Origin of the sequence: Microbacterium keratanolyticum (assembly GCF_016907255.1) — a bacterium.
GTDB lineage: Bacteria > Actinomycetota > Actinomycetes > Actinomycetales > Microbacteriaceae > Microbacterium > Microbacterium keratanolyticum.
Window position 1 is genome coordinate 2,669,051 of the sequence record NZ_JAFBBQ010000001.1, and the last position, 397,811, is coordinate 3,066,861.

The window sequence follows — 397,811 nt, forward strand, 5'->3', positions numbered from 1 at the left end:
CTCGAACTCGGGCGCCGAAGCCAACGAGGCCGCCTTCAAGCTGGCCCGCCTGCACGGCGGCGCGGCCCGGCCGCGCATCATCGCGCTCGACAACGCCTTCCACGGTCGCACGATGGGCTCCCTCGCGATGACCGCGAAGCTGGCGATGCGCGAGCCGTTCCTTCCGATGCCCGGGGGCGTCGAGCACATCCCGGCCACGATCGAAGCGCTCGAAGCCGCGATCGATGACAGCGTGGCTGCCGTCATCGTCGAGCCCATTCAGGGCGAGGCGGGCGTCGTCGAGCTGCCTGAGGGGTACCTCGCCGCCGCTCGCGCACTCACCACGAAGCACGGTGCGCTGCTGATCATCGATGAGATCCAGACCGGCGCCGGACGCACCGGTGCCTGGTTCGGCTACCAGCACGAGGGCATCGTGCCCGATGCGATCACCCTGGCGAAGGGCATCGGTGGCGGGTTCCCGATCGGCGCGATCGTGACGTACGGAGCGGCCAGCCAGCTGTTCACCCCGGGAAGCCACGGTTCCACCTATGGGGGCAACCCGCTGGGAACGGCTGTGGCGGATGCTGTCCTCGGAGAGATCGAGAACGCGGGACTCGTGGAGAACGCCGCTCTTCGCGGCGCCCAGGTGCGGACGGTCATCGAAGAGGTCGGTTCTCCACTCGTCGTCGGCGTGCGCGGCCGCGGTCTGCTGATCGGTGTCGCCCTCGCGGCACCGGTCGCCGGTGAGATCGTCGCCGCCGCACAGCGTCTCGGACTGATCGTCAACGCGGCGAACCCGTCGACGGTGCGAATCGCACCGCCACTCAACATCGGCGACGCCGAGATCGCGGAGTTCCGCACACTCTTCGCTGCCGCTCTCGCCGAGGTCGAGGCATCCACGCCCGCAGCAGCAGCATCCTCGACCGGCGCCACGACCGCCGACTCCGGAAAGGTTCCCGCATGACGCGCCATCTCCTTCGCGACGACGATCTGACGTCGGCCGAGCAGACCGAGATCCTCGATCTGGCCCTCGAGCTGAAGAAGGATCGTTTCGCCAACAAGGCCCTCGCAGGTCCGCAGACGGTCGCCGTCATCTTCGACAAGTCCTCGACGCGTACCCGCGTGTCCTTTGCCGTGGGAATCGCGGATCTCGGCGGCTCGCCGCTGATCATCTCGACCGCGAGCAGCCAGCTCGGCGGCAAGGAGACTCCCTCCGACACCGCCCGGGTGCTTGAGCGTCAGGTCGCCGCCATCGTCTGGCGCACCTACGCGCAGTCGGGCCTGGAAGAGATGGCGGCGGGCACGCGCGTCCCCGTGATCAACGCGCTGTCTGACGACTTCCATCCGTGTCAGCTGCTGGCTGATCTGCTCACGATCCGCGAGCACAAGGGCGAGCTCGCCGGCCTCACGCTGTCGTTCTTCGGTGATGGCCGCAGCAACATGGCGCACTCCTATGTGCTGGCCGGCGTGACCGCCGGCATGCACGTGCGGGTCGCATCGCCCGTCGAGTATGCGCCGCGTGCCGACGTCGTAGCCGCCGCGCAGGCACGCGCAGCGGAGACCGGCGGATCCATCACGCTTCTCACCGACCCTCAGGAAGCGGCGGTCGGCGCGGATGTCGTCGTCACCGACACCTGGGTTTCGATGGGCAAGGAAGAAGAGAAGATCGCGCGCCTGCGCGACCTCGGCCGGTACAAGGTCACGACGGAGACGATGAGTCTCGCCGATCCGGAAGCGATCTTCATCCACTGCCTTCCCGCAGACCGCGGCTACGAGGTCGACACGGACGTGATCGACGGACCGCAGAGCGTCGTCTGGGATGAGGCTGAGAACCGTCTGCACGCGCAGAAGGCTCTTCTGGTGTGGCTGCTCGGGAAGCAGGACGAGAAGTGAGCGGCACCGGCGGAACAAACGAGGGTGCACTCTGGGGTGCGCGCTTTGCAGGCGGACCCGCACCCGAGCTGGTCGAGCTCAGCCGATCCACGCACTTCGACTGGATTCTCGCGCCGTATGACATCGCAGGATCCCATGCGCACGCCAAGGCGCTCGCGGCCGCCGGCTACCTCGAACCCGAGGAAGAGCAGCGGATGCACGAGGGACTCGACGCCGTCGCGCGTGCTGTCGCGGATGGTTCGCTGCGACCGCAGCCGGGCGATGAGGATGTGCACGGAGCGCTGGAGGCAGCGCTCATCGCGGAGCTCGGTCCGGAACTCGGCGGACGACTTCGCGCCGGTCGCAGTCGCAACGATCAGATCGCGACGCTCGTGCGCATGTACCTGCTCGATCATGCGCAGGTGATCGCGCGTGACATCCTGCGCCTCATCGACGCGCTGGTTGCGCAGGCCGAGGCGCACCCGGATGCGATCCTTCCGGGACGCACGCACCTTCAGCACGCACAGCCCGTCTTGCTGGCGCATCACCTCCAGGCCCACGGCTGGCCGCTCGTTCGCGAGCTCGAGCGTCTTGTCGACTGGCGTGCGCGCGCGGTGGTCTCGCCGTACGGTGGGGGAGCGCTGGCAGGCTCCACGCTGGGCCTCGACCCCGAACTCGTCGCACGGGAGCTCGGGCTGGAGCGTCCGGCCGAGAACTCCCTCGACGGCACCTCGGCGCGCGACGTCGTCGCGGAGTTCGCCTTCATCTCGGCGATGATCGGCGTCGACCTCTCGCGTCTGTCCGAGGAGATCATCCTCTGGAACACCCGCGAGTTCGGCTTCGTGACTCTCGACGACGGCTACTCGACGGGGTCGAGCATCATGCCGCAGAAGAAGAACCCCGACATCGCCGAGCTCGCGCGCGGCAAGTCGGGGCGTCTGATCGGCAACCTCTCCGGCCTCATGGCGACGCTCAAGGGTCTTCCGCTTGCGTACAACCGGGATCTGCAGGAAGACAAGGAGCCGGTCTTCGACTCGGTGCAGACGCTCGAGGTCGTCCTGCCTGCCTTCACGGGCATGGTCGCGACGCTGCGCTTCGACACCGATCGGATGGCCGAGCTTGCGCCGCAGGGATTCTCGCTTGCAACGGACGTCGCCGAGTGGCTCGTCAAGCAGCGCGTGCCCTTCCGAGATGCCCACGAGATCTCCGGGGCGCTCGTTCGCGCCTGTGAGGAGGCGGGTATCGGACTCGAGGATGCGTCGGATGAGCTGCTCTCTCAGGTGTCGTCGCATCTCACTCCGGCCGTTCGGGAGGTTCTGAGCATCGAAGGTTCGGTGGCTTCCCGCACGGGAGCCGGTGGTACGGCACCGATTCGTGTCACGGAGCAGCGCGCCGAGCTGGTCGCTCGCGCGCAGGCTGCCGCGCACGCGCTGGGGCTCTGACTCCACGCAGGTTCAGCAGCTCATTCACCCCGGTTCCCTGCACAGCGCAGGGGCCGGGGTGAACTGCATCCGAACGTATGTCGACAACTTCTTGATTTCATAAAGTTGTATACCCTTCTCCGGTGAGACTGGGATCGCGGTACTCCTCCGCAATCCCAACCTCACGGAGATGAAAATGCCCCGGTTTCGACGTGCGCTCGGCGCGACCTCGACGACGCTGATCGCTACAGGACTCGCAGTCGTCGCGCCCTCTGCAGCGCAGGCCGCCGAGTACAAGGAACTGCCTGACGGAACGCACACCACCAAGACGCTGGTCATCGGGATCGATGGTGCAAGCTTCGACTTCATGGCACCCGAGGCCATGCCGAACCTGACCTCGCTGCGCACCAACGGCATGACAGCTGTCAGCAACCTCTTCGCCAATCCGATGGCCGGCACGATCTCGGGCGCAGGATGGTCGACGATCGCGACGGGTGTCTGGCCCGACAAGCACAACGTCGTGGACAACAGCTTCGCCGACCCTCGCTATGACGAGTACCCCGACTACCTGACGCGGATCGAGGCCGCCGATCCGGCGGCGTCGAACCTTGTGGTGGGCACCTGGGGACCCATCTCTCAGCAGGTGTTCGGGCCTGCGGTCGACCTGCGGGTCGCGGGTGGGAACGACGCCGGCACCACGCAGACGGTCGTCGACTACCTGAGTGCGGGGAATCCCGACAACGTGTTCGTGCATCTCGACGAGGTGGATGGCGCAGGGCACTCCGTGGGCACCAACGGACCTGCCTACGCGGAAGCGCTGCAGCGTGCAGATGCGCAGATCGGCGAGATGCTCGCTTCGATCGAGACCCGTGCGACGGCGCCGTCGGAAGAATGGCTCGTCGTCGTCACATCCGATCACGGGCACCGTCCGATCGGCGGGCATGGCGGGAACACCGCGGCGGAACGGCGCACCTTCGTGATCGCCGCGGGCACGGGCATCCCGGTCGGTGTCGAACGCCATGACACCAAGCTGGTCGAGATCGCCCCGATGGTGCTGCAGGCGAATGGCATCTCGATCGACGGCGGCTGGGACCTTGACGGGCACACGATCGACACGCTCGTCGCCGACGACTTCGATGCGCTGCGGCCGGTGCTGCGGACCCAGGTGGATGAGACCCGTCCGGGCGCGAGCACACTGGGCTGGACGAACGAGACACCGGAGGGGTGGAGCATCGATAACTCGCGGATGCCCGCGGGCGGTGTCACCGAGTGGAGCGGATGGAGCTTCGCGACGGATGAGTTCTGGACCGGAGTGGAAGCCGGCCAGATGCGTGAGACGAGTGTTCGCAACCGCGATGTGTTCGCGGTCGCGGACTCGGACGAGTGGGATGATCGCTCGCACGCTCCCGGGCCCTTCGACTCGACGCTGAACTCACCCGCGTGGGCTCTGAACGGTGCGGCGACCGCGACGCTGTCATACGCGACGAACTACTTCATCGACGGACCGCAGACGGCGGATGTGCGTGTGAGTTTCGACGGTGGCGAGCCGCAATCACTCAAGACCTACAAGGTCGACACCAACCGCGTCGAGAATCTGAGCTTCGATGTGCCGGCCGGCGCGGAGACCGCGCAGGTCTCGTTCCACTACACCGGTCAGAACAGTGCGTTCTGGACGATCGACCAGGTGGTGCTCGTGCAGGAGGAGCCTCCGGCGCCAATCGTTCCGCCCGCGCCGACCGGTCTTTCGGTCATCGCAGGGGATGGCTCGCTCCGCGCGAGCTGGCAGGCGTCGGTGAGCGAGGTCGACGTCACGGGATACACGGTGACGGCTGTGCCCGTTATCGAGGTGAACGCTCGGGCGGAGTCGGCGACCTGCACGACAACGGGGGAGACGACCTGCGAGATCTTCGGTCTCCGCAACGGAACTCCCTACTCTGTGACGGTTCGTGCTCACGGCGCGGAAGGTGACTCCGTCGAGTCGGCGGCCGTCGGCCCCGTGACGCCGGTGGCCGAGGAGCCGGAGACGCCGGGCACAGAGACACCGGGCACAGAGACACCGGGCACAGAGACCCCGGGTACGGAGACCCCGGGTACTGGGACGCCCGGGGGAGAGGGCTCGGGTGCGGGCGACTCCACGGGAACCGGCGGATCCGGTACGGGCAGCCTGGCGACGACGGGCGCGGATCCTCTTCCGCTGATCCTCCTCGGCAGTGGCGTTCTCGTCCTCGGCGCACTTGCGACCTTCGTGGGCCTCCGTCGTCGGACCGCGATGGGCACCGTCGAGTAGACGCGCGAGTCTGCGTGGGAGGTTGCGAGCGAACGTCACCGCATCACTCCACGTCGTGCATGAAGAGGCGATGATCCGATCGGGGTCATCGCCTCTTCGGCGGTGAGAGTCCCCAGCGCTCCTTCTGCCCGCACGCGCGTGCTTCCTGAGCAGCGGCGGCGACACGCCCGGCGGGGTGGGGTGATTTGTGGGTTGGTGGCGTTGCGCGTAAGTTATTACTTGTTCGCCCCACAGGGAAGCGGAAGGGCCGGAAGGCCTCACCCCCCTCATGCTGGCGGACAGCCCACCACACTTCGAAGCCGTTTGGTTCTGGTGTGTTCTTCTCGTTTGGGGAGGGCCTGGAACTGTGGTTCTGGTGGTGGCCTGCTGGTCTGGATCGTCGATTTGACAGTCTGGGTCTGGCGGGTAAGCTAGAGAAGTTGCCTCGGAGCGTTCAGCTCTGGGTGGCGGATCTGGTTCCGAGCTTCACGGCGTGTCGATTTGACAGGCTGAGCGGCTCGGATAAGATAGAGAAGTTGCCCTGAAGGGAAGGCCGTGAGGCTGGACCGCAGGAGCATCCGATCCTTGAGAACTCAACAGCGTGCACTTGTCAAATGCCAATTTATTCCTCGTCCATTGACCTTTTGGGTTGATGGTGAGAAATTCCTTTGGATCAAAGACCAACCCTTTGGGGTTGGCAACGGATAGTCAGCAATGATTTATCTCTTTGGTCAGTTTCAAACTCGCTGCATGGCCGTTTTCCCGGTTGTGTATGCATTTCTTTTTTACGGAGAGTTTGATCCTGGCTCAGGATGAACGCTGGCGGCGTGCTTAACACATGCAAGTCGAACGGTGAAGCAGGAGCTTGCTCTTGTGGATCAGTGGCGAACGGGTGAGTAACACGTGAGCAACCTGCCCCGGACTCTGGGATAAGCGCTGGAAACGGCGTCTAATACTGGATACGAGTAGCGACCGCATGGTCAGCTATTGGAAAGAATTTCGGTCTGGGATGGGCTCGCGGCCTATCAGCTTGTTGGTGAGGTAATGGCTCACCAAGGCGTCGACGGGTAGCCGGCCTGAGAGGGTGACCGGCCACACTGGGACTGAGACACGGCCCAGACTCCTACGGGAGGCAGCAGTGGGGAATATTGCACAATGGGCGCAAGCCTGATGCAGCAACGCCGCGTGAGGGATGACGGCCTTCGGGTTGTAAACCTCTTTTAGTAGGGAAGAAGCGAAAGTGACGGTACCTGCAGAAAAAGCGCCGGCTAACTACGTGCCAGCAGCCGCGGTAATACGTAGGGCGCAAGCGTTATCCGGAATTATTGGGCGTAAAGAGCTCGTAGGCGGTTTGTCGCGTCTGCTGTGAAATCTGGGGGCTCAACCCCCAGCCTGCAGTGGGTACGGGCAGACTAGAGTGCGGTAGGGGAGATTGGAATTCCTGGTGTAGCGGTGGAATGCGCAGATATCAGGAGGAACACCGATGGCGAAGGCAGATCTCTGGGCCGTAACTGACGCTGAGGAGCGAAAGGGTGGGGAGCAAACAGGCTTAGATACCCTGGTAGTCCACCCCGTAAACGTTGGGAACTAGTTGTGGGGTCCATTCCACGGATTCCGTGACGCAGCTAACGCATTAAGTTCCCCGCCTGGGGAGTACGGCCGCAAGGCTAAAACTCAAAGGAATTGACGGGGACCCGCACAAGCGGCGGAGCATGCGGATTAATTCGATGCAACGCGAAGAACCTTACCAAGGCTTGACATATACGAGAACGGGCCAGAAATGGTCAACTCTTTGGACACTCGTAAACAGGTGGTGCATGGTTGTCGTCAGCTCGTGTCGTGAGATGTTGGGTTAAGTCCCGCAACGAGCGCAACCCTCGTTCTATGTTGCCAGCACGTAATGGTGGGAACTCATGGGATACTGCCGGGGTCAACTCGGAGGAAGGTGGGGATGACGTCAAATCATCATGCCCCTTATGTCTTGGGCTTCACGCATGCTACAATGGCCGGTACAAAGGGCTGCAATACCGCGAGGTGGAGCGAATCCCAAAAAGCCGGTCCCAGTTCGGATTGAGGTCTGCAACTCGACCTCATGAAGTCGGAGTCGCTAGTAATCGCAGATCAGCAACGCTGCGGTGAATACGTTCCCGGGTCTTGTACACACCGCCCGTCAAGTCATGAAAGTCGGTAACACCTGAAGCCGGTGGCCTAACCCTTGTGGAGGGAGCCGTCGAAGGTGGGATCGGTAATTAGGACTAAGTCGTAACAAGGTAGCCGTACCGGAAGGTGCGGCTGGATCACCTCCTTTCTAAGGAGCATCTGACTCATCACGAGTCCAGAACCCAGATCGAAGGCGTACGTTCTTCGCTGGGAGCTCATGGGTGGAACATTTGACATGACATCAGCGCAGCTGGTTTCTGCTAGTACGTCAACTTCGGTTGGTTGGAATGTGGGGATTGGTGAGCGGGGTGTCTGCACGCTGTTGGGTCCTGAGGGACCGGGTGCAACCCGTTTGGGTTGCGGCTGAACCTCAGGACTCTTCTGGTTTCTGGCCTTTTTGGTTGGTTGCTGGTTGAGTACCGCCCGTACTTTGAGAACTACACAGTGGACGCGAGCATCTTCAACATGACCCTTTGGGGTTGTGTTGTGAAAGATGATCTTAAAGATCATTAGTCAATTTCTGATTCACACTTTCGGGTGTGGGTCGAGTTTTGATTCAACTCATGTGATTTCAAGTCTTTAAGAGCAAACGGTGGATGCCTTGGCATCTGGAGCCGAAGAAGGACGTAGCAATCTGCGATAAGCCTCGGGGAGTGGATAAGCACACTTTGATCCGAGGGTGTCCGAATGGGGAAACCCCGCTGGGCGGCGTGCCGACCTAGTGACTCCCGCCTGAATATATAGGGCGGGTAGAGGGAACGTGGGGAAGTGAAACATCTCAGTACCCACAGGAAGAGAAAGCAACCGCGATTCCGTTAGTAGTGGCGAGCGAAACCGGATCAGGCTAAACCGAGCATGTGTGATAGCCGGCAGGCGTTGCATGTTCGGGGTTGTGGGACTCACCTGGATCTTCTGCCGAAGGTCCGACGTTACAGAAGCGTATAGACGAACGGTCTTGAAAGGCCGGTCATAGAGGGTGCCAACCCCGTAGTCGAAATGCGTGTTCTGGCGTGGAGAGTATCCCAAGTAGCACGGGGCCCGAGAAATCCCGTGTGAATCTGTCAGGACCACCTGATAAGCCTAAATACTCCCAGATGACCGATAGCGGACAAGTACCGTGAGGGAAAGGTGAAAAGTACCCCGGGAGGGGAGTGAAATAGTACCTGAAACCGTTTGCTTACAAACCGTTGGAGCCTCCTTAGTAGGGGTGACAGCGTGCCTTTTGAAGAATGAGCCTGCGAGTTAGCGATATGTGGCGAGGTTAACCCGTGTGGGGTAGCCGTAGCGAAAGCGAGTCTGAATAGGGCGATTCAGTCGCATGTCCTAGACCCGAAGCGAAGTGATCTATCCATGGCCAGGTTGAAGCGCGTGTAAGAGCGCGTGGAGGACCGAACCCACTTAGGTTGAAAACTGAGGGGATGAGCTGTGGATAGGGGTGAAAGGCCAATCAAACTTCGTGATAGCTGGTTCTCTCCGAAATGCATTTAGGTGCAGCGTTGCGTGTTTCTTGCCGGAGGTAGAGCTACTGGATGGCCGATGGGCCCTACAAGGTTACTGACGTCAGCCAAACTCCGAATGCCGGTAAGTGAGAGCGCAGCAGTGAGACTGTGGGGGATAAGCTTCATAGTCGAGAGGGAAACAACCCAGACCACCAACTAAGGTCCCAAAGCGCGTGCTAAGTGGGAAAGGATGTGGAGTTGCTTAGACAACCAGGAGGTTGGCTTAGAAGCAGCCACCCTTGAAAGAGTGCGTAATAGCTCACTGGTCAAGTGATTCCGCGCCGACAATGTAACGGGGCTCAAGCACGCCACCGAAGTTGTGGCATTGACATTATTGGTAGGCCTTCGTGGTCCAGCCGTGTTGATGGGTAGGAGAGCGTCGTGTGGCCAGCGAAGCGGCGGTGTAAACCAGCCGTGGAGGCTACACGAGTGAGAATGCAGGCATGAGTAGCGAAAGACGTGTGAGAAACACGTCCTCCGAAAGACCAAGGGTTCCAGGGTCAAGCTAATCTTCCCTGGGTAAGTCGGGACCTAAGGCGAGGCCGACAGGCGTAGTCGATGGACAACGGGTTGATATTCCCGTACCGGCGAAGAACCGCCCAAGCTAATCCAGTGGTGCTAAGCGCCCAAAGCCAGACACCGTCACCTTCGGGTGGCATCGTTTGGTGGAGCGCGCGACCCCATGCTGGTGCGGTTAGCGTATTAACAGGTGTGACGCAGGAAGGTAGCCCAAGCCAGGCGATGGTTGTCCTGGTGCAAGTGCGTAGGCCGAACGGTAGGCAAATCCGCCGTTCACGTAGGCTGAGACACGATGCGGATAAAAAGTGGGTGATCCTATGCTGCCGAGAAAAGCATCGACGCGAGGTTCTAGCTGCCCGTACCCCAAACCGACTCAGGTGGTCAGGTAGAGAATACCAAGGAGATCGAGAGAATCGTGGTTAAGGAACTCGGCAAAATGCCCCCGTAACTTCGGGAGAAGGGGGGCCATCGACGTATTAGGACTTGCTCCGAAAGCGTTTGGTGGCCGCAGAGACTAGTGGGTAGCGACTGTTTACTAAAAACACAGGTCCGTGCCAAGTCGCAAGACGATGTATACGGACTGACGCCTGCCCGGTGCTGGAAGGTTAAGAGGACGGGTTAGCTTCGGCGAAGCTCAGAATTTAAGCCCCAGTAAACGGCGGTGGTAACTATAACCATCCTAAGGTAGCGAAATTCCTTGTCGGGTAAGTTCCGACCTGCACGAATGGCGTAACGACTTCCCAACTGTCTCAACCGCGAACTCGGCGAAATTGCACTACGAGTAAAGATGCTCGTTACGCGCAGCAGGACGGAAAGACCCCGTGACCTTTACTACAGCTTGGTATTGGTGTTCGGTGTGGCTTGTGTAGGATAGGTGGGAGACTTTGAAGCAGGGACGCCAGTTCTTGTGGAGTCATTGTTGAAATACCACTCTGGTCACTCTGGATATCTAACTTCGAACCGTAATCCGGTTCAGGGACAGTGCCTGGTGGGTAGTTTAACTGGGGCGGTTGCCTCCCAAAAAGTAACGGAGGCGCCCAAAGGTTCCCTCAACCTGGTTGGTAATCAGGTGTCGAGTGTAAGTGCACAAGGGAGCTTGACTGTGAGACTGACAGGTCGAGCAGGGACGAAAGTCGGGACTAGTGATCCGGCAGTGGCTTGTGGAAGCGCTGTCGCTCAACGGATAAAAGGTACCTCGGGGATAACAGGCTGATCTTGCCCAAGAGTCCATATCGACGGCATGGTTTGGCACCTCGATGTCGGCTCGTCGCATCCTGGGGCTGGAGTAGGTCCCAAGGGTTGGGCTGTTCGCCCATTAAAGCGGTACGCGAGCTGGGTTTAGAACGTCGTGAGACAGTTCGGTCCCTATCCGCTGCGCGCGTAGGAAGTTTGAGAGGATTTGACCCTAGTACGAGAGGACCGGGTTGAACGAACCTCTGGTGTGTCAGTTGTTCCGCCAGGAGCACCGCTGATTAGCTACGTTCGGAATGGATAACCGCTGAAAGCATCTAAGCGGGAAGCCGGCCTCAAGATGAGACTTCCATGCCTTCGGGCGAGAGGCTCCCAGCCAGACTACTGGGTTGATAGGCCAGATGTGGAAGCGTGGTAACACGTGCAGCTGACTGGTACTAATAAGCCGATGACTTGATAACACACCGTTTTTGGTGCTTGCGTCCACTGAGTGGTTCTCGATGTACGGTCGAGAACCACCTTCAACACAACATGTATTGTGTTGCTAAGGTTTTGATTGAAACATCAATAGTGTTTCGGCGGCCATAGCGTGAGGGAAACGCCCGGTCACATTCCGAACCCGGAAGCTAAGCCTCACAGCGCCGATGGTACTGCAGGGGGGACCCTGTGGGAGAGTAGGACACCGCCGGACTTCTTTTGTAAAATGGCCACCCATTGCTGGGTGGCCATTTTGCGTTAACAAGAGATCCCCCTGGAGAGGAAGAAGTCATGTCGAACGAGGAAGAGCGTCGTTCTACGCCGCGCGATGGGCGCGGCGAACAGCGACGTTTCAACGACCGTGCCGACTCCTCTTCATCGCGAAACAGCGAGCGCCCTGCTCGCCGCTTTGTCGATGGGGATCGTCGTTCTCCCGCTGCGAGCCGCGGAGAACGCCCCGCACGAGACAGCGATCGTTCGCAGCGTTCCGGCGACAGCAGACCGCCGCGTTATGACTCTGAGCGTCCTGCGCGACAGGGGAGCGGGGACCGTCCGCGCTATGACGCCGATCGCCCGAAGCGCTCTTACGACGATCGTCGGTCGGGCAACGACCGTCCCCGGCGAGATGGCGACCGTCCTCGACACCAGGACGGCGACCGCGCAGCGCGTACCTCCGGTGATCGTCCGCGCTACGACGGAGATCGTCCGAAGCGTTCCTTTGATGACCGCCCTCGTCGTTACGACGGTGACCGTCTCGCTCGTGCGGCCGGTGACCGTTCCCAGAAGCCGCACGGTGATCGTCCTCGTCGTCACGACGGCGAGCGTCCGGGTCGTCCCGCGGGTGATCGTCCGCGCTACGACGGAGATCGTCCGAAGCGCTCTTACGACGACGCTCCCCGTCGGTCCTTTGATGACCGCCCTCGTCGTTACGACGGTGACCGTCTCGCTCGTGCGGCCGGTGACCGTTCCCAGAAGCCGTACGGTGATCGGCCTCGCCGGTATGACGGCGATCGTCCGGCTCGTCCCGCGGATGATCGTCCGCGCTACGACGGAGATCGCCCGAAGCGGTCTTTCGACGACCGTCCCCGTCGACATGACGGAGAGCGTCCCGCGCGTCAGGGCAGCGACCGTCCCTATGGGCAGAGCGGACGACCTGCTCGATCCGACGATGGCCGCAGCTCGCGCTACGGCAACGACCGTCCCCAGCGCAACTATGACGGCGACCGTGGACCTCGTCGCGAAGACAAACGTCCGCGTCGTCAAGAGCAGGCATCCGATCGTCCTCGTGACCCCTTCGTTCCGGACGAGGTCACAGCGTTCGACCTGCACCCTTCCGCGCGGAACGAGCTCAAGACCCTGAGCAAGGAGAACGCGGACAACGTCGCGCGTCACCTCGCGATGGCGGCGCAGCTCATCGACGAAGACCCCGCGCTCGCCCACGAGCACGCGCTGGCAGCATCGCGTCGCGCGGGCCGCATTGCGATCGTTCGCGAGACGCTCGCGATCACTGCCTATGGTGTGGGCGATTTCGCCCTTGCTCTGCGGGAGTTGCGGACTTACCGCCGGATCTCCGGCAAGGACGATCAGATCGCGCTCATGGTCGACAGCGAGCGTGGCATCGGGCGCCCTGATCGCGCACTCGAGGAAGGGCGATCCGTCGACCGATCCACGCTCGACGTCGGCGTCCGTGTCGCACTCGCGATTGCGATGTCCGGTGCACGACTCGACCGGGGTGAGCGCGAACTCGCTCTCGGCGAGCTGGAGATCCCCGAACTCGACCCGAACCGCGCCTACGAGTGGAGCCCCGCGCTCTTCGCTGCGCGTGCGGCTGTGCTTGACGACCTTGGACGCCATGAAGAAGCAGCCTTCTGGACGCATCGCGCTGCAGTGGCGGGCGAGGCGCTCGGTTACGGCGGCGACGAAGAACTCCTGATCGAAGACATGCAGTTGGACGACGACCTGGCCGACGCCGACGCCGACGCGGAAACCGCAGACGAGACAGTCGAGACGTCGTCGGGAGCGACCGACGAGGCATCCGACGAACCGGGGGAGCAGAAGTAGTGGGTTTCTTCTCCCGGACTCCGGCGACGCCGCTCGCCGGAGTGGATGTCGTTCTCGCGGACCTGGACGGCGTTGTCTACGCCGGAGCCGGCGCGATTCCGCATGCGATCGACAGCCTGCGGCAAGTCGAGCGCTCTCTGCGCCTCGGCTACATCACGAACAATGCCTCACGCACGGATGCTTCCGTGGCCGCGCACCTCACGGAGCTCGGTCTGACGGTGGCACCGGACGAGGTGGTGACGAGCCCCCAGGCGGCCATGCGTCTGCTTGGCGACACGGTCGCACCCGGCTCCACGATTCTCGTGGTCGGCGGCGAGGGGCTGGTCGTGGAAGCCGAGAAGGCCGGATATGTGGTGACGCGCAGCGCAGAGGATGCGCCGAGCGCTGTCGTTCAGGGCTTCGCGCCGGATGTGAGCTGGACGCAGTTGGCGGAGGCGGCATTCGCGCTGAAGGTCCCCGAGGATGAAGGTGGGATCCCCTGGATCGCGACGAACACCGACTGGACGATCCCGCAGTCTCGTGGCATTGCCCCCGGAAACGGGACTCTAGTCTCCGCCGTGCACACGGCAGTCGGCCGTCTCGCGACTGTCGCGGGAAAGCCTGAGGTGCCGATCTTCCATGAGGCGATCGCGCGCTTCTCCGCGCGCAAGCCGCTCTTCATCGGAGATCGTCTGGACACCGATATCCTCGGCGCCAACCGTGCAGGTATCGACTCAGCACTCGTGATCACAGGGGTGGACCGCCCGAAGCACGTGCTCGCGGCACCGACCGGTTCGCAGCCGACGTACATCCTGGGCGATCTGCGCGAACTTCACGAGCCCTATCCCCAGACCAAGGTCAAGGACGGCATCACGTCGGTCGGCGACGCCGCGGTGAGAATCGACGGCGTCGATGTCGTGATCGTCTCGGAGGGCTCTCGCCCGATCGACCTGCTGCGGGCAGGAGCGGCGGCGATCTGGGCGACAGGGCGTGCGATCTACGGATTCGACGTTCCCGAGCGCCTGTACGCGGACACCTTCTTCCGCCCCTAATCGTCGGATGCTCTGAGCGGTCGCTACCGCGTACTGCACAGGTCGGCTGCACACGACGGTCTTCCCCGGACTTCGTCGTGCCCTCACAGTGCTGTCCGCGCTGCCGCGTAGAGTGGGGATCGTGAGCGAAGAGACCCCGGAAGAGCGCGACACGACGCCTCCCACGGACGGGCTGTGGAGCCGCCTGCGCCTGATCGAAGGGCAGCCGCTCGAAGACCGTGCCGCGGCGTACTCGGCGTTGCACGACGACCTCACGAAACGACTCGAGAGCGTGCCACGAGACACCGGTTCCTCGGCACCTGCCGATCCCTCGCCCACAGCCGCTCGACCGGGTCCACGGTGAGTGCCCGGCTGGACGCCGCGCTCGCGGAGCGCGGACTCGCTCGTTCGCGTACTCATGCAGCGACCCTGATCGCCGATGGACTCGTGAGCGTCAACGGGGCGACGAGCATCAAGCCCTCACTCAGGGTGGACGACCGCGATCTGCTGACCGTCGCCGGTGCCGATCATTATGTGAGCCGTGCCGCCCACAAACTCATCGCCGCGCTGGACGGTTTCGGCATTCCCGTGGCGGGACGCCTCGCGCTCGACATGGGGGCGTCCACGGGTGGGTTCACGCAGGTGCTACGCGAACGGGGTGCGCGCCGCGTCCTGGCGGTCGATGTCGGACACGATCAGCTGGCGTCCGAGATCCGCGCGGACGAGGGCGTCACGGTCGTCGAAGGATTCAATGTCCGCCACATGACCGCGGACAGCCTCCGCGACACGACCGGCGAAGCATCCGCCCCCGATCTCATCGTCGGAGATCTCTCGTTCATCTCCCTCAGCCACATCTATCCGGCCGTCGCGGGTGTCGCCGCACCAGATGCTGACGTCGTTCTGCTGATCAAACCGCAATTCGAGGTCGGCCGCACCGCCGTGCGCGGAGGGCTCGTCACCGACCCCGCAACGCGCTCGGACGCGGTCGCACGCAGCGTCTGGGACGCCTGGGACGCGGGCCTCGGGATACTCGGGGTGCTGCCGTCGCCGATTCTCGGCACACACGGCAACGCCGAGTTCCTCGTGCACCTCGCGCCGGGTCGCGGAACGAATCCGACAGAATGGTTGAACACCATCGACGAGTTCGCAGGAGGACGATGAACGAGCGCAACATCCTGGTCGTCGCCCATGCGCGCCGCGATGACACGGTAGCCGCCGCCCGACGCGTGATCGCCGCGCTCCGTGACGCAGGGGCGCACCCGGTTCTCGATCCGCAGGATCGCGCGGAGCTCGCCGAGGTCGATGCCTCGTTCTCCGACGTCGACGCCGTCGGCGACGCGGTCGGCGTCGAAGACCTCGAGCTGGCGATCGTCCTCGGTGGCGACGGCACGATTCTGCGCGCCGCAGAACTCGTGCGCGGCAGCAGAGCGCCGGTGCTCGGAATCAACATGGGACACGTGGGATTCCTGGCCGAGATCGAGCGGGATGACATGGATGCCGCGGTAAAGCGCGTCATCGACCGCGACTATGAGGTCGAAGAGCGCATGGCGCTGTCGGTGCGGGTGAAGGATGCTGCCGGACACGTCGTCTACGAGACCTGGGCGCTCAATGAGGCGACCGTCGAGAAGGCGAGCCGGGAGCGCATGATCGAGGTCGTCGTCGAGATCGACGGACGTCCCCTTTCCAGCTATGGCTGCGATGGCATGGTCGTGTCCACACCGACGGGCTCTACCGCATACAACTTCTCTGCGGGCGGTCCCGTGATCTGGCCGAGCGTCGAGGCCATCGCGGTGATCCCGCTGTCGGCCCACGCGCTGTTCGCGCGCCCGCTCGTGGTCGGTCCGGAAGCCCCGGTCGCGATCGAGCTGCTGGAGCGCACGGACGGCACGGGGATTCTCTGGTGCGACGGTCGGCGTTCACATGATCTTCCCCCCGGCGCCCGCGTGATCGTACGGCGCTCGTCGCAGCCGGTGCGTCTGGCGCGTCTGCATCCGATTGCCTTCACGGATCGCCTGGTGCGCAAGTTCCAGCTTCCGGTCGAGGGATGGCGGGGTGCCCCGTGATCGAAGAGATGCGCCTGCGCGATCTCGGCGTCATCGCCGAGGCGATTCTGCCGATCGGCCCCGGATTCACAGCGATCACGGGCGAGACCGGTGCGGGCAAGACGATGGTGGTCACCGGGCTCGGCCTTCTTCTCGGCCAGCGCGCCGACTCCGGTGCGGTGCGCGCCGGAGCCACACAGGCTTCGGTCGCCGGAGTGTGGCTCGTCCCACCCACGGGACGGGTGGCAGACACGGTCGACGAAGCCGGGGGAGAGCTGGAACCCCTGGACGACGAACGTTCTGAGCTCTACGTCTCCCGAACTCTGACGGCCGAGGGGCGCAGCAGGGCGAGCGTCGGAGGGCGCGCGGCGCCTGCGGGCGTCCTCGCCGAGCTTGCCGAGGCGCTGGTCGTCGTGCACGGACAGTCGGATCAGTTGCGCCTCAAGTCGACGGCGGCGCAGCGTGATGCGCTCGACCGATTCGGCGGTAAGCCCGTGGCCCAGGCGCAGGACCGGTATCGCCGACTGTTCGATTCCTGGCGGGAGCGGGACGCCGCACTTCGTGACCTCGTCGACAACCGAGATCGTCGACAGGCAGAGGCCGCGGATCTCCGCGAGGCCCTCGCGCTGATCGAAGCGGCCGATCCCCAGCCGAACGAAGACAGCGAGCTGAACGAGCGCGCCGAGCGCCTCGCCAACGCAGAGGAACTCCGTCTCGCCGCCTCGCTCGCGCACAGCGCCCTGTCGAGCGACGAAGGCGGGCCCGACATCGCTGCTCTCGCCGCGGAAGCACGCCGGGCGGTCGAGCGGACCGCGGATGCCACGCTGCTGACGATCGCGGAGGGCATCGCCGATCTCGGCTACCGGGCAGCGGATCTCGCGGCGCAGCTGTCAAGCTATCTGGCTGACCTCGACGAGGCAGGGCCACACGAGCTTGCCGCCGTCGAGGAGCGCCGTGCTGTGCTGGCGACCCTCATCCGCGCACACGGCAGTTTGGATGCGGCGCTGGAGCTCTGGAACACGGGCTCCCTGCGTCTGGCCGAGCTCGAAGACGACGGCGAACGCGTGGATCGCCTGACAGCTGAGCGTGATGCTATCCGTGTCGAACTCGATGAGGCGGCGGACGCGCTCACCTCCGTGCGTGTGAAGGCCGCTGAGCGACTGGGAGCCGCCGTCACGGCAGAGCTGCATGCGCTCGCAATGCCGGACGCACGGCTCGAGGTGGCGGTGACACCCGGCGCGGAGAGCACTCATGGACGCGATGATGTCGCGATCCTGCTCGCTCCGCACCCGGGAGCGGAGCCGCGTTCTGTGTCGCGCGGAGCATCCGGCGGTGAGCTCTCACGAGTCATGCTCGCGATCGAGGTCGTCATCTCCGCCACCGACCCCGTGCCCACTTTCGTCTTCGATGAGGTCGATGCCGGAATCGGCGGTGCGGCGGCGATCGAAGTCGGGCGACGCCTGGCACAGCTCGCGCAGACATCGCAGGTGATCGCTGTCACGCACCTGGCGCAGGTCGCGGCCTTCGCGAACAACCACCTCTCCGTCGTGAAGTCCAACGACGGTCAGGTGACCGCGTCGAGTGTGCGGACCCTTGCGGGCGCGGAACGCGAAGCCGAGATGGCGCGTCTGCTCTCTGGTCTCACGGATTCCGATGCAGCGCTCGTCCATGCACGCGAGCTCCTCGCACTGCGCGAGGACTGACGACGCGGCGACACGCGGGGGAGGAACCTCCCTTCCAGAGTCTTTCACCGCGGGTTTGTGCGGCTGGGCGCGACCATCCGAGTTTCCTCGGTGCCGAGACCAGCCGCTGCTGATACCATGGAAGCCCGTGACGGACATTTCTAGCGCGCGGCCATCCAACGACATCACCAAGCACATTTTCGTGACTGGCGGTGTCGTTTCCTCGTTGGGCAAGGGACTCACGGCAGCCAGCCTCGGCAACCTGCTCACGGCGCGCGGAGTGCGCGTGGTGATGCAGAAGCTCGACCCGTACCTCAACGTCGATCCGGGAACGATGAACCCGTTCCAGCACGGTGAGGTCTTCGTCACCGACGACGGCGCCGAGACCGACCTCGACATCGGCCACTATGAGCGCTTCCTCGACATCGAGCTGAGCCAGGCCGCCAATGTCACGACGGGACAGATCTACTCTGAGGTCATCGCCAAGGAGCGTCGCGGCGAGTACCTCGGTGACACGGTCCAGGTGATCCCGCACATCACCGATGAGATCAAGCGCCGCATGCGCCTGCAGGCCTCTGAAGAGCCGCGCCCCGACGTCATCATCACCGAGATCGGCGGCACGGTCGGCGACATCGAGTCGCAGCCCTTCATCGAAGCAGCCCGTCAGATCCGCCACGAGCTCGGACGCAAGAACGTGTTCTTCGTGCACGTGTCTCTCGTGCCATTCATGGGCGCCTCGGGGGAGCAGAAGACCAAGCCGACGCAACACTCTGTCGCCGCGCTGCGTTCTATCGGCATCCAGCCCGACGCTCTCGTGCTGCGCAGTGACCGTCCTGTCACCGAGTCGAACAAGCGCAAGATCGCGCTCATGTGCGACGTGGATGAAGACGCCGTCGTGAACGCCGTCGACGTGCCGAGCATCTACGACATCCCGACGATGCTGAACAACCAGGGTCTCGACGCGTACATCGTGCGCGCGCTCGAGATCACCTCCGCGGCCGAGGTCGACTGGTCCCGCTGGCAGAAGGTTCTCCAGGCGGTGCACAACCCCAAGCTCGAGGTCACGATCGCCCTGGTCGGCAAGTACATCGATCTGCCCGACGCCTACCTTTCGGTCACGGAAGCGCTGCGCGCCGGAGGGTTCGCCCACGAGGTGCACGTGAAGATCCGCTGGGTACCCTCGGATTCGTGCGAGACCCCGGAAGGTGCCGCGAAGGCGCTGGGTGACGTCGACGGCATTCTCGTCCCCGGTGGGTTCGGCGTGCGCGGTATCGAGGGCAAGCTCGGTGCGCTCACGTTCGCCCGTGAACAGGGCATCCCCACGCTCGGCATCTGCCTGGGCCTGCAGGCGATGGTGATCGAGTACGCGCGCAACGTCGCCGGCATCGACGGAGCATCCTCGACCGAGTTCGACCCTGAGACGCCCGCACCCGTCATCTCGACGATGGCGGAGCAGATCGAGATCCTCGACGGCGGCGACCTCGGCGGCACGATGCGCCTGGGCCTGTACAAGGCGGCACTCGCAGAAGGCTCGCTGGCCAACGAGGTCTACGGTGCCACGGAGTCGTTCGAGCGCCACCGTCACCGTTACGAGGTGAACAACACCTACCGCGACCGCCTGGCCGAAGCCGGTCTCGTGTTCTCCGGTCTCAACCCCGACCTCGACCTCGTCGAGTACGTGGAGCTTCCGCGCGACGTGCACCCGTTCTACATCTCGACGCAGGCGCACCCGGAGCTGCGCTCGCGTCCGACGGCACCGCACCCGCTGTTCCGTGGACTCGTGGGCGCGGCGATCGAGCGGCACCGTTCCAGCGAGCTTTTCGACGACACCGACGAGAGCTGAGTTGACGGCGTTCGCGGACCTGCGCGACGAGCCCTCCGCCCCAGAGGTGCTCGCCAGCGAGGTCGTCTTCGCTGGGCGGGTGTGGGATGTGCGTGTCGATCATGTGCAGTACGGCGACGGCGAGATGGTTCGCCAGTACGTCGACCACACCGGCGCGGTGGCGGTCGTCGCGATCGATGATGACGAGCGGGTGCTGCTGATCCAGCAGTACCGCCATCCGATTCGCCACCGCGACTGGGAGCTGCCAGCCGGTCTCCTCGACGTCGCGGGCGAACCTCTCGTCGAAGCGGCGAAGCGCGAGCTTGCCGAAGAGGCTGACCTTGTCGCTCGGGATTGGTCCCCACTCGTCTCGACCTTCGCGACCCCCGGAGGCAGCAACGAAATCATCCACATCTTCCTCGCGACGGGGATGGCCCCTGCGCCGCAGGTGCACGCGCGTAAGGACGAAGAGGCAGACATCCGCCTCGCCTGGGTTCCGCTCGCCGAGGCTGCGGATGCGGTGATGGCGGGGCGGATGCGCAATGCGATCCTCGCGCTCGGCGTGCTCGCTGCCGAGCGGCGGCGAACGAAGGAGTGACGTGCTCCTCGATCGCGCGCTCGAACGCTACCTGCGACATGTGACGATCGAGCGCGGCCTCGCCCCACACACGCTGGCGGCGTATCGCCGTGATCTCGACGCCTACGTAGCGTGGCTGTCGGCACGCGGTATAGGTGACACGGCGCAGGTCGATGCGGCAGCGATCAGCGCGTTCATCGCGGAGCGCTCGTCGACGATACCCATGCCCGCCGCATCCAGCATCGCCCGGCTGCAGTCCTCGGTTCGCGGCTGGCACCGTTTCCTCGTGCGTGAGGGCATCGATGCCGATGATCCGAGCGCCCGCCTGCGTCCGCCGAAGCTCGGTCGGACGCTCCCGAAGGCCCTCACAATCGATCAGGTCGAGCGGCTCCTCGCGGCGCCGTCGCCCGACGAGGCCTCCGGTATCCGTGACCGCGCGCTCCTGGAGCTGCTCTATGCGACCGGCGCCCGCGTCTCGGAGGCTGTGAGCCTCGACGTCGACGACCTCGCCCACGGCGAGATCCTGCGGTTGCGGGGGAAAGGCGCGAAGGAGCGGATCGTGCCGATCGGCTCCTACGCGCGTGCCGCCGTCGACGCGTACCTGACGAGGGTGCGCCCGGAGCTCGCCGCGAGAGGTCGCGCATCGGCAAAGCTGTTTCTCGGAGTGCGGGGTGCGCCGTTGTCGCGGCAGAGCGCATGGCTGATCCTCCGAGATGCGGCGGAGAAGGCGCAGATCTCGGTGGATGTCTCGCCGCATACTCTCCGCCACTCTTTTGCGACGCACCTTCTGCAGGGCGGTGCCGACGTGCGCGTCGTGCAGGAACTGCTGGGACACGCATCCGTCGCGACGACGCAGATCTACACGCATGTGACTGTCGATGCTCTGCGGGATGCATACCTCACGTCCCATCCGCGCGCCCGGTAGAGATCATCCTGGAGGATGATCTTCGCCGGTTCCCTCTACAGGTTCTGATGTCCCCCCTGCGCCGGTTCGTGGGCTCGGTTAGTGTGTGAGATATTGCGATTTCGCGTCCCGGAAGCGTCCTGTGCAACACAAGCTATGCCTCAGCCGGGAATATCGTCTTGTCCTCCTATCGGCGGACGCGCGGATTTGTGAGGACTGTTTATCATTTTCGAGACCCTCGTCTGGGTCTTCGTAACCAAGGAGATATGACATGCGTTCTACCGGTCCTCTCGCTGCCCTCGCGGGCGCGGCGGCGCTTGCCCTCACCCTGACAGGATGTGCCGGAGGTGCATCCGCAGACAAGGGGTTGAGCTACGAGGACTCGCCTCTCTCGACGTACCTTTCTGCCGCATGGGGTGGCGACCTGTCTCCCGAAGAGCAGGACAAGAAGATGCAGGATCAGAACCGCAAGGTCGAAGAGTACGTGGCGAAGTGCATGTCGGATGAGGGCTTCGAGTACAAGCCGTCGACGTCGTCGAGTTCCTTCGTCTCCAGTTCCGACGTCGAGTGGGAGCCCGACGATAAGAAGTGGGTCGAGCAGTACGGCTACGGCATCGTCCACAACCCGTTCGGGGACTCCATGCCCGAATCCGAAATGCCCGTCGACCCGAACCAGGACTACGTCTCCTCGCTGTCCGAGACCGAGCAGACCGCATACTACGAGACGCTGTACGGGCCTCAGCCGGACGAATCCGAGATCGCGGAGGACGGCAGCTTCGAATACAACTGGGAAGAGGCGGGCTGCATGGGCGCAGCTCAGCACGAGGTCATGGGGGCCGACGTCTGGAGCGACGACGAGTTCGCCGACCTCCGCGACAAGATGAACGAGCTCTGGACGAACTCCACCGAGTCGCCCGAGTACAAGAAGATCGACACGGAATGGGCCGCCTGCATGAGCGAGGCGGGCGAGCCCGGCTTCACCGCGCAGGCCGACGCCTCGATGTCGATCTCCGATGAGCAGGGGAAGCTGTACGAAGCGGCCTACGGCGACGGAACCGAGAACATCGATCCCGCGACGATCGAAGACCCTTCGAAGAGCCCGGAGATGAAGGCGCTCGGAGAGCGTGAGCTCGAGCTGGCGGTCGTCGACCTGGAATGCCGCACGAAGGTGGACTACCGCGAGCGCACACTCAAGTTGCAGTTCGACCTCGAAGAGAAGTTCATCGCCGAGAACAAGGCGGCTCTCGAGGCCTTCAAGGCTGCCGCTGAGCAGAGCAAGTGACGTGAAGGACGAGCAGGAGACCCGAGGAATCGGGGCGTCGGAGACTGCGCCCCTCACGCAGGACGACACGGAACTCGCCACGGAACTGTTTCCCGTTCCCGAAGGGGACGAGGCGGATGGACCCGCGGCGGACACGTCCCGCGTGGCTGGCTGGCGTCGCGTTCTGCGCGGCAACAAGACACTGTGGATCGTTGCGCTCTGCGCGGTCGTCAGCCTCGTGGCAGGTCTGCTCGTCGGACGCTTCCTCATCGCGCCGGCGGCAGCCGCAGAAGCGCCGAAGCCGGGTCTTGTGACGGTGCCGGTCGAGTTCGGCCCGCTCAGCAACGATGTGACACTGCGGGCGGATGTCGGCTACGCGGATGCCGTCGACGTGAAGATCGACACGAGCAGCGGAAAGTCGATCGTCACCGGCGCAGTGCCGGAAGTCGGAGCGACGTTGAATCCGCTGTCGGTGGCGCTGGAGGTCTCCGGGCGGCCGGTGATCGTGCTCCCCGGGGAGCTTCCGGCCTATCGGACCCTCCGCGTGGGTGTCTCCGGGCCGGACGTCCTGCAGTTGAAGCAGGCGCTCGCGGCCGTCGGCATCAGCCCCGGCGACACCGGCTCCAACATCTTCGATGAGGCCACTGCGGGTGCGGTCGGTCAGCTCTACGCAGCTGTCGGTTACTCCGCACCTGCCTCCGAGGAGGGCACGGCTGATGGTGTGCGCGCTGCGGAAGAGACTCTGAGCAATGCCCACAGCAGCGTTGCTCAGGCGGAGAGCGCGCTGGCGCAGGCCGGTTCCGGGCCCACGGCGCTCGAGAGCTGGCAGGCAGACGTCCGCGTCGCCGAGGCGGAGAAGGCACTGGCGGATGCGAAGGCAGGCGTCCCAGAGGCGCCGAGCGTGCAGAAAGCTGAATGGGATCTGCAGACGGCGTATCTGGAGCGCGACCAGCTCCTCGCGGGCAAGAACACCTCGGCGGAGCAGGCCGCGCTGGACGCCGCCTACTCGCAGGTCGAGTCGGCGAGACAGGCGCTCGCGACGGCGCAGCAGAAGGCGCTGCCGTTCCTACCTGCGGGCGAGGTGCTGTTCCTCACGGAGCTTCCGCGCCGTGTCGATGACGTCAAGGTCAGCCGGGGCACGGAGGTCACGGGCGCCGTCATGACCGTGTCGGGAGCCAGTGTGCGGCTGACGGGGTCCGCAGCGGAAGCCGATGCGCGGCTGCTCGCCGTCGGATCCGAAGCCAGCTTCGAGCTGCCGGATGGGACCCGCCATCGTGCCGTCATCTCCGAACTCACCGCGGGTAAAGACAGCAAGGCGCGCTGGACGGTCCTGCTTGAGCCGGACCCGCTGACGCCCGAGCAGATCTCGGAGCTGCGGGGCACCAACGTGCGGGTGTCGATCGCGGTCGGAGCAACAGACGGTGACGTCCTGTCGGTCCCGCTTGCCGCGCTTACCGCGGGTCCCGGAGGGGAGTCCCGTGTCGAGGTCGTCGAGTCGGATCCGCGTGAAGGCAAGGATGCGAAGACGCGACTCGTCGTAGTGAAGACCGGGCTCGCCGCGAAGGGCGCCGTCGAGGTGACCCCTGTCGAGGGTGCATTGGAAAAGGGCGAACAGGTCGTGGTCGGGCGATGAGTGAGCCTCAGGGCGCGGTCGCCGACCGCGCCGTGCTCGATGATGCGCTGACGCCGCTTGTCGAACTGCGCGATGTCACGCGGTCTTTTCCCGGACCGCCGGAGGTGCAGGCGCTGAAAGGTGCGAACCTGACGGTCGCGCCCGGGGACTACCTCTCGATCGTGGGGCCCAGCGGGTCGGGCAAGTCGACGATGCTGAACATCCTCGGGCTGCTCGACCGTCCGAGCGTCGGCGAGTACCGGCTGTCCGGCGCGCTCACGGGCGACCTGAGCGATGACGAGCGCGCCGCAGTGCGGGCGCGCTTCATCGGCTTCGTCTTCCAGTCCTTTCACCTCATGCCGCGCCGAACCGTCCTGGACAACGTCCTCATGCCGATGCAGTACAGCGGGGTTCCCCGTCGCGAACGCGATGCGCGAGCACGGGAGGCGCTGTCTCGAGTCGGGCTCTCACACCGTGTGGACTTCCTACCGAACTCGCTCTCGGGCGGCGAGAGGCAGCGCGTCGCGGTGGCGCGTGCCGTTGTCAGCGGCCCGCAACTGCTGCTTGCTGACGAACCGACCGGAAACCTCGATCAGCGTACGTCGGGCGAGGTCATGTCACTCTTCGAAGAATTGAACGCCGACGGGCTGACGCTGATCATCATCACGCACGACGATGCGGTGGCTCGCCGCGCGCGTCGCTGCGTGCGCATCTCTGACGGCCGATTGACAGAGCTGTGAAGCGCTGGATTTCCCGCCTTCGCTGGCGGAAGAAGGCGGACGTTGAGAAGTTGGCGACGGCAGGGACGTCCTTGGTTCCGGCGATCGCGCACGCCGACCGCTTCACGTTCCAGGATCTTGTCGCGGAGGCGACAGCCGACATCGGCTCGCGGCCCGCACGACTCGTCATGACGATGCTCGGAACGGTGCTCGGCATCGCTTCTCTCGTGGCGACGCTCGGATTCGCGCAGACGGCGGCGATGCAGGTCGCCAGTCTGTTCGCAGGAACCGCGTCGACGCAGGTCGTCGTCAAGCCCGCCACCGCGAGCGCAGGCAAGGACAAAGCTTCCGTCGCGACAGCGCAGCTACCGTGGGATTCTCCGGCTCGTGTCGCGCTGCTGGCCGGTGTCGAGAACTCCGCTCTCATCAGCACGGTGAAGCTTCCGGAGAAGGAGACGATCACCGCAGTTCCCGTCAATGACCCCTCTGCGGCCGCTGTCGCCTCGCCGACCCTATACGCGACGTCGCCGGAACTCCTGGACACGGCGGAAGGCGGTCTCATCACAGGGCGCTTCTTCGACGAGGGTCATGACGAGCGTGGCGACCGTGTGGCGGTGCTCGGACAACGCGCAGCGGAGAGCATGGGGATCAACCGTGTGGATTCGCAGCCGTCGATCTTCATCGGCGGGGTCTCCTACGCCGTCATCGGCATCGTCGACGGAATGGAACGGCGCAGCGAGATGCTCGATGCGGTCATCATCTCCAATGGTGCGGCCCGCGCCGATTTCGGTCTGAAGGCCGCAGAAGAGCTCAGCATCCGGATCGCCGTGGGCGCGGGCCCGCAGGTTGCTGAGCAGTCCGCGCTCGCTCTCCTTCCCGATGCGCCCGACAGCCTGGAAGCGCGGGCACCTTCCGCCTCCAGCGATCTGAGCCAGAACGTGCAGGCGGATGTGAACATCGTCTTCCTGATCCTCGGCGTCATCGCTCTGCTCGCCGGTGGGCTCGGCATCGCCAACGTCACCCTGCTCTCGGTCATGGAGCGAGTGGGGGAGATCGGCCTGAGACGCGCGCTCGGCGCAACCCGCAGACAGATCGGCACGCAGTTCATGGTCGAGTCCATCGTCATCGGGTTCATCGGCGGGTTGATCGGATCGGCGCTTGGCGTCCTGGCGGTCATCGCTGTCGCGCTCGTGCAGGGCTGGACGCCGGTCACCGATCCCTGGGTGGCGGCAGCCGGTGCTGTTCTCGGTGCGGTCGTCGGCTGGGGCTCGGGGTGGTATCCCGCTCGTCGTGCTGCGCGCATCGAGCCGGTCGCCGCGCTGCGAGGTGCGTAGGCCGGCTGGCCGCGCGCCGATCCTGCGGAGCAGTGCCCTGCCGCTACAATCGAGCAAGCACGAACAGACAGGAGCACTGGTGGCGAAGCAGGCGGCAAAGGGCGACATTCCGATCGGACCGACCGGTCGTCCCTACCAGGGCTTCCCGACCCCGGCACCTCTGGCCTCCCATGGCCCCGCACGCATCATCGCGCTGTGCAACCAGAAGGGCGGCGTCGGGAAGACCACGACCTCGATCAACCTTGCGGCAGCGCTCGCCGAGTACGGTCGCAAGGTGCTGGCTGTGGACTTCGACCCGCAGGGTGCGCTGTCGGCCGGCCTCGGCATCCCGACGCACGACGTGCCGACGATCTACGACCTGCTCCTGGACACCAAGCGCGACGTCCACGAGGTCATCGTGCCGTCGGCGGTCGAAGGGCTGGACGTTCTTCCCGCCAACATCGACCTCTCGGCTGCCGAGGTGCACCTGGTCAACGAGGTGGCACGCGAGACGATCCTCTCGCGCGTGCTGCGCCAGGTCGCGGGGGAGTACGACGTCATCCTCATTGACTGCCAGCCCTCGCTCGGCCTTCTGACCGTGAACGCGCTGACGGCTGCGCATGGCGTTCTGATTCCGCTGGAGTGCGAGTTCTTCGCGCTGCGCGGTGTGGCGCTGCTGATCGAGACGATCGACAAGGTGCGCGATCGCCTGAACCCCTCGATCCAGCTCGACGGACTCGTCGCCACGATGTACGACCCGCGCACGCTGCACTCGCGCGAGGTGCTGGAGCGCGTCGTGGAAGCGTTCGGCGAGGATGTGCTCGAGACGGTCATCGGTCGCACGGTGAAGTTCCCGGACGCGTCCGTGGCCGGCGTCCCGATCACCGAGTTCGCGCCGGAGCACGCCGCAGCGCAGGCCTACCTGCGACTTGCGCGGGAGCTGGTCGCCCGTGGCGCCGTCGCCTGACGAGCGCCTCGCGCCCGACAACGCACCTTCTGACGAGCCCGCTGTTCCCGTCGAGGCGGGTTTCCGCGTCTCGCTCTCGAACTTCGATGGCCCTTTCGACCTGTTGTTGAATCTCATCTCGAAGCACGAGATGGACATCACCGAAGTGTCGTTGAGCCGCGTCACGGATGAGTTCATCGCGTATCTGCGCGAGCTCGGCCCGGACGAGGAGCTTGACGAGGCATCCGAGTTCCTCGTCGTCGCGGCGACCCTTCTCGACATGAAGGTCGCGGGTCTTCTCCCGCAGGGCGAGCTCGTGGATGCGGAGGCTGTCGCGCTCCTCGAAGCACGCGATCTGCTGTTCGCGCGGCTCCTGCAGTACCGGGCCTTCAAGGAGGTCTCCGCCTGGTTCTCGCGCAGTCTGCAGTATGAAGACCGCCGTCATGCCCGCGCCGTGCGCCTCGATGAGAAATACCGTCAGCAGGTCCCGGAGCTCGTGTGGAGTCTCAACGTCAATGACTTCGCCGCGCTCGCGCTGCTGGCCTTCACGCCGAAGGCGATTCCGCATGTCGGACTCGACCACCTGCATGCGCCGCTCGTGAGCATCCGGGAGCAGGCGGCGATCGTCGTCACCCTGCTCCGCAGCGCCGATGCGCTGACGTTCCGTGAGCTTGTCGCGGGCATCAGTGAGCCAGGCATCGTCGTGGCCCGATTTCTCTCGGTGCTGGAGCTCTACCGCCACGCCGCCCTCTCTTTCGAGCAGCTCGAACCGTTGGGGGAGCTGACCCTGCGCTGGTCGTCTGACAACTGGTCGGATGATCAGCTGGCCACTCTGGGAGCCGACTATGACAGATAGCACTGCAACGACGACGGATGACACGGTGGTGACCTCGGAGGAGGTGCCGTCGCCGGCATCCGCCCTTCCGCTCACCGAGCGACTGGAGGCGATCCTGCTCATCATCGACGAGCCGCACAGTGTGGTCTCGTTGGCGGCGGCCGTGAGCGCTCCGGTTGCGGACGTCCGTCAGGCGCTTCGCACCCTCGTCGATGACTACGACGGCCGGGGCGCGGGCCCCCGACGTGGTTTCGAGCTGCGCGAGGTGGGCGGCGGCTGGCGTCTCTACGTGCGCGAGGACTATGACGACCTCGTGGCGGATTATGTGGGTGGGCAGGCGCCCACCCGGCTCTCGCAGGCAGCGCTGGAGACCCTCGCCGTGATCGCCTACAAACAGCCGGTGACGCGCAGCCAGGTGGCATCGATCCGTGCGGTCAACGTCGACTCGGTCGTGCGCACGCTCGTGGCGCGGGGGCTCATCACCGAACTCTTCGCGGACTCGGAGACCGGCGCGATCAACTACGGCACCACCGATGCGCTGCTGCAGAATCTCGGCATCAACTCGCTCGACGAGCTGCCGCCGATCTCGCCCCTGCTCGATGACGGGGCGGATGGCTTCACCGAAAGGACCACATCATGACGTCGGAAGAGACAACCGAGGGCGTTCGCCTGCAGAAGGTGCTCGCCAATGCGGGAGTCGCCTCGCGGCGCGTGATCGAGAACTACATCGTTGAGGGGCGCATCCGCGTCAATGGCACCGTTGTGACGGAGCTCGGGCGACGGATCGATCCGGAGAACGATCTGGTCGACGTCGACGGCGTCGCCATCCAGCTGGATGTCTCCAAGCGCTACGTCATGCTCAACAAGCCGACCGGCGTCGTCAGCACGATGAAGGACGAGAACGGTCGTCCGGATCTTCGCCGTTTCACGAAGGACTGGCCGGAGCGTCTGTACAACGTCGGTCGCCTGGATGCGGAGACGAGCGGGCTGCTCATCCTCACGAACGACGGCGACCTCGCCCATGTGCTCGCTCACCCCTCGTTCGGGGTGACGAAGGTGTACATCGCGAAGGTCGAGGGCGTGGTGACGCCGCAGACGATCGCGAAGCTCACGGCCGGCATCGAGCTGGAGGACGGGCCGATCGCGGCCGACAAGGCGCGCCTGCTGGACGTGTCGAAGGCGGGTCGTGATGGATCGAGTCTCGTGGAGCTCACGCTGCACTCGGGGCGCAACAGGATTGTTCGGCGGATGCTGGCCGCGGTGGGACACCCGGTGACGGAGCTGGTGCGTCGCCAGTTCGGTCCGCTGCACCTGGGAACCCTCCCGGCGGGCCGCGCACGAGAACTGAGTAAAATCGAACGTGGTGCGCTGCTGACTCTTGCGCGCCAGGATGCCGGTACTCCCGCGGAGGCGCTGCCGGAGGAGCCGCAGGAGACACAGTGACAGATACCGACAGTGCGATTGCTGCGCGTCTTTCGGGGACCGTGCGCATCGTCGGCGCGGGGCTTCTCGGCGCGAGCATCGGCCATGCCCTCTCCGCGAAGGGTGTCGATGTCGTCCTCTCGGACACGTCTCCTGCACAGCTGCGTCTCGCCATCGACTATGGTGCAGGCCGCGCCGCGCGCGAGGACGACCGCCCCGCACTGATCGTGGTGGCCGTGCCGCCGGACGTCACGGCAGACGTCATCGAGGCGGAGCTTCGTCGTTTCCCGGACGCCGTCGTGACGGATGTCGCCAGTGTGAAGCTCGAGCCGCTGAACGCGTTGCGCTCCCGCGGCGTCGACCTCACCCGCTACATCGGCTCGCACCCGCTCGCCGGACGTGAGCGCGGCGGAGCCATCTCGGCGCGTGCCGACATCTTCATCGGACGGCCCTGGGTGGTCTGCCGTGATGGCGAGACCAGAGCCGCAGACCTCGCGCTCGTTGAAGATCTCGCTCTCGATGTGGGCGCGATGCCGCTCGAGATGACCCCCGAGGAACACGACCGTTCGGTCGCGCTGACCTCGCACGTGCCGCAGGTCGTCGCGAGCCTTCTGGCTGCGCGCTTCGTCGACGCCAAGGAAGGTTCGCTGGGCCTTGCCGGGCAGGGCGTGCGCGACACGACGCGCATCGCCGCATCTGATCCGGCCCTGTGGGTGCAGATCCTCGGCGCCAACGCCGCTCCCGTCGTCGCCGTCCTCGATGCGCTTGCCGCCGACCTCACTCGCGTCTCTGACGCCCTGCGGGCTCCGGATGCTCCGGGTGCCCGTCGGACGGTCGCGGACGCGATCCGCCTCGGCAACGAGGGCGTGGAGCGTCTGCCGGGCAAGCACGGCCAGAACCGTCGCTTCGAACAGCTCGTCGTGATGGTGGACGACACCGCCGGTCAGCTCGGGCGTCTCTTCGGAGAGCTCGGCGAACTCGGCGTGAACGTCGAAGACCTGCGTCTGGAGCACTCGCCGGGTGCGCAGTTCGGCCTGGCAGAGATCAGCGTCGAGCCTGCAGCGCTGCGCGGTGCGATCGATGGACTTGAAGAGCGCGGATGGCGGATTGCGAGCATGACCAATGACTGACACCCCCTTCATCGTCGCGATCGACGGCCCCGCCGGCAGCGGCAAGTCCAGTGTGTCCAAGGCGGTGGCGCGCCAGCTCGGCTACGGCTACCTCGATACGGGCGCGGCGTATCGCGCGCTCGCCTGGCACGTGCTCAACACAGGTGCAGACACGGCGGACGCGGATGCTGTGCGCGCCGCAGCATCCGATTTCGACCTCCGCCTCGGTCTTGACCCCGACGACCGCACCGTGCGTGTCGGAGAGCATGACGTCACCGAAGAGATTCGCGAGCCTCGTGTCTCGTCCGCCGTCAGCGGCGTCGCGCGCGTGCCCGAGGTGCGTGCCGCGGTCAACGAGCTGTTCCGCGATATGGTCGCCAGGGCCTCTCAGCCCGCGGTCGTGGTCGAAGGACGCGACATCACCACCGTCGTCGCACCGGATGCGCCTGTGCGCATTCTGCTGACGGCGGCACCCGAGGTGCGCGCCGCGCGCCGAGCCAATGAACTCGTCGGAGAGAATGCGGCCGCTGTGGCCGCTGCGCTGCACAAGCGCGACGCCTCCGACAGCACCGTGGTGGACTTTCTCACCGCGGCACCCGGAGTCGAGGTGGTCGATTCGACCGACCTCGACTTCGCCCAGACCATCGACGCCGTCCTCACGGTGATCGCACAACGCCAAGGAGCGAATCATGGCTGACGACGAGTACCACGGCGGGGACGACAACCTCGCAGAGAAGCTGGATGAGCTCGACCCCGAACTCATCGACGCCCGCGCAGAGACCCTGCGCGCCGGCCTGTCCGACTACGACCTGGACGAAGAGGATGCCGAGCTGCTCGCCGGCCTCGTCGAGGGTGAAGACGGCATTCAGTACTACCCGGCGCTGCCGGTCGTCGCGATCGTGGGACGCCCGAACGTCGGCAAGTCCGCGCTCGTGAACCGCATTCTCGGCCGCCGCGAGGCCGTCGTGGAAGACACACCCGGTGTCACCCGTGACCGCGTCACGTACAAGGCGGAGTGGAACGATCGACGTTTCTCCCTCGTCGACACCGGTGGCTGGGAGCCCGACGCCAAGGGCATCGACCGCTCTGTGGCGGCGCAGGCCGAGGTCGCGATCGATCTTTCGGATGTCGTGCTGTTCGTCGTCGACGCGATGGTCGGTGCCACCTCGACCGACGAGCACGTCGTTCGACTGCTGCGCAAGAGCGGCAAGCCCGTCTTCCTCGTCGCCAACAAGGTCGATGACCCGCGCCACGAGCCGGAGGCCGCAGCTCTCTGGAACCTCGGACTCGGCGAGCCGCACCCGATCTCGGCCATCCACGGCCGTGGCGTTGCGGATCTGCTGGACGAGATCCTGAAGAAGCTCCCCGAGGTCTCGGCCGTCGCGAAGCAGGAGATCGGCGGCCCGCGTCGCGTGGCGATCCTCGGACGCCCGAACGTCGGCAAGTCCTCGCTGCTGAACAAGGCTGCAGGCGAAGAGCGTGTGGTCGTCAACGACCTCGCCGGCACAACCCGCGACCCGGTCGACGAGATCGTCGAGCTCGGTGGCAAGATGTGGCGTTTCGTCGACACGGCCGGCATCCGTCGCCGTGTGCACCTGCAGCAGGGTGCGGACTTCTACGCCTCGCTGCGCACCTCGGCCGCGCTGGAGAAGTCGGAAGTCGCGGTCGTCGTGATCGACGTGACCCAGCCGATCAGTGTGCAGGACCTCAACATCATCGACCTCGTGCTGGAGTCCGGCCGTGCGCTCGTGATCGCGTACAACAAGTGGGACATGCTGAACACCCCCGAGTACGAGAACATCGATCGCCGCAAGTACCTGGAGCGCGAGATCGAGCAGGACCTCGCGCACGTCGCGTGGGCACCGCGCGTGAACATCTCGGCCAAGACCGGTCGTCACCTCGACAAGCTGGTCCCGGCGCTCGAGACGGCTCTGGAGAACTGGGACCGTCGTATCCCGACGGGCAAGTTCAACGCCTTCCTCACCGAGCTCGTCGCCGCGCACCCGCACCCGCTGCGTGGTGGCAAGCAGCCGCGCATCCTGTTCGGCACGCAGGCCTCGACCCGCCCGCCGACATTCGTGCTGTTCACGACCGGATTCCTTGACCCGGGCTACCGTCGCTTCATCCAGCGTCGTCTGCGTGAGATCTACGACTTCGAGGGAACCCCGATCGTCATCAACATGCGCGTGCGCGAGAAGCGTCAGCGCTAGCATCCGATGCATGAAGAAGAGAGCCGTGGCGTCTGCCGCGGCTCTCTTCTCGTTTCTCCCCGCGTCCTGCGCTGGCGTGGGGTGTGAAAAGCTGAAGGGGTGACGATTCTTCCCCCTGCTCCTGGTGAACCGCGGCGTCCGGATGGCCCGCGCGACAGCGGCGACGCGTGGGTGATCGCGCCCACGGGGGAGCGGTACTGGGGGCGGTACGGCGCTGCGGGGCTTCTGGCGGTCGATCCGGAGCGGGGAGTGCTGCTGCAGCACCGGGTGAGCTGGAGTCACTTCGGTGGCACCTGGGCGCTGCCCGGTGGGGCGAGGCACGAGGGCGAGAGTGCCCTGGACGGTGCGCTCCGCGAATCGCAGGAGGAAGCAGGCGTGCCGGACGGTGCGGTCGTTCCTCGACTGGAGAGTGTTCTCGATCTCGGGTACTGGTCGTACGCGACGGTTGTTGCGGATGTGCGCACGCCCTTCGATCCGGTGATCAGCGATCCGGAGAGCGTGGCGCTGGAGTGGGTTCCGCTTGATGCCGTGGATGCGCTGCCGCTGCATCCGGGGTTCGCGGCGAGCTGGCCCTCGCTGCGCGCGCTTCTGGAGGTTCGCCCGGCGCTTGTGATCGATGCGGCCAACGTCGTCGGATCCGTGCCGGACGGATGGTGGAATGACAGTGCCGGAGCGGCAGAACGCCTGTACGGCCGGATCCTCGGCGCGTTGGACGACCGCGGATTCGGGTTTGTTCCGGAGGCCGCGCAGCCGGTCTGGGGTGGAACGGACGCGCACGTGCGGTGGTATCCGGAGACGGTTCTCGTCGTCGAAGGGCAGGCGCGCGCGATCGCGGAGGAGCGAGCGGATGCCGCGGATGAGACGTCGCTGCGGATCGTGGCGGCCTCGGGGTCCGGTGACGACGCGATTGTCCGCGAGGCGCGGGCACTTGTCGAACGCGAACGCGACGTTGTCGTGGTGACGAGTGATCGGGAGCTTGCCGCGCGTGTTGTGGATGCCGGAGCGCAGGCGCTCCCCGCGGGATGGTTGCTCGCGCAGCTGGGTGACTGAGCAGGACGACGTGTCTCGCCGTGAGGCGTGCGGTCTCAGGTCTCAGTCGAAGGGGTCGGGGTCGCTGGCGCGCCCGCGCAGTTTGTCGATGTCGCGACGTTCGCGCTTGGTGGGGCGTCCGGCACCGCGGTCGCGGACTCCCAATGCTGCTTGAGGTTCGCGCGGCGGCGTGCGGTCGTCGTAGGCCGCGGCGGCCAGCGGTGCGCCGACGCGCTTCACTAGGATCTGTCGGACGATCAGGTGCCGATCGAACCCGGCGATGCGGATCCGCAGCTCGTCGCCGATCTTCACGGACTGCGCGGCTTTGACCTTCTCGCCGTTGAGGCGCACATGTCCTGCGCGACAGGCGGTCGTCGCGGCGGAGCGCGTCTTGTAGATGCGCACGGCCCACAGCCAGCTGTCGATGCGCGCAGAGGTGCGCGCCGTCGCATCCGTCATCGCTGCTTCTTTCGCAGCGCGAGCAGAGCACCCGCGATGATCAGTCCCTGGCCGAGCGTGTAGGTGAACATGACGGCGGGGCTGGTCCAGTCGGGCATTCCGGGCAGGAACAGTCGGAAGGCGAGGATCGTGTCGCTCGCGAGGAAGAAGGCGCCGCCTGTCGCGATGAGCGGGGTGCAGCGCGCGGCGAAGATGGCGGTGCCCGCGAGGACGATGCCGTAGCCGGCGACGCCGAAGAAGAGCGGGCCGGTGTGCGGGCCGAGGAAGGCGATCATTCCGATCCACCACACGGCGTAGACGAGGGCCCACCACGGCACCTTTCGTCGCACGAGATGGCGGGCGAAAAGCACGATGTACGCGATGTGCGCGAGTCCGAAGAACAGCAACATCAGCGGGAGAGTGGGGCCTCCGGGGAAGAAAGCACCTGCGCCGTCACCCAGCCAGGAGAAGAGCAGAGCGATCAGCAGGAGCACTGCCGCGGAGGGGCGTATCTGTCGCATGGTGAAGAGGGCAGGGACGGCGAGGAGCGGCATCAGCACGAGTTTGCTGGGACCGGCGAGAGGGCTCTCCAGGCCGAGGGCGATCACGTGGAAGACGGACGCGACGATGAAGGGGATGAAGGCCCAGGCGAATGCGGGGATCCGAGCGCGTGTCGGCATTCGTTCAGGACTCCACGGTGACGTCGATGACGGCGCCCGTGTCGTCGACGTGCGCGGCGGGCCAGTACCCTTCCGGGAAGTGTTCGCCGCAGGAATCGACGAAGTGCAGTACGACGATGCCTTCTGCGGTGGCTTCGATCGCTTCGAGGGCGAGGTCGTCAGCGGCCTCGTCGAGTTCGTGCGCCGGCGGCTCGCCCGTGCTGAATCGCGTGACGATGGCATCGGTCGCCGTGCGGACCAGCTCGTCGAGTCCGTCGACGGTGGCGTGGATCCGGGGGAGGAGTGCGCGCGCAGCATCCGGCTCGGTTCCTTCGAGCATGAGCTCGATCTCGCCGGCGTCGGTCACGTAGGTGTGCGTGTACCAGTCGTGGGTGAGGACGGTCCCGTCAGTGAGCTCGGACGTCGCGCGTGTGAACGTGCCGAGCTGGGGGTCGTCGATGACAGGAGAAGCGTCGCTCATACCGCCACGTTAGCGGCAGCTGGGGTGAGTTCGAGAGCAACGAGCGGGCGGCCTGGCTTGAGCGCGGCGCGCTGCTCGAAACCAGCCGCGCGGAACGTGCTCAGTGTGCCGTGGAAGAGGTTGTTCGAGGCGTGTGTGCCGGTGGTGGTGTCGACGGGGTAGCCCTCGATCAGCCGAGCGCCTGCGTCTTGTGCAAAGGCGACGGCGTCGTGCATGAGCTTTGCGGTGATGCCCTGCCCACGGTGTTCACGGCGCACCACGAAGCAGGTGATGGCCCAGACGGCGTCATCGTCGAGAGGCTCGGCGGTAGCGGATGCGATTGCGCGAGTGTGCGCGAGGCGCGCTTGACTCGTGCGCGGACCGACACGAACCCACCCCGCGGCCTCGCCGTCGACATAGGCGATGAGCCCCGGAGGTGGGCCTGCGGCGATCTCGTCGTGCAGCAGCGCGGTGCGTTCGTCCTTGGTGGTGTTGTTCCAATCCTTGGCGCGGAGCGTCAGCCACGCGCACTGACAGGAGGCGCCGTCGCCGCCACCCGTGAGCGCGTGCTGCACGTCGGCCCAGCGCTCGGTCGTCGCAGGTTTCGTCGTGATCGTGACCATGCCGGAACGCTACGCGCAGCATTCGACATCGGCAACAGACGCGCCCGGGGTGCTCGGTTCGCGCGCGGCTCAGAGTGCGGCTAGGATGGGGGAGTTGCCTGAACGGAAACGCTCAGGTGGCGGGCTGTGGCGCAGCTTGGTAGCGCACTTGACTGGGGGTCAAGTGCGGTAACGACTCGGTACGGCACGAAAATAGAACAACGGGATGTGGCGCAGCTTGGTAGCGCACTTGACTGGGGGTCAAGGGGTCGCAGGTTCAAATCCTGTCATCCCGACAGAAAAGCCCAGGTGAGAGCAAGCTTCTCACCTGGGCTTCGTCGTTTCTGTTGTCTTTTTCGGAAGGGTTTATGGAAGCATCCGACCGCGGACACTGATGCCATCCGGGACGCTTCGATTGCGGCCGTTGTGACGAGCCGGGACCTACAGTCCGTTTTGGGTCGCGATCGGCAGCCTCTTTCATCGCCGAGGTGCTGTCGTTCGGCTGGATATGACGGGGCTGTCGCGGTCGTGGTTCTCGTTTCCGTCGAGGAACGCGTTGGCGCGTGCGGCGGCGTCGGTGAGGTGCCTGGTGTCGGGGTGGAGGTAGCCGCGGGTAGTCTCGATGAACTTATGGCCCGAACTCAGTACACGTCGAGAACGGAACGAAAGTCAGGCAGATTCAGTGCGGGCCGGGGAAGTCGCTTGTCTCCTGGACCTTTTTCCGCGCTTTAGGGACCTCTCCGCGGTATGCCTTGCGGCTTCAGCCCCAGCGTTCCGGAACAGCTTTGCAAAGCTGTTTGGGGACGAAGGGTGCACTGCTTCCCAGAATCCTGATGGGAACATTGATGCTCATGCCCATGGTATCCCGGCCGAGAAGGTCAGGTTCTCACCGATCGGGCACAACTCCTGACGACACGGGGTCTCTGCGTTCGGCGTGAGCACCAGCTTTGCTCAACTACCGTCCGGATCCGCTCAGGCGGGGAGCTTATAGTCGAACCAAATGCGGTGCGTCCCATCCGCGTCGACTGCGATTCCGCCTCCGCCCGAGATTCCTGTCAACTCCCCAGTGCCGCTCGAGGGGATAATGACCAACGACTCGTCACTCCGGACATCTCCGACCGTCGTTGCCGAATGTGAGAAATTGAACGTACCCGACCGGCCGCCGAGCACGCCTTCGAAAGACTCCATTGCGACATACCCGCCGACGTCGGTGGCCGCGTCAAGAGCGTACGTGAATACCGTCACCGAGCGTCCGGCGACATCTCCCGTGAACTGCTTCTCCATTCTCACTACCGCCACGGAGGTGGCAGTCACCGGCCCGGTATCCATGTGCGGGTCGACGGGGGAGAACGCTTCTACAGTGAAGGTCCCTGAGGCTTGCATGTTGCTCCTTTGATTCTCTGAACTCTATAGTCACGCCCGAAGCAGGAACGCGGCGTCACGGTCGTACTCGTCGGCTTCGTCGCGCAGCTCAGGCTTGCTCAGTTCGTCGGCTTTCGCGCGTGAGAAGTCGGCAAGCTGGTAGAGCCGGCGGATCGCCACCTGAACGACGGCGTCGACGGTGAGAGGGATGCTCCCGGCATCCGGCCCGTAAGCGTCTATCAGTAACTGGATGCGTCGTGACACGTCGCGCCCGGTCGGCGCCCCGACCGGCGGTTCGCCCGTGAGTGGAACCATGCGCGTGGCGAAATAGGCGATGTCCCAGATTCGCGGGCCGGGCGAGCACATGTCGAAGTCGATCGCACCGACGATCGTGCCGTCGTCGAACGCGAGATTGTGCGGGGAGAAATCGTTGTGGCAGATGACCTCCACGGGCACCTTGGTCGCCGACTGCCAGGTGCTCTCATCGAGCGGGAAGCCGATGGATGCATCGTGCAGCTGGCGCAGCATCCGCGCACCCTGCTCGAGCGCGGCATCCGTCCAAACCCAGTTCGGCAGCGGATAGGCGGGAACGAAAGCGTCGATGAAGCTCAGGGTCTCGTGCGTTCCATCGAACCCGATCGGCTCCGGCGCCCAGTCGATTCCTCCGCGTTTGAGGTAGCGCAGGTAGCGGTGCACGGTCGGTGTCCACGGCCCGCCCACGCGACGGACCGTGTCGCCGTCTCGTACGACGGTGTTCATGTTTCCGCCGGACATCGCCTGCTGCATGTCGTTCATGAGTTTCCTCTTCTAGTCGTCGGTCTCGGGGATGAGCACGGTCGCGAACGCTATCCGGCGCTGCCCTTCCTTGCGCTTCTCCAGATAGGGCGTGAGCACGTCCATGAGTTCAGTCTGCAGTTTCTCCAGGTCCTGAGTGTCGAGGTGGAGTACCGCGCGGGCGAACCCCAGAGAGCCCCGCAGATCCGTGCGGTCATCGTCGAGCAGTCGCTCGAAGTCGTTCGAGAGTCCGCTGAGGAACATCGTGAACGCCGAGCGCAGTTGTACTGCATCCATCGCTTGCAACTCGCCGTGGCCCACGTGCGCCATTCGGTCGCCCAGTGCGAGCGTGCGCTCTGTGGCGCCGCGGACATGTCGTTCCTCGATGACAGCCAGGATGTCGGCCTCGAGCAGCGCCGCGACGTGCCGGTACAGGGTGGCCTGTTTGACCTCGGGCAGCGCTTCACGCAGCTGAGTCGTCGTCATGCTGCGGCCCCCGAGTTGCTGAATGATCTTCATGCGCACCGGATGGAGGACGATGTCAGCGATCTGCTGCTCTTCAGCCACGAGTGTTCTCCCAACCATTCTCATCATGATAATGTTCTCATCACGACAACAACCATTGAAGCAGAGGTGAGCGCGATGACGCAGGTGAGCTACGGGCCAGAGGGAGTGGACATCCGATTCCCGGGCTGGGAAGCGACGATGGCCGGCCGGGGCTTCCTGCGCGTGCCGATCTCCGCCCTCCTGTCAGCTCGGGTCGAGCCCGGTTGGACGTCGGAGATCCTGGGCATGCGCTCAGGGCTCGTCGTGTCGGGCTACCGCAAGCTCGGTACCTTCACGCATCCCTCCGGGGTGCGTCGGCTGGTCTCGATGAAACGCGGCGTGCCGCTGCTGCGGCTGAGCACGGTCAGAGGCGAAACCGGGTTCGATGAGATCCTGCTCAGCACTGAAGACGCGGGCAGCATCGCGCAGGCGATCTACGGGAGCGTCGCCCGATGAGCGTCGCACCGATCGAGATCACGGGGCTCGCCAAGCGCTTCGGCACTGTCGACGCCGTCGCGGATGCGACGTTCAGTGCGGCGCCGGGGCGCGTCACCGGTTTTCTCGGGCCGAACGGCGCCGGAAAGAGCACCACGCTGCGCATGCTGCTCGGCCTGATCCGTCCGTCCGAAGGGACAGCGCTCGTTCTGGGCAAGCGCTATCAAGACCACCGTCGTCCGGCCCGGCTCGTCGGAGCGGTGCTCGACATCGCCGGTGCGCACCCGAGAACGACCGCCCGGCAGCACCTCCGCACCTATAGCGCGCTCTCTGGCCTCTCCTCGAAACGCGTCGATGCGGTGCTCGAAGAGACCGGCGTCGCCGAGTTCGCCGATCGTCGTATCGGCACGTTCTCCACCGGGATGCGTCAGCGCCTCTCGCTCGCGACCGCGCTTCTCGGGGATCCGGAGATCCTTGTGCTCGACGAGCCCTCGAATGGTCTGGATCCCGCCGGCATTGTGTGGCTGAGGACGTTCCTGCGGACTTTCGCGGCGTCGGGTCGCACTGTCCTGTTGTCCAGTCACGTGCTCGGCGAGGTCGAGCAGACGGCCGACGACGTCGTCCTCATTGATCGAGGCCGAGTGACGCGAATGGGGCCGCTCTGCGAACTTCGCTCGAATGGGGATTCACTGGAGGACGTGTTCCTTCGCGCCACACAGGAAGGGGCACCGCTGTGAAACTGATCCACGGTGAGCTGATCAAGCTCGTCACGCTCCGCCTTGCGCTCTGGACGATCCTTCTCGCGGCGGCGTGCGGGATGCTGCTGACGGGTGCCCTCGCCTTGATCGGCCCTGAGAATGCGACCCCGCCGATGCCCGGGCTCGACACCGTCGAAGGTGTCGAGATCGTGCTCGGCCTTCCTGCTGTGCTGCTGTTCGTGCCCGCTCTCATCGGCACGATCGCCGTCACCTCCGAGTACCGGCACCGCACCATCGGCACGACGTTTCTCGCAGCGCCCAGACGTGGGCGAGTGCTCGGTGCGAAGCTCGTCGTCTATGCGCTTCTCGGTCTGAGCTACGGCATCATCTGCTCGGCCGCATCCGGAGTGGCGTTATACGCGGGTGCCGCGGCGCGAGGAGTCGCGATTCCGGTCCCGGTCGGGGAGCTCGTGGTCCCGCTGCTCCAACTCGCGCTTGCGGCTGCCGTGTACATGGTGCTCGGGGTCAGCATCGGCGCGCTCGCCCGCAACCAGCTGGTCGCGATCGCCGTCGTGCTCGGCTACTTCTACGTTCTCGAGTTCGTGCTCATGACGATCCCCGGTGTGAACTCTCTGTATCCCTTCCTGCCGGGCGGAGCGACGGCCTCGCTGACGAGCTTTTCCTTCCTCACGGATGCCTTGGCCGAGCAGACCTCCCTCGGAGCTGCTTCCCTCGCGTCTCCGGTGATGGGAGCCTTCATCCTGCTCGCCTACGCGGGCGTCGCTGGTCTTCTGGCCATACTCGTTCCTCTTCGCCGAGACCTCAGGTGACGAGGCAGTAGCATCCAGCGGCGCGAGTGCGTCCCGCATACGGTCGGGGAGCGACACGCTGGGAACGACGAAACCTGTGCTTGCCTCGGCACAACGGGAAGGTGGAGCGCTACCAGCGGATCCTGGCCGAAGAGCTGCTCTATGCCCGAAATATCACGAGCGAGGACGTTCACTCAACGGCAATCGGGGTCCGGAACATCCGTTGCAACTACCTCCCCCGCCACTCGGGAGCAGGCGAGCAGCCCCCGGCGTCCCGATTGCGAAAACACGTCACCAACGTCCAGCCCAAACACGCCGGGTCGCAGGTTCAAATCCTGTCAGCCCGACTATCGTGAGGCTCGGAATCACGCGGAAATCGCGAGCTTCCGGGCCTCTTTCGCATCCTCCGCGGTGTCGCGTCTTCACAGGAGTGTCAGTCGCGACGCTATCGGCTGATTCGCGGCATAAACCACGCCTCCTCGCCCCCACCAGTAGCCTTTGACTATGGGGCCGATCTCGCTTGCAACGCTGCTACCGCCGGACTTCGACCCGCTCACGTGCAAGCTTCATTTCGCGGTGTTCAATGGTGAGTCCCATCCGATCGACGCCCTCGGCAATGATCCCGAGCTATGGCAGCGCTGGAACACCTGGCGCAACGTCAATGACGACTTCAACCGGCGATTCATCTTCTCGCTGGCACAAGACAAACATGACCCGACGTTGTGGCTGTTTGGTGGCATCTGGGAAGTGGTGGGCCGTCGTCCCGAGCCGCGGCAGCATTCCTACGACGTAGCTCTTCGTGAGGACCTCATGGGGCCGTATACGAAGAGGCTCTACGTGCGGGTGGCGCTTGCAGGTCGCAACCGCCGTCGAAACATGGAGGCGTGCCTCCACGACATGACTGTGGCGCTGATCACGGAGGAGCCCTTCGGCGGTGATCCGTTCCCGGGGCATGACCGCATCAATCACTCGCTTGCTGAGATCCAGGCAATCGTCAGGCAAGGGCGGCCAGACTGGCGAATCGCCCTGGAGCACATGAAGGGCGTCTATGTGATCCATGACGCCGAGACCGGCGAACCGTACGTGGGCTCTGCATACGGCGACACCGGGATCTGGCAACGCTGGTCGAGCTACGCCCTCACTCTCCACGGTGGCAACGTCGGGCTCCACGCGCACCTGGCGGCTACGGGAGAGGACTACTTCCGCAAAAACATGCGGTTCGCCCTCCTAGAGTTCTGGTCGATGCGAACCGATGACCAGCATGTGATCGACCGCGAGACCTACTGGAAGAGCGTGCTGCTCTCCAGGGCCCTCGGGCACAACAGGAACTGAAATCCGCAGGCCTCAGACCCGTCCACGACCCTCCGTGCTGTCCGGTATCAACGCGCAGAGACAAGAAGAAACACGAGGCCGATCCCGTTCCACAGCGCATGCGCAGTGATGCATGCGAGGAGGTTTCGCCCAGAGAGGAGATACGCGGATGCCAGCGCCACGGCATATCCGGCATAGAGGAGCATCAGCGGCCATTCGTCCCACCCGCGTATATGAATGGCTGTGAACACGAGGCAGGACAGGATCATCGCGGTGCCCGTTGAGATGACATGACGAAGCCGACCGAACGGGATCTCCCGGAAGACGAGTTCTTCGACGACAGGGGCGACGAGTCCGCCAAGCCCCACGAAGAGGAATGCCGCGAAGAGCGAGGCGGATGCGGCGAGGACTTCGGAGGAGATCGCCGACTGGTTCGCGCCAGGCTCCGAGGAGCCGACGACGAGGATGGCCGCCTGACTCACGGCGGATGCCACGCCCATGAGCGCAATCGCCACCGCCACCATGGCGAGGGCTTGGAAGGGGCGTCTTCTCGTCGTCTGCCAGCTCCTGGTGAAAGCGTCACGGAACATCCACACGCCCACGAGCATCACCGCCACGTACCCGCTGTTCTTGATCCCGGCGAAGAGCGCCTCTGGCACCAGCGCGCGTCCGAGAATGATCCACAACGTCAACAGGAGATAGAGACCGAGGAACCACGGCCATCCGACAACGGAAGGACGAGTCGCGGCAGGCAGCATGAACACAGCCTAGGAGAGGGGCGCGATCGACGAGAACGAGCGCGCGGCCGACTATTCCAGCGTCCCCGTCAACCGCCCATGGAACTTCGTCGACCGCTCATCCAACCCGGTGATCCGCACGTCGATACCGTGTTCGACATACTTCGCCTGCACGGAATCCAGGGCGGCGACGGTGGAGGCGTCCCAGATCTGCGCGGCGGAGAGGTCGATCGTCACCGAGGCCGGGTCGTCGGCGTAGGAGAACTGTTCGACGAGGTCGTTGCTGCTGCCGAAGAACAACGGCCCGCGCACGGTGTACGAAACCGCGTCTTCGCCCACCGCACGGGACACCGTGACGACATGGGCGACGCGGCGCGCGAACAGCACCATTGCGAGCACCACGCCCACGCCGACGCCGATCGCAAGATTGCTCGTCGTCACGACCACGATGATCGTCACGACCATCACGGCCGTCTCCGACAGCGGCATCCGTCTCAGAGTCGACGGACGGATGCTGTGCAGATTGACCGTCTTGATCGCGACCACCATCATCACCGCGGCGAGCGCGATCATCGGGATCTGCTCCATCACATCGCTCAGCACGGTCACGAGAAGCAACAGGAAGGCGCCCGCGACGAACGTCGAGATGCGGGTGCGTGCGCGTCCGAGCTTCACGTTGACGACGGTCTGGCCGATCATGGCGCAGCCGGCGATCCCACCCCAGAGTCCCGCGAAGATGTTCGACACACCCAGCGCCCACGACTCGCGTCCCTTGTGCGACTTGGTGTCGGTGATGTCGTCGACGAGCTTCGCCGTCAGAAGCGTCTCCAGCAGCCCGACGAAGGCGACGCTGAGGGCGGTGGGACCGATGATCCCGAGCGTCTCGAGGTTCAGCGGTACGAGCAGGGGAGTGATCCCGGGAAGGCCGCCTGCAACCGCGCCCTGGTCTCCGACCGTCGGCACGCTCAGATGCGCGATGAGCGTGATCGCCGTCACCGCGACGATCGCCACGAGCGGTGCCGGCACCGCGGTCGTCAGACGCGGAAGACCCAGCACGATGAGGATCGTCAGCGCGAAGAGCGGGTAGACGAGCCATGGCACGTCCAGCAGGTGCGGGATCTGGGCGGCGAAGATCAGGATGCCGAGAGCGTTGACGAATCCGAGCATGACCGAGCGAGGGATGAACCGCAGCATCCGTGCGAGTCCCGTCACACCGAAGAGGATCTGCACGATCCCCGCGAGGATGACGGTCGGCAGCAGATACTCCACGCCGTGCTCGCGCACGAGAGGGGCGACGACGAGAGCGACGGCACCGGCCGCGGCCGTGATCATCGCCGGGCGGCCGCCGAGGATCGACATCGAGATCGCGAGCACGACCGAGGCGATCAGACTCACCTTGGGATCGACGCCCGCGATGACCGAGAACGAGATCACCTCGGGGATGAGCGCGAGGGTGGTGACGATGCCCGCGAGCACTTCTGTGAGGAGAAGTCGGGGGCTCCGCAGAGCTTGCAGGGTCGTCGGGGATGCACTCACCGATCCACCCTACGGGAGCACTGCGCGGGTTCTCCCTGCTCGGGGCACTGCGGATAAGATGAGGCCATGGCCGACGCGCACTTCCGCCTGACGATCGGCAACGGCGACGCCTCGATCGCCCACATCGATTTCGCGGCGCTGGAGTCATTTCGCTTTCCCGATGGCCTCGGCTATCCGCCGTCGTACCAGGCGTTCGTCCGCGAGTGCGGATGGGCGCGGACGTTCGGGCTCTGGCTCATCTATCCACCTGTGCTTCCCGGATACGCGGATGGGCGCGAGCGGGCCGACAACCTCACGGCTCGCTTCCTCGACAGCTACCTCGATGGGCAGAGCGAGGAGTTCGACTGGATGGTCGAACCCGACGGCACCTGGGGCACCCCGGCCTCGCTGCGCGTCTTCGGGTGGAGCGAGAACGGCGACGCGCTGCTCTGGGATACGTCGGCGCGGCGGCGAGACGGCGAGTTTCCGGTGTGGGAATCGCGGGGACTCAACGCGCTGCACCTGCTCGGAGGGAGCCTCGCAGAAGCGCTGCCCCTTCTTCGAGAGCGCGCGAACGCGCACAGCGCGCCCGCCGACTGTGTCGACGTCGAACCACTCACCCCGGCGCGTCTCTGAGCCGCCACCGGCAGACGGCGGGGGACTTACTCGAGGGTGGATGCCTCGTTTCGCGGGGCCTCGCTCGTGGTCGCTTCGCGCACCGGGTAGAAGATGATCGGCGGCCGACCCCGTGTACTGACATGCACCGTCTCACTGCGGATCAGCCCGTCGTTCTCCAGCACACGCAGGTGATCGCGCGCGGTGTTCAGAGGGATGCCGCACTCCGAGGCGATCTCGCCCGCGCGGCGCCCTGGCCCGCGCTGGATCGACTGCAGCAGCCGCAGGCGGCGGCGCTGCGTGAGACCTCGGAAATCCTGTGTGCGGCGCAGCATGCCCCGAGTGTAGGCAGGCCTGCGGGGCGTCGGCCGTGCGATCGACCGGACAAAACCGGTGGAACACCCATGCGTGCATGCGCGAAACGGAGAGACAGGGGGACGGCCGTCTCCGGCTCGGATGCAGCTGTGTGACCCTTTCGTGCCGAGCGTTTCACCGCCCTGGCCGCCTGCGCTTGTATGGGGCCATGACAGGAACCGTGCTGCTGCGCCAGCGAAACGAGTCGGAGTTTCGGGGCATCAGCCGGGCACGTGAGGTCGTCGTCGTCGACCAGCCGAGAGATCTCGCGCATCTGTCCACGATCACCACCGCGCAGCTCTGGGCACCGCACGCGGACCCGTTTCTGGAGCTGCCCGAGATCCTGAGCGCGATGTCAGCGCTCCAGTCGCTCACGATTAGTGGATCGAGCGCTGTCAGCGCCGCCATCACGCAGCTCAAAGAGGGAGACCTTCCCTCTCAGCTGAGCGAGATCCGGGTGCTGATCGACGACGGCAAGACGCTGCACTGGCCGCGCATCACGCTGCCGAACCTGCGCGCACTGACCGTCGTCGGCGAGCTGCGGTTCGACGAGGAGCAGTTTCCGCTGCTCGAGAGTCTGTCCTTTCGACCAGACCGGTCCCTTCGCACCCTGCGGCAGGCCCTCTCCCTCCCGCTCGTTGGCCTCCACCTGCAACTCGTGCCGACCGACGAGGAGATCTTCGAGATGCTCGCGGCACGACCGCTGCACAGCCTCGGTCTGCACGGCGGAACGAAGCTGACAACTCTCGACGGCATCGGGGCGCTCTCCGACCTCACCGCGCTGCAGGTGAAGAACCTCAGGAACCTCGGTGACATCTCCGGGTTGCGGATGCTGCCCCGTCTCGAACGCCTCGACCTGCAGTACTGCACGAAGATCAGCAACATCGAGGTGATCAACGACCTCGAATCGCTCAGCCGTCTCACGCTGGTCGGCTGCGGAAACGTCGGCGTCGAGAAGATCCAGCACACCATCGACAGGCTCGCGCAGCGGACTGTGGGGGCGACGCGGTAGAGCGTCCCTCTGTGCTGATGGCGGCGCCCTGACACCGATCCTGATGCATAATTGATGTATCAACTAAGTGAGCGTGGTTCAGGAGGACAGGCGCAGATGAGCGACATCCAGAGCATCGAATTCGGGATCGACACCTTCGGCGATCTGCCGCGCGATGCGAACGGCGAACTCGTGTCCTACGCGCAGGCGATCCGCGCAACGGTCGAAGAGGCGGTCCTGGCTGATCAGGTCGGCATCGACGCCATCGCCGTGGGGGAGCACCATCGTCCCGAGTTCGCGATCTCGACGCCCGAGACCGTGCTCGCCGGTATCGCCACCGTGACGAAGAACATCACGCTCGCCTCGGGGGTCACCGTGCTCTCGTCCGACGACCCCGTCCGTGTGTTCCAGCGCTTCGCGACCGTCGATGCGCTCTCGAACGGCCGCGCGGAGGTCATCCTCGGGCGCGGTTCCTTCACCGAGTCGTTCCCGCTCTTCGGATACGACCTGGCCGACTATGAGGTGCTCTTCGAAGAGAAGATCGATCTCTTCCACAAGCTCCTCGATGAGAAGCCCGTCACCTGGCAGGGCACGACACGTGCGCCGCTTCATGACGCCGGCGTGTTCCCGAAGACCGAGTCCGGGCGTCTGAAGACCTGGGTGGGAGTCGGCGGTTCGCCGCAGTCGGTCATCCGCACAGCACAGTACGGGTTCCGTCTCATGTTGGCCGTCATCGGCGGATCCCCGGATCGTTTCGCGCCGTACGTCGACCTCTACCGCCGGGCGACCGCGCAGCTCGAGACGACGGCGTACCCCGTGGGACTGCACTCGCCCGGGTTCATCGCCGACACCGATGAGCTCGCCAAAGAGACCGTGTATGCCGACTACAAGGCGATGCGCGACCGCATCGGTGCCGAGCGCGGCTGGCCGCCCATGAGCCGCCGTGAGTTCGAGTCGGAAGCGTCGCACGGCTCGCTCTACATCGGATCGCCGGAGACGGTCGCGCGGAAGATCGCCAGCGCGATCCGCACCCTCGATGTCGGACGCTTCGACATGATCTACAGCGGCGGCGCGATCCCGGCGAGCGCCCGACTGCGCTCCGTCGAGCTCTACGGCACGAAGGTGATCCCGATGGTGCGAGAGCTTCTTGCGGAAGGCGGCAGCTCGTCGTGAGCGGGAAGGGCGCAGCATCCGCCCCGACCATCGGGATTCTCGGCGCAGGCAAGGTGGGCACGGTGCTCGCGAAGCTCGCGCTCGCCGCAGGATTCCGGGTGCTGATCGCCGGCTCCGGAAGCCCCGCGAAGATCGCGCTCACCGTCGAGGTACTGACGCCGGGTGCGGTGGCGATGGCGGCTGCGGATGTCGTACGAGACGCGGATGTCGTGATCCTCGCCCTTCCGCTCGGCAAGCTCACTCGACTTCCCGCCGACCTGTTCGACGGGAAGCTGGTGATCGACGCGATGAACTACTGGTGGGAGACGGACGGCATTCGTGACGACCTTGACGACCCGCAAACGACGACGAGCGAGATCGTGCAATCGTTCCTCGCGAACGCGCGTGTGGTGAAGGCGTTCAACCACATGGGCTACCACGACCTGCATGATGGGCCGCGTCGCTCGGGAGATCCGAGCCGCAAGGCGATCGCCGTCTCCGGAGACGACGCCGACGACGTCGCCGCGGTGGTCTCTCTCGTGGAAGCCTTCGGCTTCGATGCGCTCGTGATCGGACCGCTGGCAGCGAGTCGCGGTCTGCAGCCGGGGCATCCGGGATTCGGGGCGAATCTTGCCGGCGCAGAGCTCGCCGAGGTGCTCGGCGTCGCCTACGTCTGAGATCTAGGCTGGGCACACCGGTCAACCGTGAGGAGACGGTCATGAAGGCACCCGAAGAAGTCGTCGCCCGCTGGCAGGATGCGTGGAACAGCGCCGATGCGGATGCGCTCTCCCTGCTCTTCGCGGAGGATGCGGAGTTCGTGAACGTCGTCGGCCTCTGGTGGCACGACCGGGAGAGCATCCGGGTGTCGCACGAGTTTGGCTTCACCACGATCTTCCCGGGTTCCACCATCACGATGGGCAAGCCCCGACTGCGGATGCTCGGAGACGCCGGTGCTGTCGTGCAGGCGCGCTGGCACCTCGTGGGTCAGGTGGCGCCCGATGGAGCGCCGGCGGGGGAGCGCGAGGGAATCTTCACCTTCGTGCTGGAACGACGGGCGGAATCGTGGATCACCGTCGCCGCGCAGAACACGGACGTCGTGCCGAACACGCAGACGCATATCAATGCGCCAGAGGGGCGCTCGAGCATCTACTACCGGTCGCTGGACTAACTACGAGATGCTGCTGACGATCGCGGCGCTCAACGCCTCGATCGGACGGCGGGGGGCCGCGGGATTGTCGAGGAGCGCGAAATCGAGCGCGCCGAGGGGCGGCAGGTTGAACTGGCTGTCGACCCGCACGAGATCGGCGGGCATGAGCGTCTCCGGGAACACGGCGACGCCGAGTCCCGCTCGGACGCCGGCCAGGATTCCCGTGATGTCGCGTGCGGTACAGGTGGGCTTCCACTGCCGTTTCGGTGCTTCGAGAGCTTCGATGGCGGCTGCTCGTGACGGACTGGGACGAGGGTAGGTGACCAGAGGCACGGGCTCATCCGCGTGGAAGACGAGCGCAGGATGCGCCGCCCACACCAGCTGCTCGCGACGGACGACCCGTCCTTCCGCAATGCCCGGCTCTCGCCGCACGTAGACCAGGTCGAGGTTTCCGGCTTTGAGGCGTCGAAAGATCGCCGCGGATTGACCCACGGTGATCTCGACATCGACGTGCGGGTTCTTGCGCCGAAAGTCCCGAAGAATCTCGGGAAGGTGCGTCAGCGCAAGGTCATCCGCTGTTCCGAAGCGCACGCGGGTGCGCTCCGCCGGTCCCGCGAAATGCGCGTGCGCGTCGTCGATCGCCGCCAGTGCGCGTCGTGCAAAGCCGAGCAGCGCCTCACCGCTGTCGGTGAGCGAGACGTGTCTCGTGTCCCGAGAGAACAGCACCCGACCGATCTGCGCCTCAAGTCGCCGTATGCGCTGACTCACCGTGGGCTGACTGACATCGAGCTGGCGACCCGCGGCAGAGAAACTCTTCGTCTCAGCCACAGCGACGAAGCAACGCAGCAACTCGGTCTCGTACATGCTGGACAGCCTATTGGGTTTGCCAATGACTGATATCACTTCTATCTCGTCGCTAAATTACTGCGGTCGCCGTAGATTTGCGTTCATGTCGCATCCAGGCATAGACGCCGTGCCGCACCCCGTAACCGAACCCCTTCCGAACCTCACTCATCGTCCCGCGCTCCGCGATACTTTCATCGCGCTCGGTGGGAGCAACTACCGCAGGTACATCCTCAGCTTCATCGGAGCCTCAAGCGGTGCGTGGCTGGCTCGACTGACGAGCGACTGGCTCATGATCGAGCTCACGGGCAGCGTTGCTCTGGTCAGCCTGGTCGTCGCGGCGCAGCTCGTGCCGGTCGTGACACTCAGTGCATGGGGCGGTCTTCTGGGAGATCGGCTGAATGCCCGCATGACCGTGCTGGCGACACAGTCCCTCATGGTGGTGGCCGTCGCCTTGCTGGCGCTAGCGACCCTGTTCGGCCAGCAGACGGTCGGCCTCATCCTGCTGAGCTCTCTGCTCATCGGGTTGAGCGCAGCATTCGAGGGGCCCAGCCGCGCGGTTCTCGTCGTCGAGGTCGTGGGTACGTGGCGCCTCTCGAACGCTCTGAGCCTGAACGCCGCGGTCGGTCAGCTTTCGGGAATCGCGGGGGCTGCGCTCACCGGCATCCTGATCCTGTGGATCGATGTCGGCGGCGCGCTGATCGTTGCGACGCTCTTCCTGCTGGCAGGGATCGCTGTTCTGCTGACCGTCCGCCGTGACTCTCTCTTCGGGGTGGCGAAGGTCCCTGCGCGGCGAGGGCAGGTCGCTGAAGCGCTTCGCTACGTGCGACGCAAGCCGGAGATCATGGCGTGCATCCTGTTGATCTTCACTCTGGCGCTGTTCGGGCTCACCGGCTCGGTGCTCATGGCATGGGCCGCACGCGAGCGGTTCGATCTGGGGGCTGCGGGGTACAGCGGATTTCAGGCGATCGCGGCGATCGGGGCCTTCGTGGGCAGCCTCGTCTCGGCGCGGCGTCGTCGACTGCGGTTGCAGGACAACGCGCTTCTGCTGGGAGTGTCCGGGATGATCTGGGCGGTGACGGGATTCGCACCTGCGCCCGGCGTCTTCGCGATCGCTCTTGTGGCGGCTTTCATCACACGCATCATGTTCATGATCGGCAACGAGTCGCTTGCCCAGTTGTCCACGAATGGGGCGATTCGCGGTCGGGTCGTCTCGCTGTACCTTATGGCGGCGACGAGCGGACAGCTCGTGGGGGCGATGCTCACAGGCTGGGCGGTCGTGGCTCTCGGTGGTGAGATCACGTTCCTGATCACGGGGGTCGTGCTCGTCGTCGTCTCTTTCGGAGTGTGGTTCCGGTGCCTCAGGGACGGACGGCGGCTCAGGCCAGCGAGAGGAAGAGCTTCTCGAGTTCGTCGGTCGCGAGCTCGTCGGTCTCGGGATCGGTGAGGCATTCCTTGAGCGCACTGGAGATCACGAGGAAGCCGGCTCGGTCGAGCGCCTTGGAGACGGCAGAGAGCTGCTGCACGATGTCGCGGCAGCTCTGCTCGCTGTCGACGGCCTCGATCACGGCGTTGAGCTGACCGTGTGCGCGGCGCAGACGGTTGAGCACCTTGCGCTTGGCTTCGGCGTCGTGCGCGAAGGACGTGGTGGGGGTGGTCATCGTCGTCTCCTGTCGATGGGGTGGAGTCCTGACCAGGATACCCCTTGGGGTATAGTTGCGCATACCCCCTGGAGTATCTGAAGAAGGAGAGCGACACAATGTGCCGTCCCACCACATGCCGGACCTGCAAAAAGACCACCTGGGCGGGCTGTGGCCAGCATGTGCAGTCCGTAAAGGCCACGGTGCCCGCGGGCGAATGGTGCAACGGCACTCATTCCGCCGCGCAGATCGCCGCGGCGAAGAACGCCACACCGAGCTTCTTCGCGCGCCTCTTCGGTCGCTGAGCACCTGAACCTGCCATCGGCGCGCTACGGAGTTTCCGCACTCGGTGACCCCGCCCCTGTGCCGTCGGGTGCCGGACTCGTATGGTGGGAGCATGGACAGGAGCATCCTGCTGAACGGCACCGTCAGCATCCCCCTCGGGCACCGCGTCGAAGTGAGCGAAAGCAGTACCGCTGATAGCGCTGCGGGTGTGCGCATCCACACGATCGTCGACCTCGACACAGGAGTGGAGCACCGGTGGGATGAGCATCGCCCCGCGGACGCGGTCATCTGGACGGGGCGTGTGCTGCAGTGCAGCATCCGATTCTCGGGGAACGCGGGGGAGACTCTTCTCCTGATCGATCCGTTCACGCCCGGCGCGCTGGGAGCCAAGGCGGCGCTGCGCGGAGCGGATGCCGCCGCGGATGCCGCCAAGGCCGAAGCCGACCGCTGGGGCGGCGCGGACCGGCCGCCACCAGAGCCCGAAGAGCGTTTCTGGTAGGTCTGCGCTGCCGCTGTCAGCGGAAATCACGGGACTGGTGGCTGAGCCCGGTGCGGAGATCTTCAAAGGCATCGGCGAGGACGTTGATCACCCCCTCGGGAGAGCGCTCGAGGATTCCGCGCACGATGAGCGCCGGAGAATCCCTAGCGACTCTGCGATAGCGATTCCACACGCCCGCGGAGCAGACCACATTCACCAGGCCGTGCTCGTCTTCCAGATTGAGGAAGGTGATCCCCGCGGCCGTCGCCGGGCGCTGCCGATGCGTCACGAGACCTGCGACCTCGATGCGTCGCCCCACCTCGTGCGTTCGCAACAGGTCGGCGCTCACCACGCCGCGATCCTGCAACGCTGACCGGAAGTGCGACAGCGGATGGTCGTCGGTGGAGAGCCCCGTCGCCCAGAGGTCGGAAGCGAGTCGTTCATAGCCCGACTGATCCGGAAACAGCGGCGGCTGCACCGAGATCGTGGTGTCGGGCAGATACTGGGCGCGATCCTGCGCGGCAGCGCCCGCCAGCCAGAGCGCCTCGCGTCGCTGCAGCCCCAGTGAGTCGAAGGCTCCTGCGGTCGCCAACGCCTCCACCTGCGCGGCGGTGGCATCCGTGCGTCGCACAAGGTCGTGCAGATCGCGGAAGACGCCGTGCGCCTCTCGCTCGGCGACGATGCGCTCCGCGAGCTTCGTGCCGATCCCGCGTACTCCGCTGAGGCCCATCCGCACCGCATATCCGCCATCGCGGCGATGTGCCGACGAGTCGTCGGGCAGGTCGCGGTCGAACAGAGGGACGGGCGGCTGGTCGGGTTCGGTGCAGAAGGCGAGACCGGTCGGGCCCGGCGCATCCGCAATCGCCTCCAGCGTCTCCGTCGCCCCCGACGCATGCAGATCAGGTCGGAGCACCCGCACCCCATGTCGCCGGGCGTCCGCGGTCAGCGAGGCAGGGGAGTAGAAGCCCATCGGCTGCGCTCTCAGGAGAGCGGCGAGGAATGCCGCCGGGTAGTGCAGCTTGAGCCAGGAGCTCGCATACACCAGCAGGGCGAATGAGAGAGAGTGCGACTCGGCGAAGCCGAAGTTCGAGAACGCCTGGATCTGCGCGTAGATGCGATCGGAGGTCGCCTCGTCCAGCCCGTGCCGGCTCATCCCCTCGTACAGCTTCGTGCGGATGCGCTCGATCTTCTCCTGGCCGCGCTTTGACCCCATCGCGCGACGCAGAAGATCGGCCTCATCTGCGGTGCAGTCGCCCAGCGCTGTCGCCATCTGGATCAGCTGCTCTTGGAAGATCGGAATGCCCAGGGTGCGCTCCAGAATCGGCTCGAGCTTGGGATGCGCGTAGGTCACCTTCTCGGCTCCCAGCTTGCGGCGCACGAAAGGATGCACGGCGCCGCCCTGGATGGGGCCGGGGCGGATGAGGGCGATCTGGATCACCAGGTCGTAGAACGACCGCGGCTGAAGCCGGGGGAGAAGTCCCATCTGCGCGCGGGACTCGACCTGGAAGACTCCGATGGAATCGGCGCGGCAGAGCATGTCGAAGACGGCGGGCTCTTCCTTGGGGATGGACTCCAGTGTCCACCGCTCACCCGTGCTCTCGGCGATCAGGTCGAAACAGTGCTGTAAGGCCGCGAGCATCCCGAGTCCGAGCAGATCGAACTTGACCAGCCCCATCCAGGCAGCGTCGTCTTTGTCCCACTGAATGACGGTGCGGTTCTCCATTCGCGCATGCTCGACCGGCACCACCTCACCGACCGGTCGAGCGGTCAGCACCATCCCCCCGGAGTGGATGCCGAGGTGGCGCGGCGCTTTCAGGAGATCGCTCGCATAGCGGAGGACATCGGCGGGAATGTCATTGTCGTCGGCGGCCTCCAGCCCTGCGCTCCACCCGTCGACCTGCCGAGACCACGCATCCTGCTGCCCCGGTGCATACCCGAGCGCGCGGGCCATGTCTCGCACCGCGTTCTTCGGGCGGTACTGGATCACATTCGCCACCTGTGCCGCACGCTCGCGCCCATAACGCCCATAGACCCACTGGATGATCTCCTCCCGGCGGCGGGAGTCGAAGTCCACATCGATATCGGGCTCTTCCTCACGGGTCGTCGCGAGGAAGCGCTCGAACGGAAGGCGATAGCGAATCGGATCGATCGCGGTGATGCCGAGCAGGTAGCAGACCGCGCTCGCCGCCGCAGAACCTCGTCCCTGGCACAGGATGCCCCGCCGTCGTGCCTCGGCGACGATGTCGTGCACGATCAGGAAGTACCCGGGAAAGTCCTTCTCCTCGATGACGCGGAGCTCTCTCTCGATACGTGCTCTGCCCTCATCGTCGAGCCGGGGATACACCGTGGGTACCGCCTGCCATACCAGCGCACGCAGATGTCCCATGGGTGTCTGCCCCTCGGGCAGCTCGACCTGCGGGAGAGCCGGACGCACCTTGCGCAGAGAGAAGGCGCAGTCAGCCGCGATGCGCAGCGTCTGCGCGATCGCCCCCGGGTACCGGGCGAAACGGGACGTCATCTCCTGTCCGGAGCGCAGATGCGCGGTGCCGTGCACCGGAAGCCAGCCGTCGAGGTCATCCATGCTGCGCCGTGCCCGCACCGCGGCGACCGCCTCGGCGAGACGGGTCTGCGCCGGAGAGGCGTAGTGCACGTTGTTCGTCGCGACGACAGGCAGACGCAGCTCCCGCGCGAGGCCCGCCAGGGTGTCGTTGTGTCGGGTGTCGAGCGGATTCCCGTGATCCATCAGCTCGACGGCGATCTGGTCGGCGCCGAAGACGTCGACCAGGCGTCGCAGCGGGGTCGCGGCATCACCCTGCTGCAACCCCTGCCGCACGCTGCCCTTGCGGCATCCGGTGAGGATGGTCCAGTGCCCGTCGGCCGCTGCGGCCAGGTCGTCGAGATCGTAGACCGGGCGGCCCTTCTCTGCGCCCCGCAGCTGTGCGCGAGTGATCGCTCCGGCGAGACGGTGATACCCCTCTGATCCTCGGGCCAGCACCAGCAGATGCGTTCCATCAGGATCGGGGACACCCTGCTGGGGAGCATGCAACCCCAGGGACAGTTCGGCACCGAACACGGTCTGCACCTGGACGCCGCCGAGCTCTGCCGCCTCCGCGAAGCGCGCCGCCCCATAGAAGCCGTCATGATCGGTGAGGGCGAGGGCGGTGAGGCCGAGACGCTCTGCCTCACTCAGCAGCTCCTCCGGCGAGGATGCACCATCCAAGAACGAGTACGAGGAATGCGCGTGCAACTCGGCATAGGGCACGGCATCGTCTGGCCGCTGCACACTCTCGGGTAACGGCTTCGGTCGAGTGCGGCTGATGGGGGCAGGGGGTTCCCGTGGGCTGCGCGGCTCCGCACTCGAGCCACCCGGGGAGTCCGGCGTCGCACTCAGTATTCGTTCCAGCTCGGACCAGCTCTGTGGGGGGTTATGCCATCCCATCAGCTGTACCTCCCCTCTGCCCACCAGCGCTCGCCGGAGTGGAACACCAGCCAGGCGCGCCCCTCGGCATCCACGATCTGCAGGCGGTGGCCAGCGCGCCCTGTGTCTTCCCAGCCGTGCTCGTGCAGCGGCCAGGGTCCCGCCCAGCCCCGCACGGCGGCCCCCTCGATCTGCGCCGGAGGCTCGGTGAGGTCGTTGCGCTCAGTGACCTGCACGACCGTGCCTCGTGCGGTGAGCACGGTCACCGCACGAGGCGGACGAAAGACCTCTGCGGGAAGGGGATCAGGAAGGCTCCCCGGCCAGGGGCGGGTGGGGTCGCGTTCGAGAACAGCGCGCTCACCCCAGGGCGTCAGCTGCTGACGGTCGGCCAGCCAACGCCCACCGGAGACCTCAGCGGTCAGCACCCCGTGATGGCCCAGCATCGTCTGCACGCGGGAGACGGCATGGTGAAGGCGCTCGTCGGTACCGGAACCGAAGAGCCCGGGCTGGTGATGCGCCGCATCGTCGACGGCGGTGGGGGTGATGCGCACGACGAGGATGCCCCCGAACGCGTGGGCGTCGTCAGGCGTCTCCGTCGTGGACTCCGCCGCCAGCGCCTCGAGCTGCCAGCGCACCCGGTCGACGAGATCACCGGGATCGAAGCAGGTGGGATGCAGCCAGGTACGGGAGTGCACCCGGTCGTCGGCGTCGGTCAGATCGATGCGCACCTCGGTGCACACGAGAGACGCGAGTCCGAGCGCGACCGTCACGGCATCGGCCGTCTGTCGCACCGCGAAGGCGATCTGATCTGCACGCCCGAGAGGTTCGTCGAACTCGATCTCTCGGGCGAGCTCGGGATCGATCTCGACCGGGGTGAGCGGGCGGGAGTCGGATCCGCCCGACAGCGCATGCAGCCGTGCGCCGCGATCGCCCAGTCGCGCCCGCACCTCATGGCCCGGCAGCGCGGCGAACTCGCCGAGCGTGTGCACGCCCAGTCGGATGAGCAGACTTGTGAGCTCTTCGTCGCGCAGCACCTGCAGGGGCATCGGTGACAGGAACTCCGGTGCCTTCCCCGGAGGGATGACCGTGACGGGGCCGGCGCTGCGAGCAGCCAGCTCCGCGGTGAAGGGACCGTCGGCGATGCCGATGCGCACCTCCGGGTAGCCGTTCTCGGCCAGCTGCTCCCTGAGGGCGATGCCTGCTTCGAGTTCGCCGCCGTGATAGCGGGCGATCCCACGCGCACGCAGCGCAGCGAGCCCTGGTCGCAGCAGAGAGACTCCGGGGGAGAGACGCTCAAGCGTCTTCAGTACGGGGTGGAACGCGCGTTCATCGTGCACCGGGTCATGTGGGAGCAGGGTCAGCGCGGGGAATGCGCCTTGTGCGGCGCGACGACGCTGTCCTGTCCGCACCCCGTGTTCGCGCGCAGAGGCGGTGCACGCGGTGACGATGCCTGCGCGCAGAAGAGCGGTCGGCGGATGCGGTGCGGGGGTGCCGAGAACCGCGCGCAATGGCCAGTCGGGGAACCACAGCACGAGCACGCGCAGCGGGGCGTTCATGCGATGGCCGCCCATCGGGAGATCGGAGTGACGACGGCATCTGTCTGCGGCAGAGCTTCGATCGTGCCGAGAGGGCCGGGAAGGCGGACGCGGACACTGTGCGGATGCGGGTCCTGTCTGCTCTGCGCCGTCACGGTCACGACCCGTTCGGAGAGGAGGCCCCATCCTTCGCCGATCCCCTGCCACTGCGGGTCGTGGATGCGCAGCCGTCCCTCGCTCTGCGGCCAGGGGCCGGTGACCAGGAGCGTGCTGCCGCGTTCACGCAACCGTGCCTGCAGTCGGGCGGCCTCAGCGCCGAGAATACGAGAACCGGGGTGCACGGCGATCAGGGGTACGACCTCTGCGAGGGCTGAGGTGACGGCCAACCAGCGCTCGCCGGGGTCGGGGACGAGGATCAGCCGCTCCAGGTCGATGCCGAACCCCGCGGCGGCTTCGAGACCGAGCGTCGGCATACCGATGACGGCGCACCAGGAGCCTCGCTGGGACGCCGTGCTCAGCAGGGCGCAGACCAGACTCGGTGAGGGGGAGAGGGAGTATGCGCTCCCGGTCTGCAGCCCCTCACCGGGGAGCAGTCCGCGCAGTGCGGAGGGGATCGGCACGACCGGGCTGTCGCTGCGTCGTCGCTGCATGCGGCCGATCTCGCGACGCAGCCGAAGGACATCGGCGGCACGTGCTTCTTCGCGTGCCACGTCGCCAGGTGCCGCGCTGTCCTGCGCAGAAAGGCTGCCGAGTCTCATCACACCATCCTCGAAAATATGTTCGAATAAATCAAGTCGTGCGGTGATGCTAATTCGTAGATCAGACATTGGATGCCGGGCCCGGAAAACCGTCGATGTCGGAACCTCTGGATACGCTGTGCCCATGCAGATCGAGTTCGACAGCACCGTCATCCGCTGGAACAAGCGTCTGGATTCCTGGTACTTCGCGACCATGCCCGAAGAGATTTCCGTGCCGTTGCGCGAGCTTCCCGCGCCGCCGCGCGGCTTCAACTCCCTGCGTGTGCGCGCCCGCATCGGCGCCACCAGCTGGAACACCTCGATCTTCTTCAGCGACGGCGTCTTCGTGCTGCCGTTGAAGAAGCAGATCCGTGACGAGCGCGGCATCGCCGAAGGCGACCAGATCACGATCGATCTCGACATCCTCGATCTCTGACTTGCGCCCTGACCTCTCCTCGAAACGCGCAGGCGGCGCTATGGTGAGCACATGGCACTTGCGAGACTTCATGGCGGCCCGCTGGACGGGCAGATCCTGCCGCTGGACAACACCGATCGGGACAGCATGATCGTTCCCTACGGCGCCACGCAGGTCATCTATCGTCGCGGCACAGAGGCGACCAACACCGGTCAGGGCGATGGCCCCACCGAAGTGGGATTCTGGTTCGCTGAGTCCAGCGACGACATCACCCCCAATGACGACTGAACCGCAGCGAACGGTCGAGGTCGAGCGCAAGTACGACGTCGACGTGCAGACGCCGCTACCCGAGTGGAGCGGCATCCCCGGTGTCGTACAGGTGACGGACGGTGAACTCCGCCAGCTCGACGCGCAGTACCTCGACACGGCAGATGCCGCGCTCGCCCGTGTCGGCGTTGCCGTGCGCCGCCGTACGGGTGGTCCGGATGCCGGCTGGCACATCAAAGGACCACGACAGGGTGACAGCCGCCTGGAGCTCGGCTGGCCGCTGGGCGACGACGAGGAGCTTCCTGAGACCATCGCCACGGTGCTGGCGCAGTGGACGACCGAGCCACTCACTCCGCTTGCTCGTATCGAGAACGACCGCATGGCCTACTTCCTGGTGGGTGAAGACGGCGTGATCGCCGAGTTCGTCGACGACCGCGTACGAGCGACCGATGCGCGCTCCGGCATCCAGCGCACCTGGCGGGAGTGGGAGATGGAGCTGGGGCCGGCAGCCCCCGCCGATGAGGCCGCACGCGCGGCTTTCTTCGCCGCCGTCGAGGACGCCGTGCGATCTGCGGGTGGACGAGACGCGTCATCCGGATCCAAGCTGGCGCGCGCTCTCGGCTTCTGAGCGTGCTTCGCATCTGAGGGCTTTGCGCGCAAGCCCCTTTCCGGCGTGCCCGCCGAGTGCTTGAGTGGGCCCATGACGCGACCTGCCGTGCTCCGTTCCCTGCAGACGCTGCTGCCCGCCACGACTCTTCATCAGCCGGAGGTGCGCGACGTCTTCGCCGCACAACCGGGGATGGGCCGGTTGGCGCAGCGGATCATCACTGCGTCGTTCGATGCCTCAGGTATCGATACGCGGTACACGGTGCTCCGTGAACTCGACTCCGCACACGGCGTGGATGATCCGGTCTTCTATGACCGGGACAGCGGGCTGCTGCTCTCGCCGGGGACACAGGTGCGCAACGAGCTCTATGTGCGTGAGGCCGAGACGATGTTCGTCGAGGTCGCGCGTCGCGCACTCGACGCGGACCCCGAGATCGGCCCGGCCGATGTGACGCACGTCATCACGGTCTCGTGTACGGGATTCCACGCGCCGGGCCCGGAATATGCGATCGTGCGCGCACTGGGTCTTTCAGAGAGCGTGCAGCGCTACCACCTGGGATTCATGGGCTGCTATGCCTCGATGCCGGCGCTGCGTGCGGCAGCCCAGTTCTGCGCGGGTGACCCGCAGGCGGTCGTCCTGGTGGTCAGCGTCGAACTGTGCACGCTGCATCTGCGCTCTTCGGAGAACCCCGACCTGATCGTCGCCTCCTCGCTGTTCGCCGACGGCGCGGCCGCCGGGATCGTCACCGCACGTGCCGACATCGCGGATGCCCCGGGCTTCGTGCTCGATCGCTTCCATACCGCTCTGGTGACGGAGGGAGAGCCGGACATGGCGTGGACGATCGGCGACGAGGGGTTCGAGATGATCCTCTCCACCCGAGTGCCGCAGCTGATCGGGGCGAATCTCGACGCGGCTTTGCGCCCGCTCTTCGACGGTGACGCAGAGACCGCCGACGCTTTCGACCGGTCCGAGATCGGCTCCGCGGTCGCTCACTGGGCGATCCACCCGGGAGGGCGGAGCATCCTCGATCATGTGCAGAGCGGACTGCACCTCAGCGACGCGCAGTTGGAACCTGCCAGGACGACACTTCGCGAGTGCGGAAACATGTCCAGCGCCACCGTCCTGTTCGTGCTGCAGCGCATTCTTCGAGATGCCGACGTGCGCAGCGGAGACCGGGTCGCCGCCATGGCCTTCGGTCCCGGCCTGACCGCCGAAAGCGCCCTGTTCACCGTGCGAGCCGACGGTGCGGATGGTGCCTGACCTCTCGGTCCGCGCGAGCGAGGCGCGCGAACTGATGGATGCGCCGGATGCCTCCGCGCCCATGCTCGATCGCACCTATGAGCGGTTCGCGCTCGTGAACGCCGTCGTCTCGCCCTGGCGAGGTCTCTACCGCCGGGACATCCGCCCTCGCGCTCGCCGCGGGCCGGTGCGTCTGCTCGACATCGGGGCGGGAGGTGGCGACCAGGCACGGGCTCTGGCTCGGCGGCTGCACCGCGATGGGTTCTCCGCGCAGGTCTGGGCGCTCGACGCCGATGAGCGGGCCGTGCGCTGGGCGCAGGCTCACGATGCGACGGGTGAGGTGCGCTACCGGACGGGCAGTCTGCAGGAGCTGGCGGAGGCGGGTGAATTCTTCGATGTCGTGTACTCGAACCACGTGCTGCATCACGTCGCGGATGCAGCGCTGCTGCCGTTCCTGGAGGAGAGCCGCCGACTGCTCGCCCCGGGCGGTGTCGTCGTGCATCATGACATCGTCCGAAGCCGGGGCGCGTACGCGTTGTTCGCCGCGGCTACCTGGCCCTTTCGCACGACGGTGCTCGCGGGCTCTTACATCCGCGAAGACGGGCTCACCAGCATCCGCCGCTCGTACACGGTGGCCGAGCTGAAAGCCCGAGTCCCCGCGGACTGGGAGGTGCGCGCGCGGATGCCCGCACGCGTCGAAGCACGCGCGGAGGCACCCGGTGCGCGGGCCTGATCACGAGGTGGCGATTATCGGGGCGGGTCCCGTGGGCATGCTGCTCGCCTGTCTGCTCGCTCAGGATGGCAGGGACGTCGTCGTCTTCGAGCAGCGTCCGTCCAGTTCCGAACGTGGGCGGGCCATCGGTGTGCATCCGCCGGGGCTCGCGGCGCTCGGAGCGGCGGGCATCGCCGGGCGCCTGCGGAAGCAGGCGCTGTGCCTGGACGGCGGCGAGGTTCTCAGCGAGGGGCGGATTCTCGCTCGGATGGACTTCCCGCCAGAGCATCCTGTGCACACCCTCCCGCAGCAGCGCGTGGATGCGCTTCTGAGCGCGCGCTTCGAGGAGTTCACGGAGGGTGTGCAGCGCGGGCGTCGGGTGCGCGCCGTGACGCCGGACGGCGGGCAGATGCGCCTTGCCGTCGATGCGCAGGAGGTCACGGCCTCTCTCGTCATCGCCGCAGACGGGGTGCGCAGCGAGCGGCGGGGCGACGTGGGGATCGGGTGGCGGCGACGCCCAGGACGTGCCGACTACGTCATGGTCGACGTCGATGATCCGGGGACGGACGCACAGGCGCGCCTGTTTCTGGAACCTTCGGGTCTCGTCGAGTCCTTTCCCCTGCCGGACGGTCGTCGCTGGGTGCTCTTCCAGGCCCCCGAAGAGCCCATACGGTCGGTGGCGGACCTGCGTCGCGTGATTGCGGCGCGCACGGGGGAGGCGCCGATGATTCCCGATGACACGGAGCTGTCGGAGTTCCGCGCCCAGCAGCACTGCGCTGCGCGCTTCGTGCATGGCCGGATGATTCTGCTGGGGGACGCCGCCCACGAGACCAGTCCGATCGGCGGACAGGGGATGAACCTCGGTTGGGTTCACGCGCAGCGATTGGCCGCGGCGATCCGGCAGGGGGGCGCGCTCGGGGGGACGCAGCTCGCGCCGCTCCTCGATCTGTGGGAGGGCAGGGCCCTGCGCGCGGCACGTCGCGCACAGCGTCGATCCGCGTTCTACATGGCGATGGGGCGTCCGGCGAATGCGCTGACGCTGCCCTTCCGAGATCTGCTCGTGCGCGCCCTCGGCAGCGACGCGCTGCGGGAGCACACCGCGGCCGCGATCACGATGCGTCGGGTATAGCAGGATCGAGAAACAGTTCGGGCCCGGCACGCGATGCGCGCCGGGCCCGAACGGAATTCGATCAGAAGTTGATCATGTGACCTGCGAGGCCGTGGAAGCCCTCCTGCAGAGCCTCCGACAGCGTCGGGTGCGTGTGCACGTTGCGGGCCAGCTCCAGAGCCGTGAGGTCCCACTTCTGAGCCAGCGTCAGCTCGGGCAGAAGCTCCGAGACGTCCGGGCCGATCATGTGCGCGCCGAGAAGCTCGAGGTGCTCGGCATCGGCGATCATCTTGACGAAGCCGACCGGCTCGCCGAGGCCGTGCGCCTTGCCGTTCGCCATGAACGGGAACGAGACGACCTTGATCTCGCGCCCCTCGTCGCGGGCCTGCTGCTCGGTGAGACCGAACGAGGCGACCTGCGGCGAGCAGAAGGTGGCGCGGGGCATCATGCGGTAGTCGCCCAGGGTCTGCGTCTCGGCACCGCCGATGGTCTCGGCGGCGACGACGGCCTGCGCCTCGGCCACGTGTGCGAGCTGCAGCTTCGCGGTGACGTCGCCGATCGCGTAGATGCCCTCGACGTTCGTGCGCATGTGGTCGTCGATGTCGATCGCGCCACGCTCGGTGAGCTTCACGCCCGTGTTCTCGAGACCGAAGCCCTCGATGTTCGGGGCGAAGCCGACCGACATGAGAACCTTGCCTGCCTCGATCGAGCCCTGGTTGCCGTCCTTGCCCGTGTAGGTGACGGTGACCGAGGAGCCGTTGTCGACGATCGTCTCGACCTTGGTGGAGGTGAGAATGTCGACGCCGTAGTTCTTGTACTGCTTCGTGATCTCCTTGGAGACATCCGCGTCTTCGTTCGGAAGGGCACGGTCGAGGAACTCGATGATCGTGACCTTGACGCCGTAGTTCGTCAGAACGTACGCGAACTCCATGCCGATCGCGCCGGCACCCACGATGACGATCGACTCAGGCAGTTCGCGGCTGAGGATCTGCTCTTCGTAGGTGACGACGTTCTCGCTCAGCGAGACACCGGGCAGCAGGCGCACCTTCGAGCCGGTGGCGATGATGACGTTGGTGAAGGTGACCTCTTCGGTCGAGCCGTCGGCCTTGGTGACCGTGATCGCCTTGGGGCCCGTGAAGGTGCCGCGGCCCTGGTACTCGGTGACCTTGTTCTTCTTCATCAGGAAGTGGATGCCCTTGACGCGGCCGTCGGCCACCTCGCGCGAGCGGTCCCAGGCCTTGCCGAAGTCCATGCTGATCTCGCCGGAGATGCCGAAGAAGTCGGCCTTGTGCTTCAGCGTGTGGGCGAGCTCGGCGTTCTTCAGAAGAGCCTTGGAGGGGATGCAGCCGACGTTGAGGCACACACCGCCCCAGTACTTCTCTTCGATGATGGCGGTGGAAAGACCGAGCTGTGCGCTGCGGACGGCGGCGACGTAGCCGCCAGGGCCCGCACCAAGAATGACGACATCGTAATGAGGCATGTTCTAAGCCTATCGCGCGGAGTCGGAGTCAGCGGTGGGGGAGGCGCCATTGTGGCGGTAGCGGACGGCGAGCCAGATCGCGGCTGTCGTCGAGGCCAGGATTCCGGCGATGGAGAGAACCCAGACCCAGGCGGGCGCGGGGGACATGCCGGCGGTCCCTGCGGTGGACGGCGCTGCGGTGGGGCGTGGCGACGCGGATGCGTCGGGCTGCGCGGTCGGCGGTGCGCTCGGGGGCGCAGGGGAGGGCGTCGCCTGTTCCTCTTCGGATCCTGCCGCGACGGTGAAGGAGAAGCTCGACGAGCCCGGGTGTCCGTCGGCGTAGACCACCTTCCAGGTCACGGTGTACACGCCGTCGGATGCGGAAGGCGAGACTCTCTGCGTCATGATCGGCCCGACCACGGTGGGTTCGCCGTCAGTGACCGATGCGCCGGAGCCGTCGACCACTACCACTTCCGTCGCGCCGGACTCGGCGATCAGGTCTGCGCTGAATGTCAGCACGATCTCGTCCGGAAGGGTGCTGACTGTCGAACCCGCTGCGGGCGAGGAGTCGAGCAGATCGGCATGGGCGAAGGCCGGTGCCGCGACTGCGGTCGCGAGCACTGCGGCCACGCCCAACGCCCCGAGAACGAGAACGAGCGGACGAAGGAGGCGGGAGGCGCGATCCGGCACCGAGGCAAGCTGCATCCCTCGACCTTAGATCGCGGACCGCTGCGAGTGGCCTTGTCATCCCTGAGGATTCGGCTCCCCCCGGGTGCGTTGCATCCGTTAGTCTGGACGGAAGAGGAGGGCCACCGTGACACACAGCGAGAACCGCGACCAGCCATCCGCTATCCACCGGGATAGCGAGGCGAAGCACGACACCACACAGACCTTCGGGCACGACTCGGATCTGTCGTTCGTGCCGTTCGGCGCGGAGCTCACCGACGTGGAACAGGCGGCGATCGCCGCTCTGCCCTCGGGTTCGGCCCTGGTCCTGGTCCGCTCGGGTGCACTCGCCGGCGCGCGCTACCTGATCGACGCCGATGTCACGACGATCGGTCGCCACCCCGAGGCTGACATCTTCTTCGACGACGTCACGGTCTCCCGTCGGCACGCCGAGATCCTTCGCGCCGGAACCGCCTTCGAGGTCATCGATCAGCGTTCGCTGAACGGCACCTACGTCAACGGAGAGCGTGTCGACCGCAGCGAGCTCGGCAATGGCTACGAACTGCGTATCGGCAAGTTCCGCCTCAACTTCTTCGCCTCACCCGCTGACGCCACGGCCAACGGCTGATGGCCGCTGCCTCCGCCCGCGAGCGCTCTGCGCCCGCGGCGCTCCTCAGCATCGGTCAGGTCCTGTCCCGTCTCACCCCGGAGTTTCCGCAGCTCTCCTCGAGCAAGCTGCGCTTCCTGGAAGAGCGCGGCATCGTCACGCCGTCTCGCACCGAGTCCGGGTACCGCAAGTTCGCGCCGAAGGACGTAGACCGTCTGCGACTTGCGCTCACGCTCCAGCGTGATCGCTACATGCCGCTCAGCGTCATTCGCGAGCACCTCGATCGCCGCGACGAAGAGGGCGTCGATCCTTCGGCAGATCTTCCTGTCTCGATCGTGGCGACTCCGCGACGGTTCCGCCGTGAAGAGCTGTTGTCGGCCGCAGGAGCCGCGCCGCAGCTTCTGAACGACGCGATCAGCACGGGCGTGATCCTGCCCGCCGACACGTACACAGAGTCGACGGTCGCACTGCTGCGCGGCCTTGTCGCCCTCGACCGCCACGGCATCGAACCGCGTCACCTGCGTCAGCTGCGCCAGAGCGCGGAACGCGATGTCGCGCTGGTCGAATCTGCCCTCTCCGCGCTTCTGCGTCGCACCGACACCGCTTCGCGGGCGAAAGCGGCAGAAATGGCTCCCGAGCTTGCGGCGCGCCTCGACGAGGTGCGGGGAATGTTCGCGAAAGAGGCGCTCGCGCGCCTGCTGTCGTAACGAACTGATTGCGACACACCTCCGCACACATGCGGATGTGATTGCCGGGGCAGGGGGCCTGCTCTAGCGTGGAGATATCGACTTCGAGGAGGTACGGCATGAGCGCCGAAGATCTGCGTGACCAGCCGTCATTCGGCGACGGACTCCTCTTCACGGACGGCCTGCCCGACATGGAAGACGAGGTCGGCTACCGCGGTGCCGTCGCCGCGCGCGCGGCTGGCATCACCTACCGTCAGCTCGATTACTGGGCACGCACCGAACTCGTGGAGCCCACGGTTCGCGGCGCCAGTGGCTCGGGATCACAGCGTCTCTACGGCTTCCGCGACATCCTGGTCCTCAAGCTCGTGAAGAGCCTGCTCGACACAGGCATCTCGCTGCAGCAGATCCGCACGGCCGTCGAGCAGCTTCGTTCCGCCGGCATCCGCAACCTGTCGGGGACCACGCTCATGAGTGATGGTGCATCGGTCTACCTCTGCACGTCCAACGATGAGGTCATCGACCTTGTCAGCCGTGGGCAGGGCGTGTTCGGCATTGCGGTCGGCAAGGTGCTGCGCGAGGTTGAATCCACCCTCATCGAGTTCGAGCCTGCGGCGATCGATCCGGTCGACGAGCTCTCCGTGCGCCGCGCGCGCCGCACGGCCTGACTTTCGAAGAGACACCCGACAGCCGGGAGCACTGCTTCCACGAAAAACGCCTTCGATGCGAGAGAACTCGCGCCGAAGGCGTTTTCTGATGACAGGGATCAGGCGTGCGGTGTCTCGGGCGTGGAGATGCGGCCGGTGCGCATGATGCGGTCGAGCAGTGCATCGAAATCGGCGGCGAGTTCCTGTGCCGAGTCTCCGGGCCAGATGTGCAGCGGTTTCGCGGCGCCCTGAGCCTGCTGCAGCGATGTGCGCTCGGGCAGCTGCGGCGAGAGGACGAGCGGGCCGAACATGTCGCGCAGCTCTTTGATGCGGAACTGGTGCTCGATCGACTGCGGACGCACGCGGTTCACCACGATGCCGAGCGGCTGCAGGCGCGGCGAGAGACCGCGGCGGATCTCTTCGATCGCGCGCAGGGCGCGGTCGGCGGCGGCCACCGAGAACAGGCCGGGCTCGGTGACGACCATGACACGGTCGCTCGCGGCCCAGGCGGTGCGCGTGAGAGCGTTCAGCGAGGGCGCACAGTCGATCAGCACGAGGTCGTAGTCGGCCTCGACAGACGCGAGGGCCTCTTCGAGCTTCCAGACATCGCGCACCGTGGGGTGCGGTCCGTCGAAGTTGATGGCGGACGGGCTGCCGATGAGGACATCGATCGTGCCAGGGTGCACCTTCGCCCACCCGCTGGAGGTGATCGCCTGACGGACGACCTTCTCTTTCGGGTTCGCGAGAACATCGGCAATGTTCAGTCGACCGGCGACCTGGATATCCATGCCGGTGGACACATCGGACTGGGGGTCGAGGTCGACCACGAGGGTCCGGACCCCACGGGCGAAAGCCGCCGACGCTAGGCCCAGTGTCACCGTGGTCTTTCCGACGCCCCCCTTGAGGGAACTGACGCTGAGTACGTGCACGAACACCACGTTACCGTCCCCTATGCTGGGGAAACACTCAGCCCCACCCTTGTGCGCGATTTTTTTCGCGCCTGAAGTGAGCACTACGAGGTGCGTATGTTCCAGAAGATTCTTGTGGCCAACCGCGGTGAGATCGCGATTCGCGCCTTTCGAGCCGCATTCGAGGTGGGGGCGCGCACTGTCGCGGTCTTCCCTCATGAAGATCGCGGATCAGTCCATCGGCTGAAGGCCGATGAGGCGTATGAGATCGGTGAGCGCGGGCATCCGGTCCGCGCCTACCTCGACGTCGACGAAATCATCCGCGTCGCGCTCGAGAGCGGCGCCGACGCGATCTACCCCGGGTACGGATTCCTCTCTGAGAACCCGGAACTGGCCGCGAAGGCCGCGGCCGCAGGCATCGTTTTCGTCGGGCCGCCGGCATCAGTGCTGGAGATGGCGGGCAACAAGGTCGAGGCCAAGCGCCATGCGATCGAGGCGGGGGTCCCCGTGCTCCGGTCGACAGAGGCATCCGACGACGTCGAAGCGCTCGTCGCGCAGTCCGCGGAGATCGGCTTCCCGCTCTTCGCGAAGGCGGTCGCCGGTGGCGGCGGGCGAGGGATGCGTCGCGTCGAGAGCGCCGGAGAGCTGGCACCCGCACTTGCGGAGGCGATGCGCGAGGCGCAGAGCGCATTCGGCGACCCGCGGATGTTCCTGGAACAGGCCGTCATGCGACCGCGCCACATCGAGGTGCAGATCCTCGCCGACAAGACCGGTGAGACCGTCCACCTGTTCGAGCGCGACTGCTCCGTGCAGCGTCGTCATCAGAAGGTCGTCGAGATCGCTCCGGCCCCCAACCTCGACGACAGCATTCGCCAGGCTCTGCACACCCACGCGATCGCCTTCGCGCGTTCCATCGGATACGAGAACGCCGGAACGGTCGAGTTCCTGCTGGAGACGGCGGGGGAGCGGACCGGCGAGATCGTCTTCATCGAGATGAACCCGCGCATCCAGGTCGAGCACACCGTCACGGAAGAGATCACCGACGTCGACCTCGTCCAGACGCAGCTGCGCATCGCGGCTGGCCAGACGCTCGCCGAGCTCGGACTGCAGCAGGAGAACCTGCAGGTGCGCGGAGCGGCTTTGCAGTGCCGCATCACCACAGAGGACCCCACGCAGGGTTTCCGCCCCGACACGGGGAAGATCACGACGTACCGCTCGCCTGGTGGCGCCGGCATCCGCCTCGACGGCGGCACGGTGCACCAGGGCGCGCAGATCAGCCCGCACTTCGACTCGATGCTGTCGAAGCTGACCTGCCGTGCGCGTGATTTCCCTGCGGCCGTGGCCCGCGCGCGTCGCGCACTGGCGGAGTTCCGCATCCGCGGGGTCTCCACGAACATTCCCTTCCTGCAGGCGCTGCTCGACGATGAGGCCTTCGTGAACGGCGACATCAGCACGTCGTTCATCGACGAGCGACCCGACCTGCTGGTCGGACGGGTCTCGAAGGACCGCGGGACGAAGATCCTCAACTGGCTGGTCGACGTCACGGTCAACAAGCCGAACGGTGCGCATCCCGGTCACGCGGACCCGAGCACCAAGCTCCCGGCCGTGGATCTCACGGTGGCCCCCGAGCCCGGTTCTCGTCAGCGTCTGCTCGAGCTCGGACCGGAGGGCTTCGCCCGTGCGCTGCGTGCGCAGTCGGCCGTCGCCGTCACCGACACGACGTTCCGCGACGCGCACCAGTCGCTGCTGGCGACCCGCGTGCGCACACGCGACCTCACTGCGGTCGCCCCGCACCTGGCGCGTCTCACCCCGCAGCTGTTGTCGGTCGAGGCGTGGGGCGGAGCGACCTACGACGTCGCTCTGCGCTTCCTCGGCGAAGACCCGTGGGAGCGGCTCGACAAGCTGCGCGAGGCCCTTCCGAACGTCGCGATCCAGATGCTGCTGCGCGGGCGCAACACAGTCGGCTACACCCCGTACCCGACCGCCGTGACGGAGGCCTTCGTGCGCGAGGCCGCGACGAGCGGCGTCGACATCTTCCGCATCTTCGACGCGCTCAACGACATCTCGCAGATGCGCCCGGCCATCGACGCGGTCCGTGAGACCGGAATCGCGGTCGCTGAGGTCGCCCTCTGCTACACGGGCGATCTGTTGAACCCCGCCGAGGATCTGTACACCCTCGACTACTACCTGCGCCTCGCAGAGCAGATCGTCGACTCGGGTGCGCACATCCTCGCGATCAAGGACATGGCCGGTCTCCTGCGCCCTGCGGCGGCCGCACGACTCGTCACCGCGCTTCGCGAGCGCTTCGACCTGCCCGTGCACCTGCACACGCATGACACTCCGGGCGGACAGCTCAGCACGCTGCTGGCGGCGACCGCTGCCGGTGTCGATGCGGTGGATGCCGCATCCGCGCCGCTGTCCGGAACGACCAGCCAGCCGTCGCTGTCGTCGCTGGTCGCCGCCCTCGCGCACACTGACCGCGACACCGGGATCAGCCTCGATGCCGTGTCGGACCTCGAACCCTACTGGGAGGCCGTGCGTCGCCAGTACGCCCCGTTCGAGTCGGGCCTTCCCGGCCCCACAGGGCGTGTCTACCACCACGAGATCCCGGGTGGTCAACTGTCGAATCTGCGTCAGCAGGCCAAGGCGCTCGGCCTGGAGAGCGACTTCGAGCTCATCGAGGACATGTACGCCGCGGCCGACCGTATCCTGGGACGCGTTCCGAAGGTGACCCCGTCGTCGAAGGTCGTCGGCGATCTCGCGCTGCACCTTGCTGCGGTGCGCGCGGATCCCACGGACTTCGAAGCCAACCCTGAGAAGTACGACGTGCCCGACTCAGTCGTCGGATTCATGGCCGGTGAACTCGGAGAGCTGCCCGGCGGGTGGCCGGAGCCCTTCCGCAGCAAGGTGCTCGCGGGCCGCGCGAAGCCGGCCGGTGTCACGCCCCTCTCGGCCGCCGAGGAGGACGCCCTCGCCGGCGACAGCGCGACACGCCGTCAGGCACTCAACACACTGCTGTTCCCTGCGCCGACCGATGAGTTCCGCCGCGTGCGCGCGCAGTATGGCGACCTCTCCGTCCTCGACACCTCCGACTACCTGTACGGCCTCATGGCCGGACAGGAGCACCTCATCGAGATCGACCGCGGTGTGCGACTCTACGTCGGACTCGAGGCGATCGGCGACGCAGATGACAAGGGCATGCGCACCGTCATGACCACGCTCAATGGGCAGTTGCGCCCCGTCTTCGTGCGTGACCGTTCGATCAGCGTGAATGTGCACGAGGTCGAGAAGGCGGATACGACGAAGCCGGGACAGGTCGCCGCGCCGTTCTCGGGAGTCGTGACGCTGAAGGCCGCCGTGGGCGACACCGTGCGCGCGAGCGAGCCCATCGCGTCGATCGAGGCGATGAAGATGGAGGCGGCGATCACCGCACCCGTCGACGGCGTCATCGAGCGACTCGCGATCGGTGAGACGCAGCAGGTCGAGGCGGGCGATCTTTTGCTCGTCATCCGCCCGGCGCACTAACCTTGCTTGGGCGAGTAGCTCGCCCAAGCTGGGAGTGACACCATGACCGTAGATCGCAAGAACTCGCGAAACGACGACGAGGAAGAGTCGCTCGGCGTCCTTGAAGACGCCGGGAACGTCGACACGACGGCGATCGGAATCCTCGGGGGCGCCACTGCTCAGGTGAGCGTGGCGCTCCCCGTGGAAGACGAAGACGACCTCGCCGACGACGACGTCGTCGCTGACGACGCATACGACGAGCTCATCCTCGAACAAGACCCCGCAGACCTCGTGAATCTCGGCGATGATGCTGTCGGTCGCATCCACGAGGCATCCGAGGTCGCCGACATCGTGATCGAGATCCCCGCGGACGCGGAGCTGCCGGCCGAGCCCGAGCCCGTGGTCGAGGGCGTCATCGAAGAAGCGCACGACGAGTCAGACGCAGACGCAGACGCAGACGCCGGCGAGGCCGAGACCATCGAAGACGCTGTGGTGCTCGACGAGCACACGGAAGGCGAGGCCGACGACGCAGGCGAGACGGCGGCCGCTGCGGAAGCCGATGCCATCGACGCCGAGCAGTCCGACGATCTCGAGGATGCTCCCGCAGAAGCGGCCGCTGTCGGCGATCCGGTCGAAGAGGCCGTGGATGAGGCGACTGCTCCCGACCCGACCCCTGACGCATCGGCGATCGCCAAGGCTCCCCGTCGTCCGGCGGCGCCATCGACACTGAAGGTGGTACCCGTGCCGAGCGAGACCCCCCGCGCCGCTGCCGACTCCGTCCGCGCGGCGGACGTCCCACCCGCGGCGAAGCGCCTCGACGACCTCGGCGAGCAGAACCGTGAGAGCGCGGATCTGCTGACCGCAGACCGTCTGCTCGACCCGCATCGGGTCACCAAGCCGGAGCCGCAGGGTGCCTGGAGCCACTTCGTCTACACGGTCTCGGGCCGCCGCATCAACCTCGGCGATGGCAAGCGCGCCCGCGCGCAGAAGGAACTCACGGCGCGGATCGCCGCACCCCTCGCAGGCGGCGCCCGCTTCGTGCCGGTGCTCTCACGCAAGGGCGGTGTCGGCAAGACGACGATCACTGCACTGCTGGGGATGGCGCTGGCGGACGCGCGCGACGACCGCGTCATCGCGGTCGACGCGAATCCCGACCGCGGCACTCTGGCGGAGCGCATCGCTCGTCCGAACGGCAAGACCGTGCGTGACCTCGTGCGCATTCATGACGACGTCAAGGGCTACCACGACATCTCCGCGATCGTGTCGCGCGATGCCACCCGTCTCGACGTGCTGGCCTCCGACACAGACCCGCGCGTCTCCGAGGCGTTCAACGACGAGGACTATGAGAACGTCGCTTCGGTCGCCGCGCACTACTACTCGCTCGTGCTCACCGACACCGGGACCGGAATCGTCCACTCGGTCATGGGAGCCACGCTCGACCACGCCGACCACCTCGTGATCGTGGCAGGTCTCAGCATCGATGAGGCGCGTCTGGCATCCGAGACGTTGACCTGGCTCGAGAGCAACGGCTACGCCGAGAAGGCACGCGAAGCGATCGTGGTGCTCAACCAGTCGACGCCGGGAGCGCCGCTCGTGCGTCTGGATGAGCTGGAAGCGCACTTCGGCACCCGCGTCCGACACGTGCTGCGGATGCCCTATGACGCGCAGATTGCGTCGGGCAGCGCCATCACGTTCGCGAACCTGCAGCCGGAGACCCGCGTCGCGGCTCGCCAGCTGGCCGCGCTCGTCGTCGAGAACCTTCGCTCGCGGGCGGCCTGATGACCGTTCGCGAGATCCGTGTCTTCGGCGATCCCGTTCTGCGCACGGTGTGCGCGCCCATCGAGACGATCGATGACGGCGTGCGCGCGCTCGTGGACGACCTCATCGACTCCGTAAAGGTGCCGGGACGGGCGGGAGTCGCCGCCCCTCAGATCGGCGTCGCGCTGCGCGCATTCAGCTACAACATCGATGGCGACATCGGATACGTGCTCAATCCGGTCCTCACCGAGGTTCGCGGTGACCCTGTGCCGACGGGGGAGGGCTGCCTCTCGGTGCCCGGGCTGTGGCACGACGCGCTTCGTCACCCGTGGGCACGCGTCGAAGGCATCGACCTCGACGGAAATCCGGTGGTGATCGAGGGCGAAGGGCTCATGGCGCAGGCTCTGCAGCATGAGACCGATCACCTCGACGGCAAGGTCTATCTCTCGCGGCTCGCTCCCGAGACGCGACGCGTCGCGATGCGACAGGTGCGCGAGAGCGATTGGTTCTGACGCCACGCACCGAGTCGGATGACGCATCTGAACAAGGAAAGGGCCCCCGCTCCTGCGGGGGCCCTTTCTTCGTCGCTGCTCAGCCGAGCGGCACCGTGGTGGTGGAGGTCGGCTCGCTGTAGATCTTCTGGATCTCGTCATCGAAGTCGGCCATGATGACATTTCGCTTGATCGACATCTTCGGCGTGAGGTGTCCGCTGGCCTCGGTCCATTCCAGGGGAAGGATCGTGAACTTGCGGATCGACTCGGCGCGCGAGACGTGGCTGTTGGCCGCATCGACGGCGCGCTGGACCTCCGCGCGCACGGCGTCGTTCTTCGCGGCATCGGCGAGCGACATGTCGGCGGGGAGCCCGTTGTTGGCGAGCCAGGTCGGCAGCATCTCGCTGTCGAGCGTGACGAGCGCGGAGATGAAGGGGCGCTGGTCGCCGACGACCACGACCTGACCGACGATCGGGTTCGAGCGGATGGGGTCTTCGAGCGCGGCGGGGGCGACATTCTTTCCGCCGGCTGTGACGAGGATCTCCTTCTTGCGGCCCGTGATCGTCAGGAAGCCTTCTGCATCGAACGATCCGATGTCGCCCGTCCGGAACCAGCCGCCCTCGCTGAACGCCTCTGCGGTCGCCTCAGGGTTGTTCCAGTACTCCTTGAAGACGTTGATGCCGCGCACCTCGATCTCGCCGTCGTCGCCCAGGCGGACGCCGACACCGGGAAGCGCAGGACCGACCGTGCCGATCTTCGACTTGTCGGCGAGGTTCACCGTGGCGGGAGCGGTCGTCTCGGTGAGTCCGTAGCCCTCCAGGATCACGACGCCGAGGCTGTGGAAGAAGTGCCCCAGTCGCGAGCCCAGGGGAGCGGAACCGGAGACGGCGTACACGACGTTGCCGCCCATCGCGGTGCGCAGCTTGCTGTAGACGAGCTTGTCGAAGAGCGCGAACTTGATCTTCAGGCCCAGAGGAATCTTCTTGCCCTCTTCGAGGAGGCGCGAGTGCTCGACCGCGGCCGCTGCGGCAGCGCGGAAGATCTTGCCCTTGCCGCCGGCCTCTGCCTTCTGCTCGGCCGAGTTGTAGACCTTCTCGAAGACACGCGGGACGGCGAGGAGGAAGGTCGGCTTGAACGACCCGAGCGCGGGCAGCAGCTGCTTCGTGTCGGGCTGGTGGCCGGTGCGCACGCCCGAGTGCACCGCGAGGATCGAGATGAAGCGAGCGAACACGTGCGCGGTTGTGATGAACAGCAACGTGGAGGCCCCAGGCATCGAGACGACGGCATCGAGCGACTTCGCGGAGTTGCGCGACAGCTCGACGAAGTTCGAGTGCGTGAGGACGCAGCCCTTGGGGCGCCCGGTGGAGCCGGACGTGTAGATCAGGGTGGCGAGATCGTCGCCACGAGCGATGTTGCGACGCCGTTCGATCTCGGCGTCCTCGACGTCGGCGCCCTGTGCAGTGAGGGTGTCGATCATGCCGAGGTGCATCTGCCAGATGTCGCGGACGAGCGGGAGTTCGCTGCGCACCTCATCGACGCGGGCGAAATGCTCGGGCGACTCGAGGATGAGTCCGGTCGCACCGGAGTCCTCCATGATCCACTGGATCTGCGACGGAGAGCTGGTCTCGTAGATCGGCACCATCACGGCGCCGGCATAGAACAGCGCGAAGTCGATGAGGGTCCACTCGTATGTCGTGCGCGCGATGAAGCCGACCTTCTCGCCCGGCTGGACTCCTGCGGCGACGAAGCCCTTGGCGAGTGCGACGACAGCAGCCTGGAACTCGGCCGCGGTGATGTCGCGCCAGCCCTCGCCCTCGGGGACAGAGAAGAGCGCCAGATTCGGCGTCTTCTGAACACGTTGGACCAGCAGATCCGTGATGTTCGCTTCGGGATCAGCAGGGACGATCGCAGGGACTTCGAACTGGATCACGGCAACTCCTTCGGTACCGGACGGGGTACGGGCTTTTCCCGAGTCTAGGGCAACGCACCCCGCTGTCGGGGGGATTTTGATGGGATTCAGTTGCAATATTCTTGACACTGAGTCGCACGGCCCGGCATGTCGTGGTTGACGGTCTCGTCGTGCGTGCACCCCGGCGATAGACTGCACTCGATGTTCTACTGGCTGATGAAGAATGTGGCGATCGGCCCCTGGGTGAAGGGGATCTTCCGTCCATGGATCGTCGGGCGTGCCAACGTTCCGACCACCGGGGCGGCCATTCTCGCGAGCAATCACCTCTCCTTCGCCGACTCCATCTTCCTGCCGCTCATGCTCGATCGGCCGATGGCCTTCCTCGCCAAGAGTGACTACTTCACAGGTCGCGGCATCAAGGGGTGGGCGACCAAGGTGTTCATGAAGGGCACCGGTCAGCTTCCGATCGACCGCTCCGGCGGCAAGGCCTCCGAGGCGTCGCTGAACACCGGGCTCCAGGTCTTGGGCCGTGGCGAGCTTCTCGGCATCTATCCCGAGGGCACCCGCAGCCCTGACGGCAAGCTGTATCGCGGACGCACGGGCATCGCCCGCATGGCTCTGGAGGCCAAGGTCCCGGTGATTCCGGTGGTGATGGTCGACACGGACCGCGCAATGCCGATCGGACGCAAGGTCCCGCGCATCGTGCGTGTCGGAATGGTCATCGGCGAGCCGCTCGACTTCTCGCGATACGACGGGATGGAGAACGATCGCTACATCCTGCGCTCGGTCACGGACGAGATCATGGTCGCCCTCCAGCGACTCGGGGAGCAGACCTACGAAGACGTCTACGCCTCGACGGTCAAAGACCGCCGTCCCGGCGCCGTCACAGAGGCCCGCTGACGCATCCGAGGCCTCTCCCGGCGGGCTAGGATTACCGCATGCCTTCCCTTTCCGACCTTGATGCGTGGCGCTCGCTTCCCATCAAGCAGCAGCCCCAGTGGCCCGACGCCGAGCGAGTCGCGGCCGTCTCCGCACAGCTCTCGGTGATGCCTCCGCTCGTTTTCGCGGGCGAGGTCGACAACCTGCGTGAGCGTCTCGCACGCGCCGCTTCGGGGCAGGCCTTCCTGCTTCAGGGCGGCGACTGCGCGGAGACGTTCGCCGGTGCGACCGCCGACCAGATCCGCAACCGCATCAAGACGGTGCTGCAGATGGCTGTCGTGCTCACCTATGGCGCGTCGATGCCGGTCGTGAAGATGGGACGCATGGCGGGCCAGTTCGCCAAGCCGCGCTCCAGCGACACCGAGACGCGCGGCGAGGTCACTCTTCCCGCCTACCGCGGCGACATCGTCAACGGCTACGACTTCACTGAGGCTTCGCGCACGGCAGACCCGGGCCGTCTGCTCCAGGGCTACCACACCGCATCCTCGACGCTGAACCTGATCCGGGCCTTCACGCAGGGTGGCTTCGCCGACCTGCGCGAGGTGCACTCCTGGAACAAGGGCTTCGCGCAGAACCCGGCGAATCAGCGCTACGAGCGCATGGCCGCGGAGATCGATCGTGCGATCAAGTTCATGGAGGCCGCCGGCGCGGACTTCGACGAGCTCAAGCGCGTCGAGTTCTTCACGGGCCACGAGGGCCTGCTGATGGACTACGAGCGCCCGATGACGCGCATCGACTCGCGCACGGACACCCCGTACAACACCTCGGCCCACTTCCTGTGGATCGGGGAGCGCACGCGTGAGCTCGATGGCGCACACGTCGACTACTTCTCGAAGATCCGCAACCCGATCGGCGTGAAGCTCGGACCGACCACAACGCCCGAGACGGCACTGGCGCTCATCGACAAGCTCGACCCGAACCGCGAGCCCGGACGCCTGACGTTCATCACGCGGATGGGGGCCGACAAGATCCGCGACGCACTGCCGCCGCTGCTCGAGGCCGTAAAGGACTCGGGTGCGACGCCGCTGTGGGTCACCGACCCGATGCACGGCAACGGCATCACCACGCCGACGGGCTACAAGACGCGACGCTTCGACGATGTCGTGCACGAGGTGCGCGGCTTCTTCGAGGCGCACCGTGCGGTCGGCACGTTCCCGGGCGGCATCCACGTCGAGCTCACCGGCGATGACGTCACCGAGTGCCTGGGCGGTTCCGAGCAGATCGACGAGGCAGCCCTCGCGACCCGCTACGAGTCGCTCTGCGATCCGCGCCTGAACCACATGCAGAGCCTGGAGCTCGCCTTCCTCGTCGCGGAAGAGCTCGAGAAGCGCTGAGTCACATGGCCTGACAACGTGAATGCCCTCCCCGATCGGGGAGGGCATTCGTCGTTCGTGGGGATGCGCGAGGCGCGAGCGGACGGTTCGCGCTATTCGGAGGCGAAGACGCGCACCTTCGCACCGCGGTCGAGCATCGTGCCGTCTTCGGGGTCGGTGCGCGTGGCTGTGAAGAGGCCCCAGATGAACTGCGGCACGCTCGTGTTCGGCTCGAAGCCCTGCTCCTGGAGAAGCGCCATGGCGTCGGCGAGGTTCATGCCTTCGACGTCAGGCACCTCGATGGGCTGGGGGCCCTGCGAGACGACGAGGGTGACCGCGTCGCCCGGGCGCCAGTTTCCTCCGTCGCTGCGGTCCGCGATGCGGATGACGCGGTCCTTCTTGATCTCATCGCTGTACTCGGTGACGGTCTCGTCGCTGACCTCGAGCTGCTTGTCGCCCAGGGCCTTCGCCGCCTGATCGATCGTCATGCCCGTGACATCCGGAAGGGCGCCGAGCGAGACCAGCAACACGACCGTGTCTCCTTCGAACAGTGTGCATCCCTCGCCACAGGGGTACTGATCGCCGCCTGCGCGTGGCGCGACGTCGGCGTTGATGACGAGGCCTTCTGCGGCGCCGGAGAAGAGGGCGACGCTCTCGCCGACATTCGCGCCGATTCCTTCGAGGTACGCCTTGGCGTCTGCCTCTGACTTGCCGTTGAGGGGTGGCACCGTCTGCTCGGCAGGGCCCGTCGAGACGAACACCGTCACGGCGGTGCCCCGGTCGCTGCGTGTTCCGTTCTCCGGGTCGGTGCGAATCACGACGCCGACCGGAACGTCGAGAGAGTTCTCGCTCGCCTCCGTGGGCACGAAGCCCTGCTCCGTGAGGACAGCGGCTGCATCCGGATAGTTCGAGCCCGCGACATCCGCGATGGCGACGAGCGAGCCGGGGCCCGATCCGAACCACCATCCGGCACCGGCCGCCGCTGCGGCCAGCAGCAGAACGAGGGCGATGAGGAACCCGCCGCGGGCGCGACGCTTGGCACTGCGACGACGCAGGAGAGTGGCGTTGTCGAGTGGCGCGGCGCCGGCATCGATCGCCGTGGTGGGGGCACCGGTCGAGGTGCCGGGCATCACCAGCGTGAGGTCGCCGGAATCGACGAGTGAGGTGGCGGAGCGCGCGGTCTGTGTTGTCACCGTCGGCGTGATGCCCAGCTCGCGTTCGATCACGCGCAGCCGGTCAAGCATCTCCTGTGCGTTGTTCGGACGCTCATCCGGGGACTTCTCGGTCGCCCAGAGAACGAGCTCATCCAGCTGCTCCGGAACGCCAGGATTGCGGACACTCGGACGGGGCACCGACTCCGTGGCGTGCTGGAAGGCGATCTGCATCGGCTGCTCGCCCTTGTAGGGCTGCTCGCCCACGAGCATCTCGTAGAGCATGATGCCGAGGGCGTAGATGTCGCTGCGCGCGTCGGCGGTGCCACGGGTCACCAGTTCGGGCGCGAGGTACGCGATGGTTCCGAGCAGCTGCTGCCCGGTCGCGGTGTTCGCCGTCGTCGCACGGGCGAGTCCGAAGTCGCCGATCTTGATCCGACCGTCTTCCGCGAGCAGGACGTTCTCGGGCTTCACATCGCGGTGCACGATGTCTGCGGAGTGCGCGGCGGCGAGCCCCGAGAGGATCGCGTCCATGATCGTGATCGTCTGCGGGATCGACAGGCGACGCTGCTCGCGCATGAGCTCGCGCAGCGTGATGCCGGGCAGGTACTCCATGACGAGGTAGGCGAGGTCGCCGTCCTGGCCCTGGTCGAAGACGTTGACGACGTTGGGGTCGGCCAGCCGGGCCGCGGCGCGTGCCTCCTGGATGAACCGGCTCTGGAAGACCGAGTCGTCGCTGAGGTGGCCGTGCATGACCTTCAGCGCGATGCGACGCTCAAGACGAAGGTCGGTGGCGACATAGACCGTCGCCATACCGCCACGGGCGATGCGAGCTCGAACCCGGTAGCGGCCGTCAACAAGCCGCCCGATGAGGGGGTCGGCCTGTTGATTGATCGTCACCCTCAGAGTCTAGAGAAGTCCAGCTGAAAGCCTTGGCAACGGCTCGCACATCCGCGGTGCGAGTCGGGAACGCATGGCCGGCTCAGCCGAGCTCGGCGAGCCACTGGTGCGCCTGAGCCTCCCAGGTCCCGTAGCGGGCCGGGAACGCCGAGATCTGCACGGCCTGAGCCGCGTCGGTGAATGCCATAGATTCCCAGCCTTCGAGATCGAGAAGGCCTGTCGTGGCCGCGCCGTTGGGGTCGGACGCGCCGCCGTAGAAGACGCGGATGCTGCGCGTGGGATCCATGATCTGCTCCGGCGTGCCCCACCCTGTGCTGGGGCGCTGTTGAAACAGACCGAGCGAGTCGCGGTCGCCCCAGTCGAGGTTGCGCAGCCACGACTCCACCATCGCGGTCGCGAGAGCGATGGCCACGCCGCGGTCAGAGACACCGAGTTCGCGACCGATGGTGATGATCAACTGCGCATTCGCGATCTGCTCGGCATCCAGTGTGGCCCACTGCTCCGTGAGCTCAGGCGGCACTGCGGCGGGCGCGGGTGCCGCAGCGGGAGCGGGTGCGGGGGCGGGCTGCGAGAGTGCGAGGGTCTGCCCGGGGTAGATGATCGAGTCGGGCCCGAGTCCGTTCGCTGCGAAGAGCTGATCCAGAGTGATGCCGTGTGCGCTGGCGATCGCATACAGCGTGTCGCCGATGACGACCTCGTAGTTCGCGGCCGTGGGGGCGGCTACCTCGGAGGGCGCAGGAGCGGGAGTGGGAACCGCGGTGAGGGCGAGGACATCACCCGGGTAGATCACCGATGACCAGGACAGCCCGTTCATGCTGAGCAGCGCGTCGACATAAAGACCGAAACGCTGGGCGATGTCGTAGGGCGTGTCGCCAGCGACGACCGTGTAGCTCGCGGGCGTTGCCGAAGACCCCGCTCCTGATGGGGCGGAAAGGGCGCTCGATGGCCCGGAGGTTCCGCGGAGCAGTGGGCGGATGTCGCGCGTGTGGCCTCTTTCCTCTGCCATCGCCGGGGGAGCGCTGAGCGTCGCCGCGACGGTGGTGAGGACGACCGCGGGCAGTGCCCACGGCAGATTCTGACGACGTGTCGCGATGGTGCCGGCCACGGTGACCCCCTTGTTCGGCGCAGAAGATGCCCTTTCGACGCTGTCACGGAAGGCACCACACGTCAACAGGAGTTTTCAGAGTGACGCGTGTGATTGGTGTGAATTCGCAGACGATAGGGGAGGAGTACATGCCTCCCGAGGTGAGATAGTGGGGGTGTGTCCGCATCTGAAACAACCCCTGTCCCCACCGAATGGCTCGCTCTGCCAGACCTCGTCGAGGTCCTCGGCGAATCGCTCGGACGCGTGCGCAGACTGCTCGATGAGCACTACCTGATCGGATCCCGTCGGACCGGGGTCTTTGCCGTCCCCGCGGTCTTCCTCGTCGATGGCGCTCCGCTGAGCTCTCTGCGAGGCACGGTGTTCGCACTCAAAGACGCCGGATTCTCGGACGACGAGGCGATCGATTGGCTGCTCGGCTACGAGGAGTCGATGGGTCGCGCGCCGATCGAAGCGCTGCTCGCAGGCCACAAGAGCGAAGTGCGACGCGTCGCTCGCTCGCTCGCCTGAAGCCCCGACGTCCGTTCAGGACGTTCGGGTCGTGGCCGCCTGTGCGAGAGCGCGAAGCTCTTCCAGAGCGCCTGCGTCGAGCTTCGCTCCCTCAAGTGCATGGTCGGCCTCGGCCGCGTACTGCGCGATGAGGTCTTCCACCCGCTCAAGCGCGCCGGACTCGACGATGATCGCCTGCAGTGAGCCGATCTGATCGTTCGTGAGATTCGCGTCGCCGACGAGCTCGTCGATGCTTCGTCGGGCAGCGGGCGCCAGTTCCTCCCGTGTCCAGGCGATGAGCAGGGTGCGCTTTCCCTCACGAAGATCATCGCCGGATGGCTTGCCGGTGACGCTCTCGTCGCCGAAGACGCCGAGGACGTCATCCCGCAGCTGGAACGCGAGGCCTAGCGGGTGGCCGAATCCGCGCAGCGCGGACTGCTGCGAGGCATCCGCTCCGGCCAGCGCTGCGCCGATCAGCAGAGGCTGCTCGACGCTGTATCGCGCGGACTTCAGCGAGACGATGCGCAGCGCACGTTCGGCGTGCTCGCTGTCATCGTTGACGCTCCACGCCGACTCCTCCGCGATGTCGAGGAACTGCCCGATCGTCACGTCCCGGCGCATTCGTGCGTACTCGGCGCGGACCGCGTCGGCGTGCGGATGCGCGCGCAGCGCCTGTTCCAGCAGATCGTCGCTCCACGCGACGAGGAGATCGCCCAGGAGCACCGCGGCAGACCGGCCGAAACCCGTCGCGTCTCCGCTCCAGCCCGCGGTGCGGTGATCGTGCTCGAAGGCGCGGTGCGCAGAGGGGCGTCCGCGTCGCGTATCCGAGTTGTCGATGATGTCATCGTGGACCAGGGCGGCGGACTGGAAGATCTCCAGAGCCGCGCTCACATCCCAGACGGTGTCGTCGGCGGTGGCATCGGCTCCGGCGACTGTGCTCCATCCGGCATGGCAGAACCGTGCGCGCAGTCGTTTGCCGCCGTCGAGCGTTGCGGAGGCCGACGTCAGGAAGGCGCCGGCATCCGGGCCATAGCCTGCGGCCTCGGTGCGGATATGGGCGACGAAGGCCTCAAGACGGCGCGCGACCGCCTCGCGAACGACAGAGGGTGTGGACACCCTCACAGCCTACTGAGCACACAGCGAACATCTAGCCGCGCTGGCCCGGACACGCGTAGACTGGAAGCACCACCACCCGAGGGGGACACATGCCACTCTCTGAACAAGAACAGCGTCTTCTGGACGAGATGGAACGCCATCTCCTTCACAACGACGCAGACGTCGTCACGGCGCCTACGGGCGACCGTGCTCTCAGCTACCGCAATCTCATCTACGGGGCGGTTCTTCTTCTCGCCGGTATCGGTGGACTGATCGCTGGCGTGGCCGTCGGCGATGTGCCCGGCATCATCATCGGAGTCCTCGGATTCGCGGCGATGGTCGCGGGTGTCATCTTCGCTGCGACGCCCGTCCGACGCACCGGTGAGCGACCCTCGTCGCGATCGCCGCGCGGCCCCCGTGCAGCGGCGCCGTCGGAGTCGTTCATGGATCGAATGAACGACCGGTGGGATCGTCGTCACGAAGGTCACTGACCTTCTCATCTCTCTGAAAGACCCGGATGCTTCGGCATCCGGGTCTTTTTTTGTTGCCCTTCTGTGCCCCTTCAGTGGGCTGAGGACGCATCTTCCCTCCACCACGCTCCACTCCGCTTCTTTCCTTGATTTCTCGGGGGTTCTGAGGACAAGTCCGAGGGGCCCTCAGGTGGATTCGCGCAAAAGATCATAGGAATGTGGGGGAAAGTGGAGTAAAGTGGAGGTACTTCGCGGAGGCCGAACGAGAAGGGGGTGATCGGACCGATGCTTCTGGGCACCCATTCCCCCAAGCTCGATGACAAAGGTCGCGTCATCCTCCCCGCGAAGTTCCGCGAAGACCTCGCGGGTGGCGTCGTCGTCACCCGCGGCCAGGACCGCTGTCTCTACGTGTTCAGCACGACCGAGTTCGAGAGCGTGCACGAGCGCATCCGGCAGGCACCGCTGAGCAACAAAGAGGCACGGGCGTTTCTGCGTATGTTCCTCTCCGGCGCCAGCGCCGAGATGCCCGACAGCCAGAACCGCATCACCATCCCCGCTCACCTGCGCACGTACGCGGGTCTCGGCAAGGAACTCATCCTCACGGGTGTCGGCGCACACGCCGAGATCTGGGACGCCGCGGCGTGGAACGCCTACGCCGAGGGCCACGAAGACGCGTACGCCGAACTCGAGGAGGAGGTGATTCCGGGACTGTTCTGACGAGGGCTGTCATGCCCAGCCGCTCCTGCCCCGACACACTTCCCCGGTGCCGGGTCGAGCGGATGGGGATCAGAGTCCTCGTCAACACACCGAGAGATCATGAACCCGAACGACATCCACATTCCCGTGATGCTCGACCGCTGTGTCGAGCTTCTCGCTCCCGCGCTGCAGCACGACGGCGCGGTGCTCGTCGACGCCACGCTCGGCATGGGGGGCCACTCCGAAGCGCTGCTGACCCGCTTCCCCAACATCCGCCTCGTCGGTCTCGACCGCGACACCGACGCCTTGCGCATCGCGGGGGAGCGGCTGGCCCGCTTCGGTGATCGCGTCACGCTCGTGCACACGGTCTACGACGCCATCGGCGAGCACGCGCGCGGTGCCTCCGGAATCCTGTTCGACCTCGGGGTCTCGTCGCTCCAGCTCGACGAAGCAGAACGCGGCTTCGCGTACTCCAAAGATGCGCCGCTGGACATGCGGATGGACCAGACCAGCGGGATCACCGCGGAGGAGGTCCTCGCGACCTACAGCGAGGGCCAGCTGCGCCGCATCTTCGAGCGCTACGGCGAGGAGAAGCTCTCCGCCCGCTACGCCCGCTTCATCGTGCAGGCGCGCCAGAGCACGCCGCTCACGCGCTCCGGTGAACTCGTCGACCTGCTCATCGAGGCGACCCCCGCCGCAGTGCAGCGCGCCGGTCACCCCGCCAAGCGCGTGTTCCAGGCCTTGCGCATCGAGGTCAACGCCGAACTGAGCGTCCTCGCCGACGCGATCCCCGCAGCGATGGATGCCCTCGCCGTGGGCGGACGCATCGTCGTCATGTCGTACCAGTCGCTGGAGGATCGCCTCGTCAAGCAGGCGTTCACCGCGGCGTCTGCCTCCACCGCCCCTGCGGGACTTCCCGTCGAACTGCCCGAGCACGCGCCTCGATTCCGCACCATCACCAAGGGTGCGGAACTCGCCACAGAGGAAGAACGCGCCACCAACCCCCGAGCGATCCCGGTGCGCCTGCGCGCCGCAGAGAAGCTCCGCGAGACACCTCGTGACGAACAGAGGAAGGACCGTCCGTGAGCATCGCCACCCCGCAGCTGCGGCTTCCCGTCACTCCGACGCCCGCCCCCGTCCGGGAACGAGCGCTGCGCCCGCTCGAGCGGCCGCAGCCCCGCCGTCGCCCGAAGCTCGCCTTCGCGATCATCGCTCTCGCCGGCGCCGCCCTCATCGGCATCGCGCAGATGGCGCTGTCGATCGCGACCACGCAGGACTCCTTCGTCGTCGCCGAGCTCACCCAGCAGCAGCGCGAACTCACCTGGCAGGCGCAGGCGATCGAAGAGTCGATCGCCGGTGCGAGCTCGCCGCAGGTCCTCGCAAGCAACGCCGACAGCCTCGGAATGGTCGTCGGCGGATCGCCCAGCTACCTGCGTCTGAGCGACGGTGCGCTGATCGGCATGGGGACGGCCGCCGGATGGAACTCCACGGTGAACCCGAACGGCTGGAGCGCCGTGCCCAACGCACTGGTCTCCGACACGCCGCCGGTGGCAGAGGCCACAGCGCCCACCGGTGACGTACAACCGGTAGTGGAGGAACCCGCACTGCCTCCCGTCGCGCAAGGACTTCCAAGCCCGACGACGCGCTGAGATCCGCAGACGATGACCGCACGACCCCATTGAGACCGATGACGGAGAGCAGATGACCACCCGGGCCACTCGCAGTCCACGGCGACGGACGGTCGTCGCTCTCGCGGTCATCCTGATCATCATCGGCGCCTTCGTCGTCCGTCTCGTCGACATTCAGGTGGTCAATGCGGCATCCCATGTCGAGGAGTCGATGGACACCGGCCAACTCGGGGACTCGCGTCCGATCGCCGGAACCCGGGGACCCATTCTCGACGCGAACGGGACCGTCCTGGCCCAGAGCACGCTCGTCTACGATGCCGCACTTGACCCGCTGACGATTCGGGTTCTCGAAGAGGACGAGGAGAATCCGCCGAAGACGCCATGGAACGAGGCATCCGACAAGATCGGTGCTGTCCTGGGCATGACCGGTGATCAGGTGCGCGCACTTGTCGACGATGCGCTGGCGGAGAACGACGAGTCGCGCTGGACGCAGCTGAAGAAGGGACTCAACACCGAGCAGTTCCTTGCACTTCGCGAACTGCGGCTGCCCTATCTGTCCATGCCCGCGCGTGACGTGCGGACGTATCCGAACGGTGCGGTCGCGGGAAACATCCTGGGTTTCATGGGTGACGCCGACGAGGAGCGACCGGACGGAGTTCCCCTGGAGGGCATGGAGCTCATGCAGGACCAGTGCCTGCGTCCGACCGCCGGCGTCGAGTCCTTCCTGACGGGTGCCGACGGTGTCGTGATCCCGGGCAGCCACAAGGAGAAGCCCGCTGTCAACGGTGGTTCTCTGACCCTCACCATCAACAGTGAGCTGCAGTGGTATCTGCAGCAGATGATCGCGGAGGAGACCGCCCGTCAGGGCGCGCTCAACGGCTCCGTGCTGGTCGTGGAGGTCAAGACCGGAAAGATCCGCGCGGCGGCCGAGTACCCGACGGTCGATCCCAACGATGTGTCGGCCTCGGATGAGGGCGACCGCGGCGCGCGGATCTTCCGTCGCACCTTCGAGCCGGGCTCGACGTTCAAGGTGGTGACCGCTGCTGCGGTGATGGAGGGTGCAGGGGCCAACGCGGGCACGCGGGTCACCGCGTCCAGCCGCGAGGAGTTCCCCAACGGCGCCGTCGTCAACGACGCCTTCCCGCACCCGACGTACGACTACACCCTCGCGGGAGCGCTCATCGACTCCTCGAACGTCGCTCTGTCGAAGTTCGGTGACATGGTCTCGCCGCAGGTGCGCTACGACTACCTGAAGAAGTTCGGCGTCGGCGAGAAGACGGCCATCGACTTCCAGGGCGAAGAGCCGGGCATGCTGCACCCGGTCGAAGACTGGGACAACCAGTCGCACTACACGACGACCTTCGGCCAGTTCTACACCGTGACCGCGCCCCAGGTCGCGAGCGCGTACCAGGCGATCGCGAACGGTGGCGTGAAGATTCCGCTCTCGCTCGTGGAGTCGTGCACGACGGCGGACGGCGAGGTCGCGAAGATCGATGCGGGCAAGCCCGAGCGGATCATCGCTGAGAGCACCGCCTCCGAGCTGTCTCGCATGATCGAGAACGTGGCCGTGCAGGGTGGGCTCGCGGAAGACATCGTCGTCCCGGGATACCGCATCGCGGCGAAGACCGGAACGGCGGAGGTTCCCGACGGCAACGGCGGCTACAAGCCGGGAATCTACTTCACCAGCATGGTCGGATACGCGCCCGCCGACGACCCCGAGTACGTCGTGATCGTGACGCTGGACGAGCCCACTAGGGTAACCTCGTCTGCGGCCACAGCGTCCGCCTTCCAGAAGGCGATGACTCAGGTTCTGAAGACCTACCGCGTGCTGCCGTCCTCCGTTCCGATGGACGAGCTTCTCCCGAAATACTGATGATCGGCGCTTCGCGCCCGAAGGAATCTGTCGCATGATCGCCCTGTCCCTTGCGGAGATTGCAGGCCTCCTCGGAGGCACCCTGCATCTCGTCGGCGACGACACCGCTGACACCCTCGTCGACGGCACCGTCGATACCGATTCGCGTCTCATCGCACCGGGCGGCATCTTCGTCGCCAAGCCCGGTGAGGAGACCGACGGCCACCGCTTCGTCGGCGCAGCCGTCGCGAACGGCGCAGCCCTCGCGCTCGTGGAGCACGTCGTCGATGAGCCCGTGTCTCAGATCGTCGTCGCCGATGTCGTCGATGCACTCGCTGTGCTCGCCGAGGCTGTCGTCGCGCGGGTGCGCGCCGCCGGCAACCTGCGGATCGTCGGGGTCACAGGGTCCAATGGCAAGACGACGACGAAGAACTTCCTCCTCCGCATCCTGAGCGATGAGGGCGAGACGGTGGCGCCGATCGCCTCGTTCAACAACGAGGTGGGCGCTCCGTTGACGATGCTCCGCGTGACGGAGCAGACCCGATACCTGGTGTGCGAGTTCGGCGCCAGCGCGCCAGGCGAGATCGCGCGCCTGGCGGGTTTGGTGCACCCGGACGTGTCGATCGTGCTCATGGTGGGCCTCGCACATGCGGGCGGCTTCGGCGGGATCGAGGAGACCGCCCGCGCGAAGGCGGAGCTCGTGACGGCCACCCGCGACGGCGGGACGGTCGTGCTCAACCTGGATGATCCTCGCGTGTTCGCGATGCGCGCCCTTGCGGAAGAGCGCGGACTTCAGGTGCGCGGATTCGGACAGGGTGCGGCCGCCGATGTGCGCGCCGAAGACATCGCCGTCAGCGCCACGGGCACGTCGTGTCTCATCGTGGATGCGGACGGGCAGCGTCTTCCGCTTCGCCTCCAGGTCCTGGGAGCGCACCACATCAACAACGCGCTTGCGGCGATCGCAGCTGTCTCGGTACTCGGTGTATCCACCCAGGACGCGATCTCGCGCCTGGAGACTGTGGAGATCGCCGAGCGCTGGCGCATGCAGCCGATGGGCGGCGACCGCGTGCGCATCATCAACGATGCCTACAACGCCAGCCCAGACTCGATGGCTGCGGCGCTGCGCACTCTTGCGCAGATCGTCGAGCCGGGACAGCGCACCGTCGCCGTTCTCGGCGCGATGAGCGAGCTCGGCGAGAATGCCGGAGAAGAGCACGACCGGATCGGTCTGCTCGCCGTCCGCTTGAACATTCAGCGGATCGTCGTCGTCGGCGCCGATGCCCGACGTCTCTTCCTCGCTGCGATCGGGGAGGGGTCCTGGGATGGCGAAGCCGTCTTCTTCCCGACATCCGATGAAGCCTTCGCCTATCTGCAGACGGAACTGCGAGAAGGAGACCGTGTGCTGGTGAAGTCGTCGAACTCCGCCGGTTTGCGGCATCTGGGCGATCGTCTGGGAGAATCGTTCTCGTGAGGTCACTGCTAGCCGCGGCGGCGATATCGTTCGCCTTCACCCTGTTTCTGACCCCGGTCTTCCTCCGGCTGTTCCGGAAATGGGGCTGGGGACAGGTGATTCGCACCCCCGAAGCGATCGAGAACCCGAGCCACTACGAAAAGCGCGGCACTCCGACGATGGGCGGCACGATCTTCATCGTCGGCACCATCGTCGGCTACGGCGTGGGCACCTACGCCGGCGGCAGCTACCCGACGGTGTCCGGCCTCCTGGTGCTCTGGCTGATGGTCGGCTTCGGGATCGTGGGCTTCATCGACGACTTCATGAAGGTGCGGAGCCAGCGCAGCCTGGGGCTTTCCGGCTGGCGCAAGGTGATCGGCCAGATCCTCGTGATGGTCCCGTTCGGGATCGTCGCTCTCACCGTCCCGAATGTGTGGGGTCAGCTTCCTGCGAGTGAGTTCGTCTCCCTCTTCCGCGACATCCCGGTGCTGTGGCTGTTCGCTTTCGGCCCGATCGTCGGCTGGATCATCTACCTGATCTGGATCTCGATCATCGGCATCGCGACGTCGAACAGCGTCAACCTCACCGACGGTCTGGACGGCCTTGCTGCCGGCGCCGGCGTGTTCGCCGTGAGCGCGTACAGCCTGATCGCGTTCTGGCAGTTCAAGCAGTCGTGCATCGCCTCGGGGCTTGAGCCCTCGGTGCAGGACGGATGCTACGACGTGGCCAACCCCTTCGACCTCGCCGTCGTCTCAGCGGCCTTCGCCGGCGCGCTCATCGGTTTCCTCTGGTGGAACGCGCCCAAGGCGCAGGTCTTCATGGGTGACGTCGGCTCCATGGCGATCGGTGGTGTGATCGCCGCGATGGCGATTCTGACGCGCACTGAGCTCCTGCTCGTGCTGGTTGCTGGTGTCTTCGTGCTCTCGTCGGGCTCGGTCATCCTGCAGCGCCTCTACTTCAAGCTGACCCGCGGCAAGCGCCTGTTCCTGATGAGCCCGTTCCACCACCATCTGGAGATGCGCGGCTGGCAGGAGGTCACGATCGTGGTGCGCCTGTGGATTATCGCGGGCCTTCTCGCCGCGTCTGGTGTCGGTCTCTTCTATGTCGAGTGGCTGAGCCGCGCATGAGCACCCGCGATCTGGACGGGCTGACCAGCTGGCATGCGGACTGGGCCGGGCTGCGGGTTGCAGTCCTCGGCCTGTCGATGACCGGCTTCTCGGTCGCCGACACGCTCACCGAACTGGGCGCTGAGGTTCTTGTGTTCTCCGAGAGCGCCAGCGAGGAGTACTCCCGTCTGGTGCCTGTGATCGGCGCCAGGCTGCACCTCGGCGCGCTGGATTCCGTACCCGCCGAACTCGTGGAGTTCGCGCCGGATGTCGTGATCGCCTCGCCGGGCTTCGCGCCGACGCATCCGCTGATCGTCTGGACGCAGCAGCAGTCGATCGCACTCTGGGGTGACATCGAGCTCGCCTGGCGCGTGCGAGACAAAGTCGTACGCGAAGACGGCACTCCCGCGGAGTGGGTGCTCATCACGGGCACCAACGGCAAGACGACGACGACCCGGATGACGGCCACGATGCTCGTCGCCGGCGGTCTGCGTGCCGCGCCCTGCGGGAACATCGGCGTGCCCGTGCTGGATGCTGTGCGCGATCCGGCCGGATTCGACGTGCTCGTGGTGGAACTCTCCAGCCACCAGCTCTGGTACCTCGGCAACAGCGCCCCCGCGGCGCAGATGATCCCTCATGCCTCCGTATGCCTGAACCTCGCGGACGATCACCTGGTGTGGCATGGCAGCGCGGAGGCCTACCGCGCGGCGAAGGCGCTCGTCTACCGCAACACCAAGGTCGCGTGCATCTACAACAAGGCGGATCTCGCGACACGTGAGATGGTCGAAGAGGCCGACGTGATCGAGGGCGCACGAGCGATCGGCTTCGACCTCGGAATTCCGGGGCCGAGTGACTTCGGTGTCGTGGAGGGGATCGTCGTGGATCGCGCCTTCGCCGCGAACCGGGCTACCTCCGCGCAGGAGCTGACCACCGTCGCCGAGCTCGCAGAACGCGGCCTCGCCGCACCGCACATGGTGCAGAACATCCTGGCGGCTGCGGCTCTTGCCCGCTCGCTCGGGGTGGAACCGTCAGCGATCCGTGAGGCGCTGGAGGGGTTCCGTCTGGATCCGCACCGCATTGAGGTCGTCGCCCGCTCGGCAGGCGTGACCTGGGTGGACGACTCGAAGGCGACCAACCCGCACGCTGCGCGCTCGTCGCTGCAGGCCTTCCCGGGTGCTGTGTGGGTCGTCGGCGGTGACCTCAAGGGCGTCGATCTCAGCGGTCTCATCGCGGAGGCTGCGGCGGCCCTGCGCGCTGCCGTCGTCATCGGCGTCGCGCGCAGCGAGGTTGTCGCGGCGTTCGAGCGACACGCGCCGATGGTGCCCGTCTTCGAGGTCGTCCCCGGCGAAACTGAAGAGGTCATGACCCGAGTCGTTGAACTGGCGGCGGGGATTGCGCGGGACGGCGACACTGTGTTGCTGGCACCGGCCGCAGCATCCTTCGATCAGTTCGCAAGTTACGAGGACCGTGGCCACCGCTTCGCCGAAGCGGTGCGGGACTGGATCGGCCGGGGGAGCGCGCATGACGCAGGTGACACGCCCCGAAGCGAGCGCTGACAGTCCGTCGCGAGGTCTTGCCGCACGAGTGACGTTGGGACGCGTCTTCGCGCCCGTCTCCACGGAGTTCGTGCTGATCGCCTCGACGACGCTGCTGCTGACGATCTTCGGACTCGTGATGGTGCTGTCCGCGACCAGCGCCACTGAGGGGAGTGACGGACCCTACGGTGTCGTGATGAGGCAGGGCGTGTTCGCGGTCATCGGCATTCCGGTGATGTTCCTGCTGAGCCGCCTTCCTGTGCTGTTCTGGAAGCGCATCGCGTGGCCGGCGCTCATCCTGGCGACGATGCTGCAGCTTCTCGTCTTCGTGCCGGGTATCGGCGTGGAGAACGACGGCAACCGGAACTGGATCCACATCGCAGGCCAGAACCTGCAGCCGTCCGAGTTCCTCAAGCTCGCGCTGGCGCTGTGGATCGGCTATGTGCTGTATCGGAAGCAGACGCTGCTGACGCAGTGGAAGCATGTGTTCATTCCCCTCGTGCCCGTGTCCGGTCTTGTCGTGGGTACGGTTCTCGCGGGTAAAGACCTCGGAACGGCGATGATCCTCTTCCTCGTCATACTGGGCGCCCTGTTCTTCTCCGGTGTGCGGCTGCGTCTGTTCCTCCTTCCCCTGATCCTCGCGACCGTCGCCGTGATCACGCTCGTCCTGACCAGTCCTCGCCGGATGGGGCAGATCCAGAGTCTGATGAATCCGGACTCGATCGACTGCTACTACGACGACTGCTACCAGCAGCTGCACGCAGTCTGGGGCATGGCCAGCGGCGGCTTCTTCGGGCTTGGGCTCGGCAACTCGCAGGAGAAGTACGGCTGGCTGCCGGCGGCGTCCAACGACTACATCTTCGCGATCGTCGGCGAAGAGCTGGGACTCATCGGCGGCATCCTCGTGCTCGCGCTGTACGCGGTGTTCGCGGTCGGTGCTTTCCACATCATCCGCAAGACGAACGATCCTTTCGTCCGTATCGTCTCCGGGGCGATCACCGTCTGGGTGCTGGGACAGGCCTTGATCAACATCGGCGTCGTGCTGCGCATCTTCCCGGTGCTCGGCGTTCCTCTGCCCTTCATGTCGCAGGGTGGAACGTCGCTGTTCTCCGTCCTCCTGGCCGTCGGCGTGCTGCTCTCCTTCGCGCGGACGCTTCCGCAGACCACGGCCGCTCCGACGCGCCCCTCAGCCCCACGGGGTAGGGTCACCAGGTGACCACGTACCTCTTGGCCGGCGGCGGGACCGCCGGCCACGTCAATCCTCTGCTTGCCGTCGCCGATGCTCTGCGCCTGCGCGACACGGACGCGTCCGTCCTCGTTCTCGGCACTCGCGAGGGGCTGGAGGCGCGGCTGGTTCCCCAGCGCGGCTACGAGCTGCTCATCGTGGACAAGGTGCCGTTTCCTCGTCGTCCGAATGGTGCGGCACTGAAGTTCCCGCTTCGCTTCCGCCGCGCGATCGCGCAGGTGCGCGCCCACATCCGTGCACATGACGTGGATGTCGTCGTGGGATTCGGAGGCTATGCCTCGGCGCCGGCGTACATCGCTGCGCGTCGCGAGAATGTGCCGTTCGTCGTCCACGAGGCGAATGCGCGGCCGGGATTGGCGAATGTGCTCGGGGCGCGGAGCGCAGCGGCCGTGGGTGTGGCGTTCGAGGGAACACCGCTGCGTGGTGGCACCGTCGTCGGAATGCCGTTGCGCCGTGAGATCGTCGAGCTCGACCGTGAGGCACTCCGACGTGAGGCGGCCGCGGAGTTCGATCTCGCCCCCGCGCGTCCTGTGCTCCTGGTGTTCGGCGGCTCTCTGGGAGCGCAGCAGCTGAACAACGCGTTCGCCGGTTCCTGGCGTGACGTGCTCGATGCCGGATGGCAGCTGCTGCACGTGACGGGAGAGCGCTCCGACCTTCCCGATCCCGCTGTCGACGGATACACACTGCGCCGCTACATCGACCGGATGGATCTCGCCTTCGCGATCGCCGACCTCATCGTCTCGAGGGCCGGCTCTGCGACCGTCAGTGAGATCAGCGCTCTGGGAATCCCCGCGGTCTACGTGCCCTACGCAGTGGGCAACGGCGAGCAGCGGCTCAATGCGGCCTCGGCGATCGAGGCGGGCGCTGCGCTGCTGATCGAGGATGCGACGCTGACGCCTGATCGTGTTCGCGACGAGATCATTCCGCTCCTGCACGATGCGGGGCGCCGTTCGCAGATGGCTCAGGCCGCCGCACGCGTGGGAACGCGGACGGGCACGGAGAATCTCATCGCACTGATCGATCGGGCATTCGCGCCTCAGGCGTGAGACTGTTGCTGCCGGGCGCGGCGGCGCGCCCCGTGCCAGTGTCCGGACGGCGAACTAGGATGGAGCCGACATGATTAGGCCCGATCTCTCCCTCCCGATTCCCGAGTCCATCACCGCTGCGCATTTCATCGGCATCGGCGGTTCGGGCATGAGCGGACTCGCGCGCATGTTCCTCGACGCCGGCATCCGCGTGTCCGGCAGCGATCGGGCCGACAGCGACAACCTGCGCGCCCTGGCCGAGGCCGGCGCGACGGTCTACGTGGGCCACGATGCGGCGAATCTCGGTGACGTCGACACGGTGATCCACACGGGGGCCATCTGGCCCGAGAACCCCGAATTCCTCCTCGCGAAAGAGCGTGGGCTGCACGTCATCCACCGTTCGCAGGCACTGCACTGGCTGATCGGCACCCGTCGGCTGGTGTCGGTCGCGGGCGCTCACGGCAAGACGACGTCGACCGGAATGATCGTGACGGCTCTGCGCGCTCTCGACGCCGATCCGCACTTCGTCAACGGTGGAGTGATCGAGCAGCTGGGCACCTCCAGCGGCACGGGCAGTGACGAGCTCTTCGTCATCGAGGCGGATGAGTCCGACGGGACGTTCCTGCTGTACAACACGGCGATCGCACTGATCACGAATGTCGATCCCGACCACCTGGACCACTACGGATCCGACGAGGCCTTCCATGAGGCTTTCGCGCGCTTCGCGGATGCGGCGACGGAGGCTGTCGTCATCTCCAGCGATGACCCGGGTGCCCTGCGTGTGCGCGCGGCGATGGCGCATCCACGCGTCGTCTCCTTCGGGCAGGCCGAGAACGCCGACGTGCGCATCACCGACATCGATACCGATGGCCCGGTGTCTGCGACGATCTCGCACGGTGATGACAGTGTCCGCGTGCAGTTGCGCGTTCCGGGTGCCCACAACATGATCAACGCCGCCGGAGCGATCGCCGTGCTGCGTACGCTCGGATACAGCTTGGCTGACGCGGGCCGCGCCGTGGAGGGGTTCGCGGGCACGGTTCGCCGCTTCGAGCTGCACGGTGTCGAGCGCGGTGTGAGCGTCTTCGACGACTACGCCCACCACCCGAGCGAGGTGCGTGCTGCGCTCGAAGCTGCGCGCACGGTCGTCGGCGAGGGGCGGATCATCGCGATCCAGCAGCCGCACACGTACTCGCGTACACAGCTGATGTTCCAGGAGTTCGCGGACGTCCTGGAAGAACTCGCAGATCACACGGTCATGCTCGACGTGTACGGTGCTCGCGAAGATCCGGTGCCCGGTGTCACGGGAGAGCTCGTCAGCAACGCGTTCTCCGACCAGGACCGCGTGCACTACGTGGCCGATTGGCAGCAGGCCGCCGACTACACCTCGGTGATCGCGCGCGACGGCGACTACGTCATCACGCTCGGCTGCGGCAATGTCTACCAGATCATTCCCCAGGTGCTCGACGCGCTTCGGCGCCCACCCGGAGCGTGAGCCGTGCGTCGGCCATCGCCGATTCCGCGGTCGTCGACACCCGCGGAGGAACAAGAGCTCTCCGTCGCGGATGAGTTCGCGCAGCGTCGCTCGCTGCGCGAGCGCCTGATTCCGGGGACTCCCGATCCGTTGACGACGGAGGACGTGGTCTCCGACGATTCCGAGACGCTCCCGATTGCGCCATATCTGGGGACTTGGGGTCGTGCTGATTCCGCCGTACCGCTCGCAGCGGATGCGACGCCCGCGCGGCCCGTGCCTGAGCCCTCGGAAACGCCTTCCCGCAGAGAACCTCTGAGCCCTCGCGATCTGTGGAAGGCGACGCGGGCGCGTCGTAAGACGCTGCGCGCCGAGATCCGCCGCTTCACACAGCGCTCGCGCCGCCGACGACTGACCGGAATCGCGATCACTGCGGCGGTCCTTCTGGTGATCGTGGGAAGCGTCGGCGCCGCCTACAGTCCGCTTTTCGCGGTGCAGAAGATCACCGTCGCCGGCGTTCAGTCGCTGGATGCCAGTGTGGTTGAGCTCGCTCTCGCCGATCAGCTGGGGACGCCCCTCGCGCTCGTGAGCAGCGAGGCGGTGAAGGAGAGTCTCAGCGCCTTCCCGATGATCGAGACGTACACGCTGGAAGCGCATCCGCCGAATGATCTGACTGTCCGTGTCGTCGAGCGCACGCCGGTGGGCATGCTCGACAACGGTGCGGGCTACACCGTCGTGGATGCAGCCGGTGTCGCGTTGCTCACGAGCGCCCAGCGCCCCGACGGATTCGCGATGCTCGAGATCGAGGGTGGGGTCGAGTCGCCCGCTTTCGCCGCGGCCGGCAAGGTCATGCGGACCCTCCCTGCCGCTCTGCGTGCGCAGGTCGAGGTCGTGACCGCCTCGACACCGAACGATGTTCGGCTGAGGCTGTTCTCTGGGGCAGAGATCGCGTGGGGCAGCGGAGAGGACTCGGCACTCAAGGCGCATGTGCTGGAACTCACGATGGCGACGTCGCCCGGCTTTGCGCTCTATGACGTGTCGTCACCCGAGGCTGTGGTCGTCGGCTGAGCCTGCTCGCGAGGCTCCGACGCCACGGCGCGCGGACTTTGCCGGGGGAATGGGCGACACGCGCGTGTCATTGCGGCGGCACGCCGATGTGCCGATCTACCTTCAATTCAGAGAACGCAATACCGGGAAATACTTTATACCTCTACCTGAGGTTTAAGGTTCCGGACTTTTCGCTCGACTAATCGGAGGTCGGCATGAGCCACAACCAGAACTACCTCGCCGTGATCAAGGTCGTCGGCGTCGGCGGTGGCGGCGTCAACGCCGTCAACCGCATGATCGAGCTCGGCCTCCGTGGGGTCGAATTCATCGCGGTCAACACAGACGCACAGGCGCTGCTCATGAGCGACGCCGACGTCAAGCTCGACGTCGGTCGCGAGCTCACCCGCGGGCTCGGCGCCGGCGCTGACCCCGAGGTCGGACGTCGTGCGGCAGAGGACCACGCGGAAGAGATCGAGCAGGCACTGACCGGCGCCGACATGGTCTTCGTCACCGCAGGTGAAGGTGGCGGCACCGGCACCGGTGGCGCCCCCGTCGTCGCCCGCATCGCGAAGTCGATCGGCGCGCTGACCATCGGTGTGGTCACCAAGCCCTTCTCCTTCGAAGGACGCCGCCGTCAGAGCCAGGCAGAGGCAGGCGTTGCCAAGCTCAAGGAAGAGGTCGACACCCTCATCGTCGTGCCGAACGACCGCCTGCTGGAGATCAGCGACCGGGGCATCTCGATGATCGAGGCGTTCGCGACCGCCGACCAGGTGCTTCTCGCCGGTGTGCAGGGCATCACGGACCTCATCACCACCCCCGGACTCATCAACCTCGACTTCGCTGACGTCAAGTCGGTCATGCAGGGTGCGGGATCTGCGCTCATGGGAATCGGCTCTGCGCGTGGTGCCGACCGGGCCATCAAGGCCGCGGAGCTCGCGGTCGAGTCCCCGCTGCTCGAGGCGAGCATCGAGGGTGCGCACGGCGTGCTGCTCTCGATTCAGGGTGGATCGAACCTCGGCATCTTCGAGATCCACGATGCCGCAGATCTCGTCAAGGAAGCGGCGCACCCGGAAGCGAACATCATCTTCGGTACCGTCATCGACGACTCGCTCGGAGACGAGGTGCGCGTCACCGTGATCGCGGCCGGATTCGACGGCGGTGAGCCTTCGCTGCGCCTGGATCCGATGGTCGTGTCGCGTCCCGCCGCGACTCCCGCTCCCGTCGAGGTGCGCACCAGCGACGACGACGCAGAGCAGGAGAGCACGGATGAGGCTTCCGCGACGAAGCCTGCTCCGATCGCTCCTGTGGTCGCGCCGACGAGCCTTGAGCCCGCGTACGCGGAGGATGACATCGACATCCCCGAGTTCCTGCGCTGATCGGATTCCCTGAGTGGATGCTGTGCCGATGACCCTTGCTGAACGGCTGTCGGCGATCGATCGATCGATCGCCGACGCCGCTCGCGACGCCGGGCGTGACCCATCTGAGATCACGCGCATCGTTGTGACGAAGTTCCATCCCGCATCTCTGGTGCGTGAACTTCACGCACTCGGCGTGCGTGAGGTGGGGGAGAACCGGCAGCAGGAGCTCTCGGCGAAGTCGGCAGAGCTCGCGGACCTCACCGACCTGCACTGGCACTTCATCGGTCAGGCGCAGACGAACAAGGCGGGCGCGGTGCGCCGTGCCGCGCGAGTGGTCCATTCCGTGGATCGGAAGAAGCTCGCTGATTCTCTGGATCGCGCGGCGTTCGACGACTCGATCCTCGACGTCCTCATTCAGGTGAACCTGACAGACGACCCGGGACGCGGAGGGATCGTCTCCGCCGAGCTGGAGACGTTCGCCGAGTACATTCTTGACCTGCCGACCCTTGCCCTCAAGGGGATCATGGCGGTCGCGCCGCTCGATGAAGAACCCGCACGTGCGTTCTCACGTCTGCGTGGATATGCCGAGCGCCTGCAAGGGCTCGCCCCCGAGGCGAGCTGGATCTCTGCCGGAATGACCGGCGACTTCGCCGAGGCGATCAACGCCGGCGCGACACACCTGCGGATCGGCTCGGCAATCACCGGGCCGCGGCCTGCGCAGGGTTAACCTCAGAACACCACCAGATCTCCCGGAGGAAATTATGGGCAACCCGCTGAAGAAGACCATGGTCTACCTGGGTCTCGCCGACGAGGAAGAGACCTTCGTCGAAGAGCCGGCGGCGCAGACGCCCGCTCGTTCGACCGCGCCCCGTGAGGAGGCGAAGCCTGCGGCTCCCGTGACGCCCCTGCGGCGCCCCACGGTCGTGCAGCAGCCTGCCGCCGGTGTGGTCAACGAGATCCTCACCGTGCACCCGAAGCAGTACCGCGACGCGCAGGTGATCGCCGAGAGCTTCCGGGACGGCGTTCCGGTCATCATCAACCTCTCGCAGATGAGCGACGCCGATGCGCGCCGACTGATCGACTTCGCGAGCGGACTGTCCATGGGGCTGTACGGCCGCATCGAGCGCGTCACCAGCAAGGTCTTCCTGCTCTCTCCTGAGAGCATCGCAGTCTCCGGTCAGGCGGGCATCACCAGCGCCGACCCGGATGCTGCATTCGCTCAGTCCTGACCGTGGAGTTCGTCTCGCTGATCGCAGCGCTTCTCAATTTCGCGCTGCTGATCTACTTCCTCGTGCTGCTTGCGCGCCTGGTCCTCGAGTACATCCCGCTGTTCAATCGACAGTGGCGTCCTCGCGGCGCGGGGCTCGTAGCCGCGGAGGTGGTGTACACGATCACTGATCCGCCCATCAAGATGTTCCGTCGCCTCATTCCTCCGCTGAGGATCGGCGGGATGGCTCTGGACTTCGGATTCACCCTGACGATGATGCTGGTCCTGATCCTGATGTCGATCACCCGCGCTTTCGCGTAAACATGGAATGATCAGCGTTTCGTGGCAGTCTGGTCATTCCAGGCGTCGCATCCGGCGGCACTGAGGGCTATGCTTGCTCACGAGGTGCGCGCCCCGGGTACGCGCCATTTTCCTTATCCTGGCCACCGACCGAGAACTCATCGAAAGAGGAGCCACCAATGGCACTGACCCCGGATGACGTCGTCACCAAGCAGTTTCAGCACGTCCGCTTCAAGGACGGCTTCGACCCCGACGAGGTTGATGACTTCCTCGACGAGATCGTCGTCGAGTGGCGCAAGGCTCTCGAAGAGAACGTTGAGCTGAAGGCGAAGATCGCCGCCCTCGAGGCCGCGGGATCGTCCGCTCCGGCGCCCGCCGTCGCGGAGCCCGTTGCGGCACCTGCTCCGGTTGCGGCTCCCGCAGCTGAGGCACCGGCCAACGCGACCGCCGGAATCATCGAGCTGGCGCAGCGCCTGCACGATGAGCACGTCGCGGAGGGCGAGGCGCAGCGCGACCAGCTGATCTCCGAAGCCAAGTCGCAGGCCGCGAAGATCATCGCGGACGCAGAGGCGAAGCAGCGCGAAGAGACGGCTCGTCTCGAGCGCGAGCGCAACACGCTCGAAGGCCGCATCTCCGAGCTGCGTGAGTTCGAGCGTGGCTACCGTGCGCAGCTGCGTGGTTACATCGAGGGCCAGCTCCGTGACCTCGACGCGCAGTCGAGTTCGGCAGCATCGGAGGCTCCCGTCTCTGCGATCGGCCTGTAAGGCGATCCTTTGACGAGCAGTCGCCCCCTTTCTCGGTCGGCGGCCGGACTCATCGTCGCGATTCTCGCGACGGTGGTTCTGGCCGCCGACCAGTTTGTGAAGTACCTCACCATCGAGCACCTGCCGCTTCAGGAGGTCGTCCCGGTGCTCGGAGACTTCTTCCAGCTCTACTACGTCCGCAACCCCGGGGCCGCGTTCTCGCTGGGTTCCGGCGTCACCTGGATCTTCACGATCGCGCTGGCCGTTGTGGCGGCAGCCATCGTCTGGAAGAGCTTCGCCGTGCGTTCGCGTCTGTGGGCGGTCGTTCTCGGTGCTCTGCTCGGCGGCGTGCTGGGCAATCTCACGGATCGGATCTTCCGCGAGCCGGGATTCCCTGTCGGTCACGTGGTCGACATGCTGTCCCTTCCCTGGATGATGCCGGCGATCTTCAACGTCGCCGACATCTTCATCGTCTGCGGGATGATCGCGGTTGCGCTCCTGATCGTGGTGGGTCTCAACCTCGACGGATCGCGTGAGACGAGCGAGTCGCGCAAGAACGCGGAGAGCACGGCAGCCACCGACGCGCCGGCGGATGCTCAGGCATCCGACGCTCCTCGCGACACCTCCGGAACCTGATCGTGGAGTACCGGACCCTCCCCGTCCCGGACGGACTCGATGGTGCGCGGGTCGATGCCGCGCTGGCGAAGATGCTCGGCTTCTCGCGCACCTTCGCCGCCGAGGTGGCGGCCGCTGGCGGCGTGAAGCTCGACGGCGTGGTCCTCGACAAGTCTGATCGCCTTCGTGGCGGAGGCTGGCTAGAGGTGGAATGGGCCCCCAGACTGGGGCCGGCCGTCGTGCCGATCGAGGTGCCCGAGCTCGGGATCGTCTACGACGATGACGACATCATCGTGGTCGACAAGCCCACCGGTGTGGCGGCGCATCCCTCCGTCGGCTGGGAGGGCCCGACCGTCGTCGGCGCGCTCGTCGCCGCCGGTTTCCGGGTCTCCACGAGCGGAGCGGCCGAGCGGCAGGGCATCGTGCACCGACTCGATGTCGGTACCAGCGGTCTGATGGTCGTCGCGAAGACCGAACATGCGTACACGGTGCTCAAGCGTGCGTTCAAGGAGCGAACGGTGGAGAAGATCTACCATGCCGTCGTGCAGGGGCATCCGGATCCCCTCGTCGGCACGATCGATGCACCTATCGGACGCCACCCGAACCACTCCTGGAAGTTCGCGGTCGTCCCGGAGGGAAAGCACTCGATCACTCACTACGAGACGCTTGAGGCATTCCCTGGTGCGTCATTGCTCGAGATTCATCTTGAGACCGGGCGCACGCATCAGATCCGCGTGCATATGGCAGCACACCGCCACCCGTGCGTCGGCGACCCGCTCTACGGAGCCGACCCGACGATGTCTGCCCGTCTCGGACTCACGCGTCAGTGGCTGCATGCGCACCAGCTCGCCTTCTCACACCCCACGACGGGTGAGTGGGTGCATTTCGAGTCGCCGTATCCGGACGATTTCGCACACGCCCTGGAGATCCTGCGCGGCGAGTGATGCCCTGGCGGAGACGTCGGACGTGCCCCGTACGCTGAGCACATGATCTCGCTTCTTCGTGCGCGCCTTTCCCAGGCGCAGCGCCTGTACGACGACTTCCTCTCCGAGATGACGCCGCAGTTGCTGGCATCCCGTCTGCGAGACCTCCCATCGAACACCATCGGACAGCAACTCTGGTGCGTGATCGGCGCACGGGAGAGCTTTGCTGCGGCCGCGCGCGCAGGAGCGTGGCAGGGATTCGACTGTTCTCTGCAGCACGAGCACCTCTCGGATGCCGCTGCGGTGCGTGACACTCTCTCACGCAGTGCATTCGACGTGGATTCCTGGGTGAGTGGCCTTGACGTCTCCGATGAAGACTCCCTGCGCTACGCTTTGGCGCTGCTTGAGCACGAGGCGATGCATCACGGCCAGCTGCTGCGGTACCTGTATGCGTTTGATGTCCCGCGCCCGCAGAGCTGGCAAGAGCTGTATGCGCTCGATGGTCACGGTGGCTAGGTGCGCCGCTGTCACGAACACGAAAGAATCTGTGAACCGGATTCGCCGCGATGAGCAATAACAGTGTGAGCACAGACAGGGAGATCATTCAGCGCTCGCTCGACCAGCCTCAGGCATTCGCTGAACTTTTTGATAGACACGCCGCGACGATCGGTGGATACGCGGCCCGCCGGGTGGGGCAGGACGCGGGCGAGGATGTCCTCAGCGAGACCTTTCTCGTCGCCTTCTCGCGCCGTCGTGCGTTCGACGCCGAATGGGAGACCGCCCTGCCGTGGTTGTACGGCATCGCGTCTCGCTTGATCCGGAAGCATCGTGCACGGGAAGCGCAGCTTCTCCGCGCGGCGGGTCATGCGAAGACTCGCGAAGAACATGTCTCCGACGGTGGGCTCGATACCGCAGGTGAACGCTTGGATGCGCAATCCGGTGCAAGGATCCTCGCGCCTCGAATCGCACGGCTGGCGGCCCGCGACCGCGACACTCTCCTCTTGTACGCCTGGGGAGATCTCTCCTACGAGGAGGTCGCGCAGGCGCTGGGCGTGCCCGTGGGCACAGTGCGGTCACGGATGAATCGAGCGCGGAGGTTGCTGGATCCCGATCGCGTCGCGCGATCGCAGCGAGCACGACAGGACGAGGGAGGAGAGATCGATGGACAAGTGGCAGCACGTGCGTGAAATCAATGCGGGGGAGCAGCTGGCGGATGATCGCCTGGCGGCGGCGAGAGCCCGGGTGCTCGCGCGACTGGACGCGCCCGCATCGTCCCCGAGGGCGCGAAAGCTGCAGCGTCCGGTATGGCTGGTCGCGGGTGCGCTGGTCACCGCCGCTGCTGTGACGGCGACCGCTATCGTCGTCGCACAACACGACGATCCCGCGCCCGAGATTGAGGCGTTGCCGGTGGTCACGCCGTCACCGACGCCGATCGCGCCGACGCCCACGCCGTCGAGCACGTCCGGTGCGACTGCTGTGCAGGAGCCGTTTCCGGGAACGACGCCCGCGCCCGGGCAGTACCTGCGCAACACCTGCCGAACTGAGACTTTGAACTACCGGGATGCATACATCAGGGTCTTCACCTGGCCCGAGCTGGGGGAGTACGCGCCGATCTCTGCGGCACTGATGGCGTCCAACCTGGTCGAGTTCCTTCCTGCAGATCCGACGCAGGACCGAATCATGCGCTGGGGCCCCCACAATGAGCGGCTGAGCGCGTACGGGCCCTGGGACCCTGCATCCGGGCAGCCGCTCGGCGATGTCGTGGCCTGGGACAACCTCGCCCCATTCGACCCAGAGGTATTCGAGGAAAGCTGGCCTGCGCCGCGTTCCGAGGATGGGCCCCTGTGGTCGAACGTGCCGAGAGACCCGGCTGGACTCATCGAGTTCTACGGCCGATTCGGCCCTGAGCCCACGCTGACACCGGAGGAGATCAATGAGCAGGTTCAGATGAGCCTCGTGTCTGTCCTGAATGGCAACAGTGCGCCGGCAGATCTTCGTGCGGGCGTGCTGGAGGCGCTGATGATGGTCACGCCAGCAGCATCACAGGTGGTAGAAGCAGGGGCGATCACATTCCAGTTCTCCTTTGCACAGGGATACTGGCCGCGATCGGAATCGGTGACAGTCGACCTCGCGACCGGTTGGGTGAGGGAGAGTGCGGTGAGGTACGACCGAGGCGATCGCGCGGACGAAGACCCCGTGCCCTCCGACGTCCCGGATATCTGGCGGACCTGCAACGTGGAGATCGTCGACGGTGTCTGGTGACGGCATCTGCTCACGGAATCTTCAAGAAACCGTGAACTCACAGACGCGATTCAGCGAATACATAGTGTGAGCACAGACAGCGAGATCATCCGACGGTCGATCGGAGAGCCGGAGGCCTTCTCCGGTCTCTTCGATCGACATGCGCGGGCGGTGGGGGCGTTTGCCTATCGGAGGGTGGGAGACGCGGCGGGGGAGGACGTCCTGAGCGAGTCCTTCCTCGTCGCCTTCCAGCGGCGTGGATCTTTTGATCTGCAACGCGAATCGGCGCTGCCCTGGCTGCTGGGGATCACCTCGATGGTGGCCCGCCGGCACCGCGTGGCAGAAGCCCGTCAATGGCGGGCGTTTGAGGCATCCGCCGCGCGTGGGGTTCACGCGGCGGATGCCGGCCTCGACGATCTTCATGATCGTCTCGATGCGCAGGCTGCGATGCCCGTGCTGGCGCGGCGGATCGCGGCACTGACGGCAAGAGACAGGGAAACACTCCTGCTCTATGCCTGGGGTGAGCTCACCTACGAAGAGATCGCCGACGCTCTGGGGGTTCCCGTAGGAACTGTGCGCTCACGTCTGAATCGTGTACGCCGAAGGCTGGATCCGTCACGCAGGCGTCGATCGATCGAGAATCAGGAGGGTGACGAAAATGGAACTGTGGCAGCGCACGCGTGAGTTCGGACGGGGCACAGAGGTCCCCGAGGATGACATCGCGAAGGCCCGGGGGAAGCTCGTCGCACAGACGCAGGGGGCGGCTGCGCCATCGCGGGCGCGATCGCCGAGGCGTCCGGTCTGGATCGGAGCGGGGACGCTTGCCGGAGCTGCCGCCGTGACAGTGGGAGTTCTCCTGATCGCCCAGAATCAGAGCGTGCCGACGCTGCCCGAGGCGATCGCGTCACCGACGCCGGTGGTGACTCCGAAGCCGGTTCCGACACCGACACCGACACCGACGGCAGAGCCGGCGCAATCGACGAGCTCGATTCTCGCGGGAGCTGCCCAGGCATCGCTGAACGTGCCCGAACGGCAACCCGGGCAGTACTTGAAGATCGTGGACGAGCGCACAAGCATGGTCTTCTACTCGGACGAGTACGGCGTAAGCGATCTTGGATCGAGCCGGATGAACGCGGAGTCGGCGTGGGCGTATGTCTCGCAATCTGAGCGATATGTGCCAGCGGATCTCATGAGTGAATGGGCGTACGTACAGGGCGGCGGGGCGCTCCTCGACGTCTACTTCGGTGCTGATGCCCAGGTGCGGGCAGAGGAGTTCTGGGATGAGGCATCGGGCAGCTATTCTCCTGGAGCGGTGTCGTACTGGGCCGGCGGTGGGTTCATCCTGATCGGGAGCTGGCCGACCGATGGCGGAGACGGTTCACGAGGCCGGTTGTTCCAGACCATGCCAACAGACCCGAACGAGATCATGGACTGGCTCATGGAAATTGGTGTCGATCCGCACAAGCGGGCGTGGCTGTTGACGAAGCTCCTGGCCGAGAACGTGGGCTCTCCCGCGCAGCGAGCGGGACTCTATCTGGCCCTCAGCACCTTGCCAGAGTCGCAGCTGGTGGCGTACGACGATCACAGGGCAACGATCGTCAGCACCTCCAAGTACGGAGCAGACCACGCCGACCCCTCTCAATGGGACACCGTCACGATCGATCGGGCCACGGGCTACGTCCTGGAGTACTCGATCCGACGATTCTCGAATCCTGAGTTTATGTCTGACGATCTTCCGGACGAGCACCACGTCTACTCGCTCTCCGTCGTGGATTCCGCGCCCTAGAGTGAGCGCCGCACCGGCACCGGGGCTCTCTATCAGAGTCTCGGTGTCGGTGCCCCGACGTAGACTCGAGACGTGGCATCCGACTCCTTCGTACACCTGCACGTTCACAGCGAATACTCGATGCTCGACGGTGCCGCGAAGCTCACGGCGATGACTCAGGCCGCAGCCGAGTACGGCATGCCGGCGATCGCTGTGACCGACCACGGCAACACCTTCGCGGCCTTCGAGTTCTACAACGCGGCGAAGGCCGCGGGCGTCAAGCCGATCATCGGGCTCGAAGCGTATGTGACCCCCGGTACGCACCGCAGCGACAAGACGCGCGTGCAGTGGGGATCGCCCGATCAGAAGAGCGATGACGTCTCCGGTTCCGGCGCGTACACCCACACGACGATGTGGAGTGAGACGACCGAGGGAATGCACAACCTCTTCCGTCTGAGCTCGCGCTCCAGCATGGAGGGCTACTACTTCAAGCCTCGCATGGACCGCGAGCTGCTGCAGACCTACAGCAAGGGCATCATCGCCACGACGGGCTGCCCGTCCGGCGAGATCCAGACCCGCTTGCGGCTGGGGCAGTACGACGCCGCCCGCAATGCGGCGGCCGAGTTCCAAGACATCTTCGGCAAAGAGAACTACTTCGCCGAGATCATGGATCACGGGCTCTCGATCGAACGTCGTGTCATGTCCGACCTGCTCCGCCTGTCGAAAGACCTGGGCATTCCGCTCGTCGCGACCAACGACTCGCACTACACGCATCAGCACGAGGCCGACGCACACGCGGCGCTTCTCTGCGTACAGTCGGGCTCGACGCTCGATGACCCCAACCGCTTCCAGTTCGACGGCGATGGCTACTACGTCAAGACCGCGGCCGAGATGCGGCAGATGTTCCGCGATCACCCTGAGGCATGCGACAACACGCTGCTGATCGCCGAGCGCTGCGAGGTCGAGTTCAACACCTCGGCGAACTACATGCCGCGCTTCCCGGTGCCGGACGGCGAGACTGAAGACAGCTGGCTGATCAAAGAGGTCGAAGCGGGGCTGCACTATCGCTATCCCGGCGGCATCCCCGACAAGGTGCGCAAGCAGGCCGAGTATGAGACCGGCATCATCCTTCAGATGGGCTTCCCCGGCTACTTCCTCGTCGTCGCCGACTTCATCAACTGGGCGAAGAACAACGGCATCCGCGTCGGCCCGGGGCGTGGCTCGGGTGCAGGATCCATGGTCGCGTACGCCATGAAGATCACCGACCTCGACCCGCTTGAGCACGGCCTCATCTTCGAGCGCTTCCTCAACCCCGACCGCGTCTCGATGCCCGACTTCGACGTCGACTTCGACGACCGTCGCCGCGGCGAAGTCATCGAGTACGTGACAGAGAAGTACGGATCCGAGCGCGTCGCACAGATCGTCACCTACGGCACGATCAAATCGAAGCAGGCGCTGAAAGATGCCGGACGCGTGCTTGGTTTCCCGTTCAGCATGGGGGAGCGCCTCACGAAGGCGATGCCGCCGCCCGTCATGGGCAAGGACATGCCGCTTGACGGCATGTTCAACAAGGAGCACCCGCGTTTCAAAGAGGCGAGCGAGTTCCGAGCGCTCATCGAGTCCGATCCGGAAGCGAAGACGGTCTTCGACCGCGCGCTGGGCCTCGAGGGGCTGAAGCGCCAGTGGGGCGTGCACGCGGCCGGCGTCATCATGTCTTCCGAACCGCTCCTCGACATCATCCCGATCATGCGCCGCGAACAGGACGGCCAGATCGTCACGCAGTTCGACTATCCGTCGTGCGAGGCGCTCGGGCTCATCAAGATGGACTTCCTGGGGCTGCGAAACCTCACGATCATCTCCGACGCGCTCGACAACATCCGGATGAACCGCGGAGAGGAGGTCGATCTCGAACACCTCGCGCTCGACGATCGTGGTGCGTACGACCTGCTTGCGCGCGGTGACTCGCTCGGTGTCTTCCAGCTCGACGGCGGACCGATGCGCGCACTCATGCGCCTGATGAAGCCCGACAACTTCGAAGACATCTCGGCTCTCATCGCTCTCTATCGTCCTGGCCCCATGGGAGCGAACTCACACACCAACTACGCTCTGCGCAAGAACGGGCAGCAGGCGATCACGCCGATTCACGAGGAGTTCCGGGAGTCGCTCGCCGACATCCTCAACGAGTCCTACGGTCTGATCATCTACCAAGAGCAGGTCATGGCGATCGCGCAGAAGGTCGCGGGCTTCTCGCTGGGTCAGGCCGACATTCTGCGTCGCGCCATGGGCAAGAAGAAGAAGTCCGAGCTCGACAAGCAGTTCGAAGGCTTCCAAGCAGGTATGCATGCGAATGGATACTCGGATGGCGCAATCAACGCGCTCTGGGAGATCCTGCTGCCCTTCTCCGACTACGCCTTCAACAAAGCGCACTCTGCGGCGTACGGGCTCGTCTCCTACTGGACGGCCTACCTCAAGGCGCACTATCCGGCCGAGTACATGGCTGCTCTGCTCACGAGTGTCGGCGACTCGAAAGACAAGATGGCGCTGTACCTCAACGAGTGCCGGCGCATGGGCATCAAGGTGCTGCCTCCGGATGTCTCACAGTCGATCAACTTCTTCGCCGCAGTCGGTGAAGACATCCGCTTCGGCCTCGGCGCCGTCCGCAACGTCGGCGCAAACGTCGTCGACGGCATCATCGCGTCGCGCAGCGAGGGGCCGTTCACGTCCTTCCATGACTTCCTGAACCGCGTGCCGCTGCACGTGGCGAACAAGCGCACGCTCGAGTCGCTCATCAAGGCCGGAGCCTTCGACTCCATGGGCGACACCCGCCGCGCGCTGTTGGAGATCCACGAATCCGCAACGGAAGCGGCTGTCGATCGCAAGCGCAACGAAGCCCAGGGAGCGATCGGCTTCGACTTCGACGCGCTCTACGACGACACCGAAGAGGTGGCGCCCGCAAAGGTTCCTGAACGCCCTGAGTGGACGAAGAAAGACAAGCTGGCGTTCGAACGGGAGATGCTCGGGCTCTACGTCTCCGATCATCCGCTCGCAGGTCTTGAGGTGCCGCTCGCAAAGCACGCCTCGATCTCGATCAACAACCTGCTCGAATCAGAAGATCTGCAGGATGGCGACCAGGTGACGATCGCTGGGCTGGTCACGAGCGTGCAGCACCGAGTCGCGAAGGCCAGTGGCAACCCTTACGGCATGATCACCGTCGAGGACTTCAACGGTGAGATCACCGTCATGTTCATGGGAAAGACGTACCTTGAGTTCCAGAGCACGCTGCAGGCCGACGCGATCCTGGCGGTGCGGGGTCGCATCTCGCGTCGTGATGACGGCATGAACATTCACGCGCAGTCCGCATTCACCCCCGATGTCGGCTCCTTCGACGCCGCGGGTCCCCTTGCTCTGCTGGTTGCGGAGCAGCGGGCGACGGAACGCCTGATCGGTGACCTCGCGGATGTGCTGCGCCGCCACCACGGTGAGACCGAGGTCACGCTCAAGATGCACCGCGGTGGCACCGCCAAGGTCTTCGAGGTGCCGATGCCCGTCACTGTCACCGCGGATCTCTTCGGCGAGTTGAAGTCACTTCTCGGCCCTCAGTGCCTCGGGTAGCAGCGATTCCGCGGCGCACGAGCGTGACACGCCCCCAGCACCGCTCGGGTTGCGCCCGGTAAGATCGGGTCGCGCCGGGGAGTCACCTGCGCAGATCGTCCTCACGACGAAAGGGATCCTCATGACGAACAACGATGCAGCGCCGTTCGACGAGGCGTCCCTTCCCGAGGACTCCAGCGACGATCTTTTCGACGTCGACGTCGACGTCGCACCGCAGTACGGCTACTGGGGCATCACGGTACGTGAACTGCTGATGGTCGGTGTGTGGGCGGTCGCCTTCGTCGTCTCCTTCTTCCCGCTGGGGGCGGGTGGTGCGTCCGTGTGGACGACCGGACTGCACTGGGTGCTCACCATCGGGGTGCCCACAGTCGCCCTTTTCCTCATCGTGTTGCGACGCTTCTCTCCGGAGGGGATCCGCAGGGTCGGCTCGCTCGGTATCGACCAGTTCGCGTCCGTCGCGTTCTCGGTCTCGGCGATGCTCTGGGTGCAGCATGTCTGGGACTCGGTGTCGTTCGCGCTCCGGTTGGACGGTCGCGTTCTGGGATGGGTCATGTGGGTGGAACTCACGTGCATGCTCGCCCTCGTCGTGCTCACGGTCGTGGCTCCGTTGATTCCCGGACTGCGCGAGGACTTCGAAGGCCGGATGGAGACGCTCGCCCACCGTAACGCCAACCCGATTCGACCGGTGATCGCGTACCCGACAGCGTCCTCGGCGCAGGTCGCGCCCGCCGGCTCCGCGGTCGTCGAAGGTGATGGCGGCGCAGGCGAAGGCGATGGCGTCACGGCTGACGCTGATGCGGACGCGCACGAGTCTGCCGTGGCATCCGATGAGGCCTACACGGACGTGATCGTGCCGCTCGGTGATGCCACGGCTCATGATGTGTCTGAGATTGAGCTCACCGACGACACGGAGAGCGTCGAGGGGACACAGACGGATGTCGCGCCCGTTGAGGCTGGCCAGCCGTTCTGGGCGTTGGCGCCGGAGACACGCCCGGTACATGACGAACAGGGCGATGTGCTCTTCGAGATCGGCCCGGAGGCGTGGATTCTCGTCATCGAAGATCGTGGCGGCGCCTACGTCGTCCGACATGACGACGGCCGGGTGGGCTATCTCCACGACACGACAGACATGACCAGAGGCTGAGGAGCACAATGCAGAAGATCGACCTTCGAGGCCGTTCGCTGTCCACCGCCGAGATGCTGGCCGCCGTGCCGCGCGCTGAGGCTGCGCGCGCAGAGGCGCTGGCAACCGCGGCACAGATCGTCGCTGACGTGCGCGAGCACGGTGAGAAGTCGCTGCGCGAACAGGCGGAGCGGTTCGACCGGGTGACTGATCACGCGATCCGGATCCCCGCAGAGCATGTCGCCGAAGCCGTTGCTGCTCTGGAGCCGCGGATTCGCGCAGCGCTCGAAGAGTCCATCAATCGGGTGCGCCTCGCTTCGCAGGCGCAAGTGCCCGCGTCGGTCGCGACGACGATCGCGCCGGGTGCTCAGATCGTGCAGCGCTGGCAGCCGGTGTCGCGCGTCGGCGTGTACATCCCGGGCGGGAAGGCGGTGTACCCGTCGAGCGTCATCATGAACGTCGTCCCCGCGCAGGTCGCCGGAGTCACGCAGATCGCCCTCGCCTCACCGCCGCAGTCGGATCAGGGCGGACGCATCCACCCCACGATCCTCGCCGCGGCCGGTCTTCTCGGGGTCACCGAGATCTACGCGATGGGCGGAGCCGGCGCAATCGGCGCATTCGCCTGGGGCGTGCCTGAACTCGATCTCGACCCGGTTGACGTCGTCTCCGGCCCGGGAAACAACTTTGTCGCCTCCGCGAAGCGCGCGGTCGCGGGCGTGGTCGGAACCGATTCCGAGGCAGGCGCGACAGAGATCCTGATCGTCGCGGATGCCACGGCGAACCCGCTCTACGTCGCCGCGGACCTCGTGAGCCAGGCGGAGCACGACGAGCAGGCCTCCGCCGTGCTGGTCACGGATTCCGCAGACCTCGCGGACGCCGTGCTCATCCGGGTCGCGGAGCTCGCATTGCGGACGCGGCACAGCGAGCGCGTCACCGCCGCACTCGACGGGCCGCAGTCGGCGGTCGTCCTCGTCGATGACCGCGCTGCCGCTGCCGCATTCAGCAACGCCTATGCGCCGGAGCACCTGGAACTGCACCTCGCGGATGCTGCCGCTGCCGCCGCAGACTTCACGAGCGCCGGTGCGGTTTTCGTGGGTGACCACACTCCGGTCAGCTTGGGGGACTACCTCGCGGGCAGCAACCACGTTCTGCCTACTGGCGGACAGGCACGGTATGCGCCTGGACTCGGCGCCTACACGTTCCTGCGTCCGCAGCAAGTGATCACCTACGACCGCGACGCGCTGTCCACCGTCCGGGAGGGCATTGTGGCGCTTGCGAACACCGAGGTGCTTCCCGCGCATGGCGAAGCCATCGAGGCGCGCTTTACTCACTCCGATCCGACGAAGGCGTAGGTCACCGCATGCACTGCCCGTTCTGCCGTCATTCCGACTCGCGCGTGATCGACTCGCGTACGAGTGACGATGGGCTCTCCATCCGCCGTCGGAGGCAGTGTCCGGAGTGCGGCGGCCGTTTCACGACGACGGAGACCGCAAGCCTCAACGTCATCAAGCGATCCGGCGTGATGGAGCCGTTCAGCCGGGAGAAGGTCATCAGCGGCGTGCGCAAGGCCTGCCAAGGGCGACCGGTGACCGAGGGGGATCTCGCTGTCCTCGCGCAGCGCGTGGAAGAGGCGGTGCGCCAGACGGGTGTCTCGCAGCTCGACGCGAATGAGATCGGCTTGGCGATCCTCGGACCGCTGCGCGAACTCGATGAGGTGGCGTACCTGCGATTTGCGAGCGTCTATCAGGCGTTCGACTCGCTGGAGGACTTCGAGTGCTCGATCCGCGACCTTCGTGCGGACCGTGCGAAGTCCGCGGCCGCATCCGACGAAGGGTAGCCTGAGAGGCGATGTATCCACTGCTCTTTCGCACCGTTCTGTCCCGCCTCGATCCGGAATTCGCGCACCACGCGGGCATGGCGGTCATCCGCACTCTCGGCGTACCGCCGTTCTCCTGGATCACGAGCGCACTGACGCGACCCGCGACGGGGCAGGAGGTCCGTGCGCTGGGCCTGACCTTCCCGTCGCCGTTCGGCGTGGCCGCAGGCTTCGACAAGAACGCCGTGGGGGTGCGGGGGCTTTCCGCGCTCGGCTTCGGTCACATCGAAGTGGGGACCGTGACGGCGATCCCGCAGGAGGGAAACCCGAAACCGCGTCTGTTCCGCCTGGTCCCTGATCGTGCGGTCGTGAACCGGATGGGCTTCAACAACGCGGGTGCGGAGGCCGCCGAGCGTCGACTCCAGAAGCTGCGCCGTCGACGTCCGCGCGCGGTGATCGGCGTGAACATCGGAAAGAGCCGCGTCGTCGAGGTCGAGCAGGCGACAGCCGACTACGTCTCTTCCGCGCAGAGGCTTGCGCCGCTGGCGGACTACCTGGCGGTCAACGTGTCCTCTCCGAACACCCCGGGACTCCGCGGCCTTCAGGCTGTGGAGACCCTCGCGCCGCTCCTGCAGGCGGTCAAGACTGCTGCCGGGACGACACCGCTCCTGGTGAAGATCGCCCCTGACCTGCCGGACGAGGAGATCACCGCGATCGCCGAGATGGCGGTGAAGGAGGGGCTCGCCGGAATCATCGCGACGAACACGACGATCTCCCGTGATGGTCTCCGTACCGATCCCGCCGTCATCGACGCCGCCGGAGCGGGCGGACTCTCGGGAGCGCCCCTGCGGGAGCGGTCGAGAGAAGTGCTCCGCATCGTGCGCGCCGCGGTGCCCGCCGAGTTCTGCGTCATCTCTGTGGGTGGCATCGAGACCGCGGATGATGTCCGCGAGCGCCTCGCCGCCGGGGCCACGCTGGTGCAGGGCTACACCGCATTCCTCTACCGCGGCCCGTTCTGGGCACGTCAGATCAACCGCGGACTTGCACGCGCACGCTGAGCCCCCGATACGCACGACAAAGGCGGCGAGTGTCTGAGACACTCGCCGCCTTTGTGGCATCCGCCCGAGACTACTCGGGGTACTGGCCGCGCTTGACCTGCGGCTTCGGGAGACGCATGAATCGCATCTGCAGCGAACGCATCGCGGCGTACCAGCCGAGACCCTTCTCTCGGCGCTCTGCCCCGAACTTCTCGGCGGCCTTCCGCTTGACACGCACACCGAGGAAGATCATGTTTCCGACGGCGAAGATGATGTAGACCCAGAGCACGAGGAACGACCAGTAGGCGACCGTCACGTTCGGGACGAGCGAGGCGATGATGACGAGCACCATCATCGGCATGACCCACTCACTGAGGTGCCAGCCGGCGTCCACGTAGTCACGCACCCAGCGGCGCTGCGGGCCCTTGTCGCGGACGGGAAGGTAGCGGTCGTCGCCCTTCTCCATGCCGACGCGTGCCTTCTCGCGGCGTGCCTGGAGTTCTGCGCGTGCGCGGGCGCGCTCCTCCTTCGTGTTGGCGACGAGGGGGCGCTTGCGGGCGGCCTCCTGCTCGGCGCGCGAAGGTGTCGGACGGCCCTTGCCGTGCGCTGCGTTCTCGGCGGAGTCGTCGTTCGTCGACGGTGAGACGGGGGAGTTGGCCACGAAGGCTCCTGACGTGTTGCTTTTCGGGGTTCGCCTTAAGATTACTCGCATGACATCTCCTTCTGCTTCGGTGACCGCTTCTGACGACCGCGAGAGCGCTGTGGCTGAGGCAGTCGCGACAGGGATCCCTCGCGCACTGGCAGATCTCGGCGATCTCGTGCGCATCCCGGGCATCGCGTGGCCGTCGTTCGATCAGACCCAGCTCGAGCGCAGTGCCGCCGCCGTGGCGCGCCTCGCCGAGGAGACGGGTGCGTTCGACGAGGTATGCGTCCTGCGGGCCGGGATCCCCGGAACTGACGAGAAGGGGCAGCCTGCTGTTCTGGCCACGCGCGCCGCCCGAAACGGGAAGCCGACCATTCTGCTCTATGCGCACCATGACGTGCAGCCTCCCGGAGACGACGCCCTCTGGGAAAGCCCGCCGTTCGAGCCGACTGTTCGCGACGGACGCATGTACGGGCGCGGTGCCGCGGATGACAAGGCCGGCGTGATGGCGCACATCGCAGCGATCCGTGCCGTGGGCGAGACGCTGGCAGACGACCTCGATCTGGGCATCACGCTGTTCATCGAGGGGGAGGAGGAGTACGGTTCGCGCTCCTTCGGACAGTTCCTCGACGACAACACCGACGCGTTGCGGGCGGACGCCATCGTCGTTGCTGACTCCGGCAACTGGGACTCGCAGACTCCGGGTCTCACCGTGTCACTGCGCGGAGCGGCGCGCTTCACCCTGACGGTGCGCACGCTCGACCACGCATCTCACTCCGGGATGTTCGGCGGCGCGGTTCCCGACTCGATGATGGCCACGATCCGCCTGCTCGACACGCTGTGGGATGAGAACGGGTCCGTCGCTGTCGAGGGCATGGCTGTCCGAGACGCTGAGACACCGGCGTACACGGAAGAGACGCTTCGCTCCGAAGCGGGGCTGCTCGACGGGGTGTCGCCGATCGGAGACGGCAGCATCCTCAGCCGGATCTGGAACAAGCCGGCGATCACGATCATCGGCATCGACGCGACGAGCGTGGACGCCGCCTCGAACACGCTCTCGCCCTCGACGACGGTCGTCGTCAGCGCGCGCGTCGCCCCCGGGCAGAGCGCGGAAGATGCGTATGCCGCGATGGAGGCGCACCTGCGGGCGAACGCGCCGTTCGGAGCCGAGCTCACCTTCTCGGATCTCGACCTCGGCAACGGATTCCTCGTCGACACCGCCGGATGGGCCGTGGGCGCCACCCGTGCGGCGATGAAGGACGCCTACGGTGTCGCACCCGTCGATCTCGGAGTCGGCGGCTCCATCCCGTTCATCGCGGATCTCGTCGAAAAGTTCCCCGGCGCACAGATCCTGGTGACCGGCGTCGAAGATCCGCACTCGCGTGCGCACAGCCCCAATGAGTCGCTGCATCTCGATACGTTCCGGCATGCCGTCGGCACGGAGGCGCTTCTGCTGACGCGGATGAACGAGGTCGAGCTCTCCTCCTGACTCCGCCCGCTCCGGAGGATCGAACGGTAGAATCGAGGCACTGAGTCCGTGGCGCGCGCCGCGGCCGTTCCAAGGAGCACCATGACTGACACCACTGCATCGATCGCACCGGCCCACGGCGTCACCCTGAGCGACGCGGCAGCCCTGAAGGTGAAGAGCCTTCTCGAGCAGGAGGGCCGCGATGACCTGCGTCTTCGTGTCGCCGTCCAGCCCGGCGGCTGCTCGGGTCTGATCTACCAGCTGTACTTCGACGAGCGCTACCTCGAGGGCGACGAGACGGTCGACTTCGATGGCGTGGAGGTCATCATCGACAACATGAGTGTTCCGTACCTCGACGGCGCGTCGATCGATTTCAAGGACACGATCTCCGAGCAGGGTTTCACGATCGACAACCCGAACGCGGGCGGTTCCTGCGCCTGTGGCGACAGCTTCCACTGATCCCTTAGCACACTCGCAAACTGTGTCCAACCTGCGTGGTTGGCATGAATCGGGTGTGAGGTTGCCCTAGACTTAGGGGTGCCCTGTCCGCAATCTGAAAGGTGCATCGTGCCCTCGAAACGCCGCCTTCGTTGGGTCGCTATTCCGCTGGGAGTAGCGGCAGCTGTGGCCCTGGCGGGATGTACTCCCACCGAACTCCACGGATTCCTTCCAGGCTTCGTCGAGGACGGAACGCCGGCCACGAACCAGACCGACCGTGTCGCGGCGCTCTGGGTGAACTCCTGGATCGTCCTCCTTGCCGTCGGCGTGATCACCTGGGCCCTCATGGCCTGGGCCGCGATCGCCTACCGCCGCCGCAAGGGCCAGATCGGCCTGCCGGTGCAGATGCGCTACAACATGCCGATCGAGATCTTCTACACGGTCGTGCCCTTCATCCTCGTCCTCGGCTTCTTTGCCTTCACCGCTCGTGACCAGGCGATCATCGAGACGCAGTACGAAGACCCTGACGTCGAGGTCGTCGCCATCGCCAAGCAGTGGGCATGGGACTTCCAGTACAACGGCGAAGAGAAGGACAACACAGACGCTGTCTGGAGCATGGGCGTTCAGGCTCAGCCCGACAAGGACGGCAACATCGACCAGGCGGCGCTTCCCACGCTCGTCCTGCCCGTCGACAAGGAAGTTCGCATCGAGCTTCAGTCGCGCGACGTGATCCACTCGTTCTGGATCATCGACTTCCTTTACAAGAAGGACATGTACATCGGCAAGGACAACTCCTGGTCCTTCATCCCCACTCGTGAGGGCACGTACCAGGGCAAGTGTGCGGAGCTCTGTGGTGAATTCCACTCGATGATGCTCTTCAACGTCGAGGTTGTCAGCGAAGCCGAGTACGAGGATTACCTCGCATCGCTCCGTGAGGCGGGCAACACCGGTGACATCACCGACGCCTATGACCGTCTCTCCAACCTTCCCGGCACCGGGACCAGCTCCGAGGAAGGGGAGTAAGGATCATGACGACAACTCTTCCGGGCACCACTGAGGCGCAGCCGCGCCCCACGACGCTCCCGCCGCGACAGGCCGCTCTCCTCTCTTCCACTCGTGTGGAGGAGAAGGGCAACCTGATCGTCAAGTGGATCACCTCCACAGACCACAAGACGATCGGATACATGTATCTGATCGCCTCCGTGATCTTCTTCCTGCTCGGTGGTGTGATGGCGCTTGTCATCCGTGCTGAGCTGTTCGCTCCCGGCATGCAGATCGTGCCGACGAAGGAGCAGTACAACCAGCTGTTCACGATGCACGGCACGATCATGCTGCTCATGTTCGCGACGCCGCTCTTCGCTGGTTTCGCGAATGCGATCCTGCCGCTGCAGCTCGGTGCGCCCGATGTGGCGTTCCCCCGTCTGAACGCCTTCGCGTTCTGGCTGTTCTCCTTCGGCTCGATCATCGCGGTCGCGGGCTTCCTGACGCCCCAGGGTGCGGCATCCTTCGGATGGTTCGCCTACCAGCCGCTGGCCAACGCCTCGTTCTCGCCAGGAGCCGGTGGAAACCTCTGGATGCTCGGTCTGGGCATCTCCGGTTTCGGAACGATCCTCGGCGCGGTGAACTTCATCACGACCGTGATCACGATGCGCGCTCCGGGTATGACGATGTGGCGCATGCCGATCTTCTCCTGGAACACGCTGGTCACCAGCCTCCTCATCCTGATGGCGTTCCCCGTGCTCGCCGCTGCGATCCTCTCGGCGGCAGCTGACCGTGTGCTCGGCGCTCACATCTTCGACCCGGCCAACGGCGGTGTGCTCCTCTGGCAGCACCTCTTCTGGTTCTTCGGTCACCCCGAGGTCTACATCATCGCGCTGCCGTTCTTCGGCATCGTCTCCGAGATCTTCCCGGTCTTCAGCCGTAAGCCGATCTTCGGATACAAGACTCTCGTCTACGCGACCATCGCGATCGCTGCGCTGTCCGTTGCCGTGTGGGCTCACCACATGTACGTCACCGGATCGGTTCTGCTTCCGTTCTTCGCGCTCATGACGATGCTCATCGCGGTTCCGACCGGTGTGAAGATCTTCAACTGGATCGGCACCATGTGGCGAGGTTCGGTGACCTTCGAGTCGCCGATGGTCTTCTCGCTGGGCTTCCTCGTGTCGTTCGTTTTCGGTGGTCTGACCGGCGTCATCCTGGCGTCGCCGCCGCTGGACTTCTTCCTCTCTGACTCGTACTTCGTGGTCGCGCACTTCCACTACGTCGTCTTCGGCACCGTGGTGTTCGCGATGTTCGCAGGCTTCTACTTCTGGTGGCCGAAGTGGACCGGTCGAATGCTCAATGAGCGTCTCGCCTACGTGCACTTCTGGCTGCTGTTCATCGGCTTCCACATGACGTTCCTCATTCAGCACTGGCTGGGTGTCGACGGCATGCCCCGCCGTTACGCGGACTACTCCGAGTTCGACAACTGGACGTGGCAGAACCAGGTCTCGACGATCGGTGCGATCATCCTCGGCGCCTCGATGCTGCCGTTCTTCCTCAACGTGTGGATCACGGCGCGCAAGGCTCCGAAGGTCACGGTCAACGACCCGTGGGGCTATGGCGCATCGCTTGAGTGGGCGACCTCCTGCCCGCCGCCGCGTCACAACTTCACGTCGATCCCGCGTATCCGCAGCGAGCGCCCCGCGTTCGATTTGAACCACCCGGAGGCTGCAGAGCACCCGGTCGCGGCCGCTGGTGAAGGAAAGGCCCACTAATGCGCTCCAACGTTGTTCTCTGGTGGCTCCTCGCGATCTTCTTCCTGATCGTCACCGCGGTGTACGTGGGATGGAACCTCGCGACGTACACGGATCTTCCGTTCGTCAACGCCGTGGAATGGGTCGGCACCATCGCCCTGCTCTTCTCGGCGCTGATGTCAGCGATGATCGGCTTCTACCTGTCGCGTACGCATAAGGCGCAGGGTGGCGAGCTTCCGGAAGACATCCTCACTGCGGACATCGACGACGGAGACCCTGAGCTCGGCGAGTTCAGCCCGTGGTCCTGGTGGCCGATCGTTCTCGCCGGTTCCGCAGCGGTTTTCGTTGTCGGTCTCGCTGTCGGACACTTCCTGCTCCCGATGGGTCTCGCACTCTTCGTCGTCGCAATCGTCGGCTGGGTGTACGAGTACTACCGCGGACACTTCGCACGCTGATCACAGCATCACAAGAAGGGCTCCTGGCTTCGGCCAGGAGCCCTTCTTCGTTGTACGGGAACCCGAGCGCGGGGGGCGGGGAACGCTGGCGGTGCGGGCTACGCGTGGGTGCGAATCCGCGGCACTCCGGTCGTCGGATCGACAGGGAAACGGAAGACGCCCTCGATGTTCTCGATCGGATAGCCTTCACGCACCCAGTACTCGTAGCCGCCGATCATCTCGCGCACGCTGTAGCCGAGCTCAGAGAATGCCAGTGCGCCCTTGGCGCCGGCGTTGCAGCCCGGACTCCAGCAGTACACGATCACCTCGGCGTCACGGGGGATCTCTAAGGGAGCTCGTGCAGGGATCTCGCTGTAGTGCATGTGAACTGCTCCGGCGACGCGTCCCTGCGCCCAGGCCTCGGAGGACCGGACGTCGATGATGACAGGTGATTCGCCCCGACGTTGCGCCAGGTACACGTCCCCCGGGTCCGTCTCGTAGGCGAGCTTGGCAGCGAAGTATGAGGCGCGATCGATCATGCAATCAGCGTAGGCCGTGCGCGTGAGCATGTTACGACGTTGAGTTCATGTGACTGACGTGTGCCCGCTCGGTGTGGCGTGCGCGACCGCCACACCGCCTTGCCGCCGGTACCTAGAAGCGATCGCCGACCTAAGAGCGGAGGCGATGTAGGAGCGGTGATCACGCAGGACCGGCGCCGGCTGTGACCGGCAGTGGCGGCCGGTGCACACCTGACTGTGTCGTCGCAGCAGGGAACACGTGCGAGCTTCGCGAATGGACCAGCGTCCTATCGGGCGAACGCTGAAGGCCCCGTCCAAAACGGACGGGGCCTTCAGCGTTGCGGGGGAGCGGAGTTACTCGCCACCCTCCGTGTTCTTCTTGCGAGGCTTCTTCACGGGCTCGGTCGCGATGACCGAGCTGGGCGTGTTCGGCGTCTCGCCGATGTGCTCGTCAGCTGCAGCGATCTGGTCTTCGGAGACACCAGCGCGCTGGTGGGCCTCGAGGACCTCCTGAGCGGCCGTCTCGTCCGTGTGCTCTACCGCGTGGTGAGCGTGAGCGTCAGCCGCGTCGACCTCAGCCTGCGTGAGCGGGGAGAGGCGGTCCTCGAAGAACCAGCGCGACAGCGCCGAACGGACGTTCTCGGTCCACGGGATGCGTCCCTTGGCGTTCGGGCGCACAACCAGAGGCTCGTACGTGTCGATATCGATGAGCTTCCAGCGGTCGTAGACGTCGACCGGCTGGTGAACCTCGATGAACTCGCCACCGGGGAGACGGACGATGCGGCCCGACTCGTAACCGTGCAGAACGATCTCGCGATCCTTCTTCTGCAGCGCGATGCAGATGCGCTTCGTGACGAAGTATCCGATCACCGGTCCCGCGAAGAGCAGGATCTGCAGAGCAAGGATCACGCCCTCCATGGTGAGCATGAAGTGAGTAGCCATCAGGTCGGAGGATGCCGCGGCCCAGAGAACTGCGTAGAAGATCATTCCGGCCACACCGATCGCCGTACGCGTCGCGGCGTTGCGCGGACGCTGTGCGATGTGGTGCTCGCGCTTGTCACCCGTGATCCACGCCTCGAGGAAGGGGTAGATCGCGACGGCCACGATGAAGAGACCGAGGACGAGCACGGGAACGATGATTCCGAACGACCAGGTGTGGTTGAGGAACACGACATCCCAGTTCGACGGAGCGAGACGCAGCGCGCCATCCGCGAAGCCGATGTACCAGTCAGGCTGAGTACCGGCCGAAATGGGGGACGGGTCGTAGGGGCCGTAATCCCAGAACGGAAGGATCTGGAAGAACGACGCGATCAGCACGATCACACCGAAGACGATGAACAGGTAGCCACCCATCTTCGACATGTACACGGGCATCATCGGGTAGCCCACGACGTTGTCGTTCGTGCGGCCGGGGCCTGCGAACTGCGTGTGCTTGTTGATGATCATGAGCATGAGGTGCACCGCGACGAACGCGATCACCAGCAGCGGCAGGATCAGGATGTGCAGTGTGTACAGGCGCCCGACGATGTCGGTACCCGGGAACTCGCCACCGAAGAGCAGGAAGGACGTCCAGGTGCCGATGACCGGCAGACCCTTGATCATTCCGTCGATGATGCGGAGACCGTTGCCCGAGAGCAGGTCGTCGGGGAGCGAGTAGCCCGTGAATCCCTCGGCGAGAGCCAGGATGAACAGCACGAAGCCGATCACCCAGTTCAGCTCACGCGGCTTGCGGAACGCGCCGGTGAAGAAGACGCGCAGCATGTGCACGCCGATGCCGGCGATGAACACGAGAGCTGCCCAGTGGTGGATCTGACGGACCAGGAGCCCACCGCGCACGTCGAAGGAGATACGCAGAGCGGACTCGAAGGCCGCCGTCATCTCCATGCCGCGCATGGGAGGGAACGCACCCGTGTAGTGGGTGGTAGCCATCGATGCCTGGAAGAAGAAGGTCAGGAAGGTACCCGACAGCAGCACGACGACGAAGCTCCACAGGGCGATCTCGCCGAGCATGAACGACCAGTGGTCAGGGAAGATCTTGCGACCCAGTTCCTTGACGAAGCCGGAGATGCTGGTGCGCTCGTCGATGTAGTTCGAGGCGGCACCGACGAAGCGGCCGCCGAGCGGCTTAGTCTTCGTCTCTTCGCGGACGGTTGAGGTACTCAATGGCGCTCCCAGAAGCTAGGGCCGACGGGTTCGTGGAAGTCGCTCTGCGCGACGAGGTAGCCCTCGTCATCGACAGCAATCGGCAGCTGCGGCAGCGGACGAGCTGCCGGGCCGAAGATGACCTTGGCGTGCTCCGTCACATCGAACTGCGACTGGTGGCACGGGCACAGCAGGTGGTGGGTCTGCTGCTCGTACAGGGCAACAGGGCAGCCGACGTGCGTGCAGACCTTGGAGTACGCGACGATGCCGTCGTACGACCAGCTCTTGCGCTCTTCGCTCTCGATGAGCTGCTCTGGGCGCAGACGCATCAGTAGAACGATCGCCTTCGCCTTCTCTTCGAGGTAGCCGTCGTGGTGGCTGAGCTCGGAGAGCGGCTCGGGAATCACGTGCACGGCGTTGCCGAGCTGCACATCCGCTGCACGGATGGGAGTGCCGTCGGGGTCCCGGGCAAGACGCATGCCTTCTCGCCACATCGTGTGGCTCAGCAGTGCCACGGGGTCACCCGCAATCGGGTTCTCCGGCGTGTTGAACGGAGCGAGTCCGCGGAACAGCGTGATGCCGGGAACAACCGATGCCACGAGTGCGGCGATCAGGGAGTTGCGGATCATCGTGCGGCGTCCGAAACCGGACTCCTCGTTGGCGTCAGCGAACGCCTTGATCGCTGCTTCGCGAGTGGCGTCCTTACCGCGAGTCGGGTGACGCTCCTCGATGTACTCCTTGTCCGACATGATCGCCTTGGACCAGTGGATCGCGCCGATACCGATCGCCAGAAGGGCGAAAGCGATTCCGATGCCGATGAACATGTTGTTGTGTCGGACATCGATCAGCGCGCCGCTCTCGATCGGGAACAGCATGTAGGCGGCAACCGCCCAGATGCTGCCGGCGACCGACAGGTAGAACAGGGTGTAGACCGTGCGGACCGCGGCCTTCATGGCCTTCGGGTCCTTGTCGGTCATCCGCTCGCGATGCGGCGGGAGACCCGGGTTCTGCACGGGATCGCTGACTGCGACGCCCAGCCCGGGGGAGGGCTGGTAGGCCCTGTCAAGAGCCTTCGAGTCGTCGTCGTTTGCCATGGTGCTCCTCGTACGTTCCTCTTCGATGTAGTTCGTCAGTTGGACTTCGCGGTGATCCATACGGTCACGGCGATGAGCGCGCCGATACCGAAGATCCAGATGAACAGACCCTCAGACACAGGTCCGAGTGATCCGAGCGTGAAGCCACCGACCTGCACAGCCTGCTGCTGGAACAGGAGTGCCGAGATGATGTCGCGCTTGTCTTCCGGCGAGAGGTTGGTGTCGCTGAAGACGGGCATGTTCTGCGGTCCGGTCGCCATCGCGGCGTACAGGTGCAGTGCGCTGGTGTTGGCGAGCGATGGAGCCCACTTGCCCTCGGTCAGAGCGCCACCGGCTGCGGCGACGTTGTGGCACATCGCGCAGTTGATGCGGAACAGCTCCGCACCGTGTGCGATGTCGCCTTCGCCGTCGAGGATGCGCTCCTCCGGGTAGCTGGGACCCGGGGCGATCGTCTGCACGAAGGCCGCGATCGACTCGATCTGCTCTTGGGTGAACTGCGGCTGCTTCTGAGGAGCCTGCGGTCCACTCATCTGCATGGGCATGCGGCCCGTCGACATCTGGAACTCGACGGCGAGCTCGCCAACGCCGTACAGGCTCGGCCCATCGGGCGTTCCCTGCAGGTCGAGTCCGTGACAGGTGGCGCAGTTGGCCTGGAAGAGCTTCTCGCCTTCTTCTGCCGAGACCTGCGCGGTGACGCTGGTCTGCTCGGTCGTTGCGAACGCCGCGGATGCTCCGGCGTACACACCGCCGGTGATCAGGAGGCCTGCTCCAATGAGGGCTGCTGCAGCCAGCGGGCTGCGGCGACCGTTGGAGCGGCGCTTCTTCTCTCGTGCCATCTCGGGGATCAGCTCCACTCTTATTTCAGGAAGTAAATGACGAGGAACAGCACGATCCAGACGACGTCGACGAAGTGCCAGTAGTAGGACACAACGATCGAGGAGGTCGCCTCCTTGTGCGTGAAGTTCTTCACGGCGTAGGCGCGGCCGATCACCAGAAGGAAGGCGATCAGACCACCGGTCACGTGCAGGGCGTGGAAGCCCGTCGTGATGTAGAACGCCGAAGCGTAGGAGTTAGCCGAGATCGGCAGGCCTTCAGCAACCAGCTGTGCGTACTCCCAGACCTGGCCGCTCACGAAGATCGCGCCGAGGATGAAGGTGAGCCAGAACCACTCGACCATGCCCCAGCCGAGCCAGCCGCGCTTCTTCAGCGTGTAGGGCTGCAGGCGCTCGGCCGCGAAGACACCCATCTGGCACGTGACCGACGAGAGCACGAGGATGATCGTGTTCACGGTCGCGAAGGGAACGTTGAGGAGCTCCGTGTTCTCGGCCCACATCTCGGGGGAGGTGCTACGAAGCGTGAAGTAGATCGCAAAAAGTCCTGCGAAGAACATCACTTCGCTGCCGAGCCACACAATGGTGCCGACAGCTACCGGGTTGGGCCGCTTGATGGTACTCGCCACCGGGGCATACGTCGCTGAAGTCGTCACCTCACCATTATGGCCGATTCGCGAGCGGGATTCTTGCACCTAGGGGGGCCGTTTCGCTGTTTCATGACTTAGGGCAACCTAAGAACTGGCCGAGAATCGCCTGCATGTTCTCTATCTGTGCGCCGTGATCTCGCTGTTTGCCAGGTCGTCATCTTCGACTTCTCCGCGCAGGTGCGATCGCCGCCGCCGATAGGATCGCACCATGATGGACGCCGTGACCTGGCCTGATGTGCTCTCCACCCTGCTCGCCCGCCGCGACCTCAGCGTGTACGAGTCGACCTGGGCGATGCGTCAGGTGATGCGCGGGGAGGCGACGCAGGCGCAGTTGGCTGCGTTCCTCATGGGCCTCCGTGCGAAGGGCGAGACGATCGACGAGATCGTCGGCTTCCGCGACGCCATCCTCGAAGCAGCTGTGCCGCTGCCCGTCTCCTCGGATGTGCTCGACATCGTCGGCACCGGAGGTGACCGCATCGGCACGGTTAACGTTTCGACAACGGCTGCGATCATCATCGGCGCCACGGGAATCCCGGTCGTCAAGCACGGCAATCGTGCGGCGAGTTCCGCGTCCGGATCCTCGGATGTTCTGGGCGCGTTGGGGCTGCAGCTTTCTCTCGATCCCGCATCCGTCGCCACGATGCTGGAGCGTGTAGGCATCACCTTCGCGTGGGCTGCGGCATTCCACCCCGGATTCAAGCACGCCGGCGCCGTGCGTGCAGAGATGGGTGTCCCCACGGTCTTCAACATGCTCGGTCCCCTCTGCAACCCGGCGCGCGCGGAGGCTAACGCCGTCGGTGTGGCGCAGCTCGATCGCGTGCCACTGATCACCGGCGTCTTCCGCACTCGCGGGGCGACGGCACTGGTGTTCCGGGGCGACGACGGTCTCGATGAGCTGACGACGACGGGGCACAGCCGCATCTGGGAGGTCACGCGTGGCGACGTGCACGAGCACGACCTCGACCCTCGAGACCTCGGAATCCCGCTCGCCGAACTCGCAGACCTGATCGGCGGCTCGCCGGAGCACAACGCGAAGATCCTGCGCCGGACACTGGCGGGCGAATCCGGTCCGGTGCGCGACATCGTGCTGCTGAATGCCGCCGCGGGCATCGTCGCGTACGAGCTTTCGCATGATGCCGCTCAGGCGCAGCGTCCGATCGTGGAACGGCTCGCAGACGCACTCGCTCGAGCCGCCGCAGCGGTCGACGACGGTCGGGCATCCGCCAAGCTCGACCAGTGGATATCCATCTCGCAGGAGCTGGCTCAGGCGTAGTGTTCGTCTATGGAGCCTGCAGACGCGCTGCGTGAGATCGCTCGGCTGCTGGAGCGCGAGCGCGCATCACGCTATCGGGCGAAAGCGTTTCGCACCGCCGCCGACGCGTATGAGGCGCTGCCCGCGGACGCTCAGCGGGATCTCGTCCGGATCGGCGCCGCGCCAGGTATCGGCGCCTCGACGCTTGCGGTGATCCGCGATGTGCTCGCCGGTGAGACGCCGTCGTACCTCCGTGATCTGGAAGGCACGGTGGCACCGGTGAAGCGGTCCGCGCTCACGGCGAAGCTGCGGGGTGATCTGCACGCGCATACGGACTGGTCGGATGGCACCACGTCGATCCAGGAGATGGCGGATGCTGCCCGGGCGCTCGGCCACGAGTACCTCGCAATCACGGATCACTCACCCCGGCTGCGAGTCGCGCGTGGTCTCACGGCAGAACGGCTGCGCGCCCAGATGCCGATCGTACGCGCGGCGGGCGGGGATGGGCTGCACATGCTCGCGGGGATCGAAGTCGACATCCTGGACGACGGCGCCCTCGACCAGGAGGATTCACTCCTCGGTGAGCTCGACATCGTCGTGGCATCGGCGCATTCGAAGCTGAGAATGCCGGCTGGACCCATGACGAAGCGATTCGTCGCGGCGGTCGCCAACCCCCGCGTCAATGTTCTGGGACACGTCACCGGCCAGCTGGTGCAGGGCGAGCGCGGCACGCGTCCGCGTTCGGAGTTCGACGCGCGAGCGGTCTTCGAAGCATGCGCGGAACACGGTGTCGCCGTGGAGATCAACTCTCGTCCGGAGCGCACCGATCCGCCGGACGAGCTCGTGGTGCTGGCGCTGGAGATCGGATGCCTGTTCTCCATCGACTCCGATGCGCATGCCCCCGGCCAGCTGCCATTGCTCGATCACGGCGCCGAGCGTGCGGAACGCCTCGGAGTGCCTGCCGAGCGCATCGTCACGACATGGGGCCTTGAACGGCTGCGACGCTGGGCCGGGTGATCGCGGGGACTATCGGTTGTCGAGCTGCGCGAGCGCTGCGATGGCCCGCGTCATGGAACCGCCGAGGTTCTGTGCGGTGGCAAGATGCTCTGCCGCATCCGCTTCCTGGGGGTCGAGGGGGCGAAGGAGACGCTTCGGATCGGTGAGGGGCAGAGTGCGAGCCACTTCGACGACGGCCGGCGCGACATCGAGATACGCGGATGCGGCGAGGATCTTTCCCTGAAGACCAGCCGACATCCCTTCGCCTGCCGCCGCTGCGGCGCGGATGCCGTCGAGTGTGCCGTGCGCGGCGAGCAGCGTCGCTGCGGTCTTCTCGCCGACACCGGCGACGCCGGGAAGGCCGTCGGAGGCATCTCCGCGCAAAGTCGCGAAGTCCGCGTACTGCGACGGCAGCACACCGTACTTTGAGACCACGGTCTGCTCTGTCACGATCTCGAGGTTGCTCATGCCGCGCGCGGTGTAGATCACGCGCACGCCACGTGCATCGTCGACGAGCTGGAACAGATCGCGATCTCCGGTGACGACGTCGACGGGAATCGCGGACTGCGCTGTCAGAGTGCCGATCACATCGTCGGCCTCGTGCTCCGCGGCGCCGATGATCGGGATGCCGAGAGCTCCGAGCGCCTCGCGAATCAGCGGGATCTGCGCCTCCAGGGGGTCGGGGACCTCTTCGACATCGGGGCCCGTGGTCACGACCTCGACGACGCGGTGAGCCTTATAGCTCGGGATGAGGTCGACGCGCCATTGCGGGCGCCAGTCGTCATCCCAGCATGCGATGAGGTGCGTCGGCTCATATGTCGTCGTGAGTTTCGCGATCATGTCGAGCAGGCCGCGAACAGCGTTGACCGACGTGCCATCGGGCGCCTTGACCTTGTCAGGCACCCCGTAGAACGCCCGGAAATACAGGCTTGCCGTGTCGAGCAGCATCAGGCGCGGTTCACGTTCGGTCATGTGCTCAGTCTCTCAGTCCCCGCCGACATTCGGTGAGCGCCCGAGAGGTCACGTGTCGTGGTGAACGAGCTCGTCCTCACGTCCGTCGTCATAGCCACCGAAGGGATAGATGTCGACTTCCGGGCGACGGGCCAGGAACACCGCGCTGGCGATCAGCCCACCCCACAGCAGGGTGATGGATCCACAGAGCACGGCGATGGCGATCGGTGTCATCGCTTCACCTCCGATCGAGGGCGGGACCGTTCAGATGGCTCGTAGGGCGGCCAGGCGCGGAAATCATCCGGTGATTGACGCCACGGAGTGAGCGTCAGGACGAGCGCGAGGACGATGATGAGGGCGATCGTGCCCCATCCGAAGATCAGGAGATACCACGCAGGCATGCCGCCGTAGCCGTCCGTCACGAGCGTCACGATCTGAGTGATGAGCATGTAGCCGAGCACGATCGGCGCAAGCACCGTCACAAGGGTCTGCCAGATCGCACCCACGCGGAACGTCGAGACCGCACTCAGGTGCGCGCGAAGCTCGCCGCCCCGACGCAGGACCCACAGCACCAGAACGGTCATGAGCACGGCCGACGAGACGATCCCGATGTTGTTCGCCCAGTTGTCGGTGACGTCGAGCGCCAGGAGGCCGGTCGTGGTCGAGAAGATCAGCGTCGACAGGATCGCGCAGACGATTCCGACGCCGACCGCGGTGCCGCGCACCGAGAAGCCGAACTTCTCCTGAACCGCCGCCGAGACGACCTGCAGAAGGGAGATCAGCGAGGTGAAGCCGGCGAGGGTGAGGGAACCGAAGAACAGTGCGCCGAAGATCGGGCCGCCCGGCATCTGCGAGACGATCGCGGGGAAGGTGATGAACGAGAGGCCGACACCGGTGAGTCCTTCGAGCTCCGAGATCTCCGTTCCCTGTTGGAATGCCATGAAGCCGAGCGTGGCGAAGACGCCGATGCCGGCGAGGAGTTCGAAGGAGGAGTTGCCAAACGCGACGACGAGGCCGGGAGCGGTGAGGTTCCCGCGACGACGCCGGTAGGAAGAGTACGTCACCATGATGCCGAAGGCGATCGACAGTGAGAAGAAGATCTGGCTGTAGGCCGCGATCCACACGGCAGGATCCGCCAGGGCGTTCCAATCGGGCGTGAAGAAGGCATTGAGGCCTTCCGCGGCGCCGTCGAGGAAGAGCGCCCGTACGACCAGGATCAGGAATGCGACGACGAGAAGTGGGAGGAAGACGAGGTTCGCGCGCTCCAAGCCCTTTGCCACACCCGCGCCGAGCACAGTGATCGCCGCGACCCAGACCAGGAGCAGGGGGATGAGCACTCCGGGGACGAACTCGAGGCTGAACCCGGGGTCGCTCACCTGGAGGTAGTCCGTCGTAAAGAAGCCCGCGGGGTCGTCGCCCCAGCGCAGGTCGAACGAGAAGACGAAGTAGCTCAGCGCCCACGCGATCACGGCGGTGTAGTACAGCGTGATCACGAAGGCGATCGCAACCTGGAACCATCCGAGCGACTCCATGCTCGATCTGCCACGCCGCGCCATGCGCCGGAACGCCTGCGGCGGAGCTCCGCGGAACCGATGGCCGATCGCATAGTCGAGGAACAGGATCGGGATGCCTGCCGTTACGAGCGCGATGAGATAGGGGATGAGGAACGCACCGCCGCCGTTCTCGTACGCGACGCCGGGAAAACGCCAGATGTTGCCCAAGCCGACCGCGGAGCCGATCGCCGCGAAGATGAAGCCGACCTGTCCGGTCCACGCCTCACGGGGCGGGGTCGATGTCCCGCCTCTCAGACCTCCGGGATTCGTCATTGAGCCTCCTTGCGCTGGCGTGTGCGGCCACGCTACCAGCGTGCAGCCGGGGAGGACAGGGACCGGATGAGTGGCGGGATCCGATTCCGCACGCATGGCGTTGCCTCGATCTGATAACCTGAACTGTCACCCGTGGAAGATCTGCTTCCGCATGCGTGGCACGCAATCCACAATCACCTCGCTTCATCGCGATCAGGCGCGCAGGCGCCGCGATGCGGCCCGACTATCCATCAACAAGGACAACCCACTACATGACTACCGCAACGACCGCCCCGGCCACCAAGCAGGTCGCCATCAACGACATCGGATCTGCTGAGGACTTCCTGGCCGCGGTCGAACTGACTATCAAGTCTTTCAACGACGGCGACATCATCGAGGGCACGATCGTCAAGATCGACCGCGACGAGGTTCTGCTCGACGTCGGATTCAAGACCGAGGGTGTCATCCCCTCGCGCGAGCTCTCCATCAAGCACGACGTCGACCCCAACGAGGTCGTCGCTGTCGGTGACCTGGTCGAGGCCCTCGTTCTCCAGAAGGAGGACAAGGAAGGCCGCCTCATCCTGTCCAAGAAGCGTGCGCAGTACGAGCGTGCGTGGGGCGATGTGGAGAAGATCAAGGAGAACGACGGAGTCGTCACCGGTCAGGTGATCGAGGTCGTCAAGGGTGGTCTCATCGTCGACATCGGTCTTCGTGGCTTCCTCCCGGCATCGCTCATCGAGCTGCGCCGTGTCCGCGACCTCACGCCCTACCTGGGCCAGGAGATCGAGGCGAAGATCCTCGAGCTCGACAAGAACCGCAACAACGTCGTTCTCAGCCGCCGCGCGCTGCTCGAGCAGACGCAGTCGGAGTCGCGCACCACGTTCCTCAACAACCTGCACAAGGGTCAGGTTCGCAAGGGTGTCGTGTCGTCGATCGTCAACTTCGGTGCATTCGTCGACCTGGGTGGCGTGGACGGTCTCGTTCACGTTTCCGAGCTGTCGTGGAAGCACATCGAGCACGCGTCCGAGGTCGTCGAGGTTGGCCAGGAGGTCACCGTCGAGATCCTTGAGGTCGACCTCGACCGCGAGCGCGTCTCGCTGTCGCTGAAGGCGACCCAGGAGGACCCGTGGCAGGTCTTCGCGCGTACCCACGCCATCGGCCAGGTCACGCCCGGTAAGGTCACCAAGCTCGTTCCGTTCGGTGCGTTCGTCCGCGTCGCAGACGGCATCGAGGGCCTCGTGCACATCTCGGAGCTCTCGGCCAAGCACGTCGAGCTCGCAGAGCAGGTTGTCTCGGTCGGCGAAGAGGTCTTCGTCAAGGTCATCGACATCGACCTCGAGCGTCGTCGCATCTCGCTGTCGCTCAAGCAGGCCAACGAGTCGGTCGACCCCAACGGCACCGAGTTCGACCCGGCCCTGTACGGCATGCTCGCCGAGTACGACGAGAACGGCGAGTACAAGTACCCCGAGGGCTTCGACGCCGAGACGGGTGCGTGGAAGGAAGGCTTCGACGCTCAGCGCGAGGCATGGGAGCAGGAGTACGCTGCAGCCCAGGCTCGCTGGGAGGCTCACAAGGCTGCTGTCGCCAAGGCCGCTGAGGCTGAGGCAGAGGCGGGCGACGACTTCGGTGGTCAGTCCTTCTCGAGCGAGTCGGCTGGCGCCGGCACGCTGGCAGACGACGAGGCTCTCGCGGCTCTGCGCGAGAAGCTCTCGGGTGGCAACGCCTAAGCAGCTGTTTTAGAAGAGCGGGCCATCACCTTCGGGTGGTGGCCCGCTTTCGTGTGCGGTCTGAAAGGATTGAGGTATGCCTCTCATCGCGCTCACCGGCGGAATCGCATCCGGAAAATCGACGATCGCGCGACGCCTCGGCGAGCTCGGTGCCGTCATCGTGGATGCGGATCGGATCGTGCGGGAGGTCCAGTCGGCCGGATCACCCGTGCTGGCGCAGATCGCCGAGACGTTCGGGGAAGAGGTCCTGCATGAGGATGGCTCCCTCGACCGCGTGGCCCTCGGCGCGCGCGTGTTCGGTGACGCGGAGGCGCTGCAGAGTCTGAACCACATCGTCCATCCCGCGGTACGTGCGGAGTCGCAACGTCAGTTCGATGCTGCCTTTGCGGCGGACCCCCTCGCGGTCGTCGTGTATGACGTGCCGCTCTTGAAGGAAGCGCGGTCGGAGGATCCGTGGGATCTGATCGTCGTCGCGGATGCGCCGGCGGCATTGCGCGCACGTCGTCTGGTCGATCTCCGCGGCATGACGGCGGATGATGCGCAGGCGCGAATATCGGCGCAGGTATCCGATGCCGAACGGCGCGAGATTGCGGATGTCGTCATCGACACCTCGGGGGATCTTTCGCAGACCGAGCAGCAGGTGGATGCGTTGTGGGGACGAATTCACGGGAGAACAGGAGAACTCTGAGGTCGCGCCACACCCGTGTGGCGCGATTTGTTTTGACCCCTGCCGATTTGCTATCCTGGTAGATAGGGGAGCGCCACAATAGGGGTCGGCGCACATTTACTTCCCGCCCGCATGCCGCGGGCGCGGTCTCATTGGGGAACGTGCTGTCGCGCGCATCGGGCTCATACTCATGCAGTATCTACCCGAATGGATGCTTGATGGACGTTACTAAGAGTGCCGGTTTGTCGCGCCGTACGATCGTGAAGGGGGCGGCCTGGTCGGTGCCCGTCATTGCGGCAGCCGTGGCAGTGCCGATGGCAGCGGCGAGCGCGATCCCCGGCAACAACGCCAATTACCACTGGCAGGGGGAGTCGCAGGAGAACTGGTCAACGCTCACGAATGACACATGGTCGGCGCAGATCGTGCCGAACTCTCCTGTTTCGGGAGCAGCGATTTCGATCACCGTGGTGTTCAACCAGCCCGTGACCTTGTCCGCGATCGTGACGAACAACCCCACATGGAGTGGGCCGCAGTTGAACTCGACGGCGACGTCCTTCACGTTCACGCAGCCGACCGGTGGCTGGGGCCACAACCTGACGTTCTCGTTCACGTTCCCTCCGGGGGCGGCCGGGTCAACGCTCACGTCGAGCGGGGTCATGTTCATCACGCCGAGCAGTGCCGCGGAGTGGACTGCCGAAGCGGCGGTGAACAGCCTGACGCTGGCGGCCCGCTAGATTCGCTGAGTCGCGGAGCACGGATGCGCCCGTGGCGCCCCGATGTCTGTGGCCCCTCGTAGGCTGGATGCATGCAACCCACGCGCAGTGTTCGACCGTTCGAGGTCATCAGTGAGTACGAGCCGGCGGGTGACCAGCCCCAGGCGATCGCCGAGCTGGCGGCGCGCATCAACGCGGGTGAGACCGATGTCGTGCTCCTCGGTGCGACGGGTACCGGAAAGTCGGCGACGACAGCGTGGCTTGTCGAGCAGGTGCAGCGTCCCACGCTCGTGCTCGCCCACAATAAGACACTCGCCGCTCAACTGGCGAACGAGTTCCGTGAACTCATGCCCAACAATGCCGTCGAGTACTTCGTCTCGTACTACGACTACTACCAGCCCGAGGCGTACGTTCCTCAGACCGACACCTTCATCGAGAAGGACTCGTCGATCAACGCCGAGGTCGAGCGTCTTCGCCATTCCACGACGAACTCGCTTCTGAGTCGCCGCGATGTGGTTGTCGTGTCCACGGTCTCGTGCATCTACGGACTCGGCGCGCCCGAGGAGTACCTGCGCGCGATGGTCGCGCTTCAAGTGGGGGAGCGGTACGACCGCGATGCGCTGATCCGTCAGTTCATCGCGATGCAGTACAACCGCAACGATGTCGACTTCTCGCGCGGCAACTTCCGTGTGCGCGGCGACACGATCGAGATCATCCCGGTCTACGAAGAACACGCCATTCGGATCGAACTCTTCGGAGACGAGATCGAGGCGCTGTACTCGCTGCACCCTCTCACGGGTGACGTCATCGAGCGTCTTGATGCCGTGCCGATCTTCCCTGCGTCGCACTATGTCGCGGGCACGGATGTGATCCAGCGCTCAATCGGCACGATCGAGCAAGAGCTGGAGGAGCGCCTGGTCGAGTTCGAACGTCAGGGGAAGCTCCTTGAGGCGCAGCGCCTGCGCATGCGAACGACGTTCGACTTGGAGATGCTGCAGCAGCTGGGCTTCTGCTCCGGCATCGAGAACTATTCGCGGCATATGGACGGACGCGAAGCGGGAGAGCCGCCGCACACCCTGCTCGACTTCTTCCCCGACGACTTCCTGTTGGTCATCGACGAATCGCATGTGACCGTGCCGCAGATCGGCGCGATGTACGAGGGGGATGCCTCGCGCAAGCGCACCCTCGTCGACCACGGCTTCCGCCTCCCGAGCGCCATGGACAACCGTCCGCTGCGGTGGGATGAGTTCAAGAGCAAGATCGGTCAGACGGTCTACCTGTCGGCGACACCCGGCAAGTATGAGATGGGCATCGCTGACGGCGTTGTCGAGCAGATCATCCGGCCCACCGGGCTCGTCGATCCGCACATCATCGTCAAGCCTTCCAAGGGGCAGATCGACGATCTTCTGGAGCAGATCCGTCTTCGTGTCGATCGCGACGAGCGCGTGCTCGTGACGACCCTGACGAAGAAGATGGCCGAAGAGCTCACCGACTTCCTCGGTGAGCACGGCGTACGCGTGCGGTATCTGCATTCCGACGTCGACACGCTGCGCCGGGTCGAGCTGCTCACCGAGTTGCGTGCCGGCGTCTACGACGTGCTCGTCGGCATCAACCTGCTTCGTGAAGGACTCGACCTGCCCGAGGTCTCCCTGGTCGCGATTCTCGACGCCGACAAGGAGGGTTTCCTGCGCTCAGGAACGTCGCTCATTCAGACCATCGGGCGTGCCGCGCGAAACGTCTCGGGCGAAGTGCACATGTATGCAGACAAGATGACCGACTCGATGGCGAAGGCGATCGAAGAGACAGAGCGTCGCCGCGAGAAGCAGATCGCGTACAACACCGAGCACGGCATCGATCCGCAGCCCCTGCGCAAGCGAATCGCAGACATCACAGAAGTTCTGGCGCGCGAGAGCGCGGATACCGCCGACATGCTCGCAAAGAAGGGGCGCGCCAGCGGCAAGGGCAAGTCACCCACACCGAACCTTCGTCGCAGCGGGATCGCCGCAGAGGGTGCGGCGCAGCTGGAGGCCACGATCGCGGATCTCTCTCAGCAGATGCTCTCGGCTGCGGGCGAGCTCAAGTTCGAGCTGGCGGCCCGGCTGCGCGACGAGGTGCAGGATCTGAAGAAGGAGCTTCGTGCCATGGAGAAGGCAGGGCACGCCTGAGCAGAGATCGTTAGCTGGGGCAGTGCATGAGGGGCTTCGGCCCCGATCGGTCGATCGTGTGCTCGGTCATCGGATGTCCGCAGAGCGGGCAGGCGCGCTGTGCGCGCTCGGATGCCGACGGAGGCGGCGTGGCCTCGTACGGGCCGACCGAGGCGGGGCCCGCCCAGCGGATGAGAGTGCGATTGAGCCAGTTGTACAGTCCACCGGCCTCACGGATGCGGTCACGAAGAGGAACGTGCGAGGAATCGCTCATGGTTGAAAGTGTACGCTCATTTTCATTAGTCCACTAATCATTAGCGTGCGTCTATGATGGACGTATGACGAACGCGACCACAGACGACCTGCTCAAGCTGGAGAACCAACTGTGTTTCGCGCTTGTCACTGCCGCGCGGAATGTGGTCTCCATCTACCGCCCGATCCTTGAGCCACTGGGACTCACGCATCCGCAGTACCTCGTGATGCTCGCGCTCTGGGAGCGTTCGCCTCGTTCGTTGACCGATCTGGCGAACGACCTGGCCCTCGATCCGGCGACGGCCTCACCCCTCGTCAAACGTCTCGAGGCCGACGGCCGCGTGGTGCGTCAGCGCAGCGGTGAAGACGAGCGACGGCTCGACATCGCCCTCACCGAAGACGGCCGCGCACTACGGGCGCAGGCGACACATGTGCCGGGCAAGGTGATGGCTGCGGTGCAGATGAATCTGGAAGAGATCGGTGCGTTGCGGGACGGGATTTCACAGTTCGTGGGGCGCACCACCGAGCGGTAGCCGCTTTTGTTAGGGTGACGATCATGCAGAGTCGCCGGAGCCCATCAACGGTGGCCTGGTCGACTTCCCTCATCGCAGGTGTCGTCATCGTCGCGCTCTTCGCGATCCTCACGCTGCTGACACGTGTGCAGGGCGTTCCGGTCTTCACACCACCAGACTTCGTGCTCCCTGAGGGAGTCTCCCCGTTCCCGGAGTCCACCGAAGGGCCGGCAGAGGTCGTCGAGCCACCACGGCGAGAGGATGCGCCGTTCCTCACGGTCCTGATCAACATCCTCATGGCGGGGGCGATCGCGGCGGTGCTCGTCGCGACCGCGTTCCTGATCCGCTGGCTTTTGCGTGTGATCCGTGATGCCTGGAACGAGCGACGCCTTCGGCTTCAGGGGGCCGCAGGCGTCGGTGTGGACGTCGTCGCCGAGCCGGTCGCCGAGGCTGCGATAGACGCGCCGGTCATGAGGCGAGGCATCAGTGGCGCCCTCGCCTCGTTCAACGAGGAGGCGGTGGCGAGCGATGCGATCGTCGCGGCGTGGGTGGGTCTGGAAGAGACAGCGCGCGATGCCGGTATCGTGCGGGGAAGGTCCGAGACGCCTGCGGAGTTCACGTTGCGCCTCATCATCCGCACCGAGGCTATTCGCGAGCCGGCCGAAGCACTGCTTCGTGCGTATGAGAAGGTCCGCTTCGGAGGCGGAGTGGCCACGGAAGCGGACCGGCATGCTGCTCGTGCCGCGCTGCACGCCATCGAGGAAGGATGGAAGTGATGGCTCCGGGTCCTCGCGCATTCTGGGCGTCCGTCGGCCTTCCACTGTTCGTCGCCATCTTCGTCACGATCGCACTCGTGCTCACCGGTGTGGAGCTGCCCTTCGCTCTTGCCTGGGCGGTGCTTCTCTCGACCATCGTCATCGCACGCCGCGCATCTTCGCCCGCAAGCGAACCCGGCTGGCCGCCAGCGCATAAGCAGGTCGTCGTCGTGCGCGGATCGGAAGTCTCGCGTCTCGCGTGGTCGTTCGCCGGTCGCAACGGTGTCGCGGGCCCCACAATCGTCCGACGTGTCCGAAATCTGCTGCGTCGTCGCCTCGCGCACCGCGGGATCGACGTGGATGATCCCGCGCAGTTCGCGCAGGCGGACGCGATTCTCGGAGACGGCGTTCGTGCGGGGCTGTTCCACCACCAGATCATGCGCGCCGACATCGAGCGAGCACTCGATGCGATCGAGCGGCTGCCACGGACGACACAGTCAGCGGAGCCATCGCTGCCCGCGCATCCGAATGCTGATGCGTCCACCACACCCGATCACCCAGCGAAGGAAGACCGATGACATTCACCGACATCTCGCAGGTCGCCGCGACCGGACAGCAGATCCTTGATCGCGTGCGCACGGTCGTGGTGGGCATGGACGACACCCTTGAGATCGCGCTCGGAGCGATTCTCGCGGGCGGTCATGTGCTCTTCGAAGACGTCCCGGGGCTCGGAAAGACGCTCGCCGCGCGCAGCATGGCCGCAGCGCTCGGCCTCGACTTCCGCCGCCTGCAGTGCACGCCGGACATGCTTCCGGGCGACGTGACGGGGTCGTTCGTGTACGCACCGGATTCCGGTTCTTTTGTCTTCCGGGAAGGGCCGATCTTCACCGGCCTCCTGCTCGCCGACGAGATCAACCGCACCACACCGAAGACCCAGTCCGCGATGCTCGAGGCGATGGCGGAGGGACAGGTGACTGTCGAGGGAACGCGCTTCCCGCTGCCGGTGCCGTTCCACGTGATCGCGACGTCGAACCCCATCGAGTACGAAGGCACGTACGCGCTTCCCGAAGCTCAGCTCGATCGCTTCATGGTGCGTCTCTCCCCGGGATACCCGAGCGAACAGGGCGAGGTCGACATCCTGGTCGGCCGGGTGCAGCGGCAGGCGGAGATTGCGACTGTCGAACCGGTCATCGACGCCGCGACCGTGCGTGAGATGCAGCTCGCGGTCGAGCGCATTCACGTGGACGCGGATCTGGCGCGCTACTGCGTCGAGCTCGTGCGCGCGACCCGTGGTGCGCCGAACGTTGAGGTGGGCGCCTCGCCGCGCGGCTCGCTCGCACTCATGCTGCTCGGCCGCGCGCTGGCTGCGCTCGATGGCCGGGACTACGTCCGTCCCGATGACATCAAGCGCGTCGCGGTCCCCGTTCTCGCGCATCGTCTCACATTGACACCGCAGGCCTGGGCGCAGGGTGCGTCGCCAGCGGATGTCGTGCGCCGGGTCGTGGCCGAAGTGCCGGTGCCGCCGACCGTGGCCGTCACTGCCGAGAGATGAGCGTCCATGACGCGCGGTTGACGTGGCACCGCACACTTTCCGCGACTCTCGGAGCCGGTGTCGCAGCGGTGATCGCCGGACTTGGCATGATGTGGGGGCAGCCGGCAGTCGTGATCGTCGCGATGCCGATTGCGCTGTTGAGCCTTCGGGCGTTCACCCGACCCGTCACGGACGCCGCACTCACGCTGACCGTCGACACCGGCCCGCAGAAGGCCGAAGCGACGGACACGGGGACGCATGCATCGCGCGTCGAAAGCACGATCGGAGTGGAGAGCGATGCAGAGCTTGTCCAGCTCTCCATCGCGCAGTCCGGGCGGCGGCCGCATCAGATCCTGGTGCGCGGCGACGGCGGCGTTGTACGGACACGCGCGCGGCTGCTGCATTCGGGGCCGGACACGATGCACGCGATCGTGGCGCGCGCTGTCACTGATGGTGGACAACGGGTCACCAGTGCCAGCGCTGAGGTCAGCGAGCCCTGGAATGCGTCCCCGCCGACGCGTCGCCTGGGAGTCCTGCCTCTCTCTCCGCATCTGAGAGGGATGCATGGCGCGCATGAGGGTCGTCGCCCCGGGCAAGGTGGCGATTTCCGAGACATCCACCCGTTCGCCCCCGGAGACGAGCTGCGTCGGGTGGATTGGCGCGCCACAGCCCGTCTCGCACGTCGCCCGGGTGACATGTTCGTACGGCGTTCGAACACGCTGAGCGACGCATCGATCGTCATCATCATCGACACGGCCGATGACCTCGGTCGTGTCGTCGCCAGCTGGGGCAAGGGTCTGCCAGAGCGCAGCGGAGTGACCTCGCTCGATTTCGCCCGTGAGGCTGCTCGATCGGTCGCCACGGCGGCGATCGAGAACGGAGACCGCGTGGCGCTGCATGAGCTCGTCATGGGTGGGCGGTCCGTGCGCAGCGGTGGCGGGACGCGCCACCTCGCCCGTCTCGTGTCGACGATCTCTGCGATCGGCGTGCACGGTGAAGACACATCGTTCCGGCGCACTCCGCCGGTGCCGCCTGGCTCGGTCATCTACGTTATGTCGACGTTCTTCGAAGGAGCCGCCGCCCAGATCGCGCTGACCTGGCGTGCGAGCGGTCACCGTGTCGTCGCTGTGGACACACTGCCGCAGCGAGACGACGCACGACTTACTCCAGAGCAGCGAGCGGGCATGCGCACGGTTCTGGCGGAACGCGATGATGTGTTTCACGATTTGCGGCACACCGGTGTCGATGTGGTGGTCTGGGATGTGGAGACAAACGTCCTGCAGGCACAGTTCGCCCAACTGGGGCGGATGTGATGATGCGACGCTCCCACTCTCTGCACCCCGGTCCGGCGATCCCCATGATCGTCGTGCGCGCAGCTCTTCTCGCTGTCATGGTGGGAGGTCTTGTCGTGCTGGTCGCTCCACCGATCTGGTTCTGGATCGGCGTCGTCGCAGCCGTCGCAGCCGTGCTCGACCCGCGTACGTGCATGGCGTGGGGCGTGATCGTGATCACCGCATTGGGGCTGATGCTCGGTGCTACCGAGGCCTGGCGGACGGCGCTGGCGCTCGTCGTCGTCACAGCGATACATCAGCTGGGAACGCTCACGCAGCTGTTGCCCCTCACCGCGAGCGTGCAGGTCGGCGCCTTTGTTCCGATCCTGAGGTCCTTCTTGATTGTTCAGGCTGTCGCCCAGCCACTTGCCCTCGTGCTGTTGCTGGGCTGGACGGAGCAGAGTCCGGATGGATCAGCGTGGGCGGCGCCGGCGGCTGCTGCATTGCTGCTTCTCGTCGTCGCAGGGTTCGCTGTTCTGAGCCGTCGTCCCGCGGGGGAGCGTCCGGGCAGAACGGAGAGTTGAGGGCTCCCAGCCGCAATGTCTGTGGCTCCTCTTAGACTTGTCGGGTGCCAGTCGTACCAGTCGTCAGTCCCGGAAAACTCAGCGTTCGCGGTGCCCGCGTACACAACCTCAAGAGCGTCGATCTCGACATCCCCCGCGATTCGCTTGTCGTGTTCACCGGGCTTTCGGGCTCTGGAAAGTCGAGTCTCGCGTTCGACACGATCTTCGCCGAGGGGCAGCGACGCTATGTGGAGTCGTTGAGCGCCTATGCGCGGCAGTTCCTGGGCCAGGTTGACCGGCCAGACGTCGACTTCATCGAGGGCCTGAGTCCTGCGGTGTCGATCGACCAGAAGTCGACCAACCGAAACCCGCGCTCGACGGTCGGCACGATCACCGAGATCTACGACTACATGCGTCTGCTCTGGGCTCGCATCGGCGTGCCGCACTGCCCGGAGTGCGGTGAGAAGATCCAGCGTCAGACGGTGCAGCAGATCGCTGATCAGCTCATGGAACTGCCCGAGCGCACGCGCTACCAGATCGTTGCGCCGGTCGTCTCGCAGAAGAAGGGCGAGTTCGTCGACCTCTTCCGTGAGCTCGCTGCGAAGGGATACGCGCGCGCGATCGTCGACGGAGAAATGGTGCAGCTCGCAGAGCCACCGACGCTCAAGAAGAGCTACAAGCACGACATCGCCGTCGTTGTCGACCGTCTGGTCGCCGCAGGCGACATCCTCGGCCGTGTGACGGATTCGGTTGAGACGGCGCTCGGGCTGGCCGGCGGCATCATGCAGGTGAACTTCGTGGACGAAGAGGGGGATGACGCCTGGCAGTCTTTCTCCGAGAAGCTGGCCTGCCCGAACGGACACGCGATCACGCTGACGGAAATCGAACCGCGCACGTTCTCCTTCAACGCACCGTTCGGGGCCTGCCCGGCGTGCTCGGGGCTTGGTACGCGGATGTCCGTCGATGTTGACCTGATGCTCGGCGACGAAGAGCTCTCGATCCGTGAGGGCGTCATCCTGCCGTGGACGACGCAGGGCAAGGGGCTGTTCCAGTACTACGAGCGTCTCTTGGAGGGGCTCTCTCGAGACCTCGACTTCTCGCTCGACACGCCCTGGAACCAGCTCTCCGAAGATGTCCAGGAGGCGGTGCTGCGCGGCGAGAACTACAAGGTCACGGTCAAGTGGAAGAACCGCTACGGTCGCGAGATGCGGTACGCCTCGGGGTTCGAAGGTGTTGTGCCTTACATCGAGCGTCAGTACCTCCAGGCCGAGAGTGACACGCAGCGCGGACGGTGGGGTGAGTATCTGCGTGAGGTCCCCTGCCCAGTGTGCAACGGTGACCGCCTCAAGCCGGATGTCCTCGCCGTGCTTGTGCACGGACACTCGATCGCGGAGGTCTCGCACCTGAGTCTCGCGGATGCCCGTGAGTTCATGGAGAAGCTGCACCTCACTGACCGCGAGGCGAAGATCGCCGCCCAGGTGCTGCGCGAGATCCGCCTCCGCCTCGACTTCCTTCTCCAAGTCGGTCTCGCATACCTCAACCTCAGCCGGTCGGCAGGGTCGCTCTCGGGCGGCGAGGCGCAGCGCATCCGTCTGGCCACCCAGATCGGTTCGGGACTCACGGGCGTTCTCTACGTCTTGGACGAGCCATCGATCGGGTTGCACCAGCGGGACAATCGACGTCTGATCGACACGCTCCTGAAGCTTCGCGACCTCGGCAACACGCTCATCGTCGTCGAACATGACGAAGAGACGATCGAGGCGGCGGACTGGGTCGTCGACATCGGCCCTGGCGCGGGCGTGGGCGGCGGCGTCGTCGTCCACTCAGGTCCCTACGAGGCACTCCTGGCCGATGAAGATTCTGTGACCGGAGACTATCTCTCCGGTCGCCGGTCGATTCCCACGCCGAAGAAGCGTCGCAAGCTCGACAAGAAGCGCATGCTGTCGGTTGTCGGGGCACGCGAGAACAACCTCAAGAATGTGACGGCCGACTTCCCGCTGGGCGTTCTGACGGCGGTGACCGGTGTGAGTGGCTCCGGCAAGTCGTCCCTGGTCAACGACATCCTGTATCAGGTGCTCGCCGCGCGACTCAACGGCGCCCGCACCGTGCCGGGCAAGCACACGCGCGTCACCGGCCTGGACAACCTCGACAAGGTGATCCACGTCGATCAGGCGCCGATCGGTCGCACGCCCCGCTCGAATCCCGCGACCTACACGGGTGTCTTCGACCGTATTCGCACACTGTTCAGCGAGACGCCCGAGGCGAAGGTGCGCGGTTACCAGCCGGGCCGGTTCAGCTTCAACGTCAAGGGCGGGCGATGCGATGCCTGCTCGGGTGACGGCACGATCAAGATCGAGATGAACTTCCTCCCGGATGTCTACGTCGACTGCGAGGTGTGCCACGGCAAGCGCTACAACCGCGACACCCTGGCCGTGCACTACAAGGGCAAGAACATCGCCGAGGTTCTTGAGATGCCGATCGAAGAGGCGGCCGAGTTCTTCGAGCCGATTCAGGCGATCCACCGCTACATGAAGACGCTCGTCGATGTCGGTCTCGGTTACGTTCGTCTCGGTCAGTCGGCGACAACGCTCTCCGGCGGTGAGGCGCAGCGTGTCAAGCTGGCGACAGAGCTTCAGCGTCGCAGCAACGGACGCAGCATCTACGTACTGGATGAGCCCACGACGGGTCTGCATTTCGAGGACGTGCGCAAGCTGCTCGAAGTGCTCGACAGCCTTGTCGACAAGGGAAACACTGTCATCGTGATCGAGCACAACCTCGACGTCATCAAGTCCGCGGACTGGGTCATCGACCTCGGCCCCGAGGGAGGATCGGGCGGCGGCGAGATCCTGGCTGTCGGCACGCCGGAGAAGATCGCCGAGGTGGAAGAGAGCCACACGGGGCGCTTCCTGGCGGAGATCCTCGGTGAGGGGCGCGCTGCGCGCAAGGCGAGTTGATGGCCGAACAGCTGTCATACAAGCCGCGGCAGGGAGAGATCCCGACCGACCCCGGGGTCTATCGTTTCCGCGATCCTCATGGGCGTGTGCTCTACGTCGGCAAGGCGAAGAACCTGCGACAGCGGCTGTCGAACTACTTCGCTCCGCTGCACACGCTGCACGAGCGCACGCGGCGGATGGTCACGACGGCGAGTTCGGTGGAGTGGACGGTCGTTCCGACCGACGTCGACTCTCTGCAGCTCGAGTACATGTGGATCAAGGAGTTCGATCCACCGTTCAACGTCCGCTACAAAGACGACAAGTCCTACCCGTTCATGGCGGTCACTCTCGCCGATGAGGCGCCGCGAGTACTCGTGACGCGCAATCGCCGTATACCCGGCGCGAAGTACTTCGGTCCCTATCCGAAGGTCTGGGCGGTGCACGAGACCATCGACCTGATGGTCAAGGCCTTCCCGATCCGCACATGCAGCGACGCCAGCTACAAGCGGGCGATGCAGTCGGGTCGACCGTGCTTTCCCGGGCAGATCGGCAAGTGCGGTGGTCCGTGCTCGATGACGGTCACGATCGCCGAGCATCGGGCGATGGTCGATGATTTCGTCGCCTTCATGGAGGGTGGTGACGAGCGCTTCACCCGCGAGCTGACACGGCGGATGCAAGAAGCCTCCATCGCCATGGATTACGAGAGCGCTGCGCGGTATCGCGACAAGCTGGCGGCGATCGAGGCGGTGCTCGGCAAGAGCGCGCTCGTCCTCGACGATCACGAGGACGCCGACCTCTTCGGCGTCGCGGAGGATGAACTCTCGGCCGCGGTGCAGCATTTCGTGATTCGCGGCGGCCGCGTCCGCGGAGTGCGCGCAACAGCTATCGACAAGGAGATCGACATCACCGGAGGCGAGCTCATCGATCAGATGCTGCAGCGCGCATACGGCGATGCGAAGGGCCCAGATGTGCCTCGCCGAGTCGTCGTCCCGGCGTTGCCCGACGACCACGCCGAGCTGGAGGCGTGGCTGCGAGAGCGCCGTGGCGCCAAAGTCGAGATCGTGGTCGCGCAGCGCGGGCAGCGCGCGGAGCTCATGCGCACGGCGACGCTCAACGCCCAGCAGGCGCTGATCCGGCACAAGACGCGACGGACGAGCGACTACTCCGCCCGCACGCAGGCACTGAACGACCTGCAGGAGGCACTGGGGCTCGATGAGGCACCTCTTCGGATCGAGTGCTTCGACATCTCGCACCTCGGCGGCACGAACGTCGTCGCATCGATGGTCGTCTTCGAAGACGGCCTGCCACGTAAAGACCAGTACCGATCGTTCGGAATCGCAGAGACGACGGACGACACCGACTCGATGTATCAGGTGCTTCGTCGGCGCCTCGCGTACCTCGATGATCCGAACGGCTCAGACGCGCGTGCGGATGCGGCGGTCGTGCCGGACTCATCGACGGCGGAAGCATCTGAGCAGATGCCCTCCCGCAAGCGCCCTCGATTCGCCTATCCGCCGCAACTGCTGCTCGTCGACGGCGGAAAGCCGCAGGTGGAGGCGGCGGCGCGGGCGCTCCGTGACGCAGGACACCCGGAGATCGGACTCTGCGGCATCGCCAAACGGCTGGAGGAGATCTGGTTGCCGGGGGAGGAGTACCCCGTGATTCTGCCGCGCACGAGTGAGGCGCTCTATCTCGTCCAAAGACTTCGTGATGAAGCCCACAGATTCGCGATCACGCATCAACGCAAGAAGCGCAAACGTGACATCACGACCGTTCTCGCCGAAGTTCCGGGGCTCGGAGCGACGCGCATCAAGGTGCTCCTTCGCCACTTCGGGTCTGTGACGGCATTGCGCGCAGCGACGAGCGAGCAGATACGCGAGGTGCCGGGTATCGGGCCGGCACTCGCGGAGAGCATCCGCGTGCATCTCGCGCGATGACCGTGTGGGTGTGCGTACTCGCTCCGTGAACCTCGAATTCTCGGTACGCTGGACGAAAGCGAGGGAGAGATCATGAGTGTCGACGACCAGGGCGAGTTTCTGATCGTCACGGGCATGTCGGGCGCGGGGCGTTCGACGGCGGCCAACGCGTTGGAAGACCTGGGATGGTATGTCGTCGACAACCTCCCGCCGCAGATGCTGCGGCCTCTGCTCGATCTGGCCAATCTCGGTGGCGCTGCTCTTCCAAAGGTCGCTGCGGTCGTCGACGTGCGCGGCCGCAACCTCTTCGATGATTTCCCTGAGGTGACTCGCGCGCTGCGGGACCACGGTTCGGTCCGTGTCTTGTTCCTGGACGCCTCAGACGATGTGCTCGTGCGCCGATTCGAGTCGGTCCGCAGGCCGCACCCCCTTCAGGGCGACGGGACGCTGCTCGACGGCATCCGCCTCGAACGGACACGCGTCGCGCCGATTCGCGAGGCCGCCGACATCATCATCGATACCTCCACCTTCAACATCCATCGTCTCGTGACCGACGTGTCCGCTCTCTTCGCCGAAGAGGGTGCCGCACGTCACCGCCTGACCATCATGAGTTTCGGATTCAAGTACGGAATGCCCTCCGACGCCGATCTGGTGGCGGACATGCGTTTCCTGCCGAATCCGTTCTGGATCGAGGAGCTTCGCAACCATGACGGTCAAGACCGTGAGGTGAGCGAATACGTGCTCTCGCGCGACGGTGCGCAAGAGTTCCTCGATGCGTACGAAAAGGCGCTCGTGCCCGTGCTCGAGGGCTACCAGCGGGAGAACAAGAGTCACTCGACTGTTGCGATCGGCTGCACAGGCGGAAAGCACCGCTCTGTGGCGATGGCGATCGAGCTCTCCCGCCGTCTGGCCGCCGTCCCCGGTGTGTCCATCAGTGTGCGGCACCGCGACCTCGGGCGTGAATGAGGTCTGAGAGCCGACTAGGCTAGTCCCTTGTGTCGCGATCCGGCACAGGGAGCGAAAAGGAGTCTCGTGGCACTCACCACCGACGTCAAGGCAGAACTCGTCAGCATCCGGAATGCGCCTCCGACAGTGCGCGTCGCGGAGGTGACGGCGGTCCTCCGGTTCGCCGGCGGACTGCACTCGATTGCCAACCGCGTTGCTGTCGAAGCTGAGGTGGATGCGGAGCTGCTGGCTCGCCGCGTCGCTCGTGATCTCGCGGAGATCTTCGGTGTTCGTCCCGAGATCGCCCAGGTGCAGGGGGCGTCCGGCCACGAGAGTGCCCGCTACGCGGTCCGTGTCATCGCGGCTGGCGAGACCCTGGCTCGCCAGACCGGGCTGCTCGACCAGCGTCGCCGTCCGGTCCGTGGACTTCCGAACCGTCTCACGACCGGCTCCCGCGAAGAGCTCGCCGGTCTGTGGCGCGGTGCCTTCCTCGCCGCGGGTTCGCTCAGCGAGCCCGGCCGTTCGGCCATGCTCGAGGTCGCCTGCCCGACGTCAGAGGCCGCGATGGCCCTCGTCGGGGCGGCGCATCGCATCGGCATCTCGGCAAAGGCCCGCGAGGTGCGGGGGATGCCCCGCGTCGTCGTGCGCGAGGGCGAATCGATCCGCGCCCTGCTGAGCCTCATGGGCGCGGAGAAGACCGCAGCAGCCTGGGAAGAGATGCGTCAGCGCCGTGAGGTGCGCGCTGGTGTCAACCGTCTGGTGAACTTCGACGACGCGAACCTGCGTCGTTCTGCGCAGGCCGCTGTCGCCGCCTGCGCGCGCGTCGAGCGCGCGCTCGAGATCCTCGGTGAGGATGTGCCCGATCACCTGCGGATGGCGGGGGAGCTTCGCCTCTCGCACCGTGACGCGAGCCTGGACGAGCTGGGGCACCATGCAGATCCGCCGCTGACGAAGGACGCCGTGGCGGGTCGCATCCGACGTCTCCTCGCGATGGCTGACAAGCGTGCGCAGGCCGATGGCATTCCGGGAACCGAGTCGGCGGTGCCCGCAGGCCTCGACAACTGAGCGCGTCGCTCACCGTCTCCACGGAACGGGAAGGAACCCGGCCACGACGGCGTTGCCCTCAGTAGGATGAACGATGTCCGGCCTCCTGCCGCATTCGGCGGCGCGAGGACCCTGTAAGCGCCGCGGCGCGGCGCGGATTGGATGAACCGAAATGGCGATTTACACGCTCCCCGACCTTCCCTACGACTACTCGGCCCTCGAGCCGCACATCAGCGGCAAGATCATGGAGCTGCACCACTCGAAGCACCACGCCGCGTATGTCGCCGGCGCGAACACCGCGCTGGAGTCGCTGGCCGAGGCACGTGAGACGGGGAACCTCGCGAACGTCAACAAGCTCGAGAAGGACCTCGCGTTCAACCTCGGCGGCCACGTGAACCACTCGATCTTCTGGACCAACCTCTCGCCGAACGGTGGCGGCGAGCCCGAGGGTGAGCTGAAGGCAGCCATCGACGAGTTCTTCGGATCGTTCGAGAAGTTCCAGGCGCACTTCACAGCTGCGGCTATGGGCATCCAGGGCTCGGGCTGGGCGGTGCTCAGCTGGGACGTCATCGGTGAGCGCCTCATCATCCAGCAGATGTTCGACCAGCACGCGAACACCGCGATGGGCACGGTGCCGCTGTTCCAGCTCGACATGTGGGAGCACGCCTTCTACCTCGACTACCTCAACGTGAAGGCCGACTACGTCAAGGCCGCTTGGAATCTCGCCAACTGGGAGAACGTCGCCGAGCGCTTCGTAACGGCGCGCGAGAAGACCTCGGGCCTGCTGGTACTGTCGTAAACAAACGGGCGTCCCGATGGGAATCACGCCCGTCGGGACGCCGTTGTCCTGCTGCCTTCCACGCAATCGCGCGTCATGCGCTTTGAGAAACAGGAGACCTCCGTGTCTGTAAAGATCGGAATCAACGGCTTCGGCCGTATCGGCCGGAACTACTTCCGCGCGGCACTCGAGCAGGGTGCAGACATCGAGATCGTTGCGGTCAACGACCTCACCGACAACAAGACCCTCGCACACCTGCTGAAGTACGACTCGGTGGGCGGCGTTCTCAACGCTGACATCAGCTACGACGACGACAGCATCACGGTCAACGGCAAGGAGATCAAGGCCTTCGCCGAGCGTGACCCCGCCAACCTCCCGTGGGGTGAGCTGGGCGTCGACATCGTCATCGAGTCGACCGGCTTCTTCACCAAGGCAGAGCTGGCCAAGAAGCACATCGAGGCCGGCGCGAAGAAGGTTCTCATCTCGGCTCCCGCATCGGGCGACGACGCGACCATCGTCATGGGCGTCAACGAAGAGACCTACAACCCCGAGACTGACCACATCATCTCGAACGCCTCGTGCACCACGAACTGCCTCGCGCCCCTCGCGCAGGTCTTCAACGAGGCCTTCGGCATCGAGCGTGGCTTCATGATGACGGCACACGCCTACACCGCAGACCAGAACCTGCAGGATGGCCCGCACGGTGACCTTCGCCGCGCCCGCGCCGCCGCCATCAACATCACCCCGGCATCGACCGGCGCTGCCAAGGCCATCGGCCTGGTCCTGCCGGAACTCAACGGCAAGCTCTCGGGCTCGTCCTACCGTGTTCCGGTTCCCACCGGCTCGATCGTCGACCTCACCCTCATCACCGACCGTGACGACCTCACGGTCGACGAGGTCAACGCCGCCTACAAGAAGGCTGCTGCTGAGGGCCGTCTGAACGGTGTGCTGCAGTACAACGAGGACGAGATCGTCTCGAGCGACATCGTGCACAACCCGCACTCCTCGATCTTCGACGCGACGCTCACCAACGTCAGCGGCAACCTGGTCAAGGTCTCGAGCTGGTACGACAACGAGTGGGGCTACTCCAACCGTCTCGTCGACCTGACCGAGTACGTCGCAGAGCGTCTCTGATCCGCATATGAGTCTGCGCACCCTCGAATCTCTGGGTTCGCTCGATGGCAAGCGCGTCATCGTTCGTTGTGACCTGAACGTTCCCCTGCGGGACGGCGTCATCACGGACGATGGCCGCGTGCGCGCATCGCTGCCGACCCTCAACGCCCTGATCAACCAGGGCGCCCGCGTCATCATCTGCTCGCACCTCGGACGGCCGGATGGCGCGCCTGACCCGCAGTACAGCCTCGAGCCGGTCGCTCAGCGACTCTCGGAGCTGCTCGGCAAGCCGGTCGCGTTCGCTCGCGACACGGTGGGCGAGTCCGCACAGGAGGCCGTGGCCTCGCTCGAAGACGGCGATGTCGTCGTGATCGAGAACCTGCGGTTCAACGCGGGGGAGACCTCGAAGGATGCGCAGGCTCGTGCGGAGTTCGCGACGCAGCTCGCATCGCTCGGCGATGCGCTGGTGTCCGATGGCTTCGGTGTCGTTCACCGCAAGCAGGCCAGTGTCTACGAGCTCGCGCAGCAGGTGCCGTCCGCTGCGGGACTGCTGATCGCGACCGAACTCGACGTGCTGGATCGTCTGACCGAGAACCCCGAACGCCCCTACACGGTCGTCCTCGGTGGTTCCAAGGTCAGCGACAAGCTCGGTGTGATCTCGCACCTGCTCCCGCGCGTCGACCGCATCCTCGTGGGCGGCGGCATGCTGTTCACGTTCCTCGCGGCCGAAGGTCACGCTGTGGCATCGAGCCTGCTCGAAAAGGATCAGCTCGACACGGTTCGCGGCTACCTGGCTGAGGCGGCGGAGCGCGGTGTCGAGATCGTCCTGCCGACGGATGTCGTCGTCGCGGCGTCGTTCGCTGCGGATGCTGCGCACGAGACCGTCGCAGCTGACGCGATCGAGAGCACGGCATTCGGCGCATCCGGTATCGGCCTCGACATCGGCCCGGAGACGGCTGCCCGCTTCGCGGAGGCGATCCGCGGATCGCGCACCGTCTTCTGGAACGGCCCGATGGGCGTGTTCGAGTTCCCGGCGTTCGCCGCCGGAACCAAAGCCGTCGCACAGGCGCTGACCGAGGTCGACGGCCTCGGCGTCGTCGGCGGTGGCGACTCTGCTGCGGCCGTGCGTCAGCTCGGTTTCAGCGATGACCAGTTCGGTCACATCTCGACGGGCGGAGGCGCAAGCCTTGAGTTCCTCGAGGGCAAGAAACTCCCCGGCCTGGAGGTGCTCGGATGGGCGTAACCGCTCGTACCCCGCTGATTGCGGGCAACTGGAAGATGAACCTGGACCACCTGCAGGCGGTCGCGTTCGTGCAGAAGCTGCACTGGACGCTCAAGGATGCCAAGCACGAAGACGGCACCGTCGAGGTTGCGGTCTTCCCGCCGTTCACCGACCTGCGCAGCGTGCAGACGCTCATCGACGCCGACAAGATCCCGTTCGCACTCGGTGCGCAGGACCTGTCTGCTCACGACTCGGGTGCCTACACGGGCGAGATCTCGGGTGCGTTCCTTGCCAAGCTCGACGCAAAGTACGTCATCATCGGCCACTCCGAGCGTCGCGAATACCACGCCGAGGGCGACGATGTCGTTGCGGCGAAGGTCAAGGCCGCGCTCAAGCACGGACTCGTGCCGGTGATCTGCGTCGGCGAGACGGCAGAGGATCTCGAGAAGTTCGGTGCGAGCGCGGTTCCGGCCGGTCAGCTCAAGGCCGCTCTCGAGGGTGTTCCGGCGTCTGCGGAGATCGTCGTCGCCTACGAGCCGGTCTGGGCCATCGGCTCCGGCCAGGCGGCAACGCCGGCGCAGGCACAGGAAGTGTGTGCTGCACTGCGCAGCGTTCTTTCCACAGTTCTCGATGCGGATGCCGCAGCACGCACCCGCGTGCTCTACGGTGGCTCGGTGAAGGCTTCGAACATCGCGTCCTTCATGCGGGAGCCCGACGTCGACGGTGCGCTCGTCGGAGGCGCAAGCCTGCTGGCCGATGAGTTCAGCTCGATCATTCGGTTCCAGAAGCACGTCGGTGTGTGACGCGGGTTCGCTGACACCCTCGACGTATACTTGACCGTTATGCGGACAGCCCCGTCCGCCTGAAAGGCCATTTCGTGCAGATTCTTCAGTTTGTCCTGCAGGTGCTGCTGGGCATCACCAGCGTTCTGCTGACCCTTTTGATCCTTCTTCACAAGGGTCGCGGTGGCGGTCTCTCCGACATGTTCGGTGGTGGCATGTCCTCGGCAGCCGGCTCGTCCGGTCTCGCTGAGCGCAACCTCAACCGCTTCACGATCATCCTCGCCCTCGTCTGGTTCATCGCCATCGTCGCACTGGGCCTGATCACGAAGTTCGAGGTCATCTGATGGCTACCGGAGGAAACGCTATTCGCGGTACCCGTGTGGGTTCTGGTCCCATGGGCGAGCAGGATCACGGCTACCACGCAGACCGCATCGCGGTGTCGTATTGGGACGGCCTCGGCAACGAGACCGTTCGCTACTTCGCCGCGGGCCTCCCGGAGGAGGAGATCCCCGAGGTCATCGATCACCCCCAGACCGGCCTGCCGGCAGGGCGTGACAAGGAGAACCCGCCGGAGATCGCGAAGGCCGAGCCGTACAAGACGCACCTCGCCTACGTGAAGGAACGTCGCACCGACGATGAGGCTGTACAGCTGCTCGAAGACGCGCTGACGCAGCTGCGTGAGCGTCGCGGACAGATCTGATCTGAACGACCACGCGAAGAAGACGCGGCAGCGACCGCTCTCGTGAGAACTGCCCCTGGCTCTGCCAGGGGCAGTTCTCGTTTCAGCGGTGTGTGGGAGTGCGCTGATTCTGCGCGTCAGCGGCAGGATGCGGCGGCGTCGATCATGCTCTGCTCCGGGTATCCGTAGAGTGAGGCGCCGTTGCCTTCAGCGGTGTGACCCATGCTCAGCGCCCAGGCCGTCGCCCAGGCCTCGTTCGCGGCCTGATCCTCCCAGTCGAACTTCTCCCAGCATTTCGCGGCGATCGCGTGCCCCACCTCATGGGTGACCAGGGCGCGCATCACATCGCTGGGCCACATCTCGGCCACAGAGTTGGAGAGCGTGATGGTGGAGAAGCCACCCGAAGCGGAGTTCCAGGTCGCGGTTCCTCCCGCGCTCCCGTTGTCGCCATGTCCGTTCACGATGTCCGCCCAGTCGAAGTCGAGCAGCACACCCCCGGCGATGGAGCGGGCGTAGTCCTCGATCTCGAGGCGCACGTCATAGAGATCGCCTGACTTCTCGTCGAGTTCTTGAGCCGCCGATACGCGAACAGCTTCGACCGCCTGTTCGAGGTGCTGATAGATGTCGCCGGAGAGCTCGTCGAAGTCTGAACCCGCTGCTGCCGCGTCGACACCTGCTTCCCGCAGAGCGATGACGTCGGCTGTGCGCGCCCAGCGGTTCTCGGTCTCAATTGCGGGAACGGCGCCGGCAGCACCGACCAGGGCGGCGCTGCCCGCTGTCGTGAGCGTGTCGAGCGCGACGTCCAGGTCATCCGCGAGTGATTCGAGGTCGGCGTCGGCTTCGCGAGCCGCAGCGGTGTCTTCTCGCAGCGCGGCCGCGGCGGGGATGAGCGACCAGAACCACGCGGGCTTGCTCGGCGAGGCCGCCGCATCACTCGTGATCTTCGCGTCTGCTTCCGCTGCCGCGTCTTCCGCGCTCTTCAGCGCCACCTCGAGTTCTCCGCGCGCCTGGGCGGGAAGAAGCGCATCCGTCCCGACGCTCAGGATCGTGCGTCCGGCGGCTGCCGTACCCTGCGTCTGCAGCACGAGCGCAGCGGACTCCTCGCGGGTGCGCTCCCAATCGCCGGAAGCGTCCTCCCACTTCGCGCGCGCATCGTCGTAGGCGAGATGAGAGGCGAGCTGCACACCCGCGCCGACGCACAGCATCAGCACGGCGACCGCAGGATAGATCCACCGTCTCTGGCTTCGTGCCCGCACGGCGAGGGGAGTTGTGGCGTCGGCCGCTCCACCGTGAAACTGCGGAGGAAGCTCATGACGGCCGGACGTCGGGGGCCCAGGGTGGACGATCGGCTCTGTCATATGCAGACTCCTGTCGCTCGGGCGTGAGGCGACTCTATCGCGGTCGTCGTGCGTGAAATGCAGAACGCCCCGCCGAGTGGCGGGGCGTTCAGGATCGGAGGGGCTGACGAGAATCGAACTCGCATCATCTGTTTGGAAGACAGAGGCTTTACCACTAAGCTACAGCCCCGTTTCCGGGGCTCAATCGCACCGGTCGTGGATATTCAATTGTTGATTCTGCGGAACCCGACCTTCCGGAAGGGGACTCATTGATCATAGCGGACGTTGGGGGGTGCTCTTGTCCGTTAGACTCGTCGAGGCCGTTCCCGCGTGCGCGGGTTCATCCGGGGCGTAGCTCAGCTTGGTAGAGCGCCCGCTTTGGGAGCGGGAGGTCGCAGGTTCAAATCCTGTCGCCCCGACGTCGTATACGTGACACCTCTCGACCGCGCCGCTGAAGTGCGCGGGTCATTCACAAGGAGAACATCAGCATGGCGAACAGCACCGTTGAGACGCTGACCCCGACTCGGGTCAAGCTGAACATCACGGTCACCCCGGAAGACCTCAAGCCCGGCATTGCGCACGCTTACGAGCACATCGCTCAGGACGTGCAGATCCCCGGCTTCCGCAAGGGCAAGGTTCCGGCGCCGATCATCGACCAGCGCGTCGGCCGCGGTGCGGTCATCGAGCACGCCGTCAACGAGGGTCTGGACCGCTTCTTCCAGGAGGCCGTCGCGGAGCACAAGATCCGCATCGTCGGTCGCCCGTCGGCAGACATCACCCAGTGGCCGAACGAGAAGGACTTCTCCGGCGACCTGCTCGTCGAGATCGAGGTTGACGTCCGTCCCGAGATCACGCTGCCCAGCTACGACGACATCACGCTCACGGTCGACGCCGTCGAGACGGATGAGGCCGCGATCGAGGAGGAGCTCAACAACCTCCGTGCGCGCTTCGGCACCCTGATTCCGGTCGACCGTCCCGCAGCCAAGGGCGACTTCGTCGAGCTCGACCTCGTCGCGACGATCGATGGCGCTGAGATCGACCGCGCCGAGGGCGTGTCCTACGAGGTCGGCTCGGGCGAGCTGCTCGAGGGCATCGACGACGCAATCGAGTCGCTGACGGCTGGCGAAGACACCACGTTCCGTTCGAAGCTCGTGGGCGGCGACCACGCCGGCTCCGAGGCGGAGGTCTCCGTGACGGTCAAGGCTGTCAAGGAGCGCGAGCTTCCCGAGGCTGACGACGACTTCGCCCAGATCGCGAGCGAGTTCGACACGATCGCCGAGCTCCGCGAGAGCCTGAGCGAGCGTGTCTCGCAGCAGGGCGTGTTCGCGCAGGGCTCTGCCGCGCGCGACCAGCTCATCGAGGCGCTCCTCGCCAAGGTCGAGATCCCTGTCCCGCCGAAGCTGATCGAAGACGAGGTGCACAACCACCTCGACGGTGAGGGTCGCCTTGAGGACGACGAGCACCGCGCCGAGGTCACCGAGGCGAGCGAGAAGCAGTTCCGCACGCAGGTGCTGTTCGACGCGATCGCCGAGGACGCGAACGTCCAGGTGTCGCAGGACGAGCTGACGCAGTACCTGATCCAGTCGGCTGCGCAGTACGGAATGGCTCCGCAGGAGTTCGTCGAGGCGCTGCAGTCTGCAGGTCAGCTTCCTGTTCTCGTCGGCGAGGTTGCGCGCAACAAGGCCATCGCGATTGCGCTCGGCAAGGTGAAGGTCGTGGACTCGAACGGCAAGGCTGTCGACCTCAGCGGTTTCATCGCCGTCGACGAGGACGAGACCGAAGACGCTGCTGCGGAGGAGAAGCCCGCGAAGAAGGCCCCTGCGAAGAAGGCTCCGGCGAAGAAGGCTGCCGCGGACGACGCAGAAGCCAAGCCCGCCAAGAAGCCGGCTGCAAAGAAGGCTCCGGCCAAGAAGGCTGACGCCGCCGAGTAATTCGGTCGGTGTGGAGAAGGGCGGATGCTGCGGCATCCGCCCTTCGTCGTCTCAGAGAGGATGAGCGGATGAGCTGGCACGAGCGGGTGGATGCCGTCTGGGCGGACGAGGCGCTGGACGATATGGCGCGTGTGCGCGCGATCGATGCGCTGGCTGCGGAGCGGGCGCCCGGGGATGCGCAGGCCCTGTTCGAGCAGGCCGGCGCGCGCGACTCGGCGGGTCTGGAGGAGGACGCAGAGCCGCTCTATCGCGCCGCCCTGCGCGGTGGGCTCGAGGAAGGTCTCCGTTCGCAAGCCGTGATCCAGCTCGCGAGCACGCTGCGCAACCTCGGACGCCTTGAAGAGAGTCTGACTCTCTTGGCCGAGGAGCGCCGTCGCGGCGGGGAGCTGCAGGATGCCGCATCCGCCTTCTATGCGCTCGCGCTCGTCTCCGCCGGGCGGGCACAAGAGGCGGCGAGCGTCGCACTCGCTGCGCTCGCGCCCCACCTGCCTCGGTACACGCGCTCAGTCACCGCCTACGCGGCTGAGCTCGCGTCTGACGCCACAGACTGAGGATCACCGCACGTCGTCGTCGCTGATCGCGGTGCCCTGCACCATCTCGACCCAGCGGGTGAGGAATGCTGCCCCGGCCTCATCGTGGATGAGTTCACCGGCGGTGAGGACGGGATAGGGCGTCTCCGGAACGCCATCGGCGGGGCGCACGTCGACGTGCGCGACGTCATACCCCTGTTCGTGGAGCCAATCAGCCATGGCGTAGTCCGTGCGAGAGTCGCCGACGGTGCGCCAGCGGATCGGCAGCGGCCCCTGGGGGAGGAGGAGCTCGATCGCCCGGAGTGCGCCGAGGTCTTTCCCCAGGCGAATGGACTCGATGTCGGTGGAGATGATGGTCGAGTCGATCCGGTAGTCGATCGTGGCCGCGGATGCGGGCGCTTCGCGGCCGTCGTGCTCGACGCCCAGATCGTGGCGAGCCATCTCCGTGAAGGCTGCGGCGTCGAAGTCGCGCTGATGGTGCTTGTAGTCCGCGTTGTCGACATACGTGTGCTGCTCGACCGAGACCATTGCCCGCTTCGTGTGGTCGAAGAACATGTGCGAGGAGAAGCGCTCCGAGACCAGACGCTCGATGGACTCTCCGTAGGGCGCAGGCACGGCGAGTTCGGGGGAGACGTGGATCTCGCCCACTCCGCGAGGCGTGATCTCGAACCAGACCGCTCCCTTCTCGCACACGGCGAACACGCGCGCGTGCTCGGGAAGACCTGCCGCGAGCAGCGGCTCGACGACCTCGTCACGGATGAACGCGTCCGAACGCCCGGTGTTGAAGACGATCGGCACGCCCGCGTGCGCGAGGGTGACGAGATCCTGCACGATCGAGTCGATCGCGATCGAACGGCTGACCGGGCTGGCGATGGGGCCATCGACGTCAAGGAGCAGGCCGAGCGGTGGTGCGGAGACAGACATACCTCGACGGTACCGGGCTTCCGTGCGGCCGCAGACCGCATGGCGTCATACGGTCTCCGGCTACGGGGAGAGACGCGCGATATGCCGACGGCGAACACGCGCGGTGCACCGCGTCGGCGCCGGTAGATTCGAATCACCGAACACGGAAACAGGAGCTGACATGGCTGCAGAACCCCTCGTCGCGACGAGCGTCTTCGACAGGCTGCTGAAAGATCGCATCATCTGGCTCGGCTCAGAGGTGCGAGACGAGAACGCAAACGAGATCTGCGCGAAGATCCTTCTTCTCGCCGCAGAAGACTCCGAGCGTGACATCTACCTCTACATCAACTCGCCCGGCGGGTCGATCACGGCGGGCATGGCGATCTATGACACCATGCAGTTCGTCCCGAACGACATCGTCACCGTCGGCATCGGCATGGCGGCCTCGATGGGCCAGCTGCTGCTGACCGCGGGCACCAAGGGCAAGCGCTACATCACGCCGAACGCCCGCGTGCTGCTGCACCAGCCGCACGGCGGTTTCGGCGGTACGTCCAGCGACATCCAGACGCAGGCGCAGCTCATCATCTCGATGAAGAACCGCCTCGCCGAGATCACGGCAGCGCAGACCGGCAAGTCCGTCGAGCAGATCAACGCCGATGGTGACCGCGACCGCTGGTTCACCGCTGAGGAGGCGCTGGAGTACGGCTTCGTGGACCACATCCGCGAGTCGGCCACCGACGTCATCGGCGGCGGCGGCACCGACCAGGACGCCAAGTAGGAACCGGAGCGAGAGGACTCTCATGCACACCCCCACCTTCCGCTCAGCCGGCAACCTGCCGTCCAGCCGATACGTTCTTCCGCAGTTCGAAGAGCGCACCGCCTATGGCTTCAAGCGCCAGGACCCGTACAACAAGCTGTTCGAAGACCGTGTGATCTTCCTCGGCGTGCAGGTCGACGACGCCTCAGCCGACGATGTGATGGCTCAGCTCCTGGTTCTGGAGAGCCAGGATTCCGAGCGCGACATCACGATGTACATCAACTCGCCGGGTGGCTCGTTCACGGCGATGACCGCGATCTACGACACCATGCAGTACGTGGCGCCGCAGATCCAGACGGTCGTTCTCGGTCAGGCGGCGTCGGCGGCATCCGTGCTGCTCGCCGCCGGAGCGCCGGGCAAGCGCCTCGCCCTGCCCAACGCACGTGTGCTCATGCACCAGCCGGCGATGGGTGAAGCAGGCCACGGTCAGGCATCCGACATCGAGATCCAGGCCGCGGAGATCCTCCGCATGCGCACCTGGCTCGAAGAGACGATGGCCCGCCACACGGGCAAGTCCGTCGAGCAGGTCAACCGCGACATCGATCGCGACAAGATCCTCTCGGCGGCGGAGGCCCTGGAGTACGGCATCGTCGACCAGGTGCTGACCAGCCGCAAGCGCACGCCGCTCTCCTGAGCGCAGCGCAAAAGGGGGTGACTCGGATGATCCGGGTCACCCCCTTTTCGCGTCGCAATCCGGTCTGAGCGAATGTGCAGCGCCCCCGCCGTTCGTGCTCATATGAGCAATGCGGTGCGCGTACGCAGGTACGGGCGTATGGTCGAGGCATGACGATCACTCTCGACGACGAGCTGCTCGCCGTGCGTGTCGCGGAGCTCTACTACGACGACAACAAGACACAGGACGAGATCGGCGGCCTGCTGCGCATCTCGCGCTGGAAGGTCGGTCGTCTGCTGGCTCAGGCGCGCGAGGCGGGGATCGTTCGGATCGAGATCGTGCACCCGCGTGCTCGCAGGCTCGGCGTCGAGCGAGAGCTCCGCCAGCGATTCGGGCTCGCGGACGCGGTCGTCGTCCCCTCTTCGGGGGAAGGCGAGGATTCGCTGGAGCGCGTCGCACAGGCTGCGGCGGACCTGCTGGCCGCGCTCCGACCCGTGCCTCGCACGCTCGCGGTCAGCTGGGGACGCACGCTCACCGCGACCGCAGAGCGGCTGCCCGAGCGATGGGCGCACGGCGTCACGGTCGTACAGATGAATGGCGGCGTCAGTGTGAATCGCCGTCCCGGCGGGGCGGCCTCCCTCGCGGCGACGATCGCCCAGCGTGGCAACGGTCAGGTCGCGCTGCTGCCCAGCCCCGCGATCCTGGAGCGTCTGGAGACCAAGCAGGCGATCGAAAGCGATCGCACGGTGGCGGGAGTCCTTGAGCAGGCCGCATCCGCGGACGCCTTCCTCTTCACGGCGGGTGCGTGCGACCGTCATTCTGCGCATGTCGAGAACGGCTACCTGAGTGTCGACGACATCCTCGAACTCGCCCAGCGCGGTGCGGTCGGCGACGTTCTCGGCCGCTACATCGACGCGGACGGCCATATCGTCGCTCCTGAGCTGGATGCGCGCACGGTCGGCCTGGGGCTCGACCGCCTGCGTTCCGCGGAGACCGCCATTTTCGTGACGTCCGGTCACGGCAAATACGACATCGCCCGCACCGTCGTGACGACGGGGCTGTGCAGCGTACTCGTGACCGACGAAGAAACCGCTCGAGCACTCTTGGAGGAGAAGTGACGACAAGTGAACTCACCCGCCGGACGGCGGAAGACATGTTGGGTGGTGAACCCGACAACGCGACACTCCGGCGCTTCCTGCATGGGCTGCCTGGCGTCGATGCCGTGGGGCTCGAGCAGCGCTCTGCGGCGCTCGGCACCCGTTCGATCAAGACGACGTCCAAGGCGTGGGCGCTCGACACGATCGTCCGGCTCATCGACCTGACGACGCTGGAGGGTGCGGATACACCGGGGAAGGTGCGATCGCTCGTCGCGAAGGCGATGAACCCGGATGCCGCGGATCCGACGACCCCGTTGGTCGCCGCTGTCTGCGTCTACGGCGACATGGTGCCCTACGCGGTCGAGGCGCTCGGCGCACGGCACGGCGACCCGGATCACGGTGGCGTCTCCGTCGCCGCCGTGGCGACGGCGTTCCCGAGCGGTCGCTCATCGATGGCCATCAAGCTCGCGGACACCCGTGAGGCCGTCGCTGCCGGCGCGGATGAGATCGACATGGTCATCGACCGCGGCGCGTTCCTCTCGGGGAACTACGCACTCGTCTTCGAGCAGATCGTGCGTGTCAAAGAAGCATGCCGCCGTGAGGACGGCAGCTACGCCTCGCTCAAGGTGATCCTGGAGACGGGGGAACTGAACACCTACGACAACATCAAGCGGGCGTCATGGCTCGCCATCCTGGCGGGCGGCGACTTCATCAAGACGTCCACCGGCAAGGTCGCCCCTGCGGCCACTCTGCCCGTGACGCTGCTCATGCTGGAGGTCGTGCGCGACTGGTACCGCCTGACCGGCGAGAAGATCGGTGTGAAGCCCGCCGGTGGCATCCGCACGTCCAAGGACGCGATCAAGTATCTCGTTCTCGTTGCCGAGACCGTGGGGGAGGACTGGCTGCAGCCGCACCTCTTCCGCTTCGGCGCTTCCAGTCTTCTGAATGACGTTCTCCTGCAGCGCCAGAAGCTTCGTACCGGCCACTACTCCGGCCCCGACTACGTGACCATCGACTAGGAGCATGATGAGTTTCCTGGAATACGCACCCGCGCCCGAGGCGCGATCGATCCTCTCGCTGCGCGACAGCTACGGACTCTTCCTTGACGGAGAGTTCGTCGAGGGACGGGGAGAGCCGTTCACGACGATCTCCCCGGCGGATGAGTCGCACATCGCAACGATCGCGCACGCCTCCGAAGAAGACATCGACGCTGCGGTCGCCGCAGCGCGCCGCGCCCACACCAAGGTGTGGTCGAAAATGTCCGGTCGTGATCGCGGGAAGTACCTCTTCCGCATCGCGCGGCTCGTGCAGGAGCGCGCCCGTGAGCTCGCTGTCGCCGAGAGCCTCGACAACGGCAAGCCCATCAAGGAAGCCCGCGACGTCGATGTTCCGCTCGTCGCATCCTGGTTCTTCTACTACGCAGGCTGGGCCGACAAGCTCGACTACGCCGGCCTCGGCGCCGACCCCCGCTCGTTGGGCGTTGCGGGGCAGATCATCCCGTGGAACTTCCCGCTGCTGATGCTGGCGTGGAAGGTCGCCCCCGCTCTCGCGGCGGGCAACACGGTCGTCCTGAAACCGGCGGAGACCACGCCGCTCACCGCGCTCCTGTTCGCGGAGATCCTGCAGCAGGCGGATCTTCCCGCTGGAGTCGTCAACATCGTGACCGGGGCAGGTGCCACGGGAGCGGCGCTCGTGCGGCATCCGGATGTCGACAAGATCGCCTTCACCGGATCCACCGGCGTCGGGCGTGAGATCGCACGCACGGTCGCAGGTTCCGGAAAGAGCGTGACGCTGGAGCTGGGCGGCAAGGCTGCCAACATCGTGTTCGATGACGCCCCGATCGACCAGGCGGTCGAAGGGATCGTCAACGGCATCTTCTTCAACCAGGGGCACGTCTGCTGCGCAGGGAGCCGTCTGCTTGTGCAGGAGTCCATCCACGACGAGGTCGTCGACCGCCTCAAGACTCGTCTGTCGACTCTGCGCCTGGGCGATCCCCTCGACAAGAACACCGACATCGGTGCGATCAACTCCGCCGAGCAGCTGGCTCGAATCAAGGAGCTCAGCCAGATCGGCGAGGACGAGGGCGCCCAACGCTGGACCGCGGAGTGCGCGATCCCGGAGAAGGGCTTCTGGTTCGCCCCGACGATCTTCACCGGCGTCGAGGCATCCCACCGCATCGCCCGCGACGAGGTCTTCGGACCCGTCCTCTCGGTGCTGACCTTCCGCACTCCCGCCGAGGCGATCGCTAAGGCCAACAACACTCCGTACGGTCTGTCGGCGGGCATCTGGTCGGAGAAGGGCTCGCGGATCCTCGCGGTCGCCGATCGACTCCGCGCGGGCGTCGTCTGGGCCAACACCTTCAATCGTTTCGACCCGTCGAGCCCGTTCGGCGGATACAAGGAGTCTGGCTACGGCCGCGAAGGCGGACGCCACGGACTCCAGGCATACCTCAAGGGGGCAAAGTGAGCGCGCGACTGACTGTTCCGAAGACGTACAAGCTCGCCATCGGCGGGGCCTTCCCGCGGAGTGAGTCCGGGCGCACCTACGAGGTGCGCTCTGCGAAGGGGGCGTTCCTCGCCAATGCGGCCAAGGCGTCGCGAAAGGACGCGCGCGATGCGGTCGTCGCTGCCCGCGCCGCTGTCAAAGGCTGGTCCGGGGCGACGGCGTACAACCGCGGCCAGGTGCTCTACCGGGTTGCGGAGGTGCTCGAAGGGCGCCGTGCGCAGTTCGTCGACGAGATCGTCCTGCAGCAGGGTGTGAACGCTGCCGCGGCGGGCGCGCAGGTCGACGAGGCAATCGACCTCTGGGTCTGGTACGCCGGTTGGTGCGACAAGTATGCACAGGTCGCCGGAAACGCGAACCCTGTCTCGGGTCCGTACTTCAACATCTCGGTTCCGGAGCCGACGGGCGTTGTTGCGACGATCGCCCCGCAGGACTCCGCTCTGCTCGGCCTGGTGGCGACCGTCGCGCCTGCGCTTGTGGCGGGTAACACGGTGGTCGTGATCGCGAGCGAGCAGTATCCGCTCTCGGCGATCAGTCTTGCGGAGGTGCTCGCGACGAGCGATGTGCCCGGCGGTGTTGTGAACGTGCTGACGGGCTCGCCCGCGGAGATCGCTCCGTGGCTGGCATCGCACGCCGACGTCAACGCGCTCGATCTCACCGGTGCGGGCGCGCTGGAGTGGATCGACCTGCAGATCGCGGCAGCGGATACCCTCAAGCGCGTCATCACGCCGGGGGAGCCGACCGCATCACCGCAGCGGATCGCGGCGTTCACCGAGGTGAAGACCGTGTGGCATCCGAAGAGCATGGTCTGAGTCAGCGGATGAATGAGGCCGGCGCCGGGAGAAATCCCCGGCGCCGGTCTCATTGTTGTCCTGCCGTGTGCGGATCAGGCCTCGTCCGGCGCCGAGGATGTTGCGAACAGGTCGAGCGGCACGACGGACAGATCGACGACGTGCTTGGCGAGGTAGACGAACTTGCCCGGAGCCTGGGCCGTGAAGGTCACGGTGACGAGGGTCCGTGCCTCTTTCCGGGGTGAGCCGATGCGACGCGTGTCGGTGATGTACGGGGCCAGGCGCAGAGAGGTCAGTGCGGCTTTCGCCTGATACTGCGCGCCGAGCTGCGCGAACAGGGTGGCCTCATCCGAGGCGTCGACGGGCTCGTGCCCGGCCTCGATGAACTCCAGTGCGCTGGCGACGATCCTGTCGCCGATCAGCAGCTCACTCTCCCACGTGACGATGTCGTCCCCGCGCTGGATCTCGAGGAGCCGGGAGTTCCACTCGGTTGCGGGGGAAGGTGTGCGGGCGACGCGACGGACGACGACAGGGGAGTGGGTGCGCGCCATCGCCTCGAGTGAGACGACCGTCCCGAGGCGTGCCGGTGCCATTCCCGCGATGTGCCGGCGCCGTCCGGGACCGCGCTCGATCACCCCATCCTCTTCCAGAAGAGCGAGCGCCTGCCGGACGGTGGTCCGGCTGACACCGAGCTGTCGGGTGAGCTCTTCCTCGGTGGGGAGGGCGGCATGGGGGTCTCGGGACGTCGAGAGGGCGTCGAACAGGCTGTCGTAGACCTGGACGGCGAGCGGGCGGCGGTCACGGACCGGCGGAAGCTTCATGAGGGTCATTCTGGCAAAGGTCTCCGGTCGGCTTCAATCTGTAGTATGTTGTCGAGCATTAGACATTGTAGTCAGATTGTTTAGCGGGAGAGATTTCGTGCACTCGGAGACCAGAGTCAACGTCGTCGGCGGTTTCACCATCGACGCGATCATCCGTGCCGATGGCACCTGGACGACAGGCCAGCTCGGTGGAAACGCGCTGTGGGCGTCCGCGGGGATGCGGCTGCGCACCGGGGCACACCCGGTGGCGCATTCGGTGATCGGTGTGGACTATCCGGCATCCGCACTCGACGCCGTACGTGCGCAGGGGATCGACATCCACGGCGTCCGCCGGGGTGGAGGGCGCACAGCGCGGATCACCTTCGCCTACCGTCCGGACGGCACCCGCTCGCAGCCCGCTCCCGCGGATGCCGTCGGCCGACTTCCGCTCCACGTGCAGCCGGAGTTCGCCGACACGACGCGGGAGCCGGCGATCACCCTCGCCTCGCTGCCGGAGGGGGCGGATCTTCTCAGCGCCGCCGTAGAAGGCGGAGCGTGGCACCTCGGGCTGCTTCCTCCCGCACGTTTCGCGGAACTGACCTCCGCGCTCCGTGGCGCCGGGGTCGGATACCTCCAGGCGGATTGCCCGGCGCGCTCCGAACTGCTGCGCGATGGTGATGCCGTGCTGCGCTCGCACCTGAGTGAGCTCGATGCCTTCCTTCCGAGCACATCCGACACCGACGTCTTCGCTCCCGGTGTCGCGCATGCGGAGCTGGTCTCTCGCTTCCACGAGTACGGCGCACCGATCGTCGTGATGAAGCGCGGCGAAGAGGGAGCACTGGTCTCGGATGCGACCACCGGCGAGCGCTGGTCTGTGCCGGCGTATCCGGTCGGCGAGCACCTGGATGCCACCGGCGCCGGTGACGTCTTCTGCGGCGTCTTTGCCGCCGCGCGCGCTGCCGGTGCGACGGTGATCGACGCTGCGGTGGAGGCATCCGTCTATGGCTCCTATGCGCTCAACGCTCCCAGCCCCCTGGCGCTTATCGCCCAGCCTCTCGACGACATCGACGAGCGCATCCACCACATTCGAAACGGAGTGACCCCGCTATGAGAAAGACCACGATCGGCGTCATCGGCAACGCCGCGCGCCCCGGCGTCGAGCTGCCCGCAACGCTGCTCGGCGCGGCCCGTGAGGTGGGTGCGCACATCGCCCGATCGGGTGCCGTCCTCGTCACCGGAGGAACCGGCGGGGTCATGGAGGCCTCTGCTGAGGGAGCGAAGTCCGTCGACGGTCTGACGATCGGCTTCTTGCCGCAGGCGGACTTCTCGCATGCCAACGACTTCACAGACATCGCGTTCCCGACCGGAATGGGCACGATGCGCAACATTCTCACAGCCCGCTGCTGTGATGCCCTCATCATGGTCGGCGGCGGTATCGGCACGCTCAACGAGCTGACGATCGCCTATGACGTGGGCACGCCCGTCATCGTGCTGCGTGGCACGGGCGGGTGGGCCGATCGCATCGCATCCTCGCTCGTCGACGGGCGCTGGCTCGATGAGCGACGCGTCTCCGAGCTGGAGTTCGCCGATTCCCCCGCGGATGCCGTCCGCGACGCCCTCGCCGCTGTGCACCGTCCACGCCGTGCCGGCGCGCTCCAGGCGCACACCGGTCATGCCGGTGCCTGAACCCACACTTTCCATCCACCCGAACACCCGTACCCACTCCGGAGGAGAACAATGAAGTCCATCCGCACGCGCGCCGTCCTCGCAGCCATCGCTGCCGCCGCGCTCGTCACCACACTCACCTCGTGCGCCCCCGCGGCGGACAGCGCTGCGGAAGGCGCCGACTTCGGCGGCCTCGCTCTTCAGCTGTCCTTCGTGAAGAACTCGCAGAACAGCGGCGAGTACATCGCCGACAGCGAGGGCTTCTACCTCGACGAGGGCTTCACGAGCGTCGACCTCATCGCCGGCCCGACCGCGGTCGAGGCATCCGTCGCATCGAACAAGGCCGACGTCGGCTTCTCGACCGCGCTGACCGCCGCGAACGTCATCGCGACCGAGGGCATGCCCGTGAAGATCGTCGGCGCGGTCTACCAGCGCAACGCCTTCACGATCCTGTCGCTCGACGGCGACGGTGCGATCCGCACGCCGAAGGATCTGGAAGGTGCTCGCATCGGCATCACCGCCGGTACCGCGAAGACGATCGTCGAGGCGCTGGCCAAGGCCAACGACATCGATCCGGCATCGGTCACATTCGTCCCGGCCGAGGGCAACCCCGCGTTGCTGACGAACGGCGAGGTCGACGGATACTTCGGCCTCGACACGAACGAGCGCATCGTGCTCGAACAGCAGGGACATAAGATCGTGTCGCTTCCGCTCGCCGAGAACGGCCTGCCCTTTGCAGGCACGAGCTTCATCGTGACCGATGACGCACTCAAGAACGATCGGGAGCGCGTCAAGGCCTTCCTGCGCGCGGAGATCCGCGGGTGGACGGCGGCGATCGCCGACCCGCAGAAGGGCGTCGACCTCGCGCTGAAGACCTACGGATCCGACCTGGGCCTGGACGCGAAGAAGGAAGCAGCGCAGGGCGCGATGCAGATCGACTACGTCTACCCTGCGACGTCTGCGGAGACGGGTCTGTTCTATCTCACGGAAGAGGCCATCGCGCAGAACATCGCATCGATCGAGTTCGCCGGCGTCAAGATCGCCGCGGCCGACCTGTTCGACATGAGCCTGCTCGACGAGATCTACGCCGAGAACCCCGAGTTGCGGGAGGTCGGCAAGTGACCGCGAGCGCACTTCACGAGCGCGGTGACGCGGTGTCATCCGCGGATCAGGGATTCGTGCTGGACGGTCTGACGAAGACGTTCGGGCGAGGAAAGGGCACCGTCACGGCGTTGTCGGACGTCTCGCTCTCCACCCAGAAGGGCGAGCTGCTCGCCCTTCTGGGGCCCTCGGGCTGCGGGAAGTCGACGATCCTGCGCATCCTCGCCGGGCTGGATGAGCCTTCTGCGGGCAGCGTCACGGTGCACGGCGAGGACCCCGCCCGCATTCGTGCGCAGCACCAGATGGGGATCGCCTTCCAGGACTCGGCGCTGCTGCCGTGGCGCAGCGTCTACGCGAATGTGCGCCTGCCGCTGGAGATCTCCGGGGTGGATGTCGCGCGCGACGAACTGCTGGATCTGATCGGACTGGTCGGACTCAAGGGCTTCGAGAACGCCCGACCCGCACACCTCTCCGGAGGGATGCGCCAGCGCGTCTCGATTGCGCGCGCTCTCGCGGTGCGTCCGTCCGTGCTGCTGCTGGATGAGCCCTTCGGCGCTCTCGATGACATGACCCGTCAGCGGATGAACCTGGAGCTGCAGCGGATCCTTGCGGCGAAGCCCGCCACGACCCTGCTCGTGACCCATGGCATCACCGAGGCGATCTTCCTCGCAGATCGGGTGGCCGTCATGAGTGCTCGTCCTGGGCGCGTCAAGACGATCCTCGACATCGACCTGCCGCGGCCGCGGACGCCGGAGCTCATGCGCTCGCCTGAGTTCCATGCGCTCGTCGACGAGGCGACCGAGCTGCTGTTCGAGGAATCCAACGCGCTTCCTGCCGAGGCGCGACGATGAGTGCCACGGTCGCGATCGCCGTCGGCGCGAATCCGCGGCGACGGCGCATCGATCCGCGGCTGTTCGGCGTGCTCGGATCGCTCGGGATCATCGCGCTGTGGTGGCTTCTGGCCGCGGGGCCGCTCGCGGCCGCGGGCACGGTTCCCACCCCGCCCGCGGTGGTTGCGCAGTTCGCCGCCGACGGCTTCGCCTTCTACTGGGCGAACGCCTCGGTGACGATGCTCGAGGCGGTCCAGGGCTATGCCATGGGTGTCGGTCTCGGCCTGGTGGCCGCATCGCTCGCTCTCATGATCCCGGCGACCGAGCGCTTCGTCGTGCAGCTCGCCGTCATCACGTACTGCGTCCCTATCGTGGCCATCGGCCCCATCGTCTACCTGCTGGTGGGTGCTCCGCGCGGTGGCGGGCCCTCCGGAACGGCCATCGTGCTCGCCGCGATCGCGGTGTTCTTCACCACGGTCGTCAATGCGATGCTTGGGTTCCGGGCGGCGGACAAGCGCGCGCTCGACCTGGTGACGGCCTACGGCGGCGGCGCCGCGACGCGACTGCGCAAGGTGCAGCTCTTCAGTGCGCTGCCGTCGATCTTCAGCGCTCTGAAGATCGCGGCTCCCGGCGCACTTCTCGGTGCGATCCTCGGCGAGTACGTGGGCGGAGTGGACCGCGGGCTCGGTGCCGCGATGGTCAACGCGCAGCAGAACATGGACGTCGAGCGGACGTGGGCGGTCGCGATCGTCGCCGCGGCGATCGCGGGCGGATCGTTTGCACTGATCGGGCTCCTGGAGTGGTTCGCGCGTCGCATCGGACTGGTCGCCGAGGCGACGACGGCCGGCTTCGCGAGTGAGGATGCCCTGCAGGGTCGCGGGGGCTGGCGCTCGGTGCTGGCGACCGTCGGCACGGTCGCGGTGCTCGTACTGCTCTGGGATCTCGCGCTGAGGATCTTCCACGTCTCTCCGTTCGTCGGCAAGGGGCCGCTCGACGTGTGGGCGTTCTTCACAACAGCCGAGGGCGCGGCGGCCAACAGATCGCAGATCCTCGCCGACACGGTCGTGACTCTCGGCCATGCGGGCATCGGTTTCACGGCTGGTCTGGGAGCGGCGATCGTCATGGCGATGCTGTTCGTGCTCGTGCCTCCGCTCGAGTTCGCGATCATGCCGTTGGCGATGATGATGCGCTCGGTGCCGCTGGTCGCGCTCGCGCCCATCGTGATCCTGATCTTCGGACGGGACATCATGACCCTCTCCGTGATCGGTGGACTCGTGGTCTTCTTCCCGGCGCTCGTGAACGTGACCATGGGGCTGCGCAGCACTCCGGCGCAGATGACCGACCTCATCAGCGTGTACGGCGGGCGCACGCCGACGGTGCTGCGGATGGTGCGGGTTCCGGCGGCGCTTCCCGCCCTGTTCTCATCGATCAGGATCGCCATTCCGGGAGCGATCGGCGGCGCGCTGCTCGCAGAGTGGCTCGCCACCGGAAACGGACTGGGGTACGGCATCGTCTCGGCAATCGGACGGTCTGACAACACCTTCGTCTGGGCCTGTGTCGTCGCGATCACGCTCTCGTCGCTGCTCCTGTACGGCGTGGCGTCGATCATCGAGCGCGTCGTGCGGCGCCACTGGGGCGGATGACCGCGGAGCGTGCGACCCCGACTGGATGTCTTGCAGTCGGGGTCGCATCAATGCGGCCCAGTGTCGGTGGGAGCGGTTAGGCTCGATTGACGATCTCTCGTTCCCCAAGGAGGACGCGCATGGCCCGTATCGGTGAAAGCGCTGATCTGTTCAAATGCTCTTTCTGCGGCAAGAGCCAGAAGCAGGTGCAGCAGCTCATCGCTGGCCCCGGGGTGTACATCTGCGACGAGTGCGTCGAACTCTGCAACGAGATCATCGAAGAGCGTATGGCGGAGTCGGCGGGCGGAGCGGTCGCCGAATTCGACCTCCCGAAGCCGCGCGAGATCTTCTCCTTCCTGGAGGAGTACGTCGTGGGCCAAGACCCGGCGAAGCGCGCACTCGCCGTCGCCGTGTACAACCACTACAAGCGCATCCGCGCGCACGGCACCTTGCAGCCCGCCGAGCAGAAGGCCGACGAGGTCGAGATCGCCAAGAGCAACATCCTGCTCATCGGCCCGACCGGCTGCGGCAAGACCTATCTCGCCCAGACGCTGGCGAAGCGACTGAACGTGCCGTTCGCGGTGGCCGACGCCACGGCGCTGACCGAGGCCGGCTACGTCGGTGAAGACGTCGAGAACATCCTTCTCAAGCTCATCCAGGCTGCTGACTACGACGTCAAGCGTGCGGAGATGGGGATCATCTACATCGACGAGGTCGACAAGATCGCTCGCAAGGCCGAGAACCCCTCGATCACGCGTGACGTCTCCGGCGAGGGAGTGCAGCAGGCTCTGCTCAAGATCCTCGAGGGCACCGTGGCATCCGTGCCGCCGCAGGGCGGGCGCAAGCACCCGCACCAGGAGTTCCTGCAGATCGACACCACGAACGTGTTGTTCATCGTGGCAGGCGCTTTCGCCGGCCTGGAGGACATCGTCTCGTCCCGTGTCGGCAAGCACGGGATCGGCTTCGGTGCACCGTTGCACGACAAGGGCAAAGACCTCGACCTCTACAGTGAGGTCCTTCCGGAAGACCTGCACAAGTTCGGTCTCATCCCGGAGTTCATCGGCCGCCTCCCGGTCATCGCCTCGGTGTCACCGCTCGACCAGGACGCCCTGATCGACATCCTCACCGGTCCGCGCAACGCGCTGGTCAAGCAGTACCAGCGGATGTTCGAGATCGACGGAGTCCAGCTGGAGTTCGAAGATGAGGCGCTGCGCTCGATCGCCGACCTCGCCGTCGAACGCAAGACAGGAGCCCGTGGGCTTCGCGCGATCCTCGAAGACGTGCTCGGCCCCATCATGTTCGAGATCCCCTCGACAGAGGACGTCGCCAAGGTCATCGTGACCCGCGCTGCGGTCGACGAGGGCGCCCCGCCCACGCTCGTGATGGAGCGCAAGCGCAAGAGCGCGTGAGCGCGGCGGAGCGAGAGGTCAGGACGCGATCGGCAGGATGAGGTCGGTGCGCAGCTCTTCAGCGGGAACGCTTGGGTCTGAGACGTAGACCTCGATCGATATCCCTCGGATGCTGAGTCCCTGACCGAGCGTCTCCTCGACCAGGCGCATCCACCCGGCGCCGAGCCCGTCGTACGAACCCATGACCGTGGTCGCCGTCGCGGGTCCTGTCGGAAGTGCGGATCCGAGAATCGTGACGCCCGCATCTGTCGTGAGGGGGTGCTCGGGTGCACGCTCGACAGGAAAGCCGAGTTCGAGGTCGAACAGCTCCATCGGGTTGCCGTAGTACACGGCGACGGCGGGGCCCACCGGAGTGAGAGTCCCGTCGGCGAATAGCGCACCGAGCGCCGCGTATCCCGTGTCGAAGGCATCACGCAGGTCGTCGATGCGAATCTGCTCATGGCGGATCACCGCCAGGGTGACGTCACCGACGTCGATGCGGTCGACGGCGGCAAACGGGGCGTCAGGAAAGACGGTCATGGCAGGGGCTCCTTCACGGTCCGGCGGCGATAGCCCCAGTGTAGAACCGCGAGGTCCCTGCGATTCGGAGAACTCTGCGATCAGTCGGCGAGCCCTCGACGCTTCAGCAGCGGAGCGATGTCGGCGTCACGGCCGCGGAAGTCGCGGTAGGCCTCGAGGGGATCCTTCGACCCGCCGACGCCGAGCAGGCGCTGCCGGAACCGGTCTCCGTTGTCACGGGTGAGTCCGCCGTTCTCCCGGAACCACTCGACGGTGTCGGCATCCAGAACCTCGCTCCAGATGTACGAGTAGTACCCCGCGCTGTAGCCTCCGGAGAACACATGCGCGAAGTAGGCCGAGGAGTAGCGGGTCGGCACGGCGGGATTGTCCAGACCGATGTCGGCGAGAGCGGCCGCCTCGAACGCGCCGACATCGTCGACATCCGCATCCGCTGTGCCGAGCCGGTGCCAGGCCTGGTCGATCCAGGCGGCGGCGAGGTACTCGCTCGTGGCGTGGCCCTGGTTGAACGTCTCTGTGGCGCGCAGGCGCTGGACGATGTCGGCGGGGAGAGGCTCGTCGGTGTCGATGTGACGGGCGTACGCGGTCAGCACCTCGGGCCAGAGGATCCACATCTCGTTCACCTGGCTGGGGAACTCGACGAAATCACGGAACACGTTGGTGCCCGCGAAGTGCGGGTAGGTGACGGTCGCGAAGAGCCCATGCAGGGCATGGCCGAACTCGTGGAAGAGAGTGGTGACCTCGTCGAGGGTCAGCAGCGTCGCCTCGCCGTCACCGGGTCGCGGCACGTTGAGGTTGTTCACGACGACGGGCTTCGTGCCCCGCAGCGTCGACTGGCTGACGATCGGATTCATCCACGCGCCCCCGCGCTTGGAATCGCGCGTGTAAAGGTCGAGGATGTACAGGCCGAGAGGGCTTCCGTCTTCATTGAAGACCTCGAAGGTGCGGGCCTCGGGGTGGTAGCTCGGAAGATCAGGGCGTTCTTCGAAGCTCACGCCGTAGAGCAGCGTTGCCGCGCGGAAGACGCCGTCCTGCAGGACGCGCTCGGCCTCGAACCAGGGTCTCAGCGCAGCCGTGTCGATGTCGTAGCGCGCGGTGCGCACCTTCTCCGTGTAGAAGGCCCAGTCGTGAGCCTCGAGTGCGAAGGGAACCGCTTCCGTGTCGTCGATGATCTCCTGCAGTGCAGCCTGCTCAGCGCGGGCGTTGCGGGCGGCGGGCGCGGCCAAATGGCGCAGCATCCGCTCGACAGCCTCCGGGGTGCCCGCGGTCTCGTCGGCGGTGATCGCCGCGGCGTGCGAGGGGTAGCCGAGCAGTTGCGCACGCTCGGCGCGCAAGGAGACGATCTCGCGGAGGGTTGCCCGGTTGTCGTGCACGTTCCCGCGCGAGCCTCGGGCGCGGGAGGCTTCCATGAGGCGTCGACGCGTCTCGCGAACGGTGAGGGATGCGAGAGCGGGATGCCCCGTGAACAGAGGCAGCGTCAGCAGGTAGCCTTCTGCACCGCGGTCGGCGGCGGCGCGGCGGGCAGCGGAGAGCTCTCCCGCAGAAAGCCCCTCGAGTGCGGACGCTTCCGGGAAGAGCACAGCGAGTTCATTGGTGTCGGCGAGCAGATTCTTCTCGAAGGTCGCACTGAGAGTGGAGAGTCGCTGATTGAGCGCGGTGAGCCGCTCTTTGGCCTCATCGTCGAGGGAGGCACCAGCAAGGGTCATCTCACGATGGTGGCGTTCGAGGAGATAGCGTGCCTCAGGGTCGAGCGCGAGCTCGTCGATGCGCTCGTGCAACGTCGATACCCGCCAGTACAGGGCAGAGTCGAGCAGGATCGCATCCTGATGGGCGGCCATCAACGGTGCGAGTGCCTCGTCGATCGCCTGGATCTCGGGCGTCGCGTCGGCCGAACTCACGGTGTAAAAGGCATGCGCAACGCGATCAAGAGTCTCACCACTGCGTTCCAGCGCGACGATCGTGTTGTCGAACGTCGGCATCGAGCGCACACGCGTGATGTTCTGAACCTCTGCGAGGTGCTCGGTGAACGCTGCTTCGAAAGCCGGGAGGTAGTGTTCCGGGCTGATCGACGCGTAGTCGGGGAGCGCGTAGGGGAGTGCCGAAGGCGAGAGCAACGGGTTGGGCGCTTCAGTCATGTCCTGAGCCTACGCGCCCAGTTCGCAAGAATGCAAAGAAAGGCTTGCAAAGAGTTCTTTGCAGAGATATCTTTGCGCTATGACGAAGGAAGAGAAGCCCCAGGTCGCCGCTCCTCGCACGCTCGACCCCGGTGCGCTCAAGGCGCTCGCGCACCCGCTCCGTGTGCGCATCTTCGACGTTCTCAGCACGGCTGGCCCACAGACCGCGAGCTCCCTGGCGGCCATCGTCGGCGAGACATCCGGAGCCACCAGCTACCACCTGCGGGCGCTGGCCGCTCATGATCTCATCCGTGAGGTCCCGGGCCGGGGGACAGGCCGGGAGCGTTGGTGGGAGCGTCCGAAGGTGCGCATCGACTTCGCGGGCCCGAGCGACTCCATGTCGCCGGGAACGAAGGCCGCCGCACAGATCGTCACCGCCGAGTTCCTCCGTCTCCGCCATGAGGCGCTGTTGGCGTACATGCGTCGTTCGGAGTCGGACGAATCGGATGAATCCGACGCGTGGCGAGATGCGCACCTCATCATGACCGCCGGCATCATGATGACGGCCGCGCAGACACAGGAACTGCAGAAGGAGCTGACGGCGGTCGTGGAGAAGGCGATCGAGCGCTACCGAGGGCAGGAAGGCCCCGACGTTCGCCACGTCACCGTGCGTGCCGACGTCTTCGACCTTCCCGTTCCGCACACCCGCGAGCGCACCGCCCGCGCACAAGAGACGGAGGAATCATGACCAGCGCGACGATTCATCTGGTCGCACCCACCTCGGCTGAGCGCGCACTCCTGCGCCTCGCTGCACGGGTGACCGCGCGCGTCGAGCAGCGCGTTGCACGACGCGCAGAGCGCCGGGAGCTCGCACTCGACCGGCTGCGCGAGCGGCAGAGCCGGCGCCCGGAACCTATCCGCTACGAGAGGGTGCTGCAGGACCTCGGCTCGCGCATGCTGTGAGTGAGTCGCGTCAGTCCTCGAACGGCCGCGCGACGACCTCGTCGTCGGCGCCCAGGAAGACCTCCCAGCCGCCATCCCACTCGGCGATCGGCCGGCCTTCCAGCCAGGTGAGGGTCCATGATCCCGTGAGCGGGTCTGCGGATGCCTCGACCTGGCTGATCGCGGGTCGCAGGGCGGCGGGGACGGATGCCGGAGCATCCGTCCCCGCCGCCCAGCGAGTGCCGAGCTGCATCAGCTCTGCTCCGCGGGGGCGAGTTCGATCTCGACGACCGCGAACTCGTCGGCCTCGATGATCTCGAGCTCGGCGATACGACCGACGGCACGCAGGTCGTTGGCCGCGGCGCGCAGCGCCTCGATCTTGGCAGCGGGCGCCGCAATCACGGCACGAGCGACCGGCGTCTTCTGTGAGGCCTTCGCCTCGGTCTTCGCGCGGCGGATGCCGATCAGCGCTTCACTCGCGACGGCGAGCACCGCGGAGTCGCCGTCGAATCCGAGCGGCGTGGGCCATGTGGCGGTGTGGATCGAGCCCTGCTCGAACCACGACCAGGCCTCTTCGGTCGCGAACGACACGACGGGGGCGAGCAGACGCAGCAGCGTCGACAGTGCCGTGCGCAGTGCGAGTGCGGCCGACGCCTGGCCGACATCGGTCTGGTCGTAGGCGCGCTCCTTGACGAGCTCGAGATAGTCGTCGCAGAACGTCCAGAAGAACGCTTCGGTGACTTCCAGTGCCTTCGCCTGGTCGTAGTTCTCGAACGCCGTCGTCGCCTCGCGAACCACGCCGTCGAGCGCGGTGAGCATGGACGCGTCGATGGCGTGGGTGATCTGCGCACCCTCCGGAACCGGGAACGAGAGCACGAACTTCGCCGCGTTCAGGATCTTGATCGCCAGACGGCGTCCGATCTTCACCTGGGTCGGGTTCTGGGGGTCGAAGGCTGCGTCCATGCCGAGGCGGCTGGAGGCTGCCCAGTAGCGCACGGCGTCAGAGCCGTGTGCGTCGAGGATGTCCGCCGGGGTGACGACGTTGCCCTTCGACTTCGACATCTTCTTGCGGTCGGGGTCGACGATGAAGCCGGAGATCGCGGCATCCGTCCACGGTGCACGGTTGTCCTCGAGCACAGAGCGCAACATGGTCGAGAACAGCCAGGTGCGGATGATGTCCTGACCCTGCGGGCGCACGTCGAACGGAGCCGTGAGGTTCCAGAGCTCCTCGTCGCGCTTCCATCCACCGGCGAGCTGCGGCGTCAGCGATGACGTCGCCCAGGTGTCGAGGATGTCGCGCTCGGCGTCGAAGCCGCCGGCCACGCCGCGCTGGTCTTCGGTGTAGCCCGCGGGCACGTCGATCGTCGGATCGATCGGCAGCGCGGCAGCATCCGGGGTCAGAACCCGGTCGTAGTCGCGTTCGCCGTTCTCGTCCAATGCGTACCACAGGGGGATCGGAACGCCGAAGAAGCGCTGACGCGACACGAGCCAGTCGCCGGTGAGGCCGCCGACCCAGTTCTCGTAGCGTACGCGCATGAAGTCGGGGTGCCAGGTCATCTCTCGGCCGTGCTGGACGAGCGTCTCGCGCAGCTGCTCGTCACGGGCGCTGTTGCGGATGTACCACTGGCGCGTCGAGACGATCTCGAGCGGGCGGTCGCCCTTCTCGAAGAACTTCACGGCGTGGTTGAACGGCTTGCCGACGGCTGTCATGTCGCCGGTCTCCTGCAGCTTCTCGACGATCGCCTTGCGTGCGCTGAACACGGTCTTGCCGGCGAGCTCTGCCGCGTACCAGTCGGTCGCCTCGACGCTCGTGATGATCGATGGAGCGTCGGGAAGGAAGCGCCCGTCCAGGCCGATCGTGGTCATATTCGGCAGATCGGCGCCCTCGGTCGTGCGCAGCTCGCGCCACCAGATGATGTCGGTCACGTCACCGAAGGTGCAGACCATGGCAGCGCCCGTGCCCTTGTCGGGCTGCGCGAGGTGGTGGCCGTGGATCTCGATCTCGGCGCCGAAGAACGGCGTGCGCACCTTCGTGCCGATCAGGTGCTTGTGCGGTCCTTCCGGGTGCGTCACGATCGCGATGCACGCGGGAAGCAGCTCTGGGCGCGTCGTCTCGATCGCGATCGAGCCGGAGCCGTCGGCGAAGGGGAACTCGATCGTGTGGAAGGCGGCCTGCTGGTCACGGTCTTCGAGCTCGGCCTGTGCGATCGCGGAGCGGAAGTCGATGTCCCACAGGGTTGGCGCGAGCGACTGGTAGGCCTCGCCGCGCTCGATATTGCGGATGAAGGCGAGCTGGCTCTGACGGATCGTGTCGTCCGAGATCGTTCGGTACGTCTGGGTCCAGTCCACGCTCAGGCCGAGCTGGCGGAACAGCGCCTCGAACTGCTTCTCGTCTTCGATCGTGAGGCGCTCGCAGAGCTCGATGAAGTTGCGGCGGCTGATCGGCAGCTGATCAGCGGCGCGGCTCGACTTGTTGTCGCCACCTTCGAACGGGGGCGTGAAGTCGGCCTCGTAGGGGAGGGAGGGATCGCAGCGCACCCCGTAGTAGTTCTGCACCCGACGCTCGGTGGGCAGGCCGTTGTCGTCCCAGCCCATCGGGTAGAACACCGTCTTACCGCGCATGCGCTCGAAGCGCGCCTTGACGTCGGTGTGCGTGTAGGAGAACACGTGCCCGATGTGCAGGCTGCCGGATGCCGTGGGCGGCGGGGTGTCGATGGAGAAGACACCGGCGCGGCCGGCTTCAGCGGCGCGGATGCGGTCGAACAGGTAGGTGCCCTGCTCCGACCACTGGTCGTTCCACTTCGCTTCGAGACCTTCGAGTGCGGGCTTGTCGGGAATCACTGACATGGAGGTCTCCTTGCGCGATGTGTGCGGCACTGTGTGAGCGTGCCTGAGTGTGGGTTTCGCGCCAGTCTACCCGTGGTGCGCCGGGCGCGGGCGAGAGGCGGCCGGCGGCCGCGTCGACGTGGCCTTACCGGGGGAGAATCGCGATAGATCGACTCGATCCAAGAATTCGACATAGGATTGTGGCAACCCATCCGATCTTCCCGAGGATCCCCATGCCCACTCCGCGTGCTCGTCGTCTTCTCCCGTTCGCTGCCCTGGCAGCATCCGCCGCGCTCCTCCTGAGCGCCTGCGCGTCTCCCGGGGGCTCTGCGGACGGCGGTGGTGAAGTGGTCTGGGGCGTCGACGGCAGCCTCCTCTCGCTCGGTCACCTCGACCCGCAGACGAGCCAGCTCGACATCTCGGCGACCGTGCAGCGCTCGATCCTCGATTCGCTCATCTTCCAGAAGGCAGATGGCTCTTTCGTGCCGTGGCTCGCCACCGACTGGACGATCTCCGACGACAGCACCGAGTACACCTTCACTCTGCGTGAAGACGTCACGTTCCACGACGGCGAGCCCTTCAATGCCGAGGCCGTCAAGGCGAACTTCGATCGCATCGTCGATCCGGCGACCGATTCCGCACAGGCCGCGAGCATGCTGGGCGGTGAGTTCTACGCCGGAACGGATGTCGTCGACGACCACACGGTCCGTGTGCGGTTCACCCAGCCGTATGCGCCGTTCCTGCATGCCGCCAGCACCGCTCAGCTCGGCTTCTTCTCACCGGCTGTGCTGGACGAGTCGGTTGACACACTCAAGGCAGGCGGACCGGATGTGTCGGTGGGCACCGGGCCTTTCGTGCTCACCGACTACACGCCGGATCAGGAGATCGTCTACACGCGCAACGACGACTACACCTGGGCGCCGGAAGGCCTCGAGGCGCCGGCGTTCGAGACGCTTCGGGTGCAGATCCTTCCGGAGGCATCCGTCCGTGCGGGTGTGATCAACTCCGGTGAAGCCGACCTGGTGAGTGAGGTGCCGCCGAACCTGGTGTCGACGATCAACGAGGGCGTCACCGTCGAATCCATCGAGTACCCGGGCCTCCCGTACTCGCTCTACCTGAACGAGAAGTACGGCGTGTTCGCCGACCAGAAGGTGCGCCAGGCCTTCTCTCGCGCCATCGACATCGATGCGGCCGTCGAGGAGATCTATTTCGGTGAGTTCCCGCGTGCGTGGAGCATCCTGGGGCCGACGACTCCCGGCTACGACGCGAGCCTCGAAGGCTCCTGGCCGTTCGATGAGAAGGTCGCGAACCAGCTGCTGGATGAGGCGGGATGGACGACCCGCGACGCGGACGGCATCCGCACCAAGGACGGTGTGCGTCTTTCCGCCCGATGGATCGCGTGGACGCCGATCCCCGACGATCGCGCCGCTCTCGCGAATGCGATCCAGTCCGATCTCGCCAAGGTCGGGTTCGAGCTCGTGCGTGAGGCTCTCGAGCCCGGTGCGTACAACGAGCAGTACGGGCCCAAGACGTTCGATCTGACCGATTGGGGCTTCTCCGGCGTCGATGCCGACCTGCTGCGCAGCCACCTGCACACCGACGGCTTCCAGAACGCATCGCAGGTGAACGACCCCGCGCTCGACGCGCTGCTGGAGCAGGGCATGTCGACGAGCGATGCGGAGGCCCGGGCGAAGATCACAACCGAACTGCAGCAGTGGAACGCCGAGCACGTCGCGATCGTGCCGCTGTATGTGCCCTCGAGCATCACCGCGATCGGGGAGCGCCTCCAGGGCGTCACCTTCGATCTGTACGGGCGACCGCTGTTTTTCGGAGCATCCGTCAAGTAGTCACGTGGGCTCTGCCCTCTCGCGCTGAGCGGGAGGGCAGAGCCGCTACGATGCCCCCGAGAGGTGCGGTGTGATGATCAGAAGGCTCGGCGGGATCGTCGTGTCCGTCGTCGTCGTGCTCTGGGGGGCAGCGACCCTCGCCTTCTTCGCGCTGCGCGTCATCCCGGGGGATCCCGTCGACGTGATGCTCGGTCCGCTCTCTCAGGTGAGCGCGCAAGGACGCGAAGCCCTCCGCGCAGAGCTCGGTCTCGACCAGCCGGTGCTCGTGCAGTACGTGACCTATCTGGGGCAGCTGCTGCGCGGGGATCTCGGTGAGTCATATCAGCTGCGGATGCCGGTCGCAGAGGTTCTCGGCCGCCAGCTCGGTGCGACGCTGCAGCTCACCGCACTCGCGCTGCTGATCGCGGTCGTGCTGGCCCTCGCGGTCGCGATGTTCGCCAGGGGACGCACCTCCCGGGGGATCGTGGCGACGGTCGAACTCGTCGTGCTGTCGTCGCCCGTGTTCTGGATCGGCCTCGTGCTTCTGAGCGTGTTCGCGTTCGGGCTGGGATGGTTCCCCGTGTCAGGGTCGCGCAATCCCGCGACCCTGGTTCTGCCCGCCGTGACGCTCGCGCTGCCCGTCGCCGCGCTTCTCGGCCAGGTGCTCCGCGACGGCATCGAGAGCGCGGAACGTGCACCCTTCGCCCTGACGGTGCGCGCACGCGGAGCGAGCCATGCCCGCCTCACAGCGCGGCACACGCTGCGCCACGGTGCCGCCGGTGCCCTCACTTTGACCGCCTACCTCGTGGGCTCGCTGCTCGGCGGCGCGGTGCTGGTCGAGACCGTGTTCGCGCGTCCCGGCATCGGTCGTGTCGCTCTCGCGGCGATCACGAACCGTGATCTGCCCGTCGTCAGCGGCGTCATCCTGCTGAGCGCCGCAGCCTTCGTCCTCATCAACATCATGGTCGATCTGCTGCATCCGGTGATCGATCCGCGCCTGCGGGAGCGCACCCGATGAGCGTCCGGCAGAAAGTGCTCGTGTTCGCGGCGCTGCTTGTGCTCTCGGTCACCGCATTCGCCGCGCTGTTTCCGCAGGTCATCGCAACGCACGACCCGCTGCAGACGGACGTCCGGGCCGCACTGCAGGCCCCGAGCGCGGAACACCTCTTCGGCACCGATCAGAGCGGACGCGACGTGTTCTCGCGGGTGGTGTACGGCGCGGGTCGTTCGGTCGGCATCGGTCTGCTGGCGACGGGACTCGCGCTGATCGTGGGTCTGCTTCTGGGCTCGCTGTCGGGGATTGCTCCCAAGATCGTGGATGCCACGGCGATGCGTCTCACCGACATCCTGCTGGCGTTTCCGGAGTTCCTGATCGCCCTCATTGTCGTCGCGGTCCTCGGTCCCGGCCCACAGAACGTCGCGATCGCCGTCACCCTCGCTGCCGTGCCGGTGTACGTGAGGCTTGCCCGCGTGCAGACTCGCACGCTTGTGCTGGCCGAGCACGTCGAAGCGGCTCGCATCCTCGGGGTGGCGCCCCTCCAGGCATTCGTGCGCCACGTGCTCCCGGGCGTGCTGGGATCGCTGAGCGTCCTGGCGACGATCGGCATCGGTTCGAGCATCCTCGCCGCCGCGGGGCTCAGCTTCCTCGGGCTTGGCCCCGCCGAACCGGATCCCGAGTGGGGACTCATGCTCGCCGGCGGCCGCAACGTGCTCGCCCAGGCCTGGTGGATCTCCGTCTTCCCCGGAGCGGCGATCACGCTCACCGTCGTGAGCGCGACCGTCCTCGGGCGCATCGCGCGAGCCCGCGCAGAAGGGCGCACCGCATGAGCGTGCACGTACGCGATCTGCGGATCGCCATCGACGGCCGCGTCCTCGTCGACGGGGTCAGCTTCGACGTCGAGCCCGGTGAGTGTCTCGCCATCGTCGGCGAATCCGGCGCGGGCAAGTCCTTGACGGCGGCCGCGCTTCTCGGCCTCGCGCCGCGCGGGAGCGCCGTGCAGGCAGAAGAGCTGAGCGTCGACGGCACGGATGCTCGGGGCTTCCGCGAGCGCGAGTGGCGGGCCATGCGCGGCGACCGCATCGCCCTCGTCTCGCAGGATGCGCTCGTGTCATTGGATCCGCTGCGGGCGATCGGCGCGGAGGTCGCGGAGCCGCTTGAGATCCACACGCAGCTGAGCCGGGAGGCGAGGAAGAAGCGGGTGCAGGAGGTTCTCGCCGCGGTCGCGATGCCGGACCCGGAACGTCGTGCGACGCAGCATCCGCATGAGCTGTCCGGCGGGCTGCGCCAGCGCGCGCTCATCGCTTCCGCCATCGCTGCGGAGCCGCGCATCCTGATCGCGGATGAGCCGACGACCGCGCTCGACGCCACCGTCCAGGCACGTGTGCTGTCGCTTCTGCGCACCATCGCCGATGACGGCATGGCGGTCGTCTTCATCAGCCATGACCTCGCTGCGGTCCGTCGCGTCGCCGATCGAGTGCTGGTGATGAGAGAGGGACGCGTCATCGAGCAGGGGACGGTGGCGCAGATTCTGACCGCGCCGACTGACGAGTACACGCGCGCTCTGGTGGCGGCGTCCCGGCATCGTCCGCTGTCGGCACCGTCGGGGGAACGCGTGATGCTCGCAACGGCGGAGGGGCTCACTCGGCGATTCGGTGCGATGACCGCCGTCGATGGCGCCTCCTTCACGCTGTCGCGCGGCGGCACTCTCGGCATCGTGGGTGAGTCGGGTTCGGGCAAGACGACGCTCGCGCGGATGCTGGTCGGCGTCGATCGTCCCGACGCCGGGGCGCTGAGCTGGGATCAGCCGGTGCGGGTGCAGCTCGTGCACCAGAACCCGCTCGGTGCGTTCGACCCCCGCTGGACGATCGAGCGGTCACTCGGCGAAGCGCTGGCTGCGGGAGGCGTGTCCCGCGGCGCACGGTCGGCGCGCACGGCAGAGCTTTTGCAGGAGGTCGGACTGGATCCCGCGCTCGGCCACCGCCGTCCGCATCAGCTCTCCGGCGGACAGCGTCAGCGTGCGGCGATCGCGCGTGCCCTGGCCGCAAGCCCGACGGTTCTCGTGCTGGATGAACCGGTCTCGGCCCTGGACGCGACGGTGCGTGAACGCGTGCTGGAGCTCCTTCGGCGGCTGCAGGAGGAGCGCGCGCTCACGATGGTGTTCGTATCGCATGACCTCGATGTGGTTGCCGCGATTGCGGAGGACGTCCTCGTCATGCAGGACGGACGCATCGTCGAGCAGGGGCCGACGGCATCGATCTTCGCTGCACCGCAGCATCCGTTCACGCGGGAGCTGCTGGCGGCCGGCCGCTGAGCTTCAGGGCAGGACCTGGATGCCGGCGGTGCGCGCGAAGGCCGTGGCGAGGCGCTCGACCTGCAGCACACTCATCGTCGTTCCGCGCAGGCTGTTCGTGTCGAGGTAGGCCGCGGCATCGAGGCCTCGAAGGTCAAGGTCGCTCGCGCGCATCCCACCCGTGTCGACTTCGTCGGCGTCGCTACGCTCGAATGCCAGGCGTGCGATCTCCGCCTGCGGCATGTCGAGCGCGCGCACACGACAGTCTTCGATCAGCACGTCATGCAGACGGGCGCCGCCGAAGGTCAGGTACTCCACACGCAGATCGCGCAGGGTGAGCTCGCTGACGCGCGTGCCGCTCAGGTCGAGTGTGCCGATGCGCCCGCCGCTGATGCGCACACGGCGAAGGTTCGCGTTGCGCAGCACGAGAGTCGTGGCACGGACATCCGTTGCGTCGACATCGACGAGGGTCGCACCGGTGAGGTCGATCGAGTCGGCATCTGCCGAGAACGCGCACTGGTCGAGGTCGGCGTAGGCCAGATCGACGTCGCCCGTGAGGCTCAGCTGCGCAGCGGTGAGCTGGGCTCGTCGTGCAGGCTGGGCGGGGGTGAGGGTCGCGGGAAGATCCGGGGCGGACACACGAGGGGCGGTCGGGGAGTCGTTCTTGCGAGCCATGCGTCGAGCGTACGGGTGGCTGCGGACATCGCCCCGCGCGATCAGGCCATCGCCCTGCAGAGGATCTGCGTACAATAGCCGGACCAGCTTTGATCCGGCCATCACCGGGGAGCTCTCGGAAGAACGGTCGCACGACTCAGTAGAACCGAGCGGGGCAGGCCCGTCATCGCCGCAGTGAGAGTGGCACCGGATGCGACGTATCCGATGCACGCGAGGTGGTACCGCGGTCCGTCGTCGAAGTTCGGCACAGGGTCGTCCTCGCAGAGATCGCCACACGACAACTGCGAGACACGATGACCTACCCGCGTTCCTCCGCCTTCGGCCCCGCCGCCGACGTCGCCCCGAGCCCGCGCTTCCCGAAGATCGAGCGCGAGGTGCTCGACTTCTGGCAGGCCGACGACACCTTCCGCGCGTCGATCGCGCAGCGCGAGGGCGCACCGGAGTGGGTCTTCTACGACGGCCCGCCGTTCGCCAATGGGCTGCCCCACTACGGGCACCTGCTCACGGGCTACGCGAAGGATGTCTTCCCGCGATTCCAGACGATGACGGGCCACAAGGTCGATCGTGTGTTCGGCTGGGACACGCACGGTCTTCCCGCCGAACTCGAGGCGATGAAGCAGCTCGGCATCACCGAGAAGAGCGAGATCGAAGAGATGGGGATCGACGTCTTCAACGCGAAGGCGAAGGACTCCGTGCTCGCGTACACGCACGAGTGGCAGGACTACGTCACCCGTCAGGCGCGCTGGGTCGACTTCGATCGCGGCTACAAGACGCTCGATCTCGGGTACATGGAGAGCGTGCTCTGGGCTTTCAAGACGCTCTACGACAAGGGGCTCGCCTACGAGGGGCACCGTGTCCTGCCGTACTGCTGGCGCGATGAGACACCGCTGTCCGCGCACGAGCTGCGCATGGATGACGACGTCTACCAGATGCGTCAGGACCCGTCGGTCACCGTCACCTTCCCGCTCACGGGTGCGAAGGCCGAGTCGCTCGGACTGACGAACGTGCGCGCACTCGCCTGGACGACGACGCCATGGACGCTCCCCACCAACCTCGCCCTCGCCGTCGGTCCCTCGATCGAATACGTCGTCGTGCCCGCCGGACCGAACGGCGCGGCCGATGTGCACGCCGCGGCCGGGTCGGATGACGCTGTCGTCGAAGCATCCGCGCATGAGTACCTGCTCGCACGCGAACTGCTCGGCGGCTATGCCAAGGATCTCGGCTACGAGAGCGCAGACGACGCCGCGGCGGCGATCACAGCGACCCACCTCGGTTCGGCGCTGGCGGATGTCACCTACGACCGTCTCTTCGACTACTACGCGGATGCCGAGACGTGGGGCACCGAGAACGCCTGGCGCATCCTCGTCGATGACTACGTCACGACCAGCGACGGCACCGGCATCGTGCACCAGGCCCCGGCCTACGGTGAAGACGACCAGCGTCTCGCGAACGCGGCCGGCATCCCGACGATCATCTCGCTCGACGACGGCGGGCGCTTCCTCCCGCAGGTGACGGACGTCGCCGGTGAGCTGTGGATGGACGGCAACACGCCGCTTGTCCGCCTGCTGCGCGCAGACGGCCGCCTCGTCCGGCTGCAGAGCTACGAGCACTCGTACCCGCACTGCTGGCGCTGCCGCAACCCCCTGATCTATAAGGCCGTGTCGAGCTGGTTCATCCGCGTCACCGACATCAAGGACGACCTGCTCGCGAACAACGAGCAGATCACCTGGGTGCCCGAGAACGTCAAGCACGGACAGTTCGGCAAGTGGCTTGAGGGCGCCCGTGACTGGTCCATCAGCCGCAACCGGTACTGGGGCTCGCCCATCCCGATCTGGAAGAGCGACGACCCCGAGTACCCGCGCGTCGACGCCTACGGCTCGCTGGAGGAGCTCGAGCGTGATTTCGGCACGCTGCCGCGCAACCCCGAGGGCGAGATCGATCTGCACCGCCCGTACATCGACGACCTGACGCGCCCCAACCCCGACGACCCCACCGGCAAGAGCACGATGCGCCGCATCGAAGACGTCTTCGACGTGTGGTTCGACTCGGGGTCGATGCCGTACGCACAGGTGCACTACCCGTTCGAGAACCAGGAGTGGTTCGACTCGCACTCGCCGGCCGACTTCATCGTCGAGTACATCGGGCAGACCCGCGGCTGGTTCTACGTCATGCACGTGCTCTCGACCGCGCTCTTCGATCGCCCGGCGTTCACGGGTGTGAGCTGCCACGGCATCGTGCTGGGCAACGACGGGTACAAGATGTCGAAGTCGCTGCGCAACTATCCGGATGTCTCGGAGGTCTTCGACCGAGACGGGTCGGATGCGATGCGCTGGTTCCTCATGTCGAGCTCCGTGCTGCGCGGCGGCAACCTCTCGGTCACCGAGGAGGGCATCCGCGCCGGCGTCCGTGAGTTCCTGCTGCCGCTGTGGAGCTCGTGGTACTTCTTCTCGACCTACGCGAACGCCGCCGGCGGCGCGGGTGGCGAGGGCTACGAGGCATCCTGGCGCACGGATTCGACCGACGTGCTCGACCGCTACATCCTGTCCCGTCTCGGTGACCTCGTGCGCGAGGTCCACGCCGATCTCACGGGTCTCGACTCGACCACGGCGTCTGCGCGTCTGCGTGACTTCGTCGAGGTGCTCACGAACTGGTACATCCGACGTTCGCGCGACCGCTTCTGGGTGGGCGTGAACGACGATCCGAAGAGCCGCGAGGCCTTCGACACTCTCTACACGGTGCTGGAGACGCTGACCCGTGTCGCGGCTCCGCTTGTCCCGCTCATCAGCGAGCGCGTCTGGCAGGGTCTCACCGGTGGACGCAGCGTGCATCTGCAGGACTGGCCGGACGCTGCGCAGTTCCCGGATGCCGCGGATATCGCCGACGCGATGGACGCTGTGCGCGAGCTGTCGAGCGTGGGCAACGCCCTGCGCAAGAAGGAGGGGCTGCGCGTTCGTCTGCCGCTCGCACGCTTCACGGTCGTCTCGGCGCAGGCCGATGCTCTCGCGCAGTTCGAGGACATCCTCCGCGAGGAACTCAACGTGAAGAGCGTCGAGCTCGTCGTCCTGGGTGAGAGCACGGCCGCCGAGTACGGCATCAGCCACCGTCTGAGCGTGAACGCCCGTGCCGCAGGACCGCGTCTGGGCAAGAACGTCCAGCACGTGATCAAGGCCGCAAAGGCAGGTCTGTGGACCGAAGAGGGCGGCGTCGTCACGGCCGACGGCATCGCGCTGGAGCCGCACGAGTACGAGCTCGCGCTCGAGACCTCGGGACGTCCCGAGGGCGAGGCTCTGGCCGTCGTGCCGAGCGGTGGCTTCGTGCTGCTCGACACGACCACGACGCCGGAGCTGGAAGCCGAAGGTCTTGCGCGCGATGCGATTCGCATCGTGCAGGAGGCCCGCAAGAACGCCGGCCTCGAGGTCAGCGACCGCATCGTGCTCGCTCTGAACGCGGATGCTGCCGAGGCCGCTGCCCTCCAGCAGCACGCCGATCTCATCGCCGCCGAGACGCTCGCGGTGGGCTTCGCCGTGCAGGTGACCGAGAACACCGATGCGCTGGTCGATGAGGTCAGGAATCCCGGAGACGGCGTGTTCTGCTCCGGTGCCCGCGCGCTCGGGGTGGGTAAGGCGGCTCTCATCGTCACGATCGACACGAACGCCGTGGAGGTTGCCTCATGAGCGATCAGGATCGCGCCGACGCCGTCTACGAGACGCTGCTGAGCCGCGCGGGGGAGCGCTGGGTACAGCCCCGCAAGGAGCGCACCGCTCGGCTGCTCGAACTGCTGGGCGACCCGCAGAGCACCTACCGCGTCGTGCACATCACCGGCACGAACGGCAAAACCTCGACGGCGCGCATGATCGAGAGCCTGTTGCGCGCGCACGGGCTGCGCACCGGGTTGTTCACGAGCCCCCACCTGGAGCGCTTCACTGAGCGGATCATGATCGACGGCGAGCCGATCCAGGACGCCGCGGTCGCCGACGCCTGGGAAGACATCGAGCCGTTCGTCGGGCTCGTCGACGCCGAGCTGGCGGCGGCCGGTGAAGAGCCCCTGACGTTCTTCGAGCTGCTGACCGCACTGGCGTTCGCCGCTGCTGCGGATGCTCCGGTCGACGTCCTCGTTCTCGAGGTCGGGATGGGCGGCGCCTGGGATTCCACCAACACCGCCGATGGCGATGTCGCGGTCTTCGCGCCGATCGACATCGATCACGCCGACCGCCTCGGTGACACGATCGCGAAGATCGCCGAGGTGAAGGCCGGGATCATCAAGGACGGCGCCGCGGTCGTCTCCGCGCGACAGACCCCGGAGGCGGAGGCGGTGCTGCGGCGGGTGGCGGCCGAGCGCGGCGCATCCATCGCCTTCGAAGGCCAGGACTTCGCGCTGCGTGAACAGCGTCTGGCGGTCGGCGGGCAGCAGATCAGCCTGCAGGGTCTCGCAGGGGAGTATGCCGAGGAGTACCTGCCGCTGTACGGTGCGCACCAGGGCTTCAACGCGACGCTGGCGATCGCCGCGGTCGAATCGCTCATCGGAGGTGCGACCAAGCCGATCGCGGCCGACATCGTCGCCGACGGCCTGCAGGGAACCACGTCGCCGGGGCGTCTCCAGCTCCTCGGCATCGCACCGACAGTGATCGTCGATGCGGCGCACAATCCGCACGGCGCACGTGCCCTGGCGGAGGCGCTTCGCGACAACTTCGACTTCGACGAGTGGGGCATCGTTCTCGGTGTGCTCGCCGACAAGGACGCAGAAGGCATCGTGGCGGCGCTCGCACCCGCCGCGACGCACATCTTCGCGACCGCGCCCGACTCCGATCGGGCGAATGACGCCGACGCCATCGCTGACCTCGTCGAGGCCGCCGGTCAACGCGTGACGGTGCACCCGTCGCTCCAGGATGCGGCCGATGCCGCCCGGGAGTGGGCCGCCTCGGCTGATCGACGCGCCGTGGTGATCGCCGGGTCTGTCGTCCTCGCAGGGCAGGCTATCGCACTGGCCGAGTCTGAGGACTGGAAGAGCGGATGGCGCGCATGAGTGAAGCATCGGCGACTCCGCGCCGCCGCGCGCCCCGTGGCCTGGCGGCGAAGCTCGGCGCCGTCGTCCTCGGGTTCGAGGCCGTCGTCGTCGGACTCGGCGGGCTGACCGTCTTCGGCCTTCGCGCCCTGCCTGCCGGGATCGAACCCTGGTGGGCGATCGTCGGCGGTGGCGTCATCGCCATCGCCATGATCATCACGGCCGGCCGCGTGCACACCCGCGGCGGTGTCATCGCCGGATGGACGCTCCAGGTGATCGTCGCCCTCGGCGGATTCCTCGTTCCCGCGGTCGCCTTCATCGCCGTCGTCTTCGGCGGAATGTGGGCCTATGCGATGATCGCCGGCGGACGCACCGACCGCGAAGCGGCACGTGCCCAGGCCGACAGCTGAACCGACACCTTTCGAATTCGACACAGAGAGTGAATGCAATGACTACTGAAGAGACGCTGATCCTGGTCAAGCCCGACGGTGTGGCCCGCGGCCTCACCGGCGCGATTCTCGCGCGCATCGAGGCGAAGGGATACTCGCTCGTCGACATCCGCCTCGTCGAGCCCGACCGTGCGCTGCTGGAGCAGCACTACGCCGAGCACGAGGGCAAGCCCTTCTACGAGCCGCTCCTCGAGTTCATGATGTCGGGACCGTCGGTGGCGATCCGCCTCGCTGGCAACCGCGTCATCGAGGGCTTCCGTTCGCTCGCAGGCACCACCGACCCGACGACCGCCGCTCCCGGCACCATCCGCGGTGACTTCGGCCGCGACTGGGGACTCAAGGTGCAGCAGAACCTCGTGCACGGCTCGGACAGCCCCGAGTCGGCTGCCCGCGAACTGGGCATCTGGTTCTCCTGAGCCATACGGCAAAGAGGCGGCGCCCCACGTGGGGTGCCGCCTCTTTTGTGTGCGGGGCGCTCAGAAGAGGTTGCCCAGCACATCCAGACGCAGCTGCGCGATGACCGCGATGACGGCGAAGGCGAGCACCGTGGCAAGGGGAACCCAGCTCATGAGCCGGTCCGCCGCCTCCTGCGTCTTCGGACTGACGGGGAAAGCACCCACGCGGAACAGATGCACCAGCGTGGCGAAGAAGGTCGGAATCGTCACCGACCAGGTGACCATGCACCACGGGCACAGTGTGCCGAGCACGAAGATGCTCTGCGTGATCAGCCAGATGACGAAGGCCAGGGCACCGGTCATGCCCAGGCCGAACAGCAGCCAGAACCAGCGGTTGAACCGTGCACCGGCAAGCAGCGCGGCGCCCACGACGATCGGGGCCATCCATCCGGTGAGCCCGATGATCGGATTCGGGAAGCCGAACACCGATCCCTGCCAGGAATCCAGGTTCGCCTGGCACTGCACGAGAAGGCTGAAGTCGCAGCCGAGCGTCGCGTCAGGATCGCTGAGCAGATGGAACTTCTCTACCGTGAGCTGGAAGGCCGCCCACCAGCCGATCACGCCGGCGACGATGAGCCACAGGGCGAAGACAACGGGGCGCGATCGTGCGGCAGTCATGATTCGGATTATGCCGAAGTTTTCCTATGGGCGGGGTGTGTCCTCTGGATGACGCGGAAGTTCATCGGGATCGCCGTCGGATGCCGCGTTCTGCGCCGCATGGTGCGATAATGAACGTTGATGTCGTACCTGGCGAGCCAGCGGACATCGCACGCAGACTTTCGGAGGCACATGCCTCCTCGCGATCAGAGCGTTCGCCGATCGCAGCCAAGTGAGACGGCACCGAGAGTGCCGCACGATTTCACGGGGGCGCAGGCCCCTGTGCAGGGAGTAAGCCAGAGATGGCCGATGAGAACATTGACAACAGTCCTACCCATGATGGTGACGAACAGCTCTCCTTCGAGACGCTGATCGACACGCCCGAGGCGGATGCTGCGCCGGACGCAGAGCCGACTGGCGACGAGGCGCCGACTGTTGTGGAGGAGCCGGCAGAGGCACCCGTCGCGGACGCAGACGAGTCCGTGGCCGTCGAGGCGGAGGAGTCGGCGACTGTCGAGAAGGCTCCGGTCGAGGCCGATGAAGCTGCACCGGACGCGCCCGAGACCGAGGCGCCCGGCGCAGAGACGTCGGATGCAGATGCTCCCGCCGCCGTTCCGGATGCGCACGCCGTCGTCCCGGCGGTGGAGCCGACGAAGCCCGCTCCCGTCACGGCCGTGAGCCTGGGACTGCTTCCCGAGGTGTTCGTCTCCCGGGTGTCGACGCAGCTGCACTTCTACGCCCCGGAGTTCGTGCCGCTGCCGGCGCGCCCGGAGCGAGACAGCGCCACAGATGCGGATGACGCCTCCGGCGGCAACCGCCGTGGTCGTCGCCGTCGCGGCGGAGACGCCGACGAGACGCGCGAAGAGCCGCGTCAGCGTCAGCGCGTCGTCGAGTACATCACCGAGCCGCAGCGCATCAAGGGCTCCACGCGCCTTGAGGCCAAGAAACAGCGCCGGCGTGATGGCCGCGACGCCGGTCGTCGCCGCCCGGTCGTCACCGAGGCCGAGTTCCTCGCTCGCCGTGAGGCTGTCGACCGCGAGATGATCGTGCGATCCAAGAACGGCCGCACGCAGATCGCGGTGCTCGAGGACAACGTTCTCGTCGAGCACTATGTGGCGCGCAACCAGGACGCCTCGCTCATCGGCAATGTGTACCTGGGGCGAGTGCAGAACGTCCTGCCCAGCATGGAGGCGGCCTTCGTCGACATCGGCCGCGGACGCAACGCCGTCCTCTACTCGGGCGAGGTGGACTGGGACGGCGTCGAGACCGGCAATCAGCCCCGCCGGATCGAGCTGGCCCTCAAGCCGGGCGACAAGGTTCTCGTGCAGGTCACGAAGGACCCGGTCGGTCACAAGGGCGCCCGTCTGACGAGCCAGATCTCCCTCCCCGGCCGCTACCTCGTGTACGTGCCCGGCGGATCGATGAACGGCATCTCCCGGAAGCTCCCTGACACCGAGCGTGCGCGTCTGAAGCGCATCCTCAAGGAGGTGCTCCCGGAATCGTCCGGCGTGATCGTGCGCACGGCGGCCGAGGGTGCAACTGAGGAGCAGCTCACTCGCGACGTGCAGCGACTGACCGCCCAGTGGGAGCACATTCGCACGCAGGTCACGAGCATCCAGGCGCCCTCCCTGCTTCATGCAGAGCCCGACCTGCTGGTCAAGATCGTGCGTGATGTCTTCAACGAGGACTTCACGAAGATGCTCATCCAGGGCACGGACGCCAGCCGCACCATCCGCGGCTACCTCGAGAGCGTCGCCCCCGACCTGCTGGAGCGCGTCGAGGCGTACGAGGATGACGTCGATCCGTTCGATGCCTTCCGTGTCACCGAGCAGATCGAGAAGGCGCTCGACCGCAAGGTCTGGCTGCCCTCCGGTGGATCCCTCGTGATCGACCGCACCGAGGCCATGACGGTTGTCGATGTCAACACCGGCAAGTTCGTCGGCTCCGGGGGCAACCTCGAAGAGACCGTCACGAAGAACAACCTCGAGGCGGCGGAAGAGATCGTTCGCCAGCTGCGCCTGCGCGACATCGGCGGCATCATCGTCGTCGACTTCATCGACATGGTGCTCGAATCCAACCGTGATCTCGTGCTGCGCCGTCTCGTCGAGTGCCTGAGCCGCGACCGGACCAAGCACCAGGTCGCCGAGGTGACCTCGCTGGGCCTGGTTCAGATGACGCGCAAGAAGCTCGGCCTGGGACTGCTGGAGACCTTCAGTGAGGCCTGTGAGGTCTGCGCCGGGCGCGGCGTCATCGTGCACCACGATCCGGTCGTGAAGCACCGTTCGTCGTCGAACTCCGGTGGAGGAAACGGCAACGGCGGCTCGAACCGTCGTCAGCGCGGTGGCAACGGCAACGGCGGCGGAAACAACGGCAACGGCAACGGCGGAGGAAACGGCAACGGCTCGTCCTCGCAGGCGTCTGCGCCCGCCGCATCCGCCACCCACAGCATCCCCGAGGGGGCGAAGTCAGCACTCGCGCAGATCGCCGCCTCCACGCTGCTCCCGCAGATCGAGGTCGAGGGTGCGGCACCCGCTGCTCCGGCTGAGAGCGTGCAGGCTGAGCGTCCGAAGAAGTCGCGCAAGAAGCGCGGCGGCGACCGCTCCGCGCCCAAGACGCAGACCGAAGCCCTGCTGGACTCCGTTCTCGACGCGCTTCCCGAGCCGAAGGCCCCCGGTCAGGGGCGCGGACGTCGTCGCGTCTCCACCGCGGCGCTGTCGGGCACGCCGGTCGTGCACACCCCCACTACGACGCCGTCAGCGGTCTCGGGCGGGGATACGGAGTCCTGAGGCGATCAGAGCCCGCACAAGCTGCTTGCCTGTGACATGACGCGCTCCTCCGGCGATCAGCCGGGGGAGCGCTTCTGCGGGAACGTCGTAGTGATCGAGGTCGAAGGCGCGGCGCGGCAGATCGTGCGCCGCGGCGAACTCGTGCAGTTCCTGGATGCTGGCGGTGCTGACCAGGTGCGCCCAGAGGCGTCCGTGGGCCGGCCAGATCGCATCATCTACAAGAATTGCCATGCCGCGATCCTACGGCGTGGCTCGCTTTGCGGCATCGCGTGGCATCCGGTAAAGTAGCTCCTTGGTGCACCGTGCCGTCCGCATTTGCTGGGCGCACGGATGATGTCTTGCAGCTGCACCCGCTGAAGCGGTTCTCCGCTGTGGCATCGATGCAAGCAGAGTCTTTCCGTGAGAGTACGGAGCCCATGTGCTCCCCAATGAAACAGGTGTGAAGTGGTTTACGCAGTAGTGCGCGCCGGTGGCCGGCAGGAGAAGGTAGAGGTCGGCACGGTCGTCCAGCTCGACCGCGTCAGCGCGGCCAAGGGCGAGACGATTGAGCTTCCCGCGGTGCTGCTCGTTGACGGCGACGCCGTCACCACCGACGCCGACAAGCTCGCAAAGGTGAAGGTCACGGCTGAGGTTCTCGGCAACCTCCGCGGCCCGAAGATCGTCATCCAGAAGTACAAGAACAAGACCGGTTACAAGAAGCGTCAGGGCCACCGTCAGGAGCTCTCGCGCGTCAAGGTCACTGGCATCAAGTAAGCGGAAGAGGCTTAAGGAATGGCACACAAAAAGGGCGCAAGCTCCACCCGTAACGGTCGTGACTCCAACGCCCAGCGACTTGGCGTCAAGCGCTTCGGCGGCCAGGAAGTCAACGCTGGTGAGATCATCGTCCGTCAGCGCGGCACGCACTTCCACCCCGGCGTGAACGTCGGCCGTGGCAAGGACGACACCCTCTTCGCCCTCTCGGCCGGTGCGGTCGAGTTCGGCAACAAGGGCGGCCGCAAGGTCGTCAACATCGTCACCGCTGTCGCCTAAGCGATAGATAGACATCCAGACGGGGCGGGCTTCGGCCCGCCCCGTCTGCGTATTTGAAAAGGAATCCCGACATGGTCACGTTCGTTGATACCGTCACGCTGCACCTGCGTGCAGGTAAGGGTGGCAACGGATGTGTTTCCGTGCACCGTGAGAAGTTCAAGCCACTGGGCGGTCCGGATGGTGGCAATGGCGGCGACGGCGGCGACGTCGTCCTCGTCGCCGACCCGCAGGTCACGACGCTGCTGTCCTACCACCACTCGCCGCACCGCGCGGCCGGCAACGGCGGTTTCGGTATGGGTGACATGCGCTCCGGTGCGATGGGGGAGGACCTCGAGCTTCCGGTGCCCGTCGGCACGGTGGTGAAGTCCGCCGACGGTGAGACGCTCGTCGATCTTCTTGTCCCCGGCGAACGGTTCATCGCCGCAGCCGGTGGGCAGGGCGGGCTCGGCAACGCCGCGCTGTCCTCGCCCAAGCGGAAGGCTCCCGGCTTCGCGCTGCTCGGAACCCCCGGGTACGAGGGCTCGATCGTGCTCGAGCTCAAGACGGTCGCGGATGTCGCGCTCGTCGGCTATCCGTCGGCAGGCAAATCCAGCCTGATCGCTGCGATCTCTGCGGCACGTCCGAAGATCGCCGACTACCCCTTCACCACGCTGCACCCGAATCTCGGCGTCGTCCAGGCGGGCGATGCCCGGTACACGGTCGCCGACGTGCCGGGTCTCATCGAAGGGGCGAGCGAAGGCCGCGGACTCGGACTGGAGTTCCTCCGCCACGTCGAGCGATGCAGCGCCCTGCTGCACGTGCTCGACTGCGCGACGCTGGAGCCCGGTCGCGACCCGATCTCCGACCTTGACGTGATCCTCGCCGAGCTGGGCTCTTACGAGGTTCCCGAAGGGCAGATCCCGCTGCTGGAGCGCCCGCAGCTCATCGCACTCAACAAGATCGATGTGCCGGAGGCGCGCGATCTCGCAGATCTCGTGCGTCCCGAGCTCGAAGCCCGTGGATTCCGCGTCTTCGACATCTCCACGGTGTCGCACGAGGGACTGCGCCCGCTGACGTTCGCTCTCGGTGAGCTCGTCGAGAAGCACCGTGTTGCCGCGGCTGTCGAAGCGCCCGCCGAGCGGGTCGTCATCCGCCCCAAGGGTGCGGTCAAGGAGTTCACGGTCCGTGTCGAAGGTGGCACGTACGGCAACGTGTACCACGTGCTCGGCGAGAAGCCGCTGCGCTGGGTGCTGCAGACCGACTTCCAGAACGAAGAAGCTGTGGGATATCTCGCCGACCGCCTCGAGAAGCTCGGTGTCGAGAACGAGCTCTTCAAGCTCGGCGCGACCGCCGGTGCGACCGTCATCATCGGCGAAGGCAATGGCGTCGTGTTCGACTGGGAGCCGACGATGACCTCGTCCGCAGAGCTCATCACGTCGGCGCGAGGCCTGGATTCCCGTCTCGACACCAACACGCGTCGGACGACCAGCCAGCGTCGTGAGCGCTATCACGAGCGTATGGACGCCAAGGCCGCCGCGCGTGCAGAGCTCGAGACCGAGCGTCTCGCGCGCCGCGACGATCTTCCCGCGGAGGGCGAGTGACCGCTCGCGCCCGGGCGGATCTCGCGACCGCCGAACGAATCGTCGTCAAGGTCGGGTCCTCGTCCATCAGTGGAGATTCCGCCTGGCGCATCCCGCTGATCGTCGATGCCCTGGCTGCGGCACACGCGCGTGGTGCCGAGGTTGTGCTCGTGTCCTCGGGTGCGATCGCCACCGGCATCCCGTTCCTGCGTCTGGATGCGCGACCCACCGATCTGGCGACCCAGCAGGCCGCGGCGGCCGTGGGACAGAACTACCTGATCTACCGATACCAGGAGGCGCTGCGACCACACGCGATCGTCTCCGGCCAGGTGCTGCTGACGACCAACGACCTCGAGAACGCAACGTCTCGCAGCAACGCCAAGCGCGCCATGGAGCGTCTGCTCGCGTTGCGTGTGCTGCCGATCGTCAACGAGAACGACACCGTCGCCACCCAGGAGATCCGCTTCGGTGACAACGACCGCCTCGGCGCGCTTGTCGCTCAGCTGATCGGAGCGGATGCGCTCGTGCTGCTCAGCGATGTCGAGTCGCTGTACACGAAGCCTCCGAGTGATCCCGACGCGACGCCCCTCGACGTGATTCCGGCGGGTTCCGACCTGTCTGGACTTGAGTTCGGCGCGTCCGTGGTGAACGGCGTAGGCACCGGAGGGGCCGCGACCAAGGTCTCGGCGGCGCGCCTGGCGGCCGCATCCGGCATCGGCGTGCTCGTGACCAGCGCCGACCTCATCGAGGAGGCGCTGTCGGGGGCCGACATCGGCACCTGGTTCGAGCCGGCAGACGTCACACAGCACTGACGCGGATCCGACGGCCTGAGGCGCTCGGTACACTGAGCGCATGACCGTTGACACGTCTTCCGCGCCCGTCGTGACCGACACTCCGCAGCAGCGCATGGCGCTGGCGAAGGAGGCGTCGCGAGCGACAGCTCAGTTGACGAGCGACGACAAGCGCAGTGCTCTGCACGCGATCGCCGACGCGCTCGTGGCGAGCGCCCCGGCGATCATCGCGGCGAACCAGGAAGACCTGGAGCGCGGCCGTGACAACGGTCTCACGACCGGCCTTCTCGACCGTCTGCGCCTCGATGACGCACGTATCGCGGGGCTCGCCTCCGCGGTGTGCGAGGTTGCTGCGCTGGCGGATCCGGTCGGACAGGTCGTGGGCGGACACCGCATGCCCAACGGCGTCGCCCTCGAGCAGGTGCGCGTGCCGTTCGGCGTCGTGGGAGTGATCTACGAAGCGCGCCCGAACGTGACCGTCGATATCGCCGCTCTCGCGTTGCGCTCCGGCAACGCCGTTGTTCTGCGCGGCGGAAGCGCGGCTCGCAGTTCGAACACGGTGCTCGTCGAGGTCATGCGCTCTGCGCTCGACTCCGCGGGCATCACGGCGGAGGCGATTCAGACGGTCGACGACTTCGGTCGCGACGGAGCACACGCCATGATGCGCGGACGCGGCCTCATCGACGTTCTGATCCCTCGGGGGAGCGCCTCACTCATCGAGACCGTCGTCACCGAGTCCACCGTCCCGGTCATCGAGACAGGTGCGGGCGTCGTGCACATCGTGCTCGACGAGAGCGCTCCGGATGACTGGGCGCGTGACATCGTCGTGAACGCCAAGGTGCAGCGTCCCAGCGTGTGCAACGCGGTCGAGACCGTCCTCGTGCTTCGCCCGGCCGCCGAGCGGCTGGTCCCGAATGTCGTCGAGGCGCTTGTCGCGCAGGGTGTGACCGTACACGGCGATGCCGGTGTCGCGGAGCTCGTGCCGGGCGTCGTTCCCGCGACGGAAGAGGACTGGGGGACCGAGTACCTCAGCCTCGACGTGTCGATGAAGCTCGTCGACACCCTCGACGAGGCGCTCGCCCACATTCGTCGGTACAGCACCGGACACACCGAGTCGATCATCACGACCGATTCGCGCAATGCGGAGCGCTTCCTCGCCGAGGTGGATTCCGCAGTCGTCATGGCCAACGCTTCGACGCGCTTCACCGACGGAGGCGAGTTCGGCTTCGGCGCGGAGGTGGGCATCTCAACGCAGAAGCTGCACACGCGCGGACCGATGGGGCTGTCGGAACTCACGAGCACCAAGTGGCTCGCGCGCGGTTCCGGTCAGACGCGCGCCTGACGGCTAGACTGGGACAGAGAATTCTCGTACCCGGTTCTACATAGGAGATTTGATGAACCTCGCCTCCCAGATCGTGATGGCAGCCGCCGAGGCAGAACACGGCAACGTCGCGCTCGAGACGCTGATCTTCGGTGTCATCGCCGCCCTCATCTTCGGTCTCCTTGCGATTGTGACCATGTCGTACCGCAATGTGGCGAACCGCCACTCCGCCAAGGCTGAGGCCTGGGCTGCGAAGCACGGCAAGCATGGAGCAGGTCACGGCCACTAGGCTTCGCGCATGACGACGACCACTCGTACACCGCGCATCGGCGTGATGGGTGGCACTTTCGACCCCATTCACCATGGCCACCTCGTGGCGGCGAGTGAGGTTGCGCACTCCTTCGATCTCGACGAGGTCGTGTTCGTGCCCACGGGTGAGCCCTGGCACAAAGACGACGTCACGTTCAGTGAGCATCGTTATCTGATGACGGTGATCGCGACAGCATCCAACCCGAACTTCACTGTGAGTCGTGTCGACATCGATCGTGACGGACCCACCTACACGATCGACACACTGCGCGATCTGAAGGCTCAGCGGCCGGAGGCGGAGTTCTTCTTCATCTCCGGTGCCGACGCCGTAGCGCAGATTCTCAGCTGGAGGGATCATGATGAGTTGTGGGACCTGGCGCACTTCGTCGCCGTGTCCCGTCCAGGGCACGTGCTCAGCACGGACGGACTTCCCAGTGATGACGTGAGTCAACTGGAAGTTCCGGCTCTGGCCATCTCGTCAACGAACTGCCGGGAGCGCGTCCGCGCGGGGGATCCGGTGTGGTACCTCGTTCCCGACGGGGTCGTGCAGTACATAGCGAAGCATCATCTGTATCGGAGCAAGGTATGAGCACATCGGATCAGCCCGAATCTGGTTCGCTTACCCGCAAGCAGCTGCGTGAGGTGCGCCTCACCGGCTCGACACCTGTGGCGACCCCGCAGTCAGGCGCCGCGCCCGCCTCAGCGCAGCCCGCCGGGCGCGTTGCCGTCGACGTCGAGACCGCACCCACGGTCACCCCTGTCGTCCCGGCTGCGCCCCTTCCGCGTGCCGCCGAACCGATCGAGGTTCCCCCTGCGGCCACCGTCGAAGCCGTCACCACGCCCGACGCCCCGATGACGCGCAAGCGTGCGCGTGCAGAAGAGCGTCTGCGGACGGGGTCCATCGCGACGGGATCCGAGCCCGGCTCTGCTCCGGCAGCGGATGCCACACCCGCAGCTGCCCCTGTTCGCGACGAGGCCTCATCCGCGCCCATCGCCTCCGTTCCGGTGATGCCGTCGGCGCCGGCGGCGAACGTTCCCACGTTCACTGCGCCGGCGTTCGATGCACCGGCCGAGCCGGAAGCAGAGACGATCTCCTGGGACTCGCCGGTCTCGAAGGAGTCGGTGTCAGCACTCTTTGACCGTCCGGCAGAAGAGCCTGCGCCGTTCGGAACTCCTTCTTTCGGCGACCTTCCGTTCGACCGCCAGACCGGTGAGGTCGAGGTCGCTCCTGCCGTCGCGGAGAACGCACCGCAGCCCCAGGTTGCACCCCTGCCGCAGGATTCGCGCCCGAAGGTCAATCCCGGATTCGGTGAGGCGCTTCTCGCGAAGGAAGAGCCGCGGGCTCCGCGTCCCTCGAACTCCTTCGGCGAGTTGCTCACGGCCGGCGATTCCACGGGTTCTTCGCGCGTCGCGCCGAGTGCTCTGATCTACAGCCAGACCCCTGGCGCCGGATCCCTCTCCGGGCCGGTGCCGACGACGGGCGAGATCCTCATCACCGGCATGATGTCACTGCCCGATGGCATCGGCTCGCAGGGCCACGCCATCGGCGCCGCAGACGGCAAAGAGGTCGACGCTGTCCTCCTCGACGGTGAGATCCCCGCCGCATCCTCTCCCGTGCCGATCGCGGCAAGTTCCGCGATCAGCACCATCAAGCCCGCCGGCGAGGTCATCCGCCCGCCGGAGCCCGACAAGGGCAACAAGCTCATGTTGGCGCTGACGATCACCGCGGGCGCGCTTGCGCTCGCTCTCGTCGGTGCCCTCGTGGTCGCCTTCACAACAGGAGTCTTCTCGTAATGCAGTCACCAGAAACCGCAGCCCGCATGCTGCAGCTCGCAGCCGATGCCGCGGTGTCGAAGGGCGGCGAGGATCTCGTCGCCCTGAACGTGTCGGAGCCGCTTCCGCTCGTCGACATCTTCCTCATCGTCACGGGTAACAGCGAGCGCAACGTCGCCGCGATCGCCGACGAGATCGAAGACAAGCTGATCGAAGCCGGTCACAAGCGAGTCCGTCGCGAGGGCCGCACCGAGGCGCGCTGGGTTCTGCTCGACTTCGGCGACCTCGTCGTGCACATCTTCCATGAAGAAGAACGCAGCTACTACGATCTCGAGCGCCTCTGGAAGGACTGCCCGACGGTCCCGATCGAGACCGCAAGCCCCGTCGCAGGGGAGTAGCGAAGCGGCAACACGCCCGGTTGATCGCAGGAGGTCCCTCGATTGGGAATCGTCGCCGGGCGTGTAGTACGCTTATCAAGTTGTCGCGGTGAAGATCGCAGCAGCAAGATGGGCCTGTGGCGCAGCTGGTAGCGCACCTGCATGGCATGCAGGGGGTCAGGGGTTCGAGTCCCCTCAGGTCCACAAACAGATCCCCGGTTCGCCGGGGGTTTTTTGTGCCCGCACATCACGCTCCGACGGCCGTGGGCGTCCGCGACGTCGCGCAACTGGGAGGATGTTCGGATGGACCACTCGATTGACACTGCTGTGCCGGCATCGGGGGAGCAGTACGTGCTCCGCGATGGGGGGTATGTGGCGCATATCGCGTCAATCGGCGCCTCGGTGCGCGGGCTCACCCACGAGGGGCGAGATCTGATCGTTCCCTTCGACGCAGACGAGGTGCGACCGGTGTATCGCGGAGCGATGCTTGCGCCCTGGCCGAATCGGGTGGTTGGCGGCTCGTACGCCTGGGCGGGTGAGGCGCAGCAGTTGCCGTTGAACGAGGTGGCGCGCTCCCACGCACTGCATGGCCTGGTGGCCTGGTCACGGTTTGCGCCTGTCGCGCAGACCGAGAGCGAGGTCACGCTGGTCGCCGTGATTGAACCGCAGCAGGGGTATCCGTATCGCGTGAAGGTCGTCGTGCACTTCGCTGTGACGGAGGCTGGCCTGTCAACGCAGGTGTCGGCGACCAACGTCGGTGGTGGGCGGGCGCCTTTCGGTGTTGCTCCCCACCCGTACCTCGTTGCGGGCGAGGGTCTGGTTGACGATTGGCGGCTGGAGCTTCCGGCGGATGTCGTCATGACAGTCACCGAGGATCGACTCATTCCCGTGGGCCTCGTGCCTGTGCACGAGGGGGCGTTCGATTTCCGTGCGGCTCGACCGATCGCGGACACCTTCATCGATCACGCTTTCACGGGGCTCTCGCGCACCGATGGTCGCGCCACCGTGCGGCTGACAACGCCGGCCGGGGCGGGCGTTGGCATGTCATGGGGCGCGGAGTGCGGTTGGGTGCAGGTGCACACCGCTGACAACCCGGTACTTCCGGCAAGCCACCGTGCCGGCCTCGCGGTCGAACCTATGACGTGCCCGCCTGATGCTTTCAACAGCGGAACGGATCTGATCACGCTTGACGCGGGTGAGTCGACAACTGCCGAGTGGGTGATCTTCGCGATCTGATTGTCGCGCCGCGCCTCCCTGGAGGCCCACGCGTTGCTAATGTGGGTTGCCACGTGGCAACCCGACCACTCCCCAGCGAGAAGGACCCGACGATGACGTCACCCTCACCGCGCAGCGACGTCCTCCCGTCGACGCCGAACGCACCAGACCGCATCGGCGCCCGCGCCTGGTGGGCAATCATCATCGTCGGTCTCGTCGGCCAGGTGGCCTGGGTCGTCGAGAACATGTACCTCAACGTATTCGTGTACGAGCGGATCACGCAGGACCCCACGATCATCGCCGTGATGGTGGCGTTCAGTGCGATTGCTGCGACCTTCGCCACGATCATCGTCGGCGCATGGTCGGATCGCAGCGGACGCCGTCGTCGCTTCGTCACGATCGGGTATGTGCTCTGGGGCGCGTCGACGGCCGCTTTTGGCCTTCTCGCGCCGCCGTCCGGCGCCGTCGCGGCCCCTTTCGTCATCGCAGCGATCGTTGGGATCATCGCGCTGGACTGCATCATGAGTCTGATCGGATCTGGCGCGAACAGCGCTGCATTCGGAGCGTGGGTGACCGACGTCACGACACCCCGCACCCGTGGCCTCGCCGATGCGGTGCTCGCGATGATGCCTCTCCTCGCGATGCTTCTCGTCTTCGCGACGCTCGACGGACTCACCCGCCAGGGCGACTGGCGTCTCTTCTTCTGCATCACAGGCGGTGCGACGATCATCAGTGGCATCGTCGGCGGCATGTTGATGCGCGATGTTCCGAAGATTCCGTCCGTTGATGACGAGGAGTCAGTGTGGCGCCGGATGCTCGTTGGCTTCCGGCCGTCTACAATGCGCGCGAACCCCAGCCTCTACGCCACTTTCGGGATGATCCTCGTACTCGCCACGGCGTCGCAGGTGTTCCTGCCATATGTGATCATCTACTTGCAGTACGGACTGCAGGTCGACTCCTACGCCCTTGTGCTCGGCGTCTCGCTCATCGTGGCATCGCTCATCAGTGTGCTCGGCGGCGTTCTGATGAATCGTGTGGGCAAGCGTCGGATGCTTCTTCCCTCCGCCGTGCTCTTCGCGGCCGGACTGCTCGGAATGTTCTTGGCGCGCGAATCAGTGTGGGTGATCACGGCAGCGGCGATCGCTCTTGGTGGCATGATGATCGCGTTCGCGGCCGCATCCGCAATCGCCCGCGATGAGACGCCCCAGGGCCACGCGGGCATGGTGCAGGGGCTGCGAATGGTGGCCGGAGTGATGATTCCGATGATGATCGGTCCGTTCATCGGAGCCTGGGTCATCGTCGGCTCAGGGCAGACCTATGTCGACCTCGGTGTCGAGCGTCCCGTGCCCGGACCCGAGATCTTCCTTGCCTCCGCGATCGTGCTGGTGCTAGTGCCGGTGCTGCAGTTCTTCCACGACCGCGCTCAGGAGCGCGCGCGGTGAGTACTGAGATCCCGCTGGCCGAGTATCCGCGCCCCCAACTTCGACGCGATGAATTCGAGATCCTCAACGGAACGTGGGAGTGCGCCTTCACAGAGGCAGGCGTGCGCCCGGCATCGTGGGATCAGAAGATCCTCGTGCCTTTCTCTCCTGAAACGACGCTCTCAGGAGTCGAACGACAGCTCCTGCCCCATGAGACCCTCTGGTACCGCCGGTCTCTTGCGCACCGAAACCGCCCTGGCGAGCGAACGATCTTGCATTTCGGCGCGGTCGATCAGTCGTGCTCGGTGTACGTCAACGGCATCCGCGTCGGCTCGCACACCGGGGGTTATCTGCCGTTCGCAATTGACGTCTCCGAGGCTCTCGGTGATGGCAGCGAGCACGAGCTGATCGTCGAAGTGCGAGACGTCAGCGACACCTCGCACCACTCCGTCGGCAAGCAGCGCCTGAAGAACGGGGGTATCTGGTACCGAGCTCAGTCGGGTATCTGGCAGACCGTCTGGCTCGAGCGGGTGCCAGAACAACACATCACGGCTCTGCGTATGCGCACACCCGAGACGCGCGTCGGAATGCAGCGCGCTGAAGTCGAGCTCACGGTCGAGTGTTCTGCAGACGACGCGGTGCCCGTCGCGGTCATCGTCACGGACGATGGCCACCAGATCGCGGCTGCTTCGGGCATGACAGGAACGGCGCTTCATATCCCCATCGCAGACCCGCGCCTGTGGTCGCCCGATGACCCGCATCTCTACGACCTCGAGATCACGGTTGGCGCCGACGAGGTCCGCAGCTACGTGGGAATCCGCAGCGTTGATGTTGCCCCCGATGCCCTCGGTGTGCCACGGCTGCGCCTGAACGGCGTGCCATACCCGCACATCGGCGTGCTCGACCAGGGCTACTGGGAAGACGGGCTGTATACCGCGCGAGACGATGAGGCTCTCGTCCGCGACATCCGGGAGATGAAGGACCTCGGCTTCACGATGCTTCGCAAGCACATCAAGATCGAGCCGCTGCGCTGGTACCACCACTGCGATCGTGTGGGCATGCTCGTCTGGCAGGACGCGGTCAACGGTGGCACGACGTACAAGCCCTGGGTGATCTCAACCCCGGTCATCTCGCCCCGCATCGGGTGGTCTGACCGGCACCACCGCATCTTCGGACGTTCCCACGCTGAGGGCCGTGAGCAGCTACTCCGCGAGCTCGACGAGATGATCCGGCATCTGTCGAACGCGCCTTCGATCGTGACGTGGGTGCCCTTCAACGAGGGGTGGGGACAGTTCGATGCCGCACAGGCCGCCGAGCGTGTCAGGCGGCTCGATCCCGATCGGATCATCGACCATGCGAGCGGATGGCACGACCAGCGAGCCGGGGATCTGCGCAGCCTGCATGTCTACTTTCAGCCGATCCGCCCCGCGCGCTGGTGGGGGCGCGATGGCCGGGCGTTGGTGATCTCGGAGTACGGTGGGTACAGTCTGCGCCTCCCCGGCCATCGCTATCCGCCACGGCACTTCGGCTACCGTCGAATGAAGACGCGCGACGAGTTCACCGAAGCATATGCGCGTCTCCACGAGCGGGAGGTCATCCCCGCGATCCGCCACGGCCTCTCTGCCACGGTGTACACGCAGCTCGCTGATGTCGAAGACGAGTCGAACGGACTGCTCACCGCGAATCGGGAGGAGTTGAAGGCGGATGCCGCAACGGTGCGGCGTCTCAACGCGCAGTTCCGTGCGGAGTTTGACGCGGCGGTGATCGCACTGCCGTGACGCGCGGAACATTTTCGAGAGGCGCCACGTTGCTCAGAGTATGGACATTCTCGACAGTCTGGTGATCGGTGCCGGGCAGGTGGGGCTATCCGCTTCGTACCATCTGACGCGGCGCGGCATCACCCACGTCGTCCTCGATGCGAACGACGCCCCAGGCGGCGCCTGGCAGCATCGCTGGGATGCACTCACCATGCGCGACGTGCACGGTGTCGCAGAACTCCCTGATGCGCGTCCGCCGGCCCGAGACGGCCAGCGTGCGAACATCATCGTGCCGTTGTCGTTCGCCGATTATGAATGCGCGCATGACCTTCCGATCATCCGACCCGTTCGCGTTGACGACGTGCGCGACGAGGACGGGCTGCTGGTTGTCTCGGCAGGGGAGCGGCGCTGGCTCACCCGCACGCTCGTGAATGCCACCGGCACGTGGACGCACCCGTTGCTTCCGCACTACCCGGGCATGGAGACGTTCGTCGGCGAGCAACTCCACACGGTCGACTACCCCGGCCCCGAGCACTTCCGCGGTAAGCGTGTGCTGGTGGTGGGCGGCGGAGCATCCGCTGTGCAGTTCCTCGGTGCGCTCGCACCGATCGCCGACGTACTCTGGGTGACGCGCCGCGAGCCGGTCTGGAGATCCGACGACTTCACCCCCGAGGCGGGTGCCGCAGCAGTGGCGCTCGTCGAGCAGCGCGTGGCAGCGGGCCTTCCGCCCGAGAGTGTTGTCAGCGTCACGGGGCTGATGTTGCGTGACCAGGAGCGCGAGGCTGAGCGCATGGGGGTCTATGCGGCCCGGATGCCGATGTTCTCCTCAGTCGAACCCGACGGCGTGCGCTGGGCGGACGGTCGTTTCGAACCAGTCGAGGTGATCCTCTGGGCGACCGGCTTCCGCCCCGCAATCAGCCACCTCGCCCCGCTGAAGCTGCGCAGCCCGCAGGGCGGCATTCAACTCGACCGCGCGGGTCGAGGAACCACGGCCGTCGCAGACCCTCGTGTGCAGATGGTCGGCTACGGACCTTCCGCGAGCACGATCGGCGCGAATCGCGCGGGTCGCGCCGCGGCTCGCGGTGTGAGTGAAGCACTCACCGCACAGCAGGCGCTGCCGGTCGTCTGACGCGCCTCACCAGCGGTTCAGCACGTCTTCGGCGAACCCCTCGATACCGTCGATGCGCACCCGCTCGTCGCGGTCGTCGAGCACCCACCCGGTCCAGACGCCGAAGAGCTGGTTCGTGCGCGACGAAACGACGAGCGCGTTCGTGCGTGACGCCTTGTTGTAGAACGGCGTGAACGTGAGGTCTGCGCGCTCTCCAGTCACGCGCCACGGGCGCATCCAATCGCTCGCGTCGTACTCCCAGACGAGTTCTTCGCTGACCTTCGACACCCGCCCGTCGACGACGAGTGCGTTCTCGGTCGACCCCGAGCCATCCGTCCACTTCGAGCCCAGCTGCAGGCCGATCACGCGCCCGTCAACCATGCCGCTGCCCGCCGCCCAGTTCCACCAGACGCGGTACGGCCATCGGCCACGGCCGTGGTCGAGAACAGCCCAGCTGTCTGCATCAAAAGAGTGCGTGACGCCGTCGATCGTCAGGGTTCCGCGCGCGGGGCGTGCGACGTCTTTCACCGTGTACTGAAATCTCTTCACTGCACCGTTGCGGCGCCACGGCACGACGACCCCCATCGCCTCATGCCCCTCGGGACGTTCGGCGATGATGTCGAAGCTCGCGCGCGCGGTCTCTGCACGCAGACGTGTGCCGGCGACGGGCCCGAGCTCGTCGATGTCGATCGACAGTCGTCTGCTGCGCGCTCGAGCCGGGCCATCGCCGAGAGTGGGGGGCAGGGTTGCGCTGCGGCCGCCGGGCACGATGTCAGTCACGTCGATCGCCGCGCCGGTCGTGCGGTCGAACATCCACACAGCGTGCAGCGCCATGTAGTCGACCCACGAGACCGTGAGCGCGATGATGTGCGTCGGCGTCATCACGTTCCAGTATTCCCACCGCTTGTTGCGCCCGCGGCTGCGTTGCCCGATGCCTGAGGTGTCGTGCAGCTGGGTGCGGGTCCATCCCTGCGATTCGGGGTTGAAACGACCGTCGGCGGTCGTGAGAGACACGGGCGAGGTGATCTCGCGTTCGATCATGAGTCGGCTCCTGGTGGTGCGTCGTTGCGCCGGGGGTATATCGCGATCCTAGGGGGCGACAGGTGGTGTGCCGAACCACGCCTGCAGCAGCGCGCCGCGCAGGAGCACTCCGCGTTCGGCGAACTCGCGCTGTCGGCGCACGTACTCGGCCTTTCCCTCGGCTGTTTCGATGGCGACCGGTATGACGCCCCAGTCCGCGAGATCATAGGGTGCAGCTTCCATATCGAGCAGCCGAATATCACGTGCGAGCTCGAACGTGTCGAGCAGCAGTTCGCCGGGGATGAGGGGGCCCAGCTTCATCGCCCAGCGGTACAGATCCATTCCCGCATGCAGGCAGCCAGGTTGCTCAAACTCAGACTGGGAGTCGCGCGTGAGCGACAGTCGGTTGCGCGGCACCGCGGGCGGGGTGAAGAAGCGGAACGCATCGAAGTGCGTGCAGCGCAGTTCGTTCGCCTCGACCACCGCGTCGGTGCCGTCTCGTCCGAGGCGCAGGGGCACCGGATGCCGCGTCTCATCCTGCTGGTAGACCATGGCCCACTCGTGCAGGCCGAAGCATCCGAACTGTGCCGGGCGCGCGGCGGTACGCCGCAGCATCCGCTCCACGAGCTGTGCCAGCTGAGGCTTCTCGCGCGCGTACGCTTCCGCGTCGGGCGCGAATGACCCGTCGACCGGACCCGCTGCGTACCAGCGCCAGTCGGCGCGCTCGCGCGCGTCGACGAGCGCAACGCCCGCACCGGGATGCCACCGGCGCAATTGTGTCGGCTTGTAGGAATAGTAGGTGAAGAGGAAGTCCCAGACCGGATGCTTCTCACCCCGCTGTGCCCGCGCACGGTGTTCCGCCGTCAGCCGATCGGCGCGCTCCTGGTGCGCGCCTTCCCGGGCGCGCCAGCGATCCCGAGTCAGCATCCGCGGATCCTCGGCGCGGATCGCGGGGGAGGAGGTCATGACGATCGTCCTAGCGAAGGAGTCCGGCCTCGACGAACTTCTCGAGGATTCCGGCACCGTCCTCGGCGCTCACCCACGGCACATCGTCGTCGGAATGATCTTCGGGCGCGACACGGCCACCCGCGAGCACCGCCTCAGCGGGGCGCAGTCGACGAATCGCGACACCCGCGACCGACGCCGGGTGCTCAGCGAGGAACTGGGTGTAGATCGCCTCGTCGTGCTGTCCGTCGTCGCCGATGAGCAGCCACTTGATGTGCGGGAACTCGACGGCAAGACGGCGAAGATTCGTCAGTTTGTGCTCGCGGCCGCTGCGGAACCAGCGATCGTGCGTGGGACCCCAGTCCGTCAGCAGGAAGGAACCAGCTGGGAACAGATGCCGCGAGAGGAATCGCGACAGCGTGGGCGCGATGTTCCAGGCCCCCGTCGAGAGGTACAGCATCGGGGAGCCGGGGTTGTCGCGCAGAATCCGCTCCAGCAGCACGGCCATTCCCGGAACGGGAAGACGCGCGTGCTCGTCGACGACGAAGGAGTTCCATGCGGCGACGAGGGGGCGGGGGAGAGCGGTGACCATCACCGTGTCATCGATGTCGGAGACCACCCCGAACCGGACATCCGCGGAGACGACGAAGACTCGGGCTTCGACAGGATCCTGGCCCTCGACGCGCATCTCCATGCTCTGCCAGCCGGACGGCAGCTCCTCGTGGATGACCGCGTCGACGACGCCGCCGCGGTCGGCGGTCACCTCATGCACGCGCCCGTTGACCGTGACCTGGACGGTCGCGAAACTCACCGGGATCCCGACGAAGCTGCGCCAGCCGCGGACGCTCGCGAACTCGCCACTGGCCGTGCGCGGCCGCGGCGGGACGATCAGCACGCGCCCGACGACGCGAACCCAACCGGGACCGCCATAGCCGGGGAATGGCAGGACTGTCGCCGTGCGACCCCGTCTGCGGGCACGCCGCTCACGCCACGCGTGGAAGCGGTGCTCCAGGCGGGCGAACCAGTGGATCTTCCGTGGGCGGGAAGTGGGGGAAGCCATCACCTCAGTCTTTCACGTCTCCCTGAGGTTCCTCGGCGGTCGCCCGCATGTGACGCTCCTCCCGCTTCTGCAGGAGCTTCTTGCCCAGCAGCGCGACGAGGAGGAACAGCACGATGACGCCCACGAAGATGTAGCCCGCGAAATGCACGGTGCTGGAGAGCTCGCGGTAGCTCCCGGCCGCGACGGATGCGACGCTCACGTAGGCGATCGACCAGATCACACAGGCGGGAGTCGTCCACGCAAGGAACCGCCGGTAGCTGAAGGTGCTCATTCCCACGGTGAGCGGCACGAGGGAGTGCAGCACGGGGAGGAAGCGCGACAGGAAGATGGCGATGCCGCCGCGACGCTGCAGATACCGTTCCGAGCGCTCCCAGTTGTGCTCGCCGATCCGCCGCCCGATCCATGAGTGCCGGATGCGGGGTCCGAGCCACCGTCCGAGCGCGAAGCCGATGCTCTCGCCGATGAGGGCTCCGATGATGACGGTGATCGCGAGCGCGACACCCTGCAGGGGCGTCGTCACGCCCATGGCGGCGACGATGACGATCGTGTCACCCGGGACGATCAGTCCGATCAGGATGCTGGTCTCGAGCATGATCGCGATGCCCGCGAGGACCGTCCGGAGGACAGGGTCGACGGACTGCACGGTATCGAGCAACCAGAGCAGAATGTCGTCCACACCACGAGAGTAATGCGCCCGCACCGCCACGTACGCTGGGAGTGTGCACAGCCCGGCCTCTCTTCCTGCCCGCAGGCTGCCTGTCGATGTCGATCTCGCGGCCGTCTTCACCGCGCTTGCGACGGAAGCTCCGACGGATGCGATGGGTGTGTTCTGGCTCGACGCGGGCGCGGATGCAGCCAGCGGATGGAGCTATCTCGGGCGCGGCGTCGTAACGGCAGATGCGAGCGCCGTGCGCGCGCAGCCTCTGAAGGGCACGGGCCCCACCGACCCAGGTCTTCCCCCGTTCCGCGGTGGATGGATCGGCTGGGCGGGCTATGAGGAAGGTGCCGCGGTGGCCGGAGCGCCCGTGGCCGTCGACGACACGGTGCCGGGCCAGACCTGGATCGGGGTCACGCATCTGCTGGCGATCGATCACGCGAACGGCGTGCGGTGGGTCCTCGCGCCGGAGCACGAACTCGACGAGTGGACCGCCTGGCTCGTCTCCGTCGATAAGGGGCGCCCGCGCGCAGCATCCGCCTCCTCGGCGCGCGTCGCGCGCGCCCGACACGGAGTCGACGACTACACGGCGCTCGTCGAGCGATGCCGTGAGTCGATCCGTGCCGGCGATGCGTATCAGCTCTGTCTCACGACCCGCTTCACCGTCGAGGATGCACCCGACCCGGTGCAGACGTACCTGCGCCTGCGTGCGGTGAGTCCCGCGCATCACGGCGGCTTCATCCGGGTCGGCGCCCACGCGCTGCTGAGCGCGAGTCCGGAGCAGTTCCTGCACGTCTCCGGCGGAGTCGCGCGGACGCGTCCGATCAAGGGCACGCGCCCGCGGGGCGCCACCGCAGAGGCTGATGCGCGCCTCGCCCGTGAACTCGTGGAGAGCGAGAAGGAGCGAGCCGAGAACGTCATGATCGTCGATCTCATGCGCAACGATCTCTCCCGCGTCTCCGAACCCGGAACGATCGCCGTCGAGGCGCTCTGGGCTGTGGAGTCGTATCCCGCGGTGCATCAGCTCGTCAGCACCGTGAGCGGCCACCTGACAGCCGGGGTGCGCGTCGGCGACCTCATCGACGCGATATTCCCCGCCGGCAGCATGACGGGAGCACCGAAGCTCTCCGCGATGACGATCCTACATGTATTGGAGGCCGCGCCCCGGGGCGTCTACAGCGGATGCTTCGGATTCATCGGCCTCGACGGCGAAGTCGACCTCGCGATGGTGATCCGCACGATCATCTATGCGGCAGGCACCGCGTCGGTGGGTGCCGGCGGCGGCATCACCTGGCTCTCGAACCCCGCCGAGGAGGCCGCAGAGGTGGCGACCAAGGCGCGGGCTCCACTCGCTGCACTCGGTGCGGCGCTGCCCAGCGAGTGGTCAGATCTCCTGCAGAAGCAGGCTGTGGACGGCGCTCGCTGAGACGCAACAGGGGCCGGTCAAGTCGGATACCCTGGAATATCCGGCTTTCGCGCCGTTCCGCACCCGTAGATTGGTCCTTCGTTGTCTGAGCACGCGTCCTTCCCCGTCACCGAGTCCGCTGATGAGTCGCTGTCGGCGCACGAGCTTCAGGCCAAGTGGCAGAAGTACTGGGCCGAGAACGAGACCTTCCTCGCGGGCGGCGAAGACGACACTCGCCCGCGCAAGTACGTGCTCGCGATGTTCCCGTACCCCTCCGGTGACCTGCACATGGGGCACGCCGAGAACTACCTCTACTCCGATGTGGTCGCCCGTTTCTGGCGTCACCGCGGACACAACGTCCTGAACCCCATCGGGTGGGACTCCTTCGGCCTGCCGGCGGAGAACGCCGCGATCCGTCGCGGTGCCGACCCGCGTGAGTGGACCTACCAGAACATCGCCCAGCAGAAGGCCGCCTTCCAGCAGTACGGCGTCTCGTTCGACTGGTCGCGCGTGCTGCACACCTCCGACCCGGAGTACTACCGCTGGAACCAGTGGCTGTTTCTGAAGATGTACGAGCGCGGTCTGGCCTATCGCAAGAAGAGCCCGGTGAACTGGTGCCCCAACGACCAGACGGTGCTCGCGAACGAGCAGGTCGTCGACGGTCGCTGCGAGCGCTGCGGCGCCGAGGTCGTGAAGAAGAAGCTCACGCAGTGGTACTTCAAGATCACCGACTACGCAGACCGCCTGCTCGATGACCTGAACCAGCTCGAGGGCTTCTGGCCGCACAAGGTGCTGCAGATGCAGCGCAACTGGATCGGTCGCTCGGTCGGTGCGGACGTGGACTTCACGATCGAGGGCCGCGATGGCGCCGTCACCGTGTTCTCGACGCGCCCCGACACCCTGCACGGTGCGACCTTCTTCGTCGTCGCTCCCGACTCCGATCTGGCGGCGGAGCTCGCTGCGGATGCTCCGGAAGAGGTGCGTGCGCGCTTCACGGACTACCTGACGCAGGTGCAGAAGACGAGCGAGATCGATCGTCAGTCGACCGACCGCCCGAAGACCGGTGTGTTCCTGGAGCGCTACGCGATCAACCCGGTCAACGGCGAGCGCCTGCCGATCTGGGCAGCCGACTACGTGCTGGCCGACTACGGTCACGGTGCGGTCATGGCCGTGCCCGCCCATGACCAGCGCGACCTCGACTTCGCCCGCGCCTTCGATCTGCCCGTCAAGGTCGTCGTCGACACGACAGCGCCGATCACGGGAGCGATGCCCGTCGTCGAGGTCGACGCCGATGGCGTGCCTATCGACGCGGCGGCGACGCTCGAGGAGCAGCACCCGGCGCAGACCGGTGTCGCCCTCGTCGGCGACGGTCGGATGATCAACTCGGGTGAGCTGAATGGCCTCTCCAAGCGCACTGCGATCGCTCGCACGATCGAGAAGCTCGAGGCAGCCGGAACAGGGCGGGCGGCGAAGAACTACCGCCTGCGCGACTGGCTGATCTCTCGCCAGCGCTTCTGGGGCACGCCGATCCCGATGCTGCACACGCAGGACGGCGGCATCGTGCCGGTCTCCGAAGAGCAGCTGCCGGTGCGCCTGCCGAGCGTCGAGGGTCTCGACCTCTCGCCGAAGGGCACGTCGCCCCTGGGCGCTGCAGAGTCGTGGGTGCGCACGGTCGACCCGACGACGGGGGAGCCGGCCCTGCGCGACCCCGACACGATGGACACGTTCGTCGACAGCTCCTGGTACTTCCTGCGCTTCCTGTCTCCGGGTAACGAAGAGGCCGCCTTCACGCCCGAGGACGCACGACGCTGGGCACCGGTCGACTCGTACATCGGTGGTGTCGAGCACGCGATCCTGCACCTGCTGTACGCGCGCTTCCTCACCAAGGTTCTGTTCGACATGGGTCTGGTCGACTTCACCGAGCCGTTCTCCAGCCTCATCAACCAGGGCATGGTGATCCTCAACGGGCAGAAGATGTCCAAGAGCAAGGGCAACCTGGTGCTGTTCCAGCAGGAGCTCGAGGCGCACGGCGCGGATGCGCTGCGCGTCGGCCTCGCCTTCGCGGGTCCAGTGGAAGACGACAAGGACTGGGCGGATGTCTCGATGACGGGCGCGCAGAAGTTCCTGTCCCGTGCGCTGCGTATCGCCCGCGAAGTGCAGTCTCCGGTCGGCGCACCGTTCGCCCAGGGTGATGTGACGCTGCGTCGCGTGACCCACCGTCTGCTCGCGGACGCGCCGGGACTCGTCGAGCACACCAAGTTCAACGTGCTCGTGGCTCGTCTCATGGACCTCGTCAACAGCACCCGCAAGGCGATCGACGTGGGCGCCGGCGCCGCAGATCCGGCTGTCCGCGAAGCGGCAGAGACGGTCGCCGTGATGCTCGACCTCATCGCGCCGCACACTGCCGAGGAGATGTGGGAGGCTCTCGGACACGAGCCATCGGTCGGACTCGTCGTCTGGCGTCAGCCCGAAGCAGACATGCTCGTGGAAGACACGGTCACGACGGCCGTGCAGATCAACGGCAAGGTGCGCAGCACTCTGGAGGTTCCCGCGCGAATCAGCGACACCGAACTGGAGGCGCTCGCCCGCGCTGACGAGAAGGTGCAGCGTGCGCTTGAGGGCAAGGAGATCGTTCGCGTGATCGTCCGCGCTCCGAAGATCGTCAACTTCGCCGTCAAGGGCTGAGTTCGAAACAGCTGACAACGCGGCACTACGGCTTCGGCCGGGTGCCGCGTTGCTGTCTCTGGGCGTCATCCGGTTCTGCACAGACGTGGGACGTCCGGAATTCTCCACTGACGATGTGAACCAGGCAGACGGGGAAACTGCGCGAGCCTAGCGTCGAGGTGTGCCCACTTCGCCCGTTCTCGCACCGGAATCTCCCGATGATGACGAGGAACTCGCACCGGCTCCGCGTCGCTTCCGGTTGAGTGTCGGTGCCGCGGTGGTGGTCGGCCTCATCGTGCTGTCAGCGATCGTGGGCGTCGCCCTGGTGCAGGGCCAGGTCCGCCCCGCGGAGGCCATCGAGTGGGACGCCGTCGAAGAGAACGGCGCGCCGCGAGGAGCCGAGGCCTACGTGCATGTCCTCGGCGAAGTCGTGAATCCCGGGCTCTATGTGCTCGGGGCCGACGCACGCGTCGCAGATGCTCTGGCGGCAGCGGGAGGCACGACCGAGACCGCCGATCTGCAGAGCATCAACCTCGCCCGTCTGGTGAGCGATGGTGAGCAGCTGGTCGTCGCCGCATTGGGGGCTCCCGGTGCGGCGACCGTGCCTGGGGCCACCTCGGACGGAATGATCGACCTGAACACGGCGGATTCCGCAGCTCTGGAGGAGCTCCCGCGGATCGGCCCCGCGATCGCAGAGCGCATCATCGCGTGGCGGGAGGAGAACGGAAGGTTCCAGTCGGTGGACGATCTCCTCGCCGTCCCGGGCATCGGTGAGAAGCTGCTCGCCGGGCTGCGCAGCAAGGTGCGGGTGTGAAGGGTCGCGACCTGCGGCTGCTGCCCGTGGCACTGTGCGCGTGGGCATCAGCGCTGCTGTGCGTGTTCATGCCGCACCTGTCGGCGACCGTGATGCTTGTCGCGCTCGGTAGCGCCGTCGTTGCAGGCCGCGCCGAGTGGATCCGGCGTCGTACGCGGAGAGGGACGGCTCGGGTGTGGCAGAGGCGTCTGCGAGCGGCGGCCGGGATGGTCGTCGTCTGTCTTGCTGCCGTCGCAGGTCCTGCACTCACCGTCCTGATCGTGTCCCCGGAACGAGCGCAGGTTGCAGCCCTCGAGGGCGCCACCGTGGACGTCGTCGTCGAGGTGCTGTCGAATCCATCGCCGGGTTCCGACGGGCGGTTATGGGCGGATGCTCATGCCGTTGCTGCCGCGCGTCCTGGTCACGGAATTCAGGAGACGAGCGCGCCGGTGCGGCTGGGAATTGCCGCAGATGCGGTCGAGGGTGGCCTCGCTCCGGGCACGCAGATCCGCCTGCGCGCTGAGGCGAAACGAGCGGGTCCGGGGGAGCGGGCGGTTGTGGTGCTCTTCGGGCAGGGTTCCGCGGTTGTCGCCGACCGAGGCGGCTTCATCCCGGAACAGGCAGACCGCGTGCGGATGGCACTCATCGAGCGGGCGCTGCGCCTGCCCGCTCCGGGCGCAGCGCTCTTGCCTGGCCTCGCCGTGGGTGACACACGCGCCGTCGACGAGAAGCTCAACGACGCGATGCTCGCGAGTGGGCTCTCGCACCTGACGGCGGTGAGCGGGTCGAACTGCGCGATCGTGACCGCGGCGGCGTTCGGCGTGGTTGCGCTGCTCGGGGGAGGGCGGACATTGCGCATCATCGTCGCCGCGGTGAGCCTCGCAGGATTCGTGGTTCTCGTGACCCCCGAGCCCAGCGTGATTCGCGCCGCTGCCATGGCGGGGGTTGCAATGCTCAGTCTGCTGCTCGGACGCCCGCGGGCGGGCTTCGCCGTGCTGCTGCTCGCGGTCACAGTGCTCCTGATCGCAGACCCCTGGTTGGCGTCGACGGCCGGCTTCGCGCTCTCTGCCGTCGCGACGGGAGCGCTGATCATCCTCGCGCCACCAGTCGCTCACGGGCTGTCTCGGTGGATGCCGTATCCCCTCGCGCTCGTTCTCGCCGTCCCGCTGGCAGCGCAGTTGGCGTGCGGCCCGATCATCGCTCTCTTCGCCGATCACCAGTCACTGATCGGCGTCGTCGCGAACCTGCTGGCTGCGCCGGCGGCTCCCATCGCCACGGTCATCGGACTCCTCTCGTGTGTGACGATGTTCCTTCCGTGGCTGGCCGATCTGCTCGCCGCGACGGCGTGGCTTCCCTCCGCCTGGATCGCGACGACGGCCCAGGTGACGGCAGAGCTTCCTCTGGCGACGGTGGCGGTTTCGGCTGGCGTGCTGCCAGCGGTGGGCATCGCGCTGCTGAGTGCGGCGCTCGGCTGGCTGCTGATCAGGTCGCCGGAGGCGTATCCACGCTGGCTGCGAGCGGCAGCTCTGCTCATCGTCGCGGTCGCGACGGCCGGCGTCACGGGCGGGGCGCTCGTGCGCGGACCGCTTGCTCCGCTCTCACGCCCCTCGGACTGGAGCATCGCCGCATGCGACATCGGACAGGGAGACGCCGTGATCGTCCGCAGTGCCGGTCAGATCGCGCTCATCGACACCGGCCCCGATCCTGCGACACTCAGAACGTGCTTGGAGTCACTGGGCATCACCCGGGTCGATCTCCTCGTCCTGACTCATTTCGACCTTGATCACGGTGGCGGAATGGAAGCCCTACGGGGCCGGGTCGACACGGTTCTGCACGGACCTCCGACGGGCAGCAGTGACACGCGTGCGCTGGAGAACCTGCGAGATGCGGGAGCGACGCTCCACGAGGCGGCACGCGGCCAGACCGGACAGCTCGGTGACGCATCGTGGCGAGTTCTCTGGCCGCGTGCACCAGAACCGGTGTTCCCGGCGGGAAACGACGCCAGCGTGGTTTGGGAGATCAGCGGCGGGGGAGTCCCGCGGATGCTCCTCCTCGGCGATCTCTCTGGGGAGGCCCAACGTCTGATGCAGCGAGTGAGCGCCGTGCGCGGGCCGTACGTGATCGTCAAAGTCGCGCATCACGGGAGCGCCGACCAGGACGCGGATCTGTACGCCGAAGCGGCCGCGCGACTCGCGATCTTCACCGTCGGCGCGGACAACAGCTACGGTCATCCGCGGGAACAGACCCTGAGCATGCTCGAAGCGACGGGAGCAGTGATCGCACGTACGGACCTGCAGGGGCAGATCCTCATCAGCCAGACCGACGAAGGGCTGTCGATCTGGACCGAACGAGAGCTTGCACCGAGTTCCGAATGACGGGCGGCGACGTCCGTGCCCGCCGGTAGGCTGGAGGCATGGCTGCTCCTCGTTCCTCCGCACGCGGCAGCGCGAAGGCGACGGCGATTCCTCAGGTCTCGTGGCGCAGCCCCCGACCGGCTCCGATCGTGCTGGTGTCAGGCCCCGAAGAGGTCTGCGCGGAGCGCGCGATCGCAGGCGTGCGCGACTACCTTCGCGCAGAAGACGCCGCCCTTGAGGTCAGCGATGTGCGAGCGGACGACTATGCCGCGGGCACCCTGCTCAGCCTCACGTCGCCCTCGCTGTTCGGTGAGCCGCGACTGGTCCGCGTCGCCGGCGTAGAGAAATGCTCCGATGCCTTCCTGCAGGAGGCGATCGCCTACCTCAACCATCCGCAAGAAGGCGCGACCGTCATTCTGCGCCACACCGGTGCCACGGTCCGGGGCAAGAAGCTGCTCGACGCCCTGCGCGCCGGCACGGGCGGCGGCGTCGAGATCGCCTGCCCGGCGATCAAACGCGATGACGAGAAGGTGAACTTCGCTACGGGAGAGTTCCGCGCCGCGAACAAGCGCATCGCGCCCACGGCACTGCGCGCTCTCGTCTCGGCCTTCGCCGACGACGTGACCGAACTCGCCGCCGCCTGTCAGCAGCTCATCAACGACGTCGACGGTGACGTCACTGACGACGTCGTGACCAAGTACTACGGCGGACGCGTCGAGGTCTCCGCCTTCGTGGTCGCCGACACGGCGATCGCCGGACAGTACGGGGCCGCGCTCGTCGCTCTCCGTCACGCGCTGGCCTCCGGAGCCGACCCCGTGCCCATGGTCGCCGCGTTCGCCATGAAGCTGCGCACGATGGCGCGAGTCGCCGGTAGCCGAGAGCCCAGCAGACAGCTCGCGCAGCGCCTGGGCATGAAGGATTGGCAGGTCGACCGTGCGAAGCGAGACCTCGTCGGTTGGAACGAACGCTCCCTCGGGCTGGCGATCCAGGCCACCGCTCGCGCCGATGCTGAGGTCAAGGGCGGCGCGCGCGATCCGATCTTCGCCCTCGAGCGCATGGTCACCGTCGTCGCCACCCGCGCACCCTTCGGCGCCTGAGAGCCGGTTCGACGCCTGACCCCGCGCAGGCCGCCCACGGAAGAAGAGTTGTGTCGGCTATGAGCGCTCATAACCGACGGAAGTCTCCTTCCACCGCGCGTATCCCGTGCCGCGGAGGTCCGCTCGCCGAGGAGACTTCTCTCACTTAGGAGGCCCGCTCAGCGACGGGATGTCACGTGAACGCCGAAGGCCCGCCTCCGAGGAGACGGGCCTTCGAGAAGAAAGGGGTGACTCAGAGAGCAGCAACCTTCTTGGCGATCGAGGACTTGCGGTTCGCCGCCTGGTTCTCGTGGATGACGCCCTTGCTGACGGCCTTGTCGAGCTTCTTGGTCGCCGTCTTGAGTGCGGTCTCGGCCGCAGCCTTGTCGCCAGCAGCGATCGCGGTGCGCGTGTTACGGATGACCGTCTTCAGCTCGCTCTTGATCGCCTTGTTGCGCTCCTGCGCCTTCTCGTTGGTCTTGTTGCGCTTGATCTGCGACTTGATGTTTGCCACGTGTGGAAACTTTCGTTCGAAGTGATGGTGGATGTGCTGCCAACGAGAGAGGGGCGTTGAACAGCGGTCGTGAGGGAAGAACCCACACGCAAGCCAATCACCGAGTCTACCAGGTTCGTGGGCGGCACATGCGCGGTGCCGCTCCGCGCGTCGCGCGCCCAGAATGACGGGATGGTGCATGCTGAGCGAAGGAGACAAAGGAGTCGCCCATGACATCAGCGTCGTTGCCCGAAACGTCGTCACTCACTCACCTTGCCCGGCTGCGGTGGTCTGCGGCCACCGCAGCGTTCCAGATCGAGGGCGCACGCACCGCGGACGGGAGAGGGCGGTCGATCTGGGATGACTTCGTCGACATGCCGGGCCGCGTCCGCGATGGGAGCACGGCCGAACCCGGTCCGGACAGCTACCATCGCAGTCCCGAGGATGTGGCATTGCTACACGGCCTGGGGGTGGACCGGTATCGATTCTCCGTCTCGTGGACGCGGGTGCTGCCAGATGCCTCCGGCCATTCGAACCCGAAAGGGATCGCGTACTACGACCGTCTCGTCGATCAGCTCCTCGCCGCAGACATCACTCCCTTTCCGACGCTCTACCACTGGGACCTGCCGGTGCATCTGGAGGAGCAGGGCGGCTGGCTGAACCGCGATACCGCAGAGCGATTTGCGGAGTACGCCGAGATCATCGCGGAGGCGCTCGGCGATCGCGTCGCGCACTGGTACACGATCAACGAGCCGGTGTCGACGTCGCTGCAGGGGTACGCGATCGGCGAGCTCGCGCCCGCCCGGACGATGCTGTTCGACTCCCTTCCCACGGTGCATCACCAGCTGCTCGCCCACGGACTGGCCGCGCAGCGTCTCCGCACGCACGGGGCGACGCATGTCGGCATCGTCAACAATCACACCGCCGTCGTTCCCGCGTCGCTCAGCGAGAACGATCAGACGGCAGCGTACATCTATGATCTGATCCACAATCGGCTCTTTGCGGATCCGGTGCTGCTCGGCGAGTATCCGGACCTCGCTGCACTGGGCGTGGAGCTTCCGGTGCGGTCGGGCGATCTCGACATCATCTCGGCGCACAACGACTTCTACGGCGTGAACTTCTACAACCCGACGCGGATCGGCGCCTCGGGCGGACCGGTGCCGTTCGAGATCCTCCCGATTCCGGATGCTCCGCACACCGGGTTCGGCCCGCTGTGGCCGATCGTGCCCGAGGGGCTGACCGCCTTCCTGATCGACGCCAAGGAGCGGTACGGCGTCCATCTGCCGCCTGTGATCATCGGGGAGAACGGCGCCTCGTTTCCCGAGCCGGATCACGCCGACGGCATGATCGACGACCGCGACCGGATCCACTATCTGCGAGGGCACATCGAGGCCGTCGCTGAGGCGATCGCCGCAGGCGTGGATATCGAGGAGTACACCGTCTGGAGCCTCCTCGACAACTTCGAATGGGCGGAGGGCTTCACCCAGCGCTTCGGCCTCGTGCACGTCGATAGCGAGACATCCGCCCGCACCCCGAAAGCCTCGTACGACTGGTATCGCGCGCTCATCGCCGAGGCGCGGGCATGACGGCCCCAGCCCCGACCCGAGTCGGCGGCTCTTGGCTCACGCTTTTCACGATCGCCTGGTTGGCGATCTGGACCGTGCAGCTCACACCGGTTCAGCTCCTGCTCCCGCTGCAGCTTGACAGCCAGAACACGGGCGGACAGTGGCTGGACGGCGTGGTCTGGTCGGGCATCGTCCTCTCGGTCGGCGGCGGTGCCGGCATCATCGCCGGCCCGCTGTCGGGGCGCATGTCGGACCGTACCCGCTCGCGCTGGGGACGTCGTCGTCCCTGGGGGATCGGCGGATCCCTTCTCGCCGCCGCGTCGCTCGTCGTCACGGCCTTCGCGGATGGTCCTGTCGCGGTGGGAGCCGCGTGGATCGGCGTCTCCGTGGGAATCGCCGTCGCCTCGACCGCGCTGACCGCCCTGATCGCCGACCAACTCACCGATCAGCGAGGCGTCGCCTCCGCGGCGGCCAGCTCGGCGCAGGCCGTGGGCATCGTCGTCGGCGTGGGAGCGGTCGTACTGCTCGGCCTGGGGATCGTCGAGTCCTACCTGGTGCTGGCCGGGTTCATCGCGATCGTCGGCGTCGCCACAGCGGTGCTTCTCCCGGATCCGCCGCGCGGGGTGCAGGAGACGCAGAGGGGACCACGCTCCTCGTCGCTGCGCGACCGCGACTTCCTGTGGCTGCTCAGTGGACGTCTCGTCGTGAACATCGGCAACGCACTCGGCACGGCGTTGCTGCTGTTCTTCCTGATCTATGGGATCGGCATCCCCGCGGCATCCGCGGAAGACAGCCTGCTCCTGCTCATCGTGATCTACACCGTCTTCGTCGTCCTCGCATCCATCGTCGCCGGTGCGATCTCGGACCGTCGCGGCGCGCACCGTGCGCTCACGATCATCGCCGCGCTCATCCAGGGAGTAGCGGGCATCGCGATCCTCGCAAGTCCGACTTTCGAGATGCTCCTGGTGGCCGCGGGGCTCATGGGGACGGGCTACGGTGCGTACATGGCGGTGAGCTTGTCGTTCAGCACGCTGCTGCTGCGTGATCCAGAAGATCACGCACGGGATCTCGGGGTCGTCAACGTCTCCGCCAGCCTCGGCCAGCTGCTCGGACCACTGCTCGGTGCGGGGCTCGTCGCCCTCGTGGGCGGCTTCTGGCTGTTGTTCGCCGGCGCAGCGGCGCTCTCGATCGTCGGTGCCGTCATGACGTTCGCGGTGCGGAATCCGCAACGCTCGCTGTCGCCAACTGCAGCACCGCATTGAACACCGCCGGGCGCATCGCGGTGACCAGGTGCGAGGTACGGGGGACCACGATGAGTTCGGCGTGCGGAGCCCAGCGCAGGAACTGACGCTCGTTGGCCCGTAACTGGTCGAACTGACCGTTCACGAACCACAGGGGCAGTGTCAGGCGCCGGACGGCATCCGCGAGGTCGAGCCCCACCAGAGTGCTCAGGGCGGCATCCTGCGCATCGAGCGCGTAGCCGCCCGCCGCGAAGTCGCCCCTCGTCTCCGGGGGGATCGTCGCGTCGAGCATCCGTTCTGAGAGCCAGAAGCCGCGATCCGGCAGCGAGTCGAGCGCGCGGGCGAGGAGTCGGTATGTGGCGAGTGCAGCACCGCGCGGCAGAGCGGTGCAGGACGCCGCGACGAGGCCCGCGAGCGGCGCCTCCGGGTGATCGGCGGCGTACTGCAGTGACAGCAGACCGCCCATCGAGTGTCCGACGAGCAGGACAGGCCCGTCGACAGAGGCCTCCTGCACAGCCCCGTCGATCGTGTCGAAGGCGCCGGACAGAGTGAACTGTTCGCCGCGGCGTGTGCCGTGACCCGGGAGATCCACGGCGATCACGCGCTGACCCCGCCGCTCCAGGTCTTCCACCTGCGCACGCCACATCGTGTGCGAGGTGCGGATGCCATGGACGAGGACGACGCTTGTGGCCATGCGCACAGCCTAGACAACGGGAAAGCGGGGCCGGTGGAAAACCACCGACCCCGCTTCGAGTGCGAGAAGTGTTACTTCTCCCAGCCCACGTTCTCCACCGGCGTCACGCCGAAGAGGTCCAGGCCCACGTAGGGCTCCGGGGTCAGGTTGGCGAGGCCAGCCTTGACCGTGAAGATCGACGGACCGTTGTACATCGGGATGATGCCCCAGGTCTCGGCGAAGATCTCTGCCTCGAGCTTCATGGCCGCGGCCGTCTGCTTCTCGGGGTCGGAGATCGTCTCGAGCTCGTCGTGGATGCGTGCGTCGATCTCGGGCGTGCCCGTGGCCGACAGGTTCAGACCGCTGTCCGAGCAGTACAGCTGGCAGAACCAGGCCGCACCGAACGGGTCAGACGAGGTGAAGCGCAGGGAGAAGATGTCCCAGTTCTTCGAGGTGTAGTCGGTCGAGAAGTCCTGCGGCGAGCGCTTGTCGATCGTGACATCGAAGCCGACAGCCTTGAGCTGCTGCTGCAGAGCCTTCGCGAGAGCCTCCTGCACGGGGTCGTCGCTGAAGATCGGGTACGTGACGGCCAGCTTCTCGCCGTCCTTCTCACGAACGCCGTCTTCGCCTTCGGTCCAGCCGGCCTCTTCGAGGAGCTTCTTCGAGCCCTCGACATCGTGCTTGTAGCCCGCCTCTTCCAGAGCGTTGGAGTAGCCCGGCTGGAAGGAGAACAGCGTGAACGAACCGGCCGGCTCCTCGGTGTAGTCGAGGCCGTTCCAGGCGATCTGCTTCTGCTGCTCGAGGTCGATGGCCTTGAAGAACGCCTCGCGGACCTTGATGTCCTCGAACTGCGGCTTCTCCGAGTCAACCTGCATCAGCGTGTTGGCCGTCTGCATGGCGCGGTAGGTGACGACGTCTTCCATGTCGGCGACCTGTGCCAGGCGGTCCTTGGTGGCGGTGCCGACCATGTCGATCTCGCCCGCCTTGAAGGCGTTGATCGAGGCGGCTGCGTCGAGGCCACGGAAGGTCACCGTGTCAAGAAGGGGCTTGTTGCCCCACCACAGCTCATTCGGCTCGAACGTCACGGTCTGGCCGTTGATGTCGAAGTCGGTGAGCTTGTACGGGCCTGCGCCCCACTCCGGGTGCGGGTTCTCGATGAAGCCCTCGTTGAAGATCTCCGGCGTGTTGACGGCCGGGTGCAGGATCTGCGTGAACAGCATCTGCGGCCAGGCGAACTCACCCTTGAAGGTGACGACGGCTTCCTTCTCGGAAGCGCCCATCTCGACCTTCTCGATCTCCTTGTAGCCGTCGGTCGCGTTGGGCGTGAAGCCCTCGTCGAACGAGCGGTTGGCGACCCAGGTGGCCTCGATGGCCGTCCAGTCCATCGGCGTGCCGTCGTTCCAGGTGGCCTTGTCGGTGAAGGTGAACTTCAGCACCGTCTTGCCGTCTTCAACTGCGAAGTCCCAGGCGTCGAGGTATGCGTCGTTCTTGTAGGGGGTGCCGTCGTCCTTCATGAGGAGGACCTGCGGCTGGAACCACGACGCGAGGCGCGTCGTGTCGGCCGAGGCGTCACCGTTCATGGGGTTCATCTGGGGGGTGATCTCGTTGATCGGGAAGGTGACCGTGCCACCCTCCTTGAGGTTCTCGCGGGGCTGCGGGTTGTAGTCCGCTGCCTTGACCTCGACGGGGGCCGTACCCTCGCCGCCGCCGGTGCTACCGCCGCCTGCTGCACAACCGCTGATCGCGAGTGCAAGGGCGCCGCCGAGAGCGATGACGCCCATCAGCTTCTGGTGCCGTTTCATGGTGCTCCTTCGTTGCCTTGTCGGCTTCTTGGGGGGAATACGGGCAGATTATCCTGCCCCTCGGAAACGCGCCGGAAAAACTCGCGAACCGTTAACGGGTCGTAACGTTTCGGAGAATCAACGGTGATGGCAGGCGTTGCTGTGCGCCGACGACCCCGTGAGCAGGGGCACCTCGGTCTCGCACTGCAGCTTCTGCTCGGCGCCGAGCATTTGGTAGAGCGGGCAACGCGTGACGAATGCACATCCGCTCGCCTGCTCCGTGGGGCTGGGCAGATCGCCCTGCAGCACGATTCGCTCGCGCGTCCGTTCGATGTCGGGATCCGGAATCGGGATCGCCGAGAGCAGCGCCTGCGTGTACGGATGCTGCGGGTCGTCGAAGATCTCGTCGACATCACCGTGTTCGACGAACGAGCCGAGATACATCACGGCCACGCGGTCGGCGATGTGCCGAACGACGGAGAGGTCGTGCGCGACGAACAGGTACGACAGGCCGAGCTTGACCTTGAGCTCGTCCAGCAGGTTGATGACGCCCGCCTGGATCGAGACGTCGAGCGCAGACACCGGCTCATCCAGCACCACGATCTTCGGGTTGGTCGCCAGCGCGCGGGCGATGCCGATGCGCTGCCGCTGGCCGCCCGAGAAGGCGCCGGGGAAGCGGTTGCTGTGGCTCGGGTCGAGGCCCACGAGGTCCATGAGCTCGTCGACGCGCGCATTGGCGGTGTCGCGATCGACTCCGATCGCCCGCAGGGGCTCGGCGATGACGTCGGCCACCGTCATGCGGGGGTCGAGGGCACCCATCGGGTCCTGGAACACGATCTGGATGTCGCGACGCAGCTCGCGCTCGTTGCGGTGTCCGTGCAGCTCCGAGACCTTGGTGCCGGCGATCGTGATCTCGCCGTCGGTCTGCTTGACCAGGTCCATGATCTGCAGAAGAGTCGTCGTCTTGCCGCATCCGGATTCGCCGACGATCGCCATCGTCTCGCCCTCGCGGATGTCGAACGAGACGCCCTTGACCGCGTGCACTTCGCCGACCTTGCGCTTCAGGAACGAGCCCTTGAGCAGCGGGAACGACTTGTTCATGTTCTGCACGTCGAGCGTGACGGGACGATCCTCACGGGGGATCTCCTCGAGCGCGCTCACGGGGATCTCCGGCACGGGGAAGACGGGAACGCCGCCGATCATGCCGTTGCTGTCGATCTCGTGGGAGCGAATGCAGGCGGCACGGTGTACACCGTCACCGCCCGTGTGGACATCGACGAGCGCCGGTTCGCCAGCGTGGCAGGCGGCAACGGCGATGGGGCAGCGTGCGGCGAAGGGGCAGGCATCCGGCAGGTTCACGAGAAGAGGCGGGTTGCCCTTCACCGGAACGAGCGGCGTCTTCTCCTTCTTGTCGACGCGCGGGATCGCACCGAGAAGACCGATCGAGTAGGGCATCCGCGTGTTGTGGAACAGCTCGCGGACCGGGGCCTGCTCGACGGGCTTGCCCGCGTACATCACGAGCACGTCGTCCGCCGTCTTCGCGACCACGCCCATGTCGTGCGTGATCATGATGACGGCGGCACCGGTCTCACGCTGCGCGGTGGCGATGAGGTCGAGGATCTGTGCCTGGATCGTGACGTCGAGGGCCGTTGTGGGCTCATCGGCGATGATCAGCTTCGGGTTGTTCGCCATCGCGATCGCGATGACGACGCGCTGACGCATACCGCCCGAGAACTCATGCGGGAACGACTTCATCCGGCGCTCAGGGCTGGGGATGCCGACGAGTCGCAGCAACTCGATGCCGCGGTTCCAGGCATCCGTGCGCGACATGCTCTTGTGTACCGTGAGCGCTTCGATCAGCTGGTCGCCGACCGTGAACACGGGCGTGAGAGAGGTCAGCGGATCCTGGAAGATCATGGCGATGCCGTTGCCGCGGATGGCGGAGAGCTGCTTGTCGGTCTTGCCGAGAAGCTCCTGTCCGTCGAACATGATCGAGCCGGTGACCTTGGCGTTCTCGTCGAGCAGGCCCATGATCGCGAGTGACGTGACGGACTTGCCGGATCCGGATTCACCGACGATGCCGAGGGTGCGACCTTCTTCGAGGTCGAAGGAGACGCCGCGCACGGCATCCACTCGACCCGCTTCGGAGGCGAAACTGACCTTAAGGTCACGGACGGAGAGAATCGGAGCGGTCATGCGCGTCCTCCTGCAGCCGAGGTCGGGTCGAGCGCATCGCGCAGGCCGTCGGCGATCAAAGCCATCGACACGGTGAGCAGGGTGAGCGCACCGGCCGGGAAATAGAACAGCCAAGGCGCACTCGTGATGGTGTTGGCGCCCGAGCCGATGAGGGAGCCCAGCGAGACATCAGGGATCTTCACGCCGAAGCCGAGGAACGAAAGCCCCGTCTCGGTCATGACGGCGGTGACGACGCCGAGCGTGAAGTTGATGACGAGAAGCGAACCGATGTTCGGCAGCAGGTGGCGCATCACGATCTTCATGCCGGGAACGCCCATGTAGCGCGCGGCGTGCACGTACTCGCGCTCGCGCAGCGAGAGGGAGACGGTCCAGATGACGCGCGCCGGGAAGAACCAGCCCGTCAGCACCATGATCAGCGAGATCACCCGCCAGTCACCACCCGCGTCGTTCGACACCAGCGACAGGATCAGGAAGACCGGGATCACCATCAGGAAGTGGATGACGAGCAGCGTCGTGCGCTCGACGAGACCGCCGAAGTATGCCGCCGCGGTGCCGACGAGCGCGGACAGCACGGTCGTGCCGATCGACACGATGAGTGCGATGAGCAGGGACCGCTGCAGACCGATGGCGACCTGGGCGAACGTGTCGTTTCCGGCGCTCGTGGTGCCGAACCAGTGCTCCGCCGACGGGGGAGTGCCGATGTTGAGGAAGTCGAGCTCGATGTGGTCGTAGCGGGCCACAAGCGGGCCGATGATCGCGAACAGCACGAGCGCGATGAAGATGAACACACCCACCACGGCCGGCTTGTTGCGCATGAAGCGCTTCGAGTACAGCTCCCACTTCGACATGCGGCGACGCGGTGCGGGAGCAGCGGCGACCGCTGTGGCATCCGCGGAATCGATGATCTTCTCGTCAGTCATGTCAGCTCACCCGCACTCGGGGATCGAGGACCACGACGGTGATGTCGGCGAGAATCGCGCCGATCGCCGTCAGGACGGCGCCGAACGCCGCAATGGCCACAGTGGCGTGGATGTCGTTCTTGCTTAGGGCGTCGATGAAGTATCGGCCCATGCCGTTCCAGGCGAAGATCGTCTCGGTCAGGATCGCGCCGGTGAAGACGGCCGGGATCGTGAAGGCGACCTGCGTGGCGACGGGGATGAGCGACGTGCGCAGAGCGTGTTTGCGGATCGCCTGCTGTTTCGTCAGACCTTTCGCCCGCGCCGTGCGCACATAGTCCGCGTTGATGTTGTCCAGCAGCAGCGAGCGCTGCAGGAAGTGGATGCTCGCATAGCCGACCAGCACGAGGGCGATCGTGGGCAGGATCAGGTGCTGCAACGCATCTATGAGGACGGGGAAGAACCCAGTGACTCCCTTGGATGACGAGCCGGTCACGTAGAAGATGCGGAATCCGGCGAGGTCGTTGATGTTGATCGCCAGCAGGACGATGCCGAGGGCCGCGACCACGATGTTGATGTTCATCGTGATGATCGAGGTGGCCTGACCGATGCGGTCGGCGAGCTTGTACTGGCGCGAAGCCGTGTACACGCCGATCGCGATACCGAGGATCGTCGTGATGATCGTCGCGCCGAGCACGAGTTCCGCGCTGACCCACATGCGGTACGCGACCTGATCATTGACCGACTGTCCGACCGGGCTGACGCCCCAGTCCCAGCGGAAGATGATCCCGCTGAACCAGTTCCACCACCGTTCGGCGAGGGGAACGGTATCGCTCAGATTTCGCGGCGTGAGCGTCTGAACGATCTGCTCTTCGGTTGCGGGCGGGCGGCGGCCGACGAAGTTGCTGCGCGGGTCAAGGAACCCCCACGCCAGGAAGTACGTGATGTTGGTCGCCACCACGATCATGAGCAACCAACCGAACAGGCGGCGCAACAGGTACTTGATCAAGGTGGATGTTCTTTCTCTCTCACAGACGTCATCGGGATCGCCGATAACACACTGAGAATGGGTACTTGTAGGTACAAGCCCTGTGACGAGTCGGCGACGTTGCAGACTCGCTGCGAGGACGTTACTGAGTCATGGCGAAGATGACACTCAGTGCCATCGCAACCTTGGGGACACTATCACTTCTCTCTTGGAATCGAGGTTGACGCCGCGCCACGGTACTCTGGATTGGATATGTCACCACGTGCTTCCACCCCCCTGAGTCCGGCTGCAACGCCGCCTGCGCAGATCCGCAATTTCTGCATCATCGCGCACATCGACCACGGCAAATCGACTCTTGCCGACCGGATGCTCCAGATCACCGGTGTCGTCTCCGACCGTGACATGCGAGCGCAGTACCTCGACCGCATGGACATCGAACGCGAGCGCGGCATCACGATCAAGAGCCAGGCGGTGCGCATGCCCTGGTCTGCGGGCGGTGAGACCTTCGCGCTCAACATGATCGACACCCCGGGCCACGTGGACTTCACGTACGAGGTGTCCCGTTCGCTCGCGGCCTGTGAGGGCGCGATCCTCCTCGTCGACGCGGCGCAGGGGATCGAAGCCCAGACCCTGGCGAACCTCTACCTCGCGCTCGAGAACGACCTGCACATCATCCCTGTGCTGAACAAGATCGATCTGCCCGCGGCCGACCCCGAGAAGTTCGCGAAAGAGCTCGCCTCACTCATCGGCGGTCACCCCGATGACGTCCTCCGCGTCTCGGGCAAGACCGGTGTCGGCGTCGAAGATCTGCTCGATCGCATCGTCGAGCAGATTCCCGCGCCGAAGGGCGACCCGGATGCCCCGGCGCGCGCCATGATCTTCGACTCCGTGTACGACTCGTACCGCGGCGTGGTCACGTACGTGCGCATGGTCGACGGCAAGCTGGAGCCGCGCGAGCGCATCCAGATGATGTCGACGCGTGCCACGCACGAACTCCTCGAGATCGGTGTGTCCAGCCCCGAGCCGATCCCCACGAAGGGACTCGGCGTCGGTGAGGTCGGCTACCTGATCACCGGCGTGAAGGATGTGCGCCAGTCGAAGGTCGGCGACACCGTGACGACGCTGCGAAAGCCGGCGGAGGAGTCGCTTCCCGGCTACACCGACCCGAAGCCCATGGTCTATTCGGGGCTGTACCCGATCGACGGAAGCGACTACGCGGACCTGCGTGAGGCGCTCGACAAGCTCAAGCTGTCGGATGCGTCACTCGTCTACGAGCCCGAGACATCCGTCGCGCTCGGCTTCGGCTTCCGCTGTGGGTTCCTGGGGCTCCTGCACCTCGAGATCATCACTGAGCGCCTGAGCCGCGAGTTCGGTCTGGATCTCATCACCACGGCACCGAGCGTGATCTACGAGGTCACGACCGACACCGGTGAGAAGGTCACCGTGACGAACCCGAGCGAGTACCCGGACGGCCGGGTCGCCTCCGTGGCAGAGCCTGTGGTGAAGGTCGCGATCCTGCTGCCGAAGGACTACGTCGGAACGGTCATGGAACTCTGCCAGTCGCGCCGCGGATCGCTGCTGGGCATGGAGTACTTCAGCGAAGAGCGCGTCGAGCTGCGCTACAACATGCCGCTCGGCGAGATCGTCTTCGACTTCTTCGATCACCTGAAGTCGAAGACGCAGGGGTACGCGAGCCTCGACTACGAGCCCGCGGGCCAGCAGACCGCAGATCTTGTGAAGGTCGACGTGCTGCTGCAGGGCGACAAGGTCGACGCGTTCAGCGCGATCGTGCACCGTGACAAGGCGTACGCCTACGGCACGCTCATGACGGAGCGTCTGCGCAAGCTCATCCCGCGTCAGAACTTCGAAGTGCCGATCCAGGCGGCGATCGGTGCCCGCATCATCGCCCGCGAGACCATCCGCGCCCTGCGCAAGGACGTTCTCGCCAAGTGCTACGGCGGTGACATCAGCCGCAAGCGCAAGCTCCTCGAGAAGCAGAAGGAGGGCAAGAAGCGCATGAAGATGGTCGGCCGCGTCGAGGTTCCGCAGGAGGCGTTCATCGCCGCGCTGTCGGGTGACGTCGAAGGCAAAGACAAGAAGTAGTGGTCGTGTGGCCTGACGTCCTCGGCGTCGGGCCGCGTGTCCGGTGTCTGCTCAGGTGAGCCCAAGTAGTCTGGAGAACATGCGTCGCGGAACATTCCGAGCTGGGACGGTGGACTATGCCGCCGTCGGTGCCACTCATGCGCCGGATCTGATGCAGTATCCGCCGGAGCACAGCATTCCCGCGGAGGAATCGTGGCGCATCGGCAGCGGCGAGGAGCGATTCCAGATCGCCGGTGAGGCGCTGCTGTCCTGGACCGCCCAGCGTGCGGCAGGACTCTCCCTGCAGGATGTCCGCCCCGCTGCCGGACCGGCCTACGCGGGGGTCACCTTTGACGAAGAGGGCACGCCGATCGCGCCGAGCACGCGCGATGTCGAGCAGCGCTTCGATGCGGAGGGGACACCGTTCGTCGGTCCCGGAATGACGATCCGCCTGGACGGGCGCGTCGGGGGGATGCGTGCGGACGCGGAGCTTCGTGTGATCTCGGTCACGGAAGAGCGCCGCCACATCGGCTTCGTTCTCGGCACGGTGGGGGACTCGGTCGTCAGCGGCGAGGAGTCTTTCGACCTGCAGTGGCGTGAAGACACCGACGAGGTGTGGTTCACCGTGCGCGCGTTCGACGCGCCGGTCGGGCTTCTGTACCGCGTGCTCCCGGCGCTCGTGAAGCGCCGCCGCCGCGAGCTCTTCGCACGTTATCTGCGTGCGATCTCTCCGCTGTACGCGACTCCGCTCTGATGGCCGGAGCACTGCCGCAGGGAGATCCCGCACCGACGGATGGGCGTCTCCCCGCTGATCTGCGCATCGACGCGGACGCGCCGTTCTCGGCCTACCTCCATGTGCCTTTCTGCCGTGTGCGCTGCGGCTACTGCGACTTCAACACGTACACCTCGTCCGAGCTTCAGGGCGCGCGTCAGGACACTTACGCCGACACGCTCATCTCCGAAATCGCGCTCGCCCGGTCGGTCCTCGACGAGGCGGGCGCGTTGCGTCCACTCGACACGGTCTTCTTCGGCGGTGGCACCCCTACCCTTCTTCCGGCGGGAGACCTGGGGCGGATGCTCCGCGCCGCCGTCGACGCCTTCGGAATCAGCCCCGGCGCGGAGGTCACGGTCGAGGCGAACCCCGACACAGTGACGCCCGAGGTGGCCACGGAACTCGCCCGCGCGGGTGTGACCCGCATGTCGGTCGGCATGCAGTCGGCGGTGCCGCACGTGCTTGCCGCCCTCGATCGTACGCACCGCCCCGAGAACGTGCGCACGGCCGTCGAAGCCGGCCGTGCCGCGGGTCTCGACGTGAGCGTGGACCTCATCTACGGCGCACCCGGGGAGTCGCTGGAAGACTGGAGACTGTCCCTTGAGACCGCGTTGGAGCTGGCTCCGGATCACATCTCTGCCTACGCCCTCATCATCGAGGACGGCACGAAGCTCGCCCGCCAGATCCGCCGCGGCGAAGTGCCCGCACCGGACGACGACCTGCAGGCCGACATGTACGAGCTGGCCGATCAGCTGCTCGGGGATGCGGGCTTCTCCTGGTACGAGGTCAGCAACTGGGCGCGGACGCCTGAGCAGGAGTCGCGACACAACAGCGCCTATTGGCGGGGGACCGACTGGTGGGGATTCGGACCGGGCGCGCACAGCCATGTGGCCGGGCTGCGGTGGTGGAACGTCAAGCACCCGGCCGCGTACGCGACACGCCTCGCTGCGGGTGAGTCGCCGGCGGCGGGCCAGGAACGTCCGGATGCCACTGCAGTGGCACTTGAGCGTGTGCTGCTGCGTTCGCGCATGGCCGAGGGCCTGCCCATCGATGTGCTCTCCGCGACGCACCGCACCAAGGTGGCGGGCCTCATCGCAGACGGCTTGATCGATCCGGCATCCGCTCTGCGCGGTACGGTCGTGCTGACCCTTCGCGGACGGCTGCTCGCGGACGCGGTCGTCCGCGCTCTCACCGACTGAGCCGAGCGCGGCTCAGCGTGACCGCGCTGCCGGCAGCAGGTCGAGGGCGGCGGTGCGACGGGCAGAGACGTCACGGATCTCCTCGTCGTAGACACGGGTGATCCGCGAGGGCGCCCCGTACGGCGGCCAGACGGGGTCGCCGCCGAGGATGAAGCGCACCCAGTCGCCGTGCATCTGCTCGGCAAGAGTGTGCGGTGCGTCCGGACCGGCGAGGCGAATCGCATCATCCGTCTGCAGCGCGTCGAACACGAAGCCCAGTTCGAGCGCGTGGGCAGCGCCGAGATCGTGCAGCGGTGTCGTCCAGGCGAACTCGTACACGGAGGTCGGGGCGGTTCTCGCACTGGCCGTGCGGAGGGCAGGCGCCCGGAGCAGGACATCCGTTGCGAGCTGCCCGAAGATCTCGCCGGTCGTCGCTTCGGGAAACTCGCGGCGGTACGCGCGCACGGCGGACCGGGAGATTCCGAGAGCGAGTCGCGCGAGCAGCAGCTGGAGGGGACGGATGCGGGAGAGGGCTTCGGGCGCGAACCAGAGGCGGTACTCCTCGGTGTTCGTGCCGATCAGCACAGGGATCTGCGCGTCGCGCAGGGCCTCCTCCGGCGAGCGGGGGAGCGAGGTCGCGTCGAGGCACAGCAGGTACCCTGGCGCCCCTCGCAGGGGTGTGCTTCCGGCGGATTGCGCCTGGCGCGCGTCGAGAAGCTGGTCAGGGGTGAGGGCGCGGAAATCCTCGACGGTCGCGGACACGCCGAGTCGTTTCGCGAGTGCTGCGGTCACGCGCCCCGCCTTCGCCGGGCTGTCGGCCGAGAGGGGGCCGCTCTGCACGATCAGGGCCGCCGGGATCTCGGCGGTGTCGGGTCGGGCGAGCAGCGCGGCAGCGAGCGCACCGCCCGCGGATTCACCCATGACGGTGATGCGGGTCGGGTCTCCGCCGAATGCTGCGATCTCCGCGTGTGTCCAGCGCAGAGCGGCTGCGGCATCCGAGAGACCGAGGTTGCGCGGTGCCCCCTCGAGCACCGAGAAGCCCTCCGCGCCGAGACGGTACCCTGCCGAGACGAAGATGACGCCGTCGCGCGCGAACGCCGTGCCGTCGTAGAGCGGAAGCGCCGTCGTGCCGCGCTCGAAGGCACCGCCGTGCAGCCAGAACACGACGGGGAGGTGCTGCGCGTCGCGTGGCGCCCAGACGTTCACCGTCAGTACGTCCTCTCCGGTGATGGTCACCGTGGGCAGCAGAGCCTGCAGGCGCCCCTGATAGGGACGCTGCGGCGGAGTGGCTCCGAAGGTGCTGGCATCGCGCACGCCGCTCCTGGCCTCCGGCGCCTGAGGTTCCGCGAAGCGACGCGCGCCGAACGGGGGCGCGGCGTAGGGGATCCCGAGGAATCGGTCGATTCCGTCTCGGCTCTCTCCCTCGATCTCTCCTGTCGACACACGGACACGCGGGCGCTGGGGGCTCATGGCCACATCGTAGGGGTAGGCGCGTCGGCTCGGCCAGCGTCCAGCACCGCGCGCTAAGATTGGCACTCAGAGGTGGGGAGTGCCAATGTGCTCCTGTGGTCGGAATGCACCCGAGAGGAGGGGCGATGGTCAGCGAACGAGGTCTGCAGGTTCTTCGTGCGATCGTGCAGGACTACGTGGCATCCCATGAGCCGGTCGGCAGCAAGTCCATCGTCGAGCGACACTCCTTCGGCGTCTCGGCGGCCACCATCCGCAACGACATGGCGCTGCTCGAAGACGAAGAGCTGATCACGGCCCCCCACACGTCATCGGGCCGAGTGCCCACTGACAAGGGCTATCGGGTCTTCGTCGATCACCTCGCGCAGGTACGGCCGCTCTCGACGGCGCAGCGCTCCGCGATCTCAAGTTTTCTCACGGAACCCACCGACCTCGACGATCTGATGATCCGCACGGTGCGCGTGCTCACCCAGCTCACCGGGCAGGTCGCGCTTGCGCAGTACCCGTCGTTCGCGCGTGCGCACGTGACGCATGTCGAGCTCGTGTCGCTGGCGCCCAATCGCCTGCTGGTGATTCTCGTGACAGATGCGGGCGGGGTCTCGCAGCGCATCGTGCCGTTGCCCGTCGAGCTCGACGAGACCGATCTCGCCGCGCTGCGGATCCGTCTGACGGGGACGTTGACCGGCAGCTCGGTGCGCGATGGCTCCGAGTGTCTCACGGCGCTGCAGAACGAAGTCGGTCCGGCGCGCACGACCGCGGCGATGTCGGCGTTGGCGAAGGCGATCGGCGAAGAACTCGCGGAGTTCCGTCAGGAGCGCCTCGTGATGGCCGGGGCAGCGACGCTGGCCCGACGGGAGCAGGACTTCCGCGGCAGCATCCATCCGCTGCTGGAGGCGATCGAAGAGCAGGTGACCCTCCTGCGTCTGATGCGTGAGATGGTCGCCGACGAGCACGGCCTCGCGGCGAGCATCGGCGCAGAGAACGAGGCCTTCGGCCTGCCCGAGGCTTCGATCGTCGCGAGCGACTATCAGACACACGGGGGAACGGCACGCGTCGGGGTCATGGGTCCGACGCGCATGGACTATCCGAGCAACTTCGCCGCAGCGCGGGCCGTCGCCCGCTACCTGTCGCGGATGCTCGAAGACGATGAGACGGGCCGCTGAGCGGCACGTGAGACGGCCCCGCATGCCGGGGCGTTGGAAAGGGAGAAGTGGCTGATCACTACGAGATCCTCGGAGTCTCTCGCGAGGCGACCGAGGAAGAGATCAAGAAGGCGTATCGCAAGCTGGCGCGCCAGCTGCACCCGGATGTGAATCCCGGTGAGGATGCGGCTGAGCGCTTCAAGCTCGTGACGCACGCCTACGACGTGCTCAGCAACGCCGAGTCGCGTCGCCGCTACGACATGGGCGGCGATTCCGCCGGCGGCAACTTCGGCAATTTCGGTGGCTTCGGCGACATCTTCGAGACCTTCTTCGGGGCGGGCGGTGGCGGTCGTACGGCCCGACCGCGGTCTCGTCGTGAACGTGGCCAGGACGCCCTTGTTCGCATCAGCCTGGAGCTCGGCGATGTCGTGTTCGGCGTGCACAAGGACATCGAGGTCGACACCGCTGTGCTGTGTGAGACGTGTCAGGGCTCCTGCTGCCAGGAGGGCACGTCGCCGGTCACCTGCGACATCTGCAAGGGAAGCGGTCACGTGCAGCAGCAGGTGCGGAGTCTTCTCGGGAACGTCATCACGACGCAGCCCTGCGGTTCGTGCGAGGGCTACGGAACGACGATTCCCTACCCCTGTGCGACGTGCAGCGGGCAGGGCCGTGTGCGCTCGCGCCGCACGGTCGCACTTGACATCCCGGCGGGTGTCGAAGACGGTCTGCGTCTGCAGCTTCCTGGCTCCGGTGAGGTGGGCCGGGGCGGTGGGCCCAGCGGCGACCTGTACATCGAGGTCAGCGTCGCTCCGCACCCGACCTTCAGCCGCGAGGGCGACGATCTGCTCGCGACGCTCGAGGTGGCGATGAGCGATGCGATCCTCGGCACCACGACCACGATCGAGGGCCTGGACGGATCGGTCGATCTGGAGATCCGTGCGGGTCTGCAGTCCGGCGACGTCCTCACGATCAAGAACCGCGGAGTCACGCCCCTGCGCGGCACCCAGCGCGGCGATCTGCGGGTCGGTGTGCAGGTGGTGACGCCCACGCGTCTGGACTCGAAGCAGCGCAAGCTGATCGAAGACTTCGCCCGCACCTCGAAGGCACCGGCGCCCAAGCTCGCCGAGTTCCACCAGGGGCTGTTCTCGAAGCTGCGCGACCGCTTCCGGAACTCCTGAGCCATGGCTCTGCACTTCGTCACTGCGGATGCCTCCGCTGCGGCCGTCGGCGACACCGTGACCCTCACCGGGGCAGAGGCGAAGCATGCCGCTGTCGTGCGCCGTGTGCGCGTCGGCGAGCAGATCACGCTCGGCGACGGCTCGGGCGTATGGCTGAGCGGCGCTGCATCCCTCGTCGAAGCCACGCGTGTCGACGTGCAGATCACATCGCGGACCGAGGTCGAACGGCCGAGCCCGCAGCTGGTGCTCGTCCAGGCGCTGGCGAAGGGCGACCGCGACGAGTTGGCCGTGCAGGCCTCATGCGAGCTCGGTGTCGACGAGATCGTGCCCTGGCAGGCGGCCCGCAGCGTGTCGCGCTGGGAGGGGGCGAAGGCAGCCAAGGGGCGGGAACGCTGGGGGACGATCGTCCGTGAGGCAGCGAAGCAGGCCCATCGCGCATGGATTCCGACGGTCTCCGAGGTGCAGAGCACCGCGCAGCTCGCACAGCGGGCCAGCACGCAGCGGATGCTTCTTCTGGAGCCGTCCGCGACGATCAGACTCACCGAGCTCGAACTCGACGGCCGCGACATCGTGCTGGTGGTCGGGCCCGAAGGCGGCATCAGCGGGGACGAGCTTGAACGCCTCGAAGCGGCCGGCGCCGAGAGAGTCGTCCTCGGTGATGCTGTGCTGCGCACCTCCACGGCGGGGCCCGCCGCGATCGCGGTTCTCTCGGCTGCTCTCGGCCGCTGGTGATCCTGCCGTTCCGCTGGGCGCGTACCACCCGCGCAGGCCACATCGCGCCGATAGACTGGGCGCTATGACGGAACCTTCGATCTTCACGCGCATCCTGAACGGGGACATCCCCGGCGAGATCCTCGCGGAGACCGACCGCGTCTTCGCGATTCGCGACATCAACCCGCAGGCTCCCGTGCATCTGCTCGTCATCCCCAAGACCGAGCAGTATCGCAATGTGGTCGAGCTTGCCGCGGGCGACCCCGAGCTCCTCGGTGAGATCGTGTCGCTCTCGAACGATCTGGCGGCCACGCATGCCGACGGTGAGTTCCGGCTCGTCTTCAACACCGGAGCCCATGCCGGGCAGACGGTGTTCCACGTACACGCGCATGTGCTTGCCGGTGGTCTGAGTGAGGCGAGCGTCGGTGCCTGACCCGAAAGACGACCACGTCGTCGATCGGCTCTCCGCAGACGGCATCGCGATGGTGCGCCTCCTGGGGGCGCAAGACCGTCTGCTGAAGATGCTCGAGGCTCAGCATCCATCCGTCGATGTCCTGGTGCGCGGAAACGAGTTGACCCTCAGCGGTCCGGCAGCGGATGTCGCGGCCGCACGCACGCTGCTCGATGAGCTCATCGAGATGACGCGCTCGGGACACGACCTCGCGCCCGGTGATGTTGAGAACTCAGCGCGCATCCTGCAGCGCGACGCGGGGCCCCGGCCCAGCGAGGTGCTGAGCGAGCCGATCCTGACCTCGCGAGGCAAGGTCATCCGTGCGAAGACACTCGGCCAGAAAGAGTACGTCGATGCCATCGACGAGAACACGATCGTCTTCGGCATCGGTCCGGCCGGTACGGGCAAGACCTACCTCGCGATGGCGAAGGCCGTGCAGGCGCTGCAGCGCAAAGAGGTCGAGCGCATCATTCTGACGCGTCCGGCGGTCGAGGCGGGGGAGCGGCTCGGATTCCTTCCCGGCTCTCTCACCGACAAGATCGACCCCTACCTCCGGCCGCTCTACGACGCGCTCAACGAGATGATGGACCCGGAGATCGTGCCGCGGCTCATGGCCACCGGAACCATCGAGGTCGCCCCGCTCGCGTATATGCGTGGCCGCACGCTCAACGACTCCTTCGTCGTGCTCGACGAAGCCCAGAACACCACCCCCGAGCAGATGAAGATGTTCCTCACACGTCTCGGCTTCGGGTCGAAGATGGTCGTGACCGGCGACATCACGCAGATCGACCTGCCGCAGGGCGCATCGGGTCTGCGTCTCGTGACACGCGTGCTCAAAGACATCGACGACATCCACTTCTCTCGCCTGACGAGCGACGACGTCGTCCGCCACTCCCTGGTCGGACGCATCGTCGACGCCTACAGCGAGTACGACGAACAGCGCATGGCTGCGCGTCACGAGCGGGAGCAGGCGGCCGAGTTCGCCAACCGCGCAGAACGACGCGCAGGGATGCGTCCTGGAACACACGACCGCGCGCCGAAACGAGGACGCTCATGATCGAGATCAACAACGAATCGGCCATCGCCATCGATGAGACGGTGCTGCTGCGCCTGACCGATCACAACCTGGCCCAGCTCAACGTCAGTCCCGACGCCGATGTGGCGATCGTTCTCGTCGACGAGGGAGCGATGGAAGCGCTGCACGTGCAGTGGATGGACGAGCCCGGACCCACGGACGTTCTGAGCTTTCCCATGGACGAGCTGCGTCCCGGCACGATCGACCGCCCCACGCCACCTGGGCTGCTCGGTGACATCGTGCTGTGCCCGCAGGTGGCGGAGGGGCAGGCAGCGACCGCCGGCCACACGCTCATGGATGAGCTCATCCTGCTGACCACGCACGGCCTGCTGCACCTCCTCGGCTTCGACCACGCCGAGCCCGACGAAGAGCGGGAGATGTTCGGTCTGCAGCGGGAGCTCATTCTGAGCTTCGCCGCCGCAGAGCGCGAGCGAGATCGATGAACATCACTGCCGTCCTGCTGCTCGTCGCAGCGGTTCTTCTGGTTGCATTCGCCGGGCTGATGGCCGCGATCGATGCCGCATTCGGTGTCCGATCGCGCAGCGACCTGGAGGCCATGGGCGAGGACGGGCGGAACGCTCCCTCGCTCGCCCGGATCGCGGAGAACCCGGAGGTGCACACCAACGCGGTGTCGTTCATCCGGGTGCTCGCGGAAACGACGGCAGCTGTGCTCGTCACGGTCGCGTTCACCCTGTTCTTCGGGAACATCTGGTGGGCGATGCTCGCCGCCGCTGTGCTCATGACGGGCATCACCTTCGTCCTCGTAGGAGCGAGTCCGCGCTCATTCGGTCGCCAGCACGCCGATGCGATGCTGCGCGCCTGCGCGCCGCTGGTGCGCGGGATGCGCCTGATCCTGGGGCCACTCGCGCAGGGGCTCGTCGTCGTCGGGCGCCGTGTCACCCCGGGGGCGGGTCGCAGCACCTTCACCTCGGAGGAGCAGCTCCTCAGCATGGTCGATGAGGCCGCCTCGCATGATCTCATCGAGGACGACGACCGCGAACTGATCCACTCCGTCTTCGACTTCACCGACCAGTTCGTGCGCGCTGTCATGGTGCCGCGCACCGACATGGTGACAGTGGACGCGGACGCCACGACGAGCGAGGCGATGGGGCTGTTCCTCGATCGTGGAGTCTCGCGCATGCCTGTCGTCGACGATGAGGCGGATGACGTCGTCGGCGTGCTCTACCTGAAAGACCTCGTCCAGTTCGCGTTCCGCGACGAGGTCGGCTGGAAGACCGGCTCCGTGCGCACGATCGCACGCCCGGCCAGCTTCGTCCCCGAGTCGATGCGCGCAGAGACCCTGCTGCAGCAGATGAAGCGCGAAGCGGTCCACGTGTGTCTGGTCGTCGACGAGCACGGCGGGATCTCCGGCCTCGTCACCCTCGAAGACCTCATCGAGGAGCTCGTCGGCGAGATCGCAGACGAGTACGACCTGCCGTCGTCAGAGGTCGTCGCGCTGGACGACGGACGCTACCGCGTGAGTGCTCGCCTGAGCCTGGAAGATGTCGGTGACCTCTTCGGCATCGATCTCGAAGACGATGACGTCGACTCCATCGGCGGTCTGCTCGGCAAGGCGATCGGGCGCATCCCGCTGCCCGGCTCCACCGCGGTCGTCCGCGGTCTGGAACTCACCGGTGGCACCTCCCGCGGACGCGGACGCGGCCTTGCGACCGTCTTCGTCGCTCGCGCCGAAGACGAGAAGGAACAGGACACAGACCATGACTGAGCTCGACTCGGAGAACCGCAGCGGCTTCGTGACCTTCGTGGGTCGACCGAACGTCGGAAAGTCGACGCTCACGAACGCGCTCGTCGGCGAGAAGATCGCCATCACGAGCGCCAAGCCTCAGACGACGAGGCGTGCCATCCGAGGCATCCTCAACCGCCCCGGCGGACAGCTGGTAATCGTCGACACCCCCGGCATCCACAAGCCCCGCACGCTCCTCGGTGAGCGCTTGAACGACCTGGTCGAGCAGGTGCTCGGCGATGTCGATGTGATCGGCTTCTGCGTCCCTGCGAACGAGAAGATCGGTCCCGGTGACCGACGGATCGCGGCGTCCCTCGACGGCTACCCGCGTGCGAAGAAGATCGCGATCGTGACGAAGGTCGATGTGGCCGGACGCGATGAGATCACCGAGCGCCTCATGGAGGTCGACGCGCTGCGCGAAGACTGGGCCGCGGTCATCCCGCTTTCGGCACTGACACGAGTGCAGCTCGACGTGCTTTCGGATGAGATCCTGCAGCTCATGCCGACCGGACCCGCGCTGTATGACGACGATGTCGTCACGGACGAGTCGACGGAAGACCGGATCGCCGAGATGATCCGCGAAGCGGCGCTCGAGGGCGTACGTGATGAGCTGCCGCACTCGATCGCCGTGGTCGTCGACGACATCGAGCCGCGGGAAGACTCGGATCTCACCGACATCCACGCCTCGATCGTCGTCGAGCGCGACAGCCAGAAGGCGATCATCATCGGCCACAAGGGCTCGCGTCTGCGCGACGTCGGCGCTCGAGCACGGGCCCAGATCGAGGACCTACTGGACACCCGTGTGTTCCTCAAGCTGCACGTGCGCGTCGCCAAGGAATGGCAGCGCGACCCCAAGCAGCTGGGGCGTCTCGGATTCTGAGCGAGGCGGATCGCCGGCGTACGGTCGTCACTCGACCGGGCTGAGCGCGCTGGTGATGCGCACAAGCCCCGGACCGAACACAGCGTCGGCTGCCCGTTGCAGTGTGCCGTCGTCCCAGATGACACTGATCCTCAGGTAGCCCCACCCCAGGTCGGGCACTGAAATCAGCATGTCTTGCGCGCCCAGGAGCCGCTCCTGAATGCTGAGGAGTGTCGCTTCGTCACCGTGTCCGCCGAACTCCGTCTCAGTGAGGTGAGGCGGCGGCGAGGGAGTGTCGGAGACCTCGAGCTGCGCACCATCGAACGTGCCAGATACGGCGTACGGACCGCCGAAGCGGACACCGCGGACCTCTTCCCACCCATCCACGGCTTCCCACTCCCACCCTGAGAGCACGAGTCCGCCGACGCACTGCGGAGGGAGGGACTGCAGCTCACCCGCGAGGCAGAGTTGCGGGCCCCCGTCGCGCTCGATCACCGTTCCCCACCCCTGCACCTCTCCTGAGGGCAGTGTCGGCTCCGGGGATCCGAGAAGCGAGGCCAAGGTCGGAGCTGGTGGAGTCTCGTCACCCGTGCCCTCCAGCAATGGACGGACGATCACGGCCCCTGCGCCATGCTCCTCGTCGAAGGCACGCTGCAGCGCACCGTCATCCCAGATCACGCGCACCAGTGCGCGGCCGTTCTCCAGCGTGGTCGCGACGTAGCCGTCGCCGAGGAGCTCGTGTGCGTGGGCCTCCACGGCGGATGCCGCGACCAAAGGTCCGGGCTCCACCGGGACGGGGAAGTCGCGTCCCGCATCCATCTCATACGGGGGAGGCGCGCTCGTCACGGTGAGGGCAGTGCCATCGAACCTGCCACGGATCACGCAGAAGCGTCCTTCGGAAGCCTGCAGGCCACCCCACGTCACCTCGTTCGTCGTCTCGACTCCCTCGAGTCCCTCCCAGGACCATCCCCGCAGCGGGAGAGCCCCAGCACAGTCGTTCAGGGGATCAGTGTCCGGCGCGGCATCCAGACAGATCACGGTTGAGTCGTCTCGTTCGATGACCGGACCGCGTGCAACCACCTCATTCGAGGGAGGCGCCGCGGGCACCCACGTGGCGAGCGGGGCGTCGGCGCCGGTGGCCGCGGACAGTGCCGGTGCCGGCTGGCATGCCGTCACCGTGCTGACGAGAGCAGCGATCGCCGCCGCAGCGAGCGCACGTCGAGGAAGCCAGGTGAAGGGAGCCATATCTGGGAGTGTCCGATTGGAGCGGAACGTTACCGACGCTGCGTGACAGCGAAGCGGAATCCGGCTGTTATCATGGTCGCATGCGCTTTGGCGGTCTGCTTCTTCTTAGCTGCCGCGACGAGTCCTAATACAGGGCCTTCCTCGTCGCGGCGCTTGTGTTGGCCCCACACATTTTTGACGAAGAGAAGTAGCCATCATGAAGAACACTCAGCGCCCCTCCGCGATGCCGGTCCACAAGTACCGTCCGTATCACGAGCAGCTTCGCGTCGACCTGCCGGATCGCACCTGGCCCGATGCCCGAATCACCGAGGCACCCCGCTGGTGTGCGGTTGACCTGCGCGACGGCAATCAGGCCCTGATCGACCCGATGTCGCCCGAGCGCAAGCGCGTGATGTTCGACCTGCTGGTGAGCATGGGCTACAAGGAGATCGAGGTCGGCTTCCCTTCGGCGAGCCAGACGGACTTCGACTTCGTCCGCCACCTGATCGACGACAACGTCATCCCCGACGACGTGACGATCCAGGTGCTGACGCAGGCACGCGAGCATCTGATCGCGCGTACCTACGAGGCGATCGCCGGCGCGAAGCAGGCCATCGTTCATCTGTACAACTCGACGAGCGTGCTGCAGCGCGATGTGGTCTTCCGCACCGACAAGCAGGGCATCATCGACATCGCGCTGGAAGGTGCCCGCCTGTGTCGGGAGTTCGAGAAGCGCATCCCCGAGACGCAGGTCTTCTACGAGTACTCGCCCGAGAGTTACACGGGTACAGAGCTCGAGTTCGCGGCAGACATCTGCAACCAGGTGATCGAGGTCTTCGAGCCGACCCCCGACCGCAAGGTCATCATCAACCTGCCTTCCACGGTCGAGATGTCCTCGCCGAACGTCTACGCCGACTCCATCGAGTGGATGAGCCGTCACCTGAACCACCGCGAGAACATCATCATCTCGCTGCACCCGCACAACGACCGGGGCACGGCGATCGCTGCGGCCGAACTCGGATACATGGCAGGCGCGGACCGCATTGAAGGATGCCTGTTCGGCAACGGCGAGCGCACCGGCAACGTCGACCTGGTCGCGCTGGGAATCAACATGTTCACGCAGGGCATCGACCCCCAGATCGACTTCAGCGACATCGATCAGGTCAAGCGCACCGTCGAGTACTGCAATCAGCTGCCGGTGCCGGAGCGCAGCCCCTGGGCGGGTGACCTGGTCTTCACCGCGTTCAGCGGGTCGCACCAGGACGCGATCAAGAAGGGCTTCGAGGCCATGGCGGCGACTGCGGCCGAGAAGGGCGTCACGGTCGACGAGATCGAGTGGGCCGTGCCGTATCTGCCCGTTGATCCGAAGGATCTGGGGCGCTCGTACGAGGCCGTCATCCGTGTGAACTCGCAGTCCGGAAAGGGCGGGGTGGCCTATCTGCTGAAGACGGACCACGCGATCGACCTTCCGCGCAAGCTGCAGATCGAGTTCTCCGGTGTCGTCCAGGCGAAGACCGATGCCGAGGGTGGCGAGGTCACGAGCGAGCAGATCTGGAACATCTTCACGGATGAGTACCTGCCGGCAGATGACGCGGACGCCCGCTGGGGTCGTTTCGAACTGTTGGGCACAGAGACGCGCAGCGACATGTCCGGTGCGGTGTCGCTCGATGTCGTGTTGCGTGACGACGACGAACGGCAGACGGCCTCGGCTCAGGGCAACGGCCCGGTGGCAGCTTTCGTCGAGATCCTGCGCGGCCAGGGCTTCGACATCACCGTCTACGACTATGTGGAGCACGCCCTCAGCTCGGGTGGCGACGCGCAGGCCGCCGCGTACGTCGAGCTGCAGGTCGGTGACCAGCGTCTCTGGGGCGTTGGCATCGACAGTGACATCTCGACGGCCTCGCTCAAGGCGATCGTTTCGGGCGTGAACCGCTCGATCCGCAGCCGAGACCGCGAGTTGGCGTCGGTCTGAGACAACGAGAAGAGGGCGGATGCCGCGCAGCATCCGCCCTCTTTCGCGTCGACGTCACGGCTTGATGATCGGTATCATCCCCGTCTCCGCGGCGACCTTGCGGCGGTATAGACGGCGCTGCTCCGGCAGTGAGAGATCGAAGATCACGGCCAGGACGCGAATGACGGCGGTCACGACGATGCCGACGATGCCGGCGATGACGAGATCAAGGCCCAGCGCGTAAGCGCTGACGATCACGATGCTTCCCGCGGCTGCCGCGACGGCGTAGAGCGAGCCGACGTGCATGATCGCCACGGGAAGACCCATGATCACATCGCGCAGGATGCTGCCGCCGACGGCAGCGCAGACGCCGATGAACACGGCGGGCACCGGAGGGACACCCAGCCCGATGGCCTTGCTGGTGCCGAATGCGCCGAACATGCCGATCACGATGGCGTCCAGACCGACGATCACTCCGTTGGCGCGGTTGAGCAGTCCTGCCAGGAGCATGCCGATGATGGCGGCGCCGGTCGCCGTGAGCAGGTACCAGTTGCTCTGCAGCGTCGCGGGGGGAAGCCCCAGCATGAGGTCGCGGATGAGACCACCGCCCATGCCGATCAGGATGCCTATGATCGCGACCCCCAACAGGTCGAGTCGCCGTTGCCCCTGGAAACCGGAGGCGAACATCGCACCCTGTACGCCACCGAGGCCGACGCCCAGGAGGTCTGCCCAGAGCGGAATCGTGAAGAGCGGTTCAGTCACCCCTCTATTGTCCGGGGTGCGAGGGATAATCGAGTAATGCCCACATACCGTGACGAAGCAGTGATCCTGCGCACCCACAAGCTGGGTGAAGCCGATCGCATCGTCACCATGCTCTCGCGACGGCACGGCAAGATCCGTGCGGTCGCCAAGGGCGTGCGCCGCACATCATCGAAGTTCGGCTCGCGTCTGGAACCCTTCATGGTCGCCGACGTGCAGCTCTACCAGGGGCGCTCGCTCGACATCGTGCAGCAGGCCGAGTCCTTGGGCGCCTACGGCGCCGACATCGTCGTGCACTACGACCGATTCACCTCCGCGAACGCGATGGTCGAGACGGCAGATCGCATGAGCGACGCGGAGGCGACGCCGGAGCAGTACCTGCTCCTCGTGGGTGGTCTGCGAGCGCTTGCGCGCGGCGAGCATGCGGCGCGCAGCATCCTGGATTCCTATCTGCTGCGTGTCATGGCGCTGTCCGGCTGGGCGCCCGCGCTCGGTGACTGTGCTCGATGCGCGCGCACCGGGCCGCATCCGATGTTCGTCGCCCAACTGGGCGGAACGGTGTGCACGGACTGTGCGCCCGCGGGCAGCGCCCGGATCAAACCTGCGACCCTGTCGCTCCTGCATGCACTGGTCGCGGGAGACTGGCAGAGCGTTGATGGTGCGTCGCCGACGGAGCACGCGGCGGCTTCCGGCCTCGTCTCGGCCTACGCGCAATGGCACATGGAGCGCGGCATCCGCTCGCTCGCACACGTGGAAGGAACACTGTGAGCCCCAAGCCCTACACGCACAAGGATGCTGTGGCCTATCGCCCCCTTGACTGGACGGGCGTCTACCCACCGGCGTTCCCCACCGCCGGGGTCCCCGAACACATCGCGATCGTCATGGATGGCAACGGGCGCTGGGCGAACCGTCGCGGGCTCAACCGGATCGAAGGACACAAGGCCGGCGAGGAGGTGCTCCTGGACGTCGTCGCTGGCGCCATCCAGGCGGGCGTGAAGCATCTCTCCGTCTATGCGTTCTCGACCGAGAACTGGGCGCGTTCCCCCGAGGAGGTGCGCTTTCTCATGGGCTACAACCGTGACGTGCTCCACCGCCGACGCGATCAGCTCAACGAGTGGGGTGTGCGTGTGCGCTGGGCCGGACGCAAGCCGCGCCTCTGGGGATCGGTCATCAAAGAGCTGCAGTACGCCGAAGAGCTCACGCGGGGCAACGACACCCTCACACTGACGATGTGCGTCAACTACGGCGGGCGCGTCGAACTCGTCGATGCGATGCGTGCGATGGCCGAGGACGTCAAGGCCGGGCGGCTGAAGCCCAGTGCGATCACCGAGAAGCAGATCCGCAAGAACCTCTACGTGCCGGACATGCCGGACGTCGATCTGTTCCTGCGGAGCTCGGGGGAGCAGCGCACCTCCAACTTCCTGCTGTGGCAGTCCGCCTACGCCGAGATGGTTTTCCTCGACACGCTGTGGCCGGACTTCTCCCGGTCGGAGCTGTGGCGGGCGATCGGCATCTACCTGTCGCGCGATCGGCGCTTCGGCGGGGCGATCAACACCCCTGACGCCTCCGCCTGACGGAGCAACCAGCGCTCGGTCTCGCGCGGATGCCGGAGGCGGACGATCGTGAGGGTGGGGAACTGCTCCTCGCGATCCGGCATCCGCTCTGTCCAGAACCTGCGCGTCTTCGTCTGCCAGGCGAGGATGTTCTCTGCGGGGTCACGTGTCGCGAATAGGCGCCAGAGGGGTTTCTCGACGTTGCCGTTGTACATGCGCGTGCGGAGCACGCTGCGCAGGAACGTGCGTCGCAGCAGGCGCCAGCGCACGATATGCCACGGATAGTCAAGCCACAGCGCAAGCTCCGCCCGCGGTGTCATGATCTCGTCCGTGCCCTTGCTCGTGTACTGCCACTCCGTCACCCAGCGGTCCGTCGCGGAGAAGGTTCGCACGTCGTCGAGGAACTCCGGGCGGGGCGTCCAGTCGGCCCCGTGGTGGAGCGCGTCGATCTCGTGGTGCTCCAGACCCCAGAGAGCGGCGATCCGCCCCGCGAGCGTCGTCTTTCCTGATCCGGTGACCCCGGCGATGAGCACGCGCCGCGGGGTGAGAGGAAGAGGGTCATCGCAGGAGAGCACCGAAGGATGCTAGCAAGGGAATACGTCATCGTTGCATGCGGTTGGATATGAATGTGACTGAACCCATCTCCATCGACATCTGGTCCGACATCGCCTGCCCGTGGTGCTACATCGGCAAGCGCAATCTTGAGAACGGGCTCGCGGCCGTGGCATCCGACGAGGACGCGCCGCAGGTCAGCGTCACCTTCCATTCTTTCGAGCTCTCGCCCGACACCCCCGTCGACTTCGACGGCGACGAGATCGACTTCCTCGCGGGGCACAAGGGCATGCCTCGTGAGCAGGTGCAGCAGATGCTCGACAACGTCACCGGCGTCGCGGCGAAGGCCGGGCTCGAGTACCGCTTCGACCTCCTGCAGCACACGAACACCGTGAAGGCGCACGAGCTCCTGCACCACGCCAAGGCGAAGGGACTGCAGCACGAGATGGAGGAGCGCCTCATGTCGGCGTACTTCACAGAAGGCAAGCACGTCGGTCGCGTCGATGACCTGGTGGAGCTCGCCGCGGAGGTTGGACTCGACGCCGCGGAGACGCGCGAGGCCCTCGAGTCTGCTCGTCACCTCGACGATGTCCGCGCGGACCAGGCGCAGGCTCGTGCCTACGGCATCCAGGGGGTGCCGTTCTTCGTGATCGACGGCCAGTACGGCATCAGCGGTGCGCAGCCCGCGGAAGCGTTCGAGAACGTTCTTCGCGACCTGTGGGCGCAGCGCCGCGGCGCTGTCGCGGCGTCCGCCGAGTAGACCAGACGAGAGGGGGGCGGCTCCGAGACCTCTCGGAGCCGCCCCCCTCTCGTCTGCCAGGAATCAGCGGGTCAGAGCGGCGTTGATCGCCGTCACGATCGCAGGATCGTCGGGGCGGGTCTTCGGGCGGAAACGCTGCACAGAGCCGTCTGCCGACACTAGGAACTTCTCGAAGTTCCATTCCACGCGACCGGTCTTGCCGGCGGCATCCGGAGTCTGCTTGAGCGTCTTGTAGAGCTCGGTGGCGTTCTTGCCGTTGACCTTGATCTTGTCGACGACCGGGAAAGTCACCCCGTAGGTCGTGGAGCAGAAGTCGAGGATTTGCTCGACCGACCCCGGCTCCTGACCGAGGAACTGGTTGCAGGGGAACCCGACGACCGTGAATCCGCGGTCTCCGAACTCGCGCTGCAGCTGTTCGAGCTGCTCGTACTGCGGCGTGAGCCCGCACCGGGAGGCGACGTTGACGACGAGGACCACGTCCGCTCCGAGATCGTCGAGGGTCTTCTCCGCGCCCGTGGCGTCGCGGAAGGGGATGCTGCGCAGTGCCGTTTCGCTCATGCTGACAGCCTAGAGCGGCTTCGCCCACTGAGGGCCGAGCGTCTGGGAGAATAGGGGAGTGACACTTGCCCCTGCTCCCGCCCGCTCGCTGCGCATCGGTCCTCTCGAGATCGATGTTCCGGTCGTCCTCGCGCCGATGGCCGGCATCACCAACACCGCGTTTCGACGACTGTGCCGTGAGTACGGAGCGGGTCTGTACGTCAGCGAGATGATCACCTCGCGGGCGCTCGTGGAGCGCAACGAGGTCACGATGCGCCTGATCCAGCACCACGAGAGCGAGACACCGCGGTCGATCCAGCTGTTCGGCGTCGATCCGAAGACGATCGCCGAGGCGGTGCGAATCATCGTCGCGGAAGACCACGCCGACCACATCGACCTCAACTTCGGCTGCCCGGTCCCGAAGGTCACCCGCAAGGGCGGGGGAGCAGCGCTGCCGTGGAAGAGCACGCTGTTCAACGACATCGTCACGCAGGCGGTGAAGGCCGCGGGCGACATCCCCCTCACGGTGAAGATGCGCAAGGGCATCGACAAGAACCACCTCACTTTCCTCGACGCCGGTCGTGCGGCTGAAGACGCGGGCGCTGCGGCGATCGCGCTGCACGCACGCACGGCGTCGGAGTACTACTCCGGGCATGCCGACTGGAACGCGATCGGTGAGCTGAAAGAGGCCATCACCTCGATCCCGGTGCTCGGCAACGGCGACATCTGGTCGGCCGACGACGCGGTGCGGATGATGGCCGAGACCGGATGCGACGGCGTCGTCGTCGGACGCGGATGCCTCGGGCGGCCCTGGCTCTTCGGTGAGCTCGCCGCTGCGTTCGATCCGACCGCCACGCCCAAGGACGGCCCCCTCGTCGATGCCACGCTCGCCTTCGTCGGCGCAGCATTCCGTCGGCATGCCGAACTGCTCGTCGAGTTCTTCGAGGACGAGGACCGCGGCTGCCGAGACATCCGCAAGCACGCGGCATGGTACTTCAAGGGATACCCCGTCGGCGGCGATCTCCGTGCGCAGCTCGCGCGCGTCTCGAGTCTCGCCGAGATCGACGACCTCGTCGGCCAGCTCGGCGATGCGCCCTACCCCGGCAGCGCCGCGGAAGGGCAGCGGGGTCGTGCGGGAACCCCGAAGCGCACGGCGCTGCCGGACGGATGGCTGGATTCGCGGGAGATCGGCGCAGATGCGTCCGACATGCTGCGCGGCGCGGAAGTCGAGAATAATGGTGGTTGACGGGTACGACGCCTCCGACGTCGAACGATTCATCCCGGAGCACCACCGATCCGAGCGTCCCGACTTCGCGCGCGATCGTGCCCGCGTCCTGCACTCCGCGGCGCTGCGGCGCCTCGCAGCCAAGACGCAGGTGCTGAGCCCCGCCAATCCCGTGGACTTCGCGCGCAACCGACTGACCCACTCCCTGGAGGTCGCGCAGGTCGGCCGCGAGCTCGCGACCCGGCTCGGTATCTCGCCGGATATCGTCGACACGGCGTGCCTGAGTCACGACCTGGGGCATCCGCCGTTCGGTCACAACGGCGAGCGCGCCCTCAACGAGTGGGCAGAGGACTTCGGCGGCTTCGAGGGAAATGCGCAGAGCCTGCGCATCCTCGTCCGCCTGGAGCCGAAGGTGTCCGCGGCAGACGGACGCAGCGTGGGGCTCAATCTCACACGCGCCAGCCTGGATGCGACCTGCAAGTATCCGTGGACGATCGACGAGCCGCTGCCGGATCCCGGCGGGCGGCTGAAGTTCGGTGTGTACCCCGATGACGAGGATGTCTTCCGCTGGATGCGTGACGGCGCCCCCGGCCGCGTCCGCTGCATCGAGGCAGAGGTCATGGACCTCTCCGACGACATCGGCTACTCCGTGCACGATTTCGAGGACGCCGTGACGAACGGCTACCTCGACCCCGCTCGACTCACCGACCCCGCGGAGCACGAGTCGCTCGTGACGGCGATCCAGCGCTGGGTCGGCTTTGACTTCTCGCGCGAAGAGCTCGAAGAGGCGCTCTTCCGTCTCACGAACCTGCCCACCTGGCTGCGGTCGTTCCGTGGGACGCGCACGGATCTGGCGCAGCTGAAGAACCTGACCTCCGATCTCATCGGGCGATTCGCCCGTGCCGCGACCAGCGCGACGCAGGAGCAGTACCCCGGCACACAGCTGACCCGCTACCGCGCCCACGTCGTGGTGCCACGCGTGGTCGAGGTCGAGATCGCTGTTCTCAAGGGGATCATCGGCGCGACTGTCGTCACGATCGATGGACGCAAGGAGCTCTACCGTGAGCAGCGTCGGGTGCTCAAGCGACTCGCGACGGCGATCTGGGACAACGGCCCGGACGCTCTCGAACCCGTGTTCGTCGCCGACTTCCACGCGGCCGCGACAGAAGACGCACGACGGCGCGTCATCGTCGATCAGGTCGCGAGCCTGACCGATCAGGTGGCGCTCGCCTGGCACTCTCGGCTCGTCGGCGAGATCGACGCCGCCACGATCGGAATCTGGTCGCCCGCGCAGACCGCCCCCGCCGGGGTGCGCTGATGGCTCGTATCCGCCAGACCGACATCGACGAGGTCAAGGCGCGGACGAACATCGCCGACATCGTGTCCGACCGCGTGGCCCTCAAGTCGGCGGGTGTCGGTTCACTGAAGGGCCTGTGCCCGTTCCATGACGAGAAGAGCCCGAGCTTCCACGTTCGTCCGCAGGTCGGCTACTACCACTGCTTCGGCTGCGGTGCCTCCGGAGACGTTTACTCGTTCCTGCGTGAGATGGACCATGTGAGCTTCACAGAGGCCGTGGAGCGTCTGGCCGGACGCATCGGCTACACCCTGCAGTACGAGGATGGAGGTGCGGCGCCCGAGACGAGCGGACGCAGTCGGCTCTATGCAGCGAACACGGCCGCGGCCGAGTTCTTCCGCGCGCAGCTCCTGTCTCCGGAGGCGGAGACGGCCCGGCGCTTCCTCGGCGAGCGTGGCTTCGACGCCGGTGCTGCCGCGCACTTCGGCGTGGGCTACGCGCCGCGCGGCTGGGACGGCATGCTCAAGGCGCTCAGCGCGCTGGGTTTCACTCGCGAGGAGCTCACCACCGCGGGGTTGGTCTCGGCCGGACAGCGAGGCGTGTACGACCGTTTTCGCGGACGCCTGGTCTGGCCGATTCGCGACGTCACCGGGCAGACCATCGGATTCGGCGCACGCAAGCTCTACGAGGATGATCAGGGACCGAAGTACCTGAACACGCCGGAGACTCCCATCTACAAGAAGGCGCAGGTCCTGTACGGACTTGACCTCGCGAAGCGCGACATTGCGCGCGGCGAGCCGCGTCGTGTCGTCGTGGTGGAGGGATACACCGACGTGATGGCCTGCCATCTGGCCGGCGTCACGACGGCGATCGCGACGTGTGGCACCGCATTCGGCACCGATCACATCAAGGTCCTGCGTCGTGTCATGGGCGACGACTCTGGGGCTGGCGAGGTGGTGTTCACCTTCGACGGTGATGAAGCCGGGCAGAAGGCAGCGCTGCGCGCGTTCACGGAGGACAACCGCTTCAATGCCCAGACGTTCGTCGCCGTCGCACCGGACGGTCTGGACCCCTGCGACCTGCGCCTGCAGCGCGGCGATGCGGCCGTGCGCGGGCTGCTGGAGCGCAAGGTGCCGATGTTCGAGTTCGTGATCGACCGTCGACTCGCAGCGTTCGACCTCGGTACGGCGGAGGGGCGTGTCGGCGCCCTCCGGGCAGCGGCGCCCATCGTGGCGGAGATCCGCGACCAGCTCCTGCTTCCCGAGTATGAGCGCATCCTCGCGCGCCGACTCGGCATGGATCCCACCGCTGTGCGCCGCGCTGTGCGCGGGGCTGCATCCGGCTCTCGTGCGACATCGTCTGAGCCCACTCCGCCCGCATCCGCGCAGGACGGAACGGATGCTGCGCTTCCGCCCGTGACTCTGCGGTCGCTGCCCTCCACTCCGGAGGTCGCGCTCGAGCGCGACGCTCTCATGGGGGTCCTGCAGTATGGGCACCGGATCGAACCCGAGCTGCTACGACGCGCACTGGCCTCGCCGTTCACGACACCTGCGTTCGAGGCGGTGCGGCAGGCGATCGCGGCCGTGCCGGACCATACGCGTGCGGGCTGGTCGATGCAGGCCGTCGACGCCGTGCGGGAGCCGTACCGCTCCATCGCCGGTGAACTCCTGATGCGCCCGTTCCCCGCCCGTGACGAGGAGGGCGCCGCCTACTCGGCGACCGATCTCGCACGAGGCCTCATCGTTCGCGACCTCGAGCGCGAGAAGCATGAACTGCTCGGCGCCATTCAGCGGGTTCCTGCCGATTCCGATGGCGGGCGTGCCCTGCGAGTGCGCTTGCGCGACATCGACGCCGAGCGGCAGCGTTTCGTCGAATCCTGACGTGCGCCTCCTGAGTCAGGCAGGATGGGAGCATGGCCGGAGCGGGGAAGACTGCAAGTGCGATCGAGTGCGTCGATCTGGTGATCGACCGACTGGGGCACTCGGGTGCCACCCGTGCCGTCGACGGAGTCACGTTCGTTCTGGACGCAGGAGAGGTCCTGTGCGTCTCGGGCGCCACGGGGTCCGGAAAGTCGACGCTGGTGAGCACGCTCGCCGGCGTCACAGATCCGTCCCTGCGGATCGTCGGGGGCGACGCCTACGTCTGCGGAATTCCGATTCGGCGCCCTGGGCGACGTCACCGCGAGCTCACCTACCTGAGCGGGTACGTCCCGCAGGCCGCGGGCAGCGAGCTTGCTCCGACGCTCAGCGTGCAGGAGATCATTGCTGAGCCGATCCTGCAGCGGGAGCGAAGGGTCAACACTCGGGCCCTCTCGATTCGCGTCGCCACCCTCCTCGACGAGCTGCATCTGCCTCTGGGAGCTGCTGCGAAGTTCCCGTATGAGCTGAGCGCCGGCATGCGTCAGCGGGTGGCGATCGCGCGCGCGTTCATGCTGCAGCCGAAGGTGCTCATCGCGGATGAGCCTCTCGCTGGGCTTGATCCCGACGTCCGCCCCGTGGTTGCCGAGGCGATCGTGCGGCGCTGTCGCGACGGCATGGCCGCGCTCCTCGTCACCAGTGACGACAGCCTCGTCCGGCATCTCGGAGCCGATCAGCTCATCCTGCGCGACGGACACGTCGTCGCCCAAGGAAGCGGTGGCTCTTTGACCTGGACTCCGGGTACGGAGACGCTCTCTGCGCCCTGAGGAGAGAAACCTCGGGCGTGTCGCGAAATGGACGTGCGGGAGGGGCCAAAGTGGCAAAAGTGGCTCTCAGAGTTTGCTACGATAAATGAGTTGCCCGCGCAGCGGAGAACATTCCTCGGTAGCTCAATTGGCAGAGCAGCCGGCTGTTAACCGGCAGGTTCTTGGTTCGAGTCCAAGCCGGGGAGCCAACAAAACCCCTGGAACTCTACGGAGTTCCAGGGGTTTTCCCTTTCCTTGCTGTAACCCTGTTGGGCAGCGTGCAGTCTTGCCGTGCACAGGAACGCGAAGAGGGGCGCCGTCCGAAGACGATGCCCCTCTCAGTGGTGGGAAACGCTTAGCGCGCGGCGCCCTTCAGCGAACCCGTGACGTCGCCGGCGGGGTCGTAGACCACGCACTGCACGATGCGGTCGTCGGCCTGTGCCCAGGTCTCTGCCGTCGGCTCGATCGTGTAGACCTCGAGCGCGGATGCGTCGTAGGCGATGCCAGCGAAAGTCTCGAATGCGGGAAGGCACTCGGCCTCGATGGCTGCGGAGAGGGCTTCCGTGGTCGGGAAATCGCCCTCGGGGAGCGTGAACTCCCAGTAGACCTCGTCGGCGTGCGGTTCCGCGCAGGGCACGACGTCGGCCTCGGAGATGACGCCGCCCTCGCTCTGGGGCATGCAGTCACCCACCTTGAGGGCGAAGATGTCGATGTTCGCGGACTCGGTGACGCTGCCGGAGTCGTCACGCTGCGCGTCGGTCTTTCCGACCTGCAGAAGATCGGTGAGTGCGCTGCAGCCCGTCAGCGACATGGCCAGTGCGAGTGCGGCGACCGTCAGACCGGCGGCGCGAGAAAAGGACTGAGCCTTCATGCTGTGATATATCCCCTCGGTGAAAAGAATGGGCGCTGGTCACCAGCGCCCATCCGAAGGTAGCGGGCGGAGGGGGGACGCCGCAATTCACCCGTCGATCGTTCAGCGGAACTTAGCTCTCGAGGTCGTCGACTCCGGGCATCCAGCTCGCGCCAGGGCGCCCCCAGCCGCGCTTGCGGGCGATCTTCTGCACCGTCTTCCAGTCGCCGTCATCGAGCCGGTCGACGTAGATGATGCCGTCGAGGTGGTCGAACTCATGCTGCAGGATACGTGCGCGCCACCCGTCGACCTCCAGGCGCACGGGCGCGCCATCGAGGTCGATGCCGGTCACGATGACCCGGTCGGAGCGACGCAGCGCGAAACGCTCGCCGGGGAACGACAGGCATCCCTCGGACTCCAGATCAGGATCGGGGGAGCCCGGCTCCAGCGGGACCATCCACAGCTCCGGGTTGATCACCTCACCGCGCCAGGGGCGCTCGTCGTCATCGACATACGAGTAGGTGAAGATGCGCAGGCCCACACCCACCTGCGGAGCCGCGAGACCCACGCCAGGCGCCGCATCCATCGTCTCGTACATGTCCGCGACCAGCGTGCGGATCTCGTCTGTGATCGTCTCGACACGGTCGGCGACAGAATGGAGGACAGGTTCGCCCAAGATGCAAATCGGAAGTACAGCCACGCCTTAACCCTAGTCGCCGAGGGTTGCCCGGTAAGGTCGGAGGGTGAGCTGGGACACATGGGTGCGAATGGCCGGAGCCGAAGAGGTGGGCGATCAACTTGTCGGCGCCTTCCAGAACCCCGGACTCCTCATGGGCATCCCGCTGGCGTTGGCCGGTGCGGTGTTCATGTCGCTGGGCGCACAGTATCAGCACCGCGGTGTCGAGAAGGTCGAACGGCTGAGCGGATCGGATGCCGCATCAGGACTCTCCATGACACAGCTGCGCGGTCTTCTGACGCGGCCGTCCTGGCTGCTTGGCACGCTCATGCTGGGCCTGGCGATCGTCTGTCAGCTCGCGGCGCTGTCGGTGGCACCCCTCATCGTGGTGCAGCCGCTCGGCGTGATCGCGCTCGTCATGACCACCCTGATCAACGCACGCATCTCCGGCCATACGCCGACTCGACGTTCTGTCATCGCGATCGCCGCCTGCGTCGGCGGTGTCTTCGTCTTCGTCGGCTTCGCTGCCGTGTATGCGACAGAGAGCGACATCACCGAGCGCCAGCTGTTCACGATCCTCGCGATCCTGCTGCTCGTGATCATCCTGCTGGGAGCCTGCTGGCTCATCCTGCGCCACCGCATGCGGGCACTCTTCTACGTCACCGGCGCCGGCATCCTCTACGGATTCGTCGCGACACTCGCGAAGGTCGTCATCAAGCGCATCCAGGCGCAGGACTTCGACTGGATCACCCTGATCTGCGTCGTCGCGCTCATCGCCGCGGCCGCGGTCGGCGCCTACTTCGTGCAGACTGCCTACGGATCGGGCCCGCCGGATCTCGTGATCGCGGGACTGACCGTGATCGACCCCATCATCGCGGTGCTGATCGGACTGCTCGTCCTCGGTGAGGCGTCCTCCGCACCCTGGGGAGTTCTCGTCGCCTTCGGAATCACGGGCGCGGTCGCCGTCTGGGGCGTCGTGAGTCTCACCCGGCACCACCCTCAGGTGCTCAGCGAGAGCCAGGAGCTGCCCATCACGCGCGGCAGCAACGGCGACGGCACCGCAACGACGAACGCCCCCTGATCATCAGGAGGCGTTCGCGCGGAAAGTCGTTCAGTATGCGGCGTCGATGAGATCCGGCTCCACCTTCGAGGCGGCAGCCTCATCCACGAAGAACACCGTGCGCTTGCGGCCCTTCGCGCCAGCAACCGGCACGCTCGTGTAGTTGGCACCTGCGAGAGCAAGCCCCAGTGCCGAGGCCTTCTCAGCGCCGGTCAGGACGAGCCAGACCCGCTTGGACGCGTTGATCACCGGGCGGGTTAACGTGACACGCTCCGGCGGGGGCTTCGGCGAGTTGCGAACAGGCACCGCCGCCACATCTGTCACGAGAATCTCGTCACGGTCCGGGAACAGTGAGGCGATGTGCGCATCCGGCCCGACCCCGAGGAAGCAGACCGCGAATGACGGCCAGGCCTGCTCGGGGGTGCCGAAACGCGCAAGGTCCGCTGCATAGGCCTCAGCAGCAGCATCCAGCGACAGACCGGAGTCGCTCGCTGCGACCTCATGAATGTTCCCTGCGGGGATGTCGATGTGGTCGAGCAGAGCGGTTCGCGCCTGAAGAGCGTTGCGCTCTGCATCGGCTGCGGGAACAAACCGCTCGTCGCCCCACCAGAAGTGCACGAGCGACCAGTCGATTCCTGCCGCATCCGGATGCTGCGCGACGGCGCGCAGGACGGCCGCTCCCATCGAACCCCCGGTGAGCGCAATATGCGCCAGTCGGCCGTCCGCGGTGCGCGCGCGCACGCGCACCAGGAACCGATCGGCGACCCGCTGCGCGAGCGCGGCGGGATCGCTGACCACAACGACACGCTTCTCTGACGAATCGCGACCCATCGGTCTACTCTCCCGACTCCGGCGCGGACAGGTTGTTCCAGCCCTCGGTGATGACGCGCCCGTACAGCACGTCCGGATCCAGTCGGCGCAGCTCTTCAGCGAGGCACTCGCGAAGCGTGCGCCGCGGGAGGTGCAGCTCGTGATCGGGCTGGCCGGGCTGTGTCAGCACGGCCGTTCCCGGAACAGGCCGCTCCAGCAGAATGTCGCCGCTCGCGCGCGTCAGACGCACCGACTTGATGCCCTCCTGCCAGACCTCGGGCTTCTCGTGAGACCAGCGCACGGGAACATCGAGAGCGAGCTGAAGCCAGCCTGCGAGCAGTGCCGTCGACGGCGACGCCGCGGATCCGCGCACCTCCACACCGGTGACGGTCTCGAACGGCGGCTGGTCAAGGACAGCGGCAAGCTGCTCACGCCAGTGCGTCAGGCGAGTCCACGCGAGATCGGTGTCACCGGGTGCGTGTGTGCGACCGAGTTCTGCGAGCCGGGAGGTGACGTCCTCGGCCGTTGCGGCATCGGTGATGCGACGCTGCGCGATGCGGCCCAGGGGAGAGGTGGCGGGATTCTCCGGCGCTTCCTCCGGCCACCATGCCACGACCGGAGCATCCGGCAGAAGCAGTCCGGTGACGAGGCTCTCTGCGTTCGCCGCGGCGTCGCCGAAGGCGTGCAGGACGACGACCTCGCTCGCGCCGGCATCTCCGCCCACGCGGATCTGGGCATCCAGACGCGCCTCGCCGTCGCTTGTGGTGAGCACGATGACGCGCATCGGGTGTTCGCGGGACGCGTCGTTCGCCGCGTCGATCGCCGACTCTGCGACGCCGTTGCGGGCGGCGATGATCAGCGTGAGCACGCGTCCGAGGGCGACAGCGCCGCCCTCTTCGCGCGTCTTCACGAGCTGCTTGGCGACCTGGCTGACCGTGGTGTCGGGAAGGTCAATGATCACGGGCGTCTCCAGACTCGTCCGTCGCGGGCCAGCAGGGCATCGGCAGATTCCGGTCCCCACGATCCGGGTGCGTACTGTTCGATCGGTCCGCCCTGTGCGGTCCAGAACTCCTCGAACGGGTCGAGGATCTTCCAGGAGAGCTCGACCTCTTCGTGACGGGGGAACAGCGGCGGGTCACCCAGGAGCACATCGAGGATGAGGCGCTCGTAGGCCTCGGGGCTCGCCTCGGTGAACGCATGGCCGTAGCCGAAGTCCATCGTCACGTCGCGCACGTTGGTGCCCGCGCCCGGAACCTTCGAGCCGAAGCGGATCGTCACGCCCTCGTCAGGCTGCACGCGGATGACGAGAGCGTTCTGTCCGAGCTCGGAGGTCTGTCCGCGCCCGAAGAGATGCTGCGGGGCGCGGTTGAAGACCACCGCGATCTCGGTCACACGTCGTCCGAGACGCTTGCCGGTGCGCAGGTAGAACGGCACTCCCGCCCAGCGGCGGGTTCCGATCTCGACCTTGATCGCCGCGTAGGTCTCCGTGGTGGACTCCGGGTTCATGCCGTCTTCATCCAGGAAGCCGGTGACCTTCTCGCCACCCTGCCAGCCGCCGGCGTACTGCCCGCGGGCGCTGGCAAGGGCTAGGTCCTCGGGAACCTGAACAGCCGCGAGCACCTTCTCCTTCTCGGCACGCAGGTGCTCGGCAGACAGGCTGATGGGCTCTTCCATCGCGGTCAGTGCGAGCAGCTGCAGGAGGTGGTTCTGGATGACATCGCGTGCTGCGCCGATGCCGTCGTAGTAGCCGGCGCGACCACCGACCCCGATGTCTTCCGCCATCGTGATCTGCACGTGGTCGACGTAGTTGCGGTTCCAGATCGGCTCGTACAGCTCGTTCGCGAAGCGGAGCGCGAGGATGTTCTGCACCGTCTCCTTGCCGAGGTAGTGGTCGATGCGGAAGATCGAGTCGGCAGGGAACGTGCCCTCGAGAGCATCGTTCAGCGCGCGCGCCGAAGCGAGGTCGTGACCGAAGGGCTTCTCGATGACGACGCGGCGCCAGCGATCATCGTCCTGCTTCTCGTCGACGAGCCCGGACTCGCGCAGCTGCTTCGCGACCAAGGGGAAGTCCTTCGGCGGGATCGACAGGTAGTACGCGTGGTTGCCCATCGTGCCGCGCTCGGTGTCGAGCTGCTCCACGGTCTGGCGCAGGCGCGCGAACGAATCCGCGTCATCGAACGTGCCCTGGACGAAACGGATGCCCTGCAGCAGCTGCTGCCAGGTCTCCTCGCGGAAGGGCGTGCGTGCGTGCTGCTTGATCGCAGACAGCACGACCTCGGCGAAGTCCTGATCCTCCCAGTCGCGGCGGGCGAAGCCCACGAGCGCGAATCCGGGGGGGAGCAGACCACGGTTGGCGAGGTCATACACGGCGGGCATCAGCTTCTTGCGCGACAGGTCGCCGGTGACGCCGAAGATCACAAGGGCGCTCGGCCCGGCGATACGGTGCAGTCGGCGGTCGTCAGGATCGCGCAGTGGGTTGTTCCCGCGCGAGATGGGGACGGTCATCAGAGGGGGATTCTCCTACTGGGCGGCTTCGAAAAGGTCGAGGACGTCATCGGACGCCTCGGTGAGAGTGAGAGTCACGACGGGCCGGCCCTGCGCAGCGAGCACTGCAGCATCGCCTGCCGCCTGTGCCTGAATCAGCTGTCCGAAGGTGAACGGTCGCTCCGGGATCTCGAGGTCGACGTCGGTCGCCTCGAGGATCTGGAGGAAGACACCCTGCGCGGGACCCCCCTTGTGGTACTGACCGGTGGAGTGCAGGAAGCGCGGGCCCCAGCCGAACGTAGTCGGTCGGCCCGAGTCGGCCGCCACCATCTCGCGCAGTCCCTGCAGCTGCGTGAGTTCCAGGCGGTTGACGTAGGCCTGAATCGACACGTAGCCGTCATCAGCGAGCTGCGCCCAGAGCGCGTCGAGCACCCCGGCGATGGTTCCGGATGCGGCGAGCGACGGATCGGAGACGCGAACCTCGACACCGTCGAGCACGAACGCAGGCGCCGCGGGCTCGGGACGTGCGTCCAGCAGGCCACGGGCGGCGACCTTCGCGGACTCGACATCGGGCTGATCGAACGGGTTGATGCCGAGCAGGTACCCGATGATGACGGTCGCGTACTCCCACACCATGAACTGTGCGCCGAGCGTTCCGCTGACCAGGATCTCACCGGGGTGACGCTCACGCAGGTGGAACTCGGCGGCGTCATCGACGAGGCGTACGAGCTGCAGATCCGCGGGGGTGGACTCGACCTCGGGGGAGACCGGCAGGAGCACGACGGGAAGGACACCCGTGCCCTCCTTGCCCGTGGACTCTGCAATCAGCTGCTCGATCCAGTCCGGCAGGCCCACGATGTGGGTGCCGTCGGTGATGAGGCCGACCTTGTCCTTGCGAGGCTGCGCGCCCGCGATCGCGGCGGCAAGGCGCAGAGCGGGGTTCTCTGCCGAGTCGACGGCGACCTGGAGAAGCGTCGCCTCAGCCTCGTCGAGGAGCTCGGTGATGTCGACACCGGCGAGGCCCGACGGCACGAGACCGAAGGCGGTCAACGCCGAGTAGCGGCCGCCCACGTTGGGGTCGGCGTTGAAGACGCGGTAGCCGGCCGAACGCGCGGACTCGTCCAGAGGGGAGCCCGGGTCGGTGACGACGACGATGCGCTCGACGGGGTCGATGCCGAGGTCGCGGAATGCCGCTTCGAAGGTGCGACGCTGCGAGTCGGTCTCGACAGTGGATCCCGACTTCGACGAGACCACGAGCACGGTGTCTTCGAGACCCGCATCGATGGCGGCGAGGACCTGACCGGGGGCCGTCGAGTCGAGGATGGTGAGATCCACACCGGCGGTCTGGGCGATCACCTCGGGGGCAAGCGAGGATCCGCCCATACCGGCGAGGACGACGCGGGTGATTCCCTTGGCGTGCAGCTCATCACGCAGCGCTTCGATCTCCGCGACCAGCGGACGCGAGATCGAGACGGCTTCCACCCAACCCAGGCGCTTCGAAGCCTCTTCTTCGGCTGCCGGCCCCCAGAGAGTGGAATCCGCTGCCGTGATGCGCGAGGCGATCAGTTCGCCGACGAGCTGCGGAACGACGGCATCGATCGCCTCGGCGGCAGCACCGGACGCGTGGATCGCTACGCTCATCGCTGTGCCTCCAGCCCTTCTGCGACCTGAGCGAGCAGATCGTGCCAGGAGTCGATGAACTTCGCCACTCCTTCGTCTTCCAAGACCTGGGTGACGTCGACGAAGTCGATGCCGACGGCCTCGAGCCCGGCGAACACGGCGCGGGCGCCTTCGTAGCCGCCCGTGATCGTGTCGCCCGTGACGACGGCGTGATCGAATGTGGCCTCGAGCGTCTTCTCGGGCATCGTGTTCACCACATTCGCGGCGACGAGGCCGGTGACGTACAGGGTGTCCGGCAGTGCCGGGTCCTTGACGCCGGTGGACGCCCAGAGTGGGCGCTGAGCGTTGGCACCGGCCGCGAGCAGAGCTGCTGCGCGGTCGCCTGCGAAGACCTGCTCGTAGAGCTCGTAGGCGAGACGTGCGTTGGCGAGGCCCGCCTTGCTGCGAAGCGCGAGGGCCTCATCGGTGCCGATCGCGTTGAGACGCGCGTCCGTCTCGGTGTCGACACGCGACACGAAGAACGAGGCGACAGAGTGGATCGAGGACAGGTCGATTCCGGCTGCCTTGGCCTGCTCGAGGCCGGTCAGGTACGCGTCCATGACCTCGCCGTAGCGCTCGAGGCTGAAGATCAGGGTGACGTTGACGCTGATGCCTGCTGCGATCGCCGCGGTGATCGCGGGAAGGCCTGCCTTCGTGGCGGGGATCTTCACGAGCAGGTTCGGACGGTCGACCTTCGCCCACAGTTCCTTCGCCTGTGCGATGGTTCCGTCGGTGTCGTGCGCGAGGTCGGGGGAGACCTCGATCGAGACGCGGCCGTCGACGTGCGAGGTGGCCTCCCAGACCGGACGGAAGATGTCGAGAGCATCCCGGACATCCTGGGTCGTCGCCTCGAAGATCGCCTCTTCTGCGGAGGCGCCGCGGCCGGCGAGCTCTGCGACCTGTCCGTCGTAGGACGTGTCGTCGGGGTTCGTGATCGCGTTCGCGAAGATCGTCGGGTTCGTCGTGACTCCGACGATGTTGCGGGACTCGATCAGCTCGGCGAGGTTGCCGGACGTGATGCGGGTGCGCGAAAGGTCATCCAGCCAGATGCTGACGCCGGCTGCGGACAGCTGTGCGGTGGGGGTGCTCATGCGTTCTCCTTGAGGGTCTCGCGCGCCGCCTCGACGACGGCCTCGGCGGTGATGCCGAACTTCTGGAACAGGGTCTTGTAATCGGCGGAGGCGCCGAAGTGGTCGATGCCGATCGAGCGACCGCGGTCGCCGACGATGCCGCGCCACGTGAGGACGGAGCCGGCCTCGACGGAGACGCGAGCGGCCACCGCCGACGGAAGGACGCTCTCGCGGTACTCGGCCGACTGCTCGTCGAACCACTCCAGCGAGGGAGCCGACACGACACGGGCGTTGATGCCCTCGGCAGCGAGCGTCTCACGGGCGGCGACGGCCAGCTGAACCTCTGAGCCGGTGGCGATGAGGATGACGTCGGGGGTGCCGTTCGGAGCTTCGGCAAGGACGTAGGCGCCCTTGGCCGCGTGCGAGGCCGCTGCGAACGTCTCACCGGAAGCCCCGCCCTCACCGCGTGCGAAGACCGGAAGGTTCTGTCGGGTCAGTGCAAGACCCGTCGGCCCACCGTGGCGGCGCAGGATCTCCAGCCAGACGGCCGAGGTCTCGTTGGCGTCTGCGGGGCGCACGACGGCGAGGTTCGGGATGGCACGCAGCGAGGCGAGCTGCTCGATCGGCTGGTGGGTCGGGCCGTCTTCGCCGAGTGCAACCGAGTCGTGCGTCCAGACGAAGATGCTCGGCACGTTCATCAGGGCAGCCAGTCGAACGGCGGGCCGCATGTAGTCGCTGAAGATGAGGAAGGTGCCGCCGAAGGGGCGGGTCGGGCCGTGCAGCACGATGCCGTTGAGGATGGATCCCATGGCGTGCTCGCGGATGCCGAAGTGCAGCACGCGACCGTAGGGGCTGCCGCTCCAGTCGTGCGTCGACCACTCGGCAGGGATGAAGGACTTCGCACCGGCGATCGTGGTGTTGTTCGAGCCGGCGAGGTCAGCGGAACCGCCCCACAGCTCAGGCAGCTCTGCGGCGAGTGCGTTGATGACCTTGCCCGAGGCTGCGCGGGTGGCGATTTCCGTGCCGGCCTCGAAGATGGGCACCGCTGCATCGATGTTCTCCGGCAGCGCGTGCGCCTCCAGGCGGTCGAGCAGCGTCTTGCGCTCGGGGTTGGCGGCGGCCCAGGCGTCGAAGTCCGCCTGCCAGGCGGCGCGCGCCTCTGCGGCGCGTCCGATGAGCGAGCGGGTGCGCTCGATCACAGCATCCTCGACCACGAAGCTCTGCGTCGGGTCGAAGCCAAGGACCTCCTTGGTCGCGGCGACCTCGTCGGCGCCGAGCGCGTTGCCGTGCACCTTCTCGGTGCCCTTCTGGTTGGGAGCCGGCCAGCCGATGATCGTCTTGAGAATGACGAGCGTCGGCTTCGAGGTCTCAGCCTTGCCGGCCTCGATCGCCGCGTTCAGCTCGGCGATGTCTTCGACGTACTCGCCGGTGCGCCGCCAGTCGACGTGCAGCACCTGCCAGCCGTAGGACTCGTAGCGTGCGGCGACGTCTTCCGTGAAGGCGACGTCCGTGTCACCCTCGATCGAGATCTGGTTGGAGTCGTAGATCGCGATGAGGTTGCCGAGCTTCTGGTGACCGGCGAGCGAGGATGCCTCACTCGTCACGCCCTCCTGCAGGTCGCCGTCGCCGGCGATGACGTACACGAAGTGATCGAACGGGCTCGTGCCTGCGGCAGCATCCGGATCGAACAGACCGCGCTCGTAGCGCGCGGCGTAGGCGAAGCCCACCGCCGAGGCAAGTCCCTGTCCGAGCGGGCCGGTGGTGATCTCGACACCCTTGGTGTGGCCGTACTCCGGGTGGCCGGGCGTCAGCGAGCCCCAGGTGCGCAGCGCCTTGATGTCGTCGAGCTCGAGGCCGAAGCCGCCGAGGTAGAGCTGCACATACTGCGTGAGCGAGGAGTGGCCGACCGAGAGGATGAAGCGGTCACGGCCGAGCCAATCGGTGTCGGCGGGATCGTGACGGAGCACGTGCTGGTAGAGCAGGTAGGCGACGGGAGCCAGGCTCATCGCGGTGCCGGGGTGGCCGTTGCCGACCTTCTGCACGGCGTCTGCGGCCAGCACGCGCGCGGTGTCCACGGCGCGTGCATCGATCTCGTCCCACTGCAGTTCTGACACGAATATGCCCTTTCACACGATTGAGGGCGCCCGTGATTCCAGGCGCGTTCTCCGTCGTTGGAGAGAGGCGTGAAGAGATGCACCGGGCGCGCGAGTGGTTTCAGCATAGTGCGGTCCCATGGTGCCGCGGCGCTCTTTGACGACGCATCACGAACGGCCCGTGCACCTCGGCGGCGTGCAATAGAATGGACACTGATTTATGCGCACGCGCAGAAGGAGGCGATCAGCATCTCAACGATCTCGCAGCCGGTCGTGGCAGATCGCTCGCTGAAGCGGACCATCAAGGCGTACATCGCTCTGACGAAGCCCCGCGTTCTGGAGCTTCTGCTCGTTTCGACCGTTCCGGTGATGTTCCTCGCCGAAGGTGGTCTGCCCAACCTCTGGCTCGTCCTGGCGACGGTCATCGGCGGCGCCATGAGCGCCTCTTCGGCGGCGTCCTTCAACATGTATCTCGATCGAGACATCGACAAGCTGATGAAGCGGACGCGCAACCGTCCGCTCGTGACGGGCGAGATCTCCGATCGCGCTGCGCTCATCTTCTCGTGGGTGCTCGCCGTCGCCTCCACCGTCTGGCTCCTGCTGACGACGAACCTGCTCACCGCTGCGCTGTCTGCCGGTGCCATCTTCTTCTACGTCGTGATCTACACGATGATCCTGAAGCGCCGCACCGAGCAGAACATCATCTGGGGCGGTATCGCCGGCTGCTTCCCCGTGCTCATCGGGTGGACGGCCGTGACCGGCTCGCTCGCCTGGCCGCCGTTCATCCTCTTCATCGTCGTGTTCCTGTGGACGCCCCCGCACTACTGGCCGCTGTCCATGCGCTACAAGGACGACTATGACGATGTCGACGTCCCGATGCTCGGCGTGACGCGTTCCGCTCGCCAGGTCGGTCTGCAGGTCATTCTCTACGCATGGGCGACGATCGTGTGCTCGCTGCTGCTGATCCCGGTGGCGGAGATGGGGTTGGTCTACACGATCTCGGCTCTCGTCTTCGGCGGATGGTTCATCTACGAGTCGCACCGCCTCTACAACCATGCGGTGAAGGGGCGCGACATCGCCCCGATGCGCGTCTTCCACGCGTCGATCACCTACCTGACGCTGCTGTTCATCGCTGTCGCGATCGACCCGCTCATGCCGTTCTGAGGCACGGAGCGCGAGCCGACAGAGAAGAAGCCGACAGAGAAGAAGGGACCCGCTGCCACGGCAGCGGGTCCCTTCTTCGTACGGCGGATGCTCAGCGCACCGGGCGGCGCAGATTCATCGCGAGTGCCGTGTAGGTCGCCGCGGAGAGCGCAGCGAGAACCATGTGGATTCCGACCAGGATCTCCGGCAGTCCGTTGCGCGCCTGGATGACACCCACGATGACCTGGACGGCGATGATGCCGAGGAGCGCGATCGTCCAGCCGCGCTGCGGAAGGCGCTGGGCGACGGCGGACACGGCGAGGATGAGCGCCAGCGTGCCGAGCACGTAGCCGGGCCAGGAATGGACGTGCGCCAGGATGCTCGCATCGAAGCCGGTGCGGATCACGTCCTCGTCACCGGAGTGCGGTCCTGCTGCGGTCGTGAGCACGCCGACGAAGACCGTGACCGCCAGCGCCAGACCCGTGACGTGGGTGAGGATCGCGAACGGACGCGGAGCCGCCGCGACGCGTTCGCCCCCGGGCTGACGCATGCGAACGAGGAATGTCGCCGCGATGCACACGATCACGACGGAGACCGTGTAGTGGAAGCCGACCAGCGCGGCGGCGAGCTCCTGCCAGACGACGAAGGCGCCCACGAGCGCCTGCACGATGACGAGCGCGACGATGACGGCGGCGATGACGAAGAGGTCGCGGCGTGTGCGGCGCATCCGCCAGACGAGAACCAGCACGCCCACGGCTGCGAGCAGGAGAGGGCCGCTGATGGTGCGGTTCGCGAACTCGATCACACCGTGGATGCCGAGCTCCGGCGTTGGGACGAGCGAGCCGGGGACGCAGACGGGCCAGTCGCTGCATCCGAGACCGGAGCCGGTGAGCCGAACGGCACCGCCGGTCGCGATGATCACGACGTTGAGGACGAAGGAGATCCACGCGAACACGCGAATGCGCGTATCGACAGCGGTGGGCAACCACTGTGCGAAGCGCGAGCGTGCGGGGGGATCGACGAGGGGGCGGGTGGCTGTTTCGGGCATGTGTCCTCCGGTTCCGCCGACATCGTGCAGAACGGCACCAGATGCGGGGGAACCTGTAGAATCGTCTTGTTGTGATGTGCGCGTTGAACGCAGAGCACATCACCTACAGTTTAGGCGCGATGGATGCGTCAGTGATGAGGGCCCACATCGGCCGCCACCTCCGCAGACTCGACGGGGGCACAGGCGTGTCGGGGCGGATGACACCGTTGCGGCCCATAAAGGAGAGTGTGTGATGTCGGATGTGCTGATCGACCGTCCTGAACTCGACGGTCTGGGGGTGTACGAGTTCGGCTGGCACGACGTCGACGCCGCCGGAGCGAGCGCGCGTCGCGGAATCAATGAAGCGGTCGTCCGCGACATCTCCGCGCTGAAGAGCGAACCCGAGTGGATGCTGAAGACCCGCCTCAAGGGGTATCAGCTGTTCGGGCGCAAGCCGATGCCGACCTGGGGGGCAGATCTCTCCGGCATCGACTTCGACAACATCAAGTACTTCGTGCGCTCGACCGAGAAGCAGGCGCAGTCGTGGGAAGACCTTCCGGAAGACATCCGTGAGACCTATGAGCGCCTCGGCATCCCCGAGGCCGAGCGTCAGCGCCTGGTCGCCGGCGTCGCCGCGCAGTACGAGTCCGAGGTCGTCTACCACCAGATCCGCGAAGACCTCGAGGCGCAGGGCGTCATCTTCATGGACACCGACACGGCACTGCGCGAGCACCCCGAGTTCTTCGAAGAGTACTTCGGCACCGTGATCCCTGCCGGCGACAACAAGTTCGCCGCTCTCAACACGGCCGTCTGGTCGGGCGGTTCCTTCGTGTACGTCCCGAAGGGTGTGCACGTCGAGATCCCGCTGCAGGCCTACTTCCGGATCAACACCGAGAACATGGGTCAGTTCGAGCGCACGCTGATCATCGCCGATGAAGGCAGCTACGTGCACTACATCGAGGGGTGCACGGCGCCGATCTACAAGAGCGACTCGCTGCACTCGGCCGTCGTCGAGATCATCGTGAAGAAGAACGCGCGCGTTCGCTACACGACCATCCAGAACTGGTCGAACAACGTCTACAACCTCGTCACCAAGCGTGCCGTGGCGCACGAAGGCGCGACGATGGAGTGGGTCGACGGCAACATCGGCTCCAAGGTCACCATGAAGTACCCGTCGATCTACCTGGTCGGCGAGCACGCCAAGGGTGAGACACTCTCCGTCGCCTTTGCAGGTCCCGGCCAGCACCAGGACGCCGGTGCGAAGATGATCCACCAGGCTCCGTACACCCAGTCGTCGATCATCTCCAAGTCGATTGCGCGCGGTGGCGGTCGCGCGGGCTATCGCGGCGAGGTCCGGGTGGATGCGAACGCGCACCACTCGGCCAACACCGTGCGCTGCGACGCTCTGCTGGTCGACACGAAGTCCCGCTCCGACACATATCCTGCGATCGACATCCGTGTCGACGATGTGCAGCTCGGGCACGAGGCGACGGTGTCGAAGGTCAGTGAAGAGCAGCTCTTCTACCTGCAGTCGCGCGGCATGCCCGAAGACGAGGCCATGGCGATGATCGTTCGCGGCTTCATCGAGCCGATCGCCCGCGAGCTGCCGATGGAGTACGCGATGGAACTCAACAAGCTCATCGAAATGGGCATGGAAGGATCGGTCGGCTAAATGGCGGCCTCGACGACAGCGCCTTCGCAGGCGCCGAACACGCACGCGCACGTGGACCCCGCAGCTCAGGTCGCCGACGCCGGATTCGTTCCGGTGCAGACCCGCTCCGAGCGTCCTTCATCCTTCGAGATCGATGACTTCGGTGTACCGACGGGCCGTGAGGTCAACTGGAAGCACACCCCGGTCGCCGCGCTCACCGGTCTCTTCGAGACCGCGACGGGCGCCGCGGGCGTCGTCACGGAGATCCGCTCCGGCGCCTCGCACGTCGCGACGCCCCTCGCCGTGGGCGCGGCACCCCGCGGAGAGTTCTTCCGTCCGGAGGACGTGACGGCTGCCGTCGCATGGAACGGCGCGGCAGAGGCGATGCATGTCCGCATCGACCGAGAGGTCGAGGTGGCAGAGCCCATCGAGATCGCCTTCCTCGGTCAGGGCGCAGAGCTTCGTGCCGATGCGCACATCGTGATCGAAGCCCTGCCGCACAGCTCGGCTACCGTTGTGCTGCGGCACTCGGGTTCTGCGCAGTATGCGCAGAACGTGGAGATCATCGTCCGCGACGGTGCTCACCTCAAGGTCGTCTCGGTGCAGCAGTGGGATGCGGACGCGATTCACGTCGCAGCTCACCAGGCGCGAGTTGATGCGAACGCGACCCTCACCCACACCATCGTCAGCTTCGGTGGCGGCCTGGTGCGCGTGAACCCGAACATCGAACTCTCGGGCGCAGGTTCCGAAGGGCGCATCTTCGGTCTTTCCTACGCAGATGCGGGACAGCACCTCGAGAGTCAGGTCTACCTCCACCACAAGGGTCCGCACACGACCGGTGACGTCCTCTACAAGGGCGCGCTGCAGGGCGCGAGCGCGCACAGCGTGTGGATCGGTGACGTCCTGATCGGACCGGATGCCACGGGCACCGACTCCTACGAGGCCAACCGCAACCTGGTGCTGACGGAGGGCGCACGCGCCGACTCGATCCCGAACCTGGAGATTCAGACCGGTGACATCGTCGGCGCAGGTCACGCCAGTGCGACGGGTCGCTTCGACGACGAGCAGCTGTTCTATCTGCAGGCTCGCGGTATCACGGAGGAGGAGGCACGCCGTCTGGTCGTGCTCGGATTCCTCAGCGACATCGTCCAGCGCATCGGCGTTCCGACCCTGGAGGACGAGCTGCTGGAAGAGATCGAGAAGGAACTCGCCGAGGTGAATGCATGACCGCACAGCGCGCCTGCGCACTGAGTGAGCTGGAGCAGGACACCGCGGTGCGGGTCGTCCTCGACGGCGTCCCGATGGCCGTCGTCCTCGACTCCGCCGGCGAAGTCCACGCCATCGGCGATGTCTGCACCCATGGCGACATCTCCCTCTCTGAGGGCTTTGTGGAAGGTGAAACGCTGGAGTGCTGGGCCCACGGCTCGGCGTTCTCGCTGCGCACCGGCAAGCCTCTCAACCTCCCTGCTTACGAGCCCGTCCCGGTCTATGTCGTCGAGATCGACGGCGATGACGTGCTCATTGATCCCACTGTGACAAAGGAAGTCTGAATGTCTGTCCTCGAGATTCGCGACCTGCACGTAACGGTCGAGACGGAAGTCGGCACGACGCCGATCCTCAACGGCATCACCCTCACCATCAACACGGGTGAGACCCACGCGATCATGGGCCCCAACGGGTCCGGAAAGTCGACGCTCGCGTACACGATCGCCGGCCACCCCAAGTACACCGTCACGAGCGGCTCGATCACCTTCGACGGTGCCGACGTCCTCGAGATGTCGGTCGACGAGCGCGCCCGCGCCGGTCTGTTCCTGGCCATGCAGTACCCGGTCGAGATCCCGGGCGTCACGGTCACGAACTTCCTCCGCACCGCGAAGACGGCCATCGACGGCGAAGCGCCGGCGATCCGTCAGTGGACCAAGGACGTGAAGACGGCCATGGCAGACCTGCGCATGGACCCGAAGTTCGCGCAGCGCAACGTCAACGAGGGCTTCTCCGGTGGCGAGAAGAAGCGTCACGAGATCCTGCAGCTCGAGGTGCTCAAGCCGAAGCTCGCGATCCTCGATGAGACCGACTCCGGTCTTGACGTCGACGCGCTGAAGATCGTGTCCGAGGGCGTGAACCGTGCGAAGGAACAGACCAACCTCGGTGTCTTGCTCATCACGCACTACACCCGCATTCTCCGCTACATCCGCCCCGACTTCGTGCACGTCGTCGTCAACGGCAAGATCGTGGAAGAGGGCGGCCCTGAGCTCGCTGACCGCCTCGAGGACGAAGGCTACGACCGTTTCCTCGACCCCGCCGCCCCGATCGAGGCGTAGGCTGATCGCATGACAGTGACTCTCGATGGTCAGAAGTACGACGAGGTCACCGAGGCGCTCAAGGATGTGATGGATCCCGAGCTCGGGATCAACGTCGTCGACCTCGGCCTCATCTACGACCTCTCGTGGGATGAGGAGAACGACGCGCTCGTGATCCACATGACGCTGACGAGCGCCGGATGCCCGCTGACCGATGTTCTCGAAGAGCAGACGGCGCAGGCACTGGACAACGTGGTCGATCGTTTCCGCATCAACTGGGTGTGGATGCCACCGTGGGGTCCGGAGCGGATCACCGACGACGGCCGCGACATGATGCGCGCCCTCGGCTTCGCGATCTGATCGTTTTGCACAGAGCGCCTGTGTGCGGTTTCGGAGAGAATCCGGAATGCACGCAGGCGCTCTGTCGTGCCCGGGGGTCACTACTCTGAGTTCATGACCACTTCTGTTCTGCGTGCGCTCCCTCTGCAAGAACTTCGGGAGCGCACGAGTGCGAAGTGGCGCACCTACCCGCAGGATGTGCTGCCGCTCTTCGTGGCGGAGACCGACTTCGCACTCGCCCCGGAGGTCGAGGCAGCCCTGCAGCGCGCCGTGAGCATCGGTGACACCGGGTATGTGGCGGGGGAGACGCCGCTGCCCGAGGTGTTCGCCGCCTTCGCTGCACGCCGATACGGGTGGCACGTGGATGCGTCCCGTGTGCGCACGACCGCAGATGTCAGCATGGGGATCGTCGAGCTCTTGCGTGCGCTGATCGTCCCGGGGGACCGGGTCATCGTGAACCCTCCGGTGTATCCGCCGTTCTACGAAGTTGTCTCCGAGGCGGGCGGTGTCGTCACCCGGGTGCCGCTCCGCGACACCGGGGATGGCTGGGAGCTCGACCTCGCGGGCATCGAGGCTGAACTCGCCGACGGTGCACGGGCGATCCTGCTCTGCAACCCCCACAATCCGACGGGTACGGTCCACTCTCGGACTTCGCTCTCCGCACTTGCTGAGCTGGCCGCGCGGTTCGGCGCTGTCGTGATCTCGGATGAGATCCACGCACCGCTGGCGCAACCGGCCGCGGGGTTCACACCGTTTCTGGCGGCGGGTGATGCGGCGTCGGCCGTCGGCTACGTCGTGACGAGCGCGAGCAAGGCGTTCAACCTCGCGGGCCTCAAGTGCGCGCTCATGATCGCGGGCAGCGATGAGACGGCAGCAGTCTTCCGCACTCTTCCGGACGAGGTCTTCTGGCGGACGGGACAGTTCGGGCTGCTTGCCGCAGTGGCGGCGTTCCGTCCGGAGAGCGACCCGTGGTTGGACAGCCTCCTCTCGACCCTCGACGAGAACCGCCGTCTCGTCGCCGAGCTCCTCGCGACACACGTTCCATCGGCGCGATATCGGATCCCGGATGCGGGATATCTCGCGTGGATCGACCTGTCCGACGCGGGCCTGGGGGAGAACCCCTCTCGCGCGATCCTGCGTGATGCGAAGGTCGCGCTGCATTTCGGGCCCGCCTTCGGTGCGGAAGGCTCCGGTCATGTGCGCCTGAACTTCGGCACGAGTCCTGAGCTCATCACCGAGGCGATCACGCGCATCGGTCGGATGCTCGCCTCATGAGCGCGGAGGTGCGCGCCCTCACGATCTGGGATCGAGAGCGGCTGGGGATCTCGCTGGGTGCGGCGGCCCTCATCTTCCTCGCGGCGATCGAATCTCTCGCCGTGACCACGGTGATGCCCGTGGTCGCAGAAGACCTCGACGGCATGGCCCTGTATGCGGTCGCCTTCGCCGGCACGTTGGCGACGAGCGTGATCGGCATGGTTGCCGCGGGCGCGTGGTCGGATCGTGCGGGGCCTCGCCGGCCGCTGTATGCGGCGGTCATCCTCTTCATCATCGGGCTGGTCGTCGCGGGCATCGCGACCACGATGCCCGTCTTCCTTCTGGGGAGGCTGGTGCAGGGGCTCGGTGCGGGCGCGCAGACGGTGGCGCTGTATGTCGTCGTCGCCCGCGTGTACCCCGCGCACCTGCACGGGCGCATCTTCGCGGTCTTCGCGGCGGCCTGGGTGGTGCCGTCGATGATCGGCCCCTTCCTCGCCGGCGCGGTGACCGAGTTCCTGCACTGGCGCTGGGCGTTCCTGGGCGTCGCGGTGCTCGTGGTGATCGCATTCACGATCGTGGCGGTGAAGCTACGGGCCGCTCCGCTCGGTCCGATCGCCTCGGATCCCGCGGAGGGTGACGCGTCAACGCCCGGAGTCAAGATCGGGCTGCGGATGTTCCTCGCGGTCGTGATCGCGCTGTCGGCGGTCGGTGTCGGCCTCGCGGCCGAAGTCCCTGGCATCCTGGGCTGGGTCGCGGCGGCGGGGTGTGTCCTCGTGATCGTGATCGCGATCGTTCCGCTGGTGCCGAAGGGGATGCTGCGGGCGCGACCCGGGCTTCCGAGTGTCGTTCTGCTGCGCGGGATCGTCGCAGGAGCTTTCTTCGCGGCCGAGGCGTACATCCCGTTCCTGTTGTTGGCGGAGTTCGATTTCAGTCCGACCTGGGCAGGTCTCGCACTCACGCTCGCGGCACTGGCCTGGGCGAGTGGGTCGGCGCTTCAAGGGCGCTACGGCGAAGCGATCGGAAGCCGTCGCATTGCCGCTCTGAGCCTGCTTCTGCTGGGGATCGGCATGGTCTCTCTGCTCGTCGTCGCCGTGAGCGGCGCGGTGCCCTGGCTGGCGATCATCGGCTGGGGATTCGCTGGAGGCGGCATGGGGCTGCTGTACCCACGTCTCACGGTTCTGACTCTGGCGTTCTCCCGGCCCGGGACCGAAGGTTTCAACTCGGCGGCGCTGTCGATCTCCGACGCGACGGGTGCGGCCGTGGCCATCGCGGTCGCGGGTCTCGCATTCGCGACGGTATCGCCGATCGCCTCCGGTTTCCTCGCCGTCTTCGGCGTGGGACTTCTTCTGGTGCTGGGCGGGATCGTTCCGGGGCTCAGGCTGGGCTCTGCGCCGATCGAAGAGCGGCACTGAGAGGAATCCCGGCAGAGAAGAGCGCGATGCCGGTGTCGAAGACGCGTGACGACGAGTCGGCGAACGGGCTCTCGTCTCCCGCATCCGCCCCATGGCTCGCCGCGTGCATCCGCTGCTGCAGGAGCATGGTGTGCCCGAGGATGAACTGCAGGACCGCATCCGCGACGTCCGAACGGACGTCGGGGGCCAGCGGCGCGTCCAGGATCGCGTCTTGGATGATCTCGGTCGCGCGCGTCGCGCCTAGCCGCAGGGCGGCAGTGCTCTGGACAACTTCGGCGCCGTCGCGATAGGCGAGCAGAGCGTCGCGGATGCTGCGTGCGGTCAGCAGCAGGCGTGTAGCGGCATCGCTGCTGTCCGCAGAACGCTGAGGAATCTGACCGACGATGCGGTCGGCCACGGCAGCGAGGAGCTCCTGTTTGTTGGCGAAATGCCAGTAGAGAGCGCTGGGCTGGACGTCGAGCTCGGCGGCGAGCCGACGCATCGAGAGATCGGGAAGGCCCACCTGATCGAGCAGGGAGAGGGCCACATCCGTGACGCTCTCGCGGTCGTGTCTCGGGTTGCGCGCAGCCATCATGTTCTCACTATACTGAACGCCGTTCATGTGAACACTGTTCAGGAAGAGAGATCCCGTGTCAGCTCCCACCCGCCTCGATGCTCGTGACCTCGCTCGCATCGCCATCTTCGCCGCGCTCATCATCGCGCTTGGCATCGTCATGGTGCCGGTGCCGGGTGGCGTCCCGATCACGGGACAGACGCTCGGCATCATGCTCGCGGGCATCGTGCTCGGCGCCTGGCGCGGATCCCTGGCCATCCTGACGGTGCTCGCTCTCGCGGCCGTCGGGCTTCCGGTGCTCACAGGCGGGCGTGGTGGACTCGGCGTGTTCGTGGGACCGACCGCCGGGTACATGCTCGGGTGGATCGCGGGTGTCATCGTGATCGGTCTCATCGTCCGTCGAGGCGCGTCGACGCTGCGCGTGTGGCGCGTCGTCTTCGGAGTGCTGCTCGGCGGCATCCTCGTGGTCTACCTCTTCGGCGTTCCGGTCCAGGCGCTCGTGACCGGCGTCGATCTCCTGCCCACGGCTGTGTCGAGCCTCGTGTTCCTGCCCGGCGATCTGCTGAAGGCCGCCATTGCCACCGGCCTCTCGCTGGCGCTGTACCGGGCGTATCCGCCCGCGTTCGGCGGCGCCTTCGGGAGCCACACGACGACCACCTCTGATCATGCTCCGGTCCCGTCGCACCGCTGACGTTCGCAAGAGCGCCGACGCGCACGGCACGGGAAGGGCGATCCTGTTGGAGGATGTCGAGGTCGCCTTCGGCGCACGGACCGTGCTGAGCGGCGTGAATCTGGACCTCGACGCTCCTCGCATCGCGGTGATCGGCGCGAACGGTTCGGGCAAGTCCACCTGTGCGCGGCTGCTCAACGGCCTTGTGACGGCGACGTCGGGGAGTGTGCGGGTGCACGGGCTCGATCCTGTCGCGCAGCGTGCGGCCGTGCGACGGCGCGTGGGGTTCGTCTTTTCGTCGCCCGATGCACAGATCCTCATGCCGACCGTGGCCGAGGACATCGCGCTGTCGCTTCGCGGGAGCGGCCTTGGTGCAGGAGACCAGCGGGCGCGTGTCGCGCGGGCACTCGCCGCTCACGGGCTCTCCGATCTTGCAGATGCGCCCGCGTACACGCTGTCCGGCGGGCAGAAGCAACTGCTCGCGATCGCCTCGGTCCTGGTGACACAACCGGAGCTGATCGTTGCGGACGAGCCGACGACGTTGCTCGATCTGGGCAACGCGCGGCGTATCGGCGCGCTCCTGCTGGAGGAGATCGATGCCAGAGTGGTGCTCGTCACCCATGATCTCGAGCTCGCCGCGCGCTGTGACATCGCCGTGCTGTTCGATCGGGGCCGAGTCATCGCGGTGGACGAGCCTCTCGACGTCATTCGACACTATCGAGGCATGCACGAGTGATCCCCCTGTATCGTCCGGGACAGAGTTACGTGCACCGCGTGCCCGCGGGCGTGAAGCTCGCGTCACTCGCGTTGTGTGCCGTGGTCGTCATGGCCGCGGTGCATGACCTCCTGTCCGCGGGAATCGCGCTGGTCGCGACGGCGGTGCTCTACCTCGTGGCAGGGTTCCACGATGCGACGATCCTGCAGGAAGCCTGGCGGTTGCGCTGGCTGATTCTCGTGCTTGGGGGAGCGCTCGCTGTGTTCGTCTCGACCGAGGTCGCCGTGGTGAACACATCCCGCGTCGTGGTCCTGATGCTGCTGGCCGCGCTGCTGACCCTCACGACGCCGGTCGGGGCGCTCCTCGACACGCTGCATCGGGTGCTGCGACCGTTGCGTCCGCTCGGAGTCAATGCGGATGCGGTCGCGCTGACCCTGCTGCTCGCTCTGACGCTCGTGCCGTTCGTCGCGGACGTGCTCGCTCAGGTGCGGGCGGCACATGCCGCGCGTGGGGTGCGAATGGGACGCCATACGCTGCTGCCCGTGCTCGTGCGGGTTCTGCGTCATGCCGACGACGTCGGGGATGCGCTGAGCGCACGCGGCCTTGCGTAACCTTCGGGGCGGGCAGGAGAGCGCCGCACAGCCAGGCGCAGAGCGAGGACATACAGGCCGACGGCGAAGGCCGCGGTGAGCGGTGAGGTCCCCAGAATCAGCAGTCCGAGGGTGCCGCCCACACCGAGCAGGACGGCACCTGTGACCGCCGCGCCGGACGTCGATGGTGCCGGGACACCCGACTCCCACCGTGCGAGGAGGAGAGCCGCGAGCGCCGTCAGAGCGAGCGTCGTCACGAGCCAGAGTGGGCGCTGCATCCACCAGTCGACGCTGCTCAACGCCGGAAGGCTCTGCCCACTCTGCAGCGCGAAAGCCGCGGTGAGGCCGGCCATCGTGAGCAGAACCGGCATGTGCCAGAGGTACATCGTCATGGTACGGGGCGTGATGAACGCGGTGATCCGCGCGACGAGCGGTCGTCGACTGAACCCGATGACCCGAGAGCGGTACAGCGACAACACGCTCGTGTGCGCGAGGCCCACGAGCAGCAGGGCCGTGGTCGGCGGGTTGATGTTCGCGATGAGATCCGGGGAGAAGATCCCGAAGGCGCACGCGAGGAACAGCGCGGTCGTGGCGGAGAGTGCGAGGACGCCACGCGTACGGCGCGCCAGCGCATCGATGGTGCCGTCGGCCAGGAAGAACCCCAGCTGCTGGAGGGCGATCCAGACGAAGGCGAGATTCAGGAAGCCCAGGCCGTCGTTCCCGGTCAGCGCGCGAAGGATGTCCACGGTGACCGCGAGCGTGGAGAGAGCGCCGATCGAGAGCAGTGGGGCATCCTCGTGCATCCGGGCGAGAGTGGGAAGCAGGGCTTGGCAAGCGAGGAAGACGGCGAGGAACCACAGGGGCTGCCCATAGCGGAATCCGGCGGTCACGACGAAGTCGGCCGGGATCCCGCAGAGCACCAGAACCGTGAGTGCCGCTCCGACAATGCCGACGGCGTAGAGTGCAGGGCGGAGCAGCCGATGCACGCGGGCGGCGACGAAGGCTGTATCCGACCCGCCGCGCACCCGGTGTCTGCGGTACGAAAGCAGCCCGGAGAACCCGGCGATGACGAAGAAGAGCGGCATCACCTGCAGGAGCCAACTGACGGGCACGATCCACCAGGTTCCGACGCTGGCGTTCTCGAAGACGGGCGCGCCGTCCTCGACTGTCACACCGACCATGATCGCGTGCAGCAGCACGACCCCCACGACGCAAAGGGCGCGGACGAGGTCTATGCCCGGATCCCGCAGCGCTGCGCCGTCGTGCGCGCTGCTGCTCGGCGTCGCTGGTGCGGTGACAAGAGCCATGGGTCCTCCTCGGATGGGATGTCCTTGGAGGTTATGAACCCGGTGGTAACCCGCACATCACCCTGGAGTGCGGACCTGCACCCCTACTCAGGGGTGAGCCGCTCGCGGTTCAGGCAGAGGGGGAGACGAGCCCGGTGTCGTAGGCGAGGATCACGGCATGGACGCGATCGCGGAGGTTCAGCTTCGCGAGGATCTTGCCGACGTGCGTCTTCACGGTCTGCTCGGAGATGAAGAGGTCGGTCGCGATCTCTGTGTTCGAGCGTCCGCGACCGATGAGGACCAGAACCTCGCGCTCGCGTTCTGTGAGGGCTGCGAGAGCGGTGCTGTCGCGGATGTTCCGCGGCCGGTTCCCGGCAAACTGCTCGATGACCCGGCGCGTGACGCTGGGCGAGAGCAGGGCATCGCCTCCGGCGATCACTCGGACAGCGTGGACGAGTTCCTCGGGGAGGGCGTCCTTGAGGAGGAAGCCGCTCGCACCGGCCGCAAGGGCGTCATACACATAGTCGTCGATGTCGAACGTCGTGAGCATCAGAATCCGTGGCACGCTCGCGGCAGGGTAAGAGGGGCCGAGGATCCGCCGGGTCGCTTCGATGCCGTCCATCTCGGGCATCCGCACGTCCATGAGGATGACGTCCGGGCTGAGGCGGGCGGACGCGGTGATCGCCTCTGCGCCTGTGGACGCCTGTCCCACCACCTGGATGTCTTCATGGATGTCGAGCAGAGCCGTGAAGCCTGCGCGAATCATCGCCTGATCGTCGGCGATGAGGATGCGAATACTCACGCGGTCTCCTTGTCGATGGGGTTGGCGCTGGGCGGGTCTGCAGTCAGCGGAAGAGCGGCATCGACGGTCCAGCCCCCGTCGACGCCGGGCCCTGCGGACAGCGAACCACCGAGTGCCTCGGCGCGCTCACGCATGCCGCGCAGGCCGAAGCCGCCGGCGTGAGGCGGAGGAGGCGACGCGGATGCCTCGTTTCTGATGTGCACGCGCAGCATCCCCTCGTCCGTCGTCAGCCGTACCGCTACGGTGCTCCCGGGGGCGTGCCGGACGGCGTTACTCAGCGCTTCCTGCACGATGCGGTAGGCGGCGATTTGAACCCCCTCCGAGGCCGTCGCCGACAGCTGCGCGTTCTCGATCGAAAGGCTGATGCCCACCCCGGTGCGACGCATCGTCTCGATGAGCGACGGGATGTCGGAGATGCGATGCTGCGGTGTGAGCTCGGCCGCGTGATCCTCGGTGCGCAGGACACCGAGCATCCGGCGCATCTCGGTCAGCGACCTGCGCGCTGTCGCAGCGATGTCGTCGAACTCCTGTGCGGCGCCCTCGGCGATGTCGGGGATGCGGAAGCGCGCGGTCGAAGACTGCACCTGGATCACCGACAGGCTGTGTGCGATCACGTCGTGCAGCTCGCGCGCGATGCGGGTTCGCTCTTCCACGAGCGCCCGACGCGCCTGTTCGACGGCGGTGTGCTCACGCTCACGCTCGAGCTCCGCCGCCACGTTCCTGCGGGCTCGGATCAGCGCGGCGATCACGTAGGCGACGACGGCGCAGGACGCCGCGACGATCAGATTCGCGGTGACGACCGCGACGGCATCGGCCGTGCTCGTGAGGTCTCCGCGGAGGAGGGGAGCTGCCAGCGATGCACCTACGCCGATGATCAGCACCAGCGCGCCGCGACGGAACCCGCCGTGAAGGGTGATGGTCACGATGACGAGGATGAACGCGAGCAGCGCGGGTACCGACCACGGCCATGGCGCAGAACGCGCTTGTACCGAGTCCACGACGACGGGGAGCGCGATAACCGCCAGAGCGAAGAGCGTCAGTGCGGTGCGCGGCGCGACGAGGAACAGCAACGGCACCGCACAGAGCGCTGCCGACAGCAGGAGCGACAGGGCAAGCGGCACGCCGTAGGCGACGGTGAGTAACGGGACCATGACCGAGAGGATCGTGACTCCTGCCGCAGACAGCAGCACGAGCGCCACGACAGGGAGCGTTCGGGTCATCTGACCGTCTGCGATTGGCGATCGCACGGGACGAGAACGGCCGGTCATGCGAATCATCCTGCCAGCTGCGGTACGGCGGCGCGACGCCGGCGAAATGCCGCGACCCGATCAATGACGAGGCCGATGCTCAGAGCGATCACGATTCCGAGCACCGCGCTCAGGAGAGGCTGGTCCTTCAGCCACGCACCCGCAGCCAGACCGATCATGACACTGAACAGGCTCCAGCTCGCGCCCGCGAGGACGCTCAGGGGCAGGAACCGGCGCCACGCAAACCCGAGTGCGCCTGCGGACATGTTCACCGCTACCCGTCCGACCGGCACGTACCGGGCGCAGAGAATGAGCGAGGCACTGCGCCGATCGAGTGCACGACCAGCATGCGCGAACGCGGAGCGCACCCGCGGCCTGCGCATCCACGCGAACCGTTCGGTGCCGAGTCGACGTCCGAGCAGGAACGCGATGTTGTCGCCGATCGTGGCTCCGACGGCCGCCACGACACCCAGGAGCACGATGGTGCCGACATTCCCCGTCGCTGACGCTGCGGCCGCTGCGGCGACCAGCACGGTCTCGCTGGGGACGGGAGGGAAGAACCCGTCGATGATCGTCACGAGCAGCAGCACGAGCACCAGCCAGGGGGAGGCGACGGCCTGCAGAATGAGCTCATTGATCACGTCCATCCGTCCACCGTAGAAACGGTGGCCGCTCCGCAGCATCCACCCCTGGCGCTATCCGCCTCCCTCTCTGGAGTGATCTTGTCCCTGCCGAGAAAGGCAGACGCTCGGGCGCGCCGCATATACTGGGGGGCTGACCGCTCGGTCATCTACCCACCTCAACGAACGGACGTCCGCTGTGCTTGCCGTGCACGATCTCGAGATCCGCGTTGGAGCGCGCCTCCTCATGGAGAATGTCTCGTTCCGCGTCGCCGATGGCGACAAGATCGGACTGGTCGGTCGCAATGGCGCCGGCAAGACGACCCTGACGAAGGTTCTCGCCGGCGACCTGCTGCCCTCGGGCGGAAAGGTGGACCGCCACGGCGAGCTGGGCTATCTGCCGCAGGACCCGCGCACGGGCAACCCCGAAGACCTCGCGCGCACCCGGATCCTCGACGCTCGTGGACTCGGCCAGCTGCACATCAACATCAACGAGGCCTCCCACCTCATGGCATCCGACGACCCCGCCGTCGCCGAGAAGGCGATGCGGCGCTACGGCAACCTCATGGAGCGCTTCGAGGCGCTGGGCGGCTATGCGGCCGAGGCCGAGGCCGCATCCATCGCGCACAACCTGTCGTTGCCGGATCGCATCCTCGATCAGCCGCTCTCGACCCTCTCGGGCGGTCAGCGCCGCCGCATCGAGCTCGCTCGCATCCTGTTCTCGGACGCGCAGACGATGATCCTCGATGAGCCCACCAACCACCTCGACGCCGACAGCGTCGTGTGGTTGCGCGAGTTCCTCAAGAACTACAAGGGCGGGCTCATCGTGATCAGTCACGATGTCGAGCTCGTCGGCGAGACGGTCAACCGCGTCTTCTACCTCGACGCGAACCGCCAGGTCATCGACACCTACAACATGAACTGGAAGAACTACCTTCGTCAGCGCGCTGCCGACGAAGAGCGGCGCAAGAAGGAGCGCGCGAACGCCGAGAAGAAGGCGACGACCTTGCAGCAGCAGGCCGCACGTTTCGGTGCCAAGGCCTCGAAGGCGGCGGCCGCGCACCAGATGGTCGCGCGCGCCGAGAAGCTGCTGGCGGGTCTCGAGGACGTCCGTCAGGAAGACCGGGTCGCGAAGCTGCGCTTCCCGAAGCCCGCAGCGTGCGGCAAGACCCCGATCATGGCGACCGGGCTGTCGAAGTCCTACGGCGCGCTGGAGATCTTCACCTCCGTCGACCTCGCGATCGATCGCGGCTCCAAGGTTGTCATCCTCGGTCTCAACGGTGCCGGCAAGACGACGATGCTCCGGATGCTCGCGGGCGTCGACGAGCCCGATACCGGAACCATCGAGCACGGTCACGGCCTCAAGATCGGGTACTACGCACAGGAGCACGAGAACCTCGATGTCGATCGCTCGGTGCTGCAGAACATGGTCTCGGCCGCGCCGCACATCACCGAGACGGAAGCACGCCGTGTGCTCGGTTCGTTCCTGTTCACAGGTGACGATGTGCTCAAGCCCGCCGGCGTGCTCTCCGGCGGTGAGAAGACGCGGCTCTCTCTCGCGACGCTCGTCGTCTCCTCGGCCAACCTGCTGCTTCTCGATGAGCCGACGAACAACCTCGACCCGGCGTCGCGTCTGGAGATCCTCGACGCACTCGCGCATTACGAAGGCGCGGTCGTGCTGGTCTCGCACGACCCCGGTGCCGTCCAGGCACTCAACCCCGAGCGCGTGCTGATCCTTCCGGACGGCGTCGAGGACATCTGGAGTCAGGAGTACCAGGACCTCATCGAGCTCGCCTGAGCGGCGGCCGACTCCGTTCAGGCGTGCGGTCGGAGGTGGATGCTGCCACCCCGGCCGCGCGCAGCGCTCAGACGTGCGCGTCGAGAAGCTCGTCTTCCTCGTCGGCATCGCGATCCCGGCGACGACGCTTCTCGACGACAGGCGCCCCCGCGGCATCTTCGCGATGCTTCACGATCTCGGTGCGGATGATGTACCCGATGAAGATGAAGCCCATGAGGGCGAAGAGGATCCACTGGATCGCGTATGACAGATGGGGACCCGGGTCTTCCGTCGGTGCGGGAAGAGCGGCGGGACGCGTGTCGGGGGCGGGGCTCTCGCTCACGAGCTCGCCGAAAGCGCCGGTGTCCAGAGCGTCGTCTCCGAGGACGGCGGCAACCGTCTCCAGATGGATCGTGGGCACCTGCCCGGGAGGGGCCGTCGTGCGCCCAGAGGGCGGGAGAGGCTCGCTGGGTCGGAGGCGCACGATGACCTCGACCTGCCCACTCGGGGGAGTGGGAATGACATCCGGCATCGTGCTCTCTCCGGGCGCGACCCATCCGCGATTCACGAGGAACTCGCGTCCGTCCGCCATGCGCAGCGGCACGAGCACCTCGAATGCGCTGGTGCCTCCGTGAGGGCGATTGCGGACGAGGATCTGATCATCCACGTTGTACGCGCCGACAAGACGCACCGGACGCCAGGTGTGATCTTCGCTCAGGGGCTCGCCCGGAGCCAGCAGGTCGTCGAGGGGCACGGGATCCACGTCGTAGTTCTTCGCGACCAGCGCGAGCTCGACGGAACGGCTCTCGTTGCGCTCGAACTGCCAGTTGGACAGCCAGACGCACACGATCGCGAAGACGATGGCCACGGCGACGTATCCCGACCAGCGCAGCACCCACTCACGCCTCACGACAGACCCTCCCGAATCTCGACGGGGAAATCTCGGGCGCGCAGATACTCGCTGAGGAACTCGAGGTGTTCGTCACAGGCCAACCAGATCTTCTCTCTGTCTGCGGCGTGGATGCGGGGGTTTCGCCAGACGATGCGATGCGTGGCGATCTCGCGGCAGGCGGCGCGCGAGCATTCGACGCTCACTCCCGACTCGATTCATCATCACCCTCAGCGCTGTCGTTCTGCGCGTCGAGGAGCGGCCTCGACTCATGCAGTGTGATCGTGCGCGGCTGCTCCGCAGGCGGCGCGACCGGTTCCTGCGAGGGAGGGGCGAGCTGCATCTGCGGAGATTCCGCGGTGGGCTCTTTGTTGTCCGAGCCCGCGTTCGCGATCACGACGGCGAAGTAGGGGAGCACCGCCGCGGCTATGCCGAACACCCAGGTGTACCAGCCGTACGGCGTGACCGCGACCATCAGGATGAAGCAGACGACGCGAATGCCCATCGTGATGATGTAGTGGCGCACACGGGCGCTCTCCTCGTCGCGCGGTGCGCGCGGAAGCGAGGTGAGCGAGGGGGTGCGTCTGGATGCCATCACGGTGCTTCCAGCCTACGCCGCTCGGGACGCATCGGCGCCCCGAGCGCGTGCGGTTCAGGCGAACCAGGCGATACCGAAAAGGAAGAGGAACCCGACGAGGAACAGCGCCGCAAATGCTGTGACGACGTAGCCCATGATCAGTCCGGCGATCGCGAGACCGCGCCCAGCCAGAGCGGGATCGGCACGGAGCCGGCCCAGTGCCATGTGTCCCGTGACGATCGCTACGATCGCCGCTGCGATGCCGATTCCGAAGATCCCGAAGAAGACGCCGATGATCCCGGAGATGAAAGCGGTCACGGCCAGGCCGCTCGTGGGACGAGGAGCAGGCGGAAGCGGTGAGGCGGGGACCGGGTAGCCCTGCGGTGCGGGCGCCGCGTGTCCCTGATAGGGGGAGCCGGGAGTCGCGAAGTACGTGGGCGCTGCCCCGTATGCCGGAGGCGCGTATCCCGGTGCCCTAGGCGCAGGCGCAGGCGGCGTGCCGTAGGCAGGTGCGGGCGTGGGCGGTGCCGCGTAGGCAGGTGCGGGAGGTGCTCCATACGGAGGCGCAGCCGGCGCGCCATACGCGGCCGTGCGCGGCGCGGGGTCGTTGGTCGGCGCACCGGGGTAGGGCTGGTAGGGCGTCTGAGGGGAACCCTGCCAGGGAGGGGAGGCCTGGCTCGGCTGGTCGGGGAATCCTCCCGCAGAGGTGTTGTCGCTCACGCTGCTCCTTCGTCGATGGATTCAGCGTTTCAGCCGGAACGAGAGCGTGTCAACTCGTCTGCTCCGCAGGATGCACAGGAGGTCGCTAGGCTGGTGCGGCCCGCTTTCGCTCTTCTGGGAGAACATACTCATGACCTCTGACCGCGTCGTTCTTGTCACCGGTGGAAACCGCGGTATCGGCCGCGCCATTGCCGAGCGTTTCGTTCGCGACGGTTACCGCGTCGCGGTCACCGCTCGCAGCGGCGAAGGCCCCGAGGGCACGCTCACGGTGCGGGCCGACGTGACGGATGCGGCTGCTCTCGACGCCGCCTTCACCGAGGTTGAGAACACGCTCGGTCCTGTCGAGGTGGTCGTCGCGAACGCCGGCATCACGAAGGACACTCTGTTGCTGCGTATGACCGAGGATGACTTCGACAGCGTCGTCGCCACCAACCTCGGCGGAACATTCCGCGTGGTCAAGCGTGCGTCGAAGGCGATGCTGCGGGCGCGGTTCGGTCGCGTCATCCTGATCTCGAGTGTCGTGGGTCTCTACGGTTCGGCCGGGCAGATCAACTACTCGGCGTCGAAGAGCGCCCTTGTCGGTTTCGCTCGTTCGCTCACGCGCGAACTCGGCGGTCGCGGCATCACGGCCAACGTCGTGGCGCCCGGCTTCATCGAGACGGACATGACCGCGGAACTGCCCGAAGAGACCCAGAAGCAGTACAAGGCCAACATCCCCGCCGGACGATTCGCCAGCGCGGACGAGGTCGCGGGTGTCGTGACCTGGCTGGCCTCCGACGATGCCGCCTACATCTCGGGCGCAGTCATCCCGGTGGACGGCGGCCTTGGCATGGGCCACTGACGCGGCAGCAGCCTCAGCGCAGGGCGTCGACGATCTGAGTGGCGAGGTTCTGCGGCTGCGAGAACTGCGGCCAGTGACCGGAATCCAGACGAACCACGCGTGACGTCTCGATCGCGTCATACTCGGCGGCGAACGGACCCCAATTCGCGATCTCCTCGGCGAGCGACTGCTCGTCGAAGGAGCCCATCAGCAGCGTGACCGGAATGCGGTAGCGCGCCTCGTGTGACAGCACGATCGGATCGGTGGGAACCCGCGCCGGCACGCTCTTCGCTGCCGCAGATGTGCGCGCGCGTGTGCGGTCGTCGAGGTCGGCCACCTCTTCCGCGGGGAAGAAGTCCCACCCGGGGAAGGGGACGACCCCGTCGACGACGGGAAGCTCGTTGATGCCGTGTCCGTCGGCGGGCGGAACCGTGTCGACGAAGATGACGTGCGTGACCTGCTCGGGCCGTTCGGACGCGGCGGCCCAGACGACGTTGCCCCCACCGCTGTGGCCGACGAGCACGACGGGCTTGCGCAGTTCATCGATCTTCTCTGTCACGGCACGGACCCACTCAGCGATCCCGATCTGTGCGCTCTCAGGGGCCGCGACCCCGGTGCCCGGCATCGTCAGCGGATGCACTCGATGCCCCGCTTGAGTAAGCGCTGGCGTGACCTCAGCCCAGCTGTCTTCGTCGAGCCAGAGGCCTGGTACGAGAATGATGTCCATGTCCGCAACGCTACGCCGTGCCTCGGACGTTGGCTACGGTCGACGTCGGCTAGGGAAGTAGGGGGATGACGGCGCTGAGGTCCTGCGGTCCGATGACCAGGTTCGCCGCGGCCCGAACGGCGGGCTTCGCGTTGAAGGCGATGCCGAGGCCCGCGGCATCCATCATGCGGAGATCGTTCGCGCCGTCGCCGATCGCGATCGTACGGCTGACGAGCACGCCGAGCTCATCCGCCCATTCGCGCAGCGACGACGCCTTCGCCTCCGCATCCACGATCTCGCCCTCGACGAGACCCGAGAGTGCGCCGTCCACGACGCCGAGGCGGTTGGCGCGCCAGCGGTCGACGCCGAGACCGGGAGCGATGTGGTCCAGCACCTCGTGGAATCCGCCGGAGACGACGCCGACGACGCCGCCACGCGCATGTACGGCGGCGGTCAGCTCTGTCACACCCACGGTCGGTCGTACGCGTGCCCGCACTCGCTCGAACGCCTCCAGCGGCACGCCCTTCAGCGCCGCCACGCGCGAACGCAGGCTGGTCGCGAAGTCGATCTCGCCGCGCATCGCCGCCTCCGTCGCGGCCTGCACCTCCGCGCGACGGCCCGCCTCGTCGGCGATGAGTTCGATCACCTCGTCCTGCAGAAGGGTGGAATCGGCATCGAGGACGACAAGGAAACGCGCAACGGTCACGCTCCGAGCGTAGCGGGCGCTCAGACCTCGATGCGCACGCCCTTGCCGACCACCGTGATGCCCGAATCCGTCACCGTGAATCCACGTGAGAGATCGCGCTCGCGATCGACGCCGACGGTGGCACCGTCCGCGAGAATGACGTTCTTGTCGAGGATCGCCCGGTGCACACGCGACCCGGCGCCCACCTGCACGCCTTCGAAGAGCACCGACTCTGTGATCGTCGAACCGCCTGCGGCGAGTGTCCACGGACCCACAACACTGCGCTCGAGGTGCGTGCCGGACAGCACCGACCCCAGCGACACGATCGAATCGATCGCGTTGCCGATGCGGCCAACCGAATCGCGGACGAACTTCGCGGGCGGCGAGTTCACCGCCTGCGACCGGATCGGCCAGCGCATGTTGTAGAGGTTGAACACGGGCAGAGTGGAGATCAGGTCCATGTGGGCGTCGAAGAAGGAGTCGATGGTTCCGACATCCCGCCAGTAGGCGCGGTCGCGCGGCGATGACCCAGGAACCTCGTTCTGCTTCATGTCGTAGAAGCCTGCCTCGCCGCGTTCGACGAAGTACGGCACGATGTCACCGCCCATGTCGTGTCCGGACGTCGGCAGCTCGCCGTCTTCCTCGACCGCGGCGATCAACGCGTCAGCATCGAAGATGTAGTTGCCCATGGACGCGAGAACCTCGTGCGGGGAGTCGGGAAGGCCAGTGGCATCCGTCGGCTTCTCCAGGAACTGGTGGATGCGGCCTGAGCCGTCGGCGGCGACATCGATGACGCCGAATTGGGACGCGTGAGCGAGGGGCTGGCGGATGCCGGCGACGGTGACCTTCGCGCCGGACGCGACGTGCGCTTCGAGCATCTGCCGGAAATCCATCCGGTAGACGTGATCGGCCCCGATGACCACGACGATGTCCGGCTTCTCGTCATTGACGAGATTGAGGCTCTGCAGGATCGCGTCTGCGGAGCCCGTGAACCACCGTTTGCCGAGGCGCTGTTGTGCGGGTACCGACGTCACGTAGGAGTCGAGCAGAGAGGACATCCGCCAGGTCGTGGAGATGTGCCGGTCGAGGCTGTGCGACTTGTACTGCGTGAGCACGACCACCTGTCGGAGGCCCGAGTTGATGAGGTTCGAGATCGCGAAGTCGATGAGCCGATACTGCCCGCCGAACGGCACCGCGGGTTTGGCGCGATCCATCGTGAGGGGCATGAGTCGCTTTCCCTCGCCGCCGGCGAGGATGATCCCGAAAACCTTCAACGGTGCCGACATGGCTCCACCATAGATGCCGATTACCGCCTTGTACTAGCGTTCAGAACATGCGCGTCGACATGATTACGAAGGAGTACCCGCCCGAGATCTACGGCGGGGCCGGAGTGCACGTCGCAGAGCTCGTGAAAGCCCTGCGACCGCACGTCGATGTGCAGGTTCGCGCCTTCGGATCCGAGCGGGATGAACAGGGGACGAACTCTTATCGAACGCCCCTCGAGCTGGCCTCCGCGAACCCCGCGCTGCAGACGCTCGGCACCGATCTGGTCATGGTTCCCGACATCGCCGGTGCCGACATCGTGCACAGTCACACCTGGTACGCGAACTTTGCCGGCCACCTCGCGTCGCAGCTGCACGGCATCCCGCATGTGCTGACCGCGCACAGCCTGGAACCGCTGCGGCCGTGGAAAGCGGAGCAGCTCGGCGGTGGCTACGTGGTCAGCAGCGGCATCGAGCGGCTCGCCTACGAGAACGCGGACGCGATCATCGCGGTGAGTGCAGGAATGCGCGCGGACATTCTGCGCAGCTACCCGCAGGTCGATCCCGCACGTGTGCGGGTCATTCACAACGGCATCGACGTCAACGCGTGGCATCCCGTGCACAACCCCGATTTCGTGCGGGCCCAGGGGATCGATCCGGATCGTCCGTCCATCGTGTTCGTCGGACGGATCACCCGGCAGAAGGGCCTGCCCTATCTGCTGCGCGCCGCCGCGCTCCTTCCGCCTGAGGTGCAGCTCGTGCTCTGTGCCGGCGCGCCCGACACCGCCGAGATTATGGCCGAGGTGCAGGCGGGGGTGCGCGCGCTGCAGCAGTCGCGTGACGGTGTCGTCTGGATCGAGCGGATGCTTCCGCGGGATCAGCTCTCGGCGATCCTCTCTGCGGCCACGACCTTCGTCTGCCCCTCTGTCTACGAACCCCTGGGCATCGTGAACCTGGAGGCCATGGCATGCGGCGCGGCCGTCGTAGGGACAGCGACCGGCGGCATCCCGGAGGTCGTCGATGATGGCGTCACCGGGCGTCTCGTGCCGATCGAGCAGCTTCAGGACGGCACCGGGACGCCCGTCGATCCCGATCGCTTCGTCACGGACCTCGCCGCTGTCCTCACAGAGGTCGCAATCGATCCGGACCGCGCGGCCGCCTACGGGGCGGCAGGGCGAGAGCGCGCCGCCCAGGAGTTCAGCTGGGCCGCGATCGCCGACACGACCCGCGGTCTCTACACGGAGCTGGGCGCGTGAGCCGATAGGCTGGGGAGCATGTCTGGCGCCCTGGAATTCAGCGACGTCGTCGTGCGTCGCGACGGCCGAAACATCATCGATCACGTGACCCTGTCCGTCGAAGATGACCAACGCTGGGTCGTCCTCGGCCCGAACGGCGCCGGCAAGACGACGCTGCTGCAGCTCGCTGATACCCTCATGCACCCGACTTCGGGTCGCGTGGACATTCTGGGGGAGACGCTCGGGCACGTCGACGTCTTCGAGTTGCGCCCGCGCATCGGCTTCGCCTCGTCGGCGATGGCACGTCGAATCCCGGCGTCCGAGACGGTGCTCAACACGGTGATGACTGCCGCCTACTCGGTCACAGGGCGCTGGAATGAAGAGTACGAGTCGCTCGATGAGCGCCGTGCACGCCGCGTCCTCGCACAGTGGAAGCTCGAGCACCTCGCGGAGCGCACGTTCGGAACACTCAGTGACGGCGAGCAGAAGCGCGTCCAGATCGCGCGCGCCGTCATGACCGACCCGGAGCTCCTGCTGCTCGACGAGCCGACTGCGAGCCTCGACCTCGGCGCTCGCGAGGAGCTTCTCATCCTTCTCGGTGAGTATGCGCAATCGCCGATGACGCCGGCGATGGTCATGGTCACGCACCACGTGGAGGAGATCCCGGTCGGTTTCACCCATGTGCTGCTGCTCCGCGACGGAGCCATCGTCGCCGCGGGCCCTCTGGCCGAGACTCTGACGGCCCAGGCGCTGACGGAGACCTTCGGCATGCCGATCGCTCTGACGCATGAGGCCGGACGCTACGCGGCACGCTCCGCAGGCTGACGCTCGCGTCTGTTAGGATTGATCCTTGGTGCGGATTCGCGCCGCAGACTTCCCTCGCCCCTGGCACAATCCAGGGCACCACTTAAGGAATCCCATGAAGACTGACATTCACCCCGACTACCAGGCAGTCGTTTTCCGCGACCTCGGCTCGGGCGAGACGTTCCTCACCCGTTCGACCGTCTCGAGCGACAAGACCATCGAGCTGGACGGCGTGGAGTACCCCGTCATCGACGTGGAAATCTCGTCGGCTTCGCACCCGTTCTACACGGGCAAGCAGCGCATCATGGACTCGGCCGGTCGCGTCGAGAAGTTCAACCAGCGCTTCAAGGGCTTCGGCGGCAGCAGCAACTAAGCAGCATCCGCTCCCAAAAGACCCCGCCTCGGCGGGGTCTTTTGCGTCTGCAGGCCCCGAGCCCTTCGGCGGAGTCACCCGACGGCGCGCTCCGCATCGGGCGGAGTGATGATGATGCGACCGTTCTGCGCGAGATCCGGCGGGTCACCGGGGGAGGGTGCAGGAGCTGTGCGTCGATGCTGGCGGTCGCGCTCGGCACCGGCTTCCGCAGCGGACGGCGACCAGAGGGCGTCGAAGGCCCCGCCCAGACCTCCCAGCCCCGAGCCGGTGTACTTCGTCTCGAGGGGACGCTGGCTGAAGACCTGCGCAACACCCCAGATCAGAAGGACGGGGCCGATCGCCACGATGAAGGCGATCGTCGCCCAGCCGAAGACGTCTTCCATCGGCACAGCGTACCGCGGTGCGCGTGTGAGTCGTCAGGCGCCGCTCGCGTCCGCGCGGACGGGCCAGGAGCCGTCGAGTGTCTCGGTGGCGTCCAGTCGGCCGATCTGAATGAAGTACTCGGTGAGGCTCTCTGCCTGAGAACGCGCCCAGCCGATCTGCTGCACGTGCAACTCCCCGGCGGAGGGCGCCAGTGCGAACCGCTCAGCGAGAGCGAGTGCGACGCGACCGGCGGCGATCGCGTCGGCAGACGCCTCATGTGCGTCAGTCAGCGGAACCGCATAGTGTTCGGCGACCGCGGTGAGCGTGCGCTTTCCGCGACGGTATCGGTCCACCCGCTTGTCGATCACGAGCGGATCGATGACCGGCGAGGGATTCTCGAGTGGGCGAATGTCGTGACGCAGCGCTTCATGGTGCAGCAGCGAGAAATCGTAGGACGCGTTGTAGGCGACGACCGGCAGTCCCTGGGCGAAGAGGGCACGGAGAGCATCGGTAATCTCGCTGACCACCTCGGCGGCGGGGCGGCCCTCGTTCTGAGCGCGCGCGGTGGTGATGCCGTGGATCGCCGCGGCGCCCTCGGGTATCGGCACGCCGGGGTCGGCGATCCAACTGCGAGAGGCGATCACTCGCCCCTTCGCGTCGAGGACGCCGACGTGCGCGGTCACGATCCGGTCGTGCACGACGTCGACTCCGGTTGTCTCGAGATCGAAGACGCCGACGCGGGTGAGCCAGTCGGGCGCGGCATCTGCGGAGGTCATGAGCACCACGTTAGAGCCGGGCTCGGACATCGCTCGGAAGGCGCTCGGAGAGCGCGGAAACGACACGCGGAAGGGGGTGCATTCGGGTGTGCGCGCAGCTCTCAGGCCGCGCTCCGTAGACTCGGAGGATGCCTGTCTTCTCGCCCTACGCCGAACGCCTGTCCGCCCTGCCGGTGGAGCGGCATGAGGTGGAGGTACGCGGGGGCGGGACGGCGTACTGGGTGTACGGACCGGATGATGCCGCCACGACCCTCATCGCAGTGCATGGGTTCCGTGGCGAGCATCACGGTCTTGAACCCGTGCTCGCGTACCTGCCCGACGTGCGCGTGATCGCGCCGGATCTCCCGGGCTTCGGCGAGACCCCGCCTCTGCCGGATCGCACCCACGACCTCGATGAGTATGCGGCCTGGCTGACCGAGTTCGCCGCGCAGGTCGCGCCGGGCGCGGTGATCCTCGGGCACTCCTTCGGTTCGATCGTCACCTCCGCGGCTGTGGCCGGCGGACTCGCGACCCCGAAGCTCATCCTGATCAATCCGATCGGCGCGCCGGCTCTCGAAGGCCCCAAGGGCCTCATGACGCGGCTCGCCGTCTTCTACTACGCGATGGGCGCGAGGCTGCCCGAGAAGCTCGGCACGGCGCTGCTGCGGAGCCGCATCATCGTGCGCGTCGCGAGCGTCACCATGGCGAAGACGAGCGATCCCGTGCTGCGACGCTTCATCCATGACCAGCACGACACGTACTTCTCTCGCTTCGCGGATCGCGATGTGCTGAAGGATGCCTTCGTCGCGAGCGTCTCACACGATGTCACAGAGTTCGCCCCGCGCATTCCGGTGCCGACGCTCCTGGTCGCCGCGCAGAAGGACGACATCACCCCGATCGAGGCGGAGCGACGGCTGGCGACACTGTTCGCGGATGCGACTCTTGTGGAGATCGCCGACGTCGGGCACCTCATCCACTACGAGACTCCGGCGGAAGCCGCCGCGGCGATCCGTCAGTTCCTCTGAGCCTCGCTCACACTTCGCGGCGCGCGAGTCCCATGAGTCCGCCGACACGGAACGGGATGACCTCGCCCATCGCGAGGGACGTCTCGGTGCGCTCGACGCCGTCGATCGAGAGGATGCGCGCATCCGTGTCGAAGAGATGACGCGCGTCACGGCATGCCACGCGCGTGAGGAGATCGACGGAGCCGCTGAGCCCATGCGCCTGCACCACCTCGGGGATGCGAGCGAGCTCCGAGATGATGCGCGGCAGTTCTGTCTGACGCACGCTGATGCTGACGAACGCCTGCAGGGGAAAGCCGAGGACGGCGGGGGAGAGTGAGCGCTCGAAGGAAAGGAAGACGCCGGACTGTTCCAGTCGGGCCATTCGCGCCTGCACCGTGTTGCGGGACAGGCCGAGCTTCTCCGCGAGCGCGACCACGGTGGCGCGGGGATCAGCGGTCAGAGCATCCAGCAGGTCGAGATCAGTGCGGTCCAGGGCAGGCATAGTGACCAACACTAACAGGATGAATCCGCGCCTGTCTTGGCAACATGCTCAAGGTGCCCGCAAATGCTTGAGCTAGGTGCGAAACGCGCGTAGCTTCTGGGGTACCGGCGACGACGCCGCGATGAAGGAACGCCGCCCCACAAGGGCAGCTTCTGCAGAGGAGGACGATGATGTCACCGCACAGCACCCCGATCGTCGATGTCGAGACAGACCTCGCGCTGACGGAACAGCTACTGGCCCCGGATGGGACCCGGCGCGCGCACCAGCTCCTGGATCCCTACGTCCCTGATCTCGACGCGGAAGCGCTGCGTGCTCTCTACCGCGACATGGTGATCCTGCGCCGCATCGACGCCGAGGGCGTCGCCCTGCAGCGGCAGGGGCAGTTGGGCCTCTGGGCACCCTGCAACGGCCAGGAGGCATCCCAGATCGGCACCGCCCGTGCGCTCCGCGCGGATGACTTCGTCTTCCCCAGCTACCGCGAGACCGGTGTCATCTATGCGCGCGACCCGAAGCCGGCGGACTTCGTGCGGATGTGGCGCGGCGAAGAGGGAGCGTCCTACGACCCGGCCGTGATGCACATGGCACCGCTCCAGATCATCATCGGCGCCCAGACTCTGCACGCCGTCGGCTACGCCCTCGGCATCCTGCACGATGGCGCCGAGCAGGTCGCCGTGACCTACTTTGGAGATGGCGCCACGAGCCAGGGTGATGTCAACGAGGCGATGGTCTTCGCATCCTCCTATCAGGCGCCGGTCGTGTTCGTCTGCCAGAACAACCACTGGGCGATCTCCGAGCCGGTCTCCGTCCAGGCGAAGTACCCGATCGCGGGACGCGCGCCGGGCTTCGGCATCCCGAGTCTTCGGGTCGACGGCAACGACGTGCTCGCGTGTCTGGCTGCCATGCGCTGGGCGCTGGATCACGCGCGCTCCGGCAAGGGCCCGGCGTTCCTGGAGCTCGTCACCTACCGAATGGGGCCGCACACAACCGCGGACGACCCGACTCGCTACCGCGACAACGCCGAACTGGAGGCGTGGCGCTCGCGGGACCCCCTCGCTCGCCTCGAGGCCCACCTGCGCGCGCAGCAGGAACTGAGAGATGAGCATGTCGCTGCGATCCAGGCGGATGCGGACGCTGCGGCCCGCGATCTGCGCGCTGCCTGTCTGGGCATGGTCACGCGCGAGCCGCTCGCCGTGTTCGATGGTGTCTACGCCGCTGCGCACACCGGTCTTGCCGCGCAGCGCGCGGACTACGCACGCTACCTCGACACCTTCGAGGAGGCCTGAGATGACGACGCTCACACTGGGAAAGGCGCTCGGCGCAGGTCTTCGACAGGCGATGAAGGATGACGACCGGGTCGTGCTTCTCGGCGAGGACATCGGGAAGCTCGGCGGTGTGTTCCGTATCACGGACGGACTGCTGGACGAGTTCGGTGCGCAGCGCGTGATCGACACGCCGCTTGCCGAATCGGGAATCGTCGGCACCGCCGTCGGCCTCGCATTCCGCGGGTATCGGCCCGTCGTCGAGATCCAGTTCGATGGCTTCGTGTATCCGGCGTTCGATCAGATCGTGGCGCAGGTCGCGAAGCTGCACTATCGCACACAGGGAACCGTGCGGATGCCGATCACGATCCGCATCCCCTGGGCGGGCGGCATCGGCGCGGCCGAGCATCATTCGGAGTCTCCCGAGGCGTATTTCGTGCACACCGCGGGGCTGCGGGTCATCGCGGTGTCCAACCCGCAGGACGCGTACACATGCCTGCGTCAGGCGATCGCCAGCGACGATCCGGTGATCTTCTTCGAGCCCAAGCGGATGTACCACTCGAAGGGTGAGGTCGACCTAGAGGGCGCACTCGCGGACGCGCCTCCGATGGGTCTGGCACGCGTCGCGCGTGAGGGTACGGATGCGACGATCATCACGTACGGAGCGATGGTCGGAACTGCTTTGGATGCCGCAACGGCCGCCGCCGACGAAGGACGCTCGCTCGAGGTCATCGATCTGCGCTCGCTCTCACCGGTCGACTACGACACCGTCGCCGCGAGCGTCCGCAAGACGGGCCGGGTCGTCGTCGCGCATGAAGCCTCGCGGGAGGCGGGTGTCGCCGCCGAGGTCATCGCGAGCCTGACCGAGAAGTGCTTCGACTGGTTGGAGGCGGCGCCGCTCCGGGTGACGGGCCATGACATTCCCTATCCGCCCGCGAAGCTGGAGAAGTACCATCTGCCGGATCTGGACCGCATCCTCGATGCCGTCGATCGGGTCATCGGAGATGCGCAGAGCCTGACGGGAGCAGAGCGATGAAGCAGGAGTTTCTCCTTCCGGATCTCGGAGAGGGCCTCGCTGAGGCGGAGGTTGTGCAGTGGCTCGTCGCTGTCGGCGACACGGTCACCCTGAACCAGACTCTTGCCGAGGTCGAGACCGCGAAAGCCGTCGTCGAGCTTCCCTCGCCTTACGAGGGCACTGTGAGTGTCCTGCACGCCCAGGCCGGCGAGACTGTCGAGGTCGGTGCACCCCTGATCGCCTTCGAGGTCGCGGGGGAGGAGCCGTCGGTGCCGGATGCGCCGACGACCGGGGACGCGGAGAGCGCCCTCGAGGAGAAGGCCGAGCCGAACCTCGTCGGCTACGGCGCCGCACCCAGCTCGCGTGGACGTCCGGCTCGTCGCGCGCGTCGCGTCGGTGTGGCTGTCAGCGACGCGGGCGCGGAGGAGGCGGTGCGCGCGGCAGCGCCGCACGATGCGGTCGCGACGGCCGTGGTGGATGCGCCGCTGGAGCGGCCGCGCTCGACGCCGCCGGTGCGCAAGTACGCGAAGGACAAGGGGGTCGACCTCGTGCTGCTGAGCGCCGAGCTGGCGACCGTCGACGATCCGGCTCCGCTGATCACCCGTCGCGATGTCGACGCGTACCTCGCGCGGATCTCGGAGCGTTCGACAACCGCACGGGACGCAGTGTCCGTGGAGCGGGGGTCGCAGGCGCCGTCGCCGTCCGGAGAGCGCACGACGCGCGTCCCGATCCGCGGTGTCCGCAAGCACACCGCCGAGGCGATGGTGCGCAGCGCTTTCACGGCGCCGCACGTCACGACCTTTCACACGGTCGACGTCACCGACACGATGGCGCTCATCGCGTCGCTCCGCGCCGACCGGACATTGAGCGAGCATCGCATCGGACCGCTCGCCGTGGTCGCCAAAGCGGTGTGCCTGACGCTGCCGCAGTATCCGGGGCTCAACGCGTTCTGGGATGAGACTGCCGGTGAGATCGTGCAGAACCATTTCGTCGATCTGGGGATCGCCGCCGCGACCGAGCGGGGGCTGATCGTTCCCGTCATCCGCGAGGCACAGTCGCTGTCATTGCCCGCGATGGCGGACGCGCTGCGAGCGCTGGCGTCGACTGCGCGTGCGGGCAAGACGCAGCCCGCGGAGCTCGCCGGCGGCACCTTCTCGATCACGAACATCGGCAGCTTCGGCATCGACGCGGGCACCCCGATTCTGCCCCCGGGTCAGTCCGGGATCCTGGCGACAGGGGCGGTCCGACGTCAGCCCTGGGAGTACCGCGGCGAGATCGCGCTGCGCGAGGTCATGACATTGAGCCTGTCCTTCGACCACCGTCTCGTCGACGGCGCGGAAGGTTCGCAGTTCCTCAAGGCCGTCGCTGACATCCTGCAGGAACCGGGACGAGCCCTGCTCTACTGATCGTCACCCTGAGGGGGTCTCTGCCGGAACTGCGGAGAGCCCCTCAGGCGAGCAGTGCGGCGCTTGCCATGCGCGACAGCACGTTCGCTGTCGCTCTGCTCGCGCGCGTCGTCGCACTCGTGCTGTGGGGCGTCGAGTTGATGAGGCCGAAGCACGCCTGCACACGCAGGCGACGCGCGGAGCGATCCTCGGCGACGAGCGGCTCGATCGCGCGGATCCACATCTCGATGTACTCGCGCTGCAGGTCACGGACGGCCGCGTAGTCCTCGTCGCGCAGATGCGCGGCGTCCTGATCCTGCACACGGATCACATCGGGGTGGCCCAGGGCGAAGTCGACGTGGAATCCGATGAGCGCTTCGACGCGGGCAGCGGGCTCGGTGTGCGCGTCGATGACCTCGCGGCCGCCGTCGCGCAGCTTCTGACTGACCTGGACCAGGAGGGCGCCGAGAAGGGCCTGCTTGCCGGCGAAGTGGCGATAGACGGCAGGCCCGCTGACGCCGACGGCGGCACCGATCTCCTCCAGGCTCACCGCGGAGAAACCGCGAGCTGCGAAGAGTCGGGCGGCCTCGCGCAGCAGAGCGGTCTGACGGTCTTGTTTCGCGCGCGATCGGGGAGTGGACACCCTTGTCATTTCAGTTAACCCTCGCTAACCTGAAGTCGTCAGTTAATGAAGACTAACCAGTTTCGTCTCTGATCTCTACCTTCGGGTGGTGGTGAGTCAAGGAGGACCACAGGATGACGGATGCTCCCACGCAACGCAGTCTCGCAGAGGCATTGCATGCGCGACTCGAACATGTCGCGGAAGGGGGGCCACAGGCCGCCAGGGACCGTCATATTGCACGGGGAAAGCTTCTTCCTCGTCATCGTGTGACGCGACTCCTCGATGAGAACAGCCCCTTCCTCGAGATCGCTCCGCTCGCTGCCGACGGCATGTACGACGACGAGGCGCCTGCGGCAGGGCTGATCGCTGGGATCGGACTCGTCCACGGTCGGCCAGTGATGGTGATCTGCAACGACGCCACAGTCAAGGGCGGAACGTACTTTCCCATGACCGTGAAGAAGCATCTTCGCGCCCAGGAGATCGCCCGTGAGAACCGTCTTCCGTGCATCGCCCTCGTGGACTCCGGCGGTGCCTATCTGCCGATGCAGGACGAGGTCTTTCCGGACCGAGAGCACTTCGGGCGCATCTTCTACAACCAGGCCCAGCTGTCTGCCGCCGGGGTGGCGCAGATCGCCGCGGTTCTCGGCTCCTGCACCGCCGGAGGCGCATATGTGCCGGCGATGAGCGATGAGACGGTCATCGTGAAGGAGCAGGGCACGATCTTCCTCGGAGGACCGCCGCTCGTGAAGGCGGCGATCGGTGAGGTCGTCACGCCCGAGGCGCTCGGCGGAGGGGAGATGCACGCCCGGGTGTCCGGTGTCGTCGACCACCTGGCCGATGACGATGAGCATGCACTCGAGATCGTGCGCTCCATCGTCGCGACGCTTCCGCCGCCGCTTGCGTCGGCCTGGGAAGTGCTTCCGGCGCGCGCGCCCGACGAGGGCGGAAGCCTGTACGACGTCGTCCCCGTCGACGTGAACGCCGCCTATGACGTGCATGAGGTCATCGAACGGCTCATCGACGGCGGATCGTTCTCGGAGTTCAAGCGTGACTACGGTGCGACCCTCGTCACGGGCTTCGCGCGTCTGCACGGGCACCCGGTCGGGATCATCGCGAACAACGGCGTGCTGTTCTCCGAGTCCGCGCAGAAGGGAGCGCACTTCATCGAGCTCTGCGATCAGCGCGGCATCCCGCTGCTGTTCCTCCAGAACATCACCGGATTCATGGTCGGCACCGAGGCAGAGTCCGGCGGGATCGCCAAGCACGGGGCCAAGATGGTCACGGCCGTCGCGACGACGCGGGTGCCGAAGCTCACGGTCGTGATCGGCGGCTCTTTCGGTGCGGGCAACTACTCCATGTGCGGTCGGGCATACTCCCCGCGGTTTCTGTGGACCTGGCCCGCGAGCCGGCTCTCGGTCATGGGCGGCGTGCAGGCTGCCTCCGTCCTCTCCACCGTCAAGGACGATCAGCTCAGTGCGCGCGGCGAGACGTGGACGTCGGAGGAGCGCGCGGCCTTCGAGGCCCCGATCCGCGCCGGATACGAAGCCCAGGGCGAGCCGTACTACGGCACCGCGCGACTGTGGGACGACGGGATCGTCGACCCCGACCAGACGCGTGACCTGCTCGGACTTGCCCTCGACGTGATCTCCCGCAGCCCTCTTCCGGAGCCGCGCTTCGGACTCTTCCGGATGTGACCCGATGACCCACACACCTCTCTTCGACACCGTCCTCGTCGCGAACCGCGGGGAGATCGCCCGTCGCATCATCCGCACCCTGCGCGCTCTCGGGATCCGCAGCGTCGCGGTCTACAGCGATGGTGATGCCACCGCGCCCCATGTACGGGAGGCGGACGTCGCCGTGCGCCTCGGCCCCGATCCCGCCACGTCGTCGTACCTGCGGATCGATGCGGTCATCGCGGCGGCGCAGAGGCACGGCGCGCAGGCGATCCACCCGGGCTACGGATTCCTCTCGGAGAACGCGGCGTTCGCGGATGCCTGCGCTGCGGCCGGGATCGTCTTCATCGGGCCCTCGGCGACAGCGCTCGAGATCATGGGCGACAAGGCGACCGCACGCGCTCACGTCATGGCTCGGGGTGTCCCCGTCGCTCCCGGATTCTCCGCGGTCGGGCTCCGCGACGACGAGATCGCCGCCCGAGCCGCGGAGGTCGGGTATCCGCTCCTCGTGAAGCCGTCGGCCGGTGGTGGCGGCAAGGGCATGGAGATCGCGCAGGATGCCGCGACCCTGCAGGCGGCACTCGACTCCGCGCGCCGGATTGCCGCAGCCGCCTTCGGCGACGACAGCCTCGTGCTGGAACGACTGGTCGCGCGTCCCCGCCACATCGAGGTGCAGGTCTTCGGTGATCAGCACGGCACCGTGATCGCACTGGGGGAACGCGAGTGCACGCTGCAGCGCCGGCACCAGAAGGTGATCGAAGAGGCTCCGTCGGCGGGACTCCCTGCCGCGACGCGCGACGCCCTCCTCGCGCAGGCGGTACGAGCTGCCGAGAGCGTCGACTACGTGGGCGCTGGCACGGTGGAGTTCCTCGTCGATGCCGATGATCCCGCGACGTTCTTCTTCATCGAGATGAACACGCGCCTGCAGGTGGAGCATCCCGTGACAGAGGAGGTGACCGGGCTGGACCTGGTAGAACTGCAGCTTCTCGTCGCGGCGGGTCGTCCACTGCCGGAGCGTGCGACCGCACCCGTCATGCAGGGACATGCCGTCGAAGCACGCGTCTACGCAGAGGCTCCGGCGCGCGGATTCCTGCCGTCGCTGGGAACGATCGTGCAACTCACGGCGCCGGCGGGTGTGCGCGTGGATTCGGCGGTCGAGACCGGCAGTACGGTCTCCGGCGCCTACGACCCGATGATCGCCAAGATCATTGCGTACGCGCCGGACCGCCGCACGGCGCTGGAACGCCTGGATGCCGCTCTCGCGCAGACCGTCGTGTTGGGGGTCGACACGAACATCGCCTTCCTCCGACAGCTCTGTCAGAACGAGCGGGTGCGGGAAGGAGACATTGACACCGGGCTCATCGAGACGCTGCTGCCGATCGCGCCGTCCGCAGCCACCGCCGCGATGCTCGCCGCCGCGGCAGGAGTGACGAGCGGACCCCCGTCCAGCACGCACGTCTCCGCCCTGTGGGCGGAGCGGCCCGGGTGGCGACTCGGCCGGGCGGAACCGCGAGCCGCGCGCTGGTTCCGCACAGATGACGATGAGGTCTTCGAGGTCCCCGAGAACGCGGATACGTCGGGTGCCACGGCGGCCGTGGACGCGGATGGCGCGGTCTGGGTGAGCGCCGGAGGCGACAGCATCCGCCTTCGTCCGATCGATCGCGCGGGACGATTCCGTCTGCGCCGCGCCGCCATGACCCGACAGGATGCCGCACATGACCCGCTGTGCCGTGCGCCGATGCCTGGAACAGTCGTCGCTCTGCACGTCAGCGACGGTGCGGTCGTGCGCACTGGGGACCGGCTCGTCTCCATCGAGGCGATGAAGATGGAGCATCCCGTCCTCGCGCCGCGCGACGGGACAGTCTCCCTGCTCGTCGCCGTCGGCGATCAGGTGCGTCGGGAGCAGTCCGTCGCCCGCATCGTCGCCCCCGAAGAACCATCGGCCTCAGACCCCGAGGCTCCCGACTCTTACAAGGAGCACCTGTCATGAACGATCTCTCCTCTGAAGAACGCGAGCTCGCCGGTCTCGTCCGCGAGTTCGCCGACACCGTCGTCGCACCGCAGTCCTACGAAGCCGACCGCACGCACACCCTGTCGATGGATGTCGTGCGGCAGATGGGGGAGATCGGCCTCTTCGGCCTTCCCTTCCCGGAGGAGTACGGCGGGCAGGGTGGTGACTACTTCGCCCTCTGCCTCGCGATCGAGGCGCTGGGCCGCGTGGACCAGTCCATCGCGATCACCCTCGAGGCGGGGGTGAGCCTCGGGGCCATGCCGATCTTCCGGTTCGGAACCGAGGAGCAGAAGCAGGAGTACCTGCCCGATCTCCTTTCCGGACATGCACTTGCGGGTTTCGGCCTGACCGAGCCCGAAGCAGGCAGTGACGCCGGCGCGACCCGCACGACCGCACGGGAGGACGGCGGCGAATGGGTCATCGACGGCACGAAGCAGTTCATCACGAACTCCGGCACTCCGATCACGCGCTTCGTCACGGTCACCGCGGTCACCGGTCAGCAGGACGGGCGCAAGGAGATCTCCACGATCATCGTGCCGAACGGCACCCCGGGCTTCACCGTCGAACCCGCCTACGACAAGGTGGGGTGGAACGCGTCCGACACGCACCCCCTGACGCTCGACGGTGTGCGTGTCCCGCAGGAGAACCTGCTGGGCGTGCGCGGCGAGGGTTTCCGCAACTTCCTCAGCATCCTCGACGAAGGACGCATCGCGATCGCAGCTCTCGCGACCGGCGCCGCGGAGGGATGCCTCGAAGAGGCGACCCGCTACGCCCAGAGTCGGACGGTTTTCGGCGCGGCGCTGAGCACCCGGCAGAATGCGCAGTTCACGCTCGCCCGCATGGCGGCGCGGGTGCACACTGCACGGCTGGCGTGGCACCATGCGGCACGACTTCGGGATGCCGGTGAGTCGTTCGCCGTGGCATCCGCGATCGCCAAGCTCGTCGCCGGGGAAGCCGCCATGGACAACGCGCGCGACGCCACGCAGATTCTCGGCGGGAACGGCTTCATGAACGAGTTCACCGCCGCCCGCCACTACCGGGACTCCAAGATCCTGGAGATCGGTGAGGGCACGACCGAGGTGCAGCTGCTCGTGATCGCACGGGCCCTGGGCGTGGCCTGAGGCGAGGGGAGCGCTACCGTGGAGAACGTGAACGCGCAGGTAGAGACCCCAGGTCCCGACATCGTGCAGCGGGGGCTGTACTTCGAGGAGTTCGTCGTCGGCGCGCGCTATCTGCACCGGCCAGGGCGCACCGCGACGGAGGCCGACAACGTCCTGTTCACCACCCTCACCATGAACACGCAGGCGCTCCACCTGGATGCGGCGTTCGCGGCGACGCAGGAGCCGTACCGGGAGCGGCTGATGAACTCGATGTGGACGCTGTCGACCATGGTCGGCGCGTCTGTCGCGCAGCTCACGCAGGGCACGCTCGTCGCGCAGCTCGGGCTCGGGGACGTGCGCTTTCCACACCCGTTGCTGCAGGGTGACACTCTGTACACCGAGAGCGTGATCACCGAAAAGCGGCTGTCGGCCTCGCGGCCGGGGCAGGGCATCTGCACGATCGCACACACCGGCCGCAACCAGGATGGCACGGTCGTGGCCACCGCGAGTCGCACCGTTCTCGTCCTCTGCCGCCCCGATCCCGGAAAGTGATGCCGATGTCTCCCTCCTTCGCCCTGGGACCTGCGCTTCTGTTCTGTCCCGCAGATCGTCCGGAACGATACGCATCCGCGCTCACAAAGGCCGATGGCGCCATCATCGACCTCGAAGACGCTGTGCTTCCCGCCGCGAAGGCCGCGGCACGCCGCGCCCTCGTCGACGCGGACCTCGACCCCGAGCGGGTGATCGTTCGCGTCAACGGCACCGACAGCGATGAGTTCGCCGCCGATCTCGCGGCTCTCGCGGAGACGCGTATCCGCACGGTCATGGTCGCGAAGGCCGAAGACGCATCTGCGCTGGACGCGTTCGGTGGGCGCTACGACCTCATCGCGCTGTGTGAGACAGCGCGCGGCGTGCAGGCAGCGCCGGAACTGGCGCGGCATCCGCGGGTCACGGCGCTCATGTGGGGTGCGGAAGACCTTGTCGCCTCGCTCGGCGGAACATCGAGTCGCAATGCGGACGGTCGCTACCGCGACGTCGCTCGCGTCGCTCGGGCCCAGGTGCTGCTCGCGGCAGGTGCGGCGGGAATCGCCGCGATCGATGCCGTCCATCTCGACATCGGCGACGTCTCCGGTCTGGCAAGAGAGGCGGCGGATGCTGCGGCGTCCGGATTCGGCGCGACCGCGTGCATCCATCCGCAGCAGGTGGCCGTCATCCGCGAGGCCTACCGGCCGGATCCGCAGCTCGTGACGTGGGCCCAGGGGGTCTTGGCCTCCGCAGAGGGGGAGAGGGGCGTCTTCCGTTACGACGGGCGGATGATCGACGAGCCCGTGCTCCGCCACGCACGTTCGATCCTTCAGCGCGCCGCCGACGGTACCGTCTAGACGCCGATGAGCTCTTCGGACTGGCCGAGATCCGAAGCCAGCAGATGCACGCCCGCGGTATCCGCGACGAACCGATGCACCGAGCCGTTGAGCAGTCGGCTGCCGTGGGCGGGGATCGTGCCCTTCGATGCATGATGCACGAGCGATCGGATGAGTCCTCCGTGCGTCACCACGATGAGGCGCGGTGCGCGCGGGGCGGTCCGGGCACGGGCGCGACGAGCGATCTCGTCGAGCGCTGCGAGCGCACGCTCGCGCACCTCGTCGAAGCTCTCCGCTCCGGGAACCTCTGCGTGCCAGTCGCCGTAGCGATCGAGGAACTCCTGGACGAGGATCCCCTCCGCCTCGCCGAACGCTCGTTCGTGCAGGGTTGGCGCGATCACCGGCGCAGGGAGCGAGAGCTCGCTCGCGATGACCTCCGCGGTCTGCTGCGCCCGCAGCAGCGGACTTGTGATGACGGCATCGAACGTCTCGCCGCGAAGAGTGTCGGCGGCGCGACGTGCGTCAGCGAGACCCGTCTCATTGAGCGGGATGTCGGTCAGTCCCTGGATGCGGCGGTCGAAGTTCCAGGCCGTCTGGCCGTGGCGGACGAGAGCGAAGAAGGTCACTCCTCGACCCTACCCAGGGCTGTCGGAGTGGACGATGTGAGCGCCCGCGCCAACGCCGGGAGGACTTCACTCGTACCGGCCGCGATCGTCAGCGCCGCCCACGTGTCGACGCGCGTCGGCTCGTGGTTCACGATCACGATCGGCAGGTCTCGACGGCGCGCCCGCTCGGCGAAGCGCACCCCGGAGTTGACGACCAGTGACGTCCCCGCGATGAGGAGCGCGTCGGACGCCCGGAGCAGCGACTCCGCCGTGCGGAAGCGAGAGAGCGGAATCGTCTCTCCGAAGAAGACTACGTCGGGTTTCAGCATGCCTCCGCAGACGGTGCACACCGGCACCAGGAATCCGTCGGTGGCCTCGGGGACCACATCTCCGTCGGGACCCAGAGGGATGTCGTCCGCTGCGGCCAGCCACGGGTTTCTCGCGTCGATCTGCGCGGCGACACTCTCTCGATCGAACACCTGTCCGCACTGCAGGCAGTAGACGCGCCGGCCTGTGCCATGCAGTTCGATGACACGCTGGCTGCCGGCCTGCAGGTGCAGACCGTCGACGTTCTGCGTCATGACGCCGGTCACGGCACCTGCACGCTCGAGCTCTGCGAGCGCGCGGTGCCCCGCATTGGGGTGCACGGCGCTGAAGCGGCGCCAGCCGAGGTGGCCGCCCATCCAGTAGCGGCGACGCGCCGCATCCCCGCTCAGGAAGTCCTGTACGGTCATCGGACGGCGGGGGACTCCCGCGGCACCCCGATAGGTCGGGATGCCGGAGTCCGCGGAGATCCCGGCGCCCGTGAGCACCGCCGTGCGGCGATCGGCCAGCAGATCGACGGCGCGAGCGACCTGCTCATCGATGTCGACCGATTCCATCGCGCGCCGCTCCCTCCGGTGCTCCGCACGTGCGCGCGGTGCACTCCAAGCCTAGGGCGGCATGGCAGAGTGGAGGCCGGTGTCGCAGAACCCACATCACCGCATCGCTGAGAGGTTTTCATGCCCGTCGTCACCATCGAAGACCCGGACGATTCGCGTCTGGATGACTTCCGCAATCTCACCGACACGGCACTTCGGCTGCGCAGTGAGCATGTCGACGGGCTCTACATGGCGGAGTCGACCAAGGTCATCGCTCGCGCTGTCGCCGCAGGCCACCGTCCGCGGGTGGTCATGGTCCAGGAGCGACGACTCGCTGATGTCCGCGAGATCGTCACAGATCCGCAGGTGCTCATCGCGGTCGTGCCGGATGCGGTCGCGGAAGCTGTCACGGGGTTCGATGTGCACCGAGGCGCGCTCGCGTCCATGCAGCGCCCCGCGTTGCCCAGCATCACCCAGGTGACGCAGGGCGCCCGACTCATCCTGATCCTCGAGGATCTGATCGAGCATCAGAACGTCGGTGCGGCCTTTCGCGCCGCCGCCGCTCTCGGGGCGGATGCTGTACTGATCTCCGCACGCTGCGCGGATCCGCTCTACCGGCGCAGCGTCCGGGTCAGCATGGGCACGGTCTTCCAGGTGCCGTGGAGCCGCTTCACGTCCTGGCAGGAGCTGCGGGACGAGCTTCCCATGGTGCAGATCGCTGCCCTCGCGCTCCGGGAGGACGCGGTCACGCTGGAGGAGTACGCGCCTCAGCGGGCGGATCGGGTCGCCCTCGCGCTCGGCACCGAGGGAAACGGACTGAGTGCGGAGGCTCTCGACACGGCGGATGTGGTCGTGACCATTCCGATGTACGGCGGCGTGGACTCGCTCAACGTCGCCTCGGCGGGTGCGGTCGCGCTCTGGGCGCTGCGCCACCCGCCGGCGCCGTAGTCAGTCCTGCTCGGGACGCAGCACGGGCATCGGGTCGGGACGTTTGGCCTCGACGAAGTCGCCCGACGACTGATGGCGGAGGCGTCGCAGCACCCACGGAACCAGGTGCTCACGCGCCCAGGCGACATCGTTGCCCCGCGCCTCGCGCCAGGTGCGCACGGGCAGCGGATCCGGAGCCATCGCCTGAAGATCATTGGGGACGTTGAGAGCACGCAGAACCATTCGCGCGACCTCGTGGTGTCCGAGAGCGTTGAGATGCAGACGGTCGTCCGCGAAGAACCGTGGATCCTGAATGACCTTGAGGCCCCACTGATCGGCCACGATGCAGTCGTGCCGGTCGGCGATCGCACGCACGTTCTCGTTGTAGATGGCGACCTTGCCGCGGAACGGGCGGAAGACCGGGGTGAAGCCCGTGTCGATCCCGGTGAAGAGCACGACCGCGGCGCCTGTGCGCGAGAGGCGCGTGACGGCGTCGTCGAGCATCGTCGCGATCTCGTCGGGGTCGGTTCCGGGGCGAATCACGTCGTTGCCCCCGGCACAGATCGACACGAGATCGGGGTTGAGGGCGACAGCCGGTTCGATCTGCTCGTCGCTGATCTGGCCGATCAGCTTTCCGCGCACGGCGAGGTTCGCATACGCGAAGTCGTCGACCTGTGACGCGAGCACCTCCGCGACGCGATCCGCCCATCCGCGCTGTCCGCCGGGGGCGGAGGGCTCGGGATCGCCGATTCCCTCGGTGAACGAGTCTCCGACGGCGACGAAGCGGCGCCACGGGTGCGGGGTGTCGTTCGCGACGAATGGGGTACGTGGTGCTTCCTGACCGGTCATCGGCAAGCCTCCTCGGGGCGTTTTCGCGGTGCGAGGGTGCCCGAACCGCGCCCACGAGCCTACCCTCTGGGGAGGGCCGCTCGACAGGTTCGTCGGTTGTCCGACGCCTCGTCTATCGTTGATGACGATGCTTTCTCCGTCCTTCCCCCAGCGCGCCCCGTGGGGTACTGCAGACAAGCTGAGGGCCTGGCAGAGGGAAGCGCTCGATGCATACTTCCAGGCTGATCAGCGCGACTTTCTGGTCGCGGCGACCCCGGGTGCAGGAAAGACGACCTTCGCTCTGACCCTCGCGGTGGAGCTGCTCCGGATCGGCGAGGTCGACCGTGTGATCGTGGTCGCTCCGACCGAGCACCTCAAGACCCAGTGGGCGGACGCCGCGGCCCGTGTCCACATCCGCCTGGACCCGCGTTTCCGGAACAGCCATTCGATGCCCGCCCGGCAGTACCACGGCGTTGTCGTGACATATGCGCAGGTCGCAGCGAAGTCCTACGTCCACCGCGTTCTGACCGAATCCGCCAAGACGCTCGTGATCCTCGACGAGGTGCACCACGGTGGCGATGCACTGAGCTGGGGTGACGCGATCCGCGACGCCTACGGACCCGCGCGGCGTCGTCTGCTGCTGTCGGGAACGCCGTTCCGCAGTGACACCGCCCCCATTCCCTTCGTCGAGTATCTGCCCGACGAGTCCGGCGCACGCGTGTCGAGCACGGACTACCGTTACGGCTACGGACGCGCACTCGCCGACGGCGTCGTGCGACCGGTGCTCTTCCACATGTACTCGGGCAAGATGCGCTGGCGCACGAGCGCGGGCGATGAGCTCGAGGCGCACCTCGGGCAGGACAACACGAAAGACGTCAACTCCCAGGCGTGGCGCACGGCGCTCGATCCGGCAGGGGAGTGGATGCCCGCGGTGCTCTCCGCCGCCGATCGACGTCTGACCGAGATCCGACACCATGTGCCCGATGCGGGTGGCCTGGTCATCGCTACCGACCAGACCGCTGCGCGCGCCTATGCCGTTCTGCTGCGCGAGCTGACGGGCGAACGGGCGACGGTCGTGCTCTCCGACGAGGCCGAGGCGTCGTCACGCATCGAGCAGTTCAGCGCGAACACGAGCCGCTGGATGGTCGCGGTGCGGATGGTGTCCGAAGGCGTCGATGTCCCGCGACTCGCGGTCGGCGTGTACGCGACCTCCTCCTCGACGCCGCTGTTCTTCGCGCAGGCCATCGGCCGCTTCGTGCGGGCCCGTCGTCGCGGTGAAGCCGCCAGCGTGTTCCTGCCCAACGTGCCGGTGCTGATGACGCTCGCGAACGAGATGGAGAAGCAGCGCGATCATGCGCTTGATCGTCAGACGAAGGATGACGACGGTCTCGAGGACTCGCTGCTGGACGCGGCCAATCGCGAGGACGACGCATCCGACGCCCTGACCGAGGAGTTCAGCTATCAGGCGATCTCCTCCCTGGCACACTTCGATCGTGTCGTCTTCGACGGCAAGGACTTCGGACAGCTCGCCGAACCGGGCACGCCCGAAGAAGAGGAGTTCATCGGGTTCCCCGGTCTTCTTGAGCCGGAGCACGTCCACGAACTGCTCATGCAACGGCAGGCGCGACAGGGCAAGCTCCGCGCCGCCCGTGAGGCGACAGAACCGGCGCCGACGACGACCCTGCCCGAACCGCTGCACCGCACGCTGCGCGAGCAGCGGCAGCTGCTGAACAGTCTGGTCGGCGTCTACGCGCGGCAGACCGGCGATCCGCACGGGGCTGTCCACGCCGAGCTGCGTCGCCTCTGCGGCGGACCCGCCGTCGCACAGGCGACCGTCGCGCAGCTGCAGGCGCGAATCGACCTGCTCCGACGCCGCGTCCGCAGCTGATCGGCGGCTGCCTTCGGAACCCCGAAATGCTGGCAATCCGGGTGCGGATGGGGTCCTCGTGGTGAGCCTTCACTAGCGTGGAACAGTTGTCCGCTTCCTGGAGGTCCCGATGAATCCCCCCGCCACCCCGACGCCTTCTGATCGGCGCCGCTGGGCACGCTACCTGGTCGAGGAGCGCGCCGAACGGCGCGTGTACGAGCGCCTCGCCGAGCGTCGCGAAGGTGAGGAGCGCGAGATCCTGCTCTCGCTCGCAGAGGCTGAGCGCCGTCACGAGCAGCACTGGCTCGAACTTCTCGGTGAGGAACCCGCGCGACTGCCGAAGGCGGGGCTCTCCTCTCGGGTGCTGGGGTGGATGGCTGGCCGGTTCGGATCGATCTTTGTCCTCGCCCTGGCGCAGAGCGCGGAAGCCCGCTCTCCCTATGACGCCGAGATCTATGCCACTCCCGCGATGCGCGCCGATGAGAAGGTGCACTACGAGGTCGTGCGGGGATTGGCCGCCCGCGGGCGCCGACGACTCTCCGGCTCGTTCCGCGCCGCCGTCTTCGGTGCGAACGACGGTCTGGTGAGCAACCTGGCACTCGTGATCGGCATCGGTGCGACGGGCGCGAGCTCCGCGTTCGTTCTGTTCAGTGGCATCGCAGGACTGCTGGCCGGCGCGCTCTCCATGGGCGCGGGCGAGTTCGTCTCGGTGCGCTCCCAGCGTGAGCTTCTCGCGGCGACGGAGGCCGATGGAGCGGCCGAACTGCGGGCGGGCGATCTCGACATCGACGAGAACGAACTCGCGCTCGTCTACCGGGCACGCGGCGACGATGAGACGCAGTCCCTCGAGCGTGCACGACGCGTCGTGGCGGCGGCCAAGGCCGGCGCGAGGAGGGCCGCGACAGGGCCCGTGCGCACGCACGGCGTCGGCGTGGCGGAGGTCGTCGGCAGCGACTGGGGCGCCGCAGCGTCGAGCTTCCTTCTTTTCGCATCCGGGGCGATCATCCCCGTGCTGCCGTGGATCTTCGGGTTGGAGGGCGCGACCGCTGTCATCCTGGCTCTCGTCCTCGTGAGCGTCGCTCTCCTGACGACGGGAGCGGCTGTCGGCATCCTCTCCGGCGGTCCGCCCTTGCAGCGTGCTCTGCGCCAGTTGGCGATCGGCTTGGGCGCGGCTCTCATCACCTACGGGCTGGGGCTGATCTTCGGCGTCGACGTCGCCTAGCCGCACAGACGCCGATAGTCTCGAAGCACGATCCGCGCGAGAGGGCACCCTGTGAGCACACGCACCGTCACCGTTCCGAATGATGCGTCGGCGGCTGTCATCGCCCGCAACGCTGTCACGGTCCTTGGCGCTGGGGACGGCCCCACTCTCGTCTTCGCTCATGGATACGGCAATGAGCAGTCCGCGTGGCGTCGTATCGCGGAGCGTTTAGCTGAGACGCACCGCGTCGTCCTCTTCGACTATGTCGGCTCGGGCCGCAGTGACCTGCGCGCGTACGACGAGAAGCGCTACGACTCGCTCGAGGGATACGCCGACGATCTGATCGAGGTGATGGACGCGGTCGAGGCGAAGGATGCTGTCCTCGTCGCGCACTCCGTCAGCGGCATGATCGGGGCCTTGGCCTCGATCCGTCGCCCGGACCTCTTCCGCCGCGTGATCATGATCTGTCCCTCGCCGCGCTACGTCGACGACGGCGACTACGTCGGAGGGTTCAGCCGTGAAGACGTGCTCGGTCTCCTCGGAGCGATCGAGGCGAACCAGCCCGCCTGGGCGGCCTCCCTCGCTCCGGCAGTGACCGCACGGGACGACCGCCCAGATGTCGTGGACCGCGTCCGCGGCTTCTTCGCCGCAACGCCCGAACGCGTCGCGGTGCACTTCGCGCGTGTGGTGTTCTTCAGCGACGTACGGCATCGTCTCCGCGAGGTCACCGTGCCCGTGACCATCGTCCAGTCCGAGGGAGACATCATCTGCCCGCCGCACATCGGCGGGTATCTGCGCGATCACATCCAGGGGAGTGAACTCGTGCAGCTCGAGACGGCCGGGCACTTCGTCCATCTGACGGAGCCCGATCTCGTGGTCGAGCTGATCCAGGATCGGCTGTGACCGACGACCGCACTCAGGTAGGACTGTCGCATGACCTCCTGGATGCTGCGCCCGTCGCCATCCTCACGATGGAGCTTCGGGGCACGATCCTCGCGCACAACGCTCCGACGGCGCGGTGGCTCGGAGACGATGAAGGCCTGATCGGCAGCAATCTCGTCGATCTGCTGACGCCTGCTTCGCGCCTCCTCTACGAGACACAGGTGGTGCCGCGCCTGGTGGAAACAGGGCACGTACGGGCGCTCACACTGGAGGTACGCACACGTTCGGGGGAGAAGCGCCCCATGCTCGTCAACGCGAATCTCCGCCAGCGCGATACACCGACTCCGGTCGTCCACATCGCCGCGTTCGATGCGACCGCGCGGGTCGAGTTCGAGCAGGAACTCGTCCAGACCCGCCGTGAAGCCGCCGTCGCGCACCGCGCCCTGAGCTTGCTGCAGGAGGCGACGAGCCGGCTCGCGCTGGCGGGCGGAAGCGACGACCTCGGTGAGATTCTCGCTGACAGCGCCGGTACCGCCCTTCAGGCGCGGTGGACGGAGGTACGACTGCAGGAGAATACGGGCGGCGATGCTGTCGGCGCCGCGACGCTCCGACGGTGGGGGCAGGCGCCACCCAGCGTGGGAGTGGCGCCGGACGAGGCGTTCTCGTCAGACACTCTGATCTGCCGTGATCTCACCGAGATCGCGGCAGAGAAGCCCCAACGTGCAGCGGCCCTCACGAAGGATGGCGTGGAGGCACTCCTGGTCGTCCCGATCATGCGCGAGCGACAGGACGGGCGCACCGTGCTGGGCGACATCCGCTGCTGGTTCGGGCGACCGCGCACTCTCGGAAGCGAAGAGGTGGAGACCCTGCACGCGTTGGCAGCGCAGGCAGAGCGCGTGCTGGATCACCTGCGCCTGCAGGACCGCTTGAGACACATCGCACTTCACGACGCTCTGACCGGGCTTCCGAATCGAATGCTGTTCCAAGACCGGCTCGCCGAGACTCTCGCGCACAGTGGGACGAGAGAGGAGCCCTGCGCGGTACTCTTCATCGATCTCGACGGCTTCAAGCAGATCAACGACGCACGCGGCCACGGGGTGGGGGACGAGGTGCTGCGCACCGTCAGCACGCGCTTGCGGAACGCATGCCGTCAGAGCGACGTCGTGGCGAGGCTCGGTGGAGACGAGTTTCTCATCCTGCTCGAGGATATGACGCTGGAGGATGCGCGGAGTCTGGCCGAGCGCGTGCGCGCCGCGGTGCGGATGCCCCTCGATGGTCCGGCCTCCGGTATGCCGCTCTCGGCGAGCGTCGGCGTACTTGGCTGGAATCCGCGCGACGGTGTGCGCGCCCCGAGTGCGGCGGAGTTCATCGCTGCCGCGGACGCCCTCATGTACGAGGTGAAACGCGATGGCAAGGACGGCGTGCTGGCCCGCGGATGGAGCGCCTAGGGACGAAAGCCTGTGCGAGACGAAGAGCCGACCGTGGAAACAGAGAAGGCCGGTTCTTTCGAACCGGCCTTCTCGATCTGTGCGCGGAGGGGGACTTGAACCCCCACGCCCTTGCGAGCACTACGACCTCAACGTAGCGCGTCTACCATTCCGCCACCCGCGCAGATCTTTTTCGTTGTTTCCAACGAAGATCGAGATTAGCACGATCTCCGAGGCCTCACGAACCGGGACGCACGCCCGGGCGCGTCGCCGCGATTCGATAGCCTGGGGTCATGCCTGACTCTGCGTCCGATCTACCCGAAGTCGTTCGTGTCGCCGCGGACCTCATCCGGTTCGACACCTCGAACTTCGGCGGCGGCAACGCCAAGGGCGAGCGGGAAGCCGCAGAGTACGTCGGCGCCTACCTCGAGTCACTTGGTCTGGTTCCGGAGTACTTCGAACCGGTCCCTCGGCGCACGAACGTCATGGCGCGTGTTCCGGGACGCAATCGCGACAAGCCGGCGCTCGTGGTGCACGGGCACCTCGATGTCGTTCCGGCGATGGCCGAGGACTGGAGCGTCGACCCCTTCGCGGGAATCGTGCGTGACGGCATGCTCTGGGGTCGCGGGGCCGTCGACATGAAGAACATGGATGCGATGATCCTCACGGCCGTCGCTGACCTGCTGCGCGCGGGGGAGCAGCCCGAGCGTGACCTGATCCTGGCGTTCTTCGCCGACGAGGAGAACGGCGGGGTCGAGGGCTCGGCGCTCGTGGTTCGCGAGCGCCCGGAGTGGTTCGCGGGTGCGACAGAGGCGATCAGCGAGGTCGGCGGCTACTCGATCTCCGTCGACGGCCATCGCGCGTATCTCCTGCAGGTCGGGGAGAAGGCGCTCCTGTGGATCCGTCTCGTCGCCCGCGGTCGCGCCGGGCACGGCAGCCGCCTGCACCCCGACAACGCGGTGACGCGGCTTTCCGAAGCCGTCGCGGCCATCGGTCGGACGCACTGGCCGGTGCGGCTGACCGACACGACGCGACAGCTTCTCGAGGGACTCAGCGCGCTTTCCGGGCGTTCCGCGGAGGATCCGGATGCCCTGGCTTCCGCCGCGGGGCCCGCGGAGGCCTTCCTTCGCTCCAGCTTCCGCACCACGACGAACCCGACAGCTCTGACGGCCGGGTACAAGCACAACGTGATCCCCGAGCGCGCCGAGGCGCTCATCGACGTTCGCGTGCTGCCCGGCACAGAGGATGCCGTTCTCGCTCAGCTGCAGGAGATCGTCGGCGACGACATCGAAATCGAGATCGTCGTGCGCGACATCGGCATGGAGACTCCCTTCACAGGCCCTCTGGTCGACGCCATGGTGGCGGCCCTCGACCGCCATGACCCCGGAACCCCGGTCATTCCCTACCTGCTGGGTGCGGGAACCGACAACAAGGCGCTCTCTGCCATCGGCATCACCGGCTACGGCTTCGCACCCCTGCGACTGCCGGCGGAACTCGACTTCACCGGGATGTTCCACGGTGTCGACGAGCGGGTTCCCGTAGACTCTCTCGTCTTCGGACAGCGGGTGCTGGCCGACCTGTTCCGCACCTACTGATCACGAGTTCTCTCTCGATCCCCTCGACAGAAGGTTTCTTCACGCATGCACCTGTTCGAAGCGCTCCTCCTCGGCATTGTGCAGGGGCTCACCGAGTTCCTGCCGATCTCGTCCAGCGCACATCTGCGCATCCTGGGGACCTTCCTGCCGTCCGCCACAGACCCGGGCGCGGCTTTCACTGCGATCACGCAGATCGGCACCGAAGCCGCCGTCGTCGTGTTCTTCTGGCGCGACATCGTCCGCATCGTGAAGCACTGGTCTCTGTCGCTGGTCGGGAAGATCCCGCGCAATGACGCGGACGCGCGCATGGGGTGGCTGATCATCATCGGCAGCATCCCGATCGTCGTGCTCGGGTTGCTCTTCCAGGACCAGATCGAGACGGTCTTCCGATCGATGTGGGTCGTTGCGACGATGCTGATCGTGTTCGGCATCCTGCTGGGAATCGCTGACTACGTCGGCGCCAAGCGTCGCTCACTGAACCAGCTCACGGTTCCGCATGGCATCGCCTTCGGTTTTGCGCAGGCGCTTGCGCTGGTGCCCGGGGTCTCCCGCTCCGGCGGGACGATCACGATGGGGCTGTTCCTCGGGTACGAGCGCGCCGCGGCGGCTCGCTACGCCTTCCTGCTCGCGATCCCCGCCGTGTTCGGCTCCGGCTTCTACCAGCTCTTCAAGAGCCTCGACGAGACGCCCGTGTTCAGCGCCGGGGAGACGCTCGCTGCGACCGGCATCGCCTTCGTGGTCGCGCTCGGCGTGATCGCGTTCTTCATGAACTGGATCTCCAAGCGCAGCTTCCTGCCGTTCGTCATCTACCGGGTGCTGCTCGGTGGCGTACTGCTGGTGCTTCTCGCGACAGGAGCCATCGCGCCGTAACCGACGCACGTACGACACGCAGAAGTGCCTCCGACGAAGTCTCGTAGGAGGCACTTCTGCGTCACCGCCGCTTGTCGGGGCCTGGACCCTCACCGCCCCGGCGCAGATAGCGTTCAAATGCCTGCGCGATCGCGTCGCCCGAGGCATCCGGAGAATCCCAGGTGTCGCGCGTCTGCTCGAGCTGGCGGATGTAGTCCGCCATGTCTTCGTCCTCGGCCGCCGCGGCATCGATGGATGCCTCCCAGGTGGCAGCATCGGTACGGAGGGTGCCACGAGGAACATCGACACCGGTGACTTCGTGCAGGCGGTCGAGCAACGCGAGCGTCGCCTTGGGGGAGGGCGTCGCGGATGCCACGTAGTGCGGCACGCTCGCCCAGAGACTCGCCGAAGGGATGCCGCCCTGCTCCGCGGAGTGCTCGAGAACGCTCAGAATCCCCACCGGTCCTTCGTAGAGCGAACGCTCCAGGGACAGCGCCTCGCGGACCTCTTCGTTCGTGCTGGCGGAGAAGACGGAGATAGGCCGGGTATGCGGGACGTCCGAGAGCATCGCACCGAGCGTCACGAAGCCCGTCACGTCGTCGCGCAGACAGATGTCGATGAACTCCGCGGAGAAGGCCTGCCAGGCGCGGGCCGGTTCGACGCCCGTCAGCAGCCAGAGCTCGGTGCCAGGACCGGGCTCTGCCGGACGCCAGAGCGATGCGCCGGGCCACTTGAGCTCACGAGACCCGCTGGACGCGAACCCGATCGACGGACGGGTGTACTGGTAGTCGTAGTACAGCTCGGGATCGATCGTGTGCACGAGCTCGTACTCGACGCTCTCACGCAGCATCGTCACGGCCGCCGTTGCGGCCTCGCCCGCATCGTTCCAGCCATCGAAGGCGGCGACGACGATCCGGGATCCGAGAGCGTGCACGTGAGTCCTTCCCTGACGACGGTTGCGTCATTGGATCATCCCAGGCTAGCCGCCAGCGCTCGCATGCGGGCCTGCGTCTGGCCACGGCTACGATGGTGAAGTGATTGAGATGCCGCGCGCGGTCCTGTGGGACATGGATGGAACCGTCGTCGACACCGAGCCCTACTGGATGGCCGCCGAGACGACGTTGATCGAATCCTTCGGAGGCACCTGGTCGCACGAACAGGCCATGCAGCTCGTCGGAAACGGCCTGGAAGACAGTGCTCGTCTTCTGCAGGCCGCGGGCGTGCGGATGGGCGTCACAGAGATCGTGGACCACCTGACTGACGAAGTCCGCCGGATGCTCACCACACGCGGTGTGCCGTTCCGCCCGGGTGCGCAGGAGATGCTTCGCGCGCTCCGCGCAGCGCAGATCCCCACCGCTCTCGTCACGATGTCGCTGCGCCGCATGGCCGTCGACATCGTCGCGCTCATGGACTTCACGGCGTTCGACCTGATCGTCGGCGGAGATGAGGTCGAACGGCCGAAGCCCTTCCCGGATCCCTATCTGCAGGCCGCACGCACGCTGGGGGTCGACATCGTCGACACCGTTGCGCTCGAGGACTCGCCGACGGGCGTGCGCTCGGCATCCGCCTCCGGTGCCGTGACCATCGGCGTCCCGCATATCGTCGCCCTCGACGGCTTCGGTGCGGATGTCCTCTGGCCGAGCCTTGCCGGTCGCACGGTCGAAGACATCGCCTCAGAATTCACCGCGCACCGCCGCGCGGCATCCCTCGCCCCCTCTACGACAGGAGACCTCGCGTGACCGACCAGCGCCCCAGCGGCCCCTTCCGTGAAGGTGACCGCGTCCAGCTGACCGGCCCCAAGGGCAAGCTGCACACGATCACCCTGCGCGAGGACGGCGAACTCCACACGCATCATGGAGTGCTCTTTCACCGTGACCTGATCGGCCAGCCCGACGGATCCGTCGTCGCCAACAGCAGCGGCCACGAGTACCTGGCGCTGCGTCCGCTGCTGCGCGACTTCGTCATGTCGATGCCGCGTGGCGCGGCGATCGTCTACCCGAAGGATGCCGCCCAGATCGTCACGCAGGCCGACATCTTCCCGGGTGCTGTGGTCGCGGAGGCTGGCGTCGGCTCCGGCGCCCTGTCGCTGTCGCTCCTGCGTGCGATCGGCACGAACGGGCGCCTCGTGTCCTTCGAGCGTCGCGAGGACTTCGCGGAGGTCGCACAGGCGAACGTGGAGACGTTCATGGGCGGTCTGCCCGACACCTGGAGTGTCGTGGTCGGCGATCTCGCCGATGAGCTGCCCCGGCAGTTCGAGGACGGCACGGTCGACCGCGTCGTCCTGGACATGCTCGCTCCCTGGGAGTGCATGGACATGGTCGCCGACGCTCTCACCCCCGGCGGTGTGGTGCTGTGCTACGTCGCCACCGCGACACAGCTCTCACGCGTCGCCGAGTACATCCGCGGCACGGGACTCTTCACGGAGCCGCTGGCATCCGAGACGATGGTGCGCGGTTGGCACGTCGAGGGCCTCGCGGTTCGCCCCGATCATCGGATGGTCGCGCACACGGGCTTCCTGATCACCGCCCGCCGCCTGGCGCCGGGCGCGGTGCCGCCCGAGGTCAAGCGACGCGCCTCGAAGTCGAGCTACGGCGACGACGATGTCGAGAAGTGGACTCCCGGGGCCGTGGGCGACCGTGAGATCACCGACAAGAACCTCCGCAAGCGCGTGCGCGACGCCCAGAAAGCGGCAGACGGCGCACGTGTCGCCGCCTCCGCGCGGGGTGGCGCGGACGACATCAGCACAGACGAATAGACTGACGGGGTGCGTAAGACTTCTGCCGCCCTGATCACTGTCAGCCTCACCGCCCTCGCCCTCACCGGGTGCACGGCGGCACCGTCGTTCGAAGGGGCATCCTGCGAACGTGCGACCGACAGCCATGTCGCGTCGCTGGCGACCGTGACCGGGGATCTCGGCACCGAGCCGAAGGTGACGCTGCCGACGCCCGTGCGCATCAATGAGTCGAGTGTGAGCGACCTGATCGTCGGCGAGGGCCGCGCGATCACGACGTCTGACCAGCTCGTCGCCCTCGATGTCGCACTGTACGCCGGTGATTCCGGTGAGCTCATCGTGGCTACGGAGTTCAACGGAGACCTGTCGCGCCTGTCGAACATCGACTCCTGGGCGCAGCAGATCCCGGGAATCGCGACGGCACTCGAGTGCGCGACCGAGGGGTCGCGCATCATTACCGGGATCTCCCCGGAGGACTTCGGTGCCGAAGCATCCGCCGGATTCAACCTGGGCAAAGATGAATCCGTCGTCGCGGTCATCGACGTCCTGAAGGTGTACCTGCCGCACGCCGAGGGCTCGCTGGAGTTCAACGGCGCGCTGGGCCTTCCGACGGTGGTCCGGGCTCCCGATGGTCGCCCCGGCATCATCGTTCCGGATGCCGATGCACCGGAGGAGCTCGTCGTGCAGACGCTCATCAAGGGTGACGGCCCTGTCGTCACCGGCGACGAGCCGCTGCGCGTGCACTACACCGGTGTGACCTGGGAAGGCCGCGAGGTCTTCGACAGCTCATGGGACAGCAACGCCAAGCAGTTCGATCTGACCAGCGTCATCCCCGGTTTCGCCGAGGGGCTCAAGCGTCAGACGGTCGGGTCGCAGGTGCTGATCGTGATCCCGCCGGCGCTCGGCTACGGTGAGCAGGAGCAGGCGGGCATCCCCGCGAACTCCACCCTGGTGTTCGTCGTCGACATCCTCGGCACAGATTCTCCCGCAGGGCAGTAGTGGCTGAGCGGATCCCGGCGGAGGAGCGCCTCACGAACCTCGTGGTGGCGCTGATGGCCACGGAGATCGGCCTCACCAAGCAGCAGATCGTCGACAGCGTCTCCGGTTATCGTCAGCGATTGGAAGCGGGCGTGAGCTCGGTCGCGCTCGACAAGATGTTCGAACGCGACAAAGACGAGCTGCGCGCGCTTGGCATGCCGATCGAGACGATCGGCGAGTTCGCAGACCCGAACGACCTTCGCGAGGCGCGCTACCGCATTCCGAAGTCCGAGTACGATCTGCCGCTCGACATCGAGTTCACGCCCGCTGAGCTTGCTGTCCTGCGCCTTGCGGGAAGCGTGTGGAGCGAGGGCTCGATGTCTGACGACGCGCGGGCCGGTGTGCGCAAGATCCGCGCACTCGGCATCGACGTCGACGAGCCGATCATCGGCTTCGCACCCCGTATCGCCGCACGCGAGTCGGCCTTCGCGCCGCTGCAGCACGCTCTCGACCGCAGTGTGGAGGTCGAGTTCGACTATCTCAAGCCGGGGGAGGATGCTCCGCGCGCACGACGGGTGCTGCCGCTGGCCCTCCTCGAGTTCGAGGCGCGCTGGCACCTTTTCGGCCGTGATCTCAACGCCGATGCGGAGCGCACCTACCTGCTCACCCGCATCGTCGGAGATGTGAAGGTCACGTCGCGGGTGCATTCCTCCGCTGCCCAGGAGGGTGCCGGCGATCGCGCACGTGCGGGCCTGGAAGCGGTCGCCGCGGCACACTCGGCGCTGCTGGAGACGACGCCGGGCACCGAGGCGGACCTCCGTCTCGCCCGCCGGGCAACCCCCGCGACGCAGGGGGTTCGCGTGCCGTACGTCGATCTGCACGTCTTCGCGGATGAGCTCGCCTCCTACGGTCCCGAGGTCCGCGTCGTCGAACCGACTGAGCTGCGCGACGCCGTCATCAGCCGGCTGCGTGATGTTGTCGCCGCCCACACAGAGGGTGGGGAACGATGAGCGCACGCAAACCCTTGCTCACCGCCGACCGTGTCCGCGCGTATCTGACGCTGGTCCCGTATCTGCTGGAACGCGGAGAGGTCTCCCTCGTTGAGGCCGCCGCGGACTTCGAGATCTCCGTCGATGAGATGCGTCGCATGGTGCAGAAGCTCACGGTGATCGGGCTTCCCGGGGACGCCGGCTACTGGCAGCCGCCGCAGGAGCTCTTCGACATCAACTGGGACCTGCTGGAAGAGCAGGGGATCATCGAGATCACGAACGACGTCGGACTTCGCCGCGCTCCGCGGCTCACCTCCCGGGAAGCGGCAGCGCTGCTCGCGGGACTTCAGCTCACCGCGTCACTGCCCACCGTCGCCGACTCAGAGCTGGTGTCCGGTCTCATCGCGAAGCTCTCTCGCGGTGCCGGCGCCCGCCCGTCTGAAGTGATCGTCGCCCCGGGGCCTGTCGACGACGTGCGCACTCTCGTCTCGCAGGCGCTGAACGCGCAACGTGCGATCTCCTTCACCTACCGTGCTCCGGACGCGCCGCCGACGACGCGCACGGTCGATCCCGTGAAGGTCCTGATCTCGGATGGCCAGTGGTACCTGCAGGGGTGGTGCCATCTGCGCCGTGCGATGCGCACGTTCCACCTCGACCGTGTCAGCGAGGTGACGATGACGGATATCCCCATCGCTCACGCGGGCGATCCTGTGCCGGATCTGTTCGCGACGGCGGCGGATGACGACGAGGCGACGTTGCGAATGCCCGCGCCCCTCGCTCCGCTGCTGGGTGAGTTCCTGGATCAGGCGGAGGTCGAGGTCCACGAGGGGATGCTGACGGCGCACGTCCGGGTGGGGGACCCGGCGCGACTGCGACGGCTCGCCGCCCGTTTCGGGGGTCAGCTCGAGGTGCGCACGCCGCGTGCTGCGCGGGTGGCGGCCCGAGAGTGGGCTCTCGCCGGACTCGCGCTCTACGGCGAACACGAATGATCTGTCAGGTAGACTGACGTCGACTTCGATCTGAGGGAGAAAATCATGTTCGCAGGCCTCAACGGATGGCACCTGGTCATTCTCCTTGCCGTCATCCTCCTGCTGTTCGGTGCAGCCAAGCTTCCCGCGCTCGCGAAGAGCATGGGCCAGTCGGCTCGCGTCTTCAAGGGTGAGATGAAGGCGATGAAGGAAGAGGACGCCGCCGCGCAGGCGAACGCCGCTCCCGCCGTCCCCGCAGAGACCACCGACGGGTCTACGGCACCCGGGCAGAACCCCGCACCTGGCACTGATCGCGCCAGCTGACGAGAGTGACGGCGCTGGAGTCCGCGGCCGCGGAAGGCAAGAAGCCGCGGCGTGATCGCACGATGTCCCTGAAGGGGCATCTCGTAGAGTTCCGCAAGCGGCTCATGATCTCGGCCGCCGCGATCGTCGTCGCCATGATCGTGGCGTTCATCATCGCGGACCCCATCATCGCTTTTCTCGCGCATCCTGTTGAGCTCGTCAACGAGCGACGCGGCGATGACTTCGCTGCACTGAACTTCTCCGGAGTGACGTCGGCCTTCGACTTCCGCATGCGGATCGCCTTCACACTGGGCATCTTCTTCGCTGCTCCTATCTGGCTGTGGCAGATCTGGGCGTTCATCATGCCCGGGCTGACACGCAAAGAGATCCGATACACGATCTCTTTCGTGGCCGCGGCGATCCCGCTGTTCTTCGCGGGCTGCTACGTGGCTTTGACGGTCATGCCTCACATCATCGAGCTCATGTGGGGCTTCACCCCCGAGGGTGGCGTGAACTTCTACGACGCTCCGACGTACTACGACTTCATCTTCAAGCTCATGCTCGTCGTCGGGATCTCCTTCGTGCTGCCGGTGTTCCTGGTCGCGCTCAACGTCGCGGGCATCATGTCAGGGCACACGATCCTCAAGGGATGGCGGGTCGCCGTCCTCATCGCGACGATCTTCGCGGCACTCGCGACGCCCGCGGCCGATGTCATCAGCATGCTGCTGCTGGCCGGGATCCTCAGTGTGCTGTACGTTCTCGCAGCTCTGGTCTCGTTGCTCTTCGATCGCCGTAAACGCAAGCGCGCCGATCCCTTGCTGCCCGAGCCCAAGGCATGACTGCGTCGCGAAGCGGCTACTCGGCCGAAGAGGACGCACGCGAGCATCCCCATACGGCCGCATTCGCTGCGGCGCAGCAGTTCGCCCTCGATCCTTTCCAGGTGGCCGCCTGTCATTCCCTTGAGCGAGGGCGCAGCGTGCTCGTCGCGGCCCCTACCGGAGCAGGCAAGACGGTCGTGGGTGAGTTCGGCATCCACCTCGCGATGCAGACGCCCTCCGACAAGGCGTTCTACACGACCCCGATCAAGGCGCTCTCCAATCAGAAGTTCCGCGAGCTCGTCGAGGTGTACGGCGCCGATCAGGTCGGACTGCTGACGGGCGACACCAACATCAACGGCAACGCGCGCATCGTGGTCATGACGACCGAGGTGCTGCGCAACATGCTGTACGCCGACTCCTCGGCTCTCGATCACCTCCGCTACGTGATCATGGACGAAGTCCATTACCTCGCTGATCGCTTCCGCGGTGCGGTGTGGGAAGAGGTCATCATCCATCTTCCTGCGGCCGTCCGACTCATCTCCTTGAGCGCGACGGTGTCGAACGCAGAAGAGTTCGGGGACTGGCTCGACACCGTGCGCGGTGACACAGATGTCATCGTCTCGGAGACGCGTCCGGTTCCCCTTGAGCAGCACGTGCTGGCAGGGGACGAACTGCTCCCGCTGTTCGATGATCGCTCCGGCGCCTCACATCAGCAGGTGAATCAGGCGCTCCTGCGTCTCGGGTCATCCAGTGGCGGACGTGGCGACCGCAACCGGGGATACTCGCCGCGAGATCGCGGGAGTCGTGGGCCGCGCCGTGGCCACGACGCGCGCGCGGAGTCTCGATTCGGCGGGCGCCGCATCGAGCGGATGGATCGCCCCCATGTCGTGCGGATGCTGGAGAACGCGAACCTCCTGCCCGCGATCTTCTTCATCTTCAGCCGGGTCGGCTGCGATGCGGCCGTGCAGCAGGTGCGCCGCTCGGGGCTGCGTCTGACGAACGCAGAGGAGCGGGCGGAGATCCGCCGCGTCGCCAACGAGAGAATGCACGGCTTCGACGAGAACGACCTCATCGTCCTCGGCTACGGCGAGTGGCTCGACAGCCTGGAGCGCGGAATCGCCGCGCACCATGCCGGGCTGCTTCCCGCGTTCAAGGAGATCATCGAGGTTCTCTTCAAGCGCAAGCTCGTGAGAGTCGTGTTCGCGACCGAGACGCTGGCGCTCGGTATCAACATGCCGGCGCGCACCGTGGTCCTCGAGAAGATGGACAAGTTCAACGGCGAGGCGCGCGTTCCGATCACATCGGGGGAGTACACCCAGTTCACCGGTCGTGCCGGGCGTCGGGGCATCGATGTCGAGGGCCACGCGGTTGTGCAGTGGAGCCCGGGGCTCGACCCGCAGGCCGTGGCATCCCTCGCCTCCCGACGGACCTACCCGCTGAACTCAAGCTTCCGGCCGACCTACAACATGGCCGTGAACCTGATCGACCGATTCGGACGGGAGCGCGCCCGCGAGATCCTCGAGTCCTCGTTCGCACAGTTTCAAGCCGACCGCGCCGTCGTTGGGCTCGCGCGAAAGGTGCGGGACGCCGAAGAATCCCTCGCGGGGTACCGCGCATCGATGGCGTGCGAGTACGGCGATTTCACTGAGTATTCGGCGATTCGTCGTGAGCTGACTGATCTCGAGAAGAAGGGCCGCACGGAAGGTCATGTCTCGCGGGCGATTCGCGAGAAGCGCGCACGCAAGGTCGAGTCGCTCCGAACGCGGATGAAGCGCCACCCCTGTCACTCCTGCCCTGACCGGGAGACGCACGCGCGCTGGGCCGAGCGCTATTGGAAGCTCAAGCGCGAGACAGACCGCACTCGTCGACAGATCGAGACGCGCACAGGCACAGTGGCGCGCATCTTCGACCGCGTCGTCGATGTGCTGGAAGCAGTCTCGTATGTGCGCGGCACCGGAGACGAGATCGAACTGACCGAGGCCGGGCGCACGATGCAGCGCATCTACGGTGAGCGCGACCTCCTGGTCGCTGAAGCTCTGCGGCTCGGACTCTGGGAGGGGCTGGACGCCCCCTCTCTCGCCGCGATGGCATGCTGCCTGGTCTACGAACCTCGCCGCGACGAGGCCACTGACGGCAGTCGTGGCCTGCCGAGGGGGAAGTTCCTCCAGGCGTGGGACAAGACGCAGACGCTCTGGGCACAGCTCGACGACCTGGAACAGGATCATCGCCTCCCGGGTACCGAGCAGCCGTCTGCAGGGCTCGCCAGCGCCATGCACGCCTGGGCGCGTGGAGTCTCGCTGGATCGCGTGCTCCAGGATGCCGACATGGCAGCCGGAGACTTCGTCCGCTGGACCAAGCAGACCATCGATCTGCTCGATCAGCTCTCGATCGTCGCACCCGACATCGCTCTGGCCCGCACTGCGCGGCATGCCCTCGACGGTGTGCGCCGCGGCATCGTCGCCTACTCCTCGATGTGAGGACGAGAACGTGATCACCCCATCGCTGACACCAGTGCGCCCTCCGCTCCCGCTCTGGCTTGCCGTCGTCGTCGCTGCGTGTGCCGGCGCACTGCTCGATCTCGCGTTCCCGTCGGTCTCCCTCTGGATCGCCGCACCGGTGGCGATCGGTCTTCTCCTGGTCGCGCTCATGGGGCGGCGCGCCGGTGGTGCGCTGCTGGTGGGCGTCGTGTTCGGGCTGGTCTTCTACCTGCTGCTGGTCTCGTGGACCTCCCGTTACCTCGGGCCCCTGCCCTGGACCGCCCTGTCCGCGCTCGAAGCTCTGCTCACGGGTGTCGGTCTCATCCCCGTCGCCCTCGCGTATCGGTGGCTTCCTCGCGCATCGCCGCGTCCCGCCCTGCGTGTACTGCTCGTCGCGACCGCCGTCGCCGCGCTGTGGGTGGGGCGTGAGCTGTTCATCGGAGCCTTCCCCTACGGAGGGTTCCCGTGGGCCCGCGTCGGCTACACGCTCGTCGACACGCCGGCCGCGATGCTGGCGTCCTGGATCGGTGTGAGTGGTTTGAGCTTCGTCCTGGTGTTCTTCGTCGCCGCCCTCGTCGAAGTGCTGAGACTCTCGTGGGAGCGGCGGAGCTCGTTCACGCTGCGAGGCCTGGTCCCCGCACTCACCGTGCCGATCGCCGCTCTCCTTGCACTGCTCCTGGTGCCGGCGTTCCCCACCACCGCAGGCGGCGAACTGCGCGTCGGCGCAGTTCAGGGCAACGGCCCGACCGGATACTTCGACGCACGGGAGCCCCTGGCCATCATCGCGTCACAGATTGATGCCTCCCGGCCCCTGTTCGGCGAGGATCTTGACCTCCTCGTCTGGCCGGAGGGGAGCGTCGAAGGGGACCCCTTCCAGAATCCGACCCTTGCGCGGATGCTCTCGCGCGTCGTTGCCCAGGCAGATGCCCCGCTGCTCGCGAACGCAGCAACCGCCGTCGGCGATCGCTACTTCAACACCTCGTTCCTTTGGGACGTCAGCCGTCCTGCGCCGGCACGCGACGACACCCAGACGCACGCCAAACGGCACCCTGTGCCGTTCGGTGAGTACGTCCCGGATCGCGCGTTCTTCAACGCGATCGCTCCCGACCTCATCGGGCTCATTCAACGCGAGTACACGCCCGGAACCGATGCCCCGGTGATGACGCTGGATCACACCGCGATCGGTCTCGCGATCTGTTTCGACGTCATCTATGACGATGTCATCCGTGAGGGGATCAACGGGGGAGCGGAGCTCCTGGTCTTCCAGACGAACAACGCCGATTTCCGCGGTACGGATGAGAACCTGCAGCAGCTCGCGATTGCGCGGATGCGCGCGATCGAGACGGGACGCACGGTCGTCAACATCTCGACGGTGGGAACCAGCCAGGTGATTCGCGCGGATGGCTCGACCCAGGCTGCACTGGACGCAGATCGCCCCGGTGCGATGCTCGAGGATGTCGAACTTCGCACCGGGGCGACGGCGGGTGTTGTGGTTGCGCCTGTTCTGGAGCCAATCCTGCTCTGGGGCGGGGTGCTCCTCGTGCTTCTCGGGTGGTTCAGAGCGCGGCGTTCTTCGCGCTCCTAGCGTCGGCGCACCGTGAGCAGGTCAGGCGCTCTTTGCCCGCGTGGGATCTTCGCCTGCGCCACGACGGTCGCGGATGTAGGCGAGACGCTCTTCCAGGAGCTCTTCGAGTTCGTCGCGCGTGCGACGCTCAAGCAGCATGTCCCAGTGGGAGCGCGCGACCTTCTCCGCGTTCTCTTCCACGACGACGGACTTGCCGTCGATCTGCAGTCGCGCCTCCGCACCACAGTTTCGGCACTCCCAGGTGGTCGGCGGCTCAGCATCGGCGGCAAACATGAGTGTGGTCACGTGGCCGCAGGTCTCGCACGTGTAAATCGTTTCGCGTCGTTCCATGAACACGACGCCCTCTTCGCTCTGTAGGCTCTGGGCGCCGAGTCGGATGCCGCGCAGGCTGCGATCTGCCATTGTGTGGTCCTCTCGTCGTCCTCAGGTATAGCGCGTTAGTCTGTGCGGCACATCAGAGGCGTTGAGTTCTCGGAGGTATTCACAGCCGATGCTCAGCGGGCACGAGAAAATCCCGAAATATCGCGGAAAATCAGGGTTGTGTGAGAGTCTTCAGCGCCACATCGGCGCGGTCTGTAACGATCCCATCAGCACCCATTTCGACGAGCCGCTTCATGTCTGCGGGAGCGTTCACTGTCCACACGTGAACCTCCGCACCCATCCTGTGTGCGGCACGCACGAGGGCGGGGGAGAAGACCCTCACCCCGGCATGACGTTCAGGGATCTGCAAGGCGTCGACGTCGCGGAGCGCGCGTCGGATGAGCGCCGGAAGGCGCGTATGCGCGGCGCCCAGCGCGCGCACGATCGTGGCCTGCCCCGCGGACGTCGCAGGACGCATCGTGGCTCCGGAACCGAGCGCGGATGACAGTGCCCGAAGTCGGGTGCGGTCGTCGAAGCTCGTCACCAGGACGCGGTGGGCCTGGGAAGCGACCACGCGCCCGAGCTGCTCAGCGACCTCCGCCGCCTTCACGTCGATGTTGAAGTGCACGGTGGGGAAGGCGTCCAGGGCATCCGAAAGGGTGAGCAACCCGCCGTTCTGGGACATGAGGTCTGAGAGCTCCCGCGTCGAGACAGCGGAGACCGCCCGGGGGTCGCCGATCACCCGAAGCAGGGTCTCGTCGTGGAACAGGACGACGTCGCCGTCGGAGGTGATGCGACAGTCCGTCTCGATGTAGACCGCCCCGACGGCGTGGGCTGCCGCCAGAGCGAGCGCGGTGTTCTCCCAGACGGTGAAGTCGTCGGCACGCGAAAGCGCCGGCGCCTGCGCGTCTTGCTGCACGGGGGTTGGAAGACCCCGGTGGGCAAGAACGCGCGGCGCCGGCGTCGCGTCGAAATACGGGTGTGTCACTCTGCGCGCGGAGGCAGCGGCGATCCGCCGGCACGAGGCGTGAAGGCGCCTCCGAAGTTCTTCAGCGCCTCGGAGAACTCGCTCGGGATGATCCAGAGCTTGTTCGACTGACCCTCGCTGATCTTGGGCAGCATCTGCAGGTACTGGTACGCGAGGAGCTTGTCATCGGGTGCGCCCTGGTGGATGGCGCTGAAGACGTTCTGAATCGCCTCGGCCTCGCCCTGAGCACGAAGGACCGCGGCCTGCTTCTCACCCTCTGCACGAAGGATCTCCGCCTGACGCGCACCCTCCGCCTCAAGGATCGCGGATTGCTTAGTACCCTCCGCGGTGAGGATCGCAGCACGACGATCACGCTCGGCGCGCATCTGCTTCTCCATCGAATCCTGGATGGACAGGGGCGGGTCGATTGCCTTCAGCTCGACACGGCCGACGCGGATGCCCCACTTGCCGGTCGCCTCATCGAGGACGACGCGAAGCTGTCCGTTGATGTTGTCGCGGCTGGTCAGCGCCTCCTCGAGGTTGAGACCACCGACGACGTTACGGAGCGTGGTCGTGGTGAGCTGCTCAACGGCACCGAGGTAGTTGGCGATCTCGTAGGTGGCGGCGCGCGCGTCGGTCACCTGGAAGTAGACGACCGTGTCGATCGAGACGACCAGGTTGTCTTCCGTGATCACAGGCTGCGGCGGGAAGGAGACGACCTGCTCTCGCATGTCGATCAGCGGGCGCAGACGGTCGATGAAGGGCACCAGAAGGTTCAGACCTGGCGTCAGCGTCTTGTGGTAGCGGCCGAGACGCTCGACCACACCTGCTGTGGCCTGCGGAACGATTCGGATGGAGCGCGCGACCGTCACCAAGACGAAGATGATGACGGCGATCGCGAGGATCCAGCCGATGGCGGTGGGAATGAAGGATGAATCGTCCATGGGGGTTACTCCTCGTGGGCGGTAGGACGGACATGAGCGGTGGCGCCCTCGATCGACACGACCGAAACAGGCGTGCCGGGAGGGAGGACGCCGCCGTCGACGGCGCGGGCGGTCCAGGTGTCGCCGTTGCTGAGCTTGACCTGGCCGGTGAGGGAGGTCACCTGGAGGAGGACGGTCCCGTGAAGCCCCACGACGGCGTCGATGTTCGACTTCGTCGGGTCTTCGTTACGGTGCAGGCGTCTCAGCAGTGGCGGACGCAGGAGAAGAATGAGCGCGGCGGCAGCGAGGGCAGCGATGATCACCTGAGCCCAGATGGGGAGACCCGTGAGATCGGATGCAAGTCCGAAACCGCTGCCCAGAGCGAGCATCAGGAAAGTGAAGTCCAGCGTCAGCATCTCGATCACCAGGAAGAGGGCGATCAAGACGAGCCACCCGATCCACGACCACTCTTCGATGCCTTGCAGAACGGTATTCAGATTGTCCACACAGCCTCCTTTCCGTCAACCTACCACGCGGTCGACACGTGCGCCGGGGCCGGGGAACGGCGGTTGATAAGGTGTGCTGTGGCCGTTCGCGCCCGCGTGAAGCCAACAGTTTCGAACCCATGAGGAGTCATAGTGACCCAGCCGCTCGCCCCCGAATCGCTCAATGGAAAGGTCGCCCTCGTGACGGGCTCCTCCCGGGGAATCGGTGCTGACACCGTTCGTTACTTCGCCGAGGCCGGCGCGGACGTCGTCATCAACTTCCGCAACAAGGCGCCGCGTGCCGAGAAGCTCGCCAACGAGATCCGCGCTCTGGGGCGTCGCGCTCTCGTCGTCGGCGCGGACCTCACGGATGAGGCTTCCGTGAAGGCGATGTTCGATGCGGTCGCCGCGGAGTACGGTCGCCTCGACATCCTCGTCCTCAACGCCTCCGGTGGCATGGAAGCCAACATGGGGGAGGACTACGCACTGACCCTCAACCGGGACGCGCAGCTCAACGTGCTCGACGCGGCATCTCCGCTGCTGGGGGAGGGCTCGCGCATCGTCTTCGTCACGAGCCATCAGGCCCACTTCATTCGCACGACGCCGACGATGCCCGAGTACGAGCCCGTTGCGCTCTCGAAGCGCGCGGGCGAAGACGCCCTCCGCGAGCGGATCCCCGGCCTCGCGGAGCGCGGCATCGGTTTCACTGTCGTCTCCGGCGACATGATCGAAGGCACCATCACCGCGACGCTGCTCGAGCGCGCGAACCCGGGGGCGATCTCGCAGCGACGTGAGTCGGCCGGACGCCTCTACAACGTGTCCGAGTTCGCCGCGGAGGTCGCATCCGCTGCTGTCGACCCGGTGCCGGCGGACAACACCCGCCTCATCGGCGACGTGAGCGGATTCGTCGCGGAGTAGGTTTCACCATCGAGAAGGGCCTTGTCCGATCTGCTGAGGATCAGACAAGGCCCTTCTCGATGACAGGAACTGCGGTCAGACCGCCGCGTCGACCTTGCTCGTTGCCTTTCCGAGCGTGATGGCGCGGACGATCTGCACGATGCCCATCGCGACCAGCGAGATGCCCAGGATGAGCCAGAGCAGCAGTCCGGTGGTGATCGGCGAGAAGAGCACGACGATACCGGCGATGATGCTCAGCAGCGCGTAGAGGAGCGTCCACACTCGCGAGCCGTCCGAACCGAGGAGCGTCAGAGCGACGACGCCGTCGATGATCCAGCTGATACCGACGAAGATCACCACGACAATCGCGAGCGTCGCCGTAGCGGCCTGCAGGTTGGCGAACGCGATGATGCCGGCGACGATGTACAGCAGGCCGAGGACGATATGGCCGACACGCGCCCATCCGCCCTTCTTCGCGGAGAAGATGCCGAGACCGATGTACACGATTCCGGCGATCACGAGGTATGCAGCGACGATTCCGGTGATGATGATCGCCGTCTTGACGGGCCACACCAGCAGGACGATTCCCGCGATGAGCGCGATGGCTCCGGAGACGGCCAGTGAGATGCGGATCGACTTGAACAACGACTGTGCTTCGGCACGCGTGTCAGACATGGTGAACCCTTCCTGTGAGTGCCCTGTGAGGGCTGATGCTCACACTAGCGCCCGGCTCGCTCGCTCTGGGGGATTGGCGCTGATTTCGTCGCTCTCCGGGACTATTCTGGTGAGCCGTGAACGCGGCCGTCGTCGTCGCGCCACAACTTCTTCGTCGTCTCACCGGAAGCTGACACCTATGTCTGAGAACCGCGCTGTGTCCGAAACCCATGCTGCCGATGCGCACGACCTGATCCGCGTGCAGGGCGCACGTGAGAACAACCTCAAAGAGGTGAACGTCGAGATTCCCAAACGGCGGCTCACGGTGTTCACCGGCGTTTCCGGATCGGGAAAGAGCTCGCTGGTGTTCGACACGATCGCTGCCGAGTCCCGTCGCATGATCGACGAGACGTACAGCGCGTTCGTGCAGGGATTCATGCCCTCCGTCCCGCGCCCGGACGTCGACGTGCTCGAGGGGCTCACCACGGCGATCATCGTCGATCAGGAGCGGCTCGGAGCCAACCCGCGGTCGACGGTAGGCACAGTGACGGATGCGAACGCGATGCTGCGCATTCTCTTCAGCAAACTGGGAGAGCCGTACATCGGCGGTCCGACGGCGTTCTCCTTCAACATTCCGACCCAGAAGGCCAGTGGCGTCATGACGGGGCCCGGTGGCGAGAAGAAGATCGTCAAGGACGCGATCTATCTCGGCGGGATGTGCCCGCGCTGCGAGGGGAGAGGCGCGGTGTCCGACCTGGATCTGAGCCAGATCGTCGACGAGAGCAAGTCGCTCGATGAGGGTGCGATCATGGTGCCCGGGTACACGGCGGACGGCTGGATGGTGAAGGGCTTCTCGCAGTCCGGCTTCTATCCGGCCGACAAGCCGATCTCTGACTTCACCGAGAAACAGCGGCACCTCTTCTTGTACGGCGAGGTCACGAAGGTGAAGATCTCCGGGATCAACATGACCTACGAGGGCCTGATTCCGAAGATCACGAAGTCGATGCTGTCGAAAGACCTGGATGCGCTGCAGCCGCATATCCGCGCCTTCGTCGAGCGCGTCGCAACGTTCGCGACATGCCCGGAATGCGATGGCACACGTCTGACCGAGGGCGCACGGTCTTCGAAGATCGACGGAATCAGCATCGCGGATGCCTGCCGCATGCAGGTCACTGACCTCGCGGAGTGGGTGCGCAGCCGGGATCTTGTGGGCGCCGGACCGCTGCTGGACGCCCTGCGCGCGAATCTCGATGCGTTCGTCACCCTCGGGCTCGGGTACCTCAGCCTGGATCGGCCGTCCGGGACGCTGTCCGGGGGAGAGGCGCAGCGGATCAAGATGCTCCGGCACCTCGGCTCCTCGCTGACGGATGTGACGTACGTCTTCGATGAGCCCACGATCGGCCTGCACCCGCACGACATCCAGCGGATGAACGGACTGCTTCTCAAGCTGCGTGACAAAGGCAACACGGTGCTCGTCGTGGAGCACAAGCCCGAGACGATCGCGATCGCCGATCACGTCGTTGACCTCGGACCAGGGGCAGGGAGCGGCGGTGGGGAGATCTGCTTCGAGGGCACCGTCGAACAGCTGCGGGAGAGCGGCACTCGGACAGGGACGCACCTGGACGACCGTGCGACCCTCAAAGAGACCGTGCGGGAATCGGACGGGGCGATCACGGTGCGTGATGCGACGGAGAACAACCTGCAGAACATCGACGTCGACATCCCTACCGGCGTGCTGACGGTCATCACGGGGGTCGCCGGCTCGGGAAAGAGCTCGCTGATCCACGGCTCCGTTGCACCGCGTGAGGGCGTCGTGACGATCGATCAGAGCGCGATCAAGGGCTCGCGGCGCAGTAATCCCGCGACCTACACCGGGATGCTGGAGCCGATCCGCAAGGCGTTCGCGAAGGCGAATGGGGTGAAGCCGGCGCTGTTCAGCGCGAACTCGGAGGGCGCCTGTCCGACATGCAAGGGCGCAGGAGTCATCATCACCGAGCTCGGCTTCATGGACACGATCGAGACGCCCTGCGAGGACTGTGGCGGAAAGCGTTTTCAGGCCGCCGTTCTCGAGTACACACTGGGCGGCAAGGACATCACGCAGGTGCTGGATCTTCCGGTTTCCGAAGCGCGAGTGTTCTTCTCGGAGGGCGAAGCGAAGATCCCTGCGGTGGCAGCGATCCTGGCGCGCCTCGACGACGTCGGGCTCGGGTATCTGTCACTCGGACAGCCGCTGTCGACGCTGTCGGGCGGCGAACGCCAGCGAGTGAAGCTGGCGATCCAGATGGGCGAGAAGGGCGATGTGTACGTGCTCGACGAACCCACCACGGGCTTGCATCTCGCGGACGTTCAGAACATTCTCGGGCTGCTCGACCGCCTGGTCGATTCCGGCAAGACTGTCATCGTGATCGAGCATCATCAGGCGGTCATGGCGCACGCGGACTGGATCATCGACATCGGCCCGGGTGCCGGACATGATGGCGGACGCGTCGTGTTCGAAGGAACACCGGCTGCACTCGTCGCCGGTAAGACGACGCTGACCGGACAGCACCTCGCGGAATACGTCGCGAGTTAGGCCGCATAGGAGCGTGCTCAGCCTGGTTCTGCCTCACCCCATTGATTACACCGATAATGCACATTATGTCAGTCTGCGTCAGAGATCGACGGGTGCTGCACTCCCCGCGTCCGTCGGTGGCACGTCGCACCAGCGACCGACGCGAGCCGGTTGATCGGAGCATTAGCGTGAACCACGCTGTGAGAGGCTGTGTGCGTGGAAGATCGTCACACCGTCGCCGGTGATTCGAACCCCGCCGCACTCGTCGAGTATCAAAGCGAGTGGCCGCGGCGCGCAGAACTTCTTCTCGCCCGCATCCGCACCGCGATTCTCAAGATCGATGGTGCGGACGACGCGTGCTTTGATCACATCGGATCGACCGCTGTGCCAGGCCTTGCGGCGAAGCCACTCATCGATCTGCAGGTGCGCATCCTCCCTCTCCCCGCCGAGGCAGAGCTCAGCGAGTCTCTGGCGCCTCTCGGCTTCGAGCGAGCCCGGGGCTCACGCCCCGACTCCCCCGGCGTGGATCGTGATATACCGCGTGGATCGACTCGTCTTGACCTCAGAATCTGGGAAAAATCCCTGTTCTGGAGTGACAAACATCAGGCGATCCTGCACATCCGCCGGACAGATTCGCCGTGGGGTCAGTACACCGTGTGGTTCCGGGACTGGCTGCGTGCGAACAGCGAGGCACGGGAGCGCTACGAGAGCGTCAAGCGCGCACTGAGCGCCCAGCAGATCGGGAAGGCAGACTACGACGACTACACCCGCGCCAAGACGGCGTTCTTCGACGAGGTGCAGGCAGAGTTCGAAGGATGGGCCGCCCAGCGCTAGTCGTCAGAGGTGATCCCGAGCTGCGCGAGTGCGGGCTCGACCCCGCGGGTTCCGATCCTCCAGTCCGGGCGCACGAAGCGAGCGCGATTGAGGCGTACCTTCTGCTCATCCACCGGTTCGCCGTGTCGCGGTGACACACGCGTCACGCCATTCAACTCGTAGCCGAGCTTCTCAGAGACCCTCAGCGATGCGCCGTTCCAGCTCGCCGCGCCGGATTCGGCCCACTCTGCACCAAGGATGTCGAACGCGAAAAGGAGAAGTGCCGCACGCATCTCCGTGCCCAGTCCCCTCCCCTGTGCAGACGCCGCGAGCCACGATCCGGTATTCACCGTGCGGCGGTTCGCGAAGTCATACGCAGACAGGTCCTGCGATCCGACAACACGGCCTTCGAAGTGCACCGCGAAGGCGACCGTCCAGTGCTGCGGGCTCATCCGGCTGCGCAGGCTCCACTGGAAGGCCGCCAGATTGCGCGGTAGATCCTCCGGCGCAGCATCCGTCCACGGAACACTGAAAGGCGTGCGCTCGGGCGCGTGTACGCCAGCCAGAGCCGCCTGGGCGAGCTCGGGCAGGTCCTCATCGCGCACGGGACGGAGAGTCAGGCGAGGCGTGGCGATCTCGAGTCCGAACAGTGGCCAGACATCTTCCAACTTCATGGGACGACGCTATCCCACTGTGCACCTCGGTCTTGTCTCACGGCGGGTCGAGGCGGATGCTGGATGAACGCCGACATCCGAGGAGCCACCGTCATGACGAAGTACCTCATCTCATTCCCGAGTCCCGCGATGCAGGTGGCGCCCGAAGACCTCCCCGCTGTCTCCGACGCGTCCCACGCCGTCGTGCAGAAGGCCCGCGATGCGGGCGTGTGGGTGTTCGGCGGCGGCATCGACGACAGCATCCCTCCGGTGCGCGTCAATGCCGACGGCAGCGTGTCCGCGGGCACCTACCCTCAGACAGCCGAACTCGACGGTGGCTACAGCGTTCTGGAACTGCCCACGTACGACGACGCGCTCCTGTGGGCGGCGAAGTTCGCTGAGGCCTGTCGGTGCGCGCAAGAGGTCCGAGCCTTTCACTACGACCCGTTGAGCTAGTCGAGGGGGCACCGCGGCGCTCCAGATACAACCCTGCACGAGCCCCTACGACACATCAGGTCGGGTCATCAACGGATGCCGCAGGTGCAGAGCCAGGTCGCTCGTGGTGAGCGGTACCGTGTGCCAGCGAAGCGTCGCCGTCCCGGTTCTTGGATCAACCACGAGATCGACCCGGTGCGGCGAGGTCACGACGTAGAGATGCGCGACGAAAGCGTCACCCTGCCAGGCGCCCATGGCGCACACAGGGCGGCCCGTCGGCGCGCTCTCCGCCCACACCCCGAATCCGATCTCGACTTCACCGATGCCGTCGATGCGCAGCATCCATCCCGCGCCGTCCACCGAGAGCGACACGAACCTTCCGGCCTCCACAGCGGAGTCGGCGACGTCGACGTCGACGACCGATGCGGAGACCGCCACATCCGCTCGCCTCTCCCCCGCGACGCCAGGCAACGCGCAGTGCCCGAGACGAGCGGCGAGAACGCGGTCATCCTTCTCGCTGTCTGTTCATTCGACGCCCGGCAGCAGACACTCCCATACGGCGGTGAGCGCGTCCTGCGCATGCCGCACTTCCGTCTGTCCGCACGTCAGTGCGACGACGAGCGCTCGCTCGGGTATGACGAGAAGGTGCTGGCCGAATGCCCCGTTGGCATGAAATCCCTCACGTCCGACCCACGTCTGATACCCGTAGCCGCTGTGGAAGTCAGGGCCGGGTTCGCCGGACACATAGTGGCGGCTGTCGACGTGCGCGCGGGTCGCGCGATCCACCCATCCCGCGGGAAGCAGGCGCTCGCCTGCCCAGAGGCCATCGAGGCGGAGCAGTTCGCCGATCGCAGCCACCGCTTCGGTGGTCAGGTGCAGACCGTGGAAGCCGAAGACTCTCCCGCTCGCGACCCGATCCCATTCCGCGTCGCGGATACCCATCGGATGCAGCAGCCGGGCATCCGTGAAATCAGCGAAGTCCTCCCCCGTGACCGCTTCGACCATGCGCGCCAGTACGAACGCCGCCGCGTTGTCGTAGGCGAAAACGGTACCCTCACGATGGACGAACGCGGATCCCAGGAATCCCTTCACCAGGTCACCGGGCTCGCGTGTCCAGGAATCGCCAAGCGCGTCCTCGTCGACGCCAGTCGTCATCGTGAGCAGATGCTCGACCGTGAGCCGCTGCGCTGCTCCCCCAGAACCTCCGGTACGTGCCGCGGCAGCAGGTCGATGATGCGATCCTCCAGCGCGAGCACCCCATCGCCGATGGCGATCCCGACACCGAGCGCGGTGATCGTCTTCGTCATCGAATAGAGCAGGTGCGGGCGCTCCGCGGCGTAGGGCGCCCACCACCCTTCGGCAATCACCCTCCCGTGACGCATCACCATGATCGAGTGGCACTCGATACCTGCATCCGCGAGCTGGTCCACAAAGGCTCCGATGGCACGGGAGGACACGCCCTCCGCTCGCGGGGTGGAACGCGGCAACACAGCGGAATTCACCGCCATAACCTACCAGCGTCGAGGCCGAGTGCATGTCACATCGAGGGGTAGCGTTGTCTGCATGGCTTCCCCGTCTTTTGCGCCCTCCACTTCGTTCGGGCCGCGGGCATGGGTGATCTGGGGAGTCGCCGTGTCCGCGTACATCGTCGCGATCACGAACCGCAGTTCACTGAGCGCCGTCGGCGTGGACGCAGCGGAGCATTTCCAGGCGGATGCCTCGACCCTGGCACTGTTCGCGGTCGTTCAGCTCGCGATGTACGGCGGCATGCAGATCCCGGTCGGAGTGCTCCTCGACCGCTATGGCGCACGGCCCATCATGGTGATCGGAATGGTGCTGATGGCATCAGGACAGTTCGTCATGGCCATCTCGCCCAGCATCGGTGTCGCGCTCATCGCCCGCATGCTGCTGGGAGCGGGTGATGCCGCGATCTTCCCCGCCGCCGTTCGCCTGATCGCCCTGTGGTTTCCCGCCCAGCGCGGGCCGGTGATGGTGCAGCTCACCGGTCTGCTCGGTCAGACCGGACAACTCGTCGCGCTCGTCCCGGTGGCGGCGCTCCTTCACGCGACGACGTGGTCGATCACTTTCTTCAGCATCGCCAGCCTCGGCCTGCTGTTCGCGATCCTGGTATGGGCCCTCATCCGCAATCGTCCACCGGAGCAGCCGTCCGACGTCAGCGTGAACACCGAGACCGGGGCGATTCGCGTCGTCACATCCGCAATCGACACGGGTGTCGGCATCCGCGCGGCGTGGGCGCATCCCGGAACCAGACTGGCGTTCTGGTCGCATTTCGCGACCCCGTTCGCGGGCACCGCTTTCGTCCTGCTGTGGGGAATGCCGTACCTGACAGCAGGTGAGGGCATGACTGCCACGGCGGCGGCAGGGCTGCTCTCGGTCTTCGTCGTTGCCAGCATGCTTTTCGGACCGCTGCTGGGTGGGCTCTCTCAACGCATTCCGACACGACGCTCCTTCGCCCTCGTGCTGCCGACGGTGGCGGTGCAGATGGTCGCGTGGATTGCCGTGATCCTGTGGCCAGGAAACGCTCCGCTGTGGCTGCTGTTCACTCTCATGATCGCCCTCGCCGCCGGCGGACCCGCATCGCTGATCGCCTTCGATCATGCACGCACGCACAACCCTGCCCACCGTCTGAGCACCGCCACCGGGATCACCAATGCCGGCGGTTTCATCGCCGCCCTCATCGCGGTGTTCGTGATCGGCCTGGCGCTCGACCTGCAGGGCGCGGGTACGCCGGACACCTACTCCCTCGAGGCTTTCCGTCTGGCGTTCCTCATGCAGGTTCCGCTGTGGGTCCTTGGGGTCGTGTTCATCATCATCGAGCGCAAGCGCACGCGAATCCGTATCGGCCTGGATCCCGAGCGTGGAAGCCGTCGCTCCCGTCGCTCGTAGGATGAACCATGCCTTCCACCTATTCATTCACTGCTGATGACTCACACATCGATCGCGATCGCGTGCACCGCTGGCTCAGCGAACAGGCGTACTGGGCGAAGGGCCGCTCCCGCTCCGTGCAGGAGCGCGCGATGGATGCGTCGCGCAACTACGGTGTGATCGACGCGGTTGGTACCCAGGTCGCCTACGCGCGGGTTGTCACAGATGGCGTGACCTTCGCGTGGCTGTGCGATGTCTTCGTTGCAGATGACGCGCGAGGCAACGGCATCGGGAAGATGCTCGTGGAGGGAGTGATCGACGATCTCTCACCGCTGCCGATCACGCGAATCCTTCTCGCGACCGCCGACGCCCATGGCCTCTACGCCCAGTACGGATTCGCGCCGTCAGAAGATCCGCACCGGTACATGATCAGGCAGATGCGCTGAGCAGTCATCGCCCGCGCGGAGTCCACCCACTCGGAAGAGGGCCATCGATCATCGCCCGCTCGCGATCGGCTGCCTCCGACCACCCCTGTACCTCCGGTGCCGGGTCGAAACCGCCGCGCGCCAGTCGTATTCCCAAATCGGAATGATGCATGCGGGGCGCTCCCCCACGGCGCACCGACGCGCGCACGCTCCAGTGATCGTCTTCGAATCCGCCACCGCGGAAGACCCGGTATTCGCCGTATCGCGCGGGATCAAGCAGATCCCAACACCACTCCCAGACGTTGCCGAGCGTGTCGAACAATCCAAAGAGGTTGGGCATCTTGCCGCCGACGTCCTGGGGAGTCCTGACCCCATCAGCGGCGGTCCACGCGACATCGGAGAGGAGACCATAGTGCGGTCCGGTGGAGCCCGCGCGACAGGCATACTCCCACTCGGCCTCGGTCGGCAGGCGATAGCCATCCGAGTCGACATGCCACGTGACCACTTCGCCATCGAAGGTGTAGGCGCTGTCGAGTCCCTCCCACTCCGAGACGGCATTGCAGAGTCGCACGGCGCGCTGCCAGCTGAGATCCACGGCAGGGCGGCGCGGATGCTCCGCAGTGATGCCGAGCATCGAGGCCAGCTGTGCCTCGGTCACTGCGAACCGTGCGATCTCGAATGATTCCAACTCGACCGAGTACCGACGACGCTGGCGAGCGTCGTGCAGCGTGACGCTCCCTGCGGGGATCCGGACGAGCTCGATGTCGTCGTCCACTAGGCAGTACCGTCACGGACGACGGGAGTCTCGTTCGTGTCGTCGACGACGACATCTGCCGCCGTGGGCGTGCCCGACAGCCGAATCGCGAAGATCCGCATGAAGAACTGGCAGAGCGGCCCGACGAGCAGTGCGAAGGCGACCGTACCGACGCCGACGGTGCCTCCGAGGAACCATCCGATGGCGACGACGGTCACCTCGATCGCTGTGCGGACGATCCAGATCGGGAATCCGGTGCGCTGGTGGAGTCCTGTCATCAGCCCGTCGCGAGGGCCCGGTCCGAACGATGCGCCGATGTAGAGTCCGGTCGCCGCCGCCAGCACAGTGAGGCCCAGTGCGAAGAACAGCACCTGCATCCACAGGCCCGTGGCGTCCGGAATCACGAGGAATCCGATGTCCGCGGACGGACCGACCAGAAGCGCGTTCAAGAGCGTACCAACGCCCGGCTTCTGTCGGATCGGAATCCAGAGCAGCAGAACCACCGCGCTGACGAGGATCGTGATGACGCCGAACGACAGCGGAAGATGTCGAGAAAGCCCCTGGGTGAGCACGTCCCACGGTGCGGCACCGATCGCGCCCCGAATGATGAAGGCGATGCCGATGCCGTAGAAGAAGAGCCCGACGAGGAGTTGGACAGACCGTCGCAGCAGCTTTTCCGGGCGCTTCATCGCTCGCCTTCCTCGTGCGCTGCTGCGGTGGGCGCGACCTCGTGCCACGCGGAGTACTTCGGTTCACGCGTGTCCCCCGACGAACGGCCGGTGAGCCGCCGCCCGATCCATGGACCCACATGTTGGCGGTAGTACTGCCAGCCGCGAACGCCGGCGATCTCCAATGTCTGGTGGGGCTTCCACCACTCGGCCGGCGCATCGACGCCCAATGCCGACAGCACACGTGCCGCGACACGATGATGCCCGAACGCGTTCATGTGCAGTCGGTCTTCAGACCAGTAGACCGGTGCGCCGAGCTCACGATCTGGCCAGTTCAGCGCGCGAACGATTCCCTCGCGCCCCTCGACGCGTCGCAGGACAGCGGCGGAGAGCTCGTCGCCACGGCGCTGAATCAAATCGCCCATGGGCAGCTGCCGCGAGGGATTCGCCCCGGAGAGGACGATGAGCACAACTCCTTCTTCCGCGCATCGCCGTGCAGCACGGGTGTAAGCGTCAGCGATGTGCTCGATGTCTGCGCGCGGGCGCAGCATGTCGTTGCCGCCGGCGTTGAAGGAGAGGTGAGTGGGGCGCAGCGTGAGTGCGCGCTCCAATTGCTCGTTGATGATCGGCCAGGCGAGCTTTCCGCGGATCGCAAGGTTGGCATACGAGATCGGATGCTGCGTCGCATCCGCCCACCCCTGCGCAACCAGGTCGGCCCACCCGCGCACGCGGCCATCGGCGAGCTCATCGCCCACGCCCTCGCTGAAAGAGTCGCCGATGGCGACATACCTCACCTGTGTCACCCCTCCAGCGTACGACCAGTCAGCGGGACGGGGAGCCGCCCCGGGCATACCGCGTCACGGAGCCCGGGGCGGAGAGACATCACCGTGCGATCAGCGCCGTGCGGAGAGTGTCGAGCCCCACACCGCCGATGTCGAGAGCACGCTTGTGGAACTCCTTCATCGAGAAGTTCGCCCCCTGTGCCGCCTGGTAGTCATCGCGGACTTGCTCCCAGATGCGCTGGCCGACCTTGTACGACGGTGCCTGGCCCGGCCAGCCGAGGTAGCGGTTGACCTCGAACTGGACGAACTCGTCGGGCATGTTGACGTTGGCGCGCAGGAAGTCCAGGGCGTAGGCGGCATCCCAGGTGCCCTGGCCGTCCAAGCGGGACTTGCCGAGGTGCACACCGATGTCGAGCACCACGCGCGCGGCACGCAGACGCTGGCCGTCGAGCATGCCAAGGCGGTCGGCCGGGTCATCCAGGTAGCCGAGCTGCTCCATGAGCCGCTCCGCGTACAGTGCCCAACCCTCCGCGTGTCCCGAGGTGCCCGCGAGCACACGCCGCCAGGTGTTGAGCTCGGCCCTGTTGTACGTCGCCTGTGCGATCTGCAGGTGGTGTCCGGGCACACCCTCGTGATAGACAGTCGTCAGTTCGCGCCAGGTGTCGAACTCGGTCACGCCCTCCGGAACCGACCACCACATGCGCCCCGGACGCGAGAAGTCGTCCGTCGGCCCGGTGTAATAGATACCGCCCTCCTGCGTGGGCGCGATCATGCACTCCAGGGTGCGGATCTTCTCCGGGATGTCGAAGTGGGAGGCGGCGAGCTCGGCGACAGCGCGGTCGCTCGTCTCCTGCATCCAGCGCTGCAGTGCGTCGGTGCCCACGAGCTTGCGGGAGCGGTCGGCCTCCAAGTGCGCGACCGCCTCGGCCACCGATGCTCCGGGGAGAATCTCGTTCGCGATGGAGGTCTGCTCCGCGACCATGCGCGCAAGCTCTTCCTTGCCCCACTCGTACGTCTCGTCGAGGTCGATTGTCGCGCCGAGGAATCGGCGCGAATTGAGAGCGTAGAGCTCGCGTCCGACCGCGTCCGTCTCGGATGCCGCGGGGGCGAGCTCACGCGTCAGAAAGTCGCGCAGCTCGTCATAGGCGACGCGCGCAGCCGACGAGGCGTTGACCAGATCGGTCGCCAGCGATGCCGGAAGCTGTCCGTCCTCCGGCGCCGCCTCGGCGACGAAAGTCGCGAAGAACCCGTTGTCGTCGGTGTAGCGCGCGATCTGGGTCGCGACCTCCGTCACCTGGCGACGGGCGGGAACCACACCGCGAGCGATGCCTTCACGAAGCGTCGCCACGTACCCCTGCAAAGCAGCGGGCACAGCGCCCAGACGCTTCGCGACGACGGACCAGTCGTCCACGCTCGCCGTCGGCATGAGGTCGAACGCCTGGCGGAAGTCCTGGGCTGCGGAGGCGATCACGTTGAGATCGCGCAGATGCCACTGTGCGTCGTTCAGCTCGAGCGACAGACGCAGCTCGCTGCTCAGATCGGTCTTCGTCACCACGTCGATCGCGTCGACGGGCTCCAGGGCGTCCAGTGCCGCGAAGGCACGTCGCGTCTCTGCGACGGAACGCTCATGGCCTTCTGGGCTGAGATCGTCCAGGCGGTCATTGGCCTCATCGCGGCCGATGTACGTGGCCAGCAGCGGAGACAGTTCTACGAGGGTGTCGACCCATTCCTCGGCGACCTGGTCGATCGCCGTCGGGGTGCGCGGTGCAACAGTCATCCATCGAGCCTACGCCGAGGGCGCCGCCCAATCACGGACGACGCCCTCAGACGCGCGGATCAGTGCCCCGCGTCGTTCCAGTTCGCGCCGCGGCCGACCTGCACGTCGAGCGGCACGCGCAGCTCCGCAGCATCCGCCATCCGCGAGCGAACCGTCTGCTCGACCGCGTCCCACTCCCCCGGGGCGACTTCGACGACGAGTTCGTCGTGGATCTGCAGCAGAACGCGCGAGCGCAATTCTTGCGCGCGCAGCTCTTCGTGGATGTGGAACAGCGCGATCTTCATGATGTCGGCGGCACTGCCCTGAATCGGTGCGTTGAGCGCTGCGCGCTCGGCGTTCTCGCGAAGCACGCGGTTGGGGCTGGCGAGATCCGGGAACGGGCGACGCCGGCCGAAGATCGTCTCGGTGTAGCCGACCTCCTTCGCCGCCATCACAGAGGCGCGCAGATAGTCGCGCACGGCACCGAAGCGGGCGAAGTACTCGACCATCAGCTGCTTCGCCTCCGACTGCTCGATACGCAGCTGCTTGGAGAGGCCGAACGCCGAGAGGCCGTAGACCAGACCGTAGGACATCGCCTTCACCTTCGTGCGCATCGCCGGCGTGACCTCTGAGGGGTCGACTCCGAACACGCGGGCGCCCACGAAGCGGTGCAGGTCTTCGCCGGAGTTGAAGGCCTCGATGAGCCCTTCGTCTCCAGAAAGGTGGGCCATGATGCGCATCTCGATCTGCGAGTAGTCCGCCGTCAGAAGCGTCTCGTACCCCTCGCCGACCTGGAAGGCGCTGCGAATGCGACGCGATTCCTCCGTGCGCACCGGAATGTTCTGCAGGTTCGGATCGGTGCTCGACAGACGACCGGTCTGGCTGCCCGTCTGCACGTAGGTCGTGTGAATGCGGTGATCCGTGCCGATCGCCGAGTCGAGGGTCTCGATGATCTGGCGCAGCTTCGTTGCTTCGCGGTGCTGCAGGAGCATGGCGAGGAACGGGTGCGGATGGCTGTCTTGCAGATCGGCCAAAACGGCGGCATCCGTCGAGTATCCCGTCTTCGTCTTGCGTGTCTTCGGAAGCTCGAGATCTTCGAAAAGCACCTCCTGGAGCTGCTTCGGGGACCCCAGGTTGAACTCACGCCCGACGAGGGCGAAAGCCTCCTGCGCGATGCCGTCCGTGCGGGTCGCGAGCTCTGCGGAGAACGTCGAGAGGATGTCGTGTGAGACGGCGACTCCTGCCAGCTCCATGTCAGCGAGCGTCACCAGCGTGGGCAGCTCGATCTCGGTGAGCACACGCGCCACAGGCTCGGGTAGGTCACCGCGCAGTGCCTCAGCCACGCGGCGGATGAACCATGCCTCCTGCGCCGGAGTCGCTCCCTCGGTCTCGGGGACGAGCTGCGTCGGGTCGGCCTCAGGAAGCTTCTCACCGAGGTAGCGTTCCACGAGGTCACCGAGGGTCTTATCTGGGAAGCTCGGACGCAGCAGCCATCCCGCGAGGCTCGTGTCATATGCAAGCCCGCCGAGACGAACTCCCGCGCGCTGCAGTGCCTTGATCTGCGGCTTCGCGTCATGCAGCACCTTCGGCGCTTCCGAGGTGAGCCACTCGCCGACCTCGGCTGCTGTGGCATCGATCCACTCTGCCTCACGCAGCTCGGAGTCCGTCGCCGCACCGATGCGCACGGGCATCCCGCCCTGCGTGATGATCCGGAGCGCCACCTCGGTCTTCTGCGCATCGAGCCAGGTGCGGAACGCCGGTCCATCGACTTCCTGCGGCGCAGGAAGGACGACGACCGCGGCCGGATCCTCTGCAACCTCGCCGGCGCCGACGGCCTCGAACACTCGCGGCAGCAGGGTGCGGAACTCCAGGCGGGCGAAGATGTCTCGTACCGCCTGTGCGTCGATCGGACGGGATTCCAGATCGGCGGGCGCGACGGGAAGGTCGACATCGGTCAGCAGCCGGTTCAGCTTGCGGTTACGGCGTACCGCATCCATGTGCTCACGGAGATTACCCCCCACAACGCCCTTGATCTCCTCCGCCCGCTCAAGAAGCTCGTCGAGGCTGCCGAACTGCGTCAGCCACTTGACCGCGGTCTTCTCACCGACCTTGGGCACGCCGGGAAGGTTGTCGCTGGTCTCGCCGACGAGCGCCGCGATGTCGGGGTACTGCTCGGGGCGCACCCCGTAGCGCTCCTGCACGGCCACCGGGTCGTAGCGCTTGAGCTGCGAGACGCCCTGCACCGAGGGGTAAAGCAAGGTCACATCGTCATTGACGAGCTGGATTGTGTCGCGGTCGCCCGAGACGATCAGCACCTCGTAGCCCTGCTCGGCGCCCTGCACCGACAGCGTCGCGAGGATGTCGTCGGCCTCGATGCCCTCCTTCGTCAGGACGGGAATCGACATCGCAGCGAGGCAGTCCTGCAGAAGCGGGATCTGGCCCTTGAACTCTGACGGCGTCTCTGATCGGGTCGCCTTGTACTCGGGGTACTCGTCGGTGCGGAACGAGTGCCGCGACGTGTCGAAGGCGATCGCGAGATGCGTGGGCTGCTCGGCCTTGATGAGGTTCACCAGCATCGACAGGAAACCATAGATGGCGTTCGTGTGCTGGTTGTCTTTCGTAGTGAAGTTCTCGACCGGGAGCGCGAAGAAGGCGCGGTAGGCGAGCGAGTGGCCGTCGACGACCATGAGGGTAGGCTTTGCGGAGTCCGTCACCCTGTCAGCCTAACGAGGACGACAGACATGCGCTGAGGAGGAACCGTGACCGAGAGCACCCAGATGACCGGAATCGAGTGGGCGACCGCCCGTGGGATGGGCGCCCTGGCCGAGAAGATGGGCATTGAATTCACCGAGTTCACCCTCGAGCGCAGCGTCGCGACGATGCCCGTCGAAGGCAACACCCAGCCCGTCGGTCTGCTGCACGGCGGCGCCTATGTCGTGCTCGGCGAATCGCTCGGGTCCATGGCCGCCAACCTGCACGCCGGCCCCGGCCGTCTGGCCGTCGGCGTTGACATCAACGCCACCCACACGCGATCGGCGACATCGGGGATCGTCACGGGCGTCTGCACTCCCCTGCACCTCGGCCGCAGCGTGACCGTCCACGAGATCGTCGTCAGCGACGATCAAGGCCGCCGATGCTCGACGATCCGCATCACCAACATGATCAAGGATCTTCCCGGCGGAGCATCCTGACCTCGCCGAACGAAGAACGGGCCCCGACCAATCGGTCGGGGCCCGTTCTTCGTTCGGCGGAAGACTACTTCTTCGGGGCGAGCTGCTCGATGATCGCCTTCGCGACGTCCTGCATCGTGAGGCGACGGTCCATCGACGCCTTCTGGATCCAACGGAACGCCTCGGGCTCGCTCAGGCCCATCTTCTCGTTGAGAAGTCCCTTGGCGCGGTCGACGAGCTTGCGGGTCTCGAAACGCTCGACCATGTCGGCGACCTCGGCCTCGAGCGTGATGATCTGCTCGTGACGTGCCAGGGCGATCTCGATCGCCGGCAGGAGGTCGTTGGGGGTGAACGGCTTGACGACGTACGCCAGCGCACCGGCCTCGCTCGCGCGCTCGACGAGCTCTTTCTGACTGAACGCGGTGAGGAGCACGACGGGCGCGATGTTGCCCTTGTGCAGCTTCTCAGCGGCGCTGATGCCGTCGAGCTGCGGCATCTTCACATCCATGATGACGAGATCAGGGCGAAGTTCGGTCGCAAGCTGCACGGCGGTCTCGCCATCACCCGCCTCACCGACGACGTCGAATCCGTTGTCGCGGAGGATCTCGACGATGTCGAGTCGAATGAGCGACTCGTCTTCGGCGACGACAACTCGGCGCGGTGCTGCTGCTACGGGGGCCTGTTCAGCCGTTTCTTCCTCGGTCACCTGTCCATTCTAGTCAGCACACGCGTTCCGGGAGGGAATGCGACACCGCAGACTGCGATAGTCTCGATGACGCACACTTTCGCCGGTGTGGCGGAATGGCAGACGCGGAGCACTCAAAATGCTTTGTCCGAAAGGGCGTGTGGGTTCGAGTCCCACCACCGGCACTCTGCCTTAGGCCCCGACTCCCCTAGAAGACACTGGGAAGTCGGGGTTTTGCTTTTCTTCGGCATCGCGTCCTTCCCCAGTTTCTTCCCCATATATCGGTGTTTCCTCCCCCCGACTGCGCATAGTCACCACGAAGGGAAGAGGACCATGACGGCAGCAGTTTCAGACCCCCGCGGAGCAGGCAAGAATGCCTCCGGTTCACGTGTCAGCGCGAAGGGCGGATCGGGGGCTCAACCGGCCAAATCGCGCGCGCAGGTACGCGTCCGCCAGCTCAAGCACGGCGAGTCGATTTCGGTGCGCTTCAACATGAACGGAAAGCGCCCGGAGCGCTCGTTCGACACCCGCGAGCACGCGGAGGCATGGAAGCTCCTTGTCGACCAGGAAGGGCCAGAGAAGGCGCTTCTGATGCTGGACGCTGAGGAGCTGACAGCGGCGATCAGCAGCCACACGGTTGATGAGCTCATGAAGCTCTACAACAAGTCCCGCACGGGCGCGGAGGACGGCACGCTCGAGCACTACGAGATGTTCGCCCGCACGAGCATCAGCCCGTTCATGAGTGCACTCCCCGCACACATGGTCACGCGAGAGAAGATCACGGAGTGGGTCGAGGCCGAGAGCGAGTCCGGTCGCGCATCGAAGACCATCAAGAACCGCCTCGGCTACCTCGCCGGAGTGTTCAACTTCGCCGTTGACGAGGAGCTCCTTACGAAGAACCCCTGCCGTGGCGTCCGCATCCAACGCGGCGAACGCCGGCCTGTCGTATTCCTCACGGTCTCGCAGTTCGACACCATCATCAGCTTCCTGGAACAGAACGAACAGGACGCGGTCATCATGCTCGCCCACACCGGCATCCGCTGGGGCGAGCTCACTGCACTCACCGTTGACGACATTGACCTGGAGAAGCTCACCGTGAGCATCAACAAGGCATGGAAACGCTCGAAGAAGCGGGGCTGGTACATCGGGCCGCCGAAGACCAAGAAGGGCGTGCGCGAGATCTCGTTCTCAGAGAACCTCGTGCCGATGCTCCTGCGCCTCATCGCCGTAGCCCAGACCGTCGGCAAGCGTCGTGGCACTAAGCGCTCGGAGATGTATCTGTTCACGAACCGGCAGAACAACCCCCTGCGCGGACAGCGCTTCCTGGCGGGCTACTGGAATCCGGCGCTCCGCCTCGCCAACGGGCTCGCGCCGTTCGACACCTCCAACGACGCGGACAACAACCGCTGGCAGCGCGGCATCGGCGCATTCGGAACGCGCACACCGGCAGTCTCCCCCATCGGGAAGTTCCCCCGCATCCACGACCTGCGCCACACGCACGCATCATGGCTCCTCGAGAAGGGGGCAACGCTGCACGCCATCCAGTACCGCCTCGGCCACGAGTCCATCAAAACGACGGTGGACATCTACGGCCACCGCGCCAACGCACTCTCCCGCGCCGAAGCCGACATCATGACGGATCTGTTTCAGGTGGATGAAGCCTCAGCTCCAAATCCGCAAGAGCGGCTGGCGCAGATCCGTGAGGCTCGTGAAGCGCTTGAGGCGGAAGAGCGACGGATCCTGGTAGGCGATGCGACGCCCTAGGTGGCCCGCTTCCTTGGATGGTGCATCCGCGGCGTACGGGGCTTCTAGTCTCACACCCCTGCTGGGTGCCATGACGGCCGGAGGCCGTGCGTGAGCAAGAACGCGGCCACAGCGTTCACCGCGCGAACGTCACCGGTCTCGACCGTGTAGACGAACAGCGGCATGCCGGCCCGATCCGCGGCTTCCACGCCACCGACCGTGAAGCCTCCAGAAGTGAAGAAGACCGGACGACGGCCGAGTTCGTCAACCACGCTGACGCCAATGTGCGCGCGAACCTCTTGCACAGCGACGGTGCCCGTGTAGTGCTTCACCTGCGCGACATAGAGCCCGCTCTCGACATCCACTCCCCCGTCGCCCACATACCGTGTGAGCGTGGCGTCCTCAGCGCCCATGTGAATCATCCAGTCACGCACCCATGCCTCGGCGCCGGCGGGTGAAACGCCATACGGCTGAGCTGCGGGCGCAGGATGACTCACCTGCCACCGTGTCAAAGACTCGAGCGCTTCCTCCCGCATTGCGGCGGCAACCGCGTCTGCTTCTCGCCGTTGGGCTCCCTGCTCCCGCTGGTACAGATTGCTGGCGCCAAGAAGGTGGGCGAGGTACATCCTCCGCCCCTCGCGGAGCGCCCTAAATGGGGTTGGGCCAAACGAGGTGAACAAGAAGGCCAAGACCCCACAAACGGGGAACCCAATCAGTATCGGAAGCTCATCGCGAAGCACGATTGCTAGGACGAAACACAAGAACGCCACTGCCACCCCGATGAATACGGACAGGTAGATCCGTCGTTTGCGAATCGCGCGCAACGCCACTTCCAAGCTGGCGCCGACAGACGCCACATCCTCCTCGGCGCGCCGATGGTGGTCGAACGTGTCACCAGCCATCACTGCCGCCGCCGACGACTTCGCCCGTTCGCGAAGTTCGGCGTAGAACTGCTTCTCGGCTACTGCTACCGCGCCCACGTATCAGCGCTCCAATCTGAACCAGTCACTGCGACGCGTTCGATGATGACCATAGCCACGCCCCCATACATTCGCAGCGTCTCACTCCTTGGACTCACAGGTGTGGGCCGCGGCCTCGATGGTGAACGCAAGCTCGTCGAAGCCGACGACTCCGTATGAGCAGGACACTACCGGCACACCTGGCGCCCGAGGCCCCATGCCATGTTCCGGCGTTGGAGGCCTCTACTCTTCAGCGTCAAGATACTGTCGGTCGCCCTCCAGCGTGAAGCCCTGCGAATGTTGGCCTTCTTCAAGCTAAGCCCCGTACACTAGTGCCAAGGAGAAACAATGACCCGGTCAGACCGCATTGCGCTCGCGCTTTCGCGCGAAATCGTAGACAGGCTCGAGACAGAGCCTGTGTTCGTGGTGCAACGCGGACTCGCGAACGTTGACAAGGCTCGCTCGAAGAGCCGTGGCACCGCTCGCATGGCTGTCGACCGCTGGAACGAGATGCTGATGCGCTCTGACATCGCGGCGATTCGCGACACGCTGCTTGGTGACTCCGACGACGCCCGCGAGATGCGCAACTCGGCAGTGTTCTCTGGTGTTATCCCGGAGCCTCGCCGCATGCAGATCGTTCGCGGTGTCTTGAATGCGGCGTGACGAGCTTCGGCTGCTGCTGCTCGAAGCGCGCCGCCTCACCGACGCCGACGAAGTCCTCGTCATTGGTTCCCAGTCTGTTCTTGCAACGTGGGACGATGACGAGCTTCCTGAGGAAGTGACGCGTTCGCGCGAAGCCGACATGCTCGTGCGTGTTCGGAACGGCATCCGCCTCACGGATTCGGAGGCCGACTACGTCAGCGGATTTCTGGAATCCTCAGGCGTGCTCAGCGAGTTCGACCTGGAGCACGGCATCCACATCGACTCGGTGAGTCCAAACACCGCCACGCTCCCAGAGGGGTGGGAGGGACGGCTCGTCCCGATTTCCGCCATTGGTGAAGACGGCACCGAGGTTATTGGGCTATGCCTCGACCCATACGATGCCTGCGTGTCGAAGCTTGTGGCCTTCCGAGAGCATGACAGAGAGTTTGTCGGCCACATGATCCGGGCAGCGCTCGTGAAGCCGGCGACAATCCTCGACCGCCTTATGGGACTCGCACCCGGTGTCGAAGCGAATCATGCCTACGTGTTCGTTCAGGGGTTCATGGATTAGCCCGGGAATCAAGTTCGGCTCGGCGGACGTGTAGCTGACTCAAGCTACGTTGAGCGCCTCGCGCGCCGCGTCCTCGATGCTCAAGTGGTCTTCGAGGTCACTGGCCGTTCGGAATCCCGTGACGAACATGCCGGCGCCGGTGTAAACCGCGAAGGAGCGCCCGCCCTCGTGCGTGACCTCGTAGGTTTTGCCGTCGCGCTCGAACTCGAAGAGGGAGAGACCTTCGTCCCCGTCTTCTTCGTCCTCGAACGCCAGCGTGCTCTCCGGCTCGGTACGGTGATGTTCGCCGAACTCGCCCGAGGGGCGGCGGTGAAGTTCCATCTGTGCTGTGCGCTCGTCGTCAGTCATACCGACCATGTACGGGGCTCACTGGGGTGCGCATGAGGAGTACTTGTCTGTCGTCATGACGTCGTTATGGCTCACGCTGCGCATATGAGAGGTGACCACCCCGCACCCGCACCGAGGAGCCCTCATGACCATTACCATCATCGACAGCACCGAGCAGGCCATTGCTGCCCGCGCCGAGGCTGAGGCCGCCCAGACTGAGTTCAACAAGAGCTTCCCGCGGCCGTCGCAGAGGACGTGCGCAGCATCGTGCCCGACGCCATCGCCATCACCGTTCGGCACCGGGAGTGTGGCAACTCCTGGCACGTCGGGCTCGTCGCGGCGCCCTACGGCGAGGTGTGCATCAGTGATGAGCAGAGCATGCACATCGAGCGCGCGGTCAAGGCCACCGGTGCCACGCACACCGGCAACGTGCCCGGGGCGACATACATCTCCTGGACAGAGTGCCGCACCGAGTTCGAGGTCTGAGCGGATTTCAACTGCTGACCTCAGCCTGTGTGGCCGCGCGCTCGATGGCGCGGTAGACAGTTGAGCGTGCGACGCCAAACATGTCCGCGAGCTCGCGCCGGAGCGCTCGCCGGCGTGGTGCAGCTTCACAAGCACCTCTTCCTGCGCCGGGGTGAGCGTCGGCTTCTTGCGCTGCAGCCGCCCGCGTGCCTTCGCGACAGCCATGCGCTTCCTGCACGAGCTTCATCGCTCGCTCCCCAACTCCTGCGGATACGTCCTCAACGCTGGCATAGGCCTCATCCTCTCGGGATTTCAGACCCTCCACTAAACCTGGGCGATTCACTCAGAACGCTTCAATTGTCAGTCACGCCCTAGCCCCGGGGTACAGCGCGATGAGCTCGCGTGGTCTGCACTTCTCAAACGGCGAAGCAGTCATGAGCGTTCGGAGCAGGAGAACTTCCACACTCCGTTCAAGGTCCAGCGAGTCTCTAAGAGCTCACTCCGTCGTAACCGCACCACGCATCCCGCAGGGTTCATCTCGAATCACGCCCGATGGATACAGCCACCGACCTTCAACCTCTGCAGGATGGGGGGTCCTGAATTGAATGCGGAGTCCATTGAGTTCATTCTCGGACGAACCCGTGCGAAGGAATATCATGAGCCGGTGGTCGGAGGGAATCAGGTTCTGGACGTCTGGTTGAATCCCTGCGGGCGGCGAGCCAACAGAAAACTCCTCCCCCGGTTCGAGCGAGGCCCGTCCTGATCCTTGAAATGCGACTCCATCTGTGCGCTCGGGTGAATAGGAGGCGAACTTGATCTGGGCGTATTGAAACGTCTTCGTCTCAGCGCCGCACCAATGAAAAATGAACTCGCCGTCCCGCATAGTAACCGACATCGGTTGCTCGTTGGGAGAAGACCACAAGCAGCCGCTGAGCGCTATGCAGGAAACCAAGGCAACAAACATCGATGCCGCTCGCTTGTATGTCATTTCATCCTCCTCAGATTCTCAGAGGTCTCGGAGGAACTCGGACATGCCCAGAGCGGAGAAGCCTCCACACGGAAACGAAAACGCATTAGCACTCATATCCTCCTAAACCTAAGCCAGCGTCGATCTCGAAGTAGTTCTCGCACGCTCGACCGGAACCTCGCATTGCAGATTTCAAGCTTTCCCCAAGGTAGGCCAATACGTAGTCAGCGCTCCACCCCGCCCATTGCTGCGAGTGCCGAAGCTCGTGAGCCAACAGATTGTCATCCATAAGCACATCGGCGGTGTCCTCCGCCGTAAGGAAGACGTCTCCGAAAGTCGTTCCTCCGCCACCGGGATTCACAAAGCTCCCGCACACGATCACTCCGTTGTGCGCGGTCTGACAATCAGCTTTCCCCGCAAAGGCTGCGAGTAGGGCCGCCGTCGTGGCCAGCCTGTTTGCCTCCTGGCGTGCCTTCGCTGAGTTGGTCGCACGTTCAGTTCGTCGGATTGCCTCCGCGACCTTCCCCGGCCCAAAGGCATCGACCAAGGCACCCACGCTTCCTCCGCTCGGAGTTTCCATTTCGAATGCCCACTTTTGGCCGCTGAGGTCGTGTCCGTTGATGGGGTCGGTGGGCCAGGCGTAGTCGTTGGCTCCGCCTCCTTCGATGGGGTCGACTTGGAGGAACCGTCCGAGCGCTGGCACGTAGAGGCGCACTCCCATCTCGACAACAAGAGTGGAGCCTGCGGTTTCTGCGGACTTGAGGGCTCCTTGGTGCCAGAGGGTGTTGCCGGCGAGTTGACCGGTGTCGTCGGATGTGGCAGTGCCGATCGCGAAGGTTGTCGGGTCCATCGGCTGCCCGAACGGGTCCCACAGCAACAGCGGGCTCGTGGTCGTGCCGCTGCGGGTGACGAGAGCGTGACCGTTCATGCTCGGGTAGGACCATGTCACCGCGCCCGACTGGTTCGTCCAGGACACTCCTCCCGGCAGTCCCAGGCTTCGGGTGAGTGCGGTGCCGGTCTTTTGGCCCCAAGGCGAGTCGCCCCCGCCCGCGTGAAGGTAGGAGGTCGTGACGGCGGGGGCTGCACCGGCGGGGTCTGTGGTGCGTGCGGCAATGCGGCCGGTCGCGTCGCGCACAATGGTCACCTTCGTGCCGTCAGCGTATGTGGTCCCGATGTGACGGTCGGCGGCGTCATACGTGAACTGCATGTCCGCAAGCCGCGACACATTGCCGCGTGCGTCATACACGATGTCTGCGGCGGCGAGCCCATCCGTGACGGTGTTCGCCCCGGGAATGGCACCCGTGACTTGAGTGGAGAGTAGGCGGTCGGCCCAGTCGTAGCAGTAGGCCGTTTCCGTCGTCACTGGGGACGCACCGGGGGCCGTCCACACGTCCTGCGTGCTTGTGCGATTGCCGGACGCGCCCGCGGCGGTGTTCGGCCCACATCCTCCCGTCGCGGTGTACTGGTACGTGAGGGTATGGCCCGGGATGACGGCCTTCACTAACCTGGCCGCGGTGTCGTAAGTGTAGGTGAATGTGCGAAGCGTGCTTCCAGACACCAGGTGCTGCTGGGTGACGCGTCCAGACTGGGAGCGGATGACATTATCCGAGACGAGCTGACCACCGACGAGCCACTCTTGGAACACGGTACGCTGCGCGGAGTCGCGCCCCACCTGGTTCAGCGCGGACCCGTCAGGGTAGGCGACCTTTGCAAGACGCTGGAGCGCGTCATAGGTGACGCTTGCGAGCTGCTGCCCGTCCCCCGCGACGGTCTTCACCTTTCCGTCCGCGTCATAGGTGTACGCGGTCACCGAGGCGGCGCCTCCCGCGGGAGTCGTGCGGATCTGCGTCACACGACCAGTGAGAGAGTCATACGTCGGCACGGTGACCGTTCCCCACACATCCGTATAAGAGGTGGTCCGTCCCAGCAGGTCAGCAACCGTGGTGACCGTGGAGCCGTTCGGGGACCCCGCGACGGTGACACCGGCGGTCGTGACCTGGTATCCACCGCTGACGAGGGGCGTGTAGGTTGCGGTCGTCGTGATCGCGGCAACGCCGGTCGGTCCCGTGATGGTGGTCGCGGTGGCGCGCCCGCGGGTGTCGAACGTCGTGCACGACCATCCGGTATCTCCGGTGGTTTTGGTGCCTGCGGTGCGTCCCCATGCGTCATACACGTATTCGGTGGTGATCGCCGTGCCGGTGGCCGGCGCGGGGCCAGTCATGGTCTTCGTGAGCCCGTACTGTCGGGTGCCGGCCGGTACCCCGCAGACCGCGGGCCCGGTCTCGAGATCCCCGTAGTACGTGCTGGTGGTCTTCGCCGTCGCTGGTGCGCCGGTGGCGGCGCCCGCGGGAAGGGTGCGGGTGAGCCGGCGTAGCCACCCGGTGCTGCCGGGTTGCTCGAACGACATTCGCGTTGTCAGCGCTTGACCGTCGGGGTCGGCGATGCCCGCAGTTGGCTGCCCCAGCCAGGGGTGCTCGTAGGTCATCCCCGCGGTCATCGAGGGCGCGGCGGCGCCGGGCGCGGATGTCTGGTCATCCGTGCTCGTGCGTGTGACGAGCCCGTAGTCCGGGCGAAGCGCGGTGCCGGGGGCGACGGTTGCTGTCGTTCCGGAGGTGGGGGTGCGCCATTTCAACTGCAGGGTTGCGGTGGCGGTGTCGTCGCGATACTCGACGCGGATGCGGCGGGTTTCCCCTGCCGCGACGGTGACGGGTACGCCGACGGTTTCGGCAGCTCCGGTTGCCCATTTGTCGACGATGAGGGTGTCGCCGACCCAGACGCGGGCACCATCATCACTGTTGGTGACGAACGTGTACTGCCCCGCAGCGGGGAAGGTGACCAGCCCGGTCAATCGCAGCGACCAGGCGTCCGCTCCGATCCCTGCCCCAGGGGCATTCGTTCCCCAGGAGCGGTCGACGGCTCCGGCGGTTCCGCCGATACCGAACCCGATCAGTGCGGGCTTGCCACTGAGGGTCTTGTTGGCGTAGTAGGTGGCCTGCAGCCCCTGCAACGCTCCGTCGTAGACCTTAGCGGTGTGGGCGGGCAGGATGCCACATCCGCTCGTGCCGACCGGATTCGGCACGGGGCGCCCCGAAGCTTGGAAGCAGGCCACCGGTGCGGGCCCATAGGAGTCGGTGGCACGGTCGGTCGCCGGATCGTATACTGTCGTCGACATCACCCCCACCGAGCTGGTCGAGGATAAGACCAGGTCCTTCGTCGGATGCCATGCCTGGGTGACGGTGACACCCATAGGGCTGGTCGCGGATGTCTGCCGCAACGAGGTGTCGTAGCTGACGGTGTTGGTCGAGTTCGATACCCCTTGCACCGACACTGTCGCCGTGCGCGCCCCGACGTTGTAAGCGAAGTTCTTCTTCATCCGGGTCGCCGCCCCACCATCGGCAGACGGCAGCGTCACCGACGCCACTCGCCCATTCGCATAGGCGATCGTCGTGGCGGGAGGGTCGTAGGTGCTGGGGACGGGTTGCGCCAGGAGATAGTCGCTCGCAGCAGAATCCTGAACGGAGACGAGCATATTGTTTGTGTCGTACCCGAACACGGTCCGTTCTGCGCCGGGGTCCTCGATCATCCACAGTTGCCCGCCGGAGTAGTACAGGTTCGTGACCGGGTTCGGGTCTACTCCCGTGGCGGGGTATTTGATCTGACACAGCGACCCGGCACGTGGCTTGACATGGCTCGGAGGCAGGGTCGGGCACGCCGTCTGCGCGGCGTTCTGATACACGAACGACACTTTCCGGTGATAGTTCGTGCCGTCTTTCGAGAGCGCATCGACGATCTCTCTCACCGTGCCGTCAGCGTTCTTAACAGCAATGGGTGCTGCGGGTTTTTGCGCATCGGCCGGGTTGGTAGCAGATTCAACCGTCCCGTCCGCGGCGAACTGGTAGACCGTGCCGCCCTCGTCCGTGTAGACTACGCGCCCCAGCGCATCCAACGAGACAGTGCCGTATTCCCCCACAGGGGGCGTGAACCCACCCGCAGATGTCTTTGAGTACGTGTGAGCGGCACCGCTGGCATCTGTCAGCACCACCGCCTGCGCCTCGATGGTCGCTTTCGACCACACAGACGCTTCGCCCACGATCGGGGTCATGGTCGTCCACCCGTCACGCATTGCGGTCGGTTCGGTGGAGTACCAGGATGCCGGGACAATCACGGGTCCCGCGCTGTCGGCCGCGTCATCGGCCCAGAGCTCGACGTATGCGCTGCCGGTCGCGTCGAAGTAGTCGAGCTGGATCGGAACCTGCGCGGTAGTCAGACTCTGAACAGCCGACCACTCCACCCCGGTGCCACCGTTGGCCCACTTGTCGAGCGCGGAGACCCCGTTGACACGCAGTTTGACGCCGTCATCATGACGGACACCGAACTTCCACTGTGAGGAAGCGTGCGGCATCCGGATGAAACCGTCCCACCGCGCCATGAACGCATCCGACGCCAACGCCGGGCCGGGGCTTCCCGCACCCCAGTCGAAGGAGAGCGCGGAGTCCGTGCGGACCATCAGCGGAGTCTTCCCCGTGAACGTGTACCCGGCAGGAGCTGCTGGCACGTTCCCCAGGCTGTCCTTACCGTCGTAGTACGAACCCGTCAATCCACGAAAGGCGCCAGCGCTCTGGGAGTTGTAGGCGAAAGCAACACCCATCGGCCCACCCAGAGTGTTCACCAGAGGCGAAGAGAACGACAGGCTCGCGTTGCCGGTGGCAAGATTCACACCCACCGGGCCGACGGCATCGAACGGCGACGGACCGGCTGACCCCAGACGCAGGTCGACTTTGATGTGCTTCACCCATGCCGGGGTCGCATTCTTGCTGTTCCCATCCGTCGGCTGCACCACCCACGAATACACGTTGCCGTCACGGAGAGTGCCCTCCGGGACCGTCCAGCGCACCTTCCCATCAGTCCCGGCGGTGACCAGCCCGGACGTGAACACAGCCCCGGACTTGCCGTCCGCGCCAGTCGCGATCTTGAACTCGTACTTCACGGTGCCACCGGCGGGGAAGTTGTCTGGATCCGCCACAGCGTCGACAACCAAGGTTGGGGTGAGCGTGACAATGGTCTCCGGCTGACCGCTCGCATTGCCCGGAGTCGCCGTCCCCACCGGCGGGGTCGGCGGTGCGATCTGCGTCGTCAACGACCGAACTGTGCTGTGCCGCTCCGTCGACTGGCCCAACCAATCACTGTGACCATCCATTGTGCGGGCACGCCAGTAGTACGTCGTCCCTGACAGCAGCTTCCCCTCGGGAACTGTCGCCTGCTTCGCTGTGACCCACCCGGATGACCACACCGGATTCGACATGTCCGCACTCGCCGACACCTCGAACATCTGATACTGCGCCGGCGCGTATGGAGAAGCCCCGGTCGTCGTCACCGACAACGTCGGCGTCAACGACTGCTGCGTGACACCGTTCGCCGGCGACGCCTGCGTCACCGTCGGGAAGTCCCAGTACTCGATATACAGGGCCGTCGCGATCTTCTTATACGTGTAGTCCGTACTCTCCCATCCCTGGATGTGGACTGGGATCGCAGACATGTTCTGCCCGAAGTAGTTCACAATGAACCGGCCGATGCCTTCGCCGGACGTCCACCCTCCCCCGTCAGCGAGGGACAGGTTCGACAACCACGCGCCGCGACAGTCATAGCAATCGCCCGTGCCCTTATTGACCGCCGCGTCATACGCCACGGTGGTGCCCGCCCCCGCGTACACGGCAAGCATCTGCGCGTCGCCGATGAACTTCTTATACGCCGGAGATGCGTCAAACCACGTATACGTCCGCCAAAACCTGTTCGTGTTGTTCTCACGGGTATTGCCAATATGGACTGATCCATATAGACCGCCCCATCGGACTTGAAAGATCTCTGGTGCGGAGGACCCCACTGGAACGTCGGGTCAATGAACACCGGATACGCCCGCTCATCCGACGCCAACCATGCAGGATCCACGGCCAGCCCGTACGCCCAAGACCCGTCAGCCTCCTGCGTCAATGTCACCGCCGGGTTGATGAGTGCGCTCTCCCGCTCCCCCTTCACGCCGGACGAGTCCCACGCCACCGGGGTCGGCACATGCATCACGACCGCGCCCTCAGCGTCCTGCAGTTCCAGCACATCGTGCTCGCCCAGCACCGGCGTCAACTCGCCCACATCAAGACGCCACGACCAAGACGCCTCAACCGCTGGCACTTCTCCGAGCACGAGGGTTTCCTTCACCGCCCCCGGTTCCACCTCATACTCGAGGTCAACGTCGGCACGCACATCGGAGAACCGCAACGTGTCAGATGCCTTGCCGTCCGACGAATCCGGTTCCGCCCGGGCAGCATTGCTGTCCTCCAGCGAGAACGAGACGCTGTGACCGTCCGCCTCGACCAACACCGCACGATCCGCAGTGGCCTCATCCGCGAACGATGGAGACAGCGGATGATCCGGAGCCACCCACCGGTCACCGTCTTTCACCACGTCTGTTGAGATTTCCGCCCATGTCCCCGGCGCAGTCTCAAAGTTCAACAGCTCCGTCGACTCCAGACGAATCGTCGTCCCCGCGTCCGTCGCGTACGTCGTAGAGAACGCGTCCCGGCCAACAACCGTACCCGCCTCCGCACGCGCCTTCAACCCCGCACCATCGCTCTTCGGCTGCTGTACACGCTGGGAAAGCCGCGAGGACACGGCCTCCGTCGCGGTCTCGTCAATTCTCGGCTCAACAAACTCACCCGCTGGCGGCGGTGAAGCCCCACTGCGCGGCAGTCAGTGCCGGGTACAGCTCCTGCGCTTCGTAGAACGCGTCGTTGTCTGTGGAGAATCGGAACAGCGCGGCGAGGTCGAAAGCGTCGAGGGTCTCGTCCCCCTCCCCTGCCTGCCACGCCTCGACGCGGGCGAGGTCGATGGGGTTGTCCAGGTCGAGCCCGCACAGGGCCATGACGTCCGCCCAGCCGCCCTCGGGCGAGTAGACGCCGGAGCGGGTGAGTTCGATGGCGATGCGCAGCGCCCACTCGGCGTCAGTCTCCACGCGCGGCTCGGCGTTCTCGGTCTCACGGATCTGCAGTCGCAGGCCGACGTGCTCGGGCAGCCAGAACAGCGGGTGCCACATGAGCTCGGGCTTGACCGTGCCGAAACGGGTGTCGCGGTGGTAGACCGGGAGCGGGTGGGTGGTGATGGGGTCGGAGATGACCTCTGACGGCTCAAGGCCGCTGGCGTTGACGAACGCGAGCATCCGCTCGGCTGCCTGCATGGCGTCGTAACTGATGAGCAGCTGCTCACCCTCCTCGGTGAGGAAGTGCTGGCGGGCGATGGTTACGGGTGCGGTCATGTGGGGGCTCCAAGGTGTGAGTCAGGCGTGCACTCCACACCCTGCGGCGAGGGGCTCGCCCTCGGGTTCGGCGGGTGGCTCACGATGCTCGACGCGCATCTCGCCTGTGAAGGTTCGGGTCACGCGGTGGGCAGATGCTCCCGGGCTTCAGGCGCTACATAGGCGCTGCGGGTGCCACGTGCGCCCGGGATGGTGCCTCTGACACACGCTCAGGATGGCGGATTTGCCGACTCACCTGCTCCCGACTGGGATCGCGGGGGTCTGAGCACCCCTCGAAGCGACGCTCTTGGCACAGCACCGGGCACCGCGCCCGGTCGGTGTATTCACAATTCCCCAGGTCAGTTCACAAAAAGCAGGGCTGTGCCCGGTGTGACCGGTGCGGGAGGGTATGTACATAGAGCGAGAAGTGTTCTAGAGGAGGGGCAGTAGGGGGATTGCCCCTTCTATTTATCTATTTCTTCTCTTACATGAAATACCTACTACCGGGCAACCAGTCCAAGGTGCCCTTTCCTCTAGAAAACACTGGGCAAAACCATGCCCGGTGCCTGTTGAGGTGACCGGGCACACCGGCCAATCTCACCCAGAACGGGCGGGTTCAGGCTCTGAATGAACGGTCTCGACGCAGAATGGCGCTCTCACGCGAGCCATCCTCACCGGCCGAAGCATCGACCCGCGAGCCACAGCTGCCAGACAATCAGCCTCTCGTCCGCGCAACCCTCCCTCGTTATGCAGCGTTCGCACTTGCGTGAACGGGCGCCTCGGACACGTCGCGGGATGGCACTGCGCATATACGTGGCGACCGTCAGAAAGGATTCTCATGATTGCTGTCCCCACCATCGAAGACCTCCTCGAGCAGTACCCCGCCGTCTGCAGCGCGGAGCAGGCAGCCGAGATCCTGAACATGACCCCGCGCGTCCTCGCAGACCTGACGCGAGCTCGCGGCATCGGCGCCGTGAAGACTGGGCGCTCCTGGTCGTACCCGAAGATCTCCATCATCGAATGGCTGAACGCGAACACGATTGTCGTCGCGACGGCCGAGGAGCCGGCACTCACGCCGCTCGAAGAGCTGGCCGCTGTCGCACGCACTGCAACGCCGAAGCCTCCCCTTCAGGACGAGCTGGACAACGCCTGGGGTCGCCGCCGCCGTGGTCAGCGTCGCACCACGGCACTCGCTTCGTAGACCACATCGCGCCAGTCAGCCCCCGCAGCGCACCTCGTACTGCGGGGGTTTCTCGTGCCCAAAAGGTGGGGAAGCCTTCCCCAAAATCGACTATTCTGGGCAAAACGAGCCAGCGAGACGGGTTCGGAGGTAACACACGATTTGGGGGAACTACCCCTCTGGATCCGCGTATTTCCGCGGAAGTTGCGTCACTCTGGCGGATCTTCCCGAGATTTCACGGAAGCCCAAAAGGGGTATGTTACTGGGTTCGAGTCCCACCACCGGCACCACCACCTCGCGATCCGAGATCGTGCAATCGCACCGCCTTCAGAAGGCGGCCAGCGCATCCGCGAGCATCCGGTGTCCCTGCTCCTCGAAGCCACTCTCCCCCACCTGCACGGCGTAGCACGCGGTGCCGACGGCCTCGCGGAGCCTTTCCAGCCGCCACTGCTCGGGTTCGCGTGGATCCCCTCCGTAGCCGTCCAGGAACGCCTCCTCCAGTGAAGGATCGTCGCGCCATTGCTGAGCGGCGAGTCTTGCGAGGTCGCTGGAACGCGTGCGGAAGGCGAAGCGGCCGAAGTCGATCACACGCACGGTGTCGCCGTCGATCAGCCAGTTGCGAGGCTGCCAGTCGCCGTGCGTCGGCACGGTTCGCACCGTTCGCCTCGGAGCATTCTCGAGAATCTGTCGTACCTGCTGCACGGTCTCGGGTGCGATCCGATGCGGCTGCTGCAGCCAGTCCAGCGCTCGCAGCAGCACACCCGCACGCTCGTAGATCCGCGGATCGCGCTCGGCAACTGACTTCTCTACCAGCACTCCTGGCAGATACTCGAGCAGCATCACGCGCAGATCAGGGTCGCCATCGAGCAGACGCGCCGCGTGTCCTGTGTCCGTCAGCGGCGCGGTGTGCCGGGGATGCGCGGAAAGCTCTCGCAGGATGTGATGGTTGCGCGGGCCACCCGCTTTCACGATCACATCCCCGTTGCATCCACGCACGCGCAGAACGATCGAGTCGACGAGGTCCCAGGACAGATCCGCAACGATCACAGCATCCGGGAGTCGACCGTCCACCCAGCGTCGCTGAACGTCGGAGAGCCGGGAAGTCATGTGTTCATCGTAGGAGCGCACGATACGTGGCGCCGCCGCGCACCCCGAAACGCCGTGTGGGCCGCCCCCGAAGGAGCGGCCCACACGATCACAGACGACAGATCAGACGCCGGCCTTGTAGATGGGTGCTGCGCCGTTGACGGCGTCGCCCACCTTGTGCACACGGATGTCGTTCGTCGAGCCGACGATTCCGGGAGGGGAACCGGAGATCACGACGACCTTGTCCCCTTCCTTCGCCAGTCCGGACTTCAGGAGGTAGTCGTCCACCTGCAGGAACATGAGGTCGGTGTGCTGCACGGCCTCGACGAGCGTCGAGTTGATGCCCCAGGTGAGCGCCATGCGACGACGGATGTTCGGCTCCGGCGTGAACGCGAGCATCGGGATGCGCGAGCGCAGACGCGAGAGGCGGCGAGCCGAGTCGCCCGACTGCGTGAACACGCAGAGGAACTTCGCCTCGACGAACTCCGCGACCTCGAGCGCTGCGAGGGTGATCGCACCGCCCTGCGTGCGGGGCTTGGTCGTCAGCGGCTGGATGCGCTCCAGGCCGTGCTCTTCGGTCGACTCGATGATGCGTGCCATCGTCTCGACCACGATGATCGGGTAGTCGCCGACGCTGGTCTCGCCCGAGAGCATGACCGCGTCCGCGCCATCGAGCACTGCGTTCGCGACGTCGGACGTCTCGGCGCGGGTGGGCACCGGGCTGCTGATCATCGACTCGAGCATCTGCGTCGCCACGATCACGGGCTTCGCGTTGCGGCGAGCGAGCTCGACAGCGCGCTTCTGGACGATCGGCACGGCCTCGAGCGGCAGCTCGACTCCGAGGTCGCCGCGGGCGACCATGATGCCGTCGAATGCGTCGACGATGCCTTCCAGCGCCTCAACGGCCTGCGGCTTCTCGATCTTGGCGATGACGGGGATGCGCACACCCTCTTCGGCCATGATCTCGTGGACGCGCTTCACGTCTTCCGCGTTGCGCACGAACGAGAGCGCAATCACGTCTGCACCGATACGCAGGCCCCAACGAAGATCGTCTTCGTCCTTCTCGCTCAGCGCGGGAACGTTGACGGCCACGCCAGGCAGGTTGATGCCCTTGTTGTTCGACACCGCACCTGCGACGACGACACGGGTGGTCACGACCGTGCCATCCGTCTCGACGACCTCGACGCGGACCTTGCCGTCGTCGATCAGCAGGAAGTCGCCCGGCTTGACGTCCTGGGGCAGGCCCTTGAACGTCGTCCCGCAGATCTCGCGGTTGCCGATGATCTCTTCCGTCGTGATCTTGAAGATGTCACCTGCGGCGAGCTCGTAAGGACCGTCCTCGAACTTGCCGAGGCGAATCTTCGGGCCTTGCAGGTCGACGAGAATCGCCACTGCCCGACCGGCGTCGTCAGCCGCACGGCGGACGTTCGCGTAGTTGGCCTCGTGCACGGAGTAGTCCCCGTGGCTGAGGTTCAAGCGGGCGACATCCACCCCGGCGTCGATGATGGCTCGCACCGACTCGTAGGTCGACGTTGCCGGGCCAAGGGTGGCGACGATTTTCGCGCGTCTCAAATCACTGTCTCCGAATTTGTAAGGGTAAAGAACGAAATGGGCAACGCTGCCGCCTTCAGCCTACGCGGATGGCAGGCCAATAGCGACTTCGGACGCGCGCACCGGAGCGGCAAGGACCGTTTCTCCCATGAGGAACCGATCCACCTGCGCCGCAGCAGCGCGCCCTTCGGCGATCGCCCACACGATGAGCGACTGACCACGCCCCGCATCGCCCGCGACGAACACGCCGGGAAGGCTCGTGGCGTAGTCGTCGTCGCGCTCGATTGCGCCCCGCGAGGTCATCGCAGGGCGTGAATTCTCGGTGAACGTCTCCTGCTCGGGCCCGGTGAAGCCCATCGCGATGAGGACGAGGTCTGCGGGGATCTCGTGCTCCGTTCCGCTACGCGGCACACGCTGCCCGTTCACGAACTCGGTCTCGGCGACGCGGACGGCCCGGACTTCGCCCGCGTCGTTCGCGAGGAACTCCACGGTCGACGCGAGGTACCGGCGTTCGCCGCCCTCCTCGTGTGCGGACTGGACCTCGAACACCGTCGGCATCATGGGCCACGGCTGGTGATCCGGGCGCGAGTCGCCGGGCTGGCGTCCGATCGCCAGGTTCGTCACGCTCAATGCGCCCTGGCGATGCGCGGTGCCGATGCAGTCGGCACCGGTGTCGCCGCCGCCGATCACGACGACATGCTTGCCCTGAGCGGTGATCTGGTTCGGAACAGCGTCACCGGCGACTGCCCGGTTCGACTCGACCAGGTACTCCATCGCGAAGTGGATGCCCTCATGATCACGGCCCGGGATCGCGAGGTCGCGCGGCATCGTGGATCCGGTGGCGAGCACGACGGCGTCGTACCGCGCGCGCAGGTCGTCCCAGCTGATGTCGCGACCGATCTCGACGCCGGCCCGGAAGCGCGTCCCCTCCTCCTGCATCTGGCGAAGACGCGCGTCAAGCTGCCCCTTCTCCATCTTGAAGTCGGGGATGCCATAGCGCAGCAGACCGCCGATGCGGTCATCCCGCTCGAACACGGCGACGGTGTGCCCGGCGCGGGTCAACTGCTGTGCGGCTGCAAGGCCGGCAGGCCCGGAGCCGACGACGGCGACGGTCTTGCCGGTCAGGCGCTCCGGCGGCTGCGGCTGCACCCAGCCCTTCGCGAACGCCTCGTCAATGATCGACACCTCGATCTGCTTGATCGTGACCGCAGGCTGGTTGATGCCCAGCACGCAGGCGCTCTCACAGGGCGCGGGGCACAGACGCCCCGTGAACTCCGGGAAGTTGTTCGTCGCGTGCAGGCGCTCGATCGCGGCACGGCCTTCGCCGCGCCAGGTGAGATCGTTCCACTCCGGGATCAGGTTGCCCAGCGGGCATCCCTGGTGGCAGAACGGCACGCCACAGTCCATGCAGCGGCTCGCCTGGCGCCGAAGCACCGCAGAATCACCCGGCTGGTACACCTCTTTCCAATCGAGGATGCGAACGGGCACGGGGCGACGCGCGGGCAGTTCGCGCTCGGTTGTCTTCATGAAGCCTTTGGGATCAGCCACGGGTCACCTCCAGGATGCGGTTCCAGACGATATCGCCGTCGGGGTCGAGGCCGTCGGCCTCGGCCTCTGCGCGGGTGCGCAGCACGGCAGCGTAGTCACGCGGCAGAATCCGCGTGAAGTTCGAGACCTCGGTGTCGAAGTCGGCGAGGATACGACGGGCCAGCTCCGATCCAGTCTCGGAGACGTGCTGTTCCAGCAGGTCACGGAGGATGGCGGCATCGCCGGCGCCCAGCGCGCCGAGCTCGAGTTCACCGCCCTTCACGGCATCCGGATTCACCCGTCGTGGATCGAGCTCGTAGACGTAGGCCGTCCCACCGCTCATTCCCGCGCCGAGGTTCCTGCCGGTGCGTCCGAGGATCACCGCGACGCCACCCGTCATGTACTCCAGAGCGTGGTCTCCCACGCCCTCGACGACGGCGGCCGCACCCGAGTTGCGAACGAGGAAACGCTCGCCGACAACACCCGAGAGGAACAGGGAGCCGCTTGTCGCGCCATAGCCGATCACGTTGCCGGCGATGACGTTCTGGGCCGCGTCGAACGGTGCCCCTGCGGGCGGGCGCACCGAGATGCGTCCACCGGACAGGCCCTTGCCGACATAGTCGTTGCTGTCGCCCTCAAGACGCAGTGTGACTCCCGACGGGATGAAAGCGCCGAACGACTGGCCTGCGGAACCATGCAGCGTGAGCGTGATGGCCCCTTCGGGCATCCCCTCTGCACCGTGCCGACGCGTGATCTCGTGGCCGATCATGGTTCCCACCGCGCGCGCGGTGTTCCGAATCGGCAGGTCGAGTGCGATCGTCCCGCCCTCCGCGATGACGTCGGACACGCTCGCCAGCAGTGGCGCGTCGAAGTGCTCGTCGAGTTCGTGGTCCTGCGGTCGACCGCTGGTCCGCGGCTCATCGGCGGGGAACGCGGGGCCCTGGAGAATCGGGCTGAGATCCAGCCCGTCGGCCTTCCAGTGCTGGATCGCGCCGTCGACACGCAGAAGGTCGCTGCGCCCCACGATCTCATCGATCGAACGGAAGCCAAGCGCCGAGAGCAGCTCTCGCACCTCTTCGGCGATGAACTCCATGAAGTTCACGACGAACTCGGGCTTGCCCGTGAAGCGCTCGCGAAGAACCGGGTTCTGCGTCGCCACGCCGACGGGGCAGGTGTCGAGGTGGCAGACGCGCATCATGATGCAGCCGCTCACGACCAGGGGTGCGGTCGCGAAGCCGAACTCCTCCGCCCCCAGAAGCGCACCGATCACGACGTCGCGGCCGGTCTTGAGCTGCCCATCCACCTGCACGACGACACGGTCGCGCATGCCGTTCAGCATGAGCGTCTGCTGCGTCTCAGCAAGGCCGAGCTCCCAGGGCGTTCCCGCGTGCTTGAGCGAGTTCAGCGGGCTCGCGCCCGTGCCTCCGTCGTGTCCGGACACCAAGACGACATCGCTCAGAGCCTTCGCCACACCCGCGGCCACCGCGCCGATGCCCGACTGGCTCACGAGCTTCGTGTGGATGCGCGCCGACGGATTGGCCCGCTTCAGGTCGAAGATGAGCTGCTTGAGGTCTTCGATCGAGTAGATGTCGTGGTGCGGCGGGGGTGAGATGAGACCGACACCCGGCGTCGCATGACGCGTTCGCGCCACCCACGGGTACACCTTGCCCGGCGGAAGCTGACCGCCCTCCCCCGGCTTGGCGCCCTGCGCCAGCTTGATCTGGATGTCATCGGCCTCGGTCAGGTACTGGCTCGTGACGCCGAAACGCCCCGAAGCGACCTGCTTGATCGCACTCCGACGTTCCGGGTCGACCAGTCGCGCGGGGTCTTCGCCGCCCTCACCGGTGTTCGACTTCGCACCGAGACGGTTCATCGCGATCGCGAGCGTCTCGTGTGCCTCCTGCGAGATCGATCCATAGCTCATGGCACCCGTGGAGAAGCGGCGGACGATGGACGCCACGGACTCCACCTCGTCGAGGGGCACGGCCGGCCGCTCACCCGTCCGCAGCTGGAACAGCCCGCGCAGCGTCTTGAGATCGCGCGCCTGGTCGTCGACCATCGACGTGTACTCGCGGAAGATGTCGTACCGGCGGGTGCGCGTCGCGTGCTGCAGGCGGAAGACCGTCTGCGGATTGAACAGGTGCGACGGACCCTCTCGGCGCCACTGGTACTCGCCACCGTTCCACAGCCGCTCATGCGCGCGGGCCGCAGCATCCTCGGGGTAGGCAAAATCATGCCGTGCCTGGTTCTCGGCGAAGACATCCTCGATGCCGATGCCACCCAGCTTCGACTCGGTGCCCGTGAAGTACGTGTCGACGAACTCCTGGCTGAGACCGATCGCCTCGAACACCTGTGCGCCCGCGTACGACGACACGGTGGAGATGCCCATCTTCGACATGATCTTCAACACGCCCTTGCCGAGCGCGTAGATCAGATTGCTGACGGCCTTCTCTGCGGAGATGTCGGTGATGTACCCCGTGCGAACGAGGTGCTCGACCGTCTCCATGGCGAGGTAGGGATTGACGGCGGAAGCCCCGTAGCCGATCAGCGTCGCCACATGGTGGACCTCACGCACATCACCGGCCTCGACGATCAGACCGACCTTCATCCGGTTCTCGCGGCGGATCAGGTGATGATGGATCGCCGACACCATGAGCAGCGACGGGATCGGCACGAGGTCCTTGTTGGAGTCACGATCCGAAAGGATGATGAACTCGGCGCCGCGTTCGATCGCAGCGTCGACCTCGGCGCACATCTCAGCGAGACGCTCCTGCATCGTGTGCGATCCTGCGTCGAAGTGGTACAGTCCGCGGATCGTGGCACTCGAGCGCTGCGGAATCGCCCGCTCGATGTGGCGGATCTTCGCGAGCTCGTCGTTGTTGATCACCGGGAAGTCGAGCGTCACCGTAGCCGCGTGCTCCGGCCCCCAGGAGAGCAGGTTGCGCTCAGGCCCGAGGCTGGAGCGCAGGCTCGTGACGACCTCTTCACGGATCGAGTCCAGCGGCGGGTTCGTGACCTGGGCGAACTGCTGTGTGAAGTAGTCGAACAGCAGACGCGGACGTTCGCTGAGCACCGCGATAGGAGTATCGCTGCCCATCGCGCCGATCGGCTCCACGCCGGTCTGCCCCATCGGTGTGAGCAGAACACGCACCTCTTCTTCGGTGTATCCGAACGTGCGCTGGCGACGAGTGATCGATGCAGGAGGATGCACGATGTGCTCGCGCTCGGGAAGATCCGCGAGACGGACGGTTCCCGCGTCCAGCCATTCCTGCCACGGGTGCAGCCGTGCGAGTTCGCTCTTGATCTCCTCGTCATCGACGATCCGGCGCTGCGCCGTGTCGACGAGGAACATCTTGCCGGGCTGCAGGCGCCCCCGTCGCTTGATGCGCTCGGGCGCGAACTCCAGCACACCCGTCTCGCTGCCGATGACGACCAGGCCATCGGTCGTCTCCGTCCAACGCCCCGGACGCAGACCGTTCCGATCGAGCGTCGCGCCGACGACCGTGCCATCCGTGAAGATGAGGGCGGCGGGTCCGTCCCAGGGCTCCATCTGATTCGCGTGGTACTCGTAGAAGGCGCGCAGCTCCGGAGAGATGTCGGACTGCTTCTCGTACGCCTCCGGCACCATCATCATGATGGCGTGCGGCAGGCTGCGACCCGTCAGGGTGAGTAGCTCCAGCACCTCGTCGAACGAGGCCGAGTCGCTCGCACCGTCCGTGCAGATCGGCAGCAGCGGGGCGATGTCGCCGAGAAGCTCAGACTCCAGCTGCGACTGGCGGGCGCGCATCCAGTTCCGATTGCCGCCCACCGTGTTGATCTCGCCGTTGTGCGCGAGCATGCGCAGAGGCTGGGCCAGTGGCCACGACGGGAAGGTGTTGGTGGAGTAGCGCGAATGCACCACGGCGAGCTCCGAGGCGAAGCGCTCATCCTGCAGGTCAGGGTAGAACGGCTCCAGCTGGAGAGTCGTCACCATGCCCTTGTAGCCGAGGGTACGTGCGGAAAGGGAGACGAAGTAGGCGCCGAGCTCGTGTCCTGCGCGCTTGCGCAGACGGTAGGCGACGCGGTCGAGGACGATGCTCGACGACGTGGAGCGGTCGGCGTCGCCCAGACGGGAGACGAACAGCTGCTCGAATGCGGGCCGCGCCTCGTCGGCGAGCTTGCCCAGGTTCTCATTCGCTGTCGGAACGGTGCGCCAGCCGAGGACCGTGAGCCCTTCTTCAGCGGCGATGCGCTCGATTCCGGCCTTCTGCTCGCGGCGGGCACTCGACTCACGAGGGAGGAATGCCAGGCCGGCGGCGTACTCGCCCACAGGCGGGAGGGGGAAATCAGTGACGGAGCGGAGGAACGCATCCGGCATCTGCGTCAGGATGCCGGCGCCATCGCCGGTGCCGGCGTCAGAACCGATCGCACCGCGGTGTTCCAGGTTGCGCAGCGCTTCGAGCGCCAGCGCGATGATGTCGTGGCCGGGAGTCCCGCGCAACGTCGCGACCATGGCCAGGCCGCAGGCGTCCTTCTCAAACGCGGGGTTGTACATCCCCTGCTTCGGGGGGTAAGCGCCGGAGGCGCCATAAGGGGGCTGGAAATACACCAGTTACCGTCCTCAGATTCGTATGAACCGGGACGACGTTGGCCCGCTTGTTCAGTGCAATAGATGCCGCGCGGCGAGCTGGCTTATCGGGTGCCGCCGTCGCTGACGGGAGCGTCGCTTGTGGCGGGTGCTCCAGCTGTGACTTCGAGCGGAGGCTCGCTCACGTCGACGAAGTCAGAGGTGCTGTCTTGCGATTGTACATCCGCCTGACCGTCGTGGATGCCACGACCCGGCATGTACGGCGAAGGCTCGCGTCCGGGGTGACGACGGGTCTGCACCCAGAGGATGATGACACCGAGTGCCACGCTCGCCAGAGCAGCCCAGACGTTCGTGCGCAGCCCGAAGTAGATCTCGCTCGGGTCAATGCGGATGGACTCCCACACGACGCGCCCCGCGCTGTACCAGATGAGGTACACCGCGAAGAGCTTGCCCCACTGCAGCTGCAGGCGGCGCCCGATCCAGAGCAGGAACAGCACCCCCAGGGTGTTCCAGATGACTTCGTACAGGAACGTGGGGTGGAACAGCGTGCCTTCGGCGAGTCCCGGGGGGAACGCCGGGTTGGAGGAGTCGATCTCAAGGCCCCAAGGAACGTCGGTCGGCAGACCGAACAGCTCGTGGTTGAACCAGTTGCCGAAGCGTCCGGCGGCCTGCGCAAGCAGAAGGCCCGGCGCGAGAGCGTCGGCGAAGGTCCAGAACCGGATGCCCGTCCACTTGCAGCCGAGCCAGGCGCCGACGGCGCCACCGAGAAGCGCACCGAAGATCGCGATGCCGCCTTCCCAGATGTAGAAGACCGCCCAGATGTTCTTGCCCTCGCCGAAGTAGAACCCGGGGTGGGTGAGCACATGGAAGATGCGCGCACCGATGATGCCCAGAGGAACCGCCAGGATCGCGATGTCGATGACGACCCACGGCTCCGCTCCGCGCTTGGTCAGACGGTAGTTCGTCATGAACACTGCGAGGATGATTCCGGTGATGATGCACAGCGCGTAGATGTGAATCCGTACCGGGCCGAGGTCGAAGTAGCTGATCGACGGGCTCGGGATGCTGGCGGCGACGCCCGTGAGGACGTTCTGAAGCGCGAGGGACATGATCACGAGTTTACGGGGTCAGGCGGCGCGGTGCGTGCCAGCGAACAGCTCGCGGGTCACCTCGGCGAGGCGTTCGACGCCGCCGTCACGCAGCGCCCGCACGAGGGCGGTGCCCACGATCGCGCCGTCTGCATACTCGAGGACGCGAGCGACCTGCTCTGCGTTCGAGATGCCGATCCCGACGCAGGCGCGCCCGACACCGTGCGCGCGCAGACGCTCGACGAGCGTACGGGCAGCCTGGTCAAGCGCCGCGCGCTCCCCCGTGATACCCATGGTCGACACGGTGTACACAAAGCCCGATGACGCAGAGACGACCAGGTCCAGGCGCTCGTCACTCGAGGTCGGCGCGGCCAGGAAGATCCGGTCAAGGCCTGTGCGGCGACTGGCGGCGATCCACTCCTCGGCGGACTCCGGAGTGATGTCGGGCGTGATGATGCCCGCTCCGCCGGCCGCAAAAAGATCATCCGCGTAACGATCGACGCCATACTGCCAGATGGGGTTCCAGTACGACATCACGACGACCGGGACGTCCACGGCCTCGGTGATCGCGCGGACCGCGGTGAACAGGTCGGCCATCTTGAAGCCCGCCGCGAGTGCGGTCTGGGTGGCCTCCTGGATGATCGCGCCATCCATGACGGGATCGCTGTACGGCGGCCCCAGCTCGATGATGTCGACGCCGTTGCGCGCGAGCGTGATCGCTGCCTCAATGCTCGTCGGGAGATCCGGGAAGCCGACCGGCAGGTACCCGATGAACGCACCGCGTCCGGCATCGTGGGCGCGCTGGATCGCGTCGTCTACGCGGCTCATGCCGATTCTCCTGCGTTCTCGGGGTCGTCGTACAGCTCGAAATAGCGTGCGGCGGTGTCCATGTCTTTGTCGCCACGACCGGACAGACACACGGCCAGCACCGCATCCGGGCCCAGCTCACGACCGAGGCGCAGCGCGCCGGCCAGGGCGTGGGCGGATTCGATCGCCGGAATGATGCCCTCTGTGCGGCTCAGCAGGCGCAGCGCCTGCATCGCCTCATCATCTGTGGCGGGGATGTACTCGGCGCGACCGATCGACGCGAGCCAGGCGTGCTCAGGACCGACACCCGGGTAGTCGAGGCCGGCTGAGATCGAGTGCGACTCGATGGTCTGCCCGTCGTCGTCCTGCAGGACGAACGTCTTGGCACCGTGCAGAACGCCCGGACGTCCTCGTTCGATGGACGCGGCGTGACGATCCGTGTCGACGCCGTCGCCGGCTGCCTCGACACCGAGAAGGCGCACGGACTCATCATCGATGAACGCGTCGAACATGCCGATGGCGTTCGACCCGCCGCCGACGCACGCGAGGACGGCGTCAGGAAGACGCCCGACCTCATCCAGCAGCTGCTGGCGCGCTTCCTCGCTGATGATCTTCTGGAAGTCACGCACCATCGCCGGGAACGGGTGGGGCCCGGCCGCGGTGCCGAAGATGTAGTTGGTGGACTCGACGGTTGCCACCCAGTCTCGGTACGCATCGTTGATCGCGTCTTTGAGAGTGCGGGAGCCGGTTGTGACAGGCACGACCTCGGCGCCGAGCAGGCGCATACGGGCGACGTTGAGCGCCTGACGCTGTGTGTCGACCTCACCCATGTAGATCGTGCACTCGAGACCGAAAAGCGCGGCCGCCGTCGCGGTGGCGACTCCGTGCTGGCCCGCACCAGTCTCCGCGATCACCCGCGTCTTGCCGAGACGCTTGGTGAGCAGCGCCTGACCGAGAACGTTGTTGATCTTGTGCGATCCCGTGTGGTTGAGGTCCTCACGCTTGAGGAAGATGCGTGCGCCGCCCGCGTGCTCCGCGAAGCGCGGCACCTCGGTGATGGGCGACGGGCGCCCCGCGTACGAGTGGAGCAGAGAGGACAGCTCTGACTGGAACGCCGGGTCGACGATCGCCTCGGCATAGGCGGCCGTGAGCTCGTCGATCGCCGCGATGAGAGACTCCGGCATGTAACGACCGCCGAACTCGCCGAAGAAGGGGCCCGGCTGTTCACGTAGGCTCATGCGCCTGCCTCCAGGAAGGATGCGAGTGTGGCGACGGGGTCGCCGGTGACAAGTGCTTCGCCAATGAGCACCACATCCGCACCCGCGGAACGGTAGTGCGTCACATCAGCGGGCGTCAGAACCGCGGATTCCGCGATCTTGATCGCCGTGTCGGGGATGCGGTCGACAAGTCGGCCGAAGAGGTCGCGGTCGAGTTCGAGCGTCTGGAGGCTGCGCGCGTTCACGCCGATGAGCGATGCTCCCAGGTCGATCGCCAGGTCGAGCTCTTCTACGGAATGCGTCTCGACGAGCGGCGTCATTCCCAGCTGCAGGATCAGGGCGTAGAGGTCGCGCAGCACCTGCGGCTCCAAACCGGCCACGATGAGCAGCACCAGGTCTGCGCCTGCCGCGCGGGCTTCGAACACCTGGTAGGGCGTCGCGATGAAGTCCTTGCGCAGAACCGGGAGGCTCACCGATGCGGTCACGGCCTCAAGGTCGGCGAGGCTGCCGCCGAATCGACGCTCCTCCGTCAGGACGCTGATCGCAGACGCTCCGCCCTGCTCGTACAGGCGTGCCTGCAGCGCGGGATCGGGAATCTCGGCCAGTGCCCCACGAGAAGGGCTTGCGCGCTTGACCTCGGCGATGATCTTGACCCGATCAGCCGGAGCAAGTGCCACGAGCGCGTCCCGCGCGGGAGGCAGTGCGAGCGCCGCGCGTTCGACCTCTGCAAGCGAGCGCGACTGTTCGCGTCGTGCAGCGTCTGCGACAGCGCCGGCCGTGAGGTCGGCGAGTACCACTAGTGGGCCTTCGGTGCGTACTTCGGGCCCTTGACGCCGTAACCGGCCTTCGCCATGATCCAGCCGACCAGCGCGCCGACCAGGACCAGAGCCGCGGATGCCCAGACGATCGCGGGCAGGTCGAGGAAGAACGCCACTGTGCCGATGGTGAAGCCCAGGAGCATGATCACCACGGCGGTCCAGGCGGCAGGCGAGTGTCCGTGGCCGGGGTCGGCGATGGGGTTGGTCATGTTACTCCTCCGAGCGTGCTGTGAAATCTCTGCCAGTCTATCGGGAACACGGCCCGGGCCGCAGACGCCGGCGGGCGTGCTGTGGATGCGGCCGTCCACCCGCATCCGGTGTGGTCAGCGCGTCGGATCCGTACCGTGGGAGAGATCGTCCCAGGATTCGACGGCGTCGATCGGGCCGTCGTGCGGCGTCGATGAGCTCGTCTGGAAACGTCGACCCCCGACCTTCCAGTGACGGGCGGTCAGCAGGGCGAAGATGCCGCCGAGGAACAGGACGCCCCATGCCACGAGTGCAATCCACGGCCAGGGCGTCCCCGTGATCGACGCGATCATCGGAGCGAGCGCCTCTTCGCCCATGAGCCCGACGAGCTCGCTGAGCGTGGATGCGACCGCCGAGACCGGGTGCTCCAGCGCGATGACGAGCGTCGCCGTCCCGAGGGAGCCTGCGATGAGCATCGCGATGATCGCGAAGACGATGCGCATGACCGGTCCGACGATCGCGATGGCGGCACTGAGCGCGAGCACCGCGAGACTCAGCGGAGCGAGCACGGGCATCGCATCCGCCCCGGCGACGGGCACGTCCGCCGCACCGTCCACGCGGACGACGGTGAACCAGGTCTGCGTCGAGGAGATGATGCCGATGCCGCCCGCGATCACGAACAGCAGCGCGGTCAGTGCGCGTCCGCGGCGGCCGAGCTCTTTCATTTCACTTCTCCTGTACAGGTGTCAGTCGACAAGCGCCACGAAGGGTGCCAGGTCATCCGCGTCGAAGCACGTGCGTGTGCCGGTGTGGCACGCGACACCCACCTGATCGACGCTGAGCAGCACGGTGTCACCGTCGCAGTCGAGACGAGCCCCGCGCACGTGCTGCACATGACCCGAGGTGTCGCCCTTGCGCCAGTACTCCTGACGCGATCGCGACCAGTACGTGGCGCGTCCGGAGGTGAGCGTCTCGCGCAGCGCATCCGCGTTCGCCCATGCCATCATCAGGACCTCTTTCGTGTCCCACTGCTGGACGACCACGGCGACAAGGCCGTCGTCGTTCCACCGCACGCGGGACAGAGCAGCATCCACATCGGTCATCGGACGATCGCCCCCGCTTCGCGCAGTGCCTGCTTGACATCGCCGACCGTCAGCAGGCCTGAGTGGAAGACGCTGGCGGCGAGCACAGCATCCGCGCCCGCAGCGATCGCCGGGGGGAAGTCCGCGGCCTTGCCAGCACCGCCGGACGCGATCACCGGAACGCTGGAGATCTCACGCATCAGCCGGACGAGCTCGAGATCGAAGCCGTCGCGGGTGCCGTCGGCGTCGATCGAGTTGACCAGCAGCTCACCCGCTCCGCGTTCGATCGCCTCACGGGCCCACTCCACCGCGTCCAACGTCGTCTCCGTGCGTCCGCCGTGGGTTGTCACGACGAAGCCCGAGTCGGTGTTGCCGCTGCGCTTGATGTCGAGCGACAGCACGATCACCTGCGCGCCGAAACGGTCGGCGATCTCGTCGATCAGCGCCGGGCGCGCGATGGCGGCCGAGTTCACCCCGATCTTGTCCGCGCCGACGCCTTGCAGACGTGCGACGTCTTCGACCGAGCGGATGCCTCCGCCGACGGTCAAGGGCACGAAGACCTGCTCAGCGGTCCGCTGCACGACGTCATAGGTGGTGGCACGGCCATCGACCGTCGCGGTGACGTCGAGGAAGGTGATCTCGTCTGCGCCCTGCGCCGCGTAGTGCCGCGCAAGCTCGACGGGATCCCCCATGTCACGAAGGTTCTCGAAGTTGACGCCCTTGACGACACGGCCCGCAGCCACGTCGAGGCAAGGGATGACGCGAGCGGCGAGCGTCATCAGAGCCTCGCCGCGTCGATCGCGGTCACCAGGATCGCCCGCGCGCCGAGCGCGTAGAGATCATCCATGACCTGGTTGACACCGCGGCGCGGGATCATGACCCGGACGGCAACCCATTCGGGGTCACGCAGCGGCGAGATCGTCGGGGACTCACGCCCCGGAGCGATTGTCACAGCCTGATCGACCAGGTGCGCGGGAAGATCGTAGTCGAGCAGCACGAAGCGACGGGCGACCATGACACCACGCAGGCGACGCAGCAGCGTCTCCGTGCCCGCAGCGCCGTCGGGGCGTTCGATCAGCACGGCCTCGGACTCGAGAATCACCGGACCGAAGATCTCCAGACCGGCCTGACGCAGCGTGGTTCCGGTCGATACGACATCGGCGACCGCATCCGCCACGCCCAGGCGCACCGCGGACTCGACCGCACCATCGAGCTGCACGAGTTCGGCGTCAATCCCGCGGTCTTCCAAGAACGCGCCCACCAGGCCCGGGTACGCACTCGCGACGCGCACACCTCGGAGGTCGTCGATCGAGGTGAAGCGTCCGGGAGGTCCCGCAAAACGGAACGTGGATCCGCCGAAACCGAGCGGCTCGATCTCGTTCGCGTTCTGGCGAACGTCCAGCAGGAGATCACGACCGGTGATGCCGACGTCAAGGGCGCCGGATGCGACGTAGGTCGCGATGTCACGGGGTCGGAGGTAGAAGAACTCGACGTCGTTGTCGGCGTCGATGACGTGAAGCGTCTTGGGGTCGCGGCGACCGGCGTACCCGGCCTCCTGCAGCATCTCGACGGCGGTTTCGGACAGCGAACCCTTGTTGGGAACGGCAATGCGGAGCATGGGAATCTTTCTGATCGAACGGTCTACACGAGGGACTCGTTCACAGATGTCGGTAGACGTTCTCCAGCGTCAGGCCCTTGGCGAGCATCAGCACCTGCAGGTGGTACAGCAGCTGCGAGATCTCTTCCGCAGCGGCGTCATCGCTCTCGTACTCGGCGGCCATCCAGACTTCGGCGGCCTCCTCGACGATCTTCTTTCCGATGGTGTGGACGCCCGCGTCGAGCTCTCGAACGGTCCCCGATCCCTCGGGGCGCTCCTGTGCCTTGCGGCTGAGCTCGGCGAACAGTTCGTCGAAGGTCTTCACTCTCCCAGGCTAGCGGCTCGCGCGAGCTCTCGGAGCCGTGCGACAGCCGCCGCGACATCCTCGGCTCCATACACGGCCGATCCGGCGACGAAAGTGTCAGCGCCTGCCTCGGCGGCCTGGGCGATGGTGCTGTCGGAGATGCCGCCATCCACCTGCAGCCACACGTCCGAGCCGCGGCGACGAACCTCGTCGGCGAGTGCACGGAGCTTCGGCATCGTCTCGGGCATGAAGCCCTGCCCGCCGAAGCCCGGTTCGACGGTCATCACAAGGACCTGATCGAACTCGTCCAGGATGTCGTAGAGGCTCTCCCCCGCCGTTCCCGGCTTGATCGCGACGCCGGCGCGGGCGCCGATCGCGCGCAGACGCCGCGCCAGCGCAACAGGATCGGCGGCGGCCTCGAGATGGAAGGTGACACTGGCAGCGCCCAGTTCCGCGTAGCCCGGTGCCCAGCGATCAGGGTCAGTGATCATGAGATGAACATCGAGCGGAATCGGGCTCGTTGCCTGGATCCGCTCGACCATCTGGGGGCCGAAGGTCAGATTCGGCACGAAATGGTTGTCCATGACGTCGACGTGGGCGAAGTCCGCCGTCGCGATGCGCGCGAGATCAGCCTGCATGTTCACGAAATCCGCGGCGAGGATGCTCGGGTTGATGCGCGGAGCGGACGGCAGGGAGTGAAGATGCGACATGTGGCCCATTATGCGGTCTCCCCCGTCTTGCGCAGGAGCGCGAGGAACATCGCGTCGGTGCCGTGACGGTGCGGCCAGAGCTGCGCGTGTCCCGATCCGTCGATGGGTGCGGCGAGATCGATCGGTGACTTCGCCACGTCGACGATGGCCGCACGCGCATCGAGCTCTTCGATGTCGGATCGCGAGCGGAGCACCGTCTCGACCACCCCTGCGGTCTCGGCGAGGTGCGGCGAGCACGTGACGTATGCGGCGATCCCGCCGGGCGCGAGCGCGTCGAGAGCGTTCGCGAGCAGTTCTTCCTGCAGTCCGACGAGCTCCGCGACGTCTGCCGGGGATTTGCGCCAGCGCGCCTCCGGACGTCGGCGCAGCGCGCCGAGGCCCGTGCAGGGAGCATCGATGAGAATACGGTCATAGACGCCGGGCCGGGATGCTGCGAGCTCGCGCCCGTCCGCTTCTGTCACAGTGACGTTCAGGGGCACGGGACGCAGAGCCGATCGCACGAGTCGCGCGCGCGTCGGCACCAGTTCGTTCGCGTCGAGCGAGGCACCGTGTTGCAGCGCCTCCGCAGCGAGGAGTGCGGTCTTGCCGCCGGGGCCCGCGCAGAGGTCAAGCCAGCGTTCGCCCCTACGCACCGCCGCAGCGCCGACGAGCGCGAGCGCGACGAGCTGCGAGCCCTCATCCTGCACACGGACGCGACCACCGTGCTCCTCGACGATGGCGCGAGGATCACCGCCGCGCAGACCGTACGCGGTCGTCGCATAGGGACGCGGTGTCTCAGCGAAAGCATCCCGCTCGTCGAGCTCTGCCAGACCGGGAAGAGCGACGAGCGTCACCTCCGGAGCAGCATTGTCAGCCTCGAGCAGCGCGTTGAGCTCCTCCTCGCGGCCTTCTGCGGCCAGCGCCCGGCGCAACGCGCGAATGACCCAGACCGGGTGCGCCGTGCGCAGTCCGAGCCGTTCGTCATCCGAACGGGCCGACGCCTGAATGACGTCCACCCACTCCGCCTCGTCGCGCTCTGTGACCCGGCGCAGGACGGCATTGGCGAAACCGGATGCTCCTCGCCCCGCAACCTCGGAGACGAGGGACACCGATTCGTTGACGGCCGCATGCGCAGCGACGCGTGTGCTCAGCAGCTGGTGCACGCCCAGGCGCAGCGCATCCAGAACCGCAGGATCGATCAGGTCGACGGAGCGCCCGGCGGCGATCGCGATCACCGCGTCATAGGTTCCCTGCCGACGAAGTGTGCCGTAGGTGAGTTCGGTCGCGAGCGCAGCATCCGCGGGCGAGAGCCCGGCGTCCCGCAGCAACGCGGGCAGGACGAGGTTCGCGTACGCGTCCTCGGTCGCGACGGCACGCAGCACGTCGAAGGCGATACGTCGTGCGGGCTGGATGCGCGACGTCGATGGTCGACTCTGCCCGCTGCGGGATCCGCCGAGGCCTCCGCGCGTTCCTCTTCCCGAGGGACGACGTGAGCGATCCGAGCCACTCCCCTGTGCCCTGCGCTCCTCGCTCATACTCCGAACCTCACATCCGCCTTGAGCCCGCGCAGCCAGTCGGCTGCCGCCATCGCTCCCTTGCCCGCAGGCTGCACGCGCACGACCAGCAGCGGCGTCGTGGCCGTGCCGACGAGCACACCCTTCTTCGTCCCCTGCAGCTCACCGGGCTCCAACGACACCTCCGCGGCGTCGGGACGGGACATCTCCAAGACCTTCACGGCCTGCTCGCCCACGGTCGTATGCGCCCCGGGCTCACTTGTGACTCCCCGGTAGCGAGCGAAGATCTCCTCCGCAGGAAGCCCCCAGTCCAGGAGCCCATCCGCGTGAGAGAGCTTTGCCGCATACGTCGCTTCACCGACCTGAGGGACCGCCACGGCCGTCCCGGCCGCAATAGCCGCGACCACTTCGGCCGTCAGACCAGCACCAGACTCAGCAAGGGCGGCGAGCGACGCATCCGCCGTCGCCTCGACGGGAATCTCGAACGTGCGGCGCGCGAAGACATCACCCGCGTCCAGAGCCGCAACGAGCTGAAAGACGCTCGCTCCGAGTTCGCGGTCGCCCGCCATCAGCGCACGCTGCACCGGCGCGGCACCACGCCACTCCGGCAGCAGCGAGAAGTGCAGGTTGATCCATCCGTGCGTCGGCGTCTGCAGCAGAGGTTCGCGGACGAGACCTCCGTACGCGACGATCACACCGAGCTCCGGCGCGAGAGCCGCGATCTCCTGCGTGACCTCGTCGTCCAGGCGCGCCGCCTTGATGACCGGGAGGCCCAGCTCCTCCGCGACAGCAGCCACGGGCGAGGGCGTCAGCACGCGCTTGCGCCCCAACGGCGCATCCGGGCGCGTGACCACCGCGACCACCTCATGCTGCGCCGCCAGCAGACGCAGCGTCGGCACGGCCACTGCCGGAGTGCCGGCGAAGACGAGACGCATCGAAGATCCTTTGTTCGGTGAGTGCATGAGAGCGAGCGAGAAAACGGCCCGCGCTCAGAGATCGGGTTCGGTGATGTCGAGCCTCACGGAAAGCGTAGTCCGGCTCGTGCGGCCACGACCCCGACGGCGCCCTGTGGCCTCGGCGATCACGGCGGCGCGCAGCGCGGCGACCACCCTCGTGCCGGCCGCGTAGTCGAAGCGAAGAAGTGCGCGCTGCAGCTCGGGCTCGTCCTCGCGGGGAATCGGCCCCAGCACCGCATCGGCAGGCAGACCCACCTCAGCGACTGCTTCCAGCGCTCGTTGGACTCCCGCCACTGTCCCGTCGATCTGCGCGACGCGGGCCGTAGGCGGCATGTGCAATGGCGCGCGGGCTGCCAGCTCAGTGCGCGCGTACGCACCGTGGTTCCAGGTCGCGAGGGCCTTCGCCACCGGCCCGTCCACGCCGACGAGATGGATCGGCGCGCCCGGTGCGGCCAGAGCCGCGGCGTTGGACCACCAGCGCAGACACGACTCGCCGATGCGCAGCTCAGGCGCCTGCAGCATCCGCGCACCATCCAGCAGCACGACGGCGCGATAGCCGCCGACGGCCGGTGGCTCGGCCCCGCGCGTCGCGACAACCAGGGACGGGCGATCAGCGACGCTCTCGACAGGATGGTTGCCGTCGGCGACGATCACGCGGACGCCGGGGAACGCGCGCCCCAGTTCATCGGCGGTGCGCTCGGTGCCGGATGCGGCCAGACGCACCTTGTCCGAACCACAGGACGTGCACGTCCACGCATGCGCCGTGCGAGCGCACCAGCCGCAGACCGGTGCCGCACCCCGATGGCGCGCTCCCAGCGGACCGCCGCACGCGCGACATCGTGCCGGAACGCGACACTGACCGCACACCAGCGTCGGTGCGAATCCGGGCCGCGCGACCTGCACGAGAACGGGTCCCTCCGCTGTCGCCTCGCGCGCCGCGAGAAACGCCCGCGAAGGCAGCCGTTGACCGCGTTGATCGATCTCCTGCGGCGGGTCCAGGATCACCCGAGGAAGCACACGCCGCGTTGCGGTGATCGGCTGCACCCACCCCGTCGCGATGAGCCGCTCGACATCCGTCGTGCGTGTGTGACCGGCGAACATGAGCGCCGATCCCTCGCGCTCCTGGCGAAGCAGCGCCACGTCACGCGGATGCACGTAGGGTGCGAGCGGCTCGGCGAGCAGGTTGTCACCGTCGTCCCAGAGCGCGACGAGTCCGGCAGTGACCGGCGCGTAGACGGCCGAGCGATTGCCGACGACGATGCACGGCGCATCCTCGAGCGTGCGCAGGAAGGCGCGATACCGCAGCGGGCCGGACTGCTTCGCATCCAGTCGCACGATCGTGTCCTCCGGCACCAGGCCAGAAAGCGCTGCCATGACGCGCTCGATGTCGCGATAGTCCGGAACGACGAGGATCGCGGAGGCGCCATCGCTCAGCGTCGCGCTCGCCGCGGCCGCCAAGAGCTCCGCCCACTCCGGGTCTCCGGCCTCATTCACGCGTGGGATCGCCTCGACCGCGATGCGGGATCGTGCGCGAAGCGCATCCGCCAGCCCCTCGTACTCCCCCAGCACCGCGACCGCACGCCCCTGCGCCTGCGGTGCGACGTCGACGGGCGCGCTCGCCTGCAGGGAACCCGCGGCGAGCCAGGCCTTCTCCACTCGCACCTGACGCTTCGGGATCACAAGCCGCAAGACGTCGGATGCACGGCCGGCGGATCGGTCGGCGACGCGGCGCGCAAGGGACGCGAGCGACGGCGGAAGGACGGGAGCTGCGGAGACCACCGTGTCGATCTCCGACAGCGCACGGCTGTCGTCCTCCTCGATGTCGACCTCGACGACGTAGGCGTCGATCATCCTGCCCGCCGAGCGCAACGGCACGCGCACGCGCACACCCGGTTGCGCGTCCTCGACGAACTCCGCCGGAACGGCATAGTCGAAGAGGCGATCGAGCTGCGGCAGCGGCGAGTCGAGCAGCACCCGAACGATGGAGCGCGTCACGGGCAGCTCACCGTCAGAGCCCTGCGGCGCGGCGAAGCTCCTCCGCCCGGTCGGTGTTCTCCCATGTGAAGGTGGGGAGCTCCCGACCGAAGTGCCCGTAGGCAGCCGTCTCGGCGTAGATCGGACGCAGCAGGTCGAGCTCTTCGATGATCGCCTGCGGACGCAGATCGAACACGCTCTCGATCGCCCGGGTGATCACGTCGTCGGACACCGCACCGGTGCCGAAGCTCTCGACGTAGAGACCCACCGGACGCGCCACGCCGATCGCATACGCGACCTGCACCTCAAGGCGCTCGGCGAGCCCCGCCGCGACGGCGTTCTTCGCGACCCAGCGCATGGCGTAGGCACCGGAACGGTCGACCTTCGACGGGTCCTTTCCGCTGAACGCTCCGCCACCGTGACGCGAGGCCCCGCCATAGGTGTCGATGATGATCTTGCGGCCCGTAAGGCCCGCATCGCCCTTCGGGCCGCCCGTCACGAATGGACCCGCCGGGTTGATGTGGAACGTCACATCGTCCAGCGCCAATCCGGTGTCGGCCAGAACCGGCTCGATGACATGCTGGCGCACGAGCGCGCGCAGCTCGTCCTGCGAGACATCCGGGTGGTGCTGCGTCGAGAGCACGACCGTGTCGACGGTCTTGGGCGTGAAGCCGTCGTAGCCCAGCGTCACCTGGGTCTTGCCGTCCGGGCGAAGGAACGGCAGGATGCCCTCGCGTCGCACCTCCGTCAGACGCTCGGCGAGCCGATGGGCCGTCCACGCGGCCATCGGCATGAGCTGAGGCGTCTCGGTCGTCGCGAAACCGAACATGATGCCCTGGTCACCCGCACCGAGTGCGTCGCGCGGATCCGCAGAGCCACCTTCGCGGGACTCGTGCGCATTGTCGACGCCATGGGCGATATCACCGGACTGCTCCCCCACCGACACGCTCACGCCGCAGGAGGAGCCATCGAAGCCCATCTCGCTGGATGTGTAGCCGATGTCGTTGACGACGCTGCGCACGATCGTCGGGATGTCGACGTACGCCTCCGTGCGGATCTCACCGGCGACGTGCACAAGACCCGTCGTCACCAGCGTCTCGACAGCGACACGGGAGCCGATGTCCTGTGCGATCAGCCCGTCGAGGATGCTGTCCGAGATCTGGTCGCAGATCTTGTCGGGGTGCCCTTCGGTGACGGATTCTGACGTGAAAAGGCGCAGGGCGCTCATCGGTGCTCCAACGGTATGCGGTCGGGGGTGTTCCCAGTGTGCACGGAGCCGCCGACATCCTGGTGGACGGCGACGGCTCCGGAAGTGACGTGCTTACTCCGCGTGACGGATGCGGAGCTTGTCCTCGTTGATCTCGTGCAGAGCGATCGTGAGCGGCTTGTCTTCGACCGAGGAGTCGACCAGCGGGCCCACGTTGTCGAAGAGGTTGCCCTCGTGAAGGTCGGAGTAGTAGTCGTTGATCTGACGCGCACGCTTGGACGCGAAGATCACGAGCTCGTACTTCGAGCTGACACGATCGAGCAGGTTGTCGATCGGCGGATCGATGATGCCCTGGTTGCTACCGGCCATGTGGACCTCCTAATTCGGCGACACGTCGTCGCAAAAGATTCAGGCGAACGGTGTGCGCAGGCACACCGGATGGCGCTAACGCGCCGCAGCCTCAGACAATTCTACGACCTCGCGCGCCGCTGTGGCGACGTCCTGGTTCACAATGCGGTAATCGAACTCGTTCTGCGCCGCCAGTTCGACCTTCGCGGTGCGCAGGCGACGAGCCCTCTCGGCCTCGTCCTCGGTGCCGCGGCCCACGAGACGCTGCACGAGCTCATCCCATGAGGGCGGCAGCAGGAAGACCAGCGTCGCCGAGGCATCCGCGGCGCGCACCTGACGTGCGCCCTGCAGATCGATCTCGAGCAGCACCGTCTTGCCCTCCGCCAGCGCCTTCTCGATCGGCGCGCGTGGAGTGCCGTAGCGGAACCGGTTGTGCACCGTCGCATATTCGAGCAGCTCGTCATCGGCGATCATCTGATCGAACCGAGCCTCGTCGACGAAGTAGTAGTGCACACCGTCGATCTCACCCGGACGCGGAGCACGCGTCGTCGCCGACACCGACAGGTGGATCTCGGGATGCGTCTCTCGGATGTGCGTCGCCACAGTGCCCTTGCCGACGGCCGTCGGGCCCGCCAGAACGAGGAGGCGGCTGCGTCCGGCACGCGGCTCGGACTGCGGGAAGCGCTCGTCCAGCCATTCGCGGAGCACCGCGCGCTGGCGGACTCCCAGCCCGCCGAGACGCTTGACCGGCGAGATCTGCAGGGCCTCGAGGATGCGATCACGCTTACCCGCACCGATCGCGGGAAGCGCGGTCAGGAAGTCAGGTACGCGGAGCGTTCCCGCGGCCGAGGTCGGGTCTTCCGCCGCGCGGCGCAGCACCTCCTGGCCGGACACGACACGCATCGCGAGGTCGCGCTTGATCGAGGCACGCGCCCGTCGACGCTCGACGGCACGGCGCGCGGCCGCGACCCGGTCGACGTCCTGCGGGGGAACGGACTCAGCCATCCTGTGCACCTCCGAGGAGAGCTCGACGCTCATCGATCGCTGCGGCGAGTCCCGCAGGACCCGCGGACAGGACACTCCGGCTCTCACTCGCGATGACAGAGGGAGCCAGCGCGCCGAACAGCACATCACGGTCGGCGATCTGCGCACCCTGGAAGCCGAAGCCCGGCGCCAGGATCGGCGCGACAGGACTCAGCGTCTCGGGTACTCCGAGCACAGAACGGTCAACCGTCGCACCGATCACGAACCCATGAGACGCCCACTCCCCTGCGGGCGTGACCGCCGCATTGTGAGCGGAAACCGCGGAGATGATGGCACCCGCCACTGTCGCGCCCTCGTGCGTCTGCGCCGTCTGCACGGGCAGCGCCTCGGGATTGCTCGTCGCCGCGAGCACGAAGAGCCCCTTGCCGTGCTTGTCCGCGAGGCGCAGCGCGCCATCCAGCGCTCCGACACCCAGATACGGGTTCACGGTCAGTGCGTCCGCCTCCAGGGGGCTCCCGGGCGTGAGCCATGCCTCCGCGTAGGCATCCATGGTCGAACCGATGTCGCCGCGCTTCGCATCCGCGATCACCACGAGACCCGCGGCGCGGGCGGCAGCGAGGACATCCTCCAGCGCGGCGATGCCCGCCGAACCGAACCTCTCGAAGAACGACACCTGCGGCTTGACGATCCCGGCGCGACTCGCGGCAGCATCCACGACGCGCAAGCCGAACTCGCGGACGCCGGAGGCCGAGGCCTCCAGCCCCCACTCGCTCAGCAGGTGCGCATGCGGGTCGATTCCCACGCAGAGCGGGCCGTACGACGAGATCGCCGCACGCACCCGCTCTCCAAAGCGCTGAGTCACAGACGGGCCAGTCGGTCGGCCGCGTACTCCTGCAGGCTGCGTACGGCGAAGCCCTGATCGGCCGCATCCATACCGCTCACCGCGGCTCCCAGAACAGCCATCGTCGTGAAGAGAGCCTTGTCGGCGGCGACCGCCGCGGCGCGAATCTCGTAGCCGTCGGCGCGCGTCGCGCCACCGCTCGGGGTGTTCACGATGATGTCGATCTGGCCATCGTTGATGAGGTCGACGATGTTCTGCGCACCCGACTCCTGGGTCGCGCTGTACTTCTCGACGACCGTCACCTCGATGCCGTTACGCGAGAGGATCTCGGCCGTGCCTTCTGTCGCAACGATCGTGAACCCGAGCTGCTGCAGGCGGTGCGCGGGCAGGATGACCGCGCGCTTGTCCGCATCGGCGACCGAGATGAACACCGTGCCCGACGTCGGCATGCCGCCGTAGGCCGCAGCCTGGCTCTTCGCGAACGCCGTCGGGAAGTCCTTGTCAATGCCCATGACCTCACCGGTCGAGCGCATCTCCGGGCCGAGCACGGAATCGACGGTCTTGCCGTCTGCGGTGCGGAAGCGCTTGAAGGGAAGCACAGCCTCCTTCACGGCGACCGGAGATCCCAGCGGGACCCGCGAGCCATCGACCTCGGGAAGCAGTCCCTCTGCGCGCAGCTCGGCGATCGTCGCACCGACCATGATGCGACTCGCGGCCTTCGCCATCGGGATACCGAGAGCCTTGGACACGAACGGCACCGTGCGACTCGCGCGCGGGTTCGCCTCGATCACGTAGAGCACGCCCGCGCTGATCGCGAACTGCACGTTCAGCAGACCGCGGACGCCCACACCCTCAGCGATCGCCAGCGTCGCCGTACGCACCCGATCGACGTCCGAACGACCGAGCGAGACAGGCGGCAGCGTGCAGCTCGAGTCGCCGGAGTGGATGCCGGCCTCTTCGAGGTGCTCCATGACGCCGCCGATGTACAGTTCCTGGCCGTCGTACAGGGCGTCGACATCCAGCTCGATCGCGTCGTCGAGGAAGCGGTCGACCAGAAGGGGCTTGCCCTCTTCGATCACGACCTCACCCGCCGTGCGCACGAAGTAGTCGCGCAGCGACTCCGTGCTGTAGACGATCTCCATGCCGCGTCCGCCGAGGACGAACGACGGGCGGACGAGCACCGGGTAGCCGATCTCCTCCGCGATGGCGACGGCGCCTTCGACGTCGATCGCCGTGCCGTTGCGCGGCGCGACGAGGCCGGCGTCGTCGAGCAGACGCGAGAAGAGCTCGCGCTCCTCGGCGAGATCGATCGCCTCCGGGCTCGTGCCGAGAATCGTGTAGCCGGCAGCCTCGATCCCCTTCGCGAGGCCGAGCGGCGTCTGGCCGCCGAGCTGGCAGACGACACCGAGGATCTCACCGCTCGCCGCTTCCGCGTCGAGCACCTCCAGCACGTCCTCCAGCGTCAGAGGCTCGAAGTACAGGCGGTCGGAGGTGTCGTAGTCGGTGGACACCGTCTCCGGGTTGCAGTTGACCATGACGGTCTCGAAGCCGGCATCCGACAGCGCGAACGACGCGTGCACGCAGGAGTAGTCGAACTCGACACCCTGACCGATGCGGTTCGGGCCCGAGCCGATGATGACGACCTTCTTGCGGTCGGAGGGTTCGACCTCGGTCTCGCTGTCGTAGCTCGAGTAGTGGTACGGCGTCAGGGCCGGGAACTCACCGGCGCAGGTGTCGACCGTCTTGTAGACGGGGCGCACCGCGAGTGCACGACGCACCTCCCGCACCTCGGTCTCGTCGAGTCCGCGCAGCTCGGCGATCTGCACGTCCGAGAAGCCGTGCTCCTTCGCGTGGCGCAGCGTCGCGGCATCCAGCTCCTCTGCCGAGGCAATGATGTCGGCGACCTCGTTGATCAGGATCATCTGGTCGAGGAACCACGGGTCGATCGCGGTCGCCTCGAAGGCCTGCTCGATCGTCGCCCCCTTGCGCAGCGCCTGCTGCAGCGTCACGATGCGACCGTCGGTCGGCGTCTTCGAGATCTCGAGCAGCTCTTCGACGGAGCGCTCCTCCGGCCCCCAGTGGAAGCTCGAACCGCGCTTCTCCAGCGAACGGAGCGCCTTCTGCAGTGCGGTCGTGTAGTTGCGGCCGATGGCCATCGCCTCGCCGACCGACTTCATGGTCGTCGTCAGCGTCGCGTCCGCGGCCGGGAACTTCTCGAAGGCGAAGCGCGGGACCTTGACGACGACGTAGTCGAGCGTCGGCTCGAAGCTCGCCGGCGTCACGCCCGTGATGTCGTTCGTGACCTCGTCCAGGCGGTAGCCGAGCGCCAGCTTGGCCGCGAGCTTCGCGATCGGGAAGCCCGTCGCCTTCGATGCGAGGGCGCTGGAACGCGAGACGCGCGGGTTCATCTCGATGACGATGATGCGGCCGTCGACCGGGTTGATCGCGAACTGGATGTTGCAGCCGCCGGTGTCCACGCCGACGGCGCGGATGATGTCGATGCCGATGTCACGGAGCTTCTGGAACTCGCGATCCGTCAGCGTCAGCGCGGGTGCGACCGTGATGGAGTCACCCGTGTGCACGCCGACCGGGTCGACGTTCTCGATGGAGCAGACGACGACCGTGTTGTCGGCCGTGTCGCGCATGAGCTCGAGCTCGTACTCCTTCCAGCCGAGAATCGACTCCTCCAGGAGCACCTCGTTCGTCGGAGAGTCGTGCAGGCCCGCACCGCCGATGCGACGCAGGTCCTCTTCGTTGTAGGCGAAGCCGGAGCCCAGGCCGCCCATCGTGAAGCTGGGGCGGACGACAAGCGGGTAGCCGAGCTTCTCGGCGCCTGCGAGCAGATCGTCCATGGAGTGCGCGATGACCGAGGCCGCCACGTCTGCGCCGGCCTCGAGGACGAGCTCCTTGAAGATCTGGCGATCTTCACCCTTTTTGATGGCGTCGACGCGCGCGCCGATGAGCTCGACGTCGTACTTGTCGAGGATGCCCCGCTCGTGCAGTGCCATCGCGGCGTTGAGCGCCGTCTGGCCACCGAGGGTCGGGAGGATCGCGTCGGGCTTCTCCTTGGCGATGATCGTCTCGATGACCTCTGGGGTGATCGGCTCGACGTAGGTCGCGTCGGCGAAGTCCGGGTCGGTCATGATGGTCGCGGGGTTCGAGTTCACCAGGATGACGCGCACGCCCTCCTCGCGAAGCACGCGACACGCCTGGGTGCCGGAGTAGTCGAACTCGACGGCCTGACCGATGACGATCGGGCCGGAGCCGATGACGAGAACAGACTTGATATCGTCGCGCTTGGGCATTACTTCGCGTCCTTCTGGGAGATGTGCGCGACGACGAGATCGCGGAAACGGTCGAAAAGATAGTTGGCGTCGCGGGGACCCGAGGCAGCCTCCGGGTGGTACTGCACCGAGAACGCGGGGATGTCGAGAGCGCGAAGCCCCTCGACGACGTTGTCGTTCAGGCCGATGTGGCTGACCTCGACCTTGCCGTAGCCGTTCGGGCTGTCGAAGGTCCCCTCCAGCGGAGCCTCCACGGCGAAGCCGTGGTTGTGGGCCGTGATCTCGACGCGTCCGGTCGCGCGATCCAGCACCGGCTGGTTGATGCCGCGGTGTCCGAAGGGCAGCTTGTAGGTGCCGAGCCCGAGTGCGCGACCGAGCAGCTGGTTTCCGAAGCAGATGCCGAAGAACGGCAGGTTCGCGTCGAGCACTTCACGCAGCAGCGCGACGTGACGCTCGGAGGCGGAGGGGTCACCGGGGCCGTTCGAGTAGAACACCGCGACCGGTTCGACGGCCTGGATCTCGTCGAACGTCGAGGTCTGCGGCAGAACGTGCACGTCGAAACCGCGCGCCGCGAGGTTGTTCACCGTCGCCTGCTTGACGCCGAGGTCGATGACAGCGAGGTTGCCGATGCGCTCGCCGACGGCGGGCGTGAGGGTCGGGACCTCCACGGAGACCTGTCCGGACAGGTTCTGACCGGACATGAGCGGGGCCTCGGTGACGATGCGCAGCTGCTCATCGGCGTCGATGCCTTCGGCATCTCCCGAGAAGATCGCCCCGCGGAGGCTTCCCACCGAACGGAGGCGTCGGGTGACCGCACGCGTGTCGATGCCGCTGATGCCGACGATGTTGTCGCGCTGCAGCACGTTCTCGAGTGAGTCGGTGGCGCGCCAGTTCGACACGATGCGCGAGGGGTCGCGCACGATGTAGCCCTCGACCCAGATGCGACGAGACTCGTTGTCTTCCTCGTTGACGCCCGTGTTGCCGATGTGCGGTGCGGTCTGCAGGACGATCTGCCCGGCGTAGGACGGGTCGGTGATCGTCTCCTGATAGCCGGTCATGCCGGTGGCGAAGACGACCTCTCCGATCGTCGTGCCTCGGGCGCCGTATGCGTGACCGCGGAAGCGGCTGCCGTCTTCGAGGACCAGGACAGCAGGATCCGGAAGGCTCGAGGCCGTGGTGGTGGTGGCGGTCATGAGGATGCTCCCGTCTCGGGTGCAGCGCACAGGCGCTGGAGTTCAGTGATCACGTGGGTCGGGTCGCCGGAGACGACCCGCAAGTAGCTGTCGACGCGAGTGGACTCGTCCACCTGCCAGACGACGCGCACCAGTCCGCCGGGCTCGACGACTCGGTCGATCGCGACAGTGGCACGGTCGACCGCGACGAGGCGGTTGGATGCGAGGAACACGGTGGGCGAGCCGTCCAGGCTCAGGGCGAGGCCGCGATCGGTGATGACGGCTTCGCCGCGCGCGCGGTACGCCAGGGGCCGGATGGTGAGGCGCTCCAGCGGCTGGTCATGGCGGGTGGTCGCGACATAGAGAACCTCGTGCCGGCTGAGGACATCCGCATGCTCGGGCACACCGAGCGGCGCGTGCAGCCCGGAATCACGGCGGAGGCGTCGACGCCATGCGAAGAGCATCGCACCGAGAACCAACACAGCGGCGCCGATCATGACGGCGACGGCGGCTTCGTAACTCATCGTGCAAGCTCCTCGACGACAGCGCCGTTCGCGAGCGTGGCGTACCCGCGGTGCACGGTCCACTCCACCCGACCCGGCAGATCACGACCGAGGTACGGCGAGTTCACGCTGCGACCTCGGAGGTCGTCCTGCGTGAACGTGCCGCGCACGCTCGCGTCGTAAAGCGTGAACTCTGCGGGCTGACCGACTTCGAGCGGGGTGCCGTGTCCGGCCAGCGAGCCGATGCGCGCAGGAGCTGCACTCATGACGCGGGCCACATCCGACCAGCCCAGGAGGCCGGTCTCGACCATCGACTGGTGCACGACCCGCAATGCGCTCTCGAGCCCGACCATGCCGTTCGCTGCAGCCTGCCATTCGCAGGACTTGCTCTCGCTGGGGTGCGGGGCATGATCGGTCGCGACGATGTCGATCGTGCCGTCCGCGAGGCCCTCGCGGACGGCGAGCACGTCTTCTTCGCGACGAAGCGGCGGGTTGACCTTGAATCGCGCGTCGTAATCGCGGGCCAGCTCGTCCGTCAGCAGCAGGTGGTGCGGCGTCACCTCGGCGGTGACCGCGATGCCCCGCTTCTTGGCCCAGCGGATCAGGTCGACGGATCCGGCGGTGGAGAGGTGGCAGACGTGCAGGCGAGAGCCGACGTGCTCGGCAAGAAGCACGTCGCGGGCGATGATCGACTCCTCGGCCACGGCTGGCCATCCGGCGAGGCCGAGCTCTGCCGAGACGGCGCCCTCGTTCATCTGCGCGCCCTCAGTCAGGCGCGGATCCTGCGCGTGCTGGGCGATCACTCCCCCGAAGGACTTCACGTACTCAAGAGCGCGGCGCATGATCAGCGAGTCCCAGACACAGAATCCGTCGTCGCTGAAGACGCGGACGTTCGCGCGTGAGGTCGCCATGGCACCGAGCTCGGCGAGACGCTCACCCTTCTGGCCCACCGTGACCGCGCCGATCGGCTGGACGGTGGCGTATCCGGCTGCCTCGCCCAGCGCGAGCTCCTGCTCGACAACGCCGGCCGAGTCGGCAACCGGTGACGTGTTCGGCATGGCGAACACGGCGGTGAAACCGCCGGCGGCAGCCGCGCGGGTGCCGGAGAGGATCGTCTCGGATGCCTCGTAGCCGGGCTCGCGCAGGTGCGTGTGCAGGTCGACCAGCCCGGGCAGAGCGACGAGGCCTTCCACATCGAGCACGCGTGCGCCCGCGGCGGAGACTCCCGACCCGATCTCGGCGATGACACCGTCGCGCACGAGGATGTCGGCGCTCTGCGTGCCGAGGAGCTGCGCTCCGCGGAAGACGAGTGTCTCAGTCATGCGTTCGGGCTTCCCATCTCGTCTTCGTTTCGTTCTCCTGCCAGCAGCAGGTACAGCACGGCCATGCGCACGGAAACACCGTTCGTGACCTGTTCGAGCACCGTGGAGCGGGGGGAATCTGCCGCTTCGGCGGAGATCTCCAGACCCCGGTTCATCGGCCCCGGGTGCAACACAATGCTATCGCCCGTGAGCCGTGCAAGTCGTACCGGGTCGAGGCCCCAACGGCGGGAATACTCCCGCTCACTCGGGAAAAACGCCGCGTGCATGCGCTCCAGCTGGATCCGCAGCATCATGACCGCGTCCGGGTCCTCCGCCAGCGCCTCGTCGAGGTCGTACAGAACGCGAACGGGCCAGTTCGAGACATCCTGCGGAATGAGGGTCGGAGGCGTCACGAGCGTGACGTGGGCGCCGAGCGCCGCGAGGAGCCACACGTTGGAGCGCGCCACCCGAGAGTGCAGCACATCACCCACGATCACGATGCGGATGCCCGTGAGGTCACGACCACGACTGTCGGCGCCGAAGCGGCGCTTGCGGATCGTGAAGGCGTCGAGAAGAGCCTGCGTCGGATGCTCGTGCGTGCCGTCGCCGGCATTGACGACGCCGGCACTGATCCACCCGCTGGTCGCCAGCGTGCGCGGCGCCCCGGACGCGGGGTGCCGGATGACGACAGCATCCGCTCCCATCGCCTCGAGAGTCTGCGCCGTGTCTTTGAGGCTCTCGCCTTTAGAGACGCTCGATCCCTTCGCGGCGAAGTTGATGACGTCTGCGGACAGTCGCTTCGCGGCGGCTTCGAAGGAGATGCGGGTCCGTGTCGAGTCCTCGAAGAAGAGGTTGACGACCGTCTTTCCGCGCAGCGTCGGAAGCTTCTTGATCTCGCGCGACTGCGTGTCGGCCATGTCCTCGGCGACGTCGAGGATGCGCAGCGCCTCGGCGCGTGCGAGCGTCTGGGTGTCGAGCAGGTGTCTCATCCTTCGATCGCCACCTCGTCTATGCCGTCGTTCTCGGTGAGGCGCACGTTGACGCGCTCCTGCCGAGAGGACGGGATGTTCTTGCCGATGAAATCGGGCCGGATGGGCAGTTCGCGGTGACCGCGATCGACGAGGATCGCAAGCCGCACGACGGACGGACGTCCGATCGACTGCAGTGCGTCGAGCGCCGCGCGGATGCTGCGCCCGGAGAAGAGCACGTCGTCGACCAGCACCACGGTCTTGCCGTCGATGCCTCCCGCCGGGATGTCGGTCGGCTGCGGAGAGCGCGTCGGATGCTTCGCAAGATCGTCACGGAAGAGCGTGACGTCGAGGGCGCCGACCGGAACCCCTGTCTGAGCGATGGAGCCGATGAGCCCCGCGAGGCGATTCGCGAGAGCGACGCCGCGGGTCGGAATGCCCAGCAGGATCAAGTCGCTCGCGCCGCGATTGGATTCGAGGATCTCGTGGGCGATGCGCGTCAGGGCGCGCGCGATATCGGCTTCTTGCAGCACGATGCGTGCAGACAATGGCCACTTCCCTTCTCCGCCTCTCAGGACGGTGTTAAAGGTGGTGATGACCCCATTCTAGCTATACGCCGAGACGCATCGCCGCGTCCGTCACCTCGTCGACCTTCGTCGCTCGGATCGCGTGACCCGTGGTCGAGAGGCACTTGCCCGTCTTCAGGTCCCACTTCCAGTCGTGCATGCTGCACGTGAGAATGCCGTCCTCATCGACCTTGCCGGTCTTCGTGAGGTCAGCGCGCAGGTGCGGGCACCGACGCTGCACGACCCAGTCGCCGATCTCCGCGTCTTCGGTCTGGTCCGTCTGCTCGGAGTACCAGTTCTCGACGTACTCTATGCGATCCACCGAGAGGCACTTGAGGAAAGTCGTCAGGAACTCGTTGAACTTGCCGCTGCGACCGACCGAGAACTGCATCGAGAGGAAGATCGAGTTCGACCAGTCGATCTCGTGGTCGCGGATGTTCGTGGAGACGAGGTCGGCGGGGATCGTGTACCAGTAGATGCACTCTTCACCGTCGTACTCGCGCACCTTGGCGCGCGGGAAATCCACGACCATGTCGAGGTCGCCGATGCGGAAGCGCACGTTGCCGCCGACACCGAGGCGGATCGTGCGCGACTTCTTCAGCAGCGGCTCCCACCACGCCTTGATCGCTGCGAGCATCTCTGCCGGCGGGATGACGTCGGCCCGTGTGGCGATCTCGTCCTGGATCTCCTGCTGACGCGTGGTGCGCTGCGATTCGAGATAGTCCCACTTGTTGTCGAACATGTGGGCGATCTCGTCGTCGGTGTACAGCGACTGCGAGGTGGTCACCTCACCGTCGATGATGTCGACGACCGTTCCCGGTACGAACAGGTGTCCCTGGTACTTGCCGGGTGCCTGCTCCTCCATGTGCTCGAGGAACTGCTTCGAATCGGTGAAGATCGACTCGCCGTTCTTGCCGAAGCCGTTGAAGTCGAACAGGTCGTCGCGCAGGAACATCGGCGGACCGGCCATCGGGAACACGTGCGGAGCGCCGACCTTCTCGATGTAGAACATCGCGCGCTTGTTCTGCGCCTCGCGCTTGAGTCGAGCGAAGTTCTGCTTCGCGTCCAGCGGCAGGTCGTAGACCATCGGCCACCAGATCGCCCCGGAGGTCTGCGTGAAGTAGGCGTCGGGTGTGCCGAAATCGAGCAGCGCCTCCAGGTCGAGCGGGTGCGAGTCGTTCTGGTTCAGCATCGATCCCGTACCGTCGTCGACGCTCAGGGAGGAGTCGCCGATCGGGCCGTCGCTGGGCGCACGCAGGGGCGTCACCATGATCTTCAGCTCGCCGCGCTCGATCACCTCGCCCGCGGGCGCGTAGGTGATGTTGTTATAGCCGAGCGCGCGGATGTCCTGCTCGAGGTCGTCGACGGGGTACTCCGGAAGCAGCACCTCGATGTCCTTCGACACGTAGCGCTCCAGGAGTGCGGGATCGAAGTGGTCACGGTGGCGGTGCGAGATGTAGAGGAAGTCCGCCTTGCCGAAGCGCTCCCAGTCGAGACCGCGGTTGTCGGGGAAGGGGAACCATGACCCGAAGAAGGAGGGGCCGAGAACGGGGTCGCAGAGAATGGTTCCGCCTCGGGTCTCGATGAACATCCCCGCGTGGCCGAGCGCCGTGATCCGCATTGCTTCTCCTCCTGATTGAGCGTCCACGAGTCTACCTGCGGCCTGCTGTGGCTCTCCTGCGACGAGCCGTGAGAATGCGCTCGCCCTAGTCCAGCAGCCCGCGGATGTCGTCCGCGGTCAGCGTCTGCGCGAACAGGTTCTCGTCATCCATGACGGCGGTGATCAGGCGCGCCTTTCGCTGCTGCAGCGCGAGCACCTTCTCTTCGATCGTGTCGGTGGCGATCAAGCGGTACACGAGGACGGTGTTGTCCTGCCCGATGCGGTGCGTGCGGTCGATGGCCTGCGCCTCGGCCGCGGGGTTCCACCACGGATCGAGCAGGAAGACATAGTCCGCCTCGGTCAGGGTGAGCCCCACCCCACCGGCTTTCAGGCTGATGAGGAACACCGGCTGCTCCCCCGAGCGGAAACCTTCGATGACCGCAGGTCGCTGCCGTGTCGCGCCGTCGAGATAGGCGTACGGGATTCCCTCTTTCTCGAGCCGACGTGCGACGAGCGCCAGATACGACGTGAACTGGCTGAACACGAGCGCGCGGTGCCCTTCGGCCTGCATCTCCGTGATGCGCTCCAGGAGGACGTCGATCTTGCGGGAGCCGATCCGCGCATCGGTCTCATCGATGAGCCCCGGTGACAGGCTGAGCATGCGCAGGAGCGTGAGAGAGCGGAACACGATGAATCGATTGCGATCGAGATCGCGGAGCAACCCCAGGATCTTCTGCCGCTCGCGCTGCAGCACGACGTCGTACAGAGCGCGGTGTGCAGGACTGAGGTCGACCCGCAGCACCTGTTCCTGCTTGGGAGGAAGGTCGGGAGCGACTTCGTCTTTCGTACGTCGGAGGACCAGGGGTCGGATGCGACGCCGCAATCGCTCCAGCTGATGCGCGCGATGGGCACCGTTCTCGGCGTTCTCGGCGACCTTGCCGCGTTCGATCGGCTGGACGTAGTCGCGGCGGAAACGCTGGGCGGAGGCGAACAGCCCGGGTGCCACCAGGGACAGGAGGGCCCAGAGATCTGTGAGGCTGTTCTCCATCGGGGTTCCGGTCACCGCGAACGTCACATCTGCGCGGATGCGCGCTGCCGCGAGGTGCTGCAGCGTCGCCGCATTCTTGACGGCGTGGGCCTCATCCAGGATCAGGCCCGCCCACTGCGCCTCGGCGAAGGCGTCCTCGCCGAGGCGCAGCACCGTGTAGGAGGTCACGAGCACGTCGTGCTGCGCGGCCAGCCGGGCGATCGTCGCCGCCGAACGGGGTCGCCGTGCGACGACGCCCAGACGGAGGTCGGGGACGAAGCGACGCGCTTCGCGCACCCAGGTGTCCGTCACCGACGTCGGAGCGACGATGAGGAACGGACGCCGCTCGCCCGACTCGCGCGCGTGCTGAAGCAGGGCGAGGATCTGCACGGTCTTGCCGAGGCCCATGTCGTCGGCAAGGATCCCGCCGAGTTTGTGCGCCCAGAGAAAGGCGAGCCAGTCCAGGCCGTGCTGTTGGTACGGGCGCAGCGTCGCTCGCAATCCCTGCGGAACCGCGACAGCAGGCACCGCGTGCGCGTTGCGAAGACCTTCCGCCGTCGCCCGCCAAGTGATGGCCGGCTCTGCCTCATCGGCGAGGTCTTCAAAATCGTCCCAGAGCGCGACCTGATACCGGGAGATTCGCGGTCCGGTCTCCCATTCGGCGAGCTCCGTGCACTCGTCGATGAGATCTTTCAGACGCTGCAATGCGGGGTGGGCCAGCGAGAAGTAGCCTCCGTCCGAGAGCTTCATCTTCTTCTGGCCCTTGCTCAGAGCCGTGAAGAGAGGGCGGAACGGGATCGTCCGCCCCTCGATCGTCACGATCACCCCCAGATCGAACCAGTCGGGGTCCGTACTCTCCACCGTGGTGATGCGGATCTCCGGGTCACCGGCCAGCTCGTGATAGTTGCGGCGCTCCCCGTGGTACGACACATCGACACCCCGCTCCTCCAGCGCGGGAGCGATGTGGGCTACGAACTCCGCGGCATCCACGTCGTGAAGGGAGTCCGTCTCGATGAAGGCGGTGCCTGCCACGTCCGCCCACGCCGCTTCGATCTCCGGCCGCGCGGCCGTCTCAGCCGCCCCGTCGCGCACAGGATCGTCACCGGCGGCGAAGGGGAATCGCCCGTATCCCTCGTACCGCCACTGCCAGGCATAGGTCACGCGGTCTCCGGGCAGGAACCGCACGGCCAGAGCGGCCGTGGGCACGGGCAGATCTGGGAACGTCACGCCAAGACCTGCGCGGAGGACTCCGGCGCGTCGGAGACCCGGCGAGAGCTCGCGCACGAAGTCTGCCTCCTCTGCCTCGGGCACGTGGACGGCCACCGCCCCGATCAGGCGGTGCAGCGCCTCGGGCAGCATGGACTCCCCCAGATACAACGTCGCCGTCGCACCCTGCACGTCATACGCGTAGACACCCGTGTGGCCGACCGTACGCAGGAAGCGCCCACCCGCTCGTTCCCCATCGAACGCGGCTTCGGCGCGCAGGCTCAGCAGGTTTCGGGGGTCCCGATCGGCGACAGCGGTGACCTCGACGTGGCCCGCGAACACCAGCGCGACGTCGCGTTGTGTGGACACGAAAGGCACTCCGTGCGAGGCGGCATCCCTCAGGTGCGGCCACAGCAGGCGCGACTCGACCGGATCCAGCGCCAGCCAGTCTCCGGAGAGTCCCGACAGCAGCGAGTCGCGAGCGAGACTCAGCAGATCGCCGAACCAGCGCGACTGGGCCGGGTCGAACTGCGTGTTCGGACGCCGCACAGCATCCCACGACGCATCCGCCTGCACCCACGCCCCCGTGGACTGACTCTGGCGCAGCGGACGAACAGCGAGCAGCAGCTCCCCGGGATCTCGCGCAAGGTCACGCACGGTCGCCGACGTGGCGCGCGGAGCCGACCAGTGATGACGCGAAGCGTCGCGACGGCGCAACTCGATCCCGAGCGCCAACGGCGTGGTCGATGCGCGTGCGGACGGCGTCAGGGCACGCCAGGAAAGAGGCGCGGATGCTGCGGAGTCAGGAGTCGTCGACATCGCGGACGATCCTCCTCCACACCACCGACATTCGCGTCAGCCGACGCGAATGTCGTCAGTTCGCGCGAGCGACGCGCGCAAGCACGCCGTGCACGAACGCGCCGGAGTCATCCGTCGAGAACTCCTTGGCGAGTTCGACGGCTTCATCGATCGCAACGGCCGTCGGCACCTCGGGGTTGTGCAGGATCTCCCACACGCCGATGCGCAGCAGAGCACGGTCGACCGCGGGCATCCGCTCGATCTTCCAGTCGCGACTGTGCGTCGTGATCTGCTCATCGATCTCTTCGCCGTGGTCGACGATGCCGTCGACGATCTCGCGGGCGTAGCCCCAGGAAGCCTCACGGGCAGGCTCGCCCGCCGCGCGCTTCGCCTCGGCGGCGAGCGTTGTCGTCAGCGCATCGCCGCGCACATCCGAGGAGAAAAGAATGTCAAGAGCGCGCTTGCGCGCCTTCGTCCGGGCGCTCACGCCTTACTTCTCGCGACCAAGGTAGTCGCCCGTGCGAGTGTCGACCTTGACCTTGGTACCCGCTTCGATGAAGAGCGGAACCTGGATCTCGTAGCCGGTCTCGACCGTCGCGGGCTTGGTGCCTGCAGACGAGCGGTCGCCCTGAAGGCCCGGCTCGGTGTAGGTGACCTCGAGGATCACGGACGCCGGAAGATCGATGTAGAGCGGGTTGCCCTTGTTGAGCGCGATGGTGACCTGCTGGTTCTCGAGCAGGAAGTTCTTCGCGTCGCCCACGGTCGCGGCGCCCACGGTCAGCTGGTCGTAGTCATCCATGTCCATGAACACGAAGCTGTCGCCGTCGGTGTACAGGTAGGTGAAGTCACGACGGTCGACGTTCTCGATCTCGATCTTCGTGCCCGCGTTGTAGGTCCGGTCGACGGTCTTGCCCGACACGACGTTCTTGAGCTTGGTGCGCACGAACGCGCCACCCTTGCCCGGCTTGACGTGCTGGAACTCGATGACGCTCCAGAGCTGTCCGTCGATGCTGAGGACGACGCCGTTCTTGATGTCTGCGGTCGATGCCATGCGCGTGAATCCGTTTCGTGTCGAAGTATGAGTGGGCCGATCCGCGGATGTCACCGCGCAAGGCGGTCGCACCGAAGCGTCAGGATCGGAGCCCGACGGTCAATTCTACGGGATGAGTGCTGCCAGCTGCCGCACGGCCTGCGCGTAGCCGTCGATCCCCTGTCCGACGACGTGCACGGCAGCGACATCGGTCAGGTACGAATGATGCCGGAACTCCTCCCGCGCGTAGACGTCGGAGATGTGCACCTCGGCGAACGGCAGGGCGATCCCGGTCAGCGCATCGCGCAGCGCCACCGACGTGTGCGTGAGGCCACCGGGATTGATGACGACGGCCGCGCAGTCCTGGCGCGCCGCGTGAATCGCGTCGATCAGCGCGCCCTCGTGATTGCTCTGCATGGCACGCACCGCGTAGCCGAGAGCTGCGGCTTGCTCGGCGACCAGACGCTCGACATCCGCGAGCGTCGCAGTGCCGTAGACCTCTGGCTCTCGCGTGCCGAGCAGATTCAGGTTCGGACCGTTGACCAGCAGGATCCGGCGCCCCGGGCGATCCGTCAGCTCCCGTGCCATCTCGATCTCGTCGCCGATGGATGTCGTCATCGTGACGCCCGTCGGCAGGAATCCGGATCGCTGATAGGCGCGCTGAGCGCGCGCGTTGTCGACGTGGACGCCCAGGTGCAGGCGGGTGTCTCCGTGGCTCGCCGACCAGGAGGCGGCGGCATCCAGCAGCTGATCGATGAGCCCGTCACCACGGTGAGAGGGCCGGACGTACACACCCACGACGTTGCTGCGTGATTCCGCGAGCACATCGCCGTGGTAATCAATGCTTCCGGCAGCGGCACGCAGGACCGTCACCGAGCCGACCCAGCCTTCTCCATCCTCCGCGATGAACTGCGCGGCGGCATCTCCCGACGCCGAGTTGCTGGCGCGCTCCTGCCAGAACTCGTCGGGCTGGAGCGAGGCGTTCTCCCACGTCTCGAGAAAGGCCACATCTGCTGCAGGATCGCGCAGGGCCTCCAGGCGCAGGGCGCGCACGGCGGACCATTCGTCAGCCCGAATCCGGCGCACCACGGTGCTCATGCACCGACCTCCTGATAGGCCGCGAACAGCAGCGACTCATCCGGAGCCTGCAGAACGGTCGGCTTCGCGATGTCATCGAGGACGATGAAACGCAGCATGCCGCCGCGGCTCTTCTTGTCACGCTGCATCGTCGACAGGAGCGTCGCCCACGCGCCGCTGCGATAGCTCGTCGGCAGCCCCAGCGACTCGAGTACGTCGCGGTGACGCTGCACGGCCGCATCCGGAAGCCGGCCCGCGAGACGCGAGAGCTCTGCCGCGAACATCATGCCGATCGAGATCGCTGCGCCGTGACGCCAGCGGTAGCGCTCCGCGTGCTCGATCGCATGCCCCAGCGTGTGACCGTAGTTGAGGATCTCGCGCTGACCCGCCTCACGGAAGTCATTCGAGACGACCTGCGCCTTCATGTCGATCGCGAGTTCGATCGTGCGACGGAACTCCTGCGTGGTCGTGTCCACGGCGCGTGCGGGGTCTGCTTCGATGATGTCCAGAATCTCCGGCGCCCAGATGAAGCCCGCCTTCACGACTTCGGCATAGCCCGCCGTCGCCTCGTTCGCGCTGAGGCTCCCGAACTCGTCGAGATCGCCGATGACGGCACGCGGGGCCCAGAAGGCACCGACGAGATTCTTGCCCTCGTTCGTGTTGATGCCGGTTTTGCCGCCGATCGCGGCATCGACGAGACCGAGCACCGTGGTCGGCACCTGCACGACCTGGATGCCCCGCAGCCATGTGGCCGCGACGAAGCCGGCGACATCGGTCACCGCACCGCCGCCGTAACCGATCACCGCGTCGGTACGGGTGAAGTCGGACTGCCCCATGATCTGCCAGCAGAACGCCGCGACCTCGATGCGTTTTCCGGACTCCGCGTCCGGGATCTCCGCGAGCAGGACCTCGCGAGGACCGTTGCTCGTATCCGAGACGAGTCGATCACGCAGTTCAGCCGCACGGTCGGCGAGCGTCGGCGGGTGCACGACGAGGACTTTGCGCACGGCGGGGTCGAGTGCCCCGGAGACGCGGTCCAGGATGCTGCGTCCCACGACGATCTCATAGGGGGCAGCGCCTGCCGTCTTCACGGTGAAGGTCGAAGTCTGCGCGCTCATTCGCGTCCTCTCATCCAGTTCACGACCTGCTCCGCAACGCGCTGCATCGGCGTGCGGGATGTGTCGAAAGTCTCATCGGCGACCTCGTCGTACCAGCCGCGTCGGGCATCGGCGATGCGCGACCACTCGGCGACAGGGTCGTCTCCGGCCAGGAGTGGCCGTGTGGTGTCCGCGATGCGGGCGGCGACCGCTTCGGTGCTGACGGTCAAGTGCGCGACGGGCACCGTGCGCAGCAGGTCCCGCGTCGCAGGGGTCACGACCGCGCCACCGCCGAGCGACACGACGCCGCCCCGCGTGACCGCCTCCGCGACAGCCTCCGCCTCCCACGCCCGGAACTGCGCCTCACCGTGCGTCGCGAAGATCTCCGGGATCGCACCGTGCGCAGCCGCGATCACCTTGTCCGTGTCGACGAAACGCAGACCCAGCGCCTTCGCGACACGACGACCGACGCTCGTCTTCCCGGCGCCCATCGGGCCCACGAGAACAAGCACGTCACCCGTGGTGGATGGCGTCGACTCGGCAGGATCAGGCGAGCTCATCGTGCAGGATCAGCGCCTCGTCCGACGCGGATGCCGTGCGCAGCTCGGCCGGGATCGCCGCGAGGTAGGCGTCGAAGTTGCGACGAGTCTCTGCGACGCTGTCTCCCCCGAACTTCTCCAGCACCGAGTTGGCCAGCTCAATCGCCACCATCGCCTCGGCCACGACACCGGCAGCCGGAACCGCGCAGACATCGGAGCGCTGGTGGTGCGCGGATGCCGCCTCGCCGGAGGTGACATCGATCGTGCGCAGAGCGTGGGGAACGGTCGCGATGGGCTTCATGCCGGCACGGACCCGCAGCACGGTGCCCGTGGACATGCCGCCCTCGGTTCCGCCGGCGCGGTCGGACCCGCGAGTGATGCCGTTCTCGGCGACGAAGAGCTCATCGTGCGCAGCCGATCCACGGCGGCGCGTGGTCTCGAAGCCGTCGCCGACCTCGACGCCCTTGATCGCCTGGATGCTCATGAGCGCGTAGGCAAGACGTGCGTCGAGTCGACGGTCCCAGTGCACATGCGATCCGAGTCCGGGCGGGAGGCCGTAGGCGAGAACCTCGACGATGCCGCCGAGTGTGTCGCCGTCCTTGCGGGCCGAGGCCACCTCTTCGACCATCAGCGCCGAGGTCGCGGGGTCGAAGCAGCGCAGCGGATCGGCGTCGAGAGTTGCGACGTCGTCGGGACCCGGAAGCGGGGAACCGTCCGGAACGCGCACCGGCCCGATCGAGAGCGTGTGGCTGACCAGCCGAATGCCGAGCTCGCCGAGGAACGCGCGAGCCAGTGCGCCGAGTGCGACGCGGGCCGCGGTCTCGCGGGCGCTCGCACGCTCGAGAATGGGTCGGGCCTCGTCGAAGCCGTACTTCTGCATGCCCACGAGGTCAGCGTGACCAGGACGCGGGCGCGTCAGGGGCGCGCTGCGACCGCGCGAGCGATCGGTCAACTCGACCGGCTCGGGGTTCATGACCTCGATCCACTTAGGCCATTCGGTGTTGCCGATGCGCAGCGCGATCGGGCTGCCCAGGCTGCGACCATGGCGGACGCCGCCGGAGATCGTGAGGGCATCAGCCTCGAACTTCATCCGCGATCCGCGGCCATCGCCGAGCTTGCGCCGAGCCAGGTCGGCCTGAATCGCCTCCGAGGACAGCGGGACTCCCGCCGGGAGTCCTTCCATGACGGCAATGAGTTCGGGACCGTGCGATTCGCCGGCCGTGAGCACGCGGAGCATTCCTCTAGTCTCCCATGACGGCCGCGCGCATTTCGGCCACGACCGTTTCTTCGTCATCCAGGATAGCGAGGGGGTCTCCGTGCAGGAAGATGCGCACCTGCACGACCGCCTGATGCAGCAGCATCCCGATGCCGGAGAGTCGCGGCGCGTCTGTCCACTGCTCCGCAAGTGCCGAGGGCCAGGGCGCGTACGCCGCATCGAACAGTGCACCGCCCGCGTCGCCGAGCGCACGCGAGATCGCAGGCTCCAGACGGATGCCACTGGGCAGTGTCGCGATCGTCACATCGACCGTCGAATGTGACGCGTCGAATGCGGATCCGTCGACCGCGACCCCGATCTCCTCGCCGAGTGCGCGCAGCGACGTCACTGCCTCGGGGCGTCGCGCGACGACATCGATCCGCGTCGCACCGAGTTCGGCGAGGGCGAGGATGGCGGATGCTGCGGTGGCCCCCGCGCCGAGGATGCGCGCGCGCGGACTCTCCTGCAGACCGCCTTCACGCAGCGCCGCAACGAGTCCGGCGATGTCCGTGTTGAAGCCGTGTCCGCGCAGCGGGCCGTTCACCAGCAGGGTGTTGACAGCACCCGTGAGCGTTGCCGCGCGGTCACGCGTGTGGGCCCAGCGGAACGCTTCCTCCTTCAGCGGCATCGTCAGCGAGAGCCCTCGCCAGGAGCCGTCCAGTCCGGTGATCGCCGCAGAGAACGCCTCCGCCGCCACCTGACGACGCGTGTACGACCAGTCCAGACCGAGCGCGCGATACGCGGCGCTGTGCAGCTGAGGGGAACGGCTGTGCGAAACGGGGTCGCCCCAGACTGCCAGGCGCGTCGCTGTCTCGATGGCCACCTCGGTCACGGCGTCAGCACCCGGAATCGGGGTTCTCAGAACACCACTGCTGCATCTGCTCGACATACACGAGGTGCTCGTCGTAGGTGTTCGTGAAGATCGTCTCGCCCGTGTCCATGTTGACGGTCACGAAGTAGAACCATGGCCCGTCGACCGGGTGCATCGCCGCGTCGATGGCGAGGTCGCCGGCGCTCGCGATCGGCCCCACAGGGAGTCCGGGATACATGTACGTGTTCCAGCCGTTGTCGTCGTTGCGAGCCTCCTCCGACGTGCTCGCTTCCCCCTGGTGCAGCTGGCCGTAGCCGTACTGCACGGTCGAGTCCATCTCGAGGCGGCCGCCAGTCTCGGCGTTGTCGGGGCCGAGCCGGTTCTGGATCACTCGGGAGACCTTGTAGAAGTCCTCTTCGTACCGGGCTTCGCGCTGGATGATCGAGGCGATTGTGAGGATGCGCTGCTCGTCACCGGCGGGGACACCGGCTGCTGCCAGCGATTCGCGCGTGCGCTCGACCATCGCGGCGATGACCTCCGTCGCCGGCGTGCCAGCTTCGAAGGTGTCGTACAGTGCCGGGAACAGCCAGCCTTCGAGCGTCGGCGCGGTCACGCCGTAGACGCTCGGGTCTGCGACAGCTGCTTCGAGATCCGCCATCGGGATGTCCAGGCTCTCGGAGAGGATCGGGAGGATGGCCGCGATCGAGAGCCCCTCCCGGATGAGCGCGGAGTTCTCCAGCTTGTTCGCGGGATCGTCAAGCGCAGCCAGGGCCGCGGCAGCCGTCATCTTCGTCTGCAGTCGGTACACCCCCGGGTAGAACGTCTTCGCGATGTTCTCCTTCACGAGCATGTCGTAGAAGACGTCTGAAGTCTTCGTCACGCCTGCGCGGTACAGGGCCGCGGACACCTCGCTCCCTGTGTCACCGCTGGAGATCGTCACGAGGGTCTCCCCCGTCGCGATGCCCTCCTCGTAGTCTTTGGGCTCACCCCAGCCCATGACCTCGCTGATGCGATCGCCGTAGACGTTCCACACCGCGACGCCACCTGCGACGGCGCCGCCGAGCAGCACGAGCAGGATGATCAGCGCGATCAGACAGCCCTTCTTGCGCGAGCGACGACGCGGCTCCGTGCTCGTCGGCGTGGTGCCTTCGCGGTGGAAGAGGTCGTCGAGCGTCGCGCCGGATGGCGCCGCATCACTCGAAGCCGAAGGACCCGGTTCCGAGGCCAGAGGCCACGCGACCGCCTCGGGAGTGCTCGTCGGCGAGGCCTCGACACGATCCGTGTGCGCGCTGGAGGGAGCCGGAGCCACGATCTCCTGTGCGCCGGTGTCACGCGCCGCCGCCTCTCGCGCTGCCCGACGGGATCCGGGGACGGGTGCGTCCTCGCTGTCGCGCCCTTCCGAAGCAGCCCGCGCAGCCGCTGCCGTTGGGGCATCGGGAAGTGCACTCTTCGCCTGCTGCGTGACCGGATCTGGCAGGTTCTCAAAAAGATCAGCGATCGGGTCTTTGCTGTCGTCAGACGGCGCGGCAGAACGGTCGGGCATGTTCAGGCGGACTCCTCGTCGAGCGAAACCTCCGGACCGGCCGGGTTGCCGGTGCGTTTCTCGGTGTCGATCGCGTGCTGCAGCAGCACCACCGCGGCGACCTGATCCACAATGCCACGGGAGCCCCGCTGAGTGCGACCCGACGAACGTAATGCAGCGTGCGCCGTCACCGTACTCAATCGCTCGTCCACCAGAATGGCCGGTCGACCTGAAGCTCGGCTGAGTTCCCGTGCGAAACGTCGCGCATCAGCGGTCGATTCGGTGTCTTCTCCCCGCATGTTGATCGGCAATCCGACCACAAACTCCATCGG

369 protein-coding genes, 7 tRNA genes, 3 rRNA genes and 3 pseudogenes (1 of these 382 cut by a window edge) are annotated in these 397,811 nt (G+C 66.3%); 234 read left to right on the forward strand and 148 right to left on the reverse strand.

The features are described 5' to 3' along the window. The 7 genes from JOD62_RS12870 to rrf form a co-directional block, all read left to right on the forward strand. A protein-coding gene (locus JOD62_RS12870; RefSeq protein WP_204939656.1) for an acetylornithine transaminase crosses the window boundary here: on the forward strand, positions 1-943 show its 3' portion. 305 nt of this gene lie to the left of the window's left edge; the window shows 943 of its 1,248 coding nt (coding positions 306-1,248); the start codon falls outside the window, past its left edge; the stop codon is at positions 941-943. Then, positions 940-1,872 carry an ornithine carbamoyltransferase gene (gene argF / locus JOD62_RS12875; protein ID WP_204939657.1) on the forward strand — a complete coding sequence of 311 codons (933 nt, stop codon included), beginning with the start codon at positions 940-942 and terminating at the stop codon, positions 1,870-1,872. Before JOD62_RS12870 ends, argF begins: the two co-directional genes overlap by 4 nt. Further along, positions 1,869-3,293: an argininosuccinate lyase gene (argH, locus tag JOD62_RS12880; protein ID WP_204939658.1), complete on the forward strand. Its 1,425-nt coding sequence runs from the start codon at positions 1,869-1,871 to the stop codon at positions 3,291-3,293. The genes argF and argH overlap by 4 nt, the downstream gene beginning before the upstream one ends. A 175-nt stretch (positions 3,294-3,468) precedes the next feature. Continuing rightward, positions 3,469-5,559 carry an alkaline phosphatase family protein gene (locus JOD62_RS12885; RefSeq protein WP_239526693.1) on the forward strand — a complete coding sequence of 697 codons (2,091 nt, stop codon included), beginning with the start codon at positions 3,469-3,471 and terminating at the stop codon, positions 5,557-5,559. Between the two features lie 763 nt (positions 5,560-6,322). Then, a 16S ribosomal RNA gene (locus JOD62_RS12890) occupies positions 6,323-7,846 on the forward strand. Positions 7,847-8,267: 421 nt separating this feature from the next. Beyond that, positions 8,268-11,368: ribosomal RNA gene (locus JOD62_RS12895) — 23S ribosomal RNA — on the forward strand. 113 nt (positions 11,369-11,481) lie between these two features. Next, positions 11,482-11,598: ribosomal RNA gene (gene rrf, locus JOD62_RS12900) — 5S ribosomal RNA — on the forward strand. Together the 16S, 23S and 5S rRNA genes form the textbook arrangement of a ribosomal RNA operon. Positions 11,599-11,759: 161 nt before the next feature. Here the strand turns inward: rrf and JOD62_RS14925 are convergent. Beyond that, positions 11,760-12,830 carry a hypothetical protein gene (locus tag JOD62_RS14925; protein WP_239526694.1) on the reverse strand — a complete coding sequence of 357 codons (1,071 nt, stop codon included), beginning with the start codon at positions 12,828-12,830 and terminating at the stop codon, positions 11,760-11,762. Between JOD62_RS14925 and JOD62_RS12905 the strand changes: the two genes are divergently transcribed. The 21 genes from JOD62_RS12905 to JOD62_RS13005 all read left to right on the forward strand — a co-directional run bounded on the left by JOD62_RS12905 (position 12,783) and on the right by JOD62_RS13005 (position 33,959). After that, positions 12,783-13,445 (forward strand): hypothetical protein, encoded by a 663-nt coding sequence (locus JOD62_RS12905; protein WP_239526695.1) that lies wholly within the window; start codon positions 12,783-12,785, stop codon positions 13,443-13,445. The genes JOD62_RS14925 and JOD62_RS12905 overlap by 48 nt on opposite strands. After that, on the forward strand, positions 13,445-14,476 hold the full coding sequence (locus tag JOD62_RS12910; protein ID WP_204939660.1) for an HAD-IIA family hydrolase: 1,032 nt from the start codon (positions 13,445-13,447) through the stop codon (positions 14,474-14,476). Before JOD62_RS12905 ends, JOD62_RS12910 begins: the two co-directional genes overlap by 1 nt. A gap of 121 nt (positions 14,477-14,597) precedes the next feature. Beyond that, complete coding sequence (locus JOD62_RS12915; protein WP_204939661.1) at positions 14,598-14,819, forward strand: hypothetical protein; 222 nt, start codon at positions 14,598-14,600, stop codon at positions 14,817-14,819. After that, complete coding sequence (locus tag JOD62_RS12920; protein ID WP_204939662.1) at positions 14,816-15,616, forward strand: TlyA family RNA methyltransferase; 801 nt, start codon at positions 14,816-14,818, stop codon at positions 15,614-15,616. Before JOD62_RS12915 ends, JOD62_RS12920 begins: the two co-directional genes overlap by 4 nt. After that, on the forward strand, positions 15,613-16,518 hold the full coding sequence (locus JOD62_RS12925) for an NAD kinase (RefSeq protein ID WP_204939663.1): 906 nt from the start codon (positions 15,613-15,615) through the stop codon (positions 16,516-16,518). Before JOD62_RS12920 ends, JOD62_RS12925 begins: the two co-directional genes overlap by 4 nt. Further along, entirely contained in the window at positions 16,515-18,200 is a 1,686-nt protein-coding gene (gene recN / locus JOD62_RS12930; RefSeq protein ID WP_204940208.1) for a DNA repair protein RecN, read from the forward strand. The genes JOD62_RS12925 and recN overlap by 4 nt, the downstream gene beginning before the upstream one ends. A 127-nt stretch (positions 18,201-18,327) precedes the next feature. Further along, positions 18,328-20,022 (forward strand): CTP synthase, encoded by a 1,695-nt coding sequence (locus JOD62_RS12935; RefSeq protein ID WP_271171545.1) that lies wholly within the window; start codon positions 18,328-18,330, stop codon positions 20,020-20,022. Between the two features lies 1 nt (position 20,023). Next, entirely contained in the window at positions 20,024-20,599 is a 576-nt protein-coding gene (locus tag JOD62_RS12940) for an NUDIX domain-containing protein (protein ID WP_204939664.1), read from the forward strand. Between the two features lies 1 nt (position 20,600). Beyond that, positions 20,601-21,503 (forward strand): site-specific tyrosine recombinase XerD, encoded by a 903-nt coding sequence (gene xerD, locus JOD62_RS12945; RefSeq protein ID WP_204939665.1) that lies wholly within the window; start codon positions 20,601-20,603, stop codon positions 21,501-21,503. A gap of 250 nt (positions 21,504-21,753) precedes the next feature. Next, positions 21,754-22,764 (forward strand): hypothetical protein, encoded by a 1,011-nt coding sequence (locus JOD62_RS12950; protein WP_204939666.1) that lies wholly within the window; start codon positions 21,754-21,756, stop codon positions 22,762-22,764. Between the two features lies 1 nt (position 22,765). Beyond that, complete coding sequence (locus tag JOD62_RS12955) at positions 22,766-24,376, forward strand: efflux RND transporter periplasmic adaptor subunit (RefSeq protein WP_271171546.1); 1,611 nt, start codon at positions 22,766-22,768, stop codon at positions 24,374-24,376. Then, a complete protein-coding gene (locus tag JOD62_RS12960; RefSeq protein ID WP_204939667.1) occupies positions 24,373-25,095 on the forward strand; it encodes an ABC transporter ATP-binding protein in 723 nt (240 codons plus the stop codon). The genes JOD62_RS12955 and JOD62_RS12960 overlap by 4 nt, the downstream gene beginning before the upstream one ends. Positions 25,096-25,166: 71 nt before the next feature. Beyond that, entirely contained in the window at positions 25,167-26,408 is a 1,242-nt protein-coding gene (locus tag JOD62_RS12965) for an ABC transporter permease (protein WP_307818824.1), read from the forward strand. Positions 26,409-26,484: 76 nt separating this feature from the next. Continuing rightward, positions 26,485-27,354 carry a ParA family protein gene (locus tag JOD62_RS12970; protein WP_204940212.1) on the forward strand — a complete coding sequence of 290 codons (870 nt, stop codon included), beginning with the start codon at positions 26,485-26,487 and terminating at the stop codon, positions 27,352-27,354. After that, positions 27,338-28,189 carry a segregation and condensation protein A gene (locus tag JOD62_RS12975; protein WP_204939668.1) on the forward strand — a complete coding sequence of 284 codons (852 nt, stop codon included), beginning with the start codon at positions 27,338-27,340 and terminating at the stop codon, positions 28,187-28,189. The genes JOD62_RS12970 and JOD62_RS12975 overlap by 17 nt, the downstream gene beginning before the upstream one ends. Further along, positions 28,179-28,808 carry an SMC-Scp complex subunit ScpB gene (scpB, locus tag JOD62_RS12980; RefSeq protein WP_204939669.1) on the forward strand — a complete coding sequence of 210 codons (630 nt, stop codon included), beginning with the start codon at positions 28,179-28,181 and terminating at the stop codon, positions 28,806-28,808. Before JOD62_RS12975 ends, scpB begins: the two co-directional genes overlap by 11 nt. Continuing rightward, positions 28,805-29,611 (forward strand): pseudouridine synthase, encoded by an 807-nt coding sequence (locus JOD62_RS12985; RefSeq protein WP_204939670.1) that lies wholly within the window; start codon positions 28,805-28,807, stop codon positions 29,609-29,611. The genes scpB and JOD62_RS12985 overlap by 4 nt, the downstream gene beginning before the upstream one ends. Then, complete coding sequence (locus tag JOD62_RS12990; RefSeq protein WP_204939671.1) at positions 29,608-30,720, forward strand: prephenate dehydrogenase; 1,113 nt, start codon at positions 29,608-29,610, stop codon at positions 30,718-30,720. Before JOD62_RS12985 ends, JOD62_RS12990 begins: the two co-directional genes overlap by 4 nt. After that, the gene (cmk, locus tag JOD62_RS12995; RefSeq protein ID WP_204939672.1) at positions 30,713-31,396 is read left to right on the forward strand and encodes a (d)CMP kinase; all 684 of its coding nucleotides are present in this window, start codon (positions 30,713-30,715) and stop codon (positions 31,394-31,396) included. Before JOD62_RS12990 ends, cmk begins: the two co-directional genes overlap by 8 nt. Beyond that, complete coding sequence (der, locus tag JOD62_RS13000) at positions 31,389-32,909, forward strand: ribosome biogenesis GTPase Der (protein ID WP_204939673.1); 1,521 nt, start codon at positions 31,389-31,391, stop codon at positions 32,907-32,909. Before cmk ends, der begins: the two co-directional genes overlap by 8 nt. Before the next feature lie 99 nt (positions 32,910-33,008). Then, a complete protein-coding gene (locus JOD62_RS13005) occupies positions 33,009-33,959 on the forward strand; it encodes an NUDIX domain-containing protein (protein ID WP_204939674.1) in 951 nt (316 codons plus the stop codon). Positions 33,960-34,001: 42 nt separating this feature from the next. Here the strand turns inward: JOD62_RS13005 and JOD62_RS13010 are convergent, their stop codons facing one another. From JOD62_RS13010 to JOD62_RS13025, 4 genes are read right to left on the reverse strand one after another with little or no spacing between them, the layout of a single operon-like run. Further along, positions 34,002-34,397 (reverse strand): RNA-binding S4 domain-containing protein, encoded by a 396-nt coding sequence (locus tag JOD62_RS13010; protein ID WP_204939675.1) that lies wholly within the window; start codon positions 34,395-34,397, stop codon positions 34,002-34,004. Beyond that, positions 34,394-35,056 carry a lysoplasmalogenase family protein gene (locus JOD62_RS13015; protein WP_204939676.1) on the reverse strand — a complete coding sequence of 221 codons (663 nt, stop codon included), beginning with the start codon at positions 35,054-35,056 and terminating at the stop codon, positions 34,394-34,396. Before JOD62_RS13015 ends, JOD62_RS13010 begins: the two co-directional genes overlap by 4 nt. Positions 35,057-35,060: 4 nt before the next feature. Further along, entirely contained in the window at positions 35,061-35,516 is a 456-nt protein-coding gene (locus JOD62_RS13020) for a hypothetical protein (RefSeq protein WP_204939677.1), read from the reverse strand. Then, positions 35,513-36,118, reverse strand: a complete 606-nt coding sequence (locus tag JOD62_RS13025) for a GNAT family N-acetyltransferase (protein WP_204939678.1) — start codon at positions 36,116-36,118, stop codon at positions 35,513-35,515. The genes JOD62_RS13020 and JOD62_RS13025 overlap by 4 nt, the downstream gene beginning before the upstream one ends. 201 nt (positions 36,119-36,319) lie before the next feature. Here JOD62_RS13025 and JOD62_RS13030 point away from each other — a divergent pair. Beyond that, positions 36,320-36,393, forward strand: a tRNA-Pro gene (locus JOD62_RS13030). Positions 36,394-37,069: 676 nt separating this feature from the next. Here the strand turns inward: JOD62_RS13030 and JOD62_RS13035 are convergent. Genes JOD62_RS13035 through JOD62_RS13045 form a run of 3 tightly spaced genes read right to left on the reverse strand, consistent with a single transcriptional unit; the run spans position 37,070 to position 38,800 of the window. After that, a complete protein-coding gene (locus JOD62_RS13035) occupies positions 37,070-37,480 on the reverse strand; it encodes a DUF3224 domain-containing protein (RefSeq protein ID WP_204939679.1) in 411 nt (136 codons plus the stop codon). A gap of 30 nt (positions 37,481-37,510) precedes the next feature. Beyond that, entirely contained in the window at positions 37,511-38,254 is a 744-nt protein-coding gene (locus tag JOD62_RS13040) for a phosphotransferase (RefSeq protein WP_239526703.1), read from the reverse strand. 12 nt (positions 38,255-38,266) lie between these two features. Continuing rightward, positions 38,267-38,800, reverse strand: coding sequence for a helix-turn-helix domain-containing protein (locus tag JOD62_RS13045; protein ID WP_307818825.1), 534 nt, complete (start codon positions 38,798-38,800; stop codon positions 38,267-38,269). A gap of 75 nt (positions 38,801-38,875) precedes the next feature. Here JOD62_RS13045 and JOD62_RS13050 point away from each other — a divergent pair, with 75 nt between their 5' ends. The 5 genes and pseudogenes from JOD62_RS13050 to JOD62_RS13065 all read left to right on the forward strand — a co-directional run bounded on the left by JOD62_RS13050 (position 38,876) and on the right by JOD62_RS13065 (position 42,053). Then, positions 38,876-39,235, forward strand: coding sequence for a hypothetical protein (locus JOD62_RS13050; RefSeq protein ID WP_204939681.1), 360 nt, complete (start codon positions 38,876-38,878; stop codon positions 39,233-39,235). Then, complete coding sequence (locus JOD62_RS13055) at positions 39,232-39,951, forward strand: ABC transporter ATP-binding protein (RefSeq protein WP_204939682.1); 720 nt, start codon at positions 39,232-39,234, stop codon at positions 39,949-39,951. Before JOD62_RS13050 ends, JOD62_RS13055 begins: the two co-directional genes overlap by 4 nt. Then, on the forward strand, positions 39,948-40,742 hold the full coding sequence (locus JOD62_RS13060; protein WP_204939683.1) for an ABC transporter permease: 795 nt from the start codon (positions 39,948-39,950) through the stop codon (positions 40,740-40,742). Before JOD62_RS13055 ends, JOD62_RS13060 begins: the two co-directional genes overlap by 4 nt. 56 nt (positions 40,743-40,798) lie before the next feature. Then, a pseudogene (locus JOD62_RS14930) lies at positions 40,799-41,077 on the forward strand (hypothetical protein); the annotation flags it as partial. Positions 41,078-41,225: 148 nt separating this feature from the next. Then, positions 41,226-42,053, forward strand: coding sequence for a GIY-YIG nuclease family protein (locus JOD62_RS13065; RefSeq protein ID WP_204939684.1), 828 nt, complete (start codon positions 41,226-41,228; stop codon positions 42,051-42,053). Between the two features lie 47 nt (positions 42,054-42,100). Here the strand turns inward: JOD62_RS13065 and JOD62_RS13070 are convergent, their stop codons facing one another. Further along, the gene (locus JOD62_RS13070; protein ID WP_204939685.1) at positions 42,101-42,790 is read right to left on the reverse strand and encodes a CPBP family intramembrane glutamic endopeptidase; all 690 of its coding nucleotides are present in this window, start codon (positions 42,788-42,790) and stop codon (positions 42,101-42,103) included. Between the two features lie 51 nt (positions 42,791-42,841). Then, positions 42,842-44,305: a SulP family inorganic anion transporter gene (locus JOD62_RS13075; RefSeq protein ID WP_204939686.1), complete on the reverse strand. Its 1,464-nt coding sequence runs from the start codon at positions 44,303-44,305 to the stop codon at positions 42,842-42,844. 66 nt (positions 44,306-44,371) lie between these two features. On the opposite strand from JOD62_RS13075, the gene JOD62_RS13080 reads away from it, so the two are divergent. Beyond that, positions 44,372-44,920 (forward strand): hypothetical protein, encoded by a 549-nt coding sequence (locus JOD62_RS13080; RefSeq protein ID WP_204939687.1) that lies wholly within the window; start codon positions 44,372-44,374, stop codon positions 44,918-44,920. A gap of 26 nt (positions 44,921-44,946) precedes the next feature. Here JOD62_RS13080 and JOD62_RS13085 read toward each other — a convergent pair whose 3' ends face one another. Next, positions 44,947-45,234: a helix-turn-helix domain-containing protein gene (locus JOD62_RS13085; RefSeq protein WP_204939688.1), complete on the reverse strand. Its 288-nt coding sequence runs from the start codon at positions 45,232-45,234 to the stop codon at positions 44,947-44,949. A 188-nt stretch (positions 45,235-45,422) separates the two neighbouring features. Here JOD62_RS13085 and JOD62_RS13090 point away from each other — a divergent pair, with 188 nt between their 5' ends. The 4 genes from JOD62_RS13090 to JOD62_RS13105 all read left to right on the forward strand — a co-directional run bounded on the left by JOD62_RS13090 (position 45,423) and on the right by JOD62_RS13105 (position 48,564). Then, positions 45,423-46,265: a hypothetical protein gene (locus JOD62_RS13090; protein WP_204939689.1), complete on the forward strand. Its 843-nt coding sequence runs from the start codon at positions 45,423-45,425 to the stop codon at positions 46,263-46,265. 96 nt (positions 46,266-46,361) lie between these two features. Then, positions 46,362-47,417, forward strand: coding sequence for an LLM class flavin-dependent oxidoreductase (locus JOD62_RS13095; RefSeq protein ID WP_204939690.1), 1,056 nt, complete (start codon positions 46,362-46,364; stop codon positions 47,415-47,417). Then, a complete protein-coding gene (locus JOD62_RS13100) occupies positions 47,414-48,073 on the forward strand; it encodes an NADPH-dependent F420 reductase (RefSeq protein ID WP_204939691.1) in 660 nt (219 codons plus the stop codon). The genes JOD62_RS13095 and JOD62_RS13100 overlap by 4 nt, the downstream gene beginning before the upstream one ends. Before the next feature lie 41 nt (positions 48,074-48,114). Then, positions 48,115-48,564 carry a YybH family protein gene (locus tag JOD62_RS13105; RefSeq protein ID WP_204939692.1) on the forward strand — a complete coding sequence of 150 codons (450 nt, stop codon included), beginning with the start codon at positions 48,115-48,117 and terminating at the stop codon, positions 48,562-48,564. Here the strand turns inward: JOD62_RS13105 and JOD62_RS13110 are convergent, their stop codons facing one another. Further along, on the reverse strand, positions 48,565-49,407 hold the full coding sequence (locus JOD62_RS13110; RefSeq protein WP_204939693.1) for a LysR substrate-binding domain-containing protein: 843 nt from the start codon (positions 49,405-49,407) through the stop codon (positions 48,565-48,567). Between the two features lie 85 nt (positions 49,408-49,492). Between JOD62_RS13110 and JOD62_RS13115 the strand changes: the two genes are divergently transcribed. Continuing rightward, positions 49,493-50,833 (forward strand): MFS transporter, encoded by a 1,341-nt coding sequence (locus tag JOD62_RS13115; protein ID WP_204939694.1) that lies wholly within the window; start codon positions 49,493-49,495, stop codon positions 50,831-50,833. Here the strand turns inward: JOD62_RS13115 and JOD62_RS13120 are convergent. Further along, positions 50,766-51,047, reverse strand: coding sequence for a metal-sensitive transcriptional regulator (locus JOD62_RS13120; protein WP_204939695.1), 282 nt, complete (start codon positions 51,045-51,047; stop codon positions 50,766-50,768). The two genes, JOD62_RS13115 and JOD62_RS13120, sit on opposite strands and share 68 nt — an antisense overlap. A 376-nt stretch (positions 51,048-51,423) precedes the next feature. Here JOD62_RS13120 and JOD62_RS13125 point away from each other — a divergent pair, with 376 nt between their 5' ends. Next, complete coding sequence (locus JOD62_RS13125; protein ID WP_204939696.1) at positions 51,424-51,810, forward strand: hypothetical protein; 387 nt, start codon at positions 51,424-51,426, stop codon at positions 51,808-51,810. A gap of 16 nt (positions 51,811-51,826) precedes the next feature. Here the strand turns inward: JOD62_RS13125 and JOD62_RS13130 are convergent, their stop codons facing one another. From JOD62_RS13130 to JOD62_RS13140, 3 genes are read right to left on the reverse strand one after another with little or no spacing between them, the layout of a single operon-like run. After that, on the reverse strand, positions 51,827-55,228 hold the full coding sequence (locus tag JOD62_RS13130) for an error-prone DNA polymerase (protein WP_204939697.1): 3,402 nt from the start codon (positions 55,226-55,228) through the stop codon (positions 51,827-51,829). Continuing rightward, positions 55,228-56,763, reverse strand: a complete 1,536-nt coding sequence (locus tag JOD62_RS13135) for a DNA polymerase Y family protein (protein ID WP_204939698.1) — start codon at positions 56,761-56,763, stop codon at positions 55,228-55,230. The genes JOD62_RS13130 and JOD62_RS13135 overlap by 1 nt, the downstream gene beginning before the upstream one ends. Next, positions 56,760-57,500: a hypothetical protein gene (locus JOD62_RS13140; RefSeq protein WP_204939699.1), complete on the reverse strand. Its 741-nt coding sequence runs from the start codon at positions 57,498-57,500 to the stop codon at positions 56,760-56,762. Before JOD62_RS13140 ends, JOD62_RS13135 begins: the two co-directional genes overlap by 4 nt. Positions 57,501-57,624: 124 nt before the next feature. Here JOD62_RS13140 and JOD62_RS13145 point away from each other — a divergent pair, with 124 nt between their 5' ends. The 6 genes from JOD62_RS13145 (at position 57,625) to JOD62_RS13170 (ending at position 61,848) form a co-directional block, all read left to right on the forward strand. Continuing rightward, on the forward strand, positions 57,625-57,915 hold the full coding sequence (locus JOD62_RS13145) for a DUF1905 domain-containing protein (protein ID WP_204939700.1): 291 nt from the start codon (positions 57,625-57,627) through the stop codon (positions 57,913-57,915). 51 nt (positions 57,916-57,966) lie between these two features. Continuing rightward, complete coding sequence (locus JOD62_RS13150) at positions 57,967-58,182, forward strand: response regulator (RefSeq protein ID WP_204939701.1); 216 nt, start codon at positions 57,967-57,969, stop codon at positions 58,180-58,182. Further along, the gene (locus JOD62_RS13155) at positions 58,172-58,789 is read left to right on the forward strand and encodes a CYTH domain-containing protein (RefSeq protein ID WP_204939702.1); all 618 of its coding nucleotides are present in this window, start codon (positions 58,172-58,174) and stop codon (positions 58,787-58,789) included. The genes JOD62_RS13150 and JOD62_RS13155 overlap by 11 nt, the downstream gene beginning before the upstream one ends. Before the next feature lie 72 nt (positions 58,790-58,861). Next, the gene (locus JOD62_RS13160) at positions 58,862-60,028 is read left to right on the forward strand and encodes a type III polyketide synthase (protein ID WP_239526707.1); all 1,167 of its coding nucleotides are present in this window, start codon (positions 58,862-58,864) and stop codon (positions 60,026-60,028) included. Next, positions 60,018-60,740, forward strand: a complete 723-nt coding sequence (locus JOD62_RS13165) for a methyltransferase domain-containing protein (RefSeq protein ID WP_204939703.1) — start codon at positions 60,018-60,020, stop codon at positions 60,738-60,740. The genes JOD62_RS13160 and JOD62_RS13165 overlap by 11 nt, the downstream gene beginning before the upstream one ends. After that, positions 60,727-61,848, forward strand: a complete 1,122-nt coding sequence (locus tag JOD62_RS13170) for an FAD-dependent oxidoreductase (RefSeq protein ID WP_204939704.1) — start codon at positions 60,727-60,729, stop codon at positions 61,846-61,848. Before JOD62_RS13165 ends, JOD62_RS13170 begins: the two co-directional genes overlap by 14 nt. A 61-nt stretch (positions 61,849-61,909) precedes the next feature. Here the strand turns inward: JOD62_RS13170 and lpdA are convergent, their stop codons facing one another. Together lpdA and JOD62_RS13180 are read right to left on the reverse strand one after the other, a co-directional pair. Then, positions 61,910-63,307, reverse strand: coding sequence for a dihydrolipoyl dehydrogenase (gene lpdA / locus JOD62_RS13175; RefSeq protein WP_204939705.1), 1,398 nt, complete (start codon positions 63,305-63,307; stop codon positions 61,910-61,912). A 9-nt stretch (positions 63,308-63,316) separates the two neighbouring features. Beyond that, positions 63,317-63,991, reverse strand: a complete 675-nt coding sequence (locus tag JOD62_RS13180; protein WP_204939706.1) for a copper resistance CopC family protein — start codon at positions 63,989-63,991, stop codon at positions 63,317-63,319. A 109-nt stretch (positions 63,992-64,100) separates the two neighbouring features. Here JOD62_RS13180 and JOD62_RS13185 point away from each other — a divergent pair, with 109 nt between their 5' ends. From JOD62_RS13185 to JOD62_RS13195, 3 genes are all read left to right on the forward strand, one after another. Further along, a complete protein-coding gene (locus JOD62_RS13185; protein WP_204939707.1) occupies positions 64,101-64,580 on the forward strand; it encodes an FHA domain-containing protein in 480 nt (159 codons plus the stop codon). Beyond that, a complete protein-coding gene (ftsR, locus tag JOD62_RS13190) occupies positions 64,580-65,266 on the forward strand; it encodes a transcriptional regulator FtsR (RefSeq protein WP_204939708.1) in 687 nt (228 codons plus the stop codon). The genes JOD62_RS13185 and ftsR overlap by 1 nt, the downstream gene beginning before the upstream one ends. Before the next feature lie 98 nt (positions 65,267-65,364). Beyond that, positions 65,365-65,910 (forward strand): MerR family transcriptional regulator, encoded by a 546-nt coding sequence (locus tag JOD62_RS13195; RefSeq protein ID WP_204939709.1) that lies wholly within the window; start codon positions 65,365-65,367, stop codon positions 65,908-65,910. Positions 65,911-66,008: 98 nt separating this feature from the next. Here the strand turns inward: JOD62_RS13195 and JOD62_RS13200 are convergent, their stop codons facing one another. Continuing rightward, positions 66,009-66,818 (reverse strand): ParA family protein, encoded by an 810-nt coding sequence (locus tag JOD62_RS13200; RefSeq protein ID WP_204939710.1) that lies wholly within the window; start codon positions 66,816-66,818, stop codon positions 66,009-66,011. 96 nt (positions 66,819-66,914) lie between these two features. On the opposite strand from JOD62_RS13200, the gene JOD62_RS13205 reads away from it, so the two are divergent. Genes JOD62_RS13205 through JOD62_RS13215 form a run of 3 tightly spaced genes read left to right on the forward strand, consistent with a single transcriptional unit; the run spans position 66,915 to position 72,571 of the window. Continuing rightward, the gene (locus JOD62_RS13205; RefSeq protein ID WP_204939711.1) at positions 66,915-70,322 is read left to right on the forward strand and encodes a pyruvate carboxylase; all 3,408 of its coding nucleotides are present in this window, start codon (positions 66,915-66,917) and stop codon (positions 70,320-70,322) included. Between the two features lie 42 nt (positions 70,323-70,364). Further along, positions 70,365-72,080 (forward strand): MinD/ParA family ATP-binding protein, encoded by a 1,716-nt coding sequence (locus tag JOD62_RS13210; RefSeq protein ID WP_204939712.1) that lies wholly within the window; start codon positions 70,365-70,367, stop codon positions 72,078-72,080. Next, complete coding sequence (locus JOD62_RS13215) at positions 72,080-72,571, forward strand: peptide deformylase (protein ID WP_204939713.1); 492 nt, start codon at positions 72,080-72,082, stop codon at positions 72,569-72,571. Before JOD62_RS13210 ends, JOD62_RS13215 begins: the two co-directional genes overlap by 1 nt. A 79-nt stretch (positions 72,572-72,650) precedes the next feature. On the opposite strand, the gene JOD62_RS13220 is transcribed toward JOD62_RS13215, so the two are convergent. Then, positions 72,651-74,480 carry an AMP-dependent synthetase/ligase gene (locus JOD62_RS13220; RefSeq protein ID WP_204939714.1) on the reverse strand — a complete coding sequence of 610 codons (1,830 nt, stop codon included), beginning with the start codon at positions 74,478-74,480 and terminating at the stop codon, positions 72,651-72,653. A gap of 180 nt (positions 74,481-74,660) precedes the next feature. On the opposite strand from JOD62_RS13220, the gene JOD62_RS13225 reads away from it, so the two are divergent. Beyond that, positions 74,661-75,359 carry a lysophospholipid acyltransferase family protein gene (locus JOD62_RS13225; RefSeq protein WP_204939715.1) on the forward strand — a complete coding sequence of 233 codons (699 nt, stop codon included), beginning with the start codon at positions 74,661-74,663 and terminating at the stop codon, positions 75,357-75,359. A 38-nt stretch (positions 75,360-75,397) separates the two neighbouring features. Then, positions 75,398-76,732 (forward strand): class II 3-deoxy-7-phosphoheptulonate synthase, encoded by a 1,335-nt coding sequence (locus JOD62_RS13230; RefSeq protein ID WP_204939716.1) that lies wholly within the window; start codon positions 75,398-75,400, stop codon positions 76,730-76,732. 92 nt (positions 76,733-76,824) lie between these two features. Here JOD62_RS13230 and pknB read toward each other — a convergent pair whose 3' ends face one another. Then, entirely contained in the window at positions 76,825-78,762 is a 1,938-nt protein-coding gene (pknB, locus tag JOD62_RS13235) for a Stk1 family PASTA domain-containing Ser/Thr kinase (protein ID WP_204939717.1), read from the reverse strand. Positions 78,763-78,844: 82 nt separating this feature from the next. After that, on the reverse strand, positions 78,845-79,867 hold the full coding sequence (locus JOD62_RS13240; protein ID WP_271171548.1) for a LysM peptidoglycan-binding domain-containing protein: 1,023 nt from the start codon (positions 79,865-79,867) through the stop codon (positions 78,845-78,847). Positions 79,868-80,023: 156 nt separating this feature from the next. Here JOD62_RS13240 and JOD62_RS13245 point away from each other — a divergent pair, with 156 nt between their 5' ends. Next, a complete protein-coding gene (locus JOD62_RS13245) occupies positions 80,024-80,374 on the forward strand; it encodes an Rv2175c family DNA-binding protein (RefSeq protein WP_271171549.1) in 351 nt (116 codons plus the stop codon). Positions 80,375-80,389: 15 nt separating this feature from the next. Here the strand turns inward: JOD62_RS13245 and JOD62_RS13250 are convergent, their stop codons facing one another. Further along, the gene (locus tag JOD62_RS13250; RefSeq protein ID WP_204939718.1) at positions 80,390-81,469 is read right to left on the reverse strand and encodes a polyprenyl synthetase family protein; all 1,080 of its coding nucleotides are present in this window, start codon (positions 81,467-81,469) and stop codon (positions 80,390-80,392) included. 89 nt (positions 81,470-81,558) lie between these two features. Between JOD62_RS13250 and JOD62_RS13255 the strand changes: the two genes are divergently transcribed. The 29 genes from JOD62_RS13255 to JOD62_RS13395 all read left to right on the forward strand — a co-directional run bounded on the left by JOD62_RS13255 (position 81,559) and on the right by JOD62_RS13395 (position 111,732). Continuing rightward, positions 81,559-81,939: a DUF3040 domain-containing protein gene (locus tag JOD62_RS13255; RefSeq protein WP_204939719.1), complete on the forward strand. Its 381-nt coding sequence runs from the start codon at positions 81,559-81,561 to the stop codon at positions 81,937-81,939. Positions 81,940-82,203: 264 nt separating this feature from the next. Then, on the forward strand, positions 82,204-82,635 hold the full coding sequence (gene mraZ, locus JOD62_RS13260) for a division/cell wall cluster transcriptional repressor MraZ (protein ID WP_204940217.1): 432 nt from the start codon (positions 82,204-82,206) through the stop codon (positions 82,633-82,635). A gap of 99 nt (positions 82,636-82,734) precedes the next feature. Then, positions 82,735-83,700, forward strand: coding sequence for a 16S rRNA (cytosine(1402)-N(4))-methyltransferase RsmH (gene rsmH / locus JOD62_RS13265; RefSeq protein WP_204939720.1), 966 nt, complete (start codon positions 82,735-82,737; stop codon positions 83,698-83,700). Then, entirely contained in the window at positions 83,697-84,263 is a 567-nt protein-coding gene (locus tag JOD62_RS13270) for a hypothetical protein (RefSeq protein ID WP_271171550.1), read from the forward strand. The genes rsmH and JOD62_RS13270 overlap by 4 nt, the downstream gene beginning before the upstream one ends. A 52-nt stretch (positions 84,264-84,315) precedes the next feature. Next, a complete protein-coding gene (locus JOD62_RS13275; protein WP_204939721.1) occupies positions 84,316-86,115 on the forward strand; it encodes a peptidoglycan D,D-transpeptidase FtsI family protein in 1,800 nt (599 codons plus the stop codon). Between the two features lie 34 nt (positions 86,116-86,149). Beyond that, positions 86,150-87,565 carry a UDP-N-acetylmuramoyl-tripeptide--D-alanyl-D-alanine ligase gene (locus JOD62_RS13280; RefSeq protein WP_204939722.1) on the forward strand — a complete coding sequence of 472 codons (1,416 nt, stop codon included), beginning with the start codon at positions 86,150-86,152 and terminating at the stop codon, positions 87,563-87,565. After that, entirely contained in the window at positions 87,562-88,671 is a 1,110-nt protein-coding gene (gene mraY / locus JOD62_RS13285; RefSeq protein WP_204939723.1) for a phospho-N-acetylmuramoyl-pentapeptide-transferase, read from the forward strand. The genes JOD62_RS13280 and mraY overlap by 4 nt, the downstream gene beginning before the upstream one ends. Beyond that, positions 88,668-90,206 carry a UDP-N-acetylmuramoyl-L-alanine--D-glutamate ligase gene (gene murD / locus JOD62_RS13290; RefSeq protein ID WP_204939724.1) on the forward strand — a complete coding sequence of 513 codons (1,539 nt, stop codon included), beginning with the start codon at positions 88,668-88,670 and terminating at the stop codon, positions 90,204-90,206. The genes mraY and murD overlap by 4 nt, the downstream gene beginning before the upstream one ends. Continuing rightward, entirely contained in the window at positions 90,172-91,401 is a 1,230-nt protein-coding gene (gene ftsW / locus JOD62_RS13295) for a putative lipid II flippase FtsW (protein WP_204939725.1), read from the forward strand. Before murD ends, ftsW begins: the two co-directional genes overlap by 35 nt. Continuing rightward, complete coding sequence (locus JOD62_RS13300) at positions 91,398-92,477, forward strand: UDP-N-acetylglucosamine--N-acetylmuramyl-(pentapeptide) pyrophosphoryl-undecaprenol N-acetylglucosamine transferase (RefSeq protein WP_204939726.1); 1,080 nt, start codon at positions 91,398-91,400, stop codon at positions 92,475-92,477. The genes ftsW and JOD62_RS13300 overlap by 4 nt, the downstream gene beginning before the upstream one ends. Positions 92,478-92,547: 70 nt before the next feature. Then, on the forward strand, positions 92,548-93,948 hold the full coding sequence (murC, locus tag JOD62_RS13305) for a UDP-N-acetylmuramate--L-alanine ligase (RefSeq protein ID WP_204939727.1): 1,401 nt from the start codon (positions 92,548-92,550) through the stop codon (positions 93,946-93,948). Positions 93,949-93,951: 3 nt separating this feature from the next. Next, positions 93,952-94,992 (forward strand): FtsQ-type POTRA domain-containing protein, encoded by a 1,041-nt coding sequence (locus JOD62_RS13310; protein WP_271171551.1) that lies wholly within the window; start codon positions 93,952-93,954, stop codon positions 94,990-94,992. Positions 94,993-95,186: 194 nt separating this feature from the next. Next, positions 95,187-96,347 (forward strand): cell division protein FtsZ, encoded by a 1,161-nt coding sequence (ftsZ, locus tag JOD62_RS13315; RefSeq protein WP_204939728.1) that lies wholly within the window; start codon positions 95,187-95,189, stop codon positions 96,345-96,347. A gap of 28 nt (positions 96,348-96,375) precedes the next feature. Further along, on the forward strand, positions 96,376-97,056 hold the full coding sequence (locus JOD62_RS13320; protein ID WP_204939729.1) for a YggS family pyridoxal phosphate-dependent enzyme: 681 nt from the start codon (positions 96,376-96,378) through the stop codon (positions 97,054-97,056). 34 nt (positions 97,057-97,090) lie between these two features. Then, the gene (locus tag JOD62_RS13325) at positions 97,091-97,558 is read left to right on the forward strand and encodes a cell division protein SepF (protein ID WP_204939730.1); all 468 of its coding nucleotides are present in this window, start codon (positions 97,091-97,093) and stop codon (positions 97,556-97,558) included. Positions 97,559-97,560: 2 nt separating this feature from the next. Beyond that, positions 97,561-97,857 carry a YggT family protein gene (locus JOD62_RS13330; RefSeq protein ID WP_204939731.1) on the forward strand — a complete coding sequence of 99 codons (297 nt, stop codon included), beginning with the start codon at positions 97,561-97,563 and terminating at the stop codon, positions 97,855-97,857. A 158-nt stretch (positions 97,858-98,015) separates the two neighbouring features. Beyond that, on the forward strand, positions 98,016-98,600 hold the full coding sequence (locus tag JOD62_RS13335; RefSeq protein ID WP_204939732.1) for a DivIVA domain-containing protein: 585 nt from the start codon (positions 98,016-98,018) through the stop codon (positions 98,598-98,600). A gap of 9 nt (positions 98,601-98,609) precedes the next feature. Then, positions 98,610-99,215, forward strand: coding sequence for a signal peptidase II (gene lspA, locus JOD62_RS13340; protein ID WP_204939733.1), 606 nt, complete (start codon positions 98,610-98,612; stop codon positions 99,213-99,215). Positions 99,216-99,217: 2 nt separating this feature from the next. Beyond that, complete coding sequence (locus JOD62_RS13345) at positions 99,218-100,138, forward strand: RluA family pseudouridine synthase (protein WP_204939734.1); 921 nt, start codon at positions 99,218-99,220, stop codon at positions 100,136-100,138. Positions 100,139-100,180: 42 nt separating this feature from the next. After that, a complete protein-coding gene (locus JOD62_RS13350; RefSeq protein ID WP_204939735.1) occupies positions 100,181-100,633 on the forward strand; it encodes a hypothetical protein in 453 nt (150 codons plus the stop codon). Between the two features lie 65 nt (positions 100,634-100,698). After that, positions 100,699-101,304, forward strand: a complete 606-nt coding sequence (locus tag JOD62_RS13355) for an RNA polymerase sigma factor (protein ID WP_204939736.1) — start codon at positions 100,699-100,701, stop codon at positions 101,302-101,304. Next, a complete protein-coding gene (locus JOD62_RS13360; RefSeq protein WP_204939737.1) occupies positions 101,279-102,379 on the forward strand; it encodes a hypothetical protein in 1,101 nt (366 codons plus the stop codon). Before JOD62_RS13355 ends, JOD62_RS13360 begins: the two co-directional genes overlap by 26 nt. A gap of 66 nt (positions 102,380-102,445) precedes the next feature. Next, positions 102,446-103,042, forward strand: a complete 597-nt coding sequence (locus JOD62_RS13365) for an RNA polymerase sigma factor (protein WP_204939738.1) — start codon at positions 102,446-102,448, stop codon at positions 103,040-103,042. Beyond that, positions 103,017-104,144 (forward strand): hypothetical protein, encoded by a 1,128-nt coding sequence (locus JOD62_RS13370; RefSeq protein ID WP_204939739.1) that lies wholly within the window; start codon positions 103,017-103,019, stop codon positions 104,142-104,144. Before JOD62_RS13365 ends, JOD62_RS13370 begins: the two co-directional genes overlap by 26 nt. Before the next feature lie 120 nt (positions 104,145-104,264). Beyond that, positions 104,265-107,735: a DNA polymerase III subunit alpha gene (dnaE, locus tag JOD62_RS13375; RefSeq protein WP_239527264.1), complete on the forward strand. Its 3,471-nt coding sequence runs from the start codon at positions 104,265-104,267 to the stop codon at positions 107,733-107,735. Positions 107,736-107,856: 121 nt separating this feature from the next. Next, entirely contained in the window at positions 107,857-108,879 is a 1,023-nt protein-coding gene (locus JOD62_RS13380; protein WP_204939741.1) for a hypothetical protein, read from the forward strand. A gap of 8 nt (positions 108,880-108,887) precedes the next feature. Next, positions 108,888-110,210, forward strand: coding sequence for a histidinol dehydrogenase (hisD, locus tag JOD62_RS13385; protein ID WP_204939742.1), 1,323 nt, complete (start codon positions 108,888-108,890; stop codon positions 110,208-110,210). Positions 110,211-110,218: 8 nt separating this feature from the next. Then, complete coding sequence (gene nrdR, locus JOD62_RS13390) at positions 110,219-110,695, forward strand: transcriptional regulator NrdR (protein ID WP_204939743.1); 477 nt, start codon at positions 110,219-110,221, stop codon at positions 110,693-110,695. Between the two features lie 11 nt (positions 110,696-110,706). Beyond that, positions 110,707-111,732 (forward strand): quinone-dependent dihydroorotate dehydrogenase, encoded by a 1,026-nt coding sequence (locus JOD62_RS13395; protein ID WP_204939744.1) that lies wholly within the window; start codon positions 110,707-110,709, stop codon positions 111,730-111,732. Between the two features lie 70 nt (positions 111,733-111,802). Here JOD62_RS13395 and JOD62_RS13400 read toward each other — a convergent pair whose 3' ends face one another. Then, positions 111,803-112,372 (reverse strand): DUF3043 domain-containing protein, encoded by a 570-nt coding sequence (locus JOD62_RS13400; protein WP_271171552.1) that lies wholly within the window; start codon positions 112,370-112,372, stop codon positions 111,803-111,805. A gap of 49 nt (positions 112,373-112,421) precedes the next feature. Between JOD62_RS13400 and JOD62_RS13405 the strand changes: the two genes are divergently transcribed. The 5 genes from JOD62_RS13405 (at position 112,422) to JOD62_RS13425 (ending at position 117,450) form a co-directional block, all read left to right on the forward strand. Then, a complete protein-coding gene (locus JOD62_RS13405) occupies positions 112,422-113,843 on the forward strand; it encodes a dipeptidase (RefSeq protein WP_204939746.1) in 1,422 nt (473 codons plus the stop codon). An 81-nt stretch (positions 113,844-113,924) separates the two neighbouring features. Continuing rightward, positions 113,925-114,281: a HesB/IscA family protein gene (locus JOD62_RS13410; RefSeq protein WP_204939747.1), complete on the forward strand. Its 357-nt coding sequence runs from the start codon at positions 113,925-113,927 to the stop codon at positions 114,279-114,281. Positions 114,282-114,389: 108 nt separating this feature from the next. After that, entirely contained in the window at positions 114,390-115,283 is an 894-nt protein-coding gene (ctaC, locus tag JOD62_RS13415) for an aa3-type cytochrome oxidase subunit II (RefSeq protein ID WP_204939748.1), read from the forward strand. Between the two features lie 5 nt (positions 115,284-115,288). Continuing rightward, positions 115,289-117,016, forward strand: a complete 1,728-nt coding sequence (gene ctaD, locus JOD62_RS13420) for an aa3-type cytochrome oxidase subunit I (RefSeq protein ID WP_204939749.1) — start codon at positions 115,289-115,291, stop codon at positions 117,014-117,016. Next, positions 117,016-117,450, forward strand: a complete 435-nt coding sequence (locus tag JOD62_RS13425) for a cytochrome c oxidase subunit 4 (protein WP_204939750.1) — start codon at positions 117,016-117,018, stop codon at positions 117,448-117,450. The genes ctaD and JOD62_RS13425 overlap by 1 nt, the downstream gene beginning before the upstream one ends. 98 nt (positions 117,451-117,548) lie before the next feature. On the opposite strand, the gene JOD62_RS13430 is transcribed toward JOD62_RS13425, so the two are convergent. The 5 genes from JOD62_RS13430 to ctaE form a co-directional block, all read right to left on the reverse strand. After that, positions 117,549-117,968 (reverse strand): rhodanese-like domain-containing protein, encoded by a 420-nt coding sequence (locus JOD62_RS13430; protein WP_204939751.1) that lies wholly within the window; start codon positions 117,966-117,968, stop codon positions 117,549-117,551. 333 nt (positions 117,969-118,301) lie between these two features. Then, positions 118,302-120,110 (reverse strand): cytochrome bc1 complex cytochrome b subunit, encoded by a 1,809-nt coding sequence (gene qcrB, locus JOD62_RS13435; RefSeq protein ID WP_204939752.1) that lies wholly within the window; start codon positions 120,108-120,110, stop codon positions 118,302-118,304. Further along, on the reverse strand, positions 120,107-121,183 hold the full coding sequence (qcrA, locus tag JOD62_RS13440; RefSeq protein ID WP_204939753.1) for a cytochrome bc1 complex Rieske iron-sulfur subunit: 1,077 nt from the start codon (positions 121,181-121,183) through the stop codon (positions 120,107-120,109). The genes qcrB and qcrA overlap by 4 nt, the downstream gene beginning before the upstream one ends. A 35-nt stretch (positions 121,184-121,218) precedes the next feature. After that, positions 121,219-122,019: a cytochrome bc1 complex diheme cytochrome c subunit gene (qcrC, locus tag JOD62_RS13445; protein ID WP_204939754.1), complete on the reverse strand. Its 801-nt coding sequence runs from the start codon at positions 122,017-122,019 to the stop codon at positions 121,219-121,221. Between the two features lie 20 nt (positions 122,020-122,039). Continuing rightward, the gene (gene ctaE / locus JOD62_RS13450; protein ID WP_271171553.1) at positions 122,040-122,669 is read right to left on the reverse strand and encodes an aa3-type cytochrome oxidase subunit III; all 630 of its coding nucleotides are present in this window, start codon (positions 122,667-122,669) and stop codon (positions 122,040-122,042) included. A 202-nt stretch (positions 122,670-122,871) separates the two neighbouring features. Between ctaE and trpD the strand changes: the two genes are divergently transcribed. Next, positions 122,872-123,936, forward strand: a complete 1,065-nt coding sequence (gene trpD / locus JOD62_RS13455) for an anthranilate phosphoribosyltransferase (protein ID WP_204939755.1) — start codon at positions 122,872-122,874, stop codon at positions 123,934-123,936. Positions 123,937-123,945: 9 nt separating this feature from the next. Beyond that, entirely contained in the window at positions 123,946-124,932 is a 987-nt protein-coding gene (locus JOD62_RS13460; protein ID WP_204939756.1) for a PHP domain-containing protein, read from the forward strand. A 9-nt stretch (positions 124,933-124,941) separates the two neighbouring features. Here JOD62_RS13460 and JOD62_RS13465 read toward each other — a convergent pair whose 3' ends face one another. From JOD62_RS13465 to JOD62_RS13475, 3 genes are read right to left on the reverse strand one after another with little or no spacing between them, the layout of a single operon-like run. Continuing rightward, a complete protein-coding gene (locus tag JOD62_RS13465; protein WP_204939757.1) occupies positions 124,942-125,883 on the reverse strand; it encodes a 5'-3' exonuclease in 942 nt (313 codons plus the stop codon). A gap of 48 nt (positions 125,884-125,931) precedes the next feature. Next, positions 125,932-126,096, reverse strand: coding sequence for a hypothetical protein (locus JOD62_RS13470; RefSeq protein WP_204939758.1), 165 nt, complete (start codon positions 126,094-126,096; stop codon positions 125,932-125,934). After that, the gene (locus tag JOD62_RS13475) at positions 126,093-127,688 is read right to left on the reverse strand and encodes a sodium-dependent transporter (RefSeq protein ID WP_204939759.1); all 1,596 of its coding nucleotides are present in this window, start codon (positions 127,686-127,688) and stop codon (positions 126,093-126,095) included. The genes JOD62_RS13470 and JOD62_RS13475 overlap by 4 nt, the downstream gene beginning before the upstream one ends. Positions 127,689-127,939: 251 nt before the next feature. Here JOD62_RS13475 and rpsA point away from each other — a divergent pair, with 251 nt between their 5' ends. From rpsA to uvrB, 4 genes are all read left to right on the forward strand, one after another. Then, complete coding sequence (gene rpsA, locus JOD62_RS13480; protein ID WP_204939760.1) at positions 127,940-129,394, forward strand: 30S ribosomal protein S1; 1,455 nt, start codon at positions 127,940-127,942, stop codon at positions 129,392-129,394. Between the two features lie 76 nt (positions 129,395-129,470). After that, positions 129,471-130,082 (forward strand): dephospho-CoA kinase, encoded by a 612-nt coding sequence (coaE, locus tag JOD62_RS13485; RefSeq protein WP_204939761.1) that lies wholly within the window; start codon positions 129,471-129,473, stop codon positions 130,080-130,082. Positions 130,083-130,303: 221 nt separating this feature from the next. Further along, entirely contained in the window at positions 130,304-130,795 is a 492-nt protein-coding gene (locus JOD62_RS13490) for a hypothetical protein (RefSeq protein WP_204940246.1), read from the forward strand. 71 nt (positions 130,796-130,866) lie between these two features. Further along, entirely contained in the window at positions 130,867-132,939 is a 2,073-nt protein-coding gene (gene uvrB, locus JOD62_RS13495; protein ID WP_204939762.1) for an excinuclease ABC subunit UvrB, read from the forward strand. Between the two features lie 10 nt (positions 132,940-132,949). Here uvrB and JOD62_RS13500 read toward each other — a convergent pair whose 3' ends face one another. Beyond that, positions 132,950-133,192 carry a hypothetical protein gene (locus JOD62_RS13500; RefSeq protein WP_204939763.1) on the reverse strand — a complete coding sequence of 81 codons (243 nt, stop codon included), beginning with the start codon at positions 133,190-133,192 and terminating at the stop codon, positions 132,950-132,952. 64 nt (positions 133,193-133,256) lie between these two features. On the opposite strand from JOD62_RS13500, the gene JOD62_RS13505 reads away from it, so the two are divergent. The 16 genes from JOD62_RS13505 to JOD62_RS13580 all read left to right on the forward strand — a co-directional run bounded on the left by JOD62_RS13505 (position 133,257) and on the right by JOD62_RS13580 (position 149,235). Next, positions 133,257-133,703, forward strand: coding sequence for a MarR family winged helix-turn-helix transcriptional regulator (locus JOD62_RS13505; RefSeq protein WP_204939764.1), 447 nt, complete (start codon positions 133,257-133,259; stop codon positions 133,701-133,703). A 23-nt stretch (positions 133,704-133,726) separates the two neighbouring features. Then, on the forward strand, positions 133,727-134,458 hold the full coding sequence (locus JOD62_RS13510) for a DUF4129 domain-containing protein (protein ID WP_204939765.1): 732 nt from the start codon (positions 133,727-133,729) through the stop codon (positions 134,456-134,458). After that, positions 134,458-135,015: a hypothetical protein gene (locus JOD62_RS13515; protein WP_204939766.1), complete on the forward strand. Its 558-nt coding sequence runs from the start codon at positions 134,458-134,460 to the stop codon at positions 135,013-135,015. Before JOD62_RS13510 ends, JOD62_RS13515 begins: the two co-directional genes overlap by 1 nt. Continuing rightward, on the forward strand, positions 135,012-135,989 hold the full coding sequence (locus JOD62_RS13520; RefSeq protein ID WP_204939767.1) for an AAA family ATPase: 978 nt from the start codon (positions 135,012-135,014) through the stop codon (positions 135,987-135,989). Before JOD62_RS13515 ends, JOD62_RS13520 begins: the two co-directional genes overlap by 4 nt. Next, positions 135,986-137,281 (forward strand): DUF58 domain-containing protein, encoded by a 1,296-nt coding sequence (locus tag JOD62_RS13525; RefSeq protein ID WP_204939768.1) that lies wholly within the window; start codon positions 135,986-135,988, stop codon positions 137,279-137,281. Before JOD62_RS13520 ends, JOD62_RS13525 begins: the two co-directional genes overlap by 4 nt. Before the next feature lie 2 nt (positions 137,282-137,283). Next, the gene (locus tag JOD62_RS13530; protein WP_204939769.1) at positions 137,284-137,823 is read left to right on the forward strand and encodes a hypothetical protein; all 540 of its coding nucleotides are present in this window, start codon (positions 137,284-137,286) and stop codon (positions 137,821-137,823) included. Between the two features lie 44 nt (positions 137,824-137,867). After that, positions 137,868-140,756, forward strand: coding sequence for an excinuclease ABC subunit UvrA (gene uvrA / locus JOD62_RS13535; RefSeq protein ID WP_204939770.1), 2,889 nt, complete (start codon positions 137,868-137,870; stop codon positions 140,754-140,756). Next, the gene (uvrC, locus tag JOD62_RS13540; RefSeq protein WP_204939771.1) at positions 140,756-142,672 is read left to right on the forward strand and encodes an excinuclease ABC subunit UvrC; all 1,917 of its coding nucleotides are present in this window, start codon (positions 140,756-140,758) and stop codon (positions 142,670-142,672) included. Before uvrA ends, uvrC begins: the two co-directional genes overlap by 1 nt. A 72-nt stretch (positions 142,673-142,744) precedes the next feature. Next, the gene (gene rapZ, locus JOD62_RS13545; protein WP_204939772.1) at positions 142,745-143,617 is read left to right on the forward strand and encodes an RNase adapter RapZ; all 873 of its coding nucleotides are present in this window, start codon (positions 142,745-142,747) and stop codon (positions 143,615-143,617) included. Between the two features lie 66 nt (positions 143,618-143,683). Then, positions 143,684-144,661: a DNA-binding protein WhiA gene (whiA, locus tag JOD62_RS13550; RefSeq protein WP_204939773.1), complete on the forward strand. Its 978-nt coding sequence runs from the start codon at positions 143,684-143,686 to the stop codon at positions 144,659-144,661. A gap of 151 nt (positions 144,662-144,812) precedes the next feature. Then, complete coding sequence (locus tag JOD62_RS13555; RefSeq protein WP_204939774.1) at positions 144,813-145,439, forward strand: superoxide dismutase; 627 nt, start codon at positions 144,813-144,815, stop codon at positions 145,437-145,439. Positions 145,440-145,541: 102 nt separating this feature from the next. Next, on the forward strand, positions 145,542-146,552 hold the full coding sequence (gap, locus tag JOD62_RS13560; RefSeq protein ID WP_204939775.1) for a type I glyceraldehyde-3-phosphate dehydrogenase: 1,011 nt from the start codon (positions 145,542-145,544) through the stop codon (positions 146,550-146,552). 7 nt (positions 146,553-146,559) lie between these two features. Continuing rightward, positions 146,560-147,774 (forward strand): phosphoglycerate kinase, encoded by a 1,215-nt coding sequence (locus JOD62_RS13565; protein WP_204939776.1) that lies wholly within the window; start codon positions 146,560-146,562, stop codon positions 147,772-147,774. Continuing rightward, entirely contained in the window at positions 147,765-148,556 is a 792-nt protein-coding gene (tpiA, locus tag JOD62_RS13570; protein ID WP_204939777.1) for a triose-phosphate isomerase, read from the forward strand. Before JOD62_RS13565 ends, tpiA begins: the two co-directional genes overlap by 10 nt. 74 nt (positions 148,557-148,630) lie before the next feature. Next, complete coding sequence (secG, locus tag JOD62_RS13575) at positions 148,631-148,879, forward strand: preprotein translocase subunit SecG (protein ID WP_204939778.1); 249 nt, start codon at positions 148,631-148,633, stop codon at positions 148,877-148,879. Beyond that, on the forward strand, positions 148,879-149,235 hold the full coding sequence (locus tag JOD62_RS13580; protein WP_204939779.1) for an RNA polymerase-binding protein RbpA: 357 nt from the start codon (positions 148,879-148,881) through the stop codon (positions 149,233-149,235). The genes secG and JOD62_RS13580 overlap by 1 nt, the downstream gene beginning before the upstream one ends. Before the next feature lie 116 nt (positions 149,236-149,351). Here JOD62_RS13580 and JOD62_RS13585 read toward each other — a convergent pair whose 3' ends face one another. Both JOD62_RS13585 and JOD62_RS13590 read right to left on the reverse strand, forming a co-directional pair. Next, on the reverse strand, positions 149,352-150,572 hold the full coding sequence (locus JOD62_RS13585; RefSeq protein WP_204939780.1) for a hypothetical protein: 1,221 nt from the start codon (positions 150,570-150,572) through the stop codon (positions 149,352-149,354). Between the two features lie 98 nt (positions 150,573-150,670). Further along, positions 150,671-150,741 (reverse strand) — tRNA-Gly (locus tag JOD62_RS13590). 155 nt (positions 150,742-150,896) lie between these two features. Between JOD62_RS13590 and JOD62_RS13595 the strand changes: the two genes are divergently transcribed. The 3 genes from JOD62_RS13595 (at position 150,897) to JOD62_RS13605 (ending at position 153,033) form a co-directional block, all read left to right on the forward strand. Continuing rightward, positions 150,897-150,970, forward strand: a tRNA-Pro gene (locus JOD62_RS13595). Between the two features lie 69 nt (positions 150,971-151,039). After that, on the forward strand, positions 151,040-152,482 hold the full coding sequence (tig, locus tag JOD62_RS13600; RefSeq protein WP_204939781.1) for a trigger factor: 1,443 nt from the start codon (positions 151,040-151,042) through the stop codon (positions 152,480-152,482). Between the two features lie 68 nt (positions 152,483-152,550). Further along, the gene (locus JOD62_RS13605; RefSeq protein ID WP_204939782.1) at positions 152,551-153,033 is read left to right on the forward strand and encodes a tetratricopeptide repeat protein; all 483 of its coding nucleotides are present in this window, start codon (positions 152,551-152,553) and stop codon (positions 153,031-153,033) included. 3 nt (positions 153,034-153,036) lie between these two features. Here JOD62_RS13605 and JOD62_RS13610 read toward each other — a convergent pair whose 3' ends face one another. After that, a complete protein-coding gene (locus tag JOD62_RS13610; RefSeq protein WP_204939783.1) occupies positions 153,037-153,936 on the reverse strand; it encodes a hypothetical protein in 900 nt (299 codons plus the stop codon). 160 nt (positions 153,937-154,096) lie between these two features. Between JOD62_RS13610 and JOD62_RS13615 the strand changes: the two genes are divergently transcribed. The 6 genes from JOD62_RS13615 to JOD62_RS13640 all read left to right on the forward strand — a co-directional run bounded on the left by JOD62_RS13615 (position 154,097) and on the right by JOD62_RS13640 (position 159,756). Continuing rightward, the gene (locus tag JOD62_RS13615; protein ID WP_204939784.1) at positions 154,097-154,693 is read left to right on the forward strand and encodes an ATP-dependent Clp protease proteolytic subunit; all 597 of its coding nucleotides are present in this window, start codon (positions 154,097-154,099) and stop codon (positions 154,691-154,693) included. Between the two features lie 22 nt (positions 154,694-154,715). After that, positions 154,716-155,366 carry an ATP-dependent Clp protease proteolytic subunit gene (locus JOD62_RS13620; protein ID WP_204939785.1) on the forward strand — a complete coding sequence of 217 codons (651 nt, stop codon included), beginning with the start codon at positions 154,716-154,718 and terminating at the stop codon, positions 155,364-155,366. A gap of 149 nt (positions 155,367-155,515) precedes the next feature. Next, the gene (locus JOD62_RS13625) at positions 155,516-156,463 is read left to right on the forward strand and encodes a sugar-binding transcriptional regulator (RefSeq protein WP_204939786.1); all 948 of its coding nucleotides are present in this window, start codon (positions 155,516-155,518) and stop codon (positions 156,461-156,463) included. Between the two features lie 35 nt (positions 156,464-156,498). Then, the gene (gene deoC / locus JOD62_RS13630; RefSeq protein WP_204940221.1) at positions 156,499-157,461 is read left to right on the forward strand and encodes a deoxyribose-phosphate aldolase; all 963 of its coding nucleotides are present in this window, start codon (positions 156,499-156,501) and stop codon (positions 157,459-157,461) included. Positions 157,462-157,468: 7 nt separating this feature from the next. Further along, entirely contained in the window at positions 157,469-158,908 is a 1,440-nt protein-coding gene (locus JOD62_RS13635; protein WP_204939787.1) for an aldehyde dehydrogenase family protein, read from the forward strand. Beyond that, the gene (locus JOD62_RS13640; RefSeq protein WP_204939788.1) at positions 158,905-159,756 is read left to right on the forward strand and encodes an aldehyde dehydrogenase family protein; all 852 of its coding nucleotides are present in this window, start codon (positions 158,905-158,907) and stop codon (positions 159,754-159,756) included. The genes JOD62_RS13635 and JOD62_RS13640 overlap by 4 nt, the downstream gene beginning before the upstream one ends. 74 nt (positions 159,757-159,830) lie before the next feature. Here JOD62_RS13640 and JOD62_RS13645 read toward each other — a convergent pair whose 3' ends face one another. After that, the gene (locus JOD62_RS13645) at positions 159,831-160,556 is read right to left on the reverse strand and encodes a GntR family transcriptional regulator (RefSeq protein ID WP_239526714.1); all 726 of its coding nucleotides are present in this window, start codon (positions 160,554-160,556) and stop codon (positions 159,831-159,833) included. 97 nt (positions 160,557-160,653) lie between these two features. On the opposite strand from JOD62_RS13645, the gene JOD62_RS13650 reads away from it, so the two are divergent. The 6 genes from JOD62_RS13650 (at position 160,654) to clpX (ending at position 167,162) form a co-directional block, all read left to right on the forward strand. Continuing rightward, entirely contained in the window at positions 160,654-161,646 is a 993-nt protein-coding gene (locus JOD62_RS13650; RefSeq protein WP_204939790.1) for a carbohydrate kinase family protein, read from the forward strand. After that, entirely contained in the window at positions 161,643-162,221 is a 579-nt protein-coding gene (locus JOD62_RS13655) for a TIGR00725 family protein (protein ID WP_204939791.1), read from the forward strand. The genes JOD62_RS13650 and JOD62_RS13655 overlap by 4 nt, the downstream gene beginning before the upstream one ends. 51 nt (positions 162,222-162,272) lie before the next feature. Beyond that, positions 162,273-163,322, forward strand: a complete 1,050-nt coding sequence (locus JOD62_RS13660; RefSeq protein WP_204939792.1) for an ABC transporter substrate-binding protein — start codon at positions 162,273-162,275, stop codon at positions 163,320-163,322. Beyond that, positions 163,319-164,152 carry an ABC transporter ATP-binding protein gene (locus JOD62_RS13665; RefSeq protein ID WP_307818827.1) on the forward strand — a complete coding sequence of 278 codons (834 nt, stop codon included), beginning with the start codon at positions 163,319-163,321 and terminating at the stop codon, positions 164,150-164,152. The genes JOD62_RS13660 and JOD62_RS13665 overlap by 4 nt, the downstream gene beginning before the upstream one ends. Further along, positions 164,149-165,774, forward strand: coding sequence for an ABC transporter permease (locus JOD62_RS14940; RefSeq protein ID WP_239526717.1), 1,626 nt, complete (start codon positions 164,149-164,151; stop codon positions 165,772-165,774). Before JOD62_RS13665 ends, JOD62_RS14940 begins: the two co-directional genes overlap by 4 nt. Positions 165,775-165,893: 119 nt before the next feature. Further along, positions 165,894-167,162, forward strand: coding sequence for an ATP-dependent Clp protease ATP-binding subunit ClpX (gene clpX, locus JOD62_RS13675; RefSeq protein WP_204939793.1), 1,269 nt, complete (start codon positions 165,894-165,896; stop codon positions 167,160-167,162). 18 nt (positions 167,163-167,180) lie between these two features. On the opposite strand, the gene JOD62_RS13680 is transcribed toward clpX, so the two are convergent. After that, positions 167,181-167,681: a GyrI-like domain-containing protein gene (locus tag JOD62_RS13680; RefSeq protein ID WP_204939794.1), complete on the reverse strand. Its 501-nt coding sequence runs from the start codon at positions 167,679-167,681 to the stop codon at positions 167,181-167,183. Between the two features lie 80 nt (positions 167,682-167,761). Further along, a complete protein-coding gene (locus tag JOD62_RS13685; RefSeq protein ID WP_204939795.1) occupies positions 167,762-169,813 on the reverse strand; it encodes a M3 family metallopeptidase in 2,052 nt (683 codons plus the stop codon). 79 nt (positions 169,814-169,892) lie between these two features. On the opposite strand from JOD62_RS13685, the gene JOD62_RS13690 reads away from it, so the two are divergent. Together JOD62_RS13690 and JOD62_RS13695 are read left to right on the forward strand one after the other, a co-directional pair. Beyond that, positions 169,893-170,540, forward strand: a complete 648-nt coding sequence (locus JOD62_RS13690; protein ID WP_204939796.1) for an ArsR/SmtB family transcription factor — start codon at positions 169,893-169,895, stop codon at positions 170,538-170,540. Continuing rightward, positions 170,537-170,755 (forward strand): hypothetical protein, encoded by a 219-nt coding sequence (locus JOD62_RS13695; RefSeq protein ID WP_204939797.1) that lies wholly within the window; start codon positions 170,537-170,539, stop codon positions 170,753-170,755. Before JOD62_RS13690 ends, JOD62_RS13695 begins: the two co-directional genes overlap by 4 nt. Before the next feature lie 10 nt (positions 170,756-170,765). On the opposite strand, the gene JOD62_RS13700 is transcribed toward JOD62_RS13695, so the two are convergent. Both JOD62_RS13700 and valS read right to left on the reverse strand, forming a co-directional pair. Beyond that, entirely contained in the window at positions 170,766-170,987 is a 222-nt protein-coding gene (locus JOD62_RS13700) for a hypothetical protein (protein WP_204939798.1), read from the reverse strand. After that, positions 170,987-173,581: a valine--tRNA ligase gene (gene valS, locus JOD62_RS13705; protein WP_204939799.1), complete on the reverse strand. Its 2,595-nt coding sequence runs from the start codon at positions 173,579-173,581 to the stop codon at positions 170,987-170,989. Before valS ends, JOD62_RS13700 begins: the two co-directional genes overlap by 1 nt. Before the next feature lie 212 nt (positions 173,582-173,793). On the opposite strand from valS, the gene JOD62_RS13710 reads away from it, so the two are divergent. The 4 genes from JOD62_RS13710 (at position 173,794) to JOD62_RS13725 (ending at position 178,697) form a co-directional block, all read left to right on the forward strand. Further along, positions 173,794-175,407 (forward strand): ABC transporter substrate-binding protein, encoded by a 1,614-nt coding sequence (locus JOD62_RS13710; protein ID WP_204939800.1) that lies wholly within the window; start codon positions 173,794-173,796, stop codon positions 175,405-175,407. 73 nt (positions 175,408-175,480) lie between these two features. Next, positions 175,481-176,404 carry an ABC transporter permease gene (locus JOD62_RS13715; protein ID WP_204939801.1) on the forward strand — a complete coding sequence of 308 codons (924 nt, stop codon included), beginning with the start codon at positions 175,481-175,483 and terminating at the stop codon, positions 176,402-176,404. Continuing rightward, entirely contained in the window at positions 176,401-177,213 is an 813-nt protein-coding gene (locus JOD62_RS13720) for an ABC transporter permease (protein ID WP_204939802.1), read from the forward strand. The genes JOD62_RS13715 and JOD62_RS13720 overlap by 4 nt, the downstream gene beginning before the upstream one ends. Further along, positions 177,210-178,697: a dipeptide ABC transporter ATP-binding protein gene (locus JOD62_RS13725; RefSeq protein ID WP_204939803.1), complete on the forward strand. Its 1,488-nt coding sequence runs from the start codon at positions 177,210-177,212 to the stop codon at positions 178,695-178,697. Before JOD62_RS13720 ends, JOD62_RS13725 begins: the two co-directional genes overlap by 4 nt. A 3-nt stretch (positions 178,698-178,700) precedes the next feature. On the opposite strand, the gene JOD62_RS13730 is transcribed toward JOD62_RS13725, so the two are convergent. Further along, the gene (locus JOD62_RS13730) at positions 178,701-179,351 is read right to left on the reverse strand and encodes a pentapeptide repeat-containing protein (RefSeq protein ID WP_204939804.1); all 651 of its coding nucleotides are present in this window, start codon (positions 179,349-179,351) and stop codon (positions 178,701-178,703) included. 293 nt (positions 179,352-179,644) lie between these two features. Here JOD62_RS13730 and ileS point away from each other — a divergent pair, with 293 nt between their 5' ends. The 4 genes from ileS to ndk are packed head-to-tail and all read left to right on the forward strand — an operon-like array spanning position 179,645 to position 185,218. Next, on the forward strand, positions 179,645-183,025 hold the full coding sequence (ileS, locus tag JOD62_RS13735) for an isoleucine--tRNA ligase (RefSeq protein WP_204939805.1): 3,381 nt from the start codon (positions 179,645-179,647) through the stop codon (positions 183,023-183,025). Next, complete coding sequence (locus JOD62_RS13740; RefSeq protein WP_204939806.1) at positions 183,022-184,374, forward strand: bifunctional folylpolyglutamate synthase/dihydrofolate synthase; 1,353 nt, start codon at positions 183,022-183,024, stop codon at positions 184,372-184,374. The genes ileS and JOD62_RS13740 overlap by 4 nt, the downstream gene beginning before the upstream one ends. After that, positions 184,371-184,763 carry a DUF4233 domain-containing protein gene (locus JOD62_RS13745; protein ID WP_239526719.1) on the forward strand — a complete coding sequence of 131 codons (393 nt, stop codon included), beginning with the start codon at positions 184,371-184,373 and terminating at the stop codon, positions 184,761-184,763. The genes JOD62_RS13740 and JOD62_RS13745 overlap by 4 nt, the downstream gene beginning before the upstream one ends. 38 nt (positions 184,764-184,801) lie before the next feature. After that, positions 184,802-185,218, forward strand: a complete 417-nt coding sequence (ndk, locus tag JOD62_RS13750) for a nucleoside-diphosphate kinase (RefSeq protein WP_204939808.1) — start codon at positions 184,802-184,804, stop codon at positions 185,216-185,218. Between the two features lie 60 nt (positions 185,219-185,278). Here ndk and JOD62_RS13755 read toward each other — a convergent pair whose 3' ends face one another. Continuing rightward, positions 185,279-185,875 (reverse strand): vitamin K epoxide reductase family protein, encoded by a 597-nt coding sequence (locus JOD62_RS13755; RefSeq protein WP_204939809.1) that lies wholly within the window; start codon positions 185,873-185,875, stop codon positions 185,279-185,281. Positions 185,876-186,156: 281 nt separating this feature from the next. On the opposite strand from JOD62_RS13755, the gene JOD62_RS13760 reads away from it, so the two are divergent. Then, the gene (locus JOD62_RS13760; RefSeq protein WP_204939810.1) at positions 186,157-188,640 is read left to right on the forward strand and encodes an Rne/Rng family ribonuclease; all 2,484 of its coding nucleotides are present in this window, start codon (positions 186,157-186,159) and stop codon (positions 188,638-188,640) included. Here the strand turns inward: JOD62_RS13760 and JOD62_RS13765 are convergent. Then, positions 188,608-188,871 carry a DUF4031 domain-containing protein gene (locus JOD62_RS13765; protein WP_204939811.1) on the reverse strand — a complete coding sequence of 88 codons (264 nt, stop codon included), beginning with the start codon at positions 188,869-188,871 and terminating at the stop codon, positions 188,608-188,610. The two genes, JOD62_RS13760 and JOD62_RS13765, sit on opposite strands and share 33 nt — an antisense overlap. A 213-nt stretch (positions 188,872-189,084) precedes the next feature. Here JOD62_RS13765 and rplU point away from each other — a divergent pair, with 213 nt between their 5' ends. The 14 genes from rplU (at position 189,085) to JOD62_RS13835 (ending at position 201,321) form a co-directional block, all read left to right on the forward strand. Then, positions 189,085-189,393, forward strand: a complete 309-nt coding sequence (gene rplU, locus JOD62_RS13770) for a 50S ribosomal protein L21 (protein WP_204939812.1) — start codon at positions 189,085-189,087, stop codon at positions 189,391-189,393. An 18-nt stretch (positions 189,394-189,411) separates the two neighbouring features. After that, positions 189,412-189,669, forward strand: a complete 258-nt coding sequence (gene rpmA, locus JOD62_RS13775; RefSeq protein ID WP_204939813.1) for a 50S ribosomal protein L27 — start codon at positions 189,412-189,414, stop codon at positions 189,667-189,669. Between the two features lie 71 nt (positions 189,670-189,740). Then, a complete protein-coding gene (gene obgE, locus JOD62_RS13780) occupies positions 189,741-191,249 on the forward strand; it encodes a GTPase ObgE (protein ID WP_204939814.1) in 1,509 nt (502 codons plus the stop codon). Then, positions 191,246-192,040 carry a glutamate 5-kinase gene (gene proB, locus JOD62_RS13785; protein WP_204939815.1) on the forward strand — a complete coding sequence of 265 codons (795 nt, stop codon included), beginning with the start codon at positions 191,246-191,248 and terminating at the stop codon, positions 192,038-192,040. The genes obgE and proB overlap by 4 nt, the downstream gene beginning before the upstream one ends. Positions 192,041-192,080: 40 nt before the next feature. Next, positions 192,081-193,361 carry a glutamate-5-semialdehyde dehydrogenase gene (locus JOD62_RS13790; RefSeq protein WP_204939816.1) on the forward strand — a complete coding sequence of 427 codons (1,281 nt, stop codon included), beginning with the start codon at positions 192,081-192,083 and terminating at the stop codon, positions 193,359-193,361. 52 nt (positions 193,362-193,413) lie between these two features. Next, complete coding sequence (locus JOD62_RS13795; RefSeq protein ID WP_204939817.1) at positions 193,414-193,629, forward strand: hypothetical protein; 216 nt, start codon at positions 193,414-193,416, stop codon at positions 193,627-193,629. A gap of 9 nt (positions 193,630-193,638) precedes the next feature. Beyond that, a complete protein-coding gene (gene nadD, locus JOD62_RS13800) occupies positions 193,639-194,238 on the forward strand; it encodes a nicotinate-nucleotide adenylyltransferase (protein ID WP_204939818.1) in 600 nt (199 codons plus the stop codon). Next, entirely contained in the window at positions 194,235-195,443 is a 1,209-nt protein-coding gene (locus JOD62_RS13805) for a hypothetical protein (RefSeq protein WP_204939819.1), read from the forward strand. The genes nadD and JOD62_RS13805 overlap by 4 nt, the downstream gene beginning before the upstream one ends. After that, positions 195,443-195,820, forward strand: coding sequence for a ribosome silencing factor (gene rsfS / locus JOD62_RS13810; protein WP_204939820.1), 378 nt, complete (start codon positions 195,443-195,445; stop codon positions 195,818-195,820). The genes JOD62_RS13805 and rsfS overlap by 1 nt, the downstream gene beginning before the upstream one ends. Before the next feature lie 110 nt (positions 195,821-195,930). Continuing rightward, positions 195,931-196,003 (forward strand) — tRNA-Ala (locus JOD62_RS13815). Positions 196,004-196,102: 99 nt separating this feature from the next. Then, positions 196,103-197,035 carry an aldose 1-epimerase family protein gene (locus JOD62_RS13820; protein ID WP_204939821.1) on the forward strand — a complete coding sequence of 311 codons (933 nt, stop codon included), beginning with the start codon at positions 196,103-196,105 and terminating at the stop codon, positions 197,033-197,035. 92 nt (positions 197,036-197,127) lie between these two features. Then, positions 197,128-198,456, forward strand: a complete 1,329-nt coding sequence (locus tag JOD62_RS13825) for an MFS transporter (RefSeq protein ID WP_204939822.1) — start codon at positions 197,128-197,130, stop codon at positions 198,454-198,456. Continuing rightward, positions 198,453-200,213, forward strand: a complete 1,761-nt coding sequence (locus JOD62_RS13830) for a glycoside hydrolase family 2 protein (protein WP_204939823.1) — start codon at positions 198,453-198,455, stop codon at positions 200,211-200,213. The genes JOD62_RS13825 and JOD62_RS13830 overlap by 4 nt, the downstream gene beginning before the upstream one ends. A 40-nt stretch (positions 200,214-200,253) precedes the next feature. Beyond that, positions 200,254-201,321, forward strand: coding sequence for an FAD-dependent oxidoreductase (locus JOD62_RS13835; protein WP_204939824.1), 1,068 nt, complete (start codon positions 200,254-200,256; stop codon positions 201,319-201,321). A 6-nt stretch (positions 201,322-201,327) separates the two neighbouring features. On the opposite strand, the gene JOD62_RS13840 is transcribed toward JOD62_RS13835, so the two are convergent. From JOD62_RS13840 to JOD62_RS13855, 4 genes are read right to left on the reverse strand one after another with little or no spacing between them, the layout of a single operon-like run. Continuing rightward, positions 201,328-202,341 carry a DUF2804 domain-containing protein gene (locus JOD62_RS13840; RefSeq protein WP_204939825.1) on the reverse strand — a complete coding sequence of 338 codons (1,014 nt, stop codon included), beginning with the start codon at positions 202,339-202,341 and terminating at the stop codon, positions 201,328-201,330. 48 nt (positions 202,342-202,389) lie between these two features. Further along, the gene (locus JOD62_RS13845) at positions 202,390-203,286 is read right to left on the reverse strand and encodes a 3-methyladenine DNA glycosylase (protein WP_239526720.1); all 897 of its coding nucleotides are present in this window, start codon (positions 203,284-203,286) and stop codon (positions 202,390-202,392) included. Positions 203,287-203,296: 10 nt separating this feature from the next. Further along, entirely contained in the window at positions 203,297-204,325 is a 1,029-nt protein-coding gene (locus JOD62_RS13850; protein WP_204939826.1) for an App1 family protein, read from the reverse strand. Positions 204,326-204,329: 4 nt separating this feature from the next. Next, positions 204,330-205,001 carry a DedA family protein gene (locus JOD62_RS13855; RefSeq protein ID WP_204939827.1) on the reverse strand — a complete coding sequence of 224 codons (672 nt, stop codon included), beginning with the start codon at positions 204,999-205,001 and terminating at the stop codon, positions 204,330-204,332. A 43-nt stretch (positions 205,002-205,044) separates the two neighbouring features. On the opposite strand from JOD62_RS13855, the gene pabB reads away from it, so the two are divergent. From pabB to holA, 5 genes are all read left to right on the forward strand, one after another. Further along, on the forward strand, positions 205,045-206,406 hold the full coding sequence (pabB, locus tag JOD62_RS13860; RefSeq protein ID WP_271171554.1) for an aminodeoxychorismate synthase component I: 1,362 nt from the start codon (positions 205,045-205,047) through the stop codon (positions 206,404-206,406). Between the two features lie 129 nt (positions 206,407-206,535). Next, a complete protein-coding gene (leuS, locus tag JOD62_RS13865; protein WP_239527274.1) occupies positions 206,536-209,070 on the forward strand; it encodes a leucine--tRNA ligase in 2,535 nt (844 codons plus the stop codon). A gap of 160 nt (positions 209,071-209,230) precedes the next feature. Then, the gene (locus tag JOD62_RS13870; protein ID WP_204939829.1) at positions 209,231-209,863 is read left to right on the forward strand and encodes a ComEA family DNA-binding protein; all 633 of its coding nucleotides are present in this window, start codon (positions 209,231-209,233) and stop codon (positions 209,861-209,863) included. After that, on the forward strand, positions 209,860-212,217 hold the full coding sequence (locus JOD62_RS13875; protein ID WP_271171555.1) for a ComEC/Rec2 family competence protein: 2,358 nt from the start codon (positions 209,860-209,862) through the stop codon (positions 212,215-212,217). Before JOD62_RS13870 ends, JOD62_RS13875 begins: the two co-directional genes overlap by 4 nt. Positions 212,218-212,255: 38 nt before the next feature. Beyond that, entirely contained in the window at positions 212,256-213,293 is a 1,038-nt protein-coding gene (gene holA, locus JOD62_RS13880; RefSeq protein ID WP_204939830.1) for a DNA polymerase III subunit delta, read from the forward strand. Positions 213,294-213,525: 232 nt separating this feature from the next. Here holA and rpsT read toward each other — a convergent pair whose 3' ends face one another. Next, positions 213,526-213,786 carry a 30S ribosomal protein S20 gene (gene rpsT, locus JOD62_RS13885; RefSeq protein ID WP_204939831.1) on the reverse strand — a complete coding sequence of 87 codons (261 nt, stop codon included), beginning with the start codon at positions 213,784-213,786 and terminating at the stop codon, positions 213,526-213,528. 209 nt (positions 213,787-213,995) lie between these two features. Between rpsT and JOD62_RS13890 the strand changes: the two genes are divergently transcribed. Together JOD62_RS13890 and JOD62_RS13895 are read left to right on the forward strand one after the other, a co-directional pair. After that, positions 213,996-215,351 carry a GH1 family beta-glucosidase gene (locus tag JOD62_RS13890; protein WP_204939832.1) on the forward strand — a complete coding sequence of 452 codons (1,356 nt, stop codon included), beginning with the start codon at positions 213,996-213,998 and terminating at the stop codon, positions 215,349-215,351. After that, on the forward strand, positions 215,348-216,592 hold the full coding sequence (locus JOD62_RS13895; protein ID WP_204939833.1) for an MFS transporter: 1,245 nt from the start codon (positions 215,348-215,350) through the stop codon (positions 216,590-216,592). The genes JOD62_RS13890 and JOD62_RS13895 overlap by 4 nt, the downstream gene beginning before the upstream one ends. On the opposite strand, the gene JOD62_RS13900 is transcribed toward JOD62_RS13895, so the two are convergent. From JOD62_RS13900 to JOD62_RS13920, 5 genes are all read right to left on the reverse strand, one after another. Further along, the gene (locus JOD62_RS13900; RefSeq protein WP_204939834.1) at positions 216,531-217,265 is read right to left on the reverse strand and encodes an alpha/beta fold hydrolase; all 735 of its coding nucleotides are present in this window, start codon (positions 217,263-217,265) and stop codon (positions 216,531-216,533) included. The genes JOD62_RS13895 and JOD62_RS13900 overlap by 62 nt on opposite strands. Before the next feature lie 71 nt (positions 217,266-217,336). Beyond that, complete coding sequence (locus JOD62_RS13905) at positions 217,337-219,046, reverse strand: ABC transporter family substrate-binding protein (RefSeq protein ID WP_204939835.1); 1,710 nt, start codon at positions 219,044-219,046, stop codon at positions 217,337-217,339. A 117-nt stretch (positions 219,047-219,163) separates the two neighbouring features. Continuing rightward, entirely contained in the window at positions 219,164-221,221 is a 2,058-nt protein-coding gene (locus tag JOD62_RS13910) for an ABC transporter ATP-binding protein (protein ID WP_204939836.1), read from the reverse strand. Further along, positions 221,218-222,141 (reverse strand): ABC transporter permease, encoded by a 924-nt coding sequence (locus tag JOD62_RS13915; RefSeq protein WP_239526722.1) that lies wholly within the window; start codon positions 222,139-222,141, stop codon positions 221,218-221,220. Before JOD62_RS13915 ends, JOD62_RS13910 begins: the two co-directional genes overlap by 4 nt. Position 222,142: 1 nt before the next feature. Continuing rightward, complete coding sequence (locus JOD62_RS13920) at positions 222,143-223,126, reverse strand: ABC transporter permease (protein WP_204939837.1); 984 nt, start codon at positions 223,124-223,126, stop codon at positions 222,143-222,145. Between the two features lie 231 nt (positions 223,127-223,357). Here JOD62_RS13920 and lepA point away from each other — a divergent pair, with 231 nt between their 5' ends. The 3 genes from lepA to hemW all read left to right on the forward strand — a co-directional run bounded on the left by lepA (position 223,358) and on the right by hemW (position 227,158). Further along, positions 223,358-225,208 carry a translation elongation factor 4 gene (gene lepA / locus JOD62_RS13925; protein ID WP_204939838.1) on the forward strand — a complete coding sequence of 617 codons (1,851 nt, stop codon included), beginning with the start codon at positions 223,358-223,360 and terminating at the stop codon, positions 225,206-225,208. Between the two features lie 79 nt (positions 225,209-225,287). Then, on the forward strand, positions 225,288-225,941 hold the full coding sequence (locus JOD62_RS13930) for a DUF1990 family protein (RefSeq protein WP_204939839.1): 654 nt from the start codon (positions 225,288-225,290) through the stop codon (positions 225,939-225,941). Continuing rightward, a complete protein-coding gene (gene hemW, locus JOD62_RS13935) occupies positions 225,941-227,158 on the forward strand; it encodes a radical SAM family heme chaperone HemW (protein WP_204939840.1) in 1,218 nt (405 codons plus the stop codon). Before JOD62_RS13930 ends, hemW begins: the two co-directional genes overlap by 1 nt. A 12-nt stretch (positions 227,159-227,170) precedes the next feature. Here the strand turns inward: hemW and JOD62_RS13940 are convergent, their stop codons facing one another. After that, positions 227,171-228,607, reverse strand: a complete 1,437-nt coding sequence (locus JOD62_RS13940; protein ID WP_204939841.1) for a carboxylesterase/lipase family protein — start codon at positions 228,605-228,607, stop codon at positions 227,171-227,173. 125 nt (positions 228,608-228,732) lie between these two features. Between JOD62_RS13940 and hrcA the strand changes: the two genes are divergently transcribed. From hrcA to era, 8 genes are all read left to right on the forward strand, one after another. Then, positions 228,733-229,767, forward strand: coding sequence for a heat-inducible transcriptional repressor HrcA (hrcA, locus tag JOD62_RS13945; RefSeq protein ID WP_204939842.1), 1,035 nt, complete (start codon positions 228,733-228,735; stop codon positions 229,765-229,767). Positions 229,768-229,814: 47 nt separating this feature from the next. Then, positions 229,815-230,924, forward strand: a complete 1,110-nt coding sequence (gene dnaJ / locus JOD62_RS13950; RefSeq protein ID WP_204939843.1) for a molecular chaperone DnaJ — start codon at positions 229,815-229,817, stop codon at positions 230,922-230,924. 3 nt (positions 230,925-230,927) lie between these two features. After that, positions 230,928-231,656: a 16S rRNA (uracil(1498)-N(3))-methyltransferase gene (locus JOD62_RS13955; RefSeq protein WP_204939844.1), complete on the forward strand. Its 729-nt coding sequence runs from the start codon at positions 230,928-230,930 to the stop codon at positions 231,654-231,656. A gap of 64 nt (positions 231,657-231,720) precedes the next feature. Beyond that, positions 231,721-232,068 carry an HIT domain-containing protein gene (locus tag JOD62_RS13960; RefSeq protein WP_204939845.1) on the forward strand — a complete coding sequence of 116 codons (348 nt, stop codon included), beginning with the start codon at positions 231,721-231,723 and terminating at the stop codon, positions 232,066-232,068. 49 nt (positions 232,069-232,117) lie between these two features. After that, complete coding sequence (locus tag JOD62_RS13965) at positions 232,118-233,143, forward strand: PhoH family protein (RefSeq protein ID WP_204940228.1); 1,026 nt, start codon at positions 232,118-232,120, stop codon at positions 233,141-233,143. Next, positions 233,140-233,604 carry an rRNA maturation RNase YbeY gene (ybeY, locus tag JOD62_RS13970; RefSeq protein WP_204939846.1) on the forward strand — a complete coding sequence of 155 codons (465 nt, stop codon included), beginning with the start codon at positions 233,140-233,142 and terminating at the stop codon, positions 233,602-233,604. The genes JOD62_RS13965 and ybeY overlap by 4 nt, the downstream gene beginning before the upstream one ends. Before the next feature lie 2 nt (positions 233,605-233,606). Next, positions 233,607-234,887: a hemolysin family protein gene (locus JOD62_RS13975; protein WP_204940229.1), complete on the forward strand. Its 1,281-nt coding sequence runs from the start codon at positions 233,607-233,609 to the stop codon at positions 234,885-234,887. Next, positions 234,880-235,785 (forward strand): GTPase Era, encoded by a 906-nt coding sequence (era, locus tag JOD62_RS13980; RefSeq protein ID WP_204939847.1) that lies wholly within the window; start codon positions 234,880-234,882, stop codon positions 235,783-235,785. Before JOD62_RS13975 ends, era begins: the two co-directional genes overlap by 8 nt. A gap of 27 nt (positions 235,786-235,812) precedes the next feature. On the opposite strand, the gene JOD62_RS13985 is transcribed toward era, so the two are convergent. Next, positions 235,813-237,009 (reverse strand): hypothetical protein, encoded by a 1,197-nt coding sequence (locus tag JOD62_RS13985; protein WP_204939848.1) that lies wholly within the window; start codon positions 237,007-237,009, stop codon positions 235,813-235,815. A gap of 196 nt (positions 237,010-237,205) precedes the next feature. Between JOD62_RS13985 and leuA the strand changes: the two genes are divergently transcribed. Continuing rightward, a complete protein-coding gene (leuA, locus tag JOD62_RS13990) occupies positions 237,206-238,960 on the forward strand; it encodes a 2-isopropylmalate synthase (RefSeq protein WP_204939849.1) in 1,755 nt (584 codons plus the stop codon). A gap of 54 nt (positions 238,961-239,014) precedes the next feature. On the opposite strand, the gene JOD62_RS13995 is transcribed toward leuA, so the two are convergent. Beyond that, complete coding sequence (locus JOD62_RS13995; RefSeq protein ID WP_204939850.1) at positions 239,015-239,701, reverse strand: trimeric intracellular cation channel family protein; 687 nt, start codon at positions 239,699-239,701, stop codon at positions 239,015-239,017. A gap of 36 nt (positions 239,702-239,737) precedes the next feature. On the opposite strand from JOD62_RS13995, the gene recO reads away from it, so the two are divergent. Continuing rightward, complete coding sequence (recO, locus tag JOD62_RS14000) at positions 239,738-240,466, forward strand: DNA repair protein RecO (RefSeq protein WP_204939851.1); 729 nt, start codon at positions 239,738-239,740, stop codon at positions 240,464-240,466. Next, the gene (locus tag JOD62_RS14005; protein ID WP_204939852.1) at positions 240,463-241,272 is read left to right on the forward strand and encodes an isoprenyl transferase; all 810 of its coding nucleotides are present in this window, start codon (positions 240,463-240,465) and stop codon (positions 241,270-241,272) included. The genes recO and JOD62_RS14005 overlap by 4 nt, the downstream gene beginning before the upstream one ends. Here JOD62_RS14005 and JOD62_RS14010 read toward each other — a convergent pair. After that, on the reverse strand, positions 241,212-241,826 hold the full coding sequence (locus JOD62_RS14010) for a P-loop NTPase family protein (RefSeq protein ID WP_204939853.1): 615 nt from the start codon (positions 241,824-241,826) through the stop codon (positions 241,212-241,214). The two genes, JOD62_RS14005 and JOD62_RS14010, sit on opposite strands and share 61 nt — an antisense overlap. 53 nt (positions 241,827-241,879) lie before the next feature. On the opposite strand from JOD62_RS14010, the gene JOD62_RS14015 reads away from it, so the two are divergent. Further along, complete coding sequence (locus tag JOD62_RS14015) at positions 241,880-242,563, forward strand: DsbA family oxidoreductase (protein ID WP_204939854.1); 684 nt, start codon at positions 241,880-241,882, stop codon at positions 242,561-242,563. Positions 242,564-242,626: 63 nt separating this feature from the next. On the opposite strand, the gene JOD62_RS14020 is transcribed toward JOD62_RS14015, so the two are convergent. After that, positions 242,627-243,121, reverse strand: coding sequence for a glutathione peroxidase (locus JOD62_RS14020; RefSeq protein ID WP_204939855.1), 495 nt, complete (start codon positions 243,119-243,121; stop codon positions 242,627-242,629). Positions 243,122-243,179: 58 nt separating this feature from the next. Here JOD62_RS14020 and dusB point away from each other — a divergent pair, with 58 nt between their 5' ends. The 5 genes from dusB to JOD62_RS14045 all read left to right on the forward strand — a co-directional run bounded on the left by dusB (position 243,180) and on the right by JOD62_RS14045 (position 248,490). Continuing rightward, positions 243,180-244,346, forward strand: coding sequence for a tRNA dihydrouridine synthase DusB (gene dusB, locus JOD62_RS14025; protein ID WP_204939856.1), 1,167 nt, complete (start codon positions 243,180-243,182; stop codon positions 244,344-244,346). Then, complete coding sequence (locus JOD62_RS14030; RefSeq protein WP_204939857.1) at positions 244,336-245,643, forward strand: deoxyguanosinetriphosphate triphosphohydrolase; 1,308 nt, start codon at positions 244,336-244,338, stop codon at positions 245,641-245,643. The genes dusB and JOD62_RS14030 overlap by 11 nt, the downstream gene beginning before the upstream one ends. Further along, complete coding sequence (gene dnaG, locus JOD62_RS14035) at positions 245,643-247,499, forward strand: DNA primase (RefSeq protein WP_204939858.1); 1,857 nt, start codon at positions 245,643-245,645, stop codon at positions 247,497-247,499. Before JOD62_RS14030 ends, dnaG begins: the two co-directional genes overlap by 1 nt. Positions 247,500-247,531: 32 nt before the next feature. After that, positions 247,532-248,302 (forward strand): ATP-binding cassette domain-containing protein, encoded by a 771-nt coding sequence (locus JOD62_RS14040; RefSeq protein ID WP_204939859.1) that lies wholly within the window; start codon positions 247,532-247,534, stop codon positions 248,300-248,302. Positions 248,303-248,414: 112 nt separating this feature from the next. After that, positions 248,415-248,490 (forward strand) — tRNA-Asn (locus JOD62_RS14045). 146 nt (positions 248,491-248,636) lie between these two features. Here the strand turns inward: JOD62_RS14045 and JOD62_RS14050 are convergent. Continuing rightward, the gene (locus tag JOD62_RS14050) at positions 248,637-249,152 is read right to left on the reverse strand and encodes a septum formation family protein (RefSeq protein ID WP_204939860.1); all 516 of its coding nucleotides are present in this window, start codon (positions 249,150-249,152) and stop codon (positions 248,637-248,639) included. A gap of 112 nt (positions 249,153-249,264) precedes the next feature. Then, the gene (gene def, locus JOD62_RS14055; protein ID WP_204939861.1) at positions 249,265-249,831 is read right to left on the reverse strand and encodes a peptide deformylase; all 567 of its coding nucleotides are present in this window, start codon (positions 249,829-249,831) and stop codon (positions 249,265-249,267) included. A 67-nt stretch (positions 249,832-249,898) separates the two neighbouring features. Here def and JOD62_RS14060 point away from each other — a divergent pair, with 67 nt between their 5' ends. Continuing rightward, positions 249,899-250,888 carry a DMT family transporter gene (locus JOD62_RS14060; protein ID WP_204940230.1) on the forward strand — a complete coding sequence of 330 codons (990 nt, stop codon included), beginning with the start codon at positions 249,899-249,901 and terminating at the stop codon, positions 250,886-250,888. A 30-nt stretch (positions 250,889-250,918) separates the two neighbouring features. Here the strand turns inward: JOD62_RS14060 and pgl are convergent, their stop codons facing one another. From pgl to tkt, 6 genes are read right to left on the reverse strand one after another with little or no spacing between them, the layout of a single operon-like run. Further along, entirely contained in the window at positions 250,919-251,698 is a 780-nt protein-coding gene (pgl, locus tag JOD62_RS14065; protein WP_204939862.1) for a 6-phosphogluconolactonase, read from the reverse strand. 4 nt (positions 251,699-251,702) lie between these two features. After that, positions 251,703-252,638, reverse strand: coding sequence for a glucose-6-phosphate dehydrogenase assembly protein OpcA (locus JOD62_RS14070; RefSeq protein ID WP_204939863.1), 936 nt, complete (start codon positions 252,636-252,638; stop codon positions 251,703-251,705). Further along, the gene (gene zwf, locus JOD62_RS14075; protein WP_204939864.1) at positions 252,635-254,182 is read right to left on the reverse strand and encodes a glucose-6-phosphate dehydrogenase; all 1,548 of its coding nucleotides are present in this window, start codon (positions 254,180-254,182) and stop codon (positions 252,635-252,637) included. Before zwf ends, JOD62_RS14070 begins: the two co-directional genes overlap by 4 nt. Positions 254,183-254,197: 15 nt before the next feature. Further along, on the reverse strand, positions 254,198-255,802 hold the full coding sequence (locus JOD62_RS14080) for a glucose-6-phosphate isomerase (RefSeq protein WP_204939865.1): 1,605 nt from the start codon (positions 255,800-255,802) through the stop codon (positions 254,198-254,200). Next, positions 255,799-256,911 (reverse strand): transaldolase, encoded by a 1,113-nt coding sequence (gene tal / locus JOD62_RS14085; RefSeq protein WP_204939866.1) that lies wholly within the window; start codon positions 256,909-256,911, stop codon positions 255,799-255,801. Before tal ends, JOD62_RS14080 begins: the two co-directional genes overlap by 4 nt. After that, positions 256,908-259,004, reverse strand: a complete 2,097-nt coding sequence (gene tkt, locus JOD62_RS14090) for a transketolase (protein WP_204939867.1) — start codon at positions 259,002-259,004, stop codon at positions 256,908-256,910. Before tkt ends, tal begins: the two co-directional genes overlap by 4 nt. A gap of 222 nt (positions 259,005-259,226) precedes the next feature. Between tkt and JOD62_RS14095 the strand changes: the two genes are divergently transcribed. Beyond that, on the forward strand, positions 259,227-260,147 hold the full coding sequence (locus JOD62_RS14095) for a heme o synthase (RefSeq protein ID WP_204940231.1): 921 nt from the start codon (positions 259,227-259,229) through the stop codon (positions 260,145-260,147). A gap of 91 nt (positions 260,148-260,238) precedes the next feature. Here JOD62_RS14095 and JOD62_RS14100 read toward each other — a convergent pair whose 3' ends face one another. Further along, positions 260,239-261,174, reverse strand: a complete 936-nt coding sequence (locus tag JOD62_RS14100; protein WP_204939868.1) for a COX15/CtaA family protein — start codon at positions 261,172-261,174, stop codon at positions 260,239-260,241. 232 nt (positions 261,175-261,406) lie between these two features. On the opposite strand from JOD62_RS14100, the gene sufB reads away from it, so the two are divergent. The 7 genes from sufB to JOD62_RS14135 all read left to right on the forward strand — a co-directional run bounded on the left by sufB (position 261,407) and on the right by JOD62_RS14135 (position 268,109). After that, a complete protein-coding gene (gene sufB / locus JOD62_RS14105) occupies positions 261,407-262,825 on the forward strand; it encodes a Fe-S cluster assembly protein SufB (RefSeq protein ID WP_204939869.1) in 1,419 nt (472 codons plus the stop codon). Further along, positions 262,826-264,031: a Fe-S cluster assembly protein SufD gene (gene sufD / locus JOD62_RS14110; protein ID WP_204939870.1), complete on the forward strand. Its 1,206-nt coding sequence runs from the start codon at positions 262,826-262,828 to the stop codon at positions 264,029-264,031. Then, a complete protein-coding gene (locus tag JOD62_RS14115; protein ID WP_204939871.1) occupies positions 264,028-264,354 on the forward strand; it encodes a non-heme iron oxygenase ferredoxin subunit in 327 nt (108 codons plus the stop codon). The genes sufD and JOD62_RS14115 overlap by 4 nt, the downstream gene beginning before the upstream one ends. After that, positions 264,355-265,125, forward strand: coding sequence for a Fe-S cluster assembly ATPase SufC (gene sufC / locus JOD62_RS14120; protein ID WP_204939872.1), 771 nt, complete (start codon positions 264,355-264,357; stop codon positions 265,123-265,125). It abuts the gene before it with no gap. A gap of 9 nt (positions 265,126-265,134) precedes the next feature. After that, positions 265,135-265,464: a metal-sulfur cluster assembly factor gene (locus tag JOD62_RS14125; protein ID WP_204939873.1), complete on the forward strand. Its 330-nt coding sequence runs from the start codon at positions 265,135-265,137 to the stop codon at positions 265,462-265,464. 93 nt (positions 265,465-265,557) lie between these two features. After that, positions 265,558-266,718 (forward strand): MalY/PatB family protein, encoded by a 1,161-nt coding sequence (locus JOD62_RS14130; RefSeq protein ID WP_204939874.1) that lies wholly within the window; start codon positions 265,558-265,560, stop codon positions 266,716-266,718. Beyond that, positions 266,715-268,109, forward strand: coding sequence for an MFS transporter (locus JOD62_RS14135; protein WP_204939875.1), 1,395 nt, complete (start codon positions 266,715-266,717; stop codon positions 268,107-268,109). Before JOD62_RS14130 ends, JOD62_RS14135 begins: the two co-directional genes overlap by 4 nt. Here JOD62_RS14135 and JOD62_RS14140 read toward each other — a convergent pair. Further along, on the reverse strand, positions 268,072-268,710 hold the full coding sequence (locus JOD62_RS14140; RefSeq protein ID WP_239526731.1) for a TetR/AcrR family transcriptional regulator: 639 nt from the start codon (positions 268,708-268,710) through the stop codon (positions 268,072-268,074). The two genes, JOD62_RS14135 and JOD62_RS14140, sit on opposite strands and share 38 nt — an antisense overlap. Positions 268,711-268,738: 28 nt before the next feature. Here JOD62_RS14140 and JOD62_RS14145 point away from each other — a divergent pair, with 28 nt between their 5' ends. The 3 genes from JOD62_RS14145 to JOD62_RS14155 are packed head-to-tail and all read left to right on the forward strand — an operon-like array spanning position 268,739 to position 270,658. Then, positions 268,739-269,353, forward strand: coding sequence for a biotin transporter BioY (locus JOD62_RS14145; RefSeq protein ID WP_271171556.1), 615 nt, complete (start codon positions 268,739-268,741; stop codon positions 269,351-269,353). After that, entirely contained in the window at positions 269,328-270,068 is a 741-nt protein-coding gene (locus JOD62_RS14150) for an energy-coupling factor ABC transporter ATP-binding protein (RefSeq protein ID WP_204939876.1), read from the forward strand. The genes JOD62_RS14145 and JOD62_RS14150 overlap by 26 nt, the downstream gene beginning before the upstream one ends. Then, positions 270,065-270,658 carry a CbiQ family ECF transporter T component gene (locus JOD62_RS14155; protein WP_204939877.1) on the forward strand — a complete coding sequence of 198 codons (594 nt, stop codon included), beginning with the start codon at positions 270,065-270,067 and terminating at the stop codon, positions 270,656-270,658. Before JOD62_RS14150 ends, JOD62_RS14155 begins: the two co-directional genes overlap by 4 nt. Here the strand turns inward: JOD62_RS14155 and JOD62_RS14160 are convergent. The 4 genes from JOD62_RS14160 to JOD62_RS14175 form a co-directional block, all read right to left on the reverse strand. After that, complete coding sequence (locus JOD62_RS14160) at positions 270,610-271,944, reverse strand: acyltransferase family protein (protein WP_204939878.1); 1,335 nt, start codon at positions 271,942-271,944, stop codon at positions 270,610-270,612. The genes JOD62_RS14155 and JOD62_RS14160 overlap by 49 nt on opposite strands. A gap of 109 nt (positions 271,945-272,053) precedes the next feature. Beyond that, the gene (locus JOD62_RS14165; protein ID WP_204939879.1) at positions 272,054-272,725 is read right to left on the reverse strand and encodes a response regulator; all 672 of its coding nucleotides are present in this window, start codon (positions 272,723-272,725) and stop codon (positions 272,054-272,056) included. Beyond that, on the reverse strand, positions 272,722-273,945 hold the full coding sequence (locus tag JOD62_RS14170) for a sensor histidine kinase (RefSeq protein ID WP_204939880.1): 1,224 nt from the start codon (positions 273,943-273,945) through the stop codon (positions 272,722-272,724). Before JOD62_RS14170 ends, JOD62_RS14165 begins: the two co-directional genes overlap by 4 nt. Before the next feature lie 53 nt (positions 273,946-273,998). Beyond that, a complete protein-coding gene (locus tag JOD62_RS14175) occupies positions 273,999-274,619 on the reverse strand; it encodes a DedA family protein (protein WP_204939881.1) in 621 nt (206 codons plus the stop codon). Between the two features lie 172 nt (positions 274,620-274,791). On the opposite strand from JOD62_RS14175, the gene JOD62_RS14180 reads away from it, so the two are divergent. Next, a complete protein-coding gene (locus JOD62_RS14180) occupies positions 274,792-276,390 on the forward strand; it encodes an ABC-F family ATP-binding cassette domain-containing protein (protein WP_204939882.1) in 1,599 nt (532 codons plus the stop codon). A 67-nt stretch (positions 276,391-276,457) separates the two neighbouring features. On the opposite strand, the gene JOD62_RS14185 is transcribed toward JOD62_RS14180, so the two are convergent. The 3 genes from JOD62_RS14185 to JOD62_RS15130 all read right to left on the reverse strand — a co-directional run bounded on the left by JOD62_RS14185 (position 276,458) and on the right by JOD62_RS15130 (position 278,555). Further along, positions 276,458-277,279 (reverse strand): SURF1 family cytochrome oxidase biogenesis protein, encoded by an 822-nt coding sequence (locus JOD62_RS14185; protein WP_204939883.1) that lies wholly within the window; start codon positions 277,277-277,279, stop codon positions 276,458-276,460. A gap of 181 nt (positions 277,280-277,460) precedes the next feature. After that, positions 277,461-277,853: a DUF3099 domain-containing protein gene (locus JOD62_RS14190; protein ID WP_204940234.1), complete on the reverse strand. Its 393-nt coding sequence runs from the start codon at positions 277,851-277,853 to the stop codon at positions 277,461-277,463. A gap of 57 nt (positions 277,854-277,910) precedes the next feature. Further along, positions 277,911-278,555 carry a DUF4190 domain-containing protein gene (locus JOD62_RS15130; protein ID WP_204939884.1) on the reverse strand — a complete coding sequence of 215 codons (645 nt, stop codon included), beginning with the start codon at positions 278,553-278,555 and terminating at the stop codon, positions 277,911-277,913. 130 nt (positions 278,556-278,685) lie between these two features. On the opposite strand from JOD62_RS15130, the gene JOD62_RS14200 reads away from it, so the two are divergent. Then, the gene (locus JOD62_RS14200; RefSeq protein ID WP_204939885.1) at positions 278,686-279,396 is read left to right on the forward strand and encodes a beta-ketoacyl-ACP reductase; all 711 of its coding nucleotides are present in this window, start codon (positions 278,686-278,688) and stop codon (positions 279,394-279,396) included. A gap of 13 nt (positions 279,397-279,409) precedes the next feature. Here JOD62_RS14200 and JOD62_RS14205 read toward each other — a convergent pair whose 3' ends face one another. Genes JOD62_RS14205 through JOD62_RS14215 form a run of 3 tightly spaced genes read right to left on the reverse strand, consistent with a single transcriptional unit; the run spans position 279,410 to position 282,052 of the window. Further along, the gene (locus JOD62_RS14205) at positions 279,410-280,102 is read right to left on the reverse strand and encodes an alpha/beta fold hydrolase (RefSeq protein WP_204939886.1); all 693 of its coding nucleotides are present in this window, start codon (positions 280,100-280,102) and stop codon (positions 279,410-279,412) included. Positions 280,103-280,151: 49 nt separating this feature from the next. Then, positions 280,152-280,787 carry a phosphoserine phosphatase SerB gene (gene serB / locus JOD62_RS14210; RefSeq protein WP_204939887.1) on the reverse strand — a complete coding sequence of 212 codons (636 nt, stop codon included), beginning with the start codon at positions 280,785-280,787 and terminating at the stop codon, positions 280,152-280,154. A gap of 20 nt (positions 280,788-280,807) precedes the next feature. After that, positions 280,808-282,052 carry a glucose-1-phosphate adenylyltransferase gene (locus JOD62_RS14215; RefSeq protein WP_204939888.1) on the reverse strand — a complete coding sequence of 415 codons (1,245 nt, stop codon included), beginning with the start codon at positions 282,050-282,052 and terminating at the stop codon, positions 280,808-280,810. A gap of 47 nt (positions 282,053-282,099) precedes the next feature. Here JOD62_RS14215 and glgA point away from each other — a divergent pair, with 47 nt between their 5' ends. The 3 genes from glgA (at position 282,100) to JOD62_RS14230 (ending at position 284,440) form a co-directional block, all read left to right on the forward strand. Then, positions 282,100-283,284, forward strand: a complete 1,185-nt coding sequence (glgA, locus tag JOD62_RS14220) for a glycogen synthase (RefSeq protein WP_204939889.1) — start codon at positions 282,100-282,102, stop codon at positions 283,282-283,284. Positions 283,285-283,302: 18 nt separating this feature from the next. Then, a complete protein-coding gene (locus JOD62_RS14225; protein WP_204939890.1) occupies positions 283,303-284,088 on the forward strand; it encodes an ABC transporter ATP-binding protein in 786 nt (261 codons plus the stop codon). Between the two features lie 94 nt (positions 284,089-284,182). Continuing rightward, entirely contained in the window at positions 284,183-284,440 is a 258-nt protein-coding gene (locus JOD62_RS14230) for a type B 50S ribosomal protein L31 (protein ID WP_204939891.1), read from the forward strand. 74 nt (positions 284,441-284,514) lie between these two features. On the opposite strand, the gene JOD62_RS14235 is transcribed toward JOD62_RS14230, so the two are convergent. Continuing rightward, positions 284,515-284,823, reverse strand: a complete 309-nt coding sequence (locus JOD62_RS14235) for a hypothetical protein (RefSeq protein ID WP_204939892.1) — start codon at positions 284,821-284,823, stop codon at positions 284,515-284,517. 33 nt (positions 284,824-284,856) lie between these two features. After that, positions 284,857-285,579 (reverse strand): 3'-5' exonuclease, encoded by a 723-nt coding sequence (locus tag JOD62_RS14240; protein ID WP_204939893.1) that lies wholly within the window; start codon positions 285,577-285,579, stop codon positions 284,857-284,859. 128 nt (positions 285,580-285,707) lie between these two features. Here JOD62_RS14240 and JOD62_RS14245 point away from each other — a divergent pair, with 128 nt between their 5' ends. Then, a complete protein-coding gene (locus JOD62_RS14245; RefSeq protein WP_204939894.1) occupies positions 285,708-286,583 on the forward strand; it encodes an alpha/beta fold hydrolase in 876 nt (291 codons plus the stop codon). A 7-nt stretch (positions 286,584-286,590) separates the two neighbouring features. On the opposite strand, the gene JOD62_RS14250 is transcribed toward JOD62_RS14245, so the two are convergent. Further along, positions 286,591-287,064: an Lrp/AsnC family transcriptional regulator gene (locus JOD62_RS14250; RefSeq protein WP_204939895.1), complete on the reverse strand. Its 474-nt coding sequence runs from the start codon at positions 287,062-287,064 to the stop codon at positions 286,591-286,593. Between the two features lie 170 nt (positions 287,065-287,234). On the opposite strand from JOD62_RS14250, the gene pdhA reads away from it, so the two are divergent. The 3 genes from pdhA to JOD62_RS14265 are packed head-to-tail and all read left to right on the forward strand — an operon-like array spanning position 287,235 to position 290,744. Next, positions 287,235-288,347, forward strand: coding sequence for a pyruvate dehydrogenase (acetyl-transferring) E1 component subunit alpha (gene pdhA, locus JOD62_RS14255; protein ID WP_407666025.1), 1,113 nt, complete (start codon positions 287,235-287,237; stop codon positions 288,345-288,347). A gap of 1 nt (position 288,348) precedes the next feature. Next, positions 288,349-289,359 (forward strand): alpha-ketoacid dehydrogenase subunit beta, encoded by a 1,011-nt coding sequence (locus JOD62_RS14260; RefSeq protein WP_204939897.1) that lies wholly within the window; start codon positions 288,349-288,351, stop codon positions 289,357-289,359. Continuing rightward, positions 289,356-290,744 (forward strand): dihydrolipoamide acetyltransferase family protein, encoded by a 1,389-nt coding sequence (locus JOD62_RS14265; RefSeq protein WP_204939898.1) that lies wholly within the window; start codon positions 289,356-289,358, stop codon positions 290,742-290,744. Before JOD62_RS14260 ends, JOD62_RS14265 begins: the two co-directional genes overlap by 4 nt. A 43-nt stretch (positions 290,745-290,787) precedes the next feature. Here JOD62_RS14265 and JOD62_RS14270 read toward each other — a convergent pair whose 3' ends face one another. Continuing rightward, on the reverse strand, positions 290,788-291,375 hold the full coding sequence (locus JOD62_RS14270; RefSeq protein ID WP_204939899.1) for a TetR/AcrR family transcriptional regulator: 588 nt from the start codon (positions 291,373-291,375) through the stop codon (positions 290,788-290,790). A 104-nt stretch (positions 291,376-291,479) separates the two neighbouring features. Here JOD62_RS14270 and JOD62_RS14275 point away from each other — a divergent pair, with 104 nt between their 5' ends. Genes JOD62_RS14275 through JOD62_RS14295 form a run of 5 tightly spaced genes read left to right on the forward strand, consistent with a single transcriptional unit; the run spans position 291,480 to position 297,511 of the window. Continuing rightward, positions 291,480-293,039 (forward strand): carboxyl transferase domain-containing protein, encoded by a 1,560-nt coding sequence (locus JOD62_RS14275; protein WP_204939900.1) that lies wholly within the window; start codon positions 291,480-291,482, stop codon positions 293,037-293,039. A gap of 4 nt (positions 293,040-293,043) precedes the next feature. After that, positions 293,044-295,008, forward strand: a complete 1,965-nt coding sequence (locus JOD62_RS14280) for an acetyl/propionyl/methylcrotonyl-CoA carboxylase subunit alpha (RefSeq protein WP_204939901.1) — start codon at positions 293,044-293,046, stop codon at positions 295,006-295,008. Next, entirely contained in the window at positions 295,005-296,150 is a 1,146-nt protein-coding gene (locus JOD62_RS14285; RefSeq protein WP_204939902.1) for an acyl-CoA dehydrogenase family protein, read from the forward strand. The genes JOD62_RS14280 and JOD62_RS14285 overlap by 4 nt, the downstream gene beginning before the upstream one ends. A 27-nt stretch (positions 296,151-296,177) precedes the next feature. Further along, positions 296,178-296,681, forward strand: a complete 504-nt coding sequence (locus JOD62_RS14290) for a MaoC family dehydratase (protein ID WP_204939903.1) — start codon at positions 296,178-296,180, stop codon at positions 296,679-296,681. 5 nt (positions 296,682-296,686) lie between these two features. Next, a complete protein-coding gene (locus JOD62_RS14295) occupies positions 296,687-297,511 on the forward strand; it encodes an HpcH/HpaI aldolase/citrate lyase family protein (RefSeq protein ID WP_204939904.1) in 825 nt (274 codons plus the stop codon). On the opposite strand, the gene JOD62_RS14300 is transcribed toward JOD62_RS14295, so the two are convergent. Continuing rightward, entirely contained in the window at positions 297,508-298,116 is a 609-nt protein-coding gene (locus tag JOD62_RS14300) for a histidine phosphatase family protein (protein ID WP_204939905.1), read from the reverse strand. The genes JOD62_RS14295 and JOD62_RS14300 overlap by 4 nt on opposite strands. Next, on the reverse strand, positions 298,113-298,976 hold the full coding sequence (locus tag JOD62_RS14305; protein WP_204939906.1) for a Sir2 family NAD-dependent protein deacetylase: 864 nt from the start codon (positions 298,974-298,976) through the stop codon (positions 298,113-298,115). Before JOD62_RS14305 ends, JOD62_RS14300 begins: the two co-directional genes overlap by 4 nt. A 120-nt stretch (positions 298,977-299,096) precedes the next feature. Between JOD62_RS14305 and JOD62_RS14310 the strand changes: the two genes are divergently transcribed. Further along, positions 299,097-299,903 (forward strand): TrmH family RNA methyltransferase, encoded by an 807-nt coding sequence (locus JOD62_RS14310; protein ID WP_204939907.1) that lies wholly within the window; start codon positions 299,097-299,099, stop codon positions 299,901-299,903. Here the strand turns inward: JOD62_RS14310 and JOD62_RS14315 are convergent, their stop codons facing one another. After that, the gene (locus JOD62_RS14315) at positions 299,904-300,731 is read right to left on the reverse strand and encodes an SGNH/GDSL hydrolase family protein (RefSeq protein WP_204939908.1); all 828 of its coding nucleotides are present in this window, start codon (positions 300,729-300,731) and stop codon (positions 299,904-299,906) included. Positions 300,732-300,858: 127 nt separating this feature from the next. On the opposite strand from JOD62_RS14315, the gene JOD62_RS14320 reads away from it, so the two are divergent. The 4 genes from JOD62_RS14320 to JOD62_RS14335 all read left to right on the forward strand — a co-directional run bounded on the left by JOD62_RS14320 (position 300,859) and on the right by JOD62_RS14335 (position 306,108). Continuing rightward, entirely contained in the window at positions 300,859-302,598 is a 1,740-nt protein-coding gene (locus JOD62_RS14320) for a DEAD/DEAH box helicase (RefSeq protein ID WP_204940235.1), read from the forward strand. A 109-nt stretch (positions 302,599-302,707) separates the two neighbouring features. Continuing rightward, complete coding sequence (locus tag JOD62_RS14325) at positions 302,708-303,799, forward strand: VIT1/CCC1 transporter family protein (protein WP_204939909.1); 1,092 nt, start codon at positions 302,708-302,710, stop codon at positions 303,797-303,799. 51 nt (positions 303,800-303,850) lie between these two features. Next, complete coding sequence (locus JOD62_RS14330; protein WP_204939910.1) at positions 303,851-304,681, forward strand: alpha/beta fold hydrolase; 831 nt, start codon at positions 303,851-303,853, stop codon at positions 304,679-304,681. Continuing rightward, positions 304,678-306,108, forward strand: a complete 1,431-nt coding sequence (locus tag JOD62_RS14335; RefSeq protein ID WP_204939911.1) for a sensor domain-containing diguanylate cyclase — start codon at positions 304,678-304,680, stop codon at positions 306,106-306,108. Before JOD62_RS14330 ends, JOD62_RS14335 begins: the two co-directional genes overlap by 4 nt. An 80-nt stretch (positions 306,109-306,188) precedes the next feature. Here JOD62_RS14335 and JOD62_RS14340 read toward each other — a convergent pair. Continuing rightward, positions 306,189-306,271, reverse strand: a tRNA-Leu gene (locus JOD62_RS14340). A 109-nt stretch (positions 306,272-306,380) separates the two neighbouring features. Here JOD62_RS14340 and JOD62_RS14345 point away from each other — a divergent pair. Both JOD62_RS14345 and JOD62_RS14350 read left to right on the forward strand, forming a co-directional pair. Next, the gene (locus tag JOD62_RS14345) at positions 306,381-307,682 is read left to right on the forward strand and encodes a M20/M25/M40 family metallo-hydrolase (RefSeq protein ID WP_204939912.1); all 1,302 of its coding nucleotides are present in this window, start codon (positions 306,381-306,383) and stop codon (positions 307,680-307,682) included. A gap of 45 nt (positions 307,683-307,727) precedes the next feature. Next, complete coding sequence (locus tag JOD62_RS14350) at positions 307,728-308,552, forward strand: undecaprenyl-diphosphate phosphatase (RefSeq protein WP_204939913.1); 825 nt, start codon at positions 307,728-307,730, stop codon at positions 308,550-308,552. Between the two features lie 61 nt (positions 308,553-308,613). Here the strand turns inward: JOD62_RS14350 and JOD62_RS14355 are convergent, their stop codons facing one another. Beyond that, the gene (locus JOD62_RS14355; RefSeq protein WP_204939914.1) at positions 308,614-309,465 is read right to left on the reverse strand and encodes a PAC2 family protein; all 852 of its coding nucleotides are present in this window, start codon (positions 309,463-309,465) and stop codon (positions 308,614-308,616) included. Positions 309,466-309,574: 109 nt separating this feature from the next. Between JOD62_RS14355 and JOD62_RS14360 the strand changes: the two genes are divergently transcribed. The 9 genes from JOD62_RS14360 (at position 309,575) to lnt (ending at position 319,380) form a co-directional block, all read left to right on the forward strand. Beyond that, on the forward strand, positions 309,575-310,270 hold the full coding sequence (locus tag JOD62_RS14360; RefSeq protein WP_204940236.1) for an HAD family hydrolase: 696 nt from the start codon (positions 309,575-309,577) through the stop codon (positions 310,268-310,270). Next, a complete protein-coding gene (locus JOD62_RS14365) occupies positions 310,267-311,286 on the forward strand; it encodes a tRNA (adenine-N1)-methyltransferase (protein ID WP_204939915.1) in 1,020 nt (339 codons plus the stop codon). The genes JOD62_RS14360 and JOD62_RS14365 overlap by 4 nt, the downstream gene beginning before the upstream one ends. A 9-nt stretch (positions 311,287-311,295) precedes the next feature. Continuing rightward, complete coding sequence (locus JOD62_RS14370; protein WP_204939916.1) at positions 311,296-312,261, forward strand: FKBP-type peptidyl-prolyl cis-trans isomerase; 966 nt, start codon at positions 311,296-311,298, stop codon at positions 312,259-312,261. Beyond that, positions 312,261-313,250 (forward strand): helix-turn-helix transcriptional regulator, encoded by a 990-nt coding sequence (locus JOD62_RS14375; protein WP_271171557.1) that lies wholly within the window; start codon positions 312,261-312,263, stop codon positions 313,248-313,250. Before JOD62_RS14370 ends, JOD62_RS14375 begins: the two co-directional genes overlap by 1 nt. Further along, positions 313,247-314,218, forward strand: a complete 972-nt coding sequence (locus tag JOD62_RS14380) for a helix-turn-helix transcriptional regulator (protein ID WP_204939917.1) — start codon at positions 313,247-313,249, stop codon at positions 314,216-314,218. Before JOD62_RS14375 ends, JOD62_RS14380 begins: the two co-directional genes overlap by 4 nt. Positions 314,219-314,263: 45 nt before the next feature. Continuing rightward, entirely contained in the window at positions 314,264-314,521 is a 258-nt protein-coding gene (gene tatA, locus JOD62_RS14385; RefSeq protein WP_204939918.1) for a Sec-independent protein translocase subunit TatA, read from the forward strand. A gap of 62 nt (positions 314,522-314,583) precedes the next feature. Continuing rightward, complete coding sequence (tatC, locus tag JOD62_RS14390; protein ID WP_204940238.1) at positions 314,584-315,339, forward strand: twin-arginine translocase subunit TatC; 756 nt, start codon at positions 314,584-314,586, stop codon at positions 315,337-315,339. Beyond that, positions 315,336-317,795: a DEAD/DEAH box helicase gene (locus JOD62_RS14395; RefSeq protein WP_204939919.1), complete on the forward strand. Its 2,460-nt coding sequence runs from the start codon at positions 315,336-315,338 to the stop codon at positions 317,793-317,795. The genes tatC and JOD62_RS14395 overlap by 4 nt, the downstream gene beginning before the upstream one ends. Positions 317,796-317,805: 10 nt before the next feature. Then, positions 317,806-319,380 (forward strand): apolipoprotein N-acyltransferase, encoded by a 1,575-nt coding sequence (gene lnt, locus JOD62_RS14400; RefSeq protein WP_271171558.1) that lies wholly within the window; start codon positions 317,806-317,808, stop codon positions 319,378-319,380. Between the two features lie 21 nt (positions 319,381-319,401). On the opposite strand, the gene JOD62_RS14405 is transcribed toward lnt, so the two are convergent. From JOD62_RS14405 to JOD62_RS14420, 4 genes are all read right to left on the reverse strand, one after another. Then, positions 319,402-319,782, reverse strand: coding sequence for an RNA polymerase-binding protein RbpA (locus tag JOD62_RS14405; RefSeq protein ID WP_204939921.1), 381 nt, complete (start codon positions 319,780-319,782; stop codon positions 319,402-319,404). Positions 319,783-319,912: 130 nt separating this feature from the next. After that, on the reverse strand, positions 319,913-320,728 hold the full coding sequence (locus JOD62_RS14410; protein WP_204939922.1) for a glycerophosphodiester phosphodiesterase family protein: 816 nt from the start codon (positions 320,726-320,728) through the stop codon (positions 319,913-319,915). Next, positions 320,725-321,651 carry an SPFH domain-containing protein gene (locus JOD62_RS14415; RefSeq protein ID WP_204939923.1) on the reverse strand — a complete coding sequence of 309 codons (927 nt, stop codon included), beginning with the start codon at positions 321,649-321,651 and terminating at the stop codon, positions 320,725-320,727. The genes JOD62_RS14410 and JOD62_RS14415 overlap by 4 nt, the downstream gene beginning before the upstream one ends. 5 nt (positions 321,652-321,656) lie before the next feature. Continuing rightward, positions 321,657-322,136 (reverse strand): NfeD family protein, encoded by a 480-nt coding sequence (locus tag JOD62_RS14420; RefSeq protein ID WP_271171559.1) that lies wholly within the window; start codon positions 322,134-322,136, stop codon positions 321,657-321,659. Between the two features lie 132 nt (positions 322,137-322,268). Between JOD62_RS14420 and JOD62_RS14425 the strand changes: the two genes are divergently transcribed. Then, on the forward strand, positions 322,269-323,033 hold the full coding sequence (locus JOD62_RS14425) for an SDR family oxidoreductase (protein WP_204939924.1): 765 nt from the start codon (positions 322,269-322,271) through the stop codon (positions 323,031-323,033). A gap of 75 nt (positions 323,034-323,108) precedes the next feature. On the opposite strand, the gene JOD62_RS14430 is transcribed toward JOD62_RS14425, so the two are convergent. After that, positions 323,109-323,687 (reverse strand): HdeD family acid-resistance protein, encoded by a 579-nt coding sequence (locus JOD62_RS14430; RefSeq protein ID WP_204939925.1) that lies wholly within the window; start codon positions 323,685-323,687, stop codon positions 323,109-323,111. A 178-nt stretch (positions 323,688-323,865) separates the two neighbouring features. Between JOD62_RS14430 and JOD62_RS14435 the strand changes: the two genes are divergently transcribed. Both JOD62_RS14435 and JOD62_RS14440 read left to right on the forward strand, forming a co-directional pair. Next, positions 323,866-326,238: an ATP-binding cassette domain-containing protein gene (locus tag JOD62_RS14435; protein WP_204939926.1), complete on the forward strand. Its 2,373-nt coding sequence runs from the start codon at positions 323,866-323,868 to the stop codon at positions 326,236-326,238. A gap of 195 nt (positions 326,239-326,433) precedes the next feature. After that, positions 326,434-327,051 carry a GrpB family protein gene (locus JOD62_RS14440; protein WP_204939927.1) on the forward strand — a complete coding sequence of 206 codons (618 nt, stop codon included), beginning with the start codon at positions 326,434-326,436 and terminating at the stop codon, positions 327,049-327,051. Here the strand turns inward: JOD62_RS14440 and JOD62_RS14445 are convergent. Next, complete coding sequence (locus JOD62_RS14445) at positions 327,048-327,704, reverse strand: GNAT family N-acetyltransferase (RefSeq protein ID WP_204939928.1); 657 nt, start codon at positions 327,702-327,704, stop codon at positions 327,048-327,050. The genes JOD62_RS14440 and JOD62_RS14445 overlap by 4 nt on opposite strands. A 93-nt stretch (positions 327,705-327,797) precedes the next feature. On the opposite strand from JOD62_RS14445, the gene JOD62_RS14450 reads away from it, so the two are divergent. Beyond that, entirely contained in the window at positions 327,798-328,139 is a 342-nt protein-coding gene (locus JOD62_RS14450) for a YciI family protein (protein WP_204940240.1), read from the forward strand. Positions 328,140-328,184: 45 nt separating this feature from the next. Here the strand turns inward: JOD62_RS14450 and JOD62_RS14455 are convergent, their stop codons facing one another. Both JOD62_RS14455 and JOD62_RS15150 read right to left on the reverse strand, forming a co-directional pair. Next, positions 328,185-328,556: a hypothetical protein gene (locus JOD62_RS14455; protein ID WP_204939929.1), complete on the reverse strand. Its 372-nt coding sequence runs from the start codon at positions 328,554-328,556 to the stop codon at positions 328,185-328,187. Between the two features lie 87 nt (positions 328,557-328,643). Continuing rightward, positions 328,644-329,626, reverse strand: a pseudogene (locus JOD62_RS15150) (serine hydrolase domain-containing protein). A gap of 55 nt (positions 329,627-329,681) precedes the next feature. Between JOD62_RS15150 and JOD62_RS14465 the strand changes: the two are divergent. Continuing rightward, positions 329,682-331,025, forward strand: coding sequence for an MFS transporter (locus JOD62_RS14465; protein WP_204939931.1), 1,344 nt, complete (start codon positions 329,682-329,684; stop codon positions 331,023-331,025). A gap of 8 nt (positions 331,026-331,033) precedes the next feature. Further along, positions 331,034-331,450, forward strand: coding sequence for a GNAT family N-acetyltransferase (locus JOD62_RS14470; protein WP_204939932.1), 417 nt, complete (start codon positions 331,034-331,036; stop codon positions 331,448-331,450). A 4-nt stretch (positions 331,451-331,454) separates the two neighbouring features. Here the strand turns inward: JOD62_RS14470 and JOD62_RS14475 are convergent, their stop codons facing one another. The 5 genes from JOD62_RS14475 to polA all read right to left on the reverse strand — a co-directional run bounded on the left by JOD62_RS14475 (position 331,455) and on the right by polA (position 338,103). After that, positions 331,455-332,204 (reverse strand): formylglycine-generating enzyme family protein, encoded by a 750-nt coding sequence (locus tag JOD62_RS14475; protein ID WP_204939933.1) that lies wholly within the window; start codon positions 332,202-332,204, stop codon positions 331,455-331,457. Beyond that, the gene (gene yczE, locus JOD62_RS14480) at positions 332,204-332,872 is read right to left on the reverse strand and encodes a membrane protein YczE (RefSeq protein WP_204939934.1); all 669 of its coding nucleotides are present in this window, start codon (positions 332,870-332,872) and stop codon (positions 332,204-332,206) included. Before yczE ends, JOD62_RS14475 begins: the two co-directional genes overlap by 1 nt. Next, on the reverse strand, positions 332,869-333,654 hold the full coding sequence (locus JOD62_RS14485; protein ID WP_271171561.1) for an SGNH/GDSL hydrolase family protein: 786 nt from the start codon (positions 333,652-333,654) through the stop codon (positions 332,869-332,871). Before JOD62_RS14485 ends, yczE begins: the two co-directional genes overlap by 4 nt. 79 nt (positions 333,655-333,733) lie before the next feature. After that, on the reverse strand, positions 333,734-335,410 hold the full coding sequence (locus tag JOD62_RS14490; protein WP_204939936.1) for a DUF885 domain-containing protein: 1,677 nt from the start codon (positions 335,408-335,410) through the stop codon (positions 333,734-333,736). Positions 335,411-335,469: 59 nt separating this feature from the next. Beyond that, the gene (gene polA / locus JOD62_RS14495; RefSeq protein ID WP_204939937.1) at positions 335,470-338,103 is read right to left on the reverse strand and encodes a DNA polymerase I; all 2,634 of its coding nucleotides are present in this window, start codon (positions 338,101-338,103) and stop codon (positions 335,470-335,472) included. A 63-nt stretch (positions 338,104-338,166) separates the two neighbouring features. On the opposite strand from polA, the gene JOD62_RS14500 reads away from it, so the two are divergent. After that, on the forward strand, positions 338,167-338,580 hold the full coding sequence (locus JOD62_RS14500; RefSeq protein ID WP_204940241.1) for a hotdog fold thioesterase: 414 nt from the start codon (positions 338,167-338,169) through the stop codon (positions 338,578-338,580). A 64-nt stretch (positions 338,581-338,644) separates the two neighbouring features. Here the strand turns inward: JOD62_RS14500 and JOD62_RS14505 are convergent, their stop codons facing one another. After that, positions 338,645-339,265, reverse strand: a complete 621-nt coding sequence (locus tag JOD62_RS14505) for an ANTAR domain-containing response regulator (protein ID WP_204939938.1) — start codon at positions 339,263-339,265, stop codon at positions 338,645-338,647. Positions 339,266-339,346: 81 nt separating this feature from the next. On the opposite strand from JOD62_RS14505, the gene JOD62_RS14510 reads away from it, so the two are divergent. Both JOD62_RS14510 and JOD62_RS14515 read left to right on the forward strand, forming a co-directional pair. Beyond that, a tRNA-Leu gene (locus JOD62_RS14510) sits at positions 339,347-339,429 on the forward strand. A gap of 148 nt (positions 339,430-339,577) precedes the next feature. Continuing rightward, positions 339,578-341,008: a tyrosine-type recombinase/integrase gene (locus JOD62_RS14515; RefSeq protein WP_204939939.1), complete on the forward strand. Its 1,431-nt coding sequence runs from the start codon at positions 339,578-339,580 to the stop codon at positions 341,006-341,008. Positions 341,009-341,058: 50 nt separating this feature from the next. Here JOD62_RS14515 and JOD62_RS15135 read toward each other — a convergent pair whose 3' ends face one another. Further along, complete coding sequence (locus JOD62_RS15135) at positions 341,059-341,967, reverse strand: restriction endonuclease (protein WP_204939940.1); 909 nt, start codon at positions 341,965-341,967, stop codon at positions 341,059-341,061. Between the two features lie 402 nt (positions 341,968-342,369). Here JOD62_RS15135 and JOD62_RS14525 point away from each other — a divergent pair, with 402 nt between their 5' ends. Together JOD62_RS14525 and JOD62_RS14530 are read left to right on the forward strand one after the other, a co-directional pair. Next, positions 342,370-342,609: a hypothetical protein gene (locus JOD62_RS14525; RefSeq protein ID WP_204939941.1), complete on the forward strand. Its 240-nt coding sequence runs from the start codon at positions 342,370-342,372 to the stop codon at positions 342,607-342,609. Then, positions 342,599-343,159 (forward strand): DUF6036 family nucleotidyltransferase, encoded by a 561-nt coding sequence (locus JOD62_RS14530; protein WP_204939942.1) that lies wholly within the window; start codon positions 342,599-342,601, stop codon positions 343,157-343,159. Before JOD62_RS14525 ends, JOD62_RS14530 begins: the two co-directional genes overlap by 11 nt. Before the next feature lie 39 nt (positions 343,160-343,198). Here the strand turns inward: JOD62_RS14530 and JOD62_RS14535 are convergent, their stop codons facing one another. Then, positions 343,199-343,507, reverse strand: coding sequence for a hypothetical protein (locus JOD62_RS14535; protein ID WP_204939943.1), 309 nt, complete (start codon positions 343,505-343,507; stop codon positions 343,199-343,201). A 234-nt stretch (positions 343,508-343,741) separates the two neighbouring features. Here JOD62_RS14535 and JOD62_RS14540 point away from each other — a divergent pair, with 234 nt between their 5' ends. After that, positions 343,742-343,972, forward strand: coding sequence for a hypothetical protein (locus tag JOD62_RS14540; RefSeq protein WP_204939944.1), 231 nt, complete (start codon positions 343,742-343,744; stop codon positions 343,970-343,972). A gap of 475 nt (positions 343,973-344,447) precedes the next feature. Here JOD62_RS14540 and JOD62_RS14545 read toward each other — a convergent pair whose 3' ends face one another. From JOD62_RS14545 to JOD62_RS14560, 4 genes are all read right to left on the reverse strand, one after another. Next, positions 344,448-344,939, reverse strand: a complete 492-nt coding sequence (locus tag JOD62_RS14545; RefSeq protein WP_204939945.1) for a hypothetical protein — start codon at positions 344,937-344,939, stop codon at positions 344,448-344,450. A gap of 85 nt (positions 344,940-345,024) precedes the next feature. Continuing rightward, positions 345,025-350,454 (reverse strand): PA14 domain-containing protein, encoded by a 5,430-nt coding sequence (locus JOD62_RS14550; protein WP_204939946.1) that lies wholly within the window; start codon positions 350,452-350,454, stop codon positions 345,025-345,027. Between the two features lie 17 nt (positions 350,455-350,471). Further along, positions 350,472-351,581: a hypothetical protein gene (locus tag JOD62_RS14555; RefSeq protein WP_204939947.1), complete on the reverse strand. Its 1,110-nt coding sequence runs from the start codon at positions 351,579-351,581 to the stop codon at positions 350,472-350,474. 40 nt (positions 351,582-351,621) lie between these two features. After that, on the reverse strand, positions 351,622-352,221 hold the full coding sequence (locus JOD62_RS14560; protein ID WP_204939948.1) for a hypothetical protein: 600 nt from the start codon (positions 352,219-352,221) through the stop codon (positions 351,622-351,624). 817 nt (positions 352,222-353,038) lie between these two features. Between JOD62_RS14560 and JOD62_RS14565 the strand changes: the two genes are divergently transcribed. Next, a complete protein-coding gene (locus JOD62_RS14565) occupies positions 353,039-353,401 on the forward strand; it encodes a helix-turn-helix domain-containing protein (protein WP_204939949.1) in 363 nt (120 codons plus the stop codon). A gap of 306 nt (positions 353,402-353,707) precedes the next feature. On the opposite strand, the gene JOD62_RS14570 is transcribed toward JOD62_RS14565, so the two are convergent. The 40 genes and pseudogenes from JOD62_RS14570 to ruvX all read right to left on the reverse strand — a co-directional run. Beyond that, entirely contained in the window at positions 353,708-354,487 is a 780-nt protein-coding gene (locus JOD62_RS14570) for a phosphotransferase (RefSeq protein ID WP_204939950.1), read from the reverse strand. 102 nt (positions 354,488-354,589) lie between these two features. Next, on the reverse strand, positions 354,590-356,038 hold the full coding sequence (gene pyk, locus JOD62_RS14575; RefSeq protein ID WP_204939951.1) for a pyruvate kinase: 1,449 nt from the start codon (positions 356,036-356,038) through the stop codon (positions 354,590-354,592). Between the two features lie 60 nt (positions 356,039-356,098). Then, complete coding sequence (locus tag JOD62_RS14580) at positions 356,099-357,565, reverse strand: glutamate synthase subunit beta (RefSeq protein ID WP_204939952.1); 1,467 nt, start codon at positions 357,563-357,565, stop codon at positions 356,099-356,101. Further along, the gene (gene gltB, locus JOD62_RS14585) at positions 357,558-362,078 is read right to left on the reverse strand and encodes a glutamate synthase large subunit (protein WP_204939953.1); all 4,521 of its coding nucleotides are present in this window, start codon (positions 362,076-362,078) and stop codon (positions 357,558-357,560) included. The genes JOD62_RS14580 and gltB overlap by 8 nt, the downstream gene beginning before the upstream one ends. Before the next feature lie 137 nt (positions 362,079-362,215). Further along, positions 362,216-363,220: a prolipoprotein diacylglyceryl transferase gene (gene lgt, locus JOD62_RS14590; protein ID WP_204939954.1), complete on the reverse strand. Its 1,005-nt coding sequence runs from the start codon at positions 363,218-363,220 to the stop codon at positions 362,216-362,218. A gap of 18 nt (positions 363,221-363,238) precedes the next feature. Beyond that, positions 363,239-364,027, reverse strand: coding sequence for a tryptophan synthase subunit alpha (gene trpA, locus JOD62_RS14595; RefSeq protein WP_204939955.1), 789 nt, complete (start codon positions 364,025-364,027; stop codon positions 363,239-363,241). After that, entirely contained in the window at positions 364,024-365,244 is a 1,221-nt protein-coding gene (trpB, locus tag JOD62_RS14600; RefSeq protein ID WP_204939956.1) for a tryptophan synthase subunit beta, read from the reverse strand. Before trpB ends, trpA begins: the two co-directional genes overlap by 4 nt. Beyond that, complete coding sequence (trpC, locus tag JOD62_RS14605) at positions 365,241-366,020, reverse strand: indole-3-glycerol phosphate synthase TrpC (protein WP_204939957.1); 780 nt, start codon at positions 366,018-366,020, stop codon at positions 365,241-365,243. The genes trpB and trpC overlap by 4 nt, the downstream gene beginning before the upstream one ends. Next, on the reverse strand, positions 366,020-366,250 hold the full coding sequence (locus JOD62_RS14610) for a DUF6704 family protein (RefSeq protein ID WP_204939958.1): 231 nt from the start codon (positions 366,248-366,250) through the stop codon (positions 366,020-366,022). The genes trpC and JOD62_RS14610 overlap by 1 nt, the downstream gene beginning before the upstream one ends. A 114-nt stretch (positions 366,251-366,364) precedes the next feature. After that, positions 366,365-366,952, reverse strand: coding sequence for a Trp biosynthesis-associated membrane protein (locus JOD62_RS14615; protein ID WP_204939959.1), 588 nt, complete (start codon positions 366,950-366,952; stop codon positions 366,365-366,367). A gap of 21 nt (positions 366,953-366,973) precedes the next feature. Then, positions 366,974-367,330, reverse strand: coding sequence for a phosphoribosyl-AMP cyclohydrolase (gene hisI / locus JOD62_RS14620; RefSeq protein WP_204939960.1), 357 nt, complete (start codon positions 367,328-367,330; stop codon positions 366,974-366,976). Continuing rightward, a complete protein-coding gene (hisF, locus tag JOD62_RS14625) occupies positions 367,327-368,088 on the reverse strand; it encodes an imidazole glycerol phosphate synthase subunit HisF (protein WP_204939961.1) in 762 nt (253 codons plus the stop codon). Before hisF ends, hisI begins: the two co-directional genes overlap by 4 nt. After that, positions 368,088-368,927 (reverse strand): ATP phosphoribosyltransferase, encoded by an 840-nt coding sequence (gene hisG / locus JOD62_RS14630; RefSeq protein ID WP_204939962.1) that lies wholly within the window; start codon positions 368,925-368,927, stop codon positions 368,088-368,090. The genes hisF and hisG overlap by 1 nt, the downstream gene beginning before the upstream one ends. A gap of 40 nt (positions 368,928-368,967) precedes the next feature. Further along, complete coding sequence (locus JOD62_RS14635) at positions 368,968-369,231, reverse strand: phosphoribosyl-ATP diphosphatase (RefSeq protein ID WP_204939963.1); 264 nt, start codon at positions 369,229-369,231, stop codon at positions 368,968-368,970. Beyond that, positions 369,228-369,920 carry a ribulose-phosphate 3-epimerase gene (rpe, locus tag JOD62_RS14640; protein WP_204939964.1) on the reverse strand — a complete coding sequence of 231 codons (693 nt, stop codon included), beginning with the start codon at positions 369,918-369,920 and terminating at the stop codon, positions 369,228-369,230. Before rpe ends, JOD62_RS14635 begins: the two co-directional genes overlap by 4 nt. 8 nt (positions 369,921-369,928) lie before the next feature. Beyond that, a complete protein-coding gene (locus JOD62_RS14645) occupies positions 369,929-371,434 on the reverse strand; it encodes an RsmB/NOP family class I SAM-dependent RNA methyltransferase (protein WP_204939965.1) in 1,506 nt (501 codons plus the stop codon). Continuing rightward, positions 371,431-372,348 carry a methionyl-tRNA formyltransferase gene (gene fmt / locus JOD62_RS14650; RefSeq protein ID WP_204939966.1) on the reverse strand — a complete coding sequence of 306 codons (918 nt, stop codon included), beginning with the start codon at positions 372,346-372,348 and terminating at the stop codon, positions 371,431-371,433. The genes JOD62_RS14645 and fmt overlap by 4 nt, the downstream gene beginning before the upstream one ends. 54 nt (positions 372,349-372,402) lie before the next feature. Beyond that, entirely contained in the window at positions 372,403-374,364 is a 1,962-nt protein-coding gene (locus JOD62_RS14655; protein ID WP_271171563.1) for a primosomal protein N' family DNA-binding protein, read from the reverse strand. A gap of 13 nt (positions 374,365-374,377) precedes the next feature. Beyond that, positions 374,378-375,571 (reverse strand): methionine adenosyltransferase, encoded by a 1,194-nt coding sequence (gene metK, locus JOD62_RS14660; protein ID WP_204939967.1) that lies wholly within the window; start codon positions 375,569-375,571, stop codon positions 374,378-374,380. 93 nt (positions 375,572-375,664) lie between these two features. Beyond that, positions 375,665-375,919, reverse strand: coding sequence for a DNA-directed RNA polymerase subunit omega (gene rpoZ / locus JOD62_RS14665; RefSeq protein ID WP_204939968.1), 255 nt, complete (start codon positions 375,917-375,919; stop codon positions 375,665-375,667). A gap of 75 nt (positions 375,920-375,994) precedes the next feature. Next, on the reverse strand, positions 375,995-376,903 hold the full coding sequence (gmk, locus tag JOD62_RS14670) for a guanylate kinase (protein WP_204939969.1): 909 nt from the start codon (positions 376,901-376,903) through the stop codon (positions 375,995-375,997). After that, positions 376,896-377,744, reverse strand: a complete 849-nt coding sequence (gene pyrF / locus JOD62_RS14675; RefSeq protein ID WP_204939970.1) for an orotidine-5'-phosphate decarboxylase — start codon at positions 377,742-377,744, stop codon at positions 376,896-376,898. Before pyrF ends, gmk begins: the two co-directional genes overlap by 8 nt. Further along, complete coding sequence (carB, locus tag JOD62_RS14680) at positions 377,741-381,028, reverse strand: carbamoyl-phosphate synthase large subunit (RefSeq protein ID WP_204939971.1); 3,288 nt, start codon at positions 381,026-381,028, stop codon at positions 377,741-377,743. Before carB ends, pyrF begins: the two co-directional genes overlap by 4 nt. Further along, positions 381,028-382,200, reverse strand: a complete 1,173-nt coding sequence (gene carA, locus JOD62_RS14685; RefSeq protein WP_204939972.1) for a glutamine-hydrolyzing carbamoyl-phosphate synthase small subunit — start codon at positions 382,198-382,200, stop codon at positions 381,028-381,030. The genes carB and carA overlap by 1 nt, the downstream gene beginning before the upstream one ends. Further along, positions 382,197-382,703, reverse strand: coding sequence for a PH-like domain-containing protein (locus JOD62_RS14690; RefSeq protein WP_204939973.1), 507 nt, complete (start codon positions 382,701-382,703; stop codon positions 382,197-382,199). Before JOD62_RS14690 ends, carA begins: the two co-directional genes overlap by 4 nt. Then, positions 382,700-384,004 carry a dihydroorotase gene (locus tag JOD62_RS14695; protein WP_204939974.1) on the reverse strand — a complete coding sequence of 435 codons (1,305 nt, stop codon included), beginning with the start codon at positions 384,002-384,004 and terminating at the stop codon, positions 382,700-382,702. Before JOD62_RS14695 ends, JOD62_RS14690 begins: the two co-directional genes overlap by 4 nt. Beyond that, complete coding sequence (locus JOD62_RS14700) at positions 384,001-384,972, reverse strand: aspartate carbamoyltransferase catalytic subunit (RefSeq protein ID WP_204939975.1); 972 nt, start codon at positions 384,970-384,972, stop codon at positions 384,001-384,003. Before JOD62_RS14700 ends, JOD62_RS14695 begins: the two co-directional genes overlap by 4 nt. After that, positions 384,969-385,499, reverse strand: coding sequence for a bifunctional pyr operon transcriptional regulator/uracil phosphoribosyltransferase PyrR (gene pyrR / locus JOD62_RS14705; protein ID WP_204939976.1), 531 nt, complete (start codon positions 385,497-385,499; stop codon positions 384,969-384,971). The genes JOD62_RS14700 and pyrR overlap by 4 nt, the downstream gene beginning before the upstream one ends. Before the next feature lie 61 nt (positions 385,500-385,560). After that, entirely contained in the window at positions 385,561-387,138 is a 1,578-nt protein-coding gene (locus tag JOD62_RS14710) for a Rieske 2Fe-2S domain-containing protein (protein WP_204939977.1), read from the reverse strand. 85 nt (positions 387,139-387,223) lie between these two features. Then, complete coding sequence (locus JOD62_RS14715; RefSeq protein WP_204939978.1) at positions 387,224-390,169, reverse strand: DEAD/DEAH box helicase; 2,946 nt, start codon at positions 390,167-390,169, stop codon at positions 387,224-387,226. Between the two features lie 55 nt (positions 390,170-390,224). Continuing rightward, a complete protein-coding gene (gene nusB, locus JOD62_RS14720) occupies positions 390,225-390,635 on the reverse strand; it encodes a transcription antitermination factor NusB (RefSeq protein WP_204939979.1) in 411 nt (136 codons plus the stop codon). Between the two features lie 3 nt (positions 390,636-390,638). Next, complete coding sequence (gene efp / locus JOD62_RS14725; protein ID WP_204939980.1) at positions 390,639-391,199, reverse strand: elongation factor P; 561 nt, start codon at positions 391,197-391,199, stop codon at positions 390,639-390,641. Between the two features lie 105 nt (positions 391,200-391,304). Further along, positions 391,305-391,766, reverse strand: coding sequence for a type II 3-dehydroquinate dehydratase (gene aroQ / locus JOD62_RS14730; protein WP_204940243.1), 462 nt, complete (start codon positions 391,764-391,766; stop codon positions 391,305-391,307). Positions 391,767-391,826: 60 nt separating this feature from the next. Beyond that, a pseudogene (locus JOD62_RS14735) lies at positions 391,827-392,276 on the reverse strand (GNAT family N-acetyltransferase); the annotation flags it as partial. Continuing rightward, complete coding sequence (gene aroB / locus JOD62_RS14740) at positions 392,273-393,373, reverse strand: 3-dehydroquinate synthase (protein WP_204939981.1); 1,101 nt, start codon at positions 393,371-393,373, stop codon at positions 392,273-392,275. The gene aroB and the pseudogene JOD62_RS14735, both read right to left, overlap by 4 nt. Next, on the reverse strand, positions 393,370-393,912 hold the full coding sequence (locus JOD62_RS14745) for a shikimate kinase (protein WP_204939982.1): 543 nt from the start codon (positions 393,910-393,912) through the stop codon (positions 393,370-393,372). Before JOD62_RS14745 ends, aroB begins: the two co-directional genes overlap by 4 nt. After that, entirely contained in the window at positions 393,899-395,128 is a 1,230-nt protein-coding gene (gene aroC / locus JOD62_RS14750; RefSeq protein ID WP_204939983.1) for a chorismate synthase, read from the reverse strand. The genes JOD62_RS14745 and aroC overlap by 14 nt, the downstream gene beginning before the upstream one ends. Positions 395,129-395,132: 4 nt before the next feature. Further along, positions 395,133-395,978 (reverse strand): shikimate dehydrogenase family protein, encoded by an 846-nt coding sequence (locus JOD62_RS14755; RefSeq protein WP_271171564.1) that lies wholly within the window; start codon positions 395,976-395,978, stop codon positions 395,133-395,135. 4 nt (positions 395,979-395,982) lie between these two features. Beyond that, the gene (gene mltG / locus JOD62_RS14760) at positions 395,983-397,500 is read right to left on the reverse strand and encodes an endolytic transglycosylase MltG (protein ID WP_204939985.1); all 1,518 of its coding nucleotides are present in this window, start codon (positions 397,498-397,500) and stop codon (positions 395,983-395,985) included. 2 nt (positions 397,501-397,502) lie between these two features. Continuing rightward, positions 397,503-397,811: Holliday junction resolvase RuvX (gene ruvX / locus JOD62_RS14765; RefSeq protein WP_204939986.1), on the reverse strand; the 309-nt coding region annotated here is incomplete at its 5' end.

Coding starts and splice junctions, on each gene's coding strand:
- JOD62_RS13380 (WP_204939741.1), top strand. CDS start 107,857: ATGACGAACAACGATGCAGCGCCGTTCGACGAGGCGTCCCTTCCCGAG.
- JOD62_RS14295 (WP_204939904.1), top strand. CDS start 296,687: ATGTCTCCCTCCTTCGCCCTGGGACCTGCGCTTCTGTTCTGTCCCGCA.
- JOD62_RS14160 (WP_204939878.1), bottom strand. CDS start 271,944: ATGGCTCTTGTCACCGCACCAGCGACGCCGAGCAGCAGCGCGCACGAC.
- uvrC (WP_204939771.1), top strand. CDS start 140,756: ATGGCCGAACAGCTGTCATACAAGCCGCGGCAGGGAGAGATCCCGACC.
- der (WP_204939673.1), top strand. CDS start 31,389: ATGGCTGACGACGAGTACCACGGCGGGGACGACAACCTCGCAGAGAAG.
- JOD62_RS13135 (WP_204939698.1), bottom strand. CDS start 56,763: ATGAACGCCCCGCTGCGCGTGCTCGTGCTGTGGTTCCCCGACTGGCCA.
- trpD (WP_204939755.1), top strand. CDS start 122,872: ATGATGGACGCCGTGACCTGGCCTGATGTGCTCTCCACCCTGCTCGCC.
- JOD62_RS12905 (WP_239526695.1), top strand. CDS start 12,783: ATGGCGGCGCAGCTCATCGACGAAGACCCCGCGCTCGCCCACGAGCAC.
- JOD62_RS13915 (WP_239526722.1), bottom strand. CDS start 222,141: ATGACTGACGAGAAGATCATCGATTCCGCGGATGCCACAGCGGTCGCC.
- JOD62_RS13095 (WP_204939690.1), top strand. CDS start 46,362: ATGAGCGACATCCAGAGCATCGAATTCGGGATCGACACCTTCGGCGAT.
- leuA (WP_204939849.1), top strand. CDS start 237,206: ATGAAGAACACTCAGCGCCCCTCCGCGATGCCGGTCCACAAGTACCGT.
- qcrA (WP_204939753.1), bottom strand. CDS start 121,183: ATGGCAAACGACGACGACTCGAAGGCTCTTGACAGGGCCTACCAGCCC.
- JOD62_RS13405 (WP_204939746.1), top strand. CDS start 112,422: ATGACATCTCCTTCTGCTTCGGTGACCGCTTCTGACGACCGCGAGAGC.
- JOD62_RS14275 (WP_204939900.1), top strand. CDS start 291,480: ATGACGGATGCTCCCACGCAACGCAGTCTCGCAGAGGCATTGCATGCG.
- trpB (WP_204939956.1), bottom strand. CDS start 365,244: ATGAGCCTACGTGAACAGCCGGGCCCCTTCTTCGGCGAGTTCGGCGGT.
- JOD62_RS14560 (WP_204939948.1), bottom strand. CDS start 352,221: ATGACCGCACCCGTAACCATCGCCCGCCAGCACTTCCTCACCGAGGAG.
- JOD62_RS14490 (WP_204939936.1), bottom strand. CDS start 335,410: ATGACTGTTGCACCGCGCACCCCGACGGCGATCGACCAGGTCGCCGAG.
- JOD62_RS14320 (WP_204940235.1), top strand. CDS start 300,859: ATGCTTTCTCCGTCCTTCCCCCAGCGCGCCCCGTGGGGTACTGCAGAC.
- JOD62_RS13530 (WP_204939769.1), top strand. CDS start 137,284: ATGCGACGCTCCCACTCTCTGCACCCCGGTCCGGCGATCCCCATGATC.
- JOD62_RS14465 (WP_204939931.1), top strand. CDS start 329,682: ATGGCTTCCCCGTCTTTTGCGCCCTCCACTTCGTTCGGGCCGCGGGCA.
- tatC (WP_204940238.1), top strand. CDS start 314,584: ATGTCCCTGAAGGGGCATCTCGTAGAGTTCCGCAAGCGGCTCATGATC.
- dnaG (WP_204939858.1), top strand. CDS start 245,643: ATGGCTCGTATCCGCCAGACCGACATCGACGAGGTCAAGGCGCGGACG.
- sufD (WP_204939870.1), top strand. CDS start 262,826: ATGGCGGCCTCGACGACAGCGCCTTCGCAGGCGCCGAACACGCACGCG.
- JOD62_RS13635 (WP_204939787.1), top strand. CDS start 157,469: ATGAGTTTCCTGGAATACGCACCCGCGCCCGAGGCGCGATCGATCCTC.
- JOD62_RS13905 (WP_204939835.1), bottom strand. CDS start 219,046: ATGAAACGGCACCAGAAGCTGATGGGCGTCATCGCTCTCGGCGGCGCC.
- JOD62_RS13645 (WP_239526714.1), bottom strand. CDS start 160,556: ATGAAGCTTCCGCCGGTCCGTGACCGCCGCCCGCTCGCCGTCCAGGTC.
- hisG (WP_204939962.1), bottom strand. CDS start 368,927: ATGCTCCGCATTGCCGTTCCCAACAAGGGTTCGCTGTCCGAAACCGCC.
- JOD62_RS13150 (WP_204939701.1), top strand. CDS start 57,967: ATGGCACTTGCGAGACTTCATGGCGGCCCGCTGGACGGGCAGATCCTG.
- JOD62_RS13320 (WP_204939729.1), top strand. CDS start 96,376: ATGACCCTTGCTGAACGGCTGTCGGCGATCGATCGATCGATCGCCGAC.
- pgl (WP_204939862.1), bottom strand. CDS start 251,698: ATGGGTCGCGATTCGTCAGAGAAGCGTGTCGTTGTGGTCAGCGATCCC.
- JOD62_RS13795 (WP_204939817.1), top strand. CDS start 193,414: ATGAACCTCGCCTCCCAGATCGTGATGGCAGCCGCCGAGGCAGAACAC.
- hisF (WP_204939961.1), bottom strand. CDS start 368,088: ATGACGCTCGCCGCTCGCGTCATCCCTTGCCTCGACGTGGCTGCGGGC.
- murC (WP_204939727.1), top strand. CDS start 92,548: ATGATTAGGCCCGATCTCTCCCTCCCGATTCCCGAGTCCATCACCGCT.
- aroB (WP_204939981.1), bottom strand. CDS start 393,373: ATGAGCGCGCAGACTTCGACCTTCACCGTGAAGACGGCAGGCGCTGCC.
- JOD62_RS12925 (WP_204939663.1), top strand. CDS start 15,613: ATGAACGAGCGCAACATCCTGGTCGTCGCCCATGCGCGCCGCGATGAC.
- JOD62_RS13955 (WP_204939844.1), top strand. CDS start 230,928: ATGGCTCTGCACTTCGTCACTGCGGATGCCTCCGCTGCGGCCGTCGGC.
- JOD62_RS13745 (WP_239526719.1), top strand. CDS start 184,371: ATGAGTGAAGCATCGGCGACTCCGCGCCGCCGCGCGCCCCGTGGCCTG.
- JOD62_RS14350 (WP_204939913.1), top strand. CDS start 307,728: ATGCACCTGTTCGAAGCGCTCCTCCTCGGCATTGTGCAGGGGCTCACC.
- JOD62_RS14125 (WP_204939873.1), top strand. CDS start 265,135: ATGACAGTGACTCTCGATGGTCAGAAGTACGACGAGGTCACCGAGGCG.
- JOD62_RS13475 (WP_204939759.1), bottom strand. CDS start 127,688: ATGACGAATCCCGGAGGTCTGAGAGGCGGGACATCGACCCCGCCCCGT.
- JOD62_RS14020 (WP_204939855.1), bottom strand. CDS start 243,121: ATGAGCGAAACGGCACTGCGCAGCATCCCCTTCCGCGACGCCACGGGC.
- JOD62_RS13395 (WP_204939744.1), top strand. CDS start 110,707: ATGTATCCACTGCTCTTTCGCACCGTTCTGTCCCGCCTCGATCCGGAA.
- JOD62_RS13835 (WP_204939824.1), top strand. CDS start 200,254: ATGGACATTCTCGACAGTCTGGTGATCGGTGCCGGGCAGGTGGGGCTA.
- mraZ (WP_204940217.1), top strand. CDS start 82,204: ATGCTTCTGGGCACCCATTCCCCCAAGCTCGATGACAAAGGTCGCGTC.
- holA (WP_204939830.1), top strand. CDS start 212,256: ATGGCTGCTCCTCGTTCCTCCGCACGCGGCAGCGCGAAGGCGACGGCG.
- JOD62_RS13940 (WP_204939841.1), bottom strand. CDS start 228,607: ATGAGCCCCCAGCGCCCGCGTGTCCGTGTGTCGACAGGAGAGATCGAG.
- JOD62_RS13580 (WP_204939779.1), top strand. CDS start 148,879: ATGGCTACCGGAGGAAACGCTATTCGCGGTACCCGTGTGGGTTCTGGT.
- JOD62_RS14285 (WP_204939902.1), top strand. CDS start 295,005: ATGAACGATCTCTCCTCTGAAGAACGCGAGCTCGCCGGTCTCGTCCGC.
- sufB (WP_204939869.1), top strand. CDS start 261,407: ATGTCGGATGTGCTGATCGACCGTCCTGAACTCGACGGTCTGGGGGTG.
- JOD62_RS14175 (WP_204939881.1), bottom strand. CDS start 274,619: ATGGACGTGATCAATGAGCTCATTCTGCAGGCCGTCGCCTCCCCCTGG.
- JOD62_RS13965 (WP_204940228.1), top strand. CDS start 232,118: ATGGTGCGCCTCCTGGGGGCGCAAGACCGTCTGCTGAAGATGCTCGAG.
- JOD62_RS13155 (WP_204939702.1), top strand. CDS start 58,172: ATGACGACTGAACCGCAGCGAACGGTCGAGGTCGAGCGCAAGTACGAC.
- deoC (WP_204940221.1), top strand. CDS start 156,499: ATGTTGGGTGGTGAACCCGACAACGCGACACTCCGGCGCTTCCTGCAT.
- JOD62_RS13125 (WP_204939696.1), top strand. CDS start 51,424: ATGGACAGGAGCATCCTGCTGAACGGCACCGTCAGCATCCCCCTCGGG.
- JOD62_RS14140 (WP_239526731.1), bottom strand. CDS start 268,710: ATGAACGGCGTTCAGTATAGTGAGAACATGATGGCTGCGCGCAACCCG.
- JOD62_RS14695 (WP_204939974.1), bottom strand. CDS start 384,004: ATGACTGAGACACTCGTCTTCCGCGGAGCGCAGCTCCTCGGCACGCAG.
- JOD62_RS13610 (WP_204939783.1), bottom strand. CDS start 153,936: ATGTCTGTCTCCGCACCACCGCTCGGCCTGCTCCTTGACGTCGATGGC.
- JOD62_RS13430 (WP_204939751.1), bottom strand. CDS start 117,968: ATGATCGATCGCGCCTCATACTTCGCTGCCAAGCTCGCCTACGAGACG.
- JOD62_RS13500 (WP_204939763.1), bottom strand. CDS start 133,192: ATGAGCGATTCCTCGCACGTTCCTCTTCGTGACCGCATCCGTGAGGCC.
- JOD62_RS13470 (WP_204939758.1), bottom strand. CDS start 126,096: ATGACACCGATCGCCATCGCCGTGCTCTGTGGATCCATCACCCTGCTG.
- JOD62_RS14430 (WP_204939925.1), bottom strand. CDS start 323,687: ATGTCTGACACGCGTGCCGAAGCACAGTCGTTGTTCAAGTCGATCCGC.
- JOD62_RS14100 (WP_204939868.1), bottom strand. CDS start 261,174: ATGCCCGAAACAGCCACCCGCCCCCTCGTCGATCCCCCCGCACGCTCG.
- JOD62_RS14325 (WP_204939909.1), top strand. CDS start 302,708: ATGAATCCCCCCGCCACCCCGACGCCTTCTGATCGGCGCCGCTGGGCA.
- JOD62_RS14500 (WP_204940241.1), top strand. CDS start 338,167: ATGACCGGAATCGAGTGGGCGACCGCCCGTGGGATGGGCGCCCTGGCC.
- JOD62_RS13165 (WP_204939703.1), top strand. CDS start 60,018: ATGGTGCCTGACCTCTCGGTCCGCGCGAGCGAGGCGCGCGAACTGATG.
- JOD62_RS13850 (WP_204939826.1), bottom strand. CDS start 204,325: ATGGCTTCCCCCACTTCCCGCCCACGGAAGATCCACTGGTTCGCCCGC.
- JOD62_RS14280 (WP_204939901.1), top strand. CDS start 293,044: ATGACCCACACACCTCTCTTCGACACCGTCCTCGTCGCGAACCGCGGG.
- tatA (WP_204939918.1), top strand. CDS start 314,264: ATGTTCGCAGGCCTCAACGGATGGCACCTGGTCATTCTCCTTGCCGTC.
- JOD62_RS14135 (WP_204939875.1), top strand. CDS start 266,715: ATGAGCGCGGAGGTGCGCGCCCTCACGATCTGGGATCGAGAGCGGCTG.
- trpA (WP_204939955.1), bottom strand. CDS start 364,027: ATGAGCCGCGTAGACGACGCGATCCAGCGCGCCCACGATGCCGGACGC.
- rapZ (WP_204939772.1), top strand. CDS start 142,745: ATGAGTGTCGACGACCAGGGCGAGTTTCTGATCGTCACGGGCATGTCG.
- JOD62_RS13105 (WP_204939692.1), top strand. CDS start 48,115: ATGAAGGCACCCGAAGAAGTCGTCGCCCGCTGGCAGGATGCGTGGAAC.
- JOD62_RS13510 (WP_204939765.1), top strand. CDS start 133,727: ATGCAGAGTCGCCGGAGCCCATCAACGGTGGCCTGGTCGACTTCCCTC.
- JOD62_RS14240 (WP_204939893.1), bottom strand. CDS start 285,579: ATGACCTCCGCAGATGCCGCGCCCGACTGGCTCACCCGCGTCGGCGTC.
- JOD62_RS13085 (WP_204939688.1), bottom strand. CDS start 45,234: ATGCTGCGCCGCACACAGGATTTCCGAGGTCTCACGCAGCGCCGCCGC.
- JOD62_RS13715 (WP_204939801.1), top strand. CDS start 175,481: ATGATCAGAAGGCTCGGCGGGATCGTCGTGTCCGTCGTCGTCGTGCTC.
- JOD62_RS13275 (WP_204939721.1), top strand. CDS start 84,316: ATGACCACCCGGGCCACTCGCAGTCCACGGCGACGGACGGTCGTCGCT.
- JOD62_RS13160 (WP_239526707.1), top strand. CDS start 58,862: ATGACGCGACCTGCCGTGCTCCGTTCCCTGCAGACGCTGCTGCCCGCC.
- JOD62_RS14040 (WP_204939859.1), top strand. CDS start 247,532: ATGGCCGGAGCGGGGAAGACTGCAAGTGCGATCGAGTGCGTCGATCTG.
- qcrC (WP_204939754.1), bottom strand. CDS start 122,019: ATGGCACGAGAGAAGAAGCGCCGCTCCAACGGTCGCCGCAGCCCGCTG.
- JOD62_RS13325 (WP_204939730.1), top strand. CDS start 97,091: ATGGGCAACCCGCTGAAGAAGACCATGGTCTACCTGGGTCTCGCCGAC.
- JOD62_RS13820 (WP_204939821.1), top strand. CDS start 196,103: ATGGACCACTCGATTGACACTGCTGTGCCGGCATCGGGGGAGCAGTAC.
- JOD62_RS13040 (WP_239526703.1), bottom strand. CDS start 38,254: ATGAACGACATGCAGCAGGCGATGTCCGGCGGAAACATGAACACCGTC.
- obgE (WP_204939814.1), top strand. CDS start 189,741: ATGGTCACGTTCGTTGATACCGTCACGCTGCACCTGCGTGCAGGTAAG.
- JOD62_RS14515 (WP_204939939.1), top strand. CDS start 339,578: ATGACGGCAGCAGTTTCAGACCCCCGCGGAGCAGGCAAGAATGCCTCC.
- JOD62_RS13080 (WP_204939687.1), top strand. CDS start 44,372: ATGGCCGACGCGCACTTCCGCCTGACGATCGGCAACGGCGACGCCTCG.
- metK (WP_204939967.1), bottom strand. CDS start 375,571: ATGAGCGCCCTGCGCCTTTTCACGTCAGAATCCGTCACCGAAGGGCAC.
- rpmA (WP_204939813.1), top strand. CDS start 189,412: ATGGCACACAAAAAGGGCGCAAGCTCCACCCGTAACGGTCGTGACTCC.
- nrdR (WP_204939743.1), top strand. CDS start 110,219: ATGCACTGCCCGTTCTGCCGTCATTCCGACTCGCGCGTGATCGACTCG.
- murD (WP_204939724.1), top strand. CDS start 88,668: ATGAGCACCCGCGATCTGGACGGGCTGACCAGCTGGCATGCGGACTGG.
- glgA (WP_204939889.1), top strand. CDS start 282,100: ATGCGCGTCGACATGATTACGAAGGAGTACCCGCCCGAGATCTACGGC.
- nadD (WP_204939818.1), top strand. CDS start 193,639: ATGACGACGACCACTCGTACACCGCGCATCGGCGTGATGGGTGGCACT.
- JOD62_RS13685 (WP_204939795.1), bottom strand. CDS start 169,813: ATGACTGAAGCGCCCAACCCGTTGCTCTCGCCTTCGGCACTCCCCTAC.
- JOD62_RS13840 (WP_204939825.1), bottom strand. CDS start 202,341: ATGATCGAACGCGAGATCACCTCGCCCGTGTCTCTCACGACCGCCGAC.
- JOD62_RS14030 (WP_204939857.1), top strand. CDS start 244,336: ATGGTGGTTGACGGGTACGACGCCTCCGACGTCGAACGATTCATCCCG.
- JOD62_RS13335 (WP_204939732.1), top strand. CDS start 98,016: ATGGCACTGACCCCGGATGACGTCGTCACCAAGCAGTTTCAGCACGTC.
- JOD62_RS14565 (WP_204939949.1), top strand. CDS start 353,039: ATGATTGCTGTCCCCACCATCGAAGACCTCCTCGAGCAGTACCCCGCC.
- JOD62_RS14415 (WP_204939923.1), bottom strand. CDS start 321,651: ATGGACGATTCATCCTTCATTCCCACCGCCATCGGCTGGATCCTCGCG.
- JOD62_RS13825 (WP_204939822.1), top strand. CDS start 197,128: ATGACGTCACCCTCACCGCGCAGCGACGTCCTCCCGTCGACGCCGAAC.
- tig (WP_204939781.1), top strand. CDS start 151,040: ATGGCGAACAGCACCGTTGAGACGCTGACCCCGACTCGGGTCAAGCTG.
- rpe (WP_204939964.1), bottom strand. CDS start 369,920: ATGTCGCATCTTCACTCCCTGCCGTCCGCTCCGCGCATCAACCCGAGC.
- JOD62_RS13255 (WP_204939719.1), top strand. CDS start 81,559: ATGCCACTCTCTGAACAAGAACAGCGTCTTCTGGACGAGATGGAACGC.
- JOD62_RS14445 (WP_204939928.1), bottom strand. CDS start 327,704: ATGAAGTTGGAAGATGTCTGGCCACTGTTCGGACTCGAGATCGCCACG.
- rsfS (WP_204939820.1), top strand. CDS start 195,443: ATGCAGTCACCAGAAACCGCAGCCCGCATGCTGCAGCTCGCAGCCGAT.
- JOD62_RS14405 (WP_204939921.1), bottom strand. CDS start 319,782: ATGGCAGATCGCAGCCTGCGCGGCATCCGACTCGGCGCCCAGAGCCTA.
- JOD62_RS13020 (WP_204939677.1), bottom strand. CDS start 35,516: ATGAGCGACGCTTCTCCTGTCATCGACGACCCCCAGCTCGGCACGTTC.
- JOD62_RS13660 (WP_204939792.1), top strand. CDS start 162,273: ATGAAGTCCATCCGCACGCGCGCCGTCCTCGCAGCCATCGCTGCCGCC.
- JOD62_RS13895 (WP_204939833.1), top strand. CDS start 215,348: ATGACGGCCCCAGCCCCGACCCGAGTCGGCGGCTCTTGGCTCACGCTT.
- ftsZ (WP_204939728.1), top strand. CDS start 95,187: ATGAGCCACAACCAGAACTACCTCGCCGTGATCAAGGTCGTCGGCGTC.
- carA (WP_204939972.1), bottom strand. CDS start 382,200: ATGACCGCCACCACCACCACGGCCTCGAGCCTTCCGGATCCTGCTGTC.
- JOD62_RS14060 (WP_204940230.1), top strand. CDS start 249,899: ATGGCCGGAGCCGAAGAGGTGGGCGATCAACTTGTCGGCGCCTTCCAG.
- JOD62_RS13090 (WP_204939689.1), top strand. CDS start 45,423: ATGACAGGAACCGTGCTGCTGCGCCAGCGAAACGAGTCGGAGTTTCGG.
- JOD62_RS13730 (WP_204939804.1), bottom strand. CDS start 179,351: ATGGCTCGCAAGAACGACTCCCCGACCGCCCCTCGTGTGTCCGCCCCG.
- JOD62_RS13465 (WP_204939757.1), bottom strand. CDS start 125,883: ATGACCGAACGTGAACCGCGCCTGATGCTGCTCGACACGGCAAGCCTG.
- JOD62_RS14715 (WP_204939978.1), bottom strand. CDS start 390,169: ATGTCGACGACTCCTGACTCCGCAGCATCCGCGCCTCTTTCCTGGCGT.
- JOD62_RS13350 (WP_204939735.1), top strand. CDS start 100,181: ATGATCTCGCTTCTTCGTGCGCGCCTTTCCCAGGCGCAGCGCCTGTAC.
- JOD62_RS13055 (WP_204939682.1), top strand. CDS start 39,232: ATGAGCGTCGCACCGATCGAGATCACGGGGCTCGCCAAGCGCTTCGGC.
- tal (WP_204939866.1), bottom strand. CDS start 256,911: ATGAGCACCCCCACCGCACAGCTGTCCGCAGCCGGCGTCAGCATCTGG.
- JOD62_RS13555 (WP_204939774.1), top strand. CDS start 144,813: ATGGCGATTTACACGCTCCCCGACCTTCCCTACGACTACTCGGCCCTC.
- JOD62_RS13110 (WP_204939693.1), bottom strand. CDS start 49,407: ATGTACGAGACCGAGTTGCTGCGTTGCTTCGTCGCTGTGGCTGAGACG.
- hrcA (WP_204939842.1), top strand. CDS start 228,733: ATGGTCAGCGAACGAGGTCTGCAGGTTCTTCGTGCGATCGTGCAGGAC.
- JOD62_RS13370 (WP_204939739.1), top strand. CDS start 103,017: ATGGAACTGTGGCAGCGCACGCGTGAGTTCGGACGGGGCACAGAGGTC.
- JOD62_RS14615 (WP_204939959.1), bottom strand. CDS start 366,952: ATGAAAGAGCTCGGCCGCCGCGGACGCGCACTGACCGCGCTGCTGTTC.
- hisD (WP_204939742.1), top strand. CDS start 108,888: ATGCAGAAGATCGACCTTCGAGGCCGTTCGCTGTCCACCGCCGAGATG.
- JOD62_RS13130 (WP_204939697.1), bottom strand. CDS start 55,228: ATGGGATGGCATAACCCCCCACAGAGCTGGTCCGAGCTGGAACGAATA.
- JOD62_RS13180 (WP_204939706.1), bottom strand. CDS start 63,991: ATGCAGCTTGCCTCGGTGCCGGATCGCGCCTCCCGCCTCCTTCGTCCG.
- coaE (WP_204939761.1), top strand. CDS start 129,471: ATGCCTCTCATCGCGCTCACCGGCGGAATCGCATCCGGAAAATCGACG.
- JOD62_RS13460 (WP_204939756.1), top strand. CDS start 123,946: ATGGAGCCTGCAGACGCGCTGCGTGAGATCGCTCGGCTGCTGGAGCGC.
- JOD62_RS13195 (WP_204939709.1), top strand. CDS start 65,365: ATGAGCGCCGAAGATCTGCGTGACCAGCCGTCATTCGGCGACGGACTC.
- JOD62_RS14550 (WP_204939946.1), bottom strand. CDS start 350,454: ATGTCTGCGATCCCAGTCCACATCCAGGGATGGGAGAGTACGGACTAC.
- clpX (WP_204939793.1), top strand. CDS start 165,894: ATGGCCCGTATCGGTGAAAGCGCTGATCTGTTCAAATGCTCTTTCTGC.
- JOD62_RS14225 (WP_204939890.1), top strand. CDS start 283,303: ATGTCTGGCGCCCTGGAATTCAGCGACGTCGTCGTGCGTCGCGACGGC.
- JOD62_RS13505 (WP_204939764.1), top strand. CDS start 133,257: ATGACGAACGCGACCACAGACGACCTGCTCAAGCTGGAGAACCAACTG.
- JOD62_RS14395 (WP_204939919.1), top strand. CDS start 315,336: ATGACTGCGTCGCGAAGCGGCTACTCGGCCGAAGAGGACGCACGCGAG.
- JOD62_RS14235 (WP_204939892.1), bottom strand. CDS start 284,823: ATGGAAGACGTCTTCGGCTGGGCGACGATCGCCTTCATCGTGGCGATC.
- JOD62_RS13225 (WP_204939715.1), top strand. CDS start 74,661: ATGTTCTACTGGCTGATGAAGAATGTGGCGATCGGCCCCTGGGTGAAG.
- JOD62_RS13710 (WP_204939800.1), top strand. CDS start 173,794: ATGCCCACTCCGCGTGCTCGTCGTCTTCTCCCGTTCGCTGCCCTGGCA.
- JOD62_RS13410 (WP_204939747.1), top strand. CDS start 113,925: ATGACTGACACCACTGCATCGATCGCACCGGCCCACGGCGTCACCCTG.
- scpB (WP_204939669.1), top strand. CDS start 28,179: ATGACAGATAGCACTGCAACGACGACGGATGACACGGTGGTGACCTCG.
- JOD62_RS13690 (WP_204939796.1), top strand. CDS start 169,893: ATGACGAAGGAAGAGAAGCCCCAGGTCGCCGCTCCTCGCACGCTCGAC.
- ctaD (WP_204939749.1), top strand. CDS start 115,289: ATGACGACAACTCTTCCGGGCACCACTGAGGCGCAGCCGCGCCCCACG.
- JOD62_RS13230 (WP_204939716.1), top strand. CDS start 75,398: ATGCCTTCCCTTTCCGACCTTGATGCGTGGCGCTCGCTTCCCATCAAG.
- JOD62_RS12885 (WP_239526693.1), top strand. CDS start 3,469: ATGCCCCGGTTTCGACGTGCGCTCGGCGCGACCTCGACGACGCTGATC.
- JOD62_RS13050 (WP_204939681.1), top strand. CDS start 38,876: ATGACGCAGGTGAGCTACGGGCCAGAGGGAGTGGACATCCGATTCCCG.
- JOD62_RS14170 (WP_204939880.1), bottom strand. CDS start 273,945: ATGACCCGAACGCTCCCTGTCGTGGCGCTCGTGCTGCTGTCTGCGGCA.
- JOD62_RS13755 (WP_204939809.1), bottom strand. CDS start 185,875: ATGACTGCCGCACGATCGCGCCCCGTTGTCTTCGCCCTGTGGCTCATC.
- JOD62_RS14200 (WP_204939885.1), top strand. CDS start 278,686: ATGACCTCTGACCGCGTCGTTCTTGTCACCGGTGGAAACCGCGGTATC.
- argF (WP_204939657.1), top strand. CDS start 940: ATGACGCGCCATCTCCTTCGCGACGACGATCTGACGTCGGCCGAGCAG.
- JOD62_RS13605 (WP_204939782.1), top strand. CDS start 152,551: ATGAGCTGGCACGAGCGGGTGGATGCCGTCTGGGCGGACGAGGCGCTG.
- rpsA (WP_204939760.1), top strand. CDS start 127,940: ATGACTACCGCAACGACCGCCCCGGCCACCAAGCAGGTCGCCATCAAC.
- JOD62_RS14130 (WP_204939874.1), top strand. CDS start 265,558: ATGACCACTTCTGTTCTGCGTGCGCTCCCTCTGCAAGAACTTCGGGAG.
- JOD62_RS14050 (WP_204939860.1), bottom strand. CDS start 249,152: ATGAAGGCTCAGTCCTTTTCTCGCGCCGCCGGTCTGACGGTCGCCGCA.
- JOD62_RS13010 (WP_204939675.1), bottom strand. CDS start 34,397: ATGACGGATGCGACGGCGCGCACCTCTGCGCGCATCGACAGCTGGCTG.
- cmk (WP_204939672.1), top strand. CDS start 30,713: ATGACTGACACCCCCTTCATCGTCGCGATCGACGGCCCCGCCGGCAGC.
- JOD62_RS14380 (WP_204939917.1), top strand. CDS start 313,247: ATGAGCGCACGCAAACCCTTGCTCACCGCCGACCGTGTCCGCGCGTAT.
- JOD62_RS13960 (WP_204939845.1), top strand. CDS start 231,721: ATGACGGAACCTTCGATCTTCACGCGCATCCTGAACGGGGACATCCCC.
- JOD62_RS13625 (WP_204939786.1), top strand. CDS start 155,516: ATGACGATCACTCTCGACGACGAGCTGCTCGCCGTGCGTGTCGCGGAG.
- JOD62_RS14545 (WP_204939945.1), bottom strand. CDS start 344,939: ATGACATACAAGCGAGCGGCATCGATGTTTGTTGCCTTGGTTTCCTGC.
- JOD62_RS14205 (WP_204939886.1), bottom strand. CDS start 280,102: ATGGACATCATTCTCGTACCAGGCCTCTGGCTCGACGAAGACAGCTGG.
- JOD62_RS14645 (WP_204939965.1), bottom strand. CDS start 371,434: ATGAGCGAGGAGCGCAGGGCACAGGGGAGTGGCTCGGATCGCTCACGT.
- JOD62_RS13805 (WP_204939819.1), top strand. CDS start 194,235: ATGAGCACATCGGATCAGCCCGAATCTGGTTCGCTTACCCGCAAGCAG.
- JOD62_RS13515 (WP_204939766.1), top strand. CDS start 134,458: ATGGCTCCGGGTCCTCGCGCATTCTGGGCGTCCGTCGGCCTTCCACTG.
- JOD62_RS14270 (WP_204939899.1), bottom strand. CDS start 291,375: ATGACAAGGGTGTCCACTCCCCGATCGCGCGCGAAACAAGACCGTCAG.
- JOD62_RS13985 (WP_204939848.1), bottom strand. CDS start 237,009: ATGGCTCCCTTCACCTGGCTTCCTCGACGTGCGCTCGCTGCGGCGGCG.
- gmk (WP_204939969.1), bottom strand. CDS start 376,903: ATGGCTGAGTCCGTTCCCCCGCAGGACGTCGACCGGGTCGCGGCCGCG.
- JOD62_RS14260 (WP_204939897.1), top strand. CDS start 288,349: ATGACGACGCTCACACTGGGAAAGGCGCTCGGCGCAGGTCTTCGACAG.
- carB (WP_204939971.1), bottom strand. CDS start 381,028: ATGCCCAAGCGCGACGATATCAAGTCTGTTCTCGTCATCGGCTCCGGC.
- JOD62_RS13145 (WP_204939700.1), top strand. CDS start 57,625: ATGCAGATCGAGTTCGACAGCACCGTCATCCGCTGGAACAAGCGTCTG.
- JOD62_RS12950 (WP_204939666.1), top strand. CDS start 21,754: ATGCGTTCTACCGGTCCTCTCGCTGCCCTCGCGGGCGCGGCGGCGCTT.
- rsmH (WP_204939720.1), top strand. CDS start 82,735: ATGAACCCGAACGACATCCACATTCCCGTGATGCTCGACCGCTGTGTC.
- JOD62_RS14745 (WP_204939982.1), bottom strand. CDS start 393,912: ATGAGCTCGCCTGATCCTGCCGAGTCGACGCCATCCACCACGGGTGAC.
- JOD62_RS13565 (WP_204939776.1), top strand. CDS start 146,560: ATGAGTCTGCGCACCCTCGAATCTCTGGGTTCGCTCGATGGCAAGCGC.
- valS (WP_204939799.1), bottom strand. CDS start 173,581: ATGTCAGTGATTCCCGACAAGCCCGCACTCGAAGGTCTCGAAGCGAAG.
- yczE (WP_204939934.1), bottom strand. CDS start 332,872: ATGAAGCGCCCGGAAAAGCTGCTGCGACGGTCTGTCCAACTCCTCGTC.
- JOD62_RS13215 (WP_204939713.1), top strand. CDS start 72,080: ATGACCGTTCGCGAGATCCGTGTCTTCGGCGATCCCGTTCTGCGCACG.
- JOD62_RS14080 (WP_204939865.1), bottom strand. CDS start 255,802: ATGAGCGTAGCGATCCACGCGTCCGGTGCTGCCGCCGAGGCGATCGAT.
- JOD62_RS14150 (WP_204939876.1), top strand. CDS start 269,328: ATGCTCCGGTCCCGTCGCACCGCTGACGTTCGCAAGAGCGCCGACGCG.
- JOD62_RS14310 (WP_204939907.1), top strand. CDS start 299,097: ATGCCCGTCGTCACCATCGAAGACCCGGACGATTCGCGTCTGGATGAC.
- JOD62_RS14450 (WP_204940240.1), top strand. CDS start 327,798: ATGACGAAGTACCTCATCTCATTCCCGAGTCCCGCGATGCAGGTGGCG.
- JOD62_RS14535 (WP_204939943.1), bottom strand. CDS start 343,507: ATGACTGACGACGAGCGCACAGCACAGATGGAACTTCACCGCCGCCCC.
- JOD62_RS12960 (WP_204939667.1), top strand. CDS start 24,373: ATGAGTGAGCCTCAGGGCGCGGTCGCCGACCGCGCCGTGCTCGATGAT.
- JOD62_RS13740 (WP_204939806.1), top strand. CDS start 183,022: ATGAGCGATCAGGATCGCGCCGACGCCGTCTACGAGACGCTGCTGAGC.
- JOD62_RS13845 (WP_239526720.1), bottom strand. CDS start 203,286: ATGACCTCCTCCCCCGCGATCCGCGCCGAGGATCCGCGGATGCTGACT.
- JOD62_RS13760 (WP_204939810.1), top strand. CDS start 186,157: ATGGCCGATGAGAACATTGACAACAGTCCTACCCATGATGGTGACGAA.
- JOD62_RS13065 (WP_204939684.1), top strand. CDS start 41,226: ATGGGGCCGATCTCGCTTGCAACGCTGCTACCGCCGGACTTCGACCCG.
- ftsR (WP_204939708.1), top strand. CDS start 64,580: ATGGCCGCTGCCTCCGCCCGCGAGCGCTCTGCGCCCGCGGCGCTCCTC.
- JOD62_RS13930 (WP_204939839.1), top strand. CDS start 225,288: ATGCGTCGCGGAACATTCCGAGCTGGGACGGTGGACTATGCCGCCGTC.
- JOD62_RS13680 (WP_204939794.1), bottom strand. CDS start 167,681: ATGACCGTCTTTCCTGACGCCCCGTTTGCCGCCGTCGACCGCATCGAC.
- zwf (WP_204939864.1), bottom strand. CDS start 254,182: ATGACCGTCCCCATCTCGCGCGGGAACAACCCACTGCGCGATCCTGAC.
- uvrB (WP_204939762.1), top strand. CDS start 130,867: ATGCAACCCACGCGCAGTGTTCGACCGTTCGAGGTCATCAGTGAGTAC.
- JOD62_RS13070 (WP_204939685.1), bottom strand. CDS start 42,790: ATGCTGCCTGCCGCGACTCGTCCTTCCGTTGTCGGATGGCCGTGGTTC.
- JOD62_RS13910 (WP_204939836.1), bottom strand. CDS start 221,221: ATGACCGCTCCGATTCTCTCCGTCCGTGACCTTAAGGTCAGTTTCGCC.
- JOD62_RS13525 (WP_204939768.1), top strand. CDS start 135,986: ATGAGCGTCCATGACGCGCGGTTGACGTGGCACCGCACACTTTCCGCG.
- JOD62_RS13900 (WP_204939834.1), bottom strand. CDS start 217,265: ATGGCCACAAGCGTCGTCCTCGTCCATGGCATCCGCACCTCGCACACG.
- lepA (WP_204939838.1), top strand. CDS start 223,358: ATGTCACCACGTGCTTCCACCCCCCTGAGTCCGGCTGCAACGCCGCCT.
- JOD62_RS14245 (WP_204939894.1), top strand. CDS start 285,708: ATGCCTGTCTTCTCGCCCTACGCCGAACGCCTGTCCGCCCTGCCGGTG.
- JOD62_RS13695 (WP_204939797.1), top strand. CDS start 170,537: ATGACCAGCGCGACGATTCATCTGGTCGCACCCACCTCGGCTGAGCGC.
- JOD62_RS13035 (WP_204939679.1), bottom strand. CDS start 37,480: ATGCAAGCCTCAGGGACCTTCACTGTAGAAGCGTTCTCCCCCGTCGAC.
- JOD62_RS13790 (WP_204939816.1), top strand. CDS start 192,081: ATGACCGTTGACACGTCTTCCGCGCCCGTCGTGACCGACACTCCGCAG.
- JOD62_RS14360 (WP_204940236.1), top strand. CDS start 309,575: ATGCCGCGCGCGGTCCTGTGGGACATGGATGGAACCGTCGTCGACACC.
- JOD62_RS14115 (WP_204939871.1), top strand. CDS start 264,028: ATGACCGCACAGCGCGCCTGCGCACTGAGTGAGCTGGAGCAGGACACC.
- JOD62_RS13025 (WP_204939678.1), bottom strand. CDS start 36,118: ATGGTCACGATCACGACGAAACCTGCGACGACCGAGCGCTGGGCCGAC.
- JOD62_RS13280 (WP_204939722.1), top strand. CDS start 86,150: ATGATCGCCCTGTCCCTTGCGGAGATTGCAGGCCTCCTCGGAGGCACC.
- ndk (WP_204939808.1), top strand. CDS start 184,802: ATGACTACTGAAGAGACGCTGATCCTGGTCAAGCCCGACGGTGTGGCC.
- JOD62_RS14570 (WP_204939950.1), bottom strand. CDS start 354,487: ATGACTTCCCGGCTCTCCGACGTTCAGCGACGCTGGGTGGACGGTCGA.
- JOD62_RS14315 (WP_204939908.1), bottom strand. CDS start 300,731: ATGACCGGTCAGGAAGCACCACGTACCCCATTCGTCGCGAACGACACC.
- JOD62_RS13890 (WP_204939832.1), top strand. CDS start 213,996: ATGACATCAGCGTCGTTGCCCGAAACGTCGTCACTCACTCACCTTGCC.
- gltB (WP_204939953.1), bottom strand. CDS start 362,078: ATGTACAACCCCGCGTTTGAGAAGGACGCCTGCGGCCTGGCCATGGTC.
- JOD62_RS13720 (WP_204939802.1), top strand. CDS start 176,401: ATGAGCGTCCGGCAGAAAGTGCTCGTGTTCGCGGCGCTGCTTGTGCTC.
- JOD62_RS14250 (WP_204939895.1), bottom strand. CDS start 287,064: ATGCCTGCCCTGGACCGCACTGATCTCGACCTGCTGGATGCTCTGACC.
- JOD62_RS13425 (WP_204939750.1), top strand. CDS start 117,016: ATGCGCTCCAACGTTGTTCTCTGGTGGCTCCTCGCGATCTTCTTCCTG.
- hisI (WP_204939960.1), bottom strand. CDS start 367,330: ATGACCGATGTGGATGCTGCTCTGTCCCGCGTGCGGTGGAACGACGAC.
- JOD62_RS13120 (WP_204939695.1), bottom strand. CDS start 51,047: ATGACCACCCCCACCACGTCCTTCGCGCACGACGCCGAAGCCAAGCGC.
- JOD62_RS14435 (WP_204939926.1), top strand. CDS start 323,866: ATGTCTGAGAACCGCGCTGTGTCCGAAACCCATGCTGCCGATGCGCAC.
- JOD62_RS14470 (WP_204939932.1), top strand. CDS start 331,034: ATGCCTTCCACCTATTCATTCACTGCTGATGACTCACACATCGATCGC.
- JOD62_RS13210 (WP_204939712.1), top strand. CDS start 70,365: ATGACCGTAGATCGCAAGAACTCGCGAAACGACGACGAGGAAGAGTCG.
- JOD62_RS14940 (WP_239526717.1), top strand. CDS start 164,149: ATGAGTGCCACGGTCGCGATCGCCGTCGGCGCGAATCCGCGGCGACGG.
- JOD62_RS13205 (WP_204939711.1), top strand. CDS start 66,915: ATGTTCCAGAAGATTCTTGTGGCCAACCGCGGTGAGATCGCGATTCGC.
- JOD62_RS14610 (WP_204939958.1), bottom strand. CDS start 366,250: ATGACCAACCCCATCGCCGACCCCGGCCACGGACACTCGCCTGCCGCC.
- JOD62_RS13585 (WP_204939780.1), bottom strand. CDS start 150,572: ATGACAGAGCCGATCGTCCACCCTGGGCCCCCGACGTCCGGCCGTCAT.
- rpoZ (WP_204939968.1), bottom strand. CDS start 375,919: ATGGCCGGTAGCAACCAGGGCATCATCGATCCGCCGATCGACAACCTG.
- JOD62_RS14710 (WP_204939977.1), bottom strand. CDS start 387,138: ATGCGGATCACGGCGCTCGGCCACGCGGGGATGTTCATCGAGACCCGA.
- sufC (WP_204939872.1), top strand. CDS start 264,355: ATGTCTGTCCTCGAGATTCGCGACCTGCACGTAACGGTCGAGACGGAA.
- fmt (WP_204939966.1), bottom strand. CDS start 372,348: ATGCGTCTCGTCTTCGCCGGCACTCCGGCAGTGGCCGTGCCGACGCTG.
- JOD62_RS14305 (WP_204939906.1), bottom strand. CDS start 298,976: ATGGAATCGGTCGACATCGATGAGCAGGTCGCTCGCGCCGTCGATCTG.
- JOD62_RS13520 (WP_204939767.1), top strand. CDS start 135,012: ATGACATTCACCGACATCTCGCAGGTCGCCGCGACCGGACAGCAGATC.
- dnaE (WP_239527264.1), top strand. CDS start 104,265: ATGCTCGACGGTGCCGCGAAGCTCACGGCGATGACTCAGGCCGCAGCC.
- JOD62_RS13725 (WP_204939803.1), top strand. CDS start 177,210: ATGAGCGTGCACGTACGCGATCTGCGGATCGCCATCGACGGCCGCGTC.
- hemW (WP_204939840.1), top strand. CDS start 225,941: ATGGCCGGAGCACTGCCGCAGGGAGATCCCGCACCGACGGATGGGCGT.
- JOD62_RS14700 (WP_204939975.1), bottom strand. CDS start 384,972: ATGAGACACCTGCTCGACACCCAGACGCTCGCACGCGCCGAGGCGCTG.
- era (WP_204939847.1), top strand. CDS start 234,880: ATGACTGAGCTCGACTCGGAGAACCGCAGCGGCTTCGTGACCTTCGTG.
- JOD62_RS14230 (WP_204939891.1), top strand. CDS start 284,183: ATGAAGACTGACATTCACCCCGACTACCAGGCAGTCGTTTTCCGCGAC.
- JOD62_RS13115 (WP_204939694.1), top strand. CDS start 49,493: ATGTCGCATCCAGGCATAGACGCCGTGCCGCACCCCGTAACCGAACCC.
- JOD62_RS13655 (WP_204939791.1), top strand. CDS start 161,643: ATGAGAAAGACCACGATCGGCGTCATCGGCAACGCCGCGCGCCCCGGC.
- JOD62_RS13615 (WP_204939784.1), top strand. CDS start 154,097: ATGGCTGCAGAACCCCTCGTCGCGACGAGCGTCTTCGACAGGCTGCTG.
- ileS (WP_204939805.1), top strand. CDS start 179,645: ATGACCTACCCGCGTTCCTCCGCCTTCGGCCCCGCCGCCGACGTCGCC.
- JOD62_RS13700 (WP_204939798.1), bottom strand. CDS start 170,987: ATGCAGCTCGGCACTCGCTGGGCGGCGGGGACGGATGCTCCGGCATCC.
- aroQ (WP_204940243.1), bottom strand. CDS start 391,766: ATGGCACGGGAGCTGACGGATCGCCCGGGGCGCCGGATCCTGCTGGTC.
- JOD62_RS14530 (WP_204939942.1), top strand. CDS start 342,599: ATGCGGCGTGACGAGCTTCGGCTGCTGCTGCTCGAAGCGCGCCGCCTC.
- mltG (WP_204939985.1), bottom strand. CDS start 397,500: ATGCCCGACCGTTCTGCCGCGCCGTCTGACGACAGCAAAGACCCGATC.
- lgt (WP_204939954.1), bottom strand. CDS start 363,220: ATGTCCCTCGCGCTTCAGAACGTCCTCACGGGCGTCGCCGCCAGCATC.
- JOD62_RS14215 (WP_204939888.1), bottom strand. CDS start 282,052: ATGTCGGCACCGTTGAAGGTTTTCGGGATCATCCTCGCCGGCGGCGAG.
- aroC (WP_204939983.1), bottom strand. CDS start 395,128: ATGCTCCGCGTGCTCACGGCCGGCGAATCGCACGGTCCCGAACTCATT.
- JOD62_RS13360 (WP_204939737.1), top strand. CDS start 101,279: ATGGACAAGTGGCAGCACGTGCGTGAAATCAATGCGGGGGAGCAGCTG.
- lpdA (WP_204939705.1), bottom strand. CDS start 63,307: ATGCCTCATTACGATGTCGTCATTCTTGGTGCGGGCCCTGGCGGCTAC.
- JOD62_RS13620 (WP_204939785.1), top strand. CDS start 154,716: ATGCACACCCCCACCTTCCGCTCAGCCGGCAACCTGCCGTCCAGCCGA.
- JOD62_RS14690 (WP_204939973.1), bottom strand. CDS start 382,703: ATGAGTTACGAAGCCGCCGTCGCCGTCATGATCGGCGCCGCTGTGTTG.
- tpiA (WP_204939777.1), top strand. CDS start 147,765: ATGGGCGTAACCGCTCGTACCCCGCTGATTGCGGGCAACTGGAAGATG.
- JOD62_RS14345 (WP_204939912.1), top strand. CDS start 306,381: ATGCCTGACTCTGCGTCCGATCTACCCGAAGTCGTTCGTGTCGCCGCG.
- JOD62_RS13015 (WP_204939676.1), bottom strand. CDS start 35,056: ATGCCGACACGCGCTCGGATCCCCGCATTCGCCTGGGCCTTCATCCCC.
- pdhA (WP_407666025.1), top strand. CDS start 287,235: ATGTCACCGCACAGCACCCCGATCGTCGATGTCGAGACAGACCTCGCG.
- ybeY (WP_204939846.1), top strand. CDS start 233,140: ATGATCGAGATCAACAACGAATCGGCCATCGCCATCGATGAGACGGTG.
- JOD62_RS14190 (WP_204940234.1), bottom strand. CDS start 277,853: ATGGCATCCAGACGCACCCCCTCGCTCACCTCGCTTCCGCGCGCACCG.
- ftsW (WP_204939725.1), top strand. CDS start 90,172: ATGACGCAGGTGACACGCCCCGAAGCGAGCGCTGACAGTCCGTCGCGA.
- recO (WP_204939851.1), top strand. CDS start 239,738: ATGCCCACATACCGTGACGAAGCAGTGATCCTGCGCACCCACAAGCTG.
- JOD62_RS12985 (WP_204939670.1), top strand. CDS start 28,805: ATGACGTCGGAAGAGACAACCGAGGGCGTTCGCCTGCAGAAGGTGCTC.
- JOD62_RS13765 (WP_204939811.1), bottom strand. CDS start 188,871: ATGGCAATTCTTGTAGATGATGCGATCTGGCCGGCCCACGGACGCCTC.
- JOD62_RS13140 (WP_204939699.1), bottom strand. CDS start 57,500: ATGAGACTCGGCAGCCTTTCTGCGCAGGACAGCGCGGCACCTGGCGAC.
- efp (WP_204939980.1), bottom strand. CDS start 391,199: ATGGCATCGACCGCAGACATCAAGAACGGCGTCGTCCTCAGCATCGAC.
- JOD62_RS14265 (WP_204939898.1), top strand. CDS start 289,356: ATGAAGCAGGAGTTTCTCCTTCCGGATCTCGGAGAGGGCCTCGCTGAG.